Here is a 461373-nt window from a genome sequence, read left to right on the forward strand (position 1 = left end):
CCTCGCTCGCCCCACCGTGCCCGACCCCTCGCCCGCCTACCGCATCCCTCACCCGCCCGCAAAATCCCCGGCCTCTCTCACTCCACTCAATCCGTCACCCGTGGTCCTCGGGTTGTGCCCGTCCTCGCGTGTGCCCGCCCTCCTGCCCTCGCGTCTCGGGGCTTTCCCCATTGATCTTGGACGTTTGTTCACCGCGTTTGGTGGGTGAGCGTCCAAGGTCGTCGCAGTTGGGGAAGTGTGAGTCGTTGCAGGGCGGACCCGCATGTCTCGTCCTGATCTTGGACGTTCGGCCGCCGCCCTGGGTGGAGAGGCGTCCAAGGTTGTCGTGGTTGGGGAAGTGTGAGCTGGTGCGGGGATGGATCGCGCGCGCCTCGTCCTGATCTTGGACGTTCGGCCACCGCCCTGGGTGGAGAGGCGTCCAAGGTTGTCGCTTTTGGAGAAGTGTGAGCCGTTGCAGGGATGGGCCGCACGCCTCGTCGCGATCTTGGCGTTCCCCACTCTGATCTTGGGCGTTCCCCGCCGCCTGATCTTGGGTTTTACCCGCCGCCTGATCTTGGGTGTTTGTGCACCGTCTGGCCCTGGGCGTTTGTGCACCGTCTGGCCCTGGGTGTTTGTGCACTGTCTGATCTTGGGGATTTGTCCACCGTTGTCGGTGGGGGAGCGTCCAAGGTCGTCGTGGTTGGGGAGTGTGAGCTGTTGTGGGGGCGACGGATCGCGCGCCTTGGCGCGATCTTGGGTGTTTGGCCACCGCGCTTGGTAGGGGAGCGTCCAAGATCGCCATGGCTTGTGGAAGTGGAGGGTGGGTGAGTGGGGTCTGGAGGGGGTGTTGTTAGACGTCTATCAGCAACAGGCCGTCGCCTATCAGGCCTACGTCGGGGTCGCCCTCGTAGGGGGCGACCTGCAAGGTTCGCTCGCCGTCGACCCGGAAGAGCTGGCCGATCTCGAAATCGTGGCCCTCGGCCAGCATTCGGGCCAGGTGGTTGAGGATCATGGCGGTCTGCTCGATCCGCGCCGGCGGGACTCCGGCGATCAGGTCCGGGCGACCAAATTTGATCATGCCTCGGGTGTGCACCGGATGCCCGAAGCCGGGACGGCTGTCGGTCTCCGCGACCAGCCCGACATCCCGCTGGATGACGAACGGCCGGTGCGCGTCCAACCCGGCGACCTCGTCACCCGGGTGCCAGCTGTGCGTGTACACGTCCAGCACCGCGAACGCCCCCGCCTCGGCCAGCAGCCCGGCCACCGCCCAGCCGAGCTGTAGATGGGTCAGGTCGGACGGGTCGTCGACGATCAGCCGGATCGAGTAGCACCACGTCGCGGCGTCCAGACGCTCCGGGTCGGGCAGTTCCCGGGCCGCCACCTGCCGCAGCGGCCCCGAACGCCACCCGTCGAACCACTCCGGGTCGTCGGAATACCGGTGCTGACGCAGGTCCAGCGCGGCCAGCGGCGCCGACGGCGGGGCGCCGACCTTGAGGTCGAGTCCGCTCAGCACGTCCCGTTCGGCGAAGGCGACGAACATCGTCGACGCCGGGCGGCCGGTGGGGCGGAATGCCGGGCGCGGCCACGGTTCGATCAGAGTGCTCACCTGATCATCCTGCCAGCGTCAGCCCCGGTAGGTGATCCCCGCGGCAAACCTCAGGATGCGTTCCCGGCCCAGCGGAATCGTCCGTTGATCCCACTCGATCCGCAGGGTGCGACCGCCATCCAGGTCGATGTCGAAGATCCCGGCGTCGACATTCAGACACGCCTGCTTGCCGCCGATGATCAGTCGCTCCCCATGTGGCCTGGGCTCGAACTCCTCCTCCAGGACGTAGACGCACAAGCCCTCGGGCTGCTGCTGCTTGCCGGACATCTCCTGCGGAACCTGGCAGACCATGGTCGGGCTCACGTACTGCGGAGCCATGCCGGCAATGTGCTCGGCGAACGTGAACGTGGGTAGCGCCGGCGGAACCACGCCGGGCTCGCTGCCCAGTTCCCGGGCGAACCGGAGGACCTCCTCCTCGCTGTACGGTCCGAGGCTCGTCACCTGGACCCACTTGTCCTCGCCTGTCTTCCAGCGCACGCCCACATATCGGTAACCGGGAGCCGCGCCGTCGTAGTCGTCGGCGGTGTGCACGATCGCGGGACGGTCGCCGATCGTCGTGGAGCTCTCGGCGGTCGCCTCCACCTCCCACTCCGGTTCCAGCGGACCGAACTCGGCGGCCAGCATCTGAGTGTCCTTCTCGTAACGCAGGACCTGGTTGGGGCCCATCATCTCCAGTGTGGTCGGGCCCACCCCCTCCGGAACGTAGCCTGGTCGTAGGTCGAAGACAGGCATCGGCTCCCATGGTCCGAGACCCGACATGTCCGGCAGCGAGGGGCCCGGTGCGGCCGGAACACCCGACGACGAACCGTCCCCGTTCCGGATCACGAGTGGCACGGCAAGTACCGCTGCGGCCGTCACCACGGCCACTCCGGTCGCCAGCCACCGACGGCGGCGCTGATCACGTCGTACCCCTTGAATGGTCTCGGTCAGTAGATCGGCCGGCGGCATCGTCTCCGAGGCCCGGTCCCGAAGGGTGATCCGAAGGTCGTCCTCGAAGCTCATGCCGGCACCTCCGTGCTGTTCTCAGTCATGGGTTCGATTCCTCTTTCGTGGCCTGCGCCAGGCCGGCCCGCAACCGGGCCAGAGCACGAGCGGCATGGACCCGCACCGTGCTGGGCGAACAGCGCAGCACCTCAGCGATCTGCCGGTCGTCGAGATCCTCGTAGTACCGCAGCACCATGACCGCCCGCTGCGCCCGGGTGAGAGCGCCGAGCCGGGACCAGATCTCGTCGCGCAGCGCCTGCCCCTCGGCGAAGTCACCGTCGACGGGCGCGTCCGGCACGACGCCCGGGCGCTCCCCGCTGGACCGGCGGCGCAGCCACGAGACGTGCGATCTGACGATGGCGGTCCGCACGTACCGATCGGGTTGGTCTGTTTCGATCTTTGGCCATCGTCGAAACGCCTTGACCAGCACCTCTTGCACCAGATCCTCGCCGAGGTGCCGATCGCCGCAGATCAGATAGGCGAACCGTCTCAGCGAGTCACCCCGATCCCGCACGAACTCCTCGAACCCGCTCCGCACTGGCACTCCCCGCCGTCGATCGCTCCGTCAATTTCTAGGACGCGCCGGCGAGCCGGATCCGCTTACCCCTCAGCCGGTGACACCGCTTTCTACAGTGGCAAGGATGCGGATGAGCTTCGATGTAGGTGCCGAGGAGCGCCACACCGTGGTGTTCTCGTTCAACAAGTTCTGGGGTGGCCTGTCCATCACGGTGGACGGTCACGAGGTCGTCAACACCGTACGGATAGCCTCGTTGAAGCTGGTCAAAAGGTACAACCTTGTGGTCGGGGCTCGGGAACAGCACTTCGTGACGATCGAGCACCATCGGAAGCTGCTCTTCGCCGGCCTGCGGGATCAGCCGGTCCATGCGTACGTCGATGGGGTGCTCGTTGCGGAGGGTGTCGCCTGATTTCCCGTCCTTATCCCGGCCTTAACGTTCACACAGCGTGCCCATAGTGATCTTCGCGGGATGGTTCACCCGTTCCGATCGACAGGAGGGGAAGCCGTGAAGAAGAAGATCACCGTGGCGATGTTCGCCGCTGGATCGCTGGTCGTGCTGGGTTTCGGGGGCGCCGCGCTGGCGGAGGGCTCGGATGACGGTCGGCCGCGGGCGGTCGCCTCGCCATCGGCTACGGCGAGTGAGTCGGTCGACCCGAGTGAGTCGCCCAGCCCCAGCGGAACCGTGAACTCCACCGTGCCGGCCGGCGTCGGCGTGACCGCCGGTGAGGCGCGGGCCATCGCGCTCCGTGCCGTCCCGGGCGGTGTCATCGAATCGGTCGAGCGGGAGACGGAGCACGGCCGGATCGTCTGGGACATCGACGTGGTCGTCGGCGGCGTCGAGCATGACATCGACGTGGATGCCGCCACTGGCGAGATCACCCGCCACCGAACCGACGACGACCGGGACGGGAAGAGCCGTACCGACGACGGTGGGCGTGTACGGAGCGACGACAGTGGCCGTGATGACCGGGCTGACGACAGCGGCCGATCCCGGAGTGACGACAGTGGCCGCGACGACCGGGCTGACGACAGCGGCCGATCCCGGAGTGACGACAGTGGCCGTGATGGCCGCAACGACGACAAGGGCCGTGACGACGCTGGCGACGATCACGGTGGTGACCGTAACGGCAGCGACGACGACTGATCGGGCGTCGCTCGCGGCCGCGCCTCACGCCCGCGGCTGATTGCGCTCGCCTCCGCCGCCCTCGCACGCGGATCTTGGACGCTTGACCACCGAATGCGGTCGTCGATCGTCCAAGATCGCGGCGGGGGCGGTTTTGCGTGTTGCTTGTGCTTGGCTGCGCACCTTCTTCGCTGTCCGCAACGCCCGGATCCTTGGATGACTGGCCAATGGTTCTGGTGGTCGTCGCCTTGATCGCGTGGGGTTGGCGTTGCGTTGTGCCTGATCTTGCGCGTCCGCTTCTTGGGGCGCGATCTTGGGCGGTTGACCACCGCCTCGGGTGGTCGATCGTCCAAGATTGCGGCGAGGTGGTCCTGCGGCCTTTCGGTTATTGATGGCCCAAGCCCTTGGCCTGCGGATCTTGGACGCTTGGCCACCGAATGCGGTTGTTAATCGTCCAAGATCGTCGGCGTCGGCGAGGCGAGGGCGACGGCCAGGGCGAGGGCGACGGCGAGGGTGACGGCGACGGCGACGGCGACGGCGACGGCCAGGGTGAGGGTGAGGGTGAGGGTGACGGCGAGGGTGACGGCGACGGCCAGGGTGAGGGTGACGGCGACGGCGACGGCCAGGGTGAGGATGACGGCGACGGCGAGGGCGACGGCGGGGGCGAGGGCGAGGGCCGACGGTGAGGGCGAGGGCGACGGCCTGGGCGAGAGGTGCGGTGACTGGGAGGGACAGGGTGGGAGGGACGGGGAGGTGGCGGGGTGGGTGGGCCTGCGTGGGAGGGTCAGGGGCCGGGGATCTCCAGGCGGACCACCGCTCCGCCGGCGGATGGGGGGCTGATCTCGAAGGTGGTCGCCACCTGGCGGGCGATGTCCAGGCCCAGGCCGGTGGAATCGCCGCCGGAGGCGCCTCGCTGGGCGGCGGCGCCGGAGGGGAAGCCGGGGCCGGAGTCGGCGACGGTGAGGATCGCGCCGCCGGCTGGGCGGGGGGTCAGGGTGACCGACAGCGGGGTGCCGTCGGGGGTGTGGGCGAAGACGTTGCCGAGGAGGGCGTCCAGGGCGGCGGCCAGGTCGTCGGCGGCCACCGCCACCGGTACCGGAACGGATGGCAGGGCCTGGTGGACGTCGCGGCCGGTGTCTTCGGCCAGTACCGCCCAGAACGCCACCCGGGCGCTGACGATCTCGGTCGCGTCGCAGGTCGCGGTGGTGGGGGTGGTGCCGGCGCGGCGGGCCTGGTGGATCACCGCGGTGACGGCGCGGGCGACCTCGTCGGCGGCGGACGCCACCCGGGCCGACTCCTCGGGGTCGCGGAGCGACTCGGCTTCCAGGCGCAGCGCGGTGAGCGGGGTGCGCAGGCGGTGGGAGAGGTCGGCGACTCGTTCCCGTTCGGTGGCCAGCAGGTCCTGGATGCGGCCGGCCAGATGGTTGAGCGCGCCGGCGACCTCGCGCAGTTCGGGTGGGCCGGTCGGGTCGGCGCGTGCGGTCAGCTCCGCTCTGGCGAGCCGGTGCGAGACCGCGGACAGCTCGGTGATCGGCGCGATGATGGCGCGGGCCAGCCGGTCCGCCACCAGCAGGCCGAGCAGTACCAGCGCGGCGCCGAGGGCGGCCAGCGTGGTCCAGGCGCGGGTCACGCCGCGGGTCAGTTCGGCGTCGGTGACCAGGGTGCGGATCACTGTCACCCCGGCCGCCCCGAGCACCGGCACCACCAGTTCCTGGCCTTCGCCGGTGGTCACGGTGAGCGCTTCCCGGCGGGCTCCGGCGAGGCGGACCGCGGGGGTGGGCGCGGCGGGCGCGCCGAGCACGCTTCCGTCGGGGAGGAAAACCGTGACCGGTACGGACTGAGCCGACACCGAAAGCCGCAGCGCGTCGATGTCGCCCGTCCCGGCGATCGGCACGATCGACTGCACCACGTCGTCGGCACGGCTGAGCGCCCGGTCCGCGGCGACCTGCCGGACCAGCAGGGCGAGCGGCACCAGGAACGCCAGCAGCACCAGCACCGTGGTGGCCGCGACCAGCAGGGTGAGCCGTGCCCTCATGACGGTTCGCTCAGGCGGACGCCGACGCCGCGGACGGTGTGCAGGTAGCGTGGCTCCTGGGCGGTTTCACCCAGTTTGCGGCGCAACCAGGACAGGTGTACGTCGACGGTCTTGTCGGCGCCGCCGTACGGCACCTGCCACACCTCGCTGAGCAGTTCGCGTTTGGTGACCACCTGACCGGCGTGCCGGGCCAGATGGTGCAGCAGGTCGAATTCGCGCGGGGTCAGCTCGACCACCGCCCCGTCCAGGGTGACCGAGCGGGCCGCCTGGTCGATGCGCAGCCCGCCGACCTCGATCACCGGCGCCGCCTCCTCGGGGCCGGCGCCGCGCCGCAGTACCGCACGGATCCGCGCGTCGAGCTGTGCCGCGGTGAACGGCTTCACCACGTAGTCGTCGGCGCCCGCGTCGAGCAGCCGGACCATCTCGGTCTCCTCGTCGCGGGCGGTCGCCACGATCACCGGGACCTGGCTGACCGCCCGCAGCATGCGCAGCAGCTCCCGCCCGTCGAGGTCGGGCAGGCCCAGGTCGAGGACGATCAGGTCGGGCCGCTCGGCCAGGGCGGTCTGCAGGCCCTCCATGGCGGCGGCCGACGCCGCCACCGCGTGCCCGCGCTCCCGCAGGGCGCGCAGCAGCGGCGTCCGGATAGCCGGGTCGTCCTCGATCAGCAGGAGTCTCGCCACCGCTGCACGGTAACCGCCGGGTCCGGCGGAACCGGGCTTCTTAACCTTCCTTTAGCGCTCTCCGGTGCCCGGCTTATCGTCCGGCGGCGGATAGTTGCGGGGTGCGCCTCTTGGACCGGCTCGGCCGGCTGCCCCTGGTCATCGTCGCGGGATGGATCGTCGCGGCGGTGCTCGCCGTGCTGGTCGGGGTGGTCGGGATCGGTCTGGTCGGGTCCGGGCTGGTGTCCCGGCAGGGGGCCCCGATCAGCGAGGACGAGGTGGAGCGGGCGCTGGACGGGCTGGGCGATGCGTCCCCGTCGACGTCGCCGGAGCCGTCGAAGGGCGAGCCGTCGAAGGGCGAGCCGTCGGCCACGGCTGCCCGGGGCCGGTCGTTCCCGACCCGGGGCGGCACGGTGGTGGCGGACTGCGAACGGATCATCTCGATGTCGCCGGCGCAGGGTTTCGCGGTGCACGATCAGGACGACGACGACGGCGAGTTCCGTCAGGTGCGCGGTGAGGTGAAGGTGGAGGTGGAGCTGACCGGATGCGATCAGGGGACGCCCCGGCTGGCGGTCAGCGAGGAAGCCGGCTGACGTCCGGTTCCGGGCCGGCGCCGCGCAGACCTGGAGCGGCTGGCCGGGGTCGCACAGCGCGGCAGGGCGCCCGGCCGCGCCACCACGAACTCCTCGAAAGTCATGCTCCTGTGACGCTTCCGGTCCGGCGAGTGCTCAGCGACGCCCGGGAATTTCACGGACAATCCGAGGATGCTGCGAGTGGATCACGGTGTCGTCACGGGCACCTTCAGCCTGGACGGCCAGACCTTCGACGTCGACAACAACATCTGGGTGGTCGGCGACGACGACGAGTGCGTGGTGATCGACGCGCCGCACGACGTGGAGGCGATCCTCGCGGTGGTGGGGGAGCGGCAGGTACGGGCGATCATCTGTACGCACGCCCACGACGACCACGTCCGCGTCGCCCCCGGTCTGCGCGACCGCACCGGCGCCCCGATCCTGCTGCACCCCGCCGAGTGGCCGCTGTGGGAGCTGACCCACGGCGACGGCGTGTGGTGGAACATCGACCTGGCCGACGGCGCCCGGATCGAGGTGGGCGGGTCGGTGCTGGAGGTGCTGCACACGCCCGGTCATGCGCCCGGCGCCGTCTGCCTCCACGTCCCCGATCTGAACTGTGTCTTCACCGGCGACACCCTGTTCAACGGCGGGCCGGGCGCCACCGGCCGGTCCTTCTCCGACGCCGGGCTGATCGTCGAGTCGATCCGGGAGAAGCTGTTCGCCCTGCCGGACGCGACGGTGGTGCACACCGGGCACGGCGAGGACACCACGATCGAGGCCGAGCGGTCCCGGATGGGTTGAGCCCGGCCACCGATTCAAGCCCGGCGGGCGCGGCACGAGCCTGACCCGGCAGACGGCCGGGCGGAACAGGCGGGACAGCCCTGATCGGTACGGGGCGGTCCCCGCCCGTACCGGAACAATGGTCTCTGGGTTAGGGTGGCCTAACCTTAAGGGGCGGGTGGAGATGGCGCAGCCGGAATCGCTGGCGGAGTTGCTCAACGGGCGGCGGGCCGCGGTCGACGCGTCGCTGCCCGCGGTCGGGTTCGTGGCCGGGTGGCTGGCCTTCGGGGAGTCGATCTGGGCCGGGGCGATCGCGGCCGTCGTGTCGGCGATCGGCGTGTCCTGGTGGCGGCTGCGCAAGGGCGACAAGCCGCGGGCCGTGCTGATCGGGCTGTTCCTGGTGTGTGTGGCCGCCCTGATCGCGCTCTACACCGGCAAGGCCGAGGACTTCTTCCTGCTCCAGCTGCTCAGCAACGCGGCCAGCGCGCTCGCCTGGATCATCAGCATCGTGATCCGGTGGCCGCTGCTCGGGCTGGTGGTCGGCACCGTGCTGGGGCAGCGGACCCGCTGGCGGCGGGATCCGGCGCTGCTGCGGGCCTATTCGCGGGGCAGCTGGGTGTGGGTGATGCAGTACGTCATCCGGGTCGCCGTGTTCCTGCCGCTCTACCAGGCGGGCTGGACCGAGGCGCTGGCCGCGGCCCGGCTCGGGCTGTCCGGGCCGCTGATCGCCGGGTGTCTGGCGGTGAGCTGGTGGGTGATCCGCCGCAGCCTGCCGGCGGACCACCCCGGTCTGCGTCACCCGGTCGTGGACGACCCGGTTCAGAAGGCCGCTTCGTAGAGCTCGCGCAGGCCGGGCGTGCCGGCCTCGCCGCTGTAGCCGCAGATCATCACGTCCGCGCCGACGGCTGACACCAGATATTCCTTGCCGACCTCGAAGTCACCGGAGCCGAGCAGCAGCTCCGGGTTGCCGCCGGGCTGGTTCACCGCGATCCGGGGGACGTCCGCGCCCCGGTAGTTGCGGGTGACCTCCATCAGCGCGGTGGAATCGTCGACCTCGTCGACCCGGCCGGCGAAGGCGATGGTGGCCCGCTCGGCCAGCGACTCGGGTTTCGCCTCGGCGCACTTGGCCTGCCCGCCGGCCGGAACCTGGACCGACGGGACGGGCGCGGCCGCGACGATCGGGAAAGGGACCGGTTCCGGTGCCGGGCCCGGGCGCAGGGTCGCCCAGGCGGTTCCGCCGGCGAGCAGCACGAGGGCCGCGGCGACGGGCAGCGTCCACCGGCGGACGTGGGTACGGGACATGGCTTCCTCCACGAGGTGCTCGACCAGGGCGGGGGAGGCCGGTTCCAGGCGCGCGGCCGGGTCGGCGCGGCGCAGGCGCTCCCGGAGATCGTCGTCGGTCACGTCCGGCTCCCCTCTGTCGACCTGTCATGTCCGGCGGCGGGGCCGGTCTTTCCCACCAGTTCGTCGCGCAGCCGCTGCCGGGCCCGGTGCAGGCGGATCGACGCGGCGTTCGCGGTGATGCCGAGGACCACGGCGATCCCGGCCGGGGCGAGGTCCTCCCAGGCCCAGAGGCGCAGCAGCTCGGCGTCCTCGGGGCGCATCCGGGACAGCGCCCCGGCCAGGTCGCCGTCGGGTGGGGAGGGGCCGTCGACCACGGTCGGCGGCGGGTCGAGCCGGGAGATCCGGGCGACCAGCCGGAACCGGCGGCGGTGGGCGCGTTCGGCGTTGGCGAGGCAGTTGCGGGCCACCGCGTACGCCCACGGCAGGTGTTCCTCCGGCATCTCGTCGAGGCGCCGCCAGCAGATCAGCAGCGTCTCCGAGAGCACGTCGTCGGCGGTCGCCGGATCGGTGCGCCGGGCCAGGTAGCGGCGCACGGCGTCGATCACCGTGGGGGCCAGCCGCTCGAACCGGGCCCGGCGCGGGTCGGGGTTCACGAGGTCCACCTCCGCACATGTCCGGCAGCCCGGTCAGTCTTTCAACCTGTCCGGCCCCGGGGTCGGCGTGGCAGGATACCGACCAGTAACCCAGCGTTGGGAGACGGCCATGCGGACCGCGTACCGGACCTGCCCGCTCTGTGAGGCCGCCTGCGGCCTGGAGCTCACCATCGACGCCGACCGTGTCGTCGCGGCCCGCGGCGATCGTGAGCACGTGTTCAGTCACGGCTTCGTCTGCCCCAAGGGCGCCACGTTCGGGCAGCTCACCGACGACCCCGACCGGCTTCGCCGGCCTCTGGTCAAGGGCGTCGAGGTGAGCTGGGCGGAGGCGTTCGCCGCGGTCCGTGCCGGGTTGCGGCCGATCATCGAGCGGTACGGTGCACAGGCCGTCGCCCTCTACCTGGGCAACCCGAACGCCCACACCATCTCCGGCGGCCTCTACGTGGCACCGCTGATCCGGTCGCTGGGCAGCCGCAACGTCTACTCGGCGAGCACCGTCGACCAGATGCCGAAGCACGTGTCCTGCGGGTACCTGTTCGGCAATCCGCTGACCATCCCGGTGCCCGACCTGGACCGCACCGACTTCCTGCTGATGCTCGGCGCCAACCCGTGGGAGTCCAACGGCAGCCTCGCCACGGCCGCCGACTTCCCGGGGCGGCTCAAGGCGATCCAGGCGCGCGGCGGCCGGTTCGTGGTGGTGGATCCACGGCGGACACGCACCGCCGAGCACGCCGACGAGCACCTCTGGATCCGGCCGGGCACCGACGCGTACCTGCTGTTCGGCATCGTGCACACGCTCTTCGCCGAGGACCTGGCCACCATCCCGGAGTACGTGAGCCGCGTCGAGCCGGTCCGTGAACTGGCCGGGGGTTTCCCGCCCGAGCGGGTCGCCGACGTCTGCGGGATCCCGGCCGAGCGGATCCGCGGCCTGGCCCGGGAGCTGGCCGCCGCCCCGACCGCCGCGGTGTACGGGCGGATCGGCACCTGCACGGTCGAGTTCGGCACGGTCACCAGCTGGCTGATCGACGTGGTCAACATCCTCACCGGGAACCTGGACCGGCCGGGCGGCGTGATGTTCCCGCTCGCCCCGCACCTGTCCGGCGCGGCGAAACCCGGGAAGGGGTTCCGGACCGGGCGCTGGCACAGCCGGGTCCGCGGGCTGCCCGAGGTGAAGGGCGAGCTGCCGGTCGCCACCCTCGCGGACGAGATCGAGACCCCCGGCGACGAGCAGGTCCGGGCGCTGATCACGATCGCCGGGAACCCGGTGCTGTCCACACCGAACAGCGGGCGCCTGGACCGGGCCCTGTCCGGGCTCGACTTCATGGTGAGCGTGGATCCGTACCTGAACGAGACGACCCGGCACGCCGACGTGGTGCTGCCGCCGACCGACTCGGTACGCAAGGGCCACTACGACTTCAGCTTCCTGGCGCTGTCGGTGCGCAACTTCGCGGCCTACTCCCCGCCGGTGCTGCCGCCCGACCCGGACGTCCCGGACGAGTGCGACATCCTGGCCCGGCTCATGCTGATCGTTCTCGGCCAGGATGGCGACGACCCCGCCGTCGTGCACGACGAGCTGCTGCGGCAGGCACTGCGCCGGGTCCCGGAGGACCGGCACACGCTGGTCACCGGCGACCATCCGGCCGAGCGGCTGATCGACGTGGCGCTGCGCACCGGGGCGTACGGGGACGGCTTCGGCGAGAACCCGGACGGGCTGACCCTCGACCGGTTGAAGGCCGCACCCCACGGCATCGACCTCGGGCCGCTGCGGCCCCGGATCCCGGCCGCGCTGCGAACCGCCTCCGGCACGGTCGAACTGTGCGTGCCCGAGCTGGCCGCCGAGGCGGAACGGCTGCGGGACGCCCTCGACTCTCCCGCGCGCGACGGGATGGTCCTGGTCGGACGGCGGCATCTGCGGTCGAACAACAGCTGGATGCACAACGTCCCGGCACTGGTGAAGGGGCGCGACCGGTGCACGCTCCAGATCCATCCGGCCGACGCCGAACGGCTCGCGGTCGCCGACGGGGACGCCGTACAGGTCACCTCACGGGCCGGCGGCCTGGTGGCCCGGGCCGAGGTCACCGACCGGGTGATGCCCGGCGTGGTGAGCCTGCCGCACGGCTGGGGGCACGACCTGCCGGGCACCCGGATGACGGTCGCGGCCGAGCATCCCGGCGTCAACTCCAACCTGCTCACCGACGAGCTGGTGATCGACCCGCTGTCCGGGAACAGCGTCCTCAACGGGATCCCGGTCGAACTCAAACCGGCCTAGATCCACCCCATCCGCTGAGCGTGCCGGATCGCGGTGATCCGGTTGGCGGCGCCCAGCTTGGTGATCGCGTTGGACAGGTAGTTACGCACCGTGCCCTCGCTCAGGTGCAGCCGACCGGCGATCTCGGCGACCGAGGCGCCCGCCGCGGCCAGGGCCAGGGCGTCGCGTTCCCGGTCGGTGAGCGGGTTCTCGCCGGCCATCATGGCCGAGGCGGCCAGCTCCGGGTCGAGGTAGCGGCCACCGGCGTGGATGCGGCGGATGGCGTCCGCCAGCTCGGCACTGGAGGAGTCCTTCGGGATGAAGCCGCGCACCCCGGCCGCGATGGCCCGCCGCAGGTGGCCGGGGCGGGCGAAGGTGCTGAGGATGAGCATGGCCCGGCCGGGCAGCCGTTCGGCGACGCTGAGCCCGTCCAGGCCGGGCATCTCGATGTCCAGGACGATCACGTCCGGATCGTGGGCGCCGACCGCGGTGAGCACCTCGTCGCCGCGGCCGCACTGGGCGACCACGGTCAGGTCCTCCTCGAACTCCAGCATCATCGCCAGGGCCTCGCGGATCAGATGCTGATCGTCGGCGAGCAGGACACGGATCACGCGGCGGCTCCGGTCGGGGCGGTGGCACGGACCAGGAAACGGCCGTCGCCGGTGGGCTGTGCGGTGAGCGAGCCGCCGATCGCGGCCAGGCGCTCGCCCAGCCCGGCCAGCCCGGTGCCGGCCGGATCGGAACCGGTCGCCGCGCCGTCGTTGACCACCTCGAGGACCGCCGAGCCGTCGGCCGCCCGCAACGACACCCGGCACCAGGTGGCCGAGCTGTGCCGCAGGATGTTGGTGGCGCTCTCCCGCACCACCCAGGCGAACGGGGCGGCCGTCTCCGGTCCGACGGCTCCCGGCGGCAGGTCGATCTCGCAGCGCACCCCGTCGGCCTCCAGGATCGCGCGGACACTGTCCAGTTCGGAGGCCAGGTCCAGGACCCGGTAACCGCGGACCGCCTCCCGGATCTGGCGCAGGCTGTCCTGCGCCAGACCGCGGACCACCGTCATCTCCTCGGCGGCGCGGGCCGCGTCTATGGTGGCGAGCTTGCCGGCCAGCTCGCTCTTCACGGCGATCACCGACAGGCTGTGGCCGACCAGATCGTGCAGGTCACGGGCGAACCGCAGCCGCTCCTCGGTGACCGCGAGCCGGGCCTCGGCGTCCTTGCTGGCGTGCGCCTGCTCACCCAGATCCAGGATCCAGATCCAGAGCTTGTTCGCGTACGGGACGGTCAGGCACATGACCCCGTAGACGATCGCCGCCACCTCGACCGGGAACTCCTGGATGCCGGGGTTCACCGACAGCAGGAGCACGCAGAACACGGCGGTGCCGGCCGCCAGCAGGATGCTCGCCAGCCGCCCGGCCCGGACCGTCACCACACTCACCCAGGCGATCGCGACCATGCCGAAGCCGGACGGGTCGGCGTCCTGTACGAGCAGGATCACCAGGACCGCGATGCCGGAGTACAGCGCGTAGCGGCGGCTCTCCCGGGCCTCCTCCGGCCAGCGCACCGACACCGCCCGGATGAAGCGCCAGACGTACCAGTTGAAGACGGCCAGCGCGACACCGGCGACGGCGAACCGCACCGGGTCGGCCCGGCCCTCGGAGATGTGCAGGACGGCGCCGGCGAGAGCGCCGAACCAGGCCAGGACCAGGGTGAACGCCAGACTCCACATGGTCAGCCGGCGAGCGCGGTGTACTGCGGCGGTCATGGCGGACACCCTAGCTTTTCAGCCGCGCCGCGGATCCCAGCGGAAATACCGCCGGGCCACCACCGCGGCGACCGCCACCCACGCCGCCAGCAGTCCGAGGTTCGGCAGCACGCCCTGCCCAGCGTTGTCGGTGGAGCCCAGGAAGCCGGTCCGGATCAGCTCGGTGACCGGGGTCATCGGCAGGTACCCGGCGATCCGGCCCAACCGCTCCGGCAGCGCGTCCAACGGCACGATCGCCGGCGACAGGAACAGGCAGAGGAACATGAACGGCACGGTCGCGATCTGCGCCAGCTCCCCGGTCGAGCTGAACCCGGAGATCACCATCGAGACCAGGCTGAACAGGCCCGCCGCGCCGAGCACCCCGGCCAGAAGCAGCAGCGGATTCTCCGGCAGGCCGACGCCGAGCGGCACCGCGGCCACGCACAGCGCGACCACCTGGAGCAGGTAGACGGCGGTCGCCCCGGCCGCGCTGCCGCCCAGGATCGCGGTCGCCGAGGCCGGGCCGCCGAGCAGCCGCTTCAGGATCAGCTCCTCCCGGCGGGTGGTGTAGAAGCCGGCCAGATTGACCAGCGGGGCGAACAGCGCCAGCGTGGCCACCTGCCCGGTCAGCATGAACGGGACCTGGTCGGCGGCCTGCGACCGGGCCGTGAAGATCAGGAAACCGGCTACCAGCAACGGCATCAGCACGGCGTTGGTCAGCGCCGACCGGTTCCGCATGATCAGCAGGATGTCGACCCGGGCCAGCCGGACGGTGTGCTTGAGATCGGTGGTCATCGGCTCTCCTCCACGATGGTCAGGAAGACGTCCTCCAGCGAGGCCGGGCGCACCGACAGCCGGTTCAGGGTGACGTTGCGGGAGGTGGCCCAGGCCAACAGGGTGGCCACGGTCCGGTGGGCCCGGCCGTCCGGTTCGCCGCTGGTCACCGTGTACCGGGCGGTCGGCCGCCCGTCGTCCACCACGATCTCCGGGGCGGCCCCGTCGATCCGGGGCAGCGAGTCGATCGGCGCCTCGGCCGGCACCAGGAACGCGATCCGGTCACCGTGACCGGCCACCACCTCCGGCACCGTCCCGGCGATCCGGATCTCACCCCGGTGCATGATCGCCACCCGGTCGGCGAGCCGCTCCGCCTCCTCCAGGTAGTGGGTGGTCAGCAGCACCGTGGTGCCGGCCGCCACCAGATCCTGGATCAGCCGCCAGGTGGCGATCCGGGCCTCCGGGTCCATGCCGGTGGTCGGCTCGTCGAGGAACAGCACCTCGGGGCGGCCGACGACGGCCAGAGCCAGGTCCAGACGGCGCTTCTGGCCACCGGAGAGCTGTCGTACGCGTACGCCCGCCTTGTCGGTCAGCCCGACCAGCGCCAGGGCCGCCACCCTTTCCATCGGCCTGACGTGCAGGTCACGCCACAGGTCCACGGTCTCGGCCACGGTCAGATCGCCGATCAGGCCACTCTCCTGGAGCATGATCCCGACCCGGGGGCGCAGCGCCCTCCGCGACCGGTACGGGTCCAGCCCCAGCAACCGCACCGTCCCACCGGCGGCCGGCCGGAACCCCTCCAGCACCTCGATGGTGGTCGTCTTGCCGGCCCCGTTCGTGCCCAGCAGCGCGAACAGGCCCCCGGACGGGACGGTGAAATCGATGCCCTTGACCGCCTCGAACTCGCCGTAGCTCTGGCGCAGGCCGGCCACCTCGACGGCGGTATCGGTGCCGGTCAGTGTCTGCGTGCTCATGTCCACCATGGTTCGCGAACACGCGGGACGACGGCAGTCGCCGCCGTCAGCGGTCCGCCATGACAGATGTCATCTCTCGGTAGGGTTCGATCATGACGCTGACCGATGTGCTGGTCCGGGCCGCGGCCGAAGCCCCCGATCAGGGCATCGTCCACGTCGGCGGGGACGACCGGTTCACCGCGTTCGCCGAACTGCACGCCGACGCCCTCCGCATCGCCGGGGGCCTTCGCGCGGCCGGGCTCACCACCGGCGACCCGCTGCCGGTGATCGCCGACGACAGCGCCGACTTCCTCGGGCTCTTCTGGGGCGCGGTGTACGCGGGCGCCGTACCGGTGCCTCTGCCGCCGGAACCGCACCGCCTGGCCGCCGTCTGGCGTCACCTGGACCGCCCGCCCCTGGCGGGCGACGTCGCCACGCCCGGCGCGACCCTGCTCTCCGCGCGTGACCTCCGCGACGCGTCCCCCCTCACCACCCCCGTTCCGGTACGCGCGGACGACCTCGCCCTCCTCCAGTTCTCCTCCGGCAGCACCGGCACCCCGAAAGGTGTCGAACTGACCCACGCCAACGTGGTCGCCAACCTCGCCCAGGCCACCCGGGCCGGCTCGGTGACCGCCGACGACGTGATCGTCACCTGGATGCCCTACTTCCACGACATGGGCCTGATCGGCACCCACCTGGCCCCGCTCCACGCCCGCAGCCGCCAGATCCGGATCAGCCCGCTCGCCTTCGCGAAACGCCCCGAGATCTGGCTGCGCGAGACGGCCCGCCACCGGGGCACCGTGCTGTCCGCGGCCAACTTCGCCCTGGCCCTGGTCAACCGCCGGGTGCCGGACGCCGTCCTCGACGAACTCGACCTGAGCAGCGTCCGCCTCCTCATGGTCGGCGCCGAACCCATCTCCCCGGCCGTCTGGCGCACCTTTGCGGCGCGGCTCGGCCGGGCGGGGCTCGCCCCCGGGGCCATGCAACCCGTGTACGGCCTGGCCGAGGCCACCGTCGCCGTCACCTGCCCGCCCCTCGGCGTCCCCGCCGTCCCGCTGCGCCTCAGCCGGGCCGCCCTCTCCCGCGGCGTCGCCCTCCCCCTCCCGGCAACCCCACCCGCCGCCACCGCCGTCGAGTTGATGGACACCGGGATCCCCATGCACGGATGCGAGCTGCGGATCGTCGACGACGAGGGCGGCGAACTGGAGGAATGCCTGGTCGGCCACGTCCAGGTACGCGGCCCGAACGTCAGCCGCGGCTACCACCGGGACGAGGACGCCACGGCGGCCGCGCGCGACGGATCCTGGCTGCGTACCGGTGATCTCGGCTTCCTGCGCGGCGGGCGCCTCGTCGTGACCGGGCGGCACAAGGACGTGCTGTTCGTGAACGGGCGGACCTTCCACGCCGCCGACCTGGAGGAGGTCGCGGCCGCGACCCCCGGCCTGAACCCCGGCCCGATCGCCGTCGTCGGCGTGACCGGCCCGGTCGACGGCCGCGAGCAGGTCGTGGTGTTCCTGTCCGCGCCGTCCGTCCGGGCCGACGCCGCACTCACCGCTCGGGTCCGTGCCCGGGTGGCCGAGGCCCTGGCCTACGACGGCGTCCGCGCGGAGGTCGTGCCGAACGGTGCCTTCGCCCGCACCACCAGCGGAAAACTACGACGCCAGGCCCTCCGCGACCGCATCACCCACCCCACGCCCGCCCCACCCCCCGTATCGGTTCCACCCCCCGTATCGGTTCCGCCCCCCGTACCGGTTCCGGTCGCCGTGCCCACCGGGGAGATCACATCCCGGCCGGCGATGGAGGCGCTCGTCCGTGCGGTGTGGGCGCGGGTGCTGCGTGTCCCGGCGGAGACCATCGGGCCGGACGACCGTTTCCTGGCGATCGGCGGATCCTCGCTGGCGGCCATGGAGGTGCTGGCCGGTCTGGAGGACGTGCTCGGCCGTACCCTCGACCCGGCGACGTTGCGTGACTGCGCCACCGTGCCCGCACTCGCCGACCGCCTGCTCCTGCCCTCCACGATCGAGGTCGGACCGGCGGCGCCGGCCACACACGAAGCGGAACGACTCGCGGTGATCGGGATGGCGTGCCGGTTCCCGGACGCGGACACGCCCGAGCAGTTCTGGGCGAACCTCGTCGACGGACGGGACAGCGTCACCCCGGTGAACCGGTGGGACGGCGGCGGCCACGGAGCGTTCCTCGACGACCCGGCCCTGTTCGACGCCGGATATTTCGGGATCGACGACCAGGAGGCGCGGCTGCTCGACCCGCACGCCCGGATCTTCCTGGAACTCGCTCACGAGGCACTCGAACGCGCCGGATACGCCGGACCGCGCCGCCGGGGACGCCGGATCGGAGTCTTCGCGGCCGTCGGCGAGAGCGGCTATCCCGAACTGATGACCGGCGCCGACGGCCCGCACGCCCTCACCGGCACCCTGCGCAACCTGATCGCCGCCCGCGTCTCCCACCTGCTCGACCTGCGCGGACCCGCGCTCGCCGTGGACACCGCCTGCTCCTCGGCGCTGGTCGCCCTGCACCTGGCCCGCCTCAGCCTGGCCGCCGGCGACTGCGACATCGCGGTGGTCGGCGGCGTCAACCTCAACCTGACGGCCACCGGCGAGACCCTGCTCGGCGACGCCCGGGCACTGTCGCCGACCGGCCGGTGCCGGGCGTTCGCGGCCGACGCCGACGGTTTCGTGCCCGGCGAGGGCGGTGCCGCGCTGGTCCTGACCCGTCTCGCCGACGTACACGACGACCCGGTCCTGGCCGTCGTATGCGGAACCGCGGTCAACAACGACGGCCGTTCGCTGAGCCTGATGGCCCCGAACCCGCTGCTCCAGCAGGAGGTGATCGCCGACGCCTACCGCAACAGCGGCGTCGACCCGGCAGACGTCACCTATGTGGAGGCGCACGGCACCGGCACCCCCGTCGGCGACCCGATCGAGGCCCGGTCGCTCGCCCATGCCTTCCCGCCCCGCGGCGACGGCCGTCCCCGCCTGGTCGGCTCGGTCAAGACCAACATCGGCCACCTGCTCAACGTGGCGGGCCTGCCCGCGCTGGTGAAGGTGATCCTCGCCCTCCAGCACCGGGAGATCCCCCCGTCACTGCACCACGACCAGCCGTCCCCACGTTTCGACCTTTCCGCGGCCGGTTTCGAGGTGGCCACCACCCGCCGCCCATGGCCCGGCCCGCTGGTCGCCGGCGTCAACGGCTTCGGCTTCGGCGGCACGAACGCCCACGTCATCCTCGCCGCCCCGCGTCACGCCGAGCCCCGCACGCCTGCCGCACCCGGGCCGCGGCTGCTCACGCTCTCGGCGCGATCGGCGGCCGGGCTCCGGGCGGCCGCCGCCGAACTCGCGGCCCACCTACGGGCGCATCCCGGGCTACCCATCGGGGACGTCTGTGCCACCGCTTCCAGCGCACGGGACGAGGGGGCGTACCGAATCGCGATAGTGACCGGAAGTGATCTCGCCGAGCGACTGGCCGCAGTGGAGCCCGGCCCACCGCTGGGCCGGCCCGCCCGGGTGGCGTTCCTCTTCGGCGGCCAGGGCACGCAGCGGCCCGGCCAGGGCGCGGAACTCTACGCGACCGCCCCGGTCTTCCGTGCCGTCCTCGACGAGGTGTCGACCGCGGCCGGGCCGATCGCCGGCCGAACCCTGACCGAATGGTGCACCGACCCGAACGTCCCCGCCACCGAACTCGCCCGCACCGAGGTCACCCAACCGCTGGTCGTCGCGTTCGCCGTCGCGCAGGCCGCCCAGCTCGCCGCCTACGGGATCCGGCCGGACGCGGTCACCGGCCACAGCGTCGGCGAGTTCGCCGCGGCCGTCTCCGCGGGCCGGTTGACCGCCGTCGAGGCCGTCGTCCTGGCCGCCGAACGCGGCCGCCTCACCGTCGAACTGTCCGAGCCGGGCGCGATGCTCGCCGTAGCCGCCTCCGCCGCCGACATCGGGCCGCTGCTGTCCGGGCCGATCGGGCCGCCTTCCGGGGCGATCGGGCCGCTGCCTTTCGGGGTGGTCATCGCCGCCGAGAACGCCGCCGACCGGATCGTCCTGGCCGGACCGCACGACGCCGTCGACCGGGCCGAGGCCGTCCTGGCAGCGCGCGGGGTGACCACCCGCCGTCTCGCCGTCTCACACGCCTTCCACTCGCCGTCCATGGAACCGGTCACCGCCCCGCTGGCCCGCCTCGCCCCGAACACCCGCCCGGCCACGATCCCGCAGGTCAGCACGGTGACGGGGGAGTGGGGCGCGGCCCTCGACGCCGCCTACCTGGCGGATCACGCGGTGCGGCCGGTGCGTTTCGCGGCGGCGGTCGGCCGGCTTCGCGCGGCCGGCTACGACACCATGGTCGAGCTGGGCGCTTCGGTCACTCTCTCTCCTTTCGTACGGGAGAGCGCCGTCCCGAACGTGGCCTTCGCCCTGCACGCCGGCCTTGACGCGGCCGCCGTCCCGAATACAGCCTTCGCCCTGCACGCCGGCCTTGACGCGGCCGCCGTCCTGACCATTGCCGGACAGTTGTGGCTGCGCGGCGCCACACTCGACCGCACCCACCTCGACGCCGGAACCCACCGGGTCGACCTGCCCACCTACCCGTTCCAGCGACGCCGTCACTGGGTGGCGGACCCACCGTCACCCACCCTCGCAACCCCCGCCTGGACCTCGACCCCACTCCCCGCGGTTCTCACCCAGCCGTCTCCCAGCGCTGTTTCCGGGATCGCGGCTGGCGATAGATCCGCGGGCAACGTCATTGTCGTCATGGCCGAGGGCGGTGCACCGGCGGGCGCACTGCGGTCGATCACCTCCGTCCCCTCGGCGGCGAGTCTGCTTCTGATCACCCGAGACCTGTACGCGACCGGTGCGGAACGCCCGAACCCGGAACACGCGGTATGGGCCGGGCTGGCGATGGCGTTCGCCGACGAGAACCCCCGAGCCGGTGTACGGATCGTGGACCTCTGCTCAGACGACCCACCGCGGGACCAGCGCGCCGCAGTCGACCGGGAGACGGCCGCACCACCGGCCGCCGGCCCCGCGGAGATCGTCGCCTGGCGAGGTGGACGGCGGCTGGGCAGAACATTCACCCCGGCGCGAACGAGCGAGCCGCTGATCCCACCACCGGACGGCAGCTATCTCATCGTCGGTGGCGCCGGGGCGGTCGGCACGGAGATCGCCCGATACCTGGCCCGACGCCGGGAACGGCACGGCCCGAGGCTGCTCCTGGCGGGCCGCTCAGCCGAGCCACCGGCGCTCCTGGCCGAACTGCGGGGCCTCGGCGCGCTGGCCGAATACCGTACGGCGGATCTGACCGTCCCCACCGACGTGGCCGAGCTGGTAGCCGGCCGGAAGTTCGACCTGGTGGTGCAGGCGGCCGGGGCGGTTCGGCCGGGCAGCCTACGAGCGAAGACCCCGGACGAGGTAGCCGCCGGCCTGGCCGCCAAAGCAGACGGTACCCGCCTGCTCCTGCAAGCCCTGGGCGATCACCGGCCCCCGGTGGTGGCCTTGTCCTCGGTCTCCGCGGTGATTCCCGGCCTGGCCGGCGCGCTGGGCGACTACGTCGCGGGCAACATCTACCTGGACGCCCTGGCCGCCGCCGAGACGACCGCCGGCCGCCGTTTCGTGTCGGTGAACCTCCCACCGCTGACCGGCGGTGGCCTGGCCACGAGCCACGGCCTGACCGCCGGCACCGGCCTGCCGATCGAGCAACTCCCGGAAACCCTCTGGGAGGCGATGGCGCTCGGCGCCGCCCAGGTGCTGGTCACCCCCGCGCCGAGAACACACCGCACCCCAAACCCGCGATCAATCCAAAACAAAGGGGGGTACGCCCGAAGCACACCACCTTGGCGCGGCGAGATGCCGGTAGCCGGCGGCACAGGGAACGCTCCACCTTGGTGCGGTGGGGTGTCGGCAGCCGGTGGCACGGAGAACGTTCCACCTTGGCGCGGCGAAATGCCGGCTACCGGAGGTGCGGCAGGCGCACGGGTCTGCTCCGGCGAGGCGTTCGGAGCCGGGCGCGCTGGACCGGGCCGGGACGAGCTCGTAGCGGTGGCGCGGGAGCTTCTGGCCGGGCCGCTGGGCCGGGAGCCGGAGACGATCGGGACCGATGAGCCGTTCCTGGCGCTCGGGCTGGACTCGCTCACCGCCGTCGACCTGGTCAAGGAGCTGGAGCGGCGGCTGGGCCGGACCCTGTCCACCACGCTGTTCTTCGAGAACCGGACCATCGACGAGCTGACCGCACGACTCGCGGGGCCGGTGGAATTCCCGTTCAGCCCGGTGCAGCGAGCCTTCGTCACCACCGGGCGGCTGTATCCGGAGGTACCCGCCTACGCATATGTGCGGCAAACCCTGCACGGACCGGTCGACGTGGAGCGGCTGGGCCTGGCCTTCGCCGAACTGGAGCGGCGGCATCCGATGCTGCGGGTGCGGTTCGGGCCGCACGGCCAGCACTTCACAGCACCCGGCTCCGGGCGACCGAAATGGTTCACGGTCATCGACCTGTCCAGGACCCGGGTGACGGCAGGTGGCGGGGACACGGCGGCGGGACTTCGGGCGGCGCTGGAGAGCGTTGACGCCGAGCTGCGGAATCGGCCGTTCGATCTGGGGCGGGAGGCGCCGGTCCGGGCGGTGCTCGCGGTGGAGAGCACGGAGCGGGCGCATGTGATCCTGGTGGTGCACCATGCGGCCGCGGACGGGTACAGCATCGCCGTTCTCGGGGATGAGCTGTGGGAACTCTACGGAGGGGCAGCGGTCGCGCCGGCGCCGACGGCCACCTTCGCCGATCATGAGGTACGACGGGACGGGCCGAGTGCGGAGGACCTCGCCTATTGGCGGGACACGCTCGCCGGGTATCCGCGCCTGGCCCTGCCGTTCGACGGGGATGCGGATGGGGAGCCACGGGGCGCTTACGCCGTACGCCAGAAGGTTTTGGAAGAGGCACTCGGCCGGCGCCTGACCGCACAGGCCCGGGAAGCCGGAGTGTCCGTTTTTCATCTTCTCCTGGCCGGATATGTCCGGTGTCTGGCGCGGTGGAGTGGGCAGTCGGCGGTTTCGGTATCGGTGGCGCGGGCCGGGCGGGCCGCGCGGCTGGCGGGTGTGGAGCGGATGGTGGGGCCGTTCGCGGACAGCCTGCCGGTGTTCGCCGAGGTCCGCGCCGGGGAGCCGGCAGCCGGGCTGGCGGCGCGGCTGCGGGACGTCTGGCTCGACGCCGAGCGGCACGGATCGGTGTCAACCGTGGATCTGGCCAGGATGCTGGCGGCCGACGGTGCCGCGCCGCGGACGGCGAGCCCGGCCGGTTTCAGTTTCGCGCGGTTCCCGAACATGGGCGTCACCGGAGCGAACGTGGTCGCCGTGACGGCCGGCAGCGCGTCGGCGGCCACACGGCTCAGCCTGGTCTGCTTCGAATCGCGGGGCGCGCTGCACTTCTCCTGGAACTACCCCGAGTCGCTGTTCGAGGCCTCGACTGTGGAACGCCTCGCCACAGAGCACTTGGCGGAGATGACAGCCATCGCGAACGCAACGACGACGGTTGAGGACCGAGAGCGGCTCGCGGTCACCACAGTCAACACGGGCGGTGCACTCAACGTCGGCGGTACGTTCAACACGGCCGGTGCAGTCAATGCGGTTGATGCAGTCAACATGGCCGGCGCAGTCAACATGGCCGGCGCAGTCAACATGGCCGGCGCAGTCAACATGGCCGGCGCAGTCAACATGGCCGGCGCAGTCAACATGGCCGGCGCAGTCAACATGGCCGGCGCAGTCAACATGGCCGGCGCAGTCAACACGGCCGGCGCAGTCAACATGGCCGGCGCAGTCAACATGGGCGGCGCAGTCAACATGGCCGGTGCAGTCAACATGGCCGGTGCAGTCAACATGGCCGGTGCAGTCGGCACGGGCGGTGCAGTCAACGTCGGCGGTGCGTTCAACACGGCCGGTGCAGTCAACACGGCCGGTGCAGTCAACACGGGCGGTGCAGTCAACACGGGCGGTGCGCTCAATACGGCCGGTGCGTTCAACACGGCCGGTGCGCTCAACATGGGTGGTGCAGTCAACACGGGCGGTGCGCTCAATACGGCCGGTGCGCTCAACATGGGCGGTGCGCTCAATGCGATCGGTGCAGTCGGCGCGGGCGGTGCAGTAGGCGCCGGTGGCGCTGATGAAGCTGCGGGTTCGGGGTCGATTGTGGGGCGGATTCGGGCGCAGTGCGCGCGTACCCCTGAGGGAATCGCCGTGTTGAGTGACGGCGCGCCGCTCAGCTATCGGGAGCTGGATCTCGCGTCGGACCGGCTGGCCGGGCGGCTCGCGGAGACCGGGGCGCGACGGATCGGCCTGCTCACCGGGCCCGGCGCGGACACCGTGATCGGGCTGGTCGGCATCCTCAAGGCCGGCGCGGGCTGGGTGCCGTTGGACGGCTCGCATCCGTCCGCCCGGCTGGCCGGCCAGCTCACCCGGGCCGGGGCGGACGTCGTGGTCTGCGGCGCGGAGCACCGGACGATCCTCGACAGGTACGCGTTCACGCTGGTGGACGTCGGCGAGAGCGGATCGGCGCCGGGGCGGGACGTCGAGCCGGGCGACACCGCGTACGTCATCTTCACCTCGGGGTCCACCGGCCGCCCGAAGGGCGTGGCCGTCACCCACCGCTCAATGATCAACTACCTGGACTGGTCGATCGCGACCTTCGGCTACCGGGCGGGTGACCGGCTCGCGCAGACCGCGTCGATCTGCTTCGACGCGTCGGTGCGGCAGCTGCTCGCGCCGCTGCTGACCGGGGCGACCGTCGTAGCCTGGGATCGGGACACGGTACGCGATCCCGAACTGCTCGTGGACCGGCTCGCCCGGGACCGGGTGACGGTCTGGAGCTCGGTGCCGACACTGTGGGAACGGCTGCTGACCGCCGCCGAGAAGAGCACCGCCGAGCTGCGGCTGCGCTGGGTGCACGTGGGCGGTGAGGAGCTGTCGCCGGCGCACGTGCGGCGATGGTTCGACCGGTTCGGGCCGGAGCAGCGGATCACCAACCTGTACGGACCCACCGAGACGACGATCAACGCCACCTGGCATCCGATCACCTCGCGGCCCGCCGACGACGCCACCCATCTGCCGATCGGGCGGCCGGTCGGCGGGGCGGTCGTCGAGGTGATCGGCGAGGACGGGCGGCCTTGCCGGGACGGTGTGGTCGGGGAGCTGTACATCGGCGGGACCGGCCTGGCCGCCGGCTATCTCGACGACCCGGAGCAGACGGCCGCGGCGTTCGTGGAGCGGGACGGGCGGCGCTGGTACCGCAGCGGCGACCGGGCGGTCCGCGACGCCGACGGGCTGCTGTGGTTCCGCGGGCGGGCCGACGACCAGGTGAAACTGCACGGGTACCGGGTCGAGCCCGGCGAGGTGGAGGCGGTGCTGCGGGCGCATCCGGCAGTGGACCGGGCTGCGGTACGGGTCGAGGACGGCCGCCTGCTTGCCTGGGTACGGTCGACGGTCTCCGGTGACGAGTTGCGTTCCCATTTGAGTGGGCTGCTTCCGGCGTACCTCGTACCGTCCCGGATCGAGGTGATGGCCGACCTGCCGCTCACCGCCACCGGCAAGATCGACCGGGCGTCGCTGGCCCGGACGGCGAGCCCGCCGCCGGTCACCGACACCGAACGCCTGCTCGCGTCCCTGTGGGAGAAGCAGCTCGGCGTCGCGCCGGTCGGCCGCGACGACGACTTCTTCGCCCTCGGCGGCGACTCGATCGGGGTGCTCGAGCTTTTCGCGAGCCTGGCGGAACACCGGGCCTCACTGCCGCGACCCACGGTCGTCTATCGATGTCGTACGGTCGCCGCGCTCGCTTCCGCCTTGGACGAGATCGCCCCCGAACCCGCCGCGCTCAAAGCCGCTGCCTCCGATGCCGCTGCCCACGGACCCGCTGCCTCCGTACCCGCCGTGCTCAATGCCGCTGCCCCCGGACCCGCTGCCTCCGTACCCGCCGTGCTCAATGCCGCTGCCCCCGGACCCGCTGCCTCCGTACCCGCCGTGCTCAATGCCGCTGCCTCCGGACCTGCTGCTTCCGAACCTGCGGTGGCCTCCGATGCTGCTGCCTCCGGAACCCCCGAATCTGTTGCCTGCGGACCCGCTGCCTCCGGAGTCGCCGCTTCCGGGGCCGTTTTCGTTCCGGGCGCCGGGGCTGTTGTGGCTGGAGCCGCCTCTGTTTCGGGTGGCGGGGCTGTCGTGTCGGGAGCTGCTTCCGTTTCGGGAGCCGGGGCTGGCGAGAATGGACCGGGCGGGGACTTTCCGGTCAGCCTCACTCAGCGTGGGTTCATGCTCGCGGACGCGGTCGGGGCGGCGTCGACCTGGCTGGCCGCGCCGCGCGTGCACGGGCCGCTCGACCTCGACCGATTCCAGCGTGCCGTGGACGTGCTGGTGGCGCGGCATCCGATGCTGCGGACCGTGTTCCCCCGCGACGCCAGGCCGCCGGTGCAGCGGGAACTTCCGTTCGCCTGTCTGACCGTCGGCTACCAGGCGGAGCCGCGGGCGCTCGGCGAGGAACTGGCGGCCGAGCGGGAGCACCGGTTCGATCCGGCGGAATGGCCGCTCGTGCGGTTGCGGCTGCTCCGGTACGGGCTGGAAGAGCACGTCCTGCTGGTGCACGCACACCACCTGGTCGGCGACGGGTACAGCACCGCGCTCCTGATGCGGGAACTACTGGCCCTCTACGACGGGGATGCGCTGACGCCGCTGCGCGCGACCTTCCGCGACTACGTCGGACATCTGCGTGGTGTGCGGTTGGAGACCGTGCCCGGTGACGGCGGGCGAATCAGCACCGGGGGAGCGATCGTTACGACCGGTTTCACGATCGGCGCGGCCGAGGTGGCGATTTTGCGAGAACGTGCCGCCGCGGCCGGGGTCACGCCGTTCGTGCCGGTGCTCACGGCATATCACCGGGCGCTCGCCCTGACCACCGGCCAGCTGGACCCGCTGCTCAACCGGCTCGACCCAGTGGCTGCCCCCAAGTCGGTGGCTGCCCCCAAGTCGGTGGCTGCCCCCAAGTCGGTGGCTGCCCCCAAGTCGGTGGCTGCCCCCAAGTCGGTGGCAGTCACCGAGTCGGTGGCGGACCCCCATTTGGTGGCTGCTCCTGAATCGGTGACTGCCGCTGAGTCGGTGGCAGTCACCGAGTCGGTGGCGGACCCCCACTCGGTGACTGCCTCCGATTCGGTGGCGAACCCCAACCCGGTAATGGACGCCGACCCGGTGCTGGACTCCGACCTGGTGATCGGTGTGGCGGTGACCGGTCGCGATCACGCCGTACCGGATCTGGGCCGGATCTTCGGGCCGTGCGCGACGGCCGTCGCAGTCCGTTCCGGCGCGGATGCCGGGCTTGCCGAGGTGGCCGCCGCCGTCGACGACGCCCGGACGCGGATGTTCACTGCGCCGTACGGCTGGCGATACTTCTTCACCCACCTGGATTTCGGAGCGCTCGGCGATTTGTCGGGCCGCACCCTGCGAGTGTCCTGGGACGACGATACGGATGCCGAACTCGCCCTCCCGCCGGGCACGGACGTCCTGCTGGCGGTACGCCCGACACGGAACGGCGCGCTGCGCCTGACCCTCCGCTCCCGCCTCCCCGACGACGACGCGGCGCACCTGACGGCCGAGCTGACCGCCGCCCTAACGGCCCGCCCCTCCGCCGATCTTGGACGCTCAGCCACCGATGGCGGTGGAACTACGCCCAAGATCGAGGAAAGGGCGGGTGAGGGGCCGCGGCCGGGCCTGGCTTCCGCAGATCTTGGGCGGCTTGCCGCCGATGGTGGTGGGGACACGTCCAAGATCGAGGGCGGGGTGGGCGAGGGGCCGCGGCCGGAATCCGCCTCTGTGGATCTTGGACGTGTGGCCACCGGGAGCGGTGGGAATGCGTCCAGGCTTGAGGCGGGGGCGGGCAGGGGGCCGTGGCCGGCACCGGCTTCCGCGGATCTTGGGCGACTTGCCACCGGGAGCGGTGGGGATTCGTCCAAGATCGCGGAAGGGGTGGGTGAGGGGGCGCGATCGGAACCCGTCTCTGTGGATCTTGGACGTGTGGCCACCGGGGGCGGTGGGGATTCGTCCAAGATCGCGGAAGGGGTGGGTGAGGGGGCGCGGCCGGAACCCGTCTCTGTGGATCTTGGACGTGTGGCCGCCGGGAGCGGTGGGGAAGCGTCCAAGATTGCTGGGTGGGTGGGGCTGGATGCCGCACTTGTCGGCTATCTGCCCGCGCCGGGGCACCTTGCCGCAATGGCCACGGGACTTCCGGAGGAGATCCGGCGGATCCTGCCGACGCTGGATCGGGAGACGATCCGGGAGACCCTCTTTCCGGGCCGCCGCCCTCGGCTGCTGGAGATCGCCGACACCTCGCTGGGCAGATCCGGGTTCCTTGCGCTGCCCCGGTTCGCCGACGAGCTCACCCACCCGGGGCTGGCTGAGGACGCCGCCACCGCCGCGGACCTGGCGGCCGCCCACGGAGCGCGCACCGTCTCGCTGGCGGGCATGATCCCGGCGCATACCGGGTACGGCGGGGCGCTCACGCCGTACCTCTGCTCGGGAGTCAGCCTGACCACCGGCCATGCGGTGACCGCCGCTTCGGTCGTGCGCACGACGGTGGCCGCGGTGGCCGCGCAGGGCCGGAGTACGAGCGGCCGGAAGTTGAGCGAATGCACCGTCGCGATCCTCGGAGTCGGTTCCATAGGAACCTCGTCACTACGACTGCTGCTGACCGAAGATGATCACCGTCCGGCGAGGCTGATCCTGTGCGATCTGCCGTCCGCCGCGACCCGTCTCGCGGAGCTGGCCGCCACCCTGGACGTGCCCACGTCGATCGTGCTGAGCGCGGAGGGTGTCTACCCGGCGGACGTCATCGTGGCCGCCACCAGCGGTGGCCCGGGCACCCTGGACGTCGACCGGCTGCGGCCCGGCACGATCCTGGTCGACGACTCGTTCCCGCACTGCTTCGACACCGGCCGGGCGCTGGCCCGGATGCGGGAGCGCGGCGACGTGCTGATCGCCGGCGGTGGGTTGCTCGACTGCGGGGAGATCCGCCAGACGGTGGCGGAGGGCCTGCCCGCGGTCGCCGTCCAGCTTCCGGATGCGATCGCGTCCTGCCGGCTGGAGTCGTTGCTGCACGCGGTACGCCCGGAGTTGCCGCTGGTCACCGGTCCGGTCACGGCCGAGCTGGCGGCCGCCTACCGCAGCGCGCTGGACGAGGCCGGGATCCGGGCGGCCCCACTGCACCTACTGGATCAACGCCTGTGAGACGAAAAGCAAGCCGTTACCGGATCAGCGCCTGGCGAAACGGAGAGCGACGGCGCCGCCGGATCAGCGCCTGTGAAACGGAGAGCGAGGGCTGGGAACGAAAATGCGATGGTCCTACCGGATCAACGGCTCGACGCCGAAGGCGACGTCGAGGCGGTAGCGCTCCCCCGCGTACCGTGACTCGCTCAGCTCCAACGGCCGTTCATTCTGGTCGAGGATCAGCCGTTCCTCGACCAGCAGGGCCGATCCGACCGGCACACCCAGCTCCCGAGCGTCCTCCTCGGTGGCCGACTGCGCGCCGATCGTCGCCGTACCCCGAACCGGGGTGTGTCCGAGTTTGACCAGCGCTTCGTGCACCGACAGCGACAGGTCGGCGTCCAGCAGTCCTGGGATGCTGCCCGGGTAGATGGCCCGCTCGTACGCGATCGGCTCGTCGTCGGCGAATCGCACACGGTGGATCGCGTACACGTCCCCGCGGCGCAGCCGCAGGCGCGTCGCCTCGAGCGCGGTGGGCTGCCGCAGTTCGGCGACCACCACCTTGGCCCAGGGGCGTTTGCCCTGTTTGCGGATTTCCTCGCTGAGCCGGATGAGGTGGTCGGCGCGGCGCGGCCCGCTGGGCACCGCGACGAACGTGCCGCGGCCCGGGGCTCGGTAGACGAGGCCGTCGTTGACCAGCTGGGTGACCGCGGCGCGGGCGGTCATCCGGCTGACGCCGTGTTCGCGGGCGAGTTCGGGTTCGGAGGGCAGCGGGTCGTGCGGCCGGGACTTGGCGATGAGCGCGCGCAGCGACTGCTCGATGCGGAAGTAGCGTGGCGCGAAATCGGGATCCCCGGACATGCCGATCACCTTACCGATGCGCCAAACCTGTCTAGACAGCTACCTGTCTAGACAGCTACTGTTCGGTGCCATGAATTTCACCGTGCCGCAGATCGCCAAAATGATCGACCACTCCATCCTCCGCCCCGAGTTCACCCTCGAGGACCTTCGTGATGGCTGTGCGATCGCCAAGAAGTACGACGTCGCCTCGGTGTGCGTCCGCCCGTGTGACGTGACCGTCGCCGTCGACCTGCTGCGCGGCACGAACGTCGCGGTCGGCACGGTGGTCGGCTTCCCGCACGGCGACACCCCCACCGGGATCAAGATCTCCGAGACCGAGTTGGCCGTGCACCAGGGCGCGTCCGAAATCGACATGGTCCTCAACATCGGGTGGCTGCGCTCCGGCGACATCGCCGCCGTCGAGCACGAGATCGGCCTCGTGGTGAAGGCCGCGGGCGCCGCCCACGTCAAGGTCATCCTCGAGACGGCGTACCTCACCGACGAGGAGAAACTGGCCGCCTGCTGGGCCGCCGAGCGGGCCGGCGCGGCCTTCGTGAAGACCTCCACCGGCTTCGCACCCCAGGGCGCCACCATCGACGACCTCGCGCTGATGCGCTCGGCCGTCTCGGCGAAGGTGCAGGTCAAGGCATCCGGCGGGGTGCGGACCCTGGACGCGATGATCGCGATGGCCGGCGTCGGCGTGACGCGTTTCGGCACGTCGGCGACGGCCGAGATCCTGCAGGACCTGGCTCGTCGCCAGGTTGCGGTCTCCGGTGGCCGGGCCTGATTCTTCTTCGGTACGGGGTGAGCGTTCCCGATCTCCGCTCCGTACTACCGGATGACGGTCCCCCGGATCGTCCCGGCCGACGACAGGCCCCCCGCCGTCGGGCCGGAGACGACCGGCCGGCTGTCCACGGTCCCCCGCCGTGGACAGCCGGCCGCGGCGGCGTCCGTATGCTGATCCGATGCTGCAGCGGTACGACGAGCGCAACACGGACATCGTCTACTGGATCAACGGCGAATTGATGCACCGTGACCAGCCCGGACTGTCCCCCTTCGACTCGGTGGTCCAGGGTGGCGACGCGGTCTGGGAAGGCCTGCGCCTCTACCGGGGAGCGATCTTCGGCCTCGCCGCGCACCTGTCCCGGCTGCGCCGCTCGGCGTGCGCGCTGAACTTCACCGACATCCCGTCCGACGACACGATCATCGACGCGATCACCCGTACGCTGCGGGCCAACGAGATGTCGGACGGCGTACACATCAGGCTCACCCTGACCCGCGGGGTGAAGGTGACCAGCGGCATGGACCCGCGGCTCAACACCGCCGGGCCGACGCTGATCGTGCTGGCCGAGCACAAGCCCCCGGTCTACGACACCGGCGGCCTGACCCTGGCCACCTCCAGCATCCGCCGCCCGTCGCCGGACGTCCTCGACCCGAAGATCCACCACAACAACCTGCTGAACTCGATCCTCGCCAAGATCGAAGCGAACGCGGCCGGCGCCGATGACGCCCTCATGCTCGACCAGCGCGGTTTCGTCGCCGAAACCAACGCCACCCACCTGTTCGCGGTGACCGGCAGCGCCCTGATCACCCCGACCACGGCCGCCTGCCCCGAGGGCATCACCCGCCAGACCGTCCTCGACCTGGCCGGGCAGCACGGCATCCCGGCCACCGTCCGCGACATCTCCCTGACCGAGATGTACGCCGCGAGCGAGGTCTTCTGCACCGGCACCATGGGCGAGATCGCGGCCGTGACGACCATCGACGGCCGCATCATCGGCTCCGGCGCGGTCGGCCCGCTCACCACCCGCATCGCCAAGCTCTACCAGCACCACGCCGCCGCCAACGGCACCCGCCTGGTCCGAGCCCTCACCTAACCCACCCCCAGCCGTCCCCGTCTCCGGCCGGTCGCCCTCGTCTCCGGCCGGTCGCCCTCGTCTCCGGTCGGCCCAGCCTCTTCGGCCGTCCCTGTCTCCGGTCGGCCCAGCCTCTTCGGTCGTCCCTGTCTCCGGTCGGCCCAGCCTCTTCGGTCGTCCCTGTCTCCGGTCGGCCCAGCCTCTTCGGTCGTCCCTGTCTCCGGTCGGCCCAGCCTCTTCGGTCGTCCCTGTCTCCGGTCGGCCCAGCCTCTTCGGTCGTCCCTGTCTCCGGTCGGCCCAGCCTCTTCGGCCGTCCCTGTCTCCGGTCGGCCCACCCTCTTCGCCGGTGCTGTCTTCGGCCAGCGTGGTCTCCGGCTCGTGCGGTCTCCGGTTGGCGCGGTCTCCGGCTTGCGTCGTCTCCGGTTGGCGTGGTCTCCGGCTTGCGTCGTCTCCGGTTGGCGTGGTCTTCGACTGGCACCCTTCGGCTGGCGTCGGCCCGCTCTCTCAACGCGATCTTGGACGTTTCGCCACCGGAATCGGCGGTGAAGCGTCCAAGTTCGCGGAGGCTTCCGCGGCGGTTGCGCGACAAATTTGGATCTTGGGGAGTTGGCTACCGATTCCGGTGGTGAAACGTCCAAGATCGCGGGAGGGCGGGGTGAGCGCGAGGCTAGCTGAGGCGGTGAGGCGGTGAGGCGGTGAGGCGGTGGGCGGTGAGGCGGTGGGCGGTGAGGCGGTGAGGCGGTGAGGCGGTGAGGCGGTGGGGCGGTGAGTCAGTGGGGCGGTGAGTCAGTGGGGGCGGGTGGTGGCCAGTTCCTCGTAGTACGGGCGGGCTGCGTCGACCAGTGGGCGCAAGTGGGGTGGGACGTCGGCGGGGGACGGGTCGTAGGGGGTGAAGCTGGTGGAGGCGTTCACGGAGGCGTACCAATGTGGCGCCCACACGCCGTCGGTGGGACGTGGGCCCGGTGCCCAGGTCAGCATCGCCGGGTCGAAGGCGAAGCCGAGGCCTGCGCAGAGAATCCGCAGCGTGCCCTCGGGATCGCGGAGCACGTCGGCCGCGTCGACCACCGGGCCGCCGAAGGCGCGGAAGATCTCCCGCTGCTGCGGATAGCCGAGGTCCTCGAGGGTGGGGGTGCCGCGCACCTTCGCGTAGGAGGCGACCACCCGCTCCGGTTCGCGGATCAGGAAGGCGTGCCGGAGCCCGGCCAGCCAGTCCCGGCCGATCCCCGGCAGCAGGTGATGTGTCATGTGTTTCTGGTAGAAGACGGCCGGCTCGCCGGGTAGCGGCCCGGTCAGCCAGCGGGCCACGTCCTGCCAGCGGGTCGGCTGCGCGGCCAGGATCTCCTCCCGGCCGGGGTGATCGAGGCCGGTCTCCGCCAGGTAGTGGGCGTAGAGCGGCTCGTCGGCGACCACGGTGTCGGCGCGGGAGCCGAAACTGCGCATCATCGCCGTCGAGATGTTGCGGGGGCCCGACCACATCGCCACGCGGATCGTCATCCCCACATGTTCACATCTGTTACCGCTCGATGGGGGTGAGTGCCGGCGGGGAGTGGCTCGGTGGGTGAGTGCCGGCGGGGAGGGCGCCGGTGCGATCGGCCTCAGAGGGGTGAGTGCCGGTGGGGATCGGGCCGGTGGTTTGGGTTCGGTGGGGTGGGGCGCTGGGTGGGAGTGGGCCGGTGGGGTGGATGGCGGTGGGGTGGTGGCAGAGGGGGGTGAGCTGGCGGGTTACGGGTCGGTGGGGTCCTTTGTGCCGACGGCGATGGGGCCGACCCACCTCAGGTCGGGGACGTTGACGACGATCGCCTCCTGTGTGGTTCGGGAGATCACCACGACGGCCTCGTTCTCCGGGTCCGGGTTCTCCTCGCGGTGCGGCACCCACGGCGGTACGTAGATGTAGTCGCCGGGCTTGGTGTCGACCCGGATCTCGCCGTGTTCGTCGTCCAGGAAGACGAATGAGGGGTTGCCGCTGACCACGTAGATCGCGGTCTCCGACGCGCCGTGGTGGTGGTTGCCGGAGGCGGTGCTCGCGGCCACGTGGGTCTGTCCCATCCAGAGGTTGCGGCTGCCCACGGTGGTGCCGCTGATCGCCTCGACGCGGCGCATCCCGCTGGTCTGTGCGGTGTCCGGGTGCAGTGCGTGGGAGGCGATGTGGTGCAGCCTGCGGTGGAACGGGTCCTCGTCGCTCATGCCCGCATCCTGAGCCGTCCACCCGCCGAATGTCAACGTGAACCTATCGGTTTACTAGGATATGGGAACCGTGTTGACGCGACCGCCGGTCGGGGCGCAACGTCGGTGGTGCCGGCCGGGCAGTGCGTGACCTCGGGCATCACACGCTGAGTGGGCCGGCTGATTCGATCTTCGTGCACCAGCAAGATGGAGGCCCGTCATGACCCTGCAGACGACCGCACCGACCGGCGCCGTGGACGCCGACCTCTTCCGGCAGCTGCTCCGCCGCCACGCCGCGGCGGTCGTGGTGATCACCGCCCCCGGCGAGCCGGCCACCGGCTTCACCGCCACCTCGTTCACCTCGGTCTCGCTGGACCCGCCGCTGGTCTCGTTCTGCCTGGCCCGGACGGCTTCGGCGTGGCCGGCCGTCGAGGCGGCGGACACCGTCGCCGTGCACGTGCTCGGCCAGGAGCAGGAGCACGTGGCCCGGACGTTCTCCGCCCGGGGGATCGACCGTCTCGCCGAGCACGGCGCCTGGCGGCCGGGCCCGGACGGGGTGCCCCTGCTCGACGGGGTGCTGGCCCGGTTGGTCTGCCGGGTCGTCGACCGGGTCCGGGCCGGCGACCACACGATCGTGCTGGCCAGCCCGCTCGACGGTGAGCACGGGCTGGGGGAGTCGGAGACGCCGCTGGTCTATCACGCCGGGCGGTACGCCGAGCTGCGTCATGCCGACTGACCCGGTCGCCGGCCGGTCAGCCGGCGACCGTGAGGATCTTGGTCAGCGCGGTGGCGGCGCCCTCGACCAGTTCGGGTGGCAGGCCGCGGCGTGGCCAGACCGACAGTTCCAAGGGCTCCGGCGGCGGCAGGTCGTCGCGGGCCGCCAGGCCCTCCGGCTGCTGGCCGAGGGTGGCCATCAGGCCGACCCCCAGGCCGGCCCGGACCGCGGCCTGCACTCCGGCCAGGTGCGCCGCCTCGCAGCCGACCTCGGTGGGCAGGGCGCCGGCGGCCAGCGTCTCCAGGGCCCGGCTGCGCAGCGCGCAGGGCGCGTCGAAGACGACCAGCGGGATCGGCTCGCCCGGCGGCGGCGATGTCCATTCCGGGGACGAGTACCAGGTCAGGCGTAGTTCGCCGACGGTTCGGGCGTCGCTCTCGTCGGCCGGACCGAGCAGGAGGGCCAGGTCGATCCGCCCGTCCTGGAGGGCGGACCGGAGCTGGGCGCCGCGGTCGATCCGGAAGCGGATCCGCCGGTCCGGGAACGTGGCGGCCAGCGCGCTGGTCAGGTCGGGCAGCAGTTGGGCCGCCGCGTGTTCGGTGGAGCCGATCACCAGGGACCGTTCACCTTCGACGCCGAAGGTGTGCAGGGCCTCGTCGTGCAGTGCCAGGATCCGCCGGGCGTGGGTCAGCAGCGCCTCGCCGTCGGTGGTGAACCGGGAGCCGCGGCCGTCCCGCTCGACCAGGGCGCGGCCGAGTGTGGTCTCCAGCCGGCGGACGTGCTGACTGACCGCTCCCTGGCTCAGGTGCAGTGAGGTGGCGGCCCGCTGAAATCCACCGCAGTCCGCGACGGCGACGAGGCTACGCAGCGGTGCGATGTCGAGAATCCGACTCATACCTATCAGTCTACTAGGAATTGATTAGGGGTTGTGATGGCTTGTCATCACGATCTCTCCTTGGACGCCGGAACGTGGGCCTGCTGATACTGGAGCCGGTGCCGCCGCCCGAGGCGCCAACCCCCCGAAAAGCCATCGATAAATGAAAAGGTCTATAAATGCCGAAAAAGACACTTAAATTAGGTGCCGTGTTGCTCGGTGTGGGCGGACCCGGCCAGCATCACACCTGGCTCCACCCGGAGATCCCGGGAGACGCCAGCGTCGACATCCGCTGGTACATCGCCCGCGCCCAGCAGGCCGAGGCGGCCGGCTTCGACCACGTGTTCATCGTGGACAGCCAGTTCATCACCCCGGACTCACCCAACCACTATCTGAACCGGCTCGAGCCGCTCACCCTGCTCTCCGCGGTGGCCGTGCACACCTCGCACATCGGCCTGGTCGGCACCCTGACCACCTCGTACAACGACCCGTTCAACGTGGCCCGGCGGCTGGCGTCGCTGGACGTGATCAGCGGCGGCCGGGCCGGCTGGAACGTGGTGGCCACCGGCGACGGCGGCACGGCCGGCAACTACGGCCGCAAGGAGCACTACGACTACGCCACCCGGTACGGCCGGGCGCTCGAGCACGTCCGCGTGGTCCAGGGACTGTGGGACTCGTACGAGGACGACGCCTTCCCCCGCGACAAGGAGCGCGGCGTCTTCTTCGACCGGAGCAGGCAGCACGTCCTCGACCATGTCGGCGAGCACTTCAACGTGGCCGGCCCGCTCAACCTCCAGCGCTCCCCGCAGGGCCAGCCGGTCATCTTCCAGGCCGGCGACTCCGAGGAGGGCCGCGACCTGGGCGCGAGCATCGCCGAGGCGATCTTCACGCATGCGCAGACGATCGAGGAGGGGCAGGCGTTCGCCCGTGACATCCGGGCCCGCGCCGTGGCCAAGGGCCGTGACCCGGAGAACATCCTGATCGTCCCCGGGATCAGCCCGATCCTCGCGGACACCGACGAGGAGGCCCGCGCCAAGGAGGCCGCCATCATCGGCGGCAAGGACTTCGACCGCGCGCTCAAGGAGCTGGGCCGCCCGTTCGGCTGGCACGACTTCACCCGGTACGACCTGGACGCACCCTTCCCGGAGCTGGGCGACCTCGGTGACCGCAGCTTCCGCACCCAGGCCGAGAAGATCAAGAAGCTGGCCCGGGACAACGGCCTCACCCTGCGGCAGGTCGTCCAGCACACCATCGAGTCGCGCCGCTCGGCGTTCACCGGCTCCCCGCTGACCGTGGCGAACGAGATCCAGAAGTGGTTCGAGGCCGGCGCCTTCGACGGGGTCAACATCACCGTCACCGTGCCCAGCGAGTTCGCCCGCTTCACCGACGAGGTGCTGCCGATCCTGCGTGAGCGCGGCGTCGTCCGTACCGGCTACGACGCCACCACGCTGCGCGGCAACCTCGGGCTGCCGATTCCCCGGAACATCCACACTCTCGCGAAGGCGTTCTGATGAGACGTACGAAATTGGCGGCCTTTTTCATCGCACTGACCACGCTGAGCGGTTGCGCCGGAGGCGCCGCGGGATCGGCTGAGGAGACGCCCACCCTGCGCTGGGCCGTCACCCTGCCCGCCCACTGGGACCCGGTGGTCTCCGGTAGCGGCGCGCAGTTCCGCATCCTGTCGCTCGCCTACGCCTCGCTCACCGAGATCAACGAGAAGGGCGAGGCCGTCCCGAGCCTCGCCGAGAGCTGGGACTACAACGACAAGGGCGACCAGATCACCTTCCACCTGCGCAAGGGCCTGAAGTTCAGCGACGGCGAGCCGGTGAACGCGGAGGCGATCAAGTCCTACCTGGAGCGGGCCAAGACGCAGAAGGACTCGGCCCTCTTCGGTGACCTCACCTCGATCGAGACGGTCACCGCCAAGGATCTCGACGTGGTGGTCGACCTGACCCAGACCGACTACCAGATCCCGCTGCTGCTCGGCGAGCGCGTGGCGCAGATCCCCAGCCCCAAGGCGGCCGCCGACCCGGCCGCGCTGGACAAGAACCCGGTCGGCGCCGGCCCGTTCGTGGTCACCGAGAACGTGCCCGGCTCGCACGTCTACCTGAAGAAGAACCCGGACTACTGGGACGCCGCCAACATCAAGATCGAGAAGGTGGAGCTGCTCTCCGCGCCGGACACCGCGACGATCGTCTCCGGCGTGCAGACCGGCGTGTACGACCTGGCCGGCCTCGCCCCCAACCAGGTCAAGGCGGCCGAGGCGGCGAAGCTGGACGTGGTGGTCCAGCCCGGTTACAACGCCGCCAACCTCAGCATCAACGTCAACAAGAAGCCGTTCGACAACCCCAAGGTCGTCGACGCGATCCGGTACGCCACCAACCGCCAGGAATTCGTCGACAAGGTGAGCTTCGGCATCGCCACGCCGACCGACCAGCCGTTCCCGGACACCTACCTGGCCTACGACTCCGGGTCGGCGAACCGCTGGCCCTACGACGTGGCGAAGGCCAAGGCGCTGATCGCCGAGGCCGGATACCAGCCCGGTGACATCAAGGTCGACCTGGTCATCCCGAACCAGCAGACGGCCGCCGAGATCATCCAGTCGCAACTCGCCGCGATCGGCATCACCGTCAACATCAAGGTCGACCCGAACTGGGCCACCCCGTTCTTCGCCAAGGACCTGGCCCTGTCGATCTACGGCACCACCGGCCGGGAGTCGCCGGTGCAGACACTGACCGCCCACTTCGGTCCGAACGGCCCACTGAACCTGAGCACCCCGTACGAGCCGGAGGGTTTCGAGGCCGCCGTCAAGGTCGCCAGGGAGACACCGCTCGACTCGGCGGACTACCAGAAGAACCTCCAGGCCGCGACCCGGGCCGGGCTGGAGAGTAGAGCGCTGGTCTTCACGTACTCGCTGCCGAACCTGTTCGTGAAGAGCACCAGGGTGTCGGACTTCGCGCCGATCCCCGGGCAGCTGCACTGGGCCGGACTGACGGTAGCGCCGTGATCAAGGGCCTGCTCAGGACAGTCGCCATCTTCGTGCCGGTCTTCCTGGTCGCCACGTTCGTGACGTTCGCGTTGCGGGCCCTGAGCGGGCTCACCCCGGCTCACCTGCAACTGGGCGAGTCCGCGACCCCCGAGATGGTTGCCGCCATCGAGCACGAGTGGGGTCTCGACCGGCCGTTTCTCGTCCAGTACCTCGACTGGTTCGGCGAACTGCTGAAAGGCGATCTCGGCGTCAGCTGGTTCAACGGCGCCGACATCGCGACCCTCCTGCTCCAGGGCGCGATCGTCAGCCTCTCGGTGGCCGGCCTGGCCCTGGTCATCGGGGTGGTCTTCGGGTTCGGGTTCGGTGTGCTCGCCGCGGTGCGCCGGACCACCTGGGTGGACCGGGCCATCACCGGCTTCATGACCTTCATCTCGGTGATGCCGTCCTTCGTGGTCGGCATCGCCCTGGTGGTGGTGTTCGCGGTGTCGCTCGGCTGGTTCCCCTCCGCCGGTTACGTGCCGGCGGAGCGGGGCACCGGGGTATGGCTCGCGCACCTGGTGCTGCCGGCCATCGCGCTCAGCTTCGACACCGTCTCCGACGTGGCCCGGCAGCTGCGGGCCGGGCTGGTCGCCGCGTACCGGGAGAACTATGTGACCGGCGCCGTGGTCCGCGGGATCGGCCCACGGCGGATCTTCTTCCGCCACGTGCTGCGCAACGGCATGGGCCCGGCGCTGGTGGTGCTCGGCATGAAGTTCCCGAACCTGCTCGGCGGCGCGGTCGTCACCGAGTCGATCTTCGGGATGCCGGGGTTCGGGCAGTTCGCCGCCGACTCGGCCCAGCGCGGCGACGTCCCCGCCGTACAGGGCGTCCTGGTCGTCTCGGTGGTTCTGGTCGTGGTCTTCAACCTGCTGGTCAACGTCATCCTGGTCCGGGTCGCCCCGGCCTCGGCACGGGGGGTCTGACATGCTCCGCCGGATCCTCGCCCTGCCCACCGGCCGGATCGCCGCCGGCATCCTGCTGGCGATCGCGCTGCTCGCCGTCCTCGGCCCGTACCTGGCCCCGCACGACCCCCTGGAGGGTGGCCCGGACATCCTCGCCGGGCCGTCCGGCGCACACTGGCTCGGCACCGACTACCTGGGCCGCGACGTGGTCAGCCGGCTTCTCGACGGCTCCCGGGTCAGCGTCCTCGGCTCGCTCCAGGTTTCCCTGGTCGCGCTGGTCGTCGGTGTGGTCCCGGGCATCCTGTCGGTCTACCTCGGCGCCACCTTCGAATGGGTCACCCTGCGGCTCGCCGACACCCTGATCGCGCTGCCGTTCTTGGTCTTCGCGGTCGCCGTCACCGCCCTGCTGGGCAACGGCATTCCGCAGGCGATGTTCACCGTCGGCATCATGATCTCGCCACTGTTCTACCGGGTGTCCCGGGCCGCCACCCTGGCGGTCGCCCGCTCCCCGTACGTCGAGGCGGCGCTCATCTCCGGCGCCTCGATCGGCTGGGTGGTCCGCCGGCACGTCTGGGGCAAGGTGCTCCCGCCGATCGCGGTCGCCCTGGCCACCACGGCCGGCACCGGCTTCGTCGTGGTGTCCAGCCTGACCTTCCTCGGCATCGGCGTCCAGCCGCCCGCCCCGACCTGGGGTGGCGTGCTGGCGGCCGACCTCGGCTACCTCAGCTTCCGGCCATGGGCGCCGCTCGTCCCCACCGCGCTGATCATGGCCACGGTCTGGGCCTGCAACCTGCTCGCCGACGCCATCCGCGACGTCTCCGGCGAGGCCGGGCGCGCGCTGCTGCTGAAGAGGAGGATCGATGTCTCTGCTCGCGCTTGATCAGGTCCGGATCACCAACAACGCGGACGGCCGGGAACTCGTCAAGGGAGTCTCGTTCACCCTGGAACCCGGTGGGGTCGTCGGCATCGTCGGTGAATCCGGCAGCGGCAAGACGCTGACCTGCCGGGCCGCCCTCGGCATCCTGCCCGAGCACTTCGTGGTCTCCGGCGGGAGCATCGAACTCGACGGTCACGACGTCGCCGCGCTGACCCCGCGACAGTGGACCGGCCTGCGCGGCTCGACGATCAGCGCGGTCTTCCAGGACCCCGCCTCCTACCTCAACCCGTCACTCACCATCGGCTCCCAGATCGCCGAGGTGGCCAAGGTCAAACTCGGTCTCCGCCGACGGGAAGCAAAGATCAAAACCCTTCAACTGCTTGATTCGGTACGCCTACCCGCGGCCGTTTTCGACCAGTACCCCCATGAACTGTCCGGCGGCATGCAGCAGCGTTCCCTGATCGCCGCCGCCATCGCCGCCGAACCCCGGGTGCTGATCGCCGACGAGGCCACCACCGCCCTCGACGTCACCGTGCAGGCCGAGATCCTCGACCTGCTCGCCGAGTTGCGGGAGAGCACCGGCCTGGCCCTGGTCGTGGTGTCGCACGACCTGGCCGTGGTGGCCCGGCTCTGCGAGCAGGTGCTGGTCATGCGCTCCGGCGAGGTGGTCGAGCAGGGGCCGGTCGAGAGGATCCTCTACCGGCCGGAACACGACTACACCCGCCTTCTCATCGAGGAACACGAGTCCTACGGGTTGGAGCGGTACCTTGTCGCTACTTGAGATCAGCGGCCTCGACGTGCACTACCGCCGTCGTACCGGCCGCCTGCACGCCCTGCGCTCGGTCTCGTTCACGATCGGCGCCGGGGAGACCGTCGGCGTGATCGGCGAGACCGGCTCCGGCAAGTCGACCCTCGCCCGTACGATCCTCGGTCTGGTCCGCCCGTCCGCTGGCCGGATCCTGCTGGATGGGTCGGATGTCGCCGCCTTCAGCCCGCGGCAGTGGCGTGAGCTGCGGCGGCGGGGTGTCGTCCAGTACGTCTTCCAGGACCCGCTGCGCAGCCTCGACCCGGACCTCACCATCGGCGACTCGCTGGCCGAGCCGCTGCACATCCGCGGCGGCGTCCCCGACGCCGGCGAGCGGGTCCGGACGATCCTGGCCCGGGTCCGCCTCGACGCCGAACTGCTGGACCGCCTGCCCGGCGAGCTCTCCGGCGGCCAGCGGCAGCGCGTCGCCGTCGCCCGGGCGCTGATCACCGAGCCCCGGCTCGTGCTGCTCGACGAGCCGGTCAGCGCCCTCGACTCGGCCAACCGGGTCCGCGTCCTGGAACTGCTCAAGGAACTGCGCGACGCCGGCACCGCCCTGATGTTCATCTCGCACGACCTCGGCTCCGTCGCCGGCATCACCGACCGGGTCGCCGTCCTCTACCAGGGCGAGATCGTCGAGGACCGGGCCACCCGGGACGTGATCAACAGCCCGGAGCACCCGTACACCCGCAAGCTCATCCGCTCCGTACCGACCCTGCGGCGCGAGGACCGCCGCACACCCGAAGGGATCCCCGCATGACCCGGCAGATCCGGCTGGCCCTCCGCGCGTACGGCGTCGGCGGGCCCGGCCAGCACAGCCTCTGGAAGGACCCGCGGGTCCCGAAGAACGCCAGCATCGACATCGACTGGTACATCGCCCAGGCGAAAGCCGCCGAGCACGCGAAGTTCGACGCGCTGTTCATCGTGGACAGCCAGTTCATCGACGCCACCTACCCGCCGCACTACCTCAACCGGCTGGAACCGCTGACCCTGCTGTCCGCGGTGGCCACCCACACCCGCGACATCGGGCTGGTCGGGACGCTCAGCTCCACCTACAACTCGCCGTTCAACGTGGCCCGCCGGTTCGCCTCGCTCGACCACATCAGCCACGGCCGGGCCGGGTGGAACGTGGTGACCAGCCTCGACTCCGGCACCTCCCGCAACTACGGCCTGGACGAGCACCTCGACTACGCCACCCGGTACGGCCGGGCCCTCGAACACGTCCAGGTGGTGCGAGGGCTGTGGGACTCGTACGAGGACGACGCCTTCCCCGCCGACGTCGAACGGGACCTGTTCGTCGACCCCACCAGGCTGCACGCCCTCGACCACGCCGGCGAGCACTTCCGGGTGGCCGGGCCGCTGAACATCTCCCGCTCCCCGCAGGGCCAGCCGGTGATCTTCCAGGCCGGCGTCTCCGAGGAGGGCCGCAACCTGGCCGCCCACGTGGCCGAGGGCATCTACGCCCCCGGCGGCGACCTGTCCTCCGCCCAGGAGTACTACGCCGACATCAAGCGCCGGGCCCGCGAGGTCGGCCGCGACCCGGACCACGTGCTGATCTTCCTGGGCGCCCAGCCGGTCCTCGGCGCCACCGACGAACAGGCGCACCGGCTGTCCCGGGAGATCTTCGAGGCCGACAACGACTTCCAGCGCAAGCTCGCGCAGTTCGGCCGCAGCTTCGGCGCCCACGACTTCTCCCGGTACGACCTGGACGCACCCTTCCCGGACGTGGCCCACCTGGCCGAGAAGAGCGGCCGCACCCGGGGAGCCGAGATCGTCCGCCGGGCCCGGGAGGAGAGCCTCACCCTGCGCGAGACGGTCCTCGCCTTCACCCAGTACAGGCCGTCGCCGTTCACCGGCGCACCCGACACGGTCGCCGACACCATCGCCGCATGGTTCGAGGCCCGCGCCTACGACGGGCTCAACGTCGGGTTCCGCACCAACGAGGACCTGGAGCGGTTCGTCGCCGACGTGGTCCCGCTGCTCCAGAAACGCGGCCTGTTCCGCACCGAGTACGAGGCCGGAACCCTGCGCGGCAACCTCGGCCTGCCGATCCCCGCCAACCGCTGGACGGTGACACGATGACCTTCCGCCTCGGATTCCTCACCCACGTACAGGGGCGCGGGCCGCTCGGCGAGGCCTACCGCCAGGCCCAGGAGCTGTTCGTGGTCGCCGACGAACTCGGCTTCGACGTCGGCTGGGTCGCCCAGCACCACATTCCGCTGCACGGGGGCGGCCTGTCCTCACCGTGGCCGTTCCTGGCGCACGCCGCCGCGCGTACCAAAAGGATCCGTCTCTCCACCGCCATCACCATCCTGCCGCTGGAGAACCCGGTCCGGGTCGCCGAGGACGTGGCCGTCGTCAACACGCTGAGCGGCGGCCGCGTCGAGATCGGCATCGGCAGCGGCTCCGGCCCGATCGAGTACGCGGCCCTCGGCACCGACTACGAACGCCGCCGCGAGATCACCACCTCGCACTTCGAGATCCTGCGCCGGGCCCTGCGCAACCAGGAGGTCGGCACCGACGGCTTCACCGTTCAGCCGCCGCTCACCGACGACTTCACCGATCGGGTGTGGCAGGCCGTCTTCAGCGGGACCGGAGCCCGGTACGCCGCCGAGGCCGGAGCGAACCTGCTGCTCAACCGGGCCACCTACGGCTACACCGAGAACACCGACGTGGTCCAGCGCGCATGGGCGGACTCCTTCCTGGAATCCTGGAACGAGCCCCGCACCCCACGGATCGGCATCTCCCGGTTCGTCTTCCCGGCCGCCGACAAACGGACCGCCCTCGCCCAGATCTCCGACGGGGTGCTGCGCGCCACCCGGAACTTCGTCGACCGGGGCACCTTCCCGGCCGGTCAGAGCCTCGACGAGTACCTGCGCCGGTTCCACGCCTTCTACGGCCATCCGGACGAGATCGTGGCCGCCTTCCAGCAGGAGCGGGTCCTGCCGGTCGCCACCGACCTGATCACCCAGTTCAACCCGGGCATCCCCGACTTCGACGCGGCGGTCCGCGCACTCGAACTCATCGCCACCGAGGTCGCCCCCGCCCTCGGCTGGAAACCCTCGACAGTTACGGCGGCGTGACATGACGGAACACCTTCCCCCGGCCGGCCTCAACATCCGCGGCACCGTCCTGGTCGTGCCGGGCCGCGGTGAGAGCCCGCTCAGCTACGCCCGCTTCGGCCGCCGCCTGGCCGCCGACGCCTACCACGTCCGGATCCTGCCACCCGGCGCGGCGCATTCACCGGCCGAGCTGGGCGCGGCCCTCACGGCCGCGGTCCACGACCTTCCCACCTCGGTGGTACGCCCACTCGTGCTCGCCGGCTCCGACACCGGCGCGGCCGTCCTCGCCGCCCTGCTCGCCACCCACCCGGAGACCGTTCGGGCCGTGCCCGCTGTTGGTCCGGCGTCCGGTTCGGATGCGGAGGTGGCGGTGCCGTCATCCGTCCTTCCGGCGGCCGGGGCGGATTCGGTTCCGCCCTGGTGGCCGGAGGCAGTCGTGCTGGCCGGGCTGCCCGGTCACGACCGGCGCCACGACGGCGACTGGGAGCAGGAGCTGGACGCACGCTCGCACTGTCCGGTGCATCGCGGGGTGCTGTCCGACGACGCGGCCGTCGTGCGGGGCGCGCTCGCTGCGGCGGCGCCGGCCGAGCTTCTGGATTCGGTGTACGGGAGCGCGTCACCCGTACCCCATCTGCTCCTGGTCGGTGAGACCGACCCGCTCGCCGACCGTGACGCGCTGACGCGGCTGGTGAAAACGTTGCCCGCGGCCCGGCTGTCGGTGGTGCGTGGCGCCCACCACGACGTCCTCAACGACGTCTCGCACCGTTCCGTCGCCGCCGAGGTCGTCTCGTTCCTGGAGGCCGTCCGCGACGGGGTCCCGCCGCGCCCCTTCGTCCGGGCCGAATCCAGCGCCTGGTAGCCGGCCCGATCCGCAGACCCCGGCCCGTCGCCACACGGGCCGGGCCCGGTCGGCACTCACTCTGACCGGCCCGCGGCCCGGCTCGCCAGCACCCGGATTGCCCACTTACCTCCGTAGTGCCGGTCGCGGTGGGCGCGGTCTTCGAGGCCGGTGACCCTGCTGGCCATTCAAGGTAAGCGCGCTACCAGCGAATACTCGCCTAGGGTGCCGTCGGCTCCCGCCCTCTGCGGCCGGTCACGCTGGGTGGGTGGTCACGGTCTTGCTTCCCAGGCATCCGGGTGCCCGCTCTCAGCCGTTGCGCCGGTCACCCACCCGGTGGCTCGCCCACTCCGAAACCCGACCGGCCGGAACTCCGTGTGAGCGAGGGACTCCGTTCACCGGCTCATGTGGAAGACAGAGGTCGCCGGAACAGCACCGAAATACCACGCCCTCCACTCACTCACCGCCATGGTCACGGTGAGTGAGTCCCGGCGGGTTCCCGTGGCACGACCGGCGTCAAGCGCCACCACCCGCCTGGCGTGACTGGCGTGACGGTCGGGAGCGGCATTCCGGGTGGCTGGCAAGCACCACCGCGACCACCCACCCCGGCGCGACCGGCGGCACATGCGGGGGTATCCGGCCGATCTCAGCCCGGCGGGCGCGGCACAGGCCGGAGCGGGCAGCAAGCTCGCGTGGAGCCGGCGGGACGGGGTCACCCGTACCGGATTAGGAGCGGAAGCGAACGTGGACCGCCGGAGTTCTCCAACCGGCTTTGCTTTGAGGCCGTTCGGTGCGGGCCGGGGTCAGGCGGAGCCGGCGTCGTGCCAGAGGTAGGCGGCCAGGCCCAGGGCGGCCACGGCGATCACGATGCGCAGCGGGCGTTCCGGGGTGCGGCGGACCAGGGACGGGCCGATCCAGCTGCCGATCAGGCAGCCGGCGCCGAGCAGCAGGGCGGCGGTCCAGTGGACCGGGGCGACCACCGCGTACAGGACGGCGGCGGCCGCGTTCGACGCGCACAGCACGACGCTCTTCACGGCGTTGCTCACGGCGAGCGGTTCGACCACCGACATCGACAGGACGGCCAGCATGAGTACGCCGGCGGCCGCCCCGAAATAGCCACCGTAGACGCCGATCAGGAACACCGCGAGGCCCAGTGGTGGCTGGGCGAACCGGGCCTTCGGGCGGGTGTACCAGCCGCGCAACCGGTCGCGCAGCAGCAGCACCAGCGCGGCCAGGACGATCAGCAGCGGCACGATCCGTTCGAACACGCCGGCCGTGGTGTTCATCAGCAGGATCGCGCCGGCCGTGCCGCCGAGCAGCGCGTAGCCGCTCTGCCGCAGGATCCGCGGCCCCTGCCCGCGCAGCTCCGTCCGGGAACCGGCGGCCGAGCCGGCGCCACTGGCGAGCAGCCCCACCGAGTTCGTCACGTTCGCGGCGATCGGCGGGAGGCCCACGGCCAGCAGGGTCGGATAGCTGATGAGCGAGGCCAGCCCGGCCATCGACCCGGTCAGCCCGGATCCGACACCGCCGGCCAGCAGCAGAGCAGCATGATCCAATCGCACCCTCAGAGTCTCGCCCGGAACACCCCGTCGATTCGCCGCGGAATGCTGTCGTATCCGTCACGCAGCTCCGGCGGAAGTAGGTCTTCCGGCGCGTTCTGCCAGGTCACCGGGCGCAGGAAGCGGCGGATCGCGGTGGCGCCGACCGAGGAGTGCTGGGTGTTGGTGGCCGGCCACGGGCCGCCGTGATGCTGAGCCCAGGCGACCGCCACGCCGGTGGGGTAGCCGTCGAAGACGAGGCGGCCGGTGTGCGGCCGGAAGCGCCGGGCCAGCTCCGCGGGCAGGGCCGTCTCGCCGGGCCCGCGGTGCACGGTGGCGGTGAGCGACGGCGGGAGCGTGGCGATGGCCGCGAACAGGTCCTCCTCACCGCGGTAGCGGGCGATCACCGAGACCGGCCCGAACCGCTCCTCGACGGCTTCCGGCGGAAGATCGCTCGCCGTGGCGGTGAACAGCAGCGGCACGGCCCGTCGATTGTCGCCGCCGGTGGCGGTGCCCCGCCCGGCATCATGGCTGGTGCCGTTGTGCTGCTCGGCCTCGACGCCAGTGGCGGTGCTGCGCTGGTAGGCGGCGGCGATGCCGGCGTTGAGCAGCACCATCGGGGCCATCTCGGCGATCGCGGCCTGGGCCGCGGCCACGACGGCGTCGCCGTCCGGGCCGTCGGGGACGAACGCGAGGCCGGGTTTCGTGCAGAACTGGCCGGCCCCGAGGGTGAACGAGGCGGCGAACTCGGCGCCGATCCGACCGGCGCGGTCGGCGGCCGCGGCGGGCGTGACCACGACCGGGTTGAGGCTGCTCAGCTCCCCGTGGAACGGGATCGGCTCGGGCCTCTTCTCGATCACCGCGAGCAGGGCCTTGGCCCCGGCCACCGAACCGGTGAAACCGACCGCCCGGATCGCCGGGTGCGCGACCAGGTCGGCGCCCGCCCGCAACCCGTGCACGATGCCGAAGGTGCCGGCGGGCGCGCCGGCCTTGGCGGCGGCCGCGGCCAGGATCTCGTAGCAGAGCTGCGAGGTGGCCGGGTGCGAGTGGTGAGCTTTGAGGACGACCGGGCTGCCGGCCGCGATGGCCGAGGCGGTGTCGCCGCCCGGAACCGAGAAGGCGAGCGGGAAGTTGCTGGCGCCGAAGACGGCGACCGGCCCGATCGGTACGAGCATCCGCCGCAGATCCGGCCGCGGCCCCATCGGTGTGTCCCCGGCGTGGTCGACGGCCGCCTCCAGGTACCCGCCGTCGCGCAGCACCTCGCCGAAGAGCCGCAGCTGGTAGCAGGTGCGGGTCAGTTCGCCGTTGAGCCGAACCGCCCCGAGCGCCGTCTCCCGGTCGGCGACCGCGACGATCCGCTCCCGGTGCTCCTCCAGTGCCGTGGCCAGATCGTCGAGCAGAGCGGCCCGCCCGTCGCGGCCCATCTCCTCCAACGGCCCGGCGGCGGCGAGCGCGGCCGCGCAGATCTCGTCCACCCGGGCCGTTCCGGTCTCCTCGGCGGCGATCTCGACGGTCTCGCCGGTACGCGGGTCGATGCTGGGCACGCTGGTCATGCGGTGACCTCCAGAAAGCCTGGGCAGGATGTCGATGTCGGCGTGGTCGAGGGTCCACCGGTCAGCATCTCACCGGAGGCGACCGCCGTGTCCAGCGCGCGGGCCGCCTAGCGGGAGCGGCGGCACCTGAGGGGGTGGTGGTTCGGCCGGCCTGCCCGGCCACCGATCTGAGCCCGGTGGGCGCGGCACAGGCCGGAGCGGGCAGCGAGATCGCGCCGGACGGACGGGACGGCCGGGGCTTTTGTGGACTGTCCACCGCGTACCGGGGAAAGGGGGTGGGCGGAAGGGGAGGTCCTGGCTGGACCACGTCAGGGGAGGAACAGGGGCATCGCGTCGGTGAGCTGGGCGCGCCAGTGGGGGAGTGGGGCGATGCCCGTTTCGGGCCAGCGGGCGTGGGACAGGACGCTGTAGGCGGGGCGGCGCGCCGGGCGCGGGAAACGGTCGCTCGTGGTGGGGTGGACCCGGCCGGGGTCGAGGCCGGCCTCCTCGAAGACGGCCCGGGCCAGGCCGAACCACGTGGTGGAGCCGGCGGCGGTGCCGTGGTAGGAGCCGGGGGCGGCATCGCCCGCGACGGCGGCGCGGGACAGCGCCACCAACTGCCTCGCCAGGGAGTAGGACCAGGTGGGTGGGCCTTCCTGGTCGTCGACCACGTCCAGGGTGTCGCGGGTGGCGGCCAGGGTGAGCATGGTGCGGACGAAGTTGGGGCCGTGTTCGCCGTAGAGCCAGGCGGTGCGGACCACGTAGCCGCCGGAGTCGAGGACGGCCCGTTCGCCGATCGCCTTGCCGCGGCCGTAGGCGTTGATCGGCGCGTGCGGGGTGTCCTCGGGGATCGGCGTGGTCGCGGAGCCGTCGAAGACGTAGTCGGTGGAGACGTGGATGAGGCGTTTGCCGGCGATGTGCGCGAGGAGCCGGACGGCGAATCCGTTGATCGCGGTGGCGCTCGCCTCGTCGGTCTCGGCGCCGTCGACGTTCGTCCAGGCGGCGGCGTTGAGAACGATGTCGGCGCCGGCCACCGCGTCGCGGACCTCGACCGGGTCGGTGATGTCCAGGTCGGCGCGGGTGGCGGCGACCACCGCGGTCTCGCCGGATTCAGCCAGGACCGTCTGGAGGTCGCGGCCGAGCATGCCACCGGCCCCGGTGATGAGCCAACGGGGCATCAGAGGCCGGCCCGGGACTTGAGGGGTTCCCACCAGGCGCGGTTGTCGCGGTACCAGGCGACCGTCGCGGCCAGACCCGCGTCGAGGGTGATCCGTGGCGAGTAGCCCAGTTCCTCGCTGATCTTGGTGATGTCCAGGGAGTAGCGGCGGTCGTGGCCCTTGCGGTCGGCGACCGGGCGGACCATGTCCCAGCCGGCGCCGCACGCCTCCAGGAGACGCCCGGTCAGTTCGCGGTTGGACAGCTCGGTGCCGCCGCCGATGTGGTAGACCTCGCCGGACCGGCCCTTCTCCAGGACCAGCTGGATGCCGCGGCAGTGGTCGGCGACGTGCAGCCAGTCGCGGACGTTGCCGCCGTCGCCGTAGAGCGGGACCGGTTTGCCGTCCAGCAGGTTGGTGACGAAGAGCGGGATGACCTTCTCCGGGAACTGGTGCGGCCCGTAGTTGTTGGAGCAGCGGGTGACCACCACGTCCATGCCGTGGGTGCGGTGCGCGGCCAGGGCGAGCAGGTCGGAGCCGGCCTTGGAGGCGGCGTACGGCGAGTTCGGCGCGAGTGGCCACGTCTCGGTCCACGAGCCCTCGGCGATCGAGCCGTACACCTCGTCGGTGGAGACGTGCACGAAGCGGCCGACCCCGGCGGCGCGGGCCGCGTCGAGCAGTACCTGGGTGCCGAGCACGTTGGTGGTCACGAACGGGAGCGCGCCCGAAATCGATCGGTCCACGTGTGATTCGGCGGCGAAATGGACGATGGCGTCATGGCCGGGGAGTAGGTCCCGGAGGAGATCAGAATCGGAAATGTCTCCCTCTATGAAACGCAGTCGGGAATCCGACAGTGGGAGGTTGGCACGATTTCCTGAATAGGACAACAGATCCAGAACGGTCACCGATGCACCGGCCATGCCCGGGTACTCGTCCTGCAAGAGGGCCCTGACGTAGGCCGATCCGATGAAACCGGCACCACCGGTCACGAAAATCTGCACGAGTGGCGAGTGTAGACGGTTGGCGGACCCTGATTAGGGTCGCCCGGTGCGCGGAATTCTGCTCGCCGGGGGGACCGGCTCACGGCTGTGGCCCATCACCATGGCGATGTCGAAACAGCTGATGCCCATCTTCGACAAACCGATGATCTACTACCCGCTGTCCACGCTGGTGTCCGCCGGGATCCGCGAGATCCTGGTGATCACGACACCCGAGGACCAGCCGCACTTCCACCGGCTGCTCGGTGACGGGAGCCGGTTCGGCCTGGAGCTGACCTACGCGGTGCAGCCACGGCCGGACGGGATCGCCCAGGCCTTCCGGATCGGCGCCGGCTTCATCGGCGACCAGCCGGTGGCGCTGATCCTGGGCGACAACATCTTCCACGGGCTGGGCGGCTTCACCGAGCCGTCCGGCGGGCGGGTGTTCGCGTACCCGGTGGCCGACCCGGAGCGGTACGGCGTCGTGGAGTTCGACGACGACGGCCGGGTGCTGTCGATCGAGGAGAAGCCCGAGAAGCCCAAGTCGACGTACGTGGTCCCCGGCCTGTACTTCTACGACGCCGACGTGGTGGAGATCGCCGGCCGGCTGGTGCCGAGCGACCGCGGCGAGCTGGAGATCACCGCGGTGAACGAGGAGTACCTGCGCCAGGGCCGGCTCGACGTGACGGTGCTGGACCGGGGCACCGTGTGGCTGGACACCGGCACGTTCCAGTCGATGGTGCAGGCGTCCGAGTACGTCCGGGTGATCGAGGAGCGGCAGGGCCTGAAGATCGGCTGTGTCGAGGAGGCGGCCTGGCGGGCCGGGTTCATCTCCGATGATCAGCTGCGTGAGCTGGCCGGTCCGCTGCTGAAGAGCGGGTACGGGCAGTATCTTGTCCGGCTGTTGGACGGGGGCCTGCGATGAGGATCCGCCCGCTGGGCATCGAGGGCGCCTTCGAGGTCACCCCGGTGCAGCACGGCGACGACCGGGGCCGTTTCCTGGAGTGGTACCGGTTCGACGCGCTGGCCGAGGCGGTCGGGCATCCGCTGGACCTGGCCCAGGCCAACCTGTCGACGTCGGCGCGCGGTGTGGTCCGCGGCATCCACTTCGCCGACGTGCCCCCGGGTCAGGCGAAGTACGTGACGTGTGTGTCCGGCGCGGTGCTCGACGTGATCGTGGACATCCGTGTCGGATCGCCGACGTTCGGCTCCTGGGAGGCGGTCCGGCTGGACGATGAGGACCGGCGCGCCGTCTATCTGGCCGAGGGGCTGGGGCACGGGTTCTGCGCCCTGACCGAGGGGGCTACGGTGGCGTACCTGTGCTCGTCCACCTACCGTCCGGGCCACGAGCACGGGATTCATCCGCTTGATCCGGAACTCGGGATTGCCTGGCCGGTGGGGGAGCCCGTACTGTCCGCCAAGGACGCCGCCGCGCCGGATCTGGGGGAGGCGGGCGCGAAAGGTTTGCTGCCGCGTTACGACGCCTGTAACAGTTTTGTCGAAACATTGCGTCGGATTGACGACAGTCGATAACCGCGAATGCCGGATAGTCCGAGTTGGACAGCTTCCTACGTATCGGTTCCCGGCATCATCCGAATCGCCATTTCCGTCGAACGTAAAGCTGTAGCGCGGGCCTGGGGGCATTGAGAGTCTGTCTCATGTGTCCCGTGGGTTTCGTCCATGGGAAGTTCCGGGGCGTCCGAGCGCACGGATTAGTGGATCATGAGTCCAACGCAGTGTGGGGGCAAGGCGTGCAGACAATTGAATCCGTGGAGACCGTCGATCTCGCGGCGACGGCTTCGCAGCTCAAGGCCCGCTCCAAGGCCAGTGCGGCCCGGAGCGGATGGCAGAGCCGGTATGCCTGGACCCTCTACCTCATCGACGTCGCGGTCGGCCTCAGCGCTGCCATCGGGGCGCTGCTGCTGCGGTTCGGCGCCTCCGGGGTCGATCCGCACCAGCGTGATTACCTGCTGTTGACCCTGCTATTACCGATCGCATGGGTGGCGTGCCTCGCCATCAACAGAGCGTACGAGCCCCGTCACCTCTTCGTAGGGACCGAGGAGTACGCCCGGGTATTCCGCGCCGGATTGGCGTTGACCGCCGCTCTGGCCATTGTCTCCTTCGCGTTCGATCTGCGTTTGGCCCGCGGTTATGTGAGCATCGCGATGCCGCTCGCCATCCTGGTCGACCTCGGCGCCCGCTACGTCTACCGGCAGCGCCTGCACCGGTCCTGGGCCCGCGGCCGGCATCTCAACCGGGTGGTGCTGGTCGGCCACGAGCGGGCCGTCATCGACATGACCCGCCGGCTGAGCCGCGAGCGCTACCACGGCCTCGGCGTGATCGGCGCCTGCCTGCCGCCCGGCCCGGCCCGCACCGCCGCCACCCCGGGCCTGCCTCCGCTGTACGGGACGTTCGACGACGTCGCCACGGCGGTCGCCCGCTCCGACGCCGACACCGTCATCGTGCTCTCCTGCCCGGAGATCGACGGGCCCGCGCTGCGCCGCCTCGCCTGGAAGCTGGAGCGCGACGACGTCGACCTGATCGTGGCCAGCACCCTGGTCGACGTGGCCGGCGACCGCACCACCATCCGCCCGGTCGACGGCCTGCCGATGCTGCACGTCGAGCACCCACGGCTCAAGGGCAGCGCCCGCGCGGTCAAGGAGATCTTCGACCGGGTCGGCGCCATGCTGCTGCTGTTGCTCGCCTCGCCGGTGCTGGCGACGGTCGCCGCCCTGGTCCGGTTCCTGCCCGGCGGCCGTGGCCCGGCCATCTTCGAGCAGGAGCGGGTCGGCAAGGACGGCCGCCTGTTCACGCTGTACAAGTTCCGCACCATGCAGGTCGACGCCGAGGCCCGCCTCTTCGAGCTGGGCGACCTCAACGACACCGACGGCGCGCTGTTCAAGATGCGGCAGGACCCGCGGATCACGCCGATCGGCCGCTGGCTGCGCCGGTTCTCCGTCGACGAGCTGCCCCAGCTGCTGAACGTGGTGAAGGGCGACATGTCACTGGTCGGCCCACGCCCGCCGCTGGCCAAGGAGGTCGCCGACTACCCGGCCGACATGCGCCGCCGGCTCGTGGTGAAACCCGGCCTCACCGGCCTGTGGCAGGTCTCCGGACGGTCCGACCTGTCCTGGGAGGAGTCGATCCGGCTCGACCTCACCTACGTCGAGAACTGGTCGCTCGCGATGGATCTGGCCATCCTCTTCCGTACCGTGAGCGCGGTGGTGCGCAGTTCGGGGGCGTACTGATGAGGCTCACCGTCATCGGCACCGGCTATCTCGGCGCCACCCACGCCATCTGCATGGCCGTCATGGGCCACGACGTCCTCGGCGTCGACGTCGACACCACCAAGATCGAGAAGCTGGCCTCCGGCCAGGTGCCGTTCTTCGAGCCCGGCCTGCCCGAGCTGCTCAGCAAGGCGCTGGACTCCGGCCGGCTGCGGTTCACCACCTCGTTCGCCGAGGCCGGCGCCTTCGGCGACGTGCATTTCATCTGCGTGGGCACGCCCCAGCAGGCGGATTCCGAGGCCGCCGACCTGACGTACGTGGACGCGGCCGTCACCGTGCTCGCGCCCTACCTGCGCCGCCGCACCCTGGTGGTCGGCAAGTCCACCGTCCCGGTCGGCACGGCGGCCCGCCTCGCCGGGCTGCTGCGCGAGCTGGCCCCGGCCGGGGACGAGGCGGAGCTGGCGTGGAACCCGGAGTTCCTGCGTGAGGGCTTCGCCGTCGACGACACGATGCGGCCCGACCGGCTCGTCTTCGGGGTCACCTCGGCGTGGGCCGAAGAGCGCCTGCGCGACGCCTTCGAGCCGGTGCTCGCCCAGGACGTGCCGGTGAAGGTGACCGACCTCCAGACCGCCGAGCTGGTGAAGGTGGCGGCCAACTCCTTCCTGGCCACCAAGATCTCCTACATCAACGCGATGGCCGAGATCTGCGAGGCCACCGGCGCCGACGTGCACGACCTGGCCGAGGCGCTGGCCTACGACGACCGGATCGGCGGCCGGTTCCTGCGGCCCGGGCTCGGGTTCGGCGGCGGCTGCCTGCCCAAGGACATCCGGGCGTTCGCGTACCGGGCCGAGGAGCTCGGGGTCGGCCAGGCGGTCGGGTTCCTGCGCGAGATCGACGGCATCAACCGGCGACGGCGCGCCCGTACCGTGGATCTGGTCGTGGAGATCTGCGGCGGTGACGTGGCCGGAAAGCGGGTGGCCGCGCTGGGCGCCGCGTTCAAGCCGAACTCCGACGACATCCGCGACGCGCCCGCCCTCGACGTGGCCGAGCGGCTGCGGGCCGCCGGCGCCACGGTGGTCGTCTACGACCCCGCCGCCCTGGAGAGCGCCCGGCGCGCGCACCCCGGCCTGGAGTACTCGACAAGCGCCCTGGACGCGGCCCGCGGCGCCGACGTCGTGGTGCTGCTGACCGAATGGAACGAGTTCCGCGAGATCGAGCCGTCCGCGATGGCCGCCGTGGTCCGCCACCGCAAGATCGTCGACGGCCGGCACGCGCTCGACCCGGCCGGCTGGCGGGCCGCCGGCTGGGAGTACCGGGCACTCGGCCGGCCCACCGTGGCACCCCTCGAAAAGGAGCACCGCAAGTGAACAGCACGGAGACGGTCGCGGTCGTCGTCGTCACGTACAACAGCGAGCGCCTGCTCGCCGACCTGCTCTCCTCGCTCGGGCCCGGCCTCGACGGCGTCGACTGGCACCTGACCGTCGCCGACAACGACTCGGCCGACGACACGGTGGCCACGCTGCGGCGGCTGGCGCCGGACGCCACCGTCGTCGAGATGGGCCGTAACGCGGGCTACGCGGCCGGCATCAACGCCGCCGTCGCCAAGTCCGGCCCGTTCACCGCGGTGCTCGTGCTCAACCCCGACGTCCGGCTGACCCCCGGCTGCATCCGGGCGCTGCTCGGTGTCCTGCGTACCGAGGGGACCGGCATCGCCGTACCCCTGCTGCTCGACGGTGACGGCGAGCTCATCGAGACCATGCGCCGCGAGCCGGCGGTGCGCCGCATCCTCGGCGACGCGTTCCTCGGCGCCGGCCGGGCCGGCCGGATCCCGGCCCTCGGCGAGGTCGTCACCGACCCGCGCCGCTACCGGGCCGAGACCGTCACCGACTGGGCCGAGGGCTCCACCATGCTGATCAGCGCGGAGTGCTGGGAGGCGATCGCGCCCTGGGACGAGTCGTTCTTCCTCTACTCCGAGGAGACCGACTTCGCCCTGCGCGCCGGCGACGCGGGATTCGTCACCCGGTTCACCCCGGCGGTCCACGCCGTCCACCTGGAAGGCGACTCGCGGGTCTCGCCGGCGCTATGGGCGCTGCTCAGCGTCAACCGGGTGCGTCTCTACAGCCGCCGCCACAACCGGCTGCTCGCGATCGCCTTCTGGGCGGCGCTGCTGCTGCGGGAGGGCAGCCGCGCGCTGCTCGGCAAGGCGCCCAGCCGGCGCGCGGTCCGCTCCCTGGTGAGCCCGGCCCGTCTCCGGGAGACCCCGGGCCCGCACACCGTCCACGGCCGCGCCTCAGCGTAGCCGTTTGATCACACCGACGGTCTCCAGCTTGAGGCGGGACATCGGGGACGGGCCCTGGAGCGCCTCGGTGCGCAGAGAGCCCGGGGTGTCGTCGTTGCGGACCGTGTAGCGGGGCTGCAGCCACTGCAGGGCACGGGCGGGGCGGCGGTCGCTGGTGAAGACGCGGGTGTAGCCGAGGCGCCGCATGCGGGCGAGAAGCGTGCGGTCGTAGCGGCCGAGCGGGCACGCCGCCGTCGACACATCGGCGCCGACCACCTCGGTGAGGCGCTCGCGGGCGGTGACCAGCTCCTCGTCGGCCGCGGCCGGGTCCAGGCCCCGCCACGGAATGTGCCGCATGCCGTGCGTGCCGACGGTCATGCCGCTGCGGTGCAGCAGCCGGACCTCCTCCGGGCCGAGGCTGCCGGGGCTGTCGAGCCGGCCGGCGAGGACGAAGAAGTCGGCGGTCAGGCCACGCCGGAGCAGCGCGGGCAGGCCGATCCCGACATCCGAGGTGTTGCTGTCGTCGAAGCTGATCCGCAGTCCGGGCCAGTCGCGGATCTCGTCGAGGACGGCGCCGAACAGTTCCTCGCTGATCCAGTACCGGTCCTCACCGGGCTCGAGCTCCCGCTGCGGGGTGCCGATGCCGTGGAAGCAGACGTTGATGACCGAGTCGTTAGCCATGATTCCCTAGGAGTCGGATTGCCGGGAGGATTCGTCGCGGCCCCATGCGGCGCCACCGTCACCGGCCCGTTTCGCGGCGACCGCCGCCAGCACGGTGATCGCCACGTAGCAGAGCGCCGCGGGAGCCAGCCACGGCCGTGGCACGACGACGTCGCGCAGCCAGGAGGACCGGTCCGCGGACCGGACCGGCACGGTGATCTCCCCGCGGGCCGCCGCCGCGCGCATCGCGGCGTTGCCGCCGCGGACCCGGACCAGGCGGCGGATCAGGTCGCCGGTGCGGCGCGGGGTGGCGACCTTCGAGGTGTACGCCGTGACGTGCGCCTTCTCCTCGCGGGTGAACTGCGAGTCGAGGAAGAGGTCGTCGGCGACCAGGTCGGGGAACCGGCCGAACCGGGCCCGCCCCTTCTCCGACAGCGCCACCACGCCCCGCCCGAACAGGCCGTCGCGCAGCACCGGCAGCCGCCCATGGATCGCGTAGTAGGCGCGCACCGCCGGCGGCCGCCCGGAGACGTCGAGCTCCCGGCCGACCGTGGCGGCCGGCGCGGTCTCCAGGGCCGCGGTCAGGGACCGCACCGCGGCGGTGGTCAGCACCACGTCGGCGTCCAGGTAGACACGCGGGAACCCGGCGGCGGCCTCGTCACCGGCGTTGAGGGCCGGGGACTTCCCGGCGGTCGCCAGGTCGATGACGCGTACGCCCGGGCGGCTCCGGGCGACCGCGACGGTGTCGTCGGTGCACCCGTTGGCGACCACGGTGATGTCGAACTCGCCGGGCCGCGCGTCGCTCAGCAGCGCGTCCAGGCAGCGCCCGATCACCGCCGCCTCGTTGTGTGCGGCGATGACGATGCTGGTCATCCCCGCTTCTCCGGGGCCGGTTCGGTGCTGCCGGTGCGCTGCCGGGGGATGCGGGCGCCGCTCGTGGGCGGCGGCAGGCGCTTGGCGAGCAGCCGCCGGAACACCGCGGCGTACGGGCCGGCCTGGTGCTCCCAGGACAGCAGGCTCAGGAACCGCTCGCGGCCCAGCTTGCGCATCCGCTGACGCCGCGCGGGGTCGTCGAGCAGCTCGTCGACGGCCTCGGCGAACTCCTCGGGGGCGCCGGTCGGCACGTAGACGCCGGCGTCACCGAGGGTGCGGCGGGTCTCGGTCAGGTCGGCCGCGATCACCGGAAGCCCGCGGCCCACGTACTCGACGGTCTTCGCCATGGTCGACAGGTCGTTCATCCGGGTCGGCAGGTCCGGCTGGACCGCGATGACCGCCTCACGCAGCAGCTCGTCGACGGCCGGGCCGTCGAGCCAGCCGGTGAACTCGACCACGTCGTCGACCTTGCGCTCGGTGGCGAGGCGGCGTACCGACGGCATGCTCTCGCCGTCACCGGCCAGGATCATCCGCCAGCCGGTGCGGCCCCGACGGCGGGTCAGTTCCTCGGCGGCCAGCACGACGCCCTCGACGTTGTCCTGCGGGCCGAAGACACCGAGGTAGACGACGTTCAGCACGCCGTCGGCGGGGGTGACCTCGTCGGGTTCGCCGGTGATCTCCCGGCCGGCCGGGCCGTTGCGGACCACGGTCACCTTCTCCGGCCGTACGCCGCGGCGGACCGCGTTGTCCTTGAACGACTCGTTGGTGGCGACCACCTCGGTCGCCGTGCGCAGGGTGAGCCACTCCATCGCGACCAGGACCCGGGTGACCCACCGGTTGGGCTCCCGGGCGATGCCGTCGCTGCCGACCCGGGACGCGTAGACCTCCGGGCACAGGTCGTGGTGGTCGAAGACCCACGGCCGGCCGAGGGCGCGCAGCAGCAGGGCGAGCGGCCAGTAGACGTCCGGCGGGTTGCAGACCTGGACGGCGTGCGCGCGCCCGGCCAGGACCTCGCCGATCAGGCGGACCGCGATGCAGAGGAAGGACCAGGCGAACTCGACGGCGAAGGTCAGCACGCCACTGCCGTAGACCTTCACCGGGTACGGCCTGAGCCGGGTGTTCCGGCTGCCCGGCAGCACGCGCAGGCTCTTGTCACCGCGTGGCGCGATGACGGTCACCTCGAATCCCGCGGCCTCCAGGGTCAGGCACTCACGGATCACCCGGCGGTCGCGCTCGGCCGGCAGATTGGCGATGAGGATGGTGATGTGCGGGTTTCGGGCCATCGACGTGTTCGTCTCCTTCGAAGTCCGCGACGACAGTGCCGTGTGGACACTCGGCGGAGCAACCGGCTGTCCGGCCGGGGCTGAGTCATCCTTTCACCGGCGGCAAGCCATAGACCGACATCAGTTCAGAAATCGGGTACGGCGTACGTCAGGGGACATCACGGAGATTGTCCGTACATGATGGACCGGGCAATGCCATCGAATGCGTCGATATGAGGGGATCCCTTGTGGATCTTCGGCAAATGCGAAACGGTTTGTCAGCTTTATGACAAGGCCTCGGGTTCATGTTCGATGGGAGCCGTCCGGCCGGTTGCCTAAGATCGGGGATGCGGTGGAAACTTGGCCCACTGCTGCCGTCTCGCGGATCCGTGTCGTGACAGGTCGGCGATTCGACCCGATGACGAGAGGGAAACCGTGGACCTCTGGGACCTGACCAGGCTGCTGCTCCGCCGGTGGTACTTCGCCGTGCCGATGCTGCTGGCCTCGGTCGCGGTGGTGGCCGGCGCCGCCCAGACGGTGGCCCCCGACTACAAGGCCATGGGTTACATGCAGCTGATCCCGGCGCCCAGCATCGGCAAGGCGCCGAACCCGAACGCCAAGCCCCGGCCGGCGAACCCGTGGAACGACCTGGGTTACGCGGCCCTGGGCAACGCGGCCGCCCTCACCGTCACCAACACGACCACGCTGGAGAAGCTGGCCGCCGAGGGGTATTCGGACAGCATCACCGTGGTCCTCAACGAGCGCACCCCGCTCTTCGAGATCGAGGTCGTCGGGGACAGCCGGGAGCAGGCCTCCGGCACGGTGCAGAAGATCATCAAGCTGCTCCAGGACGACATCGAGGCCAAGCAGAAGCAGTACGGCACCCTCGCCGAGGACACCATCTCCACCCTGGTGATCAACGACGGCAGCGCGCCCGAACAGGACAGCGGCACCCGTAAGCGGGTGCTCATCGTGGCGGCCGGCCTCGGTGTGCTGCTGACGACCGCGTCGACCATCGCGCTGGACTACTGGCTGCGCCGCCGCGCGAGCCGCCGTGACGGCTCCTCGGGCACGCCGGCCGACGCCGAGCCCACACCGTCGGAGCAGGCTTCCTCGTCGTCGGAGCGGACCCAGGTCATCCGGCCGCAGCCGCCGGCGAAGCCCGCGCGCAACAACGTCTACAGCGGTGAGCGCCGGGCCGAGGACCAGCGCAACGGGGAAGCCCGTAAGCGGAGCGCGCCGGGCCACCAGGCGGTGCCGGACGCGCCGGTGGACTCCACCGTCGTGCTGCCGGTGTCGCACCAGTCGCACCGTTCCTGAGCCGGCCGGCCATGACGGCGCCGACACAGCACCATCCGGTCGATCTCGAGCCGTCCCTGATCGCTCCTGGCACGTACACGTCCCGCCGCCTGCGGGTGCGACTGGACGTGGCCGGCGTCATCTGCCTGCTGTTCTGCCTGCTCTACGGGCTGCCGGCCACGCTGATCGTGCCGGCGCTGACGTTCGCGGGCCGGCCGGCGCTGCTGCTGGCACTGGCGCTGTTCGCCTGGTGGGTCCTGGCGCGCCTGAGCCCTCAGCTGCTGATGATCGGGCCGCAGCCGTTGCGCTGGGCCTGCCTGTTCTACCTCATGTCGATCCTGGCGTCGTGCATCGCCGGGATGCTGCGCGGACTGCCCACCCTGGAGGCGAACGGGCAGACCTTCACGTTGCTGATCACGTTCCAGTTCCTCGGCCTGATCCTGATGGCGGCCGACGGGATCGCCAACTGGGCCCGGCTTCGCAAGATCATTCAGGTGTTCGTCTGGGCGGCCGCGTTCATGTCGGTGGTCGGGCTCATCCAGTCGCTGTTCGAGTACGACGTCGCCCAGCACCTCGTGGTGCCCGGCCTGGAGCTCAAGTCGGACCTGGCCGACTTCCAGAAGCGCGGTGACGGCCTCTTCCGGGTCGCCGGCACCGCGACCCACTACATCGAGTTCAGCACGGTCCTGGCCATGGCCGTCCCCTTCGGCCTGCACTTCGCCCGCTTCGCGAAGAGCCGGAACAGCCGGATCATGTTCGGCGTGCTGACGCTGGTCATCGCGGTGGCGATCCCGATCGCGATCTCGCGGACCGGCGTGGTGGCCCTCGGCGTCGCCTTCCTGGTCATGTTCATCACCGCGTGGAACTGGCGGGTCCGCTACAACCTGGCGGTGATCAGCATCGCCGTGATGGGCGCGATGAGCGTGGTCCGCCCGGGCCTGCTCGGCACCCTCAAGTCGATGTTCCTGTGGGTGGAGGCGGACCCCAGCATCGAGGGGCGCACCAAGGACTACGAGTACATCGCCCACTGGTTCTCGCAGCGCCCCTGGCTGGGCCGCGGCCCCGGCACGCTGATCCCGGACCTCTACATCATCCTCGACAACCAGTGGCTCTACACCCTGGTTACCTGCGGGATCATCGGCGTCCTGGCGCTGGCCACGCTGCACCTCACCTGCATCGTGCTGGCGTCGGTCGCGCTGCGCCGCTCCCAGTCGGAGGAGGACCGGCATCTCTGCGCGGCCCTGATCGCCACACAGGTGCTGGCCATCGTGGTCGGCGGCACCTTCGACTCGCTCGGGTTCACCACCTTCGCCTTCACCCTGGCCGCGCTGTCCGGCCTGTGCGGGGCGGTGTGGCGCTTCACCCATCCGCGGCGCACCGTCCGGACCTCCACGGTGCGCCGCATCCTGGGCTGAGGGCTAGAGACCTTTCGTGGTCGAGGTCCGTCTGTCGCTTCCGCCCCTTCCCGGTACGCGTGACGCCGTCCCCGTCTCATCAGGGCCGTTCCGTCCGGTCGGCGCGTGCTTGCTGCCCGCTCGGGCCTGTGCCGCGCCCGCCGGGCGTAGATCGGTCGGACACTCCCGCATGTGCCGCGCGGTTGCGCTGGGTGGGTGGTTGGGGTGGTGGTTGCCTGGCATGCGGGGTGCTGCTTGCGGCCGTGACGCCGGTTGCGCTGGGTGGGTGGTTGGGGTGGTGGTTGCCTGGCATGCGGGGTGCTGCTTGCGGCCGTGACGCCGGTTGCGCTGGGTGGGTGGTTGGGGTGGTGGTTGCCTGGCATGCGGGGTGTTGCTTGCGGCCGTGACGCCGGTCGCGCCGGGTGGGTGGTTGGGGTGGTGATCGCCAGGCATCCGGGGTGCTGCTCCCGGCCGTCACGCCGGTCACGCCGGGTGGGTGGTGGCGCTTGACGTCGGTCGCGCCACGGGAATCCGTCGGGAGTCACTCACCGTGACCATGGCGGTGAGTGCGTGGAGGCGCGTGGTACATCGGTGCTGTTCTGCCGATCTCAATCTTCCACAAGGGCCGGTGGGCGGGGTCCCTCGCTTACACGGAGTGTCGGCCAGGCGGGTTTGTGGGGTGAGCGGGCGCGAAAGTCGTCGGGTGGGTGGCCGTCACGGCGATGGGCGGGGTGGGCGCACGCGCTGGTGATGTCGTGGTCGCCTGCTTGTCCTATAGCGGTGGTGGCCGCGCACGCGGCGGCTTGCGTGTGCGGCCACGACCGCTTCGACAGCCCGACCGTGTGCACCTACCCGCGCTGAACCCGCCCGCCGGGAGGACGGCCGTGCGCGGCTGCCAGGCCCGGCAGGACCGTGGATGACGAGTACCGTGACCGGCGTTACGGCCGAGGGCAGGCACTCCGGGTGCCTGGGAAGCAACACCGCGACCACCCGCCCACGGTGACCGGCGTTACGGCCGAGGGCAGGCACTCCGGGTGTCTGGCGAGCAACACCGTGACCACCCGCCCACGGTGACCGGCGTTACGGCCGAGAGCGGGCACTCCGGGTGTCTGGGAAGCAACACCGTGACCACCCGCCCACGGTGACCGGCGTTACGGCCGAGGGCAGGCACTCCGGGTGTCTGGGAAGCAACACCGTGACCACCCGCCCACGGTGACCGGCGTTACGGCCGAGGGCAGGCACTCCGGGTGTCTGGCGAGCAACACCGCGACCACCCGCCCACGGTGACCGGCGTTACGGCCGAGAGCGGGCACTCCGGGTGTCTGGGAAGCAGCACCGCGACCACCCGCCCACGGTGACCGGCGTTACGGCCGAGAGCAGGCACTCCGGGTGTCTGGAAAGCAACACCGCGACCAACCGTCCAGCGTGCCCCGGTCCGCCGAGGGCGAGAGTCGACGCCCTGGCCGTGACCGGCGGCAAAGAGGGGGCCGGGCCGGCCACCGATCTACGCCCGGCGGGCGCGGCAAAGGCCGGAGCGGGCAGCAAGCGAGCGCCGACCGGACGGGGCGGCCCTGATGAGGCGGGGCGAGGTCACGCGTACCGGAAAGGAGGAGCCGGAAGCGGAACGCGGACCTCGACCACGAAGGTCTCTAGCCGCACTCGGTGATCTTCTTGGTCTCCTTCTTGATCCGCCCTGTCGCCCAGTCGTAGGTGACGACCGCGTTGCCGTCCCACTCGCCGATCTCGCTGCAGGTGACCTCGACCGGGCCGTACGCCGCCGTGCCCTGCACGATCTTGTTGCCGGTCACCGAGGAGAACTGTCCGCCGCCCAGGCGTAGTGCGTACCCACCGCCGGCCAGCAGGTTGTCGTCGACCGCCCCGCCGTTGTTGCCCTGGCCGTCCGGGATGAAGATCGGAGCGGTGGGGCAGTCGTCCTGCCGCTGGTCGATGGTGTTGTGCCGCAGCGTGATGTGCGGGCCGCCGTAGCCCTGCACGCCGTCGCCGTGCGGGTCCTCGCTGGCGCAGAGGCCGGGCGGGACGGCGAGCTGGACGAACGAGTCCTCGATGACGATCGGCCCGGCGCCGGTGTTGCTGCTGCCGCCGGCCCGGAAGCCCTCGATCCGGTTGATGATCTTGCAGCGCCGGCAGGTGAAGTCGGCGGTGCCGATGGCGAACTCGCCGTTGGTGGTGAACTCCTGGCCGGGCGGGTTGACCGCCTCCAGCCCGATCATGGTGAGCGGCCCGTAGATGCGGTCGCCGACGAAGTTGTTGATCTGGCCGTAGACCCGGCTGTTGCGGATGGTGACGTTGTCGGCCTGCACCGTGATGCTGCCCTTGACCAGGTAGTTCTCGATCGTGGTGCCGGCCTTGGTGATCTTCAGGTCGCCCTCGACCGTCTTCTTCGGCGCCCATCCGGCGGGCACCCCGGCGCACGACGCCGTCGGGTAGGCCGGCAGCGCGCAGCTCCCGCCGCCCGCCGGGCGGGCCGTCGACCGGCTGGGCGAGGCGGATGCCTTGGCGCTGACCGAGGCGGAGGCGGTCGTGGCCGGGCCGAGCGACAGGCTGGGCCGTGCCGACACCGGCACGGACGGGGCGTCGGCGGAGGCGGCCGGCGGCCCGGCGGGCCCGCCCGCGCTGGTGGTGGCCGGCTCCGCGCCTGGCACGAACCGGTAGACGGCGGCGCCCGCGGTGGCGGCGACGACGGCGGCGGCCGTGGCGGCGATGGCGATCCAGGGCCGGCGCCGGCGGTGCCCGCCGGGCGTCTGCTGCTGATTCACGACGGTTCTTCCCTCCGATGTCACTTCGGATGGTCCATTGACCGGCTCGTTCACGGTGACAGACAAGAGTAAATGCAATGCGGCGCGCCGGGGGCCGTCCATTCGGGCCCGACAGGCTCTATTTCCCGGCCGTTCAGCGGGTTCCGTCGAGTGTGGACCGGATGAAATGTTCTCGCGCGGGTCGCCGTGCACCGTAACGGATCATGGCCGGGCCTCCGCCGGTCTGACGGGAATCCGCCAGAGTCGATGTGGCGGCCTTTCGGCGCGGTACGGTCGGCGCGATCGCGAACTTGAAGGGGATTCCGTTTTGGGTGTTCGGGTAGTGCCCATCACCGCCGACGACGTCCGGATGGTCGCGGAGTTCCTCCACGCCAATCTCAACAGCCGCGTCCCGGTCGACGACTGGGTCCGTGCCGTCGACGTGCCGTGGAAGGTGGACGCTCCGGACCACGGGCGGATGCTCCTCGACGAGGACGGGGCGGTGGCCGGCGCGCTGCTCGCCTTCTACTCGGAGCGGGAGATCGGCGGGCGCACCGAGCGGTTCTGCAACCTCGGGGCCTGGTGCGTGCTGCCGGAGCACCGGTTCCACAGCCTGAAACTGCTCAAGGCGCTGCTCGCCCGGCCCGGCTACCACTTCACCGACCTCTCGCCGAGCGGCAACGTCGTGCCGATCAACACCCGGCTCGGCTTCACCTCCCTGGACACCGCGACCGCCCTGGTGCCCAACCTGCCGTGGCCGGCCGTTCCGGGCCGCCGCCGGGTCACCGCCGACCCGGACCGCATCCGCCGCGCGCTCACCGGTCCCACCCTGGCCCGCTACCTGGACCACGCCGACGCGCCCGCCGCCCGGCACGTGCTGCTGACCGACGGCGACGAGTCGTGCCTGGTGATCTTCCGGCGGGACCGTCGCAAGGGCCTGCCGTTGTTCGCCTCGATCCTGTGGGTCAGCGATCCCGCCCTGTTCCGCCGGATGCGCCGCCGGCTGTTCAGCCACCTGCTGCTGCGCCACGGCGTGCCGCTCACCCTCGCCGAGCTGCGGGTGACCGGCCCGCGCCCCGCGCTGTCGCGGCTGCTGGGCTCGCCCCGGCACAAGATGTTCCGCAGCGCGAGCCTGGGCCCGGACGACATCGACTACCTCTACAGCGAGCTGGTCAGCCTCAACTGGTGAGTCCACCGGACACCGACGACAAGGACACAACCGCACCATGCGTACCCGACTGCATGAGATCGTCGCCGAGGCCGCCGCCCGGCGCGGTGACGCTCCCGCGCTGACCTACGGAGACGAGACCCTCGACTACGCCGGCCTGTGGGCCGGCGTCCGCCGGGTGGCCGGCGGCCTGCGCCGGCTCGGCCTGGCCGACGGTGAACGGGTGGCGGTCTGGACCGAGAAGCGGATCGAGGCGGTCCAGGCGATCTTCGGCGCGTCCGCGGCCGGCGGCGTGTTCGTGCCGGTCAACCCGATGCTGAAAGCCCGGCAGGTGGCCTACATCCTGGCGGACTGCTCGGTCCGGATCCTGATCACCACCCCCGAACGGTACGCGCTGGTCCGCGACGAGCTGGAGCAGGTCAAGTCGGTCGAGACCGTGGTGCTGGTCGGCGACCGGTCCTGGACCGACCTGGTCTCCGGCGAGCCGGAGCCGCCGCCGCTGGGCGGCGTGGACGTGGACGTGGCGGCCATCCTCTACACCTCGGGTAGCACCGGCCGGCCCAAGGGCGTGGTGCTGTCGCACCGCAACCTGCTCGTCGGCGGCGCCAGCGTCAGCCGATACCTGGACAACCGGCCCGGCGACGTGCTCCTGGCCGCCCTGCCGCTCAGCTTCGACGCCGGGTTCAGCCAGCTCACCACCGCCTTCACCGTCGGCGCGCACGTGGTGCTGATGAACTACCTGCTGGCCCGCGACGTCGTCCGGCTCTGCGCCCGGCACCAGGTCACCGGCCTGACCTGCGTGGCCCCGCTGTGGCTGCAACTGGCCGAGCAGAAGTGGCCGGAGGAGGCGACCCGCGCGCTGCGGTACTTCGCCAACACCGGCGGCCGGATGCCGAAGGCCACGCTGGAGCGGCTGCGCGGGCACTTCCCGGCCGCGCGACCGTTCCTCATGTACGGCCTGACCGAGGCCTTCCGCTCCACCTATCTTGACCCGGCCGAGGTGGACCGGCGTCCCGACTCGATCGGCAAGGCCATCCCCAACGCCGAGATCCTGGTGCTGCGCCCGGACGGCACGCCCACCGGCCCCGGTGAGGAGGGGGAGCTGGTGCACCGGGGCGCGCTGGTGGCCCTCGGCTACTGGAACGATCCGCAGCGCACCGCCGAGCGTTTCCGCCCCCTGCCGGGCCGCGACGGCGAGCTGGTGCCCGAGATCGCGGTCTTCTCCGGTGACACGGTGATCCGCGACGAGGAGGGCTTCCTCTACTTCGTGGGCCGCACCGACGACATGATCAAGACGTCCGGCTACCGGGTCAGCCCCACCGAGATCGAAGAGGTGGCCTACGACAGCGGCCTGGTGCGCGACGCCGTCGCCCTCGGCCTGCCGGACGACACGCTCGGGCAGCGGGTGGTCCTGGTGGCCAGCCCACCGGACGGCGCCGAGCTGGACACCGCCGCCCTGACCGCGGTGTTCAAACGGGAGCTGCCGCTCTACATGGTCCCCCGGGCGATCGTGGCGCGGCCGGTGCTGCCCCGCTCGCCGAACGGAAAGTTCGACCGCAACCTGATCCGCCAGGAGCTGACCTCATGACCAAGCACGTGGCGGCGGCCGCTTTCGGACGGGACGCCGGCCGGCTCAGCGTCGGCGGGGTGCCCGTCGACCGGCTCGCCGAGAGAGCCGGCAGCACACCCTTCTTCGCGTACGACCGGCGGCTGCTCACCGAGCGCATCGGGCTGCTGCGGGCCACGCTGCCGCCCGAGGTGAAGCTGAGCTACGCGGTGAAGGCCAACCCGATGCCGGCCGTGGTGCAGCACCTCGCCGGCCTGGTCGACGGCCTCGACGTGGCCTCCGCGCTGGAGATGCGCACCGCGCTGGACACCACGGTGCCGCCGGAGCGGATCAGCTTCGCCGGCCCCGGCAAGACCGACGCCGAGCTACGTGCGGCGATCGCGGCCGGGGTGACCGTGGAGATGGAGTCGGAGAACGAGGCGGACCGGGTCGCCGCGCTGGGCCGGGTCCTCGGCATCCGGCCGCGGGTCGCGGTGCGCGTCAACCCGGACTTCGCGGTCAAGGGCTCCGGGATGCGGCTCGGCGGCGGCCCGCAGCAGTTCGGCGTGGACGCCGAGCGGGTGCCCGCCCTGCTGAAGGATCTGGAGCGGGCGGACGTCGACTTCCTCGGCTTCCACATCTTCGCCGGCTCGCAGAACCTGCACGCCGACATCCTCGCCGAGGCCCAGCAACGGACCGTCGACCTGGCCGTCCGGCTGGCCGGGGAGTCGCCGCTGCCGGTGCGGTACCTGAACCTCGGCGGCGGGTTCGGGATCCCGTACCACGACCGGGACGCGCCGCTGGACCTCGCCGCGATCGGCGCCAACCTCACCGAGCTGGTGGCCGGGCCGATCCGGGCCGGGCTGCCGCGGGCGCGGGTCGCGATCGAGCTCGGGCGCTACATCGCCGGCGAGGCCGGGGTGTACGTGACCCGGGTCGTCGACCGCAAGGAGTCGCGCGGCACGACGTTCCTGGTCGTCGACGGCGGCCTGCACCATCAGCTGGCCGCGTCCGGGAACTTCGGCCAGGTCATCCGGCGCAACTATCCGCTCGGCGTGGCCACCCGGATCGACGGCGAGCCGGAGGAGACGGTGACCGTGGTGGGCTGCCTGTGCACCCCGCTGGACCTGCTGGGCAAGGACGTGTCGCTGCCCCGGGCCGGCGTCGGCGACCTGATCGTCCTGTTCCAGGCCGGCGCGTACGGGCTCACCGCGAGCCCGACCGCCTTCCTCGGTCATCCGGCCCCCGCCGAGATGCTGCTCTGAGCAACGACAACCGGAAGGAAAGTCACGTGAGTGTCACCAGTGCGGACAACCTGGCCGAGGTGCGGGCGCTGCTCGTCTCGGTGCTCGGCATCGAGGACCGGGCCGCCACGCTGGACGCGGCCACCCCTCTGCTGGGCAGCCTGCCCGAGCTCGACTCGATGGCGGTGCTGGAGATCGTCGCGGGGGTCGAGGAGCGGTTCGGGATCAGCGTCGACGACGACGAGGTGACCGCCGAGCTGTTCGAGACGCTGGGCAGCCTGGCCGCGTTCGTCGATGAGAAGAGAAACTGACCGTCCATTGCGGTACGTCCTCCGAACGGGGGACTCGGCGGCGACTGACGGCGGTCCATTGGGGATGGACGAGCGATGCCCGGGCACGGGCGCCCCGTTAGCGTTCGGCCGATATCGGTGTGTGTAGTTCTTTGGGGGCAATGGTGGGGGAGTCGACGCGGTGATCGGGAAGTTTGACCTGCCAGGGCTGGTGGCCCGGCGGTCGCGCCGCACGAAGTCTGTGATCAAGGCGGCGGTGGCGACCGCCAGTTGTGTGGCGCTGATGGTCTCCACCGGCGCCGTCGCCGGCGCCCCGGCCTACGCGGCCGATCCGTGCGCCAGCCCGGTGAACCCGATCGTCTGCGAGAACAGCAAGCAGGGGACGCCGTCGGAGGAGTGGGACGACATCTGGGGTTCGGGCGACGAGACCGTTCAGGGTTTCGCGACCGACGCCAGCGTCAACGTCGGGCAGACGATCGGCTTCAAGATCAAGGCCGCGGCGGCGTACCGCATCGACATCTACCGGCTCGGCTGGTACCAGGGCGACGGCGCGCGCAAGCTGGACACGCTGCGCCCGCCGCTGGGCTCCCCGCAGCCCGAGTGCGTCACCAACGCCGCCACCGAGATCTACGACTGCGGCACCTGGTCGGTGTCGGCGACGTGGACCGTGCCGGCGAGCGCCGTCTCCGGCATCTTCATCGCCAAGCTGGTCATCGAGGAGTCCGGCGACACCAGCCAGATCCCGTTCGTGGTCCGCAACGACGCCAGCACCTCGAAGCTGTACTTCAAGACCTCCGACGCCACCTGGCAGGCGTACAACACCTACGGCGGCTCCAACTTCTACTGGGGCGGCCCGATGGGCCGCGCGGTCAAGCTGAGCTACAACCGGCCGTACGAGACGCGCGGCGTGGCCGGCGGCCGCGACTACCTGTTCGCCAACGAGTACCCGATGCTGCGCTTCCTGGAGCGCAACGGCTACGACGTCAGCTACTTCACCGACCTGGACGCCGACATCCGCGGCAACCTGATCCGCAACCACAAGGCGTTCCTGTCGGTGGGCCACGACGAGTACTGGTCCGGCCCGGAGCGGGAGAACGTCGAGGCGGCCCGGGACGCGGGCGTCCACCTCGCCTTCTTCAGCGGCAACGAGGTCTACTGGAAGACCCGCTGGGAGCCGAGCGTCGACGGCGCGAACACCCCGAACCGCACCCTGGTCTGCTACAAGGAGACCTGGGCCGGCGACAAGATCGACCCGTCCACCGAGTGGACCGGCACCTGGCGTGACCCGCGGTTCACCCCGCCGTCCAACGGCGGCACCCCGGAGAACGCGCTGACCGGGGTGCTCTACATGTCCAACAACACCGACCTGGCCCTCAAGGTGCCCGCCGACCAGGGCGAGAACAGGTTCTGGCGGCACACCGACGCGGCCGACCAGGACGACGGGGAGACACTCACCCTCGCGAACCACACCGTCGGCTACGAGTCCGACGAGGACCTGGACAACGGCTTCCGCCCGCCGGGCCTGATCCGGCTCTCCACCACGACCGGCCCGGCCCCGGAGTACCTGCTCGACTTCGGGCTGCGGACCGCCCCCGGCACCACCACCCACCACCTCACCCTCTACCGGGCGCCCAGCGGCGCGCTGGTGTTCGGCGCCGGCACCATCCAGTGGGCCTGGGGCCTGGACGAGAAGCACGACGGCGAGGCACAGGAGCCGGCCGACCGGGTGATGCAGCAGGCGACCGTCAACCTGCTGGCCGACATGGGCGTGCAACCCACGTCGCTGATGTCGGCGCTGGTCGCCACCACCGCCTCCACCGACACCGTCGGGCCCACCACCACGATCACCTCGCCGGCGGCCGGCTCCGCGATGACCAACGGCGCGAAGGTCACCGTGCAGGGCACCGCCACCGACCTGGGCGGCGGCCGGGTGGCCGGCGTCGAGGTCTCCACCGACGACGGCCAGACCTGGCACCCGGCCACCGGCGGCTCCTCGTGGAGCTACCAGTTCTACGCCACCGGCGCCGCCACCCAGGTGGTCCGGGCCCGCGGCATCGACGACAGCGGCAACATCGGGACCAGCCCGGCGGTCCGCACCTTCGACCTGAACGGCCCGACCACCCTGTTCGGGCAGCGGGTCCCGCAGGTCCCGGTCGCCGACGACGGCTCCGCCGTGACCCTCGGCACCAGGTTCACGCCGACCACCGACGGCACGGTCACCGGAGTGCGTTTCTACAAGGGCTCCGGCAACAGCGGCTCGCACACCGGCTCGGTGTGGTCGTCGACCGGCCAGCTCCTGCGGACCGGATCGTTCGCCGGCGAGACGGCGACCGGCTGGCAGAAGCTGAAGTTCGCCAAGCCGCTCCCGGTCACCAAGGGCACCACGTACATCGTCGGCTACTACGCGCCCAACGGCCGGTACGCCGCCGACGACCGCTTCTTCAGCGGCCTGGACTGGAAGTCCGGTCCGCTGACCGCACCGCGCGGCCGCACCTCCGGCGGCAACGGGATGTTCCGGGCCGGCAACGGCGTCCCGGTCATCGCCTCGTCGACCGACGCCAACTACTACGTCGACGTGACGTTCGTCGACGGCGAGACGGCGGCGCCGACCGTGCTGACCACCGCCCCGGAGGACGCCGAGATCGGGGTCGCGCTCGGCGCCCAGCCGATGGCGGTCTTCTCCAAGCCGCTGGCCGCGTCGTCGATCGCGTTCACCCTGCGCCGCCCGGACGGCACGACCGTCCCCGGCGCCACGGTCTACGACGCGGACACCCGCTCGGTGACCTTCCGGCCGACGGCATCGCTGGACACCGCGGTCGCCTACACCGCCCGGGTCACCGCCCAGGACCTCCAGGGCGTCGCCAGCACCCCGCTGGAGTGGACGTTCACCACGACGCCGTACGCCCAGGTGTCGACCCTGTTCGCCCCCGACGCGACACCGGCCGCCGCGTCGTCCGGGGACTCGGACGCGATCACGCTGGGCGCCCGGTTCAAGCCGACGGTCGACGGCCTGGTGATCGGCGTCCGGTTCTACAAGGGCCCCGGCAACAACGGCGTCCACACCGGCACCCTCTACGGACCCGGTGGCCAGATGGCCAAGGCGACCTTCGGCACCGAGTCGGAGTCGGGCTGGCAGTCCGTGCACTTCGCGCAGCCCGTCGACGTGACGGCCGGGGCGACGTACACGGTGGCGTACTGGGCGCCGAACGGCAACTACGCCTACGACCCCGGCTACTTCAACGAGGCACGCACCGCCCCGGACCGCACCATGACCGCCGCGACCGGCGCCAACGGGGTGTACGCCTACGGCAGTGACCGGTTGCCGGAGAGCACCTACGGCGCCACCAACTACTGGGTGGACCCGCTGTTCGTGCCGGACGGCCCGCCGCCGCCCGCCGAGCAGCCGGATCCGCCGGCCGGATCGACGACGATCCTCGGGTCGGCCACCCCGGCCGTGGAGAACTTCGACGACAACTCGGGCATCGAGGTCGGTGTGAAGTTCCGCTCCGACGTCGCCGGCAAGGTGCACGGCATCCGGTTCTGGAAGGGCACGCAGAACACCGGCACCCACCGCGGCACCCTGTGGACCGCCGGCGGGCAGGAGATCGCCTCCGGGACGTTCGAGTACGAGACCGGTTCCGGCTGGCAGACGCTGCTGTTCGACAACCCGGTGGACATCTCCGCGAACACCACGTTCGTGGCGTCGTACCGGACGAGCAAGGGCTACTACTCGGCCGACCTGAACGCCTACGCCAACGGGCACGACAACGCACCGCTGCACGTGCCCCCGGCCGGAGGTGTCTTCACCTACGACGGCGGGTTCCCGAACTCGGCCTCCAACCACAACTTCTGGGTCGACGTCTACTTCATCCCGAACAGCTGACGGGGGACGAGGCCGGTACGCACGTGCCGGCCTCGTCCACATCAGACGGTCGGGATTCCGACGACAGGAAGAAGATTGATGCCTGCCGAAACTAGGCTCACCGTGAGCCGAGAGAGAAGGGCTGGCCGGTGCGGAAGGTAACCCCCCGGGCGCTGACGGACCGGCCCCGGGTCACCGTCGTGATCCCCTGTTACAACTACGGCCACTTCCTCGCCGAGTGCCTCGAAACGGTCTTCGCCGACGCCGATCAGGTCGACGTCGACGCCCTGATCGTCGACGACGCGTCACCGGACGGCAGCGCCGAGGTGGCCCGGCGGATCGCGGCGGAGGACCCACGGGTCACCGTGATCGCCCACGAGACCAACAAACGGCACATCGCCACGTACAACGAGGGTCTGGCCGCCGCCGAGGGCGAGTTCGTCGTCCTGCTCTCCGCCGACGACCTGCTCGCGAAGGGCTCCCTCGCCCGCTCCGCCGCGCTGCTGCGGGCACACCCCGAGGTCGGCCTGGTGTACGGCTTCTCCCGCCGGTTCTTCGACACCCCGCCCCCACCGCGGACCGGCCTGCGGTCCTGGTCCATCTGGGACGGGCCGGAGTGGGTGGCCCGGGTGACCCGCACCGCCACCAACCCCATCTACACCCCCGAGGTGATGATGCGGGCGAGCACCATGCGCGACCTCTCCGGGTACGACGCCCGGCTCCCGCACGCCGCCGACTACCACCTGTGGCTGCGCGCCGGCACCCGCGCCGCGATCGGCCGGGTCAACGGCGTCGACCAGGCGTTCTACCGGGTCCACGGGGCCAACATGCACACCGGCGAGTACTCCGGCGACGTCCTCGACGTCGAGCAGCGCCACCTCACCCTGCGGATCCTGTTCGAGGAGGACGGCGACCGGCTGCCCGGCGCCGGCCGGATGCGCGACGACGCGTACCGTGCGCTGGCCCGGGAGGCCCTGATCCTGGCCTGCCGGCCCTACGAGCGCGGCCGTCCCGGCGCCGCCGAGGCCGAACAGCTGGCCCGCCTCGCCGAGCTGGCCGGCGAGATCTGGCCGGCGTCCGAGGACAGCGCGCTACGGCGAACCTACGAGCGGTACGCCGCGGGCCGCGGCCCCGTCGTCCCCGTCCCTGTCACGGCGCTGCGCGACCGCGCGGTGCTCCACCTCGGATGGCGCCGGTGGCGTCACTCCGGCATCTCCCCGGCGGTACGGTCACTGTGACGAGCACTTCCGTGGACGGCGACGACGTCATCGTCCTGTCCGGCCTGACGAAGCTCTACGAACCCACCCCGCGATGGATGCGGATCTTCGCCCGCTCACACCTGACCGAGCCGGTCAAGGCACTGGACGGCGTCGACCTGACCGTCCGGGCCGGCGAGATCTGCGCGATCGTGGGTCCCAACGGCGCCGGCAAGACCACCATGTTCCGGATCCTGGTCGGCCTCACCACCTCGACCGGCGGCACCGCCACGATCATGGGCCTGGACGCCGGCCGCGACTCCGAACAGGTCCGCCAGGTGGTCGGCTGGATGCCGTCCGAGGACCGCAGCCTGCTCATGCGCGCCACCTCCAAGGAGAACCTCCAACTGCACGGCCGCCTCCAGGGCATGCCACGCCGTGAGCTCGCCGAGCGGATCCCGTACGTCCTGGAGACGGTGAACCTGACCGCCCAGACCGAGTCGGTCGTGGCCGGCCTCTCGGCCGGCATGCGGGCGCGGCTGCGGCTCGCCCGCGCCCTGCTGCCCGGCCCGCGCGCGCTGATCCTGGACGAGCCCACCGGCGCCGTCGACCCGATCGCCGCGCACGGCCTGCTCACCCTGATCATGGACCTGGTCAAGCAGGAACGCCTCGCGGTGCTCATCTCCTCGCACCGGCTGGAGGAGATCGAGGCCCTGCAATCACACGCGTTGCTGATGGACCGGGGCCGCGTCAACTACTCGGGCGACCTGGACAGCCTGCGCCGCGAATGGGACCGGCCGGTCGTCGAGTTCGTCCTCGACACGCCCGCCGCCGCGCACGCCGTGGCGGACAACCTGGCCGCTCAAGGACTCGAGGCCCACGTCGACGACACCTCGGTGCGCTGCGGGCACGCCGGTGACGAGCCGGTCGGCGCGGTGCTGGCCCGGCTCGGCCCGCTGGCCGCCTCGATCCGCCACGTGCGGGAGCACCCCATGCCCCTGCGCGACCTCATCGCCCGCGTGTACGAACGGGGAACCCACGCATGACATCCGTCTACCCGGCCACGGTCCACAAACGCAGCCGGTTCACCAAGGTCGTCGACACGCTCGAGGCGTACATCCGGATCGACCTGGTCGAGGAACGGATGTTCCCGGCCTCGACGATCATGCGCTATCTCGCCGTGGTGTTCCCGGTGCTGCTCTACTACTTCCAGAGCACCTTCCTCACCATCTCCGACGAGCTGTTCATGACCATGCTCATCGGCGCCGCGGTGATCGCCGGACTCCAGGACGCGCTGACCGGCCTCACCGGACGGCTCAACTTCGCGATGGAACGCGGCACCCTGGAGACCTACCTGGTCGAGCCGGTGCCGTGGGCGCTCATCCCGGTCGCGATGAACATCTGGCGCAGCGTCACCGGCGCCTTGCTGGCCTGCGTCATGGTGGCGCTCGGCTGGATGCTCGGCGGCCCGGTCCACGCGCCCGGCATCCCCGCCGCGCTGCTGGTGCTCTTCCTCGGCATCCTGGCCTGCAACGCGCTCGGCTCCTTCGCGGCGAGCTTCATCCTGCTGTTCAAGCGGGGTGAGCCGGTCGTGATGCTGTACAGCCTCGCGGCCTCGGTCCTCGGCGGCGCGCTCTTCCCGATCGAGGTGCTGCCGGTCTGGATCCGCTGGGCCAGCTATCTGGTGCCGCATTCGTACGTGATCGCCGCCGAGCGCCGGCTGCTGATGCCCGGGATGCCCGCCGAGGGACTGTCCCCGCTGGCCGCGACCCTGATCCTGGCCGGCTTCACCCTGGTCACCTTCGTGGCCGGCCTGTTCGTCTTCGACCGTTCGCTGCGCCTGGCCCGCCGACTGGGGATCCTGAGCATATGAGTCCCGACCTGCGCCGACTCAACGCCCGCCGCCGCGAGGCCGTCCGGCTGCTCCGGGATTCCGGGGTTCGTGGGATCGCGCAACGCGCCGCCCGGGTCGCCTACCGGCGGCTGGGTGCCTCCGAACTGGAGACCCAGATCGACCTGGACTACATGGCCGACTCCCGGGACCTGCGGCTCACCGTGCCCGGCAAGCGCCCGGATCGGGGCACCCCGCTGACCGTCGGCTGGATCTGTTCGCCGCCCGGCGCCGGCTCGGGCGGGCACACCACCTTCTTCCGCATGATCGAGGGGATGGAGGCGGCCGGTCACACCTGCGTGCTCTACCTGTACGACCCGTTCCGTGGCGATCTGGCCCGGCACGAGCGGGTGATCCGGCAGTACTGGCCGGGCGTACGGGCCGAGGTGCGGTCGGTGGCGGACGGGCTCGCCCCGCTCGACGCGTACGTCGCCTCGGCGTGGGAGACCGCGCACGTGCTGGCCGCGCGTGCCGACCTGCCGACCCGGCGGCTGTACTTCGTCCAGGACTTCGAGCCGTTCTTCTACCCGCGGGGCTCGCACTACGTGCTGGCCGAGGACACGTACCGGTTCGGGTTCCGGTCGATCACGGTGGGGCCGATGCTGGCGAACCTGCTGCGCGACCGGTTCGGGGTGACGGCGGCGGTGGCGAACTTCGGGATCGACACGAACATCTACGGGCTGACCAATCCGGAACCGCGTACCGGTGTGGTGTTCTACGCCAAGCGGGACGTGCCGCGCCGCGGGTTCCTGCTCGGTCTGCTGGCCCTGCGGGAGTTCCATCGGCGGCAGCCGGAGCAGCCGATCCACATCTTCGGCGATCCGACGGTCGAGGTGCCCTTCCCGGCGGTCAACCACGGGGTGCTCAAACCGGCGGAGCTGGCCGCCCTCTACAACGACTGCGCGGCCGGGATCGCGATGTCGTTCACCAACCTGTCGCTGGTGCCGGACGAGATGCTGGCGTGCGGTGTGGTGCCGGTGATGGCCGAGTCCGAGTACGCCAAGGTGACGCTGGACAACCCGCATGTGCGGTGGGCGCATCCGACGGCGTACGGGCTGGCCGAGGCGCTCGGCGGGATCGTCGGCGGCGACCGGCCCGCGCCGGAGGTGGTCGCCGCCAGCGTCCGGCCGACGCCGTGGGACGACGCGAAACGGGTGACCCGGGAGACCATCGAGGACGAGGTCTACGGCGCGCCGGCCGCCTCCCGGTAGGCGCCGGTCAGCACGGCGCCCGCCGCCGACCAGGTCAGCTCCCCGGCTCCGCGGACACTCTCGGTGCGGAGCCGGGCTAGCAGCTCCGGATCGGTCCACAGCGAGCGCAGCCGTTCGGTGAGCGCGTCCACGTCGCCGGCCGGGTGGAACAGCGCGTCCACGCCGTCGGTGCCGGGGGCGCCGCTGTGGTCGGAGACCACGAGCACGCACCCGCACGCCCGGGCCTCGTAGGTGACGAGGGCGCTGCCCTCCTCCACCGAGGGCAGCACCAGCACGTCGCAGTCGCGCATGAGGGCCGCCGGATCGGGCACGTGGCCCGCTTCGGTGACGCTGGGGTGGGCGAGCAGCTCCTCGATGACCCGCCGGTAGCCGGGTTCGATGCTTCCGGCGATGACGAACCGGCCGCCGGCGTCGGCGGCGCCGCAGCGCAGCCAGGCCCGGAGCGCGTCGTGCAGACCCTTGCGGGGTTCGCCGCGTCCCACGAAGCCGACGGTGAACGGCCGTCCGGAGTCGTCGCGGCCCCCGGTGTGGAAGCGGCCGGGGTCGTAGCCGTAGCGGTGCCGCAGCAGACGCGAAGCCGGTGTGCCGGCGTCGAGGAAGGTGCGCGCCACGAAGTCGGACGGGCAGAGCAGGCGGTCGGCCAGCGCGTACTCGCGTTCCTCGATGGCCAGCTTCCCGGGTTGCCGGGCGTGCGGGCTGGACGGGTCGACCGGGATGCCGAGGTCGGCGCAGACCTTCTCGACGGCGTCGAAGGCGAATCCGGTGTGCGCGTTCGGCCGCTCCAGGACGCTGGGCACCCCGAGGCGGCGGGCCGTGGTCAGGAGCCGTTCGGACCGTAGCGGCCAGGCGTGCACCAGGTCGATGCGGCCGGCGAGGCGGCGCAGGGCGGCCGCGGCCCGGCGGTCGTGCCAGTCCAGGGCGCGCAGGTAGCCGACGACCCGGAACGGCACCTTGAGCCCGGCCGGGCGCAGCGTCTCGACGACCCGGACGCCGGGCGGCAGCGGCCGTTCGTTGCTGGCGCAGAGCACGGTGACCTCGGCGCCGTGTTCGGCGGCGCCGCTGACCTGGTGCCAGGCGGTCATGCCGATGCCGGAGACGCCGAGCCGGGTGGGGAACGAGTACAGGACGCGCATCAGGAGCCTTCCTCGCCGCGGACCACCGCGGGCGACCATGCGTCGTGGATGAGCAGCTGTGGCTCGCCGGTGCCGTCGGCGGGGACCCGCCACACGTCGCTGGACGCGGTGCCGGCGGTCTCCCGGGGAAGTCCGTAGACGACGGTCCGGTCGTCGAGCCATTCGACCTGGTCGTCGACGCTGCGGGTCTCGGCCAGCAGGGTCTCGGCGCCGGTACGCAGGTCGTAGACGGCCAGCCGCCACTTTCCGGCGGGCAGGTCGCCGTGCTTCTTGAAGGCGACCCGGGTGCGGTCCGGTGACAGCGACGGGCATTCGACGTCGCCGTGCAGGGCGGTGACGGTACGGGCGGAGAGGCTGCCCTCGACCAGCCACGTCCGGGCACCCGACGCGGCGGTCGCGTAGAACCGGTCGTCGTCGAGGAACGTGACGCCCCACAGGTTCTTGTCCGATGCGGTGACGACCCTGCCGTCGACGGTCAGCGTGAACTTCTCGATGTCGCCGACGACCTCGCCGTCCACCCGGGCGACCACGGTACGGGTGGAGAACTGTCCCGGGTTGGCGTAGGAGTCGCCGAAGACGAACGTGGTGGTGGCGGCCAGCGTCCCGTCCCGTGACAGCCGGGCCCGGCTCGGTATGCCGGTCAACGGCAGATCCCGGACCGTTGTCCACGACGGGCCCAGCAGCCGCGCCTGGTAGGTGGTGACCAGTCCGCGTTCGGCGGAGAGACAGATCGCGTCGGCGGCGGTGGCGTAGACGCGTTCGCAGGAGGCGGGGGTGAGCGTCCGCGGCCCGTCGGGTGCGGTGAGCGGGACGACCGCGACCTTGCCGTAGCCGGCGCCGAGGGCGGTGCTGCGGAACACCAGGTGCGGCTGGGCGCGCACGGTGGCCAGGTCGGCGCCCGGCGGGACCGGCGGTGCGGCGGCCACCGTCCGGGCCTGGTCGCGGCGCACCTTCCACACGTAGGCGCCGGCGCCGGCCACGGCGACGATCAGGACCGTGACCAGGGCGGCGACGCGGTTGCGGAGGCTCACCGGGACGCCTCGGCGCCGCGCAGCAGCCACGCCGCGACCGGGATGGCCACGGCCAGGAGCGCGGCGAACAGCAGCAGCGACACGGCGGGCCCCCGCACCGCCCACAGCACGCCGAAGGTCAGCGACGACGCGAACCGGGCCAGCACCACCACGGTCTGCGCGGCCGCGATGCCGCTGCCCCGGGTCTCCGCCGGGACCAGCGGGCTGACCAGCGCCGGCAGGACCCCGTCGGTGGCCGCGTAGAAGACCCCGAGCAGCAGCAGGACGGCCAGCGTCAGGCCGGGGCCGCCGGACGGCAGCGCGCCCAGCAGGTAGCACGCGAGCAGGGCGCCGTGCCCGGCCACCAGGACGCGGGCGCGGCCGAACCGGTCGGCCAGGCGCCCCATCGGTACGGCGAGCGCCAGGTAGGCGATGTTCGTACCCACGTAGAGGAGCGGGAAATAGACGGCCGCGACGTCATCGCGCTCCTGGAGTGCCAGGTAGAGGAATCCGTCGCCGACGGTGAGCAGGCCGAGCACGCCGGCCGCGATCAGCGGCCGGCGCAGTCGCCGCCCGCCCACCTCGCGCAGCACCCGGCGCAGGCCGGTCCGGGTGGACGGGGCGGTGGTGCGCAGGTTCGGCACGAACAGCACGAGTACGGCGACGCCTACCACGGCGAACGCGAACGACACCACGAAGATCGAGTCGTAGCTGCCCGGCACGCTCCACAGCAGCGCGAACGCGACGAGCGGTCCGAGCGCCGCGCCGATCGTGTCGAGGGCCCGGTGCACGCCGAACGCGCGGCCCAGCATCGCCGGATCGGACGCCTCGGCGATCAGCGCGTCCCGGGGTGCGGTCCGCAGGCCCTTGCCGAGACGGTCCGCGGTGACCACCGCGGTGATGGCGGCGAATCCGGTGGCCGCGAGCATGGCGATCCGGCTGATCGCGGAGGCGCCGTACCCCACGACGGCCACCCACTTGGGCTGCCCGCCACGGTCACCGGCGTAGCCGCCGGCGATGCGCAGGAACGCGCTGACCCCCTGGTACACGCCGTCCAGGAAGCCGTACGCCACCGGGCTCAACCCGACCGTCGCCGTCAGGTACAGCGGCAGCACCGACGCCACCATCTCGGAGGAGACGTCGGTGAGCAGGCTGACCGTGCCCAGCAGCAGCACGGTCGCGGAGACCTTCCCGGCGGTGGGCCCGATTCCGTCGGCCGGGCGGTCCCGGATCGTCACATACACGGTGCGGCTTTCCTCAGGGGCGTAGCGCCCCGGCCAGAGCCTCGGCCACGCGGGCCTGCTGGTCCGGGGTGATCTGCGGGTAGATCGGCAGGGACAGGATCTCCGGGGCCACCCGCTCGGCGTTCGGGAACGAGCCGCCGAGCGACGCGAACGCGCCGGTCCGGTGCACCGGGAAGGGGTAGTGGATGGCGGCGCCGACCCCGGCCGCGTTGAGTCTCGTGAGCACCTCGTCGCGGTTCGGCACCCGGACACAGTAGATGTGCCACACGTGCACGTTGCCGTCCAGGGTGACCGGGCGGATCACCTCGCCGAGCCCTTCGAGCAGCTCGTCGTAGCGGGCGGCCGCGGCCCGGCGCCGCTCGTTCCACGAGGCCAGCCGGGCCAGCTTGGCGCGCAGCACGACCGCCTGGAGACCGTCGAGGCGGCTGTTCACGCCGACCAGGTCGTGGTGGTATTTGCGCAGGCCACCGTGGCTGCCGAGGGTGCGGACCGTGGTGGCCCACTCCTCGGAGCCGGTGGTGACGGCGCCGGCGTCACCGTAGGCGCCGAGGTTCTTGCCGGGGTAGAAGCTGGTCGCCGCGATGCCGTCCACACCGGAGCCGCGCCCGTGCCGGGTGGCGCCCTGCGACTGCGCGGCGTCCTCGACGACGACGATGTCCCGGCCGCCGATCCCGGCCCGGAGCTGTTCGACCGGGGCGAGCTGGCCGTACAGGTGAACCGGCACGATGGCGCGGGTCCGCGGCGTGATCGCGGCGAGCGCCGCCTCGACGTCGATCAGATAGGTACGCGGATCGCAGTCCACCAGCACGACCTCGGCACCGGTGCGGGCGACCGCCTCGGCGGTGGCGATGAACGTGTTGGCCGGCAGGATCACCTCGGTGCCGGGACCGGCACCGACCGCCCGGAACGCCAGCTCCAGCGCGTCGGTGCCGTTGGCCACGCCGATGCAGTGCGGCAGCCCGGAGAACGCGGCGTACTCCCGCTCGAACGCGGCCACCTCGGGCCCGCCGATGAACGCCGTGTCGGCGATGGTGCGCTTGAATCCGGCCTCGACCTCCTCGGCCACCTCCGCGTGCGCGGCGGCCAGGTCGACGAGCGGGATGCGGGTCATGAAACTTGCCTTTCCGGGATGGAAGACCTACGGAGAAGACGGGCCGGGCTGCCGGCCCACACCTCGGCCGGGGGCACGTCGCGGAGCACGACCGAGCCCATCCCGACCAGGGACCAGGCGCCGACGGTCACGCCCTCGCGCAGCAGCGCGCCGGCGCCGATGTAGGCGCCCTCGGACAGGACCACCCCGCCGCCCAGCCGTACCCCGGACGCGATCGTGACGTACGGGGCCACCAGGTCGTCATGGGTGAGCACGGCCTGCGGCATGACCGCCACGTGGGCGCCCACGGTGACGTCGGCGGTCAGCACGGTGCCGGCCAGCAGGACGGTGCCCTCGCCGACGGTGCTGCCGGCGCCGATCGACACCGAGGGGTGTACGACGGTCGCGTACCGCCGTGGGGGCAGGGCGAGGCGCTCGACGATGCGCCGCCGGGCGGTGTAGGCACGTGGATTGCCCACGCACACCACCACGGCGGCGTCCATCCCGAGCACGCTGTCGACCGGCCCGAGGATCGGCAACCCGGAGCGCTGGGTCCCGTGCAGCGCCGGATCGTCGTCGACGAAGCCGAGGACCCGCCAGCCGGAGGCGGCCGCGGCCGTCTCCCGGGCGAAGCCACCGGCTCCGACGATGACCAGGTCCTTCACCGGGCGGCCAGCTCGCGCAGCACCCCGGCGATGTGGTCCTGGTCGGCTTCGGTCAGCCTGTGGTGCAGCGGCAGGATCAGCGACTGCCGGGTGATCCGCTCGGTCACCGGCAGCGGGCCCGGTGTCACGTCCGCGTAGGCCGGCTCCAGGTGCGCCGCCATGATGCCCCGGCGTGCCGACACCCCCTTGGCCGCGAGTTCGGAGAGAACGTCGTCCCGGCTGACCGGGAACCCGTCGAGCAGCACCCAGAACGACTGGTAGTTCGTCTGCCCATAGGCCGGATCGGTCACGGGGACGAGCCCGTCCACATCCGACAGAAGCTCCTGATAGCGGGCCGCGAGCTGTCGGCGCTGAGCCACCAGGCCGGCGAGTTTGGCCAGCTGGACCAGGCCGACAGCGGCCTGGATGTCGGTCATCCGGTAGTTGAAGGCCGTCTCCAGATACGCCTCCAGCACCGGCTGCTTCGACGCGTGCCGGTCGGCCGCGGACACGTTCATGCCGTGCTCACGCAGCCGCTTCAGCCGGGCCGCGGCCTCCGGGGAGTCGACGGTGACCATGCCACCCTCACCCGTGGTGATCAGCTTGCGCGGGTGGAACGACCAGGCCGCCACCTTCGCGCCGGTGCCGGCCGGGGCGCCGTAGACGGTGGATCCGGCCGCGCACGCGGCGTCCTCGACCAGGCCGACGCCCCAGTCGTCCGCGGCCTTGCGCAGCGCGACGGTGTCGAACGGCACGCCGCCCTGGTGCACCGCGATGACCGCCCGGGTCCGCGGCGTGCGCACCGCGTCGACCGTCTCCACCGTGAGGTTCCCGGTGGCCAGGTCGACGTCGGCGAAGACCGGGGTGGCGCCCACGTAGCGGACCGCGTTCGCGGTGGCGATGAACGACAGCGACGGCACGATCACCTCGTCACCGGGCCCGATGTCGAGCAGCACCAGCGCGAGGTGCAGGCCGGTCGTGCAGGACGACACCGCCACACCGTGCCCGGCGCCGACCGCGGCCGCGAACTCCTGCTCGAACCGCGCGACCCGCGGCCCCTGCGCGACCCAGCCGGAGCGGACCGCATCGGCGGCGGCCTGCGCCTCCTCCTCCCCGAGGTCGGGGATCATCACCGGGATCACTTGGACGACCGCCACCAGTCGACCAGGCCCTGGAGGCCCTCGGTGAGCGTGAGCTGCGGCTTCCAGCCCAGCCTCTGCTCGGCGAGGGAGATGTCGGCCAGGCGGCGGGTGACGCCGTTGACCGCGCGGGCCGGCCCGTGCTCCGGCGCCAGGTCCGACTTCATCACGGCGCTGAGCGCGGCGGCCAACTCCTTGAGGCTGGTCTCCTCGTGGCTGGCGATGTTGAACACCTCGTCGGTGACGTCCGCCCGGGCGGCCAGGATGTTGGCGCGGGCGATGTCGGCGACGTGCACGAAGTCCATGGTGGCCAGCCCGTCGCCGAGGATCAGCGGGGGAGTGCCGGCCTCGATCCGCTCCATCCAGCGGATCAGCACCTCGGTGTAGAGGCCGTGGATGTCCATCCGTGGCCCGTACACGTTGAAGTAGCGCAGGGCCACGTAGTCCAGGTCCTTCATGGCCTTGAAGCTGCGCAGCGTCGCCTCGTTGAACGCCTTCGCCGCCCCGTAGAACGTGTCGTTGTTGTACGGGTGGTGCCGCTCGGTGGTCGGGAACTCCTCGGCGAGCCCGTAGACCGACGCCGACGACGACGCGATCACCTTCGTGACGCCCGCGTCGGCGGCCGCCTCGATCACGTTGAAGGTGCCGTCGACCAGCACCTCGTTGGCGAGCCGGGGCTCCTCGGCGCACTGGGTGATCCGGATGGCGGCCAGGTGGAAGACGAGATCCTGGCCCTCGGTGAGCGACCGGACCAGCGAGTTGTCCCGAATATCGCCCTCGACGAGCCGGACGTTTCCGGATTCGAGCGCCCACGCGAGGTTGTCGCGCCGCCCGCGTACGAAATTGTCGAGAACGACGATCTCCGAGGCGCCCCCGCGCACCAGCTCGTCGACGACGTGCGAGCCGATGGTGCCCGCCCCGCCGGTCACGAGAGCGCGCGCGCCCTCGATCGGTACCCCAGTCACGCCGTGTGCCCTTCGCTCAGCTTGATCATGGTTCCGCCCTCGGCCAGGCTGCGTGAGGCCGCCTGGAGGAGCTCCAGCACCCGCAGCCCGGACCGGCCGTCGGTCAGTGCGGGAGTGCCGGTGGTGATGGCCCGCGCGTACTCCTCGACCATGGTTCGCAGCGCCTCCCGCTCGGTGAGCGCGGGCGCGACCATGTCGCCGGACCGGTACGACACGAGGATGTCCCGCCGCTGCTCGTCCCCGAGCTCCTCGGGGGACGCCACGTCCACCCCGCGGTCGTAGATCGACAGCCGCTGGCTGGGGTTCAGGTCGTCCCACACCAGGGTCCGCTTCGACCCGCCGAAGATCGCGGTGCGCACCTTCACCGGGGACAGCCAGTTGACGTGGATGTGCGCGATCGCCCCGTTGCTGAGCTGCAACGTCAGGTACGCCACGCAGGCCCGCCCGGCGCCGATCCCGTCCGCGCCGTGCGCCGCCACCGCGATCGGCCGGACCTCGGGCGGCAGCACGAAGTCGAGGATCGACAGGTCGTGTGGCGCCAGGTCCCACACCACGTCGATGTCGCGCTGCACCAGGCCCAGATTGATCCGCACCGAGTCGAGGAAGTGCAGCTCGCCCAGCTCGCCGGCGGCCAGCAGGTCGCGGATGCGCAGCACGGCCGGGGTGTAGCAGTAGGTGTGGTCGCACATCAGGGTGAGCCCGCGCCGGTCGGCCTCGTCGACCAGCTGCCGGCCCTCCTCGAAGGTGGCCGCGAGCGGCTTCTCCACGAGCACGTGCTTGCCGGCGCGCAGCGCGGCCAGGGCGACGGGCAGGTGGGTGCCGGCCGGGGTGGCGATGGCGACGGCGTGCACGCCCGGGTCGGCGAGAACCTCGTCGAGGTCGGCGGAGACTCCGACGGTGGAGTAGCCACCGAGCACCTTCCGGGCCCGATCGACGTCGAGGTCGCAGAGCCACCGCAGGTGGAAGGCGGGGCTGCCCTGGAAGTTGCGGACGAGGTTGGGGCCCCAGTAGCCGGCCCCGATGACGGCCACGCCGATGGGCTCGTCGGGCACGTGAGAGGTCACAGGAATCCGTTCGTCGAAGTGGCGGACGCGGTCCGTCGGGAAAGCTATCGATCCCTTGTGGCCGGACGCCAGATCACTGACGGATTTACGGCGGAGCCGGGGTCAAGGCGAACCCTTCGGCCGATCGGGGGACCCCTCAATGGCCATTTTGGACTCCTATGTCGGCTGGCCGACAACGTCTCCGGGCGCCGGCCTCTACCCTGTGCCGGATCGATGACGAGGAAGGTTCACGATGACCGTCGCACCGACAGCCGATGTGGACGAGCGGGCCGTGATCGGCGCCGGCACCCGGATCTGGCATCTCGCGCAGATCCGTGAGCGTGCCACGATCGGGCGGGACTGCAACATCGGCCGGGGGGCGTACGTGGGTCCCGGCGTGGTCCTCGGCGACAACTGCAAGCTCCAGAACCACGCCCTGGTCTACGAACCGGCCCGGCTCGGCGACGGCGTGTTCGTCGGCCCGGCCGCGGTGCTCACCAACGACGAGTACCCGCGTGCCGTCACCCCGGACGGCCGGCTCAAGACCGGCGACGACTGGACCGCGGTCGGTGTGACGATCGGTGCGGGCGCCTCGATCGGCGCGCGGGCGGTCTGCGTCGCCCCGGTCACCGTCGGCCGGTGGGCGCTGGTCGCGGCCGGCGCGGTGGTCACCACGGACGTCCCCGACTTCGCCCTGGTCGTCGGTGTGCCGGCGCGCCGGGTCGGCTGGGTGGGCCGGGCCGGGCACCCGCTGACCGCCAAGGGCGACGGCGTCTGGCTGTGCCCGGAGACCGGCGCCGAGTACCTCGAACGCGACGGCGTCCTCAGCCCGCCAGCCGGTCCAGACGGCGGGCCAGCACCCGTTCGGTGAGCGCGACCAGCACCGCCTTCACCGAGTCCCGCTGACGGGCGTCGCACTCCAGCAACGGCATGGTCTCCGCGATGCCGAGCGCGTCACGGACCTCAGGCAGCTCGAAACGGCGCGCCCCGTCGAACGCGTTGACCCCGATGATGAACGGGATGTCGTGTTCCTCGAAGTAGTCGATCGCCGGAAAACAGTCCTCGATCCGGCGGGTGTCGACCAGCACGATCGCGCCGAGCGCCCCGGTCACCAGGTCGTCCCAGAGGAACGCGAACCGGTCCTGCCCCGGCGTGCCGAACAGGTAGAGCAGCAGCGCGTCGTCCAGGGTGATCCGGCCGAAGTCCAGCGCCACGGTGGTGGTGGTCTTGGCGGAGACCGCCGAGGTGTCGTCCACCCCGATCGACCTCTCGGTCATCTCCGCCTCGGTGACCAGCGGCTCGATCTCCGAGACGGCGCTCACGAAGGTCGTCTTGCCGACCCCGAACCCGCCACTGATGACGATCTTGACGGCCATCGGCGACGACGGCGCCATCGGGTTAGAGCGCCCGAACACGATCCCTGATCCTCTCGATCAACGCGGTGGTCAGCTCGCCGGGCATCTCGCCGGCCCGGAGCAGGCCCTGGGTGAGCAGGTCGGCGACGATCACGCGGACCACGCCCATCGGGGCGCCGAGCGCGGACGACAGGTCGGCGATCGACCGCGGCCGCTGGCACAGTTCGACGATCCGGCGGGCCTCGAACCGCAGCGGCGCGGACAGGGCGGCCGGTTCGGCGTACAGCTGGGTCTCGATTCGCAGCCCGTCGCGCAGCGGCTGGGTGCGCCCGTTGGTGAGCATGAACGGCCGAACGACCGGATCCTCGCTCATCGGGGTAGGTGCTGCCGCGATTCGGCGATCAGGGCCGGGGTCAGCAGGTCGCCGAACCGGTCCGCGAGCAGGGAGATCTCGTACCCGACCAGGCCCAGGTCGCTGTCCCCGCCGGCCACCACGCCCAGGCAGCTGCCGCCCGGGATCACCGAGATCACCAGGAAGCCCCGGTGCATCTCGATCATGATCAGTTTCAGTCCCTCGAAGTCGTACCGGCGGGAGGCGCTGCGGGCCAGGCTGGCCATGCTGGACACGATGGCGCCCAACTGGTCGGCCTCGGCCCGGCTCAGCCCCTCCGAGCTGGCGATCAGCAGGCCGTCGGAGGACACGGCCACCGCGTCGCGTACCCCGTCGGTCTGATGGACGAAGTTGCCGAGCAGCCAGTTGCACTGGTGCCGGTCCGCTGTCGCCTCGACGCTCATCGACAAAGCTCCTCACTGGTTGCGGTGCCGGTCGCGGCCGGCACCGCGCTGGATGCCCGCGCGCAGGGCGGTCAGGCGGGTCCGGACCGCCTCCGGCGAATCCGGGACCGGAGCGGACGGTTCCGGTCGCAGTGCCGGCGCCGGCTCGATACTGGGTCGCTGTGCCCTCGGCGTACGCCGTCGCAGGCCGTTGACGGTGTGCCCGTTGTCGGCGTGGCTGGGCCGGCGGGGCGCGGGCACCAGCGGCCGCTGCTCCAGGACCACGTAGTCGACCTCCACGGCGAACGGCCCCGGCTCCGGCGGTTGCAGGGAGGGCCAGTCGACGGGCGGTTCCGGAGCGGCGGAGAGCGCGGGTGCGGGCAGGGCCGCGGCCGGGCTGACCGGCGCGGGCTCGTCGAGGGCCGCGGCGCCGCCCAGCAGGCCCACCGGCAGCGACACCCGGGCCGTCACCCCGGTCACCGCCGACCGGGCCAGCTGGACCTCGATGCCCATCTCGGCGGCCAGCCGGCCGACCACGTAGTGGCCGAGGAACCGGGCCGGCGCCGTGAGGAAGTCGCCCTCACCGCGCAGCCGCCGGTTGGCCCGCTCCAGCTCGTCCACGCTCATCCCGACGCCCTGGTCGCAGATGGCGATCAGGTAGCCGGCGTCGACCAGCCGGCCGTGGATCTCCACGTCCAGGTCCGGCGGCGAGAACGACAGGCCGTTCTCGATCAGTTCGGCGAGCATGTGCGCCAGGCCGCTGGCCACCGACCCGGCCACCAGGGCCTCGTCCAGCCGCCGCAGCGACACCCGCCGGTACTCCTCCACCTCGGACACCGCGGCCCGGATCACGTCGGTCAGCGGCAGCGGCCGCGACCACTGCCGGGGGCTGGCCGCGCCGACCAGCACGAGCAGGCTCTCGGCGTTGCGGCGCATGCGGGTGGCCAGGTGGTCCAGCTCGAACAGGTTCGCCAGGCCGGTCGGGCTGGCCTCCTCCCGTTCCAGCTTGGTGATGAAGCCGAGCTGACGGCGCAGCAGGTTCTGGTTGCGGCGGCCCAGGTTGGCCAGCGAGTCGGCGGAGGCCCGGCGCAGTTCGGCCTGCTCGGTGGCGAGCGCGTACGCCGTCGCCTGCACCCGCTCGAACGCGTCCGCGACCCGGCGCATCTCGGCGCTGGCCCGGTCGGCGACCCGTACCGCCCCGGGCGGCCCGGTCGCCTCCCCGGCCGCGGTCCGGCGCACCGCCTCCGGCAGCCGCTCGCCGGCCAGCCGGTTCGCCTCGTCGGCGAGTTCGGCGAGCGGGCTGGAGACCGACTGCGCGGCGATCGTACCCAGATAGACGGCGATCCCGACGCAGAGCAGGACCACCGCGGCGAGCCCGGCCAACCGCAGGTTGGCCTCGTCGAGGAGCACGGCGGCGCGGGCCCGCAGCGAGTCGCCGATGGTCTGCGCCAGCTTCGACATGTCGTCGAGGACGGTGGACATGGCGGCCCAGTAGCCCTGCGCGTCGATCCGCAGGGTCTGCCCGTCGCCGGAGCGCAGCGCCCGCGCCTCCAGCTGGGCCGCCCGCTGGGCCTGCGCCGTGCCGAACAGCCGGTCCTTGGCGGCGAGCGCTTCCGGGGTGGCGTACTCGTCGAACTCGGCGAGGGCGGCGTCCAGGTCGGCGCGCAGCCGCACGTACCGGAGGTACTCGCCGTCCTCGAACCCGCCGGCCGAGAACACCCCGTTGAGGTACGCCAGCTGCTGTGCGCTCGCCTCCTTGGCCAGGTTGAGCATGGCCAGCGACTCGGAGCCGAGCCGCATGGTGGCGTCCGCGGCGTTGTCCAGCGCGAAGTAGACCTCGCGCAGCTCGTCGAGGACCTCGTTGTACTCCTCGAAGACCTCGCCCCGCTCGGCGCCGCCGCCGTCCACCTCCTCGCGGATCCCGGTCAGCGCGGTCGCCTGTTCGAGCGCCTCGGTCACCTGGCCGTCCAGGTCGCCGTCGTCGGCGATCAGCTGTCGTACCGAGCTGATCCGCGCGTCGACCCGTTGCCGTGCCGCCACGATCTCGGCACGGAAGCCCTCGTTGCCGGCGAGCAGCCCGAGCGTCACGCCGCGCTCGTTCTGCACCTCCTGGGACACCGCCTGGACGGCCAGGTCCAGCGTGACCGCCCGGTCGGTACGCGCCGCCAGCCGGTAGTTGCCGAACTCCTCCACCACCACGACGCCGAGCAGCAGCAGCATCGCCGCGACCGGAAAGGCCAGCATCCGGACGATGCGACCGCGGATCGTGTGCCCGCCCCGGCTCATGCCTCGCCCCGCTCCCGTGTAGACCTGCCGTGCCGCCGCACAGAATTGACGGACGTGCACATGGGGTCAACACCCCTAACGAGCGACGCTGTGCGTTTCTCCCGCTCCGGAGCGTGGCGGTGAAGGGCTGGTCCTACGAACGGGTGGCGCCCATCGGAGGCAGCACGAGCCCGTCGAGCATCGCCGCAGGCCCGCCGCCGAACGAGGTGAGCCACCGCCGTGCGGGCCCCGGCAACCGGGGCAGCAGACGGGTGGCCTGCGCGGTCAGCCACACCTGGGTCCGGTTGCGGGGCACGATCGCGCCGAGCACGGACGGGCCGATCCGCCGGCTGTGCCGCACCGGGCCGGCCAGCGCCGCCTCGTAACGCCGCAGCGCGCCGTCGACCGGACCGGTGGCCAGTTCGGCGGCGAGCACGTACGCCGCGGCCGCCGCCAGGCTGGTGCCGCCGCCCACGGCCGGGCCGGGGCCGTACCCCGCGTCGCCGACGAGCGTGACCGGGCCGCGCGACCAGGAGTCCATCCGGATCTGCGAGATGTCGTCGAAGTAGAAGTCCCCGGCCGGGCCGAGATGCGCCAGCACCGCGGCCACCCGCGGCCCGAGCCGGTCCCCGATGAGATCCCGCAGGATCCCCTTCTGTGCGTCCCGGTCGTGCCGGTCGTGCGGGATCTCCGCGGTACGCACGAGGAACAGCGCGCGGGACAGCCCCGGCGCGAGCGTCGGGTAGACGGTGGCCGCCAGCCCCGGTGCGGTGAACGCCGCCACCGTCGGCCCGGTCCCGAGCACGTCGGGCAGCGTGTAGACGGCCAGGTAGGCGCCGAGGAACCGGCGGTACCGCTCCTCCGGGCCGAAGGCCAGCGCCCGCACCCCGGAGTGCAGCCCGTCCGCGCCCACCACCAGGTCGGCGTCGACGGTGTCCCCATCGGACAGCACCGCCGTGGCGCCGTCCAGCCGCTCGATCACCGTCCCGAACCGGTAGTCGACGTCGTCGCGGGTGACCTCGTGCAGCAGTCCGGCGAGGACGCCGCGCATGATCTCGATGTGCCGTCCGGGGACCCCGGCGGCCAGATCGGCGGTGGCCAGGGTGATCGGCGCGCGTCCGTCCCGGAACAGGGTGATCGTGTCGTTGCGGGTACGCGCCTCGCGCACCCGGTCGAGCAGCCCCATCCGCTCGATCACGTCGACGGCCGGCCCGAACAGGTCGACCGCGTGCCCGCCGTCCCCGGCCCGCGCGTCGGCGGCCCTCTCGACGACGGTGACCCGCCATCCGTTCCGGCGCAGCCAGTAGGCGAGAACGGGCCCGGCGACGCTGGCGCCGGAGATCAGTGCGTGCACGGCGATCCCCCCGATCGTTTGTTGACCTATCGGTAAGTAAACGACCGGGCGAAGGGGAGGGTCAACACTTACCTTCCGGTAAGTAGACTTCGGCACGTGCCCCGCGCCAGGACCACCGAGACCGCCGACCGGATCCGCGCCGCCGCCCTGGAGCTGATCGCGGTCAAGGGCGTGCACCAGGTCAGCCTGCGGGAGATCGCCGAGCGGGTCGGCGTCACCAAACCCGCGCTCTACTACCACTTCGCGTCCCGCGACGACCTGGTCCGCAGCCTGGTCCAGCCGTTCATCGACGAGGTGGAGGCGGCGCTCGCCCGGTTCGGGCCGGGCGCCGACCCGCGGGAACTGCTCGGCGCCTACTTCGACGCGGCGTACCGGCACCGCGACGTCACCGCGATGATCATGCGCGACCCGAGCATCCTGGCGATGGTCGACCTGGCGTCCGCGGTCGGCGACTGGCGCCGCCGCATCGTCACCATGCTGACCGGTTCTGATCCCGCCCTCGCCGACGTGGTCCGCGTCCAGATGGCGATCGGCGGCCTCGGCGACTGCACGGTCGTCCTGCCCGGCGCCCCGGCCGCCCCACTGCGCGAGGCCGTCCTCGACGCGGCCTGCGACATGCTGCGCCGCTGATCACTCCTGGCAGAGCTGGCCCTCGGCGCCCAGCCCCAGCGCGGTCACCTTGCCGTTGTCGATGGTGATGGCGTAGCGCGCCTTGCTGTTACCCGGCGTGTCGGCGATCCCGTTACCCTCGGTCGCACGGTCGTCGATGACGAACACGAAATCCGGATAGGCCTCCTTCACCGCCTGATACGTGCTCCCCAGCCGGATCCCCTCCGGTGTGCTGATGCCGCCGTAGGCGTAGATGTTGGACAGTCCCATCTCGTTCGGCGTGAAGAAGACACCACCCTTGCTGCCGGCCCTGAAATCCGCGACACCGCAGTTGGCCCCGTAGTTCACGACGTGGTAGCCGGTGATCATCCCGGTGGCCTGGGCCTCCTTCACGGTCATGCCCAGTCGCAGCTTCCCGAGCCCGAGCGGCCCCAGCACCAGCGGCGCCGCCGAGGTCCGCGTCACCGTCGGCTTCGCCGAAGGTGATGGCGACGGCGTTACCGAAGGTGACGGCGAGGTCGCCCCGACACCGTCCGGAGCGGCAGCCCCGTCGAGCCGCTCCACACTCTGCCCACAGCCACCCGTCACGAAAGCCGCAGCCACCATCACCGCGGCCAACCCCACCTTGCGCATCTCGCTCCCCGATTCCGTTCCCGCCCCATGCTGACATCAGGTGCGATGCGCGCCCACCCACCGAGGTTCTGGACCATCGGTAACGGAAAAATAACAACCAAAGATCAATACCGATCTTCCGGTACGGGACTGAGCGCCCGCCAACCGCACCACCCCCGAACCGCGGCTCCCCGCAACCGTTTGCCCACTCCAGGCCGCAGCGCGACCACCGGGCTGATGCGGTGGCTGAGGCCACCGGCGGGCGCGGAAAAGGACGCTCACACCCGCCGGGGCGGCTTCCAAACACCCTCGGGTTCCTCCGAAGGCTCATAGGATCCGGTCCCACCCGCGGACCCTCGCGAGCCGGCCGTGCGGTCCGTCGCCTCACCCGGCCAGACCGATTCCGATCCCCGCGGCACGCTGGGCCAGGGGCTACCTTCTCCCCGGTGGCGATGGGGCCAGGGACTGTCGTCTTCCGCGTGGCCGCGCGGCCACGCGTTGTCGTCTCCCGTGTGGCCGCGGGATCGGCCGTTCTGGTCGTCCGTGTGGCTGCGGGGCCGGTCGTTCTGGTCGTCCGTGTGGCTGCGGGGCCGGTCGTTCTGGTCGTCCGTGTGGCTGCGGGGCCGGTCGTTCTGGTCGTCCGTGTGGCTGCGGGGCCGGTCGTTCTGGTCGTCCGTGTGGCTGCGGGGCCGGTCGTTCTGGTCGTCCGTGTGGCTGCGGGGCCGGTCGTTCTGGTCGTCCGTGTGGCTGCGGGATCGGTCGTTCTGGTCGTCCGTGTGGCCGCCCGGCCGCCGCGTCCCGGACGGCCTTCGGGCGCTGGGCCGTACCTCCACCGGTTCGGTCGGCCGGGCCGGGCCGGCGCCACTCGGAGGCGCGGCCCATGCAGGTCCGGGCCCAGCGGGAACGCCGCGCCGATCGGCGCTGGGTCCTACCGGGGCCTGCCGCTGGTCAGTGCTGGGTCCTACCGGGGCCCGCCGCCGGTCGGCGATGGGTTCCGTCGGTGCCTGCCGCCGGTCAGTGGTGGGCTCTACTCGGGCCCGCCGCCGATCGGCGGGTGACGGTACCGGTGTGCCCAGCCAGGGGGCCGTCGGTTCGGCAGGGGTGTACTGCCAGCCGGTGGCGGCCGCGGGTTCCCGAGCTGGGCCGGAATCCGCGTTGGTGGTCGGCCGGCCGGAAGGGGATGCCGCAGCATCTTGTCCGCGCCGGTTCCGGTCTTCGGAGGCTCGTGTACCGGGTCGGTGGGACCTGGCCGTCGTCTCGGCCGGGCCGTGCGCCGCGGTGGCGGGTTCCCGCGGATCGGCTTCCGGCATCCGTGGATCCTGCGCTCCTGGGCTCCCCGGTCCTGGGCTGCCCGCTCCTACGCTGCCCGGTCTTGGCTTCGGTCCTGGGTTGCTCGGTCCTACGCTGCCCGGTCTTGGCCTCGGTCCTGGGTTGCTCGGTCCTGGGTTGCTCGGTCCTGGGTTGCTCGGTCCTGGGTTGCTCGGTCCTGGGTTGCCCGGTCCCGGGATGGGCGCCGGCGGATCGTCGGACGGCCGCCACGGGTCGTCGGGGTCGGTGGTGTGCTGCCAGGCGTCCTCGAGGCCGGTGTCGGCCGGGGTGGTTTCGGGCGTCATCGAGGACGGGATCCGGGGAGCGCGGGAGTGGTCGACGGCGATGAGCATCGCGCTTCCGGCCTGGTAGGCGAGGCTCAGGGTGAGGATCCAGGAGCCCACCGCCGGGAAGCCGCGCTCCAGGTCGAGGTAGCGGTACGGGGCGCTGTACTCGGCCAGCGGGAACAGGGCGCTGCGGGCGACCGCGACGGTGCAGTAGCCGAGGGGGTAGAGCAGCCAGATCGGCAGGTCGCGCCAGCGGGTGGCGCCGTAGGGGCGGAACGCCAGCCAGTCGATCAGGACCATCAGCGGCAGGACATAGTGCAGCAGGAAGAACGACCAGTTCGCGATCAGTGCCGTGGTGGCGGTGCCGAGGTAGTCGCCGGGGACCTCGGTGCGGGCCAGCCCGGGCAGCGGGTTGTAGCCGCCGGTGAGGATCTGGATCATCGCGGCGTCCAGGAGGATCCAGGACAGGACCGCGGTGCGCAGGCGAGGGGCGGGCGCCTCGGTCGTCGTACGGCGGGCCGTCAGATGGAGGGCCACCGCGTAGTAGCCGATCACGAGGACCGCGCTCTGGGTCGTGTACTCCATGATGCGGTGGTAGTCGCCGTACAGGCCGGCCACCGCGACCAGGATGATCAGGACGCGCCAGAGGGACTGCGGACTCGCGAGCGCCTTCATTCCGTCCCCTTTCGCAGATGGCCCTTTCCTCCGGCTACGCCGTGGCGGCGGATCGGGTTCACCGAACGCCGTGCCACCTGGACGGCCGATTCGGGAATTGATCGCCAGATCGCCGGCGCGTCGCGGGCTGGAGTGGCACCCGGCTCGCGGGCAGCCCGGCATGGAACAGCTGCTGGGCCCGCGGCGGGTCTGCAGCATCGGGTCCATGTAGGAGTCTCGTTCTCGATCGCCGCCTGGCGTCGATGTCAAGTCGCCTGTTCGCTTGTTTCCCGCCTTCGCCACGAGATTCGGCCGGTCACCGCCAACCGTTCAAGACACCCACAGACATCAATGTGTATCTTGAGCAGTCGTCGCCGAACCGCGCGATCTTGTGCAATCACGGCCACAGGGAGCCCTCCTCTTTGGCTACCCACGGCCGAATCCGCAATCCCTCGCCGGCGGACGCGTCCCCCGGAGCGATCTTGGACGATTTGCTACCCGAAGAGTCTCCTTCTTGGGCGTTCGCGGTTCTACGTCAAGCGCCCGGTCGGGCGAATCGCCGAATGGGGGGCGCCGTCCGCCGCATCAGGCGAAAATGGGGCTTTCGCTGGAAACAGGCGCCCGTTTCGCCCGCTTTGTACGCCGCTGTTGTGCGATCTTGGACGATTTTCCACCCGAGGCGGTGGTAAATCGTCCAAGATCGCTCCGGGTGGCGCGTCCTGCTGGCGAGGGATTGCGGATTCGGCCGTAGGCGGCCAAGAAGAAGACTTGAAACGGTGGAAAACTGTCCAAGATCGCATAACGCCGGCATGCAAAGCGGGCGAAACGGGCGACTGCTTCCGGTGAAAGTGACATTTCTACCTAGCGCGGCGGACGGCGGCCCCATTCGGGGATTCGCCCGACTGGACGCTTGACGTAGAACCGCGAACGCCCAAGAAGACCCCCGGATGTGTCCGATAACCCGCGGTCTCCCATGGAAAATAGATAATGGTCGATTGTCAGCCGCCGGATGGCAGCCAGGAATCAAGATCGGCCCGAAAGCTGCCATCAACCAAGATCGCCGGGCAGGTCGGGATGACGCCGCAGCCATCCGAATGCGCGACTTGGCATCGCGGCCACCCGCAACCGAGAAGCGCGCTCGTAGGCGTACCGGAAGGGGCGCGCTCGTAGGCGTACCGGAAGGGGCGCGCTCGTAGGCGTACCGGAAGGGGCGCGCTCGTAGGCGTACCGGAAAGAAGAGGAAGCGAAGATGGCGCCCACCCGCGGAGGGTGAGCGCCATCGGGGTGCTTTGTCAGATCTTGCCGACGCCCGCGCCGGCCACGACGGTGTCCTTGACCGTGTTGTTGGCCTGCGGGGTGTACGAGTAGGGGATCGCCGCGACGCTGGCGCCGTTGCGGACCTGCTCGGTGCCGGAGTTGACCTTGTAGTTGTTGAGCACCTTGAGGTTGCCGGGGTCGGAGTCGCCGGTCTGGGTGACCGTCGGGGTGGCGACGTTCTCGAAGTAGTTGCGCTCGACGTAGACGCCCGCGTTCTCGGTGGAGGCGACGCCGTAGGAGCCGATGTTGCTGTAGTAGTTGTTCAGCACGTGCACCGGGTTGGCGAAGCGGACCCGCGGGTGCCGCTGGCCGGTGCCCTCGAACCAGTTGTGCACGTAGGTGACCCGCAGCTTCCCGGTGTCCTGGGAGGCGTTGTCGTCACTGTGGCCGAGCAGCATCGACTTGTCGTGGTTGTGCAGCCGGTTCCAGGAGACCGTGATGAAGTCCGAGCCGCGCTTGATGTCGATCAGGCCGTCGTAGCCGCTGGCCAGGTCGTTGTGGTCGATCCAGACGTTGGTGGTGCCCTCCTGCACGTTGATCGAGTCGTCGCTCGCGTTGCGGAACACCAGGTTGCGGATGATCACGTTGCGGACGCTGGAGAGGTTGAGGCCGCCGCCGGTGACGCCGGAGCTGGAGCCCACTCCCAGGATCGTCTTGTTCGAGGCGACGCTGTACATGCCGGAGATGGTGATCAACCCGGAGACCCTGATGGTCTGCGAGGTGCTGGAGCTGAGCGCCGACTTGAGGGCGGCCGCGGTGGTCACGGTGACCACGGTCGAGGACGAGCCGCCGGAGGTGCCGCCGTTCATGCTGGCGTAGCCGACGGGGCTGGACTCGGCGGCCCAGGCGGGGGCGGCCGGGCCGACGACGGCGAGGCCGCCCGTGACCAGGGCGCCGGCGGACAGTGCGGACAGGACGGTACGGCGTGACGGGGACATGGGGATTCCTCCGTTGGGGGACGGATGGCGGCGCCGCCCGGGGTAGGCGGCGGTCGCTCGCGGTCCGGTCGGTGGCCCGGGTCGCAAGCTGCGGGTAAGCGCTTTCCTCGGCTGACGGTAAGCGCTGCAATCGAGCACTGTCAATGGATTGGACCGCACGAAAGGTTGATCAACCTGGGGATCTTGCCGTATGTCGGGCGATGGCCACGTACGTTCCGATGACGGGGCGGATCCGGCACGTCATTGAAACTCGGCTATATAGATCATAGTCTTCCCCCTAATGTGGACCGGCCTTCCGACCGGAGCGCCGGTCCCCCGCCACGAGGGGGAGCCTTGGACACACCAAAAACCTCACTGAGCCGCCGCCGGATGCTCACCATCGCCATGGGCGGCGCGGCCACCGTCGCGCTGCCGGCCCCGGCCTGGGCGGTCACCGACCAGCGCCCGGGAGCGGTCCGCCCACCGACGCTGACCGGTGGCGATCACCAGGTGGCGAAACGCGTCTCCGCCGAACGCGCGCTCCAGCACCTCAAGGTGCTGTCCCTCGGCATCGGCCCGCGCATCGGCGGCACCCGCTCCGAGAAGATCGCGGCCGACTACATCGCCGGGGTGCTCGACCACCTCGGCTACCACGTGACGTTGCAGCCGTTCCCGGTTGCCGACAAGTTCCTCGCCCAGCTCGACTCGCCCCGCGGCCTGCCGAAGGACCTCATCTGGCAGGCCGGCGCCTCCCCGCACGCCGCGCTCGACACCCGGGTCCGCGGCGAGGTGGTGGACGTGAAGGCCGGCGCCGCCGCCGACTACCCGGCCGACGTCACTGGCAAGATCGTGCTGGTCGACTACGTGCTCGCCGACCGCGAGACACAGGTCGCCACCGCCGTCGCCCAGGGCGCCGCGGCCGTCATCTTCCTCCCCGTCGACCTGGTCGAACCGCGCCGCGCGTCGGCGTTCAGCCCCCAGCTGCCCGGCCTCGCGGAGAACCCGGCGGCGATCCCGGTCGTCGGCGTCGCCCAGGCACAGAAGCACCGGCTCCGCGAACTGCTCGCCGCCGGCCGCCTCAAACTGACCGTCAGGACCACCGCGCACCGCGGCCTCACCTCGCACAACGTGATCGCCGACAGTCGCCGTACGACCACCGGCAAGGTGGTCATGGTCAGCGCCCACTACGACTCGGTGATCGGGTCGCCGGGCGCCAACGACGACGGCTCGGGCACCGTGCTCAACCTGGAACTGGCGCGGGCGCTGCGCGGACTGCGCACCGAGGCGCCGCTGCGGTTCGCGCTGTGGGGCTCCGAGGAGCAGGGCCTGATCGGCTCCCGCTACTACGTGGCCCAGCTGCCGCAGGAGGAACGCGACCGGATCGTCTGCGTCTACCAGAACGACATGGTCGCCACCAGCTGGGACCCGGCCACCCGGTACTGGCTGCTGTCCTTCACCGGGCTCGCCAACCGGGCCACCGACGAGGTCACCGCGGCCGCCGTGCGGCTCGGCTACGACCCGCGGATCTCCCCGGTCACCCTGCGCGGATCCAGCGACCACCAGTCGTTCCAGGAGGTCGGCATCGCGGCGGCCAACTTCTCCTGGCGCGGCGAGGCGTCCCCGGCGCTGCTCGAACCGCCCTACCACAGCCCGGAGGACACCATCGCCAAGAACATCAGCCTGGAGCGGTTGCAGGTGTCGCTCGAGCTGATCGGATCGGCTGCCTACGCCACCGCGTTGCGACCCTGACAAGCCACCCGGGGCGGCCTGATGGTCGCCCCGGTGCTTGTACGATGCGCCGGTGATCCAGGACGTGAAGGAGCCCTCATGGGGCGAGGCGGTTACGGCGCGGTTGGAGCGGGTGAGTTCCCCGGCCGGGCCTGATCTGGTGCTGTGGTTGCACCGGGGTCTGAGCCTCGCCGCGGTGATGGGCCTGGTGGTCAACACCCGCTCGTTCTGGAACGCGCACGTTCTGACCCGCCCGTGGCTGGCGCTGCTGATCACTGGCTGCTACCTGGCGATGCTGGTCTTCGCGGTGATCACGCTGTGTGCGGCGCACCGGCGGACGCTGGCCCGGCTCGACATCGGCGTGCTGGTGACCGCGATCACGATCAAGTCGGTCGGTGCGTGGGGTGGTGTCGCCGGGCTGAAGAAGCTGACGGTCGACGAGGGCATGCTGATGGACGCGGCGGCTCGCGGGCTGGCCGACGGGCGTAACCCGTACACGGCGACGTGGAAGGGCATCGAGCCCGGCCTGCCGACGCAGTTGATGGATGGGCGGACGGTCTTCGACTTCGGCTACCCGCCACTCGGTGTCGAGATCGGCGCCGTGGTGCAGAAGATCTTCCCGAACCTGGTCGGCATCGTGCTCGTGTCGTGGCTGGCACTGCTGGTCACGGTGCTGTTCATCTTCCTGGTGGCGCCGCGGCCGTTGCGGCCGATCGCCACGCTCGGGGTGCTCGGGCTGGGCACGTTCACGGCGTACGCCGACAACGCGTACCCGTCGGTGATCGCCCTGCCGTTCCTCTGCCTGGCCCTGTGGAGTTGGCCGTCGATCGGCCGCGACGGCCGTCTCGGCCGGTTCGGCCTCGGCCGCGCCGCGGCCCTCGGCGCGGCCTGTTCGATTCACCAGCTGGGTTGGTTCCTCGCGTTGTTCCTGGTGGTCGGCCTGGTTATGCTGCGGCTGCCCACGCTGCGGCTGCGCGGCACCTTCCTGTTGCTTTTGCGGTACGGGGGGACTGCGCTCGGCGTGTTCGTGCTGTCCAGCGTGCCGTTCGCGATCAAGACGCCGCATGCGTGGCTGACCGGGGTGTTCGAGCCGCTGTTGCAGCATGCTGTTCCGCATGGTCAGGGCCTGGCGGGGATCACCCATTACGTGATCGGTGGCAGTGGGGCGCTGGACTTCTACGGCCGGGCGACGCAGTTGCTGTTGGCGGCGCTGCTGGTCACGTTCGCGTTGTTCCTGCGCAAGATCGGGCCGGCGATCGCCGTGCTCCCGTGGATGATTTTCATGGTGTCGACCCGTTCCCAGGACGGGTACTGGCTGCTGACCATGCCGCTGTGGCTGGTCGCCCTGGTCACCACGTCGCGTGCCGACTTCGCCGACGCCTACCAACTTCGTCTCCCCTCGTCGGTGCGTGTCCGTGCCGCCGTGATGGCCGGTCTGTTCCTGCCCGCCGCGGCGTGTTTCGTGGTCGCCGTGGCCAGCCCGCAGCCGTTGACCTTCCGGGTGCAGACGCCGGTGGTGGCGGGGGAGACCCTGAACACGCTCACGGTCGATGTGACGAACCGGTCCTCCGCCCCGGTGACGCCGCACTTCTCGGTGGTGACCGGTGTGACGATCGCCGACTTCTGGAAGATCCAGACCGGTCCGGAAACCCTCCCGGCCGGTGCGACGGCCACCTACACGCTGGCCCCGTCGAAGAAGGACAAGGCCGTCAAGATCCCCCCGGTCGAGCCGGCCTTCCTCCGCGCCGTCTCCGACGCCCCCCAAACCCTCAGCAGCACCCGCCTGACCGAATAGAGTCGACCGTTCCTGTCGCCCGGCCGGCCCGCTTGGCGCGACGTGCCGATACTGCGCGCCAACGCGGCTGACTACTGGTGAGTGCGCCCACCCGGCCTCGCCGCGCGGGCCCTCCTCCGTTCGGAGGTGCGGTTGGCTGGCTCGGGGGACGCCAAGGAAGTTGATCAAAGCCTGACGTCTGAGCGGTGCGCGGACGTCGGAGATGGCAGGGAGGCAAGTGTGTCTGGTGATCGTGGCCCTGGACTGAGCGACGACCAGCACATCGCGGCCGGCGAGCCCGGACGGGCGACCCAGCCACCGCTGCCCGAGTCGGACGCGAGCCGGAAGCGGCGGGGCTGGCCGGCGCCGATCAGTACCGTGGCGGCCGCGATCCTGGCGGCGGGGTCGCTGGTGTTCGCTGTTCACCAGACACCCTCAGCAGGAGGAGGAGACCCAGTACCCGTAATGCTCCCGGAACCAGTACCGGTGCGGGTGCTCGCTCCAGCGGAGCCGGCTGGGCTCATCGTCCGGGACGGCGATCTCGTCGAGGCGAGCGGCCCGGTCGAGGAAGGGGAGCTGTGCGCGCCGGCCATGGTCCCGGTTTCGCTCGGCAAGATTCGGGTGAACATGGTCCAGCTGACACAGCCGCTGTACGACAAGTTCGCCGTGATCGGCCTCGACCACCTGATCCTCGACCCGTGGATCCGCCCGGTCGGCCCGTAGCTCGTCACCATGCGGCGGATCGTGAGCTCCGGCGTCTCCGGCTCAGGCAGACACAGGTAGGGCGTCGGCGTTCGGATTTGCGTCACGGTTACGCCAGGGCGAACGCCGCAGTCGACACGGCAGGCCGTTCCGGCCGAACAGGCGTACGATGAGAGTATTCCGGAATCGACGACATCCGTTCTTGAGGTGCCCGCCACACCGGCCCACCGCTCAGGGGATGTCATGTTCGACGACCGGCACCACACTCGAATCCCATCTGCTCATTCCACGACCTCGCCGCCGCAGGCCGAGGTCGTCGCGCCCGCGGCGTCGCCGACGGGTCGGGTGCCCCGCACTCGCGCGGGTTCGACGTGGTCCGGCATCTGTGCCGCCGCGTTGCTGTCCGTGGTGCTGATCGTCTTCATCGGGCAGAACAGCCGTAGCGTGCAGGTCAATTTCCTGGGAATGGGCGGCAGCCTGCCGCTGGCCCTGGCGCTGCTGATCGCTGCGGCCGGCGCGGCGATCCTGGTCATGGTGGTCGGCACGGTCCGGATCGCCCAGCTACGTCGGCTGTCCAGCCAGCGCCGCTAGCAAGACCAGCGCCGCTGGACCGACACCCGGGTACGACACCCCGAGGTTCGGCACCCCTTTTTAGACCACCACACCCCCACCAGCCCGCCGCCGGTTCGACCCGCGGGTGGACATCGGCGGCAGGCGGAAGGAGTCGACCATGAAAGTCACGACTACCGACGCACACATGACCGTCGTCTCGGTGACGCCGCCATCCGTACTGATGGCCGAAGGTCGCTGGCGCAACACGCGCACCGCCGGCCGCTGCATCAAACCCGGTTCCGCCGCCGTCGCCGCGGTGGCCCGAGCTACCCGACGTCACCCTGCCAAGACGCTCACGATCCCGCATTAGATCAACTTGGCGGCTCATCGCACGTACGTCAGCAACGCCCTGTTTCGGAGCAGCACACACCCAGCCCGCCGCCGGTTTCGACCCGCCGGGTGACATCGGCGGCGGGCGAAGGAGTCGACCATGAAAGTCACGAATGTCCACGCACACACGAGCATCGTCTCGGCGACGCCACCGTCCGTTCCGCGGCTGCGCCTTGAGCCCACCGGCTCCCGACGCACCATGCTCGACGGCGCCTGGTGGCCACGCAGCACCGATCCCATCGCCGAACTACCCGGCCTGGTCCTGGCCATCGACAAGATTCGCGGCCCGGTCACCCGGCTCGTGCTGGCCGCCGGAGGCTGGGACAACCACCCCCGCCGCCTCAGCGTGCAGGGCAGGGTGCTCCGGCTGGGCTACTTCACCAGCCAACCGCTCAGCCTGCTGACCGCGATCTGCGACCGCAACGAACGCGTCGATCTGCTCGTCGTCGCACCCGGCACCGCAAGCGGCACCGCCGACACGGCGATGATCCTGGCCGCCACCACCACCAACCGCGTCCAGGCCCGGCACATCGTCCACGCGGTCAGCACACCAGCCGCCCGAGCAGCCGTCGACAATGCACCCGAGGACGCATGGGAAACCGACGGCGGCCGGCGCGCCCCGGCAGAGCACAAGGTGCCTGAGCCGGCCGGGCGTGAACGGTAGTAGCCGAGTCACGCCGCGCGTCGCCGGCCACGCAGGCTGGACGGGCCGGACGGTCCGCCGGAAACGGAGGAGGTGGTCGATGCATGACAGCGCAGGCGACAGGCCGCTGAACCCCGGCCCCCATGGATGGCATCGGAACGCGTGACTGGCGTCCATCCATCCCCATCGCAAGGGGGCGGGGCTTCGGCGCGCCAGGAGCAGCTCCTGTGCCGGGCCCGGCACGCCGCCGAACAGAACACCATGGATGCCCACGCCTTACCCGGCAACCGCCCGCCACAGACCGGATACCGCCGCTGCGGGGTAGCACTTTGAATCCGACCTGGTTCGGCGCTTCTTGACGACCTCGAAGGTGAGGTCGAAATCGTTGCGGGCCCGCCTTGTCGGCCTCGACGGGGTGTCAGGTCAGGAGCGAGCGGACGTCGCGCACCACCTCCGAGACGCCGACCGGATCGAGGGCGGTCAGCTCGCCGCTGATGGCGGTCAGGCTCTGTGGCAGGTCCGGCTCCTGCCAGTGGTAGCCCGGCCCGAACACCAGCTCGATCGTGACGTCGCCGGGCCAGTCGCGCAGCAACGAGCCGTGGCCGTGGCCGAAACGCCAGCCGCGGGCGGTCAGCGCGTAGATCCGGCGGCTCTCGACCGTGCTGCCGACGACGGCGTCCACATCGAGGTCGCCGAGCGTGAACACCTCCCGGCCGACCTGCGGGAACGGCTGGATGATCGCGTAGTCGGCGAAGACCTCCGCCCAGCCTGCCCCGTCGGCGCCGAAGTGCCACGGATGCGCCACCCCGACGGCCGCCGCCGGATCGAGGGTCCACGTCTTGTCGTCGATGTCGGCGAAGGTGCGGTCCTCAGCCGCACGGAAGGTGGCCGCCACCCGGCCCTGCCCGTCGAACGCCGCCCACACCAGGCGGCGGGTGAGCTGCCAGTGCAGCGGATGGTCGACGAAGAGCCGGCGGAAGTCTGCGCCGGTCCAGCGACGGCCCATCGCCATCGCCTCCTCGAGGGCGCGGGCCCGCTCGCCGGCGATGGTCCTCAAGTCCTTCCTCAGCTCGGTGAACCGGCGCTGGGCTGCGGCGGCGAGCTCCGCGTCGTCGGTGGCGGCCGGGCGCGGCAGCCGGGTCAGCCGCTTGCCCTGGGCGTCGGTGACGGACGGCTGGAACTGCTCGTCGAAGCCGACGGTGAACCGGCGCGGCCCGTAGTCGAGGACGGCGCGACCGTCCGCGTCGAGACCCAGACCGGGCACGATCCGGTCGGCCAGCTCCTCGGGCCGCAGCCCACGGGCAGCGGCCACCTCGTCGAGATGCTCCGCGGCGAACTTGCGGAAGCCCTTGCTCTTCGCCTTGCGCGCCAGCCGGTCGAGTTGGGTGAGCGCCGTGTCGGTGCCGATCGCGGCGATCACCGCCATGCCGGTGCGGACCCGCATGGTGGCGCCCGTCCACTCCGCGAAGTGCGCCACCAGCGGCGCCACGACGTCGTCGTCGCCGAGCACGGCGAGCGCCACCATCGCCATGTTGCTCCGCGAGGGGTATTGGGCGGCCTTCCACTGCTCGAAGATCGCCCACGCGAAGGCGGCCAGGGTGGCCCGTTCACATACTGTGCTGACCTCGGCGATCCCAGGATGCGCCGCGCTGATCTTCGACGCGGCGAGCAGCCCGCACAGATTGCGCACCGCGTCGGGCGAGAGCGGCCCGCCGCCTTCGCGCAACGTCACGATGGGCAGTGTCGGCAGAACCAGCCACTCCGGAAGGCTCGGCGCCCGCATCGGCCTGCCGTCAACGCGGCGCGGCGGCCCCGCCAGCACTTGCGGTGTCACGGCCGACCCCGCCACAAGCGCGGCGCCGCTCGATGTCGCCGGGCCGCTCGCCACCGAGCTGTTCGACGTGGCCGGGCCGTTCGATGCCGGGCTGGTGGAGGTTGCCGGGCCGCCGGCGGTGGCGGGGGTGATCGTGGTGGCCGGTGGCAGCCGCACCGGGCCGGTGATCGCCTCCACCCGGGCGCGGGCCTCGTCGTCGAGGTCGGGAAGTGTCTCCGCGACCGCCTGCGGATAGGCGAGAACATGGTTGCGCAGCAGTTCGGCGACGGTCTCGTCGGCTGCCTTGGCCGCCAGCACCCGCAGCGCCAACCGCGGGTCCCGCTTGGCGGCGGTGAGCAGCGCCGGCCGGAAGTGTCTCCGCTCGACGCGGTCGACGATCCGGCCCAGAGCCTCCTCGGTCGGGATCGCGGCCAGCGTGCTGATCGCCTTCTTCAGCTCATCGGCGCTGTCGAGGTCGGGCCGGTCCCACCGCTCGTGGTTGTCGAGCACCTCCGCCCAGGCGGCCCCGATGCCCGCGCCGCCGGTGGCCACGATCTCTTCGGCGCGGGCCCGTGCCGCGGCCGGAAGGGAGCCGGCGACGGCCGGCAGCAGCCGCGGCTCGGTGAGCAGGTGGAACCCGAGGATGCCGGTGAACACCGGGTGGGACTCCTCGGCCTCCAACTCGGCGAGGACACGCAGCGCCCGCACCGGGAATCGGGTCAGCACCTTGGTCTTCAAGGCCAGGCCCGGACGAGGCTTCAGGGTCACGACCTCCCGGAAGACCATCCGGATGGCGTCGTCGGAGGGCACCTCGGCGAGCAGCCGGACCGCGTCCGGGTGGAGCCGCTCCCGGTTGATCCACTCGTCCTCGTGGAGACGCAACAGTTTGCGGTAGAACGGATCGCCGAGCAGGGCGACGACGGCGGCCGGCCCGACCGCGTCCAGCACCGTGCCGACCACACTGTGGTCCTTGTAGCCGTGGAAGCGGCCGGGCAGTGCGCCGCTGAGCAGGGCCAGCTGGTCGAGGGTGCCGACGGCCAGGAGCAGCAGGTCGGACAGGTGCCGGTGGTCGCCCCAGCTGAACTCCTCACTGCGGTCCGGTGCACCGGGCCAGCCCGCGGCGGTCGCCGCGCAGTCCTCCTCCACCCAGGTTGTCTGTGTGGGCACCAGGTAGGACGTCACGATCCGCCCGACCGGGGAGCTCCGGTACCCGGAGAGAATCCGGCAGGCCTGGTCGTAGTCGCTGTCGGGCGCGGTCGCCAACTGCGCCCGCAGGACGCGCGCTACCCGTGCGAGGTCATGCATGTCCTCGCCGCGCCACAGCCGCTCGTAGGTCTTCTCCGGGGCCGGGTCGATCGCCCACAGCGTGCCGTCAGCGACCAGCCGTGTCATCTCTCCGACGGCCCGAACCGCGAACACGAGCCCGAACCGGGACACCCACGCGTGCACGAGCCGCTCGCCCATCGCGTAGATGGTCGGGCGGGTGAGCAGGGCGGCCGCCGCGGCCGCACGTGGGTCCGGCTCGCCATCGGGACCGCCGGGGGCGCGCCAGCCGTCCAGATGTGCCTCGCCGGCCGTGAGCAGCTCCGCGTCGTAGATCACCGCCCGGTCGCGGACCCGTTGCATCGCCTGCACCACGTCGGGGCCAGCCAGCGAGGCGCGTAACCGGTCGACCGCGTCGCCGGGAATCCCGTGACCGGGAACGGCCGGCCCACCCCGGCGCGGGCGCAGCTCCCGGCGCCACGCCTCGGGCAGCGCCCAGGTGTCCTCATCGGGCAGTACGAACCTACGCATCGCGAATCCTCTCCCAGATCCGTCTCCGGTGCCGCGAAGGTTAGCCGCCCGGTACGACAGGAACGGGCGTTGTCCACAGGCGGCAAAACGGTTGGCCGCGGCGACTCGGGCCGTGCAATGACCTGCGCCTGGTCAACTGGCTAGAGCATTCAGCTTTCCAGCGTGTCGGCTTTCCCGACGGACTGCCGGCCGGCTCGGAGGTGTATACCCTGGACCGGCTCGCCGAGCTGATCCCCGCGTGTCGACGGCAGCCGAGGCCATGCAGGCGCTTCCTTGTATTTCCGTTCGATTCGGGAGTCCCCGCGCGAGCGGGGAAACCTGGCAGACAGCGCCCGCGCCCTCCTCGGTGCAGCCCTGACGGGCGCACACGTCGCACCTACGGGCCTGGGTCGAAAGGTTGAGATGAGCGTTTCCCTTGCGGTCCTCTGGGATCGCTATCTGGCCTACGCCGATCGGCAGGATGCTGAGCCGGTGCTCGATGCCCAGACCCGGCGCGATGTCAAGGAATTGCTCGACGCGCCGATGTCCGTCGCAGAGATCTTCACCGTGGCGTCCGTCTGTTGGCTGCGTTTGCAGCTGCTACCGCCCGACCGGCGGCAGTGGGATGTCACCGTCGCGCTCTCCGCGTTCGCATCACTCGCCGAGAACGACGGTGACCTGGTTCCGCGTGAGCTGGTGGCCTGGCTGAACGAGATGGACGGGCCACACGCCGTTGAACTCGACCGGTTGCGCGCCTTGCCGCCCTCGGCCGACGCCACCCCCCTCCAACACGCCATGATCGGCGAGATCCTTCTGCACGATGCGGTGCATGACGCGGATCAAGCAGCCCTGGTCCGGTCCGCTAAGCACCTGACCGACGCCGCAATGGGGGTCTCACCTGGGCACCCGGCGGCATCCGCGGTCCACGCGAACGCGGCCCTCGCGTACGCCACACTTTACGAGCGGTACGGTGCTGCCGGAGACGGGGATGCCGCGTTGGGGGCCGCCCGGCTCGCCGTCGAAGCCGCCGTAACCGGTGAGGACCAGTTCATCGGGCGGCTGCGACTCGGTCTCGTCCAGCAACTGCGGTACGACCGAACCGGTCATCCCGCGGACCTCGCTGAGGCAGTCGAGGCGAACCTGCTGGCCCTACGTGCCGTCCCTGAGGGACACCCGGCTCGAGGCGGGCTGCTGTCCAACCTCAGCGTTATGACCCGGCTCTGGTTCGAGCTGGACGGGCAGCGGGACCGACTCGACCAAGCGATCAGCTTCGGCCGGGCGGGGGCGCGGGAGGCGGTGGGCACTGCCGATGAGCCGGGCGCGCTCTCCAACTGCGGCCTGGCGCTTCGCCTCGCCTTCAACGTGACTCAAGCGGACGAGTACCTCGAGGAAGCGATCGACCGTTTCCGCCGGGTGCTCGAGATCGCCCCGCTCAGCACGAATCTGGCCGGCTGGACATCCAATCTCTGCACTTCTCTGATCGTCCGCTTCCAGCGGCACAACGAGCAGGCCGACATCGAAGAGGCCGTCTCGACTGCCCGCCGGGCTCTCGAAGCCAGCCGTCCCGGGCACCTGCATCACGCCGCGATCCTTGCCAACCTTGCCGGGGCCCTTGCCTCGGCCGGAGAGGACGCTCTGGACGAGGCCATCACGATCAGCAGGAAGGCGATCGAAGCGGCGGCTGACGACTCGGGCCACCTCGTGCACACAACCTCCCAGTTGGGGACCCTGGTGCTGCGCAGGTTCGAACGGTGCGGACACCGGGCGGACATCGAGGAGGCGGTGGCGGCGCTTTCCGCGACATTGCACCAGGGCGTACCGCATGACCTGCGGGTACAGGTCATGGACCGGCTCGCGCAAGCCCACATCCACCGATTCCCGGTTACCGGCGACCCGGCCGAGCTTTCCACCGCCGCCGAGCTGTGGTCTGGCGTCGCGGAGGACCTGGCCGCGCCCACCCGGCAGCGGCTGGCGGCGGCCAGGGGCTGGGCCAACATCGCGTATCTGGCAGGCCAGCCGACGGCTGTGGCGTACACACTGGCGGTAGATCTGCTCCCCCGCCTGGCCTGGCGTGGCCTGACCCGAGAACAACGTGAGTACCAACTCGAGGCGGGCGCCGGCCTTGCCGGCGAGGCTGCCGCGGCTCTGCTCCCAGGCGATCCGGGCGAGGCGCTGCGCCGGGCTGAGGCAGGGCGGGCGGTGCTCTGGTCGCAGACCCTGGAGACCCGGACCGACCTGGCCGCGCTCCGTGCTCGCTCACCAGAGGTCGCCGACCGGGTGGCCGCACTGATGGCCGCGCTCGGCTAGGTGGTGCGTCGAGAGTGGGGTGCGGCGTCAGCCGCTGGGGTGAGGGCGAGTGGGCAGCCAGGCCGTTCTCCCCGGGAGGGGCGCAGGGTGACCAGGCAGCCAGCTGGGCACATGAAGTTGTCTTTATCGGTCGGTGCCGAGGGCGGCTGCCGCGTCCTGGCGGTAGGTGCGCTGGCCGCGGAGGACGATCAGGCTGCCGATGATCAGGGGGAGAAGGACGACGGTGTAGGCCCAGCGCAGTGAGCCGCTGGCGTCGGAGGCCAGGCCGATCAACCACGGGCCGAGGGCGCCGCCGAGGGTGACCAGCATCTGGAGCACGGCGAAGCCGAGGCCGCGGCGGTGTGCGGCGACGACGTCGGCGTTGGCGGCGGTCAGATTGGCGATGGCGGCGGCGAAGCCGACGTTGGCGAGGGTGAAGCAGACGGCTTGCGGTGCGAGGATCGGGACGCTGACGGCGCCGGCCAGGAAAGCCGTGCCGAACAGCAGCGACCAGCCGCCGATGGCGACCCGGTGCCCGTGGTGGCGGTCGCCGAGCCAGCTTCCGGTGAGTATGCCGGCGACGATGCCGACCAGGCCGGCGCCGCCGCCGACGGCCGCCGCGGAGGCTTCGGGCAGGGCGAATTCGCGGGCGTAGAACGACGGCATCCAGAAGAAGAGGCCGCCCAGGCCGAAGAAGAGGATGCTCAGGCCGGTGATCACCGAGCGCAGGGTGCGGATACGGAGCAGGGTGGCCAACTGGGTCCGCATCGGGGCGGCCGAATCGGATGAGGTCGCGGCGGGCAGATCGGATGAGGGAGCCTCGGTGTACCAGCGGGAGAGCTGGTCGCCGACGCCGCGGATCGGTTCGCGGACGGTGAGTACGAGGGTTGCGATGATGATGCCGGGGACGGCGACCAGGAAGAAGCCGGTGCGCCAGCCGACGGTCTGGGCGAGCGCGCCGCCGGCGATGACGCCGATGGGCAGGCCGGCGAAGTAGGCCATGCGCTCGTAGCCGTAGGCGCGGGCCCGGCCGGGGCCGGGGTAGAGGTCGCCGAGCAGGCTGGACGACGGCGGGTTGTAGAGCTGGCCGGCCGCGCCGAGCAGTACCCGGACCGCGAAGAGGGCGGCGTAGGAGCCGGCCAGGCCGGTGCCGATGGTGAGCATCGCCCAGACGGCGACGATCGCGGAGACGGTCCAGGTGCGTTTGCCGGTGTCGGCGAGTTTTCCGGCGGGCAGCAGCAGGATGATGGCGGCGATCGCGCCGGCGGTGGCGATCGCGCCGCCCTCGCTGTCGCTGAAGCCGAACTCCCTCTGGATCGTCGGCAGCGCGCCGGCCAGCAGGTTGTATTCGATGCGGTCGATGGCGGCGACGAGGGCGATGCAGATGGCGGGCCACCATCCGAAGGGTGCCCCGGCGCCGCGGCGCACGCTGACCGGCGGGCGCCCGGGGTAGGCCGTCACCTGCCTGATCTGCTCAGATTCGTCGTTGGGGCTCACGATTGTCCGCCTGGCTCGGCCGATCATGCGGGCACCCTACCGTCGGGAAACGGCGTTCCGCTAGGGGACACGGACGAAGCTAGGGCGCGCGGGCGGGTGCGGCGGCGAAGCGGATCTCGTGGATCGGCCGGAAACGGTCGTCGAGCAGCGTGAGCAGGCTGAGCAGCAGGACGAAGAAGAGCGCGGCGGACGAGTCGAACTGCCGGCCGTCAGCGCTGGCCAGCCGTTCGGCGACGAACATCAGACCCACGTTCATCAGTACGCGTACGCCGAACGCCAGCAGCGTACGTTCCACACCGCGTGCCGACCGGGCGACGAGGAGGCTGACGGCGGCGTTGGCGAGGACGAACACGCTGGTGCCGAGGAACAGTTGGATCGGCGTGCCGGTGGTGTTGGGCAGCACCTGGGCGTAGATCACCCACAGCAGGCCGATCAGGGTCACCTTCTCCAGTGTGCCGGTGGACAGGAACCGGCCGTGCTCGGCGACCCACCGGTTGCGGTCGGCCACGGTGACGGCCCCGTCGGGCAGCGGGTCGGCGGCGACGTGCCACTGCCAGTCCGGTTCGGGCTGTCGTGGGCGTACCGCGTACCAGTAGATGAGGCCGAGCAGGATCAGGGCCGCGACCACCGCCGGGCCGAACCACGGCACCTCGGCGACCGCGTCGGTGAAGTCGAGCTGTGCGACGTGGATCCACCACTCCTGAGGCAGTTTCACGAAGATCCAGATCGCGGCCGCCGTGATGACCCAGCTGCGTAGCGCGACGCGCGCCGGGTTCCAGAAGAGGCGATACACCTCGTACGCGATGAAGAAGTACTCGAACGTGTTCGGGAAGACCAGCAGCAGCGTCCGCCACTGGGTCAGCTCGAAGGCGACCACCCCGATCAGCCGGTAGAAGTAGAGGAACCGAGCCACCCGCACGGCCGGCCCGCCGGCCCAGTTCCGCAGCGTCGACAGGTAGGCGATCGCCAGGTAGTAGACGTCCATCGCCTTGTCGTAGCCCTGGTAGCCGGGCGGGTCGAACCCGAACGCCTGGAAGATCGTCTGGTCGATGCCGTCCAGGATCAGCGCCGCGACGATCGCCGGCAGGGGATAGCGCGGGATCAGCAGGGGTACGAGGAAGCGCGCACCCACCACCAGCAGCAGAACCGTCGTCGCAGAGGCTGTCACGGATCCATGACATCGGCCCGGCCCGATGCGCGGATCATCCGGACGGGGTGAACGTGACCGGTTCTCATCCGCCGTGAATGAGGCGGGCCGTCCAGAGCCGCCGCAGTCTGGGCTCCTTGAGGAAGCGGGGTACAGATGGGTTGCCTGTTCGCCATCTTCGCGGGGATCTTCCCGCGATTGGCTCTGTTCATCATCTGGCTGGTGCGGCCGAGACTGGTCGACGCCGCCTTCGAGGGGTGGATCTGGCCGCTGCTGGGCCTGATCTTCTTCCCGTTCGCGACGCTGCTCTACGTCATCTTCTACACGCCGGGCGTGGGTCTCGTCGGCTGGGAGTGGTTCTGGGTGGTCTTCGCCGGCCTGCTCGACCTGACACATCTGGTGGCCAGCGCCTACTCACGCACGCGGGGAGCCCGCGGCACGGGTGCGCCGCGGGCCTACTGATCCGCGGGTCAGCTGAAACTGAGGTTGTAGCTGTTGGTGGTGAAGGCGGCCTGGCCGGCGGTGCCGGAGATCTCGTAGCCGAACTGGAACTGGCCCAGGGTCACGTCGCCCCACCAGTTGTTGGTGCGCAGCCAGTTCAGCATGGCGAGCACGTTGAGCGTGCCGGAGTTGCTGTTGGACGTACGGACGAACGAGTAGACCGCGTTGGCGCCGTTGGAGCCGCGGTAGATGTTCCAGGTGGCGCCGCCGACGGTGACGTCCCGGGCGGTCGGGACCGCGCCGTTGGAGTCGTACGACTCGGCGATCGGGCCCACCGCGCCCTGCTTGTTGGTCCAGATCATGATCTCGTACGCGTTGTTGTTGGCCCAGATGTCGTACGAGGTCTCGTAGTCACCGTCGGCCGGCACCGTCACGTTGTACGAGCTACTGAGCGTGCTCAGCGAGCTCAGCGTCCGGTTGAGCGTGTAGCTCACGTTCGGGTAGGACTTGATGCCGCTGGTGCGCGGGTGGTTGGCGATGACGCCCCAGTTGCTGGGCGTCCGGGCCCAGGCCGTCTGCGTGCCGGCGCCGGATCCCCAGATGTTGTTGTAGACGGTGTAGCCGTTGCTGGTCCAGTTGTCCCACTGCCCGGAGCCGGACCAGACCGCGTCGGACGGCACCCCGGTGGACGGCGGCGAGGTGGTCGGCGAGCTGGTGGGCGTGGTGGTCGGGTTGGTCACGGTGCCGGTGCAGGCGGTGCCGTTGAGGGTGAAGGCGGTGGGCACCGGGTTGCTGCCGGTCCATGAGCCGTTGAATCCGAACGACGCGGTCCCGTTGGTGGCGATCGAGCCGTTGTAGCCGGCGTTCTTGGCGGTGACCGTCGAGCCGCTCTGGGTGAGGCTGGTGTTCCAGGCCTGGGTGACCGTCTGGCCGGCCGAGTAGGACCAGACCAGCGTCCACGAGGTGAGCGGGTCGCCCAGGTTGGTGATCGTGACGTTGGCGCCGAAGCCGCCGGGCCACGAGCTGCTCACGGTGTAGGCGACCCGGCAGCCCGCCGCGGCGGACGCGGGGAGGGCGGTGGCGACGGCCGCCGCGCTGGTGAGCAGCGCCGCCGCGGTCACGGAGAGCGCGATCTTGCGTCTTCTCATGTGCTTCCCATCTCGGGTAGGGGGAACCGCACGGCGTCGTCGAAGCGCTTCGACGTGGGGATCGCGACTTCCACGGACATCGATGCGGCAGTGGTCGGATGCTAACACCGTGGACACAATCTTGTAATTGGGAGCGCTCCCATGAAACGATGTCGGTCACTGTCTCGCGAGGTGGGGCCCGCCATGATGAGAAAATTGACCACCGTTCTGACGGCCGTCGCGCTCAGCGCCGGCCTGCTCTGGACCGCCGTCCCGTCCGATGCGGCCGCCGCGCCCTACCGGTACGGCGAGGTGCTCCAGAAATCGCTGCTGTTCTACGAGGCCCAGGTGTCCGGGAAGAAGCCGGCCTGGAACCGGGTGTCCTGGCGCGGTGACTCGGCGATGACCGACGGCGCCGGCGCCGGGCTCGACCTGACCGGCGGCTGGTACGACGCCGGCGACCACGTCAAGTTCGGCCTCCCGATGGCCTTCACCACCACCATGCTGGCCTGGGGCGCCGTGGAGAACCGGGACGCCTACGCCGGCTCCGGGCAGCTCACCCACCTGCTCAACAACCTGCGCGTGCCCAACGACTACTTCATCAAGGCGCACCCGTCGGCCGACGTGCTGTACGGGCAGGTCGGCAAGGGCGACGACGACCACAAGTGGTGGGGACCGGCCGAGGTGCTCCCGATGGCGCGCCCGGCGTACAAGATCGATGCGACCTGTGGTGGCAGCGAGCTGGCGGCGGAGACGGCGGCCGCGATGGCAGCGAGCTCGATGGTCTTCCGCCCGACCGACCCGGCCTACGCGGACACCCTGCTCACGCACGCGAAGCAGCTCTACTCGTTCGCCGACCGGGTGCGGAAGAGCTACCACGAGTGCATCACCGACGCGACGTCGTTCTACCGGTCCTGGAGCGGCTACGCCGACGAGCTGGTGTGGGGCGCGATCTGGCTGCACCGGGCCACCGGCGACGCGACCTACCTGGCCAAGGCCGAGGCGGGGTACGACGCGCAGGGCAACGAGAACCAGACCACCACCAAGATGTACAAGTGGACGATCAACTGGGACAACAAGCAGTACGGCAACTATGTGCTGCTCGCCCAGTTGACCGGCAAGCAGAAGTATCTCGACGACGCGAACCGCTGGCTCGACTGGTTCACCGTCGGCGTCAACGGTGAGAAGGTCCGCACGTCACCGGGCGGCATGGTGGTCGTCGACTCGTGGGGCGCGCTGCGCTACGCCGCCAACACCGCGTTCGTCGCGCTCGTGCACAGCGACCACCTCAGCGACGCCACCCGCAAGCTGCGCTACCACGACTTCGCGGTGCGGCAGATCAACTACGCCCTCGGCGACAACCCGCGCGGCTCCAGCTACGTGATCGGGTTCGGCGCCGATTCCCCCAAGAACCCCCATCACCGTACGGCGCACGGCTCGTGGTGGGACAGCCAGCAGGTGCCGGTCGAGACCAGACATGTCCTGTACGGGGCACTGGTCGGCGGACCGTCGTCGCCGGATGACGCCTACACCGACAATCGTGGCGACTACGTGATGAACGAGGTGGCGACCGACTACAACGCCGGGTTCACCTCGGCCGTGGCCCGGTTGTACGGCGAGTACGGCGGTGCGGCGCTGACCGGTTTCCCCGTCGCTGAGACTCCGGACATCCCGGAGCTGTCGGTCGAGACGACGGTCATGCAGAACGAGACCCGGTCCACCGGGGTGAAGGTGATCGTCTACAACAAGTCGGCGTTCCCGGCCCGGGCACTGACCACCGGGAAGTTCCGCTACTACTTCACCCGTGACGACGCGTCGGCGTTGCAGATCAGCTCGCCCTACACCCAGGGATGTCCGGGACCGACCACGGCCAAGCAGCACTCCGGGGACGTCTGGTACGTCGAGGTGGACTGCACCGGGTACACCATCGCGCCGGCCGGGCAGTCCGCGCACCGGATGGAGGTCCAGCTCAAGATCGGTGTCGCCGAGGGTGGGGTGTGGGACCCGTCCGACGACCCGTCGTACCAGGCGGCGGCCGGCCCGAACGCCGGTGTGCCGCTGTTCGACGGGTCGGCGCTGGTGTGGGGAGCGGTGCCGGGCGGCACGAACCCGTCGCCCTCGCCGTCGGTATCGGTCTCCGCCTCGCCGTCGGCCTCGGCCTCCCCGTCGGTATCCCCGTCCGTCTCACCGTCCCCGTCCACCCCCGCCGGATGCCGGATCGCCTACTCCACGAACGACTGGAGCAGCGGCTTCACCGCGACCGTGACGATCACCAACGGGTCCACCGCGGTCAACGGGTGGACGCTGACCTTCCCGTACACCGCCGGCCAGAAGGTCTCGCAGGCCTGGTCCGCGACGGTCACCCAGTCCGGTACGCAGGTGACCGCCACGAACGCCTCCTGGAACGGGAGCCTGCCGGCGGGCGGCACCGTCAGCTTCGGCTTCAACGCCACCCACACCGGCTCGAACCCGCCGCCCACCACGTTCACCCTCAACGGAACGGCCTGCGCCACGGCCTGAGTCTGAAACTGATCAGCCCGGCGGTGGGGGCCTCTTCGGCCCCCACCGCCGCTTCTTGTCTTTACATCGATCAGCCTCTATCGTGCCGAGGAAAGCGCTTTCCCCCCGCTTGAAGGCGCGACCCGATCCCCAGACGAAGGTGAGCAACTGATGAAACGTCCAGTCGTCGTACGGTGGATAGCCGTCGGAGCGACCGCGGCCGCGAGTGCCGCGATCGCGCTGGCGCTGCCGTCGGTCCAGGCGTTCGCCGCCGACAACCTCAGCCTCGGCGCGGGTGCGGACGGCTCCAGCAAGGCCAGCGGCACCAGCTACGGCAACGTCCGGGACGGCGACACCGCCACCTACTGGTCGCCGGCCAGCGCGACCGGCTACGTCTCGGTCAAGTGGAGCAGCGCCACGACGGTGTCCTCGGCCGTCATCCGGCAGGCCTCCGGCGGCGGCTCGATCAGCGCCTGGCGCGTGCTCAACGCCGACACCGGAGCCTCCCTGGCCAGCGGCAGCGGGAGCCCGAGCACCATCACGTTCTCCTCGACGTCGCTGAAGAAGCTGACCTTCGAGATCACCAGCGCGTCCGCCGCGCCGCGGATCTCCGAGTTCGAGACGTACGCCAGCGGCGGCTCGACCCCGACCACCAGCCCCACCACCACTCCGACCACGAGCCCGACCAGCAACCCGGGCACCCCGACCGGTGCGTGGCCGTCCTCGGCCGGCACGGTGTCGATCTCCGCCACGGTCAACGTGTCCGGCACCTTCGACGGTGGCATGAAGACCTACTGCTGCATCGGTGACGGGTCGCAGAGCGAGTCCCAGGACCCGATGTTCAAGATCGCCAACGGTGGCACCCTCCAGAACGTCATCATCGGCTCGCCCGCCGGTGACGGCGTGCACTGCGAGGGCACCTGCACGATCAGGAACGTGTGGTGGAACGACATCGGCGAGGACGCCGCGACCTTCAAGGGAACCGGCGGCGGCACCAGCTACGTCATCGGCGGCGGCGCGAAGTCCGGCAGCGACAAGACCTTCCAGCACAACGGCAACGGCACGGTCAGCATCTCCGGCTTCTACCTGAGCGGCTCCGGCAAGCTGTACCGCGGCTGCGGCAACTGCACCAACTCGTACCAGCGTCACGTCAAGATTGACAACGTGCTGCTGAACGACATCGACATGGTTGCCGGCATCAACAGCAACTGGGGCGACACCGCCACCATCACCCGCGTCACCCTGACCAACGCCTCCAGTGCGGTGGTGTGCGGCAAGTACCAGGGCGTGGCCAAGGGCAGCGAGCCGAAGTACCTCGGCGAGGGCTGGAACGACAGCAACTGCAAGGTCACCCAGAGCGACATCACCCGTAAGTAGCCAGTGCCACGGGCGCCCACCTCACGGTGGGCGCCCGTTCTCATCACAGGGTGCCGCTCACGGTGACGAACGAGTGCGGCGGCAGGTGCGCCCGCAGCCGGCCGCCGGCCACGGACACCCCGTCGTACGGCCGTGGCGCCACCGTCGACGGCGACCGCGGCGTGTTGTGGTCTCCCGGTGCCGCCGCTGTCAGGATCAGCGCGCCCAGCTCGTGAACAGTGCCTCCGCGCAGGTCGATCTCCACGTCGGCGGGCGAGTCCGCGTCCAGGTTCGACAACGAGACCAGCAGCCGCCCGTCCCTGCGGCTGGCCGACATCGAGACGGTGGTCAGCGTCGCGTCGCCGACCGGCCGGGACGGCAGCGGGCCGCGGAGGTCGACCCGCAGCGACGTCGCGTCCTGGTGGCCGCGGTTCATCCGGAAGACGTGGTAGGTGGGGGTGAGGACCATGGCGTGCGAGTCCGGGTCGGTGAGGATCATCGCCTGGAGCACGTTGACCGTCTGCGCGATGTTCGCCATCACGAGCCGGTCGGCGTACCGGTGGAAGACGTCGAAATGGACGCTCGCCACCAGCGCGTCGCGCAGGGTGTTCTGTTGGTGGAGGAATCCGGGGTTGGTTCCGGGCTCGACGTCGAACCAGGTGCCCCACTCGTCCAGGACCAGGCCCACGTTCCGGTTCGGGTCGTAGCAGTCCATCACGGCCGCGTGCCCGGCGAGCAGTTCCTCGACACGGGCCGCCGACACCATGGTCCGGTAGTACTCCCCGGTGTCGAAGGCCGTGGCCGAGCCCTTCTCGTCCCAGCTGGGGCCGGTGATCGTGTAGTAGTGCACGGAGAGGGCGTGGTAGGCAGTGCTGGTGACCCGCCGGCAGCCGAGGTGCCCGACCTGTTTCATCAGCGTCTCGGTCCATGCGAAGTCGAAGGCGTTCGCCCCGGCGGCGATCTTGTAGAGGTCGTTGCCGCGACAGTAGGTGCCGTACCGCAGGGCCTCCGCCGCGTACTGGACGGCGGTCATGTTGCCGCCGCAGCCCCACGCCTCGTTGCCGAGCCCCCAGAACCGCACCTTCCACGGCTGTTCGCGGCCGTTGGCCTTGCGGAGGCGGGCCATCGGGGAGTCGCCGTCGCGGGTCAGGTAGTCGACCCACTCGCTCATCTCCCGGACGGTCCCGGACCCGACGTTGCCGCTGATGTACGGCTCCGCGCCGAGCAGCTCGCACAGGGCCATGAACTCGTGGGTGCCGAAGTGGTTGTTCTCCTCGACGCCACCCCAGTGCGTGTTGACCATCGTGGGACGCCCGGGGCGGGGCCCGATCCCGTCGCGCCAGTGGTACTCGTCGGCGAAACAGCCGCCCGGCCAGCGCAGATTCGGGATGTCCAGCTCCCGTAACGCCTCGACGACGTCGAGCCGGATGCCGCCCTCGTTCGGAACGCTGGAGTCCTCACCGACGTAGAACCCGCCGTAGACGCAGCGGCCCAGATGTTCGGCGAAGTGCCCGTACACATGTCGGTTGATCTTCGGGCCGTCGAGGTCCACGTTGATGACGGCTTCGATGGTCATGCGCTGCCCTCCGCGAGAGTGGCCCTCAGCTTAGGCCGTTTCCTTCGGAAGTCCAGCGAAAGTTCCGTGGGCTTCCATCCTCTCGTGCGCCATATTTGAGGCGGTAATCAGTTGATTGCCGTTACGTACGTGTGACATCGGGTCACGCCGAACGCCTTGACAGGGCTCAGCTCTCTTCTTAACTTTGGCGGCATCTTCCGGAATTTCTCCGAAACTTTCGGTCGCGAGAGACGAGGCTTTCATGACACATAAGAGGACCCTCGCGGTGGCTGCCGCGGTAGCACTGGCCGCCATGGGGCTGACCGCATGCACCGGCGACGACGACGGCGGCCCGGACTCGGGCGGTAACGTCACGATGGACTTCTGGCACAACGCCACGACCGGTCCGGGCAAGGCCTTCTGGGACAAGACGGTGGCCGACTTCCAGACCGCCCACCCGACCGTCAAGATCAAGATTCAGCAGGTGCAGAACGAGGACCTGGACGGCAAGCTCCAGACCGCGCTGAACTCCGGCTCGGCGCCCGACATCTTCCTCCAGCGTGGCGGCGGCAAGATGGCCGCGATGGTGGAGGCGGGACAGCTCAAGGACATCACCGCCGACATCACCGCCGAGACCAAGGCGGCGGTCGGCGAGGCGGCCCTGAAGACCGGGCAGGTCGACGGCAAGGCGTACGCCGTACCGGTCTCGATCCTGCCGGGGGGTCTCTGGTACAGCAAGGACGTCTTCCAGAAGGCGGGAGTCACCACCCCGCCGACCACACTCGACGAGCTCAACCAGGCTGTCACCAAGCTCAAGGCCAACGGCACGCCGATCGCCCTCGGCGCCAAGGACGCCTGGCCGGCCGCCCACTGGTACTACTTCTTCGCGCTGCGCGCCTGCACGCCGGCCGCGCTCGACGCCGCCGCCAAGGACAAGAACTTCGGCGACCCCTGCTGGACCACGGCCGGCGAGAACCTCAAGGCGTTCGCCGACACCAAACCGTTCAACGAGGGCTTCCTGACCACCTCCGCCCAGCAGGGCGCGGGCAGCTCGGCCGGCCTGGTCGCCAACTACAAGGCCAGCATGGAGCTGATGGGCGCGTGGGACCCGGGCGTGATCGCCTCCCTCACCAAGGACACCAAGCCGCTGCCCGACCTCGGCTACTTCCCGTTCCCGGCGGTCCCCGGCGGCCAGGGCGACCCGGCCGCGATCATGGGCGGTACCGACGGCTACTCGTGCTCGGCCGACGCGCCGAAGGAGTGCTCCGACTTCCTCAACTACATCCTCACCAAGGACGTGCAGGAGGGCTACTACAAGGCCTTCAACGCGCTGCCGGTCAGCAAGGACGCCCAGGGCGCGGTCACCGAGGACTACCTCAAGGCGGTTCTCGACGCCTACAACAAGGCGCCGTACGTCTCGCAGTGGCTCGACACCATCTACGGCCAGAACGTGGGCAACGCCCTGAACGTCGGCGTCGTGAACCTGCTCGCCGGCAAGGGTGACGTCGCCGGGATCATCCAGGCCGTGAACGACGCGGCCAAGAAGGGCTGATAGTGGCCGGCAGCTTCACAGTCGCCGACCGGGTCCGCGACGGGGGCGGCGTAAAGCCGGCGCCCCCGTCGCGGCCCCGCCGGCGCGGCATCGGCTGGGCCCAGCGACTCGAGATCGCGGTGCTCTCCGGCCCCGCGATCCTCATGTTCGCCGGCTTCGTCATCTTCCCGGTGCTGATGGCCGCCTACTACGGCTTCTACCGGTGGAAGGGCTTCGGGCCGCCGACCGACTTCGTCGGCCTCGACAACTACAAGACCATCCTCCAGGACACCGCGTTCCACGAGGCGCTGTTGCACAACGGCCAGATCGTCGTGCTGTCGCTGCTGTTCCAGGGCCCGATCGCCCTCGGCCTCGCCCTGCTGCTCAACCACCGGATGCGCGGCCAGTCGATCATCCGGGTGCTGATCTTCGTTCCGTACGTCATCTCCGAGGTCATCGTCGGGACAGCCTGGAGTCTCATGCTCCAGACCAACGGCGCGGTCAACGACGTCCTGCGGTCGATCGGTCTCGGCTGGCTGGCCGAGGACTGGCTCGCGAATCCGGACCTCGCCCTCTGGACCCTGATACTCATCCTCACCTGGAAGTACATCGGGTTCGCGGTGATCCTGTTCCTGGCCGGCATGCAGAACATCCCGGAGGAACTGTCCGAGGCGGCCGCGGTCGACGGGGCCACCTACTGGCAGACCCAGTGGCGGGTCACCCTGCCGTTGCTCGGCCCGACCATCCGGATCTGGGCGTTCCTGTCGATCATCGGCGCGTTGCAGCTGTTCGACCTCGTCTACATCATCTGGGGCCAGTACGTCGCGTCGACCGCCGGCACCTCGACGATGGCGACGTACATGGTCACCGAGGGCCGCAACGCCGGCAACTACGGGTACGGCAACGCCGTGGCCGTGGTCCTCTTCCTCATCTCGATGCTCATCGCCCTCGTCTACCAGCGTTTCGTTCTGCGCCGGGACACCGAGGGCGCGCTCACCGGAGGGCAGTAGGAAATGACAAACTCCCGGCAGGGCAATCCGGTCGTCTACGTCGGCGCCCTGATGCTCATCGGGCTCATGCTCGGACCCGTCCTCTACATCATCGTCGGCGGCTTCCGTACCAACTCGCAGATCACCACCGACCCGGCGGGCCTGCCCGACCCGTGGGTGTTCAGCAACTACACCGACGTGCTGGCCGGCGAGACCTTCTGGCGCCAGGTCGGCAACTCGACGATCGCGGCCGTGGTCACCACCATCGGCGTCGTCGGGCTGGGGGTGATGGCGAGCTACGTGCTGGCCCGCTACCGGTTCCGCGGCCGGGGAGCGATGTACGCCCTGTTCGCCGCGGGTCTCATGTTCCCCGCGACGGTCGCCATCACGCCGCTCTACATCCTGGTCAAGAATCTGGGCCTGGTGAACACGCTGCCCGGCGTGATCCTCCCGCAGATCGCCTTCGGGCTGCCCACCACCATCATCATCCTGGTCCCGTTCCTGCGGGCGATCCCCCGGGAGATCGAGGAGGCCGCCGCCATCGACCGGTGCAGCCGGCTCGGCTTCTTCTGGCGGATGGTCCTGCCGCTGTCGGTGCCGGGCCTGATCACCACCGGCATCCTCGCGTTCGTGAACAGCTGGAACAGCTACCTGCTGCCGCTGTTCATCCTCAACGATCAGGAGACCTTCACCCTGCCCCTGGGCGTACAGGCGTTCGCGTCGGAATATTCGGTCGACACGGCCAAGGTTCTCGCGTTCACCTCGTTGTCGATGATTCCGGCCCTGGTGTTCTTCAGCCTGTTCGAACGCCGCATCGTCGGCGGTCTCACCGGTGCGGTCAAGGGATGAGCCGGCCCAACGTGACGACAGAAAGGCAACCGACATGACATCGCTGCACGTGGCCACCACCGGATCCGACGACGGCGACGGTACGGAAGGGCGGCCGTTCCGGACCATCAACCGGGCCGCCGCCCTGGCCCGGCCCGGCGACACCGTGATCGTGCACGCCGGTGAGTACCGCGAGTGGGTCACCCCTCGGCGGGGCGGCCTCAGCGACAGCCGCCGCATCACCTATCAGGTAGCCGACGGCGAGCACGTCGTCATCAAGGGTTCGGAGCGGGTCACCGGCTGGGAGAACGACGGCGGGACGGTGTGGCGGGCGAGCGTGCCCAACACGCTTTTCGGTGACTTCAATCCGTACGCCGAGGAGCTCGCCGGCGACTGGGTGGTGCACGCCGGCAAGGAGCCCCGCAAGCACCTGGGCGACGTCTACCTCAACGGCCTCAGCTTCTACGAGGCCGGTTCCCGCGCCGAGGTGTCCGCTCCGGAGAAGCGCATCGACATGATCGACAACTGGACCGGTGTCACCGACGCCGTCCGCGACCCGGAGCAGACCCTGCTGGTCTGGTACGCGGAGGTCGGTGCCGAGGCGACGACGATCTGGGCGAACTTCCAGGGCGCCGACCCGAACACCGAGCTGGTCGAGATCAACGTACGCCGGTCGGTGTTCTATCCGTTGGTGCCGCACCTGGACTACATCACCGTGCGTGGTTTCGAGTTGGCGCAGGCGGCGACCCCGTGGACGCCGCCGACCGCCGACCAGCCGGGGCTGATCGGCCCGAACTGGGCCAAGGGCTGGATCATCGAGGACAACGTCATCCACGACGCGAAGTGCTCGGCGATCTCGATCGGCAAGGAGGCGTCGACCGGCCACAACTGGGCCACCGAACGCGGTGACAAGCCCGGCTACCAGTACCAGCTGGAGGCGGTGTTCTCGGCGCGGCAGATCGGCTGGGACCGAGAGCACATCGGGTCGCACGTGATCCGCCGCAACCACATCTACGACTGCGGGCAGAACGGCATCGTCGGTCACCTGGGCTGCGTGTTCTCCACCATCGAGGACAATCACATCCACCACATCGCGATCAGGCGTGAGTTCTACGGCTACGAGATCGGCGGCATCAAACTGCACGCCGCCATCGACGTGGAGATCCGCCACAACCGGATCCACGACTGCTCGCTCGGCACCTGGCTGGACTGGCAGACCCAGGGCACCCGGGTCTCGCGCAACGTCTACCACGACAACAACCGGGACCTGTTCATCGAGGTCAGCCACGGGCCGTACCTGGTCGACCACAACATCCTGGCGTCACCCGCGTCGCTGGAGCTGTGGAGCCAGGGCGGGGCGTTCGTCAACAACCTGCTCTGCGGCACGGTGTGGGCCGAGCCGGTGATGGACCGGGCCACGCCGTACCACCGCCCGCACAGCACCCAGGTGGCCGGCTACGCGTTCATCGTCGGCGGCGACGACCGGTGGATCGGCAATCTGTTCGTCGGCGGCGACCGGGACACGGCCTACGGGGCCATGCCCGAAGGCATGTCCCCGGCCTTCGCCGGCACCGCAGGCTACGACGCCTACCCGGCGTCGTTCGCGGAGTACCTCCAGCGCATCGACGAGCAGCCGCAAGGTGACCACCAGAAATTCCTCAACGTCAAACAGGCCGTGTACGCCCGGAGCAACGTCTACGCCGCCGGCGCCCGCCCGTTCGCCGGGGAACGCGACCCGGTGACCCTGGGCGGCGCGTCCGCCAGGGTCGTCACCGAAGGCGACGAGGTCTACCTGGTGACCGACCTGCCGGACGGCTTCGACGGTGCCGGCCTCGCCCCGATCGGCGGCCGCGACCTGGAGCGGGTCCGGTTCGCCGACGCCGAGTTCGAGGAGCGTGACGGCAGCCCCGCCGTCATCGACACCGACCTGACCGGCCTGCACAAGGAGCAGGGCCGGACGTACGCGGCGGGCCCGCTCGCCGACCTCACCGCGGGAAGCGGCCGCCTGCGCGTCTGGTGACGATCACACACCGCCCGCGCGGAGCTGGGCCGGCATCGAGAAACTCGGGGTTCTCGATGCCGGCCCAGCTCGCGTGATGCTCTGTTACCGACGGGTCACCACGGCATCCGTCCTCTGTGTATTCTCCGTGATCAATGTGCCATCGAGACGGGGGTCTGGGCGGTGAGCGGAGATCAAGAATGGCCTGACGTGGGAATTCTCGGACCGGTCGAGGTCCTGAGGCCGAACGGGGTGAAGGTCGACCTCCAGTTGCAGTGCCGCAAGGTGCTCGCGCTGCTGGTCGTGGCGGCCGGGCGGCCGGTGTCCACCGGCCAGCTCGTCCGATCGATATGGGGCGATGTCCAGCCGTCCCACGCGCCGCAGATGGTGCGCTCGCACATCCGGGTGCTGCGCGGCGCTCTGCGGCACGAGACCGAGCGGACCCTGCCGACGAGCGCGGCGGGCTACCGGATCGCACCGGACCGCTGCGCCGTCGACGCCTACCGGTTCCGCGAGCTGCTGGACGAGGCACGGCGCCGGTGGCCACGGGATTCCGCCGGCGCCGCCCGGACCGCCCGCGCGGCGCTCGATCTGTGGCGCGGCGCCGACGCCATGCCGGACGTGGCGGACGTGCATTCGCTGCGCGCCGAGGCCGCCTATCTGGAGGAGTTGCGCTTCCAGGCGGAGGAGACGCTGGTGCTGGCCAGCCTGGAGTCGGGGCAGATCGAGTTCGCCCTGCCCCGGGCCCGGCGGCTGGCCGAGCTCCATCCGAACCGCGAACGGTTCTGGTTGCAGCTCATGGTCGCCGAGGCGCTCAGCGGGCGGCTGGTGGAAGCCACCTCCATCACGTTCCGGCAGGCCCGCCACCATCTCGTGAAGGAGACCGGCCTGCACGCGCCGGGCCTCGAACGGCTCCAGCGGGAACTGCTCCGGGGCGGCCGGTCGACCGAACAGCTCCTGAACTTGATCACCCAGCGCCCGCGCAGTGTCGCCTGACGTTACTTATGCCCGGCTTGCCTCCCAACCTACGGGGCGGTCCGAGGCTCATGGGAAGGCGGAGCGACCCCGCTCCGCACGGGGAAGGGAGACAGGTTGTCTCAGACCAGTTCGACCGCGCGCCTGGTGCGCGCGGTAGCCGTCACCGGCTTGGCGTCCAGTGCCGCCCTGTTCGCGACGTCGACGCCGGCGTCCGCGAACACCAACTTCAACGGCACCTGCGAGTCCTCCGAGTCCTGCATCTGGCAGGGCGACATCTGGGAGACCGCCGGCTGGGACTACGAGGGCACCGACACGGACCTCCGAAACAACTACTACCCGCGCACCGGAGCGGTGGTCAACGACAACAGCCGAGGGCTCACGACCATGGGCACCTCGTGTACCGCCGTCTGGGGCAACAACCCCGGCACCATCGCCAACAGCACCAAGGTCGTCAGGATCACCCCCGGCTCCCCGGGGCGGAGCCTGATCGGCACCACCTACGACAGGGTCATGTCCACGCACACGTGGGCGTGCTGATCGCGGCACCTGAACGGTGACGAAGCCGGCGGGACGGCATGCGGGTCGTCTCGCCGGCGACCAGGGTGTGACAGAACGAGAGCCGACGATGGAGCGTACCGATGAAATGTGTTGTCGCCGTGGCCGTGCTCGCGGTCGGCGCCCTGGCGATGGCCGGTTGCGCCGGTGACGAAGGGGGCCAGGGCGGGTCGCCGGCGTCCGCCGCCTCGCTCCCGCCGCCCCCGGTGACCGCCACGCCGTCGGTGTCGAACCTGAACGACGTGAAGCTGCCGCTGGACCGCTACACCACCACGATCGACCAGTTGATCGACCTCGACTACGCCTCCAAGGCGGTGGCCGCCGACTGCATGAAACGGTTCGGCATCACCTGGAGGTTCGGTGAGCGCGCCGAGCTCAACGCGCTGCGGGACCGGACGAACCGCCTGGGCCTGATCGACGAGGCGGTGGCGAAGCGGGCCGGCTACCACGCCGATCCGGAGCACGCCGACGACTACACGCAGACCGACCGTGACCGTACGACGCTCACCGACGACCAGGCCCTGGTCCTGCTGGGCACCACACCGGGGAGGAAGGCGCCGGACGGCGTACCGGAAGGGGGTTGTCTCGGTGAAGGTCACCGTAGGATCGCCTGGAACCTCGACGAGGACGCCTGGCTCGAGGACCTGACGAACGAGGCGGCCGGGCGCACCTTCGCCGACGATCGCGCGCTCAGGATCGCCGCCGACTGGAGCGCCTGCATGAAGGCGTCCGGCTACCGCTACGCCAAGCCGGACGACGCGAACAACGACGCGCGCTGGTGGAAGAACGAGAAGGCGGCCGCCTCCAAAATCGAGATCAACACCGCTGTCGCGGACGTGCGCTGCAAGCGCAAGGTCGGCTACCTCGATCAGATGACCTCGATCCTGAGCGCCTACCAGCAGCAGATCGTGGAGGTCAACGCGGAGCGGCTGGAGACCGCACACCAGCACACCCAGGACGCGCTGAAGAACGCGGCGACGGTGCTGAGTGGACGGTAGCCCGGCCCCCGCCGAACCGTTGCGCGGGCGGCGCCGGTTCCTGATCGGCGTGGTCACCGGGGCGGTGGTGATGGCGATCGCCGGTCTGGGCGCCTCCACCCTGATCAAGTCGCCGCAACAGGCCGCCGCCGAGGCCGCCCCGCCCGCGCCGAGCCTGATCACGGCGACCGTGGAACGGCGGGTGCTCCAGCAGGCGGTGGTGCTGCGGGGCACCGTCGAACCGGACCGGGCGCTCGACGTCCGGCCGGTGCCCGGTGAGGGCCGGGCCGTCATCTCGCGGCGCACGGTCAAGGCGGGCGCCCGGGTCGAGGCGGGCACGGTGCTGGCCGAGATCTCCGGGCGGCCGGTCATCGCGCTCAAGGGTGTGGTGCCGCCGTACCGGGACATCCACCGCGGGATGAAGGGCTCGGACGTCGACCAGTTGCAGGCGGCGCTGAGCGGGCTGGGCTACCGCGTCACCGACCGGGACGGGGTCTTCGGCGCCTCCACCGAACGCGCGATCCGCAAGATGTACCAGGCTCGCGACTACGACCCGCCGGTCGAGGAGGCGGAACAGCCGGACACCACCACGGCGGCGCCGAGCGCGTCACCCACGACGGCTCCCAGCCGCTCCGCCTACCTGCCGATGAGCGAGGTCTACTACGTCAGGTCGCTTCCCGCCCGGGTGTCCGCGGTCAAAGCCGGGCTGGGCGCCGAGGTCCGCGACGCGATCCTCACCCTCTCGGTGGGCGACATGGTGGTCCGCGGCAGCCTCGTTCCTGCCGACCGGGAACTGGTGGAGACCGGTATGCCGGTGCAGATCCTCAACGAGACCACCGGGCGTACCGTCACCGGCGAGGTCGCGTCGATCGGCGAACTGAGGCAGGGCGACGGCGCCGAGGCCGGCCACCCGATCACGGTGAGCACCACCAAGGCGCTGCCGTCGAACTTCGCCGGCGAGGACGTACGCCTCACCGTCACCGCCGCCACCACGGGGGAGGCCGTCCTCGTCGTACCGGTCTCGGCGATCTTCTCGGCCGCGGACGGCTCGACCCAGGTGCTCCGGGTGCCGGAGGGCGACCAGCGCCGGCCGGTCACCGTCCGGACCGGCGCGTCCGCCGGCGGATTCGTCGAGGTCAGCGGCGACGGACTCACCGAAGGCGACCGGGTCGCGGTCGGCGGCATTCCGGACGGTACGGGGTGACGGCACCGCCGGTCGTCGAGTTCGCCCGGGTGACCCGCTCCTATCCGGGCCCACCCGCGGTGCTGGCGCTGCGGGAGGCCGACCTGACCGTCGCCGCGGGGGAGTACGTGTCGGTGACCGGCCCGTCCGGTTCCGGAAAGTCCACCTTCCTCAACCTGGTGGGCCTGCTCGACCGTCCGGACGGCGGCGTGTACCGCCTCGACGGCATCGACACCGCCGCCCTCGCCGACGCCGACCGGACCGCGCTGCGCGGACGGCGCATCGGCTTCGTGTTCCAGTCGTTCCACCTGCTGCGGCACCGGTCGGTGCTGGAGAACGTCAAGCTGGCCATGATCTATACGGCGGTGAGCCGGCGGGCCCGGGCCGGCCTCGCCCTGGAGACCCTCGCCCGGGTCGGTCTCACCCACCGGGCGTACGCCCGGGCCGGTCACCTGTCCGGCGGCGAGGCACAGCGGGTGGCGATCGCCCGTGCCCTGGTGAACAGCCCGTCCCTGCTGCTCTGCGACGAGCCGACCGGCAACCTGGACAGCGCCAACGCGGCGGCCGTGCTCGCGCTCATCGGCGAACTGAACGACGCCGGCCTGACGGTCCTCATGGTCACGCACGACCAGCAGGTCGCCGCGCGGGCGTACCGCTCGGTTCTGATCAAGGACGGGGTCCTGCGGTGAGCCGGGCGAAGCGGATGGTGCCGGCCACCCGGCTGAGCCCGCTGGACGTGGTCGACGAGGCCGTCGCCGGGATGCTGGCCCGGCCGGGACGGGCCGCCCTGACGGTGCTCGGCACCCTGCTCGGCGTCGCGGCGTTCGTCACCGTCCTCGGCCTGACCACCACCGTCGAGGGGCAGATCAGCAACCGCTTCACCGCGCTGGTCGCCACCGAGGTGATCGTTCAGGACACCGCCGACCGGTCCGGTGACGGACCGGCGTTCCCGGACGACGCGGAACGACGGCTGACCGCGCTGAACGGGGTGCACAGCGCCGGTGTGGTGTGGGAGGTGGCGGACGCCGGACCGCTCGCCGCTCGCCGGCCGACCGCCCAGGAACCCGGCGAGGACGTCAAGGTGCTCGCCGCCTCACCCGGATACCTGCGCGCCATCCACGCGCGCCTCGCCGCCGGCCGGATCTTCGACCCCTGGCACGACGCCGAACACCAGCGGGTCGTGGTGCTGGGCTCCGGCGCGGCCGGCCGGCTCGGAGTCACATGGATCGGCGAACAGCCGGCGGTCTTCATCGGCGGCACCCCGTTCGCCGTCATCGGCATCGTCGACGACGTCGACCGGGAGGCCGGCACGCTGCTCGGGGCAGTGGTGCCGGCCGGCACGGCGGAGGCCGTCTGGGGCGCGGGCACCGGGGCGCGGGCGATCATCGACACCGAGATCGGCGCCGCCCGGCAGGTCGGCGACGAGGCGCCGCTGGCCCTGCGGCCGGAGGATCCGGGCCGGTTCCGGACGGTCACGCCGCCCGACCCCCGCCAGTTGCGGGAGGGCGTGGACACCGACCTCGGCACCCTGTTCCTCGCCCTCGCCGCCGTCTGCCTGCTCATCGGCGCGGTCGGCATCGCCAACACCACCCTGGTGGCGGTCCTGGAACGGGTCGGCGAGATCGGCCTGCGGCGCGCCCTCGGCGCCCGCCGCCGCCACGTGGCCGCCCACTTCCTCGCCGAATCCGGCACCCTCGGCCTGATCGGCGGCCTCATCGGCACCAGTGTGGGCGTCGCCGCCGTGGTGGCCGTCGCCTTCCTCCGGGAATGGACCCCGATCCTCCAGCCCGCCACGGTCCTGCCCGCCCCACTGGTCGGCGCGCTCACCGGTCTCGTGGCCGGTCTCTACCCGGCGTGGCGGGCCACCCGGATCGAGCCCGCCGACGCCCTCCGCCGCTGACTCTACAGCTTAGCTGTGTTGTCAGACGTCGGTGGACTCGCCGGCGGGCAGGATCTCCAGGGGCAGGCCGGTGAGGCCCTTCTCGCCGAGCAGCATGCGTGCCGAGTTCTGTCCCAGCTCGCTGAGCATCAGCTCGTGCACCTGGATCATCCGGGCCGGGCGGACCGCCCGGACGAACTCGGCGGCCTCGCCGAACTTCGTCCACGGGCCGCTGGTCGGCAGCAGCAGCGTCTCGACCCGTGCCTCGGGCACCCGGTACGAGTCGCCGGGGTGGAACACCCGCCCCCCGATCAGGTAGCCGACGTTGTCGACCGGCGGAATGTCCTCGTGGATGAGGGCGTGCCGCTCGCCGTGCACCGCCACCTGGAAGCCGGCCACCTCGAGAAGATCGCCGGCCCGGACGGTCACCGCACGCCCGCCCAGCCTCTCCCGCACCGTCGCCGGGCCGTGGACGAGCAGCTCCGGCCGCCGGTCCAGCTCCGCCGCCAGCGCGGCCTCGTCGAAGTGGTCGAAGTGCTCGTGGGTCACCAGCACCGCGGTCGCCGCCGCGATCAGCTCCGCCGCGTCCGGGGTGAACGTCCCCGGATCGATGAGCAGCGTGCCGTCGCCGCCGGTGAGCGTGACGCAGGCGTGGGCGTGTTTGGTCAGCTGCATGTCGCCTCCTCAAGTTGTACAGCAACACTGTACTGTTTCGGTATGAGCGCGCACCCGGCAGAAGAACTCGCCGAACGGCTTCGGCAGTCGATCGGCCGTTTCGTACGGACCACCCGGGCGGGCGCCGACGCACTGCCCCCGACCCGCGCGGAGGCGCTCGGCGTCCTGCTGCGGGAAGGGCCGCAGACCATCGCCCAGCTGGCCGCCCGGCGCGGCGTCAGGCATCAGAGCATGAGCCGCACCGTCAGCGAGCTGGAGGCACTCGGCCTGGTCGGGCGCGCGGCCAGCCCGGATGACGGCCGGGCCGTCGTGATCACCCTGACCGGGGCCGGCGCGGCCGCGCTGGAGTCCGACCGGGTGACCCGCCGGCGGCTGATGGCCGACGCCATCGCGACCCGGCTGAGCCCCGCCGAGCGGGAGATGCTCAACGTCGTGCCGCTGCTGCTGGACCGGCTCTCGATCGCCATCGAGCGGCAGTCGGACAAGTAGTCGGCCCTTCTTGTTAGCGATATCAGAATTTTGGGAGAAACGGTTCCGGAAAACTGTTATCTGGACCCGTCTTGCCTGGTCGACGCCGTATTGATTGGCTCTGGATATTTAGCTCAGCGGTTTGGTAGCGTTCCCGGAGATTGCATTCTCTGTGGTCGTGAATTCGCCCTCACCACCCCTTTGAGGCGCGACCCCGTATCCCGAACGGCCACGGACCGGCAGTTCAGCTCGCCCGCGTCGGGTGAGCTCTCCCCGTACATCCCCGAGGTCTTTGGAGAACCGCCCATGACATCCACCCGGGCTCGCCGCAGCAGGTGGCGTGGCGCTCTGGCCGCGATGGTCCTGCTCGCCGGCGGCGGAGCCGTCGCGGTGATCGCGTCCCCAGCGTCCGCCGCGACGATCGACACCAGCGCCTCCTACGTGCTGGTCAACCGCAACAGTGGCAAGGCTCTCGACGTCTACAACCTGTCCACCGCCGACGGTGGCCGGATCACCCAGTGGACGCGCAACGACCAGGCACAGCAGCAGTGGCAGTTCGTCGACTCCGGTAGCGGCTACTACCGGCTCAAGTCGAGGCACTCCGGCAAGGTGCTCGACGTCTACAACATGTCAACCGTCGACGGCGGTTCGATCGTGCAGTGGACGGACAACAACACGACGAATCAACAGTTCAAGATTGACGATGTTGACGGCTATATCCAGTTGATCAACCGCAACAGCGGCAAGGCCGTCGAGGTGCAGGGCGCATCAACCGCGGACAGCGCCAACATCGTCCAGTACTCCGACTGGAACGGCGCCAACCAGCAGTGGCAGCTCGTCCGGGTCGGCACGTCCACGCCCACGACGACCCCGACGAGCGGCGCCTGCACTCTGCCGTCGACCTATCGCTGGTCGTCAACCGGTCAGCTCGCGACCCCCAAGTCGGGATGGGCGTCGCTCAAGGACTTCACCCATGCGCCCTACAACGGACGGCAACTGGTCTACGCGACCACCCACGACACCGGCACCACGTGGGGCTCGATGAACTTCGGTCTGTTCACCAACTGGACCGACATGGCGTCGGCCAGTCAGAACACGATGACGTCGTTCTCCGCCGTGGCGCCGTCACTGTTCTACTTCGCGCCGAAGAACGTGTGGGTGCTCGCCTACCAGTGGGGCGGGCCGGCGTTCTCCTACCGGACCTCCAGCGATCCCACCAACCCGAACGGCTGGTCGTCGGCGCAGACGCTGTTCTCCGGCAGCATCTCCGGCTCCGGCACCGGGCCGATCGACCAGACGCTCATCGGTGACGGCACGAACATGTACCTGTTCTTCGCCGGGGACAACGGCAAGATCTACCGGGCGAGCATGCCGATCGGGAACTTCCCCGGCAGCTTCGGCAGCACCTCCACGATCGTCATGAGCGACACCACGAACAACCTGTTCGAGGCGCCCCAGATCTACAAGGTCCAGGGCCAGAACCAGTACCTCATGATCGTCGAGGCGATCGGCGCCAACGGCCGCTACTTCCGGTCGTTCACGGCCACCAGCCTGGGCGGTACGTGGACGCCGCAGGCCGCCACCGAGAGCAACCCGTTCGCGGGGAAGGCCAACAGTGGCGCCACCTGGACCAACGACATCAGCCACGGTGAGCTGATCCGGACCTCCGCCGACCAGACCATGACCGTCGACCCCTGCAACCTGAGGCTGCTCTACCAGGGCCGTTCGCCCAGCTCCGGCGGCGACTACGGGCTCCTGCCGTACCGGCCGGGCCTGCTGACGCTCCAGCGCTGACAGCCGCACGGCGAGGGGCCGGCCCGCCCTTCGCCGTGCTCAGTGCTGTGCGGGCCGGTCCGTCTCTCGCCGTGTTCAGCGTTGTGCGGGCCGGTCCGTCTCTCGCCGTGTTCAGTGCTGTGCGGGCCGGTTCGTCTCGTGCCGTGTTCAGTGCTGTGCGGGCCGGTTCGTCTCTTGCCGTGTTCAGCGCTGGGACGCCGGCCGGATCAGGAAGGAGCCGTCGGCGCGGAAGGCGGCGCTGTCGTCGGACCGGTCGACCCACAGCTCGTTCTCGCGATGCCGCAGGAACCAGCCGGGGTAGTTCGACGACTCCAGCGCCACCGAACCGGGAATCGACCCGGCCCGGACACAGAACGTGGCGTCTCCGCGGAACAGGTTCGTTTCCACGTCCTTGTGGGCACGCAACTGCCACGACGAGTGCCGCAGGTAGCGGCCGTCCGCCGTACGGAAGGAGAAGCAATCCGGATCGGCCAGCCCGGCGACCGCCTGGAACGTGGCCTGCTCCCGCGCCGTGGCCAGCACGCCGGTCTCACCGGAGACGGTCACGTATCTCCCCGCGACGTTCGCCGACTCCAGGAAGACGGGACCGGTCGGCATCGCCTGCACGGCCGGCGTCGTCGCCGGCTCGCCGGGGGTGGTGAGCACGGTCGGCGTCGTCGCCTTCGGCTCGCCGGAGGTGGTGAGCGCGGCCACGGCCGTACCGATGACCAGGGCGCCCGCGACGACGGCGATGACCGTCGGGCGTAGCCGTGCGCCGAGCCACCGGGCCCGGTCCGCCGCCGCGCCGGAAGCGGAGGCCGCCGGCTGGGCGAGGCCGGCCACCACGTTCTCCGGCGTCCAGTTGGCGAGGACCGCCGCGGTCACCGTGGCCGGAACCGGGATCAGGAGGAGACCGGCCAGCAGACGGTCGGCCGGCACCAGATCGTCCGCCTCACGGCGGCAGGAACGGCACGAGTGCAGGTGCCGGGCCAGACGCTTGCGCCACAGCGGCCCGGCGACACCGTCCCAGCCGGTGGTTTCGCCGGCCAGGCCGGCGCAGATCGGCCGGGCGCCGAGGGCCGCCTCGACGCCGCGGGCCAGGTCGAGTTGCCCGCGCATCCGCTGGATCCGCACCCCGGCATGGCTCACCGTCACGCCCAGCGCCTCCGCGAGTTCCGATCGCGAGAGCCGGCCGGCGACCTCCAGCCACCACAGCGCCAGCAGCGCCCGGTCGCCGGTGTCGAGCCAGCGCGCCGCCTGTCGTACCTGACGGCGTTGATCGGACAGCTCCAGGCGCAGATGGGTGAGGCCTTCGAAGCCCGCGCCCGGCAGCCGTTCCGCCTCGTCGACGGCGGCCCTGCGCCGGGCGGCCTGCCTCGTCCGCAGCTGGTGGGTGCTGATCTGGCGTAACGCGATGGCGGCCAGCCACGGGCGGAAGCTCTCCGGGGAACGCAGCGACGGCAGTTGCCGGAGGGCGCGCACCATGACGTCCTGGACCACGTCGTCGACGTCCGGGTGCCCGTCGAGCGCCTGCGCGGTGAGCGCGTAGACCATCGGCAGGTGCGCCGACACGAGCTCCTCGAGCGCATCCCGGTCCCCGGCCCGCGCGGCGCGGACGAGCGTGGTGCCGTCCGTACGCGTGGCTGGCATCTGTCGTCACCGCCCGTGGGTGCGGGCCCGATGGCGTGCGGACGCTTTCCGGGCGGGCCTCTGACTCTGGACGACCCTGTTCACGGAGTCAATGGATGGGGTGTACCGCCCTGATCCGGAGCCGAGCCGTGAACGGCGCGATATTTCGGTTCGCACCATTCATCGAAATTGTGGGTGGGGAAAGTGTTATGCGGAGGGATTCCATGGAGTCGTAATGCCGTCTCGATGCGTTGAGCTGCGTAAATGTGCTGCCGGAGTGATTCCTTGAATGAATGGGAGCGCTCCCGTAGCATTCGGGAATCGGCTGTCGGCCCCATGTGAAGTGATCGATCCCCGCGATCGCCCAGCCGTTGTCCCCGTCAGGAGAGAAGCATGCGCGAAGTCAAAGGTGCCCGGTGGGGCGCCGCGCTGGGTGGTGTCCTGTTGGCCGGCTCGGCGGCGATCGTGGTGGCGCTCCCCGCCGCCGCGGCCGCGGGCTGTTCGGTGAACTACGCGGTGTCGTCGCAGTGGGAGGGCGGATTCGGCGCCGCCGTGACCGTGACCAATCTCGGCGACGCGATCAACGGATGGACGCTGACCTGGTCCTACAGTGCGGGCCAGCAGGTCACCCAGGCCTGGAACACGACGCTCACCCAGTCCGGCGCCGCGGTGACGGCCCGCAACGTCAGCTACAACGCGGCGATCGCCACCAACGGGAGCGTCTCGTTCGGCTTCAACGGCACATGGACCGCCGCCAACCCGGCGCCGGCGGGATTCGCTCTCAACGGGGTCGCCTGCACCGGCGGCACCACACCCACGACACCACCGTCCACGCCTCCGTCGTCCTCGCCGCCGGTGTCGTGCGCGCTGCCGTCGTCGTACCGGTGGACGTCGACCGGCTCGCTGGCCACTCCCAAGTCGGGCTGGGTGTCGCTCAAGGACTTCACCACGGCGCCGTACAACGGCCGGCAGCTCGTCTATGCGACCACCCACGACACCGGCACCACGTGGGGCTCGATGAACTTCGGTCTGTTCACCAACTGGTCCGACATGGCCTCGGCCGGCCAGAACACCATGTCGTCAAGCACGGTCGCGCCGTCGCTGTTCTATTTCGCGCCGAAGAACGTCTGGGTGCTCGCCTACCAGTGGGGCGGGCCGGCGTTCTCCTACCGCACCTCCAGTGACCCGGCCAACGCCAACGGCTGGTCAGCCCCGCAGACGCTGTTCTCCGGCAGCATCTCCGGTTCCGGGACCGGCCCCATCGACCAGGCCGTCATCGGCGATTCGACGAACATGTACCTGTTCTTCGCCGGGGACAACGGCAAGATCTACCGGGCGAGCATGCCGATCGGGAACTTCCCCGGCAGCTTCGGCAGCACCTCCACGGTGGTCATGAGCGACACCACCAACAACCTGTTCGAAGCCGTCCAGGTCTACAAGGTGGCCGGCCAGAGCCAGTACCTGATGCTCGTCGAGGCGATCGGCGCCAACGGCCGCTACTTCCGGTCGTTCACGGCCACCAGCCTGGGCGGTACGTGGACGCCGCAGGCCGCCACCGAGAGCAACCCGTTCGCGGGGAAGGCCAACAGCGGCGCCACCTGGACCAACGACATCAGCCACGGTGAGCTGATCCGGACCTCCGCCGACCAGACCATGACCATCGACCCCTGCCATCTGCAACTGCTCTACCAGGGACGATCCCCCAGCTCCGGCGGCGACTACGGCCTGCTGCCCTACCGTCCCGGCCTGCTCACCCGCAGCTCGTAGCGCCCGGCACGACCCGTTCCCCCACCCCTGGAAGGTCCCGTTCGCCATGCGAAAGCCTCGAGTCACGAGCACCGTACTGCTATCGGCCGGCGTTCTTCTCGCCTCCACGACGGTCGCCGTGGCCCTGCCCGCCGGTGCCGCCGCCGCGGGCTGCGCGGTGAAGTACACCGTCTCCTCGCAGTGGCAAGGCGGATTCGGCGCCGACGTCACCATCACCAACCTCGGCGATCCGCTCACCAGCTGGACCCTGACCTGGTCCTACAGCGCCGGGCAGACCGTCACCCAGGCGTGGAACGCGACGGTGACCCAGAACGGCGCCGCGGTCACCGCGAGGAACGTCAGCTACAACGGCGCGATCGCCACCAACGGGACCGCCTCGTTCGGCTTCAACGGTGGATGGACCGCCGCCAACCCGGCGCCGGTGGACTTCGCCGTCAACGGGGTGGCCTGCACCGGTGGCACCACTCCGACATCCTCACCGACCACGTCACCGAGCGCCCCGCCCAGCGCCACGCCGGACATCACCGTGAACACGGCGACCAGATATCAGACCGTCGACGGTTTCGGGGCCGCGGTGTCGATCTGGGGCAGCGCCTGGTCGACCGCAGAGACGCAGACCCTGGTCGGCCTGGGTGCCAACCAGTTCGGCCTGTCGATCGTGCGGACCGGCGTCTCACCGGTCTCCAGCGAATGGGCCACACAGGTCAACGCCCTGAAGACCGCGAAATCGTACGGCTCAGGCGTCAAGATCCTCGCTTCGCCCTGGACCGCCCCGGCCGCGTGGAAGACCAACAACAGCCGCACCAACGGCGGCAAACTCAAGACCGACTACTACGACGACTACGCCAACCACCTCAACAGCTACGTCCAGTACATGCGCGGCCAGGGCGTCACCGTCGACGTCACCTCGGTGCAGAACGAACCGGACTGGCACCCCGACTACGACTCGATGGACTGGAGCGGCACCGAACTGCGCGACTTCGCCCGCGACCAGGGCGCCAAGGTCCAGAACACCCGGCTGATGGTCGCCGAGGCGGTCAACCTCAACTACGGCTACACCGACCCGGCCCTCAACGACGCGGTCGCCCGCGACAACATCGGCTACATCGGCGGCCACCTCTACGGCACCGAGGCGGCCGGCCGCCTGAAGGACTACCCGCTCGCCGCGCAGAACGGCAAGCCGGTGTGGATGACCGAATGGAACCTCCACGCGGCCGACGGCAGCGGCTCCAACATCTGGGGCGACCCCGCCAACCAGACCGTCTGGAACGAAACCCTCGACGACATCATGCGTACGGTCCACCGGTCGATGGAGTCCAACTGGAGCGCCTACATCTGGTGGTACGGCAAGCGTTTCTACTCGTTCATCGGTGACGGTGAGGCCGCTTACGGCACCACGGCCGGCGTCCCGCTCAAACGTGGCTACGCGTTCTCCCAGTTCGCCAAATACGTCCGCCCCGGCTACCAGCGTGTCGCCCTGGCCAAGAGCACCAAGGCGTCGCCGCTGGAGATCACCGCCTACCAGGGCGGCGGCAAGATCACCCTGGTCGTCCTCAACCGCTCGGCCGGCGCCGTGAACGACGCCGTCATCCAGGCCCCGCAGAACATCAGCCGCGCCGACCACTACGTGACCTCGCTCAACGCGAACGCGGCGAGCCAGCCGGCCACCGTCAGCGGGGGACAGGTCACCGTGGACGTCCCCGCCCGCAGCATCTCCACCGTCGTTCTCACCCCCTGACGGCCGGCCGGATCGACCTCGGTCAGCCGAGACGGCGGATGTCGCCGTAGGCACGGTAGAACCCGCCGCGGGAGGCCTCCCGGATCCCGGTCACCACGTAGCGGGTGCCGCTCTCCCGGATGCCCTTGGGGAACTGGACCTGCCAGTCGGGGTGGTAACCGGCGGACACCACGCGAATGCGGAGGCGGCCGGACTCCTCGACGCATTCGACGACGACGCCGCCGGCCGGGTCGTGGACGATCTCGACGGTGGTGGACGGAGCCACCTCCGCCATGCGAGGCGGGGCCTTGACGTCCACCACCACGGGAACCGTGCCGTCGACGGCCGACCGGATGGCCTGCTCGCTGGCGTCGATGCAGGCCAGCGAGCCGTCGGTGGTGACGATGTAGAGGCGGTCGTCGTGGTATTGCATGGAGTAGGCGGAGCCGCAACCGGTGGCGAGTTTCCACAGACGGGTGCCGGCGGCGTCGAAGCAGTAGACCGAGGACGCGCTGTCACCGGCGAAGACATAGCGGCCGTCCTCGGCGGCGGCGCAGGAGAACACGGCGGCGTCGCACTGGTAGGTCTGGCGGTGCCTGCCGTCCTTGCCGAGCTCGGTGACCTGGCGGGCGGACGTGCCGGCGTAGACGGTGTCGCGCTCCTGCCAGCCGAACAGGACGGCGCCGCGGGTGCCGGTGTGCCACAGCTCCTGGCCGGTGCGCCAGTCGTAGCTGGTGACGCCGGCGCTGTGCCCGTGATGGACGGCGTTGTCGTCGCAGCGCACCATCCAGGCCGACGAGCCGCGGCCGGGCCGCTGCCACAGGAACTCGTCCTCGTGGTCGATGGCCGCGATGCCGCCGTTGGCGTCCGAGACACCGAGGACACCGTCGTGGATGTCCAGCCAGTAGATGTCGATCTCGGGTGCGATGCGGTACGCCAGGCGGGGCACCTTGCCGGACAGGTCGTACACGTTGCCGTCGTCGCAGCCGGCGTAGATCCAGCGGTCGTCGGCGACGATGCACTTGACGCCGTCCGGAAGCCGGAACTGCTGCTGCACCTCGGCCTGGTGGTTCAGCGTGGTGATGAGGCCGGCCTCGTTGCCGACCATGCAGACGTCGTCGTCGACGAAGACACCGAACGCGGGACTGCCGGTCTTGTAGCGCCACAGGACGGGGGCGCGCTTGGCGGTGGAGCGGGTGCTGACGATCTGCCGTCGGGTGACGGAGCGGGGCTGCCGCTGACCGATGACCGCCGGCGCGTACCCCTTACGGACCTTGTCGCCGATCTTCTTGGCCGCTTCGGTTCGGGCCTTGTCCTCGTTGGCGAACGACGACTGCTTGACCTGGCCCCGGTCACCGATCCGCCCGTAGCGGACGGTGAGATCGGTGCCGTCGACGGTCACCTCGTAGAACTTGTGGGAGCTCCCGTTGTCCTCGGAGAGCTCGAGGTACGTCGTTTCGGCCGGCATCCGGGCCACCTTTCGGCAGAGGGGGGAACGCCGATGAAGATAGCCAGGGGGTACGACATTCTCGACCCGGCGCGAAGCGAACTGCTTGGGTAGGTGAAGTGTTCCGTCGAGGAGACGAGCCGGTGGCCGGACCTGTCCAGGTCCGGCCACCGGTGGGTGTTCGACCGCTATGTCTGGTAGGTGGAGACCAGCTGCTGCAGTCCCGTCGCCATCGCGGCCAGGCTGTTCGCCGTCGCCTGTGTCTCCGACGCGCCCGACGCCGCCGAATCCGCCGCCGTCGCCACCCCCGCGATGTTTCCGGCGATCTCCCCGGTGCCCGTTGCCGCCTGCGCCACGTTCCGTACCATCTCGCTGGTCGTCGCGGTCTGCTCCTCCACCGCCGCGGCGATCGTCGACGTGTAGTCGTTGATCCGGCCGGTCACCTCCGCGATCTCCCCGATCGCCGAGATCGCCTGCGTGGTCTCGTCCTGGATCGCCGAGATCCGTGCCGCGATGTCACCGGTGGCCCGCGCCGTCTCCTGCGCCAGGTCCTTCACCTCGGTCGCGACCACCGCGAATCCCTTGCCGTGCTCACCCGCACGCGCCGCCTCGATGGTCGCGTTCAGCGCCAGCAGGTTCGTCTGCTCGGCGATCGACGTGATCAGCTGCACCACACCGGAGATCTGCGCCGAGGACTGCCCCAGCCGCGCCACGATCCTGTTGGTCCGGTCGGCCGCCTCCGCGGCCTCGGTGGCCACCTTCGCCGCCTCGCCCGCATTGCCCGCGATCTCGCCGATGGAGGCCGACATCTGCTCCGCGCCGGCCGCCACCGTCTGCACGTTCCCCGACACCCGGTCGGCGGCCGCCGAGACCGTCCCCGCCTGTGCCGACGTCTCCTCCGACGCCGCCGACAGCTGCGTCGACACCGCCGACAACTCCTCTGCGGCCGCCGCCACCTGCGTGGCGTTGTCGGTCACCTCACGCACCATCGTCGCGGTCGACCCCGTCGAGGCGTCCAGCGCGATGGCCAGCTGCGCCACCTCGTCGCGGCCGGTGATCCCGGTCCGCTGGGTGAGGTCCCCACCCTGTACCCGGGTGAGCACGCCGACGCACCGCGACAGCCGGCCGGTGATCCCGCGGGCGATGAGCCAGCTCGCGACGCCGGCCAGCAGCATCCCGAGGATGACGAACACGGTCACCGTGGTCTCGGCGCTGTCGGCGGTGGCACGCGACTCGTCGTTGCGGGTGCGCGCGGCGGCGCCTTCGATCTCGATGAGGCTGTCCATTCCACCGTTGAGGTCGGCGAGGATCGACTTGGCCTCTTTGTCGCGTATGCGGGCGAACGCTTCCCGATCGTCCGTTTCCGCGGCCGCGGCGAGCTTGGTGTCGCGCAGCTGCTGCAGGGCGGCGACGGCCTGCTCGACCTGGGCGGCCGCCTGCTCCCGGCCGGTCATGTCCGTGCCGGTGTAGGCCGCGAACGCCTGGTCGAAGACCGCGTCCTCGTCCCTGCTGGCCTGGAGGAACGAGCGCACCTGAGCGGGGTCGGTGGATACCGCGGCGTTGAGCAGGCGGTTCTGCATGAGGTCGGTCGAGTGCTGCACCCGGGTCAGATCGGTGATCGGCACGAGCGTCTGGCCGTACAGGTAGTCGGACTGGCTCTGCATCCTGCTCATGTTGACCAGCGCGACGCCTGCCACGCCGGCGGCCGCCACCGCCATCGCGCCGACGGCCATTCCGATCTTGGTGCCGACCCTCAGGTCGGTCACCAGCCGCGTCCACCGGTGGCCGCGGAATCCCTGCATCTCGTCCGACCTGCTCACTGACACCCCCGTATTCGTGACCGGCTCAGCCGGGTGTGGCCCCCACCACGTTGCGTTTCTGATCGGATGGGCGGCGGAGTCGCTGAATACTTCGGCGCAGGAAATATTCAGAGGACGATCGGTCCACAGTGGGTGCGGCGCCGGCCCTGACCGCGGAGCCGATCACCTCTGGGCAGCGCGGTTGATCCGCCCTTTCCGTAGCCGATATGCCGCTAATGTGAGGTAAACAGCCAGAGACGCGCCTCGCGATGTCGCGGAAATCGCGAAATCGACGTGAACTGGCCTTATGTGTGACACCTCCCCAGGAGTGGAGACATGCAGAGGTTGCGTCGCGTTCGTGTCGGCGCGCGGCTCAGCGCCACTTTCGGATCGGTGACGCTCCTGCTGGTCGTCATGATCGGTGCTGCCGTCTGGAACATCGTCGCGCAGCGCCGCGCGGACCAACGCGTGGCCGCGTCCGCGGCGCTGCAACGTGACGCGCTCATCGCCAAGTTCCGCGCCGCCGACCTCAACGGCTGGCAGACCGGGTACGCGTTCAACGCGATCCGGGGCGTGCCGGACGCCACCACCGACACCGTGGGTATGCGTGCGAAGTTCCTGACCTCAGCGGAGGCCCTCAGGCAGGATCTCGCCCGGATCGGAGCCCATGACCTCAGCGCGGGGGAGCGGCGGCAGCTGGTCACCGCGGAGAACGCGTTCGCCCGCTTCATGGAGATCGACGAGCGGATCGTGGCCGGGTACCGGGCCCGCACGCCCGCCATGATGGCGGCGTCCGACGACCTGGTCGCGGGTGAGGCACTGGAGTGGTTCGACCGGGCCGCCACCGCGGTCGACCAGCTCGCCGTGCAGGCGCAGGCCGAGACGGCAAGCGACGCCGCCGCGGCCCGAACGACCAGCACCAGAGGGCTGACGCTCATGGTCGTCGTCGGTCTCACCTGTCTCGTGATCGCCACGGTGCTCACCTGGACAGCGGCGCGCAACCTGGTGAACAAGGCACGGAACAAGGCGATACTGGCCGCCATCGTCGAGCAGTCCGCCGACGCCACCCTCACGCTCGCTCTCGACGGAACCATCACGACCTGGAACAGCGGCGCCGAGCGCCTCTACGGGTACACCGCCGGCGAGGCCATCGGCCGTCGCGTGGCGATGCTGCTGCAACCCGACACCGAAGCCCGGCACGCCGGAGTGCTCAAAGGTCTGGCCGACGGCATCGAGTTCCAGCTCGAGGAGACGCCACGACGGCGCAAGGACGGCACCGAGATCTTCGTGTCGACGAACGTCTGGCCGCTCCGCGACGATGACGGGAGGCTCATCGGCGGTGCGGCCACCGAGCGTGACGTCACCGCCCGCCGACGGCGGGAGGCCGAACAGAGGATCGCCGACGAACGCGCGGCCCGGGCCGCCCGCCTGGAGAGCCTCGGCCAGCTTGCCAGCGGCGTGGCACACGATTTCAACAACCTGCTCGCCATCATCCTCAACTGCATCGAGTTCATCGCCGAGGACACCGGCGACGAGGCGGCGGACGATCTGACCCGGATCCGCAACGCCGCCCATCAGGCCCAGGAACTGACCAGCCAGCTGCTGCTGTTCGCCAAACGGGAACCGACCCACGTCGAGATCGTCGACCTGAACACGGTCGTCACGGACGCCACCGACCTGTTGAGCCGGGCCATCGGCGCCGGCGTCACCCTGCGGTGCCACACCTGCTCCAGGGCCCTGCCGGTGTACGCCAACCGCAGCCGCCTCGACCAGATCCTGCTCAACCTCGTCATCAACGCCCGCGACGCGATGCCCGGCGGTGGATTCGTAGCGATCGCGACCAGCATCGTCGAGCTTTCCGAAGACCCGGCCCAGCCCTTGCCGCCCGGGCGCTACGCCCAGTTGACGGTCAGCGACAACGGCATCGGCATGAGCGCGGAGGTCAAGGACCGCCTTTTCGAGCCCTTCTTCACCACCAAGCCGGCCGACCAGGGCACCGGCCTCGGGCTCGCCACCGTCTACGGCATCGTCGGCGACGCCGGAGGCACCATCACCGTGGATTCCACGCTCGGCGCCGGCACCACCTTTCGGATCCTGCTGCCGCTGTCGCCGTTCGTCCGCCCGGAGCCGGCGCCGGAACACCGCACACGCTCGTCCTCGGGACTGCCCGGATAGCGGACGATCCCGTCGGCCCGCCTACGGCGTCGCCTCCCGAAGCCATTCCCCGGCGAGCAGGGCGTACGTGTACCCGTCCACCCAGCCCCGCTCGGCGTGCCAGGAGTCGCCGACACCGTGCTGCTCACGCCGCATGCCGACCTTTTCGAGGACCCGCACCGAGGCGAGATTGTCCGCGAAGCAGCCGGCGGTGATCCTTCGAATACCGAGCTGTTCGAACGCGTACGCCACCATCGCGGTGACCGCCTCCGTCGCGTGACCCCGGCCGCCGAAGGCCGGGTCGAAGGTGTAGCCGAGCAGGGCCTCCGTCCGCGACGGCATGCCGGGCTGACCCATGCCGTCGAGAGCCTCGAGTGAGACGGTTCCGATCACCACGCCGTCCAGCACGACCGCCTTGCTGTGGTCGTGCGGGTCCGCCGTCGCGCGCCGCCACGCCGTCCGGAAGGACTCCGGTTCCACATTCGTACGCAACAGCCAGTGGGTGACCTCCGGCAGATTGCGGTACTCCAGGATCCGGTCGATGTCCTCGTCACGCACCGGGCGAAGCTCGAGGCGTTCAGTGCGCAGAATGTCGTTCCCCATGGGGCGGGACGTTAGTGAACACCCCACAACCTCACACCCGATTATCCGCTCGCCGGCATCCGTACGTGAAACGTCTCACGCTTGGCCCGAACTGGTCGCCTCGCGTCCCCGCAGGGCCGATGAGGCACGGCGTGCCACAGACGGGCACCACGACAGACCGACCCTTCTACGAATTACCCGGGAGACCGAGTGCGTATCGCCAACGTCCGTGTGGGCCGCCGGATGACAATCGCGTTCGCCACGCTCACCGCACTCATCGTGGCATCGGCCGGGGTCGGCTGGTGGGGCCTGGAGAAGACCAGCGAGGCACAGCAGCGTCTCGACAGCCTGGTCGAGGTCCACGACCGGGTCGCGGAGGCGCGCCTGCAACTGGCCGACATCAGTGGCTGGCAGGCCCTCGTCGTGCTCGACGTGGCGGTCGACGGTTTCCGGACGGCCACCGGCCCGGACGGAGCGAACCGCAAAGGCCTGCTGGAAGCCAAGGACGCCGTCTACGACCTGCTGGAGCGGGGCACCGCCGCGGCGACGACCACGCACGAGCGGGACCTGTGGGACCAGGTCAGGTCCGGCTGGGACGACTACTTCGCCGAGGACGACGCCCTGATGCGCGCGATCGAGAAGAACGAGCGGGCGGGCACGGCCGCGGCACAGAAGAGCTTCAACACGGGTACGACCGTCGAAACCTACGAGCGCATCGCCGACCTGTCCACCGCCCTGGAGGAGGACCTGAAGGCCCGGATGGCCGACGAGCGCGCCGACGCGGCCGACCTGCGCCACACCAGCTACGTGGCCCTCGGCGCGGCCCTGCTCGCCGCGCTGGCGGTGGCCACGGCCCTCAGCATCGTCATCACCCGCTCGGTGGTGCGCCCGCTGTCCACCGTGGTCGGCGCGCTGCGCGGGCTGGCCACCGGGGATCTCACCGTCCACGCCGATGTGCCGGGCAGGGACGAACTGGCCGAGCTGGGCGCCGCGCTCAACGAGACCACCTCGGCGCTGCGCAAGACCATGGGCGAACTGTCCGGTCACGCCGAGCACATGTCCGAGGCGTCCACCGACCTGACCGAGACCGCCTCGCAGATCGCCGCGGTCGCGGCCCGGACCAGTGGTGAGGCCGAGACGGTCGCGGAGAGCGCGGAGCGGGTGTCGGCCAACGTCCACACCGTCTCCGCCGGCAGTACGCAGATGGGCGGCTCGATCAGCGAGATCGCCGTGAACGCCGCCGAGGTCGCCACCGTCGTCCTGCAGGCGGTCGCCGCCGCCAAGAAGACGACCGCGACGATGACCCGCCTCGGCGAGTCGTCCACCGAGATCGGGACGGTGGTCAGGGCGATCACCGCGATCGCCGAGCAGACCAACCTGCTCGCCCTCAACGCGACGATCGAGGCGGCCCGCGCCGGCGAGATGGGCAAGGGCTTCGCGGTCGTCGCCAGCGAGGTCAAGGATCTCGCGCAGGAGACCGCGCGGGCCACCAGCGACATCGCCGGCCGGGTCCAGGCGATCCAGGACGACACCGTCGGCGCGGTGACCGCGATCGAGGAGATCGCCGAGATCATCAGCCGGATCAGCGGCTACCAGGACGTCATCACCTCGGCCGTGGAGGAGCAGCGCGCCACGACCACCGAGATGAGCCGCAACGTGTCCGAGGCGTCGACGGCCACCGAGCAGATCGCGGCGACCATCGCCAGCGTCGCGTCGGCGGCGAACACGACCGCCGACGGGGTCGACCGCTCCCGTCAGTCCGCCGCCGAGCTGGCCGCGGTGGCCGGCGACCTGCGTACCCTGGTGTCCGCCTTCAAGCTCTAGAGATCTTTCGTGGCCGGTGCGGCGAGAGCGCCGCCTCGGCCGCGTCCAGCAGCGCCTCGGCGCTTTCCGGCCTGCCGTGGTGGGCCACGGTCAGCTCGGTGTGCCCGGGCAGCGCCGTCGCCACGATCGACAACGGGGCCGTCGGCGCGTGCGTCGGCAGGGCGAAGACCGTCGACGCCTGGAACCCGCCGGTGCTGAAATCGGCCGGATCGACGCGACCGAGGTGCGACAGGATCGCCGAGCACAGGTGCCGGTCACCGGCCACCGTCAACAACCGGGAGAGCAGACCGAGCGGCAGCCGGTACGCGGCCCGTTCCAGTGCCCCGCCGGTGACCTCGCGGCGCTCGACGAGGGCGCGCAGGATCTGTTTGTGCAGGGTCTCCCACGTCTCGTCCGGCCCCGCGGCGAGGAACACCGGCAGGCTCAGGTTGGCGGTGCTGCGCATCGCCGTGTCGTGCCGGCGCAGGTCGACCGGCACCATGAAGCGGGACCGGCCGGCACCGGTGAACGCGGCCACCGCCGCGGCGAGCTTCGCGACGAGTCCGGGATGGTTGCCGTCGATGGTCCGCCGGGCCCAGTGCCGCGCCGCCGCGGGTTCGACGGGTGAGCGCCAGCCGGCGCTCGCGCGGGGTCGCCGGCCGGGCGTGCCCAGCCGCTCGACCAGCTCGTAGTCGGTGAGCGCCGCCGGGGCGCCGAGCGGCGGCTCGCCGCGAAGCGCCCGGAACACGTCCGCGATCCAGGTCAGCGCGCCCCGCCCGTCCATCACGGTGTGCGACACCCGGAACAGCACCCCGCCCTCGGCGGCCACGACCTCACAGGTGCGTTCCAGCGGAGCGGACGCGTGATCGGTCCACCGCGAAGTGCCGTCGGCGACGGTCACCGGCGGGGCCTGCCCGGTGTCGACCCAGACGCGGCCCTGCCGGGTCAGGCGCGCCCCCGGGCAGGCGGCCGACGCCACCCGCACCGCCCGGGTCAGCGCCGCGGGGTCGAGGCGTCCCTCGCCTTCGACGACGAGCTGGACGGCGAAGGGCGGCATGGTGCGCTCAGCGGCCAGGTAGAGCCATTCGGTCGGCGACACCGGCCGCTCATAGCGGCTCACCGGACGTGCCTGGTGAACGCGTCGACGCCACCGATGCCGTCGGCCCACGCGCGCAACTGCCGGAGCCCGGTCCGCTGGTCGATCACGGGGGCGTACCCGAAGTCGCGGGTGGCGGCGCTCGTGTCGTACGTGCCCGATCGTGTCAGCAGCGCGACCGAGTACCGCGACAGCGGCGGGGAGTGCCGATGGCGCAGGTACGGGATGCGCCATACGGTCTCGACCGTTGCGACGAGCGCGTCGCGTACGGCCGGCGGCACCCGGCGCGCCGGTGGTGCCGCGTCGAACAGCCGGGCGACCCGCGCGATCAGCGCCCACACATCGGTGATCTCGGCGTCGGTCACGAAGTAGGCCCGGCCGCCGACCCGGTCCGAACCCGCGGCGAGCAGGCAGGCCCGCGCGGCGCTGGTGGCGTGGCACAGCGAGGCGTGCACGGTGCGACCGCCGGAGAGGTCGGGCAGGCGTCCGGTACGCAGCTTCGCGATCAGCCGGGGCATGAAGCCGAATCGGTCACGCGGCCCCCAGATGCCGCGCGGGCGCAGCGCGCAGGTGGTGAACCCGGGCGCGTTCGCGGCCAGCACCAGGCGTTCGGCCGCCGCCTTGGTCTCCGAGTACAGGTTCAGATATCTGGCCGGGTACGGCGTGCTCTCGTCGACGGCGACCTGATCGCCGCCGTCCATCACGGCGCTCGGGCTGCTGACGAACACGAACCGGCGTACGCCGTTGGCGCGAGCCGCCGCCAGCAGCCGTTCGGTGCCGGCGATGTTGGTGTCGTGGAACTGTGCCCGGGTGCCGTGATCGGTCACCCGGGCTGCCGAGTGGTAGACGACCTCCACCTCGCGGGTCGCCGCGTCGAGTGACGCCGGGTCGGACAGATCCCCGCTCACCGGTTCGACGCGATGCGCGCCGACATCCATGGACAGGGTCGCACCCGGGCGCAGCAGGGCGCGTACCTCGTCGCCGGCCGCGACGGCCGCCTCGGCGAGGTGCCCGCCGAGGAAGCCGGAGGCGCCGGTCACCAGGACCTTCACGGCAGACCTCGCCACCAGGTCGCGCCGAACACGACGGTCATCGCGGCGGCGCGTGCCCGGGTGATGCCGGCCCGGCGGGCCCGGGGCAGCGCGACCGGGAGCTGCATGAGGTGCACGACGATGCTCAGGAACGCGTCGATCCACCACAGTGCCCACAGCGCCGGGTGCGGCATCGGCCCGAGCAGGCCGTACCCGAGGAATGCCCAGCCGGCCAGCGGGAGGAGGCGCGGTGCGAGGTCGCGCCGGCGGCCCGGCCGCAGCCGGTGTGCCGCCCAGCGTGACAGGTACTCCCGGTTGATCTTCGCGTTGTGCCGGATGTCGACCGGGAACGACGGATGGAACAGGAACGTGTCCAGGGTCTTCGTCATCGGCTGGCTCTGCGCCAGCTCGTGCAGTTCGCGGCGCAACCGGTCGTGATCGGTGACGCCGGGGCGCGCCTCGACGCACACCACCGGACGGCCGTCGGCCTCGACCAGAGCCGTGCGGTGCACGTCCGGGTGGATGTCGAAGACCCCCTCACACTGCACGGTGTGCAGGTCACCGACCCGTTGGCTCTTGCGCCCGCAGAACCAGATCCGGCCCTGGCCGTCGATCCAGCCGAGATCACCGGTACGGTGCCAGCGCCGGTCACCGTCGGCGATCTTGGCGGCCGCGTCGGCCTCGGGCAGCCGATGGTAGGCGGGACTGACGGTGGGGCCGGCGATGGTGATCTCACCGATGTCGCCGGGCGCCGTACGCAGGTCCTCGCGCCACACCGGCATGGGCTCGTCGGTGATGCGCACGATGCGCACCTCGATGCCGTCCACCGGACGGCCGACGCACGTTCCCGCCCCGGCGCGGCTGCCGGTGCGGGTGTCGCGCAGGATCTCGCGCGCTTCGATCGAGGCGATCGGCAGCGCTTCGGTCGCGCCGTAGGTGGTGTGGAAACGCAGGTCAGGGCGGTGCAGCAGGGGGACGAGCCGATCGGGGACCGGTGCGCCACCGGAGACCAGGGTGCGCAGCGACGGCAACCGCCGCCCGGTGTCGCGCAGGTACCGGCCGAACGGGCCGAGCAGGGCCGGAGAGGCGAACATCGTGGTGACGCCGTATTCCTCGATCGTGTCGGCGATCGCCGCCGGGGCCGCGGCGCCGACACGGGCCGGGTCGATCGGGGCGAGCACGCAGGTGGAGCCGATCAGCAGGTGCAGGACGCCGAACATCGGCGAGGTGACCAGCGCGACGTCGCCGGTCGACTGGCCGTGTGCGGCGATCACCTGCTCGACCGTCGCCTCCAGGGCGCCGTGGGTGGACTCGACGCCCTTGGCCGGCCCGGTGCTGCCGGTGGTGAAGCCGATCATCAACAGGTCGCCGGCGTCCGGCGGGGCGGTCGGCGCCGGGCCCGGGTGGGTGGCGAGCGTACGCAGCGTGGTTCCGCCCCAGCCCCAGCGCCGTCCGGCGGTGACGAGGGTGCGCGTCCCGGCGAACGCGCGCCGGTTCAGCAACCGCACCACGTGCGCGGCCCCGATGCCGATGAACGCGTCGGCTCCGGTGCTGCGGTAGCAGTGCAGCATCCGGCGTACGCCCATGCCGGGGTCGACGACGACCGGCACCGCGCCGAGCTTGAGCAGCCCGAACAGCACCGGGAACAGCTGGAGCCCCGGACGCAGCATCAGGACGGTCTTGGTGCCCTTGCCGATGCCCAGCGCGTGCAGGCCGGCGGCGTACGTGTCGGATTGTTCGTCGAGTTGGCGGAAGGTCAGCCTGCCGTGGCCGGGCCGGATCACCGCGTCCCGAGTGCCGAGGTCACGCGCGTGGGCGGCCAGCCGGGCGGCGACGCCGGCCACGGTCGAGGTGGCCATCAGCGGGCGCCGCGGTAGACCGAGCAGGCCACCGACAGGCCGGCACCGGCCGCCACGAACAGTGCTTGCGGGTACGCGGCCGCCTGGCCGGTGCTGACCGCCTGGTGGTACGCGAAGGTCAGCGCGGAGGAGTGCGGGTCCGCGTCGACACCCTGCACGGTGACCACGGCCGGCGCCGCGATCCCCAGGCGCCCGGCCAGCTCGGCCGCGAACGTGGGCGTCGGTTGCGACGCGACCAGCAGGACGTCCGACAGGTCGATGCCTTCCGCGGCGGCGTACCGGGCCGCCTCGGCCGCCGCGAACTCGACCAGCCGCTCGGTGTAGTCGGCGTCCCGTTCCACCGTGACCCGCTCGCGTCCCAGCGTTCCGACCGCGTCGAGGTCGATGTAGCCGACGACGCCCGGTGTGTCGCCGGCATCGGCCGCGGTGCCGACCCGGCCGAACCCGGCGCCGGCATCGGTCGTGCGCGACAGCAGGATCGCCGCGCCGACCGAGGCATAGCCGAAGGCCGGGTCCGGCCGGCCGGACGGGTGTGCGTCGCCGGAGACGACCAGGACGAACTCGGCGTCGCCGGTGTCCAGGAACGCACCGGCCACCTGCACCGCGTTGAGTACCCCGCAGGCGCCGTTCATCAGGTCGAAGGACAGGGCCGCGCGGCCCGAGCGCAGGTAGTCCAGGTTGGTGCCGACGTTCTTCTGGATCAGCGCCGACATCGCCGGCTCGGCCATGTTCTCGTCGCGGTAGACACCGACGTTGATCAGGAGGTCCACCTGGTCGGGGCCGATGCCGGCTCGTTCGAGGCAGGCCGTGGCGGCGGCCGAGGCGTGCGCGATGGAGCCGCCGAGGTGCGGGTCGGTGCTCACGGCCGTGGACGTGATGGCGGTGGGCATGCTCAGACCTCCAGCGAGCTGATGGTGGCGGAGACGCAGCCGGTGACCACACCCGAGGCGGCCGGCACGAAAAGGTATTTCGCCCCGGCCCGGGCCCCGGTGCCGCGCAGGTGGTCGTGCAGGACCAGGAAGTGCGAGGTGGTGGAGGTGTTGCCGTACTTCTCGACCACGGACAGCGACTCGGGCATCGGCGTACCGAACGCGACCTCGCCATGGCCGTTGAAGTTCCGGATGAACTTGCTGCCGACCTGGTGGTGGATGATGTAGTCGTAGTCCTCGGCGGCGAAGTCGGACCCGCGTTTGGCCAGGAAGTCACTCTGAAACCGGGTCCACAGCCGGGAGCGTTCTTCCTTGTGCATCTGATGGTTGTCGGTGTAGAGGGCGATGCCCTGGTTGCGGTCGCTCGGTTTGCCGATGCACAGGTGGGAGTACTCCGAGCAGGTCATCAGCTCCACGTAATGGATCCGGTCGGCCTCCGACGTGGATTCGTCGACGATGACCGCCGCGCCGGAGTCGCCGACGGTCAGCGAGCCGAACTGCGGGTCGTACGCCTCGCTGATCTCCTTGACCGCGGTTTCCGCTATAGCGGTGATCCGTTCACCGCTTATGACGATTCCGTTACGAACGCTTCCTGATTTGATCATCCGGTCCAGGATCGCGACGCCGGTCATCATTCCGGCGCAGGCATTGGAGACGTCGAAGTGAATCGCCTGCCGGGCGCCGAGCGCCCGGGCGAGTTGGTGGGCGAAGGACGGCTCGAAATGGAAGTCGTCGCCGTCCTTGAACCGGGTGATCGACGTCGAAATGATCACATCGAGGTCGGCGGCGGCGTACCGCGAGCGGGACAGGCAGTCCTCGGCCGCCCGCAGGGCCAGCACGAACGAGTCCTCGAAGGTTTCCGGGCGCTTGTCGTGGACCCGTCGTTCACCGATCCCGGTGATGCTCTGAAGGTCGAACGGTGGCTGGTAGCTCATCTGCGCGACGAGGTCCCGGGTGGTGACGACGGTCGTCGGAAGGTAGGCACCGATCGATTCGAAACGGGTGTGAATCACCAGAACACCTTCGGATGTGCGGCCACCTCGGATGGCCGTGCTGAGTCCCGCGAATTGACTGCGGGCAATGCTTTCGCCAGGCATTCGTCCAATCAAGCAAATGAGAGATGTGTCATGCCGGAATTCGTGCCGGAAACCCGCACGCCGCCACCGCGACACTTGCGGGAAACCGTTTTCCGGCCGGTACCGGCGCATGCGGTCCGGGTCGGGGCTCCGCTGCCCCGGCCCGGACCGTCACGGTTGAGCGGCGCTCAGCTCAGGCTGAACCTCTGGTTGGCCTGGCCGTTGCAGTCGTAGATCTGGACCTGCTGGCCGTTGCCGGTTCCCCACACGTCGAGGCACCGTCCGGACTGCACACCGCTGATGGTGCCGTTGGAGTTGACGTTCCACTGCTGGTTGGCCTGCCCGTTGCAGGCGTAGATCTGCACGGCCGAGCCGTTGCCGGAGCCGGCGGCGTCCAGGCACCTCGTGCCGTACACCGTCAGTTGCCTGCTGGACGTGAGCGTCCAGGTCTGGTTGGCCTGGCCGTTGCAGTCGTAGAGCTGTACGCGGGTGCCGTTGGTCTGTGAAGCGCTCGGCACGTCGATGCACCGGCCGGACTGGGCGCCGAGGATCCGGTTGCCGGTGCCCGGTGTGGCCGAGGAGGACGGGGTCGGCGAGGACGGGGCCGGCGAGGACGGGTTCGGGCTCGCGCCGTTGAGAGCGTTGAGCACCGAGGTGTAGGCGGACTTCTTGTTGCCGTTGCCGTCGAACAGCAGCGGGCTCTCGCTGGAACGCCAGGAGTCGCTGTCGCGTACGCCCCACACGGTGATGCCGATGCAGCGGGGCACGTTGAGGCAGGCCTGGGTCAGGCCGGCGTACTGGCTGGTCGAGGCGTTGGTGACGTCGACCTCGGTCAGGGCGACGTCCACGCCCAGGGCCGCGAAACTCGACAGGGTGGTCTGGAAGTTGCCCGGCAGCGAGCTACCGCCGGTGAAGTGGGTCTGCAGGCCCACACAGTCGATCGGCACGCCCCGGGACTTGAAATCCCGGATCATGTTGTAGACGCCCTGCGTCTTGCCGTAGGACCAGTTCTCGATGTTGTAGTCGTTGTAGCAGAGCTTGACCGACGGGTCGGCGTTGCGCGCGGTGCGGAACGCCACCTCGATCCAGTCGTTGCCGGTGCCCTGGAGGTTGGACGAGCGGCGGCTGCCGTCCTCGTTGAAGGCCTCGTTGACGACGTCCCAGGCGGCGAGCTTTCCCTTGTAGTGGGCCATCACGCCGTTGATGTGATCGATCATGGCCTGGCGCAGAGTGCTGCCGCTGAGGCTCTGCATCCAGCCCGGCTGTTGTGCGTGCCAGGCGAGGGTGTGGCCGCGGACCTTCATGCCGCGCTGGGTCGCCCAGTTGTAGATCTGGTCGCCGGAGCTGAAGTTGAACTGGCCGCGGTTGGGCTGGGTCGCGTCCGGCTTCATCTCGTTCTCGGCGGTCACCATGTCGAACTCGCGCGCGGCGATCGTGGTGTAGGTGGAGTTGCTCAGTCGTCCGGCGGCGATCGCCGTACCGAAGTAGCGGCCCGACTGCTGGGCCGCGCTGCCCAGGGTGGCCGCTGCCGCATTGGCATCCGGCATCGCCGTCAGGGCGCCGAACGCACCGACGGCGGCGACCGTGCCGGCGATCAGCGTTCGAACCCACAACGATCGGGATCGTATCTCCACGAGAGCTTCCCTTCTCGAGCCGCCGGGCATCGCGCACGGCGGCAGACCCGGCATGCGGGCAAAAGATTCCGGTGGGTGCACGAGCCGCGTTAGTAAGACGGACTTCAATGCAAGGCCATGCTGGCACGGTAATGGAGTCGAAACAATAGATTCCGGAGAAGCTTCGTAAGTATCAGCGAGAGCGACTCCTCCTGGTGACGTTATGATCATGCTGTCTACCTGGGCATTTGCGTTGCCGATATCGCGTTGGCGCGCATCCATCCTGATGTGAACTCACGCGGCGCTCATTGGTTCTCCGAAACTTTCGGCTCTCCGACTTTCTGTGATGTCTCCGCATAACACTTTTGGGTCGACCTCTTTCATCGGCCGGAAGCCGAAATCCTGGAATGCGAGCCGCCTTTTTTAGCGTCAGACACGGCTCCAGCGCTGGTTGGCGGCGGCGGTGCAGGTCCACAGCAGTACGAGCGTGCCGTTGGCGGTCAGGTTGCGGTCGACGTCCAGGCACAGCCCGGAGGCGGCGCCGCGAACGGTGCCGTCGGTGTTGAGGGTCCACTGCTGGTTGGCGCCGCCGTTGCAGTCCCAGAGCTGGACCTTGGCGCCGGCGGTGGCGCCGATCGGCGCGTCGAGGCATTTGCCGACCGCTTGAAGGGTCTGGCCGGTGGTGGTCCAGCGCTGGTTGGCGCCGCTGTTGCAGTCCCAGATGACCGGCTGGGTGCCGTTGGCGGTGTTCCCGTTCGGTACGTCGAGGCAGCGTCCCGAGGCGGCGCTGACGAGCGTGGTGGTGGCCGGTGGTGTGCTGGTCCCGCCGCTGACCCGGTAGACCGCGGTGCCGTGGGCGGGGACGCCGGCGCTGATGCTGCCGGTGCTGGTCGTCGTCGCACCGGTCCAGGCGTCCTGCACCGTGAAGGAATTGCCGGACTTGCCGATCGCCGCGGCGGTGGTCGAGATCGTCGTGGTGGAGCCGCCCACGTTGAGCAGGGCGACGGCGACGTCACCGTTGGCCAGTCGTTTGGCCAGCACCCGGCGCGTCCCGTCGTACGAGATCTGGGTCGCCTGGAGGCCGAGCGTGTCCTGGTTGATCGCGATGAGCCGGGGGTTCTTCAGGATGGCCTGGGTGGCTGTGCTCATCGACCGTAGGTCGTTGCCGGCGATCAGCGGCGAAGCCATGATCGCCCAGAGGGCGAAGTGGCTGCGCATCTCGGTGTCGGTCATCCCGCCGCGGCCGACCTCCATCATGTCCGGGTCGTTGAACCCGCCGGGCCGGGCGTATCCGGCCAGCGGCACGGTGACGTCGACGATGTTCTTCACGCCCATCGGGTAGCCGTTGGTCTGCCCGGTGTCCCAGGCGTTGGTGATGTCCTCGGTGGTGCGCCACATGTTGGCGACGTCGCCCCAGTCACGCTGCGGGCCGGTCTTGGCGTGGATGCTGTTCGGGTTGATGCTGTAGACGATCGGCCGGCCGGTCGCCGCGAGCGCGTCACGCATCCTGGCGAACGTGGTGACCTGGTCGTTGATCGAGCCGCTCGGTGAGCACCAGTCGTACTTGAGGAAGTCGACACCCCAGGCGGCGAACTGCCGGGCGTCCTGCGCCTCGTGCCCCTGGGCCCCGGTGGCGCCGGGGTAGCTGCCGAAGTACTGAGCGCAGGTGCGGTCCAGCGGCGCCTGGTAGATGCCGAATTTGAGCCCGCGGTTGTGCAGGTGGTCGCCCAGCGCCTTCATGCCGCTGGGGAACCGGGCCGGATCGCCCTGGAGGTTGCCGGAGGCGTCGCGGTTCGGGTTCATCCAGCAGTCGTCGACGACGACGTACTGGTAGCCCAGTTCCCGCATGCCGCTGGAGACCATCGCGTCGGCCATCTGCTGGATCAACGTTTCGTTGATGTTGCAGCCGAAAGTGTTCCAGCTGTTCCAGCCCATCGGTGGGGTGCGGGCCACGTCATTGTCCAGCGCCTGGGCCGCGGAGCCGGGAAGGACGGCCGTGGCGCCGGCCAGCAGCATGGCCACGGCGAAAAGGGTCTTCAGTTTCTTCATCATCACCCTCTGTTGTTGGGGGTCCCTGTTATCGATCACACCATCTTTCAAGCAGTTGAGCGCCTGAGGTCTACTGGTCCTGGGAGCGCTAACAGCTTGACCCGGAAGATTGCCAGGATGTTTCAAGACATTCAAGAGGGACTTTTTTGTAATCCGAGAAGCGGCGTGGGGAATGGCGACTTTTGCTACGTAAAAACTATCTTCGGAAAATCTGTTATGGCGACCCGTCGCATGAAGTCGCCCCCTCTCTCGTTGAAATTTACGAAGCATCTCCGTAACATCCGAGCCACCCAGCAATTGACAGAGCTGGATGTCCGACGTCCGAGATCCGGAGGTTTCCATGGCAAAGCGAACAGCTGTCGCCGCCGCGGCGCTGTTGATCGTCGCGGTGACGGCGGTTGTCACCGGCGGGACCGCCTCGGCCGGGCAGGAGACCGCCCTGGCCGCCACCGCGGGATGCGGAAAGACGCCGACGTTGCGGGACGGGTCCTACACGATCCAGAGCGGCGGCCGGGCCCGGACGTACATCCTGCGGCTGCCCGGCAACTACACCAGCAGCCGGGCCTACCGGCTCGTCGTCGGCCTGCACTGGCTCAACGGCAGCGCGAACGACGTGGTCGGCAACGGCTTCTACGGGCTGCAGCAGCGGTCCGGCGACAGCGCGATCTTCGTGGCGCCGCAGGGCCTCGACGCCGGCTGGGCCAACACCGGCGATCGTGATGTGACCCTGGTCGACGACATCCTGCGCGTCGTCGAGGCAGACCTGTGTGTCGACACGTCGCAACGGTTCGCCCTGGGATTCAGCTACGGCGGCGCCATGAGTTACGCCCTGGCCTGTGCGCGGCCGGCCGTCTTCCGGGCCGTCGCGCCGATCGCCGGCGCCAATCTCAGCGGCTGCTCCCCGGGCACCCAGCCGGTCGCCTACTTCGGCATCCACGGCATCCGGGACAGCGTTCTCAACATCTCGATGGGCCGGTCGATCCGGGACACTTTCGTCCGGGCCGACGGCTGCACGGCGCAGAGTCCGCCCGAGCCGGCGCAGGGCAGCGGAACCCATGTCACCACCACGTACTCGGGCTGCCGTGCCGGATATCCGGTTCAGTGGGCGGCGCACGACGGTGACCACGTGCCCCTGCCGACCGACCGCAACGCCTCGACGTCCTGGGTGTCCGGCGAGGTGTGGCAGTTCTTCACCCAGTTCGGCGGCACGACCACGCCGTCGAACCCGCCTTCCAGCCCGTCGTCCAGCCCGTCGTCCAGCCCTTCGCCGGGCGGCACGGCGTGCCGTGCCACCAGCACCGTCAACGCCTGGAACAACGGCCTGACCGCCAATATCACCGTCACCAACACCGGCGCTTCCACGATCAACGGCTGGACCGTCGCCTTCGTCCTGCCCTCGGGCCAGACGATCACCAGCGGCTGGAACGCCACCTACGCGCCCGGCTCCGGCCGGGTCACGGCGGCCAACGTCGCCTACAACGCGGGCCTGGCACCCGGCGCGTCGGTCAGTTTCGGGTTCCAGGCCACCCACACCGGCGACAGCGGGGCCCCGACCGGGTACGCGCTGAACGGTTCCGCCTGCGCCGGCGGATGACTCCGGTCAAGCCCGCGCCCGCAGCGGCGGCGGTGTGGGCGTACGCATCGGATCCGGTCGCGCCGCGCCGCCGCCGACCACGACCGTCAGGCCGCCGATGATCGACAGGGCCGCGCCGGTCACGGTGATCACGGTCGGCAGCGCGGGTGGGATGTCGAGGAACGTCACGATGCCCAGGATCCGGTGCAGGCCCCACGGCAGCAGCGCCATCTGGTCGTTCCAGGCGCTGAGCGCGCGTTCCAGGCCGGCCGACCGGATCAGCGCGCCGACCGCGAGCACCGGAACGCCCGCCGCGAGCATGACGCCGCCGGTGACCCGGCGGCGCGACCAGCCGTAACGGCCGCGCAGCACCGAGCCGACGGCCACGAACAGCCAGGCGAAGGACGCGAAAGCGACGGTGACGTACGCCGTCCGCGCGACCGGATCGGTCCAGAACTGGAACCAGTAGAGGCCCGGGCCGCGAACCGCCAGCACGGCCAGCAGTAGAACCGTGCGCAGCAACGCCACCCCGCCGATCACCGTCCACAGGGCGTACGGGTCACGGCCGCGGACCAGGAGCCGGGCCACCAGCGCGAACAGAACCCAGGAGCCGAGCGTCACCAGCAGGTGTGCCGGGGCCGCGAACCAGGTGTAGATCTCGCGGCTGAGCAGCAGCGCGGCAGCCGGGAACAGGATCGCGATCCACCGTGCCGTCCGGGTCGGGGTCGATGGCGCCTTCCACGGCATGATCGCCGCCCGCCAGAGGGACCGGACCGGCCGCCACGGCACCAGGATCGAGAGGAGCAGGAGGCCGAGCAGGACGCGCGCCAGGATCGCCATCGCCGGATCCCGGTCGGACCGCTCGGTGCCGAGGTCGGCCGCGGTGAAGTTGTAGGCGGGCAGGTCGACGTCGCCACTGTACTTACCCACGTAGACGTCACGGGCCTCCCGGTACGCGATCTCCGCGGCCTTCCACTGCTCGCGCGCGGTCGCGGAGCCGGTGTCGAGCCACTGCGCCCGCCGCAGGAACATCGTGCGGTAGGCGCCGAGCGTGCCGTACAGATCCCTCTGGTACGCCAGCGAGTCCAGCAGTTGCTCCCGCAGGGCCGGGTCACGCCACGTCGCCGGGTCGGTGGCGGCCACGCCGTCGTACTGTTCGGCGGCGATCGCGACGGCCCGCTCGCCCTCGGCGATCGTCTCGTCGACGTGGCCGCGGCTGATCGCGTAGACGCTGCTCAGCACGGCGGAGTCGCCGGTGGCGATGTCCCACTCGAAGATCCACATCATCGGCGGCGGTTCGAGGCCGAGGGCCTTCACCGCGTTGTCCGCGTACGGGGTCAGGTACAGCCCCTTCGTCACGGCCGCCCGCGAACTCGCGAACATCCGGGAGATCGCGGCCACCGTCTCCGGGTCGGTGGAGAACGTCTGGCGTACCCAGTCGGCGGTGATCTCGCCCGGGTCGGCGTCCGGTTGCCGGGCCAGCCGGCCCATCGCGTACACGTTCAGGTCGTAGAGCTGCCAGAACCCGGTGCGCAGATACAGCGTCATGGGACCGGCGCGCAGCGGGCCACCCTCCTGTGTCCACAGCCAGACGCCCTCGATGTGCGGGTTGCCGGCCAGCAGCTGCCTCAATGCGGACGCGTGCAGGGCCGTCAGGTCGTTGGGCAGCGAGCCGAAACCCTCGAACTCACGGCGGCCCTGGAACTCGACGATGCGCCGCTGGCCGCCCACCGCCAGCGTGGTGTTGAGCGGCAGGTGACTGTAGAAGTCGCCGAGCGTGAACTTCGTCGAGACGATCAGGCGGGGGTCGTCGATATCGCCGAGCACCTCCTCGTACGAATCGGGGTTGGTGTGCAGGTCGCCGACGGCGCCGACGCCGACCGTCCAGGTCCGGAAGATGATGTCCCGGTCGCTCTCGGCGGCCACCGCGAGGAAGGCCTTCAGCATCGCCCGCACCTTCTCGGGCGTGGTGACCGCGATGCGGGAGAAGTAGTCCCAGCCCGGCGCGGCATAGGCGGAGCCGCCCTCGCCGATGCGGATCATCAGGCCGGACGCGAACGGCATGCTCGCGAACAGCTCACGCAGTCCGGCCTGGTAGACCGCCCACTGGTCGGGCTGCTCGGCCAGGTACGCGTCGAGCGGCCCGGACAGCGCCAGCATGTCGGTCATGAAGTAGACCCGCATGCCCATGTCCGCCGCGTACCGGAAGACCGGCTCGAACGCGGCGACCATCGCCTGCGCGCGGGCGATGTGCGGGTCCCCGGCCGGGTAGACGGCATGGCCGTCGCCGACGTTCGCGAAGGTCACGTACTCCAGGAAACCGGGCACGACGACACCGTTGTAGCCCTGCGCGGCCGAGTGGTCGACGAACTGCCGGAACTGGGCGGCGACCTTCTCCACCCCGGCCCGGTCGACCCACGGCGCCCGCGGCAGCAGCGTGCCGGTGACGATGTCGGAGTTGAGCGAGTAGTCGGTGCCTCTGCTCCAGCGCGCCGCATCGGGTTCGCGGCCGACCGAACCCACGTCGGTCAGGCGCAGACCCAGCTTCGGCGTCACCGGCCCGGTGCCGACCGGCGTGCCGGACCGGATCTGATCAGCCACCGAGTACAGGCCGGCGGCGGCGCCCGCCTCACTCGCCGCGGTCAGCGTGAGACCGGTGGCGGTCCGGTCGAGCCGGTAGTCCTCGCCGGTGCCACCCTCGCCCACGATCACCTTCAGTACGCCGTCGGCGTTCTGCCCCGCGGCGGCGTCCGTGACCGCCCGCGCCGCGACGTCCAGCCGGTGCGTGTGGCGGTCCATCGTCACCGACCCGATCGGGGAGGCGACGGCGGTCCGCTGCGGCGCGGTGCCGGACGGCTCGGCCATCACCGTGGCCGGCGTCCAGGACAGCCGCAGGGCACCGCTCAGCCCGAACGCCGTTCCGGCGCCGAGGGCGAGCAGCACGATGATGATCATGAGGCGGCGCATGCCTATTTGTAGAGTAAGAGGCCACTATTTGCTAGAGCTGACCGAGCAGACCCGACTGGTACGCGAAGACCACCAACTGGGCACGGTCCCGGGCGCCGAGCTTGATCATCGCCCGGCTGACGTGGGTCCGGGCGGTGGCCGTGCTGATCGCCAGCCGCCCGGCGATCTCGTCGTTGGCCAGCCCCTCGGCCGCGAGCACCATGATCTCGCGCTCCCGGGCGGTCAGCGTGGGCAGCAGCGGGTGCGGCGACGGGGTACGCCGGTTGAGCGTCACGAACTCGCGTACCAGGGTCCGGGTGACCGACGGCGACATCAGCGCACCTCCCTCGGCGACCACCCCGATCGCGCGGATCAGCTCGGCCGGGGTGGTGTCCTTGAGCAGGAAGCCGCTGGCCCCGTACCGCAGCGCGTCGAAGACGTACTGATCCTGCTCGAAGGTGGTCAGCACGATGATCCGGGTCGCGGCCAGCGCGGGATCCGCGGCGATCCGGCGGGTCGCCTCCAACCCGTCGATGCCGGGCATGCGGATGTCCATCAGGACGATGTCGGGACGGGTACGGACGGTCTCGGCCACCGCCGTCAGACCGTCCGCGGCCTCACCGGCACAGGCGAGGCCGTCCTCGTTGTCGATCAGGGTGCGCAGACCGAACCGGATCAGATCCTGGTCGTCCGCGATCAGGATGCGGATCATGCCGGAGCCCCGAGCGGAAGCCGGGCACTGACCTCGAAACGCCGCTCCACCGGGCCCGCGGTGACCTGCCCGCCGAGCGCCTCGACGCGGGCCCGCATGCCGGTGATGCCGGAGCCCGTACCGGGACGGGGTGTGCCGGTCAGCGGGTTGACGACGCTGATCGTGACACTGTCCGGCCGGTACCGGATGGTGAGGTCGGCCGGCCCGCCGTCGCCGTGGCGCAGGACATTGGTCAGCGACTCCTGCACGACGCGGTACGCGGCGAGGTCCACCGCGGGCGGCAGCACCCGGTCCCGCTCGCCGTCGGTGTGCAGGTGGACGTCCACCCCCGCGTCGACCATCCGCCGCAGCAGCTGGTCGAGCCCGCCGAGCCCCGCCGCCGGGGTGCCGTCGCGGGTGGTGGCCAGCGTCGAGCGCAGTTCGTCCAGGGCCTGCTGACTGCTGCGGCTGATCGCCTCCAGCGCCGGCCGGGCATGCCCGGGATTGCGGGCCATGACGTGCAGCGCGACGTCCGCCTGCATCTTGATGGCGGCCAGGCCGTGCCCGACGATGTCGTGCACCTCCTGCGAGATCCGCAGGCGCTCGTCGTCCACACTCCGGCGGATCGTCTCGGCCCGCGCCTGCCGGGCGGCGGCGGAACGCAACCGCAGCCCGTACCCGACGGTGGCCGGCACCACCACCCAGGCGATCACCGGGACCACACCCAGCCAGCCCAGCCGGCCCTCCGAGGTGAACAGGTGGATCACCAGCAGGGGCAGCGCCGCGACGGCACACCACAGCGCGGCGCGCAGCGGGGCGTGCCGGGCCGCGCTGTAGACCGCGAACATCATCAGGGCCAGGATCGGGCCGTACGGGTAACCCATGGCGAGGTAGCCGGCCGTGCACAGCGCCGCCACCACCAGGGCCACCAGCGGTTTCCGGCGCCGCACGGCCAGGGCCAGGGCCGCCACGACCACCAGGGCGTAACCGGCCGGATCCAGTGGCGCGGCGGGATGGCTCACCTCGGCGGCGCCCCTGCTGCCCACGACAGCCGTCACCGCGAGCAGAACGGCCAGCACCAGGTCAGCCCGCACCGCACCATCCTCTCAAACCAGCGGGTACGCCGCGGCTGCCGCGACGGCGGCACCGTAGACGGCCACGGCCACGGCGACGGTACGGGTACGCCGGGTCTCGTCCCAGCCGGTCCGGGACAGCAGCCAGGCCAGGGCGGGCAGCACCAGGACACCGTGCAGGCCGAGCGCGTGCACCGGTTTGAGGAAGCCGGCCACCTCGTACCCCCGCTGTTGATCGCCGCCGTTGACCGTGATCACACCTCGGGCGATCATCGCCGCACCGGAGAGCAGCCCGATCAGCAGGAACACGAAGCCCGCCCGCAACGCCAGGCGCATGCTCGGCGCCGTCCGCGCCCGGAACGCCGCCAGGACGAGCAGCCCCAGCACCACCACCAGGACACCACCGCCGACCGCGAGCACCGTCGACACCGCCGAGTCGAAGCCGGTCTCGCGGTTGAGGTGGGACGGCACATGCCGCCACGCCTGGAGGGTGATCCCGGCGACCTCGGCGCAGCAGTCCACCGCGAAGATCCCCAGCAGCCATCCGCGCCGCCGGCCGGACAACGGCAGGTACGCCGACAGCCACACCACCGTGAGCAGGGTCAGCCCGAACGACAGCCCGAACGTGATCGGCTTCCGCCACGACACCGGCCCCTGCCACGGCCCGCCGTCGACGGCGAACACCGCGAGGTGGAACAGCCCGGAGCCGATCAGCACCAGACCGATGACCCAGCAGACCCGCTCGACGCCGACCAACCGTTGCTTCGTTGTCAACCGCACCGGACCATCCTCGGGCGGCACGCCCATCGGGTCGTCCGTCACGCGGCGGCTTTCCGGGTACGCAGATCTGCGTACCCGGACCCTAGAACGCCGCCGTCACGCTGTAGGCGCCGCGGGCACAGCCACTGACCCGCCAGCCGCCCGTGACCTGCTCCGACGACAGATCGGTGACCCCCGTCGCGGTCAGGCCGGGCTTCGCGTCGCCGGGCACCCAGATGTCGACCCGGCAGTTCGCGGGATCGTCGGCGGCGGTGGCGGTGATCCGCAGCCCGCCGTCCGGATCCGAGAGGAGCGAGTCGAGCCGGCCCGGCAGCGCTCGCGGGAAGGCCCGGGACAGCGGTTGCGCGAAGCCCGCCGGCGGCGGCGTCGACGCACCGGTACGGCAGTCGACGGCGACCAGGTTCCCGGACGTCGTGGCGTCGGCGCCGGTCTCGGGCGAACCGCACCCCTGCCGCCACACCCAGAACGCACCACCGGCGCCGAGCCGGTCCTGGGCCGCCGCGAAGCGCCGCACCTTGACACCGTCCACCGCCGGGTCGCCGAACCAGCCCCATTCGCCGAACCACAGCGCGGCCCCGTACGCCCGGGCGGCACGGGCCGACGTGGCGAGGTTCCGCTCGATGGACGCGATCGTCAGGCCCAGGCCCTGGTCCATGCTGATCGACTCGCTGTACGGGTGCGGGGCGAACACCAGCTGCCGGTCGCCGGTGAACCCGGGCGCCGGGGCCGCGTCGAACCCGAGGCCGGACCACAGCACGCTCGGCTCGAAGAAGGCGAGGTGCGTGTGCCCGCCGGCGGCCTGCTCGGCCTGACGGATGGCCGTGATCGCGGCGTCGTAGTACCGGCCGAGCAGCAGCCCCGAGCTGACCGGCGGATTCGCCCCGATCCCGGGCTCGTTGAGCAGGTCGTACCCGGCGACAGCGGGCTCGCCGGCGAAGGCCTTCGCCACGAACGCCCACGTACGCACGAGTTCACTCTGGATGCCGTCACGGTCGGTGTAGAAGTTCCCGAACGCCGTCGCCACCGCCGGCGCCAGGTCGCGGGCCAGGAACTCGCAGTGCGCCGTCCCGTCGGTGATCGTCGCCCACCCGGGCGCGCCGTCCCAGCCGCGGGCCGGACTCGTCCCGCCGCCGCACCGCGCGGAGGGACGGGCGATCGCGTTGCCCCACGCGTCCTCGTGCATGTCCAGGACGGTGTAGATCCCGTGGGCCTTCGCCCCGGCCACCGCGTCCCTGATCCGCTGAAGGTAGGACTCGTCGAAGGTGCCGCGCTCAGGCTCCAGCCGCGACCACGACATGCCGAGCCGCATCACGTTGAAGCCCATCGCCGCCATCTGCTCGAAGTCGCCGTCGGTCAGCGGTTGTGTCGCCGGAACGGCCGGATCACGCAGGTAGTAGTCGATCAGCTGGTTCACGTTGACCCCACGGAGGATCACCTGCCGGCCGGTGACGTCACCGATCGTGGCGAGCCCGTCCCCGGCAGGCGCCGGAAGCACCCGGAGGTACTCCATGCCACCGGACGCCGCGACCTCCTCGGCGGCCGGCGGCCCCGCGGGAGCCGGCACTCCGATCAAAGGCACAAGAGCCAGCACGAGTACGCCGGTCGCCGCGACCGGCAGCACCCGCGATCGCAGCCGCCATCCCGCCGCGACCACGACAGCGCCGAGGAGACCGGCCATCGCACCGTAACCGATACCGGTCGCGACGCTGATCAGCGAGGTGGCAACCCACCACTGGTCCGTCGACGAGGGCAGCGCGGTGAGGACGGCATCGACGACCCCGAGGGCGAGGCCCGCCACCACCGAGGCCAGGAACACGGTCACCGACGCCACCAGCGGGCCGGCCTGCGTCAGACGCCGCCCCGCCACCCAGGCGGCCCCGGCGAACACCGCCAGGAACAGCGCCGTGCCGGCGAGGAAGCCGAGTACGCCGTCGGCCGCGCTCGATGCGGCCAGGAATCCGTCGAACGCGTACCCGACCGGTCCGCCGCGCCACCAGTGAGCTGCCGGTCCGATCGCTGCCAGGCCGGTCACCACCAGCATGACCGTGATGGGGAAGGTGACCGGGGAGGACTCGGCCTCGCGGGGCGCCGGCCGTGGCCCGAACCGGGCGGCGAGCGCCGCGCCGGCCGCGACCAGCACGCCGACCAGCAGGAACTTGATCGCCGCGAAGCCGCTCGTGCTGAGCGCGTACGTCAGGGCCGAGCCGACCGAGAGGTGCGGCCCCACCATCGGGAGCGCCGACGCGAACCCGGTCGCGGCGGTCGCCCAGGCGCCGGCGCCGGTCACCGCGAGCCACGTGGCGGCGAACACCCACCTGGCCGCCGCCTGCCCGGCGACCACGAAGGTGGGGACGGCGGTGCCCACGAGCAGGACCGGGAGACCGATCACGAGGGGCGCCCAGCGGTAGACGCCACCCGTACCCAGCAGCGGCAGCCCTCGACCGCCGATCGGCGCGAGCAGACCGGACGGATCCGCCACGGCGGCAGCCGCCAGGACGGCGACGAGGATGACGACGGCGGTCGCGGCGGCACGGATCTGTGTGATGCTGATCATGGTGGACGCGAATCATACTCGCGTTCCGCGTTTTGTCAGCCCACCCGAGAGCCTGTCAGTAGACCCAGCGCAGAGCCGCCGCCACATCCTCCGGACCGGCATCGCGGAACCGGGCCGCCTCGCCCCGCCGGACCGCCACGACCGCGTCGAACAGCGTCGACCCGAGCGCCTCCCGCAGCACCGCATCCGCCGCGAACTCGCCCACCGCCGCGTCCAGAGTCGTCGGCAACCGCGGCGCGCCCGGCAGATTCACCGGATCACCGGCAATCGGCTCCGGCAGCGGCCGCCGCCCGGCGAGCCCGTCCAGCGCCGCCGCCACCAGCGCCCCGAGCAGCAGGTACGGGTTCGCGGTCAGGTCGAAGCACTTCACCTCCAGGTTCGCCGCCCCGGCCAGACCCGCGGTCCCCGGCACGAACCGCAGGGCCGCCTCCCGGGTCTCCACACCCCAGCAGGCGAAAACCCCCGCCCAGTGCGACGGCACCAGCCGCAGATAGCTTCCCGGGGTGGGCGCGCCCACCGCCAGCAGCGCCGGAAGGTGGGCCAGGATCCCGGCCGCCGCGAACCCGCCGTCACCGGACGGGAATCCGTCGAACAGGTTGCTCCCGTCCCGCCACACCGACAGATGCACGTGGCCGCCGTTACCGACCCGATCGGCGACCACCACCGGCGCGAACGACGCCCGCAACCCGTGCCGGTGAGACACCGCGCGGATGGTCTGGCGCACCAGGACACTGTCATCGGCCGCGCCCACCGGATCGGAGGCCGCGACCGACACCTCGAACTGCCCGGCCGCGTACTCGGGATGCAACTGGTCGACCTGGACACCCTGCTCCTCCAGCGCGACCAGCACATCGCGGGCGTAGTCGCTCAACTCGACCAGGCGAGACATCCCGTACGCCGGACCGCGGCACGCGGGAACGAAGTCGTCACCGTCGCGCCCGACCGCCCACTCCACCTCGATCGCCATCCGGAACGACACGCCCTCGGCCGCCGCCAGGCCCACCATCCGCCGGGCGAAGCCACGCTGATCGGCCACCCACGGCTCGCCCTCCTGAGTGAACCGGTCGGCCGGCGCCCACGCCCAGCCCGGCTGCCCCGACAGCACCACGAGCCGGTCCAGATCCGGGCGCAGGCGCAGATCACCGTCGGGGCCACCGAGCCGGTCGGTGCTCGTGATCGAGTCGTCGGAGAGAAAGACGTCGAACACCGGCGACATGCCGACACCCCATTGGACGGCATGCTCCAGCCGGGACAGCGGCACGGTCTTGACGCGGTTGATCCCGGCCGTGTCCACGTACGAAAGAATGACGCCGCGCACACCCCGCTCGCGCAACTCAAGCACCCCGGGCATACCCATCTTCCCTTCATAGCCGGTAGACCCGCTCAGCGTTACCGGATCCGACCAGCTCTCCCACCCGGGTGGCGCCGGCCGCCGACCACCGTCCCTCCCGCACCCACGCGCCGGTCACCGCTTCGAACGCCTGCCGGAACGACAGCGCGCCGAGATGATGCAGCTCGGCCAGCCCGAACGCGTCGGAGGAATAGAGCACCTTGTGGAAAGGCGCCAGCTCCAGCGACTCGGCGACGACCGCCGGGGCGCGGGCGCCCACATGGTTGACGGCCAGCCCGACGTCGACGTACACGTGCGGGAACGCGTGCGCGAGGTAGCCGGCCCGCCGGTGGAACGGATAGCAGTGCAACAGCATGACGCTGACGTGCCGGTCCCGGGTCGCCCGCAGGAAGCCGGTCAGCAGCAGCGGGTCGCAGCGCGCCAGGTCGAGGTCCGGGTCGCCGAAGCCGACGTGGAACTGTATCGGCAGGCCACGCTCCACACCGGCCCAGATCAGGTGGCGCAGCAGCACCGGGTCGTCCAGCCGTGGCCGGCCGCGGCGCAGCCACCTTCCCGCGGCCCGGGCCACCTCCCGCCGGCTCGGCGGAAGCGGATCGAAATCCAGGCCGTACCGGTAGGCGACGATCGACTTGACACCGGCCGCGCCCGCCACGGCCAGGTCGAGTCCGGCCGCGAACGCGCCCGCGAAACCCGCCGCGGTCGTCTCCGGCAGCGCTTCGGCGACAGCTTCCAGGCGTACGATCTCGCGAACCTGCGCCCCGGAGGCCGCCGCCATCTCCGGCCCGTCCAGCAACTCACCGGGGCGGTACCCGGAGTCCACCAGGAACACGTCCATGTCGGCCGCCCGCAGCAGCCGCCGGTTCACCTCGTCCGCTCCCAGCTCGCGGCGCCGGGCCAGGTAGACGTCCGGCTCCGCGTGCGGATCCAGGTCCAGAACCGGCGCACACCAGCGCCGCACGGCGAAACCCAGCTGCGAGTCGAACATCGAGCAGCCCATCGGCGCCGCCCGGTCCGACTCGGTCAGGAGCGACTCGAACCCGGCCCGCTCGAGCGGCTCGGTCACCACACCGTGACAGTGATGGTCGATCAGGCGCACCGGTCCAGTATCGCGACCGTCCCGGATCCGGCGACCACGTTCGCCCTTCACCACCCGGTCAGGGAACGCCGGGTGCTGGACACCGCCCCGCACCTCAGCCGCGGTCGCGCTCCGCGAGCAGGGCAGCGGCTTCCGATCGCAGCGCCGCCGCCTCCTCGGCCTGCCGCACGCTGACCGCCGGCAGGGCCAGGAGGCGGCCGGCCTGCTGGTTCAGCGCTGTCGCCAGGCCGGACAGTCCCCGGACCCGGTTGGCGCCGAGAGCCTCCCGGCAGACGGCGACAGCCTCCGCGCCGAGGGCGATCGCGACCGCCGGCTGCCCCGCCTCGTCCAGCCGCCTTGCCTGCTCGCGCAGCACGAAGGCGTGGTAGGGCAGGAACCCGGCACGGTTGGCCGCGAACGACTCCCGCGCCGACTCCACGGCCTCGTGGCCCGCGTCGAGCGCCGGCCCGAGGCGGCCCACGGCGGCGAGCTGGTTGGCGTACAGATTCAACACCCGCGCCAACCAGGGCAGGTGGACGGCACGATTCTGAGCGGACAGTTCGCGGCGCAGCCGTACGGCCTCTTCGTACAGTGGCAGGTTCTCCTCGCCGGTCTCGGCGAGGAAGGCGCAGTTGGACAGCACCTCGGCCAGTTTCCCGAGGTGGGCGCCCCGGTCCGCGGCGACCAGTGCCCGGCGGATCTCGAGTGACTCGGCCATCAGGGGCCGTGCCTCCGCGATCCGGTCCGCCGCGGCCAGGCCGGTGGCGTACGACGACAGCGCCGCCGCCAGACCGGGCAGCCCCGCCACCGGGTCCGCCGTGGTGATCTCCCGCTGCAACGTCACGGCCTCCTCGGATGCCGCCAGCGACTCCTCCCAGCGGGAGACCTTGGACAAGATGACGGCCTGGTTGGTCAGGGCCATGGCCAGGTTCGGCAGCCGTCCGAGACGGTCCCGGGCGGCCAGCGCACGATGCCGGGCGACGGCTTCGGCCGCCGTCTCCGCCGCCTCCTGCCAGCGGCCCGCCTCGAACAGCCGGCCGGCGTGGTTGGCCGCCGCCCGGGCCTGTTCGACGTCCAGGGCGACGTCGGCTGTCGTGGCCTCCACCCTTCGCTGCAACGCGATCCGGTTCCGGTCGCTGACGGCCAAGGCCTCGGCGTCCTCACCAGCGGCCGCCAGAACCTGTGCAAGGGTTCCCTGGATCCAGGCGGCAGCCCCCTCCGGAAGTCGAGCGGTGGAGTCGGCGGCCGCCCGGATGTGCGGCACGGCATCAGCGGCCCGTCCCGACTTCATCAGCCAGAACGCGAGGTTTGCCCGCGTCGTCGGCAGCAACTCGGAATGCCCGGATCCGGTGGGCACCGCCTGCGCGAGTTCGAGCGCCTCTTCGGCGTCGCGCAGTGCCCCGGCGAGGTCACCCAGCGCCGCGAGCGCGATCGAATGGCGTACCAGGGCATGGGCCAGCAACGGGGCGATTTCGGTGCGGGGCACGCGCCGGATGGCGCGCAGCAAACTGACGGCCTGCTCGCTCGCGGTCGCCGCCTCGGTATGACGGTTCGTCTTGGACAGTTCCGTCGCCTCGTTCACCAGCGCGGCGGCCCGCCACCGCGCCGCCACCGGGTCCTCACCCCGTAACCGTGACAGCCAGTCCATGGGAGCACCCTATTGAGCTTTTCATGTCGAGGTAAGGCGGTGCCGGGTCGTTGGCGGCGAGGGGCCGGGCAGGGCGGGCGGTAGAAGGCCCTGGCCAGCAACGACACGGCCCCGGGCGCCGCGTGGTGACCTCCATGGAAGTGATTGTGCTTAGTATCGATGCCAGTCTCTGCCGTGATCATCCACGAGGGATCACGGTGGACGGAGCCGATCGGGCATACGTGACACGGGGAGGCAATCGTGGACTTGCGGCTGTTGGGGCCGGTGGAACTCTGGACCGAGGGGAAACCGATCAGGGTGGGGCCGCCGAAACAGCGGGCGGTCCTGGCCGCCCTGGCCTATTCGGTGGGGCAACCGGTGCCGGTCAGTGTGCTGATCGAGCGGGTCTGGTGCGACAGCCCACCCGCCGAGGCACGGACGAGCATTCAAGCCTATGTGACGCGGCTGCGGCGGCTCACGGGGCCGGAGCGGCCGATCGACATCGCCCGGGCCGGCGACGGCTACCAGCTCAACCTGCCCTGGCCGGATGTCGACGTGAACAGGGCCCGCCGTCTCGCCCAGCAGGCGCGCTCCAGTCTGGAGGCCGGCGACCACGGCGAGGCGTCCCGGCTGTCCCAGGACGCGATCAACCTGTGGCGCGGCGAACCGCTCGCCGGTGTCACCGGAACCTGGGCCGACCGGGTCCGCGCCGGCCTGCTCGGTGAGCATCTCAGTCTGCTGGCCGTACACGCCCGGGCCCTGCTCGACCTGGACCGGAAGCACGACGCGGTGGTGGTCCTGACGGAGGCGGTCGCGGAACATCCCGGTGCCGAGCAGCTGACCGGACAGCTCATGGTCGCGCTGCAACGCTGCGGCCAGGCGGTCGAGGCGCTGGCCGCCTATCGCCGACTGCATCGGCATCTGGCCGACCACCTCGGGGTCGAACCGGGGCCGGAGTTGCGCCGGCTGCACCAGGCGCTGCTGCGGCCGAAGCCGGACCCCGGCCGGCCGCTGCCGCCGGCCGCCGACGCGGCCGGGCACGTCGACGAGATCACCGAGGAGATGCGGGGCCTGATCCGTTGCTGTCACCGGCAGGGCTCCATCGCCGACGAGCATCGTGCCCGGCTGCGGCGCTCGCTGGAGCACTGCCTGGCGGCCGCCGCCCAGGCGGCCCGGCTGCTGGCATGAGTCAGCGCATGGGCCGGACCGCCACGCCCAGCAGATGCCCGGCATCCAGGTAACCGAATTCGCGGGAGTCCCGGCTCTCGGCGGGGTTGTCGCCGAGGACGACCAGTGAGCCCTCCGGCACCACGTCGCCGGCCACGTCGCGGAGTGCGGGCACCCGATCTCGGGGCACCGGGTCACCGGGCACGGCGACCACACGTTTCACGATGACGCGGTCCACCGGCAGGGTCGGCAGTGGCTCGCGGGCGACGACGATCGCACCCCGGCGCACCTGAGCCGGGGTGCACCGCCGGATCAGGAGCCGGTCCCCCGCCCGCAGGGCCGGTTCCATGCTCCGCCCGTCCACCACGGCGATCCAGTGCCGGGTCCATCTCCAGAGACCGAGCGATCTCACCCGACCGCCTCGCGGTAGCCCTCCGACTGCAGGCGGAACAGTGCGGCATAGCCGCCGCCGGCCGCCATCAGGGTGTCGTGGTCGCCCTGCTCGACGATCCTGCCGTCCGCCAGCACCACGATCAGGTCGGCCCGCCGTACCGTGTTGAGCCGGTGGGAGATCAGCAGGCTCGTCGCTCCGGCCCGGTGGTCGCGGACCCGCTCGTGCACCTCGTGCTCGGCCATCGGATCGAGCCCGGAGCTCGGTTCGTCGAGGATCATCAGGTCGCGCCGGTCGCGGACCAGTGCCCGCGCCAATGCCAGGCGCTGCCACTGCCCGCCGGACAGCACCACTCCGCTGGCGCCGGAACCGGGCTCGGCGCCCTCGAAGAACATCCTGGTCAGCAGGGTGTCATAGCCGCGGGGCAGGGTCGTCAGGGTGTCGTGGATCCCGGCCCGGCCGGCGGCGGCCCGGATCCGCGACGGGTCCTCCAGAGCGCCGATGTCGCCGAGCGCGATGTTCTCCGCGGCGGTCAGGTCGTAGTTCATGTGGTCCTGGAACACGACGCTGATCCGGTCCCGCAGCCGGGCCTGGGAAACCTCCCGCAGATCGACGCCGTCCCAGGTGATCGAACCCCGCTGCGGGTCGTAGAGCCGGCACAGCAGCTTCACCAGCGTGCTCTTGCCGGCTCCGTTCAGGCCGACCAGGGCGACCGTCGCGCCGTACGGCACGAACAGGTCCACCCCGCGCAGGATCCACGGGTGCTCGTCGCTGTACCGGAACCAGACATCACGCAGCCGCAGACCGTGCCGCAGTGCCGGCAGGGGATGGGGCCGCGCCGGTTCCGGCAGGTCCGGGCCGGCCTGCACGACCGCCCGGTAGTGGTCGAACATGAGGACACTGTGATGGGTGGTGGCCAACTCCGAGACCATGGCACGCGAGGCGCCCTGCACCCCGACCACCGCGGCGACGAACATCGACACGTCACCGACGGTGAGGATCCCGCGGGTGGCGGCCAGTACCGCCCACACCAGGCCACCGCCGGCGACCAGCGCGGCGAGCGCCGCCAGCGTCCCCTCGACCCGCAGGGTGCGCAGATCCATGAGGCGGCGGGCGGCGTCCACCGCGGATCGCTCCGCGGTCATTCGCTGCCGCAGGAAGCGGCCGGACCCGAACAGGCGAATCTCCTTCGCGGCGTCCACACTGGTCAACAGGGTGCGATAGAAGAGCTCGCGACGTTCGGCGGGACCCACCTGCCAGGCCACCGCCGCCCGGCGCCGGGACAACCGGATCTCCATCACCAGCATCGGTACGGCGGCCGCGAGCACGACTCCGGTCATGACGGGACTCAGCACCAGCAGTGAGCCGACGAACCCGATCAGGGTCAGCGACGCCCGGCCCAGGCCGAAGACGCCGGTGACGAAGTCGGGCGAGCTGTCCACGCCCTGCTGTGCCAGGCGCAGCCGGTCCAGGAATCGCGGGTCCTCGAATCGGCCGAGACCGGTGAAACGTTCGGTGGCGGCGAACAGCCGGTCCATGGCCCGCCGCCCGGCACGGCGGCCGAGTTCCGCGCGTAGGTACTCGCCGGACGACCCCGCGGCACCGGCGAGCACACCGATCACCGCCAGCCCGGCGACCAGCCACAGGACCGTGCCGGTCGGGGCCGCGCGGGTCAGACCGTCCAGGACCAGTTTGGTGAGCCAGGCCGTCGCGACGGGGACGGCCGACTCCAGCACCATCACCAGGAGATGACCGGCCACCACGGCGGGCGCGGAGCGTACCGTCAGATCGGCGGCCTGGGTGGCCGCGGCCCGGAGGTCGCGCGCCGACGGTGTGCCGCTCACCGCGCCGCGACCGGCGCCGGAAAGGAGTCCATCCGTCCGCCGCTGACCAGTACCCGCCGCTCGGCGTCGAGCAGGTAGACGGCCGGGAACGCGGTGGCCCGGAACGCCCGCGGCAACGGGGCGTCCGCGGAAGCGACGACCACCCGCGCCACTTCGGAGAGAACGCTCACGTAGTCGGCGGCAGTCTCCGGAGTGCCGGCGACCACCGCGAGCACCCGTTGCCGGCCGCCGGGCATCCGCCGGGCATAGTCGGCGAATTCCGGCAGCAGCTCGGTGCACGGCGCGCAGCCCGGCGAGAAGAAGCCCACCAGAGCGGGGAAGGCGTCCACCGGATCGCCGTCGATCGTCGTCGCCGTGAACTCGCCGACGGCCGTACCTACCGGCAGGACCGGGTCCGCGCCACCGGGGTGATGGCCCTGCGACTCCCGCAGGCGGCGGATGACCCCGACGGTGAGTACGAGATTCAGCATGCCGAGCACTCCCACCAGCACGAGGGCGGCGACAATGACAATCATCCGGATCTCCCTGGAGTAACCGCCGAACGCCGTGAAGGCTGGTCGGCGAACAGTTCGACGATGTCGTCGAAGAACACGAGCACGATCGCGCCCAGCACACCGGCCGGAATCGCCACCAGCATCCCGGCGGGCTGGGCGGATCCGGAGCCGGCGACGCCCACCGCGGCGGCCGACGTCACGACGACGAGCAGTCCGTCAGGCCGGCTACCGCCCGGGGGTTCCGGCCGGACATGCCCGGCAGCTCCCGGAGCGACGCGGCGAAGGAGTGGAAAGCCGATCGCGAGTGGAGCTTGCCCACCACCGCCCAGAGAAAGACCACACCGATCAGGCATCGACCGGCAATCGCGACGTACGCCATGACACCTCCCGTCAGGTGCGGGTCCGGACGGCACACGGTCGCCCGGACCCGCGTCCGGTCACATCAGCCGGGGGTGCAGTAGCAGTTTCCGGTGCTGCAGCAGTAGCGGGTCTTGCCGACACCGCAACTCTGGCCGGTGTTCCAGCAGGTGACCGCGGCGGCCGCCGACACGGTCGCCTTCGGCAGCACCAGACCCATCACCCGGTCTCCGAGCGCGTTGAGGAGCTTCATCGCGTCATTCCTCCCATGAGATCCCGACCGGCTGATGCCGGCCGGGCATGATCCTGACGCGAGGCGGTTGCGGTCGGCTTGGCGTGTGCTTGGCGTCCGCTTGACGGGCCTCATCCGCCGTACATCACCTCGAAATCCGCTCGTCGGCGCAGCAGGCGTCGCCGCGCCAGGCCTCGCGGCCTTCCATCACCGCGACGGCCGCGATGATCAGCCCGAGGCGTCAATGGGTCAGTGCCTCGGTGGGTGCGAGGTGGGCCGCTGCCGCCGCGGGGTAGAGGCCCGCCACCGCACCGACCGCGATGGTGGCGGCGAGGCCGCCCATGAGCGCCCAGCCGGGTATCACCGCGGGCCACGTCCGGTACCAGGCGTAGCCGGCGGTCGCGATGGAGCCGAACAGAATGCCCGCGCCGCCGCCGAGAGTGGCCAGCAGCAGCGATTCGCACAGGAACTGCAGGCGGATCTGCCCTCGGGTGGCGCCCAGGGCCCGCCGCAGGCCGATCTCGGCGCGGCGTTCGAGCACGGAGATCACCATGGTGTTGGCGACACCGACCCCACCGACGATCAGGGCGACCGCGCCCAGCCCCAGCAGCATCCCGTTGAGCGTGTCGTCGGCCACCCGGGCCGCCGACAGCGCGTCCGAGGGCCGGGAGACCTTCACCTCGTTGGGGGCCTGCGGGTTGACCGTCGCGGCGAGTACGGCGCGGACCTGCTCGACCGACGCGTCCGCGGTGCGGGTGTAGATGGTGGTCGGTGATCCGTCGAAGTCGAGCAGGCGCTGGGCCGCCGGCCAGCCGACGAGCGCCGCCGAGTCCAGTTCGGGCGCGAGCGGGATCGGCGCCAGGATGCCTACCACGCTGAACCAGCGGCCGCCCAGCCAGACCCGGGGGCCGGGTGAGTCGATGCCGAGGCGCTGCGCGGTACCGGCGCCGAGTACGACGGTCGGCCCGTCGGCCCCCTCGGTGAGCCAGCGTCCCGCGGTCAGCCGGGCGCCGACGTGTTCGAGCAGGTCCGCCTGCGCGGCCAGCACGGAGATACTGCCGTTCTGCCCCGCGGGGATGTACTCGTTGCGGTAGACCTTCGCCGCGAGCCGGCCGGTGGCGGTGACGCTCTGCACGGGACCGATGCGCCGTACCATCGCCGTTGATTCGGGTGGCAGTTCTGCCTGCGCACCGGCGAGGGTGTTGCCGGGCGCCACCGTCAGCAGGTTGGTGCCCAGGGCGCGCAGGGTGCGGTCAAGTTCGGCGCGGCTGGACGCGGAGATCCCGACGACGGCGAGCATCGCGGCGATGCCGATCGCGATGCCCAGCGCCGACAGGACGATCCGCAGCGGCCGGGTACGCAGGCCGGCGGCCCCGACCCGGACCACGTCGTCCGGGGCGAGCCGGGCGGGTACCGGTCTCGTCGGCACGCTCACGACTCACCCAGCCGGCCGTCGCGCATCGTCAGACGGCGGGGGAGTTCCGCGGCGATCTTCTGATCGTGCGTGATGACCACGACGGTGGCGCCGTCCGCGTGCAGGCCGTGCAGCAGCGCCATCACGGTGGCGCTGGCGTTCGAGTCGAGGTTGCCGGTCGGCTCGTCGGCGAGCAGCACCGCCGGGTCGCCGACGACGGCCCGGGCGATCGCCACCCGTTGCCGTTCCCCGCCGGACATCTCGTGCGGCCGGTGGCCCGCCCGGTGGTCGAGGCCCACCCGCTGAAGGGCCAGGGCCGCGCGGCGGCGCCGTTCGCGCCGCCGTACGCCGCAGTAGAGCAGCCCGTCGGCGACGTTGTCGAGCGCGGATACCCCGGGTGCGAGGTGGAACTGCTGGAAGACGAAGCCGATGGTGCGGGCCCGCAGGGCGGACAGCGACCGGTCGGGCAGGTTCGCCACGTCGTGGCCGTCGATGCGTACGGTGCCGGCGGACGGGCGGTCGAGTGCGCCGAGCAGGTGCAGCATCGTCGATTTGCCGGAGCCCGAGGGGCCGACGATGCCGACCAGTTCGCCGGCGGCCACGGTGGCCGAGACACCGGCGAGCGCGGTGACACCGCCCGGGTAGGTCTTCTCCACGTCGATCATCTGGATCACGCCGGCATCCCGACGGTCATGCCTTCGGCCAGGCCGGCGCCGCTGACCTCGGCGCGTCCCTCGGCGAACATGCCGACCTGTACGGCCACGTACCGGGATGTGCCGTTCTCGACGACCTGTAGCCCGTATCCGCCGTCCGCCAGCGCGAGCAGGGCGGGCACCGGGACGGTGAGCACGTCGTTGCGCTGCCGGCCGGTGTAGGTGACCTCCACCGGGGATTCGCGCGGGCCGCCGGCGTCCGGTCGGCCGGTCAGCGAGATGGTCACCGGCACCGTCGGATCCTCACCCTCCGCGCCGGTCGCCTTCGCGCCGACGTGGGTGACCTTGCCGGGCGCCCGTTTGCCGCCGGGCAGCGCCACGGACACCTTCACGCCGGGTGCGGCCCAGGCGGCGTCGGCGGCCGGAGCCTTGACGGTGACCACCGCGGCGGTGCCGGTGTAGGTGAGCACCGTACCGGTCCCGGGATCACCGATCCGTACCTTGAGCTCGGCGATCCGGATGCTGCCGGGCGCCACGATCGCCCAGGACGTGGTGACGGTTCCGGTTCGTGGCAGGTCGAGCCGCTCCTGCCAGCGCCGTACGGCCAGGGCGGTCGACGCGGTGTATTCGTCGTCGACGGTGAAGCCGTCGTAGCCGAGCGCGCGCAGGTTGCGCTCGAACTGCCGCACGTCGGGGCCCTCGGTGCCGGGCGCCAGCGGGCGGTACAGCGGCAGGACGCCGTTCAGCAACACCACCGGCCGGTTGTCGACGCGTACCAGGGTGCCGCCGCGTTTGATCGTGGCGCTCTCCTTCGGCAGCCACGTCACGGTGCCGGTGGCGCTCGACCTCATCGGCACCGGGTCCCCGTACCCGAGACTGCCGTTGATCTTGATTTGTTCGGCGAGGGTCTGGCGCCGCACCGTGGTGGTGGCCGCCGGGCCGTCGGCGGCAGGCTCCGGTTGCCTCTCGCGGCCGAGGATCACCGCCGCCGTGCCCGCGGCGCCGAGCGTCGCCAGCGTGACCAGCAGTATCGCCGTCGTTCGGCGGGTCATCCGTCCACCCTGATGGCCGGCATGGCGGCACCCCCGCCGAGCTGCTGGCACTTCGGCGCCGCCGCCTCCAGCTTGTCGAAAACGTCGGCCTTGTCCTTGCCGATGCTGAACTCGCCGGTCTCCGGATCGGGGTCCGGGAACTCCGGCACACCGTTCTCCCGTAGGCACTTGGCATATTCGCGGCGCTTCGCGACGTCCTCGGCCGGCATCTTCCCGGGCTCCCCGCCGTTGGGCAGGAACTCGCGGCACTTGGTCGACGCGGCCGTCAGCTTCGCCTCGTTCGCCTTGGTCACCTCGAGCCCGCGCATCATGCCGTCCGGGCCGGGATCCTCCATGTCGACGCCGTTCTCCCGCATGCACTGCGCGAATCTGCGGCCCTGCGCGGCCGCGTCCTGCGCCTGCGGCACACCGGCACTGGCCGGCGGTTTCCCGCCGGCCGACGCCACCGACGGCTCCTGCTTCTTCTCCGCGCAACCGCTGAGCACGGCCGCGAGCAGCACCGGTACGACGAACAGCCGGGTTCTGTCGGCGAATGTCATCGTGGCTCCTCCCTCGAGTCGGGAACCACCACACCAGTTCGCCCGTTAAATGATCATTAGTGCTGGCGCTAACAGCCTTCTAACGGGTTCGCGCGGCAGTATGGCCCGATGCGTGTACTGGTGGCAGAGGACGAGGTCGTGCTGGCGGACTCGATAGCCGAGGGTCTGCGGCTGCAGGCCCTCGCCGTGGACACCGCCTACGACGGCGACGCCGCACTGCGACGTCTCGCCGTCAACAGCTACGACGTCCTCGTCCTCGACCGGGACCTGCCGGTGGTGCACGGCGACGACGTGTGCCGGGCCGTGATGAACGCCGGCTGGGACGTGCGCATGCTGATGCTGACCGCCTCCGGTGGCCTCACCGACCGGGTCGCGGGCCTTTCGCTGGGCGCCGACGACTACCTGCCCAAGCCGTTCGCGTTCGCGGAGCTGGTCGCCCGGGTCCGGGCGCTGGGCCGGCGTGCCCGCCCGGCCGCCCCGCCGGTGCTGGAACGCGCCGGCATCCGGCTCGACACGTCGCGCCGTCAGGTGTACCGCGACGGCCATCACGTCGCGCTGTCCCGCAAGGAGTTCGCCGTGCTCGAGGAGTTGCTGCGCGCCGACGGCGCGGTGGTGAGCACCGAGCAGCTGCTGGAACGCGCCTGGGACGAGCACACCGACCCGTTCACCGGCGTGGTCCGGGTCACCATGCTGACGTTGCGGCGCAAGCTCGGGCCGCCGCAGGTGGTGACCACCGTGACCGGAGTGGGGTACCAGATCCCGTGACGGCGCACCGGCTGACCATCCGGGCCCGCCTGACCACCCTGTACGGCGGACTGTTCCTGCTGGTCGGTGCCGCGCTGCTCGGCATCACCTACCTGCTGCTCGCGTCCGCCCTGAGCAACCCGAGCTTCGGTCGTACCGCGGTCGTCGCGGCGATACCCGGCATCGAGATCACCGCCGTCGACGCCGGCGTGGCGCAGCCGTCGGACGACGCCGGCGTGGCGCAGCCGACCACCCCCGACCCGAACTGGACACCCGAACAGCGGCAGCAGGCCGAGAAGACCATGCGGCTCGCGGAGACGCTGCAGGAACAGTTCCGCCAGCAGACCCTCACCTCCCTGCTGCGCCAGGGCGCCCTCGCCCTGGCCGGGGTCGGCGTCATCGGCGTCTGGCTCGGCTGGCTCGCGGCCGGCCGCACCCTGCGACCACTGCAGGAGATCACCGCGACCGCCCGCCGGGTGGCCGAAAGCAACCTGCACGAACGCATCGGCCTCAGCGGACCGCAGGACGAGCTGCGGCAACTCGCCGACACCTTCGACGACATGCTCGCCCGCCTCGACGCCGCGTTCGGCGCCCAGCGCCGCTTCGTGGCGAACGCCTCCCACGAACTGCGTACCCCGCTGACCATCAACCGGACCCTGATCGAGGTCGCGCTCAGCCACCCCGACCCGCCCTCCGAGCTGCGCCGGCTCGGTACGGCCCTGCTGGCGATGAACGCCCGGCACGAGAAGCTGATCGAAGGGCTGCTGGTGCTCGCCGGCTCCGAGCAGCGGCTCACCACACGCGACCGCGTCGACCTCGCCGAGGTGACCGGCCGCCTCGTGGACGCCGCCCGGCCCGGTGCCGTCGCCGCCGGCGTCGACCTGCGGTTCTCCGCGGCACCGGCCCAGACGATCGGCGACCCGGTGCTGCTCGAACGCGCCGTGCAGAACCTGCTGCAGAACGCGATCGCCTACAACGTGCCGGCCGGAGACGTGACGGTGACCTGCGCCGGATCCGTGGTCACCGTCGCCAACACCGGGCCGGTCGTCGCCGCCGACGAGATACCCGGCCTCTTCGAACCCTTCCACCGCCTGTCCGGCCGCACCGGCTCCGTCGACGGCAGCGGGCTCGGCCTGTCGATCGTCCGGTCCGTCGTCACCGCGCACGGGGGCGAGATCACCGCCAAGCCCCGGCCCGCCGGTGGACTCCGCATCTCCCTGCGGTTCCCCGCCCCTCCGCGACCCCGGTGAGACAGCGGCCTACGGGTGGTCGTCGGCCCGGTCAGCGGCGTGCGGTGGGGCCGCGAGCCGGGCGGCTACCGCGGCGCGGCGTCCCACCCCGAGTTTGGCGTACACCCGGCCGACGTGCACCCCGACCGTGCCCGGGCTGAGGAACAGTCGCTCGGCGATCTGCCGGTTGGTCAGTCCTTCGGCGACCAGCCTGGCCACCTCTGACTCTCGTGGGGTCAGGGTGCGGTGATCGCCGGGCCGTGAGCGGCGCGCGTTCATCCGCCGTTCGTCGCGGAGGGTGGCGTCGTGCAGTAGTGGCGCTTGTGCCGTGGTGAAGCGGGAACGGGCGTCGGCGAAGCAGGCCCGTGCCTGGGCCGGGCGGCGCAGCGCGGCCAGGGCGTTCGCGGCGAGGTGGTGGGCACGTCCGGCGGCGATGAGGTCGCCCGCCTGGTCCAGGAGTGTGCCGGCGGCTCGGGCTGCCTCGAGGGCGCCGGCCGGGTCGTCGTTGAGCAGGGCGTACCCGCGTGCCATGGCCGCGTGTGCCCGGCCTCGGCGCAGACTGCTGCCGGCGGCCAGCTGACCCGCGTGTTCGGCGGCGTCCCGGGCGGCATCGGTGTCTCCCGCTGCCGCGCATGCCGCCGCCCGGACCTCCCACCAGCGGATCCGCGCCCCCGGATCGATGGTCGGCTTGTGCGGCCGGTCACCGGCCGACTCGAGGAGCCGGATCGCCGCTGCCGGGTCGTTGCCGAGCAGGTGCGCGAGAGCGAAGATCGCCATGGAGCTCCAGGACAGGGGGTGCTGCTGCGCCCGGGCGTCGGCGAGTGCCCGCTCGCCCAGGTGCAGTGCGGCCGGTAGGTCGCCACGCCACAGCGCGAGCCAGCTCTGGTGTTTGAGCGCGGTACCGCATTGGGCCGCGCTGCCGGTGAGCAGCGCGGCGTCGTACTCGTTGTCGAAACACTCGGCCGCCCGGTCGCGGTCGCCGGTCAACGCGTACGCGGTGCCCAGCTGTCCGTACAGGTCGGTGAGCACGTGTGCCGGCCGGTGCCGGTGGGCCACCGCGAGGATCCGGTTCAGGTGCCGGATGGCGTCCGGGATCCGCTCATGGGCGATCTCGGCGGCACCCACCAAGCCGACCGGTTGCAGAACTTCCACCAGGTCGTCGTCGGGTAGCCCGTCCAGGATCCGGGCCGCCTCGTCGAGCCGCGCCGCGGCGGCGGTGAACGCGCCGGTGAGGTGACCGGCCATCGCGGCCAGCGCCAAGGCTCCGGCCAGCCGGGCCGGCCGGGCGTCCCGCCTGGCGTCGCGCAGCGCCTGCCCGGTCCACCGGTCGGCCGCGGCCGGGTCGGAGCGCAACACCGCGCACGTGGCCAGGCCGGTCCGCAGTGTCACCCCGGCGGTGCCGTGCGCCTCGGGACAGGCGGCGAGTTCCGCGGCCAGCAGCGCCTCCGCCTCCATCGCGTTGCCGAGCAACCGCTCCACGGTGGCGGCGAGCACGGCCACCCGGGCGCGTTTCGCCGCGGGGTGCCGCGGCAGGAGCGACAGCAACGCATGGACGCTGTCGCGGCCTCCGGACAGGTCCCCGGCCAGAGACCGCGCCTCGGCGTGCCGCACCAGCAGGTCCCACCGGACGGCGTCGGTGGTGGCGCCGGCAGGCAGCAGGCGCAGCGCGGTAGCCAACCACCGGGCGGCCGTCGCCGGCCCCGCGGGCAGGACCGTAGCGGCGGCCTCGCTCAGCGTGGTGACGGCCGCGGCGTCCCCGACCCCGGCGCAGCGTTCCACATGGTAGGCCCGGTCCGTAGCCGCCGCGCCACGCTCGGCGAGGGCGGTCGCGGCGCGGGCGTGCGCGGCTGTCCGCCAGCCGGCCGGAGCCGACTCGTAGGTGACGGTGTGCACCACCGGATGCCGGAACGGGAACGTCGCGATCCCGGGGACGGGCCGCAGCACGTCCCGGGTCGCGAGCCGGTCGAGCGCGGCGACGACACGGGGTGCCGGGCACGCGGCGACGGTGGACAGCAGATCGATGTCGGCCGCCGGGCCGGCCACCGCGACGGCAGCCGCGACCTGCCGTTCGGTCGATGTCAACGTCGCCAGTTCGGCGGTGAGCGCCGACCAGACCGGGTCCGGCAGGCCGGCCTGACCCGGTGGGCGGTGGCCCCTGACCGGCTCGGCCGGCGCCACCTCGGCGACGGCTGACAACGCCTTGAGATAGAGCGGATTTCCGGCGCTGGCCACATGCAGCTGCTGCCGGCGCCGCGGGGACAGCCGGTCAGGCAGCAGCGCCGCGGTCTCGTCCTCGGTCAGTGGTGGCAGATCCACGCGTACGCTCGTCCCGGTCACAGCGGCGTCGGCGAAAGCGCCGCGTAACCGGCTCGCCAGCTGCCGTGGCCGGTACACCGCCAACAGCAGCACCGGTCCGGGCGGCGGATGCCTGAGCAGGTGCCCGAGCAACTCGGTCGATCCCTCGTCGGCCCAGTGCACGTCATCCAGCGCCACCACCAACGGCCCGTTCCCGGCACCGGCGGCCAGCACGGCAAGAAGATTTCGTACGGCCCGGTGCACCCGATAGCGCTGCGCCGCCGGAATCGACTCCGGTGCATCCGACGGTCCCGGCAACTGCGGCCAGACGGCACGCAGCACCGGAAGGTCGGCCTGTGCCGCCGCCAACCGTGCGGCGGGCAGCCGGCTCACCACGTCACCGAGCGCGTCGACCAGCAGGCCGTACGGGACGTGCCCGTCCGACTCGACGGCCTGCCCGGCACACACCTGAGCGCCGGCGCTGCGGGCATGTGCCAGAAACCGGGCCAGCACGCTCGACTTGCCGATGCCCGGGTCACCGGTGACCTCGGCGACGGCCCACGCGCCGGCTGACGCCTGGTCGTACGCGGCATGCAGGCGCTGCAACTCGGCGCCGCGCCCCACGAACGCCGCACCGGAGGTGTGACCGCTGCTGCCTCGGGACGGTCGCGGGTATGGCATTCGCCAGATGCTAGGCGGTCGGTACATCGACAGACTCCATTGGCGGCGGGTGTTGTGGCGCGCGGCACGCCGGGCGGCCGCAGCCAGGAGGAAATTGATGAGGGGGAGCAGTTTCTTCCCAGGTGGGGCGTACGTTCCGCCTGCCGACGGCCGCGCGGGGGGCGCGCGGCCGTCGCCGCTGCCCGGTGGCCCGCTTCTGTTCGAGAGACACCACATCGAGGAGGGAACACCCTACAGATGAACCGTCATCAAGCCAGGATCCGCACGCTGACGGGCGGCACGGCCGTCACGCTGCTCGCCACAGCCGGCCTGCTTCTCCCCACCGCCGGTGCGCAGGCTGTCGTCACCTGTGCCGGTCTCACGGCCACCATCACCGGCACCGCGGGCAACGACGTCCTCAGTGGCACCGCGAACCGCGACATCATCGCCGCGCTCGGCGGCAACGACACGGTGGAAGGGCTCGCCGGTGACGATGTCATCTGCGGTGGAGCCGGCAACGACACCCTCATCGGCGGAACCGGCAACGACACGCTCAACGGCGAGGACGGAAGCGACACCGCACGGTCGCTGAACACCGCGGACGGCGCCGACAGGTTCTCCGGCGGACCGGGATCCGACCTCGGCACCTACGCGGATCGCACCACGAACGTGAACATCAGTCTCAACGGCATCGCCGACGACGGCGTCGCCGGTGAGGGAGACAACTTCCTCACCGATGTCGAGAACGCACAGACCGGCTCGGGTGATGACCTCGTTGCCGGCAATGTCGCCGACAACCTCCTGGTCGGCGGGGTCGGCGACGACAAACTGCTCGGTGGTGGCGGCGACGACGAACTGCTCGGCGCATCCGGGGCCGACGAGCTGTTCGGCGGGCTCGGTAGCGACGAGCTCTTCGGCGGAGGCGGCAGCGACATCCTGTCGGCGGATGACGGTGTGTCCGCCAACGACACCTCCGACGGCGGCGACAGCTCCGACAAGTGCACATCAGATACCGGCGATGTGAAACGCAACTGCGAGTCCTGAGGTAGGCAACGCGGGCCGAATCCTCGGTGTCGCGTACCGACCGGCGCTGGATCTGCCTGGTCCGCCACGATCGCGGCGGACCAGGCTTCGGTGTCAGCCGCGGCCCGCGCCCGTGAGGCCTGTATGGAATCGAACAACGTCTCCTTCGCGACCGTGGCGGCTCAGCAGCGCCACATTGATGATCGTTCAGCGTGTGAGCGTGAGCGGACATTTCGGGACGATCGTCGTGGCCCGACCGTCCGGGCTCCTCGCTGCGGAGGACGCGGCCCAGGGGTATGGATTCATGCGCCGCTGGCTGCGAGAACTCTGATCGCGCCATCGCGTGAACTCGCCGGACCGGTGCTGGCCGCCTACGTCAGTGACGATCACTGCGCGGTGAAGTAGGCGTAGGAGCCGCCGCCCCACAGTTCGTGGTCGGTGAGCGTTGATTACCCAAAGAAGCCACTTGACTACTTTTGGTGTGTAAAGTCTGCGTGTGGGTCGTACGGGAGCCGGCTGGTCTGCTCGTGGACATCACTCGTTGTGCAGGCCACGCCCGATCCAGAGGTTCTCGGCGCGGCAGTTGAAGGCGGCTTGCGACCCGGGCGTGCACTGCGGGTTGCCAGTTCGACGGTCACCGCTTCGGCGGAGCGGCAGATCCGACCCCGACGTGAGAGGCACGTGTGCGTACTGCATGGGAATCCATCGTCGCGCCGACCGGGCTTGCCCGCCGCTACCGCGAGCAGGGCTGGTGGCGCGACGCGACGTTCTCGGAGGATCTGCGGGAATCCGCCGCGGAAGCGCCCGATGAGACCGCCTTCCTGACATGGCGTCAACGCGAAAAACGGCTGATCGCCCTGTCGTTCCGGGAGTTCGACGTTCGCGCGGACGCTGTGGCCGGTGCCCTGCAGCGGCTCGGGGTGGGCCGCGGAGACGTGGTCGCCTACCAGCTGCCCGCGTGGTGGGAAACCGCGGTCCTGATGATCGCCTGCCAGCGGGTCGGGGCGATCGTGGCCCCCCTGCACACGCTGTCCGGTTCCTTCGAGACGGAGCGTGTGCTGGCGGCCACCGGCGCGGTCGCCTGCGTGGTGGCGGACGAGTACGACGGCGTCGGGCAGGCGCGGCAGCTCCTGGAGCAGGCGCCCCGGCTGCCTTCCCTGCGGCACCGGATCGTCATCGGAGACGCCGCCGCCACGAACGCGGTCAGTCTCGACGACGTCTTCTACGGCCGTCATTCCACCGTCGAGCGGCCGTCCGACCTCGTTCCTTTCGGGTCTGACGAGGTGTGTGCACTCCTGATGACCTCCGGCACCACCGGCGAGAGCCAACTGGTCGCCCACAGCCTCAACACGCTGTACGCGGTACCGCGGCAGGCTCCGGCCCCCGGGCAGCTCCGGGCCCTCACCTCGGGAATGTCCTTCGTCTCGGCGTTCCGCATGACCCTCCACGCCACCTGGCGGGGCGTCCCGACGCTCTTCAGTGACAGCCGTTCCCCGGAAACCTGGCTGGACCTGATCGAGGAGGCGAAAGTCACGGAGCTGCGGACTTCGCCCCGGATGCTCCGAACCCTCGTCGAGGAACAGCGGCGCCGGGCGCGTGACGTGTCGAGCCTGGAATCCGTCTGCAGTTTCGGAGGGGTGATTCCCCCGGTGACCCTGTCGGACGTGCGGGAGCGCCTGTGTCCCGTCGTGCGGAACGTCTGGGGCATGACCGAGTGCGGCAACGTGCTGACCACCGCCGCGGAGGATCCGCCGGAGCAGGCCAGTCGGAGTCTCGGTCGAATGGGGCAGGACGGGGGAGAGGTCCGGTTGGAGCCGGCAGGCCGCGCGCACCACCGCGGTGACGTCTTCCGCCTGCACGTGCGCGGGCCGGCGGTGTGCCTGGCGACCGTCGGCCGTGACAGCGGGCAGGTCAGGTGGTCCCCGGACACCGACGACGGCTGGCTGGACACGGGTGATCTGGTGACGCCCGACGGGACGGGCGGACTGCGGTTCGTCGGCCGGGTGGCCGAACGCATCGGCGACGCCTGGCAGGTCCCGGTGACCGATGTCGAGAACGCACTGCTGACCCACTCCGGTGTCGAGGACGCGGTGCTGCTGCCCTGGCCACACACCGACGGCCGGGAAACCCCCTGCGCCGCCGTCATCTCCGCGACCCCGCTGGAACTGCGGGACCTACGCGACCACCTGGACCGGCTCGGCTTCCGCGAGCTCTGCCTGCCCACCCGGATCGAGCACGTCACCGAGTTCCCCCGCACCGAACTGGGCAAGGTGCGCCGCAAGATCCTGCTCGACCGGCTGAGGGAGCGAGCGGCGGTGACCGCGGGCTGAGGGAGCTGGACTCGATCCACTCCTGGACGTCCAGCCCCCGTGCTGCTGTTCCCGGCCCTTCCCCTCCGATGAGGCCGTTCACTCCCCGACACCCCTTGCCTACATGGCCTGTCCGAGTCCTGGCCGGACGAGGGCGACGACACCGCCGACATCTGCGAGAACGGATCTGGAGACAGGTGAGCACAACAGGACTGGTGAGGTCGGTGCAGCATCGGGACACGGGGCGGGAAACCCACGCGAGCATCGTCCTGGACGGACACGGCCTCACGGTGGAGGACGTCGTCCGCGTGGCCCTGCGGCAGAACGCCCCGGTCGAACTGGCCGAAACGGCGGCCGCCCGGATGGTGCGGTCCAGGCAGCTCAAGCTGGAGCTCCTCGACACCGGGCAGCCGGTCTACGGTGTGACGACCGGATTCGGGGCCAGTGCCGACCGGCAGATCTCGGTCGACAAAGCCGCTGAACTGCAGCGCAACATGATGCGGTTCCTGCGCAATGGCACCGGCCCTCTCGCCACACCCGAGATCTGCCGCGCGACCTTGCTGATCAGGGCAAACTGCCTGGCGCGAGGAAACTCCGGAGTCCGCCCGCTCATCGTGGAGCGCCTGCTGGACCTGTTGCGCCACGACGTGCTCCCCATGGTCCCGGAGCGGGGTTCTGTCGGCGCCAGTGGCGACCTGGTCCCCCTGGGACACCTGGCCGCACCCCTGATCGGCGAGGGGGAAACCTTGTACCGGGGCTCGGTGCGCCCCGCGTCCGAGGTCCTGGCCGAACTCGGGCTGGGCCCGGTCGAACTGGAGGCGAAGGACAGCCTCGCGCTCGTGAACGGCACATCGTTCTCCGCCGCGTTCGCGGCGCTGGCGGTCGTCCGGGCCGCGGAACTGGCCGAGTTCGCGGAGACGGCAACAGCCCTGGCGTGCGAGGCCCTCGAGGGCAACCGCGGCCACTTCGCGGCCTTCCTGCACGAGAGCAAGCCGCATCCCGGCCAGGTGGCAAGCGCGCGTCGCATCACCGAGTTGCTCTCCGGTTCACAACTGGCCCTGGAACACGGCCAAGTCGTGGGGCTCAGCACCGCCCTGGGCGAGCGGGGCTACCAGCGGCTGAACCGCAGCGTGCAGGACCGCTACTCGGTCCGCTGCGCACCGCACGTGATCGGCGTGCTGAGGGACACCGTCGACTGGGCACGCCACTGGATCGAGACCGAGATCAACTCATCGAACGACAACCCGCTCTTCGACACCGAGACCGGTACGGTGCACAGCGGCGGCAACTTCTACGGCGGTCACCTCGCTTTGGCGATGGACGCGTTGAAGGTCGCGGTGGCGAACGTCGCCGATCTGCTGGACCGGCAACTGGCCCTGCTGGTCGACGACAAGTTCAACAACGGTCTGACGGCCGGCCTGGTCGCGCCGGTCGGTGCGGACGACTGGGCGGCGGGTCTGCACCACGGCTTCAAAGGCATGCAGCTGGCCTGCTCGGCCGCCACCGCCGAGGCCCTCAAGACCTCCACACCGGCCGGCGTCTTCTCCCGCTCCACCGGGGCGCACAACCAGGACAAGGTGAGCATGTCGCCGATCGCGGCGAGGGACGCCTGCACCGTGGTCGACCTGACCCGGGAGGTCACCGCGATCCACCTCCTGGCGGCCTGCCAGGCGGTCGACCTGCGTGGGACCGAGCTGATGGGGCCACACACCCGCCGGGTGCACGAACTGGTCCGCACACTCGCCCCCTTCACCGCCATCGATCGGCCCATGGACGGCGACATCAGGGCTCTGCTCGGCGCGATGCGCGACGGCTCACTACTGCGGGCAGGCGCGACGAGCGCACGGCCTGCCACGGTTCACATGACCTCTGACCTCTGACTTCCAGCATCTGAGCGAAACGAAGGGAAGTCCCGCTGTGGCGGATGTGATGCCCACGCGGATGCGGGCGGTCGTCAAACGCGGCACCTCGGTGACGGTCAGCCAGGTCCCGGTACCTCGACCGGCTCATGGAGAGGTCCTGATCGGAGTCGAGCTCGCCGGAGTGTGCCGCACCGACATCTACGCCGCCAAGGGGCTGCTGCCCTGCGCCGATCCGCTGATCCTCGGCCACGAGTTCGCCGGAGTCGTCGTCGCCCTCGGCCCGGAGGTACACCGGTTCTCCCCGGGGGACCGGGTCGCGGTCATGCCCGTGATCCCCTGCGGCCTGTGCCGACGGTGCGCGGCGGACGAACCGGAGTGCTGCCCGCACCACGACTTCCTGGGAGTCGGGCGCCACGGCGCGTTCGCCGAGTACGTCGCCGTACCCGCGAACGTGGTGCACCCCTTGCCGGACCACCTGTCCTTCCGGGAAGGCGCGTACGCCGAGCCGGTCTGCGCGGCGATGGCGGTCCGGAAGACCGCCATCCACCCGCGGGAGCGCGGTCTGGTCTACGGCGACAACCGGATCGCCGAGCTGACCAAACGCGTCCTGCACTCGGCCGGTTTCGACATCGTGGACACCTACGCGGAGGACTCCGCGACGCCGTTGGAGACGGACGCGTACGACTACGTCATCGAGACCCGGCCGACCGGGCCGGCATTCGACGAGATGATCCGGGCGGTCCGCCCAGGCGGCCGGATCATTCTGAAGAGCCGCCCAGCCGCCCCGGTCCCGATCGGCCTGAGGGCCGTCCTGCGCAAGGAACTCGTTCTCGAGTCGGCGTCCTACGCGCCCTTCGCCGAAGCACTGGCCTTCCTGGCGAAGCACGACGTCACGGATCTGCTCGGCGACACCTACGCACTGGAGGACTTCACCGACGCATTCACCGCCGACGGCGCCGGCGAGGAACGGAAGACCTTCCTGTCCTGCCGCCCACGGTGACCAAACCTCCAGCCTGCTCGGCATCCCGCTGAACCAGGCCACGCCGTGCCCGAACCACAACCGCCGGGTACGCCCGTCACGTTCCAGCCATCGGCACACCGCTGCCGCCGCGGCCTGCTCCGGCTCCAGCGACGCCACCCTGGCGGCCCGAGATGCGCAGCGAGTTCCGCGAGTTCGGGCACCGGCCCGGATTCCGCGTTGATCCACGCCACCAGATCGAACCCGTGCGCCAGACACCACCGCGCGTACCCGGCGGCCAGCTGGGATTTGCCCGCCCTCGCACTCCCGGCAACGCCACCAACGCCGCCGCGTCCCGACGGCCCAGCACCTTCCGCAACTGCCGCTGCTCCCGGGGCCGAGGCTGCGATGACGTCGTCAACGACACCTTCATCATCCTGATGACGAAGTGGGACACGATCCGGCTGCCCGAGCGCTACATGTTCACCGTGGCCCGCCGCATCATCGCGAAGGCAGCCCGCGAGGGCGGCCGGTTCACCGGCGCGCCACGCAACCTCGACCACGGCGAGCGAGACCCCGGCGAGGCCGACCAGGTCGAGGGATGCGACCAGCTCCCGACCGCCTGGGCGCCCGCCCACCGAACAGCACGCCATCAACCGGCTGCTCGTCGACCAGCTGACCGACGGACTCCCGCTGAATCAGCGCCAGGCCGTGATGCTGGTCAACGGCTTGGGGCTACACGTACAAACAGGCCGGCGCCGCCATGGGCGGCAAAGCCGACGGCACGGTGACCAGCCACCGGCACCGGGCCATGCTGCGGATCCGCAAGACCGCGATGTTCCTCGGCCTGACCGCTGGGATCGTGTTCCTGATCGGCGGCATCGCCTGGATCATTCGCTCCTGGGCCCCGGAACACGACGACCGCACCCTGCTGGCGTTCCTGGACGACCTGCCGCCCGGAGGGGCCGCGGCGATGCTCTTGGCCTGGGAGGTCATCCAGGTGTTGTTTGCGGCTTTCGCGGCGTTCTGGAGCCGGTCGCCGAGCCGTCGGAGCCCCGCGCGGCCTCTTCTTCTCCTTCTTCTTCTCCGCCTCCGCCGCTCCGGCGACCGCGACCGCGAGGCGCAGCCCGCCGATTCCGGCCAGGCGGAGCAGCCGCACCGGCGTAGGTCTCGGCGCGGGCCCGGGCCACGATCGTCGGGATCGAGCGCCAGGCCCCGTGCCGGCCGCCGATCCGTTCGACGTCGGCGAGCTGCTCACCCGCGAGCAGCGGCTCGACGGTCTCAAGGCCAGGTTCGAGCAGCACGCCGACGACGCCGGCGTCCCGGTGCTCGGCGAGGAGGAACTGATCGTGGTGGCCGAGCTGCTCGGCGAGCTCAACGCCCGCGCCAACCCCGGCCCGGGCGCCGACACCGACGGCTGGGGCCGGCTGGCCGCCCAGATGGCCTCCCGCATCTACAGCAGGCTCGGCATCTGACCTGACGGAAGGTGCCCTCGATCATGACCGAACCGAAGTCCGACCTGCGCAGCTACCTGGCCCCGCGCCTGGCGTGATCCCAGGTGAGGTCACCCGGAGGTGAGATTCCCCCGGGTGACCCGACCAGAGCTATTCGTCCTCGACGGCGCGGGTGATCAGGTGGCGTAGCAGTCTGGTGGCCACGTCCCGGTCCCGGCTGAACCGGTAGGTGTAGAAGTCCTCGCTGTCCGGGACAGCCGTGGCGACCAGGGCTGCGGCGGTAGACGGGGTGATCATGGCGATGGCGGTGTGGTTGAACAGCGGGTTGTTGTTCGACAGGGCCGCCATGTGCACGCGTCGGATCGGTCGCAGATCCGCGTCGGGGGCGAGCAGGACGGTCATCGCGCTGTTACGGGCGAGCTGGTTTGCGGTGGCCAGCGGTGCCCCGGAGGGGAACCGGCCGTTCGGGCAGACGATGGCCATCGCAGCGGGGATGTCACTGTTTGTGGCGGTGCTTTCCAAACGCGCGGCGAGTTCCCGCACCAGGGCTCCCGGCGCGATGATCTCCTCGCCGGGCAGCACGAGCGGGTCGGAGTCGTCGTCATCGGCCGTGACCATTCTCGGCAGGGTGATGCGGTCGACGCCTTCGCTGGATAGCTGGGGGACCGTCGCGGCTGCCCCGAACAGGTAGCCCTGCCCGAGCCGGGCGCCCAGGCTGGTGGCGACCGGAAGTTGATGGTCGTATTCGACGCCTTGGGCGACGACGAGCGCGCCGGTGGCCTGGCGGTAGCCGGCCACAGCGTCCAGCACCATCGCGGTGTGCGCGTTGGGGGCATTGGCCAGCAGAGCCATGTCGAGTTTGATCACGTCAGGTGCCAGGATCGGAAGTAACGCGAGCGCGTCGGTGCTCGCGCCGAAGTTGTCGATGGCCACCCGGACGCCGAGGGCACGGACCCGTTCGGCTGCGGCCAGCGCGGTGAGCGGGTCGCCGGTGAGCACCGCATCGTCGATCTCGGCGACGACCGTGTGCCGGTCGACAGCCTCGCGCAGCTGGGCGGCGAACTCGTCGGGGGTTTCGGCGAGCAGCCCCTGGGGCAGCGCGTTGACGAACAGCAGCGTCTTGTCGGGCAGGGCCACCTTCAGGACGGCGTCCGCGGCGACCGTCCGAGCGAGCATGTCGAGTTCGGCGAGCAGGTTCGTGGCCGCCGCAGCGGTAAACATCGCGGCGGGGGAGGCGAACGGGGTGTTCACCGGGCCCCGGGCGAAGGCCTCGAAGCCGACCACGTGTCGGTTGTCCAGGCTGAGCACCGGCTGGAACTCAGTGGTCAACAGCCGCTGCTCCACGATCTTCTCGATCGTCGTGCTTTCGGTCGGCCGTGGTGTCCTCAACCGCCCGGCCACCGTAACCACCGAGGTGGGCAGTGGCGTCTCGCGCAGGAACAGCATCGTCATACGGTCTCGCCCTTTTCTACAGATCACGGAGCCGCCCGGCCCTCTGCTAGCGCCCTTCTATCGGCGGCATACCCCGACTCGCCTTACGACACCGACGTGTGACGTAGGGCACCGCACACTGCCGGCCGGCTGCTTTGGCATCGACATCAGCGGCGCCACCGCATGGCGCCGTCATTGACTTTTTCAACCTGTACCGCAGCCCGCCAGGGGAACACCAGATCGGCCAACGGAGGGGTGTGGCCCCAACCCGGCAGCGCCGCGGGCGAGGGTGACGGCCGACATAGAAGAGGCCGGATAGGCGGGGCCGTCCTCTGCAACCACATCCCCCGGGGGCCCGATGCGCCGGCCGCGAGATCTGGATGGAGGATGTCGTGCTCGGCGGGTCGGTCGGCGGGAGTCGATCGCGGTAGGTGGGCGTGCGGTGCGGTCGTGTGGGTTGAGAGACACCGCTACGTTCCGCTATGCACAACTCCTGTGAGCTGTAGCCGCCCGGAACGTCGGCACCGACCGCGGCCCAGAAGGATTTCGAGTCGGGCATGTGCCCACTGGCGGCGTACCAGGTGGTCACTTCGGGATGCTCGGCGCGAAGAGCTTGAAAGCCGGCGGCGGCCAGTCCGCCGCGTTATCGGCGTCCGACTCGATCACCAGCTGACGTGCGTCGTCGCCTGCTCACGCAGTTGTCGCAACTCGCTCTCAAGATCGGCATCCATGCCAGCCCGGCCCCCTGCGCTCAATGGATTCATGTTCCGTGAAGTTCGGCTTGCCAGCGCGCTATCGTCGTCAGATTGCCGGAGCAACGGTGAGGCGATCTCACGAGGGCTACAGGCGGTCGGCATGACGACGCCTTCGCGGGCAACGGCATGTTCGACCCGGTCGAGCCGGGTCGCAGCGATAGCGTCGGCGGGCAGGTCGAGCCGGTGTCGGCCAGGTTGTCGAGGTCATGGCGGACCCTGCTGCGGGTTCGCAGTGCGCGTACAGCAGTAACAGCGCCGGTAGAAGTAAAGCTCAGGCGGTCAGCAGCGGCAGGGTGAGCGCGTACGCGCCGAGCAGCACCAGCCCGTCGGCGCGGCTGAGCCGCAGGCCCCGGTGTAGCAGTGCCCATGCGATCAGCGCCGTGAACGCCATCGCTACGAGCAGTGGCAGCCCGGCGCGGGCTGGGTGGTCCATGCCGGATGCGAAGCCGACCATCGCGCCACCGGCGAGGCCGTTGAACAGGTTGCTGCCGAACAGGTTGCCCACGACCAGGTCGGTCTCACCGCGGCGCTGGGCCTGGATCGTGGTCACCAGCTCCGGAAGCGACGTGCCCAGCGCGACGAGGGTGAACCCGATGACCAGTTGCGGTACGCCGAGCGCGGTGGCGATCGTGGCGGCGTTGACGACCAGCAGTTGCGCCCCGGCGAGTACTCCGGCCAGGCCCAGCGCGGTGCGTACCGGCTCGAACCATGCCGGCGGCCGCGAGACAGGTCCCACCATGACGGCACGGCCGGCGGCGTTGAATTCAGCTACCTCGGCGGTCAGTTCCTGATTGCCGCTGGAGCGGGCCCACCGGACCAGCATGTACAACGCGCCCGCTGCCGCCAGGGCCGCCACGAGTGCGGTCATCGGAGACAGACCCCACCACGCCAGCACGGCGAACACCGCGACCGACGCCACCGCGAGCGGTACCTCTCGGCGGATCAACGTCGAGTCCACTGTGAACGGGGCGATCAGTGCGGCGATCCCGAGGATCAGTGTCAGGTTGAGGATGTTGGACCCGACCAGGTTGCCGACCGCGATACCGGTGTCGCCGCGGCTGGCGGCGAGCGCCGACACCAGGAACTCCGGCGTGCTGGTGCCCACCCCGATCACGACGACGCCGACCACCACCGGACTGATGCGCAAGCGGGTGGCCAGGTGGGAGGAGCCCAGCACAAGGTGGTCGGCAGCAAAGGTCAGCAGGGCCAAACCGGCCAGGACAAGCAGGATCTGAACGAGCATCGTGTGGTGCTCCAGGGCGTGCAGGGATAGAGGGGTTGCTCGCCGACCAGGCTTCCCGGCACACCGGTCCACACCGTAGCGCATCCGCGCCCGTCCAGTCCGGTCCCGGCAGCGTGCGGGAAGGGCTAGAAGAATCGCAGGTAGAGGTAGGGGACGCAGATCGCGACGGTGATGGCGGTGACGATCAGGCCGTACTTGGTGAATTGCCAGAACGTGATCGGCCGGCCGGCGCGTTCGGCGATGCCGAGTACGACGACGTTGGCTGACGCTCCGATGGCGGTGGCGTTGCCGCCCAGGTCCGCGCCGAGCGCCAGGGCCCACCACAGGACGTTGCCTTGTGCGGTGCCGTCGGCGTGGACGAGGTCGGCCACGATCGGGCTCATCGTCGCGACGTAGGGGATGTTGTCGACGATCGCCGACAGGCCGGTCGAGACCCACAGCAGCAGCAGGGTCGTGCCCCACAGTTCGCCTTCGGTGGCCTGGGCGGCGGCCTGGGACAGATGTCCGATGGCGCCGGTGTTGACCAGCGCGCCGACCATGATGAACAGGCCGACGAAGAACAGCAGCGTGTGCCACTCGACGTCCCTGGCGACCTCGTCGGGATCCAGGCGGGACGCCGCCAGCAGCAGCAGACCACCCACGATCGCGACGACCGCGGGCTCGACGTGCAGCACCGAATGAAGCACGAACCCGGCCAGGACCAGGGCCAGGACCGCGAGGCTGACCACGAGCAGGCGTGGGTTGCGCACCGCGTCACGTTCACGCATCGCCATCACGGCGCTGACTTTGGCGCTGTCGTGGCGAAACGCGTCACGGAACAGCCACCGGCACAGCAACAGGAACACCACGAGCAGGATCGCCACGATCGGCGCGAGGACGTTGAGGAAGTCGTTGAACGTCAGACCGGACTTGCTGGCGATGATGATGTTGGGCGGATCGCCGATCAGGGTGGCCGTACCGCCGATGTTGGACGCCATCACCTCGGCGATCAGGAACGGGGCGGCGGGCAGGCCGAGCCGGTCGCAGACGAACAGGGTCACCGGCGCGACGAGCAGCACCGTGGTCACGTTGTCCAGTCCGGCGGAGGCGACCGCGGTGATGACCACGAGCAGGACCATGACCGGGTACGGCCGGCCGCGGGCACGTTTGACCGCCCAGATCGCCAGGTATTCGAACAGGCCGGTGCGGCGCAGCACCCCGACGATGAGCATCATGCCGATCAGCAGCACGATGACGTTCCAGTCCACCCCTGATTCGGGGGAGAAGAACGCGTGCTGAGCGTCGGTCGCGCCGATCAGCAGCATCGCGACCGCTCCGGCCAGCGCCGCGGCGACCCGATGTACCCGTTCGGTCGCGATCAGCACGTAGGCGATCACGAACACGGCCACGGCAAGCCACGCCTGAAGGGTCATTGCGGTACGACCCGGTCGAGCAGCCCGTGCAGGGTGACCGCGCCCTGCAGGATGCCGCCGTCGACGACCGCTACCAGAGGGCTGCGGGTGCGTGCCATCAACGCGGCGATCTCGAACACGGTGACTTGCGGGGACACCACCGGCAGCTCGTGCGGCTGCGGCGGCAGGCACTCGCGCACCGTACGCCCGTCCAGCTCGCGCATGAACACGTCGGCCGCGGCCTCGTCGACCAGTTGCGCGAGGGTCGGGTCGTCCTGGCAGTACGACGGGACCGCGAGGCGCAGCACCTGCGTCCCGGGCAGTACCGCGAACGGCGCGCCGTTGTCGTCGACGACGATCAGACCGGGCAGGTCGGCGTCGGCGAGGATCCGAGCCGCTTCGATCGCCGGTGTAGCGAGAGTGACGGTCGGCCAGGGCACGACGAGATCGGAGGCACGCAAATCGGAAACTTCCTGTTCTGATCGTCGCTGAACACGATGCCGACCAGACTTCCCGGCGCTCCTCACCCCACCCTAACGGATCACTGGTGACGCCGTCACCGCCAGGTGCACGTGGACCGTCCGGGCCGACGTCGGGTGTGGGTAGGCGTCCGCCCCTGTCGGCAGATTCCACCTCGACCGCTACAGCCTCGCTCATGTAGATCGGTTCGGTCCCAAGATCGGCGTACCCGATGGGGGTGTATGCCTAGCGGCCGCGGGCGCTGATGAGCTACCCCTTAGGTAAGCCCGGTTCCTGCCGCGTGCTTGTCGATGAAGAAGCTGATAGACACGCCGGGCCGGCGTCGCGTCGCCTGGCTTGTGCTCGCCGCCGGGACGGCTGGTACGTCTTCGACGACGGCCGACACGTCGACGTCGGCGCGCTCAAGGGCGACAAGGGCAGCCAGAACTACCCTATACCGGACGACCTGGACCTCACCGTGTACCGCAGCGTCTCGATCCGGTGCGAGCGGTTCCACGTGTCCTTCGGCGCCGCACAGCTCACCGACTGAGGAGACCGACACCTATGACCGAGACCCGCTACGACGACCTGCGCGCCCTGTTCGTCAACTGCACGCTCAAGCGTTCCCCCGAACTGACCCACACCGGCGGGCTGATCGACGTGAGCGCCGGCATCATGCGCAAACAGGGCGTCGCCGTCGACGTGATCCGGGCGATCGACCACGACATCGCCACCGGCGTCTGGCCGGACATGACCGAACACGGCTGGGCGACCGACGAGTGGCCCGCGATCTACCGCGACCTGGTCAAGCCCGCCGACATCCTCGTCATCGCGGGACCGATCTGGCTCGGCGACAACTCCTCGGTCACGAAGCGGATCATCGAACGGCTCTACGCCTGTTCGAGCGAGCTGAACGACGCCGGGCAGTACGCGTACTACGGCCGGGTCGGCGGCTGCCTCATCACCGGTAACGAGGACGGCGTCAAGCACTGCGCCCAGAACGTCCTCTACAGCCTTCAGCACATCGGGTACACGATCCCGCCACAGGCCGACGCCGGCTGGATCGGCGAGGCCGGCCCCGGCCCGTCCTACCTGGACCCGGGCTCGGGCGGTCCCGACAACGACTTCACCAACCGCAACACCACGTTCATGACCTGGAACCTGCTACACCTCGCGCGGATGCTGAAGGACGCCGGTGGCATCCCCGCACACGGCAACCAGCGCAGCGAGTGGGACGCCGGTTGCCGTTTCGACTTCGCCAACCCCGAATACCGATGACCTGCCAGGCCTGACCGTTCAGAAGAACATCGTTGGGTAGGCGCTCGGGGACCAGAACCCGGGCAGTGTGACGGACCGGTGTCAGCGGTTGCGGCTTTGAAGCGGCTACGGACCGGAGTCGCGTTGCGCGGGAGCTGTGCGTTCAGCGGCTGAGGGTTTCAGGTGGATCCGGGTGGGAGTACGGTGAGCCCAGGTGTGCCGGGAAGCCTGGTCGGCGGTCATCGATTCATGTCGACCGAAGGGCTTCCCGATGTCTGAGCCTGCACTGCGCGCTGTCGAGCTGACGAAACGATACGGTCGTCTCACCGCCCTGGACACCCTGACCCTGGACGTACGGCCGGGCGAAGTGTTCGGCTTCCTCGGGCCGAACGGGGCCGGTAAATCCACCACCATCCGCCTGCTGCTCGGCTTGGCCCGGCCCACCGTAGGGCGGGCCGAGGTGTTCGGCGTCGACGCTGCCGACGTCGCCCGCGCGCACGCCTCGCTGGCTTATGTCCCGGCCGATGTGGCGTTGTGGCCGCAGCTGACCGGCGCTGAGATCCTGCACCTCCAGGCCCAGACCGGTCCCGGTACCGATCTGGCCTATCGTGATGAACTCGTCGAACAATTTCAGCTCGACCTGTCGAAGCCGGCCCGCACCTATTCGACCGGCAATCGGCAGAAGGTGGCGCTGATCGCCGCATTCGCCACCCGGGCGCCGCTGCTGGTGCTCGACGAGCCGACCAGTGGTCTGGACCCGTTCATGGAACGCGAGTTTCGTACCGCCGTCGGTCAGGCACGCGACCGCGGGCAGACCGTCTTCCTGAGTTCGCATCAGCTCGCCGAGGTCGAGGCCGTCTGCGACCGGGTCGGCATCCTGCGCGCGGGACGGCTCGCCGAGGTCGCCACCATCGGCCGGCTCCGTGGCCTGCACCGCTGCGAGGTCAGTGTCGCCTACCGCGGCGCCGTGCCGTCGCTGTCGACCGTCCCAGGTGTGGGAACGGTCGAGGCGGTCGGCGAGGGGCAGTTGCGATTCACTTTGACCGGGCCGCCGGCGCCTGCCTTGCGGGCGCTGGCTGATGCTGACATCACCGCCCTTTCGGTACGGGAACCGAGTCTCGAGGAGATCTTTCTCGACTACTACGGGACGCGGGCGGGCCGATGAGCACCGACATCCTGCCTGCCCCGGGGCGTGCCGTCACCCGCCTGGCGATCCGGCAGGTCCGTCGTAGCGGTTCCATCGTCGTCGTGCTGATCACCGGCATGACGGCACTGGTCACCTCCACTTACGCCCAGGTGATGGCGGACCCGGCCGCGGCGGGCAGCCTGGAAGCGCTCGCCGGGAACCCGGCCATCCGCACGCTCTTCGGCGAACCGGTCGGTCTGGACACCGCGGGCGGGTTCACGGTGTGGCGGGTCGGCACGGTCACCGCGGTGCTGCTCGGAGCCTGGGCGATTATGGCGACCACCCGAATCACCCGCGGCGAGGAGGACTCCGGCCGGTGGGACATTCTGCTGGCGGGGCGGGTCGCGCTGCGGGAGGTCGTGCTCCGTCACCTCGCCGCGGTCATGATCGTTCCGGCTGTCACCGGCTGTCTGCTGGCCGCAGTGCTGATCGCAGCGGGCACTCCGGTGTCCGGGGCCGTGCTGCACGGTGCCGGAACCGGCCTGCTCGGCATGGTCTTCGTTGCGGTGGCCGCGCTCGCCGCGCAGATCTTTCCCGCCCGGGCGGCGGCCACCGGCACGGCCGTGGCGGTGCTCGGTGTGACCCTGCTGCTCCGGATGATCGGCGACGGTGTCACCGCACTGGGCTGGCTCCGCTGGCTGTCACCGTCCGGGCTGCTGGGGCTGAGCGGACCGTACGTACACAATCGAACCTTGCCGTTGTTGATCATGCTCGTCGTGGCGGCAGCGATCACCGTGGCGGCCCTGGCCGCCGCAGGTCGGCGGGAGATCCGTGGCGGGCTGGTCCCGGCGGTTGCCGGCCGCCGTCCCCGGCTGGGGCTACTCGGCAGCGCGGAAGCGTTCGCGGTGCGGCGAGTGCTGCGGCCGCTGACCGGCTGGGCGATCGGGATCGGCGCCTACTATTTGCTGATCGGCCTGACCGCGGTGTCGGTGACCGGTTTCCTCACCGACAATCCGGCGATGGCCGACCAGGCCGCCGCCGCCGGATTCGACGCACTCGGTGACGTCGCCGGCTTCGCCGCCGTCCTGTTCGCGATCCTCGGCCTGCCCGTCGGCGGGTTCACCGCCGTGCGGATGAGCGCGTTCGTGGCCGCCGAGGCCGATCGGCGCCTGACCCTGCTGGCGGCCCAGCCGATCCGGCGGACACGCCTGCTCGGCGCGGAGCTGACCGCGACCGCGGGCGCCGCCACCGTGCTGGTCACCCTCGCCGGCCTGACCACCTGGCTCGGAGTGACCATCATCGGCGGGGACTTCGAGCTCGCCGCGGCTATGCGCGGGGTGTGGAACACGCTGCCGGTCGTCTGGCTCAGTCTCGGCGCCGCGGTGTTCGCCACCGGCTGGGCACCACGATGGGTGGGTGTCATCGGCGCTTTGCCGGCCACCGGCGGCTTCCTGCTGCTCGTCATCGCCGAGAGCATCGCCGCACCGAACTGGGTGCGGAACCTGTCGCCGTTCACACATCTGGCACCCGTACCGCTGACCCCTGTCGACTGGACCGCCTCAGCCACGATGACGGGGCTCGCCGCAATCCTGACCGTCGCCGGCGGCGTCGGTTACCGCAGGCGGGATCTACGGTCGTGAACTACTTGCTGCGGGCGATCAGGCTGCGGGTAGGCGTACCTCGAACTGGCAGCCGGGGCCGGTGTTGCGTACGCCGACTCGGCCGCCGTGGGCCTCGACGAGGCCGCGCACGATCGCGAGGCCGAGCCCGCCGCCGCCGGATCCGTCGGTTCCCGGTGTGCGGGCGCGTTCGCCGCGGAACGCGACGTCGAAGACCCGGCCCAGGTCGCTGTCGGGGATGCCACCGCAGGTGTCGGAGACGGCCAGCCACACACTGCCGTGCTCGTGGCCGGCGGCGATGTGCACGGTCCCGTCCGCAGGCGTGTACCGGACCGAGTTGATCAGCAGGTTGCTGACGATACGGGTGAGTTCGCGTTCCCCGGCCCGCACGAGCGGCCAGCCGCTGTCCGCCGCGACCAGCCGGATGCGCCGGCTCGCGGCGAGCGGGGCGACACCGGCGATGGCGTCGGACACGATCTCGCTCAGCGGCACCGTGGTGGGTACCAGGTGCAGCGCGCCGGCGTTGATCCGGGAGAGTTCGAACAGGTCGTCGACGAGCTGGGTCATGCGGTCGGTCTCGATGCGGATCCGCCGGTGGTATTCGTCGACGGTGGCTGGGTCCTGGATGACGCGGTCCTCGAGGGCTTCGGCCATCGCCCGCAGCCCGGCCAGCGGGGTGCGCAGGTCGTGCGACACCCAGGCGACCAGTTCGCGGCGCCCGGCCTCCAGGTGCCGTTCGCGGTCCCGGGCCGCTTGCGCCCAGACCGCGGAGGCGGCCAGCCGCCTGCCGAAGACGGCTCCGACGGCCAGGCTGATCACCGCGGAGGCGGTGACGGTGACGAGGACGACCCACAGGTCGTGCGCGGACAGGAACATGGCCTGGGCGACCGTGGCGACGCCGGCGACCACGGCGAGCACCGTGACGGCGAGCAGGACCAGGATGTGGACGAGGATGGAGCGGCCGCGCAGTAAACGCAGCACCCCAGCGCCGACCAGGCCGACGATCCCTCCGGCGGTGAGGGCGTAGAGCCCGATGAGCATCGTGTCGTTCACCGGTGGTGTCCCTCGTCGAGTGGCTCGTAGCTGTATCCGACGCCCCAGACGGTGCGGATGCGGGCCGGCTCGGCCGGGTTGTTCTCGATCTTCTCGCGGAGCCGGCGGACGTGGACGGTGACGGTCGACTGGTCACCGAACTGCCATCCCCAGACCTTGTCCAGCAGATCGGCGCGTGACCAGGCCCGGCCGGGATGGCGCATGAGGAAGACCAGCAGGTCGAACTCCCGGACGGTCAGTGACAGCGGAGCGCCGTGGCGTTCGGCGACACGGCGTGCGATGTCGACGGTCAGGTCCGCCTCACGCAGCGTCGAGGCAGTGCCGGGGCCCACCGCCTGTGTGCCGGTGCGCCGCAGCACCGACTGGATTCGCAGGACCAGCTCACGAGGGGAGAACGGTTTGGTCACGTAGTCGTCGGCGCCGACCTCCAGCCCGAGGACGCGGTCGGCCTCCTCACCGAGCGCGGTGAGCATGATGACCGGCAGGCCGGGCAGTTGCCGGCGGATCCGGCGGCACACCTCCAGGCCGTCGATGCCGGGCATCATCAGGTCGAGGACGACGAGGTCGGGGCATTGGGCGGCGATCGCCGCGAGGCCGTCGGCGCCGTCGGCGGCCAGCCGGACCTCACAGCCGGCCTGCTCCAGGTAGCGCCGTACGACGTCACTGACCGTGGCGTCGTCGTCGACCACCAGCACCCGATGTCCCATCCGGCCACGCTACCCATCACCGGCTCCCGGAACGTCCTTCCCAGGCCTTTCGGAATTCTTACGGCCCCCCGCCCGCCGGCGCCGCGGCAACGCGGCGACAGCGACGATGAAAAGTACGACAACCAGGTTCCGGCCGTACGCCGATGGCAGCGCCGAAGGGTTGTCCGCCGGGCGCCCGAACCCGAGAACCAGCGGCAGCGCCACGATCGTGATCGCGGCGGCGCAGATCGTCGCGGCGATGACCGCCGGGCGACGCCGTCGCGGGACCAGGCGGGTGATCACGGCGCCCACCGCGAGCAGGGCCGGCATCCAGATGACGTCGTGGACGACCAGCACCCCGGCCAGGAACGTCAGCACACCGGAGGGGGCCAGATCCGGGTCGTGGAGGGCGCCGGCAACGGCGTACCCCATGATCAGAATTCCGGTGAGGGCCAGGACGGTCCGCGTTGTCATCGTGGCTCCAGCACGGTGATCCGGCCGATCCATTTGGTCTGCAGCACGCCGGGCCGGTTCGGGGCGATCAGCCGCGCCGGGTAGCCGTGATCCAGGTGCAGGGGTTCGCCGCCAAGCCGCAGCGCGACCAGGGTGAGCGGGTCACGGGTGTGCTCGGCCGGCACGGTCGTGGACCGGTACCGGCCGCCTGTCTGCAGCGACTCCACCAGCACAGCCACCCGGTCCGGGTCGTCCCCGGTCAGCGCCACCAGATCACGTAACCGGACGCCGGTCCACTGCCCGGAGGCGCTCCAGCCCTCCACGCAGGCGATCGGCAGGTCCGCGGTGTGCTGGGGGAGCGCGGCGAGGGCGGCGAGGTCCAGGCTCAGCTGCCGGCGTGTGCCGGTGACCACCAGCCGGTACGACGGATCCACGACCAGGGAGGCGACCCCAGCGCCGACAGCGGTCGCGTTGACCGGCAACCCCTGCGGGCCCACAGGCGGGACGCGGGGCGCGAGGACCGCGAGGCCGGACAGCGGCCGGACGGTCTGGCCGACCGTGGTCAGGGTGATCAGCCCGGCGGCGGCGCCGACCGCGCCGAGCAGCCCGCGCCGGCTCAGCCCGTCCCGGTCCGCCTCGGCGACAGGGCGCGCGGCGAGGGCGGTGCGCACGGCCGGCAGTTGTACGCCGATGTGCACCAGGATCGCGCCGACCACCAACCAGGCCACCCAGTAGTGCCCGGAAGTGAAGAAGAACGGCATCGGCGCATACCAGCGGGCGACGTTCAGGATGCCGCTGACCACCTGGAACAGGGCGGCGGCGACCAGCACGCCGACGCTCGCGCGTTCGGCCGCGTGGGCGATCGACCGGATCGGCGGCCAGGTGAACAGATGTGGATAGACCGACCACAGTTTGGCGCCGAGCAACGGCACCGTGGCAAGCCCGGTCGCCACGTGCAGGCCCTGTGTGAACCGGTAGAGCCCGACGGGCCGCGACGGCCACCAGAACCACCCTGGCGGGTGCTGAACCAGATGACTGATCAGGCCGGTGACGAAACAGACGGCGAACGTCACCGCGAGCGCCATGCCGAGCTGACTGGTGAGGCGGGTCGATCGCGACGACGTCCTGAACCGGCCGGGGCGCAGCGGACCTCGCCGCAGTACTTCCGGCGGCGCCGGCAAAGGTGCCTGCAACCATCGGCTCAACGAAGTGTCAGCGTGGCGAACCATCGACCCGCCTCCGTCCTGGTGTCGAGGATGCGCATGGCGGCAGCCGACGCCAGGGCGGAAAGTCCGTCGACGGGAACGCAGGCCCAGCGCAGTGGACTGCCCTGGCCGGCCGGGGTCTGCACCGTCGCGATGCCGGACCAGGCGGGGGTGCCGGGCGGCGCCAGCTCGGCGTGCAGGAACCCGGCAGGTCCCAGCAGCTCACGGCACCGGCGCAGGAGCCGGTGCGGGTTGCCGCCGATGCCGATGTTGCCGTCGGCCAGCAGGAGATGCTGCCAGCGGCCGGTGCCGGGCACCGGGTCGAAGACGTCGCGTTGCAGCGCGATCGCGCCGCGGCGGCGGGCCAGGCGGATCGCCGCGGCGCTGACGTCGATGCCGAGGGCCGGCCGGCCGGAGCCGGTCAACGCGCCGGTGAGCCGGCCGGGTCCGCAGCCGACGTCGAGGGTCGGGCCGGTGCAGCGGTCGAGCAGTGCCTCGTCTCCGGCGATGGCGTCCTGGCACCAGGCGATCGGGTCGAACCGGAGCAGGCTGCCGCTGGCGTGCCGGGCGGTGAACGCGGCGGGGATGCCGGCCGCGGCCCGGTTGATGGCGGCGTCGAAGACCGCGACGGCGTTCATCCGGCGACCGCCGTGGGTGATGGCACCTCGGCGGTGACAGCACGAGCGAAACGGCTGTCCGTCGGGCACATGACGGCCACCGCGTGCGCGTCGGCCGCGGTGTCCACGTCGCGCAGGTGAGGCAGCAGCTGTACGCGCAGGCCGTGGCGGCGTAGTGCGGTCAGCGTCTGCCGCCCGGTGGTCGGCGTGGACGTGGGGATGGTGCGCAAGATCTCGGCGTGGCCGGGGTCGCGCAGGCCCAGCGCCCACCAGCCGCCGTCGTCCGCCGGCCCCAGCACCGCGTCCACATCGGCGAGCAGCCGCAGGGCCTTGTCGAGGTGATCGGCGGCGGTGAGTTGTGGGGTGTCCATGCCGATCAGGACGGTGGCGGTGCCCGGTGCCCGGTTGTCGGCGAACGCGTTGGCGAGGCGGTCGCCGAGCGGGCCGCCCCGCTGAGGGGCCACCGTCCAGCCCGGCGGCGCCGGGTAGTCGCCGTCGACGACCAGGACGCGGGAACCGGCCGCGGCCATGGCGACCGCGTCGAGGGTGTCGGCCAGCGCGGCGGCGGCGACCCGGGCTGCCTGGCCGGGAGCGCAGGGTGGGCACAGCCGCGTCTTGACCCGGCCCGCAACCGGCGCCTTGGCCATCACCAGGATCTGGGGAGCGCTCATCGGGCCAGCACCGCACTCATGTCACGGACCGCCCGGAGGGTGCCGAGGACGGTGCCGGTCACCTTGGAGCGGGTGCCGGCGGCCCGCGGGTGGTAGTCGACGTCGACCTCGATCACCCGCCACCCGGCCCGCCCGGCTGCGATCAGCAGTTCCAGCGGATAGCCGAACCGACGGTCGCGCAACCGCAGCGCGAGCAGGTCGTCGCGGCGTACGGCCCGGATCGGGCCGATGTCGTGCACGTCGAGACCGGTCGTCCGGCGCAGTCGGCGGGCGAGAACGGCGTTGGCGGCCCGCGCGTGCAGCGGCCACACCCCACGCGCTGCCGGACGCCGCCGGCCGGTGCCCAACTCGGCCGCACCGGAGAGCACCGGCCCGGCCAGCCGGGGCAGCTGTGCCGGGTCGAAGGAGCCGTCGGCGTCCATCACGCACACCACCCCGTCGTCCGGGTCGGCGGCCAGCACACCGGCGTGCACGGCCGCCCCGTACCCGGGCTCGGCCACGCTGATCACCTCGGCGCCGTGAGCGCGGGCCACCGCGGCCGACCCGTCGGTCGAGCCGTTGTCCACCACGATCGGCCGGTAGCCGGCCGGCATCCGGGCCAGCAGGCCGGGCAGGGCCGCAGCCTCGTCCCGGCAGGGAAGCACCACATCGGTCATGCTGCGGACGCTAGGACGTGATCGGCCCGGATTTCCTTACGTGGCGATGACGAGGTCTTACGGAACGATGACGTGGCCCGGGAGTCCTTACGATCCGCTGACGGCTCGCCGCGATCGGGACCCGATGCCTCGTTCCGGCCCTACCGTCGGCGCCGTGACTCACGTACTCGTGACCGGTGGAGCCGGTTTCATCGGAACCCACGTCGTAACCGCCCTGCACGGCGCCGGCCATCAGGTGACCGTCGTCGACGCAGGCCATCCCGGCGCGCACCGCGCGCCGCTGCCGGACACCGTGGAGGGGGCCCCGCTGCGCCGGATCGACCTGCGTGACCAGGCGGCGGTCGCGGGCGTCCTTGCCGGTGTCGACGTCGTGGTTCATCAAGCCGCGATGGTGGGACTCGGCGTGGACCTCGACGACCTGCCCGAGTACGTCGGCTGCAACGACCTCGGCACCGCGGTCCTGCTGACCGAGATGGCTCGCGCCGGCATCCATCGGCTCGTGCTGGCCAGCTCCATGGTCGTCTACGGCGAAGGCGCCTACACCTGCCCGCGACACGGCCCGGCACGCCCCGGGCCGCGGACGGTCGCGGATCTGGCCGCCGGCCGGTTCGAGCCGCCCTGCGCCGTCTGCGGCACCCCACTGGAGCCGGGCCTGGTCGACGAGCAGGCGCCGCTGGATCCGCGCAGCGTGTACGCCGCGACCAAGGTCGCCCAGGAACATCTGACCGCGGCGTGGTCGCGACAGACCGGCGGCACCGTCGTGGCGTTGCGCTACCACAATGTGTACGGGCCGGGCATGCCCCGCGACACCCCGTACAGCGGCGTCGCGGCGATCTTCCGGTCCGCGCTGGAGGCCGGCCGGGCGCCGCGTGTGTTCGAGGACGGCGGCCAGCGGCGCGACTTCGTGCACGTCCGCGACGTGGCGGCCGCCAACCTCGCCGCCCTGAACGCGACCGGCACGCGCACCGGCTGGCGTGCCTACAACATCGCCTCCGGCCGTCCGGCCACCATCGGGCAGATGGCCGCCGAGCTCGCGCGAGCCGCTGGCGGCCCCTCTCCCGTCGTCACGGGCGAGTTCCGGCTCGGCGACGTGCGGCACGTGGTCGCCGCGCCGGCCCGGGCACGGACCGAACTGGGTTTCCGGGCGACCGTGGACCTCGCCGACGGGATCGCCGAGTTCGCCTCCGCACCGCTGCGCGGATGAGCGCCCGCCTTGGGAACCGGCCGCCACGTGCCGACCTGATCGCCGCCGGCATCGCTGTCGGGTTGTTCGCGGTGGCCGCGGTCACCGGCGGTGTGCTGTACCTGCTGGGGCGGCCGGTGCACGCCAGCACCCCGCCCCTGTTCGCGCAATGGCTGCCGCACGTCGGGCCCGGCACACCGCTCGCCGTCCTGGTAGCCGTACTGGTCTGGTGGCGAGGGCCGGCGCTCGCGGCCCGGATGCCCTGGCGGCCGCTACTGGCTCTGTCCTATGTCACCACCGTGGGCTGGACGCTGTCACTCGCGCTGATCGACGGCTGGCGACGCGGCATCGCCGACCGGCTGACCACCGAGCACGAATACCTGCACGAGGTCCCCGGCATCACCGACATCCCCGCCACGCTCGCCGGATTCACCACACGGATCCTCGACTTCCAGCCGGACTCCTGGACCACCCACGTGTCCGCTCATCCGCCGGGGGCGCTGCTGGTGTTCGTCTGGCTCGACCGGGCCGGGCTGAGCGGCGGCGCCTGGGCCGGGGTGGCGTGCATCCTGGTGGCGGCGCTGGTGGGAGTGGCGGTGCCGCAGACGGTGCGGCTGCTCGGCACCGACGATGCGGCCCGCGCCGTGCTGCCGTTCGTGGTGTTGTTCCCGGGCGCGGTCTGGTTCGGGGTGTCGGCTGACGGGCTGTTCGCCGGTGTGACCGCCGGCGGCATCGCCCTGTTGGCATTCGGCGTGACCCGCGGGCGTCCTGCGGGTGCGTTCGCCGGTGGCGTCCTTCTGGCCTTCGGCTGCTACCTGTCGTATGGGCTGCTGCTGATGGCCGTGATCGCGTTGGCGGTCATCGTTGCGGCCGGCCGACACCGGCGCGTCGCAGTCTGGGCGTTTGCCGGCGCGGCGCCGGTCGTGGCCGCTTTCACGGCGGCCGGCTTCTCCTGGCTCACCGGCTATCACCTGCTCATCGAGCGCTACTACCAGGGCATCGCCAGCGATCGCGCCTACGGCTACTGGGTCTGGGCCAACCTCGCGCTCATGGTCGTCTGCGCCGGCCCCGCAGCCGCGGTGATCCTCCGCCGGGCGGTGACAGTCGCGCGACCGCGTGCTCGCGACGCCGTCTGGATTCTGCCGCTCGCCGCTGCGGTGGCGATCGTCGCCGCGGACCTGTCGGGCTACAGCAAGGCCGAGGTGGAACGCATCTGGCTGCCCTTCGCGGTGTGGCTGATGGCCGGTGCGGCCCTGATTCCACCCGCCGACCGCCGGACCTGGCTCGCCGTCCAGGCAGCGGTGGCCCTGACGGTCAACCACCTGGTCCTGACGGTCTGGTAGCCGTTCCGCGAGTTCTTACCAAATGATGACGTACCCGGTGAATATTCATCTTTCGCCGCCCAGGGGTCCGTATCCGCTCACGTCGACACATCACCGGATCCGGCCTTCACCGCATCAAGGAGATCCCCATGAAACGCAGACAGACCTGGTCCCCGGCCCTGAAGTCACGGCCCGCCAGGATCGCCATGGCCGCAGTGGTGCTGGCGGCCACCGGCGCCCTCACCGCCACCTTCGTCTCCAGCGGCGGCAAGGGCACCGCGGACGCCGCCACCAGCCTGGCGCAGTTCGTGCCGATCCAGAACGTACGGCCCAACGTGCGCGACCCTCGGCCCACCGCGGCCGCCTCGACAGGCCGGTTCACGGTGAACTGCGGCACGAACGGCAACGGCAAGTTCAGCCCGGACAACCCGGTGGCCCAGCCCGGCATCAAGAACGGCGCCGAACATGTCCACGACTTCGTCGGCAACCTGGCGATCACCGCGGACTCCTCGAATGCCGACCTCGAGGCGTCCGGCACCACCTGCCGCAACGGCGACAAATCGTCGTACTTCTGGCCTGTCGTACGCATCGACAAGTCCGTCCGCAGCGGTAACCAGGTCCAGCAGGCCCTCTCCCAGACTCAGCCGGCGGTCGTGTGCCCCTCGGTCCGGGACCGGCTGCCCGCCGTCCCCGCTCGAACCCGCGCCCGCGTCGACCGCCTCCTGACCGAACTGGACCGCCTGACAGCCGACGCCAACGAACGGATGACCGCCAGCCGCGGACGCATCGACCCCGCCGTCAACAAGCAGGTCCTCGACTCGCTACGCACCCGTCGCGCGGCTCTGATCAAGGACATCAGCGCCACCGTCGGCAACGCCGTCGGCAACCGGCCGGGCATGGTCTCGCTGGTCGACTGTGACATCAGCTATGACGGCATGCACGCCGCGATGCACGGGACCGCCCACGCCGCGAGCACCAAAGCCGGCCAGGTCGCCAACCCGCAGGTCCAGTGCCCCACCGTCCGCGACAAACTGCCCGGCGTACCCGACCAGGCCCTCGCCGAAGTCAACCGCAACCTCGACGAACTCGACCGGCAGATCTCCGAGGCCAACGAACGCCTCGTCACCACGCGCGGTCAGGGCGGCGCCGCCTTCGTCGACAACGCCGTCCTCGGGCCGCTGCGTGCCAAACGAATCGCCGTACTCGACCGGATCGCCACCGCCATCGGCCGGCAGGCGACCCGCCCGCAGGGCCTCGAGGTACTCGCCGCCTGCACACTGAACCAGGCCCCCGCCGCCCCCAGCGCTCCGGCCACACCCAGTGGCGCACCCACCAGCGCCGCCGCACTGCCCGAGCCGCAAGGACCCGACTTCGAACTACCCGGCAACACCGGCGGCATCGTCCGCCCCGCGAAAGTGCTCATCGAATACCGCGGCAACCCGGTCAGCGAGGTCGTGCCGATGCCCAAGTTCCTCCGGACCCTCACCGGCGACGCCAAACCCACCAGCCGCGGACCGGCCAACGCCCGCGCCACCTGGACCTGCTCCGGATTCACCGACCGGCTCTCCGACAAATATCCGATCTGCCCCGCCGGCCGGCAGGTCCAGCGCGTCCAGGACTTCCCCGGCTGCTGGGACGGCAAGAACATCGACAGCGACAACCACCGCAAACACGTCGCGTTCGCGGACAAGACCACCGGCGCTTGCCCGCAAGGCTTCCGCGCCATCCCGCAACTACGGATCACCATCTCCTACAACATCCCCCGTAGCGTCCAGGTCAAGGGCCAATACGCCCTCGACTCCTTCCCCGAGGAGAACCACAACCCCTTCTCCGACCACAACGACTTCATCAACGTCAACTCCACCCGCGCCATGCAAGGCATCACCACCTGCATAAACACCGGCAAACGGTGTTCATGACACCCTCCAGGCCGTGACGATCGTGAGTGTCCCGCCGGCGCCGTCACGGCCCGGCGGGACACTCAATCCGCTCGACAACCCGTGCGGCCCTGGTTCCGGCCAGCAGCTGCCGCTGACGTCCCACATACGTCGCTGGCCGCTCCCACGCATGGTCAGCGGCGGCGAGGGCCCGGAGCGCACGCATCGTCCGGCGATCTTGGGATTGCAGGCGTTCATCGAACCGTGACGATGACGGCAGTCCAAACGCCGCACATCTACGCCTGCCGAAAATCGGCCTGGATTCGGCGCCTGCTCAAGCGCTGGTACCAGCGGGATCGGTGCCTGTCACCTTTGAGGGTGGTGCCGGGCCTGCTGTGAGCGTTGCCAGGGTGAATGGTTCCGATGCCCATATGTCTTTCAGGGAATTGCAGATGCTATCGATAGATAAGGGGCTCGTTCCTCTCCATCGAGGTGGTTTGCGATTCCGACTCCTTGCCTTCTCCTTCGCCGCCAACGGCTGATGCTGTCGATGCATGGCGGCAGAGCGGCCCGCCGACAGCGAGCCAGTGGAGGAGCCGAAGCCGGAGGAGGAACAGGATGACGAGAACGCTGCTGGCGAGGAGACGTCCCGGACAGAGCAGCGATCGCCGCACCGTCGGCTGCCATCACGACGGGTGTGGGCGGTGAAGAGGGCCTGGATAGCACAAAACCCCACCAGGCATCACGTGAAACGTGAATGACCTGCGTGGGGTTTATCGTGTCCGAGGCCCAACACTTGGGACACACACACGGCCATCCTTCGGCGTGACATTAAGCTCCAGCGGTAGGCATCCTCAAGAACGACCAGGCAATCAGAAGGAACATGGAAAGATCTTATGTCCGGCCTGAATTGGCCTTCGTGTGAACCTCGAAGTTGAGGGCGTTGTAAGGACCTGCCGGCCGAGCTGCATCAAGAGTAGCAATTGACCAACTATCGATGTTCGCTATCGCTTCCTGCATTGATGAGATGATCGCTACTTGCGCATGCTCCGCAGCGGTCTCAAGTCGATCTAGAGTCGATCCGACAGCCCTACTGTCGACGAATCGCCCAAATAGTCCATCGACTAAGAGAAAAGTAGGTTCCACTCTAGCGTGATGTCGGGCATGGGCAGTTGCCAATTCGACTAGAACTGCAGCACTCACAGAACCTTGAAGGCGATCTAGATTTTCCTCTCGAACAACCCGCTGCCCGATTGCCAATGTCCATTCAATACGGTTACCGTTAACTTGTACATCTTTGACTATGCCATTTGTTTCCGGCAGCGATTTTATGAGCGCCTTCATTCCCGTTACACTCAGGTCGAACATTGCGGCAAGCTGCGCCACACCTCCTTTGTATTGGAAGCAGTCTAGCGAGAGGAGGATGGTCTTATAGGGGCGTGCGACATAGGGAACTTCCCGACCATCAAGTACATGCCTTACTTCGCCGGATCGGCCTCTTGTTGACACATCATGAGTTCGCGGATCGAACCACTTGACTGCGATGTCAACATCAACTCTTTGAGAAAGATCGGCAACGTAGTCAGGATAAGCCACGCTAGCAATAAGCCGAGCTAGCACAGACTTTCCGCTTGCGTTGGGGCCGGTGATTATATTACGCATACCTAGGTCGAATGTTCTTCCGGCTAGTGTGCCCGGAGCGGCAGCTACCTTGATTGACTCAACGAGCCCGTACGCATCGGATGCGATTCCCGTAAGCTCCGCCCCTTTTCTAGCTTCGTGCAGACGTTTCCAGGCTTTCAACTGTGAGGCAGAGTAGAAGCTTCCGGATTCGGAGTCGATGGCTTTACCGTGCGTATAGCAGCACCAAATTCCGTTTTCTGGTTCGCCCCTCTCGGCGGAGGAAAGGCCACCATCGCCTCGTGGCCCCCCAGGGGAGGCTGAATATATATGAGCAGCCATTCCAGTCCGTATGACGCCTTTTCCGTCCGGGGCGGGCCCGATGGTGGTGCGACCACAATTGAGGACGGAACATTGGTATCCAGCCCTCTCGGCTAGAACCTTCCGTACCGCTGACAAAAATTCAGCTCGCATTCTCATCCAAACACATCGGCAATCCGGGAAGAAAACGTAATCAGATATATGATGATCCGCTAGGTCAGCATCCATTAAACGTTGAAAGTATGCCGAACTGCTACTAGCAATCGACCAGATTGCTTATGCGAATAAGGCTGATATCCGCCTGTTCTGATTTACTTCAAGCTAAGAGTATGCCCGGCTAAATACACTCAGGACGATTCCGGTTAAGCACCCACAGAGCAAGTTCCAATCGATGGATTCTACGTCGACTCGCCGTCCGCCCGGACGGAAATGTACAATTCGATTCCGAAGAACGTAGATTGCTTTTCCGGCTGAAGCTAGCAAATCATTACCGACCTCCACGCCGAGGCAGTCACACACGGTCTCCAGATCCTTTTGGACAGCATATTGGAGAATGAGATTCAGGCTTGACGATTCTTGTGGACGCCACCCCATGGAATCCTCAAGCGCTGCAGCCATCTCTTGCCAGGAAACGCTTAACCCGAGTTTTTCTACTAGCTTGCGAGACGACTCGTATGCATATGTAGCTTCAATGCATCTATACAACGCCATAAAAAGGCTTTGTGGATCAGCATCAAAGACTGACCTGCAAATTGCATAGTAAGGGAGATGGGGAACGTTCAGGTCAGTAAGGGTAAGTAACTCCTCAGCGAGTGCTTCATCGATCCAAGATCCACCTTGGCGGCATTCTTCAATGCAAGCCATTAAGTACATTCTCCATATGGATTCATCGTCCGGAGCTTCCTGCCATGTAAAAACCTGAATTCTCGGAAACAGTCGTGCTATCTCCACACCCTCGTGACCGCGATAGTCCGGATCCTGTTCTCTGCTGGATGCCTCTATGATGTTCTTGATTTGCAATGGACCTTCGGTTGGAAATGGCTTGACTTCGCTCAATAGGCAAACAATTATTCCTGCGTTCAGCTCTATTGCAGTCACTTGCGTAGGAAGGTTCGGCTCAAAGTCGAATCCAACTAGACCGATATAGCTACTATCTCCCTTTGTTAGATGTGAAAGGGACCGATGGTTTCCAAATCTGAGGGTTGACGCTACGACTAGGTGCTGCAGGAAGTCGCGTTCCGCCTCCAGTAGTTCCCCATCCTCTATCCCCGCGAAGCGCACCCAGCGTGTGTTGCCGCTTGAAGCTATCTCGACGTCACGTCGCTTGCAATAATCTTCCAGGTGTAGAAATAAGGCTTGATTCGCGAGCTTCATGTTGCGGTTCATTAGTTCGCCCGCCAGCAAGGCTCTAGGCTGTCGAGCGCGAATTTTTCCTCTACTAAGACCTTGAAGGCTTCCGCAAAGACCGCGCGTTCATAGCGTCCTACTTGCCCAACGCGGCGATCCAGTACTTCCCTTAGCACGTCAAGCCGGATAAATTCTGCGAGATCAGCTTCATTCAGTCCATCCAGCTTTTCAATAAGAGAATTCTGCGCTTCTTTAAGGGCCGTCAACCGGGTTCCTCGTTGCTCGGCAAGGCGATTTGCGCCTGGGCGCCCAAGTACCGCAGTTGCGATCGCAACTATAAAGCCAATGCGTGCCGGCTGGCCGCCAAAGATGTCACGACCCCTCGTGTACCGTGTAGACTCTTTTGGCTCGTACCTGGAGAAGGATTTGTCGAGTCGAGCAAGTAGACCAAGTGCCTCATAGAACTGAGCCTGGAACTCAGTGTCTGACAAGTTGTCCACGAAGTCCAAGCGTGAGAACTCGTCCGAAACAGCCTCTTTCGCATCGACTGCGGTTTTCCGGAGAGAGAATGCGATATAAAGTTCCACAATGTCGTCGCTCGCGTATTGGCCTCCACCGACGCGCCGTCCGCGGTCGTCAGGAGTCGAAAGCTTAGCAAGGTCCGGCACATTCCGTTGGATTTCTTCAAGCAGGGGTGAGAACACAACAGTCAGTTGTCGACTGATTGTCCATGGTACCTGTCCGGTATTCAGAACAAGCATTCTATAGATCATGGCACGAACGGTAGTAGCTAGCCAGAATTCAATGCGTAGGCGGCGATTAGATACGGTTGGATCGTCGCGCTGTGCCTCGAGCATCGCAGCAGTACGCTGCATTCCGTCAATGATTGAAAGGCTGCTCAGGTCCGAATCGCCTAGCACTTCATTTACGGAGTCGGCTTCGTCTATCGGGAGAGTGTTGAAAACGTCATCCTCGATAACGGCGCCAATCACGACGGGAGGTAGAACGGCACCGAGCTTAATATCGGCCACCATGCGGGCGCGGATTCTTTTCGCCGTTGTGGTAGTCAGCACATCTCGCTGTCCGGATAAAGCGCCACGCGTTTGATGCGCATCGTTAATCAAGTCGACGTATTCGCCGATGGTCATGGTCGTCTGGAGTGACCAGCATTGCGTGCGCTCATCGTAGAGCCAGTCCATATTATTCACTCCGTGGTCCTAATGGATGAGAACCTGCAATGGGCCACTATAGCGCACGTCCGCGTCGAAGGGAAAGGTTAACGCCAGCGCCAAGCGGTGGCTGCACGATTGCCAACCTGGACTTCAAGGAATCTGGCTAAATGTGACCTTTCGAATCGATTACTTCGGTATGGTTTTCGTATAGTAGCGAAATTCGGAATGTTCGACGTCTGGCATCTCTGTTCGTGAGGCTTCCAGTCGCCCGCCATCTGAAGGTGGTGGAAAACTGCTCCCTCTCTGGCTTAGCTAAGCCCCAGACTCGCTCGGATTGACCCCGATGAGTTATTGGGCTTCTTCTTGGCTTGCACTGAACGACTTCACGCGCCCACGCGCCGTCTGTTCAGGCTAAATTGTGGCGTAATTTCCATCATCGATCGCCTAGGGACGGGATGGGACGCCAAGAAGGACGGAGACGTCTCGGATCCTGGGGTTCACGCGACATCTCAGTATCCACACTCTTAGTTCGTATCCGGTAGTCGGAACACTGAATCCTAGAGCTGCCGGTGTGATAGGGCCTGACCATTCATGGGTTGCGCCGGGCGGATGGATTATCACCGATGCTGAGGATGGGCGATGGGTATGGGATCACTGCAATCAGGATCCGGGGAGCTTGAGTGGCTGGGACTGCCTGAGTTTGTTGGTACGGCTGAGATTCAGAGAATCTTGAAGGTTGGCCGGCGGCGGGTTTATCAGATCATTGGGCGGAGTGGCTTTCCTGAGCCGGCTGCTGTGCTTGCCAGCGGTAAGGTCTGGATCACGGCCGAGGTCATAGCCTGGATCCGGGTCAATCGGCCTGCGGATCTGCCGTGAGTGCTGGTCTCTACCTTGCTCAGGCTGCGCAGGACCGGCTGGTGCTCGCGGATGCGAAGTTGAATCAGCACCTGGCGGGGACTCCGGGTGGGCTCTGCGCTGTGTGTCTGGAGCCGGAACCCTGTCGTGCTCGCTATGAGGCGCTTCGAGTCTTTGATCAGTACGGCGTTCTCCCGCGTCGGCGGCCTGGTCTTGCTGGTGCTTCGGCTGTTCGGGGTCAGAGTTTTGATGGCTTTGCTGAGCCCCAGACTCGTTCGAATGACTCCGTGTGAGTGGCGACCATGCCGGCGTCGCTGGTGCTCTTGAGGTGGAGTACCGGTGCGTGGGCGGCTGGGCGGCCGTAGATGTGGGAGTTGACCAGCATTTCGTCGTCGGCGCGGCATAGCGAGTTGTAGAGCACCGTGTCGTGTAGGCGGAGCATGATTCCCGGCTCTGCGGCGAGCGGTTGGAGGCTGACCAGCGCGGTTCGAATGCGGACGCTCATGCCGGCGCCCACGCGTTCCTCGTCGCCTCGGCTTGCGACTTGGGCGCCGTCCGGGTCACCGAGCGCTATGCGGACGCGGACGCCGCTGCGTGCCTTCTTGCGGAGCAGAGCCGGGACTGAGACATCCTCGGCGAGGAACAGAGCGCTATAGGCCAAGACGTCGATCTCGTGTTCTGCGCGGCTGAGCAGGCGCGCCCACACGTCGGTGGGTACGGCGGACCGGTGTGGGTAGACGATCCGGACCTCGTCGGCGATGGCCGACTGCTCAGTCGGACGGGGCAAGGTCGGCCACAGGTCGTGGGGCTGCCATCCGGTGATTCTGACCAGGGCTGCACGGTGGCGGGGGTAGGGCATGCGGCCGGTCATCCATCGCTGGACGGTCTTCGGGTCGACATCGAGGCGGGCTGCTACGTCGATGATGCCGACCCCGGCGCTGTGCAGGGCTCGGGCAAGTGGACTGTTCACGCAACGACTCCCATCGCTGGCAATCGGCGTCATCGTAGCTAAGAAGTCCCTAGACGTCCTAGCCCTGCGGTTCACGCTGGGTCACCTGATCGGCAGACTCGGCATCGATGGGACGCGCTGGACGAGCGGATGGGCTGCGATGCCGAGAGATGACCAGGCCGAGGTTGAAACGGCGCGTAGGGCCACCGATCGGCTGGCGCTGGTTCTGGAAGACCTCGGGTTCGATGTCGGCCAGGAGTTCCCCGGCTTGCATGACGTCATCGACCGGCGAGGTGTGGCGGTTGTACGGCTCGGGGACGTGATGCCGGCGATCGCGGAGCGGCTTGCCGAGGTGCTTTCAGGACTCCGGGGGTAGGCCGGACTGGGGGAGGTAGTACGAGGCGGCAAGGGCCAAGGGGGTATAGGGGCGTTCGCTAATCTGCCGGTGTGGCGGAGATTGAGCGTGCCCGTGACCTCACACGGCTGGTGCTGGCTGAGTCGATCCCGCGCCGGTGGGCGCACAGCCAAGGTGTCGGGCGTAAGGCTGAGTCGGTCGCGCACCTTCTCGACGACGAGGCTTCCGCGCTGGTCTGCGCTGCCTGGTTGCATGACGTCGGCTACGCGCCCGATCTGGTCGTCACCGGTATGCACCAGCTCGACGGCGCCCGCTACCTGCGCGACGTCGCCGGCTTGGATGACCTGATCTGCCGGTTGGTCGCTCATCACTCGTGCGCGTTCATCGAGGGCCGCAATCGAGGGCTGGCCGACGAGCTTGCGAGTGAGTTTCCTCCGGTCGGGGGCCTGGCGTCGCATGCGATCACTTATGCCGACATGACCACTACCCCCGACGGCGATCCGGTCGAGGTGGAGCAGCGGCTTGCCGAGATTCTTTCCCGGTACGGGGATGGCCACCTCGTTGCCGAGTCGATCCGTGAGGCTAGCCCTCTGATCATCGACTCGGTGCAGGTGATCAACACAGCGCTGGCTGAGCGCTGAGGTCATTCCGAGCGGGAGAGTGTTCCCTGTTCGTCGCGGCTCCAGCGGCGGCCGGCGCTGTCCAGGAACTCGATCTGTACCGGTTCCGGTTCGACGTAGGACCGCAGCCACTCGGTAGGGGCGGGGCGTTGGATGGTCTGGCCGGGTGGGATCAGGCCGACGAACTCGACGTGCGGTTCCTCGTCGCCACGGGCGGGTAGCGGTAGTTCCACCTCGTAGATCGGCATCGGGCTGGCGTTGTGGATGTGAAAGGTGAGGTCGCACTTGCCGTCGCGCTTGTGGACCAGTTCGATCCACGCGCTGATCCGTTCGGCCTGAGCGCGTCTTTCGTCTTCTGCTCGGTCGGCTTCGCGGCGGTGCTCGCGTCGTAGGAGGCGGAACCCGACCAGGAACGCGCCGATGGTGCCGACCGCTGAGAACGAGTCGGCGATGGCGCCGAGCGCGTCGCTATCCAAGGTGCACATCCTGCGGATGGGCGAGGAAGTACTCGATCCGCATGCGCATTGAGGGGTCCATCGGCAGTGAACGGCATTCGGCCTCGGATGCCCATCGGACCTCAGTTGTCTCCACGCTGGTTGCCAGCGTTCCGCCTACCGGCTCGGCAGTGAAGACGATAGAGAACTCCTGACGTACCTCGCCGTTGCTCGTGTAGAGGATGACGTGCCGCGGGTCGGTGAAGATGCCGACCAGTCCGGTGATGACGACGTCGATGCCGGTTTCCTCGGCCGTCTCCCGGACCGCCGTCTGGGGCAATGACTCGCCGAGGTCCATGGCGCCGCCGGGTAACGCCCAGTTGCCGTTGTCAGAGCGACGGATCAGCAGGATCTCTCCGCCGTCGTTCACCACCAGGGCGTTGGCCGAGGGCACCAGAGAGGTAGCGGCGGGTGCGGCAGGGTCATCGAAGTAGTCAATCCGCTGTCCCACGCTGCACTCACTCCAACGGTGTCGCCTGATCCCACACGTGCTCGAAGCTTTCCAGATACGTCGTCACCATGCCCCCGCCAGCCGCTCGCCGCAGGTGCAGAACCGGGGCCTGAGCTGCTGTGAAACTGTAGATGTGAGTGTTGACCAGTAGCTGATCGTCGGCGCGGTAGATCGAGTTGTAGAGCACCGTCCGGTGCAGCCGGAACTCGATGCCCTCGACATCACGCAACGGCCGGTACATGACCAGGGCATTGCGGATCTTCGCAGCCTGGACGTCGTCGACACCCTCATCGGCTCCGCGTTGCGCGACCACATCGCTTTCCGGGTCGCCGAGCAGGATCCGTACCCTCGCTCCTGCCTCTGCCCTTTCTCTGAAGATCTTTTGGATGCCGGCGTCCTCAGAGATGAACAGGCCGCTGTAGACCAGGACGCCGATCTCCTCCTCGGCGCTGGCGAAGACGTTGCGCCACAGGTCGGACGGGACCGTCCACCGGTGCGGGTAGATCGAGATGATCTCGCTTTCGCTGGCACTCGCGACCTGGTCGGGGCTCAGCGCGTCCGGCCACAGGTAGACCTCGTCCACGCCGAGTTGGGCTGCTACCGCGTACCGGTGTCGGCGATAAGGCGTTCGTCCGCTGATCCATCGCTCGACGCTTTTGGGATCGACCTTCAGTGATGTCGCCAGGTCGGCTGGCGTGATCCCGTTTTCCAACATGGCGGTACGTAGTCGCTCGTTCGGCATCGGCTTCCCGTCAAGACGTCCGGCGGCCCGACCAGGCTAGAGGAGACGTCTTCGATACGTCCAGCCATGACCTGATCACGTCCCGTTGATTGATCGCACTCTCGATGGCACGCCGATGCACTCCGCATCGCCGGTCCGAGAGGAGATCAACCGTGAACATCCACATCACGCGGGACCTGACCCCGACCTGCCCGTGCGGCGCTCAGCTCGCCGCCGGGAACCCCGTCCTCTGCCGCAAGTGCACCAACCGACTCCGGTGGGCTCGCCGGCACCAGCCGCGCGGCAGCCACACCGGCGGCGACCGGGGCATCCGGACTCGCCGCAACCGGCGCCGTGGCGGTGACGCGTGACGATCGCTGTCTCCGCCGTCCTGTTGCTCGGCGTCCTCGTCTATCTGCTCTGGCGGTACGCCCGACTGCCGCTGTGGCAGGCCGCCGTCTGCGCGGCCTTCGGCTACTTCCTCGCCTCGTCGTCCATCGGCCCGGAGATCGGCAACGGGCTGCGCGCCCTGGCCCGATTCGTCGGCGGACTGGACCTCTGAACATGAGCCCACACCGACCGGAAGGAGACCAGAACCCCCACATGGCCAACGAACAGCACATCCCACGCCCCACCCTGGACCAGGAGGCCGTCCACACCCATCTGCACGCCGCCCGCCAGAGCCCTACGCCCGTCACCGTATGGACCGCCATCGGCGATATCCCGGTCCTGCTCGCCGAAGTCGACCGGCTCGCACGGCTACTCACCCGCACCCGATGGGACTTCGCCGACCTGCTCGCCGCCGCCCGCGCGACCCTCTCCGCCGACCACGACGGCGAGTCCGATCCGCTGACCTACCTGCGGAACGCGGTCGCCGAGCACCGGACCTGGCTCCCGCCCGACGACGGCGAACTCGCCGAATGAGGGCCTACGGACGCAGGCACCGACGGTGGAGCCGCCGCAACCCGCAACCGTTGCTACTCGTACCCGATGAGCCTCTGACCCTCGTCGTTCTGGCTGCCATCGGCCGGACTCTGTTCCGGTACCGCTCGGAACTCGCTCCCGTCTTCCTCGCCCTGGTCCTCATCGTCACCGGGTCGGTCCTGCACCACACCCGACCCGATGCGTGGCCGCTGGTTGCTGTCGTGACCGTGCTGGCGGGAACGGTTGTGGCGGTGCGCGGGTGGCCCTGGGGACTGACCCGCACCGCCGAGCGTGCGTACGCCGCCATAACGACCGCCTTCTCCGGCGGATGGCTCACGACCGTAACCGCGCTCGGGCCGACCCGATCGCCCCTACCGACGATCCTCTTCCTGGCCGTGATCGCGCTCGGCGTGCCGTGGTGGGCTCACCGACGACGGCGAGCCCGCGTACGGGTGGATCGGGTCATCAACGCATGGCCCAACCTCGCGGAGATGATCGGGCTGGCAGGCTCACGGATCATGTCGGCCGTCGTCGACACCTGGGGATGGCGAGCCCGCATCAAGCTGAGACCCGGTCAGAGCGTCACCGACCTGGTGGCCCGCGTACCGGCCATCGAGTCGGCCCTCGGGACACGGCCCGGTGCCGTCCGCATCGAGCAAGACCCCGCGCACGCCGGCCGGTGCACGATGCGTGTGCTGGCCATGGATCCGCACGCCGGCGCTATCCCGTGGCCCGGCCCGACCGCCCGCACCCTCGCCGACCCCATCGAACTCGGTGTCTTCGAGGACGCCACACCCGTTCAAGTGGCCATGCTCCGCCGGCATGCTCTCATCGGCGGCACCACCGACTCGGGCAAGAGCGGCGTGCTCAACGTGATCCTCGGCAACCTCGCCGCCTGCACCGACGTCGTGCTCTGGGGCATCGATCTCAAAGGCGGCATGGAACTCCGGCCCTGGGCGTCATGCCTGGCCCGGCTCGCCACCACACCCGATGAGGCAACCGATCTGCTCGCCGACGCCGTCGCCATCTTGGACGCCCGCGCTCACGCCTCCAGCCACGACAACACCCGCGTCTGGGAGCCCACACCGAAAGCACCGGCCCTGGTCATCGTGATCGACGAGTACGCCGAACTCGCCGACACCGCCCCGGACGCCGTCGGACACGCCGAATCGGTTGCCCGACGAGGCCGCGCCGTCGCCGTCGACCTGCTCGCCGCCACCCAACGACCTACCCAGAAAGCCATGGGTGGGGGAGCGCTGCGTTCGCAGATGAGCATCCGCGTCTGTCTACGTGTGCGGGAACGCCGCGACGTCGATCTCATCCTGGACAAGGGCATGCTCGCCGACGGCTGGCACGCCTACACCCTCGACGCACCCGGCAAGTTCTACGTCCTGGCCGACGGCCACAACCAACCACGCCGCGCCCGCGCCTACCTTGTCACCGACGACCTGGTGCATCAGACCGCCGCGCGCTACGCCGACCAACGGCCGGACCTCGACCCGCTGTCCCGCGCGGCCATCGACAACCAACTCAAGCCGATCGAACCGCCGCGACCGACCGCCGACGACCCGGAACAGACACTGCTGACGGCGCTTGATCAAGCGCCCGCCGACGGTCTGACCGTTCCGGAACTCATCGACCTCACCGGCATGCGACGCACCTGGATCTACGACCGACTCCAAGCCCACGCCACCGCCGGCCGAGCCCGGCAAGTCACTCGCGGACGCTGGCGAGCCTGACTCAATCGTCCGCGCGGACGTCCGTCCGCTCGCGCGCGTCTGCGCATCTTCGGGCGCGGACGGACAACGGACGGACGACCGCGCGGACACCCGGCCCCGACCCGAAAGGAGGCCCGACGGTCACCACCGACGACCAGACCACTGAAGGGAGAAATTGCAGCATACGAAGCTGCAAGACACTGATTCTCGAAGATTCGCAGCTCAAGACGTCCCTAGACGTCCCACTGTCCGATGCCGCCGCAGATGCACTGTGGCGCATCATCGACCGAGCCCGTAAGACTCGCCAACCATGAGGTTCGCGTTCTACGGACGAGTGTCGACCGAAGACCAACAAGACCCGCAGGCATCCAAAGCGTGGCAGCTATCCCGCGCCCGCAGCTTGATCGAACCGGCCGGTGGTGAAGTCGTCGCCGAGTTCTTCGACATCGGGCTGTCCCGCGCCCTGCCGTGGAAGCGGCGACCGGAAGCGACGCGCCTGCTCGAAGCGATCAAGAGCGCTGGCCGCGACTTCGAAGCCGTCGTCATCGGAGAGCCGCAGCGCGCGTTCTACGGCAGCCAGTTCGGCATGACGTTCCCGGTCTTCGTGCACTACGGCGTCGGCCTGTGGGTGCCCGAGGTCGGAGGCGCGATCGATCCGGGATCCGACGCGCACGATCTCGTGATGGCTCTCTACGGTGGCATGAGCAAAGGCGAACGCAACCGCATCAAGATCCGCGTCCACTCCGCCATGAAGGCACAGACCGAACTCGAAGGCCGCTACCTCGGCGGACGCCCGCCCTACGGCTACCGTCTCGCTGACGCCGGACCGCACCCCAACCCCGGCAAAGCCGCTGAGGGTAAGCGTCTGCACCAACTCGACCCCGACCCGGTCACCGCACCGATCGTGAAGCGGATCTTCGCCGAGTACACCGCCGGACGCGGGATGACCTCGATCGCGCGCGGCCTCACCCAGGACGGCATCGCGTGTCCGTCGGCCTATGACCGGGCACGCAACCCGCATCGCAAGACCCAGGTCTGGGAGACCACCGCCGTGCGCGCCATCTTGCAGAACCCGCGTTACACCGGTCACCAGGTCTGGAACCGGGCACGCACCGACGAGGTCCTGATCGATGTCGACGACGTTGCGCTCGGCCACGAGAACCGGCACCGGTGGAACGACCCCAGCAAGTGGATCTGGTCGCGCACCGAGTCACACACGCCGCTGATCAGCACCGACCTCTACGAACAAGCCCAGCGCACCATCAAGAAGCGGGGCACCAACGGCGATGGCGGCAAGGCTCCCCGCCACACCGGCCACCCTTACCTGTTCCGGGGCCTGATCACCTGTGGCATCTGCGACCGCAAGATGGTCGGCAACCCCAACCACGGGCGGCTCTACTACCGCTGCACCGCGAGTCGTGACTTCGTCCGCCAACACCAGATCAGCCACCCGCCGGCCCTCTACCTGCGTGAGGACCAGATCACCGCACCCATCGACCGGTTCCTCCGCGAGGAACTCACCGGCACAGCATTGACCGACAACATCCGTCGCGTGGCCGAAGCGCAGTACCGCGCCGCGCTCGCCGCCCACGACACCGCCGGCGAGATCCAGCAACTACGGCAGGCCATCGCCGACGCGGATGCCAAGATCAGCCGCTACCGGGCGACTCTCGATGCCGGCGGCGACCCGGCACTGATCGCGAACTGGATCAGCGAGACCACGACGATCAAGAAAGCCGCGCAGGCCCGACTCGGCCTCACCGAGGCGCCGCCTCAACGGATGAGCACCGACCAGATCGACGCCATCGCTGAAGCGTTCGATGACCTGTTCCGGCTACTGCGCGACGCCGACCCACGCGACAAGGCCGAGCTGTACAGCCGCATCGGCCTGCGGATGATCTACCGACCTGGCCTAGAAACACTGATCGCCGAGGTTTCCACCCCGGCGAGTTCTCGTGTCTTTGATTGGTGTCCGAGGGGGGACTTGAACCCCCACGCCCGTTAAGGGCACTAGCACCTCAAGCTAGCGCGTCTGCCATTCCGCCACCCGGACTTGCTCTTGCTCTGTACAGCTTACCGGGGCCGTCGCCGTGGCTTTCACCTGGGTTTCGGCTGCCCAGCGGGCCGCACAGGTCAGAACTATATACGGCTCCCGGGCGGGGTCGAAGTGGGGGTCGGGACCGTCACTGGGATCGGATGTGGCGTTGGGCGGGATGAGCGGGCAGCATGGCGGACGTGTCGCAGCCGTCCCCTCTCACTCCGGCCCTCGAGCGGGCCCGTGGTCTGATCGCCGCGGGCAACCTCGACGCGGCCCAGGTGCTGCTTGAACGGGCTGTCGAGCTCGGGCGGGAGAAGCTCGGGGAGGACGAACCGGACGTGCTCACCGCTCAGCGGGAGCTCGCCGGGGTCTATCTGCGGGTCGACGATCCGATGGGCGCCCGCCGGGTGCTGGAGGACGCCTACGCGTCCGGGCAGTGGCGGCTCGGTGACGCTGATCCGCTCATGCTGCACATCTCCCATGATCTGGGCGTCGTCGCTCAAGAGCTCGGGAACCGGCATGAAGCACGCAAATCGTTCGGGCGTGTCGCCGAGCACGGGCCGGCGGCTCTCGGCGCGGGGGACCAGCTGGTCGCCCGGGCGCAGGCCTATCTCGCCGAAGACCCTCCAACCGCGGCGGTACGGAGGACAGCGCCGCCCGCCCCGGCGCCCGGACCTACGCCGGCCGTAGCCCCAGGCCCTACCCCCGGACCGGTCCATGGCCAGGGGTCCTCGCCCGTGCCCAGCCCGGGTCCAGTACCTGGCCCGGTCCACGGCCAAGGGCAGCCTCCCGTGCCCGGCCCGATGCATGGCCAGGGGCCTGCTCCGGTGCCCAGCCCGGCCCCAGCGCCCGGCCCGATTCACGGCCAGGGGACGTCTCCGGCCCCCGTTCCTGCTTCGGCGCCGATTTCTGGGCCTCAACCGTCTTCCCCGCCGGATCTGCAAGGGGCGATGGAGCGGCCGACCGAGATGTTGCCGCTGGTTCGTCCGGAGCCGGTGGCCCCCGCGCGGCCTGACCCGGTCACGTCTCAGCCGGAGGTGCCGCCCGCAGGACCGTGGATCGGTGCTTCCGCGCCCGGCGTCGACGCCCGCGGCGGGCACCCTGGGGATGCGACGGCGAGCCCTGCCGTCCCGCCCGTGTCCCAACCGGGCTATCCGGCGAACTGGGCCGGTCACCCGGCACCCCAGCAGGGGTATCCGGGTCCGGGGACGTACGGGAGTCAGCCGCCCGCCGGCTATGCGGGTCCGCAAGCGGGTCACCCGAACGGCGGCGCCGCGAGCCAGATGCCGGCCGCGTACCGGGGGCCGGTGCAAGGGGGCCATCCGGGGTATGCGGCGGGGCAGCCTGGAGTGTGGCAGCAGCTGCCCGGGGGAGTTCAGCCCGCGGCGGGTGTGCTCAGCCCGTACCCCATCGAAGGAAACAAGAGCGGGAGCCGCGGGATCGCGGTGGCTCTCACCGTGCTCGCGACGCTTTTCGCCGTCATCGCTGTCGGGGCGCTCGTCGTGGTGCTCGCGGACCGGTCGCAGGAGCCGGTGGCTCAGGAGACCGAGGCGCCCGTCGCGCCGAGCGTGCCCGTTCTCGGTGGGGCTCCGCCTACCGGGCTGGAGCTCGACGACCGCGGGACCAATGTGGGGCTGACCTGGGGGGATCCGGCGAAGGGCAAAGCGCCGTTCATCATCACGATGGCGAAGCGGGGCGAGCAGCTGAGGACGGTCGCGCACGTCGATCCGGGGACGGAGGAGTTCGTGGAGCGGGGGCTCAACGCTGACCTCGACTACTGCTTCGCAGTGGTGGCCATCTATTCGACCAAGCAGGTCTCCAGCTCTGTCCAAGTGTGCACGAACCGGGGGACCGCTCGTCCACAGCGATGAGACACGGGTACCCGCGGGCGAGCGGCTTTCCCTATGATGGCCTGCGTCCTTGAGGCGGATTGACCGGAATCGACAGGAGGACAGCCGCGGTGACCAGCGCAGAGGCGGTACGGAGGCGACGCCTGCCCAGCCGGGGGCAACTGGTCACGATGGCGACGGTCCTCGTGCTGGTGGCCGGACTCGGGTTGACGGTCCGTGGGCTCGGCACCGCAGACAAGGCGCTGGCCAGCTTCGACGCCGCATCCTGGGTGTGGAGCAAGGGCAAGGGCGAGCTGGCCCGGATCAACGGCACGGCCGCCCGCATCGACACCCGCGCCGACGTCAATCAGGCTCGCGGGCACGCGTTGCAGGTCAGCCAGAGTGACCGGTTCATCCTGTTGCGCGACGTCAACACCGGCGCGATCGCCTCGATGGACCTCACCGATCTCATGGCGTACTGGAATCAGCAGTCCCAGCCGGGCATCGGTGTGAGCGTGGCCCTGCACGACGACAGCGCCTTCATCGTCGACGCTGTTCAGGGCAAGGTTCAGCAGGTCGATCCGGCCTCGTTGCAGCCGGTGGGGGAGGCGCTCCAGTTCCCGCCGGGCATCAGCGGTGGCATCTTCGACGGCGCCGGCCGGCTGTGGATCGCCGCGCCCAGCGAGGGCACCGTCACCGCGATCGACCCGGGTGCGGCCGCCCCGGCGCTGGTCCGCACCGACTCGGTGGCCGCCGCCAGCCACGACCTGGACGTCTCCGCCCTGGACAAGGGCATCGTCGTGCTCGACCGCACCACCAACGCGCTCACCGTGATCGGTGAGAACGGGCCGGGCCGGCCGACCACGCTGCCGCTGACCGGGCCGGGTGAGCTGCCCGAGCGCACCGAGGGTGACGTCATCGCGATCACCGTGCCGGACGAGCGGCGCGTCTACACCGTCGGCACCGACGGGCAGGGGGTGCGTGACGTCACCGTCCCGGACGACGGCGGCGATCTCGGGCCGGCCGTGCCGTACGAGGGTTATCTGTATGTGCCGGAGGACGACGGCACGGTGCACGTCATCAACCAGGACGGCCAGCCCGAGCAGCCGATCGACTTCGAGCGGCCGGGCGGCGACCTGGAGCTGGAGGTGCGTGAGGAGCACCTGTTCATCAACGCGCCCGGTTCCACCACGGCCCGCGTCGTCGACGGCAACCACACGGTCCGCCCGGTCAACAAGGAGCGCGACGACGTCGTCGGCGGTGACCCGCCCAAGGTGAAGACGCCGCCCGCCCCGCCGAAGCAGGAGAAGCCGAAGAAGCCGGTCGCCGCCGAGCCGGGCGCGCCCCGCGGTGTCCGTGCCGCCGCCGGCAACGCCGAGGTCCGCGTGTCGTGGCAGTCGGCGGCGGACAACGGCGCCCCGATCACCCGGTACGTGGTGGCCGGCGCCGGGCGCACCTTCCCGGTCGGCGCCGACCAGCGGTCGCTCGTGATCGACGGGCTGACGAACGGGCAGACGTATCGGTTCGAGGTGCACGCCGTGAACCGCAAGGGCGACGGGCCGGGCCGGATGAGCAACGCGGTCATGCCGACGGCCGAGGTGCCGGACCCGCCGGGCACACCGGTCGCCGAGGCGAAGGGCGACGGCACGGTCGGCGTCACCTGGCCGGCCGCCAACGGCCAGGGTCGCAAGATCCAGCGGTACGCGGTGACCGCCATCTCGGAGGGCGTCAGCTCCCCGATCGGCGAGTCGACCACCACCACCCTCGCGGTGGACGCCGGTCAGCTCGAGTTCGGCAAGCAGTACGCGTTCACCGTCGTCGCGGTCAACGACAAGGGCGCCGGCTCGAAGGCGTCCGCGGTCAGCAACACGATCGTGCCGTTCAGCAAGCCGGCCAAGCCGGAGAACGTCGAGGCCGCCACGGTCGCCGCGCAGGCCGGCGCGATCAGCGTCACCTGGACGGCGCCGGCCGACAACGGTCGCCCCATCACCGAGTACGTGGTGAAGGCCGGCGGCAAGGAGACGAAGGTCGCCGAGACCTCGGTCACCCTGACCGGGCTCGGCACCGGCGCCACCGTGCAGGTCGAGGTGACCGCGGTGAACGAGGCCGGCCCGAGCGACGTGGCGACCGCGACCGCCCGCACGGTGGCCGTGCCGACGGTCACGATGACCGGCGTCGACCCGACCTTCAACACGGCGAAGGTGTCGTTCACGGTGAACAACGGCGGCGGCACGGCCACGTGCACGCTCACCGTCTCCGGCGGCGGCAAGGGCTCCAGCGGCAGCTGCACCAGTCTCGGCGCCAGCGGGCTGAAGCCGAGCACCGCCTACACGTTCACGGTCACCGCCAACAACGCGGCCGGCAGCGCGGCGAAGAACATGGCCAAGACCACCGACGCCCTGTACGGCACGGCGACCTGCATCAACGGTGACACCGGCGACCAGAAGACGTACTGCAACTCCGACGTGTCCGGCCGCAACGGCAACGAGATCTTCAAGGTCACCCGGCAGGACGACGACCAGCAGGCGGGCTGGGTCAAGAACGGGGTCCGGCTTCAGGCGTACTGCAAGAAGACCGGTGAAGAGGTCTACGCGTACGTGTACAACGACAACAAGAGAAGCACGTGGTGGATCCAGGTGAATTACGAGGGCAAGACCTACATTCCGTGGGCGTGGTTCAACCTCGACGGCGGGGACGACCTGGCGGACCTGCCGACGTGCTGACGCCCGCACACGTACAGGGATTCTCCGAGGTCGCCGGGGAACTGGCCGCCCGGATCGGCACCGTCGTCCTCGGCAAGCCCGAGGTGGTCCGGCTCGCCCTCACCGCGCTGTTCGCGCAGGGGCACGTCCTGCTCGAGGACGTGCCCGGCGTCGGCAAGACCACCCTGGCCCGCGCCCTGGCCGCGTCCATCCGCGGGCAGTGGCGGCGCATCCAGTTCACCCCCGACCTGCTGCCCTCCGACGTCTCCGGCGTCACCGTGTTCAACCAGGCCAGCCGCGGGTTCGAGTTTCATCCCGGGCCGGTCTTCGCGAACCTGGTGATCGCCGACGAGATCAACCGGGCCTCGCCGAAGACCCAGTCGGCGCTGCTCGAGGTGATGGAGGAACGCCGGGTCACCGTCGACGGCGTGCCGCACCCGGTGCCGCAGCCGTTCCTCGTCGTCGCCACCCAGAACCCGGTCGAGATGGACGGCACCTACCGGCTGCCCGAGGCCCAGCTCGACCGCTTCCTGGTCAAACTGTCCGTCGGCTACCCCGACGAGGACGTCGAGATCGAGGTGCTGCGCGGGGCGGCCGTCCGGTCCCCGGACACCCTCGAACCGGTCACCGACACCACCATGATCGGCGAGATGGCGCGGATGGTCGCGGCCGTCCACATCGCCGACCCCCTTTATGCGTACGCCGTGCGCCTCGCCGCCGCCACCAGGAACCATCCACAGGTCCGCGTCGGCGTCAGCCCCCGTGGGGTGATCGCGCTGACCCGTGCCGCCAGCGCCTATGCGCTGATCAACGGCCGGTCGTACGTGCTGCCCGAGGACTTCAAGGACCTGATCGAGCCGGTCTTCGCCCACCGGGTGCTGCTGTCCGCCGACGCCCAGCTGCGCGGGGTGACCGCGGCCGACGTGCTCGCCGACGCGCTGCGGTCGGTGAACGTCCCGCTGCCCGACCACCAGCATTCCCCGGCCTGATCCGTTGCGCGGCCCTCACGACCCGAAACGTCAGCGCAGCGGGATGACCGCCCGCGGCATCGCGCTCGCGGCCGCCGCCGTGATCCTGCTCGGCACCGGCTTCCGCTACGGCTACCCCGACCTGGCGCTTCTGGGGGCGGCCGCCGGGATCGCGGTCGTCACGGCGCTGGTCTTCGCGTTCTGGCGGCCCCGCCTCGGCGTCGCCCGCGTCGCCGAACCCGACCGGGTGGCCCGCGGCGAACCCGCCGACGTCACCCTCACCATCAGCAACACCAGTAAGGTACGGGCGGCCAGCCTGATCGCCACCGACCGCTGCGGCGCCGCGACCGTCGACGTGCCGCTGCTGCGCCTGCGGGCCGGGCACGACACCGTCGAGAGCTATCCGGTGCCGACCCATCGGCGCGGGCTCGTACCGATCGGGCCGCTGCACGTCACCCGCCGTGACCCGCTCGGGCTGATCACCCTGAACCGGGCGTACGGCGGCACCACGATCGTCCGCGTCTACCCGCGCGTGCATCCGATGCGTGCGGTCCCGGCCGGTCTCACCCGCAGCCTCGACGGCCGCGTCGACAAGGTGCCGCAGGGCACGATCACCTTCGACACGCTGCGGGAGTACGTGCCCGGCGACGAACTGCGGCGGGTCCACTGGCGCAGCAGCGCCAAGGTCGGCGAGCTCATGGTCCGCGAACAGCTCGACACCTCCGAGCCGCAGATCGTCGTCCTGCTCGACGACCGGGCCACCGCCCACCGCGGGGACAGCTTCGAGGACGCCTGCGAGGCGGCCGCGTCGATCGTCGTCGCCGCGGTGCGCGAGGACCTGCCGGTCACCCTGCATCTGGTCGCCGCCACACTCACCGGACCGCACCTCGACGTGCTCACCGAGGCGACCCTCGGCGACGGGGACCTCGACGCCACCCTGCGTCACCTGCGGGCGCAGAAACTCGGCGACACACTGATCTTCCTGACCGGGCCGGGCGGGCGCGACGATCTCGGTGCGCTCAGTGGACTGCGCTCGGCGTACCCCATCGCTCTGGCCGGAATCCTCGGCGACCGCGACTCCTCGCCAGCCGCGCCCACCGACCGCCTGTTGGTGATCGAGGCCGCCGACGGCGCCGAGTTCGCCGCCGCCTGGGACGGGGTCCGCGGATGGTGACCCGCGTGCTGCGGCGTGCCGTCGTGCCGGTCGCGCTGGCCGGAATGCTCATGCTGGCCGGGGCGGCGCTCGGCGGGATCTATGCCGACAGCCTGCTGTTCCGGCTGGTGGCGGGCGCGGCGATCGGCTCGGTGGCGGTCGGGGTCGCGGCCCGGCGGCTGCCCTCGTGGACGGTGGCGCCGATCTCGGCCGCGCTCCTTGGCGGGTATGCGGCGCTCGCCCTGTATCTGGCCGCCGGGGATGGCGGGCTGACGTTCACGGTCGCCCGGGACGCGCTCGCCAACGGGATTCCGCGCCTGCTCACCGCCATGATCCCGATCGAGGCGACGCCGGACACGGTGATCATCGCGGTGGGCGCGGTGTGGGTGGCCGGTCTCGCCGCCACCGAGATCGCGGTACGCGGCGGGCGCGTGCTGCTCGGCTGTCTGCCGCCGGCGCTGGTCTACGCGGGTGCGCTCTACGTGGTCGGGCCCAACGCCTCGGCGGCGACGGCATACACGCTGACCTTCGCGGGGCTGGTCGTGGCCGCTCTCGCCAGCACCTCGGTCACCGGGGCTAAGACGCACGCGGCCGTGCGGGCGCGGGCGCTCGGTGGCGCGGCCGCCGGGCTGGCGGTCGTTCTCGGCCTGATCGCGGCCACCGGTCCGTGGGTCGCCGGCCGGGTCACCGCGACACCGGTCGACCCACGACGGTACGTGCAGCCGCCCCGCGTCGACAGCCTGGACGAGAGTCCGCTCAACCGGATCTCGGGGTGGGCGCTCGACCCGACGCAGCAGTTGCTGGAGTTCCGGCCGGGCTTCGTGCCGGCGGCCGCTCCCTCGGCTCCCTCGAAGAAGCCCGCGCAACCTGAGGTGCGGCTACGGCTCGCGGTCCTCTCCGACTACGACGGGGTCACCTGGCGGGTCGGCGGCATCTACCGCAACGCCGGGCGCGTGCTGCCCGTGCCCACCACGCCGGCCGGTGCCCAGGTCAGCGAGTCGCAGCAGCAGATCACGATCACCGGGCTGACCGGGCGGCTGCTTCCGGCCGTGCCGACGCCGACCCGGATCACCGGGGCGCGGGTCGCCTACGACGCGGCGACCGGCACCCTGATCCGGCCGGAAGGGCTGAGCGACGGGCTGCGCTACACGGCCATCTCCCAGACGCAGACGCCCGACCTGAATCTGCTGCCGATCGCCGAGGTGCCGTCCGGGGACGCCTGGGTCCGCTACCTGAAGGTCGGCCAGAACACGCCCAAGCAGATCGAAGGGCTCGCCGAGCATCTCGCCGAGGGGTACAGCGCCGCCTACGACCGGGCCGTGGTGATCGAGCAGTTCCTGGCCGAGCACTACCGGCACGTGGCCGACGCGCCGAGCGGGCACGCCTATCCCAACCTGGCCCACTTCCTCTTCGGGCGCCGCGATCTCGGTGGCCAGAAAGGCACCTCGGAGCAGTTCGCGGCCGCCTACGCGCTGCTCGCTCGCCTCACTGGACTGCCCAGCCGGGTGGTCGTCGGGTTCACGGCGCCGGCCGCCGGTGGGGCGGTCACCGCCGGTGACGCGCTCGCCTGGCCGGAGGTGTATTTCGACGGGGTCGGGTGGGTGGCCTTCGACCCGATGCCGAAGAGCGACACCGTACGGCCGGTCGAGGAGGACTACACCCCGCCGAAGCCCACCCCGCCGCCGTCACCGTCGGACACCCCGGCGCCCACCGCTGAGGAGTCGTCGGCTCCGCCGTCCGCGGCCGTGGCCGCGCCGGCCACGGGTGGGGCGTCCACCGTGCTGGTCGCTTCCGGCGCCTCCGGTGGTGTGGTGTTCGTGCTGGTGGGGGTGGCTTTCGCGGTGGTCGCGCTGCGGTCGGCCCAACGGCGGCGGCGGCTCACCTTCGGGGATCCGGCACAGCGGATCACCGGGGCGTGGCTGGAGTTCACCGACGCGCTGCGGCTGGCCGGGCATCCGGTTCCGTCGCATCTGTCGGCCACCGAGGCGGCGGGGCACGCGTCGGTGCTGCCACCGCCACCGAAACGAACCGGGCTGCTGCGCCGGGCCGTCCCGGTCACGCCACCCGCTCCGCCGACCGGCCCGCTGACACCGGTCGCCGCGGCACCGGATCCGGCACCGGATCCGGCACCGGATCCGGCACCGGATCCGGCACCGCTGCCCCCACTGGATGCGCTGGTGGACGCGATCAACACGGCCGGGTTCGCGCCGGAGGCCGCCGACGCGGGGCAGGCGGACCGGGCGGGGGAGCAGGTGGTCACCTACTCCAGCGCGCTGCGGGCACGCGGCAACTGGTGGCAACGGATGCTGTGGAACGTACGCCCAGGGCCGTTGCGGTGGAATCGCGCGCCCGGCGGCAAATCGCCCCGCTGAGCGCGCGGAGACGGTGAGGGCCGGCACGCGATCGCGTGCCGGCCCTCTATCAGCCCGATCAGGCCGGATCCTTGACCCGCCACGCGTCGAGGTCGAAGTCCTTGCGGATGAACTTCTGCTCGACCAGGAACTGCTTGGTCCCGGCTAGCAGCGTCAGCCCTTCCTGCGAGAACGGCTCCTCCACCCACTGCTCCGGCTTCAGCGACTGCTCCAGCACCGTCTTCGGGAAGCCCTGAATGCTCACCGAATAGTCGACGAACCCCGGCCAGTCAGCCTTGGCCGCCTTGACCGCCGCGGTGTGCGCGCCCTGCCACGCGTCGACGATGCCCGGCTTCGCGGCCAGGAACTTCTCGGTGACCACCACCGAACTGGTGCCCAGATACTTGGCGTGGGTCTCCGACGCCAGGTCGACCACCGGGTAGCCCTTGCCCTTGAGGGCGATGAAGTTGGCGATCGGCACCGCGGCCGCGTCCACATCGCCACGTTCGAGGGCCGCCTCCACGTCGGAGCTGTAGATGTGCACGACCTCGGCCGGTTTCGCGTTGGCGTCGGCGAGCGCGCCCAGCAGGTAGCGGTGGATGTAGGAGCCGGTCTGCACCGCCACCTTCTTACCGGCCAGGTCGGCGACCGACGCCGGGCCGCCGGACTTCTTGGCCAGAATGCCGGCGTCCAGGTTGATCTGCGACTGGGCGATCAGCCGGGTCGGCTGGCCGGCGCCCTTGGCGACCAGCGCCGGGGTGTCGCCGTACAGGGCCAGGTCGAGTTCGTCGGCGACCAGGGCCTGGTTGAGGTCCGGGCCGTTCGGGAAGGTGACCACTTTCAGGTCGGTGACCCCGAGCGACGCCAGCGCCGGAACCAGTTTGCCCTGCTTGTGCCAGTAGCCGATCGGCCCGCTGATGGCGTTGGAGTTGCCGATCGCGCCGACCCGCAGCACGAAGCTGTCACCCGGCCCGGCGGCCTCGGAGTCGTTGCCGCACGCCCCGGCGGCCAGGAGGAGAAGCAGGACCATCACACGTCGGACCATGGTGCCGTCTCCCATCAGGTCAAGGCCGGGGTGATGCGGGCCGGGCCGAGTTCGGGGCCGACCGCCAGGCGGGCGCCCGGTTTCCGGCCACGGCCCCAGCCGAGTTCGCGGCGGTAGCTGCCGAGCAGCCCGGCGCCGGCCAGGTGCTTCTCGTCGCGCAGCGGGGAGTCCTCCGGCACCGGATGTGTGTGCGGGGCGACGAACAGGGCGTCCGCCGGGCAGTGCGCCTCGCACATGAAGCAGGTCTGGCAGTCGCTCTGCCGGGCGATCACCGGGATCCCGCCAGGGCCGGCCTCGAACACGTTGGTGGGGCACACCGCGATGCAGACGTCGCAGCTCACGCAGCGTTCGGTGGAGAGGACCTCGATCACGACGCCACCGCCAGCTCCCGGCCGGTGACCGCCTCGGGTCGGGTCCACAGCCGGTCCAGGCCGCCGACCGTGAGCCGGTGGTACTGGTTCGGGTCCAGCTGCGGGAACTCCTCGCGACGTGCCATGCCACGGCTCTCGGTACGGGCGAGCGCACTCGTGTACATCCACCGCGCGTGCGCCACCATGGCCGCCGCCTGCCGCACTCCGGGCAGGTCGCCACCGGTCACGACGGCGCCGCCACGCCGGCCGTCCCAGACCGCGTCGAGGTGGGCGAGGGCCGGTTCCAGGCGGGAGGCCGTACGCAGGTAGTTCTTGTCGTAGGGGTGCACCTCACGCCGGATGACGTCGAGCGCATCGGCCCTGTCGAAATGCCGCTGGATACCGGCTTCCCCGACCCCGGTGAGCTTCCGCCGGTTCGCGGCCGCCCCCAGCGCGGTCGCGAACGCGGCGGCACCCCGCCCGGCGAACGTGCCGGACGACATGGCCCACGCCGAGTTGTGGCTGCCACCACCGGTGAAGGCGCCGCACACCAGCTCCCGGGTGGCGGCGTCACCGGCCGCGTACAGGCCGGGCACCGTGGTGGCGCAGTCGTCGGCGACGATCCGGATCCCGCCGGTGCCCCGGACCGTGCCCTCCAGCAGCAGCGTGACCGGGAACTTCTCGGTGAACGGGTTGATCCCGAGCCGGTCGAAGGTGAGGAAGAAGTTCGGCTGCCCGAGCCGCATCTGCCGCTGCTGTTCCGGGGTGGTCTGGTCGATCTGGCACAGCACGATCCCGGTGCGCAGCAGCTCCTTCGCGATCACCGAGCGGCCGCCCTGACTGCCGGCCCCCGCGAGCTGTGTCCCGTCGCCGCGGAAGAACGTCGCGAACCCGTAGTAGGCGGTCTTGGTGACCGAGGTGAAGGCGGGCGCGATGGCGTACGCCGTGGAGAACTCCATCCCGGACATCTCCGCCCCCGCCTCGGCCGCGAACAGCGCACCGTCGCCGGTCGCGACGTCGCAGCCGAGCGCCTTGCTCAGGAACGCGCACCCGCCGGTCGCCAGCACCACCGCCTTGGCCCGGACCCGGTAGTCGGTGCCGTGCTGCCGCCGGTGCCCGCGTATCCCGGCGACCGTGCCGGTGCCGTCGACAAGCAGTTCGGTGGCCGGGCTGTGGTCGAGGATCCGCACTCCGGCCCGCTTGATCCAGGACCGCATCCGGCGCATGTACTCGGGCCCCTGCACACCCCGCTTGTGCGGCATGCCGTCGACGATCGGGAACGGGTAGCGGGCCTCGGCCTCGAGACGGTTCATGTTCTCGTACGTCTGGTCCAGCACCCGCGCCATCCATCGCCGGTCCTGGAGGAAGCCGCCGAGCTTCTCCCGGCTGGCCATCGCCTTCTCCCGTTGTTCCGGGTCGGGTTGCACGTACCAGACGCCGGTGCCGCCGGAGGCGGTCGGCCCGCTGGTGCCGCAGTAGCCCTTGTCCAGCAGCAGCACGTCGGCGCCGGCCTCGGCGGCGGTCAGCGCGGCCCACGTGCCGGCCGGGCCGCCACCGACCACGACCACGTCGGCGGTCAGATCCAGGTTGATCATCGGGGGTCCTCCGGTTCGGTCGCGACGCCCAGCCCGGCCAGCAGTTCGCGGCGCAGGGTGAGCAGTCGTGGATGGTCGATCAGGCGGGGCCGGGGAACGTCGACGATGAACTCCTCGGCGATCCGCCCGTCGCGCAGCAGCAGCGCCCGGTCGGCGAGCAGCAGCGCCTCCTCGACGTCGTGGGTGACCAGCAGCACCGCCGGCCGATGTTCGGCCCAGAGCCGCGCGACCAGGCCCTGCGCCTTGAGCCGGGTGAGCGCGTCGAGCGCCCCGAACGGCTCGTCCAACAACAGAAGATCAGGGGTACGGACGAGCGCCCGCGCCAGTGCGACCCGCTGGGACTCGCCGCCGGACAGGGTGCGCGGCCACGCGTCGGCGCGTGCTTCGAGACCGACCTCGGTCAGCGCGTCGATCGCCCGTTTCCGCAGGCCGGTGCCGTCCAGCCCGAGGGTGACGTTGCGCCACACCCGGCTCCACGGCATGAGCCGGTGCTCCTGGAAGACGACCGCCCGTTTGTCCGGGACACCGAAGTCGCCGGTGGCGCCCCGGTCGAGCCCGGCCAGCGCCCGCAGCAGGGTGCTCTTGCCGGATCCGCTGGCGCCGAGCAGCGCCACGAACTCACCCGGCGCGATGGTGAGATCGACCCCGTCCAGCACGACCCGCCCGTCGAACTCCCGCCGGGCGTCTTCGACAACGACCGCGCTCACCTACTCACCCGCGAATCCGCGGCGCCACGCCAGCGCGCGCCGCTCGATCAGCCGGACGAACTGGTCGGTGGCCAGCCCGAGCAGCGCGTACAGGACCAGCACCACGAAGATGACGTCGGTGCGCAGGAACTCGCGGGCGTCGTTCATCAGGAAGCCGACGCCGCTGGTGGTGGCGGTCTGCTCGGCGACGACCAGGCTCAGCCAGCCGATGCCGAGGGCCTGGCGCAGCCCGACCAGGATCTGCGGCAGCGCGCCGGGCAGGATGACGCGCCGGATCAGCCCGAACCGGCCCACCCCGCAGGAGCGCGCCGACTCGACGAGCCGCTCGTCGACGCCCCGGATGCCGTGCAGGACGTTGAGATACAGCGGGAAGATCGGCCCGATCGCGATCAGCGCGACCTTCGCGGATTCGCCGATGCCGAACCAGATGATGAAGATCGGTACGAGCGCCAGGTGCGGCAGCATGCGCAGCGCCTGGATCGGGGCGTCGACGACGTCCTCGGCGAGCCGGAGCAGCCCGGCCGCGAGACCGAGCAGCAGCCCCGCCGACAGCCCGATGGCCAGGCCCTTCGCCACCCGGGTCAGCGATACCCCGAGGTGGTGGGCCAGCTCACCGGAGCCGATCAGCTCCTTGGCGGCGGCGAACACCTCGGCCGGGGTGGGTGTGGTGCTGCCGAGCCATCCGGAGGTGGAGCCGATCTGCCACAGGGCCAGGACGACGATGAGCCCGGTGAGGCGGCGGGCCGGGGTGAGGGCGGCGGCGATCCGGCGCCACGGCGGCGGTGCCGTGGGACCGGTGCCGCGGGGTGCGGCGGCCGGGACGACCGGTGAACTGCGCCGGTCGAGCACGGATGACGACATGGCGGCTCCTTCGCATTCCTACGGAAGCAGGAGGAATACGTAGAGCCTTAGCCTCTAAATCCCATCTGTCAACTAGGGAATCGAGGGGTGGGAACTCGCCGGGGCGACCGCGAAGCGGCTGGGGACGGCCGCCCCGGCGAGCGTCTACGGGCCGGTCACCCCGGTCGCGACACAGGCCGTACCGTCCGGGCCCTCGCCGATCTTGGTCGGCTCGTCGCCGGTGTCGTTGCCCTCGAACAGGTCGCACAGGCTGATCTCGTCACCGACCAGGGTCACGCCGTCGATCGTCAGCCGGTCGCCCAGATTGACGTTGATGCCGGCCAGGGTGTCCCCCGGCGCGGTCGCCGTGATGTCCTGCATGGTCACCGTCCGCGCCGCCTGCGTGGAGCAGTTGCCGCACGACCGGTAGAGCTTGCCGAAGTCGGAGACCTCGAAGTTCCGGATCGTCACCGAGCCGCCCGCGCCCCGGTTGTCCTGGAACACCTTGTCGTCGGCGTTCGCCGCGCTGCCGTTCTCGATCACCACGGTCGCGCCGGTTCCCCGGAAGGTGGCCGCGTCCTCGCCGACGTCCTCCCAGTGCACCCCGCTCAGCGTGCAACTGCCGGCGCAGTGCACGCCGTCGGCCGCCGGGCTGCCCAGGATCACGTTGCGCAGGGTCGCGCCGTCGGCCAGCTGGAACAGCGGATCCTGGCCCTCGTCCTGGCCGCCGTCACCGAGCGCGCCACCGCCGATGAACCTCTTGTTCTCGCCGTCGAACACACCGCTGACCTCGATCGTCTCGGTCACCACCTGCTCGCCGGTGGCTTCCGGGACCGCGGCCGAGGCGAAGTTCGTGAAGACGACCGCGGCGCCCAGCCCGAGAGCGACGACCGCCGCCCCGATCACTCTGCTTCTGACATGCCGTAATTGCGCCATCACGTGCCTTTCGGTAGCAGGGGCGGGTTTCACTCCATAGGCACGGATCCTGGCGGAAAGCGGTTTCCTCAAGGTCGCAGAGTTAAGGATCAATTAAGGTACGCTGCGGAAACGCCGTTTCCAAAAGCAGGGGAGTGCGGGATGCGATATGTGATCGTGGGCTGCGGCAACGTCGGCATGGAACTCGCCGCCCGCTGGACCCGGGCCGGCCACCACGTCACCGGCACCACCACCACACCCGGCCGCGTGGACGAGATCGCCGCCGTCTGCACCGACGTCGCCGTACTCCGCGGCAGCGACCACGACGCCCTCGCCGCCACCACCGCGACCGCCGACGCCGTGGTCCTCACCGTCAGCCCCCGGATCAGCCGATCCTTCGACGCCGGGGCCCGCGTCGCCGAATACGCCGACACGCTCACCGCCACCGCCCGTACCGCCGCGGCCGCCCACCCCCGGGTGATCTTCACCAGCTCGATCTCCGTCTACGGCCGCGGAACCGCCTCTCCGGTGACCGAGACCAGCCGCCTCACCGACGACCCCGACGCCTCACCCCGCAACTTCATCGCCGCCGAACAGGCCGTCCTGGCCACCCCGCGCGGCGCGGTCGTGCGCATCCCCGACGTCTACGGCCACCCCCGCGACATCGACTACCCCGCCCGGGTCAAGATGGCCCACGACCTGCTCGGCGGCAGCGTCCCCTTCGACGGCGACGCCCTGCTGCACCGCATCGACTACCGCGACGCGGCCGCCGCCCTCGACTTCGTCGTCACCCACGACCTGACCGGCGCCTACAACGCCGTCCCCGACACGGACATCCCGCCCACCAACCGCGACTTCTTCGCCCGCATCAGCACCGAACACGGCTGGCCCGCCCTGACCTACCGGGCCGAGATCACCACCCCGCTGCTGCCGGTCAGCTCAGCGAAACTCCGCGCCGCGGGCTTCCACTTCGCCCACTGACGCCCGATAGGCCCCGGCCGCCAACGCCACCGCCAGCACGACGACGGCCACGTCACTGACGACCGCCAGCACGGTGGACGTCGGCACATAGGCCGGTGCGAAGGCGGCTCCGACCGCGGCCGCGACCAACCCGGCCGACCAGCCGGCAACCACATGACGAGGCGCCCACGCGGCCCGCCGGGACCACACCGACACCAGAACGACGGCGGACACGATCACGGCCACCCGTACGACGACGCCGGTCCAACCGGTGGCCAACCACAGGCCGAGATGGACGGCCAGCACCAGCGTCCCGAACAGCAGCGGATGCGGCACCCACCCGGCACCCGGTCGCGGCGCGCGCCGCCACCGAGGTAGCAACGCCGAGCCGACCAGCACCACGATCACCGTCACCGCGAGCCCCGACTGCGCCGGGGACAGCAGGAAACCCTTCCGGCCGCCCTCGTCATCCGCGAAGATCAGCAAACTGCCCAGCAGGTAGAGGACGCCGACGCCGGCCAGACCACGATTGCCCAGCCAGGGACGACGGTCCCGGAAGAACGCCTCCACCAGCATGATCGGCGCACAGATGCTCAGCAGAACGTGATTGCCGACGTAGTCGAGCGCCCTCTCGGCGAACCCCGGAGCCGCCCCCGCGAACTCGGTGTCGTCCAGAAACCCCGGATTGAACAGCGACTGATCCACCAGCCCCGCCTGCACCACCCCGAACGCCGCCGCGAGCAGCACGATCACCGGCCAGCCGCCCCCACTACGACGAGCGGCCTCCCGAATGAGCACCGCCGCACCGCCGTAGAGCGGCCCCAGAAACAGAACCAGAAGCGGATACCAGGTGACCGGAAAGCCGCCCCACGACGCCTCCGCCGCCCACGGTGCCAGCACCAGCAGCGCCACCACCGGCACCCAGCGCGCACGCCCCATCCCGTCGCCTCCCGTCCAGCCCGCGAGACCTCAACTCTCGCGAACCGCCCGGAAGCCCAGAACCGACCAAAGTCGATGAGGACGTCAACCGACGTACATGTAGCTGTAGAGCACCGCGAACAACCCCGCCGCCGGAAGCAGGCTCAGCGCCCACCCCGAAGCCGCCGCGATCTTCGCTCCCCGGAACCGGTACAGCATCGCCCCCAGGAACAACGCCAGAAGAACCGCCCAGGTCAGAGCAGTCCCGATGACAGAACCGGTCCCGTTGTCGCTGAGCCCCTCCATCCACGCCACCTCGGCCCCCGCGGCCAGGTAGAAGAACGGAATCGCCCCCGCGATCACCCACAACGTCCTGCCGAACACCGACGCGGTAACCCGCAGACCCCGCTCTTCCCCGATCATGGCGACATTCTCACCCATCAGATCAACCCCCATTCCCGGTACGGGCTACGCGAACCCGCCGTACCAGACCCGCGAGCCGCTGCCCACTCGCGCCTTTGCCGCGCCCGCCGGGCTGAGCTGCCCACTCACCCCGCCATATACGATCCGCCGATGTCGTCCATCGCCTCGCTGCACATCGTGAAGATCGGTGATCTGCCGGCCATCGCCAGCGCCGCCGGCCGGGAACGTGCGTGGGAGGCGATCCAGCAGTCAGGCAGGGAACCCGGCGAGGAATACGGCTGGTCCGGCTACGTCATGATGAACGTCCTGGACAATCTGGACAATCTGGACGTAACGCTGGAGAACCCCGACCTCCATGAAGCGGCCGAGGCGATCAGCGCGGAATTCGGCTACACCACGCTGATCACCAGCGACGCCAAGGAATTCCTCGACCGGCTCGACCCGGCCGCCTACGAGATCGACGACCTGCTCGACGGCCCCGTCGACCTGCAACTCGACGCCGAAGAATCCCGCCACGCGATGGAGGACACGCTGTCGCTATTGCGCAAGGCAATCGCCGACCTCGCCGACGACGAGATACTCCTGCTCACCATCGGCTGACCGAAGCCATTTCCGCGGCCCGTAGGATCGCCCGATGCGTGAGAACCTCCATCCGGTCCGCAGGGTCGCAGTCGGTGACGTGAGCGCCGACATCGACGAAGAACTCGCTCCGATCATCGAGGTCATCTGGCGTCTCGGCTGGACGACATGGACCTGCTGCCAGAACGCCGGCGAAAGCAACGCCGGCTGGCCGAAGAAGCTGCCGCACATGGCGCCCGTGGTCGCCGCGCAGCTGGGGTGGGCGTACATCGACTTCCCCGTCGACGACGGCGTGGCATTCCTGACGGCGCTCGCTCAAGCCGGACCCCGCGATGCCTTCTACCTCCGCATGACGCACTGGGCGGCACCCGACGCCTGGCATGTGAACGCCAAACCGAAGGACCGTGCGGCGTTCGACCAGTCGCAGGAGTCGCAGTTCGGGTTCCACCTGCTCCTGGTTCGTTTCCCCAGTTACGACCGCCCGGAGATCCTGCGCCGCCTGCTCGCCTACGAAGCAGGCCAGTTGATCGATCCGGGACCGATCGACCGGTCGAGCATGAATCCCGTCCAACCCTGATCACTGCGCTGGTAGGTCGCTCACCGGTGGGCGCGATGTTCACCGTGGAGGAACGCGACTTCGTACGGGGAGCGGCTGCTGATCGCGGCCGAAGCCGAAGCCGATACCGCCGTCGTCGCCGCGGTTCACCACTGGGACCTACCGGCCGGCCCGGCGATCCACCGTGGCCGGCCGAGCGCTGGATCAGCGCGTTACGCGGCCAGATCCTGGCGCTGGCATGCTTGCGTCTCGGCCATCCCACCGACTACGCAAAGGGCGCCCACCTGCTTCCCGCGGAAGTAGCCGCACCGCTGACCCCCGCGCTGGTCCGCATGCTCGACGAAGCCGAAGTCGCCCGCGCTCCCAGGCGCCCTGATCACCGAACTCTCGCTCGTCGATCCCGCTCTCGCGCACCGGCTGGCCCCCATCCCCACCGCCCCGCCGGCCGCCGACGATCCTGGTCACCCGGCCATGGGCGTCCTCCCGCCCTGACGGCCTTTCAACACCAGCAGGATCGCCCACCCGAATTGCGGCAGATCCGGACGTGCCCGATGGATTCGATGCTCGATCGGCGGGTATGCCGATCTTCCGAGACGGCGGGTCATGACCTTGCCGAATCGCCGCATTCTCCGCGGCGCCGGGGAGGGCCGGATTCTCCCCGTGCTCGGCAGCGTGGCCATTCGTGATCGTGTTCTACAGTCACGCCATGATCGGTGAGTCGCCCTGGTGGCATTACGTCGTGACAGCCCTCGTCGTGGGCGTTCCGGCCCTGGTGGGCACCGGGTTGATCTTCGCCGCGGCGAGGCGCTGGACCAAACTGCGTACCCTCACCGCCTCGGGTCGGCAGACGACCGCCCGGGTGGTCGACAACCAGTTGGAATCCTGGTCCGACGGGCGGACAAGTTTCCGGCCCGTGGTCACTTTCCAAACCGATTCGGGCCAGGAAGTAACGACTGCACTCGATGACCTGGACGGATTCCGATCCCACATCATCGGCACCGAAGTCCCCGTGATTTACGACCCTCTGAAGCCTTCCGACGCGACACCGGCGCACAAAAACGGCGGCCGGCTTGTCACCACGGTGGTGTTCGGCGTGCTCTTCCTGGCGTTCGCCATAGGCGCATACTCGGTGGTCAGCACCGTACTTGACGGGTTCGGCGACTTCGGCAGCTCCGTCGATTCGGTTGACGTCTCAGACCCCGGCTTCGACTTCGGCGACCTCGAGACACCGTAGTGCCAGGCCATGACCTGATGGCGGTCAACGGCCTGGAGTGCATACTCCAGGCGGCATGATTGATAATTTCCCGCACGTTTACGGCGCGCCGTCATTGGGATCGCCATCGTAGTTCCATTTATTTCCGGGCGTCGGATTAAAATGGGATGGCATGATCATCCGCTTACACTTCGCGATCGGAGTGCGGAAGAATTCATTCATGAGGCAGGGATCGCTGTTCAGTAGGGCGCACATCGCGGAGATGCGCGACCCGGCGAAGGCGCGTAACCATTCTCCCGAGCGGGAGGAGTTTCGTCGCGCGCAACAGCGGCGTCGCGTTTTCGGTCTAGAGCGCCGCCACGCCGAGAAGCTCCGCCGTCTCCGCCGCGACGGCGCCACCGCACCGGCGCCGACCGGCCCGGGCTGCCCCGCCACGCCTGTTGCGTCGCCGGTCGCGCCTGTTGCGCCGCTGGTCGCGCCTGTTGCGCCGCTGGTCGCGCCCACTACGCCGCCGGTCGCGCCCACTGCGTCGCCGGTCGCGCCTGTTGCGCCGCTGGTCGCGCCTGTTGCGTCGCCGGTCGCGCCCACTACGCCGCCGGTCGGGCCTGCTGCGCCGTTGGTCGTTGCCGCTCCGCGGACACGGCCTGCCACACGGTGCGTACCGGACAACCGGAGGCCACCCACCGCAACCGAGTCCATCCGCGCGACCGCAACCGCATCGCCCGCACCCCGCACGGCAGAAGCGCCCAACACGCCGTACCCCGCGAACCCGTCGGAGCGCCCGACAGTGGATCCGTCCGCGCAGGTCAGGCAACCGCGCCTGGTGTCGCCGCCTCGCCGGGCATGCCGGCCGCCAGCCTCCGTTCCCCAAGCTTCACCGGCGCGACCTCATCGCGGCGGCCATCGAAACCCGCGACACTTGGCCCGCAGCCCGCAGCCCGCAGCCCGCAGCCCGCAGCCCGCAGCCCGCAGCCCGCAGCGGCGATGCTGTTCCCCTTTCCGGGATCCCCCACCATGGCTCGCCGGCCGCCGACACTTCCAGCCGCAAACCGGCAACCCGATTCCGGGTACGGCCATCGAAGTCGTCCCGGCGACCCATTGTTCGAGGTGGCATCGTCACGAAATGAGCCCGGTCAGCACCGATCACGGCCCCAGCGGCGCCCCGCGCTCCGCCGTTGTCGCATTCACCTCAGCCCGCCACACAAAAACGAACGGAAGAACCACCGAATACAACCGGTCCCCGATCAACTCTTGAACGGACCCAAAGAGCCGGGAGATGTTCGAAAGAAGTCGTTCGCCGCCCGGCTCGTGGGTGACTGGCGCTCAGCGACGTTGTGCGCACACATCCGCACGACAGGACGCGGTGGGAATACTCGGCCATCGCGCGTGACGGCGGTTCCGGCCTGCGGCAGATCGGCGGCCGAGACAGATCTGCGGTGGTAAGGCATCATTGCCGGGCCGCACCCCGGAGCGGCACAGGGGTAAGGCATCATTGCCACGCCGTACCCCAGAGCGGCACAGCGGGAAGGCCGGGATGTCATCGATGCTTGAGAAGGTCGCTGCGACGAGAACCGACGTCCAGCCATGGCGGCCGCGGCGAGGGCTGACCGTGCTGGTTGCCGCCGCGCTCGTTCTCCTCGCCGGCGCCGCCGTCGTGTGGTGGGGGAACCCTCGACTCGCCCCGGGCAGTCTTGTCAGCCTGGGGAACGGCATGACCTGGGCGAACGACGGGGTCAAGGACACCCGGATGCTCGTCCGGGGGCGACCCGTCGCCACCGTCACCGCCACCTTCAGCATCCGCAACGACGGCCGTCTGCCTCTCACGGTGCGTGGATTGGACCTCGCCGACGCGGAGCCCTGGCTCGCCCAGCAGCGGGTCACATTCCTGCCCGGGCTCTCCGCCGAGGACGGGAACGCGACACCGGCCCGCGAGGTGACGCTGAGCGCCGGGGACGAGGCACGGGTCTTCTGGTCGCTCGACATGGCCTGCCTGCCGGCGATGTCGGAAGGCAGTTCTCGGGAGATCGCCTCCCTGCCGTTCCAGGTCAGCTGGTGGGGCTTCGCCGCCACCCGTGAACTGGCCCTGGACCAGCCCATCACCTTCCTCGGCGACGACATCGGCCGCCCACCGGTCCCGAGCGACTGCCACACCGACTGATCGAACACCCGTGCTCGGTGGGTCAGCGCGATGAACCCATCGGGTAGCGCCGTATCGCCGCGCGGCGGCCTGAACATCCGCGAGACCGCGGCAGGCCGGGCGCGTCGACGGTCACGTGAGGGCGACGAACTTCAGGCCCTTGGCCTGGAGGGCCGGGATGACGGTCTTCAGGGAGGCGAGCGTCTGGGAGCGGTCGCCGCCGCCGTCGTGGCAGAGCAGGATCTGGCCGGGTTTGGCGGCGAGCAGACGCTTGGTGATGTGGGCGACGCCGGGGCGGGCCCAGTCGCGTGGGTCGGTGGTCCAGTCCATCGGGATCATGCCGGTCTTGGAGACCGATTCCGATAGCCCTTTGGACCAGGCGCCGCCGGGGGCGCGGAACAGGCTCGGGGCGTACCCGGTGGTGCTGTAGATCTTGTCTTGGGCCCGGTGGAGCTCCTTGAGCGTCACGTGGGACGGCAGCTTGGCCAGTTTGAGCGGGTGGCTCCAGGTGTGGTTGGCGATCTGGTGGCCGTCGGCGGCGACGTCGCGGGCGGTGGGTTCGTGGCCGAGCACCTGATTGCCGATCATGCAGAACAGCGCCGGAACGTGGTGCTTCTCCAGCAGGCGCAGGATCTGGGGCGTCCAGACCGGGTGCGGCCCGTCGTCGATGGTGAGCGCGATGGCGTCGGTGGGGAACGGGTCGCCCGGGACCAGTTTGCGGAAGTCCTTCAGCGTGTGCACCGGAACCTTGATGACCGGGGTCGTCGGCTTGGGCGTGGTGGGCGCCGGGGTCGGGCTCTGCGAGGGGGCGGGCTCACTGACGACCAGGTTGGGGGCTTTGGTGGCTTTGGCCGCTTCCGGCTCGCCGCGACCGGCCAGGGCGGCGACCGTGCCACCGACCAGGGCGGTGCCGGCGGCGGCCGGGATCGCCCAGAGCAGACGGCGGCGGGTGACGGGCTTCGCCGGCGACGGTACGACGGTAGGGGCCGGCAGGGCGATCGTCGGTTCGGCGGGCGGCGGGGTGACGGTCGGTGCGGACCGAGGGGCCGGCACGGACGGCAGGGTGACCGTCGACTCCGGCGTGGTCTGGGGAGCCTGCTTGGGCGGGATCGGCAGGGCGATCGTCGGCTCCGGGGCGGGCGAGGACTCCCGGCTGACCGGCAGTGCCACCGTCGATTCCGGTGAGCTCCGGGGCTTGGGCAGCGCGATCGTCGGCTCCGACCCGGCGGAGACCACTATGGTCGGCTCGGACTCACCCACTGCGGACGCGGCGGCAACTGCCGCGGCCACCTCCCCTGCCGAGAGGGCGATGGTCTCTTCGGCCGCTTCCTCTACCGGGAGGGCGATGGTCTCTTCGGCCGCTTCCTCTACCGGGAGGGCGACGGTCTCTTCGGCCACCTCCTTTGCCGAGAGGGCGACCGCCGCGTCGGTAATCTCGGCCGCCAACAAGGTCACTGTCGGCTCGGACTCGGTCCCTTCCGAGACGGAATTCACGGCCGGAGGGACCGCTGACAGATCAGCCGTCGGTTCGGACCCAGCCGAAGACGACAAGCCAACTGTCGTCTCGGAGATCTCCGCGGCCGGCAACGCGACCGTCAGCTCACCGTCACCGAGTTCGCCGGGTTCCTTCAAGGCGACCGTGGGTTCAGCCGACTCATCGACCTTGGCAGGTTCAGCGGACATGCTGTCCTGGGACGCCGCGGCGGGCTTATCGGTGTTCATCGGTGGGATTGTCGCGCGCGCGGTCAAATCGGTCTTCGTCTGTGTCTTGGCTGTGAACCACCCGCACTGGCAGGATCCGCGTGCCCCCCTCGGTCGCTGACCTGCGACAGAAACGACAGGTGATCATGCGATCACAGCCCGGCGGGAGCGGGGCCCGGAATCCGCCACTCCGGTGACGTACACCACATTCAAGATCGACGTCTCGATCATGACGGGCGGCCGGGAACGGATGAGGATGCCCGCAAGGGCCTATCGCCGTTGACGGCGAATGCGATCGACACGGTCTTCGACCGTGTCAGGCTTCTGCATGCCCACACGCGCTCGTCGTCGCAGCTTGGATGCGACAACATCCCCCAACGGCGCGTCGGGACACTTACGCCACCGCTTGGTGAACCACATCGACTTCTTGGCCGACAACCGGTCTTCGGCCCGCTCGGCCACCGGCCCGGTTGCTCCGGCAAGGAGTTGATGCTCGCGATGTCGGTCGGCGCGGTTGGGGACCCGCTTGTTGCGGCGGATGTTCCTGCGAGAACTCTTGTCGTTCTCGCCGTAGCTGTTTCGCCGGTCTTTGGCGTAGCTCATCGCCTTTTTCTCTTGCGGACTCCTACGTCTTGCCACGTCCACCCATCCGGTCGATCCTCCGCCGATCCTCATGGGCCTGACGCCTGCCGGTCAACCGAGATCGGAAACCGCTGGTATGGCGGAGCACGGGGCCGCGACCAGCGTCCCCGGGTCACCCGGTGGCAGTGGAGCGCCGAGCGGCTCGCGCGGCAACGGCGGTGCGGATCGGCCGCTACCGGGCGATGAATCCGTGCAGGTGGACGAGATCGGGCCGGATGACGCCGTTCTGTCCGCGACTGGTGCCGATGAGGCATCGATGACCGGAACGGCGGCGCCCTGCTGTCGTGATCCAGGTCACATCTCTGTGTCGTTTGTGGTGATCTGGCGGATTGACGTGATCTTGGGCTTCCCTCCTGGCGCTATGGTGCCGTTCGAAAATTCGGGGAGGAAGACATGAATCTGCTGTTCACGATCGCCAAGAACCGCTGGGCCGCGCTGATCATCGGCCTTGTACTGATCCCGCTGGGGCTGCTCAATGCGACCTCGACGGACCAGGTCACCTGCGGTGGCCAGGTGATGCAGGAGGGCGACATCTGCGAGACGAGCAGGCGGGGCTCCACGACGGAGCGCTCCTACGACGAGCAGAAGGAGAACGACGTCACCGGCAGCTACATCCTCGCCGGGGTCGGCGGCGTGCTGGTGCTCGTCGGCGCGACCCAGTTCGTGCTGCGTGCCCGCCGCCGTTCCGCCGACGACGCGCCCGCCGCCGAGGCGCCCGCTACCACCGCCTGACAGCGCGCTCCGGGTAGGCGCCCGGCGCCTACCCGGGAAACGTGGCAGCGCCCCCGATCAGCGGATGCGGTTCTCCTGGCGTGAGCGTGTCGGGGTGGTCAGTTGGACCAGGTCGTCGCGCTGGATCGGCGGGGTGGCCAGGAACAGGCCGGTGGGGGCCGGCCCGGGCAGGTCGGCGATGTTGAGAACCCACTTCTGGTAGCGCCAGTCGCTGTCCTCCTCCCACAGCCGGAAGTTGAGGCGCCAGCGGCCCCATGTGCCGGGCGGCAGATCGAGGACGACACGCTCGGGGCGGCGCGGGAAGACCATGACGCACCGGCACCACACGTCGGTGGCGCTGGTGACCGTGAGGTGGCCGTCGGGCGAGTGGGACAGGCGTATCCCCGACCGGACGGGGATGATGTCATCGGCCGTCGAGGCCGGGGTGAAATCGTCCTTCTCGTACGCCGTGACCTGGTGGAACACGACTGCCGGCGGAAGCGGGAAGGCCTCCGGGACGGCGTTGCGGCGGACCGCGCCCGGCGCGCCCCGGGAGCGTTTCGTCCACTCGGTGAGGACGCGCTGTACGACGATCACCTGGTCACCGTGGCGCAACGGATGGTCATGCGGCAACCGGAATACCCGGCCCACCGGGAAGGCTTGGCAGGGTTATGAGCGCTGATCAGTTCGATCCTCGTGAATTGCTGGCCGCGAGCCGGCTCGGTGTGCTGGCGACGATCAAGGCCAACGGCCTGCCGCAGTTGTCGCCGGTGACGCCCTACTACGACCGGGACGCCGACACGATCTACGTGTCCGTCGTCGAGGGGCGGGCCAAGACCGCCAACCTGCGCCGTGATCCACGGGCCGCCCTCGAGGTGACCAGCGCGGACGGCTGGTCGTGGGCGACGGCCGAGGGGCCGGTGACGCTCACCGGGCCGGGCGCCGATCCGTACGGGCCGGAGGTCGAGGCCCTGGTCGGCTACTACCGCAGTGCGGCCGGCGAGCACCCGGACTGGGAGGAGTACCGGCAGGCCATGGTCGCCGACCGGCGCGTGCTGCTGGCGCTCCGGGTGAACCGCGTCTACGGCGCGAAACTTCGCTGAACAGTGGCAGGATCAGGGTCGTGCGACTGGAGATCGAGGACAGCACGACCCTGACCTTCGACGACGGCTCACCGGTGCGGTCCGCGTCGGCGATCGCGCCGTTCGGCGACGGCTGGCTGGTGGTGCAGGACGACGCCACCCACGCCGCCTGGTGGCGACCGGATTCGATCACCCCGGTCCGTGTCGTCGACCCGATCGACGGGCTGGAGGTGTTCAGCGAGGCGGCCGGCACCAAACACTTGAAACCGGACTTCGAGGCGGCCTGTGCCCTGGCCGGCGGGCAGGTGCTGCTGCTCGGCTCCGGCTCCTCGCCGAACCGGATGCGCGCCTCCCTGGTCGGCCCGTCCGGCTACACGGTCGCCGATCTGCGGCCGGTCTACCTCGCGGTCGCCGCCGCCCTCGGCATCACCGAGGAGCAGCTCAACCTGGAGGGCGCCTGCCTGGTGGGGGACCGGCTGCGCTGGTTCCAGCGCGGCAACCTGACGGTCGGCGCACCGACGGCCTCCGCCGACGTGGACGCGGCCGCCCTGCTCGCCGCGGTCCGCGGTGAGGCCCCGGCCGACCTGGTCCGGGTCGGCGAGGTCCGGGTGTACGACCTCGGCGATGTCGACGGTGTGGCCTTCGCGGTGACCGACGCGGTCACCCTGCCGGACGGGCGGGTGCTGGTCAGCGCCGCCGCCGAGGACACCCCGAACGCGGTCGACGACGGCCCGGTCCTGGCTTCCGGGCTGGCCCTGCTCGACGGCGGGTTCGTGGAGATCCCCGGTGCCGAGAAGGTGGAGGGGCTGACGATCCGGGAGGTCACCGACGACGGCGTACGCCTCCACGCGGTGGTCGACGCCGACGACCACGAGGCGCCGTCACGGCGGCTGGCGCTGCGGCTGATATTGCGTTGAACGTACCGCCGGGGGTTTGCCATGCTCGATGCGGCCCCGGCGGCTTCAGAAGAAAGCGCCTAAGCAGCGTGCGCACTGGCGATGAAACCACGCTTGTTCGCTGCCATCCTCCGCGACCGATCCTTCACATCGGAACCGCTACGGGGCCACCCTTTCTCGTAGAAGTACAGAGGTGTGCCCATGTCCAGTGAGGTGATCATCCGTAGCGGTTTCCGTGGCCTGCGCTACGTCGACGGCCGGTTCGACCAGGTTCTCGAGCCCGGCCGGTACGACGTGCCGGTCAGCCGGTTCGGCCGCCGGGCGCCGAAGGTCGAGATCCTCATCGTCGACCTGCGCGAGCGTGAGCTCAACATCAAGGGCCAGGAGATCCTGACCGTCGACAAGGTGGCGGTCCGCGTCAACATCATCACCCACTTCCGGGTCGTCGATCCGGTCGCCGCGGTGGAGCGGGTGGCCGACTACGGCGACCGCGTCTACAGCGACGTCCAGCTCGCCGCCCGGCGTTCGCTGGCGTCCATGACGCTCGAGGGCATCCTCACCAACCGCAACCAGCTCAGTGAGGACATCCTGCGCGACGTCGAGGGCGTCTCGGCCGGTTACGGCGTCGAGATCATCCGTGCCGACGTGAAGGACCTGATCTTCCCGGGCAACCTCCAGGACGTCATGAACCGGGTGCTCACCGCTCAGCGGCTCGCCGAGGCGCAGATGATCGAGGCGCGTACCAAGGCGGACCGGGAGCGGCTCGCCGCGGAGGCCGACGCCGAGGCGAAGCGGATCCGCGCCGACGCGGAGGTCGACGCGCTGCGCCGGCTCGCCGACGCGGCCCAGGCGTACGCCGAGCATCCGGCCCTGCTGCGGCTGCGTGAGCTGGAGACGCTCGGCGCGCTCGGCGCCAACGCGGCGGCCCGTCTGTACATCGGCTTCGACAAGCACAGTGATCATTTGAACGACTAGACCTCCTCAAGCCGGTGACGGCGCGACCGATCTGAGACGTCGCGCCATCACTCGGACCCCGGAGGTCATCTGTCATGCGTCTCGTACCACCCCTGCTACGCCGGCCCTGGGCCGCGCTGGCAGCCGGTGCCGTCGCCCTGGTCGCGGCCGTCACGGCGGCGGCACTGCTGTTCAACGGCGGCCCGGCGGCGGCCACCTGGAAGAGCCTGTCCGGCACCCCGACCTGCGACTGTGTGATCAAGGACAGCGGCAGCGGGAAGTACCGGGCGGTCTTCGGCTACGTCAGCAAAGCCTCCGTCGACGGCACCATCGCGGGCGGCAACAACAACAGGCTCGAGCTGACCGGTGGCGCCACGTCCATCGACGCCAAGGTCACCACCGTCTTCCAGCCGGGCACCCACCAGGCGTCCTTCGCCACCGGCTGGGTCACCAAGGAGACCAGCGTCACCTGGAAGGTCGGCGGCAAGGAGGTCACCGCCAACTGGAAGCGCCCCACCTGCGGCAAGGACGTCAGCCTGCCCGCCGGCGGCAACGGCCTCGGCCCGATCGTGGTGTTCGTGGCGGCCGGTGTCGTCGCCGGCGCAATGACCGCGGCCGGTGTCGTCGTCGGCACGGTGACGGTGTGGCACAGGCGCCGGAGGGCCCGGGTCTCGTGACGCGCAGCGTGCTGGCGGTCGGGGCGCACCCCGACGACATCGAGCTCGGCTGCGGTGGAGCCCTGGCGGCCCACCGGGCCGCCGGGGACGCGGTGACGATGCTGGTGGTCACCGGTGGCCAGAGCGGCCCCGGCGCCACGGCCGGCCGGCGCGCCGAGGCGGAGGCCGCCGCGTGCAGCCTCGACTGCCTGCTCATCTGGGGGAACCTGGTGGACTGCGCGGTCAACGCCGACGCCGCCACCATCGCCCTCATCGAGCGGGCCCTGGAGCAGACCAGGGCCGACGTCGTCTACGTGCACGCGCCCGACGACTCGCACCAGGACCACCGGGCGGTCGCCGCGGCGACCGTCTCGGCGGCCCGGCACGTCCGCCGGGTGCTGCACTACCGCAGCCCGTCCACCACGAGGTTCGAGCCGTCGGTGTACGTCGACATCGCCACCCACCTGGACCGCAAGCTCGACGCACTGTCGTGTCATCGCAGCCAGGTGGAGAGCTCCGCCATGGTCGACCCCGAGGTGGTGGCCGCGTCGGCCCGCCACTTCGGGGCGCAGGCCCGCGTACGGTACGCCGAGGCGTTCGTCCCGGGCCGGTTCGTCTGGGATCTGGCCCCGCTGCCGGTCCTCCCCGACGACCTGGTGGGGGCCGGCGACTACCTGATGACCAGGACAGCGGCATGACCGGGCGGGGGCGCCGCCGGGCGGTGTCCCCGCACCACCGCCTCGGGCTGCTCGCCCACCTGGCCGTATTCGCGGTCACCGTCGCGGTCCTCGGGCTGGACTCCACGCTCGGCTGGATCGCGACCGTACTCAACGTGGTCTTCCTGCTCTTCTTCTTCCGGCACCTCGGGTTCGCGGTCGCCGCCGCCCGCTGGACCGAACGCGACCTGGACGCCCCGCTGGTGGGCGCCGAGTCGTTCACCCCGCCGGTGGCCGTGCTGGTCGCCTGCAAGGACGAGGAACTCGTCGTCGACGGCATGGTCGCGGCCCTGCTGGCGCTCGACTACCCGCATTCGGCGCTGACCGTGGTGGTCGTCGACGACGCCTCCACCGACGGCACCGGCGCCCGCCTGGACGCGCTCGCGGCCGCCGACCAGCGGCTGCGCGTGCTGCACCGGCAGCCGGGCTCGGGCGGCGGCAAGTCGGGTGCGCTCAACGACGCCCTCGCCCTCGTCGACGGCGCCCAGATCGCGGTCATCTTCGACGCCGACCACCAGCCCGAACCGGACGTGCTGCGCAGGCTGGTACGCCACTTCCGCGACCCCAAGGTCGGTGCCGTGATGGGCCGGTGCGTGGTGCGCAACGGCGTCGAGTCGTCGCTGGCCTCCACCATCTTCATCGACTACCTGTCCGGCTACCTGGTCAACGAGTACGGCCGGCAGGCGCTCTTCGAACTCCCGGCGTACGGCGGGGCGAACTGTGCCGTGCGGACCGACCTGATCCGGGCGCTCGGCGGCTGGAACCCGCACACCGTCACCGAGGACACCGACCTCACCCTGCGGCTGCTGCTCGACGGCCGGCGGGTCCGCTACGACCCGTCGGCGGTCGACTTCGAGGAGGCGGTGCTGTCCTCGCGGCGGTTCTGGAAGCAGCGCTACCGGTGGGCGCGCGGCCATCAGAAGTGCCTGCGCGACTACTGGCGGCCGATCCTCACGACCCGTCATCTGTCGCCGATGGAGAAGCTCGAGACGATGCTTTTCCTCTGGGTCTACCACGTACCGGTGCTGTGTGGTCTTGGTCTTCTCCTCATCGTCCTGCGCGCCTTCGGGATCGGCGACCAGTCGGCGGTCTCCACGGTGTCGCTGTCGGCGCTGCTCTTCGCCGGCCCGTTCACCGAGCTGGCGGTCGGGCTGGTGCTGGGCCGGGTGGAACGGAGGGCGGTGTGGATGCTGATCGGGTTCATCCCGGCGTTCGGGATGTCCATCCTGACCGCCACCAAGGCCTACCTCGACGGCATGTGGGGCACCCTCTACACCTGGTCGAAGACGGCCCGGTCGGGTGTCACATGAGACACCTGATCGAAGACGGCCCGGCCGGGCGTCGCGTGAGCCGCGTCGAGGATCGCCTCAACCGCACGCTCGCCAGGCGGGAACGCCGCTGGAAGCCCGCCGCCACACCGCTGCGCCGCCAGCTCGTGCTGCTCGAGATGATCGGCGCGGTGGCCGGCTGTGTGGGCGGCTACCTGCTCTTCATCGACCCGGTACGCCGCTTCGAGGTCACCCTGGCCTCCCGGATCATCGACCTGCTCGGCGTCGACCGGGTCTCCGGCGCCCTCGGTGACGGCTTCGTCGTCTTCGGACCGAACCTGGAACCGGTGGTCGCCGAGATGACCGGATCCTGCTCGATCCTGAGCAGTGTCCTGGCCCTGGCCGCCCTGGCCGTGGTCGCCCTCCGGAAGCGCCCGCAGGCCCTTACCGGCTTCCTGGCGGCCGCCGTCTTCGTCCTCGCCGCGAACCAGGTCCGGCTGCTCGGCTCCCTGCTGGCCGGCCGCTACCTCGCCGTCGACGCGCTGGTCTTCTTCCACGACTGGGTCGGCGCGGTCCTCAACTTCGGCTACACCCTGATCGGACTCCTCATCATGATCGGACTGACGATGTACGACGCCCAGCGTGCCGAGCAGGACCGTACCGGCCGCCACACCGCCGACCGTCCGGCCGCCTGGGCCCGCCCCGGACTCGGCCACCGCGTGCCCGTCGAGGACACCCGCGAGCCCGGTCTGCAGATCGCCGCCGTGGTCCACCGGCGGATCCTGCCCAAGGCGGTGTCGCGCCGCCTGGCCCGCCGCCGTGAACAGCGCCGCATCGACTACCGGGTCGGTCACGAGACCCCGGCCCGCCGCGCCGAGATCATCCGCGAGCTGGCCGGCAAGGGCCTCGGCGTGCACACCGCCACCCTGCTGGCGGTCGCCTCGTACGAAACGGATCCTCTGGTCCTGGACACCCTGGCCGGTGTGATCGCCGCCCGTCAGTGGGAGCCGATCGCCGGCGGCGACGTCGTCGCGCTGCGCCTGTGGGCCCGCGCCTGGCTGATGCGCGCCCCCAGGCAGCGGTCCGTCGCCGAGACCGGCCGCCTCGTCGCCGTCACCGGAGCGGGCGGCCCGGCCGGTGTCGCCGTCGTCAAGGCCCTCCAGGCGGCCGGCGACCACGTGCTCGCCCTCGACGCCAACCCCGACGCGGCCGGGATGCGCCTGGCCGGCCGCAGCGCCGTACTGCCCTGCGCCGGCCACCCCGGCTTCGCGGAAGCCCTGCTCGCCGTCCTCGACGAGCACCGGCCGGCCGCGCTGGTCTGCACGGTCGCCGAGGAGTACGCCGCACTCGCCCCGCTCATCCCCGCCATGGACGAGCTGGGCGTGAAGACCTGGCTGCCCGACCCGGCCTCCGCGGAACGCTGCATCGACAAGATCGCCTTCGCGCGGACCATGCACGCCGCCGGTGTGCCGCACCCGGCGACCGCCTGGACCCCGGCCACCGTCGGCCTCATCCCCGGTCCCTGGATCGTCAAGCCGGCCCGCGGCCGCGGCAGCCGCGGCGTGCTCCTGGTCGACGACCCGGCCGAACTCGTCCGCGCCTTCGCCTCGCTGCCCGGCGCCATCGTGCAGACCCGCGTCACCGGCCGCGAATTCACCGCGGACGCCCTGGTCGGGCCGGACGGCACACTGCTCGCCTGCGTACCGCGCTGGCGTGACGAGACCCGCGGCGGCGTCTCCGTGCGCGGCACCACGTTCACCTCGGTCGCGGTCACCGAGATCGTCGCCGCCACCCTGCGCGCGGTCGGGCACACCGGGCCCGCCAACGTGCAGGGATTCGTCGCCGGCTCCGGGGACGTCACCGTCGTCGAGGTGAACCCGCGCTTCTCCGGCGGCCTGCCGCTCACCCTCGCGGCCGGGGCCGACGTCGTCGGCACCTACCTGACCGGGATCCTCGACCCGTCGGCGCCGCTGCCCACGCTCGGTTTCCGGCCGGGCGTGCGGATGGCCCGCCACTTCGCCGAGGTCTACTACACGGCCGACGGCACGCCGGTCCCCGACCCGCTCGACCCGGTCACCTGCTCGGTTCCCGGCTTCGGAGCGGCCACGCCGATCGCCCACTCACCCTCCGAGCCCACGTCCTTTCAAACCCCTTCTTCGGTACGCGCGGAGCACGCTCCCGCGATCGGCCAGGGCATGTTCGTGGCGGTGGGCTGATGAGGACGCGTCACGTGCTGGTGCCCTTCGGCACCCGGCCCGAGGTCATCAAGCTCGCCCCGGTCGTGCACGCGCTCCGCGCCGCCGGGCACCGGGTCACCGCGGTCGACACCGGCCAGCACCAGGACGCCGTGATGAGCGGCGACATCCAGCGCACTCTCGGCCTCGCCCCGGACCTGCGCCTGCCGAAACCGGGCGGCCTGGGCGGCCTGGTCACCGCGGCCGCCGCGGTGCTCGCCGATCAGGCCGCCGACCTGGTGCTGGCGCTCGGTGACACGCACACTGTGCCCGCCTACGCCCTCGCCGCCCGAGGGGCCGGCATCCCGTTCGCGCATCTCGAAGCCGGCCTGCGCAGCTTCAACCCGCGCAGCCTCGAGGAGGTCAACCGCCGGGTCGCGGCGGCCACCGCCCACCTCCACTTCGCACCCACGGACCGGGCCGCCGCGTTTCTGCGCGCGGAGGGCGTACCCGTGGAAAGGATCTTCGTGGTCGGCAACCCGGTGATCGACACCCTGCGTGCGAAGGGCGTCCGGCCGGTGCCGCCCGCCGACCGCACCGGAGTGCTGGTCACCGCCCACCGCGCGTCCAACGTCGACGACCCGGCCCGGCTGGCCCGCCTCGTCGACGTCGTCGGCCGCGTCGCCGCGATCGGCCCGGTCCGCTTCCCGGTTCACCCGCGCACCCGCGCCCGCCTGCACGAACACGGCCTGGCCGGCCGTCTGGCCGCACTACCCGGCGTGACCCGCGAGGACCCGCTGCCCTATGACGACCTGCTGACCGCCCTGGCCCATGCCCGCGTGGTGGTCACCGACTCGGGCGGCCTCCAGGAGGAGGCGGCCTACCTGGGCGTGCCCGTCGTGGTGCTGCGCCGCTCCACGCCACGCTGGGAGGGTGTCGAGGCCGGAACCGCCGTCCTCACCGGAATCACCAGCGACGACGAGGCCGACCGTGCGGTGGCCGCGGCCCACCACCTGAGCACCCCGGCCGAACTGTCCCGGGTGGCCGCCCTGCCCTGCCCGTACGGTGACGGCCACACCGGCGCCCGCGTCGCCGCCCTGCTGGCGGACCCGGCCCTGGACCCGCTGCTCACCCTCGACGAACCCGACCACACCGACGGCACTCTCCCCTGGGAACTAGCGTTATGACCTTCTTCGAGAAGCCCCCGCTGGCCGTGGTCATCGACCTCGACGACACCCTCTACCCGCAGTCCAGCTACCTGTACGGGGCCTCCCGCGCGGTGGGCCGGGCCGGCGCCGCCGCCGGCCTCGACCAGGTCCGCCTCAGCCGTGCGGTCCGCCGCCAGCTCATCGCGGGTTCGGACCGGGGCGGCACCATCGACCGGGCCCTGGCCGCCTACGGCATCGGCCCCGACCTGGCCGCCGACCTGATTCCCACGCTGGTCGCGGCGTTCACCGCCTACCGCCCCCGCCGCCTGCCGAGCTACCCCGGCGCCCGGGACGCGCTGGCCGCGATCAGCGCCCGCTACCCGGTAGCCTGCCTCACCGACGGCAACCCGGTGATCCAGCGCGCCAAACTCGCCGCCACCGGCCTGGCGGACGCCTTCGCCACCATCGTCATCACCGACGAGCTGGGCGGCCGCACGTTGCGCAAACCCCACCCCGAGGGCCTGCGCCAGGTGGCCGAGACGCTCGGCGTACACCCGTCGGACCTGGTCGTGATCGGCGACCGCCCCGGCAAGGACATGGCCGTGGCAGTGGCCCTGGGCGCCCGCTCCATCCGCGTCCGCACCGGCGAATACGCCGACGCCCCCGACGCGCCTCCCGCCACCGCCTGCGTCTCCGACCTCACCGCCGCCGCCGCCCTCCTGGGAGCCTGACGGCACGCCGCGGACTGTCACACCGGCGACGACAGTTCGCCCTGCTCGGCACCGGAGTCTCCCGATGCCCCGAAAAGCGTCCCCAGCGAAAAGATCATCGATGTTAAGCTCCGTCGCCCCCGCGCGCAGAGAGCCGGGGGCGACGGGGAGAAATCATGCGTCACACTTTTCGGGCGTTGCTGTCCGCGGCCGTCGCCGCGCTGAGCGCCACCACCGTCCTGGCCGGACTTCCGGCCACCCCCGCGCAGGCCGCGACCTACGACAGCCTCCCGTTGAGCGCCTGGTCCTACACCGACCGGGCGCAACCGACCACACCGAGCCCGAACCCGGCCGGCGACTTCCTCATCGGTAGCAGCGAGGAGCACACCGGCCGCGCCTACTTCACCTTCGACCTGACCCCGCTCAAAGGACAGGTCCTGCACCGGGTCACCTTCTACACCAGCGAGCGGACGGTGAACGACTGCTCCCGGGTCGCACCCATCGAGGTGTGGCGCACCCGGAAGGTCACCGAGACGACGACCTGGCAGAACCCGCCGAAGGAGTTGGAACTGCTCGCCGAGCGCTCCTACGGCAAGGGCGTCATCTGCCCCGGGGCGTACCTCGGGATCGACATGATCCCCGCGATCCAGGCGGCCTTCGCCCGCGGCGAGAAGAAGCTCACCATCGAGGTGCGCATCAACGCCACCGCCGAGGGCGACACCGGCGTCGGCCGGACGATGACCCAGGCGAAGATGAGCTACGCCGCCAACCACGCGCCCCGGGTCAGCGAGCTGAAGCTGAAGTACCCGGACGCGGGCTGCGGAAAGCCCGAGAAGCACCCGACGGCCGGCAACTGGATGCGGGTCCAGGCCACGGTCACCGACGCCGACCCCAACGACCACCCCCAGATCGTGTACGCGTACTGGCCCGTCAACCGCCCGGACCAGCGCAAGGAATCCTCGTCGCCGAGCCTGGGCCTGAGCGGGGTCGAGGACGGCACCGTCGTCGCCTGGACGGCACAGGGACGGGACTACGACGACGCCGGACCGTGGGGGCGGACCTGCTACTTCACCGTCGACACCGTCGCGCCGGCAACCAGCCCGGTCGTGTCGTCGAAGAAGTACCCCAGCGAGGACTACCCCGGCACCGGAGGCCCGGGCGTGCCCGGCACCTTCGTGTTCGACGCGGCGGGCGATGTCGACACCGTCGGTTTCGACTGGACCCTGATGGACAACAGCCTCCTCCAGAGCGTCACCCCGAACCACCCCGGTGGCCGGGCCAAGGTCACTATCACGCCCGCTACGTGGGGCCCAGGGCGTCTCAAGGTCGCCGCCCGTGACGCGGCCGGCAACCGGGGACCGTGGGTCGAGTACCGGTACCAGGTCCGCAACACCGCCCCGTTCGCCGAGATCGAGATGAACGGCGTCGGCCTGACCAGCCACATCACGCTCACCTCCCAGGCCGCCGACGTCACCGCTTTCGGGTACACCGTGGACGGCGGCCCGGAGACCCGGGTGCCCGCGGTCGACCGCCAGGGCAAGGGTGACCTGGTGTTCACCAGCACCGGCTACAAGACCGTGCTGTCGCGCGCCTACGCGGGCAACCGGATGATCGGCTCGAACAGCGTCCAGCTGTACGTCACCGACGCCCCGAAGGTCACCTCCGCCGAGTTCGACTGGCCGAGCGACCCCGTCGAGGGCGTTGCCGGATCGTTCACCTTCACCCCGCGCACCACCGGCGTCGTGTCGTACCTGTACGACTTCGGCGACGGCGTGCAGCACAGCATCGACGCCGGCCCGGACGGCACGGCCGTGCCCGCGTGGACGCCTCCGAAGAGTGGCTACATCACCATCACCGTGTACTCGGTGGACGGATCGGGCAACCGGTCGCTGCCTGCCCGGAAGTCGTTCTCCGTCATCAGCGCGCGGCCCACGGTGAACGTGAACGCCATCGGCGCCCACGTCGGTGACCCGATCAGCGTGATGGTCTGGTCCTACCGGCCGAACGCGGTCGGCATCGTGTACAGCTTCGACGGCGGGCCACAGCAGACGATCGACGGCTCGCAGGCGTACTTCGACGTGGTGGCGACCCACCCCGGGGACAGTGTCCTCACGGTGTGGGCGAAGCTGGACGACGGCACCCTGTCGCCGCCGGCCGAGGAGATCATCCACCTCGATGACGCTCCGAAGGTCACCGCGCAGGGACCGTTCGGTGCGGAAGCCGTGTTCGGGCGGCCGGTGTCGTTCACCTTCACGGCGATCCAGGCGGGCGCGACCACCTTCCGGTACACCGTGGGAAGCGTCTATGACGGTGCCGAGCACCTCCAGCGGACCGTCCCGGTCGGCCCGGACGGTACCGCGACCATCAGCTACGACGTGCCCGACGGCTGGGGCGACGGCACGGTCGACGTGGCCAGCCTGGCCGCCGACGGCACGGTCTCGGACACCGGCGCCTTCTCGGTGCCGGCGCGCAACCCGAACGTGGAGGTCTTCAACCCGTGGCCGGCCGACCTGCCGCCGGGCGACGCGATGGGCGGCCCCGGTATTCCCGGCCAGTTCGGCTTCTTCGCATGGGACCTCAACGAGGTGACCACGAAGTTCCTGTGGTCGGTCGACGACGGCCCGGTCCAGGAGGTGCTGTACGACCCGTGGTCGTGGGAGACCGTGGCGTCGTACACCCCCGATCGCGCCGGTGACCACACGCTGCACGTGCAGCGCGAGTTCACCGACGGTTCCCGGTCGCCGCTGGTCGCCGTGCCGTTCCGGGTCGGGAACGAGGTGGCCCCCGCGTGATCGGCCCGGCGGCGGCCCGGTCCCCGGGGACCGGGCCGCCGCCGTCAGGCGACCGCGAACCGTAGCGGCAACCGGTCCGGCCCGTGCGTGCCGATCGGGGGCCGCCAGCTCACCTCACCGGCGACGATCGGTGGCCCGAAACGGCGGGTCAGGACCGGGAGGGCCTCCCGCAACTGGGCGTGGGCGAGCGCGTACCCCAGGCAGTAGTGCGGACCGGCGCCGAACTGGAGCAGCGGCGCCTCGCGGACGGCCGTGATGTCGAAGGACCGTCCGCCGGGATAGGCGCGTGGGTCCCGCTGGGCGGTCGGTACGGCGATGGTCATGAAGGTCCCCGTGGTGACGGGCAGCCCGTGGAAGGTGAAGTCCTCGGTCGCGCGGCGGAACACGCTCGCCGCCGACGGCCGCCAGCGCATCGTCTCGATGACGGCGCGGTCGGCCAGTTCGGGCCGGTCGCGCAGCAGCGTCCACTGGCCGGGGTGGTCGGTGAAGCAGACCATCGCGTTGGAGAACTGGTGGCTCGTGTTGTCGTGGGCGCCGAAGATCAGGGTGACCAGCAGGTTGCGCAGTTCTTCCCGGGTGACCGTCGCGTCGACCTGCCAGGCGGTGACCATTCGGGAGATGAGGTCGTCGGCCGGCTGCTTCGACCTCTCGTCGATCAGCGTGTCGATGTAGCCGCTCAGCCCCACGACGGCCCGTTCGACGCGCGCCGCCGTGTCCCCGCCGGCGGCCAGGGCGAAGATCAGGCCGATGTCGGCGGACCAGGTGCTGAAGACGTCGTGGTCGGCGGCGGGCACACCGAGCAGTTCGCTCATCACCGCCAGCGGCAGCCGATCGGCGAACGCGCCGGCGAATTCGGTCTCCCCGGCCTCGGCGATCTCGTCGGCCAGCGCCTCGGCCGTCGCCCGGATGAACGGCCGCAGCCCGTCGACGGTGCGGGGTGTGAAGGCCCGGCCGACCAGGCCGCGCAATCTGCGGTGGTCGGCGCCGTCGTGGTTGACGACCATCGGCACCCACCAGTCGTAGATCGGCCCGGAGGTGATGCCGTCGCGCCGCAGGAAGCCGTCCCCGCCGTGGTCGAGGCGCCGGTCCCGGAGTATCTCCTGCGCCTCCGCGTGACGCAGCACGATCGGCCCGAGTGGACTGTCGGCATACCAGCCGGCGTCCTGCGCGGCCAGCACCTCCGGTGCGGCGAAGTCGAACCCCGGATCGACGACATTGAGGAACGGCATGCGAGACCCCTTCGCCGGGCAGACAGATGTCACCGAGTGTGCCCTGTCGATTACCAAGAGCGGAATGGTCGAGTCGTTGGACCGGCTTCGGCATACTCGTACCCCGTGACCGGCCGCTGTTCGCGGCCGGGCGGTGATGACTGGTGGGGGCACGGGTGGAGATTCGCGACATCGAGATCTTCCTGACCCTTGCCGAGGAGTTGCATTTCGGGCGGACCGCGCAGCGGCTACACGTGTCGCAGGCGCGGGTCAGTCAGGCGATCAAGGCGCAAGAGCGGCGGATCGGGGCGGTGCTGTTCGAGCGTACGAGCCGGGTGGTGACGCTGACGCCGGTCGGGGAGCGGCTGCGTGACGACCTGCGGGCCGGCTACGACGCGATCCAGCGGGGGATCGCGGTCGCCGCGGAGTCGGCCCGTGGGGTCAGCGGCACGGTGCGGTTCGGGGTCATGGGCGCCCTCGCGTACGAGATCCGGGATCTGATCGACCGGTTCCGCAGCGACCACCCCGGGTGTGAGGTGGCGCTTCGGGAGATCCAGTTCGCGGACCCGTTCACCCCGTTACGGGCCCGCGAGGTGGACCTGGCGCTGGTGTGGCGGCCGGTACGCGAGCCCGACCTCGTCGAGGGCCCGATCGTGTACACCGAGGGCCTGCTGCTGGCGGTCGCCGAGGGGCATGAGCTCGCGGGCCGGGAGTCGGTGACGCTGGAGGACTTCGGCGGCCGGCTCTTTCTCGATCCGGGCGATCGTGCGCCGGGCTACTGGATGGAATCGGTGCTGCCCACCCGTACGCCGCGCGGCACCCCCATTCCGCGCGGCCCCGTGGTCTCCACCTTTCACGAGCTGATGCATGAGGTCGCCGCCGGCCGCGCCATCGCCCCGGTGCACACCCACTACCTGCACTATTACGCCCACCCGGGCATCGTCCTGCTGCCGGTGACCGACGCGCCGGCCGCGGAGTGGGTGCTGGTGTGGCGCGACGGAGACATCAACCCGGCCATCCGCCGGTTCGCCGACGAGGCCGCCCGCCGCGGCCCACGCGCTTTCGGGCCGATCGATCACCCGAAAGGCTCGTAGGTAGGCGACGGCTGTCAGGCGTCGATGGCCTGGTAGATGGTGGTCCAGAAATCGTGGAAGGCGTGGGCCGACGACGGGTTCGAGGCGCCCACCTGGGTGAGCAGCACGCCGACCAGGCCGTGCTGCGGGTCGGCGTAGGTGGAGGTGCCCGAACCGCCGTCCCAGCCGAACTGGCCGACCGGGGCGTAGTCGCCGCGGTAGGTGCGGACCGCCATGCCGAAGCCCCAGCCGCCGTGCTGGCCCTGTCCGAAGGAGATGTGCACGTTGTCGCGGGCCATCGCGGTACGGGCGGCGTTCTGTTCGGCCGTGAGCCGCGGGGTGGTCATCAGTTCGACCGCCGGGCGGGACAGGATGCCGTCGCCGCCGTTGAGCAGCATCCGGAAGTAGGCGAGGTAGTCGTCGGCGGTCGACACCAGGCCACCGCCGCCGCCGGTGAAGGTCGGCGGGGACGACCAGCGGCCTCCCTTCGACTCGTCCCAGACCAGGAATTCGCCGGTCTGCGGGTCGGGGGCGTAGAGGGTGGGCAGCCGGTCGATGTCCTCGGCGGGCACGTGGAAGCCGGTGTCGGTCATGCCGAGCGGGCCGAAGACCCGATCCCGCAGGAACGACTCGAACGACTGGCCGGTGACCCGGGCGACGAGGACCCCGAGCAGGTCGCTGGCGATGTGGTACTGCCAGCGCTCGCCGGGCTGGTGCATCAGCGGCAGTTCACCGAGGCGGCGCATCCACTCGTCGGGGCCGGGCATCGGCGTCGGCAGGTTCGGGGTGAGGCCCTGCTCGAAGATCGCGTTCATGATCGGGGTGCCGAGCGTGGTCATGTCCATGCCGAGGCCGAAGGTGGAGGTCAGCACGTCGCGTACGGTGATCGGCCGCCGCGCCGGCACGGTGTCGTCCAGCGGGGCGTCGATGCGGCTCAGCACCCGCCGGCCGGCGAGCTCGGGCAGCCACGGGTCCACCGGGTCGTCGAGTCGCAGCCGGCACTCGTCCAGCAGGATCATCCCGGCCGCCACGGTGACCGGCTTGGAGGTGGACGCCATCCGGAAGACGGTGTCCCGCTGGATCGCCGCGCCACCGTCGTGACGCAGGGTGCCGAGCGCCTCCACGTGGGTCTCGTCGCCCCGGCTGACCAGTGCGACGAGCCCGGGGATCCGGCCGGAGTCGACATGCCGTGCGAGCACGTCACGCCACCGTTGTAGTCCGGCCGGGGAAAATTGCGCCATCGGAAGTCTCCCTCGTGGATGTGTCCTAAGTGTTCTCAGGATCCGCGAGCGTGCTGGTGGAGATCAATAGCGGACATCGCAACGACCCATAACACCGCCGTTATCGCCCGCTCAGTCCCGTACCGCCGAAGGGGTGAGATCGAGCAGGCCGGCGGCCAGGGCGCGCGCCGGGGAGAGGGAGGCGGCGTCGAGGTCGCGGAAGAGCTTCTGGGCGCGGACGGCGGGCCAGCCGACCGGCAGGTGCTCGACCGGCAGGCGGGGGTCGCGGCGGATCGCGCCGAGCCATTCGGCGATCAGGCTGAGCCGCGCGGCCAGCGGGTCGGAGTACGGCGCGGGACCCTCCCACCGGTCCAGGAACTCCTGGTAGCGGGCGGCCAGCCCGGCCAGGTCGTACGCGTCGCTGACCATCTGTCCGATGTCGGTCAGGTCCGCCGCCCGGGCGTGGAAGACGCGTGCGTGGGCGGACAGTCCCAGACCGTCCACGATGTCCTGCGCCGGGACGACTCCGGGCGCGATCCACAGCCCGCCCTGCAACGGCCCGAACCCGGACCACGCGAGCTGTGAGCGCAGGTCGTGGCGTTGCCGCTGCCAGGATTCGGGCAGTGAGAAGCAGAGCAGCGTCCACGTTCCGTCCCAGCGGTCGTTGACGGCGCCGGTCTCCCAGATGCGGGCGCGGCCGTCGCGCAGGATCTCGGCGGCGCGCGGGGTGAGACCGAAATACATCTTGCGGCCGTCGCGCTGCCGGCGCAGCAGACCGCGGTTGACCATGCGGGTGAGTGTGGACCGGGTGGCGTGCGAGGAGATGCCGAGCCGGTCCAGCACGTCGATCACGCTGCCGGAGAAGACGCATACGTCCCGGTCCAGCACGAAATCGCCGAGCAGCATGAGCATCAGCGTCTGTGGATTCGACGGCATGGGCTAGATGTTAGGCACATTCTTGACGGCCGTGTAGAGAAAGCCTAACTTCGATGTCCTGTAACGCACCGGTAACCCCTGGAGGTCATCGTGCGCAGAATCGGACCCCTCCTCCTGACACTCACCCTCGCCACCGCCGCCTGCGGCGGCGGAACCGGCGACGAGAGCAACGACGCGATCAAGGTCGGTCAGATCGTCTCGCTGACCGGCAACTACTCCCCGCTCGGCAGCGAGAACCAGAAATCCGTGGCCCTCGCGGTCGAGAAGATCAACGCGGCCGGCGGCATCGGCGGCCGGAAGATCGAACTCACCGTCCGTGACGACAAGAGCCTGCCCGACCAGGCCGTCCTCGCCTTCAACGAACTCAAGGACGGCTCCGACGCGATCATCGGCTCGCCGTTCAGCAACTCGGCGCTGGCCACCATCCCGCTCGTCGACCGCGAAGAGATCCCCTACATCTCGCTCACCCCGGCGGACGAGCAGGTCAACCCGGTTCACCCGTACGTCTTCGTCGTCCCCGCCCTGTCCGGCACCTACGCCGAAGCCGCCCTGGAGTACTTCCAGGAGAAGAAACTCACCAGGATCGCCGTCGCCTACGACACCAAGAGCAGCTATGCGGTCGCCGGATTCAAAGGCCTTCAATCAAAGGCCTCCCGGTACGGCGTGACGCTCGGCCCGATCGAGGAGTTCCAGACCACCGCCACCGAGTTCGGCGCCATCTTCACCCACGTGCGGTCGTCCGACGCCCAGGCCCTGATGCTGTGGGCCACCGGCGCGCCGGCCGTCGCCATCACCAAGCAGTACGCCGCCTCCGGCCTCACCATCCCCCTCGTCCTGACCGGCTCGCAGGCCAGCAAACTCTTCCTGGAACCGGCCGGCCCGGCCGCCGAGGGCGCCACCATCGCCAGCAGTGTCGGCGTCGTCGGCGAACACCTCCCGGCCGGCGAACTGAAAACCGCCGTCGACGAGCTGACCAGCGCGTTCACCACCAAGTACGGCTACCCGCCGCCGCAGTTCGCCCAGGACGGCTACAGCGGCGTCAAACTGCTCGCGGCCGCCATCGAGAAGGCCGGCGGCACCGACCCGAAGAAGGTCCGCGACGCTCTCGAAGGCCTCACCCTCACCACCCCCAACGGCACCTACCACTACTCGGCCACCGACCACTCCGGCCTGACCACCGAGTTCATCTCGATCAACACGATCGAGGGCGGCAAGTTCGTCCCCACCGACTTCTCCAAGGGACGATTCCAGTGAGACTGACCGTCGACGGGGTCTCCCGCGCGTTCGGCGGCGTCTACGCCGTCCGCGACGTGAGCCTCACGGTCGAACCGGGCGAGCTGCGCGCCGTCATCGGACCGAACGGCGCCGGAAAATCGACGCTGTTCGCCCTGATCGGCGGCCAGCTCGCCCCCGACACCGGCAGCGTGGCGCTCGACGGCGAACCCGTCGAGCGCCTCCCCGCCCACCGCCGCGCCACCCGCGGCGTCGGCATCGTCTTCCAGGCCGCCCGCACCTTCCACGGCATGACCGCCCTCGAGAACGTCATGGTCGGCGCACACGCCACCACCCGCTCCGGCTTCCTCGCCGCAGCCCTGCGCCTGCCCGGCCACCACCGCGAGGAACGCCACATCCGGGACCGCGCGCTCGCCTGCCTCGACCGCACCGGCCTCAGCGCCTGGGCACACCGCCCCGCCGAGGAACTCCCGCTCGGCCAGCAGCGCGCCCTGCAACTCGCCCGCGCCCTCTGCGGCGAGCCCCGCCTGCTGCTGCTCGACGAACCCGCCTCCGGACTGCGCGCCGCCGAACGCGAACACCTCGCCACCCTCATCGCCGGCCTGCGCGCCGAAGGCCTCACCATCCTCCTGGTCGAACACGACGTCGCCTTCGTGATGCGCCTCGCCGACCGGATCACCGTCCTCGACCTCGGCCGGGTCATCGCCGAAGGCGCCCCCGCCGAGATCCGCGCCGACGCCGGCGTCATCGCCGCCTACCTGGGCCCCACCGCGGAAGGTGTCCACCCGTGACCGCCGTCGTCGAGACCCGTGCCCTGACCGTCCGGTACTCCGGCGCCACCGCCCTCGACGGCGTCGACCTGACCGTCCACGAACACGAGATGGTCGCCCTCATCGGCGCCAACGGGGCCGGCAAGTCCACCCTGGTCAAAGCCCTCTCCGGGCTGCTCCGGCCGGACTCCGGCACGATCACCGTCAACGGCCGCCTCGCCCAGGTCCCCGAGGGCCGCGAGATGTTCGGCGACCTCACCGTCGACGACAACCTGCGCCTCGGCGGCTGGCGCAACGGTCGCGGCGGGCGCGACACCACCGGCGTCTACGAACTGCTGCCCGAACTGGCCGGCATCCGCACCCGCAGGGCCGGGGCGCTCTCCGGCGGACAGCAGCAGATGGTCGCCATCGGCCGCGCCCTGATGGCCCGCCCCGACATCCTCGTCATCGACGAACTCAGCCTCGGCCTCGCCCCACTGATCATCACCACCCTCGTCGGCCATCTGCGCGCCCTCAACACCGAGCGTGGCCTCGCCGTCCTGCTCATCGAACAGAACGCCCGCCTCGCCCTCGGCCTGTGCGACCGCGCGTACGTCCTGGAAGCCGGCCGGATCGCCCTGCACGGCCGCGCCGCCGACCTGGCCCGCGACCCCCGCGTCGCCGCCGCCTACCTGGGCGGCCACATCGAGGTGAGTTCATGAGCGAGCTTGCGAGCGAATCATCAGGCTCAGTCTTGAACTCATGGCGACGCCGGAGCGAAGCGGAGGTGGCGCCATGAGCGATCTCATCGGATACCTGGTCACCGGGCTCGGCATCGGGGCCGGGTTCGCGCTGGTCGCCAGCGGGCTCGTGGCGATCTACCGGGTCACCCGGGTGGTCAACTTCGCCCAGGGCGCGTTCGCCGTGCTCGCCGCCATGCTGGCCGCCTCCCTGCTCGGCGCCGGCGTCCCGCACGGCCTCGCCGAACTCGGCGGCGTCACGCTCGGCGCACTCACCGGCCTCATCGTCGGCGCCGTCGCCATCGGGCGCCCCGGCACCAGCCCCGGAACCTCGCTCATCGTCACCCTCGGACTGGGCGTGCTGGCGTACGCCGTCGAGATCCTGATCTGGGGAGACCAGCCACGCTCCTACCCGGGCGTGCCCGGCGTGGCCGACCTGGCCGGCGCCCGGCTCCAGGCCCACTACCTGCTGATCATCGCGGTCACCGTGCCGGTCTTCGCCCTGATGGCGTGGTTCTTCACCCGCACCGACCTGGGCCGGGCGCTGTCCGCCTGCGCCTCCAACCGCTACGCCGCCCAGGTCGTCGGCATCGACGTACGCCGGATGGGCCTGCTCGCCTTCACCATCGGCGGCGCCCTCGGCGGCCTCGCCGGAGTCCTCACCACACCGGTGCAGCAGGTCACGTTCGACAGTGACGTCGCCCTGATCGTCAACGGCTTCGCCGCCGCCGTCCTCGGCGGCCTCACCCGGCCGGTGATCGCCCTCGCCGGCGGGCTCCTGCTCGGCGTGGCACAGACCCTGGCCGCCGGCTACGGCGGCGGCGCCTACCAGGTGGAGGTGGCCCTCGTGCTGATGCTCACCGTCATGATCGTCCAGGCGGCCCGCACCGGGCCGGTCGTGGAGACCGCCCGATGAAACGCTGGATCCCGGCCGGGCTGCTGCTCGCGGTGCTCACCCTGCTGCCGCCGCTCCTTCCGGAACGGCATCTCGCGACGTTCGTGCTGCTCGCCCTCGCCGCGACGGTCACCGTCGGCGTCTCCCTCCTGATGGGGTACGCGGGACAGGTCTCGCTGGGACAGGCCTCCTTCTACGCGATCGGGGCGTACGCGGCCGGCCTGCTCGCCGTCCACGGTGTCCCGCCCCTGCTCGGCCTGCTCGCCGCCCCGGTGATCGCGGCGGTCGCGGCCACCCTGCTCGGGGCGCCACTGCTCCGGCTACGCGGCCACCACCTGGCCTTCGCCACCCTGGCGGTACAGCTCATCCTGCTGTCACTGCTCGCCCAGGCCGACTGGGCGGGCGGCGCGATCGGCCTCCAGGGCATCCCACGGTTCTCGATCGGCGGTTTCGAACTGCGTGAAGACCTCGGATACGCGTACGCCGCAGGCTTTGTCCTGATGATCGCCGTGCTGATCGCGCGCAACGTGATCGAGTCCCGCGCGGGCCGCGGCATGCGCGCCGCCGCCACGAGCGAGACAGCCGCCGCGGCCAGCGGTGTGGCGATCGGCCGCTACCGGCTGGCCGTGTTCGCCCTGTCCGCCGCCTTCGCCGGCCTGGCCGGTGGCGTCTACGCCTTCTACCTGGGATATCTGGCGCCCGGCTCGTTCCCGGTGCTGCTCTCCATCGAGTTCGTGGTGATGGCGGTGGTCGGCGGGTTGGGCACGATCGCCGGCCCACTGGTCGGCGCCACCGTTGTCGTCCTGCTGGTGCAGGTGCTCAACACCCTGGGTACCCAGCCGGGCATGCCCGGCTACGCCCCGGCCGTCCTCTCCTACGCCGTCTACGCCGTCGTCCTGATCATCTGCGTCCTCTACCTACCCCGAGGCCTGGTCCCGGCCATCCGAACCGCCAGCACCCGCCTGACCGGCACCCGCAGACCGCCGACCCACCCGGCCGCCCTTCCACCACTCACCCAGCCGTGACCATCACTTTCCGGCGGCTGTCCAGCCACGGCCGGACTCAGCCGAATCCGCGATCCCTCGCCAGCAGGACGCGTTGCCCGGAGAGATCTTGGCCGATTTGCCACCGTTGCGGGTGGCAAGTCGTTCAAGATCGCACAACACGACATTCGGGCGCAGTCGCACGACGGCGACGACGAGGCCCTGGCGAAGGAGCGCGCGCTGACCGAAGCGTGCCACCTCGCTGAGGAGAAGCAGGGTCCCGAGCCGACGTGAACGAGGTCGCCACGCTCAACGGTGACGACCTCCAGCAGGTTTCTTGATCAGGAACGGTCGAGGGTTCCGCGGAGAGTGGCGGCGAATGAGTCCGGGTCGCCGTGCTGGCCGAATTCGCCGCCCAGGAAGCCGGCGTGGTTACCCGGGAAGACGGTCGGTTCGAGGTCGAGGCGGCCGGCGACCGCGAGGCCGGCCCGATGGGCCAGTTCGTCGGTGGACTCGGCGCCCACCCCGACCACGATGCGGGTCGAAGCGGCGCGCAGGGCGTCGAAGTCCGGCTCGTAGAGGCAGCAGGTCACCAGGTTCTGGCCGAGCAGCACGTCGTCGCGGGAGCCGTCGTCGTCGGCGGGCAGGCCGAAGGTGGCCGGGGCGGGGCCGGGACGCGAGACGAAGTCGGCCGGGACCGGGCCCTTCAACGAGACGATCTCGATGAACTTGACCATCGCCGGGCCCAGGCCGGACTTCTGGTACAGCTCGCGGATCCCGTTGACCGCGGCCACCGCGGTCTCGTGGTCGTCCAGCAGCCGCGTGGTCGGCGGCTCGTGGGCGGCCAGCACCCGGACCAGGCCGGGATAGGCGGCCACCAGGGCCAGCGCGTTGACCGCGCCGCCGCTGCTGGCGAACAGGTCGACCGGGCCGCCGCCGACCGCCTCGATCACCCGGCGTACGTCGTCGGCGTGCTGCTCCGGCGTCGACTCCGGCGCCGGATCGGTGCGAACGCTGCGGCCGGTGCCGCGCGGGTCGTAGGTGATGACTGTCCGGTCGGTGAAGTGGCCGGCCAGGGTGACGAAGCCGCTCGCGTCCATCGGCGAGCCGATCAGCAGGAGCGGGGGAGCGGTGGCCGGCGTGGCCGGCTCACGGACGTCGTAGCGCAGAACCGCGCCGGGAACCTCGAGGGTGTGCGTCACGGGTTCGGTCATAGCCCGACACTATCCGCCGTAACCGGGCGACCACGGCTCCGCCGCGATCTGCTCGGCATGTCCGTCGGCCAGGCGCCGCAACAGCGTGAACGACTCCGCTCGGGTCACCCCCGTACGGTGGAACGGCCCCCGGCCCTGCTCGTCGTTCTCCAACACGACCAGATGGCTGTCACCGGCGAAGACCCCGAGTGACCAGCCGGAGGAGCCGTCCGACAGCCACACGTCGCCGTGCTCCACATCGTCCTCGTCCAGTTCGGCGAGCAGTTCGGTGAGCGCCTCGTCGGGCACCCGGTCGTCGTAGCCGGTGCCCGTCCCGTACCGCCAATTGATCGTGAAACCCACGCCGACGATTATCGCCACCGTCAGCCGCCGCTGGGAAACATCGCCGGCTCCTGCCCGGGCGTCAGCGCGGTGGGGCCGAAGAGCCAGTCGATGTACGTGTAGTCGTACACGTCCCGGTCGCGCAGTGTCCGGTTGCGCCACACACGCTTCTCGCCGTCGTGGTGCCAGAACCCACCCCACGCCCGGGCGGTGGTGAGGACGCGGCGGCAGTGCTCGGGGCGTACGGCGTCGTAGGCGGCCAGCGCGGCATCCCAGTCCCCGGCATAGCTGGACGCCAGCACCCAGGCGTCCTCGATCGCCATCACCGCGCCCTGTGCCAGGTACTGCAACGGCGGGTGGGCGGCGTCCCCGGTCAGGGCGATCCGCCCCTGAACCCAGTTCATCAACGGCTCGCGGTCGTACATCCGCCACCACCGGTCCCGCCACATCAGTGGCAGACCGGCCCGCACCCGCGCGCACGTGCCGTCGAAAGCGGCGTCCAGCCCGTCCGGCGCCCCGGGCGACCGGAAGACGGCGACCTGGTTGAACATGTCGCCGCCGCGCAGCGGGTACTGCACCAGGTGGCAGGCCGGGCCGACGTACACCACGACGTCCTTGAGGTGCACGTCGAGTTCGGCCACCTTCTCGATCGGCACGGCGCCCCGGTACGCCACGTACGCCGAATCGACCGGCTCGTCGTCGCTGAACAGTCTCCGGGCGGTCGAGTGCAGCCCGTCGGCGGCGATCACCACCCGGCCGAAGTGCCCGGCCGCGACCGCGCCGCCCGGCACCTGCCCGAACGAGTCCACCCGTACGTCGGTGAGCAGCTCCACCCCGGCCCGCTCGCAGGCCCGCAGCAGGGTGCCGTGCAGGTCACTGCGGTGGATCACCAGGTACGGGAACCCGTACCGGCGTTCCACATCGTGCAGATCGAGCCGGGTCAGCACGGCCGCGTCGACGGCGTCCTTCATGACGATGTTCTCCGGCAGCACGCCGAGCGACTTCACCTCGTCGAGCAGCCCCCACTCGTGCAGGATGCGGGTGCAGTTCGGGGCGATCTGCATGCCCGCCCCGACCTCGCCGAACCTCGGCGCCTGCTCCAGCACCCGGACCCGCAGCCCGCTACGGCTCAGCGCCAGGGCGGTGGCCAGCCCACCGATGCCCCCGCCCACCACGACCACATCGGCAGTCATCTCCGCCGCCAATCCTCGTCACATCGTCCGGTGTCCGATCGAACCATGTAACGACAGCGATGTAGGTTACGGGCGCTGAGTCGATCAGAGGGGGAGCGATCGTGACAACATCCGTGGAACGGGCAGTGCCGGTGGAAACGCCCACCGTGACATTCAGTGCGCGCGAACGGTGGATCCTGCTGGTCGCCAGCGCATGGCTGGTCATCGGGCTGCAACTGGACGCGTACGCCCACGCCACCACCCCGGAGCTGGAGACCTTCTGGACGCCGTGGCACGGCGTGCTCTACTCCGGCATCGCGGCCTCCGGCTTCACCCTGCTGTGGATCATGCGTTCCCGACTGCCCGGCATCCCCACGTACCAGAGTGTTCTGGCCCTGCCCAACGCGCTGCGCATCCCGCTCGCCGGCATGGCGTTCCTCCTGGTCGGCGGCGGTGTCGACACGCTCTGGCACAACATCTGGGGCATCGAGCAGGGCATGGAGATCTTCGTGAGCCCCAGCCACGAGTTCATCATCCTCGGCATGGTCCTGGTCGCCATGGGCCCGACGCTGATGCTCGCCGCCAACCCGGGCGACCGGCTCGGCCTCTCCGGCGGCTTCCTCGTCGGCATCTCCACCCTGTTCGCGGCCCTGCCGGTGCACATCTACTCGCTGCACGCCACCGCTCTCGGCTTCCGCCACCTGGGCACCGACCTCGACCCGGTTCCGGTCTACTCGCCGGACGCGCAACTCGTGCACGGCTACCTGTTCAGCACCATCCTGCTGCTCGTGCCGTTCCTCGCCATCGGCCGCCGCTGGCCGCTGCCGCTCGGGCTGCCGGCCGCGCTGGTCAGCCTGATCGCCGTGTTCATGCACCTGATGTTCGACTCGCAGCGTGCCTGGTGGCCGGCCCTGACCGTGGCCGCCGCCGCGATCGCCCTGGAGATCGTGCTGCGCGCCGTGAACCCGCTGGTCAGGCTCGGCGCCAACGCCCGCTGGATCCTCTTCGGCCTGATCACACCGCCGGCCGTGTGGGGCGCCGTCCTGCTCGTCGGCAAGATCCAGACCGGCACCACCGGCTTCAACATCCACATCGTGAGCGGGCTGATGGTCCTGACCGCCTTCACCGGGGTGGGCACCGTGCTCGTCGCCCGCAGCATCCACCGTCTCGCCGAGTGAGGCGGATCGTTGTCGCCCTGGTCACCATCGGCTGCACGCTGGTGGTGACCGGCGGGCCGGCCGCCGCGCACGCCGGTGGCCTCACCGCCACCGACTCCCGCGGCCACGTCGTCTCCATCACCCCCGCCCTGCCCGGGCTGGAAGTGGTCGCCATCGAGGACGGTGCCCGGCTCCGCCTGCGCAACGGCACCGGCGGACCGGTGACGATCCCGGCCGGGGCCACGGTCGCGCCCGGCGCCGAGCACACCTGGACCGACGAACGCGCCACCCCCGACGGCCGCACCGTCGCGGCGGGCCGGACCGTCCCCTGGACGATCACCCTGGACGCCGACGGCACCCCGGTAACGGTCGACGGCGTACTGGTCGGGGAAGAACGCCCACCCGCGGCCCCGTGGTGGGCCGCCGCCGCGCTCACCGGCACCGCGCTCGTGCTCCTCGCCCGTAGGCTGCGCCGCGCCGACCTGCTGCTGGCCGCCGCGGGCGGTGTCGCCGCACTGTCCTCGATCGTCCACGTGACCGGATCCACCCTGGCCGTCGAATCCGCGCCACTCGCCGGAACCTTCCTGAGCGCCGCCGGGATCAACCTCCTCGCCTGGCCGCTGATCATCGGCGGCGCGGTGACCGCCCTGCGCGGCCGTGCCACCGGGATCCTCGCGGTCTGCGGGGGAGCGGCCCTGACCGCGGTGTTCGTCCTGCCCGACGTGACCTCGTTCCATCGTGCGGTCCTGCCGTTCGCGGGTCCCGCCGACCTCGAACGCATCCTGGTCGTCCTGGCCCTCGGCCTCGGCGCGGGCGTCGCGGTGGCCGGCGCCGGCGTGCTGCGCGACCTGGCCCGCAAAGCCGAGGAAACAGTGTGACCCCAAGCTTGGGGGACTCCGCGAAACCGCCGGCCGGGCACAGCATCGCGGCCTTCGCGGACCTGCCGCTCGCGCACGGTGTGGGGGAGTCCGCGGACCTGCCGCTTCCCCTCGACCTGGTGTTGCAGGCCGGAGCCGCGACCCTTGTACTGTCCTTCCTGATCGCCGGCCTCTGGTGGCGGGAACCACGCCTCAGACCGTCCACGCCACACACCCTCGGCATCGGCCACTTTCTGCGCTACCCGGTTCTCCTGCTGGCCCTCTACGTCACCGGCTACGCCGTCGCCGGCCCGCGCGGCCCGGAGAACCCGGCCCCGCACGCCCTGTTCGTCCTGCTCTGGGTGGGCCTGGTGCCGGTCAGTATGATCGCCGGCCCGGTCTGGCGGACGGTCAACCCGCTGCGCACCCTCTTCACCCTGCTCGGCCTCCCACGTCGCGGGCTGCGCCCGCTTCCGCCCGGCGCCTCCGCCTCCGTCTGGCCGGCGGCCGCATTCCTGCTGGCGTTCGTCTGGTTCGAACTGGTGGTGCCCCATCACGGCGATCCGGTCGCGGTCGGTCTCTTCCTTCTGGCGTACGCCGTGAGCCAACTCCTTCTGGCCACCCTCCGCGGTGAGGAGTGGTTCGCCCGCGGCGACAGCTTCGAGGTCTACTCCGACCTGGCCGGCCGCCTGAGCCCATTCCGCTGGCGCCCACTCCTCTCCGGACTGGCCGGCCCCGTGACCAACGAGCCGACATCGGCCGCTCCCGCGATTCCGGCCCCGACATCACCCCAGCCTCCGGCCGAGGCGCCAAGCCCTGCCTTGGCCGCGGCCCCGAGTCCAGCCCAGGCCGAGGCGCCGAGCTCAGCCCTGGCCGAGGCGCCGAGCTCAGCCCTGGCCGAGGCGCCGAGCTCAGCCCTGGCCGAGGCGCCGAGCTCAGCCCAGGCCGAGGCGCCGAGCTCAGCCCAGGCCGAGGCGCCGAGCTCAGCCCAGGCCGAGGCGCCGAGTCCAGCCCAGGCCGAGGCGCCGAGCTCAGCCCAGGCCGAGGCGCCGAGCTCAGCCCAGGCCGAGGCGCCGAGCTCAGCCCTGGCCGAGGCGCCGAGCTCAGCCCTGGCCGAGGCGCCGAGTCCAGCCCAGGCCGAGGCGCCGAGTCCAGCCCAGGCCGAGGCGCCGAGTCCAGCCCAGGCCGAGGCGCCGAGCTCAGCCCTGGCCGAGGCGCCGAGCTCAGCCCTGGCCGAGGCGCCGAGCCCAGCCCTGGCCGAGGCGCCGAGTCCAGCCCAGGCCGCGGCCCCGAGTCCAGCCCAGGCCGGGGTTCCGAGCCCAGCCCAGGCCGCGGCCCCCAGTCCAGCCCAGGCCGGGGTTCCGAGCCCAGCCCAGGCCGGGGTCGCCGTCTGGACGCGGGCCCGGCGATCGCTGGCCAGCGCAGGCCTGGCCGCCTTCATCGCCGTCTGGTGGGGCTCGACCGTCTTCGACAGCGCCTCAAGTTCCCCGGCCTGGACCACGCTGACCCGGCACCTCGGCTCCCCGTTGTTCTCGGGGACCGCGGGCCTCGTACTCCTCTGCTCCTCGGTCTTCCTGGCGGTCCGCTGGACCGCGGGCCGCCTGGACGTGACCATGTCGCTGATCCCGATCGCAGCCGGCTACACCCTCGCCCACTACCTGTCCCTGCTGATCACCGAGGGCCCGCGCGGCCTGCTCCTACTGGTCGGTTCGGGCACCACCGCGACGATCACCCCGTCCCCGCAACTGATCTCCTCCGTACAGATCGCTCTGATCCTGATCGGACACGCCGTAGGCGTGATCGTGGCCCACGACCGTGCCCTTGCCGAACACCCCGGCCGCCCGCTGCTCGCCGTCCTGGCCGACGAGTTCCCGATGGTCCTCTTCATGATCGGTTGCACCTGGGCCGGCCTGTTCCTGCTCTTCGTCCGTTAGAGATCGTTCGTGGTCGAGGTCCGCGTTGCCCTACGCGTGACCTCGTCCCGCCTTCTCGTGATCGTCCCGTCCGGTCCGCGCGTGTTCGCTGCCTGCTCCGGCCCGCGATCTTGGACGATTGACCACTTCTCGAGGTGGCAGAACGTCCAAGACCGCGGGGTGGTGGGTGGCTTTGCGGGAGTCGCCGTCTCGTCCGGAGCAATCTTGGGGGATCGGCCACCTGTGAGGGTGGGGAAACGTCCAAGATCGCGGTTGGGGCGAGGGCGAGCCTGGGGCGCGGGTGGGCGCGGGTGGGCGCGGGTGGGCGCTGGTGGGCGCTGGTGGGCGCGGGTGGGCGCGGGGTTAGCGAGGGCGTCCAAGGTCGCGGTCGGGGTGAGGCGGGCACGGGCGGGCACGGGCGGGCACGGGCGGCGCCAGGCTGGGGTTTCCGGTGCAAGCGCCTTCTCGGCTGCCTACGTGCGATCTGGACGATTGACTACCTCTTGCGGTGGCGAAACGTCCAAGATCGCGGGGCGGCGGGGTGCTTCACGAGAGTCGTCATCACGCCAGGCGCGATCTTGGGGGATTGGCCACCTGTGGGGGTGGGGAAACGTCCAAGATCGCCGTTGGGGGCAAGGGGGCAAGGGGGCGAGAGGTGAGAGGTGAGAGGTGAGAGGTGGGGCGTCATGCCGATCGCGTCCCTCGGCGCGGGCGTCCTGCTCACCGCCGTCGGCCCGGTCGGCGCGATCGCGGCACTCTCCGCGATCATGCTGACCACAGCGATTGCCGCGACGATCAGCCCGGCCATCCGAAGATCAAACCCTTTCCCCGGTACGCTCGACGCCGCCCCCGACCACACTCCGCCCGCTCCGCCGGCGCCACGCGACCGATTGCCACTCGATCCCGCGACGCGCCCGCCGGGCTGAGATCGGTGGTCCGGCTGACGGTCAGACGATGGCGGGGCCGAAGGTGTCGGACATGGCGGCCACGCCGAGGCAGAGCAGGGGGAAGGCGCCGAGGCCGGGCGCGTCGTCGACGTCGGCGAGGTCGTGCCACAGGCGTACCACCGGGTCGGAGGAGTAGCGCCGCAGTGCCCGCGGGCCCGGCTCGGGCACGTGGTGGCCGGTCGAGCGGAGCATCCCGGCGATACTGTCGAGCTGCCGCCGGACGGCGGCGGCCACCGCTCCCGGCCCGGCGTCCGGGCCGGGCAGGACGTGCTCGGCGACCCACGCGGCGAGTTCGAATCCGGTCACCACGTGGCCGGGGGTGCCGGCCGTCCGGGTGCGGCCGTAGACCACCAGGGCGGTCGTCTGCACGAGTACCTGGTGCACCGGCATGCGGTACGGCAGCGAGATCACCGGATGTGTCGGTGCGAGCAGGATGGCGGCCCGCCGGGTCGCGGCCTGCCAGAGGCCGGTGTCGCCCGCCGCGACCTGGTCCGCGTACTCCCAGATGGTCGGCATCGGAGAATCTTCACGGGCGGTGGGATGATCGGCATCGGTCATCGGGCCGGGCCGAACGTCCCCCGAACGGGCGGAAACCGGTCACGGTTCGTACATCTGATCTAATCATGGGGTAAGGTGCGGCAATGAGCATCGACAGCGGTGCAGATCAGCCCCCGATCAATCCCGGGCAGCCGCCACTGACCACCCGGCAGCTGCGCATTCTCGCGGTGATCCGCGATTCGGTTCGCGAGCGTGGCTACCCACCCACCGTCCGCGAGATCGGCGCGGCCGTCGGCCTGGTCTCCCCGTCCTCGGTGTCCTACCAGCTCGGGGTCCTGGAGAAGCACGGCCTGATCCGTCGCCAGCCCAACAACTCCCGGGCGGTCGAGCTGCGCCCCGCCGCGGACACCCGACCCGCCGAGCACGTGGTGACCGTCCCGGTGCTGGGCGCCATCGCCGCCGGCGCCCCGATCCTGGCCGAGGAGCACGTCGAGGACTATCTGACCGTCTCGGCCGGCATGGTCGGCGGCGGCACCCTGTTCGCCCTGAACGTCAAGGGCGACTCCATGGTCGATGCCGCGATCTGCGACGGTGACGTGGTCGTGGTCCGTAAGCAGCCGGTCGCCGAGAACGGCGAGATCGTCGCGGCCATGCTCGACGGCGAGGCAACCGTCAAGGTCTTCCACCACACCGGTGAGCACGCCGAGCTCCTGCCCCGGAACCCGGCCTACGCCCCCATCCCCGCCGACAGCGCGGTGATCCTGGGCAAGGTCGTCTGCGTCCTCCGCCGCCTGTAGGGTGCAGGCGTGATCCCGGTCGAGGCCATTGCCGCCGCCTACGCGCGGTGGATCACGCCTGACCTGCCGCTCTACGGAAACGATCACGACCGGGCCGACTTCGCTCCCTGATCGGCGCCGGACCGTCCGACGGTCCCGCCAGCGCCCATCACCCCTCGGATTCCGGGAGCGATCCGTCATGTCCTCTGCCGTCTCCGCGCCGTCCGGTCTGCGGACCGTTCTGCGCGCCCCGTTCGTACGCCGGCTTCTGGTTTTCAGTCAGACCGGCCGCCTGCCGATGGCCGCCGCGCCGCTGGCCCTGCTGCTCTTCGCCCGTGAGGAGCACGGGCTGACGCTCGCCGGCCTGGTCGTGGCCGCCTACACGGCCGGGATGGCGGTGAGCGCGCCGCTGCTGGCCCGGATCGTCGACCGGTGGCGGCAGCCGCCGGTGCTGTGGGGGTCGGCGGTGCTGTCCGGCGCCGGTTTCGTGGTGGTCGCCGCCAGCGGGCACAGCGTGCCGGTGATGCTGGCCGGCGCGGTCGGCGCCGGTTTCGGGACGCCGCCGCTGGAGGCCTGCCTGCGGGCCCTCTGGCCGAACCTGGTTCCGGCGGAGAACGTGGCCGCCGCCTACTCGCTGGACCTCGCGGTGCAGGAGGTCATCTACGTGACCGGGCCGCTGGTGACGCTCGCCGCGGTCGGGTTCGCCGGGCCGCCCGCGGGGCTGCTCGCCGCCGGGGTGCTGCAACTCGCCGGGGTGGCCGGGTTCGCGCTGACCCCGGTGGTGCGGACCTGGCGGGGCGAGGCGGGGGCCCGGCACTGGGCGGGGCCTCTGCGCGTACCCCGGTTCGTCGTGATCGTGGCCGGGGTGATCTGTGCGGGAGCGGCGGTCGGAAGCCTGCCCGTCGTCGTCACCGGCTATGCCGAGGCGGCCGGGAGCCGTGCGCTGAGCGGCTGGCTGCTGGCCGCGCAGGCGGCCGGCGCGCTGGCCGGCGGCCTGCTCTACACGCGGGCCACGCCGGGTGGGCCGGGGCGGCTGCCGCTGACCACGGCGGCGCTCGCGGCCGGTTTCGTACCGTTGCTGCTGGTTCCCGGTCCCGCGCTGATGGCGGTGCTGCTCGCGGTGTCCGGGGTGTCGCTGCCGCCGCTGCTGACCGCGGTCTTCCTCGCGGCCGACCGGCTCACGCCGGCCGGCACCGCGGTCGAGGCCTTCGCGTGGATCATCACCGCGTTCACGGTGGGCAGCGCGGCGGGTGCCGCGATCACCGGCCCGTTGGTCTCCGACGGGATCCGGTACGGCTTCGCGTTCGCCCCGATCGCCGGCCTCCTGGCCGTGGCCGCCATGTCCGCGGCGACCCTGGGCGCCCGCGACCGCTGACGCGACCGGTTTGACCTGGAGCGCGCTCCAGGTCATAGCGTCGTCCACATGAGCGCAACGAGAATCGCCACGGTCGAACTGGGACGGACCGGAGAGCAGGTCAGCAGCGTCGCCCTCGGGGCCATGCAGATGGGCAACGCCACCGGCGAGGCGTCGTCGGTGCGGATTCTCGACCGGTACCGGGAACTGGGTGGGTCGTTCGTCGACACGGCGGACTGCTACGAGTGGTGGTCGCGGCGGGGCAGCCGGGGCGGGGAGAGCGAGGAGCTGCTGGGGCGCTGGATGCGTGACCGCGGCAACCGGGACGAGATCTTCCTGGCCACGAAGGGCAGCGCGCTGCCGGCCTACTCGCCCGGCCTGTGGCAGGCGGACGGCACCGCGGACTGGGAGCTGGCCCGGCGGACCTTCGCGGGCGCCGGGGCGGACACGCTGCGGCACGCGCTGGACGGCAGCCTGAAGCGGCTCGGCACCGACCACGTCGACCTCTACTACGTGCACGTCGACGACCGGGCGACGCCGCTGGAGGAGACCCTGGAGGCGCTGGCCGGGCTGGTCGCCGCCGGCAAGGTGCGCTACCTGGGCTGGTCGAACGTACGGACGTGGCGGCTGGAGCGGATCCGGCAGCTGTGCGACCGGTACGGCTGGCCCGCCCCGGTGGCCGTGCAGCAGCAGCACACCTACCTGCGGCGGCGGGCCGGCCTGGAGAACGCGTCGATCGTCGACGACGAGCAGTGGGACTACCTGACCGAGCACCGTGACCTGGGCCTGGTCGCCTACTCGCCGATCCTCAAGGGCGTCTACGACGACGCCGCCCGCCGGGCCGGGCACTGGACGATGGCGTCCTACACCGGCCCGGACAGCCAGGCCCGGCTGGCGGCGCTGGCCGAGGTGGCCGACGAGGTCGGGGCGACCCCCAACCAGACGGTGCTGGCGTGGCACCTGCACCAGGCGGCGCCGACGGTGGTGCCGCTGATCGGGCCGCGGACGCCGGAGCAGTTCGAGAATCTGGTGCCCGCGCTCGACGTCAAGCTGGATTCCGGTCAGCTGGCCCGGCTGGACGCGGCCGGCGCCTGACCGGCGAATTCTGTCGTCTGCGCGGTCACCATCTCCATGATCCCGGTGGCGTCGACCGGGTGTGCCAGCAGATAGCCCTGCGCGTACTCGCAGCCCAACTCGGCGAGCACGGCCAGGTCGGCCTCGTGGTCCACGCCCTCGGCCAGCGACGTCATCCCGAGCGCGTGGGTCATCCCGATCATCGCGTCGGCCAGTGCGCGGCGGGACGGGTCGGTGGCGATCCCGTTCACGAACGTGTGGTCGATCTTGACGATGTCCCAGGCGTGGTCGGCGACCCGCGCCATCGACGAGAATCCGGTGCCGAAGTCGTCGACGGCGATCCGCACCCCGGCCCTGCGCAGTGAGCCGAGCGCGGCCTCGACCGTCTCCGGCAGGGCCAGGCCCGACTCGGTCAGCTCGAGGGTCAGCGCGGCCGCCGGGGTGCCGGTGCGCTCGAGCGCGGCGAGCACCACGTCGGCGGTGCCGGCTTCGAGCTGGCGGTGCGACAGGTTGACCGAGAGCGGCACCCAGTGGCCGGTGCGGTTGTACCAGGCGCGTTGCTCGTACAGGGACTGGCCGAGGACCAGGGCGAAGAGTTGACCGACCGTGCCGGTCGTCTCGGCGACCGGCACGAACGTGCTGGGCGGCAGGATCCCGTCGGTGGGGTGCTGCCATCGGGCCAGGGCCTCCACCGAACTGAGGCTGCCGTCCTCGACCCGGAAGACCGGCTGGTAGACGCAGAACAGTTCGCCCGGACGGGTGAGCGCCCGGCGGAAGTCGGTCTCGCGCCGCAGCCGCAGCGTGGCCTCGGTACGGCTGTGCGTGTCGAACCGGATCACCTGTCCCCGGCCGGCCGCCTTGGCCTGGTACATGGCGGCGTCGGCGTCCTGGAGCAGGGTCTCCGGGTCGGCGTTGAGCTGGTCGGTGGTGCGCAGCCCGATCGACAGGGAGGCGAAGAAGTCGCTGCCGTCGGTGAGCCGCACGGGCTTGCCCAGGTCCCCGGCGACCCGGTCGGCGACGGCGTCGGCCTCCTGGTCGGTGACCGCCGGCATCAGGATGACGAACTCGTCCCCGCCGAGCCGGCAGACCACGTCCCCGGAACGTACGGCGCCGCGCAGCCGACCGGCGATGGTGACCAGCAGTTGGTCGCCGGCGTCGTGTCCCAGGCTGTCGTTGACGTTCTTGAAGTGGTCGAGGTCGCAGAAGAGCAGGCCGACCCGGGCCGAACCGTCGGTGGGCAGGGCGGCCAGGGCCAGGGCCAGCCGGTCCATCAGCAGGGCACGGTTGGCCAGCCCGGTGAGCGCGTCGTAGCCGACCCGGCGGGCCAGGTCGTGGATCGGGGCGAGCAACCGCAGCGCCACCAGCGCGACCGACACCCAGGTGCCGACCACCAGTGGCAGTTCGAACTCGGGTTCCCAGAACAGTTGCAGGGTGGGCAGCAGCAGGGCCGCGCCGAAGAGGGTGAGTGTGCGGGTCACGGTGAGTGTGCGGACGCCGGCGCGGCGGGGCGTGGTGTGGACCATCGACGGGTGCAGGCCGGCCGTGGCGATCAGGATCGGCATGGCCATCCAGCCCAGGTCGATCAGATGGCCTTCGACGTACGTGCCGGTGAGGCTCTGGTGCGTGTAGAGCGAGTCCGACACGAACCAGGCGATCAGGCCGGCGAGCAGCCACCGGACGCCCGGGGCCCGCAGTTCCACGCCGAGTGCCAGGGCCAGCGCGCAGTAGAGCACGATCAGTGTCGAAACCGGCGCCGCGACCGCGACGAACTGGGCGATGGGGGTTCCGCCCTCGGTGACCAGCGGGTCGACCACGAGGAGCCAGGCGATGCCGGCGAACGGCGCCAGGATGACCGCCGAGTCGAGGAAGGCGGTCCGGCCGGAGCGTGTCGCGAGCAGTGCCGTGCCGGCCGCGATGGCCAGGTGGGAGAGCAGGTAGAGCCCGTCCGCGGCGGACGGGAACGGCGCCTCCAGGCCGCGTGAGGTGTAGCTCGCGAAGATGATGTCGCCGGCGCCGGACAGGATCAGGCCGGCCACGATGACCTGCCAGCCGCCGCGGCGCCGGGGTGCGTTGCGGGTGAGGCCGACCCAGGTGGCGATCGGCGCCGTGCAGTTCACGAGCACGTACACCCAGCGGCTGGCGTCGTTGAACGGGACGACCACGTACGCCAGCGCCGTGGTGGCCGCCAGCGCCAGGTAGATCCACCACAGGTGGCGGAGGAACCCGCTCATACGCATGGCGGAGGTATCGGCGGGCGGGGCGTCGACAGAAGGAAACCGTGCCGTTTCAGGTCAGCGACTGCCAGGACACGATGAGCGACTGGCGGAAGTCGGCGGCCTGCTCGTCGGTGAGTTTCGCGCGCATGCGCGTTTCGAGCGCGCGGACGTCGGCGGCGACCGCGGCGAGCAGCGCGCGGCCCTCGCCGGTGAGTCGGATGAGCAGTTCGCGACGGTTTCCGGTGTTGCGTTCGCGGCGGATCAGGCCGCGGGTCTCGAGGGTGCGGACCATGTCGGCCATCGACTGGGCGGTGACGAACGAGTCGCGGGCGAGCTGGGCCGCGGAGAGGCCGTCGTGGCGTTCCAGCACGGTGAGGGCCGTGTATTGCAGGGCGGTGACGCCGGCCGGGCGGACCAGATCGTCGAGGTTCGCGCGGACCGCGAGTTCGAGCTGTTTGACCAGGTAGAGCAGGGATGGGCCGGTCGTCATGGCGGGTTCCTCTCGCAGGTGCCGCCAGATTACCCCATTGACAGGAAACCTGATCGTCATCAAAACTCGAGATCAACAGGAATCCTGTTGATTGTGCGTGCCCTGATGTTCGTGAGAGGTTGAAGAGCATGGATCTGAGCGGCAAGGTCGCGATCGTGACCGGCAGCGGGCGAGGGCTCGGTCTCGCCTATGCCAGAGCGCTCGCCGCGGCCGGCGCCTCGGTCGTGGTCAACGACGTGGACCAGGAGGTAGTGGACGCGGCGGTCGCCGGGATCGGCGGCGACACGGTTGGTGTGGCGGCCGCGGTCGGCGACACCGCGAGCGCCGAGAAGCTGGTCGCCACCGCGGTCGAGACGTTCGGCCGGCTCGACGTGCTGATCACCAACGCCGGCATCCTGCGCGACCGGGTCCTCTGGAAGATGACCGACGAGGACTTCGACGCGGTCGTCGACGTCCACCTGCGCGGCACCTTCACCTGCGCCCGCGCCGCCGCGATCCGGATGCGCGAGCAGGCAGGAGGCGGCCGCATCATCCTGATCGGCTCCCCGGCCGGGCAGCGCGGCAACTTCGGCCAGACCAACTACGCGGCCGCCAAGGCCGGCATCGCCGCGATGGCCCGCACCTGGGCCCTCGAACTGGCCCGCAGCGAGATCACCGTCAACGCCGTCATCCCGATCGCCGCCACCGAGATGACCAAGACGATCCCGGCGTTCGGGCCGGCCATCGAGGAGGCCGAGCGGACCGGGCAGCCGTTCCCGGCCTGGATGCGCCACGACGAGGGCCTCGGCACCGTCGAGGACGTCACCGGCCTGATCACCTTCCTCGCCTCGGACGCCTCACAAGGCATCACCGGCCAGGCGATCGGCATCGGCGGCGACAAACTCGCCCTCTGGGCGCACCCCAGCGAGAAGAGCATCGTGTACGCCGAGGGCGGCTGGACGGCCGACGCCATCGCCGCGGGGTGGGACTTCCCGCTGGAGACCTACGGCATCCCGGCGCCGAAGAGATGAACCTCGACGAGCTCACCGCCATCGACGTGCACACGCACGCCGAGGTGGGCCGCGACGGCCGCACCTCGCTGAGCCCCACCCTGCTCGGGGCGTCCGCCGACTACTTCAAGGCGCACGGTCACCGGCAGCCCACCATCGACGAGACGGCCGCCTACTACCGTGAGCGGAGGATGGCCGCGGTCGTCTTCACGGTCGACGCCGAACACGCCACCGGGCATCCGGCCATCCCGAACGAGGAGATCGCCGAGGACTGCGCGGCCCACCCGGACGTGCTCATCCCGTTCGCCAGCATCGACCCGTACAAGGGGAGGGCCGGTGCCCGCGAGGCCCGCCGCCTGGTCGAGCACTACGGCGTCCGTGGTTTCAAGTTCCACCCCAGCATCCAGGGTTTCGCGCCGGACGACCCGATCGCCTACCCGCTCTACGAGACGATCCAGGAACTCGGGGCGGTCGCCCTGTTCCACACCGGGCAGACCGGCATCGGCGCCCGGGTCCGTGGCGGCGGCGGGATCCGTCTCAGATACTCCAACCCGATGCTGGTCGACGACGTGGCCGTGGACTTCCCGGACCTGCGGATCATCCTGGCGCACCCGTCGTTCCCGTGGCAGGACGAGGCCCTCGCGGTCGCCACCCACAAGGAGCACGTCCACATCGACCTGTCCGGCTGGTCACCCAAGTACTTCCCGCCGCAGCTGGTCCGGTACGCGAACAGCCTGCTCCAGGACAAGGTGCTGTTCGGCTCCGACTACCCGGTGATCACCCCGGACCGGTGGCTCGCCGACTTCGAGAAGCTCGACCTCAAGGACACGGTCCGCCCCAAGATTCTCAAGACCAACGCAGCCCGCCTACTCTTCCGGGAGAACCCATGACCACCACCGTGAACGGTCTCGACGGCCTCAAGTCCCTGGCCGGCAAGGACCTCGGCCGCAGCGACTGGCTGGAGATCACCCAGGAGCGGGTGAACACGTTCGCCGACGCCACCGGCGACCACCAGTGGATCCACGTCGACGTGGAGAAGGCGAAGCAGGGCCCGTTCGGCGCGCCGATCGCCCACGGCTACCTCACGCTGTCCCTGGTCATCCCGCTCTTCGGCGAACTGCTCGTGGTCGAGGGCATCACGATGGGCGTCAACTACGGCCTGGAGAAGGTGCGCTTCCCCAGCCCGGTCAAGGTCGGCTCCCGGATCCGGTTGGCCGCGACCGTGGTCAGCGTCGACGACGTGGCCGGCAACGGCGTGCAGAGCGTCTTCGACTTCACCGTCGAGGTCGAGGGCCAGGACAAGCCCGCCTGCGTCGCCCGCCCCGTCTACCGCCACTACGCCTAGAGGACCGGACATGCGCAACGCGGGGCTGGGGTCCTGGCCGGTACGCCGGGCGGCCATGTCGCCCGGCAGCACCGCCCTGATCTTCGAGGAGCGGCGTACGACGTACGCCCAACTGCATGAACGCACCTCGCGCCTGGCCGCGGCCCTGCGTGCCGCCGGGGTCCGGCCCGGGGACCGGGTCGCCTACCTCGGCCCGAACCATCCGTCCTTCGTCGAGACGATGTTCGCGACCTGGGCGCTCGGCGCGGTCTTCGTGCCGATGAACTTCCGGCTGACCGAGCCGGAGATCGAGTACCAGCTCCGGCACAGCGGGGCGGTGGCGCTGATCCACGCCCTGCCGGTTTCCGCGGCGGCCTCGATCAAGATCGACATCGCCGAGTACGAATCCTGGCTGGCGGAACCCGCGGAGTTCGACGAGCCGGTCACGCTCGACGACGTGGCCTGCATCCTCTACACGTCCGGCACCACCGGCCACCCCAAGGGCGCCATGCTCACCCACGGCAACCTGGTGTGGAACTGCTACAACCTGCTCGTCTGCGCCGACATCGCCGGCGACGAGGTCACCCTGGTCAGCGCCCCGCTCTTCCACGTGGCGGCGCTCAACCAGTGCCTGCTGCCCACGTTCCTCAAGGGCGGCACCTCGGTGATCATGCCCGGCTGGGACGTCGATGGCTGCTTCGACGCCATCACCCGGTACGGCGTGACCTGGATGTTCGGCGTCTCCACCATGTTCGCCGCCCTCTCCCGATCACCGCGCTGGCCGACCGCCGATCTGTCCTCGGTGCGCTGCCTCATGACCGGCGGCGCCGCCGTGCCGGAGGCGCTGATCCGCACCTACCAGGACCGGGGGCTCGCGTTCTGCCAGGGCTACGGGATGACCGAGACCGCACCCGGCGCCACCTTCCTGGAAGCGCGGGAGAGCCGCGACCACGTCGGATCGGCCGGCCTGCCGGTCTTCTTCGCCGACGTCCGCTGCGTGCGGCCCGACCTCACCCCCGCCCCACCCGGTGAACCCGGCGAGGTGCTGGTCCGCGGCCCGAACGTGACCCCCGGCTACTGGAACGACCCGGCCGCCACCGCCGCCGCCTTCACCGACGGCTGGTTCCGCTCCGGCGACCTGGCCGTCGTCGGCACGGACGGCCACTTCCGCATCGTCGACCGCACCAAGGACATGTACATCTCCGGCGGCGAGAACGTCTACCCGGCAGAGGTGGAGGCCGCCATCTTCGAACATCCGGCGGTCGCCGAGGCCGCCGTCGTCGGCGTCCCCGACGAGAAGTGGGGCGAGGTCGGCCGGGCCTTCGTGGTCCCGGTCCCCGGCGCCACCCTCAACCCCGGCGACATCCCGGCCTACCTGGCCGGGCGCCTGGCCAGATACAAGATCCCGGTGTACGTCGACATCGTCACCGACCTGCCGAGAACCGGCTCCGGCAAGGTCCGCAAGGACCCCCTCCGCGACCTACCCCTGCCTCAGCCCGCTCGATAGAGGGTGGCCAGATCGATCAGGACCCCGCGTTGGGCCACGCGGCGTTGACGAGGGCCGGGAGGACGGTGGCGGCGGTGCCGTGCAGGTTGATGCCGGCGACCGCGTCCAGCGGGGTGGGCTGCGGGTTCACCTGGATCACGGTGGCGCCGAACATGGCCGCCACCTTCGGGATCTCGGCCGCCGGGTAGACCAGGCCGGACGTGCCGATCGTCAGGAGCACGTCGCAGTCGGTCGCCTCCTGGACCGCCGTCTCCAGGATCTGCTCCGGCAGGGCCTCGCCGAACCACACCACGCCCGGGCGCACCGGGCCGGAACAGTGCTCGCAGCGCGGCGGGGCCAGCCGCCGGCCCTCCGAGGGCTCCTCGCCGCCGGGCACCGGGGCGGACCGGGCGCACGACGCGCAGCGCGGCTCGAACAGGCTGCCGTGCAGGTGCAGCGGGTCCGCCGATCCGGCGCGTTCGTGCAGGTCGTCCACGTTCTGGGTGATCACGACACTGCGCGGGGTGCGCGCCTCGATGGCGGCGACCGCCTCGTGCCCGGGGTTCGGGTGGACCCGGCGGATCACGGTGCGGCGCCACTCGTACCAGCCCCAGACCAGGTCCGGGTCGTCCTCGAAGGCCTGTGGGGTGGCCAGTGCGGATGCGTCGAACCGCTCCCAGAGGCCGGTCAGCGCGTCCCGGAAGGTGGGCACGCCGCTCTCCGCCGAGATCCCCGCGCCGGTGAACACCACCACCCGCCGCGCCTGAGAGAGGACCTTCGCGGCCTCGCGCACCTCAACCATTCGATCCCCCACCGCTGTCCGAACGTATCACCAGCACGAACGAGTGTCGCATCACCGGGGGAGCGGATGGGTCGTTGACTCTCGGAGAGCGCGCGGAGGTGGTCGTCGAATGTCCGAAGTGGGATGCCGTTGAGTGACGAGCCCACCGAACCGCCGAACGCCCCGGACCGCACCCGCCGCCTGCGTGCGGCCGGTGACCGTCTGCTCACCGTCGTCGGGGAGTGGACCGCGCCGGGCCCGGAGCGTACGGAGTGGTCGGAGTCGAGCATGAGCGTGCTGGTCGGTGCGGTCACCGCGGCCGCCGGGTTCCTCTTCCTGGCCGCCATGATGGTCATCTGGGTCGCCCGCTCCTGAACGCGAGCGCCACCGTACAAGGAATCGCCCGCCTGCCGGAAGTGGCAGGCGGGCGAGTCACCCGATCAGAGTGAGACGGCCTTGCCGCCGAGGGTGATGGCCAGGCGGCCGTCCGAGGCGAACGACCAGGCCAGCGCGCCGGTGAAGTTGGCGCAGCGGGCGCCGTTCGTGCCGGACCAGAACTGGTTGGTGCTGTCCGCGGTGCCGATGATGCGGTCGTTCGTGCCACTGGAGCTGCGGCACGAGGTGTTGTTGGTGAAGACCGACGTGCCGGCGTCGAAGTTGAAGTTGCGCTCGGTGTTGTCGATGCTCAGGTTGTTGGCGATCGTCATCGAACCCGGGTTGCTGTTGTAGGTGAACCCGTGCTTGCCGTTCTTGTACGCCACGGTCCGCTTCACGATGTGGTTGACCCCGATGTCCTCGCCGCCGAGCTTGAAGCCGTTGCGGTCACCGTTGCCGGCCTGCGAACCGTCGCTGAGCGTGCCGTTGTTGTAGGCCAGCGAGTCCTCGATGGTCACCACGCCGATCGGCCCGGTGTCGGTCTTGGTGTAGAGGTCCCAGCCGTCGTCGATGTTGTTGTGCGAGACCGCGTACCGGAAGACGTTGCCCGATCCGACGGTCAGCTTGGCCGCGAAGCCGTCCGCGTCCTCACCGTCCGAGTCGGCGTTGTCGTGCGACTCGGCGCTGAGGATCAGGTTGTTCGCCGGCCACTGGGCGGCCGGGGTGTCCGATGCGATCCGGGACAGCTGGAGACCGGTGTCCCGGTTGAACCGGGTGATCGTGCGCTCCAGGACGTTGTTGCTGCCGCCCACGAAGATGCCGTTGTCACCGGCGCGCTCGACGACGATGCCGTAGATCCGCCAGTAGTTGCCGTTGACCGCGAGACCACGGGCCGCGGTGTCCTCGGCCTGCGCCGAGAAGTTCAGGACCGGCACTTCACCGGGGTACGCGGAAATCGTCTTCACAGCGCCGGACGACCCGTTGTTGCCGGGCGCGATGGTGACCGTCGACGCGTGCGCGTAGGTGCCGCCGCGCAGGTAGATCGTGCCGCCCGCGGCGATCCGGGTGATCGCCGAGGTGAGCGTGGTCGGGGCGGACACGGTGCCGGCCGCGCTGTCGGTGCCGTTCGGAGCCACGTAGAGGGCGCTGCTCGACGGCGGCGGGGAGGAACTGGCCGACGGTGAGACCGATGTCGAGGGGGAGGTGGACGGCGAGGACGTGGGGGACGAGGTCGGCGTCGACACGCCGTCATCGACCAGGACGTCGTCGAAACGGCCCGCCGCGTACTCGGTGAGCAGCCCGATCCGGCCCGCCGTGATGGTGCTGTCGGTGGCCGACCCGACGCTCGTGCCGTTGACCGACCCGCTGATCGTGGTGCCGCTGACGGTCAGCTTCAGCGTGTAGAACGTGCTCGCCGAGATCGTCTGGCTCAGGCTGCCCAGCACCGTGACGCTGCTGCCGTTCATGGTCTCCAACTGGACCTTGTTGGCGCCGGTCAGCGACAGCCGGTACATCTTCGTCGCCCCGGAGGCGCGGGCGGTCAGTGCCACCACGCCGGAGGTCGAGCTGAACGCGGTCGCCTTCACCTTCGCCTGGACCGAGTAGTTGGTCCACGAGGTCGTTCCGGCGAATTGCCGGGCCCTGGTGTTGGTGCTGTCCGACTGCTGGAACACCTGGGAGCCGTCGCTCACCACCGACCAGGTGCCGCCCGATTTCGACCACTCGCTGGTGCTGCCGGACTCGAAGTCGGCGGAGAACAGGGTGGCCGCCTCGGCGGTGCCGATCGTGACGAAGACACCGGCCGCGACCAGGCCGGCGAGTCCGGCGGCGCCGAGTGGACGGCGCAGTCCGCGGGCCCGTGAATGGGATGACATGGGGGGATTCTCCTTGTCGCAAATGGATCCCCGCCGGGCGCGGTGCAGCCGTCCGCGAACGCATTTGATTACGGCGGACGTGCAGCGTGGGGGATGTTCCGGCGGGGGCACCGTTGGGGACGGATTCCGAGTTGGAATCTGCCACCGGGCATTACCGCCCGTCAACGGAATCCATTTGCAGGTTTGTTGCAGTAATGCGTTCAGACGTTGGCGGCGAGGAACTCGTCGAGGCAGCGCTCGGCGTTCGCGGTGACCGTCAGGGCCGGGTTCGCGAGGCACGCGGAGCCGGGCAGCAGGGCGCTGTCCACGCAGTACAGGTTCTGGTATCCGGCCACCTTTCCGGTGAAGTCGGTGGCCTTACCCATCACCAGACCGCCGAGCGGGTGGTAGGTGTTGCGCGACCCCAGGCCCATGCCGGTGTTCCGGTCGTAGGACGGCAGCCCGGTCAGCAGCGAACCCTTCGAGCCCTCGGTGCGCCACCACAACCGGGTGGCCAGATCCCGGCCGGCCTTGTCACCGGCGGTCTCCATCTCGGCGTACGGCCAGTAGACCTTCCCGGCGCCGGTGGCCGCGTCGTACCGGATCTCGCCACGCTCCGGGATCAGGGTGGTGATCAGGTGCGCGGTGGTCGCCGGCAGCCAGGACGGGATCGGCGCCGCCTCCCAGGCCATGGCGGTCCGCGCGTACGGGTTCGCGTCGTCGAAGAACCGCACGTTGCCCGGCCCGCCCTGCGCGTGCCCGACCGCCTTGCGCAGGTTGAGCCGGGCGATCAGGAAGTCGCCGTTGTTGCCCCAGCCCTTGCCCACCTCGGTGCTGGTCAGCCGGGGGAGACGGCCGCGCGCCCGGGAGGTGAGCAGCAGTGACGTGCTGTTCAGCGAGCCGGCCGCCAGGAAGACGAACTCGGCCGTGAACGTCTTGTTCGCGAGCACCCCACCGCGCTCGTCGATCTGCCGTGCGGCCGCCTCCATCATGGAAGATCCGGAGACCTCGCGAAGTTCGGTCACCTCATGCAGCGGATATATAGTGACATGTCCGGTTTGCTGGGCCCAGGCCAGATAGTTGTGGTCGACGCTGTTCTTCGCGCCCGAGTTGCTGCCGAACGGCCCCTCACCGATCGTGTGACAGGCTCGCACCCGCCCGGCCAGCTCATCCCGGATCACGTTCCAGTCGACCCCGAACGGCACCGGTACGGGCGTGCGGCCGAACTCCGCGATGTACTCCAGCCACGCGCGCGCTCCCGCGTACGAAGCATGGTTTTGAATGTCGGCGGGAATCGGCGCGGCACCCAGACTCTGCCGGGCGCGCGGCCAGTAGACGTCCTCGAACGCGGTGTACGACAGCTCGGCCGGATAGACCGACTCCCAGTCGGCGCGGCGCGGCTGCGGCAGGTACATGCCGATGACCAGCGACCCGCCGCCCACCCCGGCCCCGCACATCACCTGGATGCCGTCGCCCACGTGTTTCTGGATGAGCCCGGCGCCCCGCTCGATGGTCTTGCTGACGTCGAGGCCGAGTGGCGGTTTGTCGGCGAACCACGCGCATCGCCAGTCCGGGTCGCTGATCGTGCAGAACGTGTTCCCGGAGCCGTCCAGATCCCAGCGCCGGCCCCGTTCCAGGACGGTCACCTCCATCCCGGCCTGGGCCAGCCGGTACGCGGCCACCGCACCGGAGAACCCGCTGCCGATCACCAGGGCGGTCCGGCCCTGGAGGTTGCGCCGGGCCAGGCCGGGCAGGAACAGCCCGGCGGCGCCCGCTTGCAGAAGAGTCCGGCGTTTCATGGCTGCCTCCCGACCACCCACATGGAGAAGAACTGCGACCCGCCCCCGTACGCGTGCCCGAGCGCTGTCGCCGCGCCCGGCACCTGGTGCTCCCCGGCCCGCCCCATCACCTGCATGGCCGCCTCGGCGAACCGCAGCAGGCCGGACGCGCCGATCGGGTTGGAGCAGAGAACCCCGCCGGACGGGTTGACCGGCAGCGCTCCGCCGATCCGGGTCTCACCGGATTCGACGAGCTTCCATCCTTGCCCCTGACCGACAAATCCAACATTTTCGAGCCACATGGGCTCGAACCATGAAAAAGGAACGTAAAGTTCGGCGACGTCGATCTCGTCGAGCGGTTGCTTGATTCCGGCGGCGGACCACAGCGCGGCGGCGGCGAGTGCGCCCGCCCGTGGATTGACGTGATCCTTACCCGCGTAGAACGTCGGCTCGGTCCGCATGGCGGTCGCCCTGATCCAGGCAACCTGCCGCGACGAGGCCTCAGCGGCTGCCTGATCGCCGATCACCAGGGCGCACGCGCCGTCCGAGGAGGGGCACGTCTCGTCGTACCGGATCGGATCCCACAGCATGGGGGATCTCTGCACTGATTCGAGCGTGATGTCCGGCTGCCGCAGATGCGCGTAGGGGTTCAGGGCCCCGTTGCGACGGTCCTTCACGGCCACCAGCGCGCCGATGTGGTCCGGAGCAGCATATTTCCGGATATATGAGCGTAGATGCGGTGCGAAGTACCCGCCCGCCCCCGCCGTGATCGGCGCGCTGAACGGCGGCTGGATCGACAATGCCCACATCGCGTTCGACTCCGACTGCTTCTCGAACGCCACCGCCAGCACCCGCCGGTGCACCCCGGCCCGGATCAGGCTGGTCGCCACGATCCCCGTCGCCCCGCCCACCGACCCGGCCGTGTGCACCCGCAGCAGCGGCTTCCCGGCCGCCCCGATCGCGTCGGCGAGGAACAGCTCGGGCATCATCACGCCCTCGAACAGGTCCGGCGCCTTACCCAGCACCACCGCGTCGATCTGATCCCATCCGGTCCCCGCGTCGGCCAGCGCCCGGTCGATCGCCTCCCGGCACAGCCCGGCCATCGACACGTCGGTGCGCCGGGTGCGGTGCTCCGTCTGCCCGGTTCCGAGTACAGCGGCCCTGCGCATCACGCCTCCAGCACACAGACGAGGTTCTGCTGCAACGCGGGCCCGCTCGTGGCGTGCCCCACCGCGGTCCGCGCCCGGCCGGACATCACCTCGCCGGCCGCCGACCCGATCCGCGACAGCCCGGCCGAGAACATCGCGTTCGCGCCGAACGGCAGGTAGGAGCCGGCCCGGACGACCTCGCGCAGCAGCAGCTCCTGATGGGTGAACGGGGCGTGCAGCGCGGCCACGTCCACCGTGCCGTCAAGGCCGGCGTCCCGGGCCGCCGCGACCGCCGACGGCACCGTGGTCAGATCCCGCTCACCGAGGCCCTGCGGATCCACGCGATGCGCGAAACCGGAGATCCGGGCGGGGCGCTCCCGCAACCGCCGGGCACGATCACTCGCGGCCAGGACGACCGCCGCGGCACCATCGGCGACGCGCGCCACGTCGTGTTCCCGCAACGGACAGGAGAGGTACGGTCCTTCCGCGCGCCGCCCCACCACCCGGGCCATGTCGTCCTCGGTGAACAGTCCCGCGTCCAGTGCCAGCCGGGCCTGCAACGCCGCGATGCCCACCGCGCCCGGCCACAGCGGCGCCACCGTGTACGGGTCCAGCTGCAACGACAGCACCCGGTCCAGGTCGCCGGCCGTGCCCTTGCCGAACCCGTACACCAGCGCGGTCTCCGCCTCCCCGGCCAGGATCTTGAGGTACGCCTCGTACAGTGCCCACGCCGCGTCCATCTCGACGTGCGACTCGGCGATCGGCGGCACCGCCCCGATCGCGTCCACCGCGCTGACGAACGAGAACGCCCGCCCGGCCAGGTAGTCCGACGACCCGGAACACCAGAAGTCGACCTCGCGGCGGCCCAGCCCGGCGTCCTCCAGAGCGGCCGTGATGACCGGGACCAGCGTCTCCACCCCGCTCGTGGTGAGCGAGGTGCCCGCACTGGAGAAACCGACGACCGCGACGGTGTTCATGCCGCCGCCTCCGCTTCGCTCCGGCGTCGCCATGAATTGAGCACTGAGCTCGATGATTCGCTCGCAAGCTCGCTCATAGGTGCTCCCCGTACGACTCGTAGGGGGCGTCCGGCTCTCCGGTCGGCTCGAAGTGGTCGATGTTCTCCGGCGTGGTGGACCATCGCGACCGGTCCCGCCAGACCGCGGCCACCCGCATCCCCATCCGCACGTCCGCGGCCTCGACACCGAGGATCAGGTGCGAGATCGGGATGTCGGCACCGTCCAGCAGCACCTGCGCCACCACGTACGGCGGGGTCAGCCGCTGCCCCGCGAACGGCACGTTGACCACGCAGAACGTGGTGACCATGCCGCGGTCGGCCACCTCCACCACCTCGTCCGGCGCCACCCCGTCGGCGGGGCAGACGCGCGGGGGGACGTACACCTTCCGGCAGGCCGGGCAGCGCTGGCCGATGATCCGCCCCTGTTCCAGGGCCCGCAGGTAGCGGTCCTCCTCGGCGGACGTGGTGTGCTGGTAGTGCAGCCGGATCGGGGTGGTCATGATCTCCACCGGCTCGAACTCTTCCGATATTTCGGAAATGTCGGATTCTCCGGGCTCGAAGCATGCGATGTCCCGGATGTGGCCGGTTCTTTGCGCAGACCAGCGAATTCGCACCCGCATCCCGGTGTTCAGGTCCTCCGCGTCCACCGCGTGCAACAGCGGCGTGTCCGCGCCGTCCAGCCGGATCAGCGCCCACCCGAACGGCCGGTCCAGCGGCTGCCCCTCGACCGGCCGCGGGTTCCACGTCCAGCTCACCACGGTCCCGGTGGGCGACACCTCGACCAGGTCGGTGACCGGCTCGTGGGTGACCGGGTCGTACTCCAGCGGCGGCACGTGCACCCGCCCGTCCGAGGTCCGCGCACCCAGCACCCGCCGCTCCCGCAGCCCCGCCATGAACCGGCCCAGCACCGGCCCGAGCGAGCGCGTGTAGTCGAAGGCGATGGTCAGCGGTGCCGCGAGGGTATCCACGTCGATGAGTGAAACACGTTCCAATCTCAGCGGGCAAGGACCGTGTACAGACGCTTTCTCATCGATGGAACCAGTTATAGAGTCGGGCCATGACGGGCATCGGGATGTGGACCATCGCGGCCGAGCGGCCGCAGCTCGCGGCCATCGTGGACCCGGACGGCCGCACCCTCACCTACGGCGAACTCGCCACCGGGGCCGACCGGATCGGGCGCGGCCTGCGCGACGCCGGGCTGGAAGCCGGCGACACCATCGCACTGCTGCTGCCCAACGGCGCCGACATCCTCACCGCCTACTTCGCGGCCGCCCAGATCGGGCTCCACGTCGTACCGTTGAACTGGCATCTCACCGCCGCCGAGATCGGCTACATCCTGCGCGACTGCGGCGCCCGCGCCTTCATCGCGCACGAGCGTTTCGCCGAGGCGGCGCGCGAGGCCGGCTCCTCCGTGCCCTCCCGCTTCGCGGTCGGCGACATCCCGGGCTTCGTGCCCCTGTCCACCCTGGGCACGGGCGGATCAGGCAGACCCTTCCCTCGTACGCTCGGCGCGCTCATGGTCTACACGTCCGGCACGTCCGGGCGGCCCAAAGGGGTACGCCGACCGCTGCTCGGCCTCGACCCCGACCAGGTGCCGCCGGTGTCGCTGTGGTTCTTCGGCCTGTTCGGCCTGCGCCCGTTCGACGATCACGTCCATCTGTGCTGCTCACCGCTCTACCACACGGCCGTCATGAACTTCGCCGTCATCTCACTCCAGTTCGGGCACACGGTCGTGGTGATGGACCACTGGGACGCCGAGGAATTCCTCCGGCTGGTGAGCACGCACCGGGGCACCCACAGCCACATGGTGCCCACCCAGTTCCGGCGGCTGCTCGCCCTGCCCGCACACACCCGCCGGCGGTACGACGTGTCCTCGATGCGCGCCATGATCCACGGGGCCGCGCCCTGCCCGCAGCCGGTGAAACGGGACATGCTCGACTGGTTCGGGCCGGTCGTGATCGAGTACTACGCGGCCTCCGAGGGCGGCGGCACCCTGATCACCGCCGCCGAATGGCTCCAGCGGCCCGGCTCGGTCGGCCGCGCCTGGCCCGGCTCCCGCGTCCGGGTCCTCGACGACGACGGCAAGGACCGGCAGCCCGGCGAACCCGGCACCGTCTACCTCCAGATGGGCGACGCCACCTTCGAATACCACGGTGACGCCGAGAAGACCCGGGCCTCCTGGCGGGACCGCATGTTCACCGTCGGCGACATCGGCTACCTCGACGACGACGGCTACCTGTTCCTCTGCGACCGGGCCAGCGACGTGATCATCACCGGGGGCGTCAACGTCTACCCCGCCGAGATCGAGAACGAACTGGCCGTCCACCCGGCGGTCGCCGACGCCGCGGTCTTCGGCATCCCGCACGACGAGTGGGGCGAGGAGATCAAAGCCGTGGTCCAGCCCCACCCCGGCATCACCCCCGGCCCCGCCCTCACCACCGAACTGCTCGCCTTCCTGGCCGGCCGGGTGGCCCGCTTCAAACTGCCCCGCACCGTCGACTACGTCGCCGAACTGCCCCGCGACCCGAACGGCAAGCTCTACAAACGCCTCCTCCGCGACCCGTACTGGTCCGGCCGCGACCGCGCGATCTAGAGACCGTCGAGGTCCGCGTTTCACTTCCGGATCTTCCCCGGTACGCGTGACGTCGTCCCGCCTCATCCGTCCCCGTCCCGTCCGTGCGGCGCCGGCTTGCGTCGTGGTCCGGCCTGTGCCGCGCCCGCCGGGCTGAGATCGGTCGGATACCCCCGCATGCGCTACCGGTCGCGCCGGGTGGGTGGTTGGGGTGGTGATCGCTAGGCATGCGGGGTGCTGCTTGCGGCCGTGACGCCGGTTGCGCTGGGTGGGTGGTTGGGGTGGTGATCGCCAGGCATGCGGGGTGCTGCTCGCGGCCGTGACGCCGGTTGCGCTGGGTGGGTGGTTGGGGTGGTGATCGCTAGGCATGCGGGGTGCTGCTTGCGGCCGTGACGCCGGTTGCGCTGGGTGGGTGGTTGGGGTGGTGATCGCCAGGCATGCGGGGTGCTGCTCGCGGCCGTCACGCCGGTTGCGCCAGGGGGTGGTGGCGTTTGACGGCGGTCGTGCCATCGCGCTAGGTGGAAATGGGGCTTTCGCCGGAAACAGGCGCCCGTTTCGCCCGCTTTGCACGCCGCTGTTGTGCGATCTTGAACGATTTGCCACCCGAGGCGGTGGTAAATCGTTCAAGATCGCTCCGGGTGACGCGTCCTGCTGGCGAGGGATTGCGGATTCGGCCGTGGGCAGCCAAGAAGAACACTCTCCGACGACCTCTATTTGCCACAAGGGCCGGTGAGTGGGCTCCCTTGCTCACACGGAGTTCTGGCCGGTCGGGGTTCGGGGTGAGTGCGCAGGAAAGCCACCGATGGGGTGACCGGCGCAACGGCTGAGAGCGGGCAACCCGGGTGCCTGGCGGGCAAGACCGTGACCAGCCGCCCAGCGTGACCGGTCGCCGAGGGGCGGGGGCCGGCGTCCCGGCCGTGAGGGGGCCGGCGTCCCGGCCGTGAGGGAGCCGGCGTCTCGGCCGTGAGGGGGCCGGCGTCTCGGCCGTGAGGGAGCCGGCGCCCCGGCCGTGACCGGCGGCAGGCAGGGGTGGTGGCGATCGGGGTGGCCTGCCCGGTCACCGATCTACGCCCGGCGGGCGCGTCGCGGGCTTGACCCGGCAGTGGCTCGCGGGGGTGCCGCGGGACGGGGTGGTTTGGCGGGAACGGCCACGTCCGTACGATCAAACGCCTTTGAAGTGGGGTTTTCGTTTTTCGATGAAGGCGCGCGGGCCCTCCTTGGCGTCCTCGGACATGAAGACGCGCGTGCCGATGCGGGATTCGAGGGCGAACGCCTCGTTCTCGGGCAGGCCCTCGGTCTCGCGGATGGTGCGGAGGATGGCCTGTACGGCGAGGGGGCCGTTCGCGGCGATCGTCTCGGCGATTTTCAAGGCATGCGCCAGGGCTTCGCCATCGGGGACGACGTGGCCGATCAGGCCGGCGTCGCGGGCCTCGAAAGCGGTCAGATGGCGGCCGGTGAGCAGCAGGTCGGCGGCGACCGTGTAGGGCAGCTGGCGCGGCAGCCGGACCGCCGAACCGCCGAGCGGGAACAGCCCCCACCGGGCCTCGGAGACACCGAAGCGGGCGCTCTCGCCGGCCACCCGCACGTCGGTGGCCTGGAGGATCTCGGTGCCGCCGGCGACGGCCGGACCCTCCACGGCCGCGATCAGCGGCTTGGTGAGGCGGCGGCCTTTGAGCAGCGCGTCGATGCGGGACAGGTCGGTGCCGTTGGACCGGAACCCGTCGCCGGGGTGCTCGGCGGTCATGGCGCGCAGGTCGGCGCCCGCACAGAACGCGCCACCCGCGCCGGTCAGGATCGCCACCCGGATCGACGGGTCGGTGTCGACCCGGTCCCAGGCGTCGCGCATCACCGCCATCATCGCGGGGGAGAGCGCGTTGCGGACCTCCGGCCGGTTCATGGTGACGATCAGGATCGGTCCGCGCTGTTCGACGAGAGCGTCCACCCGGTTTCCCTCCCAGTGCCAAACTCTTGCTCCGGAACGATAACAGGTTCTACTTTGCGTTGATGGCGGCCAATATTGCGGACCTGTTCGAGCACGCGGTCGACGCCTTCGCCGATCGCGTCGCGGTGGCCTGCGGCGAGCGTGAGACCACCTACGCGGAGCTGGAGGAGAGCGCCAACCGTTTGGCCCATTTCCTGCGAAGTCGAGGAGTGGGCAAGGGCGCCCACGTCGGGCTGTACGCGGGCAACTCGATCGAGGCCGTGGTGGCCATGATCGCCGTGTACAAACTGCGCGCCGTGGTCGTCAACGTCAACTACCGATATGTAGAGAACGAGTTACAGTACCTGTTCGAGGACGCCTCGCTGACCGCGCTGATCCACGACCGCGGATTCTCGGCGAAGGTCCGGGCCGTGGGCGGCGGCCTGCACACCACGGTCGCCCTGCCGGACGGGACCGATGCCGACATCCCGGGCGTCTCCTATGCGGACGCCGTCGCCGCCGGCAAACCCGACCGTGACTTCGAGCCCCGTGAGGGCGACGACATCTACCTGCTCTACACCGGCGGCACCACCGGCTATCCGAAGGGCGTCATCTGGCGGCACGAGGACGTGTGGCGGGTTCTCGGCGGTGGCATCGATTTCATGTCGGGCATCCCCCTCGAGGACGAGTGGGCCCAGTCCCGGCGCGGCGCCGAGATGCCGCCGATGGCCCGGTTCTGCCTCGCCCCGCTCATCCACGGCAACGCCCAGTGGGCCGCCCTCGCGGCGCTGTTCGGCGGCGACACCGTGGTGTTCCTGCCCCACTTCGACCCGGACGAGGTGTGGCAGGTGATCGAGCGCCGCCAGGTCAACGTGGTGGTCCTGATCGGCGACGCGATGGCCCGGCCGATCATCGAGGCCTACCTGGCCGGCAACTACGACGGATCCTCCCTGGTGGCGATTTCGTCCAGTGCCGCCCTGTTCTCGCCGTCGGTGAAGCGGCAGTACCTGGAGGCGCTGCCGAACGTGATGGTCACCGACGCGATCGGCTCGTCGGAGACTGGGTTCGCCGGCATCGGCATCGTCGCCGACGTGCAGGGCGGCGCCGTCGACGGGCCGCGGGTGATGCCCGGTCCGGACACCATCGTCATCGACGAGTACGGCCAGAAGGCCCCACCCGGCGTCGTCGGCCGACTGGCCCGCGGCGGGCACGTGCCGCTCGGCTACTACAAGGACCCGGAGAAGACCGCGGCGCTGCTCACCGAAGTGGACGGGGTCCGCTACGCGATACCCGGTGACCTGGCCCGGATCGAGGAGGACGGCACCCTCACCCTGCTCGGCCGTGGCAACACGTGCGTCAACACCGGTGGCGAGAAGGTCTTCCCCGAAGAGGTCGAAGGCGCCCTGAAAGCCCATCCCGACGTGTTCGACGCCCTCGTCATCGGAACGCCCGACGACCGGCTCGGCCAGAAGGTGGTGGCCCTCGTCCAGGCGCGCCCCGGCGCCGATCTCGACCTGGACGAACTGGACACCCACGTGCGCCATCGCATCGCCGGCTACAAGGTGCCGCGCCGGATCTGGGTGGTCGACGGGATCCAGCGCACCATCAGCGGCAAGGCCGACTACCGGTGGGCGCACTCCTACGCGAGGGAGCACCATGCGGACTGACCTCTGCGACCTGCTCGGCGTCGACCATCCGATCGTCGGGTTCAGCCCGTCCGAGCACGTCGTCGCGGCCATCAGCCGGGCCGGCGGGCTCGGCGTGCTCGGCTGCGTCCGGTTCAACGACGCCGCCGAACTGGACACCGTCCTCACCTGGCTGGACCAGGCGACCGAGGGCCGCCCCTACGGCGTCGACGTGGTGATGCCCGGCAAAGTGCCCACCGAAGGTCTGCCCGCCGACCTCGGTGAACTGATCCCTCCCGGACACCGCGACTTCGTCGAACGGACTCTGCAACGCCTCGGCGTACCCCCGCTCGGTGCCGCCTCGGACCGGCCCGGCGTCCTCGGCTGGCTGCATTCGGTCGCTCGCAGTCACGTCGAGGTAGCCCTCCAGCACCCGGTCCGGCTGATCGCCAACGCGCTCGGCCCGCCGCCGCCGGACGTCATCGCACACGCCCACGAGCGCGGCCTGCTGGTCGCCGCGCTCGCCGGGCGGGCCGACCACGCCCGCGGCCACGTGGCGGCCGGGGTCGACATCGTGGTCGCCCAGGGCTACGAGGCCGGCGGGCACACCGGGGAGATCGCCAGCATGGTGTTGGTCCCGGAGGTCGTCGACGCGGTCGGCGTACCGGTCCTGGCGGCCGGCGGCATCGGCAGCGGACGCCAGATCGCCGCCGCCCTCGCCCTCGGCGCGCGCGGCGTGTGGATGGGCTCGGTCTGGCTCGGCTCCAGCGAATACCGCAGCGGCCCGGCGCTGCGCGACGCCCTCCTCCAGGCCGGCTCCAGCGACACCGTGCGTAGCCGCATCTACTCCGGCAAACCGGCCCGCCTGCTGCGCAACCGCTGGACCGAGGCATGGTCCGAATCGGACGCGCCCGCCCCGCTCCCGATGCCGTTGCAGAACCTGCTCGTCTCCGGGGCCCACGACCGCCTGATGGCCTCCGGCGACCCGACCGTCGTCCCGATGCCGGTCGGCCAGATCGTCGGCCGGATGAACGAGGTCCGCCCGGTATCCGCCATCCTCACCGAACTGGTCACCGAAGCCGACGAAACCCTCTCCCAAATCCACAAACTTCTCTGATCGTACGAGGTGGACCGTCCCGCCGAATCGTGACAGCCCCGGGACGCCACGCGAACCTGACCGGGCGGCTGGCGCCGCACGGTCCGACCCGGGCGGCTGGCGCCGCACGGGTCACCGGGTCAGGCTGGCTCAAAACCCCTCCAGACATTTCTCAACCGGGTTGAGACAGCGCTGGTGGCCAGCCGGGTTCGGGGTCAGGCCGGGTCGCGGCCGATGAAGCCGATCAGGCGGGTCACCGGGTCGGCGTCGGCGGGGACGGGGACCTTGGGGCCGTACTGGCCGGAGGCCCGGAGCATCTCGTCCATCGGTTCCATGCCGGACAGCAGGAGGGCGGCGTAGGCCGGGTCCAGGGACTCGTCCTGGCCGGTGGCGCGGGCCAGGTCCCAGGTGTGCATGAAGACGTCGGTCGTGTAGAAGCGGTCGATCGCCTGATCCAGGGGGAGCTCGCCGAGGTGCGGGTTGGTCAGGGTGCGGTCGGCGGTCTTCGGGTCGTCCAGAACAGCCTGGACCGCGGTGTGGTGCGCCTGCCAGGCGGCGACCGGGTCTGCGTCCACCGACGGGACCGGCGGCAGGGTGACCTCCGAGCCGGACGCCAGGAAGCCGGGAAGCCACTCGACCAGGTGGCGGACCACGTCGCGGGCGGTCCAGCCGGCGACCGGGGCCGGGGCGTCCCAGTCCTGCGCGCCGGTCACGCGGGCGGTGAAGCCGGCGGCGATCTCGCGGTGCCGTTCGGCGGGCGACAGTTCGGCGAGTGTCATCCTGGGCGTCCTCTCTCGATCTGGCTGCGTGGTTCCGGATCAGGCTCGTGGGCCTGTGATCCGGCTGCGTGGTTCCGGGTCAGGGTCGTGGGCCTGTGATCCGGCTGCGTGGGTTGGATCGGGCTCGTGGGTTCGTGATTCGGCTGTGTGGTTTGGATCGGGCTCGTGGGTTCGCGCTCTGGCTGTGTGGTTTCGATCCGGCTCGTGGGCTCGGGATCTGGCCGTGCTTTTCAACCTAGCAGTTGAAACGTCCTCGTGGGGGTGAGGCCGGCCGGCCCGGCAGATCCGCTCGGCGGTTGCGGTTCGCCTGGTAGTCGCGCTTCCGCCTGGTGGTTGCGGTTTGCCTGGTGGTTGCGCTTCCGCCTGGTGGTCGCGGTTTGCAGGGTGGTCGCGGTTTGCAGGGTGGTCGCGCTTCGCCTGGTGGTCGCGCTTCCGCCTGGCGGTTGCGGTTTGCCTGGCGGTCGCGCTTCCGAACGGGTGAGTGGGCGCACACGATGGCGGTGTCGTGATCGCCCACGTGGCAGATAGCCGCGAGGACCGCACACACGGCGACTTCCGTGTGCGGCCACCGCGACCGGCGCTTCGGCTGGGAGCGGGCACCGGATCGCCGGGCCTCCGCCGGTGGGGTGAGTTTTCGGTCGTGGCGGGCGGAAAGACCGCTGACGCCGGCGGCCCAGCGGATGATGAGAAGCGGTAACCGTCGTCGCTCGTTGGAGCTGACATGCAGACCATTCGGAGATCGTTCGCCCTGTTCGCGGCCGTTGTGTGCGTCACCACTCTGTCGGGTGTGCCGGCATCGGCCCGGCCCGCCGGGTTCGGGGAAGGCGCTCCGGTCGAAGCCCCACCGGGCCTGGTCGCCGTGCAGCGGCCGGCGGACGACGGGCCCGCCGACATTCCCGACTGGATGACCCGCGAAGCGCGATGGCGGCAGGCCGCCCGGATCCGCGCCCAGTCCGGCTCAGCATCAGGGATGGGCGGGCACGGCAGCGCGACCGGCCCGGTGGCCAGCGGCGCCGCGGGTCACAGGTCTGTGCCCGATCCCGACGGTGGTCGCGGGTCCGTGCCCGATCCCGACGGTGGTCGCGGGTCTGCGTCCGGTCCCGGCGGGGTGACGGGGCCTATTCCGGACGGGGCCATGCTCGGGCCCGACGATCTGGGCGGTGTCGCTCCTCTCGAGGTGGACCGGGACAGCTGGGTCCGGCTGCGGCCACCTCAGCCGTGCGAGGGTGACTACCCCGAGGCCAAAGCCGAGCGTGCCGTCACCGCGGTGATCGACGTGAACCGGGCGCCGAACGCCGTGATGGAGTACGTCGGCGTCCACCGCTCCGGTGAGGCCCGCCGCTACCTGCGCGAACTCCGTTCCGTTCTCAAGGTCTGCGAGGGCACCGCCTGGCGGATCGAGGCCACCGGTGTCGCCGGCCCGGACTCGCTGCTGCTGCGCTACAGCGACACCTTCGAGCACGTCGACAAGTGGATCACCCACCACACCTACCTCGTGGTCGCCCGTAAAGGCCGGGCCGTGGTGCTGGTCGCCGACGCCGGCTGGGAGACCGACAGCGGCGACCCGGCACTGGCCCGCAAGCTGATCACCCCCGCGCTACGGCGGGCGGCGGTCCTTCGCTGAACTGGGTCCGGTACAGCTGCTCGTAACGCCCACGGGCGGCGAGCAGCTCCGGATGGGTGCCCCGCTCGACGACCCGGCCGTCCTCGACGACCAGGATCTGGTCGGCCGCCCGGACCGTGGACAGCCGGTGGGCGATCACCACCGCCGTGCGCCCGGACAGCGCCTCCCCGAGCGCCGCCTGCACCGCCGCCTCGGATGTCGAGTCCAGATGGGCGGTCGCCTCGTCGAGCACCACCACCCGCGGCCGGGCCAGCAGCAGCCGGGCGATGGTCAGCCGCTGCCGCTCCCCGCCGGAGAGCCGGTAGCCGCGCTCGCCGATGACCGTGTCCAGCCCGTCCGGCAGCGACTCGATCAGGTCGGCGATGTGGGCGCGGCGCAACACGTCCCACAGGTCCTCCTCGGTGGCCGACGGCCGGGCCAGCATCAGGTTGGCCCGCACCGACTCGTGGAACAGGTGACCGTCCTGCGTGACCATGCCGAGTGTCTGCCGCAGCGAGGTGGCGCTCAGGTCACGCACGTCGACCCCGCCGAGCCGGACCGCACCGGAACCGGCGTCGTACAGCCGGGGCAGCAGGCTCGCCATCGTCGACTTGCCGGCCCCGGACGACCCGACCAGCGCCACCATCTGCCCCGGCTCGGCGTGGAACGAGATGCCGTGCAGCACCTCCTCGCCGCCGCGGGTGTCCAGCGTGGCCACCTCCTCCAGCGAGGCCAGCGACACCTTGTCGGCCGACGGGTACGCGAACCGCACGTCGTCGAACTCCACCGCCACCGGCCCGTCCGGCACCGGGCGCGCGTCCGGCTTCTCCTCGATCAGCGGTTTCAGGTCGAGCACCTCGAAGACCCGCTCGAAGCTGACCAGCGCGCTCATCACCTCGACACGGGCACTGGCCAGTGAGGTGAGAGGGGCGTACATCCGGGTGAGCAGGATGGCCAGCGCCACCACGGCGCCCGGGTCGAGGGAGCCGCGCAGCGCGTAGAGGCCGCCCAGCCCGTAGACCAGCGCGATGGCCACCGCCGACACCGAGGTGAGCGCGGTCAGGAACGTCCACTGGGCCATCGCCGTACGCACGCCGATGTCCCGCACCCGGCGGGCCCGCGCCGCGAACTCGGCCGACTCGGCCGACGGGTTGCCGTAGAGCTTGACCAGCGTCGCCCCGGGCGCCGAGAAGCGCTCGGTCATCTGCGTGTTCATCGCCGCGTTGTGCTCGGCGGCCTCCCGCTCCAGGCCGGCCAGCCGCCCGCCGACCCGCCGGGCCGGCAGCACGAACACCGGCAGCAGCAGCAACGACAGCAGGGTGATCTGCCAGGACAGCCCGACCATGACGACCAGCGTGAGGGCCAGCCCCACCAGGTTGCCGACCACACCGGACAGCGTGTCGCTGAACGCGTGCTGCGCCCCGATCACGTCGTTGTTGAGCCGGCTGACCAGCGCCCCCGTCCGGGTGCGGGTGAAGAACGCCACCGGCATCCGCTGCACGTGGTCGAACACCAGGGTCCGCAGATCGAGGATCAGCCCCTCGCCGATCCGTGCGGAGAACCACCGCTGCACCAGACCGAGAGCCGCCTCCAGCAGCGCGATCACCGCGATCGCCACGGCCAGGGCGAGGACCAGCCGATACTCCCGGCCCTCCACGATGGCGTCGACCACCTGCCCGGCGAGCACCGGGACGGCCACCGCGAGGACCGCCGTCACCACGCTGAGCAGCAGGAAGCCGGCGAGTTTGCGCCGGTGTGGCCGGGCCAGAGCCAGGATGCGCCGTAAGGTGGCGCGGGAGAATGGGCGCTTGTCCTCCCGCTGGTTCATCTGGTGGTACATCGCATTCCAGGCCGCGAAATCCATGCTCATGAAGTGAACCTCCCACCTAACCTGAGGTTGAGGTCAACCCGGTTTCCGTCGATGATGCGCCGGGGGTACGACAAGATTTCGGAGTGATCTTCATGCGGCAGGCCGACCCGGTGGCGCGGCGGCAGAGCGAACTGCGGCTGCGGGTCGGTGAGCATCTGGACGCGGGCGAGACGCTCCACGCCGCGCTGTGGGTCGCCCGGGAGTCCGGTCTGTCGACGATCGCCAAGATCACTCGGTGGGAAGGCGCGCCGGAGGGGCTGCTCGGCTTCGGCGGCGCCGGTCCGGCGGCGAGCCCACCCCGCGCGTTGCAGGGAACGGCCGCCGAACTGGACCGGCACCTGCCCGAACCCGCCGCCGCGGCGGCGCTGGCGCTGACCGAGGCCCGCCTGCTGCTGTTCGCCGCGGTCGCCGGGTCACCGGAGGCCCGTCCGCCGGGGCTGCGCGACCGTCTGCGGCTGGCCGGCCGCCGGATGCTGGGCCGGGTCGAGCCCGCTCCGCTGCCGCGGCTGGAGTTGCTCTGGCAGTGCCCGCGGACCGCCCTGGCCGCGGTCGGTGTCAGCGACCCGGAGGGCGCGCTCGCCCTGGGCTTCGTGGACGGGTCGAGCCTCTCCGTGGTCGCGCCCGCGATGCTGGCGGTGCCATTCGCGGAGGCGGCGCGTCGGTGATCTCGCTGGAAGATGACCGGCGCGATACGACAGACTGCGCCTCGTGACGGACGAGATCACGCGGCTCATCGGGTTGTTGGACGACGATTCCACCATGATCGCTGAGGATGCGAAGGCCGCGCTGATGTCGATCGGCGGCGAGGTCGTCGCGCCTTTGATGGCCGCCGTGAAGACGCTGGACCACTACGGGCAACTGTCCGCGATCGAGGTGTTCGAGCACTTCGGCGATCGCGCTGCGGGGCCGCTGCTGATCGACCTGCTCAGCAGCGAGGCCGGAACCGTACGCGAATGGGCTGCGGTGGCGATCGGTGAGCTGGGCGTACTGGAGGCGGTCCCCGCACTGCGGGACGCCTACCGGCGGCAGCGTGCCAGCGGCGACGAACTCGACTTCACGGAAGCCGTTGCTCTCCGCAGTGCGTTGACAGTGCTCGACGCTCGGCAGGACGTCCTGCCGCCATTGGCGGCTGCCCTCGCCGTGTCGACTGACAGCTTGGATCGGGCCTGGCCATCCGCATGCCTTGCGGACGTCATCAATGACCTGGCTGACCACGATCAAGCAGTGCTGTACTTCCAGTTGTGGGCGACGGTCGATGGTCGAACCTATGCGAATGGTCATGAAAGCCTCGACGAGTCGTTAAATATCGGCAGGCCATGGCCGTACGTCGTAGAGGCAGCGCGAGAGGCTGCGTTGATCGAGGCGGCTCTTGTCGTCCCGCGCAGCAATCTGTTCGCCACCATCGAGTGGGTTGATCGTGCAGACCTCTGAAGACAACGAGGCGAGGCGAAGCGTTGATTCGGTCGCATTGTCGGCGCTGTGGGACGAGCGGTGGCCCGGCTGTTCGAAGCCGTCGCCGGGCATTGATTGGCATTCCTGGAATCTTGACCGTGTGTAGTGATGCGACCACGATGGGAAGCGCGCAACACGTCGCAACCCACGAGACAGGGAGTTGGCAGTGCGCCTAACCTTCGTAGCCAAGGACCCGAACTCCAACCCGACGAACTCGCCGACCCTCTACCGGACAGATCGGGGTAGTTGGCTGGTGCAGGGCTTCGTGGTGACCGATCCTGAAGCGCTGGCGGAGATGGACATACCGGAGGGAGAGTCCGTGGTTGAGATTCCTGACAGGATGATCCGGTTCTTTACCGAGGAGGGTCGTGGCGTCGCTGGATGAGGCGGAGTTTGATCGCTTGCTCCGTACCTTCGAGAGGTCGTCAGACCACCTGGAGACGCGTGACGCCTACGGGACCGAGGTTGAGATTCCGTTCATGGCCAAGCGGGCGGCTCAGGAACCGGATGATCTGAGCTGGCTCGATGACTGGTGCGGCACGTTGCGAAGCCATGTCGCTGTGGGCAAGAGCGTTCGTCGGGCTCGGGTGGTCTCGGAGCCGCTGAGCGACTATCAGCGTTGGAGCCTCAGCATCGCCCATCCGATGGTCGAGGCCGGCGAGGACATCCGGTGGATTCCCCGTTCGCGCGTGTCGTCGCTGGCTCTACCAGGCAACGACTTCTACCTGTTCGATGACCGGCTCGTGGTCTTCCTGCTCTACACCGGGAACGGATTGAACGCCGGTATGGAGGCCTCGACCGATCCAGCAGACCTCAATCTCTGCCGATCCGCCTTTGACGCGGTGTGGAAGCTAGCGATCCCGCATCGTGACTACGAACCCAAGTAGCTCCGCCAAACAGGCGCAAAAAGCGCTCGGCGCCCGGCTCCGTGAGATCCGCAGATACGCCGGACTCACGGGGCGGGCGCTGGCTGCTGCCACGGGGCAGCATTACACCAGGGTGAGCAAGCTGGAGAACGGTGTCCAGCAGCCGACCTCCGGCGACATCCGGGACTGGTGTCGAGTGTGTGGGGCGGACGCTGAGGTTCCTGACCTTCTCGCCACGCTGCGGGCTGTTGAGTCGGCGTATGTGGAGTTCCGTCGGCTGGCGCGGGCTGGTATGAAGCGGGTGTTGGGCATCCGTGCCCCCACCCTCTATGGCGAGACGAACCTCTTCCGGATTTACGAGCACAACGTGATCCCCGGCCTCTTCCAGACTCCTGACTACTGCGCCGCCATGCTTTCGTTCTGGAGCCGGTTCCTTGACGCTCCCAACGATCTGGAGGAAGCGGTTGCCGTCAGGATGGAGCGTCAAAGGATCCTGTACCAGCGGGGGAAACGGTTCGCCGTCGTCCTGGAGGAGCAGGCGTTGAGGACCTGGTTCGGCGACGCCGACACCCAGGCCAACCAGCTCGACCGCCTGCTGACCGTCATGTCGCTCCCGACCGTGGCGCTCGGTGTGATTCCGTTGATGGTCGAGCGAGGAGCCGTGCCGTCGGCAGGGTTCTGGATGTTCGATAACCAGCTCGTGGCTTTGGAGACGCCTACGGCGAGCATCGAGGTCACTCAGCCCAGCGAGGTCGAGCTGTATGGGCGGATGTTCGAGAACCTGCACCAGGTCGCTCTGTACGGAAAGCCGGCCAGGGACCTGATCACCCGAGTTGCCAGCGAGCTGAGCTGACGCAACTATTCGCAACATCGTGGACCCGTGAGATCTCTCTTACCTAGCGTCTATCCCTGTTGCCAATGAGGGATGTGACCCATGGTGCTGATAGTCGCAGTGGCCTCGCTGGTCGTCGGGTTCGTCGGCGGCGTGTTCAGCTTGACGGCCAAGAACAAATGGTGCCCCGATTGCGGGACGAGCCTTGCCTGCCTCACCTGCGAGGAGGTGAACAGTGGAACGTAGCGTCCTACCCGCGAAGCGTGAGATCCTGCCCGGCGTCATCCTCAAGGTGAGTGTCATGGGCGGATACTCCGTCGAGCGAGAGGATGACTACATCGGCTGGATACATGCTGGCATCGGCGACCGATGGAGCGCCTACGTGAGACGGCCCGGAACCAGCGGCGAGCTCCTCGGCCGGTATACCCAGGACGAGGCCGTGAAGGCCATCGTGTCCGCCTGGGAGGCGGGCGCGGTCCTCCCGAACGGATGCCGAGCGTGACGGAGAAGCGGGAGTATCCGCCGGCCGTACTCGTGCACTCCGAATCCTGCCCCGATGTGGCGACTCTGCGCGGGCGCGGCGCGACCCTGATCCCGATGATCACGTCGGCCATTGCCCGCACCTACCCGAACGGCAGGATGCACAACTGCTACCACTTCACGTTGCAGAGACGCGGCGTGGTGGAGACGGTGCAGTATCCACCACACCAGTACGAAGAATCGACGGTGGTGTACGACGACGCGATGATGCCGCTGTGCGCGGTATGTATGGGAACGCATGGCGTTCTCGACCGCCTGGTACTGCCGCCGGGCGTACGTTGACCGACAAAGGATGCATAGCCCCAATTATTCGAGGACTATGACGGCGCGGCCGGTGAGTGCGCCGGTGGCCAGTTTCGTGTAGGCCTCGTCGATCTCGGTGAATGCGAATTCCTCCACCTGGTTGCGGATCAGGCCGGCCCCGGCGAGGGCGATCACGTCCTGGGCGTCGGCGATCGTCGAGCCCTGGAAGGTGAACACCTCGCCGTCGCGGGGCAGCGACGAGAACCACGGGCCGGTGTGCCGGCCGCCCGCCGAGCCGATCAGGCCGAAGGCGCCGCCGGTCCGCACCGCGGCGATCCCGGCGGTGATCGTCTCGTCGGTGCCGACGAAGTCCAGCACGACGTCTGTATCCGACAAACCGGATAGATCGGCGTAGGCGGAGTGGGCGCCGATGGACGAGGCATAGGAACGGCGGGCCGGGGACGAGTCGACCGCCACCACCGAGGCCGCCGTGAGGATCCGCAGGAACTGCACCGCGAAAGCCCCCAGCCCACCCGTGCCCACCACCACCGCCGTACCGCCCGGCCCGATCCGGGGCAGCGCCCGCCGCACCGCGTGATAGGCCGTCGCCCCCGCGTCGGTGAGCGGCCCGGCCTGCCGCGGATCCAGCGACCCCAGCGGCAGGAGCGCCCGCGGATCGTCGACCAGCACGTATTCGGCCAGCCCGCCGTCCCGGCCGTAGCCGCGCCCGGCCAGCCCGTACGGGCATCCGCTCTCCTGCCCGCGCACGCAGTACCGGCATGTTCCGCACGACGACGGCGACACGAGCGCCACCGGCTCCCCGGTGTCCACCCGCCACCCGGCCGTCTCGTGCCCGAGCGTGAACGGCATCCGCCAGCCCAGCGCCGCGCCCGCGGCCGCCGGGATCCGCCGCATGGTGAGGTCGGAGCGGCACAGCCCGCACCCGGCGACCCGGACCAGCACCTCGCCGGGCCGGGGTGCGGGGTCCGGCACGGTGACGGCCCGGGGAGGGGTGCCCCATTCGGTCATCCGGTACGCGCGCATGCCGTCCAGCGTGGAGCCTCCGGAAGCGCGGAGTCAATCCGTGATTGACCAAAAACTAGAACGAGTTCTATCGTCGACCCTGTGCTGACAACACCGTTCGCGGAAGCGATCCAGGAGGCCGAGAGGGTCATCACCACGGCCCCGCACGTCCGCGACGAGCAGGATCTCGTCGAGGGCTACGACTACCTGGCCGGCAGCATCCGCGCCTCGGTGCAGATGGCCTGGGCCTACCAGCGCGACTTTCCCTACTTCGTCCGCTCCACCGGGCCGTACACGAAGATGGGCCTGGACAACCCGGACACCCTCTACTTCCACGCCTGGCTGCGCGACGACGCCGAGTACGTGGTCACCGGCCGGCGCGGCACCACCGTCGACCTGAGCTTCCAGATCCTCGACGGCGCCTACTCACCGATCGCCGTGCCGGGCAGCACCGCCGCCTTCGACGACCGGGAGATCCGCACCGAACCGGACGGTTCCTTCCGGCTGTTCCTCGGGCCCGGCCTGCCCGGCGCCGGGATGCTGGTGGTCCGCGAGGTCTTCAGCGACTGGGCCGGCGAGCGGCCCGGGATGCTGCGCATCCAGCGTGCCGACCGGATCGGTGCGGCCCCACCACCGCCCACGATGGATGCGCTCACCAAGCGGTACGGCGTGGCCGGCAAGATCCTGATCAGCCGCCTGCGTACCTTCCTCGCGTTCGCCGAGCGGTTCTACCTGAACCTGCCGGTCAACACGCTCACCCCGCCCCGCTCCACACCCGGCGGCCTGACCACCCAGTTCTCCTCGGCCGGCCACTACGAGCTGGACGACGACCAGGCCATGGTGATCACCGTCCCGGCCAGCGACGCCCCCTACCAGGGCATTCAGCTCGGCAGCATGTGGTACGTCTCGCTCGACTACATCAACCACCAGACCAGCCTCACCCGCGACCAGGCCAGAATCGACCCGGACGGCATGATCCGGTACGTGGTGAGCGAACGGAACCCGGGCGTCGCCAACTGGCTGGAACGCCTCGGCCACCGCCGTGGCTACGTGCAACTGCGCTGGCAGCGGCTGTCCCGCGAGCTCACCGGCGAGGACGGCCCCCGGGTCGACATCATGGCCGTCGACGACCTGCCCAAACAGCTGCCGCACTACCGTCCGATCGGGCCCGGGGCGTGGCGCGAACGGATCGCCGCCCGGCAGGCCGCCACCGCGGCGCGGATGCTGGGCTGAGCCGATGCTCCTCGACGGCCGGGTGGTGCTCGTCGCCGGTGTCGGCCCCGGCCTAGGCCAGGCGGTCGCGCTGCGCGCCGCTGAGCAGGGCGCCGACGTCGTGCTCGCGGCCCGCACCGAGACGACGCTGAACGAGGTGACCGCCAAGATCGGCGGCCGCGCGCTGGCCGTGCCCACCGACCTCACCGACGACACGGCTGTCCAGAATCTGGTCGACCGGGCGGTGAGCGAATTCGGCCGGATCGACGTGCTGGTGCACAACGCTTTCGTGATGCCGCCGATGCGCAGCCTCCGCAAAGTCGATCTGGAGGAGACCGGCCAGAGCTTCGAGATCAACGTCCTGGCCGCGATCCGGACGATTCGCCTGGTCGCGCCCGCGTTGATCGAGACACACGGCTCCATAGTGGTCGTCAATTCGGCGGTGCTACGACATTCGCGACGGCCGTTCGGGCCCTACCGGCTCACCAAAGCCGCCCTACTCGCGGCGGCGCAGAACCTGGCCAGCGAACTCGGCCCCCACGGGGTGCGGGTCAACTCGGTCGCCCCCGGCTGGATCTGGGCGGACACGCTGCGCGCCTGGTTCGAGTTCCAGGCCGCCCAGCGCGGCGTCCCGGCCCGGCAGATCTACGACGAGGTCGCGGCCGGCACCGACCTGCGCCGCCTGCCGGAACCCGACGAGGTCGCCGACGCGATCCTGTTCCTCGCCTCCGATCTGGCCCGCGGCGTCACCGGAGCGTGCCTCGACGTCAACTGCGGGGAGTTCCACTGGTGAACATCAGTGAACGCACCGACGTCGGCACCGTTGACGACCTGCACGCCTCGGCGACCAGAATGACCGGGCTCGACGACTTCGGCGCTGGCGACGATCATCGGTCCGCGCTGTCGGTGCTGCTCACCGCGTACGCCGAAGAGGCATGCCTGACCCCCGCCGGCAGCAAGCGGACCCGCGGCCTGTTGCGCGCCTCGCTGATCTCCCGCCTGCTGGCGGAAGCCGCGTGGCGGCGATTTCCCGAGCATGCCGGCGTGAAACTGCCAAACCCGGTCTTCGTCACCGGACTACCGCGCACCGGCACCACCGCGCTGCACCGGATGCTCGCCGCCGACCCCGCCCACCAGGGCCCGGAGCTGTGGCTCACCGAGGTCCCGCAGCCGCGCCCGCCCCGCGAGACCTGGCCCGACGACCCGATCTTCATCACCCTGCGTGAGGCCTATCGGGCCGCGGGGCTGGACGGCGTCCACCTCATGCGCCCCGAGCAGGTGGAGGAGTGCTGGCGGCTGCTCTGCCAGTCGATGACGTCGGTGTCCTTCGAGTGCACCGCCTACATTCCGTCCTACTCGCGGTGGCTGTCCGAAAACGACTGGACGCCGGCCTATCGCAGGCACCGCCGTAACCTCCAGCTGATCGGACTCAACGACCCCGGCCGGCGCTGGGTGCTGAAGAACCCCAGCCACCTGTTCGCACTGGACGCCCTGCTCAGCGTCTATCCGGACGCCACGATCATCCAGACCCACCGGGATCCGCGAACCGCGATCGCCTCGGTGTGCAGCCTCAACACCCGCGCCTCGGCCGGCTGGTCCACGGTCTTCGAAGGCGCGGTGGCCGGAAAAGCACAGCTGGAACTCTGGTCGCGCGGACTGCGCCGATTCCGCGCCGACCGGGCCCGGCACGATCCCGGGCGCTTCATCGACGTGCGCTACGAGGACTTCGTCGCGTCCCCGCAGCGCACCGTCGAGTCGATCTACGATCGCCTGGGGGTCCGGCTCACCGGTCCGGCGCGCGCCGCGATGGCCTCCTTCCAGGAGCAGACCATGCGGGGTACGGGTAAGCCCGCGCACACCTACCAGTTGTCCGACTTCGGCCTGACCCCCGGCGACGTCGACCGTGCGTTCGCCTAGCTAGGCGGGCTCCACCGGCATCCACAGTTCACAGGTGGCGGTGCTGAAATCTGCCGCCAGCTCCAGAATGGCCACGATCGACGGGCCCGGCCGCAGCCGCCACGGGTTCGACGGGAACCACTCGGTGGCGGTCGCCGCCCACGCCGTCTGCAACGCCGCCGGGTAGGGCCCCGACGTGCGGAACACCGCCCAGCGGCCGGCCGGCACCTCGATGGCGTCCAGGTCGTCCGGCGGCGTGGTGCCCGCAGCGATCGCGGCCCCGTGCAGGTAGGTCAGCTCGGTGCCCTCCGCGGCATCCGGGCTGACGTCGTCGGTGACCTGCAACAGCCCGGCCGGCTCGGTGTCGCTGAGATCCTTGAGCCGCTGGTGCGCCTCGAGTGGCAGCCCGGCGATGTGCTGCTGGATGTGCGGGTTGACGCCGGAGTAGATCAGCGGGACGCGGGCGGCATGGCCGACCAGCCGGAACGCGGGGCGGTCGACGATACGGGTGTCCATGGGAGTGCTCCCTTCAACGGTCAGGCGGAACCTGAGCTGCGGTTGTGTGCGGAGAGGACCACCGTCACGGCGTACGTCCCCGGGACCGGCGCCGTGCACCGCCCGGAACGCCCGGCCGAACGCCTCGGTCGAGCCGTAGCCGTACCGGACCGCGATGCCCAGCAGATCCTCCTCGTTACGGATCACGTCGGCGGCCGCCACGGTCATCCGGCGGCGGCGCACGTACTCCGACAGCGGCATCCCGGCCAGCGACGAGAACATCCGGCGCAGGTGGTACTCGGTGGTGCCGAGCGTCTTCGCCACGGCGGCGACGTTCAGGTCACCGGGTTCTTCCACCAGTTCGGTGAGACGGTTCAGTGCTGCGATCACGAGGTCCTCCTTCCGCCCTCAAGACTGGCCGCTCCCGGGCCCCGCGCGCCCGATCGTTCGCGCCCGATCCGATCATCCGCCGGCAGGGCTAGGGTCGGACCGTGGATCGAAAGCCGCCGCTGCTTCTGCTCGACCTCGACGGGGTGCTGAACCCGTTCGCCGCGCCGGTCTGCCCGGACGGCCACCTGGAGCGGGTGCTCTTCGAGGGCGAGGAGCCGGTGCGCTACTGCCCGGAGCACGGCGACTGGATCCGCGAGCTGGCCGCCGCCGGGGAGCTGTGGTGGGCCACCGCCTGGGGCAATCACGCCAACGAGCTCTACCTGCCCTGCCTCGGCCTCGGCCCGCTGCCGTACGTCGAGTTCCCGCCGGTCCCGTTCGACCCGGAGCTCAAGGTCCCGGCGGTCGACCTCGTCGCCGGGGACCGGCCGGTCGCCTGGATCGACGACAACCACACGGCGGCCGGCCTGCGCTGGGCCGCCGCCCGCCCGGCACCCACCCTGCTCGTCTCCATAGACCCGGCCGTCGGCTGGACCCGCACCGACGTCGACCGCGTCCTCACCTGGGCGCGCAACCCGTACGGCGACGCGTGACCATCCCCGTCCTTCACAGGGCGGGGATTCGGTCGGTGGGGGCGGGCTCGCGGCGTTCCCGCAGCCAGAACAGGTAGCCGCGCAGGTAGGACTCCATGCCGTCGTCGAGGAAGGCGACCAGGTCACGGAGGCCTTGTGCGGCGTCGTGGTAGTGGCGGTGGTACTCCGGGTGGGAGTTCGCGGCCCAGGCCACGGCCAGATCAATGGCCCAGCGGCGCAGGCCGGCGCGGCCCGCCCACCAGTCACGGACCGCCTCCGGGGTCCAATGGTCGTCGCCGTCGAGGGCGTAGCCGCTATTCAGCTCGATCTGGGCGGCGCTCACCAGGTCGGCCACCTCAGCCGGAGTCATCGGCTGCCGGAAGACGAACTCGAAACCGGTCGTCGAGTCGATCGCGTCGTCGTTGCAGATGTGCCGTGGCGCGTCATTGCGGCCCATCTGCATGATGTCGGTCTCGCCCGTGTAGAAGGGGCCAGGCACATTGCGTGGATTCCGCTGCGACCAGTCACCCTCGAACGGGTCACGGTCCAGAGCGGCGACGATCCGCCGTGCCTCCGGCACCGGATTCCAGTAGCTGATCATGCCGAACCCTAGCGCGCAGTCGATCTAGGACAACTGGCTTCCATCGCTGACCCTGCCGGCATCTTGAGTCAACGCGGAGTCATGGAATAGCAGCCCGGTTCCATATCTTGAGCAGGCGTCACGGTCCGGCATGGACCGACCTCCAGGGGTCAGCGCTGTTCCGTTGCGGTCGAGGCAGCCCTAGAGCCACCTGGACCCGGTGGCCCGTGCGGCGCCAGCCGCCCGGTCAGGCTGCCACCCACTCAAGCCCGGCGGGCGCGGCATGGTCTGCCAGTCGCAGTGGCCTCGCGGGTCTCCTACGGCGGGTTCGCGTAGCCCGTACCGGAAATGGGGTTATTCGGCGCGGAGCGCAGTGGACGCACGTGAGCGGGCCGCCCAACCGGCCGGGACCAGCGCGCCGATCGCGGCCAGCAGCATGCCCGCGGCGGCCAGGGCGACCAGTTCGGCCGGGCGATAGACGGCCAGGACCGCGGGCGGCAGGGTGAGCCCGGCCGCATCGCCCATGATCGGCAGGCTCCAGGAGTGCAGGAGGCGACCGAGCGGTACGGCCAGCGCGCCCCCGGCCGCACCGATCAGCAGCATCGAGCTGATCACCATGAGCCGCACCTGGCCCGGCGTCATGCCGAGGGTCTTGAGGACGCCGATCTCGTGGACGCGTTCCCGGGTCTCCAGGACGACCGTGTTCAGCACACCGAGCCCGGCGACCGCGGTGAGCAGCAGGGTGAGTGTGGCGATCAGCGCCAGCATCGCGGTGACGATCTCGTTCTCCTGGGTTTCCGCGCTGATCTCGGCGTGCGCGGTCTCGCCGAAGGCGGCGTTCAGGGTCGCGGCGTAGGAGTGCAGGTCCGTGCCGGGTGTGACGCCCACCTCGAAACCGCGCAATGCGAGCGAGCCGCTGAGCCCGGCCGCATCCATGATCATGACGGCGGTGGAGCCGTTGCTGAACACCTCGCCGACGATGCGCACCGTCGTGCGGCCGCCCGGGGTGGTGACGGTGAGTTCGTCGCCGACCCGTACGCCGAAGCTGCTCAGCAGGCGCGCGCCGGCCACCGCCTCGCCGGGGTTCGCATACCAGCGGCCGCTGAGCAGCGGATATCCGGTCCAGGACGCGTCGCCCTGGTAGGCGCGGATGCGCAGCGGCAGGCCGGAACCCGGCACCCGGGCCTCGGTCTCACGGGCCGCCGTCACGGCGGCGGTCTCCGGCTGCGCCTCGATGATGGTCCGGATCTTCTCCGGGTCGGCGGTCGGCTCCGGGCCGTGCATGCCGGCGGCGACCAGGATCGGCACCTGTTCGACCCGGTTGCCGGCGGCGGCCAGTTCGGTGAGCGACTTCGACAGCCCGGCCGCGAACACCACGGTGGTGACGCCGAGCAGGATCGCCACCATCGTCACGGCGGTGCGGGCCGGGCGCGCGAACGGGCTCGCCAGTCCGAAAGTGATCGGCCGCGGGAGAGGTAGGGCGGCCAGTGCCCGGCGGATCCGGAAGCCGTGGCCGCCGCGTGGGGCCCGGCCCACCGTGATCGCCCGGGTCGCGGAGAGCCGTCCGGCGCGCAGCGCGGGCCCGGCCGCGGCCAGCCCGGCCAGCAGCGTCAGCCCGAGCAGCACCAGCACGTCGGTCCACCACGGGACGCTCGGCGCGGCGATCACCGAGTACGCGGTGTTCGCACTGGCCAGCAGCGGGACGGACAGCAGCCGCCCGGCGACCGTGCCGAGCACCGCGGCGGGGACGGCCACCAGCAGGATCTGCCCGGCGTACGCGGCGACGATCTGCCCGGGCGTGAAACCGAGCGCCTTGCGGACGCCGATCACCCGGTACCCGGCGACCACCGCGCCGGCCACCACGTTCACCACGATCAGCGTGGACATCACCAGCCCGAGCACGGCGAACGCCACCACGAACGGCACCATCGGCTTGAGCCGGCCCTCCACCTGCAACTTGACCAGTTCGTAGCGGGTCGAGCCGGTCATCCCGGGCAGGTCCAGGGTCGCCGACGGGTCGCCGAGCCGGTACAGCACCTGCTGCTCGGCGCCACCGAGCACATCGGTCTGCCCGGGCCACACCCAGGCGGCCGCGGTCGCGGTCACCGAGGAGGCGATACCGACCACCTCGAGGTCGACGTCGCGGACCGTCACCCGGTCGCCGACCCGCCAGGTGGTGCCGGCGGTGATCGGGGAGAGGACGACCTGGCCGGTCCCGGTGAGCCAGCGCCCGGCGGTCAGTTCCAGCCGGTCCACCGCCGGGCTCTGCTCGGAGCGGCCGGCGACCAGGCCGGGCGGCCGCTGCTGACGGCCCTTCGACAGGGTGGCCTCGACGATCGGGTACGGCCCGGCCTTCGCGGTCACGGCGGGATCGTCGAACGCGGACGCCGACGGTGCGAAGACGGCGTTGAGATGGGCGCCGTTCTGCCGGGTGAACGCCCGGTCGAACGGCGCGCCCGAGGCGATCAGCAGGGCGGCGGCCAGCAGCGTGGTCGCCGCGGACAGCAGGACGACGACGAACACCACGAGACTCTGCAAGCGCCGCCGGCGGGCGCTCTTAATTGCTGCGGCGAGCACGGCTCTCATGCGGTCACCCGGCCGTCGCGGACCTCGATCGTACGGGTGGCGCAGCGCTTCGCCAGGTCGGCGTCGTGGGTCACGAGCAGCACCGTCTGACCGTTCCGGTTCAGTTCCCGCAGCAGTTCGGCCACCTGCTCGCCGGTGGCCGCGTCGACCGCACCGGTCGGCTCGTCGGCCAGCAGCAGCGGCGGCCGGTTGATCAGCGCCCGGGCGATCGCCACCCGCTGCCGCTCCCCGCCGGACAGCTGCGCCGGGTAGGCGTCGGCCCGCCCGGCCACCCCGAGAGTCTCCAGCAGTTCGGTGGCCCGGTCCCGCGCCGCCCGCCGCCCGATGCCGGCCAGGTCGGCGGGCACCAGCACGTTGTCCCGGGCGGTCAGATCGTCGATCAGATGGAAGAACTGGAACACGATCCCGATCCCGGACCGCCGGAACCGGGCCAGCGCCTTCTCCGGCAGCCGGGTCAGGGACGTACCGGCCACCTCGACGTCGCCGGAGGTCGGCCGGTCCAGCCCGGCGACCAGGTTGAGCAGCGTCGACTTGCCGCTGCCGGACGGTCCCATCACGGCCACCGCCTCACCCTCGGCGACGGTCAGATCGACGCCGTCGAGCGCCGGTGGGCCGGTCCGCTCGTACCGCTTGGACACCGCGCGCAGGCGGATCAGATCGGTCATGCCCGCCGACGCTAGGAGCCCCGGCCCTCGGGCACATCGGGCACGCGATCGACGGGTCATCCGAGCGATGTAGGCGGCGTGATCGATGCGGCCCGGCGACCGGCGGCGGCAGAATGGGCCCGTGCGGGAGAAATGGCTCGACGGGATCCTGGTCGCGGTGCTCACCGTCGCCGCGATCGTGCTCACCGGCGACCGGCCGGACGGGCCCGCCCCGCTGCACTTCGACGTGCCCGGCGGCGGGGTCTTCCCGACCCCCGAGCCGGAGACGCCGCCGATCCTCAACCTGTTGATCACGGCTCCGCTGCTGTTCCGGCGGCGCTGGCCGGTCGCCTGCTTCGCGATCCAGTTCGTGTCCCTGCTCGGCATCGACATCGAGGGCAACCTGGCCAACCTGTCGGCGGTGCTGATCGGGGCGTACGCGGTGGCCCTGCACGGCCGTTCGGTCGCGCTGTCGATGAGCGTGCTGCTGGCCGCCGGCGTGGTCACCGCCACCACCAGGGACGACACCTGGCCGCGGGTGCCCGGCTGGGCCGGTGTCTTCGTCATCCTGGCGCCGATCGGCCTGCTCGGCCTGGCCATCCGCGCCGCCCGCAGCCGCGCCCTCGCCTCCGAGCAGCGCGCCGAGGCCCTGGAACGCGAACAGCGCACCGCCACCCGGCTCGCCGTCGCCGAGGAACGCGCCCGCATCGCCCGCGAACTGCACGACGTGGTGAGCCACCACGTCAGCGTCATGACCATCCAGGCCGGCGCGGCCGGGAAGGTCCTCGACCATGATCCGGAACTGGCCCGGGGCGCGCTCACCGCCATCGAGAACGGCGGCCGGGAGACCATGGCCGAGCTGCGGCACCTGCTCGGCGTACTCAATCCGGACGCCGGCCTCCTGGAACCACAACCCGGCCTGGAGTCGCTGGAGAGCCTGGTCGACGGGGTGCGCAACGCCGGGCAGCCGGTCACCCTCACCTGTACGGTCGGCGCCCTCCCGCACGGGCTCGGCCTCACCGCCTACCGGGTCGTGCAGGAGGCCCTGACCAACGCGATGCGCCACGCCCCCGGCGCGGACACCACCGTCACGGTCTCCGGCGCGGACGGCACCCTGCTCGTCGAGATCGTCAACGAGCCGGCCGCACACCCCGGCGAGCCCGGCGCCGGCACCGGGCTGCTCGGCCTGGCCGAACGGCTCCGCGTCTACGACGGCGTCCTGGAGACCGGCCGGCGCCCGGGCGGCGGCTTCCGGGTGGCGGCCCGTGTCCCGTTCGTGCAGAGTGTGCCGTCATGACCCGGGTGGTGATCGCCGACGACCAGGCGCTGGTACGGACCGGTTTCACGATGATCCTGGCGTCGGCCGGCATCGAGGTCGCCGGGCACGCCGGCAACGGTGTCGAGGCCATCGCCGCGACCCGCAGCCACCGGCCTGACGTGGTGCTCATGGACATCCGCATGCCGGAGATGGACGGCCTGGAGGCGACCCGCCGGATCCTGGCCGACGCGCCGGTCACCACCGAGGGCGAGCCGATCCGGGTGGTCATCCTCACCACCTTCGACCTCGACCGGTACGTCTACGCGGCCCTCACCGCCGGGGCCAGCGGATTCCTGCTCAAGGACGTCACGCCGGACCACCTGATCCACGCGGTCCGGCTGGTCCGCGCCGGGGACGCCCTGCTCGCCCCGGCGATCACCCGGCGGCTGGTCGAGCGGTTCGTGCGTGTCGAACCCGGCCACTCCGCCCTGCACCGTGACATGGCCACCCTCACCCCACGGGAGCGGGAGGTCCTGGTGATGCTGGCCGGTGGCCTGAGCAATCCGGAACTGGCCGTCGCGCTGCATCTGAGCGAGGCGACGGTGAAGACCCACATCACCCGGATCCTGACCAAGTTGCAGCTGCGGGACCGGGTGCAGGCGGTGGTCGCGGCCTACGAGACCGGGCTGGTGACCCCGGGTGGCGGTTCCTCGGGCCGCGTGTAGAGGACCTCGCGGGCCTGTTCGGCGGCGCGGAGCATGCTCTCGCTGATGAACTCGCTGTACCTGGCGATGTTCTCCAGCCGGGCGCCCGCCGGGGTGCCCGTGCCGAGGACGGCGACGCCCTGCCGCGCGGTCTCGGCCATCCGGAGCACGCCGCGGGCGTTCTCGACGGTCGACTGGTACCACACCCCGCTGTCGACGTAGTAGCGCTCGCGGCGCCGGTCGTCCTTCGTCCGGCGGATCAGGCGCTGATGCTCCAGGAACGCCACGGCCTTGGACACCGAGGCCGGGCTGACCTGGAGGTGCTGGACCAGTTCGGACGCGGTGAGACTGCCGGCGTCGGTGATGAACAGGCAGGTCAGCACACGGGCCATCATCTTGGGCAGGCCCTGGTGCATGAGCAGGGTGGTGAGCGTCTCCTCGAACTCCCGGATCGCCACGGCGTCACGCCCGTCGGCCGGCGCCGGAGCACCCGGCCGCGGGGGTGTGGCCGCCCGGCGATGGGCGCGGCGCTCGGTGGCCCGGTGGGCCAGGTCGGCGCGGTAGCCGGTAGGGCCGCCGTTGCGCATCACCTCGCGCGTGATGGTCGAGGTGGGCCGGTCCAGACGCCGGGCGATCTCCGCATAGGCGAGGCTGTCGGCCAGCCCGAGCGCGATCTGCTGACGTTCCTGTTGTGTGAGTCTGCCGCCCGGCACCACGATCCCCTTCCACGCCTTCCCTGACATCCGTCAGCGTAGCGTTCATCTCACCCTATTGCAACGCATCCATTGCGTTAACTGTACGCTCGTTGCAACGAAATGATGGCTCTGAACTGCATGTTTGCCACTCCAGTGCAACAAGCTTGTTGCCAGACTTGCGAACGCAACGTAGCGTTTCCCGCATCGGAAACAACGAGTTCGCGAGGAGAACATCATGAACAAGTTCGACACCACCACCGCCGTCACCGCCGTCCTGAACATCCCCGCCGGCCGCATCCAGGTGATCGCCGCCGACCGCACGGACACCACCGTCGAGGTCCGCCCGACCGACCCCGGCAAGAGCCGCGACGTGAAGGCCGCCGAGCAGACCACCGTCGAGTTCACCGACGGCGTGCTGCGGGTCACCGGCCCCGCCGCGACGAAGCAGATGTTCGGCCCGTCCGGCACCGTCGAGGTCACCCTCCAGGTGCCGTCCGGGTCCCGCATCGAGACGACCGCCGGCGCTGCCGAGTTCCGCGGTGTCGGCCGGCTCGGCGACGTCACCGCCACCGGCCTGCACGGCACCGTCAAGATCGACGAGGCGGGCAGCCTGGCGGTCGACGCCCTCGGCGCCGACATCACCATCGGACGGCTCACCGGCTCCGCCGAGATCAGCACCCAGAAGGGCGACATCACCGTCGCCGAGGCCACCGCCGGCACGGTCGTGCTGAGCGCACAGATGGGCAACGTGACCATCGCCGCCGCCAAGGGTGTCTCGGCCACCCTCGACGCCGGCACCGGCTACGGCCGCGTCAACAACACCCTGCTCAACACCGACGGCCCCGCGGCCGCACTCACCATCAAGGCCACCACCTCCCACGGCGACATCACCGCCCGCAGCCTCTGACCACGACAGGAGCCCTGGAACAATGACCACCGGAATGATCGAAGTCGACGACACCGCACTCGCCTTCACCGACACGGGCGGCCCCGGAACTCCGGTGGTCTACCTCAACGGACAGTTCGCCACCCAGGGCTACTGGCGGCGCACCATCGCCGACCTGGGCCCCGGCTTCCGGCACATCACCTACGACGAACGCGGTCGCGGCCGAAAGTCGAGAACGTCCGCCGACTACTCCTTCGAGACTGTGGTCCGCGACATCGACGTGGTCCTCGCCGACCGGGGCGTCGACCGGGCCCTACTGGTCGGCTGGTCCTTCGGGGCGTACGCCGCCGCCTACTGGGCCAGCCGCAACCCGAAGCGCACCATCGGCGCGGTCCTGGTCGACGGCGCCATGCCCTACGACTGGCTCGACGAGGTCACCGAGGAGCGGATCCGGACCCTGTTCCGCCGGCTCCGCTGGGTCAGCCCGGTCCTGCGCCCGTTCGGCCTCATGCCCCGCCTGACCGCCGACCAGCAGGCCGACAGCAACATCGAACTCGGCCGCATCGGCGCCGAGAGCGAGCTGTGCCCGGTGCTCGACGCCATCACCGTCCCGACCCGCTACGTGATCGCCTCCGGGGCCTCGTTCGGCAGCCAAGGTGACGAGCAGGAACGCATCCGCGCCAACCTCGACAAGGTCACCGCCGCCAACCCGAACATCACCATCCACGCGAAGGTCCCCAGCAACCACGGCGCCATCCTCCGCAAGGACCACACCACGATCGCCGCCGCCGTCCGCGAGATCACCACCCTCAACCGCGCCTGACGTAACGCAAGGCGGGTCCCCATCCGGCTCAAGCCCCCGGATGAGGGCCCGCCTGCGGTCGTTCGCGCATCGCGTGCCGTCGAGGGTTGGGCATTCTTGTGGTCGAGGTCCGCGTTTCGCCTCCGCTTCCTCCTTCTTGTACGCACGACCCCGTCCTGTTCCTTTCTGGACCGTTCCGCCCGGCCACGCGAGCTCACTGCCACTCCCGCCTGTGCCGCGCCCGCCGGGCTGAGATCGGTCGAATACCCCCGCATGTGCTGTCGGTCGCGCCGGGTGCGCCGCTGTTGTGCGATCTTGAACGATTTACCACCCGCGACGGTGGTAAATCGTTCAAGATCGCTCCGGGTGACGAAACGGCTGGGAGTGGGCAACCCGGGTGCCTGGCAGGCAAGACCGTGACCGGCCGCCCGGCGTGACGGGTCGCCGAGGGGGTGGGAGCCGGTGTCCCGGCCGTGACCGGCGGCAGGTAGGGGGTGGTGGCGATCGGGGTGGCCTGCTCGGCCATCGATCTCTATGCCCGGCGGGGGCGGCACGGGCTGGAGCGGGCAGCGAGATCGCGCCGACCGGACGGGACGGGGCAGATGAGGCGGGACGAGGTCGCGCGTACCGGAAAGAAGGAGATGGAAGCGAAACGCGAACCTCGACCACAGAAGGTCCATAGCGGGGCGGATCAGCCGGCGGCGGTGGATTTCAGGGGCTCGATGAACCTGTCGGCGAAGCGGCGCAGGGCGTCGCGTTTCTCCTGGATGGGCGCGTCGAGGCGGCGCCACGGCATGACGATCGCGTCGGTCACGCCGATCTCCGCCTGCTGCCGGAAGCCGTCGAGGCCGTGCCGGTCGATGCAGACGGCCTGGATCTCGAACGGGGTGTCGGCGCGGCCGAACGATTCGCGCAGCCGGTGCAGGCGGCCGATCGTGTCCCGCAGTTCGTCGAAGCGCATCATCGCCGACGACCAGCCGTCACCGACCCGGGCGGCGCGGCGCAGCGCCGGCTCGGAGTGCCCGCCGATGTAGACCGGGACCGGCTCGCGGGGCGCCGGGCTCATCTGGAGTTTGCCGAACGAGAAGTGCTTTCCCTCGTACTCGACCATGCCGCCGCCGAGGATCAGCCGCAGCACCTCGATCGCCTCGTCGGCGCGGGCGCCCCGGTCGCGGAACGGCGCCCCGCACCACAGTGACTCCTCCGGCGACCAGCCGAGTCCCACCCCGAGGCCGAAGCGGTCGCCGGTGAGCGCCGCGACCGTACCGATCTGGCGGGCCAGCAGCAGCGGGTTGCGCGGATCGAGTTTGAGCACCTGGGTGTAGAAGCGGATGCGGCTGGTCACCGCGCCCATCGCCCCGGCCGCGACCATCGGGTCCGGCCACGGGGTGTGCGAGTCCCAGAAGCGGCCGCCGTCGGGGGTGTACGGGTACGCCGCCGACACCTGTTCGGAGTAGAACAGCGAGTCCGGCAGCGCGATCGAGTCGAACCCGCACTCCTCGGCGGCCCGGGCCAGGTCGGTCAACTGGTCGAGCGGGCTCAGCGCGATTCCCAGCGTGAACTTCACGGCAGCATCTCCTCGGCGAGCGTCACGAGCTGTGCGGTGGCGCCGCCGAGCGAGAACTCGTTCGCCTCGGCGGCCAGGAAGTAGCGGTGCAGCGGATACTCCATGTCGAGGCCGACGCCGCCGTGCACGTGGACCGCCGTGTGCAGCACCCGGTGCCCGGCCTCGGCGGCCCAGAATCCGGCGGTCGCCACCTCGGCGGGTTCCGGACGGCACACCGCCTGCCACAGGGCCAGCCGTAACGCCTCCACGTCGATCCACGCGTCGGCGAGCCGCTGCGACACCGCCTGGAACGCGCCGATCGGGCGGCCGAACTGGACGCGGGTGCGGGCGTACTCGGTGGTCATCTCGAGTGCCCGCTCGACCACCCCGAGCTGGTGGGCGGCAGTCCCGATGACCCGAGCGGCCCCCACGATCTCCTCCAGGTGGGGGACGTCGACCGCGTGCCGCCCCAGCTCGATGAGGATGGCGCACTGCTCGGGCAGCCCGTAACCCTCACCGCCGGCCTCTTTCGGCAGTACCGCCGACAGCACCCCGGCCTCGGCCAGGGCCGGCCACAGCGGACGGCCGGACTCGCACAGGTCCCGGGTCATCCCGGCCAGTTCCCGCGCCGCGCCGCTCAACTCGAAGTCCATGATCCGTCCCCTCAACGCCGGACCGGCAGGCCCAGGGCGCCCGCCGCGATGATGTCGCGCTGCACCTCGTTGGTCCCGCCGCCGAAGGTGAGGATCAGCGACGACCGGTACATGGCCTCGATCCGCCCGGCCAGCACCGCACCGGGTTCTCCGGCGCGGATCGTGGCGGCCGGTCCGATGATCTCCATGAGCAGCCGGTACGCCTCGATCGCCAGCTCCGTGCCGTACACCTTCCCGGCGGACGCCCGGGTCGCGGCCGGGGTGCCCTCGGCGACGCAGGCCCGCCAGTTGAAGAGCTTCAAGGCTTCGGTACGGGCGTGCACCCGCGCCAGGTGCAGCCGGACCCATTCGTGCCGGATCGCCCCGGACTCCTGCGCCCACTCCCGGACCTCGCGCAGCGCCCGTTGCAGGGGAGCGGCCGAGGTGAGCGCCACCCGCTCGTGGTTGAGCTGGTCGGTGATCAGCCGCCATCCCTGGTTCTCCTCGCCGACCAGGGCGGAGACCGGTACGCGTACGTCGTCGTAGTAGGTGGCGCTGGTGGACGGCCCGGCCACGGTCCGCACCGGTGTCCAGGAGAAGCCGGGGGAGCCGGTCGGCACGATGAGGATGGACAGCCCCTTGTGGCGGGGCGCCTGCGGGTCGGTCCGGCAGGCGAGCCACACGTAGTCGGCGTCCTCGATGAGGCTGGTCCACATCTTCTGCCCGTTGATCACGTAGTGGTCGCCGTCCCGGACCGCCCGGGTGCGCAGCGCCGCGAGGTCGGTGCCGGCGTCCGGTTCCGAATACCCGATCGAGAAGTGGATCTCGCCTGCCTCGATCCCGGGCAGCAGCTCGGCCTTCTGCTGGCCGGTGCCGTGCCGGGCGATGGTCGGCCCGACCGTGTAGAGGGTCAGGAACGGCACCTGCACCCCGGCCAGCGCCGCCTCGTCGGCGAAGATCAGCTGGTCGATCCGGGAGCGGCCTTCGACGGCGAGCCAGCCGTCGCGGCCCAGCCGCCGGACCACCTCCCGGTACGAGGCGCCGGCCGGGAGCCCGGCGAAGTACTCCCGTAGCGACGCCCGCAGCTTCTCCTGCTCCGGCGTGTATCCGACGTGCATGGCCGACCTCGGTTCTACTAGTAGAACAGGTTCTACTAGTAGAACCTCATCGGTCGAGTCCGGCAAGCACCTTCTCCGCGAGCGCGCAGAACGTCGTCAGCTCCTCCGGGGTCAGCGTCGCGAACCAGCCGGCCACCGCGTCCTCGTCGCCGGCGTCGCGGCCCCGCCAATACCGCTCGCTCGCCTCGGTGGCGGTCAGTCGACGGCGTCGCCGGTCGGCCGGATCCGGCTCGGCCCGCAGCATGCCCTTGCGCTCCAGGGCGGCGACCAGCTGAGCCGCGTTCTGATGGGTGGTGCCGAGGGCGGCGGCCGCCTCGGTCAGCCCCGGCCGGTCCAGCGCCCGGACCGCGGTGAGCAGCGCGGCCTGCTGGGTGGTGAGGCCGTCGGCGCGCAGCCGGTCGTCCATCAGGTAGCGCAGGCGCTGGGCGAGCACGAGGCTGACCCGGAACGCGCGCACCGGCGGGGTGAGGCTCGACCGTGGTCCCAGATCGAAGAGGGTCTGTTCCGGCTCCGTCATACGCAATATATTACCTAACATGATCTGCCTGGTGCCACACTGCGCGTACCTGTCCCAGACATCGCGCATGATCGAGATCTACCGGGCGCTGCGCGAGCGCGGCGTCACCCCGAGAGTCGCCACCCACGGCGGCACCTACGAGTCCGCGCTGCGCGCCGCCGGCATCGACTACGACATCGTCGGCCCGCGGATGGACGACGAGCGCTGCGCCCGCTTCCTGCGCGAACAGCCCAGCAGCGGGCCGGTCGGGCAGAGCGCCTACAGCGACGAGGAACTGCGGGCGTACGTGACGGCCGAGGCGGAGTACTTCACCCGGCACGGGATCCGGACCGCGGTCACCGGCTTCACCCTGACCACCACCCTGTCCACCCGCCTCGCCGGGATCCGCCTGGTCACCGAGCACTCGGCCAGCTGGGCGCCGCCGATGTTCGAGCGCGGCCTGCTTCCCGCGCCCAGCGGCCGCACCCTGCCGCTGCCCCGGCCGGCCCGGCGGTGGATCGCCAACGCGCTGCCCAGCCGGGCCCGGTTCTACTGCGGCGGGTTCAACCGGATCGCCGCCGAACTCGGCGTCCCCGGCCTGCCCAGCGTCGCGGCCCTGCTGCTCGGCGACCTCACCCTGGTCACCGAGGCGCCCGAGGTGCTCGGCGTCCCGGCTGCCGAGATCGCGGCGTGGCGGCCCGGTCGCGGCTACCGGCCGGAGACCCGGCTGCGCTGCACCGGGCCGCTCTACGCGAAACTGCCGGTGCCGCTGCCCGCGGAGACCGAACGGTTCCTCGCCGAGCCCGGCCCGCTCGTCTACGTGGCGATCACCTCCAGCGGGTCCGCGCTGGTCCGGGACGTGGTCGCGGCGCTGCGCCCGCTCGGCGCCCGGATCCTGGTCGCCGCCACCGTGCACGAGCTGGGCGACCTGAACGGCGACCGGGTGCACGTCGGCGGGGTCCTGCCGAGCCACCTCGTCATGCCCCGCGCCGACCTGGCCGTCACCGCCGGCGGGCAGGGCAGCGTGCAGACCGCGATGGCCGCCGGCACCCCGCTGCTCGGCGTCCCGCTCCAGATGGAGCAGGACCTCAACCTGGCGCTCGTGGAACGCCGCGGCGCCGGCCGCTGGATCGCCGAGCGCGACGCCCACGGGCCCCGGCTCACCACGCTCGCCGGGGCGATGCTGGGCGACGGCCGCTACCGGCGCGCGGCTGAGGAGATCCGCGAGATCTATGACGGCATCGACGGTCCGGGCAACGCGGCGGACGCCATTCTCTGCAACACGTTCTAGTATCGGGGCATGGACGCCTATCTGGTCGGAGCCGTACGCACCCCGGTCGGCCGCCGGGGTGGGATGCACGCCGCCATTCACCCGGCCGACCTCGCCGGTGGGGTCATCGCCGCCCTCCTGGAGCGGGCCGGGGCCGACCCGGCCGCGGTCGACGACGTGATCCTGGGCTGCGTCGACACGATCGGGCCGCAGTCGGGAGACATCGCGCGGACCGCCTGGCTCGCCGCCGGGCTGCCCGAGCACGTGCCCGGCGTGACCGTGGACCGGCAGTGCGGGTCGTCGCAGCAGGCCGTCCACTTCGCGGCGCAGGCGGTGATGAGCGGGACGGCCGATCTGGTGGTGGCCGGGGGAGTGCAGAACATGAGCCAGGTGCCGATCGGCAGCGCCATGGCGCCGGACGGGCCCTACCGCCACAGCCCCGGGTGGGCTGCCCGCTACGGAAATGCGGATATATCCCAGTTCAGGAGTGCGGACGAGATCGCCGCGAAGTGGTCGATAACCCGTTCTGAGCTGGAGGAATACGCGTTGGCAAGTCATCAGCGGGCCCTTGGCGCGATGAAGCGTTTCAAAGGGGAGATGGTCGGCGACAAATCAGACGAATGTCCCCGTCGTGACACCAGTGCGGAGCGGATGGCCGCACTCGAACCCCTGCGCGAAGGCGGCCTCACCACCGCCGCCACCTCAAGCCAGATCGCCGACGGCGCCGCCGCCCTCCTGATCGCCGGTGAACAGGCGGTCCGCGACCACGGCCTGCACCCCCGCGCCCGCATCCACCACCTCTCGGCCCGCGGCGACGACCCGGTCCTCATGCTGACCGCACCCATCCCGGCCACCGCACACGCCCTGCACCGCACCGGGCTCTCCATCGACGACATCGACCGCTTCGAGATCAACGAGGCGTTCGCCAGCGTCGTCCTGGCCTGGCTGCGCGAGACCGGCGCCGACCCGGACCGCGTCAACGTCAACGGCGGTGCCATCGCCCTCGGCCACCCGCTCGGCGCGACCGGCGCCCGGCTCATGGTCAGCCTGCTGCACGAACTGGAACGATGCGGCGGACGCTACGGCCTCCAGACCATGTGCGAGGGCGGCGGCCAGGCCAACGTCACCATCATCGAACGGCTCTGAGCCGGTCCAGACCCTCCGAGGCCTCGTTCATGATCCGCTCGATCAGCTCGCCGCACGACGGCAGATCGTCGATCACCCCGGCCACCTGACCGGCCGACATCACCCCGAACTCGGGCCGCCCCTCGACCATCGCCTCCCGCAAGAGCACCGGCGTGCCGGCCGCCATCAGCGTCTGCGCCCACGTCAGCTCACGACCGTGCCGTGCCGCGCGCCCGGCCCGCACCAGCTCCGGCCAGGAGAGCCCGGCCAGCCGGCGGAACGCCATCGCGTGCCGGGTCGCCCGCAGCAGCGCGGTCACCCTTCCCGAGCTCTCCAGACCATCGATGTACGGGGTACGCAGCACCCGATGCGGAACACCGTCCACCCTGGTCGTCACCACGGTCCCGGTCAGCGGCGCGTCCAGGTACAGCCGCTTCACCCGTACGTCCACCGGGCTGTCCGCGGTGAGCAGGAACCGGGTCCCCATGGCGATGCCGGCCGCCCCGTAGGCGAGCGCGGCCAGCAGCCCCCGCCCGTCGAAGAACCCGCCGGCCGCCACCACCGGAATGCCGACCGCGTCCACCACCCGGGGCAGCAGCAGGGTCGTCGGCACCGGCCCGGTGTGCCCGCCGCCCTCCCCGCCCTGCACCAGTACCGCGTCCACACCCCAGCCGGCCACCTTCTCGGCGTGCCGGACCGCGCCCACCGACGGCATGGTCAGCACCCCGCCGTCGGTGCAGCGCCGGATCAGGTCCCGGTCGGGGGCGAGTGCGAACGACGCCAGCCGTACCTTCTCCCGGATCAGCAGCTCGATCCTGGCGTGGGCGTCCGGCGCGTCCGCGCGTACGTTGACCCCGAAGTTCTGATCGGTCTTGGCCTTTATCTCGTGGATCGTGTCGCGCAGCTGCTCCAGGCTCATGGTCGCGGACGCCACGATGCCGAAACCGCCCGCCGCGGCGACCGCCGAGACCAGCCGTGCCCCGGCCACGTACCCCATCCCGGTCTGCACGATCGGATGCCGGCAGCCGAGCAGTTCGGTGAGCGCGGTCCGCATCACTTCTCCCGCAGGCCGTGCGGATCCAGGTGCTCGCGGATCAGCTTCAGCTCCTCCTCGCCTGGCTCGCGCGTCGCCGGCACCTCGGCCGGGATCGTCAGCGCGAAACCGGTCGCCGCGATCACCTCGTCGACGGTCACGCCGGGATGCACCGACCGCAGCCGCATCGACCGGTCCGGGGTCTCGAAGTCCAGCACCGCCAGATCGGTGACCACCCGGCGGATCTCGTGCGCGCCTCGGTCATGACCGATTCCGGACACCATGTCGACCCGTTCCACGAACACCCGCGGCGAGTGCCGGGGCACCCAGTAACTGGTGGCGTGGTTGATCGTGTTGCCCGGCGCGCCCCGGACGCCCAGCAGCTGCGATCTCGGCCGCTCCCACGGGCCCACGCAGGAGATGTTCTGGTTTCCGAAGCGGTCCAGCTGGCTCGCGCCCATCATCACGTGCCGGGCGCCGGCCGCGACCATCGAGAACACCGCACGGTACGGCAGCCAGCCCTCCACCCGGCCGTCCCGCAAAAGCGTCGCCTCACCGTCGGTGACCAGCAGCTCCGGCGCGAACGTCAGCTGCGCCAGACGCGCCCCCAGCTGCGGGATCAGCCCGGCGTAGCTCGCCAGCACCGCGCCGTCGCCGCGCCACGCCTCGGCGCACGCCACCACACACGTCTCCGCCCGGGTCATCCGGCGACCGCCTTCTGATAGTCGTCCTCGTCGCCGTCCAGATAGCGGGCCCGGAAATCCGCCCAGTCCGTGCTCGCGTACTCCCGCTGGAACGCCTCGTCCCGCCCGTAGTCGGGCACGCAGCTGGTGAAATGGGCGCCGTGCGGGGTCTCCACCACACCGTCCACCATCGACCGGTTGGTCAACAGCGTCTGTGGAGGTCCGGATTCGATCAGATCGTCGGTGCTCAGCACCCGCTCGCAGGAGACGAAACGCCGCTTCGCGGCAAGACAGAAAAGATCGTCGAAGTACGGGTCCGGGCCCAGATAGCGGCCGTTGCCCCCGGCGTCCGCGCGATTCAGATGTACGAGTGACACGTCCAGCGGGACGGCCGGCATCGCGACCAGCTCGGTGGCGTCGGCGTACGGGGAGCGGATCGTTCTCAGCTCCGGGTTGACCCGCATCACGTCGGAGCCCATGCCGGCCCGGATCGGCAGGAACGGCAGCCGGTTCGCGGCCGCCAGCAGTCCCCAGTAGAGCATGCCCTCGTCGTACTCGGTCAGCTCTATCGTTCCGGCGCTGCGGGCCCGCCGGAAGTGCGGCTCGAGCGGGATGCTGTCCAGCGACACGAACCCGGTGACCACCCGTTTCACGCAACCCGCCGCGACCAGCAGCCCCACATCCGGCCCGCCGTAGGTGACCAGCGTCAGGTCCTTCCTCCCGGCGCTGACGATCGCCCGGACCAGCGCCATCGGCTTACGCCGCGACCCCCAGCCCCCGATCCCGACCGTCATCCCGTCCCGGATCTCGTCCACCACCTCGGCGATGGTCACCCGCTTATCCACGCCCGTCCCCTTCTCTCGCGTCCCGGACGAAGGCGTCCCGGGCACGGTCGCCGGCCCCGTCGAGGTTGAGTTCGAAGGTGAAGCCCTGCTCGAAGCGGTAGGAGCGCTTCACGTCGACCGGGTCGATGCCGTTCAGTGACTCCTTGGCCCGGCGGATGACCAGCGGATCCTTGGACGCGATCTCCTCCGCCACCCGCCGCGCGGCCCGCCGCAGCCCGGCCGGCGGCACCACCTCCAGCACCGTCCCGAACCGGTGCAGCTCCCACGCGCCGACCCGGCGGCAGGTGTAGACCATCGTGCGCATCAGCTGCTGCGGCACCAGCCGGGCCAGGTGGGTGGCGGCGCCGAGCGCCCCGCGGTCCACCTCCGGCAGGCCGAATGTGGCGTCGTCGGCGGCCACCACCAGATCGGCGTTGCCGGCCAGGCCGACCCCGCCGCCGAGACAGAACCCGTGCACGGCCGCGATCACCGGGACCGGGCAGTCGTAGACCGCGGCGAACGCGGCCGCACACCCCCGATTCGCGGCGAGCAGCGCCTGGTGCCCGGCGGTCCGCTGCATCTCCTTGATGTCGACGCCCGCGCAGAACCCGCGCCCCTCCGCCGCCAGGACGACGACCCGGGTCGCCGGATCCGCGCCCGCCTCGGTGACCGCTGCGGCGAGATCGTGCCACCCGGCCGCCGGCACCGCGTTGACCGGCGGAAAGTCCAGGACGACCTCGGCGACCGTGCCGCGGTGCAGTGCGATGCCCACGGCGTCGAGGCTAACCTAGCGCTTGCTTGGGTGGCTAGCATCGACCCTCATGGACCCCTTGGACTTCACCGGCCGGGTCGTGGTCGTCACCGGCGGGACCCGCGGCATCGGCGCGGCCGTCGCCCGCGCCTTCCAGGCGGCCGGCGCCCACGTCCTGACCTGCGCCCGCACCGGCCCTTCCTCCGCCGCGCCGTCGTCGGCTGAGCTCTCCGGGCCGGCGACGCCGGCCGCTGACGGGGAGGGGCCGGCGTTCTTCCCGGCCGACGTGCGGGATCCGGCGCAGGCGGCCGCGCTGATCGCGGAGGCCGTGCGACGGTTCGGGCGGCTCGACGTGCTGATCAACAACGCCGGCGGAGCGCCGACCGCGAGCGCGGACACCGCCTCGCCGCGCCTGCACGCGAAGATCATCGAACTGAACCTGATCGCGCCGCTGCACGTCGCGCAGGCCGCCAACGCGGTCATGCGTGAGCAGGCCGACGGCGGCGTGATCCTCATGATCGGCAGCGTCAGCGGGACCCGGCCGTCGCCCGGAACCGCCGCCTACGGCGCCGCGAAAGCGGGCCTGCACCACCTCGCCACCAGCCTGGCCGCCGAGTGGGCGCCCAGGGTGCGGGTGAACAGCCTCGTCCTGGGCCCGGTCGACAGCCCGTCCCGCTCGCCTCGGGACGTGTCGGAGGTTGGTCGCTCGGGGCGGGCGGTGGGCCTGGGTCGCGAGGCGGAGGGCGTGGACGGGGAGACGGTGGGCCCGGACCGGGAGGCGGTGGAGCCGGGGGCGGTTTCGTCGGTGGCGCGGACCGTGCCGATGGGGCGGGCGGCGACGGCCGGGGAGGTGGCGAGCGCCTGTCTGCTGCTGGCCTCGCCGCTGGCCGGCTACATCACCGGGGCATCGCTGGCGGTCCATGGGGGAGGGGAGTGGCCGGCGTATCTGGCGGACCTCCGGGACACGGCGTACCGTGCCGGGAAGTAGAACGCGTTCCAGTTCCGCCGATGGAGGTGCGGCATGGTGCTCTCGATCAAGGCCAAACGCGACGAGGTCGGCCTGGCCGGCGGTGAGCTGCTGATCGACGGGCGCTGGCGCCCGGCCGCCGACGGGCGGACCTGGACCCACCTGCATCCGGCGACCGCCGAGGAGGTGGGCGGGTTCGCCGTCGCCACCCCGTCCGACGTGGACGCCGCCGTCCGTGCCGCCCGTAAGGCGTTCGACGAGGGGCCGTGGCCGCGTACCCGGGCGAAGGAGCGGATCCGGGTGCTGCGCCGGATCGCCGACGCGGTCCGCGAGCACGCCGTCGAGTTGCAGGCCCTGGTGGCGCTGGACAACGGGGTGCCGGTCACGTTCGGCGAGACCTACGCCATGTCGGTCGAGTGCGTGGCCGACGTCTTCGACCACCACGCCGGCTGGGTGGACAAGCTGGCCGGTGAGACCCTGCCCGGCTACCAGGGCGGCGAGCACCTGGTGCTCACCCTGCGCGAGCCGGTCGGCGTGGTCGCCGCGATCATCCCGTGGAACGGCCCGCTGCTGCTGGCCGCCCAGAAGCTGGCCCCGGCGCTGGCGGCCGGTTGCACCGTGGTGCTGAAGCCGTCCGAGTACGCCACCTTCTCGGCGCTGCGCCTGGCCCGGATCGTCGAGGAGGCGGGCCTGCCGCCGGGCGTGTTCAACGTGGTCACCGGGCCGGGCGAGAGCACCGGCGACGCGCTGATCAAGCACCCGCTGATCGACAAGATCACCTTCACCGGCAGCCGGGGCGTCGGCCGCCGGGTGCTGTCCGCCGCCGCGAACGGCATGAAGCGCGTCAGCCTGGAGCTCGGCGGCAAGAGCCCGTCGCTGGTCTTCGCGGACGCCGACGTCTACGCGGCCGCCGCCACCACGATGGGCACGGTGACCCTGGGGCTCTCCGGCCAGGCCTGTGTGGCGCACACCCGGGCGCTGGTGCACCGGGACGTCTACGACGACTTCCTGGCCGTCGCCGAGGGGATGGCCGCCCTGGTCAACTACGGTGACCCGTTCCATCCGGAGACCACCGCCTCGCCGCTGATCAACGAACGCCAGCTGGCCCGGGTGCTCGGCTACATCGAGAGCGGACGGGCCGAGGGCGCCCGGCTGGTCTGCGGCGGCGGCCGGCCCGACGGTGAGCTGGCGGCCGGCAACTTCGTGCAGCCCACGGTCTTCGCCGACGTCACCAACGACGCCACCATCGCCCGGGAGGAGATCTTCGGCCCGGTGCTGGCGGTGGTGCCGTTCACCGAGGAGGAGGAGGCGGTGCGGATGGCCAACGACACCACGTACGGTCTGGCCGCCACGGTCTGGACCAATGACGTGAAGCGGGCCATGCGGCTGACCCGGGCGGTCCGGGCCGGCACCGTGGGCGTCAACGGCTACCAGCTGGAACCGCACGTGGCGTTCGGCGGTTTCGGCCAGTCCGGCCTGGGGCGCGAGGGCGGCCGTACCTCGATCGAGGCGTACACCGAGCTAAAGACCGTGCTCATCCCGACGACAGAGGAGATGATGTAGGGTCCCTTTCCTAGACGGGATCCGTCTAGGAAAGGGGCTCGGGATGAACGCACAACAGGCCGCCTGGCGCGCGCGGACGCTGCCGCCGGTGGAGAGGCTTCCCGGCGGCCTGGTGTCCGTTCCGGTGCCGATCCCGGACAACCCGCTGCGCTACACGCTGTCCTACCTGATCCCGGGCGACGACGGCCTGGTCGTGGTCGACCCGGGCTGGGACAGCGAGGCCGGCTGGCAGGCGCTCACCGACGGGCTCGCCGAGGCCGGGGCGACCGCCGCCGACGTCACCGGCGTCGTGCTCACCCACGTGCACCCCGACCACCACGGGCTCACCGCCCGGCTGCGCGACGCCTCCGGCGCCTGGGTGGCCATGCACCCGGCCGAGCGTGACCAGCTGCGCCGTGACCGGGACACCGCGCCGAGCCGGGCGCTCGGCGACTGGATGCGCACCCTGCACGTGCCGGACGCCGAGATCGACCGGCTGCTCGGCGCCTTCGGCAAGGCCGTGGACCTGCACTTCGCCCCGCTCGCCGACGCCGACGTGATGCTCGGCGACGGCGACCTGGTGCCGCTGGCCGGCCGCCGGCTGCGGGCCGTCTGGACGCCCGGCCACACCCCCGGCCACCTGTGCCTGCTGGAGCCGGACGCCCAGGTGCTGCTCACCGGCGACCACGTGCTGCCCCGGATCAGCCCCAACATCGGCCTCCAGCTCAGCGGCGAGGACCCGCTCGGCCGCTACCTGGAGTCGCTGGAGAAGGTCTCCGCGTACGACGAGTGCGAGGCGCTGCCCGGCCACGAGTACCGCTTCCACGGCATCGCGGCCCGCGCCGCCGAGCTGGACCGGCACCACCGGGAGCGCTGCCGGGAGATCGTGTCCGTGGTCGACCGCCTGGGCGCCGCCACCATCTGGGAGGTGGCCTCCGAGCTGACCTGGTCCCGGCCGTGGGCGGAGATCGGCCCGATGCTGGTCGGCGCGGTCGCCGAGACCGCCGCCCACATCGAGCTGCTGGTCCGCGGCGGCGAGCTGGAGTGGAAGAGTGGTGGCCCGCAGGTGGTCACCGGGGCACTCTGTAGGAGCTAGAGAGCACGAAGTCGACCAGCTCCTCGGCGTACCGGTCGGCGCCCGCCGCCACCTGCGCGCGCAGATCGGCCGGGGTGGCCACCGCGTGGTTGAGCGCCCCGCCGCTGATGCAGTCGAGCAGCAGCGTGACGCTGGTGTCGCGGGACAGCTGGCCGCGGTCGATGCCGCGCAGCACGATGGCGCGGGCGGCCGCGACCTGCGAGCGCAGGAACCGGTCCAGGTGCTCGCGCCCGGCCGGGATGCCGCCCGCCTCCACGGTGAGCCGCAGCACCGCCCCGCCGTCCTCGCCGAGGAAGGTGTGCAGCACCTGCCGGGCCAGCGCCACCAGGTCGTCGCGGACCGAGCCGGTGTCGATGTCGCGCACCCCGCCGAGCCGGCTGGCCAGGGTCGCCACGAACAGCGCCTCCTTGTTGGGCCAGCGCAGGTAGATCGACGCCTTGCCGACACCGGCCTTGCGGGCGACCGCGTCCACCGAGAATCCGGCCCAGCCGTCGGTGCCGTACACCAGCGCGGCGGCACGGGTGATCCGCTCGTCCACCCCGGGATCGCGCGGGCGACCCGCCGGCACCCCAGCCGCCATCAAGCCCTCCCGGATCTCCAGCCGGCGGCCAGTCTACGGTCACGAGACCAGTTTGCGGTGGTCCCAGCTGGCGGTTCGGACCGGCTGGACCAGGTAGGCGACACGCTTGCGGGCCGCGTGCGTCACGTAGGCGTCCAGCGCGTCGCGGGGCACGTCCGGCATCCGTGCCGCGATCAGCCGGCCCACCGCGGTCACCCCGGGCAGGTCCTCGATCCGGGTCACGATCCCGGTGACCTGCACGCCGCGCAGCTCGAAGTAGTCCTCGCCGTCCTCGACCAGGCAGGTCAGCCGGGGATCGCGGGCCAGATTCAGCGCCTTCTGCGAGGACCGGTAGGTCCAGAACGCGATCCGGCCTTCGGCCAGACCGAAGAACATGGTGACCAGGTGCGGGGTTCCGTCCGGGTTGATCGTCGCTGTCTGGACCTTCCGGGCGTACGCGAGAAGCGCCCCCACCTCGTCGTCGGTCATCGTGACCGTGACCCGCTGCTTCACGACGGCTCGCCGAAGGTGGTCGCGGCCAGTGGCAGCGTCTCCTCGCAGACGAACCCGGGCCTGGGCTGCTCGGCGGTGAACACCGTGCCGAGGGCGGCGTCCAGTTCGGTGGCCGTCCACGTGCCGGTCGCCGCCCGGAAGACCGACCGCACGGTGGGCGGCCCGAGCAGCGCCACCACGCCGCCGTGCACCACGAACACCTCGCCGGTGATCCGCGCGCCGCCCGGCCCGGCCAGGTGCACCACCAGCGGCGCCACCCGGTCCGGCGCCATCGGGTCCGGTCCGCTGGGCGGCGGCCCCATGAGTTCGCCGGTCATCCCGGTGCGTGCCCGTGGGCAGATCGCGTTCACCCGTACCCCATGCCTGGCACAGCCCCGAGCGGTCGCGAGGGTGAGAGAGACGATCCCGCCCTTGGCCGCGGCGTAGTTGGCCTGGCCCGCCGATCCGAGCAGGAACGCCTCGGAGGCGGTGTTGACGATCCGGGCGTAGACCGGGCCGCCCTCGTCCTTGCTCCGGTCCCGCCACCAGGCGGTCGCGAACCGCGTGGTCACGAAGTGGCCGCGCAGGTGCACCCGGACGACCGTGTCCCACTCCTGCTCGGACATCGAGAAGATCATCCGGTCGCGCAGCACGCCCGCGTTGTTGACCAGCACGTCGAGGCCGCCGAACCCGTCCACCGCTGCCTTGACCAGCGCCTCCCCGGTGGCCATGTCGGCGACGTCGCCGGGGACCGCGACCGCCGTGCCGCCGGCGGTCCGGATCCGCTCGACCACCGCGTCGAGCGCGGGCCCGGGCAGATCGTTGAGCACCATCCGGGCGCCCGCCGCGGCCAGCGCCGCAGCCTCCGCGGCGCCCAGCCCCTGCCCGGCCCCGGTCACGATCGCGACCCGCCCGTCCAGCGTGGCCACGTCAGTAGCCCGGGCCGCTGAGCAGGCCGCCGTCGGCGAGGAACTCGGCGCCGGTGGTGTAGGACGCCTCGTCGGAGGCGAGGAACGCGACCAGCCGGGAGATCTCCACCGGCTCGGCGAACCGGGCGATCGGCAGCGACTTGAGGAATCCGCCCCCGTCGACGCCGGTCATGGTCTGCGCGGCGGCCAGCGCCATCGACGTCATCACGCCACCCGGGTGCACCGAGTTGACCCGGATGCCGGCCGGCCCCAGCTCCTGCGCCGCCGACCGGGTGAGGCCGCGGACGCCGAACTTGCTGGCGCTGTACGCCGACAGCCCGGCCGCCCCGGCGAAGCCCTCGATCGACGAGATGTTCACGATCGAGCCGCCGCCGCCCGCGGTCATCGGCGGCACCACCTGCCGGATGCCCAGCCACGTGCCGATCAGGTTGACCTCGACGACCTGCCGGAACTCGGCCGGGTCCATCGCGGCGACCGGCGCGTGCCGCAGGATGCCGGCGTTGTTGACGAGCACGTCGATCCGCCCGTACGCGTCGATCGTCTCGTCGACCGCCACCGCCCAGTCGTCCTCGCTGGTGACGTCGTGGTGCACGTACCGGCACCGGTCCGCCCCGATCCCGTCGGCGACGGCCCGGCCCTTGTCGTCGAGGACGTCGCCGATCACCACCCGGGCGCCCTCGGCCGCGAAGTGCCGGGCGTGTGCCTTGCCCATGCCGCGCGCCCCGCCGGTGATCAGAGCCACCTTGCCGTCCAGCCGCCCCATCGCGCCTCCCGGAGTCAAGAAGCGCTTACCAAGCGCTTGCTTGGGAGGCTACGCCGACTTGATGCCGTCGAAAAGGAGCCGCAACAGGCCGTCGACGATCTGGTCGGTGGTCCAGCTCTTCGACGACGTCCACGATGTCGGGAGCCAGAGGATGTCGCGGAGCAGCCGGTACGTCAGCCGCGCGTCCAGGTCGGCCCGGAACACCCCGGTCTCCCGGCCGCGTTCCAGCAGGTCGATCCAGGTCTGCTCGATCTCCTTCATGGCGGTGCGCAGGTACCCGAACCGGGGCTGCCCGGAGAAGTAGTTCCAGTCGCGCTGGAGCATGGTGAGCGCGGCCCGGTGCCGGTCCAGTGTGGCCGTGCTGGACCGGACGATCCGCTCGATCGCCGCCCGCGGGTCGTCGCTCCCGGCCACCGCGGCCCGGTACCCGGCCAGCACGTCCTCCAGGAACGCGCTGAGGATCTCGTCGCCGATCGACTCCTTGGAGTCGAAGTGGTGGTAGAGGCTGCCGGACAGGATGCCCGCGGCGTCCGCGATCTGCCGCACGGTGGTGGCCCGGAACCCCTGCTCGGCGAAGAGGTCGCCGGCCAGCCGGACCAGGTGCGTGCGCCGTTCCGACGGCGTCTTCGAGGTGCTCACCGGGCCATTATGGGCGCCGACCGAACGCTTGCTTGGTACACCCCACCCGGTTAGCGTAGAACGCGTTCTAATTTTCGAGGAGGTGCCGGGATGCGCGCGGCGGTGCTGCACACCATCGGGGACGAGAAGCTCGACATCCGCGACGACGTGGCCGTCATCGGCCCCGGACCGGGTGAGGTGCGCCTGCGGGTGCGCGCGTCCGGCGTCTGCCACTCCGACCTGTCCGCCCTGCGCGGCGGCCTGCCCCAGCCGGTGCCCGCGATCCTCGGTCACGAGGCGGCCGGTGACGTGATCGAGGTCGGCGACAACGTGGACGACCTGGCGCCGGGCGACCGGGTCGCGGTCAACTGGCTGCCCGCCTGCGGTGTCTGCACACACTGCCGGCGCGCGGAGCCGTACCTCTGCATGACACACGTGATGGCCGGCTACGTGATGCCCCGGTTCACCGCCGGGGACCTGCCGATCTTCGGGATGGCCGGGTGCGGGGCGTTCGCCGAGGAGATGGTGGTCCCCCGGGCCGGGGCCGTGAAGATCGACGACGACGTCCCGTACGAGGTGGCCGCACTCGTCGGCTGCGGCGTCACCACCGGCGTGGGCGCGGTGATCAACACGGCGCAGGTGCGGCCCGGCGACAGTGTCGTGGTGATCGGCTGCGGCGGCGTCGGCATCGCGGCCGTCCAGGGCGCCCGGGTCGCCGGCGCGGCCCTGATCATGGCGGTGGACACGGTGCCCGCCCGGCACGAGGCGGCCCGCCGGTTCGGCGCCACCCACACGGCCACCCCGGACGAGCTGAGCGACCTACAGATGGAGGTGGCGCCGGAGGGCTTCGACCACGCCTTCGACATCGTCGCCGTACCCGAGACGCTCCGGACCGCGTGGACCGCGTGCCGGCGCGGCGGCAGCGTGATCGTGGTGGGCGCCGGCCGCGCCGAGCACCAGGTCGAGTTCAGCCCGTTCGAGCTGCTCTTCGAGGGCAAGCGCATCCTGCCCTCGCTGTACGGCTCCGCCGAACCGCACCGCGACTTCCCCCGCCTGCTGGCCCTGTGGCGGGCCGGCCGCCTGGACATCGAGGGCATGATCAGCCGGCGGCTGCGGCTGGACCAGGTCGGCGACGCGCTGGCCGCGCTGGGCAGCGGCGACGTGATCCGCCAAGTGATCGTCCACGACTGACCATGCGCCTCGGGATCCAGCTCGGCTACAGCGGCGAGGGCTTCGCGGCGGACGTCGACGAGGTCGTGGAGTACGAGGAGGCCGGCGCCGAGCTGGTCGTCGTGCCGGAGGCGTACAGCTTCGACGCGGTCAGCCGGCTGGGCTTCCTGGCCGCCCGGACTCGCCGGATGGGGCTGGCGTCCGGGGTGATGCAGATCTACACCCGCACGCCCACCCTGACCGCGATGACCGCGGCCGGCATCGACTACGTCTCGGGCGGCCGGTTCAGCCTGGGGCTGGGCGCGTCCGGACCGCAGGTGATCGAGGGCTTCCACGGTGTCCGCTACGACGCGCCGGTGGCCCGGACCCGGCAGATCGTCGAGATCTGCCGCCGCGTGTGGCGCCGCGAGACCCTCATCTTCGAGGGCGGCCACTACCGGATCCCACTGCCGGGGGAGTACGCCAAGCCGCTCAAACTGATCAACCACCCGGTCCGTCCGCGGATCCCGGTCCTGCTGGCCGCCATGGGACCGCGCAACGTGGCCCTGGCCGCCGAGATCGCCGAGGGCTGGCAGGCGCTGTGGATCGACCCGCGCGCCGCCGGACGGGTGTTCGGTGACGCGCTGGCCGACGGCCTGTCCCGCCGCGACCCGGCCCTGGGCCCGCTGGACATCAGCGTCCCGGTGCCGTTCGCGCTGCGCGAGCAGGGCCTGGACCGGCACCGCGCCCAGCTCGCCCTCTACCTCGGCGGCATGGGCGCGCGCGGCCGCAACTTCTCCAACGACCTGGTCCGCCGGTACGGGTACGCCGACGCCGCCACCCGCATCCAGGAGCTCTACCTGTCCGGCCGCCGGGCCGAGGCGGTCGCCGCCGTCCCGGAGGATCTGGTCGCCGCCACCTCGCTGGTCGGCCCGCCGGACGAGATCCGCCGCCGCCTCGACGCCCTGGCCGGCGTCGGCGTCACCACACTGCTGGTGTCCCCGTTGGCCGCCGAGCGCGCCGAGCGGGTCAAGGATGTGCAGACACTGTCCACCCTGCTCGCCACCCGGTGATCAATCGGTGAAGGTGACGACCACCTTCGCCCGGGCGTGCTCGACCATCAGATAGCGGAGCGCCTCCGCGGTCTGCTCGAACGGGTACGCCCGGTCGATCACCGGCACGATCGTCTTCTCCTCGGCCAGCTCCCGCAGCGCGGCCAGCATCGCCGGGCCGGCCGCCGCCGTGTTCAACTGCACCACCCGCTGCCGTCCCAGCCGGCCCACCGTCTGCCCGGCGATCGACAGCCCGACCGGACCGATCACCAAAGGCCGGGTACGGGCATTGCCGCCCCCGCCCAGCACCAGCGTCCCCTCCGGAGCCACCGCCCGGCGCAGCGCCCGCAGCGAACGGCTCGCCGCCAGATCCAGCACCAGGTCGTACCGGCCGCCGGAGCGGGTGAAATCCTCGGACGTGTAGTCGATCACCTCGGCGCCCAGCGACCGGACCAGATCGGTGTTCCGGCCGCTGCACACCCCCGTCACCGCACCGCCGTAGGCCCGCGCCAACTGCACCGCGAACGTGCCCACCCCACCCGAGGCGCCGTTCACCAGCACCCGCTGCCCGGGCCGCACCGGCGCCAGATCGCGCAGCGCTTGCAACGCCGTCGCGCCGGCCAGCGGCAGCGCGGCCGCCTCCTCGAAGCTCAGATTCTCCGGCTTACGCTCCACCACCGACTGCGCGGCGCACACGAACTCGGCGAACGCCCCGTCACCGTCACGCAGATCGCCGAACACCTCGTCGCCCGGCGCGAACCGGGTCACCGACCGGCCCACCGCGGTCACCACACCCGCGAAATCGCTGCCCCGGATCGGGGCGGCCGGGCCGCGCAGGCCGAAGATCGGGGACATCAGCCGGGCCACGTACGGGTCGCCGCGCATGATGTGCCAGTCCCGTGCGTTCAGGGACGCGGCCCGTACCCGTACCAGAATCTCGTCGTCAGCCGGAACCGGCGCCGCCACCTCGGCCATCCGCAGCGTCTCGCCGTACCGGTCCTGCACCATCGCCCTCATACCCGTCGATGGTGGCCGTGGGAGAAAGCGAAATCATCGGTCCCCGGTACGCCCCGAAAGCCGTACTAAAGTTCGATCCGCCGTGTCTCGAACGCCCAGATCGCCACCTCCACACGGTTCCGGGCGCCCAGCTTGTTCATCAGGCTCGTGACATGCGTCTTCACCGTGCTCAGCGTGATGAACAGCTCGGCCGCCACCTCCGCGTTCGTCCGCCCCCGCGCCACCAGCGCCAGCACCTGCTCCTCCCGCTCGGTCAGCGGATCCACCGGCTGCCGGGGCACCGGCGCCGGAGCCGTCCCGGCGAACGCCTTCAGTAGCCGGGTGGTGATGTTCGGGGCGATCAGCGCGTCCCCGGACGCCGCGGCCCGCACCGCCTGACCCAGCAGCGCCGTCCCGGCGTCCTTCAGCAGGAAACCGCGGGCGCCCGCGCGCAGCGCCGCGTAGACGTACTCGTCCAGATCGAACGTCGTGATCACCACGACCGCGAGCGGATCCGCGACCGCCGGGCCGGCCAGCAGACGGGTCGCCTCGATCCCGTCGATGCCCGGCATCCGGATGTCCAGCAGGCACACGTCCGGCCGCAGCCGCCGGGCCAGCTCCACCGCCTGCCGCCCGTCCCCCGCCTCGCCGACCACCTCGATGTCCGGCTGCGCGTTCAGCATGATCGCCAGCCCGGTCCGGACGATCTCCTGATCATCCGCGACGACCACCCGAACGCTCACGCCGCCACTCTCGGCAGGGTCGCGCTGACCGACCAGCCACGATCCGGGTTCGGCCCGGCCTGGCACGTCCCGCCGAGCAACCCGGCGCGCTCGACCATGCCGCTCACCCCGTACCCCGAGGAAAGCCCACCGTGCTCGCCGTCGTCGCTCACCTGGAGCCGCACGGACGTCTCGTCCGCCGTCACCCGGACCTCGATCCGGGTGGCGTTGCGGGCATGCCGGCGCGCGTTCGTCACCGACTCCTGCGTGAGCCGGAACAGCGTGGCCGCCACCGCCGGGGACAGATCGTCGACGTCACCGTCCAACCGCACCTCCACCGGCGGGCCCACCGTCGACGGCCCGGCCAGCGCCCGCACGTCACCGATGCCCGGCTCGCGCAGCACCCGCACCATCGACCGCATCGACGCCAGCGCCTTCGACGCCTCCGACTCGATCAGCCGCAACGCCTCCACGGCCGACGCCGGGTCACGCTCCGCGGTCGCCTGCCCGGCCTGCGCCCGGATCGCCATGGCCGACACGTGATGCGCCACCGTGTCGTGCAGATCCCGGGCCAGCCGCTCCCGCTCCAGCATCCGCAGATGCTGCCGCTCCCGCAGCCGCGCCCGCGCCCGGAACCGCATCGCCAGCCCGAGCGCCCCGATCCCGAACAGGATGATCAGCCCGGCCAGCACGTCGGCCTCGGTGAGCTGCGCGAACCCGTAGCCGATCGCCAGCCGCCCGGCGATGATCAGCGAACCGGCCGCGATCTCCAGACCGGAACCCCAGCGGAACAGCGCATACGGCAGCAGCAACAGAACCGCGGCCAGCGTCAGGAAACTCGGGAACCCGGTCAGGAACGGCTCGATCGTGCACACCCCGAAGCCGATCGCCAGCACCAGCAACGGCCGCTGCCGGCGCCACAGCAGCAGCGGCACCACGGCGAACCCGATCAGCGCGCCCAGCGGAGACGAGCGCACGACACCCTCGACGATCACGGCCGGGAGCAGCACCGCGACCAGCAGCCAGTCCCGCCGCACCCGCTCCGGAGGAGGGGGAGTCGGCCGGAGCGTCCACAGCACCTCGCGCATCCCTCGATGGTAGGACCGCCGTCCCTATGATGGGGCCGTGCCGCAGTCGTTGTCCTATCTCGACGCCGTCAAACTGCTCGGCGGCTCCGGGCCGTTCATGAAGGTCGCCGACAACGTGCTGGGCGGCGTGCTCAGCGTCGCGACGGCCGGCGGCAGCGAGGTGGCCGTCAGCCTCTTCGACGCCAAGACCGAGGCGGTCCGGCTCGGCCAGCTGGTCACCGACAGGATCACCGATATCGTACGGGGACAGACGCGCTACAACCGCACCGAGCGCCTGCACGCCGCCCACGCCGTCCTGGTCGTCACCTCGTTCTTCACCGCCCTCGACGACTGCCTGTCCACCACCGGCCTCGACTCCCCGGGGTTCGCCAAGGAGGACCAGCTCCTGCTCGTCTCGGCGGCCCGGACCGAGGGCTCCTGGCAGTCCCGCCTGCTCGACGCCGGCATTCCCTCGCCCAGCCCCGACCTGCCGTACGACGTGCTGCTGGAACACCTCGGCACCTGGTTCACCGACCGGGGCCGGCACATGGCCGAGTACCTGAGCGGTTTCGCGGTCTGGGCCGCCGCCGACTCCCGCACCCGCACCGCCGTCCACGCCGTCCTCACCGGACGCCTGCCCGAACTCGCCGTCGAACGCTACGAGACGACCGTGCGGCAGCTGTCCCAGGAGGTGCCGGAGTTCGCGATCTGGCTGGCCCGGTTCGAGTCCCGTGCGGTCTCCCGAGGGCTGGAACACCTGGAGGCGGCCCTGCTCGAGGCCACCAGCGACCGGGCGCCGGCCCGGCACCGCGCCGACCTCGCGCTCACCTACCGGGCCGTGCTCGACGACCCGGTCCTCGGCGGCGACACCGGCGAGGTGACCAAGCCCAGCCTCGGGATCGCCTACCTCGACCCGCGCTTCCGGGTGAAGGCCGCCGGCCCGGGCGCCCGCGCCGCCGACGAGGACTGGTGGGCGGACGCGCCGGTCCGCGACGACTTCGGCACCTTCCTGGCCACCTACCTGACCACCCCGCAGGCCGCCGAGGCCCCGATGCTGCTGCTCGGCCAGCCCGGCGCCGGGAAGTCCACACTGACCAAGGTGCTGGCCGCCCGGCTGCCGGCCGCCGACTACCTGGTCGTCCGGGTCACGCTGCGCGAGGTCCGCGCCGAAGCCGAGATCCAGGACCAGATCGAACAGGCGCTGCGCGGCGCCATCGGCGAGACCGTCGCCTGGGCGGACCTGGCCCGCGACGCCGACGCCGCCATGCCGGTCGTCCTGCTCGACGGCTTCGACGAGCTGTTGCAGGCCACCGGCCTGCACCAGTCCGACTATCTGACCCGGGTGGCCGCGTTCCAGCAGCGTGAGGCCCGGCTCGGCCGTCCGGCCGCGGTCGTGGTGACCAGCCGGGTCGCGGTCGCCGACCGGGCCCGCCTGCCCGCCGGGAGCCTCGCCGCCCGCCTGGAGCCCTTCGACGAGTCCCAGGTGGAGCGCTGGCTCACCACCTGGAACGACGCCAACGCCGCCTACTGGACCCGGACCGGCCTCCGTCCGCTCGCCCGTGATGTCGTGCTGCGTTTCCCGGACCTGGCCACCCAACCGTTGCTGCTGCTCATGCTGGCCATCTACGACGCGACCGGCAACGCCCTCCAGTCCGCCACCGACTTCGACACCGGCCGGCTCTACGAGCAGCTGCTGCACGACTTCGCCGCCCGTGAGGTGCGCCGGGTCCACGACGGCCGCCCGGACGACGAACTGCCGGGGCTCGTCGAGGAGGAACTGCTGCGGCTGTCGGTGGTCGCGTTCGCGATGTTCCACCGGCTCCGCCTCTGGGTCACCACCGAGGAACTCGACGCCGACCTGGCCGGGCTCGGCCTCCGGCGCTCGGCCTCCGGCCGGACCGCCGACTTCCGCAGCCGGCTCTCCGCGGGCCAGGAGATGGTCGGCCGGTTCTTCTTCATCCAGCGGGCGCAGGCCCTGCAAGACGATCAAACCCGGCAGACGTACGAGTTCCTGCACGCGACGTTCGGCGAATACCTGGTGGCAAGGCTCGTGGTGCACGCCGTCCAGGAGGCGGCCGCCCTGTCCAAGGTTCGCTCGATCCGGCTGGGTCAGCAGTCCCAGGACGACGAACTGCTCCAGAACCTGCTCGGCTACACGCCGCTCAGCGCCCGCGCCACGATCCTGCCGTTCGTCACCGCCCTGCTGACCCGGTCGAGCCCAAACGATCTGCGCGAGTGGCTGATCGACCGGCTGCGGACGGCGGTGATCCGCCCGGCGTGGACGCCGAGGGCCTACCAGCCGGTGGACAAGCGGGCCGACCACTGGATGGCGACGTACTCGTTCAACCTGCTGCTGCTCACCCTGGCCTGCGGGCAACCGGTCCGGGCCACCGATCTCTACCGGCACGCCCGGGACCCGGCCGGCTGGCTCCGCGACATGGCGCTCCAGTGGCGGGCGGCCGTGCCCGGCGGCATGTTCCTCGACGCGCTGGAGCTCTTGCAGGTGAATCGGGAGTGGGCCGCCGACGGCCGCCGTGACCTGGTGCTGCGCAACGAGCGGGGGATCGGGTGGACCGGGGTGGATCCACGCTGGGCGTTCAGCTTCGGGCGCAGTTGGAACTTCCCGGAGGTCATGTCGAGCACCGACTACTTCCCATTGGCCACGGCGTTCCGGTCGATGGACCTGAGCAGCTCTTTCTCCGACGACGCGATCCGGCACGCGGCGGAGGCGGCGCTGGGACATCTTCCTCTCCAGGCGCTGGTGATCCTCGTCGAGCACGGCCCGGGCGACGCCGAATCGGTGGCGCACACCCTGATGAGCCTTTCGATGAGTTCCGGCGCACTGGTTCCGGTGAAGGAGCTGCTGTCCTCCTACGACCGTGCCTTGAGAGCGATCGACCGGGTGGAACAGCTGTTGCGCGACCTCGGGAGCCTGACGACCGATCTGTTTCTCCGGTCTCTAGCCGTCGATGCCGGCCGGCTACCGTCCGCCGAGGTCTTGCGGCTGATCGAGCACGCCTTCACCGCTGGATGGCGGCTCCCCGGCGAGGGCGCGGCCCTTGCGCTGAGTGCCCTCTGCGCCGGCCGCGGGCAACCGTCCGAGCGTTACGACAGGGTCGCTGCTGAACTGGCGGCGCGGCTGGCGCTCCAGGATCTTTCCCCGGACACCTGCCTGCGCCTGCTCGCCGTGCTGCCGGTCGCCGCCTCCTGGCAGTTGGCCAGCCTGCTCTTCGCCATGGGACGGCGCTTGCGTGAACCGGACGTGGAGCAGCGGATCGCCACGGACCCGGACTTCGCGGCCCGCCTGGAGGCGGCCCGTGCCCGCTTCGCCGGCTACCGGGACGCCACCGGCTGACGGCATCTCCGCAGACATATGACCGAATCGAGACTGTGAAACTGTACCGACTAGTCGGTACAGTTTCGGGATGCTCATCTCCACGAACGCGGTGGGCGCGCGGCGGCGGTGGGCGGCTCTGGCCGTTCTGGCGGCCGCCGTGCTGCTGCTGTCGATCGACAACACCGTCCTGGCCCTCGCGGTGCCCGCGCTCACCGCCGACCTCTCGCCCACCGCCGAGCAGGTTCTCTGGATCGGCGACGTCTACTCGCTGGCACTCGCCGGACTGCTCGTGCTGATGGGCAACCTGGCCGACCGGTTCGGCCGCAAGCGGGTGCTGCTGCTCGGCTCGGCCGGGTTCGGCCTCGTGTCGCTGCTGGCCGCGTTCGCCTCCAGCGCGGAACAGTTGATCGCGGCTCGGCTGCTGCTCGGCGTGGCCGGGGCGACGCTGATGCCGGCGACGCTGTCGCTGATCCGCAACATCTTCCCGGACGACACCGAGCGGGCCCGGGCCATCGCGATCTGGTCCACCGCGTTCGGCGCCGGCTCGGCGATCGGCCCGCTGGTCGGCGGGCTCCTGCTGGAGCACCTCTGGTGGGGCTCGGTGTTCCTGATCAACGTGCCGGTGATGATTCTGATCCTGGTCGCCGGGTGGCTGCTGTTGCCGGAGTCCCGCGACCCGGGGCCTGGCCGCTTCGACGTGCTCTCGGCGGTGCTGTCGATGGCCGCGATCGTCCCCCTCGTATACGCGATCAAGCACGTTGCCGGGCACGGCCCGGACACCGTCACCGTGGGCTGCGTGCTGGCCGGAGTCACCGCGGGTGTCCTGTTCGTCCGGCGGCAGCGGCGCCTCGAACAGCCGATGCTCGACGTCGACCTGTTCCGCAACCCGGCCTTCTCCGGTGCGGTCGCCGCCAACATGATCGCGATCTTCGCGTTGACCGGGCTGCTGTTCTTCTTCTCCCAGTACCTTCAGCTCGCCAAGGGGCACAGTCCGATGGAGGCCGGTCTCGCCGAGCTGCCGGCGACCATCGCGTCGATCGTCGTGGTCGGTGTCGTCGGCGTCTCCGCGGCACGGCTCGGACAGGGCCGGGCCATCGCACTCGGCCTGACGCTGGCCGCTGCCGGACTTGCCCTGGTCGCGGCGGCGGCCCGGGGACCGTACCTCTGGTTGGGTCTCGCTCTTGTCGCGATCGGCCTGGGCATCGGCCTGGCGATGACGCTGACCGGCGACGCGATCGTCTCGGCCGCGCCGCCGCGCAAGGCCGGATCGGTGTCCGCGATCAGCGAGGCCGCCATCGAACTCGGCGTCGTCCTGGGCATCGCGGTCCTGGGATCGCTCGCCTCGCTGGTCTACCGGTCCCGTGTGGAGATCCCCGCCGGCCTGTCCGCCTCCGATGCCGCGGAGGTCCGCGACTCGCTGGGCTCAGCGCTGCGCGTGCTCGGCCCGGATTCCCCGGTGGCCGACGGCGCCCGGGAGGCCTTCATCGGCGGCATGCAGGTCACCTCGGTGGTGGCCGCGGTGTCCACCCTGGCCGCCGCCGTCCTGGCCTGGCGCCTGATCCCGTCGCACCCATCCCACGCACCTGATCCGTCCGCACCCATCCCACGCACCTGATCCGTCCGCGCCGGCCCCACGCACCTGATCCGTCCGCGCCTAGCTCGTGTGCCCGATCCCTCCGCTCCCGGCTCGCCTGCCGATCCGTCCGCGCCCAGTTCGCGTGGCTGACGCACGCCGGCGGAGGTTCCCGCTGATTCGCGGCGGCTGTGTGTCGCGGTGTGGGCCAGCCGCCGCGGCAGGATGACGGATGGGTACGGTGGCGATCGTGGGACGAACCGCGGGCCGGTCACCGGAGGAGACCCGACGGGCGCTGCTGAAGGCGGCGGCCGCGGCGATCGGGGCGCGCGGCATCCACGCCTCCCTCGACGAGATCGCCCGCTATGCCGGGGTCTCGAAAGGCGGCCTGATCTACCACTTCGCCAGCAAGGACGAGCTGATCATGGAGCTGGTCCGCACCGAGCTGGCCAGCTTTCAGGCTGCCATGGATGGCGAGCTGGATCCGGCCGACACGGCTCCCGGGCGGCTCACCCGCGCCTACATCCGGGCCGTTCTGATTCCGGAGGCCGACGACGAGGTGCGCGCGTCGCTGGCCCTGATCACCCAGTTGATGACGTTGCCCGCGGTCGCCGAGGTGGCCCGCGCCGACGCCGAGCGCATCGACGCCGCGCTTGCCGCGGACGGCCTGCCCGAGAGTGTCCTCACCCTGGTCGTGGCCGCCGCTGACGGCCTGAGCTGCACCCCGCTGTGGGGCGGTGCGGTGAACACTCCGGCCGACCGGCGGCTCGCCGAGCGGCTGTTGCACCTCACCCGTCATCCGGAGCTGTGGGAGAACCTGCCCTGGCCTGAGGTCACACCGGGCCGGTGACCGTCCATCCGAGGCTGTCGCAGTCGGGGCAGTACACGAACCCTCGGGGTCCGGATCGGTTCGACCACGGCACGACCGATCCCTGCGAAAGCGCCAACCGGCCCTGCCCGTGGCACCGGCCGCAGGTGGTCGCGACCGGTGGCCTCGGAGGTCTCAGGTGAACGAGTTCCGGATAGAGCTCGGCGGCCCGGGCGAGCGCGAAGGCGCGTTCGGCTGGATCGGCCGGCCGCAACGGGCCGTCCTCTTCGTCGTTTCTGACGACATCGCCGGCCGAGGTCAGGCAAATGACGGGACCCCAGTAGTTGAACAGGGGAAGGTGCCCTCGGCGGACGGAGCCGCTGCGCCAGTCCGAGGCGTGTGCCGCCTCCTCGATCAGCCGGTCGATCAGTTCGGCGTCCGCCATCCGTACCCCCTGTGGGCGCAGCGTAGGCCCGCGCCGCCACGGGCTGTGGCGGCGCGGGTGTCGCGTGTGGAGTGTCAGACGCTGATGCGGCCGGCGCCCGCGTTGGCGGTGACGATGGACTTCACGTTGGCGGGGGCGTCGGGCGTGTACGAGTAGGGGATCGACGCGACCGAGCCGCCGGTCTGGCCGCTGCCCGAGTTGACGAGCAGGTTGTTGCGGGCCACCAGGGTTCCGGCGTCGGAGGAGCCTTCGCCCAGGTGGAAGGGGTCGTCGACGTTTTCGAACGAGTTGGCCTCGACCAGGACGCCGGCGCCTTCGGTGGAGGCTACGCCGTACCCGGAATTGCTGTTGTAGTAGTTGTTGTAGACGTGCACCGGGTTGCCGAAACGCACCCGCGGATGCCGCTGGGTCGACGCGTCGAACCAGTTGTGGTGGTAGGTCACCCGCAGATGGCCGACGTCCTGGCTCGCGTTGCTGTCGCTGTGCCCGAGCAGCATGGATTTGTCGTGGGAGAACACCCGGTTCCACGAGACGGTGATGAAATCGGAACCGCGTTTGATGTCCACGGCGCCGTCGTATCCATTGCTGAAAGTATTGTGGTCCACCCAGATGTTGGTGGCTGATTCCTGCACGTTGATCGCGTCGTCGTTCCAGTTCCGGAACGTCAGATTGCGAATGATCACGTTCCGGTCGCCGTTGATGTTGAGTCCGCAACCGACGATCGCGGCCCCGGAGTTTCCGATGATCGTCTTGTTGGACCGGACCCGCAGCATGCCGGAACAGGAGATGGTCCCGGAGACCCGGATGACCGCGGCGGACGTCGACCCGACCGCCGTGGTGAGGGCGGACGCGCTGGTCACGGTGGTGGTGGCGGCGCTGCCGCCGCCGGTGGTGCCGCCGTTCTGGGTGCCCCACCCGACCAGGTCGGTGATCGCGGCCGAGGCCGGCTGGGGTGCGGCCAGGACCGCGCCGACGAGGGCGAGGGGGACGGCGCCCTGTATGAACCGATGAATTCGGCGATGCATTGTGGTGCTCCTTCTCAGATTTCACCGATCCGTCGGTCGGCGCCCGATCGACGGATCTCGGGGGATGAGGGGAGCGCTCCCGGCCCTAGAAAAACATAGGCCTGGATGGATGTGAAGAGATATCCGTTTGCAGGATTTCTGCAACAACTATGCGAATCGCCCCGGCCCGGCCCGTATGGGCAGGTCCGGGGCGAAACGGAAAGGGGTGTCTCAGTTCGGGTCGATCGTGATGGTGACGAGTCCGGTGCCGGGCCTCCGGTCCGTCTTCGGCACCGCCTTGCGGACCATCGACGTGGTCGCCTTCAGCGTGTCCAGGATGGCGATGTAGGAGCGGGCGCCGGCCGGTTGGTACCGGTCGTAGATCTCCCGCAGGCAGTCGCCGGTGACCAGCGTGATCGCCGGCCCGGCCGTCTTCAGGGCGGCGAGCACGTCCTGGTCCGACCCGGCGACGGTGCGGCTGCGCTCCAGCACGCAGGCGCTGAACCGGAACACGTCGGCGACGCTGCGCCCGGCGCCGGACAGTCCGGTCGCCTGGAGCAGCGAGCGGACCGCCGGGTCGCCCTCCTGCCCCTCGGCCAGCGCGTCGCGGGCCGCCGCGCCGAACTCCTGGTGCGCCTGGAGCAGCGCCTCGGCGGTGCTGTCCCGCAGCGCCCGGCTGTTGGGCAGCAGCAGGTCCAGGTGGCGCAGACCGGAGTCGAGGGCGATCACCGACCAGTCCAGCCGCCCGGACAGGGTCACCGGGTCCTTGCGGCCGGGCGTCAGCTCCAGGGTGACGACCTGGCCGCCGCCCACCGCGACCGAGCCGTCCAGGTACGTCAGGATCGTGTCCCGCACCCCGCCGAGGGAATCCGCCTCGGACGTCGGCGCCGGGCGGACCGAGCCGTCGTCCGGCAGGTCCAGCACCATCGGGAAGGGGAACCGGTTGCGGACCCTGATCTGCTGCGATCCGGTGCCGGAGACCACACAGGCGTCGACCCGGCCGGCCGGGACCGACACGTTACGGACCGTGACGTTCGTCGCCTTGGGTTCACAGGAGAATGCCTGCGGGGCTCCGGTCAGGTGTTCGAGGGTCTGCTCCAGCGACGCGGTGGCGCCGGCTCGCGCGTACCCCCAGAAGGTCGCGACGGTGCCGGGCTTGACCGGCAGCGCCGCGCCCGAGCCGGTCCGGATGGTGTCGCCGGTGGGGTCCGAGGTGACCTGCCAGGTGCCCAGCACGAAACCGTCGAACAGCACCGTGTCGCCGCTGACCGCGCGCTCGACCGCATCGGTGGCGGTGGCGGTCAGCGGGAGCCAGCCGCCCAGCTCGGTCGACCAGGCGAAGACGTTGAGCATCTCCGGCCGCACCCCGGCGGGCAGGTCGCCGTAGTCGAGGGTGATCCGCGCCCTGGTCAGGTCGCCGCTCTCGAATGTGACGTCGATCATGTCGCCGACCGGGACGATGCCGGGCGGAAGTGGCCGGTCGTCCGGCAGTGGCTCACGGCTGAACCGGACCCGGGTCTCGCCCTGCGCAACGCCCGGCAGAGTGTTCAACTGGACGTGTCCGTTCAAACCGGACAGTCCGCCGCCTTCGGGCTCGACCAGCTGTGTCCCCGGGACGCCGATCGGACCGCAGGCTGCCAGGCCCGCTCCGAACGCGGCCAGCAGACTGCCGGCCAATATCCCCCGTACGAGTTTCATGTTGCCCTCCCCGGCGGAGGAGGATAACCGGCGTTTGTGAATTCCGGTTACCCACCGCAACGTGTCAACCGTCGCACTCCCGGCCCAGGGCTCATGTGAGCCGGAGCGGGTTGCCCTGGCATCGTATCGTCGTGGCCACAACCCGGGCTGCCCCGGGGGAGTGAGACCAGTCGATCAAGAGGGGGCGGGCAACCCTCGTCCAGCACGGGGGCATGTCGGGTGATATGAACCATTGGTGCGATCAACCTGGCGGCACCCGGCCCGTGTCGTGCCGTTCGCGTTCCTGGCCCTGATCATCGCCGGAACCGGCCTGATGATGCTGCCGGCCGCGCACTCCGGGCCCGGGCACACGCCATTCGTCACCGCACTGTTCACCGCGGCCTCCGCGGTCTGCGTCACCGGCCTGTCGGTCGTCGACACCCCGACCTACTGGTCCCCGTTCGGTCTCGTGCTGCTGACCGTGCTGTCGCAGGTCGGAGGCTTCGGGATCATGACCCTGGCCACCCTGCTCAGCCTGCTGGTGTCGCGCCGGCTCGGGCTGCGCAGCCGCCTGCTCGCACAGGCCGAGAGCGCCGGCCTCACCGGCACCAACCTGGCCGGTCTGCTGCGCCGGGTGGCGATGGTCATGCTCATCGCGGAGGGCGCCATCACCGTCGTGCTCACCCTGCGTTTCTGGCTCGGGTACGACTACACGTTCGGCCGTGCGCTGTGGGAAGCCGTGTTCCATGCCGTGCAGGCGTTCAACAACGCCGGGTTCGCCCTCTACTCCGACAGTCTCGTCGGGTTCGTGACCGATCCGTGGATCTGCATCACTCTGGCGCTCGGCGTCCTGGCGGGTTCGATCGGCTTTCCGGTCCTGTTCGAACTCGCGCGCGAGTGGCGTACCCCCGGAGTTTGGTCGACCCACACCTGGCTGACGGTGATCGGAAGCCTGATCTTCACGATCGTCGGGTTCGTGGTCTTCCTGACCTTCGAATGGCGCAATCCGGGCACGCTCGGGCCGTTGAGCACATCGGGCAAGATGCTGGCCGCGTTCACCCAGGACGTGATGACCCGGTCCGGCGGGTTCAACAGCGTCGACCTGGGCAGTCTGAACAGCGAGACGATCGCGGTCACCAACGGCCTGATGTTCATCGGCGGCGGCAGCGCGAGCACCGCCGGCGGCATCAAGATCACAACGTTCCTGCTGCTGGCGTACGTGATCTGGGCGGAGATCCGCGGCGAGCCGGACGTGGTCATCCGCAAACGGCGCATCGCCGAGGAGAGCCAGCGGCAGGCCGTCACCGTGGCCCTGATGGGTGTCGCGCTGGTCGCCACCGGTACGGTCGTGCTGGACGCGCTCACCGACGACATCCCGTTCGACCGCGTGCTGTTCGAGGTCACGTCGGCGTTCGCGACGGTCGGGCTCAGCACCGGCATCACCGCCGGCCTGCCGCCCTCCGGCCAGATCCTCCTGGTCATCCTGATGTTCTGTGGCCGGGTCGGCACCATCGCGGTCGGCACCGCGATCGCCCTCAACACCCGCCGCCGGCTCTACCGCTACCCGGAGGAGAGACCCCTCGTTGGCTGACGCGAAACTGCCCAAGGGCGGCCACGTCGCGGTGATCGGCCTCGGCCGGTTCGGCGGCTCGGTCGCGGAAACGCTGCGGGAACTGGGCTACGAGGTGCTCGGCATCGACAGCGACCCGCGCATCGTCCAGGACTGGGCGGACCGGCTCACCCAGGTCGCCGAGGCCGACGCCACCGACGAGGACGCGCTGCGCCAGCTCGGCGTACACGAGTTCGGGCGGGCCGTCGTCGGCATCGGCACCAACCTGGAGACCAGCATCCTCACCGTGCTCACCCTCGCCGAGATCGGCGTGCCGGAGATCTGGGCCAAGGCGGCCAGCGTGAAACACGGCAAGATCCTCTCCTCGGTCGGCGCCGACCACGTCGTCTTCCCCGAGGCGGACATGGGCGAACGGGTCGGCCACCTGATCACCGGCCGCATGCTCGACTACATCGAGTTCGACGACGGCTTCGCCATCGCCAAGGTCCGCGCCCCGCGCGGCGCCGCCGGGCGCACCCTCGCCGACCTCGGCCTGCGCACCAGGTGGGGGGTCACGGTGGTCGGCACCAAACGGCCCGGCGAGGATTTCGTGTACGCCCGCCCCGAAACCGTCATCCCGGACAACGCCGTCCTGATCGTCGCCGGCGACACCGCCAAGGTCGAGTCCTACGCCGACGAGAACTGACGGGAACAGGGTCATCGACAGGAGCGCATATAGTGCGTTCCCATGGGAGATCGCCCTGGACCGTCGTTATCGGTCACTCCGGACGAGCTGCTCCGGCACTCCGCGCACCTGCGTGACATAGCCGACGAACTTGACGAGATCGGGCGGGCGGCCACAACCACACAGCCCGGCCCGGAATCCTATGGGCGGATCTGTGCGATCGTCCCGGAGCTGCTGAACGAATTCCGGGAACCCCTGATCCAGGCGATCGGCGTAGCGGTCACGTCGGTACGCGACACCGTCGGCGCCGTACGCGCCGTGGCGGAAGCCTACGAGCTGAGCGATGAGGCGGCCGCCACCGTGGTCCGCGACGCCGGCGGGCGCTGATGGGGAACGCCTATGTGGCACCGCCGGTCGACGTACCGAAGGATCCCTGGGCGGGTGTCTGGATCGCCGAGGACATCCGGCTCCTCCGTCAGGGGGTGGAACGCGGCGACTGGATCGACGGCTCTCTCGGTGTCGCGGGGGCATCCCTGGACGCTCTCGCCCTGGTCAGTGACCCTCTCGGGGTGCTGTCGCAGTACGGCGTCGCCTGGATGATCGAGCACGTGGAGCCGCTCTGCGAGACGCTGGACCAACTCGCCGGCGACCCCGGGCAGATCCGGGCCCACGCTCAGACCTGGCGCAACGTTTCCGCGGGGCTGTCCCGGCAGGCCGAGGAGATCGACCGGGCGGTCCGGTTCGACGTGTCCGAGTGGAACGGCGCGGCCGGAGACGCGTACCGCGAACGGTCCGGGCAGCAGTGCGCGGCCATCGGCGCGCTGGCCGTCGCGGCGGAGACGATGGCCGTGGTCACCGAGGTGGCGGGGCTTCTCGTCGCAGCGGTCCGGGAACTCGTCCGCGACGCGATCGCGACGCTGGTCTCGCGGCTCGTGGTCTACGCCGCAGAGGAGGCCGTCACGTTCGGGGCGGCGACGCCGCTCGTTGTGGAGCAGGTCGGCACGCTGGTGGCCTCCTGGACGGCGAAGATCGCCCGCTGGGTGCGGAGCCTGCTGCGCAGCCTGGACGACCTGGCCGCCGCGGTCCGGCGCATCGAACGGCACGTCGAGGACCTCAAAGACCTCCTGGCCCGGATCCGGAAGGCCGAGGACGAGGCCGGCGCCCTCCAACGGGTCAAGAAGAAGGGCGCCGGAGCGGTACAGCTCTACCGGATGGCCACGGTTCGGTCGATCGCGGAGAAGTACGGCATCGACCTCTCGGGTCTGCGGATCTCGCTGGCCGACACGAAATTCCGGGGCAACTGCGGCGAGACCCGTCCGGACGGTTCGATCGTGCTGTACGTCTCCGGGTTCCGCAGCGAGGAGGACCTGGCCCGCACGCTGATGCACGAGAAGTTCCACCATGACGAGCTCGCGTCCGGCAAGCCGTATCCCCGGGACCGGGCCGAGTTCGACGCCTTCGAGGACCGGGCGTACGCGTACGAAGATCTCTGGTGGGACAATCAGCCGATTCGGCCGGAACCGCGGAAGCGATGACGATGACGACGTACGACCGATGGCTCGATGCCTACAGCCTCGCCTATGACACCGTTCACGAGCCGTTCGAGACCCCCTGTCCACACTGCGGGAGCAACCGTCTGCGGCTGGTGTTCACCGGGAATTCGGAGTCCGACGTCGGCTATGCGCATTTCTGGTGCGACCACTGCCTGCACGGAATCGGTGTCTCCCGCACGATCATCCCGGACGGGGCCGTCGTTCAGGACATCCGGCAGGCACCCGCCGAACGGCAGCCGTCGATCCCTAACTACCGGCTGATCCGCTGAATTTTGGGGTGGTGGCGTAGCCGGGGGAGGATCGGGGCGTGAGTGGGAACGGGGACCGGCTTCGGGTCGGGCTGCTCGGGGAGCTTCGGGTGTGCCGGGGGGACGTCGATGTGACGGTGCCCGGCGCCCGGCTGCGGGGGCTGCTCGTGCGGCTCGCGGTGGCCGGTGGGCGCCCGGTTCCGGCCGGGGCGCTCGCCGGTGCGGTGTGGCCCGAGGAGCAGCCCGGGGATCCGGCCAACGCCCTGCAATCGCTGATCTCCCGGCTGCGGCGGCTGCTCGGCGGCGGGGACACCGTCACCCAGGCCGAGGGCGGCTACCGGCTGGCGGTCGAGCCCGAGGACGTGGATGCCGCCCGGTTCGAGCGGCTGGTGGCGGACGGGCGGGAGCGGCTGCGCGGGGACCAGCCGCAGACGGCGGCCGACCTGCTGCGGGAGGCGGTCGCGCTGGTGCGCGGGCCGGTCGCGGCGGAGTTGGGCGAGGTGGCGCCGGCCCAGGCCGTCCGGCTCGGGCGGGTGATCGTCGAGGCGGGCGCCGACCTGGCCGAGGCCGAGGTGGCGCTGGGTGAGCTGGACCGGGCCGCGGACCGGCTGACCGGGCTGCTGGCCGAGCATCCGCTCAACGAACGGCTGGCCGGGCTGCTCATCGACGCGCTCGCCGGTCAGGGGCGGCAGGGTGAGGCGCTCGCCGTCTACGAGAGGATCCGGGAACGGCTCGCCGACCAGCTCGGGGCCGATCCGGGGGCGGCGCTGCGGGAGCGGCATCTGCGGTTGTTGCGCGGTGCTCCGGTCGTACCCCCGCGAAGTGAAGCCGGACCACCGCGAAGGGCGAGTGATCCGCGGGGTGAGGCCGGGCCACCATCGAGGGCGAGTGCGGCGAATGCGGCGAGTGGCAATCTGCCCGCGCCGCTGACCAGCTTCATCGGGCGGGAGGACGACCTGGCCCGGATCGATGCGCTGCTGACGCGCGGGCGGCTGGTCACCGTGCTCGGGCCGGGTGGCGCGGGCAAGACCCGGCTGGCGCTGGAGGCGGCCCGGCGGTACGGCGACCACTACCGGGACGGGACCTGGCTGGTGGATCTGGCGTCGGTGACCGAGCCGGCGAAGGTCGGCGCGGCCGTGGTGGCGGCGGCGGGGCTGCGCGGCTCGGCGCTGTTCGAGACCGCCAACCGGGTCCGCCCGGACGACCGCGACGACCTGGACGTGCTCGCCGAGCGGCTCAGCGGGCGGGAGATCCTGCTGCTCGTCGACAACTGTGAGCACCTGGTCGACGCGGTCGCGCATCTGCTGTCGCGGCTGCTGGTGTGCAGCCCGCGGCTGCGGGTGCTGGCGACCAGCCGGGAGCCGCTCGCGGTGGACGGCGAGTCGCTGGTGCCGTTGGGGCCGCTCGGCCTGCCCGAGCCGGGCGCCCGCGCGGTGGAGGCGGCCGGGGCCCCGGCGGTGCGGCTGTTCGCGGAGCGGGCCGGTGCGGTGCGGCCCGGGTTCACGGTCGGCGACGGCACGGTGGGTGACATCGTCCGGATCGTGCGCGGGCTGGACGGGCTGCCGCTCGCCCTCGAACTGGCCGCGGCCCGGCTGCGTACTCTCGGGCTGGCCGAGCTGGCGGACGGGCTCTCCGACCGGTTCCGGCTGCTCACCACCGGTAGCCGTACCGCCCAGCCGCGGCACCGCACGCTACGCGCGGTGATCGCCTGGAGCTGGGATCTGCTCGACGACGCCGAACGTGCCATGGCCGAGCACGTCGCGGTGCTGCCCGGCGGGGTCACGGTGGCCTCGGCCGCCGCGGTCAGCGGGTCCGGCGCCGCCACCGCCGATCTGCTGGCCTCCCTGGTCGACCGGTCGCTGCTCCAGCTGGCGCCGGGCGGCCGCTACCGGATGCTGGAGACGATCCGCGAGTACGGCCTGGAACGTCTCGCCGAGCAGGGTGTCCTCGGCGAGGTCCGGGCCCGGGCGGCCGCGCACCTGGCCGGGCTGGTCGCCCACCACGACCCGCTGCTGCGGACCGCCGGGCAGATGGCCGCGATCCGGGTGCTGCGCGCCGAGTACGACAACGCCCTCGCCGCCCTGCGCCACCTCTGTGACATCGGGGACGCCCCGGCGGCGCTCGGGCTCGCGCTGGACCTGTGCTGGTACTGGCACATGCTGGGCCGGCACGCCGACGCCGCGTACTGGCTGGCCGAGGCGCTCGCCGTGCCCGGCGACACCGTCCCGGTGCTGGCCGACTGCGCGGAGGCGGTGCTGGCCCTCAACCGGGGTGGCCCTGAGCCGTCGCTGGTCGGGGAGACCGCCGCGCGCCGTCAGGAGCGTCTGCGGGCTCTCGCCCAGCGGATCGCCGGGCATCCGGAGCTGCCCGGCCCGGCCGGGGTCATCGCGACCATCACGCTCTACTTCGCCGGCGAGAAGGAACTCGCGGACCACCGGATCGAGCAGCTGCTCGCCGGGCCGGACCGGTGGAAGGCGGCGCTGGCCCACATGTACCGGGCCCAGATCGCCGAGAACGACGGCGACATGCGCGGGATGTCGGAGAACGCCGGCGCGGCCCTCGACGCGTTCCGGGCGATCGGCGATCGGTGGGGGCAGGCGTCGGTGCTGCCGCTGCGCGCCCTGATCCGGCAGTACGACGGCGATCTGGACGGGGCGCTCACCGATCTGCGGGCGGCCCGGGCGTTCGCGGCCGAGTTCGGTTCACTGGACGTCAACGACGAGATCTTCATCGACCTGCGCTGGGCCGACCTGCACATGCGCCGCGGCGACCCGGACGAGGCGACGACCGCCCTGGTGTCGGCCCGGGACCGGGCCGACCGGTCCGGGTCGCGGGAGATCCAGCTGCTGGTCGACGCGCTGGAGGCCGGGATGCTGGTCTGGCAGGGCGAGCTGGACCGCGGTGAGGAGCTGATCAACCGGGCCGCCGACGCGCTGGGGGTGGACGCCGACGAGATGCCGATGATGGGCGGCGACCACGGCACCGCCATCGTCGGCGCGATCCGGGCGTGGGTGGCGCTGCACCGTGGGGACCCGGGTACGGCGGAGAAGGCGCTGCTGGTCGCGTACCCGGCCGCCCTGGAGACCCGGGACATGCCGATCCTCGCGCTGGTGGCGGTCGCCGCCGCCGGGCTGGCCGGGCTGCGCGGACGGCACCGGGACGCGGCGGTGCTGCTGGGCGCGTCGGCCCGGCTGCGGGGCGCCCACGACCACACCGAGCTCAACGTGGCGAAGGTGGCCACGGAGGCCCGGGCGGCGCTGGGGGACGACGGGTTCGGGGAGGCGTACGCCATCGGCTGGACCCTGGACGCGGAAGCCGCGCGGAGTCTGGTCGACCCCGCGCGGCGTTCACTCGGCCCTTCTCCTCAGGCCCGGCGGTTGTAGGCGCGCAGCGCCAGCGGCACGAACACCACCAACAGCCCGCCCATCCACAGCAGTGTGGTGGCCAGCGGCCCGGCGACCGGCCCGCCGACGAGCAGCCCCCGGATCGCCTCGACCAGCGGCGTGATCGGGTTGACCGACACGAACGCCTGCAACCAGCCGGGCAGCGTGTCGGTCGCCACGAACACGTTGGAACCGAACGTCAGCGGCAGCACCAGCAGGAACATGATGCCCTGCACCGCGCCCGAGGTCCGGACCATCATGCCGACCCACACCGAGATCCAGCAGAAGCAGAGCCCGAAGCCGATCGACAGCGCCACCGCGCCGAGCGCCGGCAGGAAGCCGGTCTCCACCCGGAACCCCATGATGGTGCCGAAGAGCAGCAGGCTCACACACACCGACAGGTAGCGGACCACGTCGGCGGACACCGCACCGATCAGCGGCGCGGCCCGGGAGATCGGCAGCGACCGGAACCGGTCGAAGACGCCCTTCTCGATGTCCGCGTTCAGGTTCTGGCCGAGCGCCACCCCGCCCATGGCCAGCGACTGCGCCAGCATGCCGGGTAACAGGAACTGGAGGTACGCGTGCCGGTCGCCGTCCGCGATGGCGCCACCGAACAGATAGGTGAACAGCAGCAGGAAGATCACCGGCTGGATCGTGACGTCGATCAGCGCCTCCGGTGTCCGCATCGTCTTGATCAGGCTGCGCTTGGCCAGGGCCGCGCTGTGCATGGCGATCGCGGTCATACCAGTTCCTCCGTCCGGACACGCCCGGTCAGAGCGTGGAACACCTCGTCCAGGCTGGGCAGATGCAGCGCCAGCTCGGTCACCTCGACGCGATCGGCACGCAGCGCCGGGATCAGCTTGTCCAGTGCCTCGTCACTGCTCACCGGCACGGACGCCGCGCCGGGACGGGAACCGGCGGCCTCGTCGATACTCGCCGCGGTGCCCGGTGCGGCCACCAGGTCGAGCAGCCGCAGCACGTCCGGCAGCCGGGCCGGGTCGGCCGGGCGTACCCGCAGCGTCTGGCCGCCGACCTTGCGCTTCAGGCCGTCCGGGGTGTCGTGGGCGATCACCTTGCCGTGGTTCACCACCACGATCTCGTCGGCGAGCGCGTCCGCCTCCTCCAGGTACTGGGTGGTGAGCAGCACACTCGCGCCGCTGGCGACCTGGTTGCGGACCACACCCCACATGTCCTCGCGCTTGGCCGGGTCGAGGCCGGTCGTCGGCTCGTCCAGGAAGATCACCTCAGGCTGCCCGACCAGGCTCGCCGCCAGGTCCAGGCGACGGCGCATACCGCCCGAGTAGGTCTTCGCCGGCCGGCGCGCGGCCTCGCTGAGATCGAACCACTCCAGCAGTTCGTCGGCCCGGCGCCGCGCGTCCCTCCCGCTCAGATCGAGGAGACGCCCGATCAACACCAGATTCTGTACGCCCGTGAGGTCCTCGTCGACGGAGGCGTACTGGCCGGTCAGGCCGATTTTGCGGCGCACCTGCCGCGGATTCTTGAGCACGTCGATCCCGGCCACGAAGGCGCTGCCCTCGTCCGGGCGGAGCAGGGTGGCGAGCACCCGTACCGCGGTCGTCTTGCCGGCGCCGTTGGGCCCGAGCACTCCCAGCACGGTGCCGCGGCGCATCGACAGGTCGACCCCGTCGAGCGCCTGCGTGCTCCCGAATCGCTTGCGCAGCCCCTCGGCGCGCACCACCAGATCTTCGGTCATGCCGAGAAGGTTGCCGGTCCCCGCTGGCACGGCCCGCACACGCCGCTGACACGGCCCTGGCACGCGGCACTGTCACGCTGTCACCCGGACGGCGGTGCGCTCACCGTCCAGCATCCCCTCCTCGTCGAACGGGTCGTTGCCGGAGAGGACCGCATGCGCGCGGTCGCGGTCGAACTCCCTGGTCCAGACGCCGATCAGCACGGTGGCGACCGCGTTGCCGGCGAAGTTGGTCAGCGCCCGCGCCTCGGACATGAACCGGTCGATGCCGACGATCAGGCCGACCCCGTCGACCAGGTCGGGACGGTGGCTCTGGAGACCGCCGGCCAGCGTGGCCAGGCCCGCCCCGGTCACCCCGGCCGCGCCCTTCGACGCGATGATCATGAAGACGAGCAACGAGACCTGCTCGGGCACCGACAGCGGGTCACCCATCGCCTGCGCCACGAACAGCGACGCCATCGTCAGGTAGATGGCCGTACCGTCCAGATTGAAGGAATATCCGGCCGGCACCGCGATGCCCACCACCGGCCGGCTCACCCCCACGTGCTCCATCTTGGCGATCAGCCGCGGCAGCGCCGACTCCGACGACGACGTCGACACGATCAGCAGGAACTCCCGGCCCAGGTAGCGCAGCAGGCGGAAGATGTTGATCCGGGCGACCAGCCAGAGGACCGAGCCGAGCACCCCGAAGACGAAGATCGCGCACGTGACGTAGAAGCCCAGCATGATCTGCGCCAGGCTGATCAGCGCGTCCACACCGGTGGCGCCGACCACCGCCGCGATCGCGCCGAACGCGCCGAACGGGGCCAGCCACATCAGCATCGCCAGGATCCGGAAGACCAGCCGCTGGAACAGCCCGACGGCGCGCAGCACCGGCTCGGACCGCTCACCCAGCGACTGGAGGGCGAACCCGGCCAGCAGCGCCACCAACAGGGTCTGGAGCACGTTGCCGGTGGCCAGCGGGGAGAGCAGGCTGTCCGGGATGATCCCGAGCAGGAAGTCGGCGGTGCTCTCGGCGCTGTCCGCACCGACCGCCTTCTGCCCGGCCGCGGCGACCGTCTCGTCCAGGCTCATCCCGGAGCCCGGGTGGATCAGGTTGCCGACCACCAGGCCGATCGCCAGCGCCACCGTCGACATGGTGAGGAAGTAGGCGAGGGCCAGGCCGCCGACCCTGCCGACCCGGGCCGCCTGCCGGATCGAACCGACCCCGAGGACGATCGTGCAGAGGATGACCGGCGCGATCATCATCCGGATCAGGTCGACGAACCCGGTGCCGATCGGCTTCAGCCCGACCGCCGTCTCCGGGGCGAGCAGGCCGACGGCGACGCCGAGCAGGACGGCCACGATGACCGCCAGGTACAGATAGTGGGTACGGTCGCGCTCGATCGGGGCGGTTGTGGTGATCACCTTCAGGAAACGACCCGCGGCCGGGGGATGACACGAGCGCACGGCCGAGTACCGGCCGGTGTCCGGGGGTATCCACCGCCCATGACGGATCAGACCCTGATCATCCTGGGCGCGACCGGTGACCTGACCGGCCGGCTGCTGCTGCCCGGGCTCGGCGCGCTGCTCACCGCCGGGCAGGTGCCCGGCCTCACCCTGATCGGCGCCGCCGTCGACGACTGGGACGACGCGCGGTGGCGCGCCCGGGTCCACGACTCGTTCGGCGACGGTCCGGTGGTCGCGGAGACCGCCGATCGCACCCGCTATCTGCGGACCGACGTCACGCACGCCGACGACCTGCGGCGACTGCTCGGGGAGGCCCGCGGCTCGGTGGCGATCTTCTTCGCGCTGCCGCCCGCGGTGACCGCCAAGGCCTGCCGGGCGCTGCTCGACGTGGATCTGCCGGAGGGCACCCGGCTCGTGCTGGAGAAGCCGTTCGGCACCGGCAGCGCCGCGGCCGCCGAGCTGAACGCCCTGCTCACCCGGCTGGTCCCGGAGGAGCGGGTGCACCGGGTCGACCACTTCCTCGGCAAGTCCACGGTGCTCAGCATCCTGGGCCTGCGGTTCGCCAACCGGATCTTCGAACCGCTGCTCGACAACACCCACGTGGAGTCGGTGGAGATCGTCCTCGACGAGGACCTGGCCCTGGAGAACCGGGCCGGCTACTACGACCACGCCGGCGCGCTGGCCGACATGATCCAGAGTCACCTGCTCCAGATCCTCGGCCTGCTCACCATGGAGGCGCCGTTCACCCTGGAAGCGGCCGAGTTCCGGGACCGCAAGTCCGACGTGCTGCGCGCCACCCGGCCGTGGAGCGACGATCCGGCCGAGTGCAGCCTGCGCGCCCGCTACACAGCCGGTGAGCTGGGCGGGCGCGAGTTCCCGTCCTATGCCGACGAGCCCGGCGTCGACCCGGACCGCGGCACCGAGACCCTCGCCGAGCTGATCGTCGCGGTGGACACCTGGCGGTGGGCCGGGGTGCCGTTCCGGCTGCGTTCGGGCAAGGCGCTCGGGAGCCGGCGCAAGGAAGCGGTGATCACCTTCAAGAAGCCGCCCCGGGTGCCGGACGGGCTGCGCGGATGCGACCAGCCGGACCGGCTGCGCATCGGGTTCGGGCCGGACCGGCTGGCCGTCGACATCAACATCAACGGGCCGGGCGACCCGTTCCTGCTCGATCCGGTCACCCTGGCGGCCGAGTTCGGCGAGGGCGACCTTCCACCGTACGGGGAGGTGCTGCGCGGCGTCTTCGAGGACGACCCGACCCTGTCGGTGCGGGCCGACACCGCCGAGCGGTGCTGGCGCATCGTCGAGCCGGTCGCCGAGGCGTGGCGGGCCGGGAAGGTGCCGCTGCGCGAGTACCCGGCCGGCAGCTCCGGGCCTACGCTGCCGTTGCCGTGACCACCACCGTCGTGTACGGCATGGTGAACCGTTCCGGGGTCGCCTCGCGCAGCCCGTCGAGCAGGGCCGCCAGCTCGGCCGGTGGCAGCAGCTGGTGGCCGCCGGCGGTGGGCACCAGGTCGAGCCAGTCGGCGCGGGTGTATTCGTGCCCCCATTCGTACCGCCACTGCTCGGGCTCGGTGAAGGTCCGGTTCCCGGTCAGGCCGTCGGCGGTCCTGTCGCCCACGGTCGCGTACGGGTCGGCCATCGCCCACGGGTTGAACGGCAGGCTCGGGGCGACCCTCCGGTAGACGTCGCCGAACGCGGCGGCCAGCTCGGGGCCGGGCTGCCAGGTGTTCCAGAACAGCGCGATCCGGCCGCCGGGGCGCAGGATCCCGGCGGCCTTCACCGCGCCGGCGGCCGGGTCCACCCAGTGCCAGGCCTGGGCGGCGGCGACCACGTCGAAGGTACGGCCGCCGGGCTCCCAGTCCTCGAAACGGGCCTCCTCGACTCCGAAGCCGTGCCGGCGTGCCGCCCCGGCCATCCGGGGGTCGGGCTCGACGCCTAGCACGTGGCAGCCCGCGTCGCGGAACTGGCGGGCCGCGATCCCGGTGCCGATGCCGACGTCGAGCAGGTCGCGGCCGGACTCGGCGATCCTCTCGATCATGGCCTTCGGATAGCGGGGACGGGCGCGGTCGTACCGGTCGGCGTCCAGCCCGAACGACTCGGCGATCTCCTTTTTAGTGGGCATGCGCCCACTTTAATGGGCGCTTGCCCACTCGACTAGGTTTGCCTGGTGCCGACCGGTGTGGCCCTGCGCGACGTGCGGGAACAACTCTTCGACGCCGCCGACCGGATCCTGCTGCGATCCGGCCCCGAGGCGCTGACCAGCCGTGCCGTCACCCTCGGGGCCGGCTGTGCCAAGGGCGTGCTGCACCGCCACTTCGCCGACTTCGACGCCTTCCTGGCGGAGTACGTGCTGGATCGCGCCAACCGCATGGACACCGAGACCCTGCGGTTGCGCGAGGCCGTCGGCACCGGGACCGTCACCGGCAACGTGGCCGCCGCCCTGACGTCGCTCTTCGGATCGGTCGCGGTCGCCATCGTCGCGCTGGTCACCTTCCGCGACGGGCTGCGCGCCCGGCTTCGCGAGACCTGGCCGGCCGGCGTCCCGGTGCTCACCGACGCGGCCGTGATGATCGGCGACTACCTGGAGGACGAGCGGGCCCGCGGCCGGGTCGCGGCCGGCGCCGACACCGCGACCCTCGGCGCCGTGCTGATCGGGACCGCTCACCTGCTCTTCGCCGACCGCACCGGCGCCGCCCCCACCCCGGATCAGATCCGCCGGACCGTCGAGACGATCATCCCCGTCTGACCCGCCGGCGCCGCACGGCGACCGCGTAGGAGAAGATCACCACGGCCGCGATCAGCAACCGCACCTCATCGAGGTAGCGCTCCGGATAGATCACCCCGGTCAGGTACGTGTCGATGAACCCGCGGCTCAGCCCCGCCTCGCCGGCCCGCTCCCGGGCCCGGTCCTCCACGTAGGTGAGCGGGCAGTTCAGCCCGAACAGCACGATGCACAGGCCCCACAGGGCCGCCAGCAGGTGCAACCAGACCACCTTCGGCCACCGCCACGCCAGGAAACCGCCGAACACCACGAACGCGATGAACAGGAAGTGCACGACCATCGTGACCTCGGCCAGGATCCGGTAACCCATACCGTCCAGTTTCCTCGATTAATTCGTTGGACGGGTCCCCGCGCCATTGCCTACCTTGGTTTCAGCGCCGACCGAGCGAGTCAGATCAGGAAGAGGAGGGGAAGCGATGTCCGCCGAGCAGATGCTCCTCCTGAGCCGACCGCTGGGGCGGTGGCGCGGCTAGCAGCCTGCTAGCGATCTTCGCGCCGCCCTTCCGATCATCGGAACCGGGCGGCCTTTTCATTTCCCTCGACAATTCCACAGCGGATGACCGGTCCCCGTAGCTCAGCGGAGAGAGCACCGGATTACGGATCCGGGTGTCGGGAGTTCGAATCTCTCCGGGGACACACCCGCCCTCGTGGCCGGTGCGCGTTCGAATCGCGCCGGGGCACGTGCGGCACCAGGCCCGGGTAGCCCAACTGGCAGAGGCGCCGCGTTCAGAGCGCGGAGGATGGGGGTTCGAATCCCTCTCCGGGTACGCAGGGGACCGTGACTGGTCCACCATGGAGGGCTGGCCGAGCGGCCCAAGGCGGCGGATTGCTAATCCGTAACAGGGGTGACAACCCCTGTCGAGAGTTCGAATCTCTCGCCCTCCGCGGAAGTACCACCGGGTCGTGGCGCAGCTTGGTCAGCGCGCTCGCTTTGGGAGCGAGATGTCGCGGGTTCGAATCCCGCCGACCCGACTGTTCGATGGAGACGCCAGCCGATGGGTGCCGGCCGCCGCCTCGAAAGCGGTTGGAGGTTTGACGCCTCGTGGGGGTTCGACTCCCTCCGTCTCCGCGTTCGTTAGTGAATCGCCGCGTGAACGGCTTGCGTGAACCACCGGCGGGGGAGAAACCTGCGATAAGGGATGCGCAGAAGGAGGCCTGCCATGGGCAAGGTCGTCGCTGCCCTGTCCATGTCTCTGGACGGGTTCGTCGCGGATGAGAACGACGGCGTCGGTGAGCTGTTCGGCTGGTACCAGAACGGCGACGTCGAGGTGCCGAGCGCCGACCCACGCTGGATCTTCCACGTCTCCCAGGCGAGCGCCGGCTTCCTGCGCCCCGCCCTGACCGGCGCCGGCGCGCTGATCTGCGGGCGGCGGCTCTTCGACCGCACCGACGGCTGGGGCGGGCGGCACCCGGCCGGCTGCCCGGTCTTCGTGGTCAGCCACACGGTGCCCGGCGGCTGGCCCCGGACGGACTCCGAGACCAGCTTCTACACCGACGCCATCACCGCCCTGGAAGCCGCACAGGACACGGCCGGGGAACGGACCGTCTCGGTCTCCACCCCGGCGCTCACCCAGCAGTACCTGGACGCCGGCCTGCTCGACGAGCTCGTCGTGTCGCTGGTGCCGGTGCTGCTCGGCACGGGTGTCAGCTTCTTCCGCGAGCAGGAGGTGGGGCCGATCCGGCTCGCCGATCCCGACGTGATCGAGGGGACCGGCGTCACCCATCTCACCTACCGCGTACTGAGGTAGGCAGTTTGCTCAGGAAGCGGCCCAGATGCGGGTCGAAGTGGGCCGGGTCGGCCGCGGCGATCTCCACCGGGGTCCACCATCGGGCCTGGTGGAACTCGCCGGCGTCCGGGCGCAGCTCATGGCCGCGGTGCAGCTCGGCGACATACCACAGGCTCACGTCGATGTGGCCGGAGTCCAGGCCGACCGTCTCGGTGACGGTCAGGAAGAGCGGCTCGGCCCACGGTTTCGCCACCACCTCGAGCTCCTCCTCGAGTTCGCGGACCGCCGTGTCGTACGGCTCCTCGTCCACCTCGACATGCCCGCCGGGCGGCAGCCACAGCCCGGCGTTGCGGTGCTCCACGAGCAGGACGCTGCCGTCCGCCGGATCGACCGGCACCACGTAGGACACCAGGTGTTTCACCGGCTCGGCCGGCTTCACCCGCCGGTAGACGTCGTCGGTGCGGCGCAGCCACCCGAGCACGTGCCCGCGATGTTCACCCTCCAGGTTGTCGACCGGCTCCAGCCTGGTCACGAGCTCGTGCACTGCCGCCACCGTTGAACGCATGCGGGCATGATGGCAGCTCATTGTGTTGGGCGGGTGACGAATCGCACATGATCATGCGCCAACCGCAGGCGGGCGTGGCGCCCAGGCACCCCTGCGACCACCTCCGGCGTCAGCCGAGCAGGTTGCTGTCGTCGCTGGTCGGCCGCGGGTCGGGCAGGCGGGTCATCCGGAAGGAGTTGAGCAGCCCGAGCAGCGCGGCCAGCAGCGGGATGATCAGCGCCGCCTGGAGCGCGATCGGCCGGGCCTCGGTGTTGATCCGGATGATCTCGTCGTGCACCTCTGGCGGCTTGCTCGCCAGCAGGGTGTCCAGGTGCTCGTTCGTCATCACCTCGGCGTTGTGCTCCAGGGCGTGCGCGACCTCCTGCTTCTCGCCCGGATCGAGCACCGTGCTGCGGTCGGCCAGCGTGGTGAACGACAGGCTGAGCGTGGCCAGCATGATCGCGCCGGCGAAGGCGAGCCCGAACGACAGGCCGAACGACCCGCCCGCCGAGTTGACCGCGGCCGCCTCGCTGACCCGCTCCTCCTCGATGGGCGACAGTGTGTAGTTGTTGAGCTGCGACACCAGCAGGCCGAGCCCGGCGCCGGCGACCGCCAGCGGGATCAGCAGCTGCCAGCCGAAGCCGGCTCGCGGCACCAGCGGGATGAGCGCCGCCGTACCGAGGCTGAGCAGCAGGAAGCCGGTCCGGATGATGACCGCCGGGCGGCGCTTCCCGGCCCGGCGGCCGGCCAGCAGCGCGACCCCGAACATGGTCAGCGACAGCGGCGCCAGCGACAGGCCGGCCTCCAGCGCGTTGTACTCGAGAACCATCTGGAGGTAGATCGGCAGCGCGATCATGACGCCGCCCAGCGTGATCTGCTGGAGCAGCTGCCCGGTGATCCCGGCCCGGAACAGGTGGGAGCCGAACAGGGCCGGGTCCAGCAGCGCGGGCCGGTCCGCCCGCTTGCGCCGCACCAGCCAGTAGGCGAGACCCGCCAGCGCCAGCACACCGAGGCCGATCAGCGCGAGGACCCGGTCGCCGCCCTCCTGCCAGACCAGGATGCCGAGCACCACACCACCCATGCCGACGACCGACAGCACCGCGCCGACCAGGTCGATGTGCCGTGGCCCGGTGTACTCGACGTTGCGGATCAGGCCGATGCCGGACAGCACCACCGCGATGATCACGGCCTCCAGCGCGAACCCGACCCGCCAGGACAGGAACGTGGTGATGAAACCGCCGATCAGCGGCCCCACCGCGGCGGCGATCGCGGCCGCGGCACCGACCATGGCGTACACCTTGGTCTGTGCCTTGCCCTCGAAGTTGCCGTGGATGAGCGACTGCATGGCCGGTAGCAGCAGGGACGCGCCGATGCCGCCGATCAGCGCCCAGCAGACCACGATCGGGGCCAGGCTCTGCGAGACGGTCATCGCCACCGCGCCGACCGCGTAGCCGAGCAGGCCCAGCACGTACGCCCGCTTGCGTCCGATCAGGTCGCCGACCTTGCCGCCGATCAGGATGAACGCGGCCGACACCAGCGCCTCCAGGGCGATGGCCGACTGCACCCGGCTCGCCGTGGTGTCCAGATCGCGCACCACCGCCGAGATCGAGACGTTCATCAGTGAGGTGTCCACCACCAGGACGAACATCGCCATCGACAGCAGCACGGCCAGCCGATTGGGCCGGCCGACCGTCTGCTCCGCATCTCGTGCCATGACGAGAGCCTGGTCGGGGGGCGGCGCCACGACATCCCCCCGTGCGGATGAGATCGTCGTGGCGCCGACCGTTCGCTATGCCGCCGGACGGTAGCCGGCCGGGCGGCTGGTGAACGTGCCTCGGCCGTGCGTGCGGCTGCGCAGCCGGGTCGCGTACCCGAACAGTTCGGACAGCGGAACCGTCGCGGTCACCGTCCGTACCGTCGAATCGGTCACCTGGGCGCGGCGCGCGGCAAGATCGCCGAGCACCGCGCCGAGCGCGTCGGACGGCGCGCTCACGGTGACCTCCGCGACCGGCTCGAGCAGCGTCAGCGTGCAGGCGCGCAGCGCCGCGCGCAGGCCGAACCGGCCGGCCGCGCGGAACGCCATCTCCGACGAGTCCTTCGGATGCGTCTGCCCGTCGGTGAGCGTGACCCGCAGCCCGACCACCGGATGGCCGCCGAGCGGACCGTCGCCGAGCGCCTCCCGGCAGCCCGCCTCGACCGCCCGGATGTACTCGGCCGGCACCCGCCCACCGGTCACCGTGGACGCGAACACGAAACCCGTGCCCGGTTCCGGCGTCACGTCCAGGACGACGTGCGCGAACTGGCCCGCGCCGCCGTCCTGCTTGACGTGCCGGTAGAGCATGCCGGTGACACCGCCGGTCACCGCCTCCCGGTAGGAGACGCGCGGCCGGCCCACCGTCAGCTCCAGGCCGGTGCTCTGCCGCACCTTCTCCACGGCCACCTCCAGATGCAGCTCACCGAGACCGGACAGCAGGGTCTGCCCGGTTTCCGGGTCGGTGCGCACGGACAGCGACGGATCCTCGCCGGCCAGCGCGGCCAGCGCCGCCGGCAGCTTCAGCGCGCCCGCCCGGGTACGCGCCTCGACCGCCACCGACACCAGCGGCTCGGCCGTGCGCGGAGCCTCCAGCAGCACCGGCCGCTGCCGGCTGGACAGCGTCGTACCGGTCCGGGCCGCCTTCACCCCGGCCACCGCCACGATGTCGCCGGCCACCGCACGGTCGATGTCGGTGTGCCGGTCGGCCTGCACCCGCAGGATGCGGGCGATCCGTTCGGTACGCCCGGCGCCCGCGTCCCACACGGTGTCCCCCTTCGTGATCGTGCCGTCGTAGACGCGCAGGTAGGTGAGCCGCTCGCGCCGCTTGAAGACCAGCGCCACCAGGTCCTTCGCCGGGTCGCCGCCGGGCGCCGGCAGGTAGTCGATCACCGCGTCGAGCAGCGGTTCCACCCCCTTGTCCCGGTAGGCCGAGCCGCACAGGACGACCACCGCTTGTCCGCTTATGGTCAGGTCACGGAGCGCCTTCCTCAGGGTCTCGTCCGGCATGTCGTCGAGGTGTTCCAGCGCTTCGGGATGCAGTTCGGCGACCGCTTCCTCCAGTTCCCTTCGTGCGGTTCTCGCTGATGGCGGCGGGTTGTCGACCAGGTCGACCACGCCGGCGAAGTCGCCCTCCCGGCCGATCGGCACCTGGACCACCAGCGGCGTGACCTCCAGCCGGTCGCGGATCGAGGCCACGGCCGCGTCCAGGTCGGCCCCGGGGCGGTCCAGCTTGTTGACGAAGGCGATACGGGGTACGCCGTACCGGTCGGCGGTCCGCCAGACGCTCTCGCTCTGCGGCTCCACCCCGGCGACGCCGTCGAAGACGGCGATCGCGCCGTCCAGCACCCGCAGCGACCGCTCCACCTCGTCGGAGAAGTCGACGTGCCCCGGCGTGTCGATCAGGTTGAGCCGGTGCCCGGCCCAGTCGCAGCTGACCGCCGCCGCGAAGATGGTGATGCCACGGTCGCGCTCCTGTGGATCGAAGTCGGTGACGGTGTCGCCGTCGTGCACCTCGCCGGTGCGGTGGGTCATGCCGGTCGCGAAGAGGATCCGCTCGGTGAGCGTGGTCTTGCCGGCGTCGACGTGCGCAAGGATGCCAATATTACGGACACGCATGATGAATCGGTCTTTCGAGTCTGATCGGAAGGCGGACCGCGCCGTTTACAGGCAGAGACCAGCCCCGGTGGCGCAGCCGGAGCCAGCCGCACCAGACACGAGAATCAGCTCGAAACGCGACACGGGGATGACGACGGCGGTGCGGTAGCGCATGGCCGTGTCTCCTTCCCGATCGCGGTGATGGCGCCACGTTACGGAAGATCCCCCAGGGATGTCGACCGATTAATGTGGGGCGATCATCGTCCTGGTGCTGGTGTTCATGGCGGCGGTCCGCGTGTGGAACCGCCGCGGTCCGGCGCGGGCCCAGCCCTTCACCGGGCCGCTCGCCGCGGCCACGCTGGTCCTTCTCTCCGGGCTCACTCCCGCCGAGGCGGGTCTCACCCTCGCTGCCGGTTGGGGGTACGCGGTGAGCGCGGCCCTGCTCGTCGCGGCCGGCTACGGGGTGGCCCTCACGATCCCGGCCGCGCGCCGGGCGCTGGCCGAACCGTACTTCCCGCACCCGGTCCGCAGCGCCCTCCTCGGCGTGCCGCTGAGCACGGTGATCTTCGAGGAGGTGGCGTTCCGCGGCGTGCTGTTCACGCTGGTCGAACAGGCACACGGACCGGCCTGGGCGGTGGCCGTGACCTCGGTGCTCTTCGGTCTGTGGCATCTTCCGGACAGCCGGGAAGTGGCGTTCACCACCCTGGCGGGCGTCGTTCTCAGCTTTCTCCGGCTGCTCAGCGGCGGACTTCTGGCCCCCATCGTGCTCCATTGGACCGCCAATGGCCTGGGAATACTCACCTCGGCATGGGTGCGCCGATCTGGGCAACCGGATATCGGCGGGCGCGACCAAACCTGAGAACACTGTCGTACCCCGCCGCTACGCTCCGGAATGCCGCCCAACCTGTGGAGATGTTGTGAGCAGTCAATCCGCGGCGGCGCCGGCGAAACTCGACGGTGCCGTCCTCAAGATCGCCGGGGTAGTGGTCCTCGGCGCCATCATGTCGATCCTCGACGTGACAGTGGTCAGCGTCGCGCTGCCCACCTTCCAGAAAGAGTTCAACGCCACCTACGCCGAAGTGGCGTGGACCATGACGGCGTACACGCTGGCCCTCGCCACGGTCATCCCGCTCACCGGGTGGGCCGCTGACCGGTTCGGCACCAAGCGGCTCTACATGGCCGCCCTCCTGCTCTTCACCATCGGCTCCGTCCTCTGCGCCACCGCCGACAGCATCGGCCAGCTCATCGGCTACCGCGTGCTCCAGGGTCTCGGCGGCGGCATGCTCATGCCGCTCGGCATGACGATCATGACCCGGGCGGCCGGCCCCGAACGGATCGGCCGGCTGATGGCCGTCCTCGGCATCCCGATGCTGCTCGGCCCGATCGGCGGCCCGATCCTCGGCGGCTGGCTGATCGACTCCTACAGCTGGCACTGGATCTTCCTGATCAACCTGCCGATCGGTCTGGGCGCGCTGATCTACGCGCAGATCGTGCTGCCGGCGGACCGCCCCGAGCCGTCCGAGTCGTTCGACTTCATCGGCATGCTGATGCTCTCGCCCGGCCTCGCCCTCTTCCTCTACGGCGTGTCCTCCCTGCCCGAGGAGCAGACCCTCGCGGCCAACAAGGTGTGGATCCCGATGCTGGTCGGCGCCGCGCTGGTGATCGGCTTCATCTTCTACTCGTTCAAGCCGGTGCACCCGCTGCTCGACCTGCGGCTGCTGCGCAACCGCAACCTCACCGTCGCGGCGATCACGCTGGCCGTCTTCACCGTCGCCTTCATGGGCGCCGGGCTGCTCTTCCCCAGCTACTTCCTCCAGATCCGGGGCGAGTCGACGCTGCACGCCGGCCTGCTCATGGCCCCGCAGGGCATCGGCGCCATGGTGACCATGCCGATCGCCGGCGTCCTCGCCGACAAGATCCCCGTCGGGCGGACCGTGCCGTTCGCGCTGCTCCTGATCGCGGGCGGGTTCTACACCTTCACCCAGGTCGGGACGGACACGTCGTACCTGCTTCTGTGCGGCTCGCTGTTCGTGATGGGCCTCGGCATGGGCGGCACCATGATGCCGATCATGACCTCGGCGCTGCGCACCCTGACCAACCACGAGGTGGCCCGCGGCTCCACCCTGCTGAACATCCTTCAGCAGATCGCGGGCTCGGTCGGATCCGCCGTCATGTCGGTGATCCTCACCAGCGAGCTGAACGGGTCGCCCGCCATCCCCGGTGTCACCAACCCGGAGACCGGCGCCCCGGTCACCGAGGCGGGCCTCGCGATGGCCGCCCAGTCCGACCCGTCGATCGCCGCGTCCATCCCCGACCCGACCCTGATCGAGCGCGGCCTCCAGTTCGCGGCCGACGCGTTCGCCAACACCTTCACGGTCGGTTTCGTGCTGATGGCGCTCACCATCGTCCCGGCGCTGTTCCTGCCCCGCAAGCACGAGGAGTCCCACCTTCTCGACGACGAGAACGTCCCTCCCGTCGTCCTGCACTGACCCCTGCACGTCGCGCCCGGCCGGCCTCTGCCGGCCGGGCGTTCCGTTCCTTGGCCGGCCTCTGCCGGTCGGGTGTTTCGTTCCTTGGCTGGCCTCTGCCGGTCGGGTGTTTCGTTCCCCGGCTGGCCTCTGCCGGTCGGGTGTTTCGTTCCCCGGCTGGCCTCCGCGGCCGGGTGTTTCGTTCGTCGGCTGGCCTCCGCCGGCCAGGCGTTCCGTTCCCCGGCCACGCCGCTTTCCCCTTCGGTGGGGTTTTCGTCAGCTTTTCACCTCTTTTGCCGGGTGCCTGGGTGTTCTTCTCTTCGGCGGGGCGCCCTCTGCGCCGCCGGCTCTCCGCCGGCCGGGCGTTCCGTATTCGCCGGATCCGGGCGTGTCTACCTGGTGCTTTCCTCGGGCCGGCGCCGATGCCATCGCCGGTGATGGGATTTGCCGGGTGTGGCTACCGTCCCGGGTATGGATCTTCTTGGATCCGGCCGGGAGGCCGACGTCTATGCCCTCGACGAGCACCGGGTCCTGCGCCGCTACCGTCGCGGGGATGACGCCTCGGGCGAGGCCGTGGTGATGGCATACCTGGCCGGGCACGGATTCCCGGTGCCGTGGGTGCACTCGGTGGACGGGCCCGACATGATCCTGGAACGGCTGGACGGGCCCACCATGTCCGATGCCTTCGCGGCCGGGACGCTCACCGTGCCGGACGGCGTCGAGATCCTCGCCGAACTGCATCATCGCCTGCACGAGCTGCCCGCCCGCCTGAGCTCCGTGCCCGGCGACCGCATCCTGCATCGCGACCTTCATCTCGAGAACGTCATGCTCACCTCGCGCGGCCCGGTCGTCATCGACTGGCACAACGCCGCCGAAGGCCCGGCCGCCGTCGACGTCTGCCTGACCGCGATCATCATGGCCCAGGTCGCCGCCGACGGAACCCACCCGCATGCCGCCGCGGCCGCCGAGTTCCTCACCGGCTTCCTCGCCCGGATCGGCGACGGCGCGCTGTCCGCCCTCGGCGATGCGATCGCCGTGCGCCGGGCCGACCCGTCCCTCAGCCCGGCCGAGTCGGCCCGGCTCGCCGACACGGTCACCCCACTGATCCGGGCCGCCTGGCCATCCCACAACCCCGCCTGAGGGCGTCCAAACGTCCAAGATCGCGATGGCGGTGGGGTGCTCCCGCCGTTCGCCCGAGATCTTGGACGTTTGTCCACCCGCCGCGGTGGTGAATCGTCCAAGGTCGTGGGGTCGTGGGGTGGTCCGGCCGTTTGCCCGAGATCTTGGACGGTTGGCCACTCGCCGCGGTGGTGAATCGTCCAAGGTCGTGGGGTCGTGGGGTGGTCCGGCCGTTTGCCCGAGATCTTGGACGGTTGGCCACTCGCCGCGGTGGTGAATCGTCCAAGGTCGTGGGGTCGTGGGGTCGTGGGGTGGTCCGGCCGTTCGGCCGCGATCTTGGACGATCTGCCGCCCTCCGCGGTGGCGGAACGTCCAAGATCGCGGGGTGGTGGGGTACGCCGCCTGCCGCCTGCCGCCTGCCGCCTGCCGCCTGCTGCCTGCTGCCTCCCGTCCGCCGTCCGCCGTCCGCTGGCGGCTGGCGGCTGGCGGCTGGCGGCGATCTTGGACGTTTTGCCGCCCTCCATGGTGGTGAATCGTCCAAGATCGCGGGGGTGCGGGGTGCGGGGTGCGGGGTGCGGGGCGAGGAGGTGAGGAGGTGAGGAGGTGAGGAGGTGAGGAGGTGAGGAGGTGAGGAGGTGAGGAGGCGAGGAGGCGAGGAGGCGAGGAGGCGAGGAGGCGAGGAGGCGAGGAGGCGAGGAGGCGAGGAGGTGCGGGGGTGCGGGTCAGTTGATCGTTACGACTCGGGACCAGGAGGGTGGGGGAGTGGGGCGGTAGTTCGGGTTTGCGGTGTTGATGACTCGGGGGCGGCGGAACAGGCCGACCACGGTTCGGCAGGCGGGCTGGCTGCGGGGCCACGGGGTCTGGCCGTCGGTCAGGACGACCACCACGTCCGGTGCCGGGCGGGTGGACAGGGCGCGGTCGAAGCCGGCCCGCAGGTCGGTTCCGCCGCCGCCGGTCAGTTCGATGCCCGCCGAGGTGCAGACCGGGGCCACCAGGTGGGCGGCGGCGTCGCAGGCCACCACCCGTACCAGATCGCGGCGGCCACCGACGGCCCGGCTGATCGCGGCGACCTCGAGCAGGGCGCTGCCCAGTTCGGTGTCGCTCACCGAACCCGAGGTGTCGATCACCACGGCCACCCGCGGTGGGTTGCGCCGCAGGCTCGGCAGCACCACCTTCGGCAGGCACACCGAGCGCCGGGCCGGCCGGCTGTAGACGTAGTCCTCGCCGACGCCGGGCGCCGAGGCGGCCGAGCGGATCGCGGCGCCCAGCAGATCCCGCCACGGCTGCGGCGGATGGATCACCTGTTCCGCCCACCGCCGCCAGCCCAGCGGCGCCCGCCCCGGAGCGCCGGTGATCGCCTGCGCCACCCGCAACTGGACCAGGTCACGTTCCTGTTCGTTGAGGGTGTGGGCACCGTCGGGGCCGAGTTCCCAGACCCGGGTCAGGCCGTCCGCGCCGCTGCCACAGTCCAGCCAGGCCAGCTGCCGGCGGTAGGTGTTCGCCGAGAGCTGGGCGACGTACTCCTCCATGAGCAGGCCGACCGGCAGATTCACCTGGCTGGGGTGGACCGCGCCGCGCGGTTGTGGCAGGCCATCACCGTACACATCGTCGTTTATCTCGAAATCGGCCGCGATGTTCATCCGTAGCCGGTCCCCGCGCCCGGTCAGATCCTTCGCGGCGGCGAGCCGTTCGCCGCGGCCGTGATGGTCGCGCAGCAGGTGGGTGACCTCGTGTACCCACACCCCGGCAAGATCCTTGAGGGGTGTGGCGGCCACGAAGGCGGGGGAGACGTAGCAGCGCCAGTAACGGTCGACCGCCATGGTGGGTACGGTCGGCGACTCCACCACCCGCAGCGCGAACAGGGCGGTCGCCAGGTAGGGCCGTGCCTCGGCGGCGTAGAGGCGCGCCGCGTACAGTTTCTCGCCCTCCTCGGCGGTGAGCGCCGCCCGCGGTCCTGTGCCGGTCATCGGGCCGCACCGGCCCGCTCGGAGAGGGCCGCACCGGCCCGCTCGGAGAGGGCCGCTCCGGCCCGCTCGGAGAGGGACAGGACCGGGGTGAGCTGCTCGATGTCGGGCGGCAGCACCCAGTCGGCGCGGCGCAGGGCGGCCAGCGCGGACGCCGGGGACACCACCAGGTCGGGGGCGCCCATCTTCAGCGACCGCACCAGCACCACCCACGCCGCGTCCCAGCGGGAGCGTTCCGGGCGCTGCCGGACCGCCTCGACCAGCCCGTCCATGATCGCCTGGCGCAGGTCGCCGCGTTCCGGGAGCAGGGCCGTGTGCGGTTCGGCGAGCAGGTGCTCCGGGTCGGGCAGATCCATCCGGTCCAGGAAGGCCATCACCTCCAGGCCCGGACCGTCGCCGACCGTGCCCCGGACCAGCATGGACAGCACCTCGCGCGAGGCGCCCGCCGCGGTGGCGAACGCGATCAGCCGCAACGCCATGTCCCAGCTGCGCGGCGACGGCCACGGGCCGCCCCGGCGGGTCTCGGTGTCCGGCAGGCGGTGCACCATGGTCGGCCGGGCACGCAGGAAACCGCACACCGCACGCCGGGCCATGTCCACCGCCTCCGGCAGCCGGCCCGGATCCAGGGACGGAAGGACGGCGCGCGGCCAGGTTCCGCCGAGGCCGCGGACGACGACCTCGTGCTCGTACGCCCATTGGAGGTGTACGAACCGGTTCGCCAGCGGTGGGCTCAGCTCCCAGCCGTCCGCCGCCGACGAGCGCGGGTTGGCGGCGGCCACGATCCGTACGCCGTCCGGCAACCGCAACGCGCCCACCCGCCGTTCCAGGACCACCCGGAGCAGGGCGGCTTGCACCGCCGGCGGGGCGGTCGACAGCTCGTCCAGGAAGAGCAGGCCACGACCGGCCCGGACCAGTCGTACCGCCCAGTCCGGCGGCGCCATCGGCACCCCCTGCACGGCCGGATCGTCACCGACGATCGGCAGGCCCGCGAAGTCGGACGGCTCGTGCACGCTGGCGATCACCGTGGTCAGCGGCAGTCCCAGGCCGTCGGCGAGTTGATGCAGGGTGGCGGTCTTGCCGATGCCCGGTTCGCCCCAGAGCAGCACCGGCAGGTCGGCGGCGACGGCCAGGGTGAGAGCGTCGAGCTGGTTGTCGGGCCGTTCCTCGGTACGGGTGTCGGCGAGCAGAGTGAGCAGATCCGTGGCCACAGAAAGAGTCAAGTATCATCACCTTTTTATTGATTTATCAGGTTGAAAGGGGTGTGCTCGCCGTGGTGTCCGGTGGTCCCGCCCCCGGCGCCCGAGCCGCCCCAGCGTGACCTTCCCGGAGAGCCCCGGCTCGCCGGAGAACAGCCCGGCCCGGAACATCCCGTGCCGGACCCGCTCCTCCACGGCGGCCGCGAACTCGTCCCGCAGCTCACCCTCCGGCAGCCGTGCCTCCGGCCCTAGATGCTCCTCCGCGACGGCCAGCGCCCCGTCGTGATCACCGTGATCGAGCCGGTTCCGGACCTCGTCGAGGAACGCCGGCCGCCGGCCCCGGCCGGTGACAGCCGCCAGACACGGCAGTTGCGGGCCGCCGAGCCGCCGCAGGATCTCCTCCCGCCGCAGCTCCACCTCACCGTGATCGAGCGGCATGAGCGTCCCGTCCACCAGCCCGAGCCGATGAACCTCACCCCGGCACTCGACAAGCCGCTCCCCACCGGCTCCGACCAGGCCGGGCACCCCGGAACGGCCAGTTGTCAGCATGGCGATGACCGGGTGGAACGCTCCAGAATGGCCGGGCGGCGGGTCGGGGGCGATCTGGCGGGACGCCCCGAAATGGTCCGGCGCCGGAGGGGCCGCCCCGGAACGGCCCGGCGCCAGCGCCGCAGCCACCAGCGGATGCAGCTGGTCCGGTGTGATCAGTCCGGCATGGAGCAGCTCCAGGTCGGGCAGAACCCAGGTGGCCGCCCACGGCAGCGCCATCCCGGCCGGATCCCCGCCCCGGTCGGCACGCCGTGGACGATCCTCCCCGAGTACCAGCCGCCGCCCACCCCCGAGACGAACGGTGACCGGCCCGTCCCGCCCTTCGGCCGCCCGCAGGATCGCGGCTTCGGCCTCCCAGCGGTGCGCCGCATACCCTTCCGGAGTGGGCTGCCAGCTGTCCGCGCCACAGCGTTCCCGCAGCTCATCGGCCTGATCGGCGGCCCAGAGATGGGGATGCAGATCGAGCCGGAACCGCCGGTCCGGCCGAGCGTGAGGATGCGGCCCCGGATCCCGGGAACGCGGCTCCCACAAGGCGAGACTGATCCGCTGTCCGCCCGCGGCCCATCCCGGAGCGGTCCGCGCCACCAGATGGACGGCCGCTCCCGGATACCGGGCGAGCGTCATGGTCAGACCGGGCCGCAGCAGCCCGTCCGGCGCAACCCGCGGAAGATGCCATCGCAGCAGCTCAGGCGCCATCCGCCGAAGATCGGCACGAATCGACGCCGCGAACCCACGCCCATAGGCGCGCCCGACGGCCCGAAGATTGAGATCAACGTCCACATGCGCGGCCGCGCAGGCCCCGGCCCAATCGCCGGCGACCCGTCGCGCGGTAGCGGACTCGATCATCGAAGGCGGCACGCCGAACTCCCGCGCACGCCGCCAGCCCTGACGACGGGATTCCCCGTTCGCAACCCATGAGCGCATCAGCACTCACCTTGTGCGAACAGAACCCCCGATCCACAAACGAAGGTATTCATCGCACGGCACTGTACAGCCCCGCTTCCGCAAGTGTCACCCCCAAAACCCGATCACCCATTTGTCCGTCAATTTCTCATTCTTCCTTTTCTTGTACGCGACAATTCGCCCACAACCGCAACCACTACGCCCGCCAAGCCGCGCGACCATCCGCAACTCCATGCCGCAGCGCGCCCGCCGGGCCACCTGCCCACTCCATGCCGCAGCGCGCCCGCCGGGCCACCTGCCCACTCCAGGCCGCAGCGCGCCCGCCGGGCCACCTGCCCACTCCAGGCCGTCGCCCACACGCCGGCACCCCACCACCCGCACCCCGTCCAAGATCGCGAGAGGGCGGAGAGGTGCGGGAGGGTAGCGGCTGGCGCCGCGCCCGCCGGGCGCGATCTTGGGCGATCGGCCACCTCCGTCGGTGGGGAGACGTCCAAGATCGTGGAAGGTGCGGGAGGTGCGGGAGGGTAGCGGCTGGCGTCGTGCCCGCCGGGCGCGATCTTGGGCGATCGGCCACCTCCGTCGGTGGGGAGACGTCCAAGATCGTGGAAGGTGCGGGAGGTGCGGGAGGGTAGCGGCTGGCGTCGTGCCCGCCGGGCGCGATCTTGGGCGATCGGCCACCTCCGTCGGTGGGGAGACGTCCAAGATCGTGGAAGGTGCGGGAGGTGCGGGAGGGTAGCCGGCGCGGGGGTGGTGGGAGGGCTGGCGTTGCAGGGAGGGCTGGAGTCGCAGGGAGGGCTGGAGTCGCAGTGAGGGTGGCCGAACGGGCGGGGTGAGTGGGGTGTGGTTGGGGGCGGCGTCGCGCGTACCGATGAAGGTGCGTGAGTGAAGCCTGAAGGGCGACCGCGGATGGGGAACGGCGGCTCGTCACCCATGCGGGGGAACGGGGTAATCCTTTACGGGCAATGGGTGCGTGATCCAATTTCGGGTGATCATGAATGGATTGGATAACGGTCCGGTTGCGGCGAGGGAAGCGTTATCACTTTCAGGTGATCGGAATGGCTATATTCGATCAGTTCGCTGTACCTTTGGTCCAGATAAATCGGGACATCGCCCAGGTTTCTGGTGAGTAACTGATCGATGTCCCGGTCATTTCGGCCCCCTGAATCGTTGATCCGGCATACCTGACTCGTTCGATCGGCTATCACTGTGTGCGGAGAGTGCTCCGTACCGTTACGTTAAGTATGTGCCCGGTGGAGATCTCCATGGCACGAATGAGGGTTGAGCTGGGTGAACGACCGTTTTCCCGGATCAATGGAAGATCTGTCGACCCGCGATCGTCCGAATGGACACGGGGCGATAGAAAGGTATGTGCATCCAACGTTCCTGACAGGTCGACGAACCGGCCGGAAGCCGGCGTCCCTCGGCAAGGGTGGTGTGATGATCCGGGTCGTTGTGGTGAGAGACGAGGGATACTTCGGTGTCCCGGTGCGAGCGTTCCTCGAGACCGAACCGGACATGCACTACGTCGACACTCTCCCGATCGGCGCCGATCTGGCGCAGCGTGCCGCCCAACTGTGGCCGGCCGTCGTCGTGATCGACACGCAGTACATGGTGAGTCAGGTCCTGCCGATAGCCGACGAGATGCACACCGCGATCCCGTCCTGCTCGATGCTGCTGCTGTGTGATCCGTCGAAGCGGGGCATGCTGCCGCCCCGCCGGTGGAACGGTGGGCTGAACTTCCTGGTCAAGGACTCGTCACCGGCCATGCTGGCGGACGCGGTACGGCGTCTGGCCCGCGGCGAGCGGGTGGTGTCGCCGATGTTGCAGGCCGCCTCGCTGAACACCGATCGGGGCCTGAGCACCCGGGAGCTGGAGGTCCTCGGCCTGGCCGCGGAGGGCGAGTCGGTGAAGGAGATCGCCGGCCGGCTCTACCTGTCCGGCGGGACGGTGCGCAACTATCTGTCCGCGATCATCTCCAAGACCGGGGCACGTAACCGGCTGGACGCCATCCGCATCGCCCGCAAGGAGGGATGGCTTCGCTGACCGGTGCGGCCGGGTAGCGTGGGAACGGATGCCAGTCCATCGACTCGACATTCCGGCGCTGCCCGTTCTGCTGCCTCTGGGTGTCATTCTGATGATCGTTTCCACGGTGTTGCTGTACCGCCGCGGGCAGTTGACCCCGGGCCGGCTCGCCGTTTTCTGGCTCGCCGGGTGGTACGCGGTGGCCATTCTCGGCGCGACGATGCTCCCGATGACTTTGTCCTGGGGCCCGGGCGCCGGTGACCCGGACCTGGAGCGGATCCTCTGGGTGCCGGTCGAGGACATGCGCCGCCGCGACTTCGTGCTGAACATGATGATGACGCTGCCGCTCGGTGCGCTTCTGCACATGGTCTTCAGGGTGCGTGGCTGGGGGCCGGTGGTGGGAATCGGCTTCGCGCTCAGCCTCGGAATCGAGTCGGCCCAGCTGTTCCTGCTGCTGACCCTGCACGGTCTGCGCTGGGCCGACGTGCACGATCTGACGTCGAACACGCTCGGCACCGTGGTGGGTTACCTGATATTCCGCCGGCTCATGCGTTTCGCACATTTCCGCCGGGCAGTGGAAAACTGTTCTTTCGTCCGAACCGGCCGCGGTAGCCCAGCAGCGGTGCGATGACCCGGCGGGGCCCGGGCCGGTCGCCGATCCGCTCGTAGAGCCGGCCGACCGAGGCGGCCAGGTGGTCCGCGTCGTACCGGACTCCCGCCGATCGGGCCGGCAGCCGGCGCCCGCGGCGTTCGGCCAGGCAGAGCACCTCGGCGCGCAGCGCCCGCGGCAGCGACTCCCGGTCCAGGGAGAGCCGGTGGGTGCCGCGGACCGCCGCGCGCGCCGCCACCCGCTCCTCCAGCGGCATGCACGAGCCGTAGACGGCGGGCAGCCCGGAGGCGATCGCCTCCAGGGTGGCCGTGCCGAAGGCGGTGTGGTCGGGTGAGGCGAAGACGTCCATGGCGCAGAGCATCTCCCGTGGATGAGCGACCGCCCCGGCGAACAGCACTCGGTCGGCGACACCCTCGATCACCGCGAGCCGTTCCAGGGCGGCGCGCGCCGAACCGTCGCCGGCCAGCAGCAGCACCGTCTCCGGCACCTCGGCGACCGCACGGATCAGCAGGTCGAACCGCTTGTCCGGTTCGAGCCGCCCGAGTCCGCCGATCACCGGCACGTCCGGCGCCACGCCGAGCCGGGCCCGGGCCGCCGCCCGCAGCGCCGGGTCGAACCGGAACTCGCGGGCGTCGATCGCCTTCGGGATCATGGTGATGCGCCGCTCCGGGACGCCCCACGAGCGCAGCCGCCCGGCGATCGCCGGGGACGCCGCGATGGTGACCTGGCCGAGGCGCTCACCGGCCAGGTAGAGGGCGCGGACCGCGGGGGAGACCCGGCGGCCCTCGATGGTCTCGGTGCCCAGGTGGTGCTCGGTCGCCACCACGTGCGGGACACCGGCCAGCCGGGCCGCGATCCGGCCCTGCACGCACGCCCGGTACAGGTGGGTGTGCACCACGTCGTACCGGCCGGCGCGCATCAGCTGCCGCAGCCGCCGGACCGCCGCCGGGTCGTGGTCGCGCGTCGTGGTGATCCGGTGCACCCGGACGCCGTCCGGCACGTCTCCGGCGCCGGCCGGCGCCAGGGTGACCACCTCGCTCTCGTACGGCAGCCGGCGCACCAGCAACCGCAATTGCTGCCCGGCTCCACCCGGCTCCAGCGTGCTGATCACATGCAGCACCCTCATGTCTTTGTCCCCCGGTCGCATTCTCGACAGAACGCTTGCGACACCCGCGCTCAAGACGCTGCCGGAAACTGCGTCGCAACGGAAGTCTCAGATGTCACGCCTAAAGTGAGTCCTTCTCATCGTGGCTATGACATCCTCCGCCGAATGGCCATCCACAGCCATCCGGAAGTATCTCGCGAAAATGCCGATCAAGGCCCTGTCCTCAATAGAACGGCGAACATGAGGTTTCCTCGCATAGCCCATGACAATTGCTACTGTAAACCGACCTCGCTGACTGGAACTCTAAATTTGCGAAAGGTCGATAGGACGTTACGCAGACGAGTCGCTGCCCGCATTTCAATGTCCGGAAATGCATTTGCGCCGACTCGTTTTTCCTTGTCGAGCGAAGGATCCGCGGCCGGCCGCGCCGGCATCGTACGAGGGGGAATCCATGCAGGTACGGCGACGAGCGTCCGGCGAACCAACCGCCGACGCGACTCCCGGCGAGTGGCGCGGCCCGGGTCCACACCCGGTCCCGTGGCACCGCCGGGCTCTGCCGGGCCGCGCCGCGCGGGCGCTCACCGACGCGGCGGCCCTGGCCACCGCGCTGCTGATCGCCACGCTGCTGCGGCACGACGGGCACATCGGCAACGTCGATCTCACCGGTCTGGTGGTGCTGTCCGCGATCGTCGCGGCCGTGCACACGCTGGCCGGCATCAATTTCGGGCTCTACACCGGCCGGTGGGCGTACGGCTGCTTCGAGGAGATCGCCGCACTGGTCAAGACCTCCGCCGTGACCGTGCCGGCGGTGCTGGTCCTGGACACCCTGCTGGGCCGGCTCGTGCCGCGCTCGGCGATCATCGCGGCCGGCATGTTCGCGCTGGTGCTCACCGCCGGCGTCCGCTACATGGTCCGCTCGCTCCAGGACAGCCGGCTGCGGCCGTCGCCGGACCGCGGCGCCCGGGTCGTGGTGATGGGCGCCGGGGAGGGCGCCACCTCGGTCATCCGGGCCATGCTGCGCAGCCCGTCCAGCCCGTACGTGCCGGTGGCCCTGCTCGACGACGACCCGGCCAAGCGCACCTTCCGGGTGATGGGCGTGCCGGTCGTCGGCACCCGCGACGACATGGCCGACGTGGTCCGCCGGTTCCGCGCCGAGGCGGTGGTGATCGCCATCCCGAGCGCCAGCGCCGACCTGATCCGGGCGCTCACCGAACTGGCCCAGCCGCTCAACGTGGACCTCAAGGTGGTTCCGCCGGTGGTGGAGCTGTTCGGGCGTACCGTCCGGGTCGAGGACATCCGCCCGGTCAGCCACGAGGACCTGCTCGGCCGCCGCGAGGTCGGCATCGACCTGGAGGCCGTCGCCGGATACCTGTCCGGCCGCCGGGTGCTGGTCACCGGCGCCGGCGGCTCGATCGGCTCGGAACTGTGCCGCCAGGTGGCCCGGTTCAACCCGGCCCAGCTGGTGATGCTGGACCGCGACGAGTCCGGCCTGCACGCCGTGCAGCTGACCCTGGACGGCCGCGGTCAGCTCGACGACCGCAACCTGGTGGTCGCCGACATCCGCGACGAGCAGCGCCTCGACGAGGTGTTCGCCGAGCACAAACCGCAGGTGGTCTTCCACGCGGCGGCCCTCAAGCACCTGCCGCTGCTGGAGATGCACCCGTCCGAGGCGCTCAAGACCAACATCATCGGGACGTACCAGATCCTCCAGACCGCGATGCGGCACGGCGTCGACCGGCTGGTCAACATCTCCACCGACAAGGCCGCCGACCCGTGCAGCGTCCTCGGCTACTCCAAGCGGATCACCGAGCGGCTCACCGCGGCCGCCGACGCCCTGGTCCCCGGCACCTATTGCAGCGTCCGGTTCGGCAACGTGCTCGGATCCCGCGGCTCGGTGCTCACCGCCTTCGCGGCGCAGGTCGAGGCGGGCGGCCCGATCACCGTCACCCACCCGGACGTGACCCGCTACTTCATGACCGTCCAGGAGGCGGTGCGGCTGGTCATCCAGGCCGGCGCCCTGGAGAGCAAGGGCGAGGTGCTGATCCTCGACATGGGCGAGCCGGTACGCATCGCCGACGTCGCCAAGCGCATCGCCGACGCCGCCGACCAGCACATCCAGATCGTCTACACCGGTCTGCGGCCGGCCGAGAAGCTGGCCGAGGTGCTGCTCGGGCCGGACGAGCCGGACCACCGGCCCAACCACCCGCTGATCTCGCAGGCGCCGGTACCGCAGCTGGACGGTGCCGTGCTGTCCCTGCTCGACCCGTCATCGCCCCGGGAGGACCTGATCGCCGTCCTGCACTGGCTCGCCGCGAGCCCGGCGCTGCCGAAGAAGCCGCACCCGGTCATCGCCGGCAAACAGCGCCGCACCGAGACCGCCGCCGTCCCACCGGGCCGGCGTCCGTGAAGAACCGGCGCTACGGGCGCCGCCTCCGCAAGGCCCGGAAAATGTTTAAGGAGAACACGCCCATGCTGCGGGTCGTCATCGCCGGTCAGGGTTACGTGGGACTGCCACTCGCGGTCCGCGCGGCCGAGGTCGGGCACACCGTCGTCGGGTTCGACGTCGACGACGAGCGGATCAAACGGCTCGCCGCCGGGGAGTCGTACGTGGACGACATCTCCTCCGCCCACCTGCAACGCGTCCTCGCGAACGGCTCGTTCCACCCGTCGTCGGACCCCCGCGCGTGCGCCGGCTTCGACGTCGCGGTGATCGCCGTGCCGACACCGCTGCGCGATGGCAGCCCCGACCTCACCTACATCGAGGACTCGGCCCGCACCCTGGCCCGCTACCTGCGGCCGGGCGCCACCGTGGCGCTGGAGTCCACCACCTACCCGGGCACCACCACCGAGCTGGTCGCGCCGCTGCTGGAGGAGGGCTCCGGGCTGATCGCCGGCGTCGACTTCCACCTCGGCTACAGCCCCGAGCGCATCGACCCGGGCAACCGGGAGTGGAACCTCGCCACCACGCCCAAGGTGGTCTCCGGTATCAACCCGGCCTCCCTGGAGCGGGTGCAGGCCTTCTACGCCTCGGTTGTTCAGCAGACCGTACCGGTCTCCGACCCCAAGGTCGCCGAACTGGCCAAGCTCCTCGAGAACACCTTCCGGCACGTCAACATCGCCCTGGTCAACGAACTCGCGGTGTACGCGCACGACCTCGGCATCGACGTCTGGGAGGCGATCGCGGCCGCCAGTTCGAAGCCGTTCGGCTACATGCGGTTCACCCCCGGCCCCGGCGTCGGCGGCCACTGCCTGCCGATCGACCCGTCCTACCTGTCGTGGCGGGTGCAGCGGACCCTCGGGCAGAGCTTCCGCTTCGTCGAGCTGGCCAACGACATCAACAACCACATGCCCGACTACGTGGTACGCCGCCTGGTCGCCGCCCTCAACAAGCGCCGTAAGGCGGTCAACGGGTCGCGGATCCTGCTGCTCGGCCTGGCCTACAAGAAGAACAGCGGCGACGCCCGGGAGTCGCCGGCCCGCCGCGTCGCGTCCCTGCTGCTGGACATGGGCGCCGAGGTCCGGGCCACCGATCCGCACGTGGTCGAGGACGCCCACGTCGACAGCCGGGTCGGCATGGTCCCGCTCATCGCCGACCAGATCGCCGCCGCCGACGCCGTGGTGCTGCTCGCCGACCACGACGACTTCGACCTCGACCTGGTCCTGGAACACGCGCAATACGTGCTGGACACCCGGCACCGCCTGACCGGCCCGAACGTCGAGTCACTGTAGGAGAAGAGGAACATCGTGCGCCTGATCTGGAACGGCCTCAACCGGCTGACCGCCCTGCTCCTTCTTCTCCTGCTCGCCCCGGTGATGCTGGCCCTGGCCGCCTGGATCCGGATCGCCGACGGCAAGGGTGTCCTCTTCGTCCAGGACCGCGCCGGCAAGGGCGGCGTACCGTTCCGGATGCTCAAGTTCCGCTCGATGGTGCACAACTCGGTGGCGATGAGCGCCGAGCTGGGCATCGACGACCCGTTCGGCCTGGTCGAGAACGATCCGCGGATCACCCGGTGCGGCCGGTTCCTGCGGCGGACCAGCCTGGACGAGCTGCCCCAGCTGATCAACGTGCTGCGCGGGCAGATGAACCTGGTCGGCCCCCGCCCGGACGTGCTGCCGCAGGTCGCCTGCTACTCGCCGGAGGACGCCCGCCGCCTCGAGGTGAAGCCCGGCATCACCGGCTGGGCGCAGGTCAACGGCCGCGACGACATCGACTGGGCGCAGCGGTTCGTCCTGGACCGCTGGTACGTCGACAACTGGTCGCCCCTGCTCGACCTGAGGATCGTGTGGCGGACCGCGGTCAGCCTGAACCGTGACGAGCCGCCGGTCCACGTCGACCAGCTCAACGTCACCCGCCAGCAGGCCCCCGCGGAGGAAGTCAGCCGTGTCGGCTGAGATCGGCTCCGAGTTCCACTGGGACCCGGCCGCCCTGCTCAGCACCGAGCGGGGCGGCCTGCCCGGCTGGCTGCCCACCCGGCGGGCGCTGTTCGCCACCGGGTGCGGCGCGCTCAGTTCGCTGCTGGACCTGCTCGCCCCGGCCGGGCGGCTGCACGTGCCCACCTACTTCTGCATGGGTGTGGCCGAGGCGCTCTCCGCCCAGGTCCCGATCGCCTGGTACCGGCACCTGCCGGACGGGGACGGGCCGCGCTGGGACACGCTGCGCGCCGCGGACGGCGACGTGGTGCTGGCGCAGAGCCTGTTCGGCCGCGACGACGGCACCGCCTGGGACGCGTGGATGCGCGCGCACCCCGGTGTCACGGTGATCGAGGACCACTCGCACGACCCGTTCAGCGAGTGGGCCTGTGCCAGCACGGCGGCGTACGCGGTGGCCTCGCTCCGCAAGACGCTGCCGCTGCCGGACGGCGGTCTGCTGTGGTCGCCGCGCGGGCTCGACCTGCCGGTGCCGGCCGGTCCGGCGTCCGGCGGCGCCGAGCTGAAACTGACCGCCATGCTGCTCAAGGCCGCCTGGCTGGACGGGCGGCCGGTGCCCAAGGACCACTTCCGCGAGCTTCAGCAGCATGGTGAGCACCAGCTGTTGGGCAGCGCGGCGGCCGCCTCCGCGTTCACCACCGCGGTGCTGCCGGTCCTCGACGTCGCCGGGATCCGCGCGGCGAACGCCCGCAACGCCGCCGAGATCGCCGCGGCCCTCGTCGGCCGGGTGACCTCCGACGGCTTCCGGGTCCAGCTGACCTGCCCCTCCGAGCAGGTACGCGACGCGCTCCTCGCCCACCTCGCCCGGCACGGGATCTACGCGCCGGTGCACTGGCGGCAGGACCGGACCGGATTCTGGAGCGGCGACGACGAGGCGGCCGGCCTGGCGGCGCGGATGCTGACCCTGCCGGTCGACCACCGGTGCGGCCCGGGGGATCTGCGGCGCATCGCGGAGACCATCGAAGGATTCGCTCGCTTGGATCTTTTCCGGGTCATATGATCCGAGTGTGACCGATCGATCCACTGAGCGTGATCTTGTGGGGGTTGGGCGATGACCTCCATGAGCTGGTTCGCGCTGGGGATGGCGATCTTCGGGGCGTTCAGTTACGCCACCGGATCGATCCTCCAGGCCGTCGGCGCCAAGCGCAGCCACAGCACGGTCAGTACCCTGGGCCACCCGCTCTACCTGATCGGCATCGGGTTCGACATCGTCGCCTGGGTCGGCGCGATCGTCGCCCTCCAGCATCTCGCGGTCTACGTGGTCGAGTCGGTCCTGGCCGGCTCGCTCGCGGTCACCGCCGTCGGCGCGTGGCTGTTCCTCGGCTCCAAGCTGCGCCGCCGGGACGTGGCCGCCATCGTCTGCACCACCGCCGCCCTCGGCGTCCTGGCGCTCTCCGCCGGCCAGCAGCACGAGATGCTGCCGTCCATCCGGGTGCGGATCGGCCTGGTCGCGGCGCTGATGTGCCTGTGGGCGCTCGGCTGGGGCGCCACCAGGACCGGCCGGCCCGGCCTGATCGCCATGATCGGCGGCTTCTCCCTCGGCGGCGCGGCGATCTCCGGCCGCGCCCTCCAGTTCCCCGATGAGGAGATGCGGCAGGCCTCCACCGCCGTGGTCGCGGTGGTCACCGAGCCGGTCACCTGGACCATGATCCTGTTCGCGCTGACCGGCATGCTGCTCTACGCCAGCGCCCTCCAGGGCGGCGAGGTCGGCCGGGTCACCGCGGTCCACTGGACCGGCGAGGTGGTGCTGCCGTCGATCATCGCGCTCACCCTGATCGGTGACACCGTCCGCCCCGGCTGGGAGTGGGCCGCCCTGGCCGCCGGCGCGGTCACCGTCGGCTCGGCGATCGTGCTGGCCTCGGCGCCCGCCGCGGTCGCCCCGGCCGGCGACGAGCCCGCGCTCGTCCCCGCCGGCACGGCCGTGATGGTGCCGCCCCCACGGGCCGGGCTGGCGCTGGTGCCCGCCGAGACGTGGCGGCTGGCCATCCCCGCGGAGGCGTATTGGCCGGCGCTCCAGCCGCCACTGGTCCGCGGCTACGGGACGATCATGTGGTGGGGCTCGCCGATCACCCCGCAGCCGCTGTGGATCCCCCCGGACCGCACCCTGAGCCGGCCCGGCGCCATCCCCTCCTGGGCCGGCCCGCAACTGCCCGAGGCCCGCACCAGCAGGCCGGCCCGGCACGGCCTGCGGCGCGCCCGCCGGCGTGCCGCTCTGCCGGCCGCCGACCGGCACTCCGGAAGGCACGCGGCCTAGGAGTCGCTCGATCACGGCCGCCGTCGTCGCGGGTGCCAACCTCAGCCGTGAACGTGCCGAATCCGCCCGGGTAACCGATCCGCCGCAGTAGCATCGGGGGCACGGTGAGCTGCGATGGTGGTCGATATGAGTCTGCAGTGGTGGTCGATCGAGATCCTTGACGGGCCGTTGTCGTCCGCCGAGCGATGGCGGGACTCGCACGAGCAGGTCCTGCTGTCCGCCGCGGTGTCCCACGGCGCCCAGCAGTGGGCGTGGCATCCGTTCCGCTGGGGCCTGCTCCTGGAGATCGCCTTCAAGGATGCCGAGGCCTGGCCCGCCTTCCGCGAGCTGCCCGCCGTCCAGGCCGCCCTCGACGCCGTCCCCGACCCGGTCAACGGCCTGCTCATCTACCCGGGCCGCGGCGGCAGCGCCGGCCGCCTCCAGCCGCGGCGCCCACGCCCCACCGCCGGAGCCGGCGCCGCACCCCTGCCTCGCGAACCCGTCCGCACCCGCGTCACCCTCGCCGCGACCGAACCGGCCCCCACCCGCGGCGGTGTCCTCATCCACGCCGCCTGACCAGCCTCGCTCCGCCCACGTCCCCGGCCGCCCGTCGGCCGGGGACGTCTTTCACCCCGCGTCCCTCCAGCCAGGACCTTCCTCTCAAACCCTTTTCCGGTACGCCCCTGGTGCTCTGCCGTGGGAAGACCCGCGAGCATCCGCCCACGCGCGCCTTTGCCGCGCCCGCCGGGCTGAGCTGCCCACTCACCCTCGCGGTGACGGGCCGCACGGCCCGGATGCGGGCGTTACGGCCTGGAGGGCGCAGGTGGTCGCTGGGGGCGGGCGGGGCGGTGTTCGTGCTTCTGGGGGCGCTCTGGCCCGTACCGGGAATGGGGTTTGGGGGTGAGCGGGCTCACGCGGCGGGACTGACGCGCGGCGGCGGAATCGTCGGCGAAAGCCGCCGCCGGATCGTTAAGGGCAGAGCGCGGCAGACGCGCGAAGGTCCGGAGGGGAGGCGTCATGAGCGTCGGTGAGCTGGTACGAGTCGGCGAAGAGACCCCGCTGCGGGTGCGGATCGCCGCATGGCTGGGTGCGCGCAGCCCGGACGCGCTGCGGATCTCGCTCGGGATGATCCTGGTGATGTTCGGGAACCTGAAATTCGTCCCGGGCGCGTCACCGGCCGAGCCGCTGGTGATGCGGACCGTGGATCTGCTGACGTTCGGGCTGATCGGCGGGCGGGCCGCGGTCGTCGGCACCGCCTTGGTGGAGGTCGCCCTCGGCGTGGTGCTGATCAGCGGGATCGCGCTGCGGGCCGGGCTGACACTGCTGCTGCCGGTGCTGGCCGGGATGATGTCGCCGCTGGTGCTGTTCCCCGCCGACCTGTTCGTGAACTTCCGGCCGACGCTGGAGGCGCAGTACATCATCAAGGACATCGTGTTCGTGGCCGTCGCGGGCGTGCTGATCGCGCACTCGCTCGGCGCCCGGATGGTGGTGCCGACTTCGCGGCGCCCCTGAACGGAAACCGGGCCCCCGGCGTAGACCCCAGCGAGACGTCATGCTGGGAGGTGGGCGCGATGGGGCTGTACGGGGACCCGGACGAGCTCGACCGGCTGGCTGCCCGGCTCCGGGAGAGGGCCGCGCGGATCCGTGACGAGGCGGCCACCCACGAGGCGCGCGGGCACGCCGCCAAGTGGGTGTCCGACGGGGCCGCCGCCTACCGCGAGCGGCTCAGCCGGGACCGGGCCGAAGTGGACCGGCAGGCCGCCGAGATCGAACACGCGGCCGCGCTGCTCGCCGAGCACGCGGACAGCGTCCGGCAGATCATCGCCGACATCGCCCAGATCGAACGCGAGACCCGGCAGTGGTTCGTGGACACCGGGAAGAGCCTGGTGGACCGGGCCGACGACCTGATCGAGGCGGCCGGGCGCACACTGCGGCGGGGGCTGACCGAGCCGCCGTGGGTGAACTGGCCGTTCCGGCCGGACAACCTGCCCGCCGCCGGCGACATCCGGTGGCTCGAGGTGGGACGGTTCATGCGCGGCGAGGGAGCGCTGTGATGGCGGCCCGGCGGCTCGTCCTCGATGGCTCCCAACTGCTCGGCTACGCCCGGGGGCTGGGGCTCGCGCTGCCGCCGGGCATCGTCGTCGGCGGTTCTTCTGCCGGCGGGCCGCCTCCCGGAGAGGCGCTCGCCGTGAACCTGGGTGTGCTGGCCCGGCCGGTGGCGGCGGTACGGGTCGAGGCCGGCCTGGGCGGACGGGCGCTGCGTGGCTGGTACGCGCTGGCCGGGGCGTTCGGGGCAAGCCTGTTCGCACTGCCCGGCGACCGGGCCGAACTGTCCCTCTTCGCGGCCGCGGAGACCGGGCGGGAGTTGCTGCGGGCCGTACCCGACGAGCCCGCCTCGGTGCTGTCGGTGCTCAACCCGGCCCCGGTGCTCACCGGGACCGTGCCGCTGGACGAGCTGCGGGAACCGGACCCGGCCTGGTTCACCTGGCTGCCGCAGGACACGACGGGACCGGTGGCCCGGGCCCGCGCCGCCACCCACGGGACGCTGTCCGCGCTGGTCACCGGCCGGGCGCCGAACGGGGGCGTACTCGCCGGGCGGGTGGTGTGGCTGCGTACCGGCGACCGGTGGACCGGGATGCGGCCCCTGCCCGGCCGGAAGGTCCGGTTCGAGCCGGTCGAGCCGGCCGACTTCCCGAGCTGGCTGGCCCCGGCACTGGCCACCATTCTGGAGGCCTCCCATGGCTGAACCGGAGATCACCGGCGGCGCGGGCGGGGTCAGCGCCGACTACGCGGACCTGGCCATGCTGGCCCGCAGCAGCGACGACCTGGCCCTGACCCTCGGACGGGCCAGTGTGGACTGCCACGCCGTCGCCGCCGACCCGGACGTCCTCGCCTCGGCGGTCCTGTCACCGATCACCGCGGCCCGCTTCGAGGCGGCGCTGGTGGAGGCGCTCGACGGACCGGGCGGGCTGAGCGGGCAGGCGGCCGGGTTCGGGGTACGGGCGGTGGGGCTGCGAGCGGCGTCGGCGTCGTACGAGGCCACCGACGCCGCCGGGGCCGCCCTGATCGACGCGGTCCGCTGGAGCGCCGGGGCGATGGCGCCGGTGACACTGCCGGCCGGGATCGCCGGGCTGCTGCTCACCGACCCGGGCATCGTGACCGATCTGATCGAGGATCCGGGCTCGTTCCAGCGAATCATCACCGATCATCCGGGCATCGTGGACGCGGTCGTGGGCGGGGCGCCGGGGCTGCTGGGGGTGCTGACCGGGGGTGAGGTGGTCACCGATGTGAAGGGCGGCGCCGACCTGATCGCCGGCCTCTACCCGGACGGCACACCGAGGGTCACCGAGATCGAGGGCATCGACAGCCGCGCACAGACAGTGCCGAGGAACCTGGGCGACATCTTCGAGGGCCTCGATTACCAGAACCGCACCGTGACCGAAGGACAGCCGGACCAGATCGACGTGAAGCAGATCGTCGGTCCGGACGGTACGAAGTCGTTCGTCGTGAACCTGCCCGGTACCAAGGACTGGAACCTGCCCACCGACGGCTTCAACCGGGAACTGAACGACCTCGGCACGAATGTGCACGTGCTCGGCGGCGACGTGACCGCCCGGGAACGCGCGATCGCGATGGCGTTGCAACAGGCCGGCGCCAGCAGCACCGATCCTGTGATGCTGGTCGGGCATTCACAGGGTGGCATGGTGGCGATGCAGGCCGCGCACGACCGGGGAACCGCGGACTTCGACTTCAACGTCACCCACGTGGTGACGGCCGGTTCTCCGGTCGGCCGCATCGAGGTTCCGGACGACGTTCAGGTGCTCTCCCTGGAGAACAAGCACGACATCGTGCCGCACCTCGACGCCGCCGACAACCCCGACCGTCCCAACCGGACCACCGTGACCTTCGGCGACCAGCATGGAACCTTCGAGGGCAATCACGGAACCACCGAGTCCTACCTTCCGGCCGGCCGGAACCTCGACGGGAGTACACACCCGTCGGTCGTGGGCTTCCGGAACAGTGCCTCCGCCTTCCTTCCCTCCGGCGACGCGGCGGTGACCTCCCGCGTCTTCGAGTTGAGCCGCGAACCATGACAGGAGTCCCCGTGAGCCGCCGTTGGGTACCGCTGGCCGTCATGCTGCTGATTCTCGGTATCTCGGGCTGCGCTCAGAGCCCGGAGACCCGGGAGGCGAACAACGCCATCACTGAACGGATGGAGGCGGTGCTCGCAGAGAACCCGGATGTGGTGCGTACCAGGTTGAGCTACCAGAACAACGTCACCGCCGGGAAGTCGCTGGATGCCAGCGTCGGGGTCCGGAAGGGTGCCGACCTCGGGCCGGTGGCGGAGGAGACCATCAAGGTGATCTGGACGAGTGACCTGGCCCCGTTGCGTTCGGTCACCGTCTACGTCTGGGACACCACTGACGACTCCCGCTACGACGAGCGCCGGCTGAATTTCGAAGACACGGCGCTGATTACGGAACTGGAGGGAAAGTACGGTCCACGGCCCGTCTAGGCATCATTTGTCACTACTGACGGTTCTGTTCACGTCACGCTGCGGATGAGACTGGCCGTGACTAGTGAAGGAGGCGCCATGGGCAACAGAGCCGTTGTCTACCAGGGCCCCGGACGGGTCGAGGTGCACGACATCGACTACCCCGGGTACGAGATGAGGGACGGACCGGGGGTCAACAAGGAGAACGTGGGCCGCCGGACCCCGCACGGAGCGATCCTCAAGACCGTGGTCAGCAACATCTGCGGCAGCGACCAGCACATGGTCCGCGGCCGGACCACCGCTCCGGAAGGGCTGGTCCTCGGGCACGAGATCACCGGTGAGGTGGTGGACGTCGGACCCGACGTGGAGTTCGTCCGGGTCGGCGACATCGTGTCGGTGCCGTTCAACATCTCCTGCGGCCGGTGCCGCAACTGCAAGGAGCGCAAGACCGGCGTGTGTCTCAACGTCAACCCCGACAGACCCGGATCAGCGTACGGGTACGTCGACATGGGTGGCTGGGTCGGCGGTCAGGCGGAGTACGTGATGGTCCCGTACGCCGACTGGAACCTGCTCCGCTTCCCGGACCGTGACCAGGCCATGGAGAAGATCCTCGACCTGGCCATGCTCAGCGACATCTTCCCGACCGGCTACCACGGCTGTGTGAGCGCGGGCGTGACCACCGGCTCCACCGTCTACATCGCCGGCGCCGGACCGGTCGGGCTGGCCGCCGCCACCTCGGCGTTCCTGCTCGGCGCGGCGGTCGTCATCGTCGGTGACCTCAACGACGAGCGGCTCGCCCAGGCCCGCAGTTTCGGCTGCGAGACGATCAACGTGTCGCACGGCGAACCGGCCGACCAGGTGCAGCAGATCCTCGGGCGGGCGGCTCCCGCGATCGGGCAGCCGCTGGTCGACTCGGCCGTCGACGCGGTCGGATTCGAGGCCCGGGGGCACGGGCGGGACTCGTCGACCGAGATGCCGGCCACCGTGCTGAACTCGCTGATGGACCTCACCCGGGCGGGCGGGGCGATCGGCGTACCCGGTCTGTATGTGACCGGTGACCCGGGCGGGGTGGACGAGGCCGCGCAGGTCGGTTCGCTGTCGTTGCGGCTCGGCCTGGGCTGGGCGAAGTCGCACTCCTTCGTCACCGGCCAGTGCCCGGTGATGAAATACAACCACCAGCTCATGATGGCGATCCTGCACGACCGGGTGCGGATCGCGCGCAACGTCAACGCCACGCCGATCCCCCTGGACGAGGCTCCACGGGGATACCAGGAGTTCGACCAGGGGGCGGCCCGCAAGTACGTGCTGGACCCGCACGGCATGCTGCGTTAGGGCACCGTGATGGTCAGGTTCGCCACGTAGCCGGCCGACACCGAACCGGTTACGGTCGCCATCTGGGTGGCGGCCAGGTCGTCACCGAACACCATGTCGCTGGCCAGGGTGATCCGGCTCAGGTTGGTGACGCTCTGCGAATAGCCGGTCGCGCTGCTGTAGACCGTCCGGGAGACGGACTCCGGCAGCGCGATCTGCGAGGTCTTCTTGATCAGCCCGGATGCGCTGGTGGCCGCGGCCAGCGACGAGTACACCTCGAAGTGGATGTGCGGCCACCGGCCCGAGTAGCAGCCCGGGTAGATGCTGGTGAACGTCACCGTGCCGGACGAGTTGGTCACCTGGATGCCGCGCAGGTAGTTCTGGTTCGTGACGCCGGACGAGTAGAGCGAGTAACGACCGGGCCGGTCGCAGTGCCAGGCGTAGACCGCCGCGCCGACGGTCGGCGTGCAGGCCGAGTTCAGCACGGTCAGCGAGAACTGCAACGGTACGCCCGGCGCGGTGGTGGTCGACGTGCCGAACGACGACCGGATGTCGCTGCGCACGATGCCGGAGAGCACGCGTACGTTGGGGCCGTTCGAGCCGTCGGCCGGGTACGGTCCGGCGGTCTCCGAGTCGACCTCCGCGGCGCAGGCGGCGAGGGCCGGCTCGGCGGTGCCGTTGATCAGTGCGCCGCCGGCCACGGCCAGGGCGCCGGCCCCGCCGATCGTGGACAGCATCCGCCGCCGGGTCATGACGGGTAGGTCGTAGGCGAGGCCCTTGTCGTGCACCTCGCGCACGAAGGCTTCGTTGTCCTGCATGGGTTCCTCCTTCTGCCGTTGGGGAAACCGCATCGAAACATCGAAGTCTATGAATGACCTGTGGTTGATCTCCGGGTGGACATACCGACTGGGTCATCTCTTGCCTCCGAGGAAAGAGTTCATGTATCTTTCCTCTCAGGAAACAGTTGCCTACGGGGAAGGTGTCCGACATGGATGTCGACGAGGCGTCGAGGGCGCTGGCCGAGATGTCGCCATCGTGGTGGGCTCGGTGATGCGGCTGTATGACGTCGCCGCGTCCAACACCATCGGCGGCCTGGCCGCCTCGATCGTCCTGATCCTGGGTGTGGGGCCGGCGCAGGCCGCCGCGGCCCGTCCGAGGAAGCGGCCATGAGCGGCGGCCGGCCAGCGGGTTTCAACGAGCTGCTGCACTTCCCGGTCCGGCTCTCGATCGTGTCGCTGCTCGCTCCGGCCGTGCACGTCGAGTTCAGCTTCCTGCGGGAGGCGACCGGGCTCAGCGACTCCGCACTGAGCAAGCAGCTGACCAGCCTCCAGGAGGCGGGCTATGTCGAGGTCCGCCGCACCGGCCGCCGGGCCACCGCGGCCCTCACCACCGAGGGCCGCCAAGCCTTGGCCGAACACGCGGCCGCCCTGCGCGCCCTGCTGGGCACCGCCTTCGAGGAGTCCCCAGCCGACGAATCGCTCCAGCAGTAGCCCCGGCCCGGTCCTCCGGCTCGTCTGGCCTCAGGCGCTGTCAGCCCAGCGGTCGAGCATTCGGGCGTGCGCCACGGTATCCGGGTGTTTCGGTCCGACGATCTCTCTGAACTGCTCCACCGCTCTCGTGAGCAGCGCGACCGCCTCATTCTTCCGGCCGTCCTGCCAGTAGGAGACGGCGAGGTTGGCGCGGGCGCGGATCGTGTCGGGGTGTTGGTTGCCGAGGATGCGTTCGCGGTCGGTCAGTACTTGTTCTTCGAGCGCGATGGCGTCGCGGGTGCGGCCGTCCTGCCAGTAGGAGACGGCGAGGTTGGCGCGGGCGCGGATCGTGTCGGGGTGTTGGTTGCCGAGGATGCGTTCGCGGTCGGTCAGTACTTGTTCTTCGAGCGCGATGGCGTCGCGGGTGCGGCCGTCCTGCCCGTAGGAGGCAGCGAGGTTGGCGCGGGCGCGGATCGTGTCGGGGTGTTGGTTGCCGAGGATGCGTTCGCGGTCGGTCAGTACTTGTTCTTCGAGCGCGATGGCGTCGCGGGTGCGGCCGTCCTGCCCGTAGGAGACGGCGAGGTTGGCGCGGGCGCGGATGGTGTCGGGGTGTTGGTTGCCGAGGATGCGTTCGCTATCGGTCAGTACCTGTTCTTCGAGCGCGATGGCGTCACGGGTGCGGCCGTCCTGCCAGTAGGAGGCGGCGAGGTTGGCGCGGGCGAGGATGGTGTTGGGGTGCTGGTTGCCCAGGATGTGCTCGGATTCGCCGACGACTTGTTCTTGGAGGGTGATGGCGTCACGGGTGCGGCCGTCCTGCCGATAGGAGGCGGCGAGGTTGGCACGGGCGAGGATGGTGTCGGGGTGCTGGTTGCCGAGGATGCGTTCGCTATCGGTCAGTACCTGTTCTTCGAGCGCGATGGCGTCACGGGTGCGGCCGTCCCGCCCGTAGGAGACGGCGAGGTTGGCGCGGGCGTCGATGGTCTCGGAGCGTTGGTTCCCTAGCAGTCGCTCGGCCTTCTCCGCGACGGCTGTCCGGTAATCGACCGCTGACCGGTACAGGCCCGCATCACTGAGACTAATTCCTACCGAATGGACCAGAGTGTGGACCTCGGGTAGCCACAGGGCATCGTCGGATACCTCGTACAGCGTGATGCTGTTGGCGCGTAGCGAGGTGGTGAGGTCGGTGACCATATGGTCGTTCTCGGGCCATATTTCGCGGAGTGCGTCGGCGGCCGCGCGAGCTGCGGTGGGGAGGTTCTTGGCGGACTCTCGGGCGGCGCGGGCGGTCAGGGCGTGGATGCGTACTGCTCGGGCGCTGTCGCCGGGGGTGTGGTTGATCAGGCTGTAGCGGTACAGGAGCCGGAGCACCTCGCGGGCACGGGAGGCGGTGACCGGGGCGCCGGCGGCGGACGACAGATAGCCGGTGACCGCCTCTGTGCCCCAGAACGCCTCGGGATGGCCCGCCGGGTCCAGGAGCGAGGCAAGGGTGAGCGTGGGGCGGGCCAGGCCGACCGGTTCGGTGACGTCGGCGGCCTTCAACGCCAGCAGCAGAGTGGTCGCCACCGGGCGGGTGTAGTCGTCGGGTCGGCTCGTGGCGGGCATCAGTTCGGTCAGACGGTGGCTGCTGTCGCGGTAGAGGGACAGGTAGGCGCGACAGGGCAGAGCCTGGTTGATCAGGTAGGCGGTGGCGTGGGAGAGCGCGAGCGGCAGATGGCCGAGCGCCTCGGTCAGCTCGGGGACCGAGTCGTCGAGGCAGGCGGCCAGGCCCTCCCTTTCGAGGCGGGCGGTGAGGTAGGCGATCGACTCGCCGGGGCTGTACACGTCGATGTCGATCTTCTGGCGGCCGCTGCTCAGGACGGTCGCGTCCTGGAGCCGGGTGGTGGCGAGGGTCCAGCCGGTCGGCCGGGCCGGAGGCCACAGGTCCGCGATGTGTGCGGGGTCGGTGACGTCGTCCAGCACGATCAGCCAGGTCAGGTCGGTGGTGTGCAGCCACTCCAGGAAGGCGGCGGCGTCGGCGCTTTCGTCGGTGCCGGAGACGCCGGGGGCCTTCACTCGCTCGGCGGCCCGGGCGTAGGCGGTGAGGATCTGGTCGGGGCTGCCGGCGGGGACCCAGACGACCAGGTCGGTCCTCCTCTCCACGATGGCCTGGTGAGCGAACCACGCCGCCAGCTGCGACTTGCCGACCCCTCCGCCGCCGGACAGGACGCGGGCTGCGCGGCCGGCGTCGTCGTTCTCGCCGAGGACCACGTCGGTGCCCGCGCCGCGGGCCGCCATGATGCGTTCGCGAAGGCCGGTGCGCGGCTGGAAGGCGGAGGCGAGAGGCGGGATCGTGCCCACGCATTCCGGTTTCGCCCCGGAGACGTCGTTATCGGCCGTGCCCGATCCGGCGGCGGCGATCGGTTCTGCGGATGTGCTCGGGTCTGTGGTGGCTGGTCCTGCGGCGGTGGTGGTCGGTTGTGCGGTGGCGGGCGGATCGGGGGTGACGGGCGGTTGTGGGGGTGGGAACAGGTAGGTGGCGGCGAAGGTGACCAGGGCGACCACGACGGCTATCGCGCTGGCCAGCTGGTCGGCGATCTCCAGGCCGGCACCGAAGAGGAAGGCGGCCAGGCAGGCCACGACGGCGGCGAAGAGGATCCGGCCGACCAAGATCGCGCGGGGGGTACGGGGCGGCATGGGCGGCGGCCTTCCGGCGTGCTACTGCTGAGAACCGCCAGTTTAGGAAGACCGATCCATGCGGGACAGTCGCCGATCAGGTCAGAAGTAGACGTCCTCGTGGGACTTGTCGTAGCCGCGGATCTCGGTGAGGCGGTTCTCGGTTACCAGGCGGGCCCAGGCGGGGTTGCCGAGCAGGATCCGGCCTACGGCGACCAGGTCGTACTCGCCGGTCGTTAGGCCCTCGGTCAAGCGGGACATATGGAGGAAAGTGCTGGTCAGGCCGACTGAGCCGACGGTGATCGACGGGCGGCCGGTCAGCTTCTTGGCCCAGCCGGCCAGGTTGAGCGGGGAGCCAGGGAAGGCCGGTTCCCAGAAGCGGCGCTGGGAGGCGTGGAAGGCGTCGGCACCGGCGTCCGCGAGCACCGTGAGGATCTCGGCGAGTTCGGCGGGGGACTGGGCGATACGGGCCTGGTAATCGCGTTCCTTGAACTGGGAGAAGCGGACGATCACCGGCATCGTTGGCGGGAGTTCGGCGCGGACCGCGCGGATCACCTCGGCCGGGAAGGCGGCACGACGGGCGGGGGAGCCGCCGAAAGAGTCGGTTCGGTGGTTGGTGGCCGGCCACAGGAATTCGTCCAACAGGTAACCGTGGGCGCCGTGGATCTCCACCGCGTCGAAGCCGGCGCGGGCCGCCACCCGGGCCGACTCGGCGTAGGCGGCCAGGATGGTGTCGATGTCGGCGATGGACATGGCGTGGCCGCCCACCCCGGACGGGGTCCACGCCTCGACGCCGTCGACCGGGCGGCGTTCGCTGCCGAGATGCCACAGCTGGGTGGCGATCCGGCCGCCCACGGCGTGGACCGCCGCGGTCACGCCGCACCAGCCCGCCTCGGCCGGGCCCGCCGTCATCCGCGGGACGGTGGTCTCGTGGCTCGCGCTCGGGTGGCCGACCAATGTGCCCTCGGTGACGATCAGGCCGACGCCGTTCTCGGCCCGGCGACGGTAGTAGTCAGCGACCTCTGCGGTGGGCACGCCACCGGGGGAACGGAAGCGGGTCATCGGCGCCATCACGAACCGGTTCAGCAGATCCAGCCCGCCGAGCGTGAACGGGGCGATCAGGGTGGGCGAGGTGGTTGTCGTGGGCATGGGGTCACGCTAAGACTTGACACTGATGTCAGGGTCAAGCGCTGTGAGCCGGGAGACAGGATGCGGATCGGGGAACTCAGCGCCGCTACCGGCGCCAGCGCGCGGTCGCTGCGGTACTACGAGGAGCAGGGGCTGCTCGGCAGCGAGCGTGGCACTGGCGGGCAGCGGCACTACCCGGCGGCGGCGACCGAGCGGGTGGGCCTGATCCGGACGCTGCTGGCCGCCGGACTGTCGACCGCCACGATCCGGGACGTGCTGCCGTGCGTGGCCGACGAGGCGATCCGTACGCCGTGGCTGGCCGGCCGCCTGGGCGAGGAGTTGCGCCGGGTGGAGGCGCAGATGGCCGACCTGCACCGCACCCGGGACATCCTGGCCGGCCTGGTCGAGCGGTACGCGGTCAGTGGGCAATCGTGAGCATGCCGCGGCCGGCGATCCGGGTGAGGGTGATCCGGTCGATCTCGGTGTACGGCTGGTTGGTGCCGGGCAGGGCGTCGGCCAGTGTCCGTACGGTCAGTGTGGTGGTCTCGCCCGGGGCGGCCGGGACCACGTCGACGGCCAGGAAGGCGTAGGCGTCGTAGCGGACCTGCGACCAGTCGATCGCCTCGGGGACCCGTACCCCCGCCTTTTGCCCTGATTTGCCGATCACCGTCGTCGCGCCGGACCAGATGTAGCTGTTGTCGACGTCGGCCGTGTTGTTTTCCGGGTTCTTCGGCCGGTAGCCGCGGTAACGCTCACCCTCGGGCAGGGTGCGCGCGCCGGACGGCTTCACGCCGGGCGGGGCCGGCGCCTCCGGGCCGGGCGCCGGGCGGAACGGGTAGCGGGGCCGCCCGCCGGAGCCGGCGCAGATGTAGGTGACGCCGTCGTCGGCCGGGTGGATCGTGGAGCCGTCCGGCGCGGAGCGGGTCCTACGGCCGTACCGGATCGGGTCGGTTCGTTCGAGCTGGTGGTTGTGGCCCTGGATGGCCAGATCCACCCGGTACTTCGAGAAGAGCGGGTCGAGGGCGTCCCGGACGCCGCCGTCGGAGGCGTGTTTGTCCGAGGTCGCGTAGGCGCACTGGTGGAAGAACGCGACGATGAAGTCCACCGTGGTCCCGGACCGCCACTCCCGCAGCACCGACTCCACCCAGCGCACCTGCTCGCCGCCCGAGTAGCCGGTGTTGGTCTGGAGTTCGGCGCACAGGTCGTTGGCGTCGACGGCCAGGAAGCCGACGTTGCCGTAGACGAACCGGTACGCCGACGGGCACCCGTGAGGGCCGTTGCCGGGCAGGTCCAGCCGGGTGCGATGGCCGCCGTAGCCGTGGTCGCCGTGGATCGGCTCCATGTCGTGGTTGCCGGTGGTGAACATCCACGGGACGTAGGCGGCCAGCGGTTCGATCTGGTTGAGGAAGACGTCCCACACGTACGGGTTGAAGAGGTTCTTTCCGGGCGGCGCGGTGCGTGACATGGCCATGCTGTCGTCGGCGGGCAGGCCCTGACCACTCGGGTTGGCGTAGCAGATGTCTCCGGCGAGCAGCGCGAACACCGGTTTCTGGGTGCGCATCAGATTGACCTGGGTGACCGCCGGCCACGGATCGGCGCCGTCGGCCCCGGCCACCGGATCGGTGCTCAGGTAGGAGTTGTTGTCGAAGACGGCGGCCGGCCAGGCGCCTCCGGCCCGGCGGACCACGGCCGGCTGCTGATACCAGGAGTGCCGTGGGTCGGTCGGTGCCGTGTGCGTGCCGACGTCGGCGAACGCGGTGAAGGTGAACGGCGCGGCCACCGCGCTGTACCCGGCGGAGGACCGGGCGGCCACCGGCCCGGGAGCGGCGGTGAAGTGGGCGTCCCCGGTCACGGTGCCGTCGGAGAGGCGGATCCGGTAGTGGTGCACGGCGCCCGGTGTCAGCCGGTCCATCACCGCCTTGACGTAGAACTGGCTGCACACCGGGCCGCCGGTGATCGCGTCGCTGCCGGTCAGGTGGTGGATCCCGGCCGGGAAGGTCGCGCCGTAGTCGCCCGGGGCGGTGCCTACTTCGACGACCGCCCGCAGCCCGGCCGGCAGGCTGCCGGTGCTGCTCACGAGCTGGGCGGTGACCGCCATGGCCCGCCGCGGCGCGCCGTCGGCGCCGGGCACGAACGACAGGTGGCGACCGGAGACGACCAGCCCGGCCCGCCCGGCCGTGCCGCCGCCGGCCGCGAACGCCGCACCGGCCAGCCGGTACTGGGCGTACACCAGGCCGCCGCCGGTCAGCGCGGCCCGCAGCGCTGTCCGGCGGCTGACCCGGTGCCGGGCCAGGATCCGGTCGTTCAGGTCGGTGTACTCGTCGATCGTCTCCGGACTCATGACCGAAAACTACCGGTACGGTGGGAATCGTCCTGACATGAGGTCGGGGGTCGGGGTGCCGGCCAGCTTCTCGAACGCGACCGGGTCGGTCACCATCCGCCACGTGTGGAAATCCTGGCGCCCGGACGCGAAGGCCGCCTTGTAGCGGAACAGCGAGTCGTCCGCCCCGCCCACCCCGCCGCCGATGTGGTGCACCAGGTTGCCGTGCTCCCGGCCCCACCGTCGTACCTCGTGATAGAGCAGTTTGTCCGCCCACCAGATCTGCCCGTCCCGGGTGGACTGGAGATGCGTCTGCATGATCCGCCGGTACGCGAAGAACAGGTTCCCGCCCAGAACCTCCCCGTCCCGCCGCGCCACGGCCAGGTGGACGTGCCCGTCGAGCGCGTCCCGCAGCCGCAGGAAGTGATCCCGGTCGAAGAAGTAGAACGCCGTGGCCCCGACCCGCCGCATGGTGGCGTGGTACGTCTCCACCCACGCGTCGAGCAGCCCCCAGTCGTCGAAGACGACCTCCACCCCGGCCCGGCCCGCCTTGTTGATCTGGTTGCGGTGGGTGCGGTGGGTCTCCTGCCAGAGCTGTTCGGGGCTCAGGGTGAGGTCCACCGAGACGGTCTCCCCGTGGTGGACGACCGTCCCGGTGCCGGCCAGCACGGCCGCCGCCGACGGCAGCAGCGGATGCAGCCGGGCGAAGAGGCTGATCACGTCGTTGGCGCGCAGCACACCGGCCATCGCCAGGGTGGCACGCTCCCAGAACCCGGTCTCCGACGGTGGCACGTCACTGACCGGGCCGGGGTAGCCGTACGGGGAGACGGCGTCCCGTGACCCGGTGCCCGGCACGTCACGCAGCACCAGTGGAAGCAGTAACACCTGGCCCATCTCGTCGTACCGGAACGCGATCGGCGTGCCCCCGGTGAGCCGGGCGTCGAGCGTCACGTAGGCGGGCAGGTGGTAGACGTCGTGCTGGACGCGCCGCAGCGCCTCGGTCCATGCCGGGTCGCCGGGTTGCAGCAGGGCGCCTTCGGCCATCGGTCATCCCTTCGTTCGGGTGTCACGCCGTATTCGGTATCGCCTGGCCCGCCGCCACGGGATGGGTCGTCGTGGGCCGGCGCCGGGCCCGGCTGGACCGGCGCGCGCTCAACGTCCACCGCAGCAGCGTGCGGGGGACCGGGCTCTGCGTCGCCATGTGCAGCAGGTACCGCCACGTCGGATATTCGCCGCGCCGGTTCGACAGCGCGTACGAGAAGCGTCTGGCCGGAAGATGGGCGTACTCGGGCATCCGCTCGAACCACGCGCTGCTCGCCCGCGCCGCCTTCTGCAACGGCGCCAGCGCCGCCTTGCGGCGATGCTCGTAGCGTTCCAGGGCCACCGGCAGATCGTCGCCGGAGGCGACGGCGTCCGCCAGCGCCATGGCGTCCTGCATGGCCAGCTTCGTCCCGGAGCCGATCGCGAAGTGGGTGGTGTGCGCCGAGTCTCCCATCAGGACGATGTTGCCGTGGTCCCAGCGCTGGGTGGTGACCCGGCGGAAGTTCAGCCAGCCGGTGCCGCCGACCTCGGCCCGATGGTCGATCAGTTCGGCGCCGTCCAGATGCTTCGCGAAGATCTCCGCCAGCCGGGCCGTCCCGGCGCGCGCGTCCATCTGGTCGAAACCCAGGCCGGCCCACGTCTCCGGGGTGCACTCCACGATGAACGTGCTGGTCTTGGCATCGAACGGGTACGCGTGGAACCAGATCCACCCGGCCTCGGTCTCCTCGAACCCGAAGGTGAACGTGTCGAACACCTTCGGTGTGCCCAGCCAGATGTAGCGGTTCCGGGCGACCTCCACCTCGGCGCCGAAGTGCTCGGCGTGCGCCTCCCGGATCCGGCTGCGTGCCCCGTCGCACGCCACGATCAGGTCGGAGGGCGGCAGATCGGACAGGTCGGCCAGCTCGTCCGAGTACCGGATGTCCACACCGAGCTCGACGGCCCGCTCGGCGAGGATCTCCAGCAGCCGGTGACGGCCCAGGCTGAACCCGTAGCCGGCCAGGTAGGTGTCGGGTTTGCCGGTGGCCCGCACCTCGTACTCGTCCCACTTGTAGGCGGCCTCCCAGATCCGCCCGGCGCTGACCGGGTCGTACTCGAACAGGTCGTCGAGCAGGTCGTCCCAGAACACGACACCCCAGCCCCAGGTGACCCCGGCCGGGTTGCGCTCCAGGACGGTGACCTCGTTCTCCGGGTCCGCGAGCTTCGCCAGCGTCGCGAAGTACAGGCCGGCGGGACCGCCGCCGACGCAGGTGATGCGCATGACGATGCTCCTCAGCGGTAGGACGGGAAGGTGGTGGTCAGGTCGGCCGGGTCGGCGCCGGGTTTGCGTTCGCGGACCAGTTCCTCGTACGCCGCCGGGTCGGCGACCACACGCCAGGTGTGGAAGGGGTGCCGGCTGGGCGAGAACCCCGCCTTGTACGAGAAGAGCGAGTCGTTCGCGCCGCCCTTGCCCCCGCCCAGGTGGAACACCCGGTCGCCGCGCTGCTTGCACCACCGGCGCACCGAGTCGTAGAGCAGCTCGTCGGCGTACCGTTTCGGCGCCCGCCGGGTGGACGAGACGTATCCGGTGGCGATCCCGTCGTACGAGAAGAAGGTGTTGCCACCCACCACCTCGCCGTCCTCACATGCGACGACCAGGTGCATCCGGTCGCCGACCGCGTCGTGCAGCGCCGTCAGGTGCTCGACGGTGAAGAAGTAGTACGACGTCGCACCGACCCGCCGCATGTTGTCGTGGTAGACGTCGACCCACTCGCCGAGCCGGCTCCAGTCGTCGAACACGATCTCGGTGCCCGCACGTTTCGCCCGGTTGATGTGGTTGCGGTGGTCACTGCGGGTCTGCTTCCACATCTCCTCCTCGGAGACGGTCAGGTCCATGGAGACGGTCTCACCGTGGCAGACCAGGGCGCCGTGCGCGGAGAGGACCGGCGCGGGGGCGTCGAACAGCGGGTGCGTCCGGATGAACGCCGAGACGATGCCCTCCTCCCGCAGTGTCTCCACGAACGCCGCGCACGCCTCGTTCCAGAACACCGGGTCGCCACGGCCGACCGGGCCGGGATACCCGTACGGGGAGATCGCGTCCCGCAGCCCGGAGTCCGGGATCTCCCGCAGGATCAGCGGGATCAGCACCCGCCGGCCGTGCCTCTCGTAGTGGAACGCGGCCGGCGCCCCGCCGTAGAGCCGGGCGTCCAGAACCACGTAGTCCGGCACGTGGTACATGTCGTGACCGACGTGCTGGAGTGTCTCCTTCCACTCGCGGGCCGCCGGATCCAGCAGCGATGCCGTCATGTCGCTTTGTCTCCTTCCGGCGTTCAGGCCCGCAGCAGGCGGGCGTTGAGCGCCATGTTCGCGGCGAACTGATCGTTCACCACCTGGTGTCTCTCCAGCCGCAGTTGCACGGCCGGGTCGTAGCGGCCCAGCTTCACGAAGCCGTCGGACCACCAGCCGTTGTCGGTTCCGGTGCCGTCCACGTAGGCGTGATAGGTCTTCCCGCCGGGCCAGACCACTCTGGTCAGCAGGGCCGAGAACGCCGCCATGTCCGCCGTCGACCAGCCCTGGCCGCGGTCGTGGGCCTCCACCACGTACGTGACCACCGCATTGCCGTGGCCCACGTCCTGGCCGGGCCGTTGCGCCGAGCCCCACACGTCGCTCCAGAACCAGGCGGTCGGCTCCGCGGGATTGCGCCGCAACTGGCCGCGCAGGCGGGTGCTGATCTCGTCGACCACCGCGTTGCACCGGGCTTTACGGCCCTGGTCGGCGGTGAGGTGGGCCAGGTTCATGGCGATCAGTGCCCAGTGCGACGCCATGTGGGTGCGCTCGCGGTAGAGGTATTCCTTGGTGCCCCGGGTGTGCCACTTGTCGAAGATGTCGGTCTCGGCGAAGGCGAGCAGCCGGGCGTAGCGGGCCCGGTATCCGGCGTTGGTCAGGCCCTTCATGGCGACCAGCAGGTTCGTGCCGTAACGCCACAGGTACGACTCGTAGAGCGGCACCTCGTCGCCGCCCTCGCCGGAGCTGCTGGACGCCCAGCCGGAGAACCGGTCCCGGAACGAGCTCTTCGGCAGCGACTTCGACGGGCGGGCCGCGGCCACCACGTTCTCCATGAACGTCAGTCCCCGGTCCAGGTAGCGGTGGTCGCCGGTGGCCCGGAACATCGCGGTGCACGCGTCGATGTCGTACGCCAGGTCGTAGTGGTCCCGGCTGTCCGTGGACCGGCTCAGCGGGAGCCCGTTGCGCAGCGCGAAGTCCCAGCTGCGCAGATAGACCCCGGTCCAGTAGGCCACCGTCTTGATCTTCAGCGCCTCCTGCATCGAGGGCGGCGGGACCGGCATCGGGTCACGGACGTCCGGCACGTCGTCGCCCGCCGCCCGGACCAGGTGCAGCCCGGCCGCGCCGGCGACCACCGCCCCGCCGAGCGAGGCCACCAACACCGTCCGCCGCCTCATCGCGTCACCGTCGCCAACGGCGCCGCCGGAGCCCGAAACGGGGCCGGCGAGGGCGCGACCAGGGCCGCCGCGGCCGCCATCGCCGCGAACATCCAGGCCAGCCGGGAGTCGTAGTAGTCACCGGAGAACAGGCCGCTGATCGCCACGAAGACGGTCGACGCCACGGCCAGCCCGGTGAGCTGGGGACGGTGCCCGCCACCGTGGACGATCCGGGTCCACAGCAGCACCGACAGGGTGAGCAGCCCGAGACCGATCAGCCCGCCCTCGGCCGCGACCGCGATCACGTAGTTGTGTGGATACTCGACGGCCTGGTTGACGCCGATCAGGCCGTAGAAGCCGTCGATGCCGGCGCCGCCGACCGGATGGTCGGCGAAGAGGCGGACCGCGGCCATCCAGATGTCGGTCCGTCCGGAGAGATATTGTTCCTGCACGGTCTGTTCAACGAACCGTTCCTGGAAGAGGTCGGTGAACGCCGGCGGAGCCAGCGCCCAGATCAGGCCCACCGCGGCCAGTGACACCACCACCGACGCCGCGATCCCGGCGGCGCTCAGCCGGTGCCGCAGCTTGAGCAGCGCGGCGAAACCGACGACCCCACCGGCCACCAGCGTGCCGCGCGACCCGGACAGCACCGTGGCCAGCAGGAAGAGCGGGATCACCAGCAGCGGCAGCACCCGGCCGGTCAGCATGAACAGGGCGATCGCGCTGATCACGCCGAGCACCTCGATCCGGGCGAACACGTTGGGCCCGCCCCCGAAGGCCGAGTAGCGGCCCTGCTCACCCGGCCCGCTGATGAAGATGGCGGCCAGCGCGTAGACGATCGCGGCCACGAAGAACAGCTGGAAGGCGAACCGGATGACGGTCTCCGGGTCGCAGGTCGTGTACTGGTAGGTCGCCACCAGCAGCACGCCCAGCAGCACCAGGTCCAGCACCTGCGGGCCGACCCGGGCGGCCGGCGGGGCCCACAGCCCCGAGGCGATCTGGAAGAGGAAGAACAGCAGGGCCACGATGATCCAGCCCTCCCGTCCCGCCTTCCCGCTCCTCAGCTCGGCGGAGTTCAGGATCAGGACGGCCAGCGCGACGAGCACGCCGATCACCCGCAGGTCCACCCAGGCCAGATCGACCAGCCCGGCCCGGTCCAGCGTGTACCGGCCGCCGATCGCCACGAGGATCAGCAGCAGCCCGGGGGCGAGGAACGCCCGCCTCATCGTTCTCTCACGAGGTTCGTCGCGATCAACGCGAACACCAGGCAGGCGCCGTACCCGGCCAGCGAACCGTAGGCCGCGCCGAGGATCCCGAGCCGCGGGATCAGCAGGATGTACGCCGCGAAGCTCACCACGAAACCGATGATCTCGGCGGCCGACACCAGCCCACCGTGCCCCTTCGCGATCAGCAGGCCCAGGCTGACCCGGGACACCGCGTACAGGCCGGCCGCCACCACCAGCGGCAGCACGACCACCTTGGCGTCCGCGTAGTCGTGGCCGAACAGCGGCTCGATCAGCAGGTGCAGGCCACCGGCCACGACCGGGACCACCACCAGGGCGTACGCGCCGACGGCCAGCAGGATCGGCGCGGTCCGCAGCGTCCCCTCCCGGTGCGACGCCCGCCACCGGCCCAGACGGGAGTCGGCGTAGGCCCGTACCGGCCACGCCAGCAGCTCGGTCATGGTCGCCACCGACGCGTAGTGGCCGAGCGCCGCGGTGGACGCCAGCGCCGGGATGACCAGGCGGTCCACCCGCAGCATCGCCATGTTGGACAGCGCGGCCGGGAACAGCGCCAGGCCCTCCCGCCGGACCTGACGGTTCACCCCCGGATCGAGGGGGGTGGCGGCCGCGGTCACCGGCAGCCGCGTCCAGATCAGCATGTAGACGACGGTGGGTGTGGCGCCGGCGAACAGGTAGGCCAGGAACCACAGCTCGGGACGGGCCGCGCCGCCCACGTACAGGCCGATCAGCATGGCCAGCAGCAGCAGCGCCTCGAGGATCCGGGCCACCAGGAAGTCCCGGACCCGGCCCACCGCGATCGCGATCGACCGGGTGGCCAGGCTGGCGGCCTCGATCAGCGCGAACACCGCCAGCATGGCGACGATCACCCCGCTCGGCGTCAACCGGTTCGGCGCGGCCAGGTGCCAGATCACCGCCCCGGCGAGAAAGACCAGACACGGTACGGCGAGCAGGCGGGCGTACGCGCGGACCGCCGGAGCGGGCGCCACGTTGTGGTAGGCGGCCACGAAGCTGCGCTCGGTGCCCATCAGCAGGACCTGGGTGGCCAGGTACACCACCTGGAGCATCAGGGCGACCTCGCCGCGGTGGGTGGGACTGAGGGACCGGACCATCAGGATGTTGGCCGCCATCGCCACCCCACCGGTCAGCACCTGCGAGGCCAGCAGCTGTACGGACGGCTCCCGCAGCACACGTCCGGCCAGTGCCGCCCGGGCCGGCGCGGCATCCTCGACCCGCAGCTCACTCACCGCGCCGCTGCTCCTCGTCCGGAGTGGCGCTCTGCTCCTCCTCCTGGCCGGACTCCCGCTGCGCGGGCACCGCGGCCGCCTCGGCGTCCTCCGCCGGGGCCGGGGACTGCTCGATCTCCGGCTTCACCACCCGGGCCCGGCCGCGTGCCGTCCCGACCGGGGGCAGCGAGACGAACGTGTCGTCCAGGCGGGCCGCCGGCGGATCCCCGTCCAACCCGAAGATCAGGTCGGGGCTGTCCGCGCCGCCGACCTGGGCGGAGTCCTGCCAGGAGCCGCCGGTCGGCAGCTTGCGCGGCAGGGAGTTCAGCACCGCGCCGGCCAGCCGGGCGCCGACCCGTTGCAGCAGGTCGATCGACTTCTCCACATCGGCCGTCCGGGTCCGGTTGGCCCGCACCACGAGCAGCGCGTCGTCGGTGACGTGGGCCAGCACCGACGCGTCGGCCACCCCGTGCAGGGCGGGCGCGTCCACCAGCACGATGTCGTACCGCTCGGTCAGGGTCCGGACCGTGGCCGGCAGCCGGGGGGAGGCCAGCAGCTCACCGGGGTCGGGCGCGTGCTCCCCGGCCGGGAGCACGGTCACCCGGCCGCCCAGCGAGTTCTGGAGCACGTCCGGCACGCGGGCGGTTCCGGCGAGCACCTCGGCCAGGCCGGGCGAGGCCTCCAGCGACAGATAGCGCCCGACGCCGGGCGTACGCATGTTGGCGTCGACCAGCACGACCCGCGCCCCGGTCTCGGCCATCGCTATGGCCAGCCCGCACGCCACCGCCGTAGTGCCCTCCTTCCGGCTCGCACCGGTGAGCAGCAGTGACCGGCCGCGCCGCGGGATGCCGGCGTGCGGGTCGGCGAGCACCGGCAGCAGGCTGCGCAGCCGACGGAACGCCTCGGCCAGGGCCTGATCGGGGTGGCCGTCGCGGGGCCGCCCGCCGATCGAGATGGACCCGACCGAGTCCAGGCCGAGGCGCCGCAGGTCGGCCTCGTCGGTGACGGTTCGCGCCGTCGCCTCCCGGATCGCGACCGCGACCGCCCCGATGAGCAGCCCCAGCACGGCGGCGAAGCCGGCGTTGCGGCCCAGGTTGCCCGGTTCCTCCACGGTGACCGCGTCCTGCACGATCGAGACCGCCGGGGCGGGCCCGTCCCGCGGGTCGGCCGGCGCGCCGATCTGCCGGGCCAGGCCGACCAGGACCGCCGCCGCGGTCGTGACGATCTGCCGGCTCTCCTCCTCGGTGTCGGCGACCGCCGACACCACCAGCAGGTCGGTGCCCTCACGCACCTGCGCCGACAGGCTCTTCTGCACCTGGCCGGCGGTGACCTCGGGGCCCATCCGGTCGACCACGGCCTGGGCCACCCGAGGGCCGGTCAGCAGGGCGATGTACGAGTTGAGGCGCCGTGCCCCGGCATCCGGATCGCCGTTGCCGGCGCTGACGAAGAGGGTCAGCGACGATTTGTAGCCGGGTGACCCGGCCGCCGTCAGGCCCGCCGCGATGCCGGCCGCCACCAGCACCGGAACCACCAGCCAGAGCCATCGGCGCCGGCAGGCCCGTACGTAAGCGCGCAGTTCCACGCTGACTTCCCCCGATTCGTCAGGACTGGACGGACTGCTTCTTCCGGCGTGCCGATCGGTTCAGCACCGCCTCGAACTCCTCGAACAGCAGGTCCCGGGAGAACCTCTCGACGGCCAGCCGGTACGCGGCCTCCCGGGCCCGTTTCAGCCACACCTCGTCACGCAGGTGCCGGACCAGCTGATAACCGGCCTCGTCGGTGTCCTCCGGGTCGAGCACCAGGCCGGCCCCGGTCTCGGTGAGCAGGTCCGCCTGCCAGCCGCCGTAGTTGATGGCGATCGGCCGGGACGCGGCCAGCGCGTCGAAGAACTTGTTCGCCGAGTTGTCCCACAGCCCGCGGATCGGCCGGACCGTGCTGCTCGACATGGTGGCCGCGCCGAGGATCACCGGCAGCTCCGACTTGGGCACCTTCTCCCACATGTGGACCACGTCGCCGAGGAGTCCCAGTTCGGCGGCGAGCGCCTTGGTCGGCTCCCACTCCTTGCCGTGGCCGACGATCAGGAACCGTATGTCCGAGTCCAGCTCGCGGGCCCGTCGCATGGCCCGGACCAGGTACTCCACGCCGTTCACCACGCCCAGCGCCCCGGTGTAGACCAGCAGCGGCCGGTCGGGGTGATGTCGGTGGTGATCACGTCCACCGTGTGCCCGCGGGCGACCAGGCGGCGGGCCTGCTCGTACGAGCGGATCCCACCGGCCATGCCCGGATTGCAGTAGTACTGGTGGATGTAGACGATCCGCATCTCGGTTCAGCCCTCCCGGATCGCGTCGACGACGCGTTCCCGGTCGTGTTCGGTCAACGCGGATCCGCTGGGCAGGCACACCCCGCGGCGGAACAGGTCGGCGCTGACCCCGCCGCCGCGCACCACGCAGTCCTGGAAGACCGGTTGCAGGTGCATCGGCTTCCAGGCGGGCCGGGCCTCGATGTTCCGCTGTGCGAGCCGGGCGATGAGCCGGTCCCGGTCGTCGCCGTCCACCAGTGCGCAGGTGAGCCAGTAGTTCGGGGCGCCGTAGCCGGCGACCGGCATGAAGGTGAGATCCGGCAGCGCGGCCCGGTAGTACTCGAACGTCGCCCTACGGGCCGCGATCATCTGGTCGAGCCGCTGCACCTGGCCCCGCCCGACCGCGGCGAGCAGGTTGCTGAGCCGGTAGTTGTAGCCGACCGTCCGGTGCTCGTAGTGCGGCACCGGCTCGCGGGCCTGGGTGGACAGGTGCCGGGCCTGCTTGGCGACCCGGCCGTCGTCGGTGACGAGCATCCCGCCGCCGCCCGTGGTGATGATCTTGTTGCCGTTGAAGGACAGCACCCCGGCCAGCCCGAACGACCCGGCCGGCTGCCCCCGGTAGGTGGCGCCCAGGGCTTCGGCGGCGTCCTCGATGAGCGGGACGCCGTACCGGTCGCAGGCCTCCATCAGCGGGTCGTAGTCGGCGCACTGGCCGTACATGTCGACGGTGATCACCGCCCGGGGCAGCTGCCCCCGTTCGGCGCGGGCCCGCAGCTCCTCGGCGACCAGGGCCGGGTCCACGTTCCAGCTGTCCGGGGTGGAGTCCACGAACACCGGGCGGGCGCCCAGGTAGACCACCGCGTTCGCGGTCGCCACGAAGGTGAACGACGGCACCAGCACGGTGTCGCCGCGGCGTACCCCGGCCGCGATGAGGGCCAGGTGCAGGGCGGCGGTGCCGCTGCTGAGCGCCACCGCGTGCCGTACGCCGACGACCTCGGCGACCTGCTCCTCGAAGGCGTCCAGGTCGGGGCCGACCGGGGCCACCCAGTTCGAGTCGAAGGCGTCCAGCAGGAGCTTGCGCTCCAGGTCGCTGACGTCCGGTGGGGACAGGTAGATGCGGGTGTCAGTCATGGACGCGCGTCCTCACCGCCAGGATCGGCCAGGCGGGGTGCAGACCCTGCCGGTGGATGAACATCGGATCGCCGCCGGCGTGCATGGCCGGCCGCAGGGTGGTCGCGAAACTGCGGTAGCCGGCCTCGCGGGCCACCTCCACGTCCCGCTTGCGGAAGTCGACGGCGGGGTGGCCGTACGGGGCGGCGAAGTCCCGGACCTCCACGCCCAGCTCGTCCTCGATCTCCCGTTTGGAGTCGACGATCTCCCGGGCGGCCGTGGTGTCGTCCTGGTCGGCCAGCCGGTGATGGCTGACCGTGTGCGACCCGAAGCCGAATCCGGCGGCCCGCAGCTCCCGGCAGTCCTGCCAGGTCAGGTTCCCCGGCTGCCCGACCATGCCGGAGGTGACGAAGAACATCGCCGGCACCCCCATCTCCAGCAGCACCGGCGCGGCCACGTCCCGCCAGGTCAGGTGGGCGTCGTCGAAGGACAGACAGAACACCGGCCCGGTCAGCGGGCGTTCACCGCCGAGCACCCGTAACGCCTCGTCCCAGGACACCATCGGCCCGATCGCGGACAGCGCCCTCAGGTGGCGGCGGAAGTCGCGGGCGTACTCCGCGGAGACGTCGTGGTAGAAGGGGAAGTACAGGCCCGGGGTGCTGGGCAGGCGGCGCCGGAGCCCCGCCGCGGCCAGGATGCGACCCTGCAACCGGGGCCGGGCGCGCAGCCGGCTGCGCAGGCCCAGCTCGTTCAGGCGCCGTTTGAAGGCTGTGGGCGGCTGCATGGGATCGGCACCCTCCCGCTCGTTCGACAGGTCACGGCCACGGGTCGTCGCCCCGTGGCCTTCACCCACGATTGCAAATGCGCGAGAGGTGCGGCAGTAGCAATTGTCATAATGAACGCGAAAGATATTCGCGTCAATTGAAAATAGGCCCGATCGGCTTCTTGCGGAATGGTCTTATGGTTGAGCATCATCGTGCCGGCCGTGCTGTAATTCGATCGGGGACCCCATGTTGAAGTTGCACCGGGTGGAACCGTCCGCCGACCTCTGGGCGGACCGGGCCACCTACGAGGATCGCCTGATCTTTCACACCCGGGAGTGGATCCGCTTCGTCGCCGAGTGCCAGCGCGCCGAGCCCCTGCTAGCCGTCGTCACCGACCGCGGCCGGCCCGTCGGCCACTTCACCGGCCTCCTGGCCAGGCGTTTCGGCATGCGGATCCTGGGCAGTCCGATGGCCGGCTGGACCACGTCGTACGTCGGTTTCAACCTGCGCCCGGACGTCTCCCGCCGCGCCGCGCTGGAGGCGCTCATGCCGTTCGCCTTCGGTGAGGCCGGCGCCGCCCATCTGGAGATCCGCGATCGTGGCCTGGCGGAAAAGGATCTCGGCGGTCTCGGACTGCGCTGGGACGCCGCGCCCACCGCGGTCATCGACCTGAATCCGACAGAGGATCAACTCTTCGGGGCGATGGCGAGCGCATGCCGCCGAAACATCCGCAAGGCCGCGAAGTCCGGCGTCGTCATCGAGGACGCGGGTGATGATCCCGCATTCGCCGACGAATTCTACGATCAATTGCGTGATGTATTCGCCAAACAGAATCTGGTGCCGACCTATTCGGTGGACAGGGTTCGGTCGTTGATCCGTCACCTGGCCCCGGCCGGGAACCTCCTGCTGCTGCGGGCCCGCGACGCCGACGGCCGCAGCATCGCCACCGCCGTCCTGCCCTGGTACCACCGCACCATGTACTTCTGGGGCGGCGCCAGCTACCGACCGTTCCAGCACCTGCGCCCCAACGAGGCTCTCATCTGGCACGCGCTGCGCTGGGCGAAGGAGCGTGGCGTCACCGAGTTCGACTTCGTCGGCGGCAACGCGTACAAGGCCAAGTACGGCACCACCGAGGTCCCGGTCCCGTGGGCGCGCCGCTCCCGGTCGCCACTCGTCGCCCACCTGCGCGACGCGGCCAAGCAGGGCTTCGCCCTGAAACAGCGCACGGTCGCCCGCCTCACCCGCCAGTCGGTGGCCATTCCAGGCTGACCTTGGTGAGGGTCGCGCCGGGGTTGAAAGACGATGAAACATGCGCAACTCCTGGCTGAAATATTTGTGCGGGTAAGTGGTGCCGGAAGGCAGTGACTTTCGTCATCCGGAGTGCCGCCGCGATGATCAAAGCGCAGGTGGCGCGGGACTTCTAGCTGCACTGTCCACTGTGCCGCGCACATTTTGACATCGGCCTGAAACATTGTGAAAGAACTGCAAGAACTTGCAGAGAGTGGGGGATATCAATAGCGTGCGTTTCCGTGGTCCGGCCGGCCATGTCCGTATCGCGTTCCGTCCCGGTGGAGCGCGCGGAAATCGACCGAGGGAGACGTCATGCGACAGGACCGGAGCGGCCCGGACCCGGAACCGAAAGAGCGGAGACGACGGACCGCCACCGCCCTGATCGGCGCGGGCGCCATGCTGATCGCACTGGTCAGCGCGCCGGGCCCGGCACGGGCGGCGGAGAGTGGGCCGAAGGTCGCGGCCGAGGTGGCCGAGGCGGTCGAGGGCGGGCGCGACGCCACCTTCTGGGTGGTGCTGCGGGAACGCCCCGACCTCGCCCCGGCCGTGAAGGCCAAGGGCAAGGCGCGGGCGAAGGCCGTCCACGACGCGGCGCGCGGCAGCACCGCCCGGCACCAGAGCGGGCTGCGTAAGCTGCTGACCGCCCGGAAGGCGCGGTTCGAGCAGTTCTGGATCGCGGACACCGTCAAGGTCACCGGCGACGCGGCGCTGCTCAAGGAGGTGGCGGCCCGGCCCGAGGTGAAGGCGGTGCTGCCGGACACGCCGGTCACCCTGCCGGCGCCGGTCGCGGGTGCGGTGCAGGCGGCCGTCGACGCGAACGAGTGGAACGTGGACCGGATCGGCGCGCCCCGCGTGTGGGGCGAGCGGGACGACCGCGGTCAGGGGATCGTGGTCGCCAACGTGGACACCGGGGTGCAGTTCGACCACCCGGCGCTGGCGGCGAACTACCGGGGGCGGCAGGCGGACGGCACCGTCCAGCACGACTACAACTGGTTCGATCCGGCGCACGTCTGCCCGGACGCGAACCCGTGCGACAACAACGGGCACGGCACCCACACCATGGGGACGATGGCCGGATCCGGCGGCATCGGCGTGGCGCCCGGGGTCACCTGGATCGCGGCGAAGGGCTGCGAGAGCAACTCGTGCTCGGTGGCGGCGCTGCTCGGGGCCGGGCAGTGGATCGTCGCGCCGACCGACCGCAACGGCCAGAACCCGCGGCCGGACCTCGCGCCGGACGTCGTGAACAACTCGTGGGGCGGGGCGTCCGGCTTCGACCCGTGGTATTCCGACGTGGTGCGGTCGTGGGTGGCGGCGGGGATCTTCCCGGCCTTCTCCAACGGCAACGCGGGCCCCGGCTGTGCCACCGCGTCCACGCCGGGCTCCTACACCGACACCTACTCGTCCGGCGCGACCGACGTCAACGACGCGATCGCCTCGTTCTCCAGCCGGGGCACCGGCCAGGACGGCGGCGTGAAGCCGGACCTGTCGGCGCCGGGCGTGGACGTGCGCTCCAGCATCCCGGGCGGCGGGTACGCCTCCTACAGCGGCACCTCGATGGCCTCCCCGCACACCGCCGCCACGGTCGCGCTGATCTGGTCGGCGGCGCCCGCGCTGCGCCGGGACGTGGCCGCCACCAGGGAGATCCTGGACGAGACGGCGATCGACACGAACGACACCAGCTGCGGCGGGACGGCCACCGACAACAACGTGTTCGGGCAGGGGCGGCTGGACGCGTACGCCGCGGTGAATCTGGCGCTGCGCCCGGCCGGAAGCCTGACCGGAACCGTGACCGGCGCGGGTGTGCCCCTGGCCGGCGCGACCGTCTCGCTCAGCGGGACCGCCACCCGGGCCGCGACGACCGGCGCGGACGGCGGCTACCGCTTCGGGCGGCTGCCGGCCGGCGACTACCGGATCCGGGTGACGGCGTTCGGCTACGACACCTACGAGACCGGCGTGACGATCACCGCGAACGACGGCTCCGACGTGGACGCGGCACTCGCCACCAGCCGTTCCGGTGTCGTCTCCGGGCAGGTCAGCGGCGCCGGGGCGGCACTCGCCGGGGCGACGGTCGCGCTCACCGGCACGCCGGTCACGGTCACCACCGGCGCCGACGGCGGGTTCCGGCTGGCCGCTCCGGTCGGCGACTACGAGCTCACCGTCCGCGCGCCCAACGGCTGCTTCGCCGCCGCCACCCGGTCCCTCACGGTCAGCGGCGACCTCACGCTCGACGTCCCGCTGACGCAGAACACCGACGGGTACGGGCACAGCTGCGCCCCCGCCACCGAGGAGTACCGGGCCGGGACCGACCTGCTGGCCCTGACCGGCGACGACGCGGCCACCGAGATCACCCTGCCGTTCGCCGTGCCGCACTACGGAGCCGCCCGCACCCGCGCCTGGGTCAGCACCAACGGTGTGATCGGGTTCGGGACGGTCAGCTCGTCGTACACGAACCTGGCCGTTCCCAGCACTCTGGAGCCGAACGACACCCTCTTCGCGCTCTGGGACGATCTGATCGTCGACGACCAGGCCGGCGTCTGGACGGCGGCGACCGCGGACACCTTCGTGGTGGAGTGGCGCAACGTCCGGTTCTACCCGACCACCGCGGACCGGATCTCGATCAGCGCGATCCTGCACGCCGACGGCACGGTCACCTACCGGTACCGGGGCCTGACCGGGACCCGCGCCACCGGGAACAGCGCGACCATCGGCATCGAGAACGCGACCGGGACCGACGGGCTGGCGTACGGCGTCGACACCCCGGTTCTCACCGAGGGCGCCGGAGTGACCTTCCGCCCGCCCGCGAACCGGATCGCGGCCACCTTCAACGTCACCCGCACCACCTGGTACGGCCAGAACGTCTTCGTCGCCGGAAACCTGCCCGAACTGGGCGCATGGGATCCGGCGCGTGCCGTGCCGCTGTCCGCCGACGGCTATCCGGTGTGGACGGGGAACGTCGGCCTGCCGCCGAACACCGCCGTCGAGTTCAAGTACATCGTCAAGGACCCGGACGGGACGGTCACCTGGGAGGAGGGCGCCAACCGCACCACAATCACCCCGCCGACCGGGCAGTACATCACCCACGACACGTTCGGCGACCACTGAGAAGGTTCACCGAGGCCCGCATGCCACGTTCCGTCCGCCGACGGAATGTGGCATGCCCCCCGGTGATTGGCATCGGTGCCCAGCGGATATACCGTTTCTGGAAACATTCCGGAGAACTCGGTCAGGCGGTCAGGCGGTGCCCGTCCCATCGGTCACGGCGGTGGTGGACGACGAGAGCTGGCTCGTCGAGCTGACCGTGCGCGGTTCCTGGGGGCGGCCCCTGTGGCTGTCCGCCTACCAGGCGCTGCACAAGTGCCTCGCCCAGCACCCCGCAGGCGTCCTGCTCGACCTGCGCGGACTCGACGACCCCGGCGCGAGCAGCGCGCCCCTCTGGCTCACCGCCGCGGCCCAGGGCACGCGGATGGATCCGACGGTACGCGTCGCGGCCAGCCTGCCGGCCGATACCCGCCTGGCGGCCCGGCTCGGCCTCCCGCCCGCCCAGGACGTGCTGCCGGTCTTCGCCACCGTGCAGCTGGCCCGGTCCTTCCTGGCCAGCCGGCGCCCACTGACCAGTCAGATGCGGCTACAGCTGCCCCCGGACCCGTCGGCCGCGCCCGGCGCCCGGCAGGTGGTGTCCGAGGCCTGCACCGGGTGGGGCATGCCACGGCTGGTGCCCCGGGCCCGGATCGTGGTGTCCGAGCTGGTGGTCAACGCGGCCGAGCACGCCGGCACCCCGATCGACGTGCTCATCTCCCGGCGCGGCCCGGACCTGCTGCACCTGGTCGTGGTGGACGGCGACCCGGCGCTGCCGCCGATGCCCGGCGGGGACGAGCCGCCGCTGGACACGCTGCTGACCGAACGGGGTACGGACTCCGGATCGTCGACGCGGCGGCCGAGGCCTGGGGCGCCATGCCCACCCGTACCGGAAAGATGGTGTGGGCTCTGTTGCGGGACACTCAGGAGCAGCGGCGCAGCAGCTCGGCCGGGACGTAGAGGCCCTGCCGGTCGGCCCGGACCGCGGCGGCCGTCCGCGACTCCGCCCCCATCTTGGCCATGATGTGTTCCAGGTGGCCGATCGCGGTCCGCGGCGTGATCCGCAGCGCGCCGGCGATCGCCGCGTTGCTGCGGCCCTCCACCAGCAGCCCCAGCACCTGCATCTCCCGGCGGGTCAGGCCGTACGTCTCCGGAGGCGGCCCCAGCAGCACCAGCGCCCGGTGGTGGCCGGGCGGTTCCGGCGGGCAGGCCAGCGCGGTCACCTGCACCAGGCCGCGCTCCGGGTCGGTGCTGGGCACCATGAACCGGGCGATCGACCGGCCCGGCGCGAGCAGCGCCCCCACCAGATGCAGCGCCGGCGGCTCCACCCCGAACGAGTGCGGGCCGGGCAGGCCGGGCAGCAGTTCGGTCCGCCCCGACCGGGTCAGCACCACCCCGGCCGTCGCGCCGTGCACCATCCCGGCCAGCGCGGCGAGCGTGCGCAGCGGGTCCACCGCGTACGCGATCAGCGGGGCCACCGTCGCCAGCAGGTCGCACAGCTCGTCGCTGAGCGGATCCGGCGACCCGGCGTGCGCGCCCAGCATTCCCAGGTAGCGGCCGTCCGCGGTGACCAGGGGAAGGGCCACCCCCTCGGCGAACCCGTCCGGCTGGAAGTAGTCCACCCACGACGGCAGCTCCTCGACCGGCACCGGCGACTCGAACGCCCGCATCGGGCGGCGGTCGCGGTGCAGGCCGACCCGCTCCAGGATGGCCGTGAACTCCGGCCCGCCCAGGTACCGCTGGAGCCGGCCGGTGTGGCCGGGGGCGATGATCGGTTGGTGGCGCCGTCCTTCCGGATCGAGCAGGCTCAGCCAGGCGGCGTCGTGCCGCAGCAGCGGGCGCAGGATCTCGATCAGCGCCTCGGCCCGCGGCCGGACGCCGCCGGGCATCGCCGCGATCCGAACGATCTCGGCCGTGACCCGTCCGCTGTTCAGATGTGCGCCCACCCCTCCATCATGGTGCGCGCACGCCGCGTCAGGGGCTGGCCGATCAGCCGGTCCGGGTGGTCGCCCCCACCGTCCAGCCCAGGAAGACGTCGATCCCGCAGAGCCGGAGGAGGACGTCCACACCCTCATGGGCGGCCACGATCCGCACGCGGTCCGGCCCGGCCCCGGCGCTCAGCGCGTGCAGCGCCCGCAGCCCGGCCTGATCGCAGAAGGAGACGCCGGCCAGATCCAGCCGGAGCATCGTGGCATCCCGTTCGCCGAGCGCGGTGCGCAACTCCCGCAACAGCACCGGAGCACTGTGGAGGTCCAATTCCCCGACCACCCGGGCCAGCACGTCACCGGACCGGAGGCGATGGACGGAGACGGTGATCGCCGGGGGCGCCGGGTCGATCAGGAACTCGTCGTCGTACACGTGACGCACCCTTTCCGCGCCGCTGTCGTACCTGACTGCGACCGTACCGAGCGGTGCGGGGCCGGGGCATCGGAAGAAACTCCCGCGCGGATTCGGGCAGGAGGCGCCGTCCGGCCGACCGGATCAGGCGGGCTGGATCCAGTCGAAGGTGCGTTCCACGGCGCGGCGCCAGTTGGCGTACTCGCCGTCGCGCAGGGCCGGGTCCATGGCCGGCATCCACTGGCCGGCGATGTGCCAGTTGCGGCGCAGGCCGTCCAGGTCGGGCCAGTAGCCGACGGCCAGGCCGGCCGCGTAGGCGGCGCCCAGCGACACCGTCTCCACGGCCAGCGGGCGGACCACCGGCACGTCCAGCACGTCGGCGATCATCTGCATCAGCAGGTTGTCGGCGGTCATCCCGCCGTCGACCTTGAGGGTGGTGAGGGTGAGACCGGAGTTGGCGTTCATGGCGTCCACCACCTCGCGGGTCTGCCAGGCGGTCGCCTCCAGCACCGCGCGGGCCAGGTGACCCTTGGTGATGTACGAGGTGAGGCCCACGATCACGCCGCGTGCCTCACTGCGCCAGTAGGGGGCGTACAGGCCGGAGAAGGCGGGCACGATGTAGCAGCCGCCGTTGTCGGCGACGGTCCGGGCCAGGGTCTCGATCTCCGGGGCGCTGGAGATCAGTTCGAGCTGGTCGCGGAACCACTGGACCAGCGAGCCGGTGATCGCGATCGAGCCTTCCAGGGCGTAGACGGCCGGGGCGCCGGCGATCTGGTAGGCGACCGTGCTGAGCAGCCCGTTCTCCGGGTGGACCAGTTCCGCGCCGGTGTTCAGGAGCAGGAAGCTGCCGGTGCCGTACGTGCACTTCGCCTCGCCCGGGGTGAAGCACGTCTGCCCGAACAGCGCCGCCTGCTGGTCGCCGAGCGCCGCCCCGATCCGTACCCCGGGAAAGGCCTCGGACGCGATGCCGAAGCCGCCGATCGACGGCCGTACCGTCGGCAGCATGGCGCGGGGTATCCCGAAGAAGCCGAGCGCCCGCGGCGACCAGTCGAGTCCGCGCACGTCGAGCAGCATGGTGCGGCTCGCGTTGGTCACGTCGGTGACGTGCTGGGCCCGCCCGGTGAGGTTCCAGATCAGCCAGGTCTCCATGGTGCCGCAGAGGACTTCGCCGCGTTCGGCCCGTTCCCGCAGGCCCGGCGTGTGGTCGAGCATCCAGCGCAGGCGCGGCCCGGAGAAGTAGGTCGCCAGGGGAAGTCCGGAGATCTCGGATATCTCGGAGGCGGCGGAAGAGGCGGCCAGCGAGTGGACCAGCGCGTCGGTCCGGGTGTCCTGCCAGATGATCGCCCGCCCGGCCGGCACACCGGTACGCCGGTCCCAGATGACCGTGGTCTCCCGCTGGTTGGCGATGCCCAGGGCGGCCAGCTGGTCCAGCCCGATCCCGGCCCGCCGCAGCACCCGGGGCGCGAGCCGTTCCACATTGCGCCAGATCTCCATGGCGTCGTGCTCCACCCAGCCGGGCCGGGGAAAATACTGCTTGTGCTCCTGCTGGGCCAGGGAGACCAGCTGCCCCCGCCGGTCGAAGACGATGCACCGGGTCGAGGTGGTGCCCTGGTCGATCGCGAGCACATATTTCTCGGTCATCGGGTGGCCCCCAGATCCCTTGAGATGGCCCGGGCGGCGTCGCGGACGTAGGTCACCAGCCTCGGCAGCGGCCGGTAGTGGCTGTCGCAGAGGCGCTCGACCGGGCCGGAGATGCCGATCGCGCCGACGACCAGTCCGCCGTAGCCGCGGATCGGCGCCGCCACCGCCGCCTGGCCGACCAGGAACTCGTCCACCTCGAAAGCCCAGCCGGACTCCCGTACCCCCTCCAGGGCGACGGCAAGCGCGCGCGGGTCGGTGAGGGTGCGGCGGGTGAAGGTCTCCAGGTTCGGCGCCGGGCCGCCGGCCCGGTAGGCGAGCAGTACCTTGCCGAGCGCGGTGGCGTGCAGCGGCAGCAGGGCGCCGACGTCCAGGGTCTGGAACGTGTCGTCCGGCCGGAACACGTGGTGTACCACGAGCACCTGCCCCTCCAGCACGGTGCCGATCCGGACCGCCGCGCCGCTGCGCGCGGCGAGGGGGTCGGCCCAGTTGATCGACCGGGACCGCAGCTCGTTGATGTCCAGATAGCTGGTGCCCAGGTGGAGCAGGGCGCCACCGAGCTGGTACTGCCCGGAGACCCGGTCCTGCTCGACGAACCCGACCAGTTGCAGGGTGCGCAGGATGCCGTGCGTGGTGCCCTTGGCCAGGTCCAGCGTGCGGGCGATCTCGCTGAGCCCGAAACGGCCCGGCCCACCGGCGAGGGTCCGCAGGATCGCGGCCGCTCGTTCGATCGCCTGCACCGTTCCGGGCATGTTTCGGACTCTAAGCCACCGTGTTGCGACTCGCTGTAATTGATGTTCGACAATGCCGACCGGTGTTCATTGCCCCCTCTCCGGGCCCTGCCTAGCGTCCGGGACATCGATGCAGGGAGGGAGCATGGCAACACGACTCAAGATTCCAGGACTCGCCGGCGAACTGGCGGCCGAGTTCGCCGGCACCATGATTCTGATTCTGTTCGGCGTGGGGGTGGTGGCGCAGGTCGCCGCCGCCGGGATCGGGGACCACGACAGCATCGCCTGGGCCTGGGGCCTGGGTGTGACACTCGGCGTCTACGTCGCGGCGCGGATCAGCGGCGCGCACCTCAACCCGGCGGTGACCATCGCGCTCGCCGTCTTCAAGGGCTTCTCCTGGCGGAAGGTGGCCCCGTACTCGATCGCCCAGTTCCTCGGCGCGTTCGTCGCCGCGCTGATCGTGCGCTGGAACTACACCGAGGTGCTGCGGGCCGCCGACCCCGGCCTGACGATCAAGACGCAGGGCGTCTTCTCCACACTGCCCGGCAACGGGACGCTTCCGGTCGGCGAGTGGGGCGCTCTCCGCGACCAGATCATCGGTACGGCGATCCTGCTCTTCGTCATCCTGGCGCTGACCGACATGAACAACACGGCGCCGGCCGCCAACCTCGGGCCGGTCGTGGTGGGCCTGCTCGTCGTCGCGATCGGCATGGCCTGGGGCACCAACGCCGGCTACGCGATCAACCCGGCCCGCGACTTCGGACCGCGACTCGCGAGTTTCCTGACCGGCTACGAGACGGCGTTCCGTGACCAGACCGGGTATCTCTATTTCTGGATCCCGATAGCCGGGCCGATCATCGGTGGCATCGTGGGCGCCGGGTTGTACCAGACTCTGATCGGGCGCTTCCTGCCGTCGGATTCGCCCCAGGAACCGGGTGAGCTACCGACCCGGACAGATGAGAACGTGGAGGTCAATCGTGGCTGACTTCGTCGGCGCCGTCGATCAGGGCACCACCAGCACCCGGTTCATGATTTTCGACCATGGTGGGAACGAGGTGGCCCGGCACCAGCTCGAACACGAGCAGATCCTGCCGCGGGCCGGCTGGGTGGAGCACAACCCGATCGAGATCTGGGAGCGCACGGTCGCCGTGGTGCGCACCGCCATGCAGAAGGCCAACCTTTCGGCCAGCGACCTCGCCGCGGTCGGCATCACCAACCAGCGGGAGACCACGGTCGTCTGGGACCGCCGGACCGGGCGGCCGTACTACAACGCGATCGTCTGGCAGGACACGCGCACCGACCGGATCGCGTCGGCCCTGGACCGGGACGAGCGCGGCTCTACTATTCGCCGCAAAGCGGGCCTTCCGCCCGCCACGTACTTCTCCGGCGGCAAGATCCAGTGGATCCTGGAGAACGTCGACGGCGTCCGGGAGGCCGCCGAACGCGGTGACGCGCTGTTCGGCAACACCGACTCCTGGCTGCTGTGGAACATCACGCGCGGCAACCACGTCACCGACGTGACGAACGCCAGCCGCACCATGCTGATGAACCTGGAGACCCTCGACTGGGACGACGAACTGCTGTCGTTCTTCAACATCCCGCGGGCCATGCTGCCGGAGATCCGCCCGTCGTCCGACCCCAACGGGTACGGCACCGCGCACGTCGACGGGCCGCTCGGCGGGGACGTGCCGCTCACCGGCGACCTCGGCGACCAGCAGGCCGCCACGGTCGGGCAGGTCTGCTTCAACCCGGGCGAGGCCAAGAACACCTACGGCACCGGCAACTTCATGCTGCTCAACACCGGTACGAACCTGGTGCGCTCGGAGAACGGGCTGCTCACCACGGTCTGCTACAAGTTCGGCGACGCCGCCCCGGTCTACGCCCTGGAGGGCTCGATCGCGGTCACCGGCTCGGCCGTGCAGTGGCTGCGCGACCAGCTGCACATCATCAAGTCGGCCGGCGAGAGCGAGTCGCTGGCCGCGCAGGTGCCGGACAACGGCGGCGTCTACTTCGTCCCGGCGTTCTCCGGGCTGTTCGCGCCGTACTGGCGCTCCGACGCCCGCGGCGCGATCGTCGGGCTGTCCCGGTTCAACACCGACGCGCACATCGCCCGGGCCACCCTGGAGGCGATCTGCTACCAGACCCGGGACGTGGTCGACGCCATGGCGCAGGACTCCGGCGTGACCCTGGACGTGCTCAAGGTCGACGGCGGCATCACCGTCAACAACCTGTGCATGCAGATCCAGGCCGACGTGCTCGGGGTGCAGGTCAGCCGCCCGGTGGTCGCCGAGACCACCGCCCTGGGCGCCGCCTACGCGGCCGGTCTCGCGGTCGGGTTCTGGAAGAACACCGACGAGCTGCGGGAGAACTGGAACGAGTCGCAGCGCTGGCGGCCGACCTGGTCCGCCGAACAGCGGGACCAGGGCTTCGGGAAGTGGAAGAAGGCGGTGCAGCGGACCCTCGACTGGGTGGATGTGGACTGATCATGACGGCTCTCTCTCCTTCGTACCGGGACGCCGCCTCGCACGCTCTCGAGCAGCGGGAGGTCGACGTGCTGGTGATCGGTGGGGGAGTGGTGGGGGCGGGTTGCGCGCTCGACGCGGTCACACGGGGACTGACCGTGGGTCTCGTCGAGGCGCGCGACCTCGCCTCCGGCACGTCCAGCCGGTCCAGCAAACTGATCCACGGCGGGCTGCGCTACCTGGAGATGCTGGACTTCGGGCTGGTCCGCGAGGCGCTGCGGGAGCGGGGGCTGATCCTGCACCGCCTCGCGCCGCACCTGGCGCGCCCGGTCCGGTTCCTCTACCCGCTCAAGCACCGCGGCTGGGAACGCCTGTACGCCGGGGCGGGCGTCACCCTCTACGACACCCTGGCCGGCCTACGGAACATGCCGCGGCACCGGCATCTGACCCGGCGCGGCGCGCTGCGGGCCTGCCCGTCGCTGCGCCGGGACTCCCTGGTCGGCGCGTTGCAGTACTACGACGCGCAGGTCGACGACGCCCGGCACACCATGTTCCTGGCCCGGACCGCGGCCGCGCACGGCGCCCACGTGGTCACCCGGACCGAGGTCGTCGGCTTCCTCCGGGAGGGTTCCCGGATGACCGGGGTACGGGTGCACGACCTGGAACACGACCGGACGTACGAGATCCGCGCCCAGCAGATCGTCAACGCCACCGGCGTGTGGACCGACGACACCCAGTCCCTGGTCGGCGAACGGGGGCAGTTCCACGTACGCGCCTCGAAGGGTATCCACCTGGTGGTTCCCCGCGACCGGGTCCAGTCGTCGACCGGGCTGATCCTGCGGACCGCGACAAGCGTGCTGTTCGTCATCCCGTGGGGCCGGCACTGGATCATCGGCACCACCGACACCGACTGGCGGCTCGACAAGGCGCACCCGGCGGCGTCCAGCAAGGACATCGACTACCTGCTCCGCGAGGTGAACAAGGTCCTCGCGACACCGCTGGAACGCGCCGACGTGGAGGGGGTCTACGCCGGGCTGCGGCCGCTGCTGTCCGGCGAGTCGGAGCCGACGTCGCGGCTGTCCCGTGAGCATTCGGTGTCGAGCCCGGTGCCGGGGCTGGTGGTGGTGGCCGGCGGCAAGTACACGACGTACCGGGTGATGGCGAAGGACGCGGTCGACGCCTGTGTGCACAACCTGGCCCGGACCGTGCCGCGTTCGGTCACCGACCGGGTGCCGCTGGTCGGCGCCGACGGCTATCCGGCGCTGTGGAACCGCCGGGGCATCCTGGCCGCCGAGTCCGGCCTGCACGTGGCCCGGGTCGAGCACCTGCTCGGCCGGTACGGCGCGCTGATCCACGAGGTGCTGGCGCTGATCCGCGACGACCCGGACCTGGGCCGCCCGATCGAGGGCGCCGACGACTACCTGCGTGCCGAGTTCGTCTACGCGGCCGCCGCCGAGGGCGCCCGGCACCTGGTGGACGTGCTGACCAGGCGGACCCGCATCTCGATCGAGACGTTCGACCGTGGCGTGGTCGCCGCCCCGCACGCGGCCGAGCTGATGGGCCGGGTGCTCGGCTGGACGGCCGGGCAGCGCGACCGTGAGGTGGAGAACTACCGGCTGCGGGTGGCGGCGGAACGCGCCTCGCAGGAGCAGCAGGACGACGAGACGGCCGACGCGGCCCGCCTCGGCGCTCCGGACGTGGTGCCGGTGCGCGTCACATGAGCGAGCTTGCGAGTGAATCATCAGGCTCAGTCATGAACTCATGGCGACGCCGGAGCGAAGCGGAGGTGGCGCCATGAGGGCGGGCCGCTGGGCCTTGGGCTACTTCCAGGTGTCGCTGATGGTGTACGCCGACGCGGTGCCGGTGGTGTACGACCGGTTGCTGCCGGACTCCCAGGTGACGGTCCCGGAGGCGTCCTTCTTGATGTACTTGTAGGTGAAGGTGGTGCTCTGCGGGACGATCACCAGCTTGCTCCAGGTCGGGTAGGACGCCGACGACAGCGGGATCGCGTTGGCGGTGTTCCAGGCGCCGAGGGAGTCGATCGAGCCGACCACGTAGACGTTCTGCCCGGTGCTGGTGGTCGCCGTCTCGTTGAAGGTGACCGCGGTGGCGCTGGCGTTCGCCACGTTCCAGCTGTTGTCGAAGGAGATCGCCGAGGTGCCGGTGCTCACCGAGCGGTTGGCGTTGCTCTCCCAGGTGACGTTCCCGGAGGAGTCCTTCTTGATGTACTTGTACTCGAAGCTGGTGCCGGACGGGATCGACACCGTCGAGGTCCAGATCGGGTAGCCACTGGCCGACAGCTTGACCGCGTTCGCCGTGTCCCAGCTGCCGAGGGCCGCGTTCGAGCCGACCACGTAGACGTCGGTGCCGGTCGTGGTGGTGGCGTACACGTTGAAGGTCGCGGCGACCGTACCGGCGCTTGTCGTGACGCTGGGCGACGGCGTGGCCGAGGTGGTGACGCTGGGCGAGGGGCTCGCGCTGGTGGCCGAAGCCGAAGGCGAGGCGGTCGGGGAGGTGGTGGTGCCGCCGCCGGAGGTGGCGTTGACGTCGATCGCCACGGCGCTGTTGGCCGGGATGGTGACCGACGCGGTGCCGCCGGAGACGGTGATCGCGGTGCCGTTGCAGCCGGTGCTGGACGCGCCGCCGGTGATCCGGTCACAGTAGACGCCGTCGGCCAGGCCGGTGGTGTAGGTGGCGGTCGACGCGCTGGACGAGTTGTTCAGGCCGAACCAGCCGAGCGAGCCACGGCTGAACCCGATCACGTTGCCGCTGGTGGTGGTCCAGTTGGACGCCGAGGTGACGGACTGGGTGGTGTTGTGCCAGGCCACCATGCCCTTGACGCCGGTCGACCGGGTGAGGCACTGCCAGGCGCTGTTGGTGCAGTCGGTGTCGGTGACGAAACCGCTGGAGTCGGCGGGCGGCGACTGCCCGGTCGACGAGGTGGAGAAGGTGAAGCCGTCGTAGACGAACGGCTGCCCGTACGGGTAGGCCAGCAGGAAGTAGTTGGCCAGCGTGTACTTGGTCCCGTCCTGGTAGCGCAGCGTGGTGCCGTCGCGCTCCAGGTCGTGGTTGGTGACCATGGCGGCGGTCTGCGCGCTCGTCGCGTCCAGGCTCCACGACGGGATGGTCGACAGGTTGCCCAGCGTCCCGTTGTTGAACTGGGTCTTGAGGCCCATCGCGTAGGAGAAGCCGAGCACGTCACCGTTGGAGGTGAACGCCGACGGCAGCAGCTCGCTGTTGGACGCGCCGGTGAAGATCTCCTGCGCGATGTACGGCTTGACGCCCTCGGCCGTGGTGTTGTTGAGCTTCGCGATGATCGCCGCGAAGTCGGCCTTGGCCACGTGCTTGGCGGCGTCCACCCGGAAGCCGTCGACGCCGATGCCGACCAGGTCGTTCAGGTAGGCGGCGATCTTCGTCTGCACGGTGCTGCTCTGCGTCTTCAGGTCGGACAGCGACAGCAGCATGCAGTTCTGGACTTCGGAGACGTTGTTCCAGTCGTCGATCACCGCGTCGTCGTCCGAGCAGTAGCCGTCGTTCGCGTGGTGGAAGTCGTCGTAGACGTACGGCACCGCGGGGTAGCTGTAGCCGGACGGGCTGAACGTCGACCCGCCGTAGGTGGTGGTCAGCGTGTTGTTGGCGCCGGCCATGTGGTTGACGACCGCGTCCACATAGACCCGGACGCCGGCATTGTGGCAGGCGGTGACCATGCTGGAGAACTCGGCGCGGGTGCCGAACCGGCTGGTCAGGTTGTACGACACCGGCTGGTAGATCTCCCACCACGGGTGCACGCCGCTGTCGCTGGTCGCGAGGCTCACCGATTCGGCGGGCGGGGCCACCTGGACCGCGCCGTAACCGGCCGGGCCGAGGTGGTTCGTGCAGGCGGCCGAGACCGAGTCCCAGTTCCAGGACCACAGGTTCGCGGTGACGTCGCTGTTGTTGAGGCTGGTGGCGGCCGACGCGGTGCCCGGCAGCGTGATGGCGGTGAGACCGGCCGCGAGAGCGGCGACGGCGGAGACGGACCCGGCAAGGAGTCTGCGGGAGCGCAATTTCATGGAGGTGCCTCTTCTACGGAGGGCAACGCTGAGGATTGTTGCAAGTTCTTGCAAGCGGTTTCAGGAAATTACCAAGCCGTGTCGCGCCCGTAAAGAGGTTCTTACCTATGAAAGAAAGCCCCGGCGGAAGGCCCGCCGGGGCTGTGTGTGAGCTGTGTGCTCAGAGGACGGCGATCCGCCTCTGATAGGTCCTGGTAGTGGTCCAGAGCTTGTAGACCAGCAGTGACTCGAAGGCCAGCAGCAGGAGTCCGGCGGCGACCGTGACGGGCGCCAGCAACCCGGTCACCGGCCCGATGATGAACACGAACATCATGAACTCGATGCCGCTGAAGACGTGTGCGCGGATGCGCTGCCGTAGCAAGAAGTTGCGGAAGTTGAGGAAACCACCGAACCGGGCGCGGAAGTCGCCGTGCACGTCGATCGCCGACCGGGCCTCCTCGCCGTCGAGCGGGATCTCCTCGTCGGTCTCCTCCGCGTACTCCATCGCCGTACCGGAGGCCGCGGCCGCGGCCGTCAGGTTCTCCTTCATGGTCAGCTTGACCTTCTGCATCTGGAGCGCGTTCAGGTAGCGGAACATGTCCAGGAAGATGACGGTCGCGGCCAGCCACAGGTAGAGGGTCTCACCGGTGTGGTGCCACTGCCCGCCGAACAGCGCCAGCGAGCAGACCACCACCCGCAACCGGTCGAAGACGTAGTCCAGCCAGCTGCCGAACAGCGACCCCGTCCCGTTCAGCCGGGCGATCTTGCCGTCCATGCAGTCCAGCACGAAACCCAGGTGGAACAGCAGCGCGCCGACGAGCAGCCACCGGTACTCCGCCTGCCAGAACGCCGCCGCCGCGCCCAGGCCCAGCGCGAACGCGCCCAGACTCAGCACGTTCGGCGTGACCGGGCGCCACGGGGCGACCAGCCACACCAGCCGGGACGCGAGCGGATCCACCAGCCACACCGTCCACCACGAGTCCCGGCGTTTATAGGTGCGCTCACGGATCTCCGCGAGCGAGGGTCGCTGTGCCATCGCTGTCTCTCCTCGGCCTGTGCAGCGCGAGGGCTTCTTCTGGGGTGGGACCCCCTGCGCTGCGCGTATTGAACACCCGGGAGTCAAGATCCGTCTGCCCCGTCGCGGCGCGCGAACACCACCGAGGCCACCACGAAGATCAACACACCGGCGAGCGGCAGCCGGCCGGTCACCTCACCCCAGTGCGTGCGGATCAAGGGAAACCCGATCTCGTACGCGACGAGCACCGCCCCCGCGGCCCCGACCGGATGCCGGATCAACAACCCCACCCCGGCCGCGACCAGCGTGTCCACCACCAGTGACAGCGTCCCGCCCGGCTCCCCGGCGGTGCCCGCGACCAGCAGCGCGGCCGGCGCCGCCAGCACCACCAGGGCCACCGCCTTCGCCGCCACGAGCCGGTACCGCCGCGGCATCGCCAGCAGCGTGGTCCGGATCTGGCCGCCGCCCTGGTACTCGTGGGCCGTCGCCAGCACACCCAGGATCAGGAACCCCACCTGCCCGTACGGCAGCACCGAGCCGCCCGGCGGATCCAGCGCGTCCAGCAGCAGCGTGACCGCCCAGGTCAGGCCCAGGGTGAGCGCCAGCGACCGCAGGGTGAGCAGCTTCTCCACCTCGGCCCGGACCGTGTTCACGCGTCCCGCCTGCCGAACAGCCACCCGGCCAGGGCCAGCAGCGCCGCCACCCACGCCGACATCACCAGCCCGGCGGTCACCGGGGCGACGTCGTGGTCGCCCACCTCGTTCAGGAACATGTGCGCCCCCACGATGTCCGGCAGGTAGACGGCCGCGCTGGTCACCTTGGTCAGCAGGTAGGACACCGAGACGACCGAGGTGTTCACCACCAGCACGGTCAGCGTGACGATCCCGTTCCGGAAGATCAGCGTGAGGGCGTACGCCAGCAGCCCGATCAGCACCCAGTAGAGAACCGCCCCGGCCAGCCGCCCGGGCGCCGGCGACGGCACCAGCGAACCGTGCACCAGCCGGGTCACCGCCAGCGTCGCCACCGTCGTGACCATCCCCTGCACCGCCACCACCAGCGTCAGCGCGGCGCCCTTGGCGGTCAGCAGCCGGGCCCGCCGGGGCATCGCCGCCAGTGTGGTGGTGAGCTGCCGGGCGCCCGGCGCGTCGTCCCCGGTGGGCGTGTACTCGCTGCTCACCGTCACCACCCCGAGGATCATCGCGCCCAGCACGCCGATGCCCAGTGTCTGGAACCCCAGGTCGGACGCGTCGGTGTAGAGGCCCTCGGCGATCGCCCGGCGGGTGCTCCCGGCCGACACGAACACCAGCGCCGGCGCGGCCAGGAACCCCACCAGCAGGCCGATCCAGGCGGTCCGCAACCCGAGCAGTTTCCGCAGCTCGGCGTCGAGAAGGCTCACCACGACACACCCTCGCTCCCGGTCTTCGCCAGGAACGCGTCCTCCAGGGTGGCGTGCCCGCCGACCACCTCGGCCAGCTCACCGGACGCCACCACCCGGCCGCGGTCGATGATCACCACGTCGTCCACGGTCTCCGCCAGCTCACCCATCAGGTGACTGGAGAGCAGCACGGTCCGCCCGGCGGCCGCGCTGTCCCGCAGGAACGTGCGCATCCACCGGATCCCGGCCGGGTCCAGCCCGTTCACCGGCTCGTCCAGGATCAGCACCGGCGGATCGCCGAGCAGCGCGGCGGCCAGCCCCAGACGGCGGCTCATCCCGAGCGAGAACCGGCCGGCCCGCTTGCCCGCCTCGGCGCTCAGCCCGACCAGGTCCAGCACCTCGCCGACACGGGAGCGGGGCAGCCCGTTGCTCGCCGCCACCCAGCGCAGATGCGCCCGCGCCGACCGGGAACGGTGGGCCCCGCTGCCGTCCAGCAGCGCCCCGGCCACGGTGAGCGGGCGGTCGTGGTCGGCGTACCGGCGGCCGTCGATCAGGGCGGTCCCGCCCTGCGGACGGTCCAGGCCGAGCAGCACCCGCAGCGTGGTCGTCTTGCCCGCGCCGTTCGGCCCGAGGAACCCGGTCACCCGCCCGGGCCGCGCCGTGAAACTCACCTCGTGCAGGACCCGGGTCCGGCCGCGGACCCGGGTGACACCATCGATCGTGATCATATGGGCAGTCAACCGGCGGCCCGGCCCGGCCACATCGGACCCAGCTCGGGGATCGCCTCGCCCGTCTACGACCCTGGTCCGAGGAATAGAGTCGGCCCGGTGAACGCCAACCCCCGGCCCGCGTGGCGCAGCCGGGCCGTGCCGGTCGTCGTGGTCGTCGCCGCGGTGCTGATCATGGCCATGTGCACGGTCGGGACCTCCGGCCCGCTGTCCCGGATCATCCCGGTGGTGATCGGCGGCGGGGCGGCCACCGCGGCGGTGTGGTCGGTGCGCCGGTGGCGGGCCGACCGGGCCGCCTACGAGCGGCGGCTCACCGAGTGGGCGGCCACCGAGGCGGTGCTGGCCGAACGGCTGCACATCGCCCGCGACCTGCATGATCTCGTGTCGCACGGGCTCGGGCTGATCACCGTACGGGCGGCGGCCACCCGGCACCTGCCCGCGCCCGCCGAGATCCGGGCCGCTCTCGACGACATCGAGGAGACCAGCCGCGACGCCACCGCCGAACTGCGCCGCATGCTCGGCGTGCTCCGCGAGCCCACCGCGCCCGGCCCGCGCGCGCCGGTGGAGGGCCTCGACGCGCTGCCCGGCATCGTCGCGGCCGCCGCGGCCGCCGGGGTGCGGGCCCGGCTGCACGCCGGTGAGCTCGGGGACGTGCCGCCGGGCGTCCAGGTGGCGGTCTGCCGGACGGTCCGGGAGGGCCTCGCCAACACGGCCCGGCACGCCGGCCCGGCCGACGCCACGGTCCGGGTGCACCGCGACGGGAGACATGTGGTGGTGAGCGTCGCCGACAGCGGCCCGGCCCACGGCTGGCGGCCCACCCCGGGCGCCGGGCACGGCCTCGCCGGGCTGCGGGAACGCGTCGGCAGCCTGGGCGGCACCCTGTCGGCCGAGCGGGTCGAGGCGGGCTTCCGCCTCACCGCCCGGATCCCGGACGAGCCGCAATGAGCGAGCTTGCGAGCGAATCATCGGGCTCAGTCTTGAACTCATTGCGATGCCGGAGCGCAGCGGAGGTGGCGCAATGAGCCTGAAGCCGGCCGACGGGGTCACCCGCGTTCTGGTGGTGGACGACCAGCCGCTGCTCCGGCAGAGCCTCGCCATGATCCTCGGGCACGAGCCGGACATCGAGGTGGCCGGGCAGGCCGCGGACGGGGCGGAGGCGGTGCTGCGGGCCCGGGCGGCGCGGCCGGACGTGGTGCTCATGGACGTACGCATGCCGGGTGTCGATGGTCTTGAGGCGACCCGGCGGATCTGTGCCGACCCGGCCCTGACCGGCACCCGGGTGCTGGTGCTCAGCATGTTCGAGCTGGACGAGTACGTCTACGAGGCCCTCCAGGCGGGAGCGTCCGGTTTCCTGCTCAAGGACGCCCGGCCGGAGGACCTGGTGGAGGCGGTCCGGCGCACCGGCCGGGGCGAGTCGCTGTTCGCCCCGTCGATCCTCACCCGGCTGGTGGCCCACTACGTGGCGGCACCCCGGCCGGAACGGGTCCGGGCGCTGCGGCACCTCACGCCCCGCGAGGTGGAGGTGCTCGCCCTGATCGGCAACGGCCTGGCCAACGACGAGATCGCCACGGCGCTGGCCATCTCGGTCAAGACGGTGAAGACCCACATCACCCACCTGCTCGCCAAACTGGCCGCCCGCGACCGCGCCCAGCTGGTGATCGCCGCCTTCAACGCCGGTCTGGTCCGCCCCCGCGCCTGACCGCCTTGAACCGCGGTCGGCGAGCTGCGACGGTGTTCACATGACTGACATCGATGTGGCGGAAGAGAACAAGAGACGGTTCCTCGATGCCTTCGGCCGGTTCGCGGCCGGCGAGGTCGAGGTCCTCCGCGAGATCCTCCGCGAGGATTTCCTGTCACACAGCCCGGGCGCCCCGGCCGGCCGCGACGCCTGGATCGAGTTCATCGTCAACTCACCGATCGCCACCGCCCAGCTCGACCTGCAACACGTCATCGCGGACGACCAGTTCGTGGTGGCCCACTACACCCTCATCCCGGCCGAGGGCCCGTCCGAGACGGTCGTCGACATCTGGCGTTTCGAGGACGGGCTGATCGTCGAGCACTGGGACGTGAGCCGCCCGTTACCTTCTTAATCAGTCGGGGCATTGCCGGAAAAATCCGGTAGCTCCTAGCGTCGGCATCCATGAGACTCCGCGCACATCTGGCGGTCGCGGCGCTGGTCGCGGGCCTGTTCGCCCCGGTAACGGCGCCCGCGGCCGCGCAGGCCGCAGCCACCTACACCAACCCGGTCAGTGCCGGGACCGTCGACACCTTCCCCGATCCGGCGGTGATCAAAGGCAAAGACGGCATCTGGTACGCCTACGGCACCACGAACCCGATCCTCAACAGTGCTGGCGAGACCGGCGAGCACGTCCTGCCGATCCTGTCCTCCACCGACCTGGTGCACTGGACGTACCGGGGTGACGCCGTCCCCGGCGGCACCGTCCGCCTGTGGGCACCGGACATCCGCTACATCGCCGGGTCCTACCACCTCACCTACTCGCAGTCGACCGGCGGCATCGGCCTGCGGACCGGCCCCACCCCGCTCGGCCCGTGGACCGACCACGGCCTGATCGTGCCGTCCGGTGGCAGCGGCTGCCCGACCGGCAACATCGACCAGGCCCTGTTCACCGGCGCGGACGGCGCCCACTACCTGTACTGGGGCAGCTACGACGTCCTCTGTGTACAGCGGCTGAACGCGGCCGCCACCACCCGGGTCGGCGAGATCACCCAGGTGGCCCGGGGCCGCCGCGCCGAGGGCGGGTTCGTGGTGCACCGCGACGGCTGGTACTACCTGTTCTTCTCGGACGGCGGCTGCTGCGACGGCGCGTACAGCGGCTACACCGTGAAGGTCGGCCGCTCGGCCAGCCCGCTCGGCCCGTTCAAGACACCCAGCGGCCTCGACCTGATGGACCTCACCAGCAAGGACGGCATCGTGCTGGCGGCCAACGGGGACCGCTGGATCGGGCCCGGCCACAACGCGATCACCACCGACCTGGCCGGCCAGGACTGGCTGGTCTACCACGCCATCCCGGCCGGCGACCCGGACTTCCCGCCGGTCACCGGCGCGAACGGCGCCACCCTGCGGCTCACCAAACGGCCGCTGATGATCGACCGGCTGGACTGGATCGGTGGCTGGCCGGTGGTCCGCGCCGGCGCCGGACCGTCCAACTCACCGCAGACCGCACCGGTCACCACCTGGACCGTGGGCAGCACGTTCGCCTCCCTGGCCGGCTGGTCGGCGGCCTGGCCACTGGCGACCGGCACGGATTCCGGCGGATATCTCAGCGCGGGTGCGGGCGGGTTCTCGCTCAGCGACGCCACGGTCTCCGGCGACGTCCGGGTGGAGGGCGACCTGCGGGCCGGGGCGGGGCTGGTGATCGCCTACGCCGACCCGTCGAACCACGTGGTGGCGTGGCTCGACCGGGCCACGAACCGGCTGGTCGTCGCGGTGACGGTGGGCGGACGGCGTACCGATCAGGTGGCCGCTCTGCCGGCCGGATTCGCGCACACCGCGTGGCACACCGTGGCCGCGCAGCGGCGTGGCCGGGCGCTGGCCGTCGAAGTCTCGGCCGACCGGCTCCGGGACGCGGTCGCGACCGTGTCGATCACCCTGCCGGCCGGCGCCCCGGTCGCCGGGCGAATCGGCGCGGCGGCCACCGGGGCGGGCGCGCAGGCCGACAACATCGGGGCCGCGCCGCTCTACCAGCCGGTCACCGCCCGGGTCGCCGACCCGGCGCCGGGCGCCCTGCTGCCCGCCTGTTCCGACGAGTTCGAGGCGGCGAGCGACCCGGCCTGGAGCTGGGTGCGCGGCCCGGCCGCCGGGGCGGTCCGCACCGGTGGCGCCCTGGTCTGGCCGACCCAGGCGGCCGAGCTGCACACCGGCAACAACACCGCGTCGGTGCTGCTGCGCGACGCCCCGGCGGGCGACTTCACCGTGGAGACGAAGCTGACCTTCGACGGCACCCGTGGCAACCAGCAGGCCGGGCTGGTGCTCTACCGGAACGACGATCGGTACTTCAAGCTGGCCCACTCGGTGCTGCCGCTCGCGAACACCGCCCTGTTCCTGCACCAGACCGAGTTCGGCAAGGAGGGCGACCGGGCGGGTGGGGTGGCGAACGCGCCGATGTTCGGCGGGCCGGCGACCCCCACCCTGTGGTTGCGGCTGCGCTACCACCACGACGCGGCGAACGGCGAGGACGAGGTACGGGCGGCGTCCAGCACCGACGGGGTGACCTGGACGTGGGGCGGGGTGTGGACCCTGCCACACTCTGGTCCGTATCGGATCGGACTGATCTCGATGAACGCCACCGGCGCGACGGCGAACTTCGACCACGTGCGAACCTACGCGGGGTAAGCCTAGTTCTCCTATCAGTCTGATGGGTATTATGGGTCGCACCCCGACGACTGGAGACCACGATGACGACCGTGCAGGACCTGCGCCGCGTCGACGATGAAGCATTTCGGCGGCTTCTCGACCGCAACGCGATCTGGAAGCGAATGGTGAAGGCCGGCGACCGCCTGCCCCTCATGCCGCTGCTCGAGGTGGATCTCGGACCGATCCACCTCGACCGGCTCCTGCACACCGGCCCGCTCGTGCTGGTCTTCATCCGCTACGCCGGCTCGGCCGACTGCGAGGCGCTGCTGCGGTCCTACTCGGAGAAGCTCGAACCGGCGCTCACCGACCTCGGCGCGCACCTGGTCGCCGTCAGCACGCAGGAACCGGGCCGGCTGGCCGACCTCAAACACCGCGACGACCTGCGCATGCTGGTCGCCTCCGACCCGCGGCACGTCCTGATCGACGCCCTGAACATCGGCTTCGGCAGCCCCGGCGCCGACAAGCCGCTCGGCACCGGCCGGTCGGTCCTGCCGTTCGCCACGGTGGTCGTCGCCGACCGGTCCGGCCGGGTCCGGTTCGTCGACGTGCGCCCCAACTGGCTGTCACCCCTGCCGCCCGCCCCGATCATCGACGTGGTTAATTCGCTGGTTACCGGCCGGAGCCGGCGCTAACCTCTCGGCATGTTCTTCGCGCCCGGTCAGCAGCTGCCCCTCGTGGTGGCTCCCGCGCGCCTCGATTCGCGAGTCTGACCCCTCCCCGCCAGCAGCAGAACCCAGGGGAGGGGTGGCTGCTCCGTGCGTGGTTCTGGCGCGTCCCGGCTGGCATCGGGCCGCGCTCCACCTCCCGCCTCGCATCCAGTGAGGACTCGCAAAGATGGCCAAGAGCCAGTTCATCCGTACGAAGCCACACCTGAACATCGGCACGATGGGTCACGTCGACCACGGCAAGACGACCCTGACCGCCGCGATCACGAAGGTTCTCGCCGACCGCGACCCGGCAACCAACCGGTACGTCGCGTTCGAGGGGATCGACAAGGCCCCGGAGGAGGCCGCCCGCGGCATCACCATCACCATCGCCCACGTCGAGTACGAGACCGCGTCCCGCCACTACGCCCACGTCGACATGCCCGGCCACGCCGACTACGTGAAGAACATGATCACCGGCGCGGCGCAGGTGGACGGCGCGATCCTGGTCGTCTCGGCGCAGGACGGGTCGATGCCGCAGACCCGCGAGCACGTGCTGCTCGCCCAGCGGGTCGGCGTGCCGTACCTGGTGGTGGCCCTCAACAAGAGCGACATGGCCGACGACCCGGAACTGCTCGACCTGGTCGAGCTGGAGGTCCGTGAGCTGCTGTCCGCCTACGGCTTCCCCGGCGACGAGGTGCCGGTGGTCCGGGTCAGCGCGCTGCGGGCGCTCGAGGGCGACCCGCGCTGGGTGGCGTCGATCGGCGAGCTGCTCGACGCGGTCGACACGTACGTGCCGATCCCGCCGCGCGAGCTGGGCGAGCCGTTCCTCATGCCGATCGAGAACGTCCTGTCGATCAGCGGCCGCGGCACCGTCGTCACCGGCAAGGTGGAGCGCGGCGAGCTCCGCGTGGGCGAGCCGGTCGAGGTGGTCGGCCTCGGACCGACCGTCGCCAGCGTCGCCACCGGCCTGGAGACGTTCGGCAAGGTCCTGGAGTCGGCGCAGGCCGGCGACAACGCCGCCGTCCTGCTGCGCGGGGTCAAGCGCGAGCAGGTGCAGCGGGGCCAGGTTCTCGCGGCGTCCTCCAGCGTGCGCCCGCACCGGGTCTTCACGGCCCGGATATACGCGCTGACCAGCGCCGAGGGTGGCCGGCACACGCCGTTCGCGGCGGACTACCGGCCGCAGTTCTACTTCCACACCACCGACGTGTCCGGCGGGATGGACCTCGGCGGCCGCGACCTGGTCATGCCCGGCGACACCCTGGACCGGGTGACCGTCACCCTGGGCAAGGCGATCGCCCTGGAAGCCGGCATGGGCTTCGCGGTCCGTGAGGGCAACCGCACGGTCGCCGCCGGCACGGTGACCGCCGTCCTGGAGTGAGTCTCCGGCGGCCGGCTCGGGAAGAGCCGGCCGCCGAGAGGTCAGTACAGGGGCCGGAAGCGGCGCAGGCGGAGACTGTTGGCCACCACGAAGACCGAGGAGAAGGCCATCGCGGCGCCGGCGATCATCGGGTTGAGCAGCCCGGCGGCGGCCAGTGGCAGCGCTGCCACGTTGTACGCGAACGCCCAGAACAGGTTGCTCTTGATGATCCGCAGCGTCCGCCGGGACAGCCGGATCGCGTCCACCGCGGCCGTCAGATCACCGCGCACCAGGGTCAGGTCGGACGCCTCGATCGCCACGTCGGTGCCGGTGCCCATGGCCAGCCCCAGGTCCGACTGGGCGAGGGCGGCCGCGTCGTTCACCCCGTCGCCGGCCATCGCCACCACCCGGCCGTCCGACTGCAACCGCCGGATCACGTCGACCTTGCCGGCCGGCAGCACCCCGGCGATCACCTCGTCGATGCCGACCTCGGCCGCCACGGCCCGCGCCACCGTCTCGTTGTCGCCGGTCAGCAGCACCGGGGTCAGGCCCAGGCGGCGCAGCCCGGCGACCGCGGTGGCGCTGGTCGGCTTCACCGTGTCGGCGACGGCCAGCACACCGCGGGCTTTACCGTCCCAGCCGGCCACGATCGCGGTGCGGCCGGCCGCCTCCTGCTCGGCGGCGATCCGGGCGACCTCGACGGGGACCTCGAAACCCTCCCTCTCCAGCAGGCCGATCCGCCCGGCGAGAACGTCACGATCGCCGGCGGTTCCCCGTACGCCCAAGCCCTCGAAGCTGGTGAACCCACTCACCGGAAGGTGATCGCCCACCCCGGCCGCGATCGCGTGAGCGATGGGGTGTTCCGACGCCGCCTCCACGGACGCCGTCAGACGCAGCAGCTCCGGATCGTCGGGCAGCACGGCGACCAGCCTCATCACGCCGGTGGTGACCGTGCCCGTCTTGTCCAGGACGATCGTGTCCACCCGGTGGGTCGACTCCAGCGCCTCCGGACCCTTGATCAGGATGCCGAGCTGCGCGCCCCGGCCGGTGCCGACCAGCAGCGCCGTCGGCGTGGCCAGGCCGAGCGCGCACGGGCAGGCGATGATCAGCACGGCCACCGCGGCGGTGAACGCGGCCGTCCAGCCCGCGCCGGTGCCGTACCACCAGCCCAGCGTCGCCACCGCCAGCGTGATCACGATCGGCACGAACACGGCGGAGATCCGGTCGGCGAGCCGCTGCACCTCCGCCTTGCCGGCCTGCGCCTGCTCGACGAGCCGGGCCATCTGCGCCAGCTGGGTGTCGGCGCCGACCCGGGTGGCCCGCACGATCAGGCGGCCGCCCGCGTTCACCGTGCCGCCGGCGACCTCGCCGCCCGGCCCGATCTCGACGGGGACGCTCTCGCCGGTCAGCATCGACCGGTCGACCGCCGACGACCCCTCCTCGACCACGCCGTCCGTCGCGATCTTCTCGCCCGGGCGGACCACGAACCGGTCGTCCTTCCGCAGATCCTCGACGGGTACGCGCACCTCCCGGCCGTCGCGCAGCACGGCGACGTCCTTGGCGCCCAGTTCCAGCAGCGCCCGCAGCGCGTCACCGGCCCGCCGCTTGGACCGGGCCTCGAAGTACCGCCCGGCCAGGATGAACATGGTCACCCCGGCGGCCGCCTCCAGGTAGATGGTCCCGGCGCCGTCGGTGCGGTTGACGGCCAGGCTGAACGGGTGGGTCATGCCCGGCTCCCCGGCGGTGCCGAAGAACAGCGCCCACAACGACCAGCCGAACGCCGCGATCGTCCCCAGCGAGACCAGCGTGTCCATGGTCGCCGCGCCGTGCCGCAGGTTGATCGCGGCCGCCCGGTGGAACGGCCAGCCGCCGTAGACGACCACCGGCGCGGCCAGGGTGAGCGAGGCCCACTGCCAGTAGGTGAACTGCCAGGCCGGAACCATGGCCAGCAGGATCACCGGAACGCTGAGCACGATCGATACGAGCAGTCGGGTGCGTAGAGGATCCGATTTATCCGGCTCGGCAGGCTTTTCTGCGGCCTTGACCGCGGCGGAATATCCGGTCTTTTCGACCGTGGCGATCAGATCGGCAGTGGTGACGCCCGGGTCGGCCGTCACCGTCGCCTTCTCGGTGGCGTAGTTGACCGTGGCGGTCACCCCGTCCATCCGGTTCAGCTTCTTCTCGATCCGGGCCGCGCAGGACGCGCAGGTCATCCCGCCGATCTCGAGTTCGATCAGCTGAGGAGAGATTTGTAGGCTCATGGCTGTTACCCCTCAGTCGTGCGTGTGGCCGTCGGCGCTGGGCCCTGGATCGGCGGTCCCGGTCGGGGCCGGCGGCTGGGTGACACCGGTCGTCGTCGCGGTGAACTCGGCGGTGCGCACCTTTCCAGCGTGCTGGAAATCCAGGTAGAGACGGTAGACCCCGGGCGACGGCACCTCGGCCTCGAAGCTCAGCGCGGTCTCGCTCGCCGGGTGCACGTGCAGGTAGGCGAGGTCTCCCTCGCGCAGCACCACCAGGTGACCGAGCGCCCCCAGGTAGGGCTCCAGGTCGGTGACCGGTTTCCCGTCCCGGCTGACCGTGAGGTCGAGCTTCGACGAGGCCCCGGCCGCGAGATCGCCGGCGAGGGTGACGGTGTAGCCGTCGACCTCGGCGGTCCGCGCCACCGGCGGCAGCGGCACCGGCTGGTAGTCGCCGGGAGCGGGCACGTCGACGCCCAGGGTGAGCGCCTCCGGCTCGGCGGCCGGCTGGAAGTCGGCGAGCACCCGGTACTGCCCGGGGGTATCCACGCCGATCGGCGCCGACCACGTGCCGTCCGCGCCCAGGACCGGATGCAGGTGCTGGTAGCCGGACAGATCCCGCCGGACCACGATGAGATGCAGGTCCTTGTCGTGGTTGCGGGTGTACGACGTGACCGGTTTCCCGTCCGGCCCGAGCACCTGGAAGGCGAACGGCCGCGGCTCCCCGACGGTGAACCGGGTGGTGGCCGGGCTCAACCGGTAGCCGCCCTGCGCGATCTGCAATCCGCCCGGGACCCGCGGCGTGCCGGGCGTGTGGGCCCCACCGTGCGCCGGCTCAGGCTCCGGCCGCACGTCCGGGCCGATCAGCCGCCCCGCGCCGGCCGCCACCCCGAAGACGGCGACCAGCCCCAGAGCGAACGCGGCCAGCCGTACCGGCGTCCTCATGAGTGCTCCCTTCGTCGTGTTGCCCCCTCACCGTACACATACCCGGTAGGGGTATCCAAGCGATGTAGCATGGTCCTCATGACCAATCCCGCCCCGACCCGCGGCTACACCGCGACGAAGGACAACCTGCAGTCCCGGCTGCGCCGCATCGAGGGCCAGGTGCGCGGCATCGAGCGGATGGTCGAGGACGACCGCTACTGCATCGACATCCTCACCCAGATCTCCGCCATCCAGGCCGCCCTCGACAAGGTGGCGCTCGGCCTCCTCGACGGGCACGCCCGCCACTGCATGCACGAGGGCGCCCAGGAGGGCCGCGCCGACGAGATGGCCTCCGAGCTGATGGCCGCGGTCGGCCGGTTGATGAAGAGAGGCTGACCGGCATCGGCCTGGCCGCGTGATGTGGGCCATATCCGCTTGTCGTCCGGATCCGGCGACCCGAGAGTGCTGATACCGGTCGGTAACAAGTGGCCGCCGACACCGAGACGGGGAACGACATGACGCAGCCGGCACCAATGGTCCTCGTGTCGCCTGCCATGGGCATCGGATCGCGGTACTACCGGCTGCTCGTCGAAGCGTTCGAAGCCCGGGGATGGAGCGCCCGTGCGCTGCCCCGGCGCGGTTTCGAGCAGGGCGATCGCCCGGCGTCACGGGGCAACGACTGGTCCTACGCCGACGAGATCCAGGTGATGGCCGAGGCGGTGACGGCGGCCCGTACCGAGGCGCCGCAGCGGCCGGTCATCATCCTCGGCCACAGCCTCGGCGCCCAGCTCGCGGTCGGACACCAGCTCGGCCACGTCCCGGCGGACGGTGTGGTCACGGTGGGCGGCGCCCTGCCGTACCACCGGCACTACCCGCTCGGCGGCCTGCCGCTGGTGATCCAGGCCGGTGCGGTCGTCCCGCTGCTGACCACCCTGTTCGGCCACCTGCCCAGGCCCGCCTTCGGCGGCCCGGGCGCCCGCACCCTGATGCGCGAGTGGGCCCGGATGGCGCTGACCGGCCGCACCCCGTTCCCGGCACCCGAGCCGGTGCGTAGCCCGTCGCTGCTCGTGGCCTTGGAGGGCGACCGCCTCGCCCCGCCGATGTCGGTCGAGGCCTTCGCCGCCGCCCTGTTCGACCCGTCGGCCGTCACACTCTGGCAGTACCGCCACGCCGACGTCCCGCCGGGCGGCAGCAACGACCACATCGCCTGGGCCCGCAACGCCGGCCCGGTCATCGACCGCATCGCCACCTGGTGGGCCACCGCCGACCGCCGCACCGACGAGATCCTGGCCGGCGACTGACGGCTGCTCTGATCAGGCGGGGCCGTGGATGGGGGCGGTCAAACCGGTCAGGGGGGCTCCGGAACCGCCCCAGGAGAGGGCGACGATCTCGGCGGCGATGGCCACCGCGGTCTCCTCCGGGGTGCGGGCGCCCAGGTCGAGGCCGATCGGGGCGCGCAGGCGGGACAGAGCCGACTCCGGGACACCGGCCTCGCGCAGGCGGCGGAGACGGTCCTCGCAGGTGCGGCGGCTGCCCATCGCGCCGATGTAGCGGGCCGGGGTCCGCAGGGCGACCTCCAGCAGCGGGATGTCGAACTTCGGGTCGTGGGTGAGCACGCACAGGACGGTGCGCTCGTCGATCTCGGTGGATTCGAGGTAGCGGTGCGGCCACTGGACGACCACCTCGTCCGCCTCGGGGAAGCGGGCCTCGGTGGCGAACACGCCCCGGGCGTCACAGACGGTGACCTGGTAGCCGAGGAACTTCCCGATCCGGGCCACCGCCGCGGCGAAGTCGATCGCCCCGAACACGATCATGCGGGCCGGGGAGGCCCAGGACTGGACGAACACCTCGCGCTCGCAGGCCGTCGCGATGGCGCTGCGCCCGTGCGCCAGCAGGCCTCTCGCCTGGGCGGCGGCGATCCGGTCGAGTTCGGGGTCACCGAGGGTCCCGGCGGTGCGGTCGGGCCACACCACGAGCTGGGCGCCGGGCAGGGACACGGTGGCGACCGGGCGGCCGGCGGCGATGTCGGCGAGCACGGCGTCCAGCGAGGACAGCGCGACGTCCGGCTGGATCATGACCTCGATGGTGCCGCCACAGGTCAGACCGACTTCGAACGCGTCGCCGTCGCTCACCCCGTACGTATGTGTCTGTGCCTTTTTGGCATTTATGACTTCCTGCGCGGCCGTGTAGACGGCGCCCTCCACGCAGCCGCCCGAGACACTGCCCAGAACGTCGCCGTGCTCGTTGACGGCCATCGCGGCGCCGGGCCGGCGGGGCGCCGAACGCCACGTGTTCACCACCGTCGCCACGGCGAAGGAGACGCCGGCGGCGCGCCAGGCGATCAGCCCGTCCACGATCTCGCGCATCTGAGCACCTTCCGTGATCATCACGGCCTAGTCAACGCTTGATTAAGAGAACCCTTAGGTCGCTGTTGACAATGGATCCCGGGCACGCGAGGGTCTGCGCGACTTCGCGGGAGGTGCAGGGTGCAGGTGCCGGCTCCGTTCGAATACGAACGTGCCACAAGCGTGGATCAAGCCATTGGACTGTTGGAGCGGCTGGGCAGCTCGGCACGGTTGGTGGCCGGTGGCCACAGCCTGCTGCCGATGATGAAGCTGCGGCTCGCCAACTTCGAATATCTCATCGACATCAACGATCTGCACGGCGAGCTCGGCTACATCAGGCTGAGCGACGACGAGGTGCGCATCGGGGCCATGACCCGGCATCGGGAGCTGCTCGAATCGGACGTGCTGGCCGGCGTCTTCCCGATCTTCGCCGACGCCGAGCGGGTGATCGCCGACCCGGTGGTCCGCAATCGCGGCACCCTGGGCGGATCGCTCTGCCAGGCGGACCCGTCCGAGGACCTGTCGGCGGTGTGCACGACCCTGGACGCGAGCTGCGTGATCCGGGGCCCGGGCGGCGCCGAGCGGGTCGTCACCATGGAGGAGTTCCACGTCGGCCCGTACGAGACGGCCGTCGCGGACAACGAGATCCTCATCGAGATCCGGCTGCCCCGGAAGAATTTCAAGGTCGGCAGCGCGTACGCGAAGGTCGAGCGCCGCGCCGGCGACTGGGCCGTCGTGTCGGCCGGCGCCGCGGTGTGGCTCGACGCCGGCCGGATCGTGGACGCCCGGGTGGGCCTGGCCGCGGTCGGCCCGAACACCACCGGCATCCCGGAGATCTCGGCGGCCCTGCGCGGGCACGAGCCGAGCGAGGAGCTGTACCAGCTGGCCGGGGCGATCGCGGCGCGCAGCTGCGACCCGGTGACCGACACCCGGGGCAGTGCCGACTACAAGCGCCACCTGGCGGACGAGCTGACCCGGCGCACCCTGCGTACCGCCGTCGAACGGGCGAGGAGCTGAACTGATGCAGGTCACGATGACCGTCAACGGGACCGAGTACACCCGTGAGATCGAGGGCCGCATGCTGCTCGTGCACTTCCTGCGCGACGTGCTCGGCCTGACCGGCACCCACTGGGGCTGCGACACGAGCAACTGCGGCGTCTGCGTGGTGTGGCTGGACGGCGAGCCCGTCAAGTCGTGCACCGTGCTGGCGGCGATGGCCGGGGGCCACGAGGTCCGTACCGTCGAAGGTCTTGCCAACGGCGCCGAGCTGGACCCGATCCAGGAGGGCTTCCGGCAGTGCCACGGCCTCCAGTGCGGGTTCTGCACGCCGGGCATGCTGATGACCTGCCGGGCGCTGCTGGACAAGAACCCGGACCCGACCGAGGGCGAGATCCGCGAGGCCATCTCCGGCCAGATCTGTCGCTGCACCGGTTACTCCTCGATCATCCGCTCGGTCCGCTGGGCGGCTGTTCACGAAGCTTCCAAAGAAGAGGCGACGGCCCAGTGACAACGACACAGGACACCAAGCTCACCGAGTTCGAGGACAACGACCAGAACCCGGTCGGCTTCGGCCGGATGCTGCGCAAGGAGGACGCGCGCCTGCTCCGGGGCCGCGGCCGGTTCGTCGACGACGTGCAGCTGCCCGGCATGCTGCACCTGGCGATCCTGCGGTCGCCGTTCGCGCACGCCAGCATCGTCAGCATCGACACCAGCGCGGCCGAGGCGTCGCCCGGGGTGAAGGCGGTCGTCACCGGCGAGACCCTCAAGGGCCTCGGCCTGGCCTGGATGCCGACGCTCTCCAACGACGTGCAGGCCGTGCTGGCCACCGACAAGGTGCGCTTCCAGGGCCAGGAGGTGGCGTTCGTCGTCGCCGAGGACCGGTACAAGGCCCGGGACGCCCTCGAACTGATCGACGTCGAGTACGACGTGCTGGAACCGGTCATCGACGTCCGCAAGGCCCTGGCGCCGGACGCCCCGATCATCCGCACCGACCTCGACGGCAAGGCGGACAACCACGTCTTCGACTGGGAGACCGGTGACGAGGAGGAGACGAACCGGGTCTTCGCCTCGGCGGACGTGGTCGTCAAGGAGGACATCGTCTACCCGCGGGTGCACCCCGCGCCGATGGAGACGTGCGGATCGGTCGCCGACTTCGACCCGGTCGAGGGCAGGCTGCGGCTCTGGTCGACCACCCAGGCCCCGCACGCGCACCGCACCCTCTACGCGATCGTCGCCGGTCTGCCCGAGCACAAGATCCAGGTGATCGCCCCGGACATCGGCGGCGGCTTCGGCAACAAGGTGCCGATCTACCCGGGCTACGTGCTGAGCATCGTCGGCTCCATCGTCACCGGCAAGCCGGTGAAGTGGATGGAGGACCGCTCGGAGAACCTGATCAGCACCGGTTTCGCCCGGGACTACATCATGCGGGCCGAGATCGCGGCGACGGCCGAGGGCAAGATCCTGGCGATCCGTACGAACGTGCTGGCCGACCACGGCGCGTTCAACGGCACGGCCGCCCCGGTGAAGTATCCGGCCGGCTTCTTCGGCGTGTTCACCGGCAGCTACGACCTCCAGGCCGCGCACTGCAAGATGACCGCGGTCTACACGAACAAGGCGCCCGGCGGTGTGGCGTACGCCTGCTCGTTCCGCATCACCGAGGCCGTCTACCTGGTCGAGCGGATCGTCGACACGCTCGCCTACGAGCTCCGGATGGACCCGGCCGAGCTGCGGCTGAAGAACTTCATCCAGCCCGACCAGTTCCCGTACACCACCAAGACCGGCTGGGTGTACGACTCCGGGAACTACGAGCCCACCATGCGCCTCGCCATGGAGATGGCCGGCTACGACGAACTGCGCAAGGAGCAGGCTCTCAAGAGGGCCAAGGGCGAGCTGATGGGCATCGGCATCTCGTTCTTCACCGAGGCGGTCGGCGCCGGGCCGCGCAAGAACATGGACATCCTCGGCCTGGGCATGGCCGACGGCTGCGAGCTGCGGGTGCACCCGACCGGCAAGGCCGTCGTCCGGCTCTCGGTGAAGACCCAGGGCCAGGGCCACGAGACCACCTTCGCGCAGATCATCGCCGAGGAGCTGGGCATCCCGCCGGCCGACATCGACGTGCTGCACGGCGACACCGACAACACGCCGTTCGGTCTCGGCACCTACGGCAGCCGGTCCACCCCGGTCTCCGGCGCGGCGGCCGCCCTGGTGGCCCGCAAGGTACGGGACAAGGCGAAGCTGATCGCCTCGGCGATGCTCGAGGTGTCGGTCGCCGACCTGGACTGGGTGAAGGGCGCCTTCCAGGTCAAGGGCGACCCGGGGAAGTCGGTGACGATCCAGGAGATCGCGTTCCGGGCGCACGGCGCGGGCGACCTGCCGGACGGCGTCGAGGGCGGCCTCGAGGCGCAGATCTGCTACAACCCGTCGAACCTGACCTACCCGCACGGGGCGTACATCTGCGTCGTCGACATCGACCCGGGCACCGCCCAGGTCAAGGTCCGCCGGTTCATCGCGGTCGACGACTGCGGCACCCGGATCAACCCGATGATCATCGAGGGCCAGGTGCACGGCGGTCTCACCGACGGCGTCGGCATGGCGCTCATGGAGATGATCTCCTTCGACGAGGACGGCAACTGCCTCGGCGCCTCGCTGATGGACTACCTGATCCCGACCGCGCTCGAGGTGCCCGACTGGGAGACCGGCTACACGGTCACCCCGTCGCCGCACCACCCGATCGGCGCCAAGGGCGTCGGCGAGTCCGCGACGGTCGGCTCGCCGCCGGCCATCGTCAACGCGGTCGTCGACGCGCTCAAGCCGTTCGGCGTCCGGCACGCCGACATGCCGCTCACCCCCAGCCGGGTGTGGGACGCCATGCGCGGCCAGGCCACGCCGCCGATCTGAAGAACAAACCAGGGGAGTACGTGATGACGACGAGCATCGCCGAGCGCGCCCACGAGCTGACGGTCGCCCGCCGGCCGTTCGTGCACGCCACCGTGGTCCGCGCCCAGGAACCCACCTCGGCGCGGGCCGGCGACGACGCGGTGATCCTGGCCGACGGGTCCATCGAGGGCTTCGTCGGCGGGGTCTGCGCCGAGACGTCGGTGCGGGCGGCCGCCATGGACTCGCTGCGCGACGGCAACACCGTCCTGCTGCGGGTGCTGCCGGAGGACTCGGCCGAGTTCCCGGAGACGCCCGGCGCGCTCGTCGTCGTCAACCCCTGCCACTCCGGCGGGGCGATCGAGATCTTCCTCCGGCCGGTGCTGCCGAAACCGTTGGTCGTGGTGACCGGTGGCACCCCGGTCGGCACGGCCGCGACGGCCCTGGCCGAGTTCCTCGACTTCGAGGTGGCCCACTCGTACGAGGGGGCGACCGCGGTGGTGGTGGCCGGGCTGGGCCGCGACGAGGAACGCGCCGTCCGGGAGGCACTGGACGCCGGTGTGCCGCTGATCGCGCTGGTGGCCAGCAACACCCGGTCGGCGATCCTGCTCGACACGATGGGCCTGTCCATCGAGGAGCGGTCCCGGATCCGGGCGCACGCCGGTATCGACATCGGCGCCCGTACCCCCAAGGAGATCGCCCTCTCGGTGCTGGCCGAGATCGTGCGCGAGATGCGCGTCGGCGGCCTGACCGCCGCCGCGCCGAAGAAGCCCGCCGCGACGCACGCCGAGGCGGCCGCGTTCGCGAAAGCCGGGCCCGAATTCGTGGCCGGCCCGGCCCTGCCCGTCGGGCCGGCCACATTTCCCATCGAGGAGATCATGGTCCCCATCGGCGAGACCCCCGCCCGAACCGCGATCGACCCGGTCTGCGGGATGACCGTCGTGATCGGACCGGACACCCCGCACGGGGTGGTCGGCGGCGAGGACTACTGGTTCTGCTGCCCCGGCTGCTTGAAGAAGTACACGATTGAACACTCCTGACGAGGTCATCGCGCGTCTGGACGCCGTCGACTACCTGGTCGACGACGGCCTCGCCATGGCGATCTTCCTGGCCCTGCGGCTCGGCAAGCCGCTGCTGCTGGAGGGCGAGCCCGGTGTCGGCAAGACGGCCGCCGCCAAGGCGCTGGCGGACGCGCTCGACACGCCGTTCATCCGCCTCCAGTGCTACGAGGGCCTGACCGCCGGTGAGGCCCTGTACGAGTGGAACTACCAGCGTCAGCTGCTGCACATCCGGCTCGGCCACGCCACCGACGACTCCTCCCTGTTCACCGACGACTTCCTGCTGGAACGGCCGATCCTGCGCGCCGTCCGGCACGACGGGCCGACCCCGCCGGTGCTGCTGATCGACGAGATCGACCGGGCCGACGACGAGTTCGAGGCGCTGCTGTTCGAGTTCCTCGGCGAGGCGTCGGTGACCGTTCCCGAACTGGGCACCTTCGCCGCCACCCGGCCGCCGGTCGTGGTGCTCACCTCCAACCGCAGCCGCGAACTGCACGACGCGCTGCGCCGCCGCTGCCTCTACCACTGGATCGAGTTCCCGGCCCCGGACCGCGCGGCGTCGATCGTGCGCCGCGCGGTTCCGGCCGCCACCGCACCGCTGATCCGGGACGCCACCGAGTTCATCGGCCGGGCCCGGGCGCTCGAACTGGACAAGGCGCCCGGCCTGGCCGAGACGATCGACTGGGTCTCCGCGCTGGCGGCTCTCGGCGTCACCGACCTCGCCGCGGGGGACGTTCCGCGCACCATCGGCACCATCGCCAAGACCCCCGGCGACCGGATCCTGGTCGCCGAGGCCGTAACCCGGGAGAGCCCCCAATGAAGATCACCAACGAGTTCACCGTACGGATCCCGATCGACCGTGCCTGGCAGGTGCTGACCGACCTCGAGGGCATCGCCCCCTGCATGCCGGGCGCCCAGCTCACTGGGGTGGAGGGCGACGTCTACCAGGGCCGGGTGAAGGTCAAGGTCGGCCCGGTGATCTCGGACTTCTCCGGGACCGCGCGGTTCGTGGAGCGGGACGACACGGCCTACCGGGCGGTCATCGACGCCAAGGGCCGCGACGCCCGGTCGGCCGGCAACGCGGCCGCCGTGGTCAGCGCGTCGCTGTCGCCGGAGGGGGAGGACGGCACCCGGGTCTCGGTCGACACCGACCTGAAGATCAGCGGGAAGCTGGCCCAGTTCGGCAGCGGCATGATCAAGGAGGTGTCCTCGAAGCTGCTCGCCCAGTTCGTCGCGAACCTGGAGGCGAAGCTGGCCGCTCCCGTGGCGGAGGCCGCCGCGGTTTCGGAGGCCGGTGCGGTTTCGGAGGCTGCCGCGGTCGAGGATGCCGCTCCCGTCGCGGAGGCCGCTGCCCCCGTCGCGGAACCCGTTCCCGCCGCTGCTCCCGCCACCGGCCCCGCTCCGGTCGCGGTGAAGGAGACGGCCGAGCCGGAGGCTCTCGATCTGCTGGCCGTGGCCGGCGGATCCGTCTACAAACGGCTCATTCCGGTCGGCATCGGCGTGGCGGTCCTCGCCGCCGTCGTCATCTGGTTCGTTGCCCGCGGCTGACCCCGCCCCGGTGCTGCTGCGCGGCACCGACCGGGCCGCGTTCGCGGTGGCGTTCACGGCCCGGTTGCGCGCCGCCGGCCTGCCGGCCGGGATCACCGAGACCGACGACCTGGTACGGGCACTGGCCGCCAGCCCACCGGTGTCCCGCGGCGCGCTCTACTGGACGGCCCGGATCGCCCTGGTCCGCCGGCACGCCGACCTGGCCGTCTTCGACCGGGTCTTCACCACCGTCTTCGACGACAGCCCGCCGCTGCCGCTGAGCCGTTCCGCCACCCCGCCGTCCCGCCGCGACGACGGCACCAACGTGGCGGTCCCGGGCACCGGCGACGAGAAGACGTCCGGCGGCGACGGGCTGCCGTGGGCCACCCTGCCGCCGGCGGTCGCGGCCGGCGACTCGCCCGCCGACGACGGCCTCCACCTGCCCGAACTGCGGCCCAGCGAGCTGGCGGCACTGGCCGAACAGCCCTTCGAGGACCTGGACGCCGGACAGACCGCGGCGCTCGGCGAGGCGCTGCGGGACGCGCTCACCCACTGGCCGCACCGGCGCGGACGGCGGCACAAGGCGCACCCGGCCGGCCGGCGGGTGGCGTTGCGGCCCACCATCGCCCGGGCCCGGCGTACCGGGTGGGAGGCGGTCACCGTGGTCCGGGAACGGCCGGTGCCCCGCCCGCGCCGGGTCGTGATGCTCTGCGACGTCAGCGAGTCGATGCGCGCCCAGGCGGCCGCATATCTACAGCTCATGCGCGCGTTCACCACGGTCGCCGACGCCGAGGTGTTCGCCTTCGCCACCCGGCTGACCCGGCTCACCGTGCCGCTGCGGCACACCTCGCCACGGGAGGCGATCGAGCAGGCCGGGGCGGCCGTCGACGACCGGTTCGGCGGCACCCGGATCGCCGCGAACCTCGGCGCGCTGCTCGGCTCGCACCACGGCGAGACGGTCCGCGGCGGCGTGGTGATCGTCGCCTCGGACGGGTGGGACAGCGACCCGCCGGAACGGATGAGCGCTGTCATGGCCCGGCTGCGCCGCCGCGCGTACCGGATCATCTGGTTGAATCCCCGCGCCGGCGCTCCTGGATGGACCCCCGGCGTCGGCGGTATGGCCGCGGCCTTGCCGTTCTGTGACCGGCTGTTGCCGGCCGCCACCTTCGCCGACCTCATTCAGGCTGTTCGCTGCCTACAGGAAGTGGCCGGCCGGCGATAAGCTCAGCGTTTTCTAGCGGGGGAGGAAGGTAGTGGCACGGATCCAGCAGAGCCTGCGAAGAGCCGCAGGAGCGATCGTCGAGGGGGCCGACCCGCAGGAGGTGGCCCGGTCCGAGATGCGGCGGCTCACCGGCTCGGAGATGGGCGTCGACCCCAGTGACTTCCCGGCCGCCCAGGAGCTCGGCGGCAGCGTCGACACCGTGATGGAGCAGCGCACCGTCCCGCTCGACGAGGCCGGTGAGGTGCTCAACCGCAGCGAGTTGCAGCGGCTGGAGGGCGAGCAGGTGCACGTCATCTGCCCCATGGTGATTCCCAAGGGCCGCTCCCTGGCGACCATGCTGCCGGTGCTGTCGCTGCTGGTGATCGGCCTGTTCGGGGTGGCCCTGGTCGGCGTGGCCAGCGGTGACGTGCTGCTCAACCCGTTCTTCGGCGTGCACTACTGGGTGCTGTCGCTGTTCGCCGTCGGGTTCGTCTGGTGGCGGCAGGGCATGGTGATGGTGCCGGACGGCTGCGCCGCGCTGATCACCCGCTTCGGCAAGCTGGAGCAGGTCGTCGGCCCGGGGCGGATCATCCTGCTCAACCCGTGGAAGCGGGTGTCGTACATCGTGAACACCACGCGGGAGTACCCGTTCAACGCCCCCGTCCGGGAGGCGCCCACCAAGGGCGGGGTGAAGGCGTCGATCGACCTGTTCATCCAGTTCCGGATCAACGACCCGGTGGAGTTCGTCTACACGCTCGGCGCGGTCCGCGGCTTCGAGGAGAAGCTCAGCAACGCGGTCAGCGAGACGATCCGCAGCCTCATCTACGAGCAGGCGGCCGCCGACATCTACAACATGGTCGGCGAGGACTCCGGCCGGCTGCTGGACATGCTCAACCAGCAGTTCCGCCCGGCCGTCGAGCTGACCAACGCCAACATCACCCACGCCGAGCCGGCCGACCAGAAATACCGGATGGACCTCGCGGCGCCGGAGATGGTCCGGGTCGCCAAGGACGCCTACACCCATGAGTACGCGTTGACGCTGCGCAAGGAACAGGACGAGGGCGACCTGACCAAGGAACTCGCCACCCTCACCGAGACGCTGTCCGCGATCCAGGCCGACATCGCCCAATACCAGGCGCAGATGGACACCGCCGTGGAGCGGGAGACCAACCGGGCCGAGGCGCTGGCCCGCCAGCGGTACGTGCTGGCCGAGTCCGAGGCGAAGGCCAACGCCGCCCTGCTGGAGGCGCAGGCCCTGGACATCCGGGCGGTCACCACGGCCGAGGCGCCGGAGATCCTCGAATACCGCTACCAGCGTGAGGTGCTGGACCGGCTGGAGGAGGTGGCCGGGCACCTGCCCCGGCTGGTCCGCATCGGCGGATCCGGCGACCCCAACGGGGCGGCCGGCATCGACCTGCTGCAACTGGCCCGGGAGATGCTCGGCGAGCGCGGCACCGAACTGTTCACCCCGGCCGACATGGCCGCCATGCGTGATCGCCTGGCCTCGGTCGCACAGCGGATCGCCGAGCGGGAGCCGGAGATCGACGCGCTGCGGGGACTCCCCACCCAACATGAGGAGCGGGCATGAGCAGGTCTTTCGGTGGGCGCAGCTCGGTCATCACCGAGGCGGTGGCGCCGTGGAGCGACATCGCCCGGCTGCTGCGCGGTGGTGAGGCGGGCACACTCGTACCGGTCGTCATCCCGAAGCACCAGCGGCGGCTCGGCTGGATCGCCGCGCTCTGGCTCGGCCTGCTCGCGGTGCTGTCCGGAGTCATGTTCACCCTCGACGACTCCGGCGTGCTCGCCGCGCTGGCGTACGCCTCCGGGGTCCTGTTCCTGCTCGTCGGGTTGCTGTGGTGGTGGCGCACCTCGATCGTCGAGATCGAACAGGGCACCCACGGCGTGCTGACCAGGTACGGCGCCGTCGCGGGCACCCTCGACCCGGGCCGGCACTACCTGTGGCACCCGTGGTCGCGGGTCGCGTTCGTGGTCGACGTGGCCACCGAGATCCCGTACTCGGCGCCGGTCATGGCCTGCCCGACCCGGGAGAACGTGCCGCTGCGCTCCATCGAGTTCTTCATGAAGCTGCGGATCACCGACGCCGTCCTGTTCGTGCGGACCATCGGCGCCGGCAACTTCGACCTGGTGCTGTCCAGCGCCGTCCAGGACGCCATCCGGCAGCGGGCCCGGCTCGTGCAGACCGAGCGGGCGTACGACCTGCGCGGCTCCGACGTGGCCGACATGCAGGAACTGCTCAACCGCCAGCTGTCCCGGTACGGCGTACGCATCACCGGCTGCAACATCCCGGACGTGCAGCTGCCCGCCCAGTACCAGCAGCACCTCGCCACCCGGGAGCGGGTCGCCAAGGAGAGCGCCGCCTACGAGCAGGAGTGGGGGCTCACCCGCAAACGCCGCATCGACCAGCTCCAGATGGACATCGAGCGCGCCAAGAAGGTTCGGGACGCCCGGATCGTCGAGGTGAAAGCGGCCCTCAACAAGGCCCGCGAGCAGGTCGCCCAGCTGCTGGAGAAGCAGGAGACCGACGCCCAGCGGGTCCGGTTCGAGATCGAGACGCGGGGCCGCAGCGGGCTGATCGCCGCGGAGAACGAGGCGAAGGCCCAGCGGCGGCTCGCCCAGGCGTACCGGGACAACCGGGCCGTCCTCCAGTACGAGCTGGCCCTGCGCCGGCTCGAGGTGGGCGCCGAACTGGCCGGTCAGGCCCCGCAGCCGGTGGTGATCCGTACCGACGGCGGCAGCGACAACGGCGCCCTGGCCACCCTCATCGCCGCCCAGCTGCTGCCACGGAGCATCAGCTCCACAGAGTCACATGGATCGACGGCTTGAACCGTCCCACATTGACCCCGGCCCCGCGCATCATCGCCTGAATGGCCCGGGGCGTCGACGCGAAACGCGCCAACTCGGCCGCCGCGGACGGCGCCCCGGTCTCGGCCAGGGTCAGCGAATGCCACACGTCCTCCAACCCGGTGTGCGGCCCGCAGAACTGCACGAGATGCCCCTTGCGGACCTCCGGCGCCACGGTGAACGACAGCGCCGCCGCCACCCCGTGCCCGCGTTTCGCCTCCTCGATGGCGGCCGCGTGGCTCTGGAAGATCTGCTGCCGGTCGTCCGGCACCCCGAGCCGGCGCAGCAGCGTCGGGATGGCGCCCCGGTCGGCGGCGGCGGACGGCCCGAGCAGCCACGTCTGGTCACGCAACTGCCGCGGTGACGGCTGGGTGCCGGCCAGCGGATGGTCCGGGCCGGCCACCGTGACGACCTTGTAGTACATGACCGGGCGGCACACCACCGCCGGATCCGGACACGCCGGCGGCGGACCGATCGCGATGTCGATGCGCCGCTCGATCAGCGCCGGCACGAACGACCCCGGGTTGCGGACACTCAGCTCGACGTCGAGGTCCGCGGCCCGGCTCGCGAACAACTCGATCAGACCCGGCGCACCGTGCTCGGCGAACAGGCTGGAAGCGCCCACCCGCAGCAGCCGCCGCCCCTGCCCGGCCGCGCTCACCTCCAGCACCGTGATGTCCTGCAGACCGAGCAGCTCGGTGGCCCGGCTGGCCAGGCGCAGCCCGCCCGGCGTGAACGTCAGCCCGTTCGCCGTCCGCGAGAACAGCTGATCACCCAGCTCCTTGCGCAGCTGTCCGATGTGCAGCGACACCGCCGACTCGGACACCTCGAGCTGTGCGGCCGCCTGTTTCACCGAGCCACACCGGACCACGGCGGAATAGGCGCGCAACTGAGTGGGGGTCACCGCCGCAATGTATCGCGATCAACGTGCCGGACGCGCCCGCGTCGCAGACTCTGACCACACCGGCGATCTCACCGATCCCGCTCATCCGGTGCGGTGCATACGCTGTCGTCCGCTCGCATCACGGAGAGAGGACCCGCCATGCCGACCTTCCAGGCCACCGACGGTGTGGAGATCTACTACCAGCGTTGGGAGGCCGAGTCGGCGCTGCCACCCGTGCTGCTGCACCACGGATTCATCGCGAACGGCCTCACCAACTGGGTGCTGCCCGGCGTGGTCGACGCCCTCACCGCCGCCGGCCGCGACGTCGTGGCCATCGACGCCCGCGGGCACGGCCGCTCCGGCAAACCGCACGACCCGTCGTACTACGGCGAGTCCCGGATGGCCGCCGACGTCGCCACCCTGCTCGACCTGCTCGGCATCAAGACCGTCGACGTGGCCGGCTACTCGATGGGCGCCATCGTCTCGCTCCTGCTGACCACCCGCGACACCCGGGTACGCCGCCTCGTCATCGGCGGCGTCGGCTCGGCGGTGGTCGAGTTGGGCGGCGTCGACACCCGGGTCATCCCGGCCGGCGACTTCCGCGAGGCGTTCGAGGCCGCGGACCCGAAGACCATCGCCTCGCCGGCCGCCGCCGGATTCCGCTCCTTCGTCGACGCGGTGGGCGGCGACCGCGTCGCCCTGGCCGCGCAGGCCGCCGCCCTGCACGCCGCGCCCATCCCGCTGGACACCATCACCGTGCCCACCCTGGTCCTGGCGGGCCGCGACGACGCCCTGGCCACCCGCCCGGAGCTCCTGGCAAAGGCCATCCCCGGAGCCCGCCTCGCCGTCATCGACGGCGACCACCTGGGCGCCGTCCGAGTCCCCGCCTTCACCGCCGAACTGCTCACCTTCCTCAACACCCCCTGACCCTCGCTCCCACCCACCATCCCGTCCACCCGCCACCCGCCACCCGCCATCCCGTCCACCCGCCATCCCCGTCCACCCACCACCCGCCATCCCGTCCACCCGCCATCCGCCATCCCGTCCACCCGCCACTCGCCATCCGCGATCTTGGGCGTTTGCCCGCCGCATGTGGTGGTGATTCGTCCAAGGTCTGGCGGGGTGTGTGCGTCCTGCTCGCTGTGCGTCCCGCGACGCGCGATCTTGGGCGTTTGCCCGCCGCATTTGGTGGTGATTCGTCCAAGGCCTGGCGGGGTGTGTGCGTCCTGCTCGCTGCGCGTCCTGCGACGCGCGATCTTGGGCGTTTGTCCACCGCATGTGGTGGTGATTCGTCCAAGGTTTGGCGGGGTGTGTGCGTCCTGCTCGCTGTGCGTCCTGCGACGCGCGATCTTGGGCGTTTGCCCGCCGCATTCGGTGGTGATTCTCCCAAGGTCTGGCGGGGTGTGTTCGCCCTGCTCGCTGCGCGTCCTGCCGCCCGCGATCTTGGGCGATCGGCCACCGGAGCGGGTGGGAAATCGTCCAAGATCGCGACGGGTGAACCGCGGGCCGCGGGCGGTGGGACGCGGCGGTGAGACGCGGGCCGCGGGCGGTGGGTGGTGGGTTGTGGGTGGTGGGTCGTGGGTGGTGGGTCGTGGGTCGTGGGTGGTGGGTTGCGGGTGGTGGACCGCGGGCGGTGGACCGCGGGCGGTGGGTCGTGGGTGGTGGGTCGCGGGCGGTGGGTGGTCGAGGCCGCGGTGAGGGGGCGGGTGAGGGGGATCTTGGACGATCGGTTACCGCATCCGGTGGGAAATCGTCCGAGATCGCGACAGGTGGGTCGCGGGTGGTGGGCGGTGGGACGTGAGGCCCGCGGGGGTGGTGGTGGGTCAGTGGCGGGGGATGGGGCGGGACGGGGCGCAAGTCAGCTTGCCGTTCACGGCCTGGCAGGTGGTCTGGTAGCCGTGGGTGTAGAGGCCGGCACCCAGCCAGTCATAGCCGACGGCCGGCGAGTGACCGGGGATGACCGGGATGAAGTTGGTGGCGTCGTCGGGGCTGCCGGTGCCGTCGTAGCGGGCCACCGCCGGGTACGCGTAGACCGGCCGACTGCGTGAGCCCTTCGTGGCGACCACCGACGTGGGGGCGGCGCCCTTCTCCACCCAGTTCAGCATCGGCGTCAGGATGTCGAAGGTGTCCGGGCCCAGTCCGCCGCTGCAATGGGCCAGCCCGGGGAAGAGGAACAGCCGGGCGTACGAGGAGGCCGCGCGCCCGCCCAGCGCCTCGTAGTAGTTCAGTGTCGCCTGCGGGGAGATGTGCTGGTCGGACCAGCCGTGCCAGAGGATCAGCTTGCCGCCGCCGCGCCGGAACCGGGTGAGGTCCGGGTCGGTGGCCGACAGGTATTTCGAGGTCTGCACCGTCTGCCAGAACGACGCCTCGGTGAACTTGAGGTCGGTGAGCTGGTAGTCCGGGTCGGCCACGTTGAAGTAGGCGAGGTAACGCAGGAACGACAGGGCGATGTTCTCACTGAACGTGACCTGCCCCTGGGCGGCCGGTACGAACAGTGTCCAGTCCAGTTCGGAGCCCCACTCGTGGGAGATCTCCTGTTCCAGGCGCACGCCGCGGGAGGTGACGGCGCCGTCGTGCAGCTTGCGGACGACCGCGGCCTCGGCCCGGGTGAGGCAGGTCGCCGGATCGTCGCAGACCAGGCTGTACGGGTCGAACCGGCACCGCCGCGGGTCGTCCAGCACCCCGTCGGCCAGCCCGTCCAGCCCGTCGCAGGCGGCCATCACCGCGTCGTGGATCAGCGGCAGCTTCCCGGCGAGCAGGATGTAGTTGCCGGCGGTGTCCTTGTTGGCGAGCACGTTCCAGGCGTGGTGGAAGGTGTTCTGTACGACCAGGTTGCTCGCGGGCGCCCCGGCCACGATCCCGTCGAAGTCGTCCGGGTAGCGCTGTGCTTCCATGAGCGCCTCACGGCCGCCGTCCGAGCAGCCGCTGAAGTAGCTGTACGCTGGCGGCCGCCCGTAGAACCGGGTGATCACCTGCTTGGCGACCCGCGCGGTCTCGTGCATCCCGCGGTAGGCGAAGTCGATCTGCGCCTGCGGGTTTCCGGCCGCCCACGAGCCGTCGTTCTGTCCCTGGTGGCCCATGTCGGTGGTGGCGCTGGCGATGGTGCCGTCGGCGACCGGGGCGCACGCCGCCGCCTGGGTGTAGTTGATCCGCGCGGTGCCGCACAGCCCGCCGCACCCGGTCTGGAGGTACCGCTGCGTCCACCCGTTCACCGGTAGGCGCATGACGATCGTGTCCGCCGGGGCGATGACGCCTTCCACGGCGCAGTACGGGGCCGGGGCGCCGGCGCTGGTCACGGTGGCGGACCGGATGGTGACGCCGGGCAGGTCGAGGCCGGTGATGTCGGAGCAGTCCATGACCGGCTGGACGGGGCGGAGTGCGGAGGAGGCGGTCGCCGGCAGGTCACCGGGCAGCAGTAGCGCGCCGATGGTCAGCAGGGCGATAGCGAGACGGGACGCTGATCTCATGCGGGATCCCCTCGTTGGGAGGCATCGATCGGAAGCGTTGCGGCAACGTGAGCAGAACGATAAGTCTCGACATGAGTTCTTAACAAGATGGCGAGCAATATCGTCAACAATCCACAGTCGAGGGTGCTCCGGACGTACCGGGAAGGGTTTGAAAAGAGAAGGCCCGGACCGATGGCCCGGGCCTCTCCTGAGGTGCGTCAGTGCGCGCCGACCGGCTCCCCGGCGGCTTCCGCCAAGGCCAGCTGCTCCTTGCTGCGCAGGCCGGCCAGCAGCACGAAGACGGTGGCGAAGACCGCGGAGGCGGCGAAGACCGTGAAGCCCCAGCCCTGGTTGCCGGCGGCCATGAGCTGACCGCCCAGCCAGGGGCCGAGGACCGCGCCGAAGCGGCCGATGCCGGCGGCCGAGCCGACCGCGGTGGCCCGGCTCGCCGTGTCGTACCGGGAGGTGACCGCGGCGTACACCATGGTCTGCGCGCTGAACAGGAAGACGCCGGCCAGGAACACGACGACGAAGGTGACCGCCAGCGGCATGTGGACGCCGAGCAGGTAGACGCCGACGGCGGTGAGCGCGAACCAGGCCGCGGCGACCGGGACAGCCCCGAAGCGGTCGGCCACCCGGCCGGCGACCAGCATGCCGGCGATGCCACCCAGGTTGATGACGATCAGGAAGGCGAGCGCCGAGCCCAGGTCGTAGCCCTCGCCGCGCATCATCGTCGGCAGCCAGGTGTTCACGCCGTAGACCAGCAGCAGGCCGCCGAACGAGGCGCACCAGAACAGCAGGGTGGGCTGCCAGCGGCCGCCCCGGAAAAGGCTGAGCGTGGACTTCTTCGCGGCGGCGGCCGCGGGCAGCTCGACGCCGTGGTCGGAGGCGACCTCGCGGGCCTCGTCGAGGCGGCCGCGGGCGATCAGGAAGCTCAGCGACTCGGGCAGGAACTTCGCCACCAGGGGCACCGCGACGAACAGCGGCAGCACCCCGATCCAGAACGCGGACCGCCAGCCGAACGAGTCGAGCAGCCAGAGGCCGAGGGTGGCGGCCAGGATGCCGCCGGCCTGGTGCGCGGTCATCAGTGAGCCGATCAGCAGGTTCCGCCGTCCGGCCGGGGCGAACTCGGCCACCATGGTGAGGGCGATCGGCAGCAGGCCGCCGAGACCGAGGCCGGCGACGAACCGGCCGAGGCCGAAGGTGCCGAGCGACGGTGCGGCCGCGCAGACGCCGGAGGCGATCGAGAAGACCGTGGTGCTCGCGATGATCATCATCTTGCGGCCGATCCGGTCGGTCAGGGGACCGGAGCCGAGCGCGCCGAGCAGCATGCCGAAGGTGGCGTAGCTGCCCAGCGTGCCGGCCGCCTCCTTGGTCAGGCCGAGCGCGGGGTCGTCGAGCATGCCGGGCAGGACGGCGCCGTAGATGAACAGGTCGACGCCGTCGAAGAGGACGACCAGCCAGCAGATCGCGACGACGAGGGCGGCGAGATTTTTCGATGAGCGGGGGGATGTGCGCTGCATCACCGGATCGTGCTTGTTGTTCTCATGATTGTCAACAATCAGTTTCACGTATCTGTCCAGCTCATGTCGTTGCAGCTTCTCAGCGTGGGTGAAGTCCAGGAGATTGTTGACAATCAGCGTCGATGCCTTCGGGAACAGCGAAGATCTTGACCGGCGGTGATCAGGAGAGCGCGGTATCGTACCGGCACTGAACAGGCTGTCGGCACGGGACGACGGGATCCACATGTCTGCGGAGAAGAACCTCACCGGCGTACGCCGGTCACGGCCACGTGGCACGGCTGACGGGAAGGACAAGGCGACCGCACGCGACGAACTGCGCACCGCGATCCTGGCCGGGGAGTACATGCCCGGCGAACGCCTGGTCGAGGCGCAGCTGATCGAGCGGTTCGGGGTGAGCCGGTTCAACATCCGGCTGGCCCTGCAGGACCTCGCCGGTGAGGGCCTGGTCGAGATCCTGCGCAACCGCGGCGCCCACGTCCGCAAGATCTCGCTGGCCGAGACGATCGAGATCACCCAGGTGCGGATGGTGCTGGAAGGCCTGGTGGCGGCACAGGCCGCGGAACGCGTCACCGAGGCCGAGGCCAGCGAGCTCGACGAGATCGGCCTGCTCATGCGCCGCGCCGTGGAGGCCGGCGAGTTCCGCCGCTACAGCGACCTCAACCAGCGCCTCCACGGCCTGATCCGGAAGATCGGCGACCACGCCACCGCGGACCGGCTGATCGGCACGCTGCGCGCCCAGCTGGCCCGGCACCAGTTCATGCTGTCACTGCTGCCCGGCCGGCCGGCCGTCTCGCTGCCGCAGCACGAGCGCATCATCACGGCGATCCGCGACCGTGACCCGGCGGCCGCCGAGACGGCCATGCGCGAGCACATCGCGAGCGTGGTGGAGGTGCTCCGGTCGCTGGAGGACACCCCGGCGGCCCACGGCTAGGCCGTCACTACGCCCACTCGGCCTCGGCGACCGGCGGCGTGCCGTGGGTGTGGAAGGACTCGATCGTCTTCAAGCCCCAGGCCTGGCCCTTGGCGCGTTCCGCCTCGGTCCACGTGACCACCTCGTGGTCCGGGGCGAGCAGCAGCCGGGCGCCCGCGTTGCAGAGTTCGATGCGGTTGCCGCCGGGCTCCCAGACGTACAGGAAGAAGGTCTGCTGGATGGCGTGCTTGTGCGGCCCGGTCTCGATGTGCACGCCGGCCTCCAGGAAGACGTCCGCGGCGCGCAGGATGTCCTCCCGGGTGTCGGTCGCGAACGCCACGTGGTGCAGCCGGCCCCGCGAACCGGTCCAGTCCCGGGTGTAGACGACGTCGTAGGACTTGTCGCTGAACGTGTACCAGACCGCCGCCCGCGTGCCGTCGTTCAGCACGATCTGCTCGCTGGCCCGGCCGGTCAGCGCGGTCGCCACGAAGTCCGCGTTCGGCGGCACGTCCCGCGCCAGGAAGTTGACGTGGTCCAGCCGCCGCACGTTCGAG

The 461373-nt window shown here is 70.8% G+C and carries 400 protein-coding genes, 6 tRNA genes and 2 pseudogenes (1 of these 408 only partly in view); 216 read left to right on the top strand and 192 right to left on the bottom strand.

What is annotated here, in order from left to right; all coding sequences use genetic code 11:
* Positions 1-829: 829 nt before the first annotated feature.
* Genes BJ964_RS20320 through BJ964_RS20330 form a run of 3 tightly spaced genes read right to left on the bottom strand, consistent with a single transcriptional unit; the run spans position 830 to position 3107 of the window.
* Complete coding sequence (locus BJ964_RS20320) at positions 830-1585, bottom strand: hypothetical protein (RefSeq protein ID WP_188122134.1); 756 nt, start codon at positions 1583-1585, stop codon at positions 830-832.
* Positions 1586-1603: 18 nt separating this feature from the next.
* Positions 1604-2587, bottom strand: coding sequence for a hypothetical protein (locus BJ964_RS20325; protein ID WP_188122135.1), 984 nt, complete (start codon positions 2585-2587; stop codon positions 1604-1606).
* A 25-nt stretch (positions 2588-2612) separates the two neighbouring features.
* Entirely contained in the window at positions 2613-3107 is a 495-nt protein-coding gene (locus tag BJ964_RS20330) for a SigE family RNA polymerase sigma factor (protein ID WP_188122136.1), read from the bottom strand.
* A gap of 109 nt (positions 3108-3216) precedes the next feature.
* Between BJ964_RS20330 and BJ964_RS20335 the strand changes: the two genes are divergently transcribed.
* The 3 genes from BJ964_RS20335 (at position 3217) to BJ964_RS20345 (ending at position 4895) form a co-directional block, all read left to right on the top strand.
* Positions 3217-3495, top strand: a complete 279-nt coding sequence (locus BJ964_RS20335; RefSeq protein WP_229807443.1) for a hypothetical protein — start codon at positions 3217-3219, stop codon at positions 3493-3495.
* Positions 3496-3591: 96 nt separating this feature from the next.
* Positions 3592-4230 (top strand): PepSY domain-containing protein, encoded by a 639-nt coding sequence (locus BJ964_RS20340; RefSeq protein WP_188122138.1) that lies wholly within the window; start codon positions 3592-3594, stop codon positions 4228-4230.
* A gap of 416 nt (positions 4231-4646) precedes the next feature.
* Complete coding sequence (locus BJ964_RS20345; protein WP_188122139.1) at positions 4647-4895, top strand: hypothetical protein; 249 nt, start codon at positions 4647-4649, stop codon at positions 4893-4895.
* A 98-nt stretch (positions 4896-4993) separates the two neighbouring features.
* On the opposite strand, the gene BJ964_RS20350 is transcribed toward BJ964_RS20345, so the two are convergent.
* Positions 4994-6244, bottom strand: coding sequence for a HAMP domain-containing sensor histidine kinase (locus BJ964_RS20350; protein WP_188122140.1), 1251 nt, complete (start codon positions 6242-6244; stop codon positions 4994-4996).
* The gene (locus BJ964_RS20355; RefSeq protein ID WP_188122141.1) at positions 6241-6924 is read right to left on the bottom strand and encodes a response regulator transcription factor; all 684 of its coding nucleotides are present in this window, start codon (positions 6922-6924) and stop codon (positions 6241-6243) included. The genes BJ964_RS20350 and BJ964_RS20355 overlap by 4 nt, the downstream gene beginning before the upstream one ends.
* Before the next feature lie 101 nt (positions 6925-7025).
* On the opposite strand from BJ964_RS20355, the gene BJ964_RS20360 reads away from it, so the two are divergent.
* The 3 genes from BJ964_RS20360 to BJ964_RS20370 all read left to right on the top strand — a co-directional run bounded on the left by BJ964_RS20360 (position 7026) and on the right by BJ964_RS20370 (position 9093).
* Positions 7026-7496, top strand: coding sequence for a hypothetical protein (locus BJ964_RS20360; RefSeq protein ID WP_188122142.1), 471 nt, complete (start codon positions 7026-7028; stop codon positions 7494-7496).
* Between the two features lie 171 nt (positions 7497-7667).
* Positions 7668-8276, top strand: coding sequence for an MBL fold metallo-hydrolase (locus BJ964_RS20365; RefSeq protein WP_188122143.1), 609 nt, complete (start codon positions 7668-7670; stop codon positions 8274-8276).
* Positions 8277-8439: 163 nt separating this feature from the next.
* The gene (locus tag BJ964_RS20370; RefSeq protein WP_188122144.1) at positions 8440-9093 is read left to right on the top strand and encodes a DUF3159 domain-containing protein; all 654 of its coding nucleotides are present in this window, start codon (positions 8440-8442) and stop codon (positions 9091-9093) included.
* On the opposite strand, the gene BJ964_RS20375 is transcribed toward BJ964_RS20370, so the two are convergent.
* Positions 9075-9659 carry a hypothetical protein gene (locus tag BJ964_RS20375; protein ID WP_188122145.1) on the bottom strand — a complete coding sequence of 195 codons (585 nt, stop codon included), beginning with the start codon at positions 9657-9659 and terminating at the stop codon, positions 9075-9077. The two genes, BJ964_RS20370 and BJ964_RS20375, sit on opposite strands and share 19 nt — an antisense overlap.
* Positions 9656-10192, bottom strand: a complete 537-nt coding sequence (locus BJ964_RS20380; protein WP_188122146.1) for an RNA polymerase sigma factor — start codon at positions 10190-10192, stop codon at positions 9656-9658. The genes BJ964_RS20375 and BJ964_RS20380 overlap by 4 nt, the downstream gene beginning before the upstream one ends.
* 109 nt (positions 10193-10301) lie before the next feature.
* On the opposite strand from BJ964_RS20380, the gene BJ964_RS20385 reads away from it, so the two are divergent.
* Complete coding sequence (locus tag BJ964_RS20385) at positions 10302-12461, top strand: molybdopterin oxidoreductase family protein (RefSeq protein WP_188122147.1); 2160 nt, start codon at positions 10302-10304, stop codon at positions 12459-12461.
* On the opposite strand, the gene BJ964_RS20390 is transcribed toward BJ964_RS20385, so the two are convergent.
* The 4 genes from BJ964_RS20390 to BJ964_RS20405 are packed head-to-tail and all read right to left on the bottom strand — an operon-like array spanning position 12458 to position 15926.
* Positions 12458-13051, bottom strand: coding sequence for a response regulator transcription factor (locus tag BJ964_RS20390; RefSeq protein ID WP_188122148.1), 594 nt, complete (start codon positions 13049-13051; stop codon positions 12458-12460). The two genes, BJ964_RS20385 and BJ964_RS20390, sit on opposite strands and share 4 nt — an antisense overlap.
* Positions 13048-14199 carry a sensor histidine kinase gene (locus BJ964_RS20395; protein WP_188122149.1) on the bottom strand — a complete coding sequence of 384 codons (1152 nt, stop codon included), beginning with the start codon at positions 14197-14199 and terminating at the stop codon, positions 13048-13050. The genes BJ964_RS20390 and BJ964_RS20395 overlap by 4 nt, the downstream gene beginning before the upstream one ends.
* Before the next feature lie 18 nt (positions 14200-14217).
* Positions 14218-14973, bottom strand: coding sequence for an ABC transporter permease (locus BJ964_RS20400; protein ID WP_188122150.1), 756 nt, complete (start codon positions 14971-14973; stop codon positions 14218-14220).
* Complete coding sequence (locus BJ964_RS20405; protein ID WP_188122151.1) at positions 14970-15926, bottom strand: ABC transporter ATP-binding protein; 957 nt, start codon at positions 15924-15926, stop codon at positions 14970-14972. Before BJ964_RS20405 ends, BJ964_RS20400 begins: the two co-directional genes overlap by 4 nt.
* Before the next feature lie 92 nt (positions 15927-16018).
* Here BJ964_RS20405 and BJ964_RS20410 point away from each other — a divergent pair, with 92 nt between their 5' ends.
* A complete protein-coding gene (locus BJ964_RS20410; RefSeq protein ID WP_188122152.1) occupies positions 16019-29146 on the top strand; it encodes a non-ribosomal peptide synthetase/type I polyketide synthase in 13128 nt (4375 codons plus the stop codon).
* A 114-nt stretch (positions 29147-29260) separates the two neighbouring features.
* Here the strand turns inward: BJ964_RS20410 and BJ964_RS20415 are convergent, their stop codons facing one another.
* Positions 29261-29983 (bottom strand): GntR family transcriptional regulator, encoded by a 723-nt coding sequence (locus BJ964_RS20415; RefSeq protein ID WP_188122153.1) that lies wholly within the window; start codon positions 29981-29983, stop codon positions 29261-29263.
* 70 nt (positions 29984-30053) lie between these two features.
* Here BJ964_RS20415 and deoC point away from each other — a divergent pair, with 70 nt between their 5' ends.
* Together deoC and BJ964_RS20425 are read left to right on the top strand one after the other, a co-directional pair.
* Positions 30054-30749, top strand: a complete 696-nt coding sequence (gene deoC / locus BJ964_RS20420; protein ID WP_188122154.1) for a deoxyribose-phosphate aldolase — start codon at positions 30054-30056, stop codon at positions 30747-30749.
* Between the two features lie 178 nt (positions 30750-30927).
* Entirely contained in the window at positions 30928-31839 is a 912-nt protein-coding gene (locus BJ964_RS20425; protein WP_188122155.1) for an aminotransferase class IV, read from the top strand.
* A 765-nt stretch (positions 31840-32604) separates the two neighbouring features.
* Here the strand turns inward: BJ964_RS20425 and BJ964_RS20430 are convergent.
* Both BJ964_RS20430 and BJ964_RS20435 read right to left on the bottom strand, forming a co-directional pair.
* Positions 32605-33312: a sulfotransferase-like domain-containing protein gene (locus BJ964_RS20430; RefSeq protein ID WP_188122156.1), complete on the bottom strand. Its 708-nt coding sequence runs from the start codon at positions 33310-33312 to the stop codon at positions 32605-32607.
* Between the two features lie 228 nt (positions 33313-33540).
* Positions 33541-34002, bottom strand: coding sequence for a cupin domain-containing protein (locus BJ964_RS20435; protein WP_188122157.1), 462 nt, complete (start codon positions 34000-34002; stop codon positions 33541-33543).
* Between the two features lie 199 nt (positions 34003-34201).
* Between BJ964_RS20435 and BJ964_RS20440 the strand changes: the two genes are divergently transcribed.
* On the top strand, positions 34202-34717 hold the full coding sequence (locus BJ964_RS20440; protein ID WP_188122158.1) for a flavin reductase family protein: 516 nt from the start codon (positions 34202-34204) through the stop codon (positions 34715-34717).
* Positions 34718-34733: 16 nt separating this feature from the next.
* Here BJ964_RS20440 and BJ964_RS20445 read toward each other — a convergent pair whose 3' ends face one another.
* Positions 34734-35588, bottom strand: a complete 855-nt coding sequence (locus tag BJ964_RS20445; RefSeq protein WP_188122159.1) for a LysR substrate-binding domain-containing protein — start codon at positions 35586-35588, stop codon at positions 34734-34736.
* A 188-nt stretch (positions 35589-35776) separates the two neighbouring features.
* Between BJ964_RS20445 and BJ964_RS20450 the strand changes: the two genes are divergently transcribed.
* Genes BJ964_RS20450 through BJ964_RS20490 form a run of 9 tightly spaced genes read left to right on the top strand, consistent with a single transcriptional unit; the run spans position 35777 to position 45100 of the window.
* Positions 35777-37078, top strand: coding sequence for an LLM class flavin-dependent oxidoreductase (locus BJ964_RS20450; protein WP_229807409.1), 1302 nt, complete (start codon positions 35777-35779; stop codon positions 37076-37078).
* Positions 37078-38574: an ABC transporter substrate-binding protein gene (locus tag BJ964_RS20455; RefSeq protein ID WP_188122161.1), complete on the top strand. Its 1497-nt coding sequence runs from the start codon at positions 37078-37080 to the stop codon at positions 38572-38574. Before BJ964_RS20450 ends, BJ964_RS20455 begins: the two co-directional genes overlap by 1 nt.
* Positions 38571-39518, top strand: a complete 948-nt coding sequence (locus tag BJ964_RS20460) for an ABC transporter permease (RefSeq protein WP_203832849.1) — start codon at positions 38571-38573, stop codon at positions 39516-39518. Before BJ964_RS20455 ends, BJ964_RS20460 begins: the two co-directional genes overlap by 4 nt.
* A 1-nt stretch (position 39519) precedes the next feature.
* Positions 39520-40377: an ABC transporter permease gene (locus tag BJ964_RS20465; protein ID WP_188122162.1), complete on the top strand. Its 858-nt coding sequence runs from the start codon at positions 39520-39522 to the stop codon at positions 40375-40377.
* Entirely contained in the window at positions 40358-41155 is a 798-nt protein-coding gene (locus tag BJ964_RS20470) for an ABC transporter ATP-binding protein (protein ID WP_188122163.1), read from the top strand. The genes BJ964_RS20465 and BJ964_RS20470 overlap by 20 nt, the downstream gene beginning before the upstream one ends.
* Positions 41142-41939, top strand: coding sequence for an ABC transporter ATP-binding protein (locus BJ964_RS20475; RefSeq protein WP_188122164.1), 798 nt, complete (start codon positions 41142-41144; stop codon positions 41937-41939). Before BJ964_RS20470 ends, BJ964_RS20475 begins: the two co-directional genes overlap by 14 nt.
* Positions 41936-43261, top strand: a complete 1326-nt coding sequence (locus tag BJ964_RS20480) for an NtaA/DmoA family FMN-dependent monooxygenase (protein ID WP_188122165.1) — start codon at positions 41936-41938, stop codon at positions 43259-43261. The genes BJ964_RS20475 and BJ964_RS20480 overlap by 4 nt, the downstream gene beginning before the upstream one ends.
* A complete protein-coding gene (locus tag BJ964_RS20485) occupies positions 43258-44262 on the top strand; it encodes an LLM class flavin-dependent oxidoreductase (RefSeq protein WP_188122166.1) in 1005 nt (334 codons plus the stop codon). The genes BJ964_RS20480 and BJ964_RS20485 overlap by 4 nt, the downstream gene beginning before the upstream one ends.
* Before the next feature lies 1 nt (position 44263).
* On the top strand, positions 44264-45100 hold the full coding sequence (locus BJ964_RS20490; protein WP_188122167.1) for an alpha/beta hydrolase: 837 nt from the start codon (positions 44264-44266) through the stop codon (positions 45098-45100).
* 782 nt (positions 45101-45882) lie between these two features.
* On the opposite strand, the gene BJ964_RS20495 is transcribed toward BJ964_RS20490, so the two are convergent.
* From BJ964_RS20495 to rfbB, 4 genes are all read right to left on the bottom strand, one after another.
* Complete coding sequence (locus tag BJ964_RS20495) at positions 45883-46641, bottom strand: sulfite exporter TauE/SafE family protein (protein ID WP_188122168.1); 759 nt, start codon at positions 46639-46641, stop codon at positions 45883-45885.
* Positions 46642-46643: 2 nt separating this feature from the next.
* On the bottom strand, positions 46644-48170 hold the full coding sequence (locus BJ964_RS20500) for an aldehyde dehydrogenase family protein (protein WP_188122169.1): 1527 nt from the start codon (positions 48168-48170) through the stop codon (positions 46644-46646).
* Positions 48171-48478: 308 nt separating this feature from the next.
* Complete coding sequence (gene rfbD / locus BJ964_RS20505) at positions 48479-49327, bottom strand: dTDP-4-dehydrorhamnose reductase (protein WP_188122170.1); 849 nt, start codon at positions 49325-49327, stop codon at positions 48479-48481.
* Positions 49327-50304, bottom strand: a complete 978-nt coding sequence (gene rfbB, locus BJ964_RS20510; protein WP_188122171.1) for a dTDP-glucose 4,6-dehydratase — start codon at positions 50302-50304, stop codon at positions 49327-49329. Before rfbB ends, rfbD begins: the two co-directional genes overlap by 1 nt.
* A 46-nt stretch (positions 50305-50350) precedes the next feature.
* On the opposite strand from rfbB, the gene rfbA reads away from it, so the two are divergent.
* From rfbA to BJ964_RS20535, 5 genes are all read left to right on the top strand, one after another.
* On the top strand, positions 50351-51205 hold the full coding sequence (rfbA, locus tag BJ964_RS20515) for a glucose-1-phosphate thymidylyltransferase RfbA (RefSeq protein ID WP_188122172.1): 855 nt from the start codon (positions 50351-50353) through the stop codon (positions 51203-51205).
* A complete protein-coding gene (locus BJ964_RS20520) occupies positions 51202-51813 on the top strand; it encodes a dTDP-4-dehydrorhamnose 3,5-epimerase family protein (RefSeq protein WP_188122173.1) in 612 nt (203 codons plus the stop codon). The genes rfbA and BJ964_RS20520 overlap by 4 nt, the downstream gene beginning before the upstream one ends.
* 236 nt (positions 51814-52049) lie before the next feature.
* The gene (locus tag BJ964_RS20525) at positions 52050-53528 is read left to right on the top strand and encodes a sugar transferase (protein ID WP_229807410.1); all 1479 of its coding nucleotides are present in this window, start codon (positions 52050-52052) and stop codon (positions 53526-53528) included.
* A complete protein-coding gene (locus BJ964_RS20530) occupies positions 53528-54874 on the top strand; it encodes a UDP-glucose dehydrogenase family protein (RefSeq protein ID WP_188122175.1) in 1347 nt (448 codons plus the stop codon). Before BJ964_RS20525 ends, BJ964_RS20530 begins: the two co-directional genes overlap by 1 nt.
* Entirely contained in the window at positions 54871-55806 is a 936-nt protein-coding gene (locus BJ964_RS20535; RefSeq protein WP_188122176.1) for a glycosyltransferase, read from the top strand. The genes BJ964_RS20530 and BJ964_RS20535 overlap by 4 nt, the downstream gene beginning before the upstream one ends.
* On the opposite strand, the gene BJ964_RS20540 is transcribed toward BJ964_RS20535, so the two are convergent.
* The 3 genes from BJ964_RS20540 to BJ964_RS20550 are packed head-to-tail and all read right to left on the bottom strand — an operon-like array spanning position 55798 to position 58601.
* A complete protein-coding gene (locus BJ964_RS20540) occupies positions 55798-56466 on the bottom strand; it encodes a polysaccharide deacetylase family protein (RefSeq protein WP_188122177.1) in 669 nt (222 codons plus the stop codon). The genes BJ964_RS20535 and BJ964_RS20540 overlap by 9 nt on opposite strands.
* Before the next feature lie 6 nt (positions 56467-56472).
* Complete coding sequence (locus tag BJ964_RS20545; RefSeq protein WP_188122178.1) at positions 56473-57318, bottom strand: glycosyltransferase; 846 nt, start codon at positions 57316-57318, stop codon at positions 56473-56475.
* The gene (locus BJ964_RS20550) at positions 57315-58601 is read right to left on the bottom strand and encodes a glycosyltransferase family 4 protein (protein WP_188122179.1); all 1287 of its coding nucleotides are present in this window, start codon (positions 58599-58601) and stop codon (positions 57315-57317) included. The genes BJ964_RS20545 and BJ964_RS20550 overlap by 4 nt, the downstream gene beginning before the upstream one ends.
* A gap of 414 nt (positions 58602-59015) precedes the next feature.
* Here BJ964_RS20550 and BJ964_RS20555 point away from each other — a divergent pair, with 414 nt between their 5' ends.
* Positions 59016-59900, top strand: a complete 885-nt coding sequence (locus BJ964_RS20555; protein WP_188122180.1) for a hypothetical protein — start codon at positions 59016-59018, stop codon at positions 59898-59900.
* Between the two features lie 11 nt (positions 59901-59911).
* Positions 59912-61294 (top strand): O-antigen ligase family protein, encoded by a 1383-nt coding sequence (locus tag BJ964_RS20560; protein WP_188122181.1) that lies wholly within the window; start codon positions 59912-59914, stop codon positions 61292-61294.
* Positions 61295-62922: 1628 nt separating this feature from the next.
* Here the strand turns inward: BJ964_RS20560 and BJ964_RS20565 are convergent.
* Positions 62923-64050, bottom strand: a complete 1128-nt coding sequence (locus BJ964_RS20565) for a hypothetical protein (protein ID WP_188122182.1) — start codon at positions 64048-64050, stop codon at positions 62923-62925.
* A gap of 322 nt (positions 64051-64372) precedes the next feature.
* Between BJ964_RS20565 and BJ964_RS20570 the strand changes: the two genes are divergently transcribed.
* The 9 genes from BJ964_RS20570 (at position 64373) to BJ964_RS20610 (ending at position 76437) form a co-directional block, all read left to right on the top strand.
* Positions 64373-65218 carry a hypothetical protein gene (locus tag BJ964_RS20570; protein WP_203832919.1) on the top strand — a complete coding sequence of 282 codons (846 nt, stop codon included), beginning with the start codon at positions 64373-64375 and terminating at the stop codon, positions 65216-65218.
* 37 nt (positions 65219-65255) lie between these two features.
* Positions 65256-66785: an acyl-CoA ligase (AMP-forming), exosortase A system-associated gene (locus BJ964_RS20575; RefSeq protein ID WP_188122183.1), complete on the top strand. Its 1530-nt coding sequence runs from the start codon at positions 65256-65258 to the stop codon at positions 66783-66785.
* On the top strand, positions 66782-68008 hold the full coding sequence (locus BJ964_RS20580; protein WP_188122184.1) for a pyridoxal-dependent decarboxylase, exosortase A system-associated: 1227 nt from the start codon (positions 66782-66784) through the stop codon (positions 68006-68008). The genes BJ964_RS20575 and BJ964_RS20580 overlap by 4 nt, the downstream gene beginning before the upstream one ends.
* Positions 68009-68034: 26 nt before the next feature.
* Positions 68035-68298, top strand: a complete 264-nt coding sequence (locus tag BJ964_RS20585) for a phosphopantetheine-binding protein (RefSeq protein ID WP_203832918.1) — start codon at positions 68035-68037, stop codon at positions 68296-68298.
* 160 nt (positions 68299-68458) lie between these two features.
* Entirely contained in the window at positions 68459-72160 is a 3702-nt protein-coding gene (locus tag BJ964_RS49125) for a DUF4082 domain-containing protein (RefSeq protein WP_188122185.1), read from the top strand.
* Positions 72161-72288: 128 nt separating this feature from the next.
* On the top strand, positions 72289-73377 hold the full coding sequence (locus tag BJ964_RS20595) for a glycosyltransferase family 2 protein (RefSeq protein WP_188122186.1): 1089 nt from the start codon (positions 72289-72291) through the stop codon (positions 73375-73377).
* Positions 73374-74381: an ABC transporter ATP-binding protein gene (locus BJ964_RS20600; protein ID WP_188122187.1), complete on the top strand. Its 1008-nt coding sequence runs from the start codon at positions 73374-73376 to the stop codon at positions 74379-74381. Before BJ964_RS20595 ends, BJ964_RS20600 begins: the two co-directional genes overlap by 4 nt.
* Complete coding sequence (locus BJ964_RS20605; protein ID WP_188122188.1) at positions 74378-75208, top strand: ABC transporter permease; 831 nt, start codon at positions 74378-74380, stop codon at positions 75206-75208. The genes BJ964_RS20600 and BJ964_RS20605 overlap by 4 nt, the downstream gene beginning before the upstream one ends.
* A complete protein-coding gene (locus tag BJ964_RS20610) occupies positions 75205-76437 on the top strand; it encodes a rhamnosyltransferase WsaF family glycosyltransferase (protein WP_188122189.1) in 1233 nt (410 codons plus the stop codon). Before BJ964_RS20605 ends, BJ964_RS20610 begins: the two co-directional genes overlap by 4 nt.
* On the opposite strand, the gene BJ964_RS20615 is transcribed toward BJ964_RS20610, so the two are convergent.
* From BJ964_RS20615 to BJ964_RS49130, 8 genes are read right to left on the bottom strand one after another with little or no spacing between them, the layout of a single operon-like run.
* The gene (locus tag BJ964_RS20615) at positions 76410-77570 is read right to left on the bottom strand and encodes a glycosyltransferase family 4 protein (RefSeq protein ID WP_188122190.1); all 1161 of its coding nucleotides are present in this window, start codon (positions 77568-77570) and stop codon (positions 76410-76412) included. The genes BJ964_RS20610 and BJ964_RS20615 overlap by 28 nt on opposite strands.
* The gene (locus BJ964_RS20620; protein WP_203832917.1) at positions 77570-78601 is read right to left on the bottom strand and encodes a TolB-like translocation protein; all 1032 of its coding nucleotides are present in this window, start codon (positions 78599-78601) and stop codon (positions 77570-77572) included. The genes BJ964_RS20615 and BJ964_RS20620 overlap by 1 nt, the downstream gene beginning before the upstream one ends.
* A complete protein-coding gene (locus BJ964_RS20625; protein ID WP_203832916.1) occupies positions 78598-79824 on the bottom strand; it encodes an MFS transporter in 1227 nt (408 codons plus the stop codon). Before BJ964_RS20625 ends, BJ964_RS20620 begins: the two co-directional genes overlap by 4 nt.
* Positions 79825-79837: 13 nt before the next feature.
* Entirely contained in the window at positions 79838-80935 is a 1098-nt protein-coding gene (locus tag BJ964_RS20630) for a DegT/DnrJ/EryC1/StrS family aminotransferase (protein ID WP_188122192.1), read from the bottom strand.
* Complete coding sequence (locus BJ964_RS20635) at positions 80932-81579, bottom strand: acetyltransferase (RefSeq protein ID WP_188122193.1); 648 nt, start codon at positions 81577-81579, stop codon at positions 80932-80934. The genes BJ964_RS20630 and BJ964_RS20635 overlap by 4 nt, the downstream gene beginning before the upstream one ends.
* On the bottom strand, positions 81576-82715 hold the full coding sequence (locus BJ964_RS20640) for a DegT/DnrJ/EryC1/StrS family aminotransferase (protein WP_229807411.1): 1140 nt from the start codon (positions 82713-82715) through the stop codon (positions 81576-81578). Before BJ964_RS20640 ends, BJ964_RS20635 begins: the two co-directional genes overlap by 4 nt.
* Complete coding sequence (locus BJ964_RS20645) at positions 82697-83662, bottom strand: NAD-dependent epimerase/dehydratase family protein (protein ID WP_203832915.1); 966 nt, start codon at positions 83660-83662, stop codon at positions 82697-82699. The genes BJ964_RS20640 and BJ964_RS20645 overlap by 19 nt, the downstream gene beginning before the upstream one ends.
* Entirely contained in the window at positions 83659-84726 is a 1068-nt protein-coding gene (locus BJ964_RS49130; RefSeq protein ID WP_229807412.1) for a Gfo/Idh/MocA family protein, read from the bottom strand. Before BJ964_RS49130 ends, BJ964_RS20645 begins: the two co-directional genes overlap by 4 nt.
* A 232-nt stretch (positions 84727-84958) precedes the next feature.
* On the opposite strand from BJ964_RS49130, the gene BJ964_RS20655 reads away from it, so the two are divergent.
* Positions 84959-85576, top strand: coding sequence for an acyltransferase (locus BJ964_RS20655; RefSeq protein WP_188122194.1), 618 nt, complete (start codon positions 84959-84961; stop codon positions 85574-85576).
* Here BJ964_RS20655 and BJ964_RS20660 read toward each other — a convergent pair.
* The 5 genes from BJ964_RS20660 to BJ964_RS20680 form a co-directional block, all read right to left on the bottom strand.
* Positions 85530-86099 (bottom strand): GTP-binding protein, encoded by a 570-nt coding sequence (locus tag BJ964_RS20660; protein WP_188127060.1) that lies wholly within the window; start codon positions 86097-86099, stop codon positions 85530-85532. The two genes, BJ964_RS20655 and BJ964_RS20660, sit on opposite strands and share 47 nt — an antisense overlap.
* Before the next feature lie 4 nt (positions 86100-86103).
* On the bottom strand, positions 86104-86433 hold the full coding sequence (locus BJ964_RS20665; protein ID WP_188122195.1) for a DUF742 domain-containing protein: 330 nt from the start codon (positions 86431-86433) through the stop codon (positions 86104-86106).
* The gene (locus BJ964_RS20670) at positions 86430-86855 is read right to left on the bottom strand and encodes a roadblock/LC7 domain-containing protein (protein ID WP_183218178.1); all 426 of its coding nucleotides are present in this window, start codon (positions 86853-86855) and stop codon (positions 86430-86432) included. The genes BJ964_RS20665 and BJ964_RS20670 overlap by 4 nt, the downstream gene beginning before the upstream one ends.
* Positions 86856-86867: 12 nt before the next feature.
* The gene (locus BJ964_RS20675) at positions 86868-89078 is read right to left on the bottom strand and encodes a sensor histidine kinase (RefSeq protein WP_229807413.1); all 2211 of its coding nucleotides are present in this window, start codon (positions 89076-89078) and stop codon (positions 86868-86870) included.
* A 175-nt stretch (positions 89079-89253) separates the two neighbouring features.
* Complete coding sequence (locus BJ964_RS20680) at positions 89254-90453, bottom strand: FAD-dependent monooxygenase (RefSeq protein ID WP_188122197.1); 1200 nt, start codon at positions 90451-90453, stop codon at positions 89254-89256.
* A gap of 96 nt (positions 90454-90549) precedes the next feature.
* Between BJ964_RS20680 and BJ964_RS20685 the strand changes: the two genes are divergently transcribed.
* Positions 90550-91083, top strand: a complete 534-nt coding sequence (locus tag BJ964_RS20685; protein ID WP_188122198.1) for a TetR/AcrR family transcriptional regulator — start codon at positions 90550-90552, stop codon at positions 91081-91083.
* On the opposite strand, the gene BJ964_RS20690 is transcribed toward BJ964_RS20685, so the two are convergent.
* The 3 genes from BJ964_RS20690 to BJ964_RS20700 form a co-directional block, all read right to left on the bottom strand.
* Positions 91084-91695, bottom strand: coding sequence for a hypothetical protein (locus tag BJ964_RS20690; RefSeq protein WP_188122199.1), 612 nt, complete (start codon positions 91693-91695; stop codon positions 91084-91086).
* A 257-nt stretch (positions 91696-91952) separates the two neighbouring features.
* Positions 91953-93944: a Pr6Pr family membrane protein gene (locus BJ964_RS20695; RefSeq protein WP_188122200.1), complete on the bottom strand. Its 1992-nt coding sequence runs from the start codon at positions 93942-93944 to the stop codon at positions 91953-91955.
* A gap of 1271 nt (positions 93945-95215) precedes the next feature.
* Positions 95216-96178 carry a pectate lyase family protein gene (locus tag BJ964_RS20700; RefSeq protein ID WP_188122201.1) on the bottom strand — a complete coding sequence of 321 codons (963 nt, stop codon included), beginning with the start codon at positions 96176-96178 and terminating at the stop codon, positions 95216-95218.
* A gap of 333 nt (positions 96179-96511) precedes the next feature.
* On the opposite strand from BJ964_RS20700, the gene BJ964_RS20705 reads away from it, so the two are divergent.
* From BJ964_RS20705 to BJ964_RS20730, 6 genes are all read left to right on the top strand, one after another.
* Complete coding sequence (locus tag BJ964_RS20705; protein WP_229806987.1) at positions 96512-97906, top strand: M28 family peptidase; 1395 nt, start codon at positions 96512-96514, stop codon at positions 97904-97906.
* A 52-nt stretch (positions 97907-97958) separates the two neighbouring features.
* Positions 97959-99680 (top strand): hypothetical protein, encoded by a 1722-nt coding sequence (locus BJ964_RS20710; protein ID WP_188122202.1) that lies wholly within the window; start codon positions 97959-97961, stop codon positions 99678-99680.
* A 444-nt stretch (positions 99681-100124) separates the two neighbouring features.
* Complete coding sequence (locus BJ964_RS20715) at positions 100125-100382, top strand: hypothetical protein (RefSeq protein WP_188122203.1); 258 nt, start codon at positions 100125-100127, stop codon at positions 100380-100382.
* Positions 100383-100604: 222 nt separating this feature from the next.
* Positions 100605-100952 carry a lipopolysaccharide assembly protein LapA domain-containing protein gene (locus BJ964_RS20720; RefSeq protein ID WP_188122204.1) on the top strand — a complete coding sequence of 116 codons (348 nt, stop codon included), beginning with the start codon at positions 100605-100607 and terminating at the stop codon, positions 100950-100952.
* Positions 100953-101118: 166 nt separating this feature from the next.
* A complete protein-coding gene (locus BJ964_RS20725; RefSeq protein WP_188122205.1) occupies positions 101119-101283 on the top strand; it encodes a hypothetical protein in 165 nt (54 codons plus the stop codon).
* 120 nt (positions 101284-101403) lie between these two features.
* Positions 101404-101967, top strand: a complete 564-nt coding sequence (locus tag BJ964_RS20730; RefSeq protein WP_188122206.1) for a DUF5994 family protein — start codon at positions 101404-101406, stop codon at positions 101965-101967.
* Between the two features lie 397 nt (positions 101968-102364).
* Here BJ964_RS20730 and BJ964_RS20735 read toward each other — a convergent pair whose 3' ends face one another.
* Positions 102365-105553: a DUF4132 domain-containing protein gene (locus tag BJ964_RS20735; RefSeq protein WP_188122207.1), complete on the bottom strand. Its 3189-nt coding sequence runs from the start codon at positions 105551-105553 to the stop codon at positions 102365-102367.
* A gap of 402 nt (positions 105554-105955) precedes the next feature.
* Here BJ964_RS20735 and BJ964_RS20740 point away from each other — a divergent pair, with 402 nt between their 5' ends.
* A complete protein-coding gene (locus BJ964_RS20740; RefSeq protein ID WP_188122208.1) occupies positions 105956-107839 on the top strand; it encodes a tetratricopeptide repeat protein in 1884 nt (627 codons plus the stop codon).
* Positions 107840-107962: 123 nt separating this feature from the next.
* Here BJ964_RS20740 and BJ964_RS20745 read toward each other — a convergent pair whose 3' ends face one another.
* Together BJ964_RS20745 and BJ964_RS20750 are read right to left on the bottom strand one after the other, a co-directional pair.
* Positions 107963-109279 carry an MFS transporter gene (locus BJ964_RS20745; protein WP_188122209.1) on the bottom strand — a complete coding sequence of 439 codons (1317 nt, stop codon included), beginning with the start codon at positions 109277-109279 and terminating at the stop codon, positions 107963-107965.
* Positions 109280-109394: 115 nt separating this feature from the next.
* Positions 109395-110483, bottom strand: coding sequence for a hypothetical protein (locus BJ964_RS20750; RefSeq protein ID WP_188122210.1), 1089 nt, complete (start codon positions 110481-110483; stop codon positions 109395-109397).
* 177 nt (positions 110484-110660) lie between these two features.
* Here BJ964_RS20750 and BJ964_RS20755 point away from each other — a divergent pair, with 177 nt between their 5' ends.
* Positions 110661-110924: a hypothetical protein gene (locus BJ964_RS20755; RefSeq protein ID WP_229806988.1), complete on the top strand. Its 264-nt coding sequence runs from the start codon at positions 110661-110663 to the stop codon at positions 110922-110924.
* An 8-nt stretch (positions 110925-110932) separates the two neighbouring features.
* On the opposite strand, the gene BJ964_RS20760 is transcribed toward BJ964_RS20755, so the two are convergent.
* A complete protein-coding gene (locus tag BJ964_RS20760) occupies positions 110933-112051 on the bottom strand; it encodes a cellulose binding domain-containing protein (RefSeq protein ID WP_188122212.1) in 1119 nt (372 codons plus the stop codon).
* A 186-nt stretch (positions 112052-112237) separates the two neighbouring features.
* On the opposite strand from BJ964_RS20760, the gene BJ964_RS20765 reads away from it, so the two are divergent.
* Both BJ964_RS20765 and BJ964_RS20770 read left to right on the top strand, forming a co-directional pair.
* Positions 112238-114550: a glycoside hydrolase family 9 protein gene (locus BJ964_RS20765; RefSeq protein ID WP_188127062.1), complete on the top strand. Its 2313-nt coding sequence runs from the start codon at positions 112238-112240 to the stop codon at positions 114548-114550.
* Positions 114551-114700: 150 nt separating this feature from the next.
* The gene (locus tag BJ964_RS20770; protein WP_188122213.1) at positions 114701-115906 is read left to right on the top strand and encodes a pectate lyase; all 1206 of its coding nucleotides are present in this window, start codon (positions 114701-114703) and stop codon (positions 115904-115906) included.
* Positions 115907-115949: 43 nt separating this feature from the next.
* On the opposite strand, the gene BJ964_RS20775 is transcribed toward BJ964_RS20770, so the two are convergent.
* Positions 115950-117461, bottom strand: coding sequence for an alpha-N-arabinofuranosidase (locus tag BJ964_RS20775; RefSeq protein ID WP_188122214.1), 1512 nt, complete (start codon positions 117459-117461; stop codon positions 115950-115952).
* 241 nt (positions 117462-117702) lie between these two features.
* On the opposite strand from BJ964_RS20775, the gene BJ964_RS20780 reads away from it, so the two are divergent.
* From BJ964_RS20780 to BJ964_RS20825, 10 genes are all read left to right on the top strand, one after another.
* Positions 117703-118992 (top strand): ABC transporter substrate-binding protein, encoded by a 1290-nt coding sequence (locus BJ964_RS20780; RefSeq protein ID WP_188122215.1) that lies wholly within the window; start codon positions 117703-117705, stop codon positions 118990-118992.
* Between the two features lie 2 nt (positions 118993-118994).
* Positions 118995-119981: a carbohydrate ABC transporter permease gene (locus BJ964_RS20785; protein WP_188122216.1), complete on the top strand. Its 987-nt coding sequence runs from the start codon at positions 118995-118997 to the stop codon at positions 119979-119981.
* A gap of 3 nt (positions 119982-119984) precedes the next feature.
* On the top strand, positions 119985-120809 hold the full coding sequence (locus BJ964_RS20790; protein ID WP_188122217.1) for a carbohydrate ABC transporter permease: 825 nt from the start codon (positions 119985-119987) through the stop codon (positions 120807-120809).
* 34 nt (positions 120810-120843) lie between these two features.
* Positions 120844-122808 (top strand): right-handed parallel beta-helix repeat-containing protein, encoded by a 1965-nt coding sequence (locus BJ964_RS20795; protein ID WP_188122218.1) that lies wholly within the window; start codon positions 120844-120846, stop codon positions 122806-122808.
* 189 nt (positions 122809-122997) lie between these two features.
* Positions 122998-123783 carry an AfsR/SARP family transcriptional regulator gene (locus tag BJ964_RS20800; RefSeq protein ID WP_188122219.1) on the top strand — a complete coding sequence of 262 codons (786 nt, stop codon included), beginning with the start codon at positions 122998-123000 and terminating at the stop codon, positions 123781-123783.
* A gap of 96 nt (positions 123784-123879) precedes the next feature.
* A complete protein-coding gene (locus BJ964_RS20805; RefSeq protein WP_188122220.1) occupies positions 123880-124302 on the top strand; it encodes a hypothetical protein in 423 nt (140 codons plus the stop codon).
* A gap of 101 nt (positions 124303-124403) precedes the next feature.
* The gene (locus BJ964_RS20810; protein WP_188122221.1) at positions 124404-125318 is read left to right on the top strand and encodes a hypothetical protein; all 915 of its coding nucleotides are present in this window, start codon (positions 124404-124406) and stop codon (positions 125316-125318) included.
* Entirely contained in the window at positions 125308-126501 is a 1194-nt protein-coding gene (locus tag BJ964_RS20815; RefSeq protein WP_188122222.1) for an efflux RND transporter periplasmic adaptor subunit, read from the top strand. Before BJ964_RS20810 ends, BJ964_RS20815 begins: the two co-directional genes overlap by 11 nt.
* The gene (locus BJ964_RS20820; protein ID WP_188122223.1) at positions 126498-127169 is read left to right on the top strand and encodes an ABC transporter ATP-binding protein; all 672 of its coding nucleotides are present in this window, start codon (positions 126498-126500) and stop codon (positions 127167-127169) included. Before BJ964_RS20815 ends, BJ964_RS20820 begins: the two co-directional genes overlap by 4 nt.
* Complete coding sequence (locus BJ964_RS20825) at positions 127166-128380, top strand: ABC transporter permease (RefSeq protein WP_203832492.1); 1215 nt, start codon at positions 127166-127168, stop codon at positions 128378-128380. Before BJ964_RS20820 ends, BJ964_RS20825 begins: the two co-directional genes overlap by 4 nt.
* 21 nt (positions 128381-128401) lie before the next feature.
* Here BJ964_RS20825 and BJ964_RS20830 read toward each other — a convergent pair whose 3' ends face one another.
* A complete protein-coding gene (locus BJ964_RS20830) occupies positions 128402-129034 on the bottom strand; it encodes an MBL fold metallo-hydrolase (RefSeq protein ID WP_188122224.1) in 633 nt (210 codons plus the stop codon).
* Between the two features lie 42 nt (positions 129035-129076).
* On the opposite strand from BJ964_RS20830, the gene BJ964_RS20835 reads away from it, so the two are divergent.
* Positions 129077-129523: a MarR family winged helix-turn-helix transcriptional regulator gene (locus BJ964_RS20835; RefSeq protein WP_188122225.1), complete on the top strand. Its 447-nt coding sequence runs from the start codon at positions 129077-129079 to the stop codon at positions 129521-129523.
* A gap of 285 nt (positions 129524-129808) precedes the next feature.
* Complete coding sequence (locus tag BJ964_RS20840) at positions 129809-131296, top strand: non-reducing end alpha-L-arabinofuranosidase family hydrolase (protein WP_194510798.1); 1488 nt, start codon at positions 129809-129811, stop codon at positions 131294-131296.
* A gap of 183 nt (positions 131297-131479) precedes the next feature.
* Here BJ964_RS20840 and BJ964_RS20845 read toward each other — a convergent pair whose 3' ends face one another.
* On the bottom strand, positions 131480-132925 hold the full coding sequence (locus BJ964_RS20845) for a sigma-70 family RNA polymerase sigma factor (RefSeq protein ID WP_188122226.1): 1446 nt from the start codon (positions 132923-132925) through the stop codon (positions 131480-131482).
* A gap of 372 nt (positions 132926-133297) precedes the next feature.
* Between BJ964_RS20845 and BJ964_RS20850 the strand changes: the two genes are divergently transcribed.
* Both BJ964_RS20850 and BJ964_RS20855 read left to right on the top strand, forming a co-directional pair.
* Positions 133298-134671 carry a non-reducing end alpha-L-arabinofuranosidase family hydrolase gene (locus BJ964_RS20850; RefSeq protein WP_188122227.1) on the top strand — a complete coding sequence of 458 codons (1374 nt, stop codon included), beginning with the start codon at positions 133298-133300 and terminating at the stop codon, positions 134669-134671.
* A gap of 46 nt (positions 134672-134717) precedes the next feature.
* Complete coding sequence (locus BJ964_RS20855; RefSeq protein WP_188122228.1) at positions 134718-136409, top strand: cellulose binding domain-containing protein; 1692 nt, start codon at positions 134718-134720, stop codon at positions 136407-136409.
* A gap of 22 nt (positions 136410-136431) precedes the next feature.
* Here BJ964_RS20855 and BJ964_RS20860 read toward each other — a convergent pair whose 3' ends face one another.
* Both BJ964_RS20860 and BJ964_RS20865 read right to left on the bottom strand, forming a co-directional pair.
* The gene (locus tag BJ964_RS20860) at positions 136432-137856 is read right to left on the bottom strand and encodes a WGR domain-containing protein (RefSeq protein ID WP_188122229.1); all 1425 of its coding nucleotides are present in this window, start codon (positions 137854-137856) and stop codon (positions 136432-136434) included.
* Between the two features lie 167 nt (positions 137857-138023).
* Positions 138024-139601: a methyl-accepting chemotaxis protein gene (locus BJ964_RS20865; RefSeq protein WP_268248028.1), complete on the bottom strand. Its 1578-nt coding sequence runs from the start codon at positions 139599-139601 to the stop codon at positions 138024-138026.
* Between the two features lie 426 nt (positions 139602-140027).
* Between BJ964_RS20865 and BJ964_RS20870 the strand changes: the two genes are divergently transcribed.
* Entirely contained in the window at positions 140028-141809 is a 1782-nt protein-coding gene (locus BJ964_RS20870) for a two-component system sensor histidine kinase NtrB (RefSeq protein ID WP_229806989.1), read from the top strand.
* Positions 141810-141830: 21 nt separating this feature from the next.
* Here the strand turns inward: BJ964_RS20870 and BJ964_RS20875 are convergent, their stop codons facing one another.
* Complete coding sequence (locus BJ964_RS20875; RefSeq protein ID WP_188122230.1) at positions 141831-142391, bottom strand: GNAT family N-acetyltransferase; 561 nt, start codon at positions 142389-142391, stop codon at positions 141831-141833.
* Positions 142392-142580: 189 nt separating this feature from the next.
* On the opposite strand from BJ964_RS20875, the gene BJ964_RS20880 reads away from it, so the two are divergent.
* Positions 142581-144194, top strand: a complete 1614-nt coding sequence (locus tag BJ964_RS20880) for a methyl-accepting chemotaxis protein (RefSeq protein ID WP_188122231.1) — start codon at positions 142581-142583, stop codon at positions 144192-144194.
* Here BJ964_RS20880 and BJ964_RS20885 read toward each other — a convergent pair.
* The 7 genes from BJ964_RS20885 to BJ964_RS20915 form a co-directional block, all read right to left on the bottom strand.
* Entirely contained in the window at positions 144184-145293 is a 1110-nt protein-coding gene (locus BJ964_RS20885; RefSeq protein ID WP_188122232.1) for a peptide synthetase, read from the bottom strand. The two genes, BJ964_RS20880 and BJ964_RS20885, sit on opposite strands and share 11 nt — an antisense overlap.
* Entirely contained in the window at positions 145290-146321 is a 1032-nt protein-coding gene (locus tag BJ964_RS20890) for an NAD-dependent epimerase/dehydratase family protein (protein ID WP_188122233.1), read from the bottom strand. The genes BJ964_RS20885 and BJ964_RS20890 overlap by 4 nt, the downstream gene beginning before the upstream one ends.
* The gene (locus tag BJ964_RS20895) at positions 146318-148159 is read right to left on the bottom strand and encodes a fatty acid CoA ligase family protein (RefSeq protein WP_188122234.1); all 1842 of its coding nucleotides are present in this window, start codon (positions 148157-148159) and stop codon (positions 146318-146320) included. The genes BJ964_RS20890 and BJ964_RS20895 overlap by 4 nt, the downstream gene beginning before the upstream one ends.
* A complete protein-coding gene (locus tag BJ964_RS20900) occupies positions 148159-149049 on the bottom strand; it encodes a beta-ketoacyl-[acyl-carrier-protein] synthase family protein (protein ID WP_203832490.1) in 891 nt (296 codons plus the stop codon). Before BJ964_RS20900 ends, BJ964_RS20895 begins: the two co-directional genes overlap by 1 nt.
* Before the next feature lie 2 nt (positions 149050-149051).
* Positions 149052-150101 carry a 3-oxoacyl-ACP synthase III family protein gene (locus BJ964_RS20905; protein WP_229806990.1) on the bottom strand — a complete coding sequence of 350 codons (1050 nt, stop codon included), beginning with the start codon at positions 150099-150101 and terminating at the stop codon, positions 149052-149054.
* Between the two features lie 251 nt (positions 150102-150352).
* Positions 150353-151828, bottom strand: a complete 1476-nt coding sequence (locus BJ964_RS20910) for an endo-1,4-beta-xylanase (RefSeq protein ID WP_188127069.1) — start codon at positions 151826-151828, stop codon at positions 150353-150355.
* A gap of 378 nt (positions 151829-152206) precedes the next feature.
* Positions 152207-153829 carry a glycoside hydrolase family 27 protein gene (locus tag BJ964_RS20915; protein WP_188122235.1) on the bottom strand — a complete coding sequence of 541 codons (1623 nt, stop codon included), beginning with the start codon at positions 153827-153829 and terminating at the stop codon, positions 152207-152209.
* Between the two features lie 337 nt (positions 153830-154166).
* Between BJ964_RS20915 and BJ964_RS20920 the strand changes: the two genes are divergently transcribed.
* A complete protein-coding gene (locus BJ964_RS20920) occupies positions 154167-155420 on the top strand; it encodes a cellulose binding domain-containing protein (protein ID WP_188122236.1) in 1254 nt (417 codons plus the stop codon).
* A 6-nt stretch (positions 155421-155426) separates the two neighbouring features.
* Here the strand turns inward: BJ964_RS20920 and BJ964_RS20925 are convergent, their stop codons facing one another.
* From BJ964_RS20925 to BJ964_RS20960, 8 genes are all read right to left on the bottom strand, one after another.
* Positions 155427-158366 carry a hypothetical protein gene (locus BJ964_RS20925; RefSeq protein WP_188122237.1) on the bottom strand — a complete coding sequence of 980 codons (2940 nt, stop codon included), beginning with the start codon at positions 158364-158366 and terminating at the stop codon, positions 155427-155429.
* Positions 158367-158397: 31 nt separating this feature from the next.
* Complete coding sequence (locus BJ964_RS20930; RefSeq protein ID WP_188122238.1) at positions 158398-159057, bottom strand: response regulator; 660 nt, start codon at positions 159055-159057, stop codon at positions 158398-158400.
* Entirely contained in the window at positions 159054-160130 is a 1077-nt protein-coding gene (locus BJ964_RS20935; RefSeq protein ID WP_188122239.1) for a sensor histidine kinase, read from the bottom strand. Before BJ964_RS20935 ends, BJ964_RS20930 begins: the two co-directional genes overlap by 4 nt.
* Positions 160131-160142: 12 nt before the next feature.
* A complete protein-coding gene (locus BJ964_RS20940) occupies positions 160143-160889 on the bottom strand; it encodes a hypothetical protein (protein WP_188122240.1) in 747 nt (248 codons plus the stop codon).
* A gap of 82 nt (positions 160890-160971) precedes the next feature.
* The gene (locus BJ964_RS20945; RefSeq protein WP_188122241.1) at positions 160972-163443 is read right to left on the bottom strand and encodes a glycoside hydrolase family 5 protein; all 2472 of its coding nucleotides are present in this window, start codon (positions 163441-163443) and stop codon (positions 160972-160974) included.
* Positions 163444-163498: 55 nt separating this feature from the next.
* A complete protein-coding gene (locus BJ964_RS20950; RefSeq protein ID WP_262479352.1) occupies positions 163499-164794 on the bottom strand; it encodes a type I glutamate--ammonia ligase in 1296 nt (431 codons plus the stop codon).
* A 13-nt stretch (positions 164795-164807) separates the two neighbouring features.
* Complete coding sequence (locus tag BJ964_RS20955) at positions 164808-165890, bottom strand: amidohydrolase family protein (RefSeq protein WP_268248029.1); 1083 nt, start codon at positions 165888-165890, stop codon at positions 164808-164810.
* 94 nt (positions 165891-165984) lie between these two features.
* On the bottom strand, positions 165985-167517 hold the full coding sequence (locus BJ964_RS20960; protein WP_188122243.1) for a tetratricopeptide repeat protein: 1533 nt from the start codon (positions 167515-167517) through the stop codon (positions 165985-165987).
* 240 nt (positions 167518-167757) lie between these two features.
* Here BJ964_RS20960 and BJ964_RS20965 point away from each other — a divergent pair, with 240 nt between their 5' ends.
* On the top strand, positions 167758-168684 hold the full coding sequence (locus tag BJ964_RS20965) for an AfsR/SARP family transcriptional regulator (protein ID WP_188122244.1): 927 nt from the start codon (positions 167758-167760) through the stop codon (positions 168682-168684).
* A gap of 1 nt (position 168685) precedes the next feature.
* On the opposite strand, the gene BJ964_RS20970 is transcribed toward BJ964_RS20965, so the two are convergent.
* The 10 genes from BJ964_RS20970 to BJ964_RS21015 form a co-directional block, all read right to left on the bottom strand.
* Positions 168686-169075: a S26 family signal peptidase gene (locus BJ964_RS20970; RefSeq protein ID WP_229806992.1), complete on the bottom strand. Its 390-nt coding sequence runs from the start codon at positions 169073-169075 to the stop codon at positions 168686-168688.
* Positions 169072-170898, bottom strand: a complete 1827-nt coding sequence (locus BJ964_RS20975) for an ABC transporter ATP-binding protein (RefSeq protein WP_229806993.1) — start codon at positions 170896-170898, stop codon at positions 169072-169074. Before BJ964_RS20975 ends, BJ964_RS20970 begins: the two co-directional genes overlap by 4 nt.
* Positions 170895-171413: a TlpA family protein disulfide reductase gene (locus BJ964_RS20980; RefSeq protein ID WP_188122245.1), complete on the bottom strand. Its 519-nt coding sequence runs from the start codon at positions 171411-171413 to the stop codon at positions 170895-170897. Before BJ964_RS20980 ends, BJ964_RS20975 begins: the two co-directional genes overlap by 4 nt.
* Positions 171410-171592: a hypothetical protein gene (locus BJ964_RS20985; RefSeq protein ID WP_188122246.1), complete on the bottom strand. Its 183-nt coding sequence runs from the start codon at positions 171590-171592 to the stop codon at positions 171410-171412. Before BJ964_RS20985 ends, BJ964_RS20980 begins: the two co-directional genes overlap by 4 nt.
* Entirely contained in the window at positions 171589-171771 is a 183-nt protein-coding gene (locus tag BJ964_RS20990) for a hypothetical protein (RefSeq protein ID WP_188122247.1), read from the bottom strand. The genes BJ964_RS20985 and BJ964_RS20990 overlap by 4 nt, the downstream gene beginning before the upstream one ends.
* Before the next feature lie 63 nt (positions 171772-171834).
* Positions 171835-172002 carry a hypothetical protein gene (locus tag BJ964_RS20995; protein WP_188122248.1) on the bottom strand — a complete coding sequence of 56 codons (168 nt, stop codon included), beginning with the start codon at positions 172000-172002 and terminating at the stop codon, positions 171835-171837.
* A 220-nt stretch (positions 172003-172222) separates the two neighbouring features.
* Entirely contained in the window at positions 172223-173416 is a 1194-nt protein-coding gene (locus BJ964_RS21000; RefSeq protein WP_188122249.1) for an ABC transporter permease, read from the bottom strand.
* Positions 173413-174069 (bottom strand): ABC transporter ATP-binding protein, encoded by a 657-nt coding sequence (locus tag BJ964_RS21005; RefSeq protein ID WP_203832487.1) that lies wholly within the window; start codon positions 174067-174069, stop codon positions 173413-173415. The genes BJ964_RS21000 and BJ964_RS21005 overlap by 4 nt, the downstream gene beginning before the upstream one ends.
* Positions 174066-175100, bottom strand: a complete 1035-nt coding sequence (locus tag BJ964_RS21010; protein WP_188122250.1) for a peptidoglycan-binding protein — start codon at positions 175098-175100, stop codon at positions 174066-174068. The genes BJ964_RS21005 and BJ964_RS21010 overlap by 4 nt, the downstream gene beginning before the upstream one ends.
* On the bottom strand, positions 175097-175639 hold the full coding sequence (locus tag BJ964_RS21015) for a hypothetical protein (protein WP_188122251.1): 543 nt from the start codon (positions 175637-175639) through the stop codon (positions 175097-175099). The genes BJ964_RS21010 and BJ964_RS21015 overlap by 4 nt, the downstream gene beginning before the upstream one ends.
* A gap of 108 nt (positions 175640-175747) precedes the next feature.
* On the opposite strand from BJ964_RS21015, the gene BJ964_RS21020 reads away from it, so the two are divergent.
* Both BJ964_RS21020 and BJ964_RS21025 read left to right on the top strand, forming a co-directional pair.
* A complete protein-coding gene (locus tag BJ964_RS21020; protein WP_188122252.1) occupies positions 175748-176404 on the top strand; it encodes a response regulator transcription factor in 657 nt (218 codons plus the stop codon).
* Positions 176401-177633: a sensor histidine kinase gene (locus BJ964_RS21025; protein WP_188122253.1), complete on the top strand. Its 1233-nt coding sequence runs from the start codon at positions 176401-176403 to the stop codon at positions 177631-177633. Before BJ964_RS21020 ends, BJ964_RS21025 begins: the two co-directional genes overlap by 4 nt.
* A gap of 9 nt (positions 177634-177642) precedes the next feature.
* Here BJ964_RS21025 and BJ964_RS21030 read toward each other — a convergent pair whose 3' ends face one another.
* Positions 177643-180588 carry a helix-turn-helix transcriptional regulator gene (locus BJ964_RS21030; RefSeq protein ID WP_188122254.1) on the bottom strand — a complete coding sequence of 982 codons (2946 nt, stop codon included), beginning with the start codon at positions 180586-180588 and terminating at the stop codon, positions 177643-177645.
* A gap of 54 nt (positions 180589-180642) precedes the next feature.
* Here BJ964_RS21030 and BJ964_RS21035 point away from each other — a divergent pair, with 54 nt between their 5' ends.
* From BJ964_RS21035 to BJ964_RS21050, 4 genes are all read left to right on the top strand, one after another.
* Positions 180643-181611 carry a calcium-binding protein gene (locus BJ964_RS21035; protein ID WP_188122255.1) on the top strand — a complete coding sequence of 323 codons (969 nt, stop codon included), beginning with the start codon at positions 180643-180645 and terminating at the stop codon, positions 181609-181611.
* 662 nt (positions 181612-182273) lie between these two features.
* Positions 182274-183920 carry an AMP-binding protein gene (locus BJ964_RS21040; protein ID WP_188122256.1) on the top strand — a complete coding sequence of 549 codons (1647 nt, stop codon included), beginning with the start codon at positions 182274-182276 and terminating at the stop codon, positions 183918-183920.
* 203 nt (positions 183921-184123) lie between these two features.
* The gene (locus BJ964_RS21045; RefSeq protein WP_203832486.1) at positions 184124-185779 is read left to right on the top strand and encodes an HAL/PAL/TAL family ammonia-lyase; all 1656 of its coding nucleotides are present in this window, start codon (positions 184124-184126) and stop codon (positions 185777-185779) included.
* Between the two features lie 49 nt (positions 185780-185828).
* Positions 185829-186761: a zinc-dependent alcohol dehydrogenase gene (locus tag BJ964_RS21050; RefSeq protein WP_188122258.1), complete on the top strand. Its 933-nt coding sequence runs from the start codon at positions 185829-185831 to the stop codon at positions 186759-186761.
* A gap of 679 nt (positions 186762-187440) precedes the next feature.
* On the opposite strand, the gene BJ964_RS21055 is transcribed toward BJ964_RS21050, so the two are convergent.
* On the bottom strand, positions 187441-187878 hold the full coding sequence (locus BJ964_RS21055; RefSeq protein ID WP_188122259.1) for a hypothetical protein: 438 nt from the start codon (positions 187876-187878) through the stop codon (positions 187441-187443).
* A gap of 58 nt (positions 187879-187936) precedes the next feature.
* On the opposite strand from BJ964_RS21055, the gene BJ964_RS21060 reads away from it, so the two are divergent.
* Positions 187937-188194 carry a hypothetical protein gene (locus BJ964_RS21060; protein ID WP_188122260.1) on the top strand — a complete coding sequence of 86 codons (258 nt, stop codon included), beginning with the start codon at positions 187937-187939 and terminating at the stop codon, positions 188192-188194.
* Between the two features lie 129 nt (positions 188195-188323).
* On the opposite strand, the gene BJ964_RS21065 is transcribed toward BJ964_RS21060, so the two are convergent.
* The 4 genes from BJ964_RS21065 to BJ964_RS21080 all read right to left on the bottom strand — a co-directional run bounded on the left by BJ964_RS21065 (position 188324) and on the right by BJ964_RS21080 (position 193433).
* The gene (locus BJ964_RS21065; protein ID WP_188122261.1) at positions 188324-189625 is read right to left on the bottom strand and encodes an EAL domain-containing protein; all 1302 of its coding nucleotides are present in this window, start codon (positions 189623-189625) and stop codon (positions 188324-188326) included.
* A 1005-nt stretch (positions 189626-190630) separates the two neighbouring features.
* Positions 190631-191602, bottom strand: a complete 972-nt coding sequence (locus tag BJ964_RS21070) for a calcium/sodium antiporter (RefSeq protein ID WP_188122262.1) — start codon at positions 191600-191602, stop codon at positions 190631-190633.
* 125 nt (positions 191603-191727) lie between these two features.
* Entirely contained in the window at positions 191728-193014 is a 1287-nt protein-coding gene (locus BJ964_RS21075; RefSeq protein ID WP_188122263.1) for an ArsB/NhaD family transporter, read from the bottom strand.
* Positions 193011-193433, bottom strand: a complete 423-nt coding sequence (locus BJ964_RS21080; protein WP_229806994.1) for a CBS domain-containing protein — start codon at positions 193431-193433, stop codon at positions 193011-193013. The genes BJ964_RS21075 and BJ964_RS21080 overlap by 4 nt, the downstream gene beginning before the upstream one ends.
* 320 nt (positions 193434-193753) lie before the next feature.
* Here BJ964_RS21080 and BJ964_RS48020 point away from each other — a divergent pair, with 320 nt between their 5' ends.
* The 4 genes from BJ964_RS48020 to BJ964_RS21100 all read left to right on the top strand — a co-directional run bounded on the left by BJ964_RS48020 (position 193754) and on the right by BJ964_RS21100 (position 197475).
* Positions 193754-194002 carry a DM13 domain-containing protein gene (locus BJ964_RS48020; RefSeq protein ID WP_407650813.1) on the top strand — a complete coding sequence of 83 codons (249 nt, stop codon included), beginning with the start codon at positions 193754-193756 and terminating at the stop codon, positions 194000-194002.
* A 14-nt stretch (positions 194003-194016) separates the two neighbouring features.
* On the top strand, positions 194017-194730 hold the full coding sequence (locus BJ964_RS21090; protein ID WP_188122266.1) for a flavodoxin family protein: 714 nt from the start codon (positions 194017-194019) through the stop codon (positions 194728-194730).
* 250 nt (positions 194731-194980) lie between these two features.
* On the top strand, positions 194981-195874 hold the full coding sequence (locus tag BJ964_RS21095; RefSeq protein WP_188122267.1) for an ABC transporter ATP-binding protein: 894 nt from the start codon (positions 194981-194983) through the stop codon (positions 195872-195874).
* Positions 195871-197475 carry an ABC transporter permease gene (locus BJ964_RS21100; RefSeq protein ID WP_188122268.1) on the top strand — a complete coding sequence of 535 codons (1605 nt, stop codon included), beginning with the start codon at positions 195871-195873 and terminating at the stop codon, positions 197473-197475. Before BJ964_RS21095 ends, BJ964_RS21100 begins: the two co-directional genes overlap by 4 nt.
* Before the next feature lie 18 nt (positions 197476-197493).
* Here the strand turns inward: BJ964_RS21100 and BJ964_RS21105 are convergent, their stop codons facing one another.
* The 7 genes from BJ964_RS21105 to BJ964_RS21135 all read right to left on the bottom strand — a co-directional run bounded on the left by BJ964_RS21105 (position 197494) and on the right by BJ964_RS21135 (position 202795).
* Positions 197494-198495, bottom strand: coding sequence for a sensor histidine kinase (locus tag BJ964_RS21105; protein ID WP_188127074.1), 1002 nt, complete (start codon positions 198493-198495; stop codon positions 197494-197496).
* An 8-nt stretch (positions 198496-198503) separates the two neighbouring features.
* A complete protein-coding gene (locus BJ964_RS21110; RefSeq protein WP_188122269.1) occupies positions 198504-199214 on the bottom strand; it encodes a response regulator transcription factor in 711 nt (236 codons plus the stop codon).
* A gap of 9 nt (positions 199215-199223) precedes the next feature.
* A complete protein-coding gene (locus tag BJ964_RS21115) occupies positions 199224-199667 on the bottom strand; it encodes a hypothetical protein (RefSeq protein WP_188122270.1) in 444 nt (147 codons plus the stop codon).
* On the bottom strand, positions 199664-200731 hold the full coding sequence (locus tag BJ964_RS21120; protein WP_229806995.1) for a molybdopterin-dependent oxidoreductase: 1068 nt from the start codon (positions 200729-200731) through the stop codon (positions 199664-199666). Before BJ964_RS21120 ends, BJ964_RS21115 begins: the two co-directional genes overlap by 4 nt.
* A gap of 116 nt (positions 200732-200847) precedes the next feature.
* Entirely contained in the window at positions 200848-201489 is a 642-nt protein-coding gene (locus BJ964_RS21125; RefSeq protein WP_188122272.1) for a methyltransferase domain-containing protein, read from the bottom strand.
* Positions 201486-202139, bottom strand: a complete 654-nt coding sequence (locus BJ964_RS21130; protein WP_188122273.1) for a TIGR04282 family arsenosugar biosynthesis glycosyltransferase — start codon at positions 202137-202139, stop codon at positions 201486-201488. The genes BJ964_RS21125 and BJ964_RS21130 overlap by 4 nt, the downstream gene beginning before the upstream one ends.
* Positions 202136-202795 (bottom strand): glycosyltransferase family 2 protein, encoded by a 660-nt coding sequence (locus BJ964_RS21135; protein ID WP_188122274.1) that lies wholly within the window; start codon positions 202793-202795, stop codon positions 202136-202138. Before BJ964_RS21135 ends, BJ964_RS21130 begins: the two co-directional genes overlap by 4 nt.
* A gap of 154 nt (positions 202796-202949) precedes the next feature.
* Between BJ964_RS21135 and BJ964_RS21140 the strand changes: the two genes are divergently transcribed.
* The 3 genes from BJ964_RS21140 (at position 202950) to BJ964_RS21150 (ending at position 207219) form a co-directional block, all read left to right on the top strand.
* Positions 202950-203999: an NAD-dependent epimerase/dehydratase family protein gene (locus BJ964_RS21140; RefSeq protein WP_229806996.1), complete on the top strand. Its 1050-nt coding sequence runs from the start codon at positions 202950-202952 to the stop codon at positions 203997-203999.
* The gene (locus BJ964_RS21145) at positions 203996-205321 is read left to right on the top strand and encodes a hypothetical protein (RefSeq protein WP_188122276.1); all 1326 of its coding nucleotides are present in this window, start codon (positions 203996-203998) and stop codon (positions 205319-205321) included. The genes BJ964_RS21140 and BJ964_RS21145 overlap by 4 nt, the downstream gene beginning before the upstream one ends.
* A 128-nt stretch (positions 205322-205449) precedes the next feature.
* Positions 205450-207219: a DUF1996 domain-containing protein gene (locus tag BJ964_RS21150; protein WP_188122277.1), complete on the top strand. Its 1770-nt coding sequence runs from the start codon at positions 205450-205452 to the stop codon at positions 207217-207219.
* A gap of 852 nt (positions 207220-208071) precedes the next feature.
* Here BJ964_RS21150 and BJ964_RS21155 read toward each other — a convergent pair.
* The 4 genes from BJ964_RS21155 to BJ964_RS21170 form a co-directional block, all read right to left on the bottom strand.
* On the bottom strand, positions 208072-208773 hold the full coding sequence (locus tag BJ964_RS21155) for a hypothetical protein (RefSeq protein WP_188122278.1): 702 nt from the start codon (positions 208771-208773) through the stop codon (positions 208072-208074).
* Between the two features lie 666 nt (positions 208774-209439).
* A complete protein-coding gene (locus BJ964_RS21160) occupies positions 209440-210492 on the bottom strand; it encodes a hypothetical protein (protein WP_188122279.1) in 1053 nt (350 codons plus the stop codon).
* 11 nt (positions 210493-210503) lie between these two features.
* On the bottom strand, positions 210504-211664 hold the full coding sequence (locus BJ964_RS47355; protein WP_203832485.1) for a hypothetical protein: 1161 nt from the start codon (positions 211662-211664) through the stop codon (positions 210504-210506).
* A gap of 1066 nt (positions 211665-212730) precedes the next feature.
* The gene (locus tag BJ964_RS21170) at positions 212731-213495 is read right to left on the bottom strand and encodes an XRE family transcriptional regulator (protein WP_223149588.1); all 765 of its coding nucleotides are present in this window, start codon (positions 213493-213495) and stop codon (positions 212731-212733) included.
* A 106-nt stretch (positions 213496-213601) separates the two neighbouring features.
* Between BJ964_RS21170 and BJ964_RS21175 the strand changes: the two genes are divergently transcribed.
* Together BJ964_RS21175 and BJ964_RS21180 are read left to right on the top strand one after the other, a co-directional pair.
* Positions 213602-213817, top strand: coding sequence for a hypothetical protein (locus BJ964_RS21175; protein ID WP_188122280.1), 216 nt, complete (start codon positions 213602-213604; stop codon positions 213815-213817).
* A 71-nt stretch (positions 213818-213888) separates the two neighbouring features.
* Complete coding sequence (locus tag BJ964_RS21180; protein WP_188122281.1) at positions 213889-214437, top strand: HD domain-containing protein; 549 nt, start codon at positions 213889-213891, stop codon at positions 214435-214437.
* 2 nt (positions 214438-214439) lie between these two features.
* Here the strand turns inward: BJ964_RS21180 and BJ964_RS21185 are convergent, their stop codons facing one another.
* From BJ964_RS21185 to BJ964_RS21195, 3 genes are read right to left on the bottom strand one after another with little or no spacing between them, the layout of a single operon-like run.
* Positions 214440-214892, bottom strand: coding sequence for a hypothetical protein (locus BJ964_RS21185; RefSeq protein WP_188122282.1), 453 nt, complete (start codon positions 214890-214892; stop codon positions 214440-214442).
* Positions 214885-215361 carry an NUDIX hydrolase gene (locus BJ964_RS21190; protein ID WP_188122283.1) on the bottom strand — a complete coding sequence of 159 codons (477 nt, stop codon included), beginning with the start codon at positions 215359-215361 and terminating at the stop codon, positions 214885-214887. The genes BJ964_RS21185 and BJ964_RS21190 overlap by 8 nt, the downstream gene beginning before the upstream one ends.
* Before the next feature lie 7 nt (positions 215362-215368).
* Positions 215369-216103, bottom strand: coding sequence for a helix-turn-helix domain-containing protein (locus tag BJ964_RS21195; RefSeq protein WP_188122284.1), 735 nt, complete (start codon positions 216101-216103; stop codon positions 215369-215371).
* A gap of 152 nt (positions 216104-216255) precedes the next feature.
* On the opposite strand from BJ964_RS21195, the gene BJ964_RS21200 reads away from it, so the two are divergent.
* The 5 genes from BJ964_RS21200 (at position 216256) to BJ964_RS21220 (ending at position 220729) form a co-directional block, all read left to right on the top strand.
* Positions 216256-216453: a hypothetical protein gene (locus tag BJ964_RS21200; RefSeq protein ID WP_188122285.1), complete on the top strand. Its 198-nt coding sequence runs from the start codon at positions 216256-216258 to the stop codon at positions 216451-216453.
* Complete coding sequence (locus BJ964_RS21205; protein WP_188122286.1) at positions 216450-216644, top strand: hypothetical protein; 195 nt, start codon at positions 216450-216452, stop codon at positions 216642-216644. The genes BJ964_RS21200 and BJ964_RS21205 overlap by 4 nt, the downstream gene beginning before the upstream one ends.
* A gap of 41 nt (positions 216645-216685) precedes the next feature.
* The gene (locus BJ964_RS21210) at positions 216686-217006 is read left to right on the top strand and encodes a hypothetical protein (protein ID WP_188122287.1); all 321 of its coding nucleotides are present in this window, start codon (positions 216686-216688) and stop codon (positions 217004-217006) included.
* Positions 217003-218745 carry an FtsK/SpoIIIE domain-containing protein gene (locus BJ964_RS21215; RefSeq protein WP_188122288.1) on the top strand — a complete coding sequence of 581 codons (1743 nt, stop codon included), beginning with the start codon at positions 217003-217005 and terminating at the stop codon, positions 218743-218745. Before BJ964_RS21210 ends, BJ964_RS21215 begins: the two co-directional genes overlap by 4 nt.
* 289 nt (positions 218746-219034) lie before the next feature.
* Positions 219035-220729: a recombinase family protein gene (locus BJ964_RS21220; RefSeq protein ID WP_188122289.1), complete on the top strand. Its 1695-nt coding sequence runs from the start codon at positions 219035-219037 to the stop codon at positions 220727-220729.
* On the opposite strand, the gene BJ964_RS21225 is transcribed toward BJ964_RS21220, so the two are convergent.
* Positions 220691-220777, bottom strand: a tRNA-Leu gene (locus BJ964_RS21225). The genes BJ964_RS21220 and BJ964_RS21225 overlap by 39 nt on opposite strands.
* A gap of 173 nt (positions 220778-220950) precedes the next feature.
* Here BJ964_RS21225 and BJ964_RS49530 point away from each other — a divergent pair.
* The 6 genes and pseudogenes from BJ964_RS49530 to BJ964_RS21250 form a co-directional block, all read left to right on the top strand.
* Positions 220951-221178: pseudogene (locus BJ964_RS49530) on the top strand (tetratricopeptide repeat protein); the annotation flags it as partial.
* Between the two features lie 933 nt (positions 221179-222111).
* Complete coding sequence (locus tag BJ964_RS48030; protein WP_229806997.1) at positions 222112-222633, top strand: hypothetical protein; 522 nt, start codon at positions 222112-222114, stop codon at positions 222631-222633.
* A gap of 149 nt (positions 222634-222782) precedes the next feature.
* The gene (locus tag BJ964_RS21235) at positions 222783-225314 is read left to right on the top strand and encodes a fibronectin type III domain-containing protein (RefSeq protein ID WP_188127077.1); all 2532 of its coding nucleotides are present in this window, start codon (positions 222783-222785) and stop codon (positions 225312-225314) included.
* On the top strand, positions 225308-226282 hold the full coding sequence (locus BJ964_RS21240; protein ID WP_229806998.1) for an AAA family ATPase: 975 nt from the start codon (positions 225308-225310) through the stop codon (positions 226280-226282). Before BJ964_RS21235 ends, BJ964_RS21240 begins: the two co-directional genes overlap by 7 nt.
* Positions 226283-226325: 43 nt before the next feature.
* Entirely contained in the window at positions 226326-227435 is a 1110-nt protein-coding gene (locus BJ964_RS21245; RefSeq protein ID WP_188122292.1) for a DUF58 domain-containing protein, read from the top strand.
* A 5-nt stretch (positions 227436-227440) separates the two neighbouring features.
* Entirely contained in the window at positions 227441-229786 is a 2346-nt protein-coding gene (locus BJ964_RS21250; RefSeq protein ID WP_307838014.1) for a transglutaminaseTgpA domain-containing protein, read from the top strand.
* A gap of 58 nt (positions 229787-229844) precedes the next feature.
* Here BJ964_RS21250 and BJ964_RS21255 read toward each other — a convergent pair whose 3' ends face one another.
* The 6 genes from BJ964_RS21255 to BJ964_RS21280 form a co-directional block, all read right to left on the bottom strand.
* Positions 229845-230810, bottom strand: a complete 966-nt coding sequence (locus BJ964_RS21255; protein ID WP_188122294.1) for an ABC transporter substrate-binding protein — start codon at positions 230808-230810, stop codon at positions 229845-229847.
* A gap of 14 nt (positions 230811-230824) precedes the next feature.
* Positions 230825-231181 (bottom strand): 4Fe-4S dicluster domain-containing protein, encoded by a 357-nt coding sequence (locus BJ964_RS21260; RefSeq protein WP_188122295.1) that lies wholly within the window; start codon positions 231179-231181, stop codon positions 230825-230827.
* Positions 231178-232755, bottom strand: coding sequence for an FAD-dependent oxidoreductase (locus BJ964_RS21265; RefSeq protein ID WP_188122296.1), 1578 nt, complete (start codon positions 232753-232755; stop codon positions 231178-231180). The genes BJ964_RS21260 and BJ964_RS21265 overlap by 4 nt, the downstream gene beginning before the upstream one ends.
* Positions 232752-233462 (bottom strand): ABC transporter ATP-binding protein, encoded by a 711-nt coding sequence (locus BJ964_RS21270; RefSeq protein WP_188122297.1) that lies wholly within the window; start codon positions 233460-233462, stop codon positions 232752-232754. The genes BJ964_RS21265 and BJ964_RS21270 overlap by 4 nt, the downstream gene beginning before the upstream one ends.
* Positions 233463-234323, bottom strand: coding sequence for an ABC transporter permease (locus tag BJ964_RS21275; RefSeq protein WP_188122298.1), 861 nt, complete (start codon positions 234321-234323; stop codon positions 233463-233465).
* 144 nt (positions 234324-234467) lie between these two features.
* Complete coding sequence (locus BJ964_RS21280) at positions 234468-235208, bottom strand: pectate lyase (protein ID WP_229806999.1); 741 nt, start codon at positions 235206-235208, stop codon at positions 234468-234470.
* A gap of 171 nt (positions 235209-235379) precedes the next feature.
* Between BJ964_RS21280 and BJ964_RS21285 the strand changes: the two genes are divergently transcribed.
* On the top strand, positions 235380-236198 hold the full coding sequence (locus BJ964_RS21285) for an NAD-dependent epimerase/dehydratase family protein (RefSeq protein WP_188122299.1): 819 nt from the start codon (positions 235380-235382) through the stop codon (positions 236196-236198).
* On the opposite strand, the gene BJ964_RS21290 is transcribed toward BJ964_RS21285, so the two are convergent.
* A complete protein-coding gene (locus BJ964_RS21290; protein ID WP_188122300.1) occupies positions 236157-237089 on the bottom strand; it encodes a hypothetical protein in 933 nt (310 codons plus the stop codon). The genes BJ964_RS21285 and BJ964_RS21290 overlap by 42 nt on opposite strands.
* 111 nt (positions 237090-237200) lie before the next feature.
* The gene (locus BJ964_RS21295) at positions 237201-237536 is read right to left on the bottom strand and encodes a hypothetical protein (protein ID WP_188122301.1); all 336 of its coding nucleotides are present in this window, start codon (positions 237534-237536) and stop codon (positions 237201-237203) included.
* 132 nt (positions 237537-237668) lie between these two features.
* Between BJ964_RS21295 and BJ964_RS21300 the strand changes: the two genes are divergently transcribed.
* The 4 genes from BJ964_RS21300 (at position 237669) to BJ964_RS21320 (ending at position 242024) form a co-directional block, all read left to right on the top strand.
* Positions 237669-238118, top strand: coding sequence for a hypothetical protein (locus BJ964_RS21300; RefSeq protein ID WP_188122302.1), 450 nt, complete (start codon positions 237669-237671; stop codon positions 238116-238118).
* A gap of 79 nt (positions 238119-238197) precedes the next feature.
* Positions 238198-238674, top strand: a complete 477-nt coding sequence (locus tag BJ964_RS21305) for a hypothetical protein (RefSeq protein WP_188122303.1) — start codon at positions 238198-238200, stop codon at positions 238672-238674.
* A 661-nt stretch (positions 238675-239335) separates the two neighbouring features.
* Positions 239336-239887 (top strand): DUF3592 domain-containing protein, encoded by a 552-nt coding sequence (locus BJ964_RS21310; RefSeq protein ID WP_188122304.1) that lies wholly within the window; start codon positions 239336-239338, stop codon positions 239885-239887.
* A 1522-nt stretch (positions 239888-241409) separates the two neighbouring features.
* A complete protein-coding gene (locus BJ964_RS21320; RefSeq protein WP_188122305.1) occupies positions 241410-242024 on the top strand; it encodes a hypothetical protein in 615 nt (204 codons plus the stop codon).
* Between the two features lie 111 nt (positions 242025-242135).
* Here BJ964_RS21320 and BJ964_RS21325 read toward each other — a convergent pair whose 3' ends face one another.
* Complete coding sequence (locus tag BJ964_RS21325) at positions 242136-243449, bottom strand: polysaccharide deacetylase family protein (protein WP_188122306.1); 1314 nt, start codon at positions 243447-243449, stop codon at positions 242136-242138.
* Between the two features lie 525 nt (positions 243450-243974).
* The gene (locus BJ964_RS21330) at positions 243975-244307 is read right to left on the bottom strand and encodes a hypothetical protein (protein ID WP_188122307.1); all 333 of its coding nucleotides are present in this window, start codon (positions 244305-244307) and stop codon (positions 243975-243977) included.
* A gap of 432 nt (positions 244308-244739) precedes the next feature.
* On the opposite strand from BJ964_RS21330, the gene BJ964_RS21335 reads away from it, so the two are divergent.
* On the top strand, positions 244740-245078 hold the full coding sequence (locus BJ964_RS21335; protein WP_188122308.1) for a hypothetical protein: 339 nt from the start codon (positions 244740-244742) through the stop codon (positions 245076-245078).
* 57 nt (positions 245079-245135) lie between these two features.
* On the opposite strand, the gene BJ964_RS21340 is transcribed toward BJ964_RS21335, so the two are convergent.
* Positions 245136-245654 (bottom strand): hypothetical protein, encoded by a 519-nt coding sequence (locus BJ964_RS21340; RefSeq protein ID WP_188122309.1) that lies wholly within the window; start codon positions 245652-245654, stop codon positions 245136-245138.
* 74 nt (positions 245655-245728) lie between these two features.
* Between BJ964_RS21340 and BJ964_RS21345 the strand changes: the two genes are divergently transcribed.
* The 10 genes from BJ964_RS21345 (at position 245729) to BJ964_RS21390 (ending at position 257453) form a co-directional block, all read left to right on the top strand.
* Positions 245729-246160, top strand: a complete 432-nt coding sequence (locus tag BJ964_RS21345) for a PPOX class F420-dependent oxidoreductase (protein WP_188122310.1) — start codon at positions 245729-245731, stop codon at positions 246158-246160.
* A 20-nt stretch (positions 246161-246180) separates the two neighbouring features.
* Positions 246181-247056, top strand: a complete 876-nt coding sequence (locus BJ964_RS21350; protein ID WP_188122311.1) for a DUF6929 family protein — start codon at positions 246181-246183, stop codon at positions 247054-247056.
* Between the two features lie 180 nt (positions 247057-247236).
* On the top strand, positions 247237-248010 hold the full coding sequence (locus BJ964_RS21355; protein WP_188122312.1) for a slipin family protein: 774 nt from the start codon (positions 247237-247239) through the stop codon (positions 248008-248010).
* A gap of 74 nt (positions 248011-248084) precedes the next feature.
* The gene (locus tag BJ964_RS21360; RefSeq protein ID WP_188122313.1) at positions 248085-248666 is read left to right on the top strand and encodes a hypothetical protein; all 582 of its coding nucleotides are present in this window, start codon (positions 248085-248087) and stop codon (positions 248664-248666) included.
* Entirely contained in the window at positions 248633-249343 is a 711-nt protein-coding gene (locus BJ964_RS21365) for a PIG-L deacetylase family protein (protein WP_188122314.1), read from the top strand. Before BJ964_RS21360 ends, BJ964_RS21365 begins: the two co-directional genes overlap by 34 nt.
* Positions 249340-250671, top strand: coding sequence for a glycosyltransferase family 2 protein (locus BJ964_RS21370; protein ID WP_188122315.1), 1332 nt, complete (start codon positions 249340-249342; stop codon positions 250669-250671). The genes BJ964_RS21365 and BJ964_RS21370 overlap by 4 nt, the downstream gene beginning before the upstream one ends.
* Positions 250668-252845 carry an ATP-grasp domain-containing protein gene (locus BJ964_RS21375; protein WP_188122316.1) on the top strand — a complete coding sequence of 726 codons (2178 nt, stop codon included), beginning with the start codon at positions 250668-250670 and terminating at the stop codon, positions 252843-252845. The genes BJ964_RS21370 and BJ964_RS21375 overlap by 4 nt, the downstream gene beginning before the upstream one ends.
* Entirely contained in the window at positions 252845-253990 is a 1146-nt protein-coding gene (wecB, locus tag BJ964_RS21380; RefSeq protein WP_188122317.1) for a non-hydrolyzing UDP-N-acetylglucosamine 2-epimerase, read from the top strand. The genes BJ964_RS21375 and wecB overlap by 1 nt, the downstream gene beginning before the upstream one ends.
* Positions 253987-254682 (top strand): HAD family hydrolase, encoded by a 696-nt coding sequence (locus BJ964_RS21385; protein WP_188122318.1) that lies wholly within the window; start codon positions 253987-253989, stop codon positions 254680-254682. The genes wecB and BJ964_RS21385 overlap by 4 nt, the downstream gene beginning before the upstream one ends.
* 155 nt (positions 254683-254837) lie before the next feature.
* Complete coding sequence (locus BJ964_RS21390) at positions 254838-257453, top strand: hypothetical protein (RefSeq protein WP_188122319.1); 2616 nt, start codon at positions 254838-254840, stop codon at positions 257451-257453.
* 44 nt (positions 257454-257497) lie between these two features.
* Here the strand turns inward: BJ964_RS21390 and BJ964_RS21395 are convergent, their stop codons facing one another.
* Positions 257498-258682 carry a cytochrome P450 gene (locus tag BJ964_RS21395; RefSeq protein WP_188122320.1) on the bottom strand — a complete coding sequence of 395 codons (1185 nt, stop codon included), beginning with the start codon at positions 258680-258682 and terminating at the stop codon, positions 257498-257500.
* Positions 258683-258825: 143 nt separating this feature from the next.
* Between BJ964_RS21395 and BJ964_RS21400 the strand changes: the two genes are divergently transcribed.
* Positions 258826-259755 carry a LysR family transcriptional regulator gene (locus BJ964_RS21400; protein WP_188122321.1) on the top strand — a complete coding sequence of 310 codons (930 nt, stop codon included), beginning with the start codon at positions 258826-258828 and terminating at the stop codon, positions 259753-259755.
* A gap of 14 nt (positions 259756-259769) precedes the next feature.
* Here BJ964_RS21400 and BJ964_RS21405 read toward each other — a convergent pair whose 3' ends face one another.
* Positions 259770-260975: a serine hydrolase domain-containing protein gene (locus tag BJ964_RS21405; protein WP_188122322.1), complete on the bottom strand. Its 1206-nt coding sequence runs from the start codon at positions 260973-260975 to the stop codon at positions 259770-259772.
* 111 nt (positions 260976-261086) lie between these two features.
* On the bottom strand, positions 261087-261890 hold the full coding sequence (locus BJ964_RS21410) for a PaaX family transcriptional regulator (protein WP_188122323.1): 804 nt from the start codon (positions 261888-261890) through the stop codon (positions 261087-261089).
* Positions 261891-261980: 90 nt separating this feature from the next.
* Between BJ964_RS21410 and BJ964_RS21415 the strand changes: the two genes are divergently transcribed.
* The 6 genes and pseudogenes from BJ964_RS21415 (at position 261981) to BJ964_RS21435 (ending at position 266532) form a co-directional block, all read left to right on the top strand.
* Complete coding sequence (locus BJ964_RS21415; protein WP_188122324.1) at positions 261981-263144, top strand: ABC transporter substrate-binding protein; 1164 nt, start codon at positions 261981-261983, stop codon at positions 263142-263144.
* Positions 263145-263203: 59 nt separating this feature from the next.
* Positions 263204-263662, top strand: a pseudogene (locus BJ964_RS49535) (ABC transporter ATP-binding protein); the annotation flags it as partial.
* 117 nt (positions 263663-263779) lie between these two features.
* A complete protein-coding gene (locus BJ964_RS49540) occupies positions 263780-263914 on the top strand; it encodes an ABC transporter ATP-binding protein C-terminal domain-containing protein (protein ID WP_407650850.1) in 135 nt (44 codons plus the stop codon).
* Entirely contained in the window at positions 263911-264594 is a 684-nt protein-coding gene (locus BJ964_RS21425; protein ID WP_188122326.1) for an ABC transporter ATP-binding protein, read from the top strand. The genes BJ964_RS49540 and BJ964_RS21425 overlap by 4 nt, the downstream gene beginning before the upstream one ends.
* Before the next feature lie 73 nt (positions 264595-264667).
* Complete coding sequence (locus BJ964_RS21430) at positions 264668-265528, top strand: branched-chain amino acid ABC transporter permease (protein ID WP_188122327.1); 861 nt, start codon at positions 264668-264670, stop codon at positions 265526-265528.
* Positions 265525-266532, top strand: a complete 1008-nt coding sequence (locus tag BJ964_RS21435) for a branched-chain amino acid ABC transporter permease (protein ID WP_188122328.1) — start codon at positions 265525-265527, stop codon at positions 266530-266532. Before BJ964_RS21430 ends, BJ964_RS21435 begins: the two co-directional genes overlap by 4 nt.
* A gap of 299 nt (positions 266533-266831) precedes the next feature.
* On the opposite strand, the gene BJ964_RS21440 is transcribed toward BJ964_RS21435, so the two are convergent.
* The 3 genes from BJ964_RS21440 to BJ964_RS21450 are packed head-to-tail and all read right to left on the bottom strand — an operon-like array spanning position 266832 to position 269218.
* Complete coding sequence (locus BJ964_RS21440; RefSeq protein ID WP_188122329.1) at positions 266832-267704, bottom strand: alpha/beta fold hydrolase; 873 nt, start codon at positions 267702-267704, stop codon at positions 266832-266834.
* A 9-nt stretch (positions 267705-267713) separates the two neighbouring features.
* Entirely contained in the window at positions 267714-268046 is a 333-nt protein-coding gene (locus BJ964_RS21445) for a hypothetical protein (protein ID WP_188122330.1), read from the bottom strand.
* 20 nt (positions 268047-268066) lie between these two features.
* Positions 268067-269218 carry an FAD-dependent oxidoreductase gene (locus BJ964_RS21450; RefSeq protein ID WP_188122331.1) on the bottom strand — a complete coding sequence of 384 codons (1152 nt, stop codon included), beginning with the start codon at positions 269216-269218 and terminating at the stop codon, positions 268067-268069.
* 101 nt (positions 269219-269319) lie between these two features.
* On the opposite strand from BJ964_RS21450, the gene BJ964_RS21455 reads away from it, so the two are divergent.
* From BJ964_RS21455 to BJ964_RS21470, 4 genes are all read left to right on the top strand, one after another.
* The gene (locus BJ964_RS21455) at positions 269320-270375 is read left to right on the top strand and encodes a hypothetical protein (RefSeq protein ID WP_188122332.1); all 1056 of its coding nucleotides are present in this window, start codon (positions 269320-269322) and stop codon (positions 270373-270375) included.
* Positions 270372-271232, top strand: coding sequence for a hypothetical protein (locus BJ964_RS21460; RefSeq protein ID WP_188122333.1), 861 nt, complete (start codon positions 270372-270374; stop codon positions 271230-271232). The genes BJ964_RS21455 and BJ964_RS21460 overlap by 4 nt, the downstream gene beginning before the upstream one ends.
* Entirely contained in the window at positions 271229-273145 is a 1917-nt protein-coding gene (locus tag BJ964_RS49135) for a hypothetical protein (protein ID WP_316254053.1), read from the top strand. The genes BJ964_RS21460 and BJ964_RS49135 overlap by 4 nt, the downstream gene beginning before the upstream one ends.
* 665 nt (positions 273146-273810) lie before the next feature.
* Complete coding sequence (locus tag BJ964_RS21470; protein ID WP_188122334.1) at positions 273811-274050, top strand: hypothetical protein; 240 nt, start codon at positions 273811-273813, stop codon at positions 274048-274050.
* 21 nt (positions 274051-274071) lie between these two features.
* On the opposite strand, the gene BJ964_RS21475 is transcribed toward BJ964_RS21470, so the two are convergent.
* A complete protein-coding gene (locus BJ964_RS21475) occupies positions 274072-274587 on the bottom strand; it encodes a hypothetical protein (RefSeq protein ID WP_188122335.1) in 516 nt (171 codons plus the stop codon).
* Positions 274588-274712: 125 nt separating this feature from the next.
* On the opposite strand from BJ964_RS21475, the gene lexA reads away from it, so the two are divergent.
* The 3 genes from lexA (at position 274713) to BJ964_RS21490 (ending at position 277794) form a co-directional block, all read left to right on the top strand.
* Complete coding sequence (gene lexA / locus BJ964_RS21480; RefSeq protein ID WP_188122336.1) at positions 274713-275366, top strand: transcriptional repressor LexA; 654 nt, start codon at positions 274713-274715, stop codon at positions 275364-275366.
* Positions 275367-275544: 178 nt separating this feature from the next.
* Positions 275545-276720 carry an MFS transporter gene (locus BJ964_RS21485; protein WP_188122337.1) on the top strand — a complete coding sequence of 392 codons (1176 nt, stop codon included), beginning with the start codon at positions 275545-275547 and terminating at the stop codon, positions 276718-276720.
* Between the two features lie 48 nt (positions 276721-276768).
* Positions 276769-277794, top strand: a complete 1026-nt coding sequence (locus BJ964_RS21490; RefSeq protein WP_223149589.1) for an aldo/keto reductase — start codon at positions 276769-276771, stop codon at positions 277792-277794.
* On the opposite strand, the gene BJ964_RS21495 is transcribed toward BJ964_RS21490, so the two are convergent.
* Positions 277761-280004, bottom strand: a complete 2244-nt coding sequence (locus BJ964_RS21495; RefSeq protein WP_229807000.1) for a putative bifunctional diguanylate cyclase/phosphodiesterase — start codon at positions 280002-280004, stop codon at positions 277761-277763. The two genes, BJ964_RS21490 and BJ964_RS21495, sit on opposite strands and share 34 nt — an antisense overlap.
* A 55-nt stretch (positions 280005-280059) precedes the next feature.
* Entirely contained in the window at positions 280060-280479 is a 420-nt protein-coding gene (locus BJ964_RS21500) for a MarR family winged helix-turn-helix transcriptional regulator (RefSeq protein ID WP_188122339.1), read from the bottom strand.
* Positions 280480-280607: 128 nt separating this feature from the next.
* Between BJ964_RS21500 and BJ964_RS21505 the strand changes: the two genes are divergently transcribed.
* Genes BJ964_RS21505 through BJ964_RS21520 form a run of 4 tightly spaced genes read left to right on the top strand, consistent with a single transcriptional unit; the run spans position 280608 to position 284299 of the window.
* Entirely contained in the window at positions 280608-281489 is an 882-nt protein-coding gene (locus tag BJ964_RS21505; RefSeq protein WP_188122340.1) for an SDR family oxidoreductase, read from the top strand.
* Positions 281441-282358, top strand: coding sequence for an amidohydrolase family protein (locus BJ964_RS21510; RefSeq protein ID WP_456048999.1), 918 nt, complete (start codon positions 281441-281443; stop codon positions 282356-282358). Before BJ964_RS21505 ends, BJ964_RS21510 begins: the two co-directional genes overlap by 49 nt.
* The gene (locus BJ964_RS21515) at positions 282355-282813 is read left to right on the top strand and encodes a MaoC family dehydratase (protein WP_188122341.1); all 459 of its coding nucleotides are present in this window, start codon (positions 282355-282357) and stop codon (positions 282811-282813) included. The genes BJ964_RS21510 and BJ964_RS21515 overlap by 4 nt, the downstream gene beginning before the upstream one ends.
* A 10-nt stretch (positions 282814-282823) precedes the next feature.
* A complete protein-coding gene (locus BJ964_RS21520; RefSeq protein ID WP_188122342.1) occupies positions 282824-284299 on the top strand; it encodes an acyl-CoA synthetase in 1476 nt (491 codons plus the stop codon).
* Between the two features lie 16 nt (positions 284300-284315).
* Here BJ964_RS21520 and BJ964_RS21525 read toward each other — a convergent pair whose 3' ends face one another.
* Complete coding sequence (locus BJ964_RS21525) at positions 284316-285080, bottom strand: SIR2 family NAD-dependent protein deacylase (RefSeq protein WP_188122343.1); 765 nt, start codon at positions 285078-285080, stop codon at positions 284316-284318.
* Positions 285081-285209: 129 nt separating this feature from the next.
* On the opposite strand from BJ964_RS21525, the gene BJ964_RS21530 reads away from it, so the two are divergent.
* Positions 285210-285434, top strand: a complete 225-nt coding sequence (locus BJ964_RS21530) for a hypothetical protein (protein WP_188122344.1) — start codon at positions 285210-285212, stop codon at positions 285432-285434.
* A 65-nt stretch (positions 285435-285499) separates the two neighbouring features.
* Here BJ964_RS21530 and BJ964_RS21535 read toward each other — a convergent pair whose 3' ends face one another.
* The 5 genes from BJ964_RS21535 to BJ964_RS21555 form a co-directional block, all read right to left on the bottom strand.
* Entirely contained in the window at positions 285500-287308 is a 1809-nt protein-coding gene (locus BJ964_RS21535; RefSeq protein WP_188122345.1) for a cellulose-binding protein, read from the bottom strand.
* Between the two features lie 200 nt (positions 287309-287508).
* On the bottom strand, positions 287509-289086 hold the full coding sequence (locus BJ964_RS21540) for an FAD-dependent oxidoreductase (protein WP_188122346.1): 1578 nt from the start codon (positions 289084-289086) through the stop codon (positions 287509-287511).
* On the bottom strand, positions 289083-290234 hold the full coding sequence (locus BJ964_RS21545; protein ID WP_188122347.1) for a thiolase domain-containing protein: 1152 nt from the start codon (positions 290232-290234) through the stop codon (positions 289083-289085). Before BJ964_RS21545 ends, BJ964_RS21540 begins: the two co-directional genes overlap by 4 nt.
* Positions 290234-291190, bottom strand: a complete 957-nt coding sequence (locus BJ964_RS21550; RefSeq protein ID WP_188122348.1) for a lipid-transfer protein — start codon at positions 291188-291190, stop codon at positions 290234-290236. Before BJ964_RS21550 ends, BJ964_RS21545 begins: the two co-directional genes overlap by 1 nt.
* Positions 291191-291263: 73 nt before the next feature.
* Complete coding sequence (locus BJ964_RS21555) at positions 291264-292196, bottom strand: Zn-ribbon domain-containing OB-fold protein (protein ID WP_229807001.1); 933 nt, start codon at positions 292194-292196, stop codon at positions 291264-291266.
* Positions 292197-292285: 89 nt separating this feature from the next.
* On the opposite strand from BJ964_RS21555, the gene BJ964_RS21560 reads away from it, so the two are divergent.
* Positions 292286-293821 carry an acyl-CoA synthetase gene (locus BJ964_RS21560; RefSeq protein ID WP_188122349.1) on the top strand — a complete coding sequence of 512 codons (1536 nt, stop codon included), beginning with the start codon at positions 292286-292288 and terminating at the stop codon, positions 293819-293821.
* A 1141-nt stretch (positions 293822-294962) separates the two neighbouring features.
* Here BJ964_RS21560 and BJ964_RS21565 read toward each other — a convergent pair.
* Positions 294963-295742 (bottom strand): crotonase/enoyl-CoA hydratase family protein, encoded by a 780-nt coding sequence (locus BJ964_RS21565; protein WP_188122350.1) that lies wholly within the window; start codon positions 295740-295742, stop codon positions 294963-294965.
* 62 nt (positions 295743-295804) lie between these two features.
* Between BJ964_RS21565 and BJ964_RS21570 the strand changes: the two genes are divergently transcribed.
* Both BJ964_RS21570 and BJ964_RS21575 read left to right on the top strand, forming a co-directional pair.
* The gene (locus BJ964_RS21570) at positions 295805-297388 is read left to right on the top strand and encodes an acyl-CoA synthetase (protein ID WP_188122351.1); all 1584 of its coding nucleotides are present in this window, start codon (positions 295805-295807) and stop codon (positions 297386-297388) included.
* Entirely contained in the window at positions 297378-298463 is a 1086-nt protein-coding gene (locus tag BJ964_RS21575; RefSeq protein ID WP_188122352.1) for an NAD(P)H-dependent flavin oxidoreductase, read from the top strand. Before BJ964_RS21570 ends, BJ964_RS21575 begins: the two co-directional genes overlap by 11 nt.
* A gap of 194 nt (positions 298464-298657) precedes the next feature.
* Here the strand turns inward: BJ964_RS21575 and BJ964_RS21580 are convergent, their stop codons facing one another.
* Positions 298658-299221 carry a TIGR03086 family metal-binding protein gene (locus BJ964_RS21580; protein WP_188122353.1) on the bottom strand — a complete coding sequence of 188 codons (564 nt, stop codon included), beginning with the start codon at positions 299219-299221 and terminating at the stop codon, positions 298658-298660.
* A gap of 721 nt (positions 299222-299942) precedes the next feature.
* Between BJ964_RS21580 and BJ964_RS21585 the strand changes: the two genes are divergently transcribed.
* Entirely contained in the window at positions 299943-300845 is a 903-nt protein-coding gene (locus BJ964_RS21585) for a hypothetical protein (RefSeq protein WP_188122354.1), read from the top strand.
* Here the strand turns inward: BJ964_RS21585 and BJ964_RS21590 are convergent.
* Positions 300808-302694: an ABC transporter ATP-binding protein gene (locus BJ964_RS21590; protein ID WP_188122355.1), complete on the bottom strand. Its 1887-nt coding sequence runs from the start codon at positions 302692-302694 to the stop codon at positions 300808-300810. The two genes, BJ964_RS21585 and BJ964_RS21590, sit on opposite strands and share 38 nt — an antisense overlap.
* 83 nt (positions 302695-302777) lie before the next feature.
* Between BJ964_RS21590 and BJ964_RS21595 the strand changes: the two genes are divergently transcribed.
* The 7 genes from BJ964_RS21595 to BJ964_RS21625 all read left to right on the top strand — a co-directional run bounded on the left by BJ964_RS21595 (position 302778) and on the right by BJ964_RS21625 (position 306666).
* A complete protein-coding gene (locus BJ964_RS21595) occupies positions 302778-303359 on the top strand; it encodes a hypothetical protein (RefSeq protein ID WP_188122356.1) in 582 nt (193 codons plus the stop codon).
* A 43-nt stretch (positions 303360-303402) separates the two neighbouring features.
* Entirely contained in the window at positions 303403-304125 is a 723-nt protein-coding gene (locus BJ964_RS21600; protein ID WP_188122357.1) for a HEAT repeat domain-containing protein, read from the top strand.
* Between the two features lie 187 nt (positions 304126-304312).
* Positions 304313-304531 carry a hypothetical protein gene (locus BJ964_RS21605; RefSeq protein ID WP_188122358.1) on the top strand — a complete coding sequence of 73 codons (219 nt, stop codon included), beginning with the start codon at positions 304313-304315 and terminating at the stop codon, positions 304529-304531.
* A complete protein-coding gene (locus tag BJ964_RS21610) occupies positions 304515-305033 on the top strand; it encodes a DUF6879 family protein (protein WP_188122359.1) in 519 nt (172 codons plus the stop codon). Before BJ964_RS21605 ends, BJ964_RS21610 begins: the two co-directional genes overlap by 17 nt.
* The gene (locus BJ964_RS21615; protein WP_188122360.1) at positions 305014-305865 is read left to right on the top strand and encodes a helix-turn-helix domain-containing protein; all 852 of its coding nucleotides are present in this window, start codon (positions 305014-305016) and stop codon (positions 305863-305865) included. The genes BJ964_RS21610 and BJ964_RS21615 overlap by 20 nt, the downstream gene beginning before the upstream one ends.
* 214 nt (positions 305866-306079) lie before the next feature.
* Positions 306080-306346 (top strand): hypothetical protein, encoded by a 267-nt coding sequence (locus BJ964_RS21620; RefSeq protein WP_188122361.1) that lies wholly within the window; start codon positions 306080-306082, stop codon positions 306344-306346.
* Positions 306343-306666, top strand: a complete 324-nt coding sequence (locus BJ964_RS21625) for a hypothetical protein (protein ID WP_188122362.1) — start codon at positions 306343-306345, stop codon at positions 306664-306666. The genes BJ964_RS21620 and BJ964_RS21625 overlap by 4 nt, the downstream gene beginning before the upstream one ends.
* 24 nt (positions 306667-306690) lie before the next feature.
* On the opposite strand, the gene BJ964_RS21630 is transcribed toward BJ964_RS21625, so the two are convergent.
* A complete protein-coding gene (locus tag BJ964_RS21630; RefSeq protein ID WP_188122363.1) occupies positions 306691-307671 on the bottom strand; it encodes an alcohol dehydrogenase catalytic domain-containing protein in 981 nt (326 codons plus the stop codon).
* Positions 307672-307752: 81 nt separating this feature from the next.
* On the opposite strand from BJ964_RS21630, the gene BJ964_RS21635 reads away from it, so the two are divergent.
* The 3 genes from BJ964_RS21635 to BJ964_RS21645 are packed head-to-tail and all read left to right on the top strand — an operon-like array spanning position 307753 to position 310779.
* The gene (locus tag BJ964_RS21635; protein ID WP_188122364.1) at positions 307753-308883 is read left to right on the top strand and encodes a hypothetical protein; all 1131 of its coding nucleotides are present in this window, start codon (positions 307753-307755) and stop codon (positions 308881-308883) included.
* Positions 308884-308887: 4 nt separating this feature from the next.
* Positions 308888-309655, top strand: a complete 768-nt coding sequence (locus tag BJ964_RS21640; protein WP_188122365.1) for an SDR family oxidoreductase — start codon at positions 308888-308890, stop codon at positions 309653-309655.
* Between the two features lie 59 nt (positions 309656-309714).
* On the top strand, positions 309715-310779 hold the full coding sequence (locus BJ964_RS21645; protein WP_188127082.1) for a sulfotransferase family protein: 1065 nt from the start codon (positions 309715-309717) through the stop codon (positions 310777-310779).
* Here the strand turns inward: BJ964_RS21645 and BJ964_RS21650 are convergent, their stop codons facing one another.
* Positions 310780-311643, bottom strand: coding sequence for an AraC family transcriptional regulator (locus BJ964_RS21650; protein WP_188122366.1), 864 nt, complete (start codon positions 311641-311643; stop codon positions 310780-310782). It abuts the gene before it with no gap.
* A 101-nt stretch (positions 311644-311744) separates the two neighbouring features.
* On the opposite strand from BJ964_RS21650, the gene BJ964_RS21655 reads away from it, so the two are divergent.
* Entirely contained in the window at positions 311745-312233 is a 489-nt protein-coding gene (locus tag BJ964_RS21655; protein ID WP_188122367.1) for a hypothetical protein, read from the top strand.
* A 13-nt stretch (positions 312234-312246) separates the two neighbouring features.
* On the opposite strand, the gene BJ964_RS21660 is transcribed toward BJ964_RS21655, so the two are convergent.
* From BJ964_RS21660 to BJ964_RS21670, 3 genes are all read right to left on the bottom strand, one after another.
* A complete protein-coding gene (locus tag BJ964_RS21660) occupies positions 312247-312813 on the bottom strand; it encodes a ferredoxin (RefSeq protein WP_188122368.1) in 567 nt (188 codons plus the stop codon).
* Positions 312814-313146: 333 nt separating this feature from the next.
* Positions 313147-315378, bottom strand: a complete 2232-nt coding sequence (locus tag BJ964_RS21665) for an ABC transporter permease (protein WP_188122369.1) — start codon at positions 315376-315378, stop codon at positions 313147-313149.
* Complete coding sequence (locus tag BJ964_RS21670) at positions 315375-316043, bottom strand: ABC transporter ATP-binding protein (RefSeq protein WP_188122370.1); 669 nt, start codon at positions 316041-316043, stop codon at positions 315375-315377. The genes BJ964_RS21665 and BJ964_RS21670 overlap by 4 nt, the downstream gene beginning before the upstream one ends.
* Before the next feature lie 121 nt (positions 316044-316164).
* Between BJ964_RS21670 and BJ964_RS21675 the strand changes: the two genes are divergently transcribed.
* Together BJ964_RS21675 and BJ964_RS21680 are read left to right on the top strand one after the other, a co-directional pair.
* Complete coding sequence (locus tag BJ964_RS21675) at positions 316165-317319, top strand: sensor histidine kinase (protein ID WP_188122371.1); 1155 nt, start codon at positions 316165-316167, stop codon at positions 317317-317319.
* Positions 317316-318005 (top strand): response regulator, encoded by a 690-nt coding sequence (locus tag BJ964_RS21680; protein WP_188122372.1) that lies wholly within the window; start codon positions 317316-317318, stop codon positions 318003-318005. Before BJ964_RS21675 ends, BJ964_RS21680 begins: the two co-directional genes overlap by 4 nt.
* Here BJ964_RS21680 and BJ964_RS49545 read toward each other — a convergent pair.
* The gene (locus BJ964_RS49545; protein WP_188127083.1) at positions 317954-318697 is read right to left on the bottom strand and encodes a GbsR/MarR family transcriptional regulator; all 744 of its coding nucleotides are present in this window, start codon (positions 318695-318697) and stop codon (positions 317954-317956) included. The two genes, BJ964_RS21680 and BJ964_RS49545, sit on opposite strands and share 52 nt — an antisense overlap.
* Positions 318698-318914: 217 nt before the next feature.
* On the opposite strand from BJ964_RS49545, the gene BJ964_RS21690 reads away from it, so the two are divergent.
* Both BJ964_RS21690 and BJ964_RS21695 read left to right on the top strand, forming a co-directional pair.
* On the top strand, positions 318915-319586 hold the full coding sequence (locus BJ964_RS21690) for a DUF4097 family beta strand repeat-containing protein (RefSeq protein WP_188122373.1): 672 nt from the start codon (positions 318915-318917) through the stop codon (positions 319584-319586).
* A 22-nt stretch (positions 319587-319608) separates the two neighbouring features.
* Positions 319609-320388, top strand: coding sequence for an alpha/beta fold hydrolase (locus BJ964_RS21695; RefSeq protein WP_188122374.1), 780 nt, complete (start codon positions 319609-319611; stop codon positions 320386-320388).
* Positions 320389-321058: 670 nt separating this feature from the next.
* Here the strand turns inward: BJ964_RS21695 and BJ964_RS21700 are convergent.
* The 4 genes from BJ964_RS21700 to BJ964_RS21715 are packed head-to-tail and all read right to left on the bottom strand — an operon-like array spanning position 321059 to position 324180.
* On the bottom strand, positions 321059-321934 hold the full coding sequence (locus tag BJ964_RS21700; RefSeq protein ID WP_188122375.1) for a TIGR03619 family F420-dependent LLM class oxidoreductase: 876 nt from the start codon (positions 321932-321934) through the stop codon (positions 321059-321061).
* Entirely contained in the window at positions 321931-322566 is a 636-nt protein-coding gene (locus tag BJ964_RS21705) for an acyl-CoA dehydrogenase family protein (RefSeq protein WP_188122376.1), read from the bottom strand. The genes BJ964_RS21700 and BJ964_RS21705 overlap by 4 nt, the downstream gene beginning before the upstream one ends.
* 11 nt (positions 322567-322577) lie before the next feature.
* Positions 322578-323663: an acyl-CoA dehydrogenase family protein gene (locus tag BJ964_RS21710; protein WP_188122377.1), complete on the bottom strand. Its 1086-nt coding sequence runs from the start codon at positions 323661-323663 to the stop codon at positions 322578-322580.
* Positions 323664-323709: 46 nt separating this feature from the next.
* Complete coding sequence (locus tag BJ964_RS21715; protein WP_188122378.1) at positions 323710-324180, bottom strand: MarR family winged helix-turn-helix transcriptional regulator; 471 nt, start codon at positions 324178-324180, stop codon at positions 323710-323712.
* A 19-nt stretch (positions 324181-324199) separates the two neighbouring features.
* On the opposite strand from BJ964_RS21715, the gene BJ964_RS21720 reads away from it, so the two are divergent.
* Positions 324200-325450 (top strand): glycosyltransferase, encoded by a 1251-nt coding sequence (locus tag BJ964_RS21720; RefSeq protein WP_188122379.1) that lies wholly within the window; start codon positions 324200-324202, stop codon positions 325448-325450.
* A gap of 9 nt (positions 325451-325459) precedes the next feature.
* Positions 325460-326575, top strand: coding sequence for an acetyl-CoA C-acetyltransferase (locus tag BJ964_RS21725; RefSeq protein WP_188122380.1), 1116 nt, complete (start codon positions 325460-325462; stop codon positions 326573-326575).
* Here BJ964_RS21725 and BJ964_RS21730 read toward each other — a convergent pair.
* From BJ964_RS21730 to BJ964_RS21745, 4 genes are read right to left on the bottom strand one after another with little or no spacing between them, the layout of a single operon-like run.
* Positions 326559-327608 carry an NAD(P)H-dependent flavin oxidoreductase gene (locus BJ964_RS21730; protein ID WP_188122381.1) on the bottom strand — a complete coding sequence of 350 codons (1050 nt, stop codon included), beginning with the start codon at positions 327606-327608 and terminating at the stop codon, positions 326559-326561. The genes BJ964_RS21725 and BJ964_RS21730 overlap by 17 nt on opposite strands.
* On the bottom strand, positions 327608-328291 hold the full coding sequence (locus BJ964_RS21735) for a CoA-transferase subunit beta (protein ID WP_188122382.1): 684 nt from the start codon (positions 328289-328291) through the stop codon (positions 327608-327610). The genes BJ964_RS21730 and BJ964_RS21735 overlap by 1 nt, the downstream gene beginning before the upstream one ends.
* The gene (locus BJ964_RS21740) at positions 328288-329115 is read right to left on the bottom strand and encodes a CoA transferase subunit A (RefSeq protein ID WP_268248045.1); all 828 of its coding nucleotides are present in this window, start codon (positions 329113-329115) and stop codon (positions 328288-328290) included. The genes BJ964_RS21735 and BJ964_RS21740 overlap by 4 nt, the downstream gene beginning before the upstream one ends.
* Positions 329108-329866 carry an enoyl-CoA hydratase family protein gene (locus BJ964_RS21745; RefSeq protein ID WP_188122383.1) on the bottom strand — a complete coding sequence of 253 codons (759 nt, stop codon included), beginning with the start codon at positions 329864-329866 and terminating at the stop codon, positions 329108-329110. The genes BJ964_RS21740 and BJ964_RS21745 overlap by 8 nt, the downstream gene beginning before the upstream one ends.
* 49 nt (positions 329867-329915) lie before the next feature.
* Between BJ964_RS21745 and BJ964_RS48055 the strand changes: the two genes are divergently transcribed.
* The 3 genes from BJ964_RS48055 to BJ964_RS21765 are packed head-to-tail and all read left to right on the top strand — an operon-like array spanning position 329916 to position 333450.
* On the top strand, positions 329916-330833 hold the full coding sequence (locus BJ964_RS48055; RefSeq protein ID WP_229807414.1) for an SDR family oxidoreductase: 918 nt from the start codon (positions 329916-329918) through the stop codon (positions 330831-330833).
* Positions 330834-330866: 33 nt separating this feature from the next.
* Positions 330867-332375, top strand: coding sequence for an aldehyde dehydrogenase family protein (locus tag BJ964_RS21760; protein WP_188122384.1), 1509 nt, complete (start codon positions 330867-330869; stop codon positions 332373-332375).
* Between the two features lie 43 nt (positions 332376-332418).
* Positions 332419-333450, top strand: coding sequence for an MBL fold metallo-hydrolase (locus BJ964_RS21765; protein WP_188122385.1), 1032 nt, complete (start codon positions 332419-332421; stop codon positions 333448-333450).
* Here BJ964_RS21765 and BJ964_RS21770 read toward each other — a convergent pair.
* The 5 genes from BJ964_RS21770 to BJ964_RS21790 are packed head-to-tail and all read right to left on the bottom strand — an operon-like array spanning position 333425 to position 336832.
* Positions 333425-334030, bottom strand: a complete 606-nt coding sequence (locus BJ964_RS21770) for a TetR/AcrR family transcriptional regulator (protein ID WP_188122386.1) — start codon at positions 334028-334030, stop codon at positions 333425-333427. The genes BJ964_RS21765 and BJ964_RS21770 overlap by 26 nt on opposite strands.
* Positions 334031-334069: 39 nt before the next feature.
* On the bottom strand, positions 334070-334522 hold the full coding sequence (locus BJ964_RS21775) for a pyridoxamine 5'-phosphate oxidase family protein (RefSeq protein ID WP_407650814.1): 453 nt from the start codon (positions 334520-334522) through the stop codon (positions 334070-334072).
* Entirely contained in the window at positions 334519-335430 is a 912-nt protein-coding gene (locus tag BJ964_RS21780; RefSeq protein ID WP_188122387.1) for an SDR family NAD(P)-dependent oxidoreductase, read from the bottom strand. The genes BJ964_RS21775 and BJ964_RS21780 overlap by 4 nt, the downstream gene beginning before the upstream one ends.
* 1 nt (position 335431) lies before the next feature.
* A complete protein-coding gene (locus BJ964_RS21785; RefSeq protein ID WP_188122388.1) occupies positions 335432-336193 on the bottom strand; it encodes a glucose 1-dehydrogenase in 762 nt (253 codons plus the stop codon).
* Positions 336194-336241: 48 nt separating this feature from the next.
* Positions 336242-336832 (bottom strand): TetR/AcrR family transcriptional regulator, encoded by a 591-nt coding sequence (locus BJ964_RS21790; protein WP_188122389.1) that lies wholly within the window; start codon positions 336830-336832, stop codon positions 336242-336244.
* Between the two features lie 90 nt (positions 336833-336922).
* On the opposite strand from BJ964_RS21790, the gene BJ964_RS21795 reads away from it, so the two are divergent.
* On the top strand, positions 336923-338002 hold the full coding sequence (locus BJ964_RS21795; RefSeq protein ID WP_188122390.1) for a Zn-dependent alcohol dehydrogenase: 1080 nt from the start codon (positions 336923-336925) through the stop codon (positions 338000-338002).
* Between the two features lie 2 nt (positions 338003-338004).
* Entirely contained in the window at positions 338005-339033 is a 1029-nt protein-coding gene (locus BJ964_RS21800; RefSeq protein WP_188122391.1) for an LLM class F420-dependent oxidoreductase, read from the top strand.
* Here the strand turns inward: BJ964_RS21800 and BJ964_RS21805 are convergent, their stop codons facing one another.
* The 3 genes from BJ964_RS21805 to BJ964_RS21815 all read right to left on the bottom strand — a co-directional run bounded on the left by BJ964_RS21805 (position 339034) and on the right by BJ964_RS21815 (position 341818).
* Positions 339034-340029 carry an NAD(P)-dependent alcohol dehydrogenase gene (locus BJ964_RS21805; protein ID WP_188122392.1) on the bottom strand — a complete coding sequence of 332 codons (996 nt, stop codon included), beginning with the start codon at positions 340027-340029 and terminating at the stop codon, positions 339034-339036.
* Between the two features lie 65 nt (positions 340030-340094).
* Positions 340095-340751, bottom strand: coding sequence for a response regulator (locus BJ964_RS21810; RefSeq protein ID WP_188122393.1), 657 nt, complete (start codon positions 340749-340751; stop codon positions 340095-340097).
* The gene (locus BJ964_RS21815; protein WP_188122394.1) at positions 340748-341818 is read right to left on the bottom strand and encodes a sensor histidine kinase; all 1071 of its coding nucleotides are present in this window, start codon (positions 341816-341818) and stop codon (positions 340748-340750) included. Before BJ964_RS21815 ends, BJ964_RS21810 begins: the two co-directional genes overlap by 4 nt.
* A gap of 37 nt (positions 341819-341855) precedes the next feature.
* Between BJ964_RS21815 and BJ964_RS21820 the strand changes: the two genes are divergently transcribed.
* The 3 genes from BJ964_RS21820 to BJ964_RS21830 all read left to right on the top strand — a co-directional run bounded on the left by BJ964_RS21820 (position 341856) and on the right by BJ964_RS21830 (position 347557).
* The gene (locus BJ964_RS21820) at positions 341856-345152 is read left to right on the top strand and encodes an NACHT domain-containing protein (protein WP_188122395.1); all 3297 of its coding nucleotides are present in this window, start codon (positions 341856-341858) and stop codon (positions 345150-345152) included.
* Positions 345153-345222: 70 nt separating this feature from the next.
* Positions 345223-346749, top strand: coding sequence for an MFS transporter (locus tag BJ964_RS21825; protein ID WP_188122396.1), 1527 nt, complete (start codon positions 345223-345225; stop codon positions 346747-346749).
* Positions 346750-346957: 208 nt separating this feature from the next.
* Positions 346958-347557, top strand: a complete 600-nt coding sequence (locus BJ964_RS21830) for a TetR/AcrR family transcriptional regulator (protein ID WP_188122397.1) — start codon at positions 346958-346960, stop codon at positions 347555-347557.
* On the opposite strand, the gene BJ964_RS21835 is transcribed toward BJ964_RS21830, so the two are convergent.
* From BJ964_RS21835 to BJ964_RS21845, 3 genes are all read right to left on the bottom strand, one after another.
* Entirely contained in the window at positions 347541-347960 is a 420-nt protein-coding gene (locus tag BJ964_RS21835) for a hypothetical protein (RefSeq protein ID WP_188122398.1), read from the bottom strand. The genes BJ964_RS21830 and BJ964_RS21835 overlap by 17 nt on opposite strands.
* 74 nt (positions 347961-348034) lie before the next feature.
* Complete coding sequence (locus BJ964_RS21840; RefSeq protein ID WP_188122399.1) at positions 348035-348985, bottom strand: pectate lyase family protein; 951 nt, start codon at positions 348983-348985, stop codon at positions 348035-348037.
* A 210-nt stretch (positions 348986-349195) separates the two neighbouring features.
* Positions 349196-350662, bottom strand: a complete 1467-nt coding sequence (locus BJ964_RS21845; protein WP_188122400.1) for a hypothetical protein — start codon at positions 350660-350662, stop codon at positions 349196-349198.
* Between the two features lie 235 nt (positions 350663-350897).
* On the opposite strand from BJ964_RS21845, the gene BJ964_RS21850 reads away from it, so the two are divergent.
* Genes BJ964_RS21850 through BJ964_RS21875 form a run of 6 tightly spaced genes read left to right on the top strand, consistent with a single transcriptional unit; the run spans position 350898 to position 358059 of the window.
* Positions 350898-352232: a TrkH family potassium uptake protein gene (locus BJ964_RS21850; protein ID WP_188122401.1), complete on the top strand. Its 1335-nt coding sequence runs from the start codon at positions 350898-350900 to the stop codon at positions 352230-352232.
* Positions 352225-352896: a potassium channel family protein gene (locus BJ964_RS21855; protein WP_188122402.1), complete on the top strand. Its 672-nt coding sequence runs from the start codon at positions 352225-352227 to the stop codon at positions 352894-352896. The genes BJ964_RS21850 and BJ964_RS21855 overlap by 8 nt, the downstream gene beginning before the upstream one ends.
* Before the next feature lie 42 nt (positions 352897-352938).
* Positions 352939-353262: a type VII secretion target gene (locus tag BJ964_RS21860; protein ID WP_188122403.1), complete on the top strand. Its 324-nt coding sequence runs from the start codon at positions 352939-352941 to the stop codon at positions 353260-353262.
* Positions 353262-354410: a WXG100 family type VII secretion target gene (locus tag BJ964_RS21865; protein ID WP_188122404.1), complete on the top strand. Its 1149-nt coding sequence runs from the start codon at positions 353262-353264 to the stop codon at positions 354408-354410. Before BJ964_RS21860 ends, BJ964_RS21865 begins: the two co-directional genes overlap by 1 nt.
* A gap of 2 nt (positions 354411-354412) precedes the next feature.
* Complete coding sequence (locus BJ964_RS21870) at positions 354413-354697, top strand: hypothetical protein (RefSeq protein WP_188122405.1); 285 nt, start codon at positions 354413-354415, stop codon at positions 354695-354697.
* 38 nt (positions 354698-354735) lie between these two features.
* Positions 354736-358059 carry an AfsR/SARP family transcriptional regulator gene (locus BJ964_RS21875; protein ID WP_188122406.1) on the top strand — a complete coding sequence of 1108 codons (3324 nt, stop codon included), beginning with the start codon at positions 354736-354738 and terminating at the stop codon, positions 358057-358059.
* Here BJ964_RS21875 and BJ964_RS21880 read toward each other — a convergent pair.
* From BJ964_RS21880 to BJ964_RS21890, 3 genes are all read right to left on the bottom strand, one after another.
* Positions 358041-358802: an ABC transporter permease gene (locus BJ964_RS21880; RefSeq protein ID WP_188122407.1), complete on the bottom strand. Its 762-nt coding sequence runs from the start codon at positions 358800-358802 to the stop codon at positions 358041-358043. The two genes, BJ964_RS21875 and BJ964_RS21880, sit on opposite strands and share 19 nt — an antisense overlap.
* Complete coding sequence (locus BJ964_RS21885; RefSeq protein ID WP_188122408.1) at positions 358799-359773, bottom strand: ATP-binding cassette domain-containing protein; 975 nt, start codon at positions 359771-359773, stop codon at positions 358799-358801. The genes BJ964_RS21880 and BJ964_RS21885 overlap by 4 nt, the downstream gene beginning before the upstream one ends.
* A gap of 72 nt (positions 359774-359845) precedes the next feature.
* Positions 359846-361177 (bottom strand): cation:dicarboxylate symporter family transporter, encoded by a 1332-nt coding sequence (locus tag BJ964_RS21890; RefSeq protein WP_188122409.1) that lies wholly within the window; start codon positions 361175-361177, stop codon positions 359846-359848.
* A gap of 81 nt (positions 361178-361258) precedes the next feature.
* Here BJ964_RS21890 and BJ964_RS21895 point away from each other — a divergent pair, with 81 nt between their 5' ends.
* A complete protein-coding gene (locus BJ964_RS21895; protein ID WP_188122410.1) occupies positions 361259-362611 on the top strand; it encodes a glucose-6-phosphate dehydrogenase in 1353 nt (450 codons plus the stop codon).
* On the opposite strand, the gene BJ964_RS21900 is transcribed toward BJ964_RS21895, so the two are convergent.
* Positions 362592-363341 carry a class I SAM-dependent methyltransferase gene (locus BJ964_RS21900; protein WP_188122411.1) on the bottom strand — a complete coding sequence of 250 codons (750 nt, stop codon included), beginning with the start codon at positions 363339-363341 and terminating at the stop codon, positions 362592-362594. The genes BJ964_RS21895 and BJ964_RS21900 overlap by 20 nt on opposite strands.
* A gap of 45 nt (positions 363342-363386) precedes the next feature.
* Here BJ964_RS21900 and BJ964_RS21905 point away from each other — a divergent pair, with 45 nt between their 5' ends.
* On the top strand, positions 363387-363965 hold the full coding sequence (locus tag BJ964_RS21905) for a TetR/AcrR family transcriptional regulator (protein ID WP_188122412.1): 579 nt from the start codon (positions 363387-363389) through the stop codon (positions 363963-363965).
* Here the strand turns inward: BJ964_RS21905 and BJ964_RS21910 are convergent.
* Positions 363952-364311: a DUF2784 domain-containing protein gene (locus BJ964_RS21910; RefSeq protein WP_188122413.1), complete on the bottom strand. Its 360-nt coding sequence runs from the start codon at positions 364309-364311 to the stop codon at positions 363952-363954. The genes BJ964_RS21905 and BJ964_RS21910 overlap by 14 nt on opposite strands.
* A gap of 253 nt (positions 364312-364564) precedes the next feature.
* On the opposite strand from BJ964_RS21910, the gene BJ964_RS21915 reads away from it, so the two are divergent.
* From BJ964_RS21915 to BJ964_RS21940, 6 genes are all read left to right on the top strand, one after another.
* Positions 364565-364637 (top strand) — tRNA-Arg (locus BJ964_RS21915).
* Between the two features lie 57 nt (positions 364638-364694).
* Positions 364695-364768, top strand: a tRNA-Leu gene (locus tag BJ964_RS21920).
* A gap of 27 nt (positions 364769-364795) precedes the next feature.
* Positions 364796-364886 (top strand) — tRNA-Ser (locus BJ964_RS21925).
* Between the two features lie 12 nt (positions 364887-364898).
* Positions 364899-364973 (top strand) — tRNA-Pro (locus BJ964_RS21930).
* 9 nt (positions 364974-364982) lie between these two features.
* Positions 364983-365070 (top strand) — tRNA-Ser (locus BJ964_RS21935).
* A 91-nt stretch (positions 365071-365161) separates the two neighbouring features.
* Complete coding sequence (locus BJ964_RS21940; RefSeq protein WP_188122414.1) at positions 365162-365749, top strand: dihydrofolate reductase family protein; 588 nt, start codon at positions 365162-365164, stop codon at positions 365747-365749.
* Here BJ964_RS21940 and BJ964_RS21945 read toward each other — a convergent pair.
* From BJ964_RS21945 to BJ964_RS21955, 3 genes are all read right to left on the bottom strand, one after another.
* Complete coding sequence (locus tag BJ964_RS21945; RefSeq protein ID WP_188122415.1) at positions 365727-366293, bottom strand: NUDIX domain-containing protein; 567 nt, start codon at positions 366291-366293, stop codon at positions 365727-365729. The two genes, BJ964_RS21940 and BJ964_RS21945, sit on opposite strands and share 23 nt — an antisense overlap.
* Positions 366294-366402: 109 nt before the next feature.
* Positions 366403-367986 carry an MFS transporter gene (locus BJ964_RS21950; protein WP_188122416.1) on the bottom strand — a complete coding sequence of 528 codons (1584 nt, stop codon included), beginning with the start codon at positions 367984-367986 and terminating at the stop codon, positions 366403-366405.
* A 75-nt stretch (positions 367987-368061) separates the two neighbouring features.
* Positions 368062-369921, bottom strand: coding sequence for an elongation factor G (locus BJ964_RS21955; RefSeq protein WP_188122417.1), 1860 nt, complete (start codon positions 369919-369921; stop codon positions 368062-368064).
* A 247-nt stretch (positions 369922-370168) separates the two neighbouring features.
* Here BJ964_RS21955 and BJ964_RS21960 point away from each other — a divergent pair, with 247 nt between their 5' ends.
* The 3 genes from BJ964_RS21960 to BJ964_RS21970 all read left to right on the top strand — a co-directional run bounded on the left by BJ964_RS21960 (position 370169) and on the right by BJ964_RS21970 (position 373508).
* Positions 370169-370759 (top strand): CPBP family intramembrane glutamic endopeptidase, encoded by a 591-nt coding sequence (locus BJ964_RS21960; protein WP_203832482.1) that lies wholly within the window; start codon positions 370169-370171, stop codon positions 370757-370759.
* Positions 370760-370817: 58 nt separating this feature from the next.
* Positions 370818-372389, top strand: a complete 1572-nt coding sequence (locus BJ964_RS21965; protein ID WP_188122418.1) for a DHA2 family efflux MFS transporter permease subunit — start codon at positions 370818-370820, stop codon at positions 372387-372389.
* Positions 372390-372839: 450 nt separating this feature from the next.
* Positions 372840-373508: a phosphotransferase gene (locus tag BJ964_RS21970; protein WP_188122419.1), complete on the top strand. Its 669-nt coding sequence runs from the start codon at positions 372840-372842 to the stop codon at positions 373506-373508.
* Between the two features lie 701 nt (positions 373509-374209).
* Here the strand turns inward: BJ964_RS21970 and BJ964_RS21975 are convergent.
* Genes BJ964_RS21975 through BJ964_RS21985 form a run of 3 tightly spaced genes read right to left on the bottom strand, consistent with a single transcriptional unit; the run spans position 374210 to position 378120 of the window.
* On the bottom strand, positions 374210-375454 hold the full coding sequence (locus BJ964_RS21975; RefSeq protein ID WP_188122420.1) for a vWA domain-containing protein: 1245 nt from the start codon (positions 375452-375454) through the stop codon (positions 374210-374212).
* Complete coding sequence (locus BJ964_RS21980) at positions 375451-376671, bottom strand: AAA family ATPase (RefSeq protein WP_188122421.1); 1221 nt, start codon at positions 376669-376671, stop codon at positions 375451-375453. The genes BJ964_RS21975 and BJ964_RS21980 overlap by 4 nt, the downstream gene beginning before the upstream one ends.
* Positions 376672-376677: 6 nt before the next feature.
* On the bottom strand, positions 376678-378120 hold the full coding sequence (locus BJ964_RS21985; protein ID WP_188122422.1) for a hypothetical protein: 1443 nt from the start codon (positions 378118-378120) through the stop codon (positions 376678-376680).
* 1416 nt (positions 378121-379536) lie between these two features.
* Here BJ964_RS21985 and BJ964_RS21990 point away from each other — a divergent pair.
* Both BJ964_RS21990 and BJ964_RS21995 read left to right on the top strand, forming a co-directional pair.
* A complete protein-coding gene (locus tag BJ964_RS21990) occupies positions 379537-380142 on the top strand; it encodes a response regulator transcription factor (RefSeq protein ID WP_188122423.1) in 606 nt (201 codons plus the stop codon).
* Between the two features lie 28 nt (positions 380143-380170).
* Complete coding sequence (locus BJ964_RS21995) at positions 380171-380752, top strand: VanZ family protein (protein ID WP_188122424.1); 582 nt, start codon at positions 380171-380173, stop codon at positions 380750-380752.
* Here BJ964_RS21995 and BJ964_RS22000 read toward each other — a convergent pair.
* Positions 380667-381857, bottom strand: coding sequence for a glycosyltransferase (locus tag BJ964_RS22000; protein ID WP_188122425.1), 1191 nt, complete (start codon positions 381855-381857; stop codon positions 380667-380669). The genes BJ964_RS21995 and BJ964_RS22000 overlap by 86 nt on opposite strands.
* Before the next feature lie 430 nt (positions 381858-382287).
* Here BJ964_RS22000 and BJ964_RS22005 point away from each other — a divergent pair, with 430 nt between their 5' ends.
* The 12 genes from BJ964_RS22005 to fdhA all read left to right on the top strand — a co-directional run bounded on the left by BJ964_RS22005 (position 382288) and on the right by fdhA (position 394324).
* The gene (locus tag BJ964_RS22005; RefSeq protein WP_188122426.1) at positions 382288-384243 is read left to right on the top strand and encodes a nucleoside-diphosphate sugar epimerase/dehydratase; all 1956 of its coding nucleotides are present in this window, start codon (positions 382288-382290) and stop codon (positions 384241-384243) included.
* Positions 384244-384305: 62 nt separating this feature from the next.
* Positions 384306-385565 carry a nucleotide sugar dehydrogenase gene (locus BJ964_RS22010; protein WP_203832480.1) on the top strand — a complete coding sequence of 420 codons (1260 nt, stop codon included), beginning with the start codon at positions 384306-384308 and terminating at the stop codon, positions 385563-385565.
* A 15-nt stretch (positions 385566-385580) separates the two neighbouring features.
* Complete coding sequence (locus BJ964_RS22015; protein ID WP_229806917.1) at positions 385581-386228, top strand: sugar transferase; 648 nt, start codon at positions 385581-385583, stop codon at positions 386226-386228.
* Complete coding sequence (locus BJ964_RS22020; protein ID WP_188122427.1) at positions 386218-387264, top strand: hypothetical protein; 1047 nt, start codon at positions 386218-386220, stop codon at positions 387262-387264. The genes BJ964_RS22015 and BJ964_RS22020 overlap by 11 nt, the downstream gene beginning before the upstream one ends.
* Positions 387265-387315: 51 nt before the next feature.
* Complete coding sequence (locus BJ964_RS22025) at positions 387316-388518, top strand: hypothetical protein (RefSeq protein WP_188122428.1); 1203 nt, start codon at positions 387316-387318, stop codon at positions 388516-388518.
* A gap of 126 nt (positions 388519-388644) precedes the next feature.
* Complete coding sequence (locus BJ964_RS22030) at positions 388645-389073, top strand: hypothetical protein (protein WP_188122429.1); 429 nt, start codon at positions 388645-388647, stop codon at positions 389071-389073.
* A 441-nt stretch (positions 389074-389514) separates the two neighbouring features.
* On the top strand, positions 389515-390009 hold the full coding sequence (locus tag BJ964_RS22035; protein WP_188122430.1) for a DoxX family protein: 495 nt from the start codon (positions 389515-389517) through the stop codon (positions 390007-390009).
* A 59-nt stretch (positions 390010-390068) separates the two neighbouring features.
* Positions 390069-390551 (top strand): hypothetical protein, encoded by a 483-nt coding sequence (locus BJ964_RS22040; protein WP_188122431.1) that lies wholly within the window; start codon positions 390069-390071, stop codon positions 390549-390551.
* A complete protein-coding gene (locus tag BJ964_RS22045) occupies positions 390551-391243 on the top strand; it encodes a hypothetical protein (protein WP_188122432.1) in 693 nt (230 codons plus the stop codon). The genes BJ964_RS22040 and BJ964_RS22045 overlap by 1 nt, the downstream gene beginning before the upstream one ends.
* Positions 391236-392591 (top strand): esterase/lipase family protein, encoded by a 1356-nt coding sequence (locus BJ964_RS22050; RefSeq protein ID WP_188122433.1) that lies wholly within the window; start codon positions 391236-391238, stop codon positions 392589-392591. Before BJ964_RS22045 ends, BJ964_RS22050 begins: the two co-directional genes overlap by 8 nt.
* 11 nt (positions 392592-392602) lie before the next feature.
* Positions 392603-393013: a hypothetical protein gene (locus BJ964_RS22055; RefSeq protein WP_188122434.1), complete on the top strand. Its 411-nt coding sequence runs from the start codon at positions 392603-392605 to the stop codon at positions 393011-393013.
* 78 nt (positions 393014-393091) lie between these two features.
* The gene (fdhA, locus tag BJ964_RS22060; RefSeq protein WP_188122435.1) at positions 393092-394324 is read left to right on the top strand and encodes a formaldehyde dehydrogenase, glutathione-independent; all 1233 of its coding nucleotides are present in this window, start codon (positions 393092-393094) and stop codon (positions 394322-394324) included.
* On the opposite strand, the gene BJ964_RS22065 is transcribed toward fdhA, so the two are convergent.
* Positions 394321-395121 (bottom strand): intradiol ring-cleavage dioxygenase, encoded by an 801-nt coding sequence (locus BJ964_RS22065; protein ID WP_188122436.1) that lies wholly within the window; start codon positions 395119-395121, stop codon positions 394321-394323. The genes fdhA and BJ964_RS22065 overlap by 4 nt on opposite strands.
* Before the next feature lie 229 nt (positions 395122-395350).
* Between BJ964_RS22065 and BJ964_RS48060 the strand changes: the two genes are divergently transcribed.
* Both BJ964_RS48060 and BJ964_RS22070 read left to right on the top strand, forming a co-directional pair.
* On the top strand, positions 395351-395473 hold the full coding sequence (locus BJ964_RS48060) for a hypothetical protein (RefSeq protein ID WP_262479353.1): 123 nt from the start codon (positions 395351-395353) through the stop codon (positions 395471-395473).
* Complete coding sequence (locus BJ964_RS22070) at positions 395470-395793, top strand: transcriptional regulator (RefSeq protein ID WP_188122437.1); 324 nt, start codon at positions 395470-395472, stop codon at positions 395791-395793. Before BJ964_RS48060 ends, BJ964_RS22070 begins: the two co-directional genes overlap by 4 nt.
* Positions 395794-395823: 30 nt before the next feature.
* On the opposite strand, the gene BJ964_RS22075 is transcribed toward BJ964_RS22070, so the two are convergent.
* Complete coding sequence (locus BJ964_RS22075) at positions 395824-398445, bottom strand: tetratricopeptide repeat protein (RefSeq protein WP_188122438.1); 2622 nt, start codon at positions 398443-398445, stop codon at positions 395824-395826.
* 81 nt (positions 398446-398526) lie between these two features.
* Positions 398527-399573, bottom strand: a complete 1047-nt coding sequence (locus BJ964_RS22080) for an NADH:flavin oxidoreductase (RefSeq protein WP_188122439.1) — start codon at positions 399571-399573, stop codon at positions 398527-398529.
* Between the two features lie 60 nt (positions 399574-399633).
* Here BJ964_RS22080 and BJ964_RS22085 point away from each other — a divergent pair, with 60 nt between their 5' ends.
* Positions 399634-399987 (top strand): MerR family transcriptional regulator, encoded by a 354-nt coding sequence (locus BJ964_RS22085; protein ID WP_188122440.1) that lies wholly within the window; start codon positions 399634-399636, stop codon positions 399985-399987.
* On the opposite strand, the gene BJ964_RS22090 is transcribed toward BJ964_RS22085, so the two are convergent.
* Genes BJ964_RS22090 through BJ964_RS22140 form a run of 12 tightly spaced genes read right to left on the bottom strand, consistent with a single transcriptional unit; the run spans position 399971 to position 412989 of the window.
* Entirely contained in the window at positions 399971-401893 is a 1923-nt protein-coding gene (locus BJ964_RS22090; RefSeq protein WP_188122441.1) for a purple acid phosphatase family protein, read from the bottom strand. The two genes, BJ964_RS22085 and BJ964_RS22090, sit on opposite strands and share 17 nt — an antisense overlap.
* Positions 401894-401902: 9 nt before the next feature.
* Complete coding sequence (locus tag BJ964_RS22095) at positions 401903-402916, bottom strand: GNAT family N-acetyltransferase (RefSeq protein ID WP_188122442.1); 1014 nt, start codon at positions 402914-402916, stop codon at positions 401903-401905.
* 22 nt (positions 402917-402938) lie between these two features.
* Complete coding sequence (locus BJ964_RS22100; RefSeq protein ID WP_188122443.1) at positions 402939-404171, bottom strand: FAD-dependent monooxygenase; 1233 nt, start codon at positions 404169-404171, stop codon at positions 402939-402941.
* An 11-nt stretch (positions 404172-404182) separates the two neighbouring features.
* Positions 404183-405196, bottom strand: a complete 1014-nt coding sequence (locus tag BJ964_RS22105) for a GNAT family N-acetyltransferase (RefSeq protein ID WP_188122444.1) — start codon at positions 405194-405196, stop codon at positions 404183-404185.
* Positions 405197-405219: 23 nt separating this feature from the next.
* Positions 405220-406350, bottom strand: a complete 1131-nt coding sequence (locus tag BJ964_RS22110) for a hypothetical protein (RefSeq protein ID WP_188122445.1) — start codon at positions 406348-406350, stop codon at positions 405220-405222.
* Positions 406347-407555 carry an O-antigen ligase family protein gene (locus BJ964_RS22115; RefSeq protein ID WP_188122446.1) on the bottom strand — a complete coding sequence of 403 codons (1209 nt, stop codon included), beginning with the start codon at positions 407553-407555 and terminating at the stop codon, positions 406347-406349. Before BJ964_RS22115 ends, BJ964_RS22110 begins: the two co-directional genes overlap by 4 nt.
* Positions 407552-408817: a lipopolysaccharide biosynthesis protein gene (locus BJ964_RS22120; protein ID WP_188122447.1), complete on the bottom strand. Its 1266-nt coding sequence runs from the start codon at positions 408815-408817 to the stop codon at positions 407552-407554. Before BJ964_RS22120 ends, BJ964_RS22115 begins: the two co-directional genes overlap by 4 nt.
* Positions 408810-410378 (bottom strand): polysaccharide biosynthesis tyrosine autokinase, encoded by a 1569-nt coding sequence (locus BJ964_RS22125; protein WP_188122448.1) that lies wholly within the window; start codon positions 410376-410378, stop codon positions 408810-408812. Before BJ964_RS22125 ends, BJ964_RS22120 begins: the two co-directional genes overlap by 8 nt.
* Positions 410379-410397: 19 nt before the next feature.
* The gene (locus BJ964_RS22130; protein ID WP_328515438.1) at positions 410398-410949 is read right to left on the bottom strand and encodes a glycosyltransferase; all 552 of its coding nucleotides are present in this window, start codon (positions 410947-410949) and stop codon (positions 410398-410400) included.
* Entirely contained in the window at positions 410943-411116 is a 174-nt protein-coding gene (locus tag BJ964_RS48065) for a hypothetical protein (RefSeq protein WP_229806920.1), read from the bottom strand. The genes BJ964_RS22130 and BJ964_RS48065 overlap by 7 nt, the downstream gene beginning before the upstream one ends.
* A 6-nt stretch (positions 411117-411122) precedes the next feature.
* On the bottom strand, positions 411123-412226 hold the full coding sequence (locus BJ964_RS22135) for a DegT/DnrJ/EryC1/StrS family aminotransferase (protein ID WP_188122449.1): 1104 nt from the start codon (positions 412224-412226) through the stop codon (positions 411123-411125).
* Positions 412219-412989, bottom strand: a complete 771-nt coding sequence (locus BJ964_RS22140) for a polysaccharide deacetylase family protein (RefSeq protein ID WP_188122450.1) — start codon at positions 412987-412989, stop codon at positions 412219-412221. Before BJ964_RS22140 ends, BJ964_RS22135 begins: the two co-directional genes overlap by 8 nt.
* 226 nt (positions 412990-413215) lie before the next feature.
* Here BJ964_RS22140 and BJ964_RS22145 point away from each other — a divergent pair, with 226 nt between their 5' ends.
* The 3 genes from BJ964_RS22145 (at position 413216) to BJ964_RS49140 (ending at position 418358) form a co-directional block, all read left to right on the top strand.
* A complete protein-coding gene (locus BJ964_RS22145) occupies positions 413216-414238 on the top strand; it encodes a lipid II:glycine glycyltransferase FemX (protein WP_188122451.1) in 1023 nt (340 codons plus the stop codon).
* Between the two features lie 333 nt (positions 414239-414571).
* The gene (locus BJ964_RS22150) at positions 414572-417361 is read left to right on the top strand and encodes a S8 family serine peptidase (RefSeq protein ID WP_188122452.1); all 2790 of its coding nucleotides are present in this window, start codon (positions 414572-414574) and stop codon (positions 417359-417361) included.
* A gap of 136 nt (positions 417362-417497) precedes the next feature.
* Positions 417498-418358: an ATP-binding protein gene (locus tag BJ964_RS49140; RefSeq protein ID WP_188122453.1), complete on the top strand. Its 861-nt coding sequence runs from the start codon at positions 417498-417500 to the stop codon at positions 418356-418358.
* On the opposite strand, the gene BJ964_RS49145 is transcribed toward BJ964_RS49140, so the two are convergent.
* From BJ964_RS49145 to BJ964_RS22175, 4 genes are all read right to left on the bottom strand, one after another.
* A complete protein-coding gene (locus tag BJ964_RS49145) occupies positions 418258-419280 on the bottom strand; it encodes a LuxR C-terminal-related transcriptional regulator (RefSeq protein WP_188122454.1) in 1023 nt (340 codons plus the stop codon). The genes BJ964_RS49140 and BJ964_RS49145 overlap by 101 nt on opposite strands.
* Before the next feature lie 43 nt (positions 419281-419323).
* Positions 419324-419692 carry an STAS domain-containing protein gene (locus BJ964_RS22165; RefSeq protein ID WP_188122455.1) on the bottom strand — a complete coding sequence of 123 codons (369 nt, stop codon included), beginning with the start codon at positions 419690-419692 and terminating at the stop codon, positions 419324-419326.
* A 123-nt stretch (positions 419693-419815) separates the two neighbouring features.
* The gene (gene glpK, locus BJ964_RS22170) at positions 419816-421312 is read right to left on the bottom strand and encodes a glycerol kinase GlpK (protein ID WP_188122456.1); all 1497 of its coding nucleotides are present in this window, start codon (positions 421310-421312) and stop codon (positions 419816-419818) included.
* Entirely contained in the window at positions 421309-422061 is a 753-nt protein-coding gene (locus BJ964_RS22175) for an IclR family transcriptional regulator (RefSeq protein ID WP_188122457.1), read from the bottom strand. Before BJ964_RS22175 ends, glpK (BJ964_RS22170) begins: the two co-directional genes overlap by 4 nt.
* A gap of 124 nt (positions 422062-422185) precedes the next feature.
* On the opposite strand from BJ964_RS22175, the gene BJ964_RS22180 reads away from it, so the two are divergent.
* The 3 genes from BJ964_RS22180 to BJ964_RS22190 are packed head-to-tail and all read left to right on the top strand — an operon-like array spanning position 422186 to position 426223.
* On the top strand, positions 422186-423025 hold the full coding sequence (locus BJ964_RS22180) for an MIP/aquaporin family protein (protein ID WP_188122458.1): 840 nt from the start codon (positions 422186-422188) through the stop codon (positions 423023-423025).
* On the top strand, positions 423018-424523 hold the full coding sequence (gene glpK / locus BJ964_RS22185; RefSeq protein ID WP_188122459.1) for a glycerol kinase GlpK: 1506 nt from the start codon (positions 423018-423020) through the stop codon (positions 424521-424523). The genes BJ964_RS22180 and glpK (BJ964_RS22185) overlap by 8 nt, the downstream gene beginning before the upstream one ends.
* 2 nt (positions 424524-424525) lie before the next feature.
* Positions 424526-426223, top strand: coding sequence for a glycerol-3-phosphate dehydrogenase/oxidase (locus BJ964_RS22190; RefSeq protein ID WP_188122460.1), 1698 nt, complete (start codon positions 424526-424528; stop codon positions 426221-426223).
* Between the two features lie 99 nt (positions 426224-426322).
* Here BJ964_RS22190 and BJ964_RS22195 read toward each other — a convergent pair whose 3' ends face one another.
* From BJ964_RS22195 to BJ964_RS22215, 5 genes are all read right to left on the bottom strand, one after another.
* Positions 426323-428554, bottom strand: a complete 2232-nt coding sequence (locus tag BJ964_RS22195; RefSeq protein WP_188122461.1) for a carbohydrate-binding module family 20 domain-containing protein — start codon at positions 428552-428554, stop codon at positions 426323-426325.
* A 160-nt stretch (positions 428555-428714) separates the two neighbouring features.
* Positions 428715-429569, bottom strand: a complete 855-nt coding sequence (locus tag BJ964_RS22200) for a CDP-alcohol phosphatidyltransferase family protein (RefSeq protein ID WP_188122462.1) — start codon at positions 429567-429569, stop codon at positions 428715-428717.
* An 83-nt stretch (positions 429570-429652) separates the two neighbouring features.
* Positions 429653-430201: a hypothetical protein gene (locus BJ964_RS22205; protein ID WP_188122463.1), complete on the bottom strand. Its 549-nt coding sequence runs from the start codon at positions 430199-430201 to the stop codon at positions 429653-429655.
* A complete protein-coding gene (locus tag BJ964_RS22210) occupies positions 430198-430944 on the bottom strand; it encodes an ABC transporter permease (protein ID WP_188122464.1) in 747 nt (248 codons plus the stop codon). Before BJ964_RS22210 ends, BJ964_RS22205 begins: the two co-directional genes overlap by 4 nt.
* On the bottom strand, positions 430941-431651 hold the full coding sequence (locus BJ964_RS22215; protein ID WP_188122465.1) for an ABC transporter ATP-binding protein: 711 nt from the start codon (positions 431649-431651) through the stop codon (positions 430941-430943). Before BJ964_RS22215 ends, BJ964_RS22210 begins: the two co-directional genes overlap by 4 nt.
* A 99-nt stretch (positions 431652-431750) precedes the next feature.
* Here BJ964_RS22215 and BJ964_RS22220 point away from each other — a divergent pair, with 99 nt between their 5' ends.
* The 6 genes from BJ964_RS22220 (at position 431751) to tuf (ending at position 438051) form a co-directional block, all read left to right on the top strand.
* Positions 431751-432596: a sensor histidine kinase gene (locus BJ964_RS22220; protein WP_203832638.1), complete on the top strand. Its 846-nt coding sequence runs from the start codon at positions 431751-431753 to the stop codon at positions 432594-432596.
* A gap of 73 nt (positions 432597-432669) precedes the next feature.
* Complete coding sequence (locus tag BJ964_RS22225) at positions 432670-433350, top strand: response regulator (RefSeq protein WP_188122467.1); 681 nt, start codon at positions 432670-432672, stop codon at positions 433348-433350.
* Positions 433351-433390: 40 nt separating this feature from the next.
* Positions 433391-433741: a nuclear transport factor 2 family protein gene (locus tag BJ964_RS22230; protein ID WP_188122468.1), complete on the top strand. Its 351-nt coding sequence runs from the start codon at positions 433391-433393 to the stop codon at positions 433739-433741.
* Between the two features lie 50 nt (positions 433742-433791).
* Entirely contained in the window at positions 433792-436005 is a 2214-nt protein-coding gene (locus BJ964_RS22235; RefSeq protein WP_188122469.1) for a family 43 glycosylhydrolase, read from the top strand.
* Between the two features lie 62 nt (positions 436006-436067).
* Positions 436068-436658 carry a redoxin domain-containing protein gene (locus BJ964_RS22240; protein WP_188122470.1) on the top strand — a complete coding sequence of 197 codons (591 nt, stop codon included), beginning with the start codon at positions 436068-436070 and terminating at the stop codon, positions 436656-436658.
* Positions 436659-436860: 202 nt separating this feature from the next.
* On the top strand, positions 436861-438051 hold the full coding sequence (gene tuf / locus BJ964_RS22245; RefSeq protein WP_188122471.1) for an elongation factor Tu: 1191 nt from the start codon (positions 436861-436863) through the stop codon (positions 438049-438051).
* 41 nt (positions 438052-438092) lie between these two features.
* Here tuf and BJ964_RS22250 read toward each other — a convergent pair whose 3' ends face one another.
* Both BJ964_RS22250 and BJ964_RS22255 read right to left on the bottom strand, forming a co-directional pair.
* Positions 438093-440291, bottom strand: coding sequence for a heavy metal translocating P-type ATPase (locus tag BJ964_RS22250; protein WP_188122472.1), 2199 nt, complete (start codon positions 440289-440291; stop codon positions 438093-438095).
* 12 nt (positions 440292-440303) lie between these two features.
* Positions 440304-441212 (bottom strand): hypothetical protein, encoded by a 909-nt coding sequence (locus tag BJ964_RS22255; protein WP_188122473.1) that lies wholly within the window; start codon positions 441210-441212, stop codon positions 440304-440306.
* A gap of 78 nt (positions 441213-441290) precedes the next feature.
* On the opposite strand from BJ964_RS22255, the gene BJ964_RS22260 reads away from it, so the two are divergent.
* Both BJ964_RS22260 and BJ964_RS22265 read left to right on the top strand, forming a co-directional pair.
* Positions 441291-441587, top strand: coding sequence for a metal-sensitive transcriptional regulator (locus BJ964_RS22260; RefSeq protein ID WP_041831370.1), 297 nt, complete (start codon positions 441291-441293; stop codon positions 441585-441587).
* A 137-nt stretch (positions 441588-441724) separates the two neighbouring features.
* Complete coding sequence (locus tag BJ964_RS22265) at positions 441725-442492, top strand: serine aminopeptidase domain-containing protein (RefSeq protein WP_262479807.1); 768 nt, start codon at positions 441725-441727, stop codon at positions 442490-442492.
* A gap of 12 nt (positions 442493-442504) precedes the next feature.
* On the opposite strand, the gene BJ964_RS22270 is transcribed toward BJ964_RS22265, so the two are convergent.
* Positions 442505-443557 carry an XdhC family protein gene (locus tag BJ964_RS22270; RefSeq protein ID WP_188122475.1) on the bottom strand — a complete coding sequence of 351 codons (1053 nt, stop codon included), beginning with the start codon at positions 443555-443557 and terminating at the stop codon, positions 442505-442507.
* 126 nt (positions 443558-443683) lie between these two features.
* On the opposite strand from BJ964_RS22270, the gene BJ964_RS49150 reads away from it, so the two are divergent.
* Genes BJ964_RS49150 through BJ964_RS22315 form a run of 9 tightly spaced genes read left to right on the top strand, consistent with a single transcriptional unit; the run spans position 443684 to position 454039 of the window.
* Positions 443684-444553: an FAD binding domain-containing protein gene (locus BJ964_RS49150; RefSeq protein ID WP_268248020.1), complete on the top strand. Its 870-nt coding sequence runs from the start codon at positions 443684-443686 to the stop codon at positions 444551-444553.
* Positions 444554-444557: 4 nt separating this feature from the next.
* Positions 444558-445043 carry a (2Fe-2S)-binding protein gene (locus tag BJ964_RS22280; RefSeq protein WP_188122477.1) on the top strand — a complete coding sequence of 162 codons (486 nt, stop codon included), beginning with the start codon at positions 444558-444560 and terminating at the stop codon, positions 445041-445043.
* Positions 445040-447433, top strand: a complete 2394-nt coding sequence (locus tag BJ964_RS22285; RefSeq protein WP_188122478.1) for an aerobic carbon-monoxide dehydrogenase large subunit — start codon at positions 445040-445042, stop codon at positions 447431-447433. Before BJ964_RS22280 ends, BJ964_RS22285 begins: the two co-directional genes overlap by 4 nt.
* Before the next feature lie 23 nt (positions 447434-447456).
* Positions 447457-448449: an XdhC family protein gene (locus BJ964_RS22290; RefSeq protein WP_188122479.1), complete on the top strand. Its 993-nt coding sequence runs from the start codon at positions 447457-447459 to the stop codon at positions 448447-448449.
* Positions 448436-449287 carry an AAA family ATPase gene (locus tag BJ964_RS22295; protein ID WP_188122480.1) on the top strand — a complete coding sequence of 284 codons (852 nt, stop codon included), beginning with the start codon at positions 448436-448438 and terminating at the stop codon, positions 449285-449287. Before BJ964_RS22290 ends, BJ964_RS22295 begins: the two co-directional genes overlap by 14 nt.
* On the top strand, positions 449284-450015 hold the full coding sequence (locus BJ964_RS22300; RefSeq protein ID WP_188122481.1) for an SRPBCC family protein: 732 nt from the start codon (positions 449284-449286) through the stop codon (positions 450013-450015). The genes BJ964_RS22295 and BJ964_RS22300 overlap by 4 nt, the downstream gene beginning before the upstream one ends.
* Positions 450002-451216 (top strand): vWA domain-containing protein, encoded by a 1215-nt coding sequence (locus BJ964_RS22305; protein WP_188122482.1) that lies wholly within the window; start codon positions 450002-450004, stop codon positions 451214-451216. The genes BJ964_RS22300 and BJ964_RS22305 overlap by 14 nt, the downstream gene beginning before the upstream one ends.
* Before the next feature lie 31 nt (positions 451217-451247).
* The gene (locus BJ964_RS22310) at positions 451248-452783 is read left to right on the top strand and encodes an SPFH domain-containing protein (RefSeq protein WP_188122483.1); all 1536 of its coding nucleotides are present in this window, start codon (positions 451248-451250) and stop codon (positions 452781-452783) included.
* Positions 452780-454039: an SPFH domain-containing protein gene (locus tag BJ964_RS22315; protein WP_188122484.1), complete on the top strand. Its 1260-nt coding sequence runs from the start codon at positions 452780-452782 to the stop codon at positions 454037-454039. Before BJ964_RS22310 ends, BJ964_RS22315 begins: the two co-directional genes overlap by 4 nt.
* On the opposite strand, the gene BJ964_RS22320 is transcribed toward BJ964_RS22315, so the two are convergent.
* Positions 454005-454961, bottom strand: a complete 957-nt coding sequence (locus tag BJ964_RS22320; protein WP_188122485.1) for a LysR family transcriptional regulator — start codon at positions 454959-454961, stop codon at positions 454005-454007. The two genes, BJ964_RS22315 and BJ964_RS22320, sit on opposite strands and share 35 nt — an antisense overlap.
* 138 nt (positions 454962-455099) lie before the next feature.
* Between BJ964_RS22320 and BJ964_RS22325 the strand changes: the two genes are divergently transcribed.
* Positions 455100-455867: an alpha/beta fold hydrolase gene (locus BJ964_RS22325; protein ID WP_188122486.1), complete on the top strand. Its 768-nt coding sequence runs from the start codon at positions 455100-455102 to the stop codon at positions 455865-455867.
* An 896-nt stretch (positions 455868-456763) separates the two neighbouring features.
* Here the strand turns inward: BJ964_RS22325 and BJ964_RS22330 are convergent.
* Complete coding sequence (locus tag BJ964_RS22330; protein WP_188122487.1) at positions 456764-458407, bottom strand: tannase/feruloyl esterase family alpha/beta hydrolase; 1644 nt, start codon at positions 458405-458407, stop codon at positions 456764-456766.
* A 197-nt stretch (positions 458408-458604) separates the two neighbouring features.
* The gene (locus tag BJ964_RS22335; protein WP_188122488.1) at positions 458605-459909 is read right to left on the bottom strand and encodes an MFS transporter; all 1305 of its coding nucleotides are present in this window, start codon (positions 459907-459909) and stop codon (positions 458605-458607) included.
* 223 nt (positions 459910-460132) lie between these two features.
* Here BJ964_RS22335 and BJ964_RS22340 point away from each other — a divergent pair, with 223 nt between their 5' ends.
* Entirely contained in the window at positions 460133-460840 is a 708-nt protein-coding gene (locus tag BJ964_RS22340) for a GntR family transcriptional regulator (protein WP_188122489.1), read from the top strand.
* A gap of 7 nt (positions 460841-460847) precedes the next feature.
* On the opposite strand, the gene BJ964_RS22345 is transcribed toward BJ964_RS22340, so the two are convergent.
* Positions 460848-461373 carry the 3' portion of a VOC family protein gene (locus BJ964_RS22345; protein WP_188122490.1) on the bottom strand. The gene runs 440 nt beyond the window's last position, so 526 of the gene's 966 nt are visible here — the last part of the coding sequence; its start codon lies beyond the right edge, outside the window — the gene reads right to left on this strand; the stop codon is at positions 460848-460850.

Source organism: Actinoplanes lobatus (genome assembly GCF_014205215.1).
GTDB lineage: Bacteria > Actinomycetota > Actinomycetes > Mycobacteriales > Micromonosporaceae > Actinoplanes > Actinoplanes lobatus.

Excerpts from the sequence above, each read along its gene's own strand:
- BJ964_RS21430 (WP_188122327.1), top strand. The coding sequence starts at position 264,668 with ATGAGCGATCTCATCGGATACCTGGTCACCGGGCTCGGCATCGGGGCC.
- BJ964_RS21255 (WP_188122294.1), bottom strand. The coding sequence starts at position 230,810 with ATGGTCCGACGTGTGATGGTCCTGCTTCTCCTCCTGGCCGCCGGGGCG.
- BJ964_RS22215 (WP_188122465.1), bottom strand. The coding sequence starts at position 431,651 with ATGATCACGATCGATGGTGTCACCCGGGTCCGCGGCCGGACCCGGGTC.
- BJ964_RS20855 (WP_188122228.1), top strand. The coding sequence starts at position 134,718 with ATGCGAAAGCCTCGAGTCACGAGCACCGTACTGCTATCGGCCGGCGTT.
- BJ964_RS21785 (WP_188122388.1), bottom strand. The coding sequence starts at position 336,193 with ATGGGGCGGCTGGACGGCAAGGTGGCTCTGATCACCGGCGGGGCGCGC.
- BJ964_RS20630 (WP_188122192.1), bottom strand. The coding sequence starts at position 80,935 with ATGACCCGCATCCCGCTCGTCGACCTGGCCGCCGCGCACGCGGAGGTG.
- BJ964_RS21360 (WP_188122313.1), top strand. The coding sequence starts at position 248,085 with ATGCGTCTCGTACCACCCCTGCTACGCCGGCCCTGGGCCGCGCTGGCA.
- BJ964_RS21815 (WP_188122394.1), bottom strand. The coding sequence starts at position 341,818 with ATGCGCGAGGTGCTGTGGACGCTCCGGCCGACTCCCCCTCCTCCGGAG.
- BJ964_RS22150 (WP_188122452.1), top strand. The coding sequence starts at position 414,572 with ATGCGACAGGACCGGAGCGGCCCGGACCCGGAACCGAAAGAGCGGAGA.
- BJ964_RS21395 (WP_188122320.1), bottom strand. The coding sequence starts at position 258,682 with ATGCCGTTCCTCAATGTCGTCGATCCGGGGTTCGACTTCGCCGCACCG.
- BJ964_RS22175 (WP_188122457.1), bottom strand. The coding sequence starts at position 422,061 with ATGCCCGGAACGGTGCAGGCGATCGAACGAGCGGCCGCGATCCTGCGG.
- BJ964_RS22180 (WP_188122458.1), top strand. The coding sequence starts at position 422,186 with ATGGCAACACGACTCAAGATTCCAGGACTCGCCGGCGAACTGGCGGCC.
- BJ964_RS21130 (WP_188122273.1), bottom strand. The coding sequence starts at position 202,139 with ATGAGCGCTCCCCAGATCCTGGTGATGGCCAAGGCGCCGGTTGCGGGC.
- BJ964_RS21175 (WP_188122280.1), top strand. The coding sequence starts at position 213,602 with ATGCCGAGAGATGACCAGGCCGAGGTTGAAACGGCGCGTAGGGCCACC.
- BJ964_RS20690 (WP_188122199.1), bottom strand. The coding sequence starts at position 91,695 with ATGCGCAAGGTGGGGTTGGCCGCGGTGATGGTGGCTGCGGCTTTCGTG.
- BJ964_RS21715 (WP_188122378.1), bottom strand. The coding sequence starts at position 324,180 with ATGACGGAGCCGGAACAGACCCTCTTCGATCTGGGACCACGGTCGAGC.
- BJ964_RS22005 (WP_188122426.1), top strand. The coding sequence starts at position 382,288 with ATGCAGGTACGGCGACGAGCGTCCGGCGAACCAACCGCCGACGCGACT.
- BJ964_RS21160 (WP_188122279.1), bottom strand. The coding sequence starts at position 210,492 with ATGAAGCTCGCGAATCAAGCCTTATTTCTACACCTGGAAGATTATTGC.
- BJ964_RS21730 (WP_188122381.1), bottom strand. The coding sequence starts at position 327,608 with ATGCGGACCGCGCTCACCGAACTGCTCGGCTGCCGGCATCCGATCGTG.
- BJ964_RS20735 (WP_188122207.1), bottom strand. The coding sequence starts at position 105,553 with ATGCGTAGGTTCGTACTGCCCGATGAGGACACCTGGGCGCTGCCCGAG.
- BJ964_RS22230 (WP_188122468.1), top strand. The coding sequence starts at position 433,391 with ATGACTGACATCGATGTGGCGGAAGAGAACAAGAGACGGTTCCTCGAT.
- BJ964_RS21330 (WP_188122307.1), bottom strand. The coding sequence starts at position 244,307 with ATGAGCTACGCCAAAGACCGGCGAAACAGCTACGGCGAGAACGACAAG.
- BJ964_RS22340 (WP_188122489.1), top strand. The coding sequence starts at position 460,133 with ATGTCTGCGGAGAAGAACCTCACCGGCGTACGCCGGTCACGGCCACGT.
- BJ964_RS20675 (WP_229807413.1), bottom strand. The coding sequence starts at position 89,078 with ATGCTGGCCTTTCCGGTCGCGGCGATGCTGCTGCTGCTCGGCGTCGTG.
- BJ964_RS21065 (WP_188122261.1), bottom strand. The coding sequence starts at position 189,625 with ATGACGATGCTGTTCCTGCGCGAGACGCCACTGCCCACCTCGGTGGTT.
- BJ964_RS21195 (WP_188122284.1), bottom strand. The coding sequence starts at position 216,103 with ATGCCGAACGAGCGACTACGTACCGCCATGTTGGAAAACGGGATCACG.
- BJ964_RS21120 (WP_229806995.1), bottom strand. The coding sequence starts at position 200,731 with ATGGCGCTCGCGGTGACGTTCGCCGTCTGTTTCGTCACCGGCCTGATC.
- BJ964_RS22030 (WP_188122429.1), top strand. The coding sequence starts at position 388,645 with ATGAGTCTGCAGTGGTGGTCGATCGAGATCCTTGACGGGCCGTTGTCG.
- BJ964_RS22110 (WP_188122445.1), bottom strand. The coding sequence starts at position 406,350 with ATGAGGCGGCGGACGGTGTTGGTGGCCTCGCTCGGCGGGGCGGTGGTC.
- BJ964_RS21665 (WP_188122369.1), bottom strand. The coding sequence starts at position 315,378 with ATGAGAGCCGTGCTCGCCGCAGCAATTAAGAGCGCCCGCCGGCGGCGC.
- BJ964_RS21705 (WP_188122376.1), bottom strand. The coding sequence starts at position 322,566 with ATGGACTTCGAGTTGAGCGGCGCGGCGCGGGAACTGGCCGGGATGACC.
- BJ964_RS21150 (WP_188122277.1), top strand. The coding sequence starts at position 205,450 with ATGAAACGCAGACAGACCTGGTCCCCGGCCCTGAAGTCACGGCCCGCC.
- BJ964_RS21355 (WP_188122312.1), top strand. The coding sequence starts at position 247,237 with ATGTCCAGTGAGGTGATCATCCGTAGCGGTTTCCGTGGCCTGCGCTAC.
- BJ964_RS20470 (WP_188122163.1), top strand. The coding sequence starts at position 40,358 with ATGTCTCTGCTCGCGCTTGATCAGGTCCGGATCACCAACAACGCGGAC.
- BJ964_RS21735 (WP_188122382.1), bottom strand. The coding sequence starts at position 328,291 with ATGACCCGGGCGGAGACGTGTGTGGTGGCGTGCGCCGAGGCGTGGCGC.
- BJ964_RS22300 (WP_188122481.1), top strand. The coding sequence starts at position 449,284 with ATGAAGATCACCAACGAGTTCACCGTACGGATCCCGATCGACCGTGCC.
- BJ964_RS22115 (WP_188122446.1), bottom strand. The coding sequence starts at position 407,555 with ATGAGGCGGGCGTTCCTCGCCCCCGGGCTGCTGCTGATCCTCGTGGCG.
- BJ964_RS21640 (WP_188122365.1), top strand. The coding sequence starts at position 308,888 with ATGCTCCTCGACGGCCGGGTGGTGCTCGTCGCCGGTGTCGGCCCCGGC.
- BJ964_RS20665 (WP_188122195.1), bottom strand. The coding sequence starts at position 86,433 with ATGAGCGAGGATCCGGTCGTTCGGCCGTTCATGCTCACCAACGGGCGC.
- BJ964_RS21945 (WP_188122415.1), bottom strand. The coding sequence starts at position 366,293 with ATGCGTTCAACGGTGGCGGCAGTGCACGAGCTCGTGACCAGGCTGGAG.
- BJ964_RS21950 (WP_188122416.1), bottom strand. The coding sequence starts at position 367,986 with ATGGCACGAGATGCGGAGCAGACGGTCGGCCGGCCCAATCGGCTGGCC.
- BJ964_RS22330 (WP_188122487.1), bottom strand. The coding sequence starts at position 458,407 with ATGAGATCAGCGTCCCGTCTCGCTATCGCCCTGCTGACCATCGGCGCG.
- BJ964_RS20610 (WP_188122189.1), top strand. The coding sequence starts at position 75,205 with ATGAGTCCCGACCTGCGCCGACTCAACGCCCGCCGCCGCGAGGCCGTC.
- BJ964_RS21295 (WP_188122301.1), bottom strand. The coding sequence starts at position 237,536 with ATGGGTGAGAATGTCGCCATGATCGGGGAAGAGCGGGGTCTGCGGGTT.
- BJ964_RS21285 (WP_188122299.1), top strand. The coding sequence starts at position 235,380 with ATGCGATATGTGATCGTGGGCTGCGGCAACGTCGGCATGGAACTCGCC.
- BJ964_RS20695 (WP_188122200.1), bottom strand. The coding sequence starts at position 93,944 with ATGAAGGCGCTCGCGAGTCCGCAGTCCCTCTGGCGCGTCCTGATCATC.
- BJ964_RS20835 (WP_188122225.1), top strand. The coding sequence starts at position 129,077 with ATGAGCGCGCACCCGGCAGAAGAACTCGCCGAACGGCTTCGGCAGTCG.
- BJ964_RS21475 (WP_188122335.1), bottom strand. The coding sequence starts at position 274,587 with ATGCCGACCATCTGGGAGTACGCGGACCAGGTCGCGGCGGGCGACACC.
- BJ964_RS20845 (WP_188122226.1), bottom strand. The coding sequence starts at position 132,925 with ATGCCAGCCACGCGTACGGACGGCACCACGCTCGTCCGCGCCGCGCGG.
- BJ964_RS20980 (WP_188122245.1), bottom strand. The coding sequence starts at position 171,413 with ATGATTGTCATTGTCGCCGCCCTCGTGCTGGTGGGAGTGCTCGGCATG.
- BJ964_RS21520 (WP_188122342.1), top strand. The coding sequence starts at position 282,824 with ATGCGCAACGCGGGGCTGGGGTCCTGGCCGGTACGCCGGGCGGCCATG.
- BJ964_RS21235 (WP_188127077.1), top strand. The coding sequence starts at position 222,783 with ATGGCGACGGTCCTCGTGCTGGTGGCCGGACTCGGGTTGACGGTCCGT.
- BJ964_RS20445 (WP_188122159.1), bottom strand. The coding sequence starts at position 35,588 with ATGAGTCGGATTCTCGACATCGCACCGCTGCGTAGCCTCGTCGCCGTC.
- BJ964_RS20760 (WP_188122212.1), bottom strand. The coding sequence starts at position 112,051 with ATGAGAAGACGCAAGATCGCGCTCTCCGTGACCGCGGCGGCGCTGCTC.
- fdhA (WP_188122435.1), top strand. The coding sequence starts at position 393,092 with ATGGGCAACAGAGCCGTTGTCTACCAGGGCCCCGGACGGGTCGAGGTG.
- BJ964_RS21515 (WP_188122341.1), top strand. The coding sequence starts at position 282,355 with ATGACCACCACCGTGAACGGTCTCGACGGCCTCAAGTCCCTGGCCGGC.
- BJ964_RS21550 (WP_188122348.1), bottom strand. The coding sequence starts at position 291,190 with ATGAACACCGTCGCGGTCGTCGGTTTCTCCAGTGCGGGCACCTCGCTC.
- glpK (WP_188122456.1), bottom strand. The coding sequence starts at position 421,312 with ATGACCGAGAAATATGTGCTCGCGATCGACCAGGGCACCACCTCGACC.
- BJ964_RS20850 (WP_188122227.1), top strand. The coding sequence starts at position 133,298 with ATGCGCGAAGTCAAAGGTGCCCGGTGGGGCGCCGCGCTGGGTGGTGTC.
- BJ964_RS21630 (WP_188122363.1), bottom strand. The coding sequence starts at position 307,671 with ATGCGCGCGTACCGGATGACCGAATGGGGCACCCCTCCCCGGGCCGTC.
- BJ964_RS20485 (WP_188122166.1), top strand. The coding sequence starts at position 43,258 with ATGACCTTCCGCCTCGGATTCCTCACCCACGTACAGGGGCGCGGGCCG.
- BJ964_RS20435 (WP_188122157.1), bottom strand. The coding sequence starts at position 34,002 with ATGAGCGACGAGGACCCGTTCCACCGCAGGCTGCACCACATCGCCTCC.
- BJ964_RS21265 (WP_188122296.1), bottom strand. The coding sequence starts at position 232,755 with ATGATCAACCTGGATCTGACCGCCGACGTGGTCGTGGTCGGTGGCGGC.
- BJ964_RS20840 (WP_194510798.1), top strand. The coding sequence starts at position 129,809 with ATGACATCCACCCGGGCTCGCCGCAGCAGGTGGCGTGGCGCTCTGGCC.
- BJ964_RS21975 (WP_188122420.1), bottom strand. The coding sequence starts at position 375,454 with ATGACCGGCACAGGACCGCGGGCGGCGCTCACCGCCGAGGAGGGCGAG.
- BJ964_RS20960 (WP_188122243.1), bottom strand. The coding sequence starts at position 167,517 with ATGGACTGGCTGTCACGGTTACGGGGTGAGGACCCGGTGGCGGCGCGG.
- BJ964_RS21095 (WP_188122267.1), top strand. The coding sequence starts at position 194,981 with ATGTCTGAGCCTGCACTGCGCGCTGTCGAGCTGACGAAACGATACGGT.
- BJ964_RS20670 (WP_183218178.1), bottom strand. The coding sequence starts at position 86,855 with ATGAGCGTCGAGGCGACAGCGGACCGGCACCAGTGCAACTGGCTGCTC.
- BJ964_RS22095 (WP_188122442.1), bottom strand. The coding sequence starts at position 402,916 with ATGGCCGAAGGCGCCCTGCTGCAACCCGGCGACCCGGCATGGACCGAG.
- BJ964_RS22240 (WP_188122470.1), top strand. The coding sequence starts at position 436,068 with ATGACGACCGTGCAGGACCTGCGCCGCGTCGACGATGAAGCATTTCGG.
- BJ964_RS22270 (WP_188122475.1), bottom strand. The coding sequence starts at position 443,557 with ATGCGCGAGATCGTGGACGGGCTGATCGCCTGGCGCGCCGCCGGCGTC.
- BJ964_RS22255 (WP_188122473.1), bottom strand. The coding sequence starts at position 441,212 with ATGAGGACGCCGGTACGGCTGGCCGCGTTCGCTCTGGGGCTGGTCGCC.
- BJ964_RS20500 (WP_188122169.1), bottom strand. The coding sequence starts at position 48,170 with ATGACCAGCGTGCCCAGCATCGACCCGCGTACCGGCGAGACCGTCGAG.
- BJ964_RS22325 (WP_188122486.1), top strand. The coding sequence starts at position 455,100 with ATGCCGACCTTCCAGGCCACCGACGGTGTGGAGATCTACTACCAGCGT.
- BJ964_RS20770 (WP_188122213.1), top strand. The coding sequence starts at position 114,701 with ATGAAACGTCCAGTCGTCGTACGGTGGATAGCCGTCGGAGCGACCGCG.
- BJ964_RS21485 (WP_188122337.1), top strand. The coding sequence starts at position 275,545 with ATGTCCTCTGCCGTCTCCGCGCCGTCCGGTCTGCGGACCGTTCTGCGC.
- BJ964_RS21390 (WP_188122319.1), top strand. The coding sequence starts at position 254,838 with ATGCGTCACACTTTTCGGGCGTTGCTGTCCGCGGCCGTCGCCGCGCTG.
- BJ964_RS47355 (WP_203832485.1), bottom strand. The coding sequence starts at position 211,664 with ATGGACTGGCTCTACGATGAGCGCACGCAATGCTGGTCACTCCAGACG.
- BJ964_RS20875 (WP_188122230.1), bottom strand. The coding sequence starts at position 142,391 with ATGGGGAACGACATTCTGCGCACTGAACGCCTCGAGCTTCGCCCGGTG.
- BJ964_RS22045 (WP_188122432.1), top strand. The coding sequence starts at position 390,551 with ATGGCGGCCCGGCGGCTCGTCCTCGATGGCTCCCAACTGCTCGGCTAC.
- lexA (WP_188122336.1), top strand. The coding sequence starts at position 274,713 with ATGAGCATCGACAGCGGTGCAGATCAGCCCCCGATCAATCCCGGGCAG.
- BJ964_RS22040 (WP_188122431.1), top strand. The coding sequence starts at position 390,069 with ATGGGGCTGTACGGGGACCCGGACGAGCTCGACCGGCTGGCTGCCCGG.
- BJ964_RS21710 (WP_188122377.1), bottom strand. The coding sequence starts at position 323,663 with ATGCACGTCGGATACACGCCGGAGCAGGAGAAGCTGCGGGCGTCGCTA.
- BJ964_RS22235 (WP_188122469.1), top strand. The coding sequence starts at position 433,792 with ATGAGACTCCGCGCACATCTGGCGGTCGCGGCGCTGGTCGCGGGCCTG.
- BJ964_RS21135 (WP_188122274.1), bottom strand. The coding sequence starts at position 202,795 with ATGACCGATGTGGTGCTTCCCTGCCGGGACGAGGCTGCGGCCCTGCCC.
- BJ964_RS20795 (WP_188122218.1), top strand. The coding sequence starts at position 120,844 with ATGACATCGCTGCACGTGGCCACCACCGGATCCGACGACGGCGACGGT.
- BJ964_RS22105 (WP_188122444.1), bottom strand. The coding sequence starts at position 405,196 with ATGACGGCATCGCTGCTGGATCCGGCGGCCCGCGAGTGGAAGGAGACA.
- BJ964_RS21345 (WP_188122310.1), top strand. The coding sequence starts at position 245,729 with ATGAGCGCTGATCAGTTCGATCCTCGTGAATTGCTGGCCGCGAGCCGG.
- BJ964_RS21070 (WP_188122262.1), bottom strand. The coding sequence starts at position 191,602 with ATGCTCGTTCAGATCCTGCTTGTCCTGGCCGGTTTGGCCCTGCTGACC.
- BJ964_RS21030 (WP_188122254.1), bottom strand. The coding sequence starts at position 180,588 with ATGCCATACCCGCGACCGTCCCGAGGCAGCAGCGGTCACACCTCCGGT.
- BJ964_RS21770 (WP_188122386.1), bottom strand. The coding sequence starts at position 334,030 with ATGGCGGCTGGGGTGCCGGCGGGTCGCCCGCGCGATCCCGGGGTGGAC.
- BJ964_RS21645 (WP_188127082.1), top strand. The coding sequence starts at position 309,715 with ATGACCGGGCTCGACGACTTCGGCGCTGGCGACGATCATCGGTCCGCG.
- BJ964_RS22195 (WP_188122461.1), bottom strand. The coding sequence starts at position 428,554 with ATGAAATTGCGCTCCCGCAGACTCCTTGCCGGGTCCGTCTCCGCCGTC.
- BJ964_RS22035 (WP_188122430.1), top strand. The coding sequence starts at position 389,515 with ATGAGCGTCGGTGAGCTGGTACGAGTCGGCGAAGAGACCCCGCTGCGG.
- BJ964_RS22025 (WP_188122428.1), top strand. The coding sequence starts at position 387,316 with ATGACCTCCATGAGCTGGTTCGCGCTGGGGATGGCGATCTTCGGGGCG.
- BJ964_RS21725 (WP_188122380.1), top strand. The coding sequence starts at position 325,460 with ATGGACGCCTATCTGGTCGGAGCCGTACGCACCCCGGTCGGCCGCCGG.
- BJ964_RS22265 (WP_262479807.1), top strand. The coding sequence starts at position 441,725 with ATGGTCCTCGTGTCGCCTGCCATGGGCATCGGATCGCGGTACTACCGG.
- BJ964_RS22000 (WP_188122425.1), bottom strand. The coding sequence starts at position 381,857 with ATGAGGGTGCTGCATGTGATCAGCACGCTGGAGCCGGGTGGAGCCGGG.
- wecB (WP_188122317.1), top strand. The coding sequence starts at position 252,845 with ATGAGGACGCGTCACGTGCTGGTGCCCTTCGGCACCCGGCCCGAGGTC.
- BJ964_RS22250 (WP_188122472.1), bottom strand. The coding sequence starts at position 440,291 with ATGAGCCTACAAATCTCTCCTCAGCTGATCGAACTCGAGATCGGCGGG.
- BJ964_RS21870 (WP_188122405.1), top strand. The coding sequence starts at position 354,413 with ATGACGACGTACGACCGATGGCTCGATGCCTACAGCCTCGCCTATGAC.
- BJ964_RS20775 (WP_188122214.1), bottom strand. The coding sequence starts at position 117,461 with ATGACCATCGAAGCCGTCATCAACGTGGACCTCGACGGCCCGAAGATC.
- BJ964_RS20900 (WP_203832490.1), bottom strand. The coding sequence starts at position 149,049 with ATGCCCACCGCCATCACGTCCACGGCCGTGAGCACCGACCCGCACCTC.
- BJ964_RS20910 (WP_188127069.1), bottom strand. The coding sequence starts at position 151,828 with ATGCCCGGCGGCTCGAGAAGGGAAGCTCTCGTGGAGATACGATCCCGA.
- BJ964_RS22100 (WP_188122443.1), bottom strand. The coding sequence starts at position 404,171 with ATGCGCATCACCTGCGTCGGCGGCGGTCCCGCCGGCCTGTACTTCGCG.
- BJ964_RS20830 (WP_188122224.1), bottom strand. The coding sequence starts at position 129,034 with ATGCAGCTGACCAAACACGCCCACGCCTGCGTCACGCTCACCGGCGGC.
- BJ964_RS21545 (WP_188122347.1), bottom strand. The coding sequence starts at position 290,234 with ATGCGCAGGGCCGCTGTACTCGGAACCGGGCAGACGGAGCACCGCACC.
- BJ964_RS21680 (WP_188122372.1), top strand. The coding sequence starts at position 317,316 with ATGACCCGGGTGGTGATCGCCGACGACCAGGCGCTGGTACGGACCGGT.
- BJ964_RS21805 (WP_188122392.1), bottom strand. The coding sequence starts at position 340,029 with ATGAGGGCGATGGTGCAGGACCGGTACGGCGAGACGCTGCGGATGGCC.
- BJ964_RS20530 (WP_188122175.1), top strand. The coding sequence starts at position 53,528 with ATGAGGCTCACCGTCATCGGCACCGGCTATCTCGGCGCCACCCACGCC.
- BJ964_RS21500 (WP_188122339.1), bottom strand. The coding sequence starts at position 280,479 with ATGACGACCGGCCCATCCCTGCTCTACCTGGTCAAACAGCTCGAACTC.
- BJ964_RS20325 (WP_188122135.1), bottom strand. The coding sequence starts at position 2,587 with ATGAGCTTCGAGGACGACCTTCGGATCACCCTTCGGGACCGGGCCTCG.
- tuf (WP_188122471.1), top strand. The coding sequence starts at position 436,861 with ATGGCCAAGAGCCAGTTCATCCGTACGAAGCCACACCTGAACATCGGC.
- BJ964_RS22010 (WP_203832480.1), top strand. The coding sequence starts at position 384,306 with ATGCTGCGGGTCGTCATCGCCGGTCAGGGTTACGTGGGACTGCCACTC.
- BJ964_RS21540 (WP_188122346.1), bottom strand. The coding sequence starts at position 289,086 with ATGAAACGCCGGACTCTTCTGCAAGCGGGCGCCGCCGGGCTGTTCCTG.
- BJ964_RS21370 (WP_188122315.1), top strand. The coding sequence starts at position 249,340 with ATGACCGGGCGGGGGCGCCGCCGGGCGGTGTCCCCGCACCACCGCCTC.
- BJ964_RS20730 (WP_188122206.1), top strand. The coding sequence starts at position 101,404 with ATGAAAGTCACGAATGTCCACGCACACACGAGCATCGTCTCGGCGACG.
- BJ964_RS21050 (WP_188122258.1), top strand. The coding sequence starts at position 185,829 with ATGCCCACGCGGATGCGGGCGGTCGTCAAACGCGGCACCTCGGTGACG.
- BJ964_RS21885 (WP_188122408.1), bottom strand. The coding sequence starts at position 359,773 with ATGACCGAAGATCTGGTGGTGCGCGCCGAGGGGCTGCGCAAGCGATTC.
- BJ964_RS21110 (WP_188122269.1), bottom strand. The coding sequence starts at position 199,214 with ATGGGACATCGGGTGCTGGTGGTCGACGACGACGCCACGGTCAGTGAC.
- BJ964_RS21860 (WP_188122403.1), top strand. The coding sequence starts at position 352,939 with ATGGGAGATCGCCCTGGACCGTCGTTATCGGTCACTCCGGACGAGCTG.
- BJ964_RS21335 (WP_188122308.1), top strand. The coding sequence starts at position 244,740 with ATGAATCTGCTGTTCACGATCGCCAAGAACCGCTGGGCCGCGCTGATC.
- BJ964_RS21825 (WP_188122396.1), top strand. The coding sequence starts at position 345,223 with ATGCTCATCTCCACGAACGCGGTGGGCGCGCGGCGGCGGTGGGCGGCT.
- BJ964_RS21955 (WP_188122417.1), bottom strand. The coding sequence starts at position 369,921 with ATGCGTGTCCGTAATATTGGCATCCTTGCGCACGTCGACGCCGGCAAG.
- BJ964_RS20780 (WP_188122215.1), top strand. The coding sequence starts at position 117,703 with ATGACACATAAGAGGACCCTCGCGGTGGCTGCCGCGGTAGCACTGGCC.
- BJ964_RS21220 (WP_188122289.1), top strand. The coding sequence starts at position 219,035 with ATGAGGTTCGCGTTCTACGGACGAGTGTCGACCGAAGACCAACAAGAC.
- BJ964_RS20915 (WP_188122235.1), bottom strand. The coding sequence starts at position 153,829 with ATGATGAAGAAACTGAAGACCCTTTTCGCCGTGGCCATGCTGCTGGCC.
- BJ964_RS21210 (WP_188122287.1), top strand. The coding sequence starts at position 216,686 with ATGGCCAACGAACAGCACATCCCACGCCCCACCCTGGACCAGGAGGCC.
- BJ964_RS21575 (WP_188122352.1), top strand. The coding sequence starts at position 297,378 with ATGCGGACTGACCTCTGCGACCTGCTCGGCGTCGACCATCCGATCGTC.
- BJ964_RS20995 (WP_188122248.1), bottom strand. The coding sequence starts at position 172,002 with ATGAAGCTCCTCAACGCGCTCGGAGACCGGGTGATGGGTCTGGTGCTG.
- BJ964_RS20715 (WP_188122203.1), top strand. The coding sequence starts at position 100,125 with ATGCTCCCGGAACCAGTACCGGTGCGGGTGCTCGCTCCAGCGGAGCCG.
- BJ964_RS20490 (WP_188122167.1), top strand. The coding sequence starts at position 44,264 with ATGACGGAACACCTTCCCCCGGCCGGCCTCAACATCCGCGGCACCGTC.
- BJ964_RS20720 (WP_188122204.1), top strand. The coding sequence starts at position 100,605 with ATGTTCGACGACCGGCACCACACTCGAATCCCATCTGCTCATTCCACG.
- BJ964_RS21300 (WP_188122302.1), top strand. The coding sequence starts at position 237,669 with ATGTCGTCCATCGCCTCGCTGCACATCGTGAAGATCGGTGATCTGCCG.
- BJ964_RS21245 (WP_188122292.1), top strand. The coding sequence starts at position 226,326 with ATGACCGCCCGCGGCATCGCGCTCGCGGCCGCCGCCGTGATCCTGCTC.
- BJ964_RS21670 (WP_188122370.1), bottom strand. The coding sequence starts at position 316,043 with ATGACCGATCTGATCCGCCTGCGCGCGGTGTCCAAGCGGTACGAGCGG.
- BJ964_RS21385 (WP_188122318.1), top strand. The coding sequence starts at position 253,987 with ATGACCTTCTTCGAGAAGCCCCCGCTGGCCGTGGTCATCGACCTCGAC.
- BJ964_RS22260 (WP_041831370.1), top strand. The coding sequence starts at position 441,291 with ATGACCAATCCCGCCCCGACCCGCGGCTACACCGCGACGAAGGACAAC.
- BJ964_RS20790 (WP_188122217.1), top strand. The coding sequence starts at position 119,985 with ATGACAAACTCCCGGCAGGGCAATCCGGTCGTCTACGTCGGCGCCCTG.
- BJ964_RS21075 (WP_188122263.1), bottom strand. The coding sequence starts at position 193,014 with ATGACCCTTCAGGCGTGGCTTGCCGTGGCCGTGTTCGTGATCGCCTAC.
- BJ964_RS21795 (WP_188122390.1), top strand. The coding sequence starts at position 336,923 with ATGCGCGCGGCGGTGCTGCACACCATCGGGGACGAGAAGCTCGACATC.
- BJ964_RS20540 (WP_188122177.1), bottom strand. The coding sequence starts at position 56,466 with ATGGCTAACGACTCGGTCATCAACGTCTGCTTCCACGGCATCGGCACC.
- BJ964_RS21985 (WP_188122422.1), bottom strand. The coding sequence starts at position 378,120 with ATGCGCTCATGGGTTGCGAACGGGGAATCCCGTCGTCAGGGCTGGCGG.
- BJ964_RS20615 (WP_188122190.1), bottom strand. The coding sequence starts at position 77,570 with ATGCGCGTCCTGTACTCGTTCCCCACCCGGCTCGGCGTCTCCGGCATC.
- BJ964_RS21405 (WP_188122322.1), bottom strand. The coding sequence starts at position 260,975 with ATGGCGCAATTTTCCCCGGCCGGACTACAACGGTGGCGTGACGTGCTC.
- BJ964_RS22080 (WP_188122439.1), bottom strand. The coding sequence starts at position 399,573 with ATGCCCACGACAACCACCTCGCCCACCCTGATCGCCCCGTTCACGCTC.
- BJ964_RS48055 (WP_229807414.1), top strand. The coding sequence starts at position 329,916 with ATGGACCCCTTGGACTTCACCGGCCGGGTCGTGGTCGTCACCGGCGGG.
- BJ964_RS20350 (WP_188122140.1), bottom strand. The coding sequence starts at position 6,244 with ATGAGGGCACGGCTCACCCTGCTGGTCGCGGCCACCACGGTGCTGGTG.
- BJ964_RS21865 (WP_188122404.1), top strand. The coding sequence starts at position 353,262 with ATGGGGAACGCCTATGTGGCACCGCCGGTCGACGTACCGAAGGATCCC.
- BJ964_RS21895 (WP_188122410.1), top strand. The coding sequence starts at position 361,259 with ATGACGGATCAGACCCTGATCATCCTGGGCGCGACCGGTGACCTGACC.
- BJ964_RS20520 (WP_188122173.1), top strand. The coding sequence starts at position 51,202 with ATGAGGATCCGCCCGCTGGGCATCGAGGGCGCCTTCGAGGTCACCCCG.
- rfbD (WP_188122170.1), bottom strand. The coding sequence starts at position 49,327 with ATGCCCCGTTGGCTCATCACCGGGGCCGGTGGCATGCTCGGCCGCGAC.
- BJ964_RS21490 (WP_223149589.1), top strand. The coding sequence starts at position 276,769 with ATGAGCGCAACGAGAATCGCCACGGTCGAACTGGGACGGACCGGAGAG.
- BJ964_RS21585 (WP_188122354.1), top strand. The coding sequence starts at position 299,943 with ATGCAGACCATTCGGAGATCGTTCGCCCTGTTCGCGGCCGTTGTGTGC.
- BJ964_RS20455 (WP_188122161.1), top strand. The coding sequence starts at position 37,078 with ATGAGACGTACGAAATTGGCGGCCTTTTTCATCGCACTGACCACGCTG.
- BJ964_RS20430 (WP_188122156.1), bottom strand. The coding sequence starts at position 33,312 with ATGACGATCCGCGTGGCGATGTGGTCGGGCCCCCGCAACATCTCGACG.
- BJ964_RS20385 (WP_188122147.1), top strand. The coding sequence starts at position 10,302 with ATGCGGACCGCGTACCGGACCTGCCCGCTCTGTGAGGCCGCCTGCGGC.
- BJ964_RS20860 (WP_188122229.1), bottom strand. The coding sequence starts at position 137,856 with ATGCCGGCCGAAACGACGTACCTCGAGCTCTCCGAGGACAACGGGAGC.
- BJ964_RS20810 (WP_188122221.1), top strand. The coding sequence starts at position 124,404 with ATGAAATGTGTTGTCGCCGTGGCCGTGCTCGCGGTCGGCGCCCTGGCG.
- BJ964_RS20550 (WP_188122179.1), bottom strand. The coding sequence starts at position 58,601 with ATGGCCCGAAACCCGCACATCACCATCCTCATCGCCAATCTGCCGGCC.
- BJ964_RS20415 (WP_188122153.1), bottom strand. The coding sequence starts at position 29,983 with ATGTCCGGGGATCCCGATTTCGCGCCACGCTACTTCCGCATCGAGCAG.
- BJ964_RS20930 (WP_188122238.1), bottom strand. The coding sequence starts at position 159,057 with ATGATCCGCATCCTGATCGCGGACGACCAGGATCTGATCCGGTTCGGT.
- BJ964_RS21910 (WP_188122413.1), bottom strand. The coding sequence starts at position 364,311 with ATGGGTTACCGGATCCTGGCCGAGGTCACGATGGTCGTGCACTTCCTG.
- BJ964_RS21410 (WP_188122323.1), bottom strand. The coding sequence starts at position 261,890 with ATGCCGTCGAATCCACAGACGCTGATGCTCATGCTGCTCGGCGATTTC.
- BJ964_RS21435 (WP_188122328.1), top strand. The coding sequence starts at position 265,525 with ATGAAACGCTGGATCCCGGCCGGGCTGCTGCTCGCGGTGCTCACCCTG.
- BJ964_RS22190 (WP_188122460.1), top strand. The coding sequence starts at position 424,526 with ATGACGGCTCTCTCTCCTTCGTACCGGGACGCCGCCTCGCACGCTCTC.
- BJ964_RS20395 (WP_188122149.1), bottom strand. The coding sequence starts at position 14,199 with ATGACCGCCGCAGTACACCGCGCTCGCCGGCTGACCATGTGGAGTCTG.
- BJ964_RS20765 (WP_188127062.1), top strand. The coding sequence starts at position 112,238 with ATGAGAAAATTGACCACCGTTCTGACGGCCGTCGCGCTCAGCGCCGGC.
- BJ964_RS21010 (WP_188122250.1), bottom strand. The coding sequence starts at position 175,100 with ATGACCCGCCGAACGACGGCGATACTGCTGGTCACGCTGGCGACGCTC.
- BJ964_RS20605 (WP_188122188.1), top strand. The coding sequence starts at position 74,378 with ATGACATCCGTCTACCCGGCCACGGTCCACAAACGCAGCCGGTTCACC.
- BJ964_RS20580 (WP_188122184.1), top strand. The coding sequence starts at position 66,782 with ATGACCAAGCACGTGGCGGCGGCCGCTTTCGGACGGGACGCCGGCCGG.
- BJ964_RS21525 (WP_188122343.1), bottom strand. The coding sequence starts at position 285,080 with ATGGTTGAGGTGCGCGAGGCCGCGAAGGTCCTCTCTCAGGCGCGGCGG.
- BJ964_RS21450 (WP_188122331.1), bottom strand. The coding sequence starts at position 269,218 with ATGACTGCCGATGTGGTCGTGGTGGGCGGGGGCATCGGTGGGCTGGCC.
- BJ964_RS49540 (WP_407650850.1), top strand. The coding sequence starts at position 263,780 with ATGCGCCTCGCCGACCGGATCACCGTCCTCGACCTCGGCCGGGTCATC.
- BJ964_RS20990 (WP_188122247.1), bottom strand. The coding sequence starts at position 171,771 with ATGGCGTACGTCGCGATTGCCGGTCGATGCCTGATCGGTGTGGTCTTT.
- BJ964_RS20575 (WP_188122183.1), top strand. The coding sequence starts at position 65,256 with ATGCGTACCCGACTGCATGAGATCGTCGCCGAGGCCGCCGCCCGGCGC.
- BJ964_RS20725 (WP_188122205.1), top strand. The coding sequence starts at position 101,119 with ATGACCGTCGTCTCGGTGACGCCGCCATCCGTACTGATGGCCGAAGGT.
- BJ964_RS20895 (WP_188122234.1), bottom strand. The coding sequence starts at position 148,159 with ATGGCCACCTCGACCGTGGCCGGCGTCGCCGCCCGGCTGGCCGCCCAC.
- BJ964_RS21590 (WP_188122355.1), bottom strand. The coding sequence starts at position 302,694 with ATGAGCATGGATTTCGCGGCCTGGAATGCGATGTACCACCAGATGAAC.
- BJ964_RS22145 (WP_188122451.1), top strand. The coding sequence starts at position 413,216 with ATGTTGAAGTTGCACCGGGTGGAACCGTCCGCCGACCTCTGGGCGGAC.
- BJ964_RS20335 (WP_229807443.1), top strand. The coding sequence starts at position 3,217 with ATGAGCTTCGATGTAGGTGCCGAGGAGCGCCACACCGTGGTGTTCTCG.
- BJ964_RS20370 (WP_188122144.1), top strand. The coding sequence starts at position 8,440 with ATGGCGCAGCCGGAATCGCTGGCGGAGTTGCTCAACGGGCGGCGGGCC.
- BJ964_RS20545 (WP_188122178.1), bottom strand. The coding sequence starts at position 57,318 with ATGACCAGCATCGTCATCGCCGCACACAACGAGGCGGCGGTGATCGGG.
- BJ964_RS21320 (WP_188122305.1), top strand. The coding sequence starts at position 241,410 with ATGCTTGAGAAGGTCGCTGCGACGAGAACCGACGTCCAGCCATGGCGG.
- BJ964_RS21835 (WP_188122398.1), bottom strand. The coding sequence starts at position 347,960 with ATGGCGGACGCCGAACTGATCGACCGGCTGATCGAGGAGGCGGCACAC.
- BJ964_RS20945 (WP_188122241.1), bottom strand. The coding sequence starts at position 163,443 with ATGATCAGCATCACACAGATCCGTGCCGCCGCGACCGCCGTCGTCATC.
- BJ964_RS22335 (WP_188122488.1), bottom strand. The coding sequence starts at position 459,909 with ATGCAGCGCACATCCCCCCGCTCATCGAAAAATCTCGCCGCCCTCGTC.
- BJ964_RS21495 (WP_229807000.1), bottom strand. The coding sequence starts at position 280,004 with ATGAGCGGGTTCCTCCGCCACCTGTGGTGGATCTACCTGGCGCTGGCG.
- BJ964_RS21900 (WP_188122411.1), bottom strand. The coding sequence starts at position 363,341 with ATGCCCACTAAAAAGGAGATCGCCGAGTCGTTCGGGCTGGACGCCGAC.
- BJ964_RS20405 (WP_188122151.1), bottom strand. The coding sequence starts at position 15,926 with ATGAGCACGCAGACACTGACCGGCACCGATACCGCCGTCGAGGTGGCC.
- BJ964_RS20660 (WP_188127060.1), bottom strand. The coding sequence starts at position 86,099 with ATGGCGCCGTCGTCGCCGATGGCCGTCAAGATCGTCATCAGTGGCGGG.
- BJ964_RS21660 (WP_188122368.1), bottom strand. The coding sequence starts at position 312,813 with ATGATCAGCTACTGGAATCCGGTGCCGGAGGCACGGCGGATCGTCGCC.
- BJ964_RS21760 (WP_188122384.1), top strand. The coding sequence starts at position 330,867 with ATGGTGCTCTCGATCAAGGCCAAACGCGACGAGGTCGGCCTGGCCGGC.
- deoC (WP_188122154.1), top strand. The coding sequence starts at position 30,054 with ATGAATTTCACCGTGCCGCAGATCGCCAAAATGATCGACCACTCCATC.
- BJ964_RS22315 (WP_188122484.1), top strand. The coding sequence starts at position 452,780 with ATGAGCAGGTCTTTCGGTGGGCGCAGCTCGGTCATCACCGAGGCGGTG.
- BJ964_RS21995 (WP_188122424.1), top strand. The coding sequence starts at position 380,171 with ATGCCAGTCCATCGACTCGACATTCCGGCGCTGCCCGTTCTGCTGCCT.
- BJ964_RS20345 (WP_188122139.1), top strand. The coding sequence starts at position 4,647 with ATGCGGTTGTTAATCGTCCAAGATCGTCGGCGTCGGCGAGGCGAGGGC.
- BJ964_RS21440 (WP_188122329.1), bottom strand. The coding sequence starts at position 267,704 with ATGACCGAACCCGTGACGCACACCCTCGAGGTTCCCGGCGCGGTTCTG.
- BJ964_RS21570 (WP_188122351.1), top strand. The coding sequence starts at position 295,805 with ATGGCGGCCAATATTGCGGACCTGTTCGAGCACGCGGTCGACGCCTTC.
- BJ964_RS20920 (WP_188122236.1), top strand. The coding sequence starts at position 154,167 with ATGGCAAAGCGAACAGCTGTCGCCGCCGCGGCGCTGTTGATCGTCGCG.
- BJ964_RS21105 (WP_188127074.1), bottom strand. The coding sequence starts at position 198,495 with ATGCTCATCGGGCTCTACGCCCTCACCGCCGGAGGGATCGTCGGCCTG.
- BJ964_RS21800 (WP_188122391.1), top strand. The coding sequence starts at position 338,005 with ATGCGCCTCGGGATCCAGCTCGGCTACAGCGGCGAGGGCTTCGCGGCG.
- BJ964_RS22225 (WP_188122467.1), top strand. The coding sequence starts at position 432,670 with ATGAGCCTGAAGCCGGCCGACGGGGTCACCCGCGTTCTGGTGGTGGAC.
- BJ964_RS22050 (WP_188122433.1), top strand. The coding sequence starts at position 391,236 with ATGGCTGAACCGGAGATCACCGGCGGCGCGGGCGGGGTCAGCGCCGAC.
- BJ964_RS20400 (WP_188122150.1), bottom strand. The coding sequence starts at position 14,973 with ATGACCACCGATCTCAAGCACACCGTCCGGCTGGCCCGGGTCGACATC.
- BJ964_RS21840 (WP_188122399.1), bottom strand. The coding sequence starts at position 348,985 with ATGCATCGCCGAATTCATCGGTTCATACAGGGCGCCGTCCCCCTCGCC.
- BJ964_RS21145 (WP_188122276.1), top strand. The coding sequence starts at position 203,996 with ATGAGCGCCCGCCTTGGGAACCGGCCGCCACGTGCCGACCTGATCGCC.
- BJ964_RS20465 (WP_188122162.1), top strand. The coding sequence starts at position 39,520 with ATGCTCCGCCGGATCCTCGCCCTGCCCACCGGCCGGATCGCCGCCGGC.
- BJ964_RS20440 (WP_188122158.1), top strand. The coding sequence starts at position 34,202 with ATGACCCTGCAGACGACCGCACCGACCGGCGCCGTGGACGCCGACCTC.
- BJ964_RS21125 (WP_188122272.1), bottom strand. The coding sequence starts at position 201,489 with ATGAACGCCGTCGCGGTCTTCGACGCCGCCATCAACCGGGCCGCGGCC.
- BJ964_RS22140 (WP_188122450.1), bottom strand. The coding sequence starts at position 412,989 with ATGCAGCCGCCCACAGCCTTCAAACGGCGCCTGAACGAGCTGGGCCTG.
- BJ964_RS21375 (WP_188122316.1), top strand. The coding sequence starts at position 250,668 with ATGAGACACCTGATCGAAGACGGCCCGGCCGGGCGTCGCGTGAGCCGC.
- BJ964_RS20655 (WP_188122194.1), top strand. The coding sequence starts at position 84,959 with ATGACCGTCGCACCGACAGCCGATGTGGACGAGCGGGCCGTGATCGGC.
- BJ964_RS22065 (WP_188122436.1), bottom strand. The coding sequence starts at position 395,121 with ATGCAGGACAACGAAGCCTTCGTGCGCGAGGTGCACGACAAGGGCCTC.
- BJ964_RS21170 (WP_223149588.1), bottom strand. The coding sequence starts at position 213,495 with ATGACGCCGATTGCCAGCGATGGGAGTCGTTGCGTGAACAGTCCACTT.
- BJ964_RS20365 (WP_188122143.1), top strand. The coding sequence starts at position 7,668 with ATGCTGCGAGTGGATCACGGTGTCGTCACGGGCACCTTCAGCCTGGAC.
- BJ964_RS21470 (WP_188122334.1), top strand. The coding sequence starts at position 273,811 with ATGCCGATCGCGTCCCTCGGCGCGGGCGTCCTGCTCACCGCCGTCGGC.
- BJ964_RS22135 (WP_188122449.1), bottom strand. The coding sequence starts at position 412,226 with ATGACTGACACCCGCATCTACCTGTCCCCACCGGACGTCAGCGACCTG.
- BJ964_RS20425 (WP_188122155.1), top strand. The coding sequence starts at position 30,928 with ATGCTGCAGCGGTACGACGAGCGCAACACGGACATCGTCTACTGGATC.
- BJ964_RS21275 (WP_188122298.1), bottom strand. The coding sequence starts at position 234,323 with ATGTCGTCATCCGTGCTCGACCGGCGCAGTTCACCGGTCGTCCCGGCC.
- BJ964_RS21560 (WP_188122349.1), top strand. The coding sequence starts at position 292,286 with ATGACGGGCATCGGGATGTGGACCATCGCGGCCGAGCGGCCGCAGCTC.
- BJ964_RS21940 (WP_188122414.1), top strand. The coding sequence starts at position 365,162 with ATGGGCAAGGTCGTCGCTGCCCTGTCCATGTCTCTGGACGGGTTCGTC.
- BJ964_RS21990 (WP_188122423.1), top strand. The coding sequence starts at position 379,537 with ATGATCCGGGTCGTTGTGGTGAGAGACGAGGGATACTTCGGTGTCCCG.
- BJ964_RS20560 (WP_188122181.1), top strand. The coding sequence starts at position 59,912 with ATGACGGCGCCGACACAGCACCATCCGGTCGATCTCGAGCCGTCCCTG.
- BJ964_RS21215 (WP_188122288.1), top strand. The coding sequence starts at position 217,003 with ATGAGGGCCTACGGACGCAGGCACCGACGGTGGAGCCGCCGCAACCCG.
- BJ964_RS21020 (WP_188122252.1), top strand. The coding sequence starts at position 175,748 with ATGCGTGTACTGGTGGCAGAGGACGAGGTCGTGCTGGCGGACTCGATA.
- BJ964_RS21115 (WP_188122270.1), bottom strand. The coding sequence starts at position 199,667 with ATGACAACGCGGACCGTCCTGGCCCTCACCGGAATTCTGATCATGGGG.
- BJ964_RS20480 (WP_188122165.1), top strand. The coding sequence starts at position 41,936 with ATGACCCGGCAGATCCGGCTGGCCCTCCGCGCGTACGGCGTCGGCGGG.
- BJ964_RS22280 (WP_188122477.1), top strand. The coding sequence starts at position 444,558 with ATGCAGGTCACGATGACCGTCAACGGGACCGAGTACACCCGTGAGATC.
- BJ964_RS22090 (WP_188122441.1), bottom strand. The coding sequence starts at position 401,893 with ATGAGTCCGGAGACGATCGACGAGTACACCGACCTGAACGACCGGATC.
- BJ964_RS21505 (WP_188122340.1), top strand. The coding sequence starts at position 280,608 with ATGGATCTGAGCGGCAAGGTCGCGATCGTGACCGGCAGCGGGCGAGGG.
- BJ964_RS21535 (WP_188122345.1), bottom strand. The coding sequence starts at position 287,308 with ATGTCATCCCATTCACGGGCCCGCGGACTGCGCCGTCCACTCGGCGCC.
- BJ964_RS21970 (WP_188122419.1), top strand. The coding sequence starts at position 372,840 with ATGGATCTTCTTGGATCCGGCCGGGAGGCCGACGTCTATGCCCTCGAC.
- BJ964_RS20950 (WP_262479352.1), bottom strand. The coding sequence starts at position 164,794 with ATGCCCGGGGTGCTTGAGTTGCGCGAGCGGGGTGTGCGCGGCGTCATT.
- BJ964_RS21845 (WP_188122400.1), bottom strand. The coding sequence starts at position 350,662 with ATGAAACTCGTACGGGGGATATTGGCCGGCAGTCTGCTGGCCGCGTTC.
- BJ964_RS20925 (WP_188122237.1), bottom strand. The coding sequence starts at position 158,366 with ATGCGCCGCCTCATGATCATCATCGTGCTGCTCGCCCTCGGCGCCGGA.
- BJ964_RS21880 (WP_188122407.1), bottom strand. The coding sequence starts at position 358,802 with ATGACCGCGATCGCCATGCACAGCGCGGCCCTGGCCAAGCGCAGCCTG.
- BJ964_RS22290 (WP_188122479.1), top strand. The coding sequence starts at position 447,457 with ATGACGACGAGCATCGCCGAGCGCGCCCACGAGCTGACGGTCGCCCGC.
- BJ964_RS21100 (WP_188122268.1), top strand. The coding sequence starts at position 195,871 with ATGAGCACCGACATCCTGCCTGCCCCGGGGCGTGCCGTCACCCGCCTG.
- BJ964_RS20700 (WP_188122201.1), bottom strand. The coding sequence starts at position 96,178 with ATGTCCCCGTCACGCCGTACCGTCCTGTCCGCACTGTCCGCCGGCGCC.
- BJ964_RS22075 (WP_188122438.1), bottom strand. The coding sequence starts at position 398,445 with ATGCCGCCCCGTACCCCCCGCGCGATCTTGGTCGGCCGGATCCTCTTC.
- BJ964_RS22085 (WP_188122440.1), top strand. The coding sequence starts at position 399,634 with ATGCGGATCGGGGAACTCAGCGCCGCTACCGGCGCCAGCGCGCGGTCG.
- BJ964_RS48065 (WP_229806920.1), bottom strand. The coding sequence starts at position 411,116 with ATGCGGATCGTCTACATCCACCAGTACTACTGCAATCCGGGCATGGCC.
- BJ964_RS21580 (WP_188122353.1), bottom strand. The coding sequence starts at position 299,221 with ATGACACTCGCCGAACTGTCGCCCGCCGAACGGCACCGCGAGATCGCC.
- BJ964_RS21765 (WP_188122385.1), top strand. The coding sequence starts at position 332,419 with ATGAACGCACAACAGGCCGCCTGGCGCGCGCGGACGCTGCCGCCGGTG.
- BJ964_RS21090 (WP_188122266.1), top strand. The coding sequence starts at position 194,017 with ATGACCGAGACCCGCTACGACGACCTGCGCGCCCTGTTCGTCAACTGC.
- BJ964_RS20740 (WP_188122208.1), top strand. The coding sequence starts at position 105,956 with ATGAGCGTTTCCCTTGCGGTCCTCTGGGATCGCTATCTGGCCTACGCC.
- BJ964_RS21695 (WP_188122374.1), top strand. The coding sequence starts at position 319,609 with ATGACCACCGGAATGATCGAAGTCGACGACACCGCACTCGCCTTCACC.
- BJ964_RS21015 (WP_188122251.1), bottom strand. The coding sequence starts at position 175,639 with ATGACATTCGCCGACAGAACCCGGCTGTTCGTCGTACCGGTGCTGCTC.
- BJ964_RS21690 (WP_188122373.1), top strand. The coding sequence starts at position 318,915 with ATGAACAAGTTCGACACCACCACCGCCGTCACCGCCGTCCTGAACATC.
- BJ964_RS22200 (WP_188122462.1), bottom strand. The coding sequence starts at position 429,569 with ATGGCACAGCGACCCTCGCTCGCGGAGATCCGTGAGCGCACCTATAAA.
- BJ964_RS20410 (WP_188122152.1), top strand. The coding sequence starts at position 16,019 with ATGACGCTGACCGATGTGCTGGTCCGGGCCGCGGCCGAAGCCCCCGAT.
- BJ964_RS22070 (WP_188122437.1), top strand. The coding sequence starts at position 395,470 with ATGAGCGGCGGCCGGCCAGCGGGTTTCAACGAGCTGCTGCACTTCCCG.
- BJ964_RS21720 (WP_188122379.1), top strand. The coding sequence starts at position 324,200 with ATGATCTGCCTGGTGCCACACTGCGCGTACCTGTCCCAGACATCGCGC.